This window comes from Sulfurovum indicum, from assembly GCF_014931715.1.
Lineage (GTDB): Bacteria > Campylobacterota > Campylobacteria > Campylobacterales > Sulfurovaceae > Sulfurovum > Sulfurovum indicum.
Window position 1 is genome coordinate 1551414 of sequence record NZ_CP063164.1, and the last position, 461373, is coordinate 2012786.

Below are 461373 nucleotides of genomic sequence, written 5' to 3' on the forward strand. Positions count from 1 at the left end.
TCCTCGTGCGTTTGGAACCGCTTCCACCATACAAAAGGAGCTTTTTAGAATGAATAGCATACCAACACTCTTCACTCTTCACTCCTCACTTGTAAGAAGTTTACTTTACAAGCTTCTTGTATCCGTCTCTCATCTTATCCCACTGGCCGTCAATATAGACTGTCGGTGTACCATTAACCATCATTCTTCCTGCTGCTGATTCATCTGCCTTCATCGCATCTTTAACCTCTTTGGCATCGATCTTCGCAGCAGTGATCTCATATCCTGTCTGTTTCTTGATTGCTGAAAGTACTTTTTTTGTATCCTTCTCATTAGGACTGATCTTCAGTGTATACATCTTTTCAACAATATCTGTTTTACCCTCTTTTTGCGCTACATGCATCACACGTGTCAAAATATCTGAAACGGGGTGGATTCTTCTTAACGGAAGATGATAATAATACACTGAGATCACCTCAGGATGCTCTTTGGCCGCTTTAAAAATTTCAGGTACTACTTCCTGGCAAAAAGGACACATCGGGTCTGAAAATACCAATATCTTGTGCTTGGCATCTTTATTCCCGAAAAGAAGATGTGCATCATCATATATCGTTTCAGGTACGGTCGGTTTGATCTCATTTCTGTAACTTCTGCCTGTTTTAATACTTACAAGGTTACCTGTGATCAGACCATCTTTAACAAACATAACCTCCGGAGCATGGATCTCTTTCTTCTGATAGGTAAGATCTATTGTTGTAAGCAAAACTGTCCATCCGGGAAGATCCTTGTGGGTCTTTGCCTCTATGACCGTAACACCGTTAACCTTTACCTGCGGGTTTTTCACCACATTTCTTTTAACATACTTCGTAAGTTTTTTCGTATCCGGTACATTATTCGCGTTCAATGCGATCGTTGCGATCAATGTGCTCGTCAACAATTTCGACATCAATGACATTATCGTCTCCTTTGTGTGTATGATAGTTTGTTCGTTCAGGTGTTATTTTAGCCACAAATTGTAAATAAACCGTGTAAAGCAGCGCACCTATTCCCATAAAGTCACTGACAACTCCGGGAAGGATAAGCAAGATCGCTCCGGTGAAGTATGCCATGTTGGCATCCTGAAACCTCTTCAGGTCAAGTTTCCCTTGCTGAAGCGACTGCATATTGCCCATCACTGCATAAGGAGATTGCTTCAAAAGCGTAACTCCTGCAAAGATCGATGCAATGATCCAAACAGTCGACCAGAGTGCACCGATGATCTCAAGCATCTTCAAAGAGAAATAGATCTCCAAAAAAAGATAAGGGATCAGAATAACAATTAACATAATCTCTCTTCCACAAGAGAGAGGATCTCCTCTGCTGCGATCTCCTCTTTTATCATACCGTCCCTTGTCACAAATTCGACCAGTCCATCTGCCAGTTTCTTCCCTATAACAATCGAATAGGGAATACCGATCAGTTCATAGTCTTTCATCTTTGCACCAAACCTGTCCTTACGATCATCAAAGAGTACATCAATCCCTTTGTCAAGCATCGTTTCATAGAGCTTTTCCCCCAGTGCCATTTGCGCTTCATCTTTAATGTTTGACACCATAATGTGCAGATCAAATGGTGCAGACTCCCTGGTCCAGATACACCCTTTGTCATCATGATTCTGTTCTATGATCGCCGCAATCAGACGGCTAACACCGATACCGTAGGTCCCCATGACCATCGGTTGAGCTTTTCCGTTCTCATCAAGAAAAGTACACCCTAATGGTTCAGAATAACGCGTACCCAGCTGAAAGATGTGACCCGCTTCGATCCCTTTGGTATAACGTAACGGCGCACCACAGCAACTGCAGAGATCACCTTCCTGCACGGCAACCAGGTCTTTATAGTCAGCATCTACACCTTTAAAACTGTTACCGACAAGATGGTAGTCTGTCTCATTGGCACCGCAGATCATTGATGTAGCCTCTTTAAGATTATTGTCCAGAACAACACGTACCCCTTCAGGTACTACTGTCGGCCCCATATAGCCGGCAACCAGTCCGATTTCCGCCAACTCCTCTTCAGTAACATCAACAAGCTCGTTTGCATTGACCGCGTTGCAGGCTTTAACCTCCTGAAGTTCATCTGAACCTCTGAGAGCAAAAAGCACGATCTGACTTCTACCTTCATCATAAAGTGCCTTTTTGGCCACTGTTTTCACAAGGTAGTACGGATCGACCCTGAAAAACTTTGCAAGATCTTCGATAGTCATGGTATTTGGCGTATAGAACTTTGCAAAAAGTGCCTCAGGTGCTTCCGCTTCACACGGCTTTTCTTTTCGTACTGCCGCTTCAATATTCGCCCCGTATTCACAGGCATCACAGACTACAATAGTGTCTTCTCCGCTGTCAGCCAATACCATAAATTCTTTGGAACCAGAACCCCCGATAGCACCAGAGTCCGCTTCTACCACTCTGAACTCCAGCCCCAGGCGATTAAAGATCTTTTTGTAAGTCTCCTCCATCAGATCGAACTCACGTTTCATGTCACATTCATCGGCATGGAAACTGTAGCCGTCCTTCATCAGGAATTCACGTCCCCGCATCAAACCGAAACGCGGCCTTATCTCATCACGGAACTTTAGGTTGATCTGGTAGAGGTTCAGAGGTAACTGCTTGTAACTTTTTACACTCTGGCGTACCAAGTTGACCATCATCTCTTCATGGGTCGGTCCAAGCACGAACTCATTCTCTTTGCGGTCTTTAAAACGCAAAAGCTCTTTACCATACTTTTCATAACGGCCGCTCTCTTTCCAAAGAGATGCAGGTGTTACGAAAGAGAGGCTTACTTCCTGGCAGCCGGCCTTGTCAAGCTCCTCTTTAACAACACGCTGCACTCGCTCCAGCACTCTTTTTCCCAATGGTAGAAAATTGTATAGACCGCTTCCTCCCACAGACTGGATGAACCCTCCGCGGATTAGATAGATATGACTCGCCAATGTCGCATCATGGGGAGTCTCTTTGGTTGTCGGTACTAATAATCTTGAAAATCTCACGCGTTGTATCCTTTACTATGATGATCGTTCTTATACTGTTTTAGATCCACATGTTCTGTATCGATATTGAACATCTTCTTAACCGCTTCGATACAGTTGGCATTCTTTTTCTCTGTGGAGGAGGCTCTGAGATTCTGCGTCGGATCATGCAGAAACCGGTTGAACATCTGTTCTGCCATCTTTCGCATATTTTTCTCATACTCTTTGGGTACAAATCCTTTTTTCAGTGCCCTTGCCATCTCTTTTTCAATCGCTTCAGAAACATGCTCCCGCATCTGTTTGATAACCGGTTCTATAGAGAGTGCTCTCAGCCATGTATAGAACTCATCTGTATACCGCTTGACTATCTCTGTTGCACGAATAGCCTGCTCCTGACGCATGGCATGGTTTTCATTGGAGATACTGCGCAGATCATCAATGCGGAAAAGCTCTAATTTTGGAAGATCCATATCAGCGATATCTCTTGGGATTGCCATGTCAAACCAGTGTCTTGGCAGTGTTTCATTTTCTATCATCTCCTGTGTAATAACAGGGTCAGATGATGATGTAGCAGAAAAAAGCAGTCGATAGCGGTTAATATACTTTGGAAGATTCTCCATTGTATCGGCTTTGACATTCTCCCCCAGATTGTCTGCAACACGCTGTACTTTCTCAAGGTCACGCCCTATCAGCACAACATCACACCCTACTCTAAGCAGATGTTTGGCAGCCAGTACCCCCATCTCTCCTGCACCTACAACAATACCCTTCATCCCCTGAATATTGTCTCCAAGCAGTTTGTGTGCCTGGGCAACAGCTACTGAAGCGATAGAAACAGGGTTTTGGGAGATGTTGGTAGCATTTCTCACTTCTGCTGCACATTTGACAGCATAAGAGATGACACGGTTAAGCTTGCGCCCCGCCGTACCGTTTTGAAAAGAGAGTTTGAAGGCATCTTTGACCTGTCCTGTAATCTGTGACTCTCCCACAACCAGAGAGTCTAAAGAAGAGACAACCGAAAAGATATGCTCAATCGCCTCTTCATCATCGTAACGTTTAGCTGTATTCTTAAGCTCATAAAAACTTAAATCACTCTTCTGGCTCATTAATCCGAGCACTGCATGAAAACTGGAAAAGTTGTCCCGTGTTGCAAGTATGATCTCCACACGGTTGCAGGTTGAAACAATGAACACTTCATGAATGAACTCAAAATGAGTCAATTGGTCAAGAATGGTCTTCACCTCTTCATGATTGGCAAATGCCAGCTTCTCACGCATCATCAGCTCACAGTTCTTATGCGAAAAACTTACTACCTGGTAGTACATTAAAACTCCCTGTCAATCATTTCCATAGCAATTTCCGAGAGAGCATCTTCTCCAAGAGCATTCATCAGCTCTACTGCCTCATCAATGAGCTCTCTTGCCTGTGCATGACACTTGATCAGTATCTGCTTCTCTTCCATCTGATGCATGATCCACATCTGTTCTTTGGGATCAAGCACTTTTTTATGCAGTGATCGAAGTTTCTTCCTGTCAGTATCATCCAGAGTTTCATAGAGATAGATATATGGCAGTGTCGTTTTCCCTTCAACAAAATCATGCAGTGCAGGTTTACCCAAAGTCGTACTGTCAGCAGTAATATCCAACAGGTCATCAACCATCTGAAATGCCAATCCAAGGTTACGTCCGTAGATCATAAACGGCTCTTTGGGTTTGCCTGCAAGCACTGCTGCTGCACCTGCACTCGCTTCAATAAGCGAGGCAGTCTTTTGGTAGATCATCTCAAGATAAACCTCTTTGTCCACATTGAAGGTTTTTGAGAGTGAAACATCCTTGAGCTCTCCAAGACTCAACTGTACAACGGCATTGGAGACGATCTTAGCCACTTCTGTGGAGATATTATTCAGTTCAAAGAAACCTTTGGAATAAAGAATGTCTCCCAACATGATCGCAGTTTTGTTGCCGTACAGTGCATTGAGAGAAGGTTTGTTTCGGCGTATATATGCATCATCGATCACATCATCATGTAACAGACTGGCTGCATGGATCATCTCTACGATCGCAGCTGTTTTCACTACGGGGAGACTTCCTCCCGCTATTCTTAAAATAAGTTTCGCACGCAGACGTTTTCCACGGGGAAGTCTCGTATAGAGTGAAGCAACCTCTTTGTCGTTCAATTCACCAACAAACTGCTCTATTTTTCTCTCAACGGCACTCAACATTACTGTTCCTTAACTTATTCGCACTGTGTAACAATGTTACCTACAAGTTCAATGAAAATAGAAGCAACTCTACTGTCAACATCTTTATCTATGACCAATGCTTTGATCTGTGCTTCAAGCTCCTCATCCAGACCGCGCTCTTCAAGCATCTTTTCAGCCACAGCCAGGCGACGGAACACCTTCTCGATCTCCATCTCTACAATGTTTTGGTTAGCTGTTTTGGCAATGCTGAAATAGTTCTCTTTTGGTGAACTTACCATAAAATCATCTTCGTCATCAAATATATTCATATTCTATTCCTTATATATAGTCTTAACAAGGAAATTATTATAGCCAAATAGGTTTAATCTATATATGTCTCTATGGGTTTTGGCTCTCCCAGATAGTATCCCTGTACATAATCGATCTCCAATGAACGTACTTCATTATATATCTCTTCACTGGAAACAAACTCTGCAACAAGTTTATATCCAAAAGTCTCAGAGAGCTTCTTAAGAGAGGAGAGAACGGCTTTTGTACGCTTCGGACTTGTCAACAGCTCATGGATCAGACTGCCGTCGATCTTCAAGATATCTACATCCAGTCTGATCAGATAATTGTAGTTAGAGTAACCGCTTCCAAAATCATCTATAGCAATTTTTGAACCAAAAGTTTTTAACTGCTGAAAAACCAGTGCAACTTCATCGTAATCCTGAATTTCGTGGTTTTCTACTATCTCGAAAGTGAGTCTGTCTGCAATATTTTTATGACGATATAGTTTTTTTGTGATAAGTTTCAGCATATCTTCATTGTGGAGATCATCAAGATCCAGATTAATAGATACTTTGATCTCCGGGTACTTATCCAAAACATTAAAGACCTCATTGAGTACCAGCTTGCTCATCTTGATATATTGCGTTGTCCCCCTGATCGTATCCAGGAAATAGTATGGCGAAATAAGCTTTTGCGGATCCTCTTTGTCGATCAAACGTACCAAAGCTTCATATTTGTCAATTTTCTGTGTTTCTGTATTGAAGATAGGCTGGTATAGACAGGTGATACGCTGCTCTTCCAGTGCGTTTCTGATATAATCTATATTATATCTCACTTCGTCAGCTTCTATATCATCAATAATTTCCAGTCCGTTCTTTCCTCTGCTTTTGACCTTCAGAAGCTTTTCATCCAAGAACCTGTAGATATTATCTATGGATTTTGCATCTTCAGGTGTGACAATGGCACTCATTGAAAGTGTAAGGGAGATAACCTCATTATCGACCAGAAAGCGTTTTTTGTTTAAACCTTTAAATACTTTTTCGGCTGTTTCTTTCAAGTTACAGCTTCCTTTTTCAACCACTGCAAAAAACTCACTCCCTCCAATATGTATCACTCGAGACTCATTAGGCAAAAGTTCTGTCATCTCTTCGGTAAACTGTTTCAGGACCCTGTTTCCGGAAGCATACCCGTATCGGTCATTGACCTGTTTAAATCCATCTATATCAACCATCATAGCATCATACCTGTTGACCTGCCTGGTATCAAAGAACTCTTTCAGGTAGAGCTTGGTATATGCAGAAGTTACCGGGTCTATCAATATATTTTTCCTCAGTTTATGAAAACTGTATGCCAGATAGGCCAAGAAGATCAGACTGGCAATCAAAAACCACTGCATCAATGTCACAATAAATACAATGGGGGAATTAAAATCATTGAGGTAGTCACCATACTCTTTGGAAAGATCCATAACCAAGAGAGCCTGGGTCTGATGCTCTTTGACAATCGGATAAACCAGTGAAAGCCAAACCTCTTCAACCCCTTCGGACTGTTTGATTATCTGTGGCTTCTGTGTCTCATAGACCCTGTCAAAAAGTTTGCTTTTTGGAAAAAAGATCGTATTGTACTCAACAGGGTCTTCCAGTGTTCCATCAAGCAAAAAACGGTAATGTCCCTTTTTATCTTTATAAATGAGGAAAATATACTGAAACTCTTTTGTCAAGAAGGCATGGAGGGTTTTATTAAGGGTATGCCTCTTCTGAGGGTGTGTCTCCAGATACGATTTAAGTGCAGCAGCCCCCGTTTCAGACTGAATATATTGTGCGATTCTCTGGGCATACTGTTTTGCTTTATAAATCTCCGTATTTTTAAGTTTCTCGGTACTCTCAGCGATCGAATATTGTAGATAGATCGCAAAGAGAGTCAGCAGCCCCATTATGAGAAAAATATATTTATTGGTATGCCTGGAGATCATAGTGCATCAACCAAAAAGTTTTTATACTCTTTTGGCAGAGTAATATTGTGTTTGTCCAGACGATTTTTAATAAACAACAGCTGTGACCGCCCTTTTCGCCAGTAGAATGCTCCTACCGCTTCTGGAGAAAGCTTCAAAAGGCGATAATCTGTCACAAACAAAACAGGTTCTCTCTCTTTGTTACGCATATTCTCTCTTTCTCCTCTGATCTTAGAGAGTGTCGAACGGTTTGTAACCAAAATGACATCTGCCTTTTCCGGATCCCTAGATAAAAAAATTCTTTTTGAATAGGCAAACACTTGCCTGTATTCCCTATCATCCGTAAACACACGTATCACCGGCTTAGGTACCAGTACAGAAAATATCTGATGGTATATTTTCAGGGTACTCTCCCTTTCCAATGCATGAAGCTGCCCATACAACAGCATAAGAACAGTCAGGATCTTTTTCAAAACAGATACTCCATCTCAATGGTAATACGCTGATCTGTCGGAGAGATCTGTAAAGGAGTCAGCAGGGTTGATGTTACAGGGTCAACTCTAAACAGCGTTGACTTTTTGGCTTTGTCAAGAAGATTTTCTCCTTTGAGCGTCAGAGTAAGTTCCTCACTGATATTCCAGGAGACTGCACAGGTCAGATCGAAATAGTTTTTCCAGTCAAGACTGTTACTGTGCCATACTATACCATTGTAAAAATCCAGTTTTTCATAAGCATTTGTCAAACTGAGGTATCCGCTTACATCTTCCAGTTTGTCTAAATTAAAAATATCTTTATAGCGTGCATAATAAAGCTGCATGTTCACTTTATTATTCAGATCAATATCGTAATCATAGTTCATGACTGCAAAGAAGTACTTTGTTTCTCCCGATGCATCCGGGGTATCATTTTGCACAAGTCCATCTTCATCCTGCATCATAAGCAGCATTAACCTCAGACGATAGTTCTCATCACTATAGGCAATTTCCTGGGTAATACCCAGTGTGGTCTGCGGTTCTATGTCCTGAAGATTTGAAATATCCAAATAACGCACAAAGGGTTCCAAAGCAAACTGGGTACGATAGAGATACGCCTTATAACTCCAGTGCTCGCTGCTGTAGATATATCCTAAACGCAGCTGCAAAAGCGAATCACTCTCCACCCCTCCGTTTCTTGAAATATGATTATAAGATGCCCCTAGTGTCACAAGCTGCCGATCACTAAACGCATACTGGTCCTGAAAAAAGACCGAAGCTATCCTTTCTTCTGTAAAAGGAGATGTTAAAGCATCCTCCCCATCCCTTTCAAACGAATCAAGCTTTTTGTACCTCCCTTTGATGCCAGCCGTAATACGGTTCCTTCCTATAGTTTCCTTGTAAGTCACCTCTGCCGTATAGGTACTGTTCTTGTATACACCGTTGAAAGTATTCGCACCCAGGGCATCTGACCAGAGCAAAGGCAGATCATCTGCCTGTACCATTTCTGTTTTCAGCCAGTCATAGGCAAACTGGGCACGCCAGTGTGTATCAAAAACTATTCCATAATCCAAATGCAAATTGAGATAGTCTATTTGTGAAACCAACGGTGTGGCATCCCAACTCATACCCGCAAGGCTGTCAGTATCTTTTTTCATGACCTGCAGATGAAAGACCTGATCTTCCGTTTTTACATAAGAGAAAAGCTGCATACGTTCAAAGTCCCTGCTTAGAGGTGTAGCGGTTCCGTTGGCTATGGTCTCTCTTTTGGCATCGGTGTGAGAGAAGTTGATCATATAGGAAAGATCTTTTGTTTGCTGTCCGTAACTGACACTTTGGGAGTTGTACCCCCTGCTTCCCTCTACAAGATCCAGCTTTCCTCCACTGTCTCGCTTCGGGTCCTTGGAGTAAAGAAAAATAGTAAGGTAGGCCGGTTCAACGGAGGTATCAAAAGAGGGAATAGCGTAATAAAACTCTATATGGTCAACAAAATCGATATTCACATCCCCATACAGCATCAATCCGCTGCCCATCCACCCCTGCGTAACCTCTACACCATCCACATAAAGACGGACAAAATTACTTCTGTAAGGTTCCAGCCCTCCGGAAGTCAAAGGATCAGGAAGTCCGTATCTGTTTTCATGATAATAGATCACCGGTGTTGCTTTAAAAACATCCTTCAGTGTCTTGGCATGCATCTTCTCCAGTTTTTCTCTGGTAAAAAGTACCAGATGCCCTTTATTTTCATCAATGGTCTTCTGGCTCAAAGCATTTTTTTGATTATACTCCTGCAAGATACTCTCAACATTCTCTGCATGCCCCACAGCTGTTGAAAGTAACCATAAAAATACCAAACTCCCCTTTACTACTCTTTTCTTCACGCAATATCTCATACTTTCCTACTACTCCAAAATTCCTATTTTTTTATTATATCCTCATTATCATAAAGTATAATAATCTTCATTTATTTAGTCAATTATAACAAAAAGAACTCTATAATTTCAAAGCGTACCATAAATAAAGGTTATCCTAATATGTCAGAAACAGAAGCCATCCACCTTTTAACAAAAGAATACTCTCTTGTTCTTGCTGCCACACAAGAAGATTTTCAGGCTGTGAAAAAGCTGAGAAACGATATTATTTCTCACAACTATCCAGAATTGGATCCTCAAGAAATAGAGCCTTATCTTTTCAGTCAAGATGATGAGCAGTCATTCATCTATCTTTTACGACATCAGACAACAAACAAATATGTCGGTACGGTCAGGATATTTTTCATCAATGGATATACTCCTATACAACAAATACCTATGCAAAAAGATTTTCATGTCACAAATATAGACTACTTAGTAAAAAATGTGCCTTTCTGTGAGATTTCCAGAGGTGCCCTTATTCACAATATAACAGACTATAAACATTATTCTCAACTAAAACTACGAACAATGTTAACTTATGGACTAATGGTTGCAACACGAATTAATTTTATACTTTATCCATACACCATGGTTTTCTCCATCATGGAATCCTCTTTGCATCGTATTCTTAAAAGACAGCGTGTCAACTTTGAACAAATAGGAGAACCTGTAAATCATTATGGAACACGAATACCATTTGCCATCGAAAGACAAAAGCTTTTGATAGAAACCGAAAATACCATGGGGCAGATCACAAGATACTACCTCAAAGAACTTTGCAAAAATCCGGAAGCATTGTGGAAATTTGTAGACAACAACCCTTATCTGAAACGTTCGGACATTCACCTTGACCGCATCTGCCAACTCTTCAAAGAGTATGGAGATGATGTAGATATATCACTTTTACTGGAAGAAGCAGTAAATATCGAGGCTTGAAAAAGCTCTCCTGTCTCAAATCTGTAGAAAAGAAACAGTTCTTGCCTACTTAATAACGGCTTTTATAATTCTACTGCTGCTCCTGTTGCAGTAAGAGAGTCTCTATTATTACCGCACCAACTAAATACCTCAAACTTTGAGAGAACGAGACGAGGCAAGATGTGCGTGAAAAAATCTGAAGGACTACCCGTAGGTAATTCAAAGATTTTTTTGCGTGCAGGTTGTCTCGTATCGTTCTCCCCGAAGGGTGCTGCACTTTCGCCCACATACGGCGTTAGATTTTCTTGAATTAGCCTCCGGCTAGTCCTGCGAAAACCTGCCTTGTCTGTAAACGAAATTGCAGCATCAAAGATTGAGGTATTTAATTGGTACGGTAATATTATGCAGATTCTCAATAATTACGATATAATACCGTACAATTTAAGCGTATATCGGTCAAACTCTCAAATATTCCCTGATCAACGGGAAGGACTGCCTTCAAGGTATTTCATAGAAAACTAAACATTTAACTCAGCCTAGGACCGACCTGTAAAACATATATGGTAGGCTCGGTCACTCCGCAAACAGTCCGGAGTACAAAAGGTAAACAATTATGTCATTCAATACACTGGGGCTCTCGGAACCTCTACTCAAAGCGATCAAAGATCAGGGCTATACAATCCCAACACCCATTCAGAAGCAGGCACTGCCTGTAGTCATCGAAGGGAAAGATGTACTTGCCGCAGCACAAACAGGTACAGGAAAAACTGCTGCTTTCACACTGCCTTTACTGGAAAGACTTTCACAAACACACCCGAAAATGGGGAAAAAACAGATACGCGTTCTAGTACTCACACCGACACGTGAACTTGCAGCACAGGTTGCGCAGAGCATCAAAAACTACGGTAAGTATATGAAATACAGTTCGACTGTTATTTACGGTGGTGTAGGAATCAATCCGCAACTGGCTACTCTCAGAAAAGGTGTGGACACTGTCATCGCAACTCCGGGAAGACTGCTGGATATCGCAGGACAAGAGGGCATAGACTTCTCTGCATTGGAGACACTGATACTTGATGAAGCGGACAGAATGCTGGATATGGGATTTATACATGATATAAAAAAACTGATGAAAATGATGCCGCAGAGGAGACAGACACTGCTCTTTTCCGCAACATTCTCCCCAGACATCAAAAAGCTTGCTTCCGGACTTTTAAAAAAGCCTGTACTGATAGAAGTAGCCAAAGAGAATACCACGGCAGAACAGGTCAGCCAAGTCGTACACTTTGTCGATAAGTCCCGTAAAAGAGAGCTGCTTTCACAACTTATCAAAACAAAAAACTGGAGACAGGTACTGGTCTTTACCCGTACCAAACACGGTGCAAACAGACTGACAAAACAGCTTGAAGAGAGCGGAATCACCGCGGCAGCCATTCATGGCAACAAAAGCCAGGGGGCCAGGACCAAAGCGCTTGCCAGTTTCAAAGCCAACGATATCCGTGTGCTTGTAGCAACTGACATCGCTGCAAGAGGTATAGACATCGATCAACTACCGCACGTGGTCAATTATGAACTGCCCAACGTACCTGAAGATTACGTACACCGTATAGGACGTACCGGGCGTGCCGGACAAAGCGGTGAAGCGGTCTCACTGGTCTGTATTGATGAACATAAACTGCTTTTTGATATCGAGAAGTTCATTAAATCAAAGATCAACAAGGTTCAGATCGAAGCTTTTCAACCAGACCCTGACATTAAAGCCGAACCTATTCAGAACGGTAGAGGCAGTGGACAAAAACGCAGAAGTGAAAATTCACGAAAGAGATCCGGGAACAACAGTTCCCGAAATAATAAACATAAAGAAACCAAAAGAAGAGCTCAGAAAACCACTCCCTGAACAGACAGTAAAAAACAAATAACAAAGGTAGTTCCGTAGCTACAAACGTGAAGCAGTTCACGTTTGCTTAACGCTTTTGCCTCCACGGGTCGCTTTGCTCCACCGCTCCGGTTCCGTAGCTACAAACGTGAAGCAGTTCACGTTTGCTTAACGCTACTCACCCTATATATAACAGCGTACATGAGTGGTACGTAGAAAAGGTTGAGTACTGTAGCCCATGCGATACCAAATCCAAGTGAGATCGCCATAGGCTGAAGAATAAGTGCCTGTCCGCTTGCAAAGAATATCAAGGAAGAGAGTCCGAGAACTGTTGTCAATGATGTAAGAATGATTGGTCTTAAACGCATTCCGGCTTTCTCTACTACCTCCCCATAGTTTTTGCTTCTTTGAATAAAATCAAGCATAATCAACCCGTCATTGACAACAACCCCTGCCAATCCGATGAGCCCCATCACTCCGGGCATCGTCATATGGATACCCATGATCTTCGTACCTACCAATGCACCCAGTATCGAGAGTGGGATAGTCGAAAGAATGATCAGTGGAAGTACCAGAGAATTGAACATCCACACCAGCGTAATAAAAATCAGAAAAATTGCAATAACTGCTGCCTGTATCATCTCTTTTTTAAGTTTTTGATTCTCTTTCTCTTCCCCTTTAATGATTACCTTGACACCTTTTTTCTCTATCTCTTCCAATAGCGGTTTGATCTTCTTCATCACTTCTGTCGGTGTAATAAGCTGTTTTTCAACACGAGCGAACACGGAACGGACTTTGTCACCATCTTCTTTGAATATCTTAACAAAACTTTTTTGATAGTAGAAGTCACAAATATCCTGAAGCCTGACCACTTCCATACCGTCAGGTGTTGTCAACTTGAAGTTACCGATCTCTTTACTGTTCTTCTTATAAAGATCTTCTATCTTGATACGCATAAGACCTTTCTCATTAAACATTTTGGCATATTCTGCTTTCAGAAATGCCCCTCTCAGTATATTGATGAGATAGGTTTCTGTAAATCCCAACTGTTGCCCATACTCGTTGACGCGAAGCTTGAGCTCTCGCTCTCCCTCATTGGCATTATTGGAGACATCTTCTACTCCTTTGATGGCAGAGAGACCGGCTTCAATCTGGTAGAGTGCGCTTAGCATCTTCTTTTGGTCATCTGAGCTGAAACCTATTTCAATATCATGACTGACAATCCCTGTCTGCTGGACATAGACATTAAACTCTTCATAGAATTTTTTACCATTGATCTTCTTCTTTTTAAACCTGTCGATCACATTTTTCTGTATCTCTTTGGCGATCTCCTGTGCTTTGTGCCGGCGGATCATATCACTGTCATCATACTCCAAAGAGAAAACCGGATTGATATATTTGTCAAAAAAGCTCTCTGGTGCCTTCTCATGCAGATTGACAAAGATCTGAAAAAGATTGTCTCCTATCTCAAAGCTGGCATCAGGGTTAAATTTAAAACCAATGACCGAAGTGATCGAGTCGACATCCTGTTTGTCAAGTGTTTCAAGCAAAGTCTCTTCTATCTCGGTAACATAAACTTCCGTCTCATGCAGGTCATGGTTAATATCTATTTTTCCATTCACATAAATCTGCTGTGCATCAAACTCAGGAAAAAGCTGAAACTTGGTGACCTTTGCCATACCTATCGTAGACAGAATGATGAAAAGCACCAGTGCGATCAAGGATTTCCACTTCTTTTCAAGCAGTCTGTATAAAAACCCTTTATAGCCATGAATGAACTTCTTCCAAAAGCCTCCTTCATCATCGATCTGTCTTACTTTTCCCATACTGAAGAACTCTTTGGCATGCAGCGGAAGAAAATAGAATGCTTCAAAAAGAGAAGAGAGCAGCAGAATAGAGATCATCACCGGTAGGACCTGCATGAACATCCCCATTTTTCCACTCATAATCAATAGCGGAAGGAAAGCAAATACCGTGGTCAAGGTTGCGGTCAAAACTGCAGGGAACATCTCAAGAGCCCCATCTATAGCCGCTTCTCTCGGGCCTTTGCCCATCTCAAGATGGCGATAGATATTCTCTGCAACTACGATCGCTTCATCAACAAGCATCCCCAGAGCAATCAATGCCCCCAGAAGAGTAAGCATATTCAGACTGTACCCTATGAGTTCGGCTGCAATAAGCGTGATCATAAACGAAGCAGGAATACCGATAGCAACCACCCAGGCGATACGAACATTGACTGAAAGAAAAAGTGCCAGGAATACCAGGATCAGACCAAAGAGGATATTTGAAGAGACCAGGTTAAGACGATTCTTCACCCATATGGAGGTATCGGTATAGGCTTCAAAAGAGATCTCCGGATACTTCTCTTCATACATTTTGAGAAGTTGACGTATCTCTTTGCTCAATGCTATGGCATTTCCCTCTTTTGTCTTGTTAATATTCAAAGAGATATTGGGTTTTCCGTTAAAATGTGAGATCTGTACAGGGTCTCCCAGACCTATCTTTACAGTTGCAATATCACTAAGACGGATGCGTTTGCCGTTTACACTAAGCAGCGTACCTGCGATCGCCTCTTGCGACTTTTCACCGTTTATCGTCGAGATATAGAGATGATCTCCCTCTTCATCCAGTGTTCCGGCAGGAAAAATAGAAGCTATTTGACTGATCGCCTGATACACTGCTGTCTTGTTGAGCCCATAGGCATCAAGTTTTTTCTGATCCAGAGTAACAAGCACCTCTTCATCTGCATCCCCGCGTATCACTATGCCGCTGAGATCCTTTATGAGGGCCAGTTGCCCTTTTAGATCATCAGCAACATCAAGCAGGCGCTGCTTGGGCACATCACCCGAGATCGCAACAAGTAACAACGGGTAATCATGTACCACCACTTTGGCAACAGGCTCGTCCATATCCGAAGGAAGATCTCGTCTGATGTTGGCAATAATATCTTTGACATCAGAAAGTACCAGCTGCTTGTCATTTCCCGGCTTGATATCTGCATTGATCGTAAAAAGGCCATTCTGAATAGTTGTATAGATCGTATCGATCTCAGAAAGGCTTTTAAGTTCATCTTCAATCTGCTTGACCACCATCTTATCAAGTACATCTGCACTGGCACCTACATATCCCCCGCTGACCGATATCTCATCAAGTGTCGATGCCGGAAATATCTCTTTGGCAATATTCTGATAGGCAAATATGGAGAGCAGCAGCATAAAAACCATCAATATATGATTGAGTATCGGTCTGTCCACCGCAAACTTGATAAATCCGTACATTGGCTACTCTTCTCCGATAACAAAGATCGTATCAGTTACCCTGTTTTTAAACTTCAGCGCTTCGACATTTTGCTGCAGTATCATCTTTTCCGCTTTCAGTGCCTCAACCTGACGATACATTTTATTAACTTTTTTGCTTTCATAATAGATCTGATTACTCAGATAAACCTTTATCAGTGTCAGAATCAAAATAATAGCCATTGACATCAGGATCACACTAAGCATCCCGAACGTAATACCATTGGGAGCTTTTCTCTTCTTTCCTGCAGCCATGCTAAGTATTGTCCTTAAACCTGAAACTTCTCAACTTGGCAGAACGGCTTCTTGGGTTTTGTTTTAACTCGGCATTGGAAGCGGTAATGGGTTTACGGAAAAGAGGTTTCCCCAATGCATGGTTCTTTCCGCAGGTACAGCGCATTGCCTGAGGATCACAGATACACTCGGTCGCCCATCTTTTAAAGCGGTTCTTGACCAGTCGGTCCTCAAGAGAGTGAAAGGTGATCAGTGAGACCACCTCACCTGCATAATGTTTTGCTTCAAGAGCATCAAGCAATCCTTCAATCTCACCCAATTCATTGTTCACTTCGATACGAATCGCCTGAAAAGGCAGTGTTGCAGGATGAATCTTTCCCCCGGACGGGATAACACTTTTAATGATCTGACTGAGCTCTGAGGCACTCTTTATGGGTTTCCCTACTCTGGCATCCACTATAGCAGCAGCCAGTTTTTTATAGGAGCGGACCTCACCGTACACATTAAAGATGTACTCAAGTTTCTCCTTTGAATAAGTATTTACCACCTCATAGGCACTTAACGGTGCAGTAGCATCCATACGCATATCAAGTGTTTCTGACTCAAAGGAAAAACCACGTTCTTTTTTGTCAAGCTGTAACGAAGAGACACCAAAGTCTGCAAGCAATGCAGTAACGGGAGCTTCTTTCAATGTCGGCAATAGAGTTGCAAAGGTCCCTTTGTAAAGAAGACTCCTCTCAGCATATGGTTCAAGCCGTTTTTTGGAAAAAGCCAAAGCCTCATCATCTCTGTCGATACCTATATGTTTCAAATGGGAATACTTGCCAAGTATCTCCATACTATGTCCTGCATATCCCAAGGTACAGTCTACAAAGTACCCCTTCCGAACACCCTTGAAACTCTCCAACACCTCATCCAAAAGTACCGGTATATGCGGACTCTCCATCTGTTCCCCTTTTTCACAATAGTGTTGCCCGGCAATGCATACCATCACTATTCACCACTCACTATTTACTATTCACAAAATAATGGTGTTATAATAGCAAAATAATCCTAACAAAGGTTGCCATTTATGGACAAGCACCTCATAGACGATATTAAACATGTTTCACTCTCACTTTTTGAAAAAAACTTCTTTGGTGTCTATCATGGTTCAATCTCTGCACGTGTTACTGCCAACGGATTCATAATCAACTCCAAAGACACCATACTCAACGAAGTGACTGAAGAGTCTCTTGTACGGCTTGACTGTCAGAGACGGGACTACCGTTGGAGTATGGCCAATAATGATGTACATATCCACGAGCATATCTATGAAAACATTCCCAATGCCAAATATGTCTGTTATACAATGCCTCCTTATGCTACAGCCTATTCACTCAAACACGGGAAGGTCTCTCCGCAGGACTACTATGGTAAACAGGTTCTGGGAGAAGTGGTCGTCTATGATCCTAAAAATTTTGATGACTGGTTGGAACGCGCCCCATATGAAATACCGCAATTCTTCCAGAAACACGATACCCATCTACTGCTGATAAAAGGATTCGGTCTGATCGCCTATGACCGTGATATCACCGAAATGGCCAAAAAGATCGCTATTTTGGAGAACTCCTGTCGTCTTCTGGCATTAAGTGCCACTCTATAAAATACTCTGGCCGAAGGTCCAGGAAGATCACTCCCTTGCAATAAGGGGGCTGACAGATGTGTAAAGCATAATTTTGTTATACTTTTTTTACTATACTTCACTTCCTTAGGATCAGTGCATGAATCAAACCCAAAAACGTTTAAGTATCATCAAACTCGCTATCTCTATTGGAGATAGTGAGACGATCCAGCTGCAGATATTGAAACTCTCTCCTCTTAAAACAGATGAAAGGGTACAGGAGATCATCAAAGGTCTTCAGGCAGAGAACTATGCACAAACCCAGGCACTCATCACCGAATATATCGAAACACCTACCGAGGAGATACTTCAGAGAACTTCGCAAAATGAAAAACCTGTTTTAGAAGATGAAGAAGCAATCATTGAAGAATTTGACCTTTTCAAGGTTAAAACCGATGATGAAGAAGAGATTCAAGAGATCACAGATCTTAAAAATATCGATACTTTACCCGTAGCAGAAAAGAGGTGCAGAGAGATCAATTTTGATTCTCTCCTCGATCTCAAAAGTGATGATATTCTTACTGAGAATATTGATATATCTCAAACCAGCCTTCCCAAAGATGACTTTTTCGATATCGATAAAAATACAGAAAAGCCGTATAACTATACAGAGGTTGTCGAAAAAGACGATTTTTTCCATTCAGAAGAACCTGAAAAAAAAACAGGTGAAGAGATAGTTGGAGGCAAAACAGAAGATTTCAACACAGATACTTCCGAGTCAAATGAAGCATACAAAAAAAACCCTGAAGAGTCCCATAACAGACAGAACGTACCGCTTCATACCTTTATAAAAAAAAGAATCAGTGAACCATCAGTATATGAAGCGATTCCCTACATCGACCAGAAACTAAAGAACATGCAAACACAATACCCTCCCCTTGAAACAGCAGAAGAAAGCTCTCCCTCTGTAAATGCATGGCTGATGAAGATCAGTAATGAAGGATATACTGAAAAAGATGTGGAAGCTGTCATGGAAGAGATCCGGAAACTTGCAGAGGAGGAGAGAAAGGCTGAAGCAGCCCAACTTCTTCTTATATCTGCTGCCACCCAGTCAAAATTTGCACAATTCATGCTCGCACGCTCTCTCTTTAAAGGTGATCTTCTTGAAAAAAATCTTGCTGAGGCTTTTACCCTGATCAACCGTCTTGCCATGGATGATGACTATGCCGAAGCAATTTGTGATCTTGGGCAGCTCTACGAACATGGTATCGGTATCAATAAAGACAAAAAACGTGCGGAGGAGCTCTACAAAGAAGCCATGGAACTTGGTATCAAACGTGCCTGTGCACACTACGAAAGAGTACATAAACAAAATAAAGGGCTTTTTTCATTCCTGAGACGTTAGTTTGTCTCTCTAAAGCCGTTTTGACAACCTTTTCCTGCAGATCTCAATTTTGCTCAGACCTGTATCTGGGCACCTCTAATAACCCCATATGCTCATAACATTGCCGGCTTTGTTCTAGGCAAGGCACACTTTACAGACCTAGCCGTAGCTAAGTCGAAAAAGTGTAACGCCGCATAGGGCAAAGCCGGCATTGCCCAAAGGGTGGGCTTTGCAGACGCGATCTTTCACAAGTTGCTTCCATCGTCTTAGCTTTGGCTAGGACTTGAAAGCCTCTTGCAAAATCTCACATCTGCAAAACCCATTATGGGCGTATGGGGTTATTAGAGGTGCCCATCTGTTAATTGTTACCGGACAAAGAGCCAGACAGTAACTGCTCTATCCCGCTATAGGCTACCTCCATCATCTTGTCGATCTGGGCAAAGGTAATGATATACGGCGGCATAAAATAGATCACATTGCCCAGCGGACGCAGCAGTACTCCCTCTTTCAGTCCATATTGATAGATGCGCAACCCTATACGCTCTTTGGCATCGTACCCATCCAACTCCACCGCTGCAACCATTCCTTGCTGCCTGATGGTCCTGACATTCTCCAGTGTTTTGAATATTTCAAGTTTTTGTGCAATATAGGCACTCTTCTTTACATTTTCACACAGTACCTTCTCCTCCTCAAATATTTCCAGTGTAGCCAGTGCAGCACTACATGCCAGAGGGTTACCGGTATAACTGTGTGAATGCAGAAATGCTTTGTAGTCATTGTAGTCACAGTAGAATGCACTGTAAACTTCATTGGTCGTCATGACAACAGAAAGAGGAAGATATCCGCCGGTAAGACCTTTGGACAGGGTCATGAAATCGGGTGAAATATCCGCATGCTCACAAGCGAACATTTTACCTGTCCGTCCAAACCCTGTCATAATCTCATCAGCAATCAAATGGACATCAAACTTTTTTGTCAATCTTCGGGCACCGACAAGATACTCGGGGTGATACATATGCATCCCCCCTGCCCCCTGTATAAGCGGTTCAAGAATCAATGCAGCGATCTTATCTGCTTCCTCCTCCAATACACTTTCCAGATGAAGCAAAGCTTCCTCTGCCGATTCAACCGTTTGATCTTTGGGAACAGCAACCTGCCTGTTGGCTATAAGCAGCGGTTCATAGGTCTCCTTGTAAAGTGCCACATCCCCTACAGAGAGAGCTCCGATGGTCTCTCCGTGATAAGAGTTCGTCAAAGAGAGGAAAAGCGGTTTCTCTTTTCCTCTGTTACGGTGGAAGTGATAACTCATCTTCAAGGCAGCCTCGACAGCACTTGAACCGTTGTCAACATAAAAGACCTTTTTCAAACCCTCCGGTGTAAGGCTGACAAGGTGATGTGCCAGCTCGATCGCAGGTTCATGGGTAAACCCTGCAAGGAGTACATGTTCCAGAGTATCGATCTGTGCTTTAACCTTGGCATTGATCTTTGGGTTGGCATGGCCGAAGAGATTGACCCACCATGAGCTCACTGCATCGATATAGCTGTTACCCTCAAAATCAAAAAGATACACACCCTTTCCTGATTTTATCGGAATAAGAGGGAGTGTTTCATGATCTTTCATCTGAGTACACGGATGCCATATAACTTCCAGGTCACGTTGCATCATTACACTGTTCTTGTTATCCATAAAACATTATCCCCTTATTCAATTGGTATTAACCTCAACTTGACTAAAATATTATACAAATTTTACCATAGAAGGCAGATAAAAAAATGATTAGTTGGATGCAGAAACACAATAAATACCTCGTATGGACCATTTGGGTCGCCACTATCGCATTTATCGGTGCGGGTTTCGTAGGATGGGGAAGTTACGATTTCGGTTCCAAAGCAGGGAATGTCGCCAAGATCGGTGACATAGAGATTAAACAATCCAAACTCAATATGGCATACAGCAATCTTTACAACCAGTACAATGAAATGCTTCAGGGACAACTCGATGAGAAAAAAGCCAAAGAGATGGGCCTGGTCAAGCAGGCATTTGCCACCATCGCTACACAGGCCAAACTCCTTAACTATGCAAAAGACCTTGGTATTGTAGTTTCTGATGAAGAGGTCGCACACACACTCGAATCGATCAAAGGATTCCAAAAAAACGGAATGTTCGACAAAAGTATTTACAAGATGTATCTAACATCACAAAGACTCAAAGCCAAAACCTTTGAAGATACACTTAGAGACGAGCTCACCATCACCAAACTCCTTGACCTGCTGAATGTCGGAAGCCTGCCTCTGGAAGAAGAAGCTGTCGGAGCAGCAATGAATGTTGCAGACAGGATCAAATATCGTGTACTGACAAACAGTGATGTCAACCTTACAATTGATGAAGCAAAACTCAAAGCATTCTGGGAGTCGAACAAAGAACAGTTCAAAACACCAAAAACCTACACTTTGGCTATCGTGTGGACAACAAGTATTGATACCAAGATAACTGATGATGAACTTAAAAACTTCTATGAGACAAACAGCTTTAACTATACTGATGCAACAGGAAAGCAGCTCTCCCTGGATGCAGCAAAAGAGAAAGTTATACAAGACCTGAAACTTAAAAAAACAAAAAAAACAGCACAGAAAGCCTACATTGCCTTTAAAAAAGGGCAACTTGAGAGCAGTGAGACAATAACACTTCCATTGGGTGACAACACGCTTTCAAAAGAGGTTTGGGATGAGATCCAGCAGAAAGCAGAAGGAGATATTATGAAGCCTAAAGTCGTCAATGACCGATATGCAACTGTAAAGATCGAAGCCGTTACACAACCTCGGGTAATGAGTTTCAATGAGGCAAAAGAGATGGTCAGAAAACGCTATGAAACAGAGGCAAAGAATAAAGCACTTTTGGCGCTTGCCGAGTCAACGCTGCAAAACATACAGGAAGCCAATGCAACTGTTTCCGACTTTATGAGTTTAAATAATTTTGACAATCTCGAGGGCTTAAATTCACAAGAAAGTTTACAATTTTTACAAAAACTCTTTACATCTTCAAAAGAAAAAGGTATTATTAGTGTATCGAATAAAGTTGTAGTTTACAATATTATGGAGCAGACACACCTTCCTTTGGACAAGAATCAGACCCGGGTTGTCAAAGAGACTGTAAATACAATAAAACAAAGGGTGTTTGAATCCAACCTGATCAAAATGTTGGATACCAAATATCCTACAGAAGTTTACATGGGAGGACTCACAAATTGAGTGATACAGTTTTAGCTATCGATATCGGTTCAACCAAAATATGTGCAATCATAGCTGAAATTGAAGAAGAGAAAGTCCAGGTGGTCGGTCACGGTGTTTCTAAATCACAAGGGATCAAAAAAGGCGCCATCACCAATATTGAACTTGCTTCCAAATCTATCAAAAAAGCGATCAATGATGCAAAACGCATTGCCGGCAGCAATATTACTTCGGCTACCGTCTCCATCTCAAATGCCTATGCAAAAAGCCTTAACTCTACAGGGATCGTGAACATCCCGCACAAAGATATCTCCATTAAGGAGATCAACCGTGTTATGCAGACTGCGCTCTATAATGCGAATGTGCCCAATGAATATGAAGTGATTCATGTACTTCCTTACAATTTCAGAGTAGATGACCAGGACTTCATTGAAGATCCGTTTGGTATGAATGCAAGCCGTATGGAAGTAGATGTCAATATCATCATGACGCAAAAATCCAACCTTTCCAATCTTAAAAAAGCAGTACGGTCTGCCGGTGTGGAAATAGACGGGATCGTCTTGAGCGGATATGCTTCTGCGATTTCCGTAATGGATGAAGATGAAAAAGAGCTCGGGGTGGCAGTTATCGACCTTGGGGGTCAAACCAGTAACCTGGTTATTCATGCAGGGAACTCTATCCGCTATAATGACTTCCTTGGTGTCGGTTCAAACCACATCACAAATGACCTCTCCATGGCCCTGCATACTCCTTTGCAGGTGGCAGAGAATGTTAAGATCCGTCACGGGAACCTTATAGAAACAAGTAATGAGATCATAGAGCTGCCTATCATAGGAGATGAGGAAAACCGTAACGGAGTTTCACTTGAGATCGTACATTCGGTCATCTTCTCACGTGTGGAAGAGGCTTTAATGATTTTGGCAAAATCATTGGAGAAATCAGCACTCAAAGAACAGATAGGTGCAGGGATTATCCTTACAGGAGGGATGACCAAGCTAAAAGGGATCAGAGAGTTGGCTCAATCTATCTTCCCTGCAATGCCGGTGCGGATCGCCAAACCCAAAGAGGTCGAAGGTCTTTTTGATGAACTTAAAGATCCTGCCTTTGCAACTGTCATCGGTCTGGTACTCTACAAAGCCGGGAAACATACCCCGTATGAGATCAATTTCAACCAGGAGATGCTCCACTCCAAAGCGGTCCATCATGAGAATCTGAGAGATATCGACCTCAGCAGTCCCGAACACACACCGGCACAACCGGAAAAGGAAAAATCGGAAATACAAAAAGAAGAGAGTGAACCATCAACCATTACATTTGATGATTTGCCGGACATTGGAAAAGAAAACAGTAACCCGATCAAAAAATTTGCAAATTGGGCAAAACAGCTTTTTTAGCATAAAACACACATCACATAAAGGGGGAAGAAATGGAAGAGTTTGAAATAGACATCGTTGAAACAAAATGTCATACAAATGGTGCCAAGATCAAGGCGATAGGTGTAGGCGGCGGCGGCGGTAATATGATCAACCACATGATCCAGGAAGGGATCAACAGTATTGATCTTATCGTTGCGAATACGGATGCACAAGCCCTGGAAAGCTCGCTTGCGCCATATAAGATGCAACTTGGACTGAATGCAACACGCGGTCTGGGTGCAGGTATGATCCCGGAAAAAGGTCGTGAGGCGGCACTGGAAAGTTTTGAGGATATCAAATCAATGCTTGAGGGGTCTGATATTGTCTTTATCTCTGCCGGACTTGGCGGAGGTACAGGTACCGGTGCGGCTCCGATCATTGCCCAGGCAGCAAAAGAGGTGGGTGCACTGACTGTCTCTATTGTCACAAGTCCGTTCAAGTTCGAAGGGCGGAAAAGAACCAAACTTGCAAAAGAGGGTCTTGAAGAACTCAAACGTGAAAGCGACTCCATTATTGTCGTACCAAATGAAAAGCTCCTCTCTATCGTTGAAAAAAACCTCGGTATCAAAGAGAGCTTCAGAATGGTTGACGATATTCTTGCACAGGCAGTGGGTGGCATCTCAAAAGTGATCCTCTCCCATGGTGAGAACGATATCAACCTTGACTTTGCTGATGTGAAAACAGTTATGAGCCACCGAGGTCTTGCATTGATGGGAACAGGATACAGTGCCGGTACCAATGCTGCCTATGATGCGGCCAAAGCAGCCATCGAATCTCCTCTGCTGGACAATATCTCTATTGATGGAGCGATGGGAGTGCTTGTCCACTTTGATATTCATCCTGATTACCCTATTATGGAAATCGGGGAAGCTATGAGCATCGTTGAAGAGAGTGCAGATGAAGATGCATCTGTTATCTTCGGTACGACAACAGATCCAAGCATGGATATCGATGAAGTAAAGATTACAATCATTGCAACCGGGTTTGAAGATAAAAATGCTATTGCAGAACCAGCGCCTGTCAGCAAACAGAAAACCCTCCTGAATACAAGCAACACAATCAATACAATGGGTGGGACAAGACGTATGGTCGTAGGAAGTGATTACGGAGAGCATGAAGATATTCTCGATGTCCCTACCTTCCTCAGAAAACAAATGGATTAAAAGCAGACGGGAGTTAGCCCCTCTTCTTTCCTTTGTCCCTCCTTATCTTACAACGGGGAGTCCCCTCTCTCTGTTTTTCATTACCTTTTTTTTGCTATGATACCCCAACTATTTTTGTGACAAGGATACATTATGAAATATATTAAAACATTCTCAGCGATTGCTGCTTCAGGCGTTGCTGCCCTGCTGTCAACCGGGCTTACAGGATGTGAACAGAGGCCTGCACAGGAGCAGACACAGCCAAAAGGTGCTTTTGTCATCATTGAAGAGACCGCACCTGGAAAATACAAGATAAAAGATGAATTTCCTGCGGATGAAACCCGTATTGTATTGAAAAAACTTGATAATACAGAAAAGATACTGACCCAGGAGGAGATGGATGTACTTTTAGCGGAAGAAGCTGCCAAAATTGACAATGGTACATCCAACCTTACAAACCCGGATGCACAGATGAGTATGCAAGGCGGTATGAGTCTGGGTGAAGCCATCCTGGCATCTGCTGCAGGTGCGATTATCGGTTCATGGATCGGGAGCAAACTCTTTGGGAACCAAAATTACCAAAATAACCGTAAAGCCGGATACAAATCCCCATCAACCTACCAAAGAAGCAAAAACAGCTTCAATAAGGCGCGTACCAGCAGTACAAAAAAGAGTGGCTTCTTCGGTAAGAATAAAAACAGTGCTTCCAGAAGCGGCGGCTTCTTTGGCGGATAGATGATGATACAGCTACAGCAAACCTCACCCCTGACAACAGAATATCTTGAATCACTCGGTTTTGTATGGCATACAGACAGTGATGCAACCCCCTATGTCTCTGATCAGCTTGTCATACTTTCCAAAGCAGAAGCAGAGGCCTACTATAAAGCCGGTAACGAACTGTATGATATGTTCGTTGCCGCAGCACAGTATGTCATAGATAATAATCTTTTTCATGAGATCGGTATTCCTTTCAATCTGGTAGAGCTGATCAAAGAGTCATGGGAGACCGATATACACTGGCATCTTTACGGGCGTTTCGATCTTGCCGGAGGAGTAGACGGAAGCCCCATCAAGCTTCTTGAATTCAATGCAGATACTCCTACTGCACTCTTTGAAACAGCTATTGTTCAATGGGCACTACTCAAACAAAACGGTATGGAAGAGACAGCACAGTTCAACGGTGTTTATGAAGCTATTCTTGACAATTTCAAACGCCTTGTCACACTTGAAGAGAATGTCGCCACCTTTGAAGCATGTTATGAAGGATGGAAATTCCTCTTTACCTCCGTACGTGGCAACAGTGAAGAAGAGAATACAGTCAGACTGCTTCAACATATTGCCACCGAAGCTGGGTATATTACAGAGTTCGCCTATATGGATGAAGTTGAATTTGATGAAAATGAGGGTATCTTTTACAATCAGGAGCAGTACGAATTATGGTTCAAGCTCATCCCATGGGAAGACATTGCCCTTGAAGAACCAGATCTTGCCATGATACTGACCAATATTATCAAAAATCAGAAAGCAATCATATTCAACCCCCCTTATACCCTTCTCTTTCAAAGTAAAGGGTTGCTTAAGATCCTATGGGATCTCTATCCCAACCATCCTTTGCTGCTTGAAACCTCTTTTGAACCGCTGCAAAATACAAAACAGGTCCAAAAACCTGTTTTCGGAAGAGAGGGAGAGAGTGTACGCATCCTCGATGAAAACATCACTCTCATCGAAGGTACAGAGGGAGATTATGACAACCATAAAATGGTCTATCAAACATATGTTGAGCTCCCTTCAGACAGTAAAAAGAGCAGTTATCAGGCTGGTCTTTTCTTTGCTTATGAATCATGTGGTGTCGGATTTAGAAAAGGAGGAAAAATACTCAACAACACTTCCAAGTTCGTCGGACACCTTCTACTTGACTCTTAGTATAGAGTTTATATCTGCATCATATAATTCCGGAATATGATGCACCTAAAAGGTCTGCTGCAGAAATAAACAATAAGATACTTTCCCTTATCATAGAAACTCTTTACAGAAACACTACAATCATATATAAAACTAAAATGAGATACCGTCTACTTTAAGTACGAACTGTACAAAAGTGTCTACAAGTTGCTATAATAATACTATCTCCCGATAAAAGAGGAAGTTGATATGAAAAAAAGGCTATTAACCGGACTTACAGCATTTTGTCTGTGTACAGCACCTTCACTCTATGCTGATGAGATCACTGATATACTCAATCAGATACGTCAGTCATATGAAGCAAAAGATTACAAAGCGGCACTCGATGACCTTAACTATATCTCTGCAAAAATACAGAAACTTGCTGCAGCCCAAAACCAGCAACTATTGCCAAAACCGCTTGATGGATGGCAAATGCAACTAAAAGATGACGGTTCCCAGATGGCAATATCCATGACAGGCGGCGGTACAATGACCCAGGCAGAATATAGCAGAGGCAAGGAGCTTATCACTATACAGATCATTGCAAACTCACCGATGGTCTCCATGTTGGCTATGGCAATAAACAACCCCATGCTGATGCAGAGTGATCCAGGCAGTGAGCCTTTTCGTTATAAACGTCTCAAAGGAGTTAAAAAGAAAGAGGGTCCAAATACAGAGATCACCCTTATTATGGCTGGACAAATACTGATCCAGCTTAAAGGTGAGAACCTTAAAGATGAAAGTATTCTCAAACAATATCTTGATACTATGGATATGAAAAAGATAAAATCGGAACTGCTCCAGTAAGTATCGGTTAAGATATAAGGCTGATTACCCTAACCCGGATCGTACATTGCAGTTGCCAAATATCTTACAGCTCATTGGTGATCTTTAATACATATTCCTGACTTAGCAGCTTTCATGAAGAGTGCTGCTTGTATAACAGGTTTAGCCCTCTTTAGGTTCCATACATCCCTCACATTCGACTTGTACAATCTTTGGTACAGCCAGGTCGATACGTGCAGCTGTCAATGCTCCTCCCCACAGACATCCCGTATCCAAAGCCAGAACATGCTCATCCTTGTGAAACCCGAGAGTGGACCAGTGTCCAAAGATAATCTTCAAGTCGATATCTTTCCGCCTTTCACACTCGAACCATGGTTTAAGCCCTTTTGTTCTTAGTTCATCAGTCGGTTTTCCCTTTTGTTTAAAGTCCAGTCTGTGATCTTTGTAGCAGTAACGCATACGTGTAAAAGAACTGACAATATAACGATCAATATCTTCCAAAGCTGCATTTCGGTCGAAACGTTCTACCCCTTCTTTAAACATCTTTTTCAACCAAACTGCTGCATCATCACTCTGAAGTTTTTCTTCAATCCGTTTGGCATACTCTATGGCCATACCAAGATCGAATTCCGGCGAGATCCCCGCATGTGCCATACAGTAACCAAGACTGAAATCGACATGAAGAAATTTTTGTAAGCGTAGCCAGTCAATGAGTTCCCTGGCTCTGGGAGAACTCAACACAGGATCGATTGTAGGGTTGGACTTCTTTATCCCATAGTAGGCTGCGATCAATGCAATATCATGATTTCCAAGTACCAGCCGGACAGAATCTCTAATGCTGTAAAGGTACTCAATTGTCTTCAGTGAGTCATCTCCTCTGTTGACAATATCTCCTGCCAACCAAAGTGTATCATAACGTGCATCAAACTGGATCTTTTGTAAAAGTTTCTGAAAAGAGCCGTAACACCCTTGAATATCACCGATTGCCCATACACTCATCAGCTCTGCTCCAATGAGTGAGTAAAGAGTGAAGAGTGAAGAGTGAAGAACGCTGGTATGCATTTTTTCAAAATACTGTTATCTAAATGTGAATGTCCTTGCACTTTTATATTCCTCTTTTCTTTTTTAACTTTTAATTTTTAATTTTTAATTTTTCCCTATAGACTTCTGCTTTTTCCTCAAACGACATCGCTGCATAAGCAGGTGACGGTGACGGGAGGTAAACACACTCGATCTTAAGATATGCAAAGTGGCTTTCAAAAAGTGCCTGGGCTTTTTTACCTGTAAATGCGATCTTTTCTATACTTGAATACTTTTCAAGCAGTACAGGAATATCATTTACCACCTCATCTTCCAGAGAACTGTCAAGTGAATTCTCTCGTTGACATGAAGAGATCATATCCCATAGTCCCAGACGATTCTCTTTCAACAGCCAGATCTTCTGATCTCGGTTGTTGACCGGATAACCAGTCACCACTTCAAGGATCTTCCAGAACTGATTTCGCGGATGGGCATAGTAAAAGTTGTTTTCAAATGACCGAATACTGGGAAATGAACCCAGTATAAGTATTTGCGTGTCATTAAATACAATAGGATCAAAAGGGTGATTTAGCTGTTTATTCTCTTTTCTCATTTTCACTTTTCTTTCAATCTAAAATTAGGGCACCTCTAATAACCCCATATGCTCATAACATTGCCGGCTTTGTTCTAGGCAAGGCACACTTTACAGACCTAGCCGTAGCTAAGTCGAAAAAGTGTAACGCCGCATAGGGCAAAGCCGGCATTGCCCAAAGGGTGGGCTTTGCAGACGTGATCTTTCACAAGATGCTTCCATCGTCTTAGCTTTGGCTAGGACTTGAAAGCCTCTTGCAAAATCTCACATCTGCAAAACCCATTATGGGCGTATGGGGTTATTAGAGGTGCCCACTATCTTATTTCCGGACGCTTAATGCTCAGTACTCATTGCTTCTTATTTACATGCTTTTTGCATATTGCGTATCATCAATACCAAAAGAGCAGTCGAAAAGATCTTAAAGTTTATCTCACTGCCTTTATGGGTATTGACAAAGGCTGCCGTTTTCGTCATCTCCTCTCCTGCCATCTGCATAGTCAGTATATCGGGCAGGTAGTAGTGTCCGAACATCAACCCTGTGACGATTACAAAAAAGGTTGCTACCTGTGTAATGTTATCTCTTTCGAACTTTTTGTACTTATATCCTTCATACAATGCTACAGCGATCACTGTCACATCAACCAGATAGGAGAGTTTGACAAAATTCTGTGTCATAATAAGTCCCTCCTGATAGTGGCTGAGTATTTCACTTCCAAGCCAGTTTTCCGTATGGAACGTTACAGGTGCTACGACAATACCGGCAAAAAGTCCTGCCCCCAGTGTTGCTCCAATCAAGATTAGATAGGCAATGGTTACTTTTCTAAAAATTTTGTTCATACTATTCCTTATAATGTTTTACTGTCGGCAATAATAGTTACAGGTCCATCATTGACAATACCCACTTCCATCATCGCACCAAACTCTCCGGACGCCACGGTAAGCTCTCTTGAGAGTACCTCTATGAATAATTCATACAGAGTCTTCGCACCTTTAGGCTCCATTGCACCGGTAAAATCGGGACGGTTACCTTTTTTGATCCGTCCTGCCAACGTGAACTGTGAAACCACAAGCACTTCACCGACAACCTGTACGATGTTTCTATCCATCTTTCCCTCCTCATTGGGAAAGATACGCAGTGCCAACACCTTTCGTACCAGTTTGGTAACATCTTCGTACGTATCACCCTCCATCACACCCAGTAGAATGTTATATCCTCTGCCAATAGCAGCGATCTGCTCTCCGTTAACTTTCACCCAGGACTTTTCCACACGCTGGATCAATGCGATCATTGTATACTCTTCCTATCTTTCATATACTATTTTATCTGTCACTGAGCTCTTGGTGTACCGATGCTCGGGCATCCACATTTTTGAAGCAGAATGCCGAAGTCATCGCAGCACACTTGTAAAGTGATACTTCTTTCCCCACTTTCTACCAAAGAGAGTAGAGAAACAACCCTAAACCACATAAAAGCTCTACTTAGTAAAAAGAGAGCATGAACCCTCTGTCAAATCCGGCAAGGTCTTTGTAAAACTTAATGGATTTTACCCCAATTTCATTAACAAAAGCCAATATCGGCTCTTTCTGGTCATACCCCATCTCACACACTAACCACTTGATACCTCTGTTTTTTACATCAACAATGATCTGTTTTAAAAGCTCATCTCCTACTCTGCCTCCAAAGAGCGCCTCTTTGGGTTCATAGTCAACCACATTGGACTCTAAGAGAAAATCTTCAGCAATATAGGGCGGATTGGAGACAACGAGTTCGACAGGTTCACTCACCAAATCAATAAGATTGGATTTATACAGTTGGATCTGTCTGGAGAGTCCAAACCGCTCTACATTCTCTTTTGCTACCTTCAACGGAGTATCACAAATATCGGTGGCGATTATCTTCAGCTGCGGGAACTTTCGTGCCAGTACCACAGAGATGGCACCAGACCCCACACCGATCTCTGCAATTTGCGTAACCTTCTCTTTTTCAATGATCTCTGCCACAAGATCTATCAGTATCTCCGTTTCAGGTCTGGGAATAAGTACACCAGGTTCTACCTTCAGATGAATGTCATAAAAGCTGGCACTCCCTACAATATACTCATAGGGTTCATGCCCGGCTCGTCTTTGAACCAGTTTCTGATAATTTTCAATATTTCCCACAACATCATGATCATGTGCCATAAGGTAGATACGCTCTTTTTGAAGATGATATGCCAAAAGCAGTTCTGCTTCCAACTGCGGGCGTTCACAACTCTTATGCAAGCGTTCTTTTGCCCACTTTAATGCTTCTGCAATCGTAGCATCAGTCTGCAACACATCTTGAAACTCCTCACTCATCACTCCTCACCCCTCATTTTTACTGACTTTTTCGATCAACGAACGTAAATATCCCTTCTGCCGTTTTTTCAGACTTCTCTTCCCCTGCAACCGTATTGGCCGCATCATATCCCATCGCATTGAGACGCTCGATGATCGGTGGATGGGTATAGTAAAAAAAGATCACCAAAGGATGAGACTTTGGAAAAGATTTGTTCTCGGTAACCAATTTTAAAAGTGCAGAGACCAAGTTATCCTGACCACCCATTTTGGACCCGAATGCATCTGCAGCATATTCATTGTGACGACTTACATAACTCATAAACGGTGTAAAGATAAAACTTACCAGCGGTAACAGAAGCATCAAGGTAGCGATCTTCACGCCTGCATGCGGTGCCACATGCATTTGAATAAAGAGTTCATCGGGTAAATGTCCAAAGAGGAAAAAGACTACAAACAGAAGCAATCCCATCAGTCCTATGTTCTTCCAGATATCTCCATGTGAGTAGTGTCCAAGCTCGTGCCCAAGTACGGCAAGAAGCTCTTCTTTGTTGAGTTTCTCAAGCAACGTGTCAAATAGAACCACTCGTTTACTCTTGCCAAGCCCGCCAAAGTAGGCATTGAGCCTGCTGTCACGCTTACTGGCATCCATCACAAAAATACCGTCACTTTTCAATCCTACCTTTTCCATCATTGCAGTAATAGCATCTTTAAGCTCTCCCTCTTCAAGCGGATTAAACTTATTAAAAATAGGGGCAATTACAGTTGGATAGAGCACATTTACAAGCAGTGCCACTCCAAAGAGCAGTACAAATCCGCCAAGCCACCACATCTCATAATTAACAATAATCCAAGCCAGGAGTGCGAAAAGTACTCCACCCAACACCACAAACATCACTGCAGACTTGAGCGTATCGAGCACGTACATCCTGAGTGTCATTTGATTAAAATGGAAATCTTCATCGATCTTGAACTTCTGGTAGAGTTCGAACGGTAACCCCACAATATAGTTAACAACCATGAACCCGTACAAAAAGAGCACTGCCTGCATAATCTGACCATCAACACTAACCAGAGAAGAGAGCCACGAGAATCCCGCAAAAACCCACCATACAAACATGAGGTAATCAACAAAATGCTCAACAATCGCCAGCTTCTCTTTGGCAACAGCATAATTAGCCGCCACCATATATTTCCCGGCAGGCATCAATACAGGATCTTTACGTTTTTCCTGATTGATATAGCCTATCTGCATCACTGAAATATACACCCGCATGAATGTATAGAGTGAATAAATCCCTATAATCAATTCCAACATCAAAATTCCTTGCTCAACAAAAACTAAAAAACTGCAAAGCCACACATTTAGTATTCCGGAACCATGCAGCAACCGGCAGGTCATTGACAACGTGTTAACTCTTTGGTTTTTCTTTTTCTTTAATTCGTTCCTCTTTTCTTCATACAACACAAAGGAGAAGAAATGAACATACAAAAATATACCGCCCAATATATCACGATGGACTTTAGCAAGCCTTAAAAGAGTATAATTTCACAAAAAAAGATAAAGGCAGCACTATGGCACTCATCGACCTCTTTGATATAAAAAAACAGTACGATGTCAAACTTCTCCTTGATGGGGTCGATTTTCATCTTAATGAGGGAGAGAGGGTTGCCATTGTCGGAAAGAACGGATGCGGGAAGTCTACACTGATGAAGATCGCTCTTGGGGTGGAAGAGCCCACTGAAGGAAAAAGGGTGATAGATCGTTCTATACAGATAGAGATGCTCTCGCAACAGCCTCTTTTCAACCCTTCGCTTAATGTCAAAGAAGCCATAGAAAACGAACTTACTGAGCTCAAAGAAGCAAAAGAGAAGTATGATACTCTCTCACAACAGGTAGCTGAAAACTTTGAAGATAAACAACTTTTGGAAGAGCTGGAGAAGACCACCTCCTACCTTGATCACCATAATGCATGGAGTCTGGATGACAAAATAGAACGTGTTCTTCAGGAGTTCAAGCTCAAAGAGTATGAAGATCGTCTAGTCATATCACTCTCAGGTGGAGAACAGCGTCGTGTAGCACTGGCATCACTTATTTTGAAAAAACCAGATGTGCTGTTGCTGGATGAACCAACAAACCATCTTGATGTCTATATGGTGGAGTTTCTTGAAGAGATACTTCTCAAAGAGAAGTTCACCCTACTCTTTATCTCTCATGACAGACACTTCATTGATACTATAGCGACACGGGTCATAGAGGTAGAGAACCAGAAACTTATCTCCTATAAAGGGGGATACCGAGACTATCTTGCAGAGAAAGAAGCACGAATGAAAGCGCTGGCAAAACAGCATGAGAACCTGCTTAAACTGCTCAAACATGAAGAGGAATGGCTGGGGAAAAGTGTCCGTGCACGGGAAAAGAGGAATCAGGGGAGGAAGGCAAGGGTCTTCAAACTGCGCGAAGAGGCAAAAAAGAACCCTACACTTATCCGTAAAATGCAGTTAGAACTTGAACGTGAAAAGAAACATTTCAACCGTGAGCAGAGTGTGGGCAGGAAAAAAATGCTCTTTGAAATCGACCATCTCTACTACTCCATCGCCAACAAAGTACTCATTAAAGACTTTACTACACGTATTCTTCAGCGTGATAAAATCGCCATCGTAGGAATAAATGGTGCGGGGAAATCGACCCTGCTCAGACTTCTGCTTGGACGGATCAAGGCAGATAGTGGCAGTATCAAAAAAGGAGACTTTAGTATCGGCTACTTTGATCAGCACAGGGAGATGCTCAAAGATGATGAGACGCTCATCGATACCTTCTGTCCGGATGGTGGCGACCATATTGATGTCAGAGGCAGACATATGCATGTCTATGCCTACCTCAAACTCTTTCTCTTTCCGGAAGAGTTCCTGACAAAAAAGATCGCACAACTCAGCGGAGGAGAAAAGAACAGAGTCGCTCTTGCACTGCTTTTTACCAAAAATGTCGACTGTCTTATTCTTGATGAGCCTACCAACGATCTGGACATACAAACCATCAATATTCTTGAAGAACAGCTGCTGAACTTCCCCGGAGCTATCATCTTCGTCTCTCATGACCGCTACTTTGTCGACAAGATCGCCTCCAAGCTCTATATCTTCAAAGGCAAAGGGGTCATTGAAGAGTCCTACCAGAGCTACTCTGAGTACCTTGAGATCGAAAAAGAGATCAAAGAGATCGAACATATGGCTGAAGAGCTAGGACGGTCAGACAGCAAGGAAGAGGTTGCAGAGAGCAGAGAAAAGAAAAAACCTACCAAACTCAGCTATAAAGACCAAAGAGACCTTGACAAACTTCCTGATGAGATTGAAGCACTGGAAGAGAAGATCGATGCATTGAATACCTGCCTGGCTGATCCGGAGTGTTATCAGGAAAAAGGGCTGAGCAGACTCAGTGATGAGCTTGCTGAAGTTGAAAAGATTTATGAAGAGAAAAGCGAACGGTATCTGGAGGTACTTGAGCTGTATGAGTCGTTACAGGCTTAATAGAGGCTGAAACTCTTATCTCACACTCCAAAGAGAGACACTGTGCCTGTCTCTACACAATATCCATCTTCATTTTACCAGTAGATAATAACACTTCTTCTTCCCCAGCGCAACGCCTTCCGTCTATCAGTCCCCATATAGATATCAATACGTTTTTTATAGCGCTTGTTCATCTTGTCGCGTACACGGTAAATACCCGGAAGCCCTCCAATACGTACCTTTGTACCGTTACGCATACCATATTTTGTCAGAAGATCTCGGGAAACGGCAATGATCTTCATCCCTGGACGCAAACGGTTATTCCATGCAGCAAGAAAGGGTGTACTGTCTGTCTGGCCCCGGTGTGAAGTATATGCTGTTGCCGTTACCCTCAGTCTTCTTTTTCCAAATCCCCGTATTAGTTTACTTTTTGAAGCTTTCTTTGCCTTGGCAAGAGCCTGTGCCTTTTTTTTCGCCTTCATTTCTGCAATTTTATAAGGAAGAGGCAAACGCAATACCGTATCTGTTTTGATTTGACTTGTTGTTTTTATATTGTTGAACTTTGCCAACTCTTTTGGATCCAGATCAAACTTTTTTGCAATACCCAGAAGCGTATCACCTTTTTCGACCCTGTAAGAAGCTGTTATAATGGCATTGCGTTTTTTCTCTGATATAGGAAGCGTAAGCTTTTGTCCAATACGTAACTGATCTTTCTTCTGCAGCCCATTCTGTTCCATAATATCTTTGATCTTCATATTGAACATCAAAGCAATATTGCTTAAAGTATCACCTTTTTGTACCTTATAGATACTCTTTTCTACAACAACGGATGGAACCGGTATTGGTACTTTCTTCGTTTTATTCATATCCGAAATTTGTGCAACTGTCCGGTTCTCTTCTTGTACGGAAGTAGTCTCTTCTGGCAATTTCTTTTTATGTTTCAGTGTTTTAAAATATGCTTTATCTTCTGTTCCCTTAAAACGCAAAGACTCCTCTACTTTTACATATCTTTCTATCATCTCTGCAATAGAGATCACTTTGATATGCTGTTTCTCAGGTAGGGGAAGTACCCGATCTACGATCAGTTTTTTACGGTTTACTCCATAATTGATCTCTTTGGCTTTTAGCAATCGTTTTGTATAAGGGTTGCATTCTGTTATCTCCCCTACAATCACTCTACAGTCTACAACTTCCGCTTTTGCCAGCCCCAAGAGCAAAACAGAAAGTAAAGTGATCTTTGCAAACCTTTTCATGATCTCTTGTCAAACTTACAGAAAGTTCAACATCTCCCCTTTAATAGCATCTTTCTCCACAACAACGGTATGTACAATCGGTTTATGAAAAAGAGCATGGATCATTGGCGGAACAGAAACATTTGTATTCTCAGTTACCCACTGAAGCGCTTCAATATCTCCATCTACAGGATGTCCAAGCGATTTGGCTACTGTTGGAGAGAACTTCGTCCACTCTGCTGTTGAGTATATCACAGTCGGGAGTGCTTTTTCACGCAATGTTTCATAAGCTTTCATACAGGTTGCCGTATGCGGATCCATAATATACCCTTTTTGGGCATATTTGGCAATTTCCTTCTCACACTCTGTATCATCCGAATAACTTGCCGCAAAGTCCTCTTGCAACTTTGCCAGTTCTTCTGCTGCCAGCTTGAATCTCCCTTCCGAAGCAAGATTCTCCATAAGTTCCCTGGTACGTGCTGCACCGAATTTGTCAAACATGATACGCTCAATATTCGAACTCTTCAAAATATCCATCGCAGGAGATTCGGTCAGAACCAATTCTCTGTCATTAAGATCATATTCACCTTTATTGATCCAATCTGTCAATATATTATTGACATTGGAGCTGATAAGTATCTTTTCTATAGGAAGTCCTGCTTTCTTTGCATAGTAGCCACCCAGTGCATTTCCAAAATTTCCGCTTGGGACCACAAGATATATCTTCTCTCCCATACTGATCTTTCCACTACGCATCATCTCAAGATAGCTGTGGATATGGTAGATAACCTGAAAAATAATACGCCCGAAATTCACAGAGTTCGCCGCTGAAAGCTTAATATTACGTGTCTGAAGCTCTGCTTTGAAGTCTTCTGATGCCAACAGCTCCTTAAGTGTTTGCTGTGTGTCGTCAAAATTTCCCTTGACACCTATCACTTTGAGGTTCGGTGCATCTTCTGTTACCATTTGCAGGCGCTGTACATCTGACGTTCCACCATCCGGATAAAGACAGGCCACTTTGACATTATCCTGATTTTTAAATGTCTCCAGCGTTGCCGGACCGGTATCCCCGCTTGTCGCTGCCATAATAAGATAGTTCTCATCTCTTTTTTGTGCCAGTTTGGCAAGAATATAGCCAAAAGGCTGCAAGGCCATATCTTTAAATGCACGTGTAGGACCGTGATAGAGTTCTGCTACACAGCAGTCCTCTTCGATCTCTGAGAGCGGTACCGGATTTTTCGGATCATCAAACCCGTCATATCTGTCCAGAGCTGCCTGCAGAACATCCTCTTCGATATCTATACCGAAGGTGGTCAAAAAGTCCAACGCCAATGTTTTATAGTGACTGTTTAAATGTTTTTCCAAAAAAGCCGTATCGATCGTAGGCAGCTGCACTGGAACATATAGCCCGCCAAAACTTGCGCTTGGGCTGAGTATCGCTTCTGAAAATGTGACTGATGAAGGCTTTATCCCATCATTTCCGCGTGTCTCAATAAATTGCATTTATCATCCTGTTATCTATTATATTTCTTAAAATTATATCTAAAAAAACTGATGCTACTGTTTTTACAGCGTAATAAGGCCGAAGGGTCTCTTCCTTTTAAAAGGGTTTGTTTCCTGTAGCAATTACTATTCTTTTACCATACATAATAATACCATCTCCTTCATCTTTATCTTCTTCTCGGACTGTCATCAGATCAATTCACTGCTTCTCTACAAATCCGGCATCATGAATGGGAAGGGTTCTTTATCCCTTTTTCTTTCAAAAAATCTAAAAACTGCTTTTCATCCATAGGTTCTGCAAAGTAGAAACCTTGAGCGAAGTCACACTTGTTTTCCCGTAAAAACTGTTCCTGTGCCGCGTTCTCTATTCCCTCTGCAACCACTTTGTAACCCAAGCTTTTTGAAAGAGCAATGATCGCTTTGGAGACTTCTGCATCATGCGTATTCTCAGGAAGCTCCACGATAAAGGACTTATCGATCTTTACCGTATCCAGAGGCAGCTGTTTCATATAGCTCATAGATGAGTAACCCGTTCCAAAATCATCAATGGAAATCTGACATCCTAAAGTACGGAGATCTTCAAGGATTGTCAGATTTGTTGTAGAGTACTCCATAATAAAACGCTCGGTGATCTCTATCTCAATTGCACTTGCCTCAACCCCTGTCCGAACCAGAATGTCTTTCAGTTTTTCTAAAAAATACTCTTCCCTGAATTGTACGGCAGAAATATTGATGGCAACCCTTTCAAGCAGAAACCCTTCATCTCTCCATTTCTTATAGGCTTTACATGCCTCTTCAAAAACGAAATATCCTATCTTGACGATTACACCTGTCTCTTCGGCAATAGCGATAAAATCATCAGGTGATACCTTTCCAAGGATCCCACTATCCCATCGGAGCAGTGCTTCTACTCCCTTAACCTCACCTGTCTCAAGCAGATACTGGGGCTGATACTCAACATGAAGTTCTTTCCGTTCCAAAGCATGCAGCAGTTCCTGTTCAAGGTTAAGTCGTGTCTGTACATCCAAAGAGAGCTGTTTAGTATAGAACTGGTAATTGTCTTTTCCTTTCTCTTTGGCTGCATACATCGCAGAATCAGCATACTTGACGATCTCATATTTATCCATTCCGTCATCCGGAAAGAGTGCAATCCCTATACTCGCAGTCGTATTGAGATAGTAATCATAGACATGTACAGGTTCACGAATAACAGAAAGTAGTTTACCGGCCATTTCTTCTACTTCTTTTTTCCCATCCTCCAGTATACATGTTACTACGAACTCATCCCCACCCATACGGGCAAAAAGTACATTCTTATCAAAAATCTTCTGCATGCGCCCGGCTAGTTCGACAAGCATTCCGTCTCCAACAGAGTGTCCGAGAGTATCATTGATCACTTTAAACCGGTCAAGGTCTATAAAGAGAATTGCCACCTGCTGATCAGAGGTTCTTGCCACATTCAGAATATCTACAATGCGTAGATCAAAATAGGCACGGTTTGGCAGACCGGTCAGAGAGTCATGGTAGGCTAAATACTCCGCTTTCTCTTGTGTAGCAATGATATCCTTCAGGTTGGTATAGATCGCGATAAAGTTCTCTATCTCCCCTTTTTCATCTCGAACTACCGTAAGTGTCAGCCAGACAGGAATAATTGTACCGTCTTTGGCCTGGTTATGCAGCTTACCGGACCAACGGTTTTGTCTTAAAAGCTGATCCCACATCTGCCGATAAAAATAGATATCCTCTTTAAGTGTTCTGATAATCATCGGCTCTTTTCCTATCAGCTCCTCTTCGGTGTAACCAAATATTTTGACAAATGCCGGATTGGCCGAAAGTATATGTTTCTCCTTATCAGTCACCAGGATCCCGTCACCTATCATCTCATAAACAGCAGCAGCCTGTTTCAGACGCTGCTGCTGTTCTTTATACTCTGTAATATCCAGTTTGACTGCCAGATACTGTACCAGTTCACCATTGATATATATAGGGATGATCGATGCTTTTTCATACAGTATACTCCCGTTTTTACGCCGATTAATCAACTCTCCCTGCCATATTTCACCTCGATTGAGCGTCTCATTCAACTCTTTATAGAAGGCACTACTCAACAAACCTGACTTCAAAATACTCGGGTTTTTGCCAAGTACTTCTTCTTTGGTATATCCTGAACGCAGCTCAAAAGCTTCATTGACATATTGTATCTCTCTTTGGATATTAGTCATCACTATAGCATTGTCACTCTTTTCTATCGCATACTGAAAAGCTTGAAGTTCCCGTGTATTTTTACGCATACGTCTGTAGTTGAGAACCAGAAGTATAAGAATGATAAAGGCAAAGATAAAAAAAGAAAAGGCTATTATTGTCTGCCAATTACGATCTTTATTATACTGTCCGGTGAGACCTTCAAACAATTGTTCCAGTGAATCCAAAAGAGGAATTTGGTTTATTTTTTGCTGAACCTCTTTGACATGATCAACATTCAGAAGAAATTGTCTGCTGTGTTGAAGGAAATATATAAGAAGTTTCTCTTTATCACTGTTGGTGGACAACTTATCCAGTTCTTTGGAAAGACGTGCTTTATCATAGGGAATATCCATCAGTATTTGACTGATAGAGAAAAAAATATTATCAACCAACATCTTTTTATCCGGATCATCCATTAATCTTTTTTCCAATGTTTTACGCAAGTCATAAAGAAAATGGATCGAGTTGGTCACTCTTGCATTCAATGCTTTAAAATCTTCAAAATAAAGTTTTTTTAGAGTATACTCTTTTTCAATTTTTTTTATCTGACGATAGATATCCGGTCCAAATTTCTTAATAATATTTGGTCTATTCAGAAATGCCAGTGCCTCTTCAAACCTCTTTTCAAGCTGAGTGATCTCATCATAGGCAATATAGCGATAGGTTTTAGATAAATAGTTTTCAAACTGATAATCCAACACTCTCATCATCTCGACTTTCTCATGGTATCTATCATAGTTCCTGATATCTTTATCGATCTTGACAAGATAGAGTAGAAGTACCAAAAGTACTAGGAAAAAGAGACTTAACAGCAGAGTGAATCTGTCAGTACGCTGTTGCCAGGGATCGAAAGAGGACCTCATGGCACCCTGCCTATATCTGAAGGTAATTCACCTGTCAAAGTTTTAAGAAATACTACGATCGCATCGATCTCCTCTTCTTCCATATACCTTCCCAGCTGATACTGCGTCATAAATACCACTGCTTCCCTGAGAGTTTTAAAACGGCCGTCGTGCATATAGGGTGCAGTAAGCGCCACATTACGTAAAGATGGTACTCTGAAAACAAACTTGTCTTCCTCACGCTTTGTAATATTGTAGCGTCCCATCTCTGTACTGTTCGTATCTTTGTAAATACCAAACCTGTTATAAAGGTTGCCTCCTATATTTACCCCGTTATGGCAAATAATGCACCCTTTGTATTTAAAAAGAAGATATCCCTCTTTAGCCTGTTCTGAAATAGCATTTTCATCCCCTTTAAGATAGCGGTCAAACGGTGAGTTGGGCGTAATAAGCCTTTTCTCATACTCTGCAATGCTATCAGCGATATTCTCTTTGCTCACTCCCTCTTCATAAATACTTTTGAACAGTTTTTTATATATAGGATGATATTTGAGTTTTTCAACCAGTTCTTCAAAATTGTGACCCATTTCAACAGGGTTCTCAATAGGACCTGTCACCTGTTCTTTCAGATCCTTTGCACGTCCGTCCCAAAACTGTCTGAAATTAAATACTGCATTATATACCGTAGGAGTATTCATACTGCCTTTTGCACCTTTAATACCGAAAGAGAATTGCAATCCGTCATCTCCTCCACTCTGCAGATCATGACAGGTGGCACAGGAAACAGTATTATCTTTTGAAAGGATTGGGTCAAAGAAAAGCCGTTTGCCTAATTCTGCTTTCCTGATATCTACTTTTATCTCAGTTGGAATAGGTTTGATAACACTGGCGTGCAACGTTATTACGATACCTGCTATATATAAAGTAAACCATCTCATTTTATAAGATACACTAAAGTTCAATACAGGTTCCCACCCCCGAACTTGTCAGTATCTCAAGCAGTAAAGAGTGTTCTACACGCCCATCGATAATGTGTGCTTTCTTCACGCCGCCACGCAACGCTTCGATACATGCATCAACTTTGGGCACCATTCCGCCACTTATTGTACCATCGGCCTTAAGTGCTTGGGTTTTGGCAATATCAAGATTCGTAATAAGACGCATTTCTTTATCAAGTACCCCGGCTGTATCGGTAAGGAAAAGTACTTTTCTCGCCTCTAATGCAACAGCGATCTGGCTTGCTGCCAGATCGGCATTAATATTGAACCCGGGATGTCCTACACTGCTGCTCGAAGCGATCGGTGCGATAACAGGAACAAACCCGTCATCAATAATATTCTCGACGATCTCCGGATTAACCTGTTCTATCACACCTGTATAGCCAAAACTGTCAAAATCTTTAGGACGGGCTTCAAGGAATTTTGCATCTTTTCCGGAAATCCCTATTGCTTTTCCGCCATGATTGTTAAGCAGAGAAACGATCTCTTTATTGATCTCACCGCTTAGTACCATCTCTGCAATACGCATCACCTCTTTTGTCGTTACACGCTGTCCGTCAACAAACTCTGTCTCTACCCCCAGGTCGGCAAGCAAACTGGTAATACTCTTGCCTCCTCCATGCACGATGATCGGTTTCATCCCTACAAGATGCAGAAGTACGATATCCTGTGCAAACTGTTCTTTGAGCTCCGGAGAGGTCTGTGCCGATCCTCCGTATTTGATGACGATTTTCTCATTGGAGAACTTTTTGATAAACGGTAGTGCGTCCAGCAGCGTTTTGACTACATCAATCTTACTCTTCATCCAGTTTTTCCTTATTTATATTTTTTAATATATTCACTAATCTTCATGATGATTTCTTTTTTAATCTCTAATTTTAACCTCATTTGGGAGACAGGCAACTTAAAATCTTCCATTTTAACAGCATCTTTCTCAGTCACAAGCAGAGACTCCGCACCTACTTCCATCATCTTCTCTTCAAGAGAAGAGACGTCAAAATAGGCATGATCTTCCAAACAGAACCTGCCAACAACACCTTCGGGCAAATAAGATTCCAATCGTTTAGGATTAGCTATAGCCGTTGCCAAAAGCATTTTTTGAGCAGGATGATCGATGGTTACCACTCTTTTAAAATCTATTCCCTCTTTCAGTAACAGATCTGCATATCGTTTGGTAAACCGAAATTCACGAAAAGGACCGGCAGGAAACGGAAAAGTGTTGGGCACATATTCCGGTTCAAGCAGTACCTCAAACTTTTCAATAGCTACACGGTTGAACCCATCATCCAGAATAATCAGCGATGCTCCATTTATCTTGGCAAATTCGATCGCACTTTCTCTCTCTTCACTGACAATCACTGAAGCATTCGGGAGGGACTTTGCCATCAGCATCGCCTCATCTCCGCTCTCTTCTACCGAAGCGATTATATTTCCCTTCCTGCTTACTTCGATCAATCCTCTGCTCTTTCTGCCATATCCTCTTGAGATGACCGTTACATTTTCATACCTCGATGCCAAAGCAATAACAAACGGTGTTTTACCGCTTCCTCCGACAATCAGATTGCCTACTGATACGATAGGAATACCAAAATCCTTTTTCCTGGCAGCCAGGCGCCTTGCTAGCATAACTGTTCCATAAAGGAGTGAAAGCGGAAGCAATATGAATATAACCGGATATTGATAGGGTTTTGGATGATAATACATCGATTCAAAAAACTGTTTCATCCAAACCCTTCACTCTTTTTCATCATTATCACTTACAACTGACTGCATCCTAGCTGCACTCTTTTGCACCCAGTTTCAGTATCTCTTCACATGCAAACCCTGCCTTTTTTCGCGCCTGGATATTGATATGTGGACGGTGTTTGCCTAAAAGTCTATAACGGTCAAGTATCTCAAAGTAGATACTCTCATTTTTACCTTCATGTTTACAGAAATACTTGAACCACCTGTCTCCTTTATGGACATGATCGATCTCCTCATGATAGATGATCTTCAGTGCATCAATAAGCTTCGCAACATGGGGATTTTTACGTTTATTCTCCAGTTTTTTCATAATCTGTGGATTCACATCGAGTCCTGAAGCTTCATAGTAACGCGGGATAATGGCCATACGATCAAGAATACTCTCTGCCGTATGCTGCGCTGCATCAAACAGTCCGCAATGTACCGGAAAACTACCATAAAAATATCCAAGATCTTCCAATAAACAATTGAGCATATTATAGTGGCGTATTTCATCGGCTGCAACCTCCAACCAGTCAATTTTATAAGCCTTTGGTGCAGTAGGGAACCGGTAGACTGCATCCAATGCAAGATCAATAGCAGAATACTCAATGTGGGTAATAGCATGTACGAGTGTTGCCAGTCCTTCAGTCGAATTAAACTCTTTTCGTGCAGGTAACTCCCGGGGGGCAACGATGCGACACTTTGAAGCATAGGAAGGTCTTTCAAAGGATTTCGGTATAAAGTCTTCCTCTGCCCTAACCTCATTTTGGTTACAATACTCCAAACATTGAAGCGTCAATCGTTCTTTTACCTCAATATCATCACTGACGATCGCTTCTTCCAATATATTATAAAAATCCATAAGGAATTATATCATGCAAATCAAAATCCAACCTATGGGTCCATACCAGACAAACTGTTACATAGTCACCCTTGACAACAAAGACCTCATCATCGACCCTGGTGTTGATGCAACCGAGTGGGTACTGAACAATGTCACCAATCCTGTTGCCATTCTCAACACCCATGGACACTTCGACCATGTTTGGAGCAATACAGCAGTCAAAGAAGCACTCAACATTCCTATCTTCTGTCCCAAAGATGATATATTCATGCTCACGGACGATCCCCTTGGGCAAGGTACTCCCAAAAGTATACCGGACTATGAAGTGGTCGGTGATGAACTGCTTGATGTTGCCGGTATCAAAGTGCAATATCGTCATTTTCCCGGTCACACTCCCGGCTGTTCAGTCATAGAAATAGATGATGTCTGGTTCAGCGGAGACTTTCTCTTTCAACAAAGTATCGGACGCTGGGACTTTCCGGCATCCAACGGAGAGGATATGATCAAAAGCCTGGAGAAAGCATTGGGCATCAAGGGAGACTATACCATCTATCCGGGTCATGGTTTAAGCACCACGCTCAAAGCTGAACAGCATGTTATCCCCTATTGGATAGAACAGGTAAAACGCACATTATGAATATGAACAGCTATATTCAGTGTAGGCACCATAAGCGATGTATCGAACACAGCAAAAGAGGCCAAAAGCAAGAGAATACTACAATCATAAAGTACTTTACGATTGGCTCGATGAAACTATTTCAGCACTGTCTCTCTACATGCAACTTGCGGAGGAGAGGAATACCTCTCCCTATTCCAACACATGACTCTCTAAGACAAAAGTTGTAAAACTCCCTGAAAATACCAACCTGTCCGATACAAACGCTTTGACCTCCACTTCTCTCTTCTTCCCTTTTTGAGAAATGACAGATGCTGTATACAGTACCGCTGCACCCACTTTTACAGGTGCTATAAATTTTGATGTTGCTGCTCCAAGCACAACATTTGGATCATTAACCGCACACATTGCTGCAAAATCCGCCGCTCCGAAGATGAAACCTCCATGGATCAATCCTTTTTCATCTGCTGCCATTTGATACGTTGTATGCAACAGTACCTCCGCATAATTATTTGCAAGTTTTGTGACTTTCCCACATAGAGAACTGTTTATATTCAGATGAGTATTGAGTTGCATAACACTCCCTCTTTTTAGGAAATTATAGCAGATAATAGAAAAAATATTGAAAAAAAGAAGGTTTACGTGGTGCGTTAGAAACGCACCCTGCCAAATTTAATAGGAGAATTTATAACCACGACGACGGACAGTGTGAATCACCTGGAAACCAAGAATACTTTTAAGACGTTTTCGGATCTGGTTGATTGCAACCTCAACCGTATTGTCACTGACATACTCCGGTTCTTCCCAGAGTGCATTGATGATCTCATCTTTACTGAACACACGTTGTTTTCTCAGTGCAAGGTAAGCCAGAATGTCAAATGTCTTGCCGTTAAGTGAGACGATCTTCTCATCAAACTCAATCTTCTTGTTGGCAATATCAATGACAAGTTTGTCAATGTTCACCTGTGTTCCGAAGAGGTGACGCATATTCGCAAGTACACGTGCAGCAATCAGGTCAGGATGTTCAATATGATGAGTGATCACATCATCGATCCCCAAGTCAAAAAAGTCTTTTTGGTTCCGTACATTGGAGGTAAGAATGATAATCTTAGTCTCACTCTTCTTTTTTTTGACTTCGTTAACATAACGCTCCAATGAGAACTTGATCCCCTCATCTACAATAACCACCAATTCATAGTGTCTGAAATCTGTAAAGTTTGTTGCATCATACATGTCTTTTGCATTGTCAACAATACAGATAAAATATTTATCCAGCTCTTTTTCAAGCTCTTTTACATATTCGTCGTCAAAACCTACTGTAAGTATTCTCATTTATCTCTGCTGTCCTGCTACTTTCAAAAAAACTGTAAAACTTAAAGTTTTTCATGTTTTTATATTTTATTAGCGTATTTATATCAGAATCTACCTTATTTAAAAATAAAAGTAACTTTCAGGTTGTTTAGATATTTTATTAGGATTTGAACATTTAACCTGAATTATGCATATTGGCAAAGAAACAATTTCACGGGATATTTCAGACTAAACTCTGTCAGCTGTGCTGTTAACACCAGGCTTGTCTCAGCAGCAAACACACGAAAGAAGTATTTTTTAGGGTACTCACACAAATAGCTGCCTTATTTTTTGAATGCTTTAATATAGACCCGTTTTGGTGCGGGGTACCCCTCCACTGTTTTATTGGGGTTGTCTGGATCAAGGAAATCTTCAAGACTTTGGGTATTGATCCAATCTGTTTTTCTCTGTTCATTCAAGTCGGTCTTTTTGGTTTCCAGTACCTCTACCTTTTCAAAGCCGGCCCTGTAACACCAGTTCTTCAGAGCTTTCACTGTCGGTACAAAATAGATATTGGGGATCTTCGAATAACGTTCCCTCGGTGTCAGACAGATATCTTCCTCTCCATCTATCATAAAAGTATCAAGGATCAATTCACCTCCTTTATTCAAGCCCTTAAAGAGCGACTTCAACATACCAACGGGGTCACTGCGATGATAGAGTACTCCAAGGCAGAAAAGCACATCAAACTTGTGTTCATAGAGTTCTACATGTTCCACCCCCAAAAGTTCATAGACAATATCAGATTTAATAAAGTGGTCGATAAACTGAAACTGCGAGTAGTAGATAGCTGAAGGGTCAAACCCTACCAGTTTTTTAGGTTGATGTGTCAGCATACGGAAAAGATAGTAGCCATTATTACACCCTATATCCCCTACAATTTTATCTTTGAGATCGAAATAAGGTTCCAATAGATTGTATTTAATCTGGCTTTGCCACTCCGAATCAATAAAAAGATCATTGATCTGAAAAGGACCTTTTCTCCACGGCAGCATCAACCGTGCCGTCTCTTCTATTTGAGAGGCATCTTCTGTACTCAAATTATCTATATTGATGGTTACACGGTCACCAAATGAAGCAGTGACATACTCAAACTCAGGAAGTGAAGCAATAGCTTCCTGATAGGGGCGTATGTTTTTCCAGGTTAACCATTTTTTACGCTCTTCTCTTATACTATTCAGATCCAATGGAGTCCTTTTATTGTGTGTTGGGAATATAACTGCAGACTGTATTAAATACATAAGCTTGTTCCCGCACTAAACACGGGAACAGGAAAACAATAAAAAGCAAAGTTTACTTTTTAATATACGCTTTTTTGATCTTCTGGTCAAACATAGGTCTGTCACTTCTGTCAGTAGTAACATTTTCAATCTTTCTGACCACATCCTGCCCTTTGACTACTTTGCCAAAGATCGTATAGCCACCGTTCAAATGCGGTGTAGGAACCGTTGTAATGAAAAACTGGCTTCCGTTGGTATTTGGGCCTCTGTTTGCCATAGCAAGCAGAAAGGGCCTGTCGAAAACAAGATTGGGAGCATACTCATTCTTAAACTCTTTCCCCCAAATCGACTCACCGCCTCTTCCTGTACCGGTCGGATCACCTCCCTGTATCATGAAGCCTTTGATAACTCTGTGAAAGATCACTCCATCGTAGTATCCGTTCTTCACATGTGTCACAAAATTCTCTACAGCAAGCGGTGCTGCCTTGGGAAACATTTGAAGCTCTATTTTCCCTACATTGGTCTCAAGTACGACAACCGGTACTTTATTTTCGACAGCATGAAGCGTACCGACTTCCAACGCTATCATCAATAATCCTATTAAAAATTTTTTAATCATCTCTCTTTTCCCTCTTTTTACTGTATGACATCATTGGCACATTTATCGATTTTTAACACTTTAAGCAGTAATTCAAAAAAGGCACCACTATCTCTTTGTGCCTCATCGGTAAACTCAATATAAAAAGCCTCATGCCCTGCTTTATCCGTTTCGGCATTATTAAAAACCAATGGTTGCAGTTTTGTCTGTCTACAGACAGCTTCAATAGCTTCGTCGATCTCCTGCTTCAGATCCACTCTCTTTCCATCAAATACCAGACTCATTCCGGCATAGCACTCTTCCATTTTTACATTTGCAACGATCTCTTCACATCTATCCACTATTTTACCTTTTTATAGAAAATTGATACTGTTTGCAACATTATACTCACTCTTTGATTATAACGCTATTTTGATTGATTTGGCAATACTCACTGCACGTATTTCCCTGATGACACTGACTTTGATCTCCCGGTGTACTGCACCTTCTACTTCATCTATTGGATGCACAGGAGCAAAGCCACTGTTGCTGCACTAATGCTGTGTTCGCTTCATCAGCGGGTATCCAAAGGAAGAGCCCTTGGGGGCGCTACTCCCTCAACTTGTTGCTCTTTACCTGGCAATACTTGCTGCACGTGTTTCCCTGATGACACTGACTTTGATCTCCCCGGGGTACTGCACCTTCTCTTCTATCTCTTTTGCAATCTCTTTGCTTAGCAGAACTGTTTCGTTGTCATTCACTTTCTGTGCATTGACAAAGACACGTATCTCACGTCCGGCATTGATCGCATAGGCCTTTTGGACATTTGGTTTGGATGTGGCAATCTCCTCTATCTCTTTGACCCGTTTGGTAAAACTTTCAAGTACCTCTCTTCTTGCCCCCGGCCTGGCAGCGGAAAGCGTATCGGCCGCACAAACTGCCGCACTTTCGACAGAGTCTGGTTCTTTATGTCCATGATGCGCATAAATAGCATTGACAACCGTTGGATGTTCGTTATAGCGTCTGCAAAGCTCTGCACCTATCTCCACATGTGAACCGCCCAGATCCTGTGTCAACGCTTTACCGATATCATGCAAAAGTCCTGCCCTCATCGCCAGTTTTTCGTCTCCTCCCATTTCTGCGGCCATTACCCGTGCCAGTTTAGCTACTTCAAGAGTATGAGCCAATGCATTCTGCCCATAACTTGCACGATATTTCAAACGTCCTATCAGTTTGATCAGCTCCTCATGCATCGGAAAGAGTCCCAGGTCTATAAGAATATTCTCGCCCTCCTCATAGGTTTTCTGTTCGAACTCCTTCTCTACCTTTGCATGTACCTCTTCAATACGTCCAGGGTGGATACGTCCATCTTCAACAAGTATTTCGATCACCCGTGTAGCGATGGCACGGCGATAGAGGTTGAAAGAGCTGACCAGTATTACCCCCGGTGTCTCATCGATAATAATATCAACACCAAGCAGCATCTCCAGTGCTTTTATATTGCGGCCCTCTTTCCCGATGATACGCCCTTTGTGTTCATCACTTGGGAGATTGACCAGATTGATAAGCCGTTCTCCTGCGAACTCTCCCGCATATCGGGTTGTTGCCTGTGCAAGAATATAATTGGCTTTCTTTTCAGCCTCTTCTTTGGCTATTTTCTCATATTTTCGTACAATAGCAGCTACTTCTGAACGACTCTGCTCCTCTACCTTTTCAAGAATAAAAGCTTTTGCTTCTTCTCTTGTCAACGATGCAACATGCTGCAGTTTTTCCACTGCCTCGGATATCTGTTCATTTTTTTGGATTTCAAGTGCTTCAAGCTGTTCCTCTCTCTCAAGCAGACGATGCTGCATCGAAGCAAGCTTTTCCTCTTCATTTTCCAACTCTTTACGCTGCAGTATCAAAGCGCGGTTGCGTTCATCAACCTCTGCCATACGCTTTTGAAACTCAGCTTCCTGTTCCAGGGCCTTGGCCTTGAGTTTCACCTCAGTTTCCTGCAGCAGAAGCTCCGCCTCATTGCTAATGGCTTTAGCCTTGGCTTTGGCTTCATACTCCAAATGGGCAAAACGTTTCTCCGCACTGCTTTTAAGCCACAGGTAACTGATACCTGTACCCACCACAACTCCGGCTACACCGGAGAGTGTCATTACTCCTATCATTTCTTATCCTTTGCAGTAACAAAGAAAAAGTCTCAAAAATATATGTATCCAGAATAATACAGTTGTGTAACTCTGTATTCTGCAGTTGCTTTCTTTACAAGCGTTTGAAAAAACCTGATCAATCCGCTGCTTCTTTATAATTGCCTGAGAAACGATCGTTTAGATTAAGATCAGTAGTTTCTCTTGTACATTCTGGATATTTTCAGGGCACGATAACCAGATCTGCTTTTACATCATAATGATCTGTCACGATCTCTTTGGAAAAACAGAGTTCCCGTGCCACAAATACTACTTTTTTTATATTTTTAATCTCTTTTTCAAAAAATCTGTCGTACATTCCTTTTCCGAATCCTACACGTCTGTATGCAGCATCCATCCCCACTATCGGTACGACCGCTATATCTATCTGTTTTTTTCTATACTGTTTTGATCTTTTCGGTTCTTTAATACCAAAACGCTTTGTTCTCAGCGGGTATCTATATTTTACCAACCTGAAACTTTTACCTTCCATAAACGGCACATAGAGTTTTAGTTTTTCCTGTCTTAAGTGTCTGATAAGAGGATAGATGTTCACCTCATTGGCAAGAGGCAAATAAAGCATTACAGAAGAGGCTTTCTCCTCTTTTATCAGTAGATAGAGTTTTTTTAAAACTTTTTTGTCTTTATGTCGTATACCATGCCTGCTTGCACGTTTCAGACGCTTTAAACATGCCTCTCTGAATACCGACTTTTTGCTTTTTACTGTTTCTTCCATTCTTTTTAGTGCTCTTTAGATATAATTTTTAACTTTTTCTCATGAGATGAGAACATATTATAGCAAAAGGAAACGTGTGAAAACATACTCTAACATTCAGCTTCTTTCTATAGTTTTCACACTTCTTTTCCTGCTTGACGGATGCAAAGAGAAACCCAAAGATGAACTCCCCCATGAACAAAGTATTAAAAACATGCCTGAGACACACTCCAAAAAGATTATAGAAGAGATCAAAGGGGAAAAAGACATAACAGAAGAAAATACTACTGAAAAAAACATAAGCAGGAAAGAGATATCAGCACCCCTCTCTTCCAAGGCCGATAAACTCTTCCATCTTGGTGACCATAACGGGTTCAAACATGCCGTTTCTATAGAGAATGAGAAGCTGCTTTTCAAAGATATTCCGCAGCCTGTTGTCATTCTGAATTTCTTCAGCACCTGGTCTCTTCCCTGTCAGGGAGAGGCTCCATATCTTGCAGATCTTCAAAAAAAATATGAAAAAGAGCTCTTCGTTTTAGGGATACTCCTGCATCCCGATGACCATCTGCAGGAGCTGGAAACATTCATTCAGAAAAATAATGCTTCTTTTTTTATCTCAAGCAGCAGTGAGAACGATGCCTTTGTCAAAGAGATAGCCAAAATGCTTCACTTGCCGGATATACTCCCCATTCCATTGACGATTATTTACAAAGACGGGCACCCTTACCGCTATTATGAAGGGGCTGTTCCCGTCGAGATGATAGAGCACGACATCAAGTCATTATTAAAACAGTAAGGAGATTCTATTATGTTCAACATATTGAAAAAAGTATTTGGAAAAACAGGTGACGCAATTAAAGAGGTGGTCCCTGAGAAGAAAAAAGAGATTACCAAAGATGAATTCGAAGATATCCTGCTTGAAGCAGATGTCAACTATGAACTGGTAGAGCGTCTACTTGAAGCGTTGCCGGAGAAGATTAACCGTATTCAAGCCTTCAACTCCCTTATCTCCGTTTTCCAATATAAAGCAGACTGGAAGGAGAGTGATAACAAACCGTATATAGAAATGATCATCGGCGTAAACGGTGCAGGAAAGACCACTACTATTGCCAAACTTGCATACCGCTATAAAGAGATGGGGCACGATGTTATTCTTGGTGCCGGAGACACTTTTCGCGCTGCTGCAATAGAACAGCTTAGCAGATGGGCAGAAAAACTGAATATACCTATCATTGCTACTCAGCAGGGGCATGACCCTTCCGCTGTCGTGTATGACAGCATAGAATCAGCAAAAGCAAAAGGAATTGACAATGTCATTATTGATACTGCCGGCAGACTCCATACACAAACCAATCTTAGTGAAGAACTGAAAAAAATGATCCGAGTTGCAGGAAAAGCAATGGAAGGAGCACCCCATCGAAAAATGCTTATACTTGACGGTACACAGGGAAGCTCTTCTATCAACCAGGCCAAAGCATTCAATGAAATGGTCGGGGTTGACGGCATTATCATCACAAAGCTTGACGGTACAGCAAAAGGCGGTTCGGTACTCAGTATCGCTGATGAACTGCAAATGCCTATTTTTTATATAGGTACAGGCGAGCAGCCTAAAGACTTGATCAGATTTAAAGCAAATGAATATGTCAATACTATTTTAGATGAAATCTTTATCTAAAACAGTTCAATCTGGGGACTAAAATATCTATATAGAAAATCTCTCTCGATACAGAGTCTCCAGATCTCCTTTTTCTTTATAATCTATCATATTCCCGATCACTATGACAATTTCCCGTTTCTGACTGCTGTCTTCAAGTGCATCTTTCAAAACATTGGCAGCATTTCCTTTAATATATACAGGCAGTATCGGCAATCTGTTCTTCAAAGCAATAATACGTGAACCCTCTTTGAATGCAGAGATCGGTGCGTTAGTTTTATTTCGTGTGCCCTCGGGAAAAATAAAGATAGAATTTCCCTTTTCAACCCCTTTTTTGATGTCAGAAAAAAAACCACTCATCTGGCTCTTTTCCCTATCCAGAAGTATACAACCGGCATTACGTACAAACAAGCCGAAAAAAAATGAGTTGTAAAGCTCTTTTTTTGAAACCCATAATCCAAAAATATCTGTATGTTCCAAAGCAGTCTCTATGATAGGCGGGTCAATAATGGTACGATGATTACTGACAAGCAGATACTGCCCCTGCGCAGGCAGATTCTCTATATTCTCCACCTTTACCTCTATATTCAGTGCATTCAACTGTGCTTTTGAGTACGCAAGTCTTAACCTTTTCTTTTCTCTAGAATCTTTGGTTTGTCTTAATCTGAACCCGAAACTGTTGGTCAGGTAAAGTGCATGGATAAACTGCTTTATTTTATGAAAATTCAATAAACATCCCCATCTGTAAATGTAATTAAAATTATAACTAAAACAATTGAAAGATTAAAATATGACAATATGACATATTTTTGTACCATTTAAAAAATAATGTTTAAAATACAGTAAAAGAGTTAAGGAAAGAGAATGGCGAAGAAAAAGACACTCTTTGAATGCCAGGCATGCGGATTTCAGTCTCCAAGATGGATGGGAAAGTGTACCTCATGTAACCAATGGGAAACAATGGTAGAACTTACTGCCGATCAGATAAAGTTTCTCAAGGAGACGACGTCTACTGCCCAAAACGTATCCTCAAAAGCCAAACCAATTACACAGATCGATGAAGATAATATTGTCCGTTTTCCTTCAGGAAGCAAAGAGCTCGACCTGGTACTTGGCGGAGGTATTGTACCGGGATCCCTCACACTTATTGGTGGCAGTCCGGGTATCGGTAAATCCACACTGCTTCTAAAAATTGCAGGCAACCTGGCCGGGCAGGACAAGAAAATCCTTTATGTTTCCGGAGAAGAGTCTGCAGGGCAGATAAAACTGCGTGCAAACAGACTGCAGGCTAACCATGACAATCTCTATCTTCTTTCAGAGATCAATCTTGGATCCGTTATTGCAGAGATCAATAGACAGACTTATGAATTCATCGTTATTGACTCTATCCAAACCCTCTACTCCGACGAAACACCTTCCGCTCCTGGTTCGGTTACTCAGGTACGTACCATTACTTTCGAATTAATGCGTATCGCCAAAAGCCTGCATATTCCTATCTTCATCATAGGACACATTACCAAAGACGGCTCCATTGCGGGACCAAGAGTCCTTGAACATATGGTTGACACCGTACTTTACTTTGAAGGAGACAGCAACTCTGAACTGCGCCTGCTTCGTGGATTCAAGAACCGTTTTGGCTCAACAAATGAAGTTGGCATCTTTGAAATGAATAAAGAAGGACTCAATGATGCTAAAAGCATGGCAGGTCGTTTCTTTAACAAAGACAAACTTCAGTCAGGCTCTGCTCTCACTGTTATCATGGAAGGAAGCCGTCCTATTATTATCGAAGTCCAGGCCCTTGTCAGTGAAGCTTACGGACACCCTAAACGAAGCTCTACCGGCTTTGATAATAACAGGCTTAATATGCTTTTGGCTCTGCTTGAAAAGAAGCTGGACCTGCCCCTGGGGACCTATGATGTATTCATCAATATCTCAGGAGGTATCAAGATCAACGAGCCTTCTGCTGATCTTGCCATCATTGCTGCTATTCTCAGCAGCTACAGAGACAGAGAACTCAGTTCGGAAACACTCTTCCTCGGAGAAGTCTCCCTTACCGGTGAAATCCGTGAAATCCCAGGCCTTACCCAACGTCTCAAAGAGATTGAGACCCAAGGCTTTAAAAAGGCTCTCATCCCCAACAAACCCATAGAGCATACTGATGTCAAGTGTTTTGTTACTGATGAAGTTTCAAAAGTAGTTGACTGGATGTAATATCTATTAAACCAAGATCGCCTGCATCTGGTTTTAGAATTCAGTGCAGGAGCAGTTGAACATTCCAATCAGACTGATAAGTATGCCCATTAAAATATACATAATATAGCTGTAAGGCATATACGTTAAAAAAAAGGCTAACCACTTCATATTCACCCCTTAACTCTTTTTTCGCTACACTATTGCCATGAAAATCGGAACAGACATTATTCAGATCAACCGTATCGAGAAGTCTCTCAAACGGTATGGTAACAAATTCAAACAACGTTTTCTCTCTACAAGCGAGATCGATATTGCACACCGGATTGAGACAATTGCAGGATTTTGGGCAGCAAAAGAAGCAATTGCAAAAGCTTTAGGATGCGGAATTGGAAAAGATCTCTCTTTTCATGATATAGTGATCGCCAAAGACAACAAGGGTGCTCCCTGTTTCAATCTTACAAAAGAGGCACAGAAGTTACACAGAATCAAAGCGTCATCTCTCTCAATCAGCCATGACGGCGGTTTTGCCATTGCTGTCGTTGTCATTGAGCAATAAATATTGTATTTCTTGCAAGATTATATTACAATGGTGCTCTAAATCCAAAATCTCGAAATAGGATTCTTTGAATTTGTTTCATACTCGTGTTTGTGGGGGGGGTGCATCAAATATGAGTCTCACCCGTAGGTTCGACGATGATTTTATGCAAAGTCCATGAATACGATGATGATGTAAAGTCATGAATTTCTATTTCGAGATTTGGGTAAATAATTCGATCAAAGGAAATAGTGATGAAACTTTGGCTCTCTTCCTCCCTGCTTACGCTGCTTCTTTCCGGGTGCATTTCACAACAGCCTATCTACCGTCCGGTTCCGGTAAAACTAAAACCTGAACCTGAACCTGCACCTGTAGTCATACAGGCGAAGCCTAAAAAAACACACCAGTTCAAAGAGGTTCAGGATAACAACTTCTCTCCGGAGTATATGTATCCAAAGGTCCCTAAAAATCAGCCAAAAACCCAAAAAGAAGAGTCTGTCAGCACAGTGTCAGCATCTATGAGCAGAGAGGATTGCATTGCTATGATCGGGCAGCAGAAGTTTGACAAATACACACAGATGCTGGGAGGTGAGTCAGCTGCAGTCAAACGCTGTATACTGTTAAAGTCAATGAAGTAGCTACTATCCTTTTTTAAGATGGATCATTTTGAAACGATCCCCCATCATGGTTGGGGCAATAAGCGTCTTTATCTTGTCCGCTTCTCTCATATAGTTTGCCTGTAAAGTCTGTTTGGCAAACTGTTCCAAAATATCAATAATTCCAAAACGAATCAGTGCTCTTGCCTGTGTTTCATATGTCTCTTCGCTAAAACCGGCTGCTTTATAAGCCTCAAGTACATGAGCAAAATTAACATCATACGTAATATCATCTTGTTGAAATGACTCTTCAAGCTTCAGATCTTCATCAAAAAGCGGAAAAGTTTCATGCTCTCTGTAAACCCTGATGGAAAAGTCATTACGTACATACTTTTCTCCATAATCAAAGGTTACAAAGTCACACTTTCCAATACCTTCTGCCATTGCCTTGGCAAATGCTTCATACCCTACTGCGATCTCTCCGGTAGTAAGATAATGTTGTTCTGCCCATGCTTTCATCTCCGGAGAAGCTTCTTCCCAACCTATCTTATGATCTTCCACAGTAGCAACTTTTCCGTCTTTGTAGAGATCACACGGAAAAGCATCAAAGATCTCGTTGGCAACTACAAAAGCATACTCTGCTTTTACTTTGGAAATGTCATCAAAATGTGTCACTTCCACATCTTCCCCAAAACGTGATCCTATATATTCCAATTGAGCCTTTTGCACTTCAGGCTGACGCTCAACAATACCGAACTTCAACGTCTCCATCAGTGTCGGATCACAGGTATAGAGCCACTGTATCATATCACACAACAGATACCCCTGGTGGGCACCCACTTCAATGAGCCAGCCATTACGGTCAGCTTTGCCCTCCTTTATCAACTTGTAAAAATGGTTGGCAATGCTTGCACCGAAAAAGGAGCTGGTGCTTACTGCCGTATAGAAATCCCCGCTTTTACCTATTGCCTTGAAGTGTCTGTAGTATCCATGCTCTCCGTAGAGCCATTCGTTCATATAGTCGCTAAAGTACATTTTCCACCCGTATATAGAGTTTGAGCAGCTGTATCTGCTTATCGATCTCATAGATCTTCTGATCAAGTTTGCGTATCTTCAGAGAATTACGCATCACAGCAACATCCAAAGAGGTCTTTTCACCAGCCTGTGCAAGATTTTTAGTCAGATGGTAGAGGCTACTGTATACCTTTTCATCTTTTTTTGCCAGGGCGATCTTTCTCTCAAGGATATTCAAAGAGTTTTGTACCCATGCATACTCTTCATCCACAGTCTCTTTTCTGTCAAGTACCTGTGTCTTTGCACGCAGTTTGGCTACTTTATTCGATTCAATATCTGTAAAACTGTTGATATCCAAAGGCATGGAAATAGTAAAACCGTAATTGTAGTAACGCTCCTTAATACCGCTTCCTCCCCATAAAGGGTTGAGATCACCATCGGTATACTGTCCCTGAAGTGAAATACTGGGCAGATACTTGGCTATAGTCATATTTTCTTGATATTCCAACTCTTCAGCGATCATTGCATCTCTTTTGAGTTCAAGGTTATGTGCCCTATAGCTCTCTTTACTGATCAGTTTTAATTTTGGAAGTTTCAGAGTAGCGGGGTCTTTGTCGCTTAACAGCGAAAAATTCTGTTTGAGCTCCAGCAGATTAAGTTTAAGCTCCAGAAGGGATGCTTCATCCTGACTCTTCTTCAGGATTGCCTGATCAAGAAAACTGCTGTCTAGCAAACCGGCATTGTAACTGTCTCGTTTCTGGTAAATATCAATCTTGTCATTTGCTATCTGAAGTGTAAGCTTCTTTTGCTGAAGTGCATTTTTTCTTAGTTGAAAAAGAATGGAAACGGCATCCCCTATCATCTGGCGACGTTTGAGAATAATATCGGTTCTGTTGGCGGATCTAAACGCATCAGCATACTTAATAGCATAGTAGATACCGCCTGAACGGAAGATCGGCTGATCAATGGAGACAGTATAGCTCCCCGTTTTTATGGTCTGTCCCGGGAACTGGGTAGAGTGGTTCTGACTGTAACGCAGTATCACCGGATTGATCCAGCTCTTTGAAAGTTTGTCGCTCTCAAGTTCATTACGCTCAAGCTCGTACTCAAACATCAATGTCTTGTTGGTTGAAAGAATATCTTTCAGCACATCCCCGAAAAGAGGGATCGCTACAAGACTACAAAGTAGAAATAGCCGCTTCAAAACGCTTGAATCCTTCATCAATTTCATCTTTTCTAATAGTTAGACTCGGAAGAAAACGTACCGTGTTACGCCCTGCTTTAAGAATGACCAGTCCCTCTTTCATACAGTTTTTAATGATATTCCCCTGAATCTCAGCACTTTTTGCACGCAGCCCGCGCATCATCCCAAGCCCCACCTCTTTGTCAAAAAGAGTGTCATATTTGGATGCAGTCTCCTTCAGTTTTTGCTCAAAATAAAGCAGCGTTTCATGCAGTACTCCGTTATCATAAAGCTCAGAAAGAATGTCAAGTACGGCAAGTCCCGCTGCTGTGCTCAAATAATTCCCGCCAAATGTGCTTCCATGGTCTCCGGGAGCAAAAACATCTTTATGTCTGGTCATTACCGCACCAATAGGTACACCTCCGCCAAGTCCTTTGGCCAGAGTAATGATGTCCGGCTCGATCTCATACAGATTCGATGCTAAAAACTCTCCTGTTCTGTACACACCAGTCTGTACCTCATCAACAATAAGTAATACCCCGTTCTCTTTTAAATGAGCAGCAAGTTTCTGTATCTCTTCTTTTTCAAAGGGCTGCACACCCCCTTCACCCTGTACCAGTTCTATGAGTACTGCTACCGTCTCATCATCTATCGCTTTGTAAACATCTTCTATACTCTTTTCATAACTGAACCCGGCAGGATACGGTGAGAAATGCGGCGTATGAAAACTCTCCTGACCAGTCGCTTTCACTGTTGTAATAGTACGTCCATGGAACGAGTGCTCCAATGTAATGACCTTGTAACGTTTGTTCTCAAACTTCGTTTCGCCATATTTACGTGCAATCTTGATAGCTCCTTCATTTGCCTCTGCTCCCGAATTTGCAAAGAATACCCCCATATCATACCCTGAAAGCTCCACAATCTTCTGTGCCAGCTTTGCCTGTGGCTCTATCACCTGCAGATTGGAGATATGAATGATCTTCTTTACCTGCTCACAAATGGCACTCACCAATTTCTCGTTTCCGTGCCCCACAGAATTCACAGCAATACCTGAAGCAAAATCAATATAGTCTCGTCCGCTCTCATCATACAGAGTAGAACCCACACCCTTTACAAAGTTTGTATAGTCACGTGCATAAGTTTGCAGCACATATTTTTTATCTAATTCTTCCAATGTCATATTCTTATCCATTCTATAATCTATGATTCCATCCTTGATGCTCCAACCTTTTCGGGGCTCTCTTCCACCATGGTATCTTCAGGGCACCTCTAATAACCCCATACGCCCATAATGGGTTTTGCAGATGTGAGATTTTGCAAGAGGCTTTCAAGTCCTAGCCAAAGCTAAGACGATGGAAGCATCTTGTGAAAGATCGCGTCTGCAAAGCCCACCCTTTGGGCAATGCCGGCTTTGCCCTATACGGCGTTACACTTTTTCGACTTAGCTACGGCTAGGTCTGTAAAGTGTGCCTTGCCTAGAACAAAGCCGGCAATGTTATGAGCATATGGGGTTATTAGAGGTGCCCTTCAATTTAAAGTGATGTTATTATAGCAGAGAGTTGGTAATAGGACACATCAAATATTTTCTTTATTCTTACTTTTACAAATATCCAAAGATACCGTTTCAAACCTCACTTTTGCTCCTGTTCCCAACTGCGCAAGTCTGTAACAGTCTTCAGCCAGTACTACTCCCATCTTCGGATAGCCTCCAATCGTCTGCCTTTGAACAAGCAGTACAATAGGCTGCCCATCATTGGGAATCTGCACTGAACCCAAGGCAATTGCTTCTGAGAGGATCTCTCTGCCTGTCCCTTCAACGGACTCACCCTGCAGTCTGTATCCCATACGGTCACTCTGTAAAGTCACTTTATATACTGAAGAGAAAAAAATATCTTTGGCTTTATCGGAAAAGTCATTATATTGGTATGTGGGCAAAAGCCGTAGGGTAGTAATCTCCTGATCATAACGGGGTACAGCCCCGGCACGTAAATGTCTGTACTGATGTGTAATCTTTGGCATAAAAGAGAGTCTGTCTCCTTTTTTGAGGACTGCACCAACTCCCTCATGCAGGGTACATGCCACACTCCCTTTCACTCTTGGCAGATCAAAACCGCCTTTGACAGCAATGTACGTTCTCATTCCATCTATACGTTTTTCAAAGCTCAGTACCTGACCGGCTTTGAGAGGGAAGCTTCTCCATATTTCAACAGGTACCCCATCAACCCTGGCATCCAGATCTGCACCCGTAACAGCAATAGTTGTCTCCTGCAATATCCTAAGCTTCAAGCCGACCATCGCTTCAATAGCATTACCATCTTCTTCTCCAAGCAGTTGCAGTGCCCACCGGAATGCATGCATATCGAGTGCACCTGACGGTGTGACACCCTGATGCATGAACCCGTGCCGTCCGGCATCCTGTATACAGGCAAACAGTCCAGGATTGATCACTTCAAATGCCATCATAAACTCTTGAGCATCTGTTCATATTCCGGGATAAAAGTATTGCCATGCAATACATACTGCCACTCCTCGTTCCTCACTCCTCACTCCTCACTGATACAAACCGTATTCTGTCTCCGATCTTAAACTTTTCAAAATCATCAAATGTTGTCTGTCCGACAATGTTCCACCCTCCTGCACTCTCTTTAGGATAGATAGCTGTCTGCTCATTTGCAATGGCGACACTCCCTTTGGGCACTTTCTGTCTTGGAGTAGGCAGACGAGGTATGGCGATACGCTGATCAACCACCCCCAGATAAGCGAATCCAACCATAAAACCGATAGCATAGACACGATAGGTGTGTGCCGTGTGCAGTGCAATAACTTCGTTTATGCCCAAACCTGCATATTCAGATATACGTATAAGATCAGGTCCTTTGGTATAGTCAACAGGAATTTCAAAAAGTCTGGAATCTGTTTTGGTTTGACGGGGCGCCAGACTGTTTAAAGCATCCAGTACCTTTTGCTGTATATTCTGCAGAGAATATATTTTGTCATCAAAACGTACCCAGATGGAGGCATAAGAGGGCACTACTTCTATGAACCCTTCCCTGCCCTGCAATAAAAAATAGTCACGCTGTACCTTATCCAAGATCGCTTCATCGATGCGCGCTTCATAGCGCAAAATGATACTGTCGCAGCTAACTGTCTCTATACGCATCGATCATATCCCGCAGTGCGATTACAAGCGAACGCGCCGTTTTGGTGTCACCATGTACACAGAGGGTATCGGCTTTCAAATGAAGCAATGCACCGTCATTGCTCTCCAGCACACCCTCCTCCAACAGACGCCCGATACGCCCAAGTACTTCACTCTCATCTTCAATGACTGCACCTTTCTCACTTCGGGAAACCAGTCTCCCCTCATTGGTATAGGCTCTGTCGGCAAAAAGTTCATACATAAGCCTGATACCGTATTTCTCTGCGATCTCTTCATACTGTTGGCTTTGCGGTGTAGAAAGAATAACCAGAGGCAAATCGATATTATACTTTGCAATACTATGTACGATAGATTCAAAGAGTAAAGGCTCTTTCATCATTTGATTGTAAAGTGCGCCATGTGGCTTGACATAATCCACCTTTGTACCCTCTACCCGGCACATCGCATCAAGTGCACCTATCTGGTAGAGCATGAACGCCTCTATCTCTTCAGGTGTACACTGCATCACACGCCGGCCAAACCCCTGAAGGTCCGGATAGCTTGGATGAGCTCCAATACTTACACCATACATTTTTGCCAGGCGCACACTCTCTTGCATATGGGAAGGATCAGAAGCATGAAAACCACAGGCGAGGTTCGCCATATCAATATAAGGCATGATCTTGTTATCTTCCCCTATACGGTAGATACCAAATCCTTCACCCAGATCACAGTTTAGTTTCAACATCTGCTATTACTCTCAACTGTCACTATCCATTTTTTCAATTGTCACCTTCACTTCCTGATAACAGGCATTGTGCCCCTCATCACTCAAAATAGCAGGAGTAAGATAGTTCACACCAACCGTGTTATTTGTTACAACCACACAGTTTGTCCGTATATCCTCATTCAGGTGTACAATGAAATCATACTCTCCATGCTCTGAAGTCAGGCGTACTTTCTCACCCTCTTTAAATCCGGTATCCGGATGTACCTGCACTCTGTTATCACGATAAAATTGCGTATTTAGCGATTTGGCAGATTTTGGAGAGAGCAACCAGAATGTCTCATCCGGTTTTTTATTTTTACTCTGTTTTCTATGTTTTCTAAAACGCTTGGGATTAATGAAATCATCATCATAGTCATCAATGAATTCAAACTCTTCATCCCCCTCTTCACCAAAACCATCTTCATAAGGACATGGATGGTATCCTGGTGAATAGAGATATCCATTCTCCTCTTTACACTGCTCAAGCCAGAAATTGATATAGTGGCTTTCACTCTCTAGCCCCTTGAATCCAAATGCATCAAAAAGGTATTTGGTAAAGTCATATTCAGAAATACCTATATCACTCTCAACAACCTTGTTCATCCTCTCTACATAGTGGTGTCCGTAACTGAGCCGTACATCCTCTTTTTCAAAGAAGTTCCTTGCCGGAATCACAATGCGTGCCAATTTGGAAGTCTCATTCTCATAAAGCCCGAAGTAAATTAGGTTGTCCACCTCTTTCAACTCTTTTAGCACACGGGAAGTGTCCGGCATCGATGCTGCCGGATTTCCACCCTGGACCAGTACAGTATCAAAGTATGAGAAGTTCGTCGTTGCTTTGGGTACACTGGTCGTATCAACCTTGAAAGGGTTTTCAAATCCGAGCTTTGAGGTACCCATATAGTGCACCCCGCACCCTTCCCTTCCGAACAGCCCCAGTACCGCTGCAAGTGCATCAATCGCCTGCAGCACATAGGAGCCTGTAGAATATTTCTGAACACCGGCTCCAACCAGAAAGACTACCTTCTTGTCTCTTAGATACTCCAGTACCCTTCCCATCTCTCCCAGATCGGTCCCGATATGCTCCAGGATCGCTTTGATACGGTGTTCTCTGGTATAGTCATAGAAGTCCTCATGCTCGGGTGCGAACTCTTCCAGCCACTCGGTATCATCACCATCTTCCATAAAGACAAAACGTGCTAACAGAATAGCAACATAGTAATCCATACGTGGTTCTATCTGCATATGCAGGTCTGCCTGTTTTGCAATAGCAGTTCTTACCGGATCGATAACCACCAGACTTTTCCCTTCAAGAAACGGCATAATGTGTGCATTGGTCACTGTGATATTACGTCCCCATACCACTACAGTATCGGCCTTTTCTATTTGTTCCAGAGGCAGGTTTCTATGTATACCCCGGCTCTGAAGTATTCCCGCTTCACCAGCTGCATCACAAAGAGACCCATGAGTCAGAGATCCTCCTGTTTTTTCCATAAAAAGGTTGGTCACTTCCTGCATTACACCAAGATTACCTGAACCTCTCCAGAGTAAAGACCTCTCTGTTTTAAAGGCCTCTGCCACTGCAGACATTGCCTCCTCGGTGCTTACCTCTTTCCCGTCAACACGCGGTTTTACGATACGTTCTGCTTCATGCATGGACTTATTGAGCAGAGCACAAAGTGCACCGTTACCTGCAGGATGTACTTTGTCACCCGACAGTTTGGGAAACTTCTCTTTATCAGCAATAATACGGCAGGCATCATAACAATCCAGTCCGCATGCGGTATTGATAATCTCACTCATTTTAACTCCACTTTGATTAATTCCGAGAAATGTTCTTCAGGTGCAGGAATATATATCTCAGCACGGTAGGAAGAGATAAATTTCTCATCTGCCACACGCCACACTTTATTGATCTTATATTGTGTCTCTTTATCATTCAGGTAGACTGTTCTCTGCTTTACATCTTTAAGTTCTTCCGGCTCCAGGAATAGTACCAGCTTTGCTCTGCTTGCATCATCAACACGAGCTAAAGGTGTTCCAACCCCCACAAAATCTCCTTCTCTCACCAACAGCTTATAAAGATACTTTTTTTTCAAAATAATCGATTTTTTTCTGATCGTATCTTCAAGCTGTGCCACTTTATACTGCATATCAAGTATCTGTTTTTTCAAAGATACAATCTTTTCATGGGTACTAAGATATTGTGTTTTGGCCGAAGCAAATGCACTGTAAGCATTGTCTTTCTGGGTCTTTGAAGCAGTAGAAAGCTTGGAGATGCGATGATAATAACTCTCCTGACGTTTTACCGTCTCTGCGAGTGATGATGCAATCTCTTCATTTATCCCCAGCATCTCTTCGAGAAAAAGTATGCTCTTTTTTGTGTCATCAAGGTTGACTCTGTCCAACTGATCATCCAAATGGATTACACGCTTTCCGTCAACCATCCTGCCTTCTGCATCAAGATCGACATCGAGGACCAATCCACTCACTGCAGACTTCAGAGTAACTGATTCATACGGTTCAACTTTAGCATAATGCACTTTGGCAAACAGTAACAGCGAAAATACCATATATAGAAATATTTTTTTCATGTATATTATTCTTTTTTGATTTGATTATAGCAAAATAGCTTTAACGGGAGCAGGTGATTTTAGGAGCAACGATAAGTTATATTCACTTACCGTCTACACGGTACTTTATTTTACATTGGTACAGTTTTTGGCACAAGCTAATTAATTTTTTTATACTCTTTACATGAAATGTTATCACCAAGATCACAGGCGCGTTTAAAAAGTTGTTTAGCTTTTTTATATCTTGATCTTTTTGAGCCTTTAATTTTAACTATTTCTCCTGTTTGTGCATCTTCCCAGCTACCTCTTAAATACATTTTTGCAGCAATAGCACATCCTGAACGCAAATCATATTTACAATCTGATTCCCATCTATCTACACTATTGTTAAAGTATGGTGATGCTGTAACGATTGTTGTTACAAAAGTTATCATAACTAATGACAATATCTTTTTACTCAACTTCTCTCCCAGTATCTCCCTGCGGCTTTTATGTTCAAAGAACTCCGTACCCCCAAGCTCCAAGCCTTTGGCTTTGATTGTATCGACAACCTTTTGGGCTTTTTGCTGATCGTGCATATAGGCTTCGTCTTTGGCTTTGTCGGTGGAGAAGTCGGTGTAGGCTAAGCCGGTTGTTTCTTTGGGTGTAGCCATCAGACAAGCCCCCGATCCTGCGGAAGCGACTGCACGGTGTAGCTCATATCCGCTACCCGCTTGTCGGTATTGAGCACAAGCTCTTTGAGGGTGGCAAAGTGGGTCAGTCCGTTTTGCAGCGTGGTTCTGAAGCCGTTATCCATATTGTTATTGATGGTTTTAAAACTTCTTCCTATCGCTTCCGCAAGCTCATCAAGCTCTTTTTTCACAAATGCCTTGACATCCTCGTTGCTGCCAAACGCACTGTCAAGCATCTCTTTAAGTTCGCCCTTGTCTATCTTGACAGTATCTTTCAGTGCTTCCAGATGGATCGCCATCTCCACTTCGGAGTTTGAACGCTGCAACTCTTTCATAAAGCGTTCACCCTGCTCAATAATTGCAACAAGCTGCCCACGAGCCATCTCTTCAAGCTTCGCCTGTATTGCATCGACCTTTGAGATCAGTTCCGCGTTTTTCGCACTTATTACGTCAAGTCTTTCCATGATTTTTTCAAACATCTCTGTTGTTTCCATCTGTTCTCCTTGGGCTACTTTTGGCTATTTTACCATATTTCATAATCACTCATAATTTTTTTTCCAATCATAATCCTCATATTCATCATACGTATCATCTTTAATTTCATCATCGAAAGAAATACCACTTTTCATTCTTTCCATGATCTCATTTCTATTTTTCATATCTTCGATTTTCTTTATCTTTTCAATTGTATATTGTTTATTCTCTATCATTCCATCGATTTCCAGCGGGTTCAGCAGGATAGTTAAAAATGTATAATTATGCTTCTTCGCTATTTCAAGAAAATCATCTACTGTTTGACAATATTTTCAAAGGTACAGGATCAAGTGGTCATGTCTCCAGTACAGGAATAGATTTTCAGTGGCGAAATATCAGGTCTCTTACCGGTGTACCTAAAATGAGACTCCATGATATACGACATTTAATTGGTTTTATCAGTATCAATAGTGGTTACAGTTTGGAACAAACTGGATCCGTTTTAGGACATACTTCCACAGCTACCACCAAACGCTATTCCAACATGAAAGTAGAAAGTGCTACCGAAGTACTTCGGAATATGTTTGATAGGTTTACAGAATAAGTCTGATAAACTTCTGTTTTAAATAACAATTGGACTATTAGATGGGAATACCTACAAAAGAAGAAATTTGTGCCTTTGTAAAACATGCTTGTTCTTCAAACTCCAATAGTGAACTTTATTTATGTACAATCAATAGTAGTACTGCACAAAAAATCAAACAGCTTATTCCAATGATATTGACTAACTATGACGTGATTATTACGGAAGAATATGTAGGGCATGTTCGGAATGGTCATAAAGATGATCTTGAATATATTTGTCTTATCCCTGAGATCATATCTAATTTTGATAGGGTTAGTAAAAGTATTGAACCGAACCGTAGGACAAAAAGGACTGAAATTTTTGTTGTATTTGAAAAAAGATATTCAGATAATACCGTCAAACTTGTAAAATTGAGAGATATGAGAAAAAAGTGTTTATCTCTTAAAACGATATTTAGGAAAGATTAATAGATTGACCGGTAGACCAAAAACTACCGGAAGAGTGATAGCTGTGGTTTGATGCCTTACTCTTTCGAGTAATCCCCAAACTTACGTCTTAAAACGGACGCTATCTGGTTTTACAATAACATTATAGCATATTTCTGTTAGCATATCAATATCAACTATTTTTCTTTTTTTTCTTTACCTTGTACCATAAAATCAAAATCTAAAAATGGTACATTTTTTAGTACAACCTACTATGTTAAAAGGTGTATATTGATGCACTTTTATGCACAGTAGAAAAAATGAAAATCGTTAAAAATAATGGGTTTTTGTCGATGTAGTGGGAAGTTATGCACGATTGTGCATAATAGTCAGGAGCAACGATAAGCCGGGTTCTGTCGTTGGGTAGTTATTTATCTAGGCCTGTTGTTGCCAACAGGCTCAAGCGAAGCATGAGTGCCGATAAACGGCTTTGCAAGAGTTAATACCATATGCTTCTTGCTGCGGACAGGGTTTACCTGGCTGAGGATGTTACCATCCCCACCGGTGGGCTCTTACCCCACCCTTTCACCCTTACCGGGGATGATAAGGGAGCAGATAATAAAGAGAAGGCAGCAGGTAATGCTCACTGCTCTCTTCTATCTGCTCCCTGGTCCCCGGCGGTCTACTCTCTGTTGCACTTGCCCTCAGATTACTCTGGCCATCCGTTAGATGGAGTCCTCTCTTGCGTGCAGCCCGGACTTTCCTCTCGTGGACAATGCCACCAGCAACTACCTGTCGCTCCTGTGGCGAATTATACCATACAAAAAAGTGATTTGGTTAATAAAGGAAAGAAAAGTTTGTAGATTTAAAAAAGGTGGACAGAATGCCCACCTCGGAGAAAAGATGAGTTTATCTCACTGGACCTTTTTCCAATGCTTCAAGTGCATACTTCTTACCAAGCTCATATGCTTTAAGGTTTGCTTCATGTACTTTTTTAGGTACTTTTGAAAGCATTGTATTGATAAGCAACTCTTCATCCAGAGCTTTCATCATCGTATTTGCAATTGCAAGTGCAACTACAGATTGTGTAATTACGTTACCAACCTCTTCTTTGGCAATTGTAATAATAGGAATTTCATAAATATTCCATTTTTTTCTATCTTCTTCTGTCGGGTGTACCAGGTTTGGCTCGATTACTATCGTTCCACCTTCTTTTACACCATGCTTGAACTGCTGATAACTTACATCTGCAACGGAAAGCATAAAGTTGATCTGACCATCAATAGCATAAGGATACCAGATCTCATTATCATCCAACTGAATATCAACTACTGTCGGTCCACCACGGACCTGTGAGGTATAAGTTGCAGTTTTAAGACCGAAGCCGCCTCCTTTGATCTTTGCTGCTGCAAAGATCTCTCCGGCCAGAAGAACCCCTTGTCCACCAACACCGGTAAATCTCATTACAATTCTACTCATGGCTCTTCTCCTTATATTTTTTTCTTGAAGTCATCTTGAGTGATCGGTCCTCTTTCACCCTGATGAACTTTTTGGATCTCTTTATACAATTCACAATACTCACCTGCTTCTGTATCTTGTTTCAAGATTCCGGTAGGGAATAGGTTCAACTGCTCTTCCGGGCTGAGCTGATCATACTTTTTCTTGGAAACAGTAATAGAGTCGATCCAGTCAAGGTTCTCCATTGCAGACTGCATTTTGTTCTTTCTACCAAGGTTGATGTGACAATTTGACATTGCCTCAACATAAGAGAAACCTTTATGTTCCATTGCTTGCAGCAGCAACTTCTCAAGCTTCTTCGGTGCAGTTACATTCTCTCTACCTACAAATGAAGCACCTGCAGCAATAGCAAGTTCACAACCATCAAATGTAGGATCGATGTTCCCTGCTTTTTGAGAAACTGTCCACATACCCTGTGGTGTTGTTGGTGATGTCTGAGAGTTAGTCAGACCGTAAATGAAGTTTTGTATAATAATCAATGTAATATCGATATTTCTTCTACACCCATGAATTGTATGGTTACCGCCGATCGCAAGACCATCACCGTCACCTGCTACACAAATCACCTTTTTATCAGGATTCGCCAGCTTGATACCTGTTGCAAACGCTACAGTTCTTCCGTGTGTCGTATGGACTGTATTGAAGTCAACATAAGAAGAGAATCTTCCTGAACAACCAATTCCTGAAACCACACACACATCATCTTTACTCCAACCGAGTTTATCGATTGCACGGATAAATGCTTTAAGGATTACACCATCACCACAACCCCAACACCAAAGTGTTGGCATCTTTTCCATTCTTAAATATTCATCATAATTAAATGCCATCTTATAGCTCCTTTACTTTTTCAATAATATCTGCAGGTGAGAATGGGCGACCATTCGTTTTTGTCAGCTTATGAATATCTCTTCTTCCCATAGATCTTTGTACTTCTTCGAGATATTGTCCCTGGTTAAGCTCAACAACAAGTACTTTGTCAAATTTCTGTCCCAGTTCATACATACGCTCTTCCGGAGACGGCCAGATCGTGATCGGTCTGAAAAGACCTGCTTTAATCCCCTCTTCTCTCAATACGTTGATCGCTTCCTTGATCGCCAGAGACGCTGAACCGTAACCGACAAGAAGAATCTCTGCATCATCCAGCAGATACTCTTCATTGCTTTCGATCTCATCTCTGTGCTCATCAACTTTTCTAAAGAGTCTGTCAATCAGTTTTCTACAGGTTTCAATCTCTTCTGTCGGGAATCCCATTGCATCATGGTGTAATCCTGTAAAGTGGTATCTGTATCCTGTATACATTGGATTCAATACAGCCGGCTCATCTTGAGCAACACCGTATGGTCTGTACTCTTCAGCCGGACCGTCAAATGTTTTTCTTGGTTTAATACCTGCTTTTACCTCTTCAACTGATGGAAGCATTGCTTTACCATGCATATGACCGAGTGTCTCGTCCAAAAGAACAAAAACCGGCTGCATAAATCTATCTGCAAGGTTAAATGCTCTTACAGTTTCTGTGTAACACTCTGCCAGTGTCCCGGCACATACAGTAATTGATTTATAATCACCGTGAGATGGATTTTTGGCCTGAGCGATATCTCCTTGAGATACACGTGTTGGAAGACCTGTTGACGGCCCTCCTCTCATAACGTTAACGACAACCAAAGGTACTTCTGCCATCTGCGCAAGACCAAGGTTCTCCGCTTTAAGTGAGATACCAGGTCCTGATGTTGCTGTCAGTGTTCTTACACCTGCCATACCGGCACCTATAGCTGCAGCTACACCTGCTATCTCATCTTCCATTTGAATCGCTGTTCCGCCAACCTTTGGAAGAAGGTCAGAGATAGTGTGCATTACTTCACTTGATGGAGTAATTGGATACCCACCAAAGAACATACATCCGGCATCTACTGCTGCAATCGCAGCCAGATCGTTACCAGTTGAAATAATCTCTCTTGTTGCTGACATTAGTTCGCCTCCTTATAATCTTCAGGTAATCTATACCCATTGTTTTTGATCGCTTCCTGTCTAGCTTTTGCCGAGTCTGTCAACTTAGCAAATTTAAACTCTTTCTTTTCAGCCACATAGATAGCAAAGTCTGGACAAGTAAGTTCACATTCATTACATCCAATACATGCTTCCGGTGCAACAATACTGATCATTGCACCTAGTGTTGAAGTTGGTTCTGCTTTCATTGCAAGAACACCTGCAGGGCATGCGTCTACACAAATGTCACATGCTTTACATCGAGATGTATCTACCCATACTGGAGTATTTTCCGGAGCTGCCATTACTGCCATGTTTTCCCCTTTTTAGTTATAGTTATTTCGTGAGATATACTAAGGATTACCCTTATTCACTAAGTAAAGGATATCTTACTTTTCGTAATGTTGCTATAAATAAGCTTGAATTATTGGTTGTATAAGGGATGTTGTTACCATTCGAAGCAACAAAATTATGCTTTTTCAGGTGTTAATTTTACCAATAGCACACGAGACAAAACTTTTTGCTTTTGCTGAACTGCTTTCAACAAATCCCAATTTCTCACCTACCAGAGGATATCCTAATGACTTCAGTGTCTTTGAGAGCATCTCTCTCTGATTTTCCTCTATATCGAGTGTTATCTCCCGTGGTTCGCACTCAAGATCAACCTTGACTTCCCCAAACAGAGGACGCAATTTTTCTTTCAATGTGTGTGCACAACCTTCACATTTGACATTTTGCACTTTAAATGTTTGTATCATTTCGTTACCTTTTAATCATATTTAGTGTTTAGACACCATTCCATAAAAAAGATTAACCTGTCAAGAAAGTTTGAAGAAAATCATACATTAAATGCATTTTTTCTTGTTCAAGGAAGTTTTTCTACACAACTGCATTTGCTGACCTCGGGTTCTACTTTTTTCTTTTCTTTACTGAAGAAAAGAAAAATAGAACAGGAGGAACAAAACTAAATGTTCAATTATAATAAGTCACTAAACATAATAAGTTAATAAAGATTTTCGTTGCGTTAAAAGTAGATTAAAAAATGTAAACTTAGGTCTGGGAGAGATCCCTGACCTGAAAAAAGATTATTTAGACAATACTTCTTTAACCGCTTTCCCGATATCTGCAGGAGAAACAACCACTTTTACACCTGCTGCTTCAAGTGCGTCCATCTTCTCTTTTGCCGTACCTGCACTGCCGCTTACGATTGCTCCGGCATGCCCCATTCTCTTGCCTTTGGGTGCTGTCTGACCGGCAATAAAAGCAACTACCGGCTTACTAATATTCTCTTTGATAAACTTTGCCGCCTGGATCTCAAGATCACCACCGATCTCACCAATCATCACGATAGCTTCAGTTTCTGGATCTGCCTCAAACATTGGAAGAAGCTGCTTGTAGCTAAGACCAATGATAGGGTCACCACCGATACCAACTGCCGTTGTAATGCCATACCCCTCTTTGACTACCTGATTTGCTCCCTCATATGTCAGTGTTCCTGACTTGGAAATAAGTCCAACATTTCCCTTTTTGAAAATATTACCCGGCATAATACCGATCTTGCACTCTTCAGCAGTAATAACACCCGGACAGTTCGGTCCTATCGTCATCATTCCATGTTTTACTGCATAGGCTTTGGCCATCTGCATGTCACGTACAGGAGCACCTTCTGTAATGATAACAGCCAGTTCAATTCCAGCATCAGCAGCTTCCATGACTGCATCTGCAACAAATGCAGGCGGGACAAATACCATAGAGACTGTCGCTCCTGTTGCATCAACTGCATCTTTCACTGTATTAAATACCGGCTTGCCAAGATGCTCTTGTCCACCTTTGTTCGGTGTAACACCACCAACAATATTCGTACCATAGGCAATACACTGCTCAGCATGGAAAGTACCTTCACTTCCGGTGAATCCCTGTACGATAACTTTTGTGTCTTTATTTACCAGAATACTCATCTTAGTTCGCTCCTTTTGCTGCTTCTACCGCTTTTTTCGCACCGTCTGCCAAGTCAGTAGCAGGAATAACATTGGCAATGTTTGCATTTGCAAGAATCTCTGCTGCTTCTACTGCATTTGTTCCATCCAGTCTAACCACGACCGGTACATGTACATCTACCAGTTTTGTCGCTTCCAAAATACCGTTCGCAATACGGTCACATCTTACAATACCACCGAATATGTTAACAAAAATCGCTTTTACTTTCGGATTTTTCAGAATGATCTCAAATCCTTTTGCGACCGTTTCAGCATTCGCTTTACCACCTACGTCAAGGAAGTTCGCCGGCGTGCCACCCATATAGTTTATCGTATCCATCGTCCCCATTGCCAGACCTGCACCGTTAACCATACATCCAATCTCACCGTCAAGTGCAATATAGCTCAAACCATACTGTGCTGCTTCTCTCTCATCCGGATCTTCTTCAGAAATATCTCTCATCTCTTCGATTTCAGGGTGTCTGTAGAGTGCAGAGTCATCAAATCCCATCTTTCCGTCAAGTGCAAGGAAGTCGCCAGAGCCTGTTTTTATGAGAGGGTTTATCTCGATCATTTCGGCATCTTTATCCATATAGACTTTATAAAGCTTCGATGCAAAATCAATGAATTTTTTCTGCTCGTTCTTATCAGTAATACCAAGACCGAAAACCAACTCTCTTCCATGGAATCCTTGGAATCCGACTGCTGGATCAACTGCTACTTTTACAATCTTTTCCGGTGTCTCTTCAGCAACTTTCTCAATCTCCATACCACCTTCGGTAGAAGCCATGATCACAGGCATCTCTTTCGCTCTGTCCAATACTACACCAAGATAGAGCTCATCCTGAATATCGGCACCCTCTTCTATATAGATCTTTTGGACCAGTTTACCTTCCGGTCCGGTCTGATGTGTAACCAGTGTCATTCCAAGAATCTCGCCAGCCAGCTCTCTAACCTCTTCAATCGATTTAGCCAGCTTAACACCTCCGCCAAGTCCACGGCCACCCGCATGGATCTGCGCTTTTACCACCCAGATATTTCCACCAAGTTCATGTGCTGCTTTTACAGCCTCATCCGGTGTATTTGCAACGATTCCTCGTGGTGTCGGCACACCATACTGGGCAAAAATCTGCTTTGCCTGATACTCATGAATATTCATGCAGTCTCCTTTTTTTCAATAAGTTCCTTTATTGTACAACTAACGCTGATAATATATGATTAATTGAATTATTATAAAGTGTGATTTTAATAAAGTGGTAAATTTTTACACAGTTTTAATGAGGTTTTCGGGGAAAAGGCAGCAAATTGCTACCTTTTGTAAAATTTAAGCCTTGGGAGCAATCATTTCCTGCGGCTGAACATAACGATCAAACTCTTCTGCTGAAAGGAAACCAAGATTGATTGCTTCTTCTTTCAGAGTTGTACCGTTTGCATGTGCTGTTTTAGCAATTTTTGCAGCGTTCTCATAACCAATATACGGATTAAGTGCTGTTACCAACATTAAAGAATCATTGAGGAATTTTTCGATCTTCTCTTCTATCGGCTGAATACCGACAGCACAATTAACATCAAAGCTTCTCATAGAGTCAGCCAAAAGTCTTACTGACTGTAGAATGTTGTAGGCAATAACCGGTTTAAAGACATTCAGTTCGAAATTTCCCTGTGAAGCTGCAAAACCAACCGCTGCATCGTTCCCCATCACCTGAACGGCAACCATAGTGATCGCCTCTGCCTGTGTTGGATTCACTTTGCCCGGCATAATGGATGAACCAGGTTCATTGGCCGGGATCTCAATCTCTCCAAGTCCGCATCTCGGTCCGCTTGCCAGCCATCTGATATCGTTAGCAATCTTCATTAAGTTTGCTGCCAATGCCTTAAGTGCACCTGAAAGTACCACTTCAGCATCATGACCTGTCAATGCATGGAACTTATTAGGCTGAGAAACGAAGCCATAATCTTTTTCCATAAAGCTATTGAGCTGTGCTGCAACTCTCTGTGAGAATTCCGGATGGGAGTTGAGTCCTGTACCTACTGCGGTACCTCCGATGGCAAGCTCTCTACAGTAAACAAGAGCATCTTCAATCTGTTTCAGGTTTGTTTCAAGCATAGCAACATATCCGCTAAGCTCCTGTCCCAGGGTCAATGGTGTTGCATCCTGAAGATGCGTGCGTCCAATCTTCACAATATCCGAAAAAGCTTTTGATTTTGCCTCAAGTGTTCCCTTAAGCTGTTTAAGTGCCGGGATAAGGTTATCTGTTACTGCCACCACCTCAGCAATTCTCATACCGGTTGGATAAGTATCATTGGAGCTCTGCCCCTTGTTCACATCATCGTTTGGATGAACCAGATGTTCCTTGGTAAAATCTCCACCAAGAAGTTCTGTTGCTTTATTGGCGACTACTTCATTCATGTTCATATTTGACTGTGTACCCGAACCTGTCTGCCATACTACCAGCGGGAAGTTATCATCAAGTTCACCGGCAAGTACACTATCGCATGCTTTAACAATTGCATCAGTCTTGTCATCCTCAAGACGGCCAAGCTCATTGTTCACCAGGGCACATGCTTTTTTCAGGTTTGCAAATCCGTAAACGACTTCCATCGGCATCTTTTCAACACCAATCTGAAAATTCTGTACAGAACGCTGAGTCTGGGCAGCCCAATACTTGTCTGCAGGAACCTGCATTTCTCCCATAGTATCTTTTTCTATTCTATATTCCATCTGTTACTTTCTCCTAATCAAAAAATTTATTCGCTTTAAGTATGTCTATCCCTTCCCGGATACTCTCTACTGACGTTTTGAACTTTTCTCTGGTCGCATCATCCAGTTCAATCTCAATTATCTTCTCTGCACCGTGCTTACCAAGCACGACAGGTACACCGACAGAAACATCGCTGTATCCGTATTCTCCTTCAAGCAGCACAGAAGATGCAACAACTACTTTGGAGTCATTGAGTATCGCTTCAACCATATAGGCAATGGCACGGCCAGGAGCATAGTAGCCGGAAGTTCCAAGATGCTTGACGATCTCTGCCCCGCCGTTCCTGGTACGTTCAATAATCTCTTCCATTTCTTCTTTGCTAAGAAGTTCTAATGTATTCACCGAACCAACCTGTACTTTATGTGGAAGAGGGATCATATGCTGTCCATGATCACCGATGACAAGAGTACCTGTCTGCCCTGCACCATATCCCAGTTTATTATATATCTGGTATGCCATTCTGGCACCATCAAGTGCCCCGGCCATACCAATGATACGGTTACGCTCCCACCCTGTCATCCTATGGATCACATAGGACATCACATCAAGCGGATTGGAGACACAGATGATCACTGCATCAGGGGAGTACTTCATTACATCTTCCACAACACTCTTCATGATCTTTGCATTGATCATTAAAAGATCTTCACGTGTCATATCCCCTTTTCGCGGTACACCGGCAGTAATAACCACAATGTCACAATCATTCACATCTGCCGGAGACTCTGCTGCTGTAACGATCGTACTGACAGGTGCATAATGTACCGACTGTCCGATATCAATCGCTTTTCCCTTGGCTACACCCTCAGCAATATCAAAAAGAACGATCTCTCCGCATACTCCCATCATACTCAAAGAGTATGCTGCAGTCGCTCCTACTGCACCTGCACCGATAATCCCTACTTTACGCTTTGTCATAAATTACTTCTTCTCTTCTCTAAGTTCTGCAAAAAAATCCAATTCGTGAAGCTTATCTATCATTTCCTGCACGGATGCAACAGAGTTCTTGAAACGCTTTTGCTGTAACGGTTTAAGTGTCATATTGATCACCTTTTCTGCACCACCTGCTCCAATCATGACCGGTACACCGGAAACTACACCGGAATAACCGTAATCATTTTCAAGTAGAATTGCACAAGAGTGTATCTGATTGGTATCTTTAAGAATTGCTTCAACCATAACTGTCGTTGATTTTGCAGGTGCATAGTATGCAGATCCGTCTCCAAGAAGGTTAACGATCTCTGCACCACCGTTTCTTGTTTTCCGTACGATCTCACCGATCTCTTCAGAGTCAAGCAGATCCTCAATAGGTACACCTGCTACAGTAGTAAACTTGGGAAGCGGTACCATCGTATCACCATGTCCACCCATGACGGTAGCACGGATCTGACCTGCCCCGTATTCCAGCTTTTCATAGATAAAGTGCGCCATACGTGCTGCATCCAGGATACCTGCCATTCCCATTACTCTTTCTCTTGGAAAGCCTGTATATTTGAGTGCTACATATGTCATTACATCGAGGGGATTGGATACAACAACGACAATGGAGTCCGGTGCATGCTCCTTAATCTCTTTTGCATAGCTTTTGACGATCTCTGCATTTTTTACAAGAAGGTCATCTCTGCTCATTCCAGGTGTTCTTGGTACACCTGCAGTGATGATAACCACATCAGAAGCGGCCATATCTTCCGGACCTTTGGCCGCTTTTACAATAGTATGCTGTCTCGCTGCATTGGCGGCTTGTGACATATCGAGTGCTTTTCCTTTTGCCACATCATAGTTTCTTCCGAGAAGTACTATATTGTGACATGCACCGTTCATTGCCAGAATAAATGCAACAGTCGATCCAAAGTTCCCTGTACCGATAACTGTGACTTTTTTACCTTTTGCCATCTCTATTCTCCCTAGTTATGAAATCATAGGATCGACTTACCAGCAAAACATCGCTCATAACTTCAAAAAAGTTATCAAAAATGTTTTGCAATGCCAATGAAGTCTTAGTGTCCTATGTATAAGTTTTGGATATCTATTTTATCATAAAGAGGGTTACACAGAGCCAAAAAGCCCTGTGAGAAGGTAAAAAAAGCAGCAAGTGCTACTTTTTGGCAATAAGTTGATGCTGTCAGATAGCGTCAATAATGCTGTTAAGTGTAGCAGACGGTCTCATAGCCGCTTCTGCTTTTGCATCATCCGGATGGAAGTAACCACCGATATCTTTCGGACTTCCCTCAGCTGCAAGAAGCTCTTCCAGGATCTTCTCTTCATTCTTTGCCAATGCATCTGCTACCGGTGTGAACTTCTCAGCAAGCGCGGCATCAGCAGTTTGTGTACTCAGCGCTTCTGCCCAGTAACGTGCTACCCAGTAGTGAGATGCTTTATTATCAGGCTCTCCACACTTTCTGCTTGGTGCTTTATCATTGTCAAGATAACCTTCATTCGCTTTATCAAGTGCTTCTGTCAATACACCGATCTTGTCATCTCCACCTTTTTGGTACTCCATTCTCAAAGACTCAGCCAATGCAAGGAATTCACCGAGTGAATCCCATCTGAGGTGACCTTCTGCAAGGAACTGATCTACGTGCTTCGGTGCAGAACCTCCTGCGCCTGTTTCAAAAAGACCACCACCTGCAAGAAGCGGTACAATAGAAAGCATCTTTGCAGATGTCCCAAGCTCAAGGATCGGATACATATCTGTCAAGTGGTCTCTAAGAACGTTTCCAGTAACTGATATCGTATCTTTACCGGCTCTTACTCTTTCGTTTGTATATCTTGTAGCCGATGTAACATCCATGATCTTGATGTCAAGACCGGTCGTGTCATGCTCTTTAAGATATTCATTTACTTTTTTGATCATCTCAGCATCATGTGCTCTGTTCTCATCCAACCAGAACACTGCAGGGTTTCCAGTAAGTTTTGCTCTCTCAACAGCAAGTCTTACCCAGTCTTTGATCGGAATATCTTTCGCTCTGGACATTCTCCAGATATCACCTTTTTCAACCTCGAATCTCATCAGTTCGGTACCATCTTCAGCAGTAACTGTTACGACACCATCCTCAGCCATTTCAAATGTTGTCGGGTGAGAACCGTACTCTTCAGCTTTTTGAGCCATAAGACCCACATTCGATACATTACCCATGGTTGTGACATCAAACTGCCCGTTTTTAACACAGTCTGCTACCATCTCAGCATGGAACATAGCATAGGTACTGTCCGGGATGACTGCAACACACTCTAGTGCATCACCATTTCTATCCCACTGCTTACCACCTTCTCTTACAACTACCGGCATAGAAGCATCAATAATCACATCATTTGATGCATTAAAGTTTGTTTGACCTTTGTCTGAGTCGACCATAGCAATCTTTGGACTGTCACTCTCTACTACAGCTTTAAATGCAGCCAAAACTTCTGCCTCTTTTTCATGACCAGCAAGTTTTTTCTCAATGTCTGAGATACCCAGTCTGGCATCAACGCCCAGCTCGGCAAAAAGATCAGCATACTTTGTAAAGACATCCTCGAAGAATACTTCAAGTGCATGACCGAACATAATAGGGTCAGAGATCTTCATCATTGTTGCTTTGAGGTGAATTGACCAGATCACACCCTTCTCTTTTGCCTCATCGATCGTTTTTCGGATAAATGATCTAAGGGCCTTTACAGACATGAATGTACCATCAAGGATCTCTTTATCCAGTGCATCGATCGTCGCCAATTCTTTACCGTTAAGTGCAATAGTCACTTTTTGTGCTTTATCCATAGTAACAGACTTCTCATTTGCATAAAAGTCTCCGTTACCTTCCATATGAGCAACATATGCTTTTGAGTTCTCAGAGAACGGCTTAAGTCTGTGTGGGTGTTTCTGTGCAAACTTTTTAACAGCTGCTGCTGCTCTTCTGTCCGAGTTACCTTCTCTCAGTACAGGGTTAACTGCTGAACCGAGACAAACATTGTATTTTGCTCTGATCGCTTCTTCTTCGGCATTTGAAGGATTTTCAGGGAAATCAGGAATATCATATCCCTGTCCCTGAAGCTCAGCGATACAGTCTTTAAGCTGACCAATTGATGCAGAGATGTTAGGAAGCTTGATGATGTTGGCTTCTGGCTTAAGAACCAATTCTCCAAGCTTGGACAACTCATCTTCAGCAAGACCCATTGCAGCAAGCACACGTCCTGCAAGAGAAATATCTACCTGCTCAACATCCACACCTGCCTCACTAGCAAATGCTTTTACAATAGGGAAAAGCGAGTAAGTCGCCAATGCCGGTGCTTCGTCAATTTTTGACCATAGAATCTTTGGTTTAGACATAGTCAGTTCCTTTAAGTTTAAATTATTTGTATGAGGAGTGTAGCATCATTTTTATCGCAGTCATATTAATCAAATAGTTTTCTCAAAGTTATATTTGTTCCTGTTTCTATTTTACACATTGGTAAATAGTATTCTTGGCAATAAGGGCAAAATATCTTCAGCAGTCTATTGCTTTTTTTCTTGCCTGTTGCAGAAAGTGTTCCAAAGTGTTACCGAAGCATACACATACTTTGGCAGAAAATATTCATCTTTACTCTACTGTTTCAGAGGTCCAAATCGATACACTTTGAATCCATCAGTCACTTCTGCATAAACCTATAATATACTAAACCGGGTTAAAGATGCTATGATAATAAACAGATATAGTTGAATTTAAAAGCGTATCATAAAAAATGATATCAGGAAACAGAGATGGAGTTTTTATATAACTTACCTGTCATTTGGCAGGGAACAATTGCCGGTATCTTCATAGGACTAATGACTCTTGCAGGTGTTATTCCTCTGCTTTTCTTTAAACATATCGATCAGAAAAAACAGGACCTCATGCTTGGTATGAGCGGCGGGATCATGCTTGCTGCAACAACCTTCTCGCTACTTCTTCCTGCACTGGAAGAGAGTATAAAGGTATTTTCACTTTCACCATTCTGGACGGTTACAATTGTTTCTGTATCGATGATGGCTGGTATAGGACTCATCAAAATAGTCAGCAGGTATTTCAACTTTGAGAACTACATTCATACCCAAACGAACATTAGCAATGATTTTGCAAATAAAGTGTGGATCTTTATTTTTGCGATCACACTGCACAACTTCCCCGAGGGTATGGCGGTTGGAATGGGATACGGACAGGAGGATACCCATAAAGCAGTAAGTCTTACTATCGGTATAGGATTGCAGGATATTCCCGAAGGTTTGGCTGTAGGTTTGGCTCTTTTAAGTATCGGTTACAGCAAAAAAATCGCTGCACTTGGTATTGCCATATCAGGTATTGTTGAAACATTCTCAGCTCTTTTAGGCATATTAACTGTCAGTTTTATCAGCTTTATCTTACCCATAGGGCTGGCATTTGCTGCAGGGGCAATGTTCTATGTAATCATCTACGAGATCATACCGGATATTCAAAAACACAACAACAAAGATCTAGCCGTCAACTCTCTTTTTGCAGGCTTTATTCTGATGATGTATCTTGATGTGATCCTCGGGTAAGATCTTTTTTAAATCCGGCTTCAAGCATATCTCAGCTCTCCACAATAAGCGGTTCTTCTTTATAAATACCAAGCGCTTTTGCCTCTTCAAGGATCATTTCACTCACTTTATATTTACTCTCTATAATCACATCAGCCAGTTTGGATTTAATACGAAGCTCCAATGGCCGTTTACCGGGATAGCGTTCAACCAGACACATCAGGTCCTCTACCGTTTTTGCATCAGGCATCAGATTAAGTGCCAAAATAAGCGGTGGCTGTTCAGGTTCCGGGGTATGCTTCTCCTCTTTTTTAACTTTTATCTTCTCTTTCTTGGCATCTTTGAGTGACTCGATCTTGAGAATATTCATCCGGGTAAAATCCCCATCTTTACTGATCTTCACCTTAAATGCGATCGGTTTGGTAATGTCAAAATCCTCTTCAAGTTCCTTGAGACGGTTCTCAAAGAGCATCAGCTCGATGTTCCCGTGCAGGTCCATAATATTGGCTATACCGAACTTGTTTCCTTTCTTGGAGATCTTTTCCGTAATCTCTTCAATCTTACCGATGAAAAGTGCCTGTGAACCGTCTGCCAGATCATCTATCTCGGAACTGAGGGTATAGTTGATGTTCTCAAGCGTTTCACGGTATTTGTCAAGCGGATGGCCGGAGACATAGAATCCCAGTGACTCCTTTTCCATCTCAAGGATCTCCATCGGCTCGAACTCATCCATCTCTTTAAGCTCCAGCCTGACAGACGTCATCTCCTCTCCTTCTCCAAAGAGGGAGCCTACTGCCATTTTTTTGGCTTCACCCGCCTTTTTGGCTGTCTCAATGATCTCCTCAATCTGTGAAAGCATCGCTTTACGGCTGTATCCGAAACTGTCAAGTGCCCCTGCTTTAATAAGTGACTCGATCACTTTTTTGTTCACTTTACTGGAATCAATACGGGAGACAAAGTCTGAAAAGTCCTTGAATACCGCTTCGCCTCTGGCTTCAAGAATGGAATTTATAGCAATATCCCCTGCTCCCTTGATCGCACCCATACCGAACATGACAACCTCATCACCGTCAATACTGGTCGCTTCAAATACCAGACCTGACCTGTTGATATCCGGCGGCAGAAGCTTAATGCCCATACGTTTAAGCTCATCAACATACTTGACGACCTTGTCGGTATTGTTCTTCTCCAATGTCAAAATCGCTGCCATGAACTCCGTAGGGTAGTAGTACTTCAGATAGGAGGTGTAGAAGGTAATCATCGCATAGGCAGCAGAGTGGGATTTGTTGAACCCGTATCCGGCAAACTTGACGATCAGGTCGAAGAGGTTCTCCGCTTTGGTCTTGTCAAAACCTTTCTTCGCAGCCCCCTCGGCAAACTCCCCTTTGAGTTTATCCATCTCCTCTTTAATCTTCTTACCCATCGCACGACGCACCAAATCCGCTCCGCCAAGGGAGAAGCCACCGATGGTCTGTACGATCTGCATGACCTGTTCCTGATAGACGATGACCCCGTAGGTCGGTTTGAGGATCGGCTCAAGCTCCGGGAAGTCATAAGTGATCTCCGCACGACCATGCTTTCTGTCAACGAAGTCATCAAGCATCCCAGACTCCATCGGTCCGGGACGGTAGAGTGCAAGCATCGCGATGATATCTTCAAAACCGTTCGGCTTAAGCTTCTTGGCAAGATCCTGCATTCCTGCCGATTCGATCTGGAAGAGCCCAAGTGTCTCACCTGTACTAATATACTCATAGACTTTCGGATCTTCAATGTTTTCTTCGACAAAGTTAATACGCTTACCGTGACGCTTCTCGACCAGCTGGAGTGCCTCCTCAATGACCGTGAGTGTCTTGAGTCCAAGGAAGTCGAACTTGATCAGGTCGACATCTTCTACATACTTCCCGCTGTACTGTGTCGCAAGCGTATCCAGCCCTGTCGGTTTGAAGAGCGGAGTCTTCTGCCAAAGCGGTTCATTCGAGATGACCACACCCGCCGCATGGGTTCCGGCATTCCGGTTCAACCCTTCCAGTGCCAAAGCATATTCCCAAGTACGTTTTGCCTGCGGATCACGCTCAAGCAGCTCTTTGATCTTAGGCTCTTTCTCATACGAACTTTTGAGGTCGATCCCCAGTTCATCAGGAATGAGCTTCGCCATCGCATCGGCTTTGGAGTACGGCATATCCAGTACTCTGGCAACATCACGAATGACCCCTTTGGCAAGCAGCTTACCGAAGGTAATGATCTGTGCTACGTTCACACGACCGTATTTTTCGACTACATAGTCCAATATCTCCTGACGACGCGCTTGACAGAAGTCCATATCGATATCGGGCATCGATACACGTTCAGGGTTAAGGAAACGCTCGAAAAGCAGACCGTAAGGCATTGGGTCAATATCTGTGATCTCCAATGAGTAGGCTACCAGTGATCCTGCTGCCGACCCACGTCCGGGGCCTACCGGTATACCCATATCTTTTGCCGCTTTGACAAAGTCCCAGACGATGAGCATATAGCCGGGGAACTTCATATTATTGATAATATCTATTTCAACCTGCAGACGGTCTCTGTACTCCTGATGCTTCTGCTTGGGTACGATCTTCAAACGGCGCTCAAGCCCTCGTCTGGACTCTTCTATGAAAAGGGCTTTATCGTTCTCCAGCGAATACTCTTTATCCGGTTCGGGCAGCGTCAGCCCAATATCCGCCGCACGTTCCCTTGCAAACTTGAAATTCGGCGGTGTCGGATTCCCCAGCCTGATCTCAAGATTACACTTATCAGCGATCTCCTGTGTATTTTCCAAAGCTTCCGGAATATCTGCAAAAAGTTTTGCCATCTCCTCAGGTGACTTGACATAGAACTCATGTACTGAGTGACGGAGTCGGTTAGGGTCATCATAGAGTTTGTTCATCGCGATACACATAAAGGCTTCATGTGCATCGGCATCTTCAGGATTGGTATAGTGGGTATCATTGGTTGCAATGATCTTGATACCTGTTTCCAGTGAAAGCTGAATGATCTGCTTATCAATGCGGTGCTGATCACCGATGCCGTGCCGCATAATTTCCAGGTAAAAATCATCACCGAATACTTCTTTATACTTCAATGCCACCCGCTTAGCCTCTTCATACCCTTTGGCACCGAATTTCAGGTTACGCTCCGAAAGATTCAAGTGCCAGTTAACCTCGCCCTGCAGACAGGCAGATGAACAGATGAGCCCTTCACTGTTCTCTTTAAGAAGTTCCCAATTGATCCTTGGATAATAGTAAAAACCGTTCAGATACGCTTGAGAACTCAGATACATCAGGTTTTTGTACCCGGTCTCATTTTTTGCATACAGACAGAGATGAAACCGCTGACGTACCGATTTGTCCCCAAGTTCAGACTGGTTATGGACATACGCTTCCATACCGATTATGGGCTTGATCCCCTCTTTTCTCATCGTATTGTAGAAGTCGATTGTTCCGAACATATTGCCGTGGTCAGTCATCGCTACCGAGGTCATACCAAGCTCTTTAATCTTCTTTGCCAATGCTTTAATCTTGTTGGCACCATCAAGGAGAGAATACTCTGTGTGCAGATGCAGGTGCGTGAATTTCGGTTTTGTTGGTTCTTGGGACATAGATAACCTCATTAAAATAAATCGTTTAAATTGATATTGGTTTTATTCTCAAAATAGTATCTAAATATAGCAGAGTTATCGTAAAAAGAGATTAAAATATCTTACGCTTTGGAACGCCAGACCCAAAAAAGAAACACTACCCCTATACCAATGTTCAGCCAGCTTACCCCGTCAGCAAACATCTTTTCAAGCTGCGCATAAAGCATACGCTGCATAGCAAGCGGTTCGGTGATGCTGTGGGTGTGTGCCCAAGCAGTGAGTTCGGGTTGCCAGATGTAGGTAATAAGTTCCGGAACAAAAAAGAAGAGGATGATCCCGACTACACCCCAAAGGGTGCGTTTGGGGCGGATGGAATCGACCGCTTTTTTGAGTTTTGGGTCGTGTACCATCCTCTCTTGGATTTTTTGAAGTTTCTGTTTCATTGCAAGTTAACAGTAGCCAAGCAGCATACCCTCTTTGATCTGCTGTGCCGTCTCTTCTCCTACCAGACGTTTTACGATCGCCAGTCCGAAACAGACCGCCGTTCCTGGTCCTTGAGAAGTCATCACATTACCATCTTCGACTACTTTCTGGTCCGATACATACCCCGGATGGTCAATCTCTTCGACTGCTCCCGGATATGCCGTATACTTCTCACCCAGTACTCCGGCTTTTTTCAGAGCATACGGCGCTGCACACATAGCACCGACCACTTTTTTCTCCTTGAACTCTTTAAGCAGCTCCTGTACTCTCGCATTCTCCGCCAGTGCATAGGTTCCTCCCCAGCCGCCGGGAAGCACCATCATATCAAAATCATCACTGATAATATTTTTGATGGAGGTATCTGCCTGTACGGTAATACCGTTGGCACCCAGTACCAGATTACCCTGCAGTTCATCTTCCAGGTAGGCTGTTCTTACCTCTATACCGCCTCTACGCATCACATCAATGAGCGCCACCGCTTCAAGCTCTTCAAATCCTTTTGCCAATGGTAACAGTACACTTGCCATACTACTTCTCCTTGTTTAATATATGATTTACTATCCTAAATCCGTGGTTAAGCGCGATCGCAATGGAACCGCCGCTTTTAAATGCAATATCTCCGGCAATATACAACCCCTTGACTTCACTCTCATAGTTCTCATCAAAGATCGGCTCACCACGCTCATCCAATGTTATACCACAACTCTTTAAAAAATCTTTAGGTGTCGTCCCTCCTATAGCATAGATCACACGGTCATAAAGTTCCGTACCATCGGTGAAATTGACTTTGACTTTTCCATGTTCATTCTCCAGACCTGCTATATCCACACCAAGTTTGAGAGTGACTGCATTTTTATCACTGTATTCCCTGATCATATTCTGGTTGGTTGGATTTGGACGTGAAAGTATCTCTCTTCTGTAATTTAAAGTCACTTCATTGCAGGAGCTCAATTCACAGGCATACTCTACTGCACTGTCCCCACCACCGACAATCAGTACCTTTTCTCCACTGCCGCAACGCTCAAGATTGAAGTTGATCTTTGTTTTTAGAGAAGGAGGTATCTTGTAGGAAGGCTTGTTTGGTTTTCCCATACGCCCGATACTGATGATCACATTTTTGGCTTTGTCAATACCGCATCCTGAAGAGACATAAAAAAGATTCTCATGTTTTTCCACTTTTTCCACTGCACAGTTAAAACGCGTATCGATCTTCTCATCATCCAGTAATGCATCAAAATAGTCCAGTGTACTCTCTTTGGTTCCGTCAAAAAAATCTACATTCCCTTCAAGCACCACTGTCTGTCCCTGCCAATCTTTGTCAACACGTTTCTGATCTTTGTAGAATTTTCGTATTGTATGGGAGTGATTCTCTGTCTTCTCGATCAACAGCACTTCTCCAAGACCGAGTACCTTCGCCTCAACAGCAGAGCCAATGCCACCCGGACCACCTCCAATGATGATCAGGTCGTAGATCTTTTCCATCTGATACTCCTTTTCTAACAATAGATCTTCTATTTTAGCATTTTCAGGAACTTAACTCTATAGATAAGATCAAAAATGATGTTTTTTTCACTCTTTGTCCAAAATTGATCACTTTTGTATACAATCTGAAAAAGATCTTTTTACCATCTTTACCGAACTTGTATCTATTTTTATTTCTTGTATCACCTTTATACAATACGCTGGCAAATACAAATAAGAGAAAAGAGTATCCTTGTATCTCTGGGAAAACAATCTTCTTTTTTGTACTGAAAAGATAAAGGAAAATCTATATTAAAAGGAGGTTCATAAGTTGTCTTGATTCTGTACATAAAGAATCACTGGCTGACAAACCAAGCCTAACCAGTCTAAATATAGCAAAAAACCGTAAGATAGCAGATGCCTGCAGGCAATACTCCTTTGCCTACAGGTACTGAACGGCAGAAACAACTACTTCGCTTTTTCCAGATACTCACCCTCAACGGTATTGACTTTAATCTTTTCACCCTCGAGTACATGGAAAGGGATCTGAATCACGGCACCACTGTTGAGTGTTGCCGGTTTTTTGCCACCTTGTGAGTCACCTTTAAAGTTTGGTGGTGTCTCTACTACTTCATATACATACGTATTTGGAATCTCTACCGAGATAGCCTGACCATTATGGAAAAGAATTTCCGCTTCCATACCGTCTACCATGAAGTCAAAAGTCTCTTTTCCTACCTGATCATGTGTCAGACCGATCTGTTCGAATGTCGTTGTATCCATGAACTGAAGAAATTCACCATCATCATAAAGATACTGCATTGTCTTCTGCTCAAGTTCAGGTACTTCAAACTTGTCTCCAGCATGTACCGTCTTCTCAATAACTTTACCTGATTTAAGATTCTTGATCTTAATACGGACGAATGCTGCACCTTTACCTGGTTTAACGTGTTGGAACTCTGTTACTTTATACGGGTTACCATCGATCTCGAGTCTTACACCCTTTTTAATATCACCCATGCCGATTGTCGCCATAATACATCCTTAATAAAATAAATTGGAAGATTATAGCAAAGAGTTGGTAAAAGGATAATGGATAGACGGTTTTGCACAGACCGGGATGACCCAGTCTTTGCTGTTTACGACCTTCGCATTCCTCTTTACTGCTTACTTCGTAATTGATATATTGTCGATGTCACACTGCTCTTCAGGTGTAAAGTCCATCGCTTTCGTATTATGCATCAATACCGGTACAAAAAGAAGCGATACAAAAACAGCTGCAACCGTTCCTGAGATCAGCGCTACTCCCAAACCACCAAAAACAGGATCAGATGCAAGAAGTGCAGACCCCAGGATGATCGCAACCGCAGTTAAAGCAATTGGTTTTGCTCTCGTTGCTGCAGCAACAGCGATCGCTTTTCTTTTTTCCATACCATGACACTCCATCAGTGACTTGGCAAAGTCAATGAGCAGCAGCGAGTTCCTTGAACTGATCCCCATCAGGGCAATAAACCCGATAAGCGATGTCGCTGTCAGGAAAAAAGTTTCACTTGTAAAAAGATTTGCAACCCAGTGTCCTACAATCACCCCTATCAAAGAAAGGAACGATCCCAGCAGGATAATGCCACTGAGAGCAAAACTTTTATAATAGATTACTAATAAAAGGAAGATCAATACCAACGCTGCAATAAATGCACTTCCAAGATCTCTAAAGGTGTCAAGTGTCACTTTCATCTCCCCATCCCATCGAAGCAGAAACTTCTCTCCACTCTTTTTATCGGTCAGATAAAGATCGAACATATAGGTCGTAAAACCTGCTTTTTCAATGTCATAATCCTTTGCGAACTCTTTGAGCATGACATCCCTTGCTGCGAGCAACGGATAGACTTGGGAGACCATGTCTGTCTCAGCTATGACATTAACCATTCGAGAAAGGTCTTTATGCATAATCGAAGGACTTGACTTGACTTTTCGGACGGTCACCACTTCACTTAGAGGTACCATCATACCCTTCTTGTTCATCAGGTTCAATGAAGAGAGTTTGCTCTGCAGAGCTTCCTTGCTTTGTGAATACAGGCTCTTACTTGATTTTTCCAGTACCAGGAACATCGGGATCTGATCAGGTGCATTCTTGGAGTTCTTATGTGCGATCTCCATACCTTCAAATGCCAGATAAAGAATGTTGTTTACCTGTTCTACACTCAAACCGCTTCTAACGATCTTTTCTTTATCCGGTATCAACTCATATTTGTCAAAGATCTCATCCGCCATTATATCTACATCGACCAGACCATCTGTTTTCTGGAAAATATTAGCTACTTTCATAGATATCTCACGTACTTTATCCAAATTCTCACCGTGTACCTCAAGAACAATGGAAGCCAATGTCGGAGGACCTGCCGGCTGCTCTATGAATTTTATATTGGTTCCTTTGATAAGCGGCAGACACTTTTCTTTGACGATCGGGCGCAGTCTTTGTACCATCAGAAATGAAGGCTCGTCCCTGCTATGCTTATCGGTAAGATTCACTGCGATCTCAGCAACATTTTCTGTCATCTTCATACTTGCGCCTTTAACCAGTCCAGCATAATCAAGTGGAATTCCCTGCCCTAAAAAGAGTTCAAGGTTCATGATCTCTTTCTCATTTTTAAGAATGTCAATAACACACTGACTCACCTTGTTTGTCTGTTCAACAGAGCTTCCCGTAGGAGTATCAATATACACAGAAAAGGTGTTGTCACTCTTGCCCGGAAGCATCTTTGCAAGTACAAGTTTGGAAGGGAACATCAGCAAAGAGAGAAAAAATGCAACTGCTGTTACAACGATAACCAATCTCTTCTTGCTTTTGCTGCCGAGGATACTATAAATAAGCTTTTCTAAACCTGTCATTATTTCTCCCCTTTATCTTGATGATTGTGTGTCGGCTTTTTCAATAGTTTCAAACTCAGATACGGTGTAAAGATGTATGCCACAAAAAGTGAAGCGATCAGTGCTACCGGAACATTATACGGAATAGGTTTCATGAATGACCCCATCATACCGCCTACGAATGCCATAGGAACCATCGTCAGAATGATCGCCAGTGTGGCAACATTTGTCGGTGCACCGATCTCATCTGTCGCCTCTATAAGCAGTTCGTCCATCTCTTTGGTATCCGCATCATGAGCATGCAGGTGTCTATGAATATTCTCAATTACGATGATCGCCGCATCGACCAACAGTCCCAGCGAAAGCAGGAAGGCAAACAGTGTAATACGGTTGATCGTTTGACCGGAAAGAAATGCTACAAAGAGTGTAACAGCCAAAATTGCCGGAACAGTGAATGTAACAATAACCGACTCTTTCCAACCCAGTGCGAAGACAAGCATCAAAGCAATGATCACAATCGTAATGATCAGGTGTCGCATCAGTTCATTGACTGCTTCATTTGCACGTTCACCATAGTTCCGGGTAACCAGATATCCTATCCCTTTCTGGGCAAACTCCTCTTCATGTTCTTTCAATACTTCAAGTACATCTTCTGCAACAAACACGGCATTGGTACCGGCAAGTTTCGCCACCGTCAGTGTGATCTGACTGCGTTCTTCCCCAAGAGAGGAAGCATTTTCATTCTCTTTAAAACGTATTTTTGCTGTTTTAAAGTTCTGTATATCCACACCTTCAGTCACTTTTGCCACATCACGAAGATAGATAGGCGATCCCATATACTGTGCCACAATAACACTTCCTACATCCTCAACGCTTTCAATCGCATTCTTGACGCCGAAGATAACCAGTTTATTATCACGGGTACGGCCTTTGACATCCGGTACGTCCACAGCAACAGACTGTACCGCTTTCATAATCTGTCCCAGCGAGAGATGGTAGGCAGAAAGTTTTCCCATATCTACTTCAATATTATACTGGGCTTTTCGTGCTCCCTGCAGTGTTGTTTTGGCAACATTTTCCACAGCATTGAGCTTCTGCTGGATTCTGCGTACCACCTCAAAGAGTTTGACATCATCTACTTTTTTGTCTTTTGCATAAAAAGCGATCGTCAGAATAGGAATATCAATATCAATATCGAATGGCTTGACAAGCGGCTGCATAACACCTTTTGGCATTAGGTCCATATTCTGCATCACTTTATCATAAAGTTTAAGGTTTGAATCTTCCCTGTCTTCACCAATATAATACATAACACTTACAACACCGTAATTGTCAAATGCCTGTCCGTAAATATGCTCGATCCCTTTAACCTCACGGAGTTTACGCTCCAGAGGATTAATAATAATGTTTTCGATCTCACGGGGAGAAGCTCCGGGCATAGCTACTACAACCCCTCCTCCGGAGATCGCGATCTGCGGGTCCTCTTCACGCGGCATGATATTGAGTGCAAGATATCCCATAACAAGCAAAAAGGCACCCAATACTGCTGTTAGAGGATTGCGAAGAAACCCCTTAGCCAGCTTACCGGCGTAATCAGTCACCTGATATTCATTTTTCTTTTCCATCACTATGCCCTTATGATAATTTTGGCATACATTCCCGGATAAACAGCACGCTCTTTATGGTCGAACTCGATCTTGATCTTAAACTTGTGTGTCATAGGATTGGAACTTGGAATAATCGAAGAGATCTTGCCTTTTGCTTCAAACCCGATTGAAGGGATAGAAACATCTACCTCTTTCCCCAATTTGATATAGCGCAACTGTGTCTCAGAGATCTCAGCCACAATCTTCAGATTGCTGAGATCCGTCAGGATTACTCCTGGCATACCCGGGATCGCCATTTCACCTTCGTTAAGTTTTTTGGCAACAATCACCCCATGGTTGGGAGCTGTGATCTTAAGGTAATTATACTGGTTAAGCACCTCTTCTTTTTTTGCCAAAGCCTGATTAACCTGTTCTTGTGCAATCTGAACCATATCTTTAAGGTTTTTGGCAGCCAGTTCAAGCGTTTCAAGTTCATACTTTGAGACCATCTTCTTTTTATAAAGACGCTGATGACGTGCAAGATTTGTCAACACATTATTGTATTGGTTCTTGTTCATCTGCAGTGCCAAACGTGCCTGGGAGATTGCCAGGTCTACCTGACGTTCTGCAGCTTCTATCTCTTTTGAATCAATTTCATAAAGCAGTTGCCCTTTATTGACAATATCACCTTCACTAACCGCCATTCTTTTGACATATCCCATATAACGGCTGGTCATCATCTTCTGATTATCAGAAACAACCGAACCGCTCAGTTCAAACTCAACGGCATTCAGGCTTGTTAAAGCCACCAACATTAATAATGCTATTACTTTTCTCACACTGCACCTCCCCTGTTTAATATACTGTCTAGTTCAAAGACTTTTGTATTGCGTTTGTTTTTTGCTGTTAAAAGTTTCAGTAACATCTCCAACTCTTTGGATTGTTTGATCAATACATCTGAAATGGAGACCATACCTTCTTTGTAACGCGTACGATAGTTCTCGTAGACTTTTTTAGCAAAAAGTAACTGTTTTTTAAAACTTCTTATGTCTGCATCTGCACTAAGTATTTCCGTTCTCAGTTTTTTTGCTTTTAGTGCAATACCTTTACGTGCCAATTCCACCTGATCTTTCACTTTCAGGTAGTTCACCTTTGCTTTTTCCATATTCTTCTCGTCAACACCGCCATTAAAGATATTCCATGAAAGCTGTACACCTACGGTGTAGAAATCTTTATCGGTAAAATCATTCCATAGCGTATTGTCCGCACTGCCGTACTCTGCAAATGCACCTACTTCAGGAAGAAAACGGGACTTTTCAAGCTCTACTGCATGTTCACTGATCTGCAGCCCGAGCTTTGCTTTCTGGATATCAAGGTTATTTGATTCAAGTGCTGTTCTGTCTACACTTGGCATGGGTGCTACATCATATACACGCTTGATGCTTTTGACATCTTTGTTAAGAAGAAATGAAAGAAACTGGTATGCGAGTTCACGGTTGAGTTTCGCCTGATTATACATACTCTCCGCTTCTGCTTTTCTTGCCTGTACCTCCAGAAGATCTATCTCCTTTGCATAGCCCTCTTTTTGCATCGCACGTACCACATTCTCAAGTGTTGAAATGTTCTTCATGATCTTTTTAAGATTAAAAATATAGTTCTCCACCAAAGATATATCATAAAAAGCTTTCTTTGTCTCATATATCTTGGCATTAAGCAGCTGTTTGGTGTCAAGCTGACTCATCTCATACAGCATCTTGCTGATTCGACTGTACTCTGTCAGTTTGCCACCGGTATAGAGAGGAAGCATATAAGATATTTTTGTCTGAAAATGGTTACGGGCATCAGGATAGTTCAAGTCATGAGGCTGTACCGTCAATATATCAGTAGTTCCTGGAGGCGGGGCTAAAAAATCACTGAAACCGAAATCACCAAATGTCGCTTCACGGCTTTGCAACTTGAATCCGAAGACATTTCCCGCATCATTGGATCGCATTGCCATAAGTGTTGCATCCAACTTACCATAGTTCATCCCTTCAACAGCCTTGGACTCAAGCTTTTTTATCTCGGCATTAAACTTTGCAATCTTAAGTTCAAGATTCTCTTTTTTTAACATCTCTATCGCCTGTTGCAGACTTAACTGCTTGATTTCGGCAAAGAGAGGCATCGATATACACAATAAAAACCATATTTTTCTCATACGTATTCTCTCCTAAGATAATCAACTATTATAGCACAAGAAATTGTGATAGACGGAATATCTTCTATTTTTGCCGCGATTATAACTAATATAATTTTAAGTAATGTTTAAATTATTTGAATAAAGTGATTAATTTGTATTGTTTTAGTAAGTCAAACTGATGTTTGACTTACCTTGAGAGAGTATTGTTAAAGAGTTGCGTGCGAAACGCTTATACATGCATCAAGTGCAGAGAGTGCATCGAGTACTGCTTTGGATACCTGACCATCCACGCGTACTACTGCCAATGCCTGCTGCTTGTTGTCTCGTCCGAGTCTGAAGTCCGAAATATTTAGACCATTCTGTGCAAGAATATGTCCGACATCACCGATCACGCCTGGAGTGTCTGTATTTCTAAAGAATATCATTGTTCCTTTAGGCTCTACTTCAAGCATATAATCATCAATCTCGATAATACGCTGTACTGTATCATCAAAAACAGTTCCGGCTATCGTAATCGTGCTGTCTGCTGTAGTGAGTTTGATCTTTACTTTATTTGTAAATCCACTGGTGTTTGGCAGTACTTCATTGGTTAATTCAATACCACGCTCTTTGGCTACGAATTCTGCATTGACATAATTCACCTGGTCTGCCACAGATTCGGTCAGAACTCCCACTGCAGCAAATGTCTGCATAGATGTCAGATAATCTGATACTGGTCCCTTAGCCGTTACTTTGATGGATTTTACCGCACTTTTTGTTACCTGTGCAGAGAGATGCCCCATCTTTTGGATCAGCTCAAGATACGGACGTACGAAGTCAGGCAACTCATTTTCTTTTATTGGCAGGTTCAAAGCATTTGGGTAGGCAATCCCTTTGGCCGCAGCAATAGCATTTTCTGCTGCCTGTATAGCGATGTTTCTCTGTGATTCTTTGGTATTTGCACCAAGGTGCGGTGTTACTGTAACATTGTTCAGATCAAGCAGAGGATGGTCCGTTGCCGGTTCTTTATTGAACACATCGATCCCGGCCATTGCAATCTTTCCGGACTTCAATCCTTCAAGAAGCGCTTCTTCGTTGTAGAGTCCACCACGTGCACAGTTGATAAGAATGACACCATCCTTCATCTTGGCAATCTCCTCTTTTCCGATCATACCAATGGTCTCTTCTGTTTTTGGTGTATGGATCGTAATAATGTCACATGCCAGGATATCATTGAAATTCTTAGTGTATTCAATATCAAGATCGGTTGCTTTGCTTGGATCGATATAGGGGTCATATGCGATCACATCCATCTCGAAGGCTTTGGCACGTTTACCTACACGTGAACCGATATTACCAAAACCGATAATCCCTAGTTTTTTGTCTTTCAATTCTGTGCCATACCAGTCCTGTCTTCTCCAGACGCGATCCTGTTTAAGATTATTATGTGCATACGGGAACTGACGTACACATGAGAGCATGTGTGCCATTGTGAGTTCAACAGCTGCAATCGTATTGGCAGTCGGGACATTCATCACAACAATCCCCTGCTTACTTGCACCGGGAATATTGACATTGTCTACCCCCACACCTGCACGTACAACTGCAGTGATCTTCTGTGCCGATGCCAAAAATGCGTCATCGACATCGGTTGACGAACGGGTGATCGCAACATCCGCCAGGGGAATTATTTCTGCAATCAGTTTGTCTTTTGGTTCATCTGCCGCATTGATCAGTTCTATCTCACTGTCATTGGCTAAAATATCCAGTCCGCTTTGATGTATATGGTCACAAACAACAATCGTTTTTTTTGACATCTTATACCTTTATTTTAATTTTGAAAGTTTTTACGAGCCCGGGGAAGGGCTCATTATTAACGCAGTTTATTGAGTTTTACTTAAAAAAGTATTCTCTGAAGTCTTATTTTTTAAGGATATCCCCAAATGCATCACCAAGCGTCATACTGTCATCCTGGTCAAGATTCAATTTCTCCATCGCCTCACGCTCTTCCTGACGCTCAAGTCTCTTTACAGAAACTCTTATTCTGTCAGAATTTGGATCGATAAAGCTGATTACACCTTTGATCTCCTGTCCTTTTTCAATCTCATCAAATTTTAAAGGGTGCAGATCTTCAGTTCTTATGAGCGCATCCACATTCTCATCCAATGCAATAAATACACCGAAATCTTTTTTATCTTTCACAATCCCTGTTACAATAGAGCCAACCTTGTGATTCTGTGCAAATGCTGCAACTGGAGAGTCTTCCAATGCTTTTTTGCTCAAAGAGATTTTTCCCGCATCCCTGTCGATCTTGATAATCTTAACTTCAACTTCATCACCTACATTCAGCTCAGATTTTGCATTTTTTGATTTATCCCAAGAGATCTCCTGGTTATGCAGAAGACCCTCAACCGGTCCTACTTTTACAAATGCACCGAAATCTGTAACAGATGTAACGGTTCCTTTAACTATATCACCAACTCTATACTCGGAAGTAAAGGCATCCATTGGTTTTGGAAGAAGATTTTTAAGACTTACTCTGAGTCTTCTTCCCTCTTTGTCAATCTCGATCACTTCGACATTGATCTCTTCTCCGTTTGTCAAATAATCTTTAGGATGTTTGACATTTTTATCCCAGGAGATCTCAGAAACGTGAAGGAATGCTTCAAGGTCTTCTCCAAGATCAACAAATACACCGTAAGGTTCAATATTGGACACTGTCGCTGTCACTGTATCACCTACACCGATGATAGCGTCTATATCTGACCAAGGATCAGGATTTGCATCTTTTATAGATAGAGAAAGATGTCTCTTCTTCTTGTCATAATCCAAAGCAATGACATTAACCTCATCACCCTCTTCAAAATATTTGGAAGGGTTTACAGGACCTTTATGAGAGATCTGTGAGTAGTGAACCAGACCATCCATTCCACCTACATCTACAAACATACCGTAAGAAGTAATCTTCTTGATCGTACCAATTACCGGTTCTTTGTTTTCAAGTAATGATGCGACTATCTCCTCTGTTTTCGCTCTGTCTCTCTCAATAAGCTCTTTTCTGGAAACAACTACAGAACCTTTCTCTTTATCCACTTTTACGATAACTGCTTTAACTTTTTTACCGATCGGATCTACTTTGGATGAAAGGTATGAAAGTGTGCGTGGCATAAAGAACTCAAGTCCGTCTACCTCAACTACATAGCCGCCTTTGTTCTTTTTCGTTACCACACCCTCGATGATATACTCTTGCTCTTCGTCATATTCTGAAATAAACTCATTAAGTGCTACACGGCTCAATGCTGCTTTGTAAGAAATACGCCCTCTACCCTGGTTAACTACTTCAATCTCATCTCCAACATTGAAAGCAACATTGCCCTCCTCGTCTTTGATCTCATCAAGGTTGAGATTCGCATCTCTTCCTCCACCAATATCAACCACTGCAAGATTGTCTTTCTCATCGATCTTAACGATCGTACCTGTAACCAAATCACTTCTTGACTCTGATTTTTTGAACGATTCCTCAAGCATCGCCTCAAAATCTACATCTTCTATTTCGATATCTTCGAACTTCATACCTATCCTTATGTGTACACAAATTTTGCGTTATTATATCGAAATTTTTTATTAGGATGCTTAGAAAGATAGGTAGAAGGTAGAAGGTAGAAGGTAGAAGGTAGAAGGTAGAAGGTAGAAGGTAGAAGGTAGAAAAAATTTTACAGGTTGGCTGAGACCAACCTTAACCTGTTCCCTACTCCTTATTACCTGCTATCTCACCGCTATGCTCTCCAGTACCTCAAAATAGGCAGGGAAAGTTTTTGCTGTACACTCCGGATCATTGATCGTTACTGATACAGGGTCAAGTGCCAATAAAGAGAAACACATTGCCATACGATGATCATCATAGGTATCGATGGCTGCATGTTTAAGCTGTTTTGGAGGAGTAACAGTCAGATAATCTTCCCCCTCTTCCACTATCGCACCGACCTTTCGCAACTCTGTGGCCATCGCATAAAGTCTGTCTGTCTCTTTGACACGCCAATTGTAGATATTACGCAGTGTAGTCGTTCCATCGGCAAAAAGTGCTGTAGTAGCAATGGTCATTGCCGCATCTGGAATATGGTTGAAGTCCATATCGACTGCACGCAACTCACCTTTTGTAACAGCAATATAGTCATCACCCCACTCTACTTTTGCTCCCATCTTTTCCAATACATCTGCAAACGCAATATCACCCTGAATACTGTTCTTTCCAATACCCGTTACCTTAACCGTTCCTCCCTTGATCGCAGCAGCTGCCAAAAAATAGGAAGCAGAAGAGGCATCCCCTTCAACCATATACTTCTCTACTGCTTTGTAGATCTGTCCGGCTTTGACAATAAACTTTTTATAATTCTCATTGATCACCTCGACACCGAAAACACGCATTATCTCCAGCGTAATGTCAATGTAGGGCTTAGAAACCAGTTCACCAACAATCGTTATATGCATATCATTCTGTGCCATCGGTGCGGCTATCAACAATGCAGTCAGGAATTGACTTGAGATCGTTCCGTCTATCTCAACCTTTCCGCCTTTCAAACCATTGGTCACGATCCTGATCGGAGGGAATCCTTCTTTCTCTGTATAAGAGATATCAGCTCCGGCACTTCTGAGTGCGTCGACCAGGTGTCCTATGGGACGCTCTTTCATACGCGGCTCTCCTGTTAGCAGGTAGTCTCCGCTTCCCAGTGTCAGTGCAGCACACAATGGCCGCATTGCTGTTCCTGCATTTCCCAAAAAAATCTCCAACGGGGCATTACAGTGGAAAGGACCGCCATTACCCTTCACAATACACTCCGTTTTGTCTTCTGAAAGCGTATAACTAACTCCCAGCTGTTTTAGTGCATTGAGCATATGCCTGGTATCATCACTCTCAAGCAGATTGGTGATCTTTGTTGTTCCCTCTGCCAGTGCAGCAATCAATAATGCGCGATTGGAAAGACTTTTAGAACCGGGAAGTTTCACTTCACCATCAATCTTGCTGATCGGTTTAAGTGTAATACTACTCACTCTTTCCTACCTCCTCTACCCGTACCATACTCTGAATCGTATCGATAACGTTTTGCACAATCCAATCAGGCGTAGAGGCACCTGCTGAGATACCACAAAGTCTTTTACCTTTAAACCATGACGTATTCAGTTCTGTTTCATTCTCTATCAGATAACTGTCACTGCAGTAACTTTTACAAATCGAATGTAGCTGTTTCGTATTCGAAGAGTGTTTCCCCCCGATCACGATCATCACATCGGCATCTTTTGCCAGTTCTGCGGCCGCATCCTGGTTTTCAAAAGTTGCATTACAGATAGTGTTAAAAACACGTACCTCTTTATGGTGTGGTATCAGTGCATTGACAACCTTGAGAAAATCCTCCGGTTTTCTGGTAGTTTGCGCCACCACAGCCACTTTGGAGAGAATTGGCAAGCCGTCAAGTTCTTTTACATCTGCAACAATAAAAGCATTTTGCTGATCTTTGGCATAAGAGACCACCCCTTTGATCTCTGGATGATTCTTGTCGCCAAAGATCACAATTGAGTAGCCTTTCTCACTCATTTGTGCCACAATATTCTGCGGGGTTGTCACATAGGGACAGGTCGCATCAATGATCTCATTCTCCTGAGCCTTTAACTGTGCCAATTCGTCTTTAGGAATACCGTGGGTACGAATAACAACTGCATCGCGTCTATCGACATCCTCAAGCTTCTCTGCAAGCCCGATATTGAATCCCTCTTTTAGACGGTTTATCTCATCTTTGTTATGGATAAGAGGTCCATATGTCTTGCTTCCCTGATGCTCTTCAGCAATTTTGATAGCCCGTTTAACCCCAAAGCAGAAACCGTAACTGGATGCAAGCTGTATCTTCATGATTATCTAAGCCCCGCATTGCATTCTAACTGAAGGGTATCCATGATCTGCTTCATAACACCTTCAATATCACTCTCTTCAAGTGTTCTTTCCATTGACTGGATAAAGAAACGAATAGTCAAAGACTTTTTGTCTCCCAACTTCTCATCGGTATATATATCTACCGGATAGCTCTCTTTCAAGAGCGGCAGTTCCAGACTATTTAGAACCTTTGCTACTTCATAATAACTGAGCGACTTGTCAATAACTATACTGAGATCTTTATAGACTCCCTGAAATTTGGAAATAGGCCCGGCATTGATATGTTTTGGCAAAAGAACATCAAAATCGATCTCTGCGATGAATGTTACAGGAATATCATACTCCTCCTGTACACTTGGATGCAGCTTGCTCATGAATCCGCTGACCTTGCCGTCAATGATAATATCTGCTGACTGATACGGATGGATAAGACCATTCTCATGTGTACACGGTACCAACTCAAAATGCCCGATAACACTGCCAAGTTTCTGTGTAAATGTGGCAAAGTCTATTAGCGCTGGCTTTCCTGCATTTTTTACACTCTCTGCCTCAATCTGTCCGGCAAAGACAAGAGCAATTCTCTCCGCCTGCTTTCTTTGTGCATCAAATACCGCACCGATCTCAAACAGAGGAATTGATTTCTTTGTATAGCTGACATTGCGTTTGACAGCAAGCAGAAGGTTCGTTAAAAGTGTGCTTCTAAGTGTATTCAGCTCTTCAGCAATCGGATTGGCAAGTTCCAACGTTTCATCAGTCGTTACAAATCCGTACTTCTCCAACACCGCTTTCTCACTGAATACATAGGAGACATTCTCATAGAAGCCGACACCTACTGCTCTGTTTCTGAAACTTTTCTTCGCTTTGTATCTGTCAAATGTCGCATTAAGACGCTTCTTCTCTGCAAAGACAAGCGGCTTTGCAGGAATATTGTTGATTCCAATGATCCGAACGATCTCCTCGGCAATATCCTGAATATTCTTTATATCATGCCTGAAAAGCGGTACGGATGTAGCAATCTGGTGATCGTTCATCGCAGAGATTTCAAAGTCGAGTTTCTGTAATACAGTTACGATCTTGCTCAACTCCACATCCATACCTACGATCGCAGAGATCTCTTTTGCATCAACCAGTACTTTTTCCTCTTCTCTCTCTACTTCAACATTCAGTGATCCCTCATAGCAGTTGATCTGGGTATACTTTTCCATCATACAGGCAAGGTATGCCAAACCGAATGAAAGGTCAGGGTTGGAACCTCTGGATGTTTTATAATAAAGGTCATCTTTTTCCAGTGCCTCTTTGGCTACAGCCTCTACCAGTGTATCCGGATAGATATAGCTTGCTTCTATCAAGACCTCCTGACTTTTGGCAGTCGGTTTTGTCTCCTCTACCTGATTAACTCCGACTATACTGACATGTTTCCCGTTGACATGGACATGTACGATTCCTTTTTGGTATCCTTCAATGCTTACTATCACCTTATCATCTTCAGGAGCACAGAAACTTGCACAATCATACATACGTAAGATTACACCTGTACTGTGTGTCGTATATGCCAGGATCTCGGAAAGCGGATTGTCCGCCTCAACGTTCACCATGGCAAGACGCAGTTTGATCAGAAAACTGCTCGCACTGTTTTCAATGTTTGCCAGCTTATACCGAAGATCGGCATCCATCTCACCCTTTGTATGAAGATCCGCCTTACGTGCTATTCCCAGCTTCATACGTTCTTCCTGCTTGTACTCGAACGGCTTCATCTCGATATTAAGTGCCGCTGAGAGGTCCCGTGCCACGCCGTAGATACTCAAGCAGTCACCACGGTTGGCGGTCAGTTCCAGTTCAATGATCGTGTCAGCTACTTTCTCATAACTGTTCAGTTCACGTCCCACTTCCAATTCACCGATACTCTCATCAAGTATCATGATCCCTTTACCCATTTCCGGCAGTCCGAGTTCAGAGGAGGCACAGACCATCCCTTCACTCTCTACACCTCGAAGTTTGGCATGCTTGATCTCAAAATTCCCCGGAAGTACCGCACCAATAGTTGCAACTGCAACATACTCTGCATCCACAACATTGGCAGCTCCACAGACGATCTGACGCACACCGGAACCTACATCGATCTGACAAACATTCAGTTTGTCTGCATCAGGATGTTTTTCACAGGAGACAATCTTCCCGACAACCACTTTAGAGGCGATCGTAACCTGCTCCATACTGTCCACTTCCAGTCCTATAGAATTGAAGGTCTCATAGAGCTTTTCATTCGAAACACCGCTTAGGTCTATAAACTCATTTAACCAGGATCTTGTTACTATCATCTAAACTGCTCCAACAAACGAATATCTCCTTCAAACAGACTTCTCAAGTCCGGTATCTTGTGCATTAGCATTGCAATGCGCTCTACTCCCAGACCAAACGCATAACCGCTTACATCCTTATACTCTACCGCTTTAAAGACATTCGGATCTACAATACCACATCCCAGAATCTCTATCCAGCCTGTATGGGAACAAACACGACACCCCTCTCCACCGCAGAAGATACAGGAGATGTCCACCTCAGCAGAAGGCTCGGTGAACGGAAAGAAGCTTGGACGGAAGCGTACATCGACATCACCGAACATGTACTGCAGAAAATCTGTCAGGATCGCTTTGAGATTCGCAAAAGAGATCTTTCCTTTCTCATCCACAACCAGCCCCTCAACCTGATGAAACATTGGTGTATGCGTTACATCGTAATCACGTCTGAAAACCGACCCGGGTGCAATCATACGGATCGGCGGTTTCTCTTTAAGCATCGTTCTGATCTGTACCGGAGAGGTATGCGTACGAAGTAATCCTCCGTCCTTAAAGTAGAAGGTGTCCTGCATATCACGTGCCGGATGATACTTTGGAAGATTGAGTGCTTCAAAATTATGAAAATCATCTTCAACCATATACCCACTCTCTACCGAAAAGTTCAGTGCTACAAAGTAGTCGATAATCTTGTCCATTGTCTCCATGACCGGGTGCAGTGCCCCTTTTTGTGCCAAAGTACCGTAAAGTGAGACATCGATCGCTTCATTTTTAAGCATCCTCTCGATCTCTTCTGCTTTCAGGGTCTCATAACGTGCATCAAATGCCTCCTGAAGTAACGCTTTCTGCTTGTTCAATCCTTCGGCAAAGGCTTTCTTCTCCGGTCCTGGAATATCTTTCATCTTGGCGAACTCTGCTGCAAGAATACCTTTTTTTCCAAAAAGTTCTATACGCACTTTTTCCAATGCTTCAAGTGAATCAGCCTGAAGTATCTTTGCTTCTAAATTTTCCATAATGCTCCATTTTAGAATGTCTAAAAAGCACTGCTCCCTAGACTGTGTTAACACTGGCTTTGGTCCAGCAGCCGACTCTGGCAACTGCTTGCATGGCAGTGTCAGCACTCTATTTTTACCTATTAAATTGCCGTGATTTTATCCAAAAGTAACTAATAGTGGGATTTAGTGTGTTATAATTGCCCAAAACAATTACTCATAAGGATAATTATCATGTGTATATTCTGCAAGATCGTCAATGGAGAGATCCCAAACAATACAGTACATGAAAATGAACAGTTTCTGGCATTTCATGACCTCTATCCAAAAGCACCTGTTCACATCCTTGTCATTCCAAAGCAGCATGTAGACTGTTTTCAGGATGTCCAACCGGAAGTTATGGCGGGAATGACGATGTTTATCCAGGAAGTGGCAAAGAAAACCGGTCTTGACAAAACGGGCTACAGACTTGTTGCCAATAATGGTGAAGACGGAGGGCAGGAGGTTATGCACCTGCACTTTCATATACTTGGTGGAGGAAAACTGAGATGGGATCACAGCCATGAAGATCCGCATAAGAGCATTTAACTATACTCTCTTTCCCGGGATATTCCTGATTTCAGGAGTATCCTGTTTCATACCGGCTACACTCAATATAATATTTAAAACAGTCAGCACTTTTCAGTCTGCAAAGACTTTCTGTTCTTATTCTTTTTCTTTGTTACATTGCCATAAGAGGAATGAACAGAGAACAACAAGATTAAAGTTTTATCCCAATACTCCCGTATCAGGCAGGCAAGTGACACATGTTTGTCTCATAGATCAATCTCTGCCAACTTCTCTTCATACTCAGCCACGATACCATCATCCTTTTCCGTAGCGGCTTCCAACCGTTCAAACCACTCGTCAATCTGCACTTGATAGGTTCCTACCTCTTTGGAAAGTTCCATAATCGCACTAGTGTCTCCGGAAACTGATGCTTTATCCAAAGCTTCATTCTTAAGTACCATCTCCTGCTCAAGCTTCTCAATATATTCTTCACACAACTTAATCTCTCTGGTATAAGGTTTGCGTTTATCGTTTCTTTCCCGAGTAAGCATACTGCGCAGCCTCTTACGCTCTTTGTAATCGATCTTCGGCTTCTTCTTTTTGGGCTTGTTCACCTCTTCCTCTTCCCAGCCTATCTTCTCAAGGAATTCATCATACGTACCATCAAAATACTCTGCACCCCCTTTATGGAAAATGATGAGTGTATCTGCCAAACGTCTAAGCAGCATCTCTGAGTGGGTTACCATAATAAGCGATCCTTTAAATCCTTCTATGGCATCTGCCAAAGCATCAATAGAGTGCATATCAAGGTGGTTGGTCGGTTCATCAAGAAAGAGAAGATTGGCTGGTGTAGCAATGATTTTTCCAAGCATTACACGGCTTCTCTCTCCTCCGGAAAGTACCTCTATCTTTTTATCACCAAGCTCTCCCGGAAACATCATACGTCCGGCAATCGCCCGTGCTTCCGGTATACCAAGCTCTTTACTGGCTGACGCAATCTCTTCAACAATCGTTGCAGTGGTATTGAGCCGCTCAATATTGGTCTGTCCGAAATGGGCAAATTTAGTAGAGGGATGATAGTGCAGCTCTCCCTGTAGTCTGGAAAGTTCACCGGCAATGTAGTTAAGAAGCGTTGACTTACCCTTACCATTCTTTCCGATGATCGCAATGCGTTTTCCCTTCTCCAATGCAAAAGTAAGATTTTGGAACAGAAGTTCATTCGGCTTATACCCAAACCCTATATTCTCAACACGCATCATGATCTTTGCCGGGCTCTCAGCATAATTAAAGTCAAATGAGAGATCGGCCTCACTCTCCAGGTCTCCCATCTCTTCCATCTTGTCAAGCTCTTTTTGTTTTGACTGTGCCATCGCAGCTGTAGAGGCTCTGGCCTTGTTACGTGCTACAAACTCCTCAAGCTCTTTACGCTTCTTTTCCTGATTGGCTCTGGTCTTCTCATAGGTTTCATCTTCCATCTCAAGAGTTGCATAGTACTTATGCGTATCTCCTTCGATCAGACGCAGCCCTTTTCTGTGTACGCCCATCGTATGGGTACTGACTGCATCCATGAACTCCCTGTCATGAGTTATAAGTATTACTTCTCCCTCAAACTCATGAATAAACCCCTTTAACCAACGTAAGGAGGGAAGGTCAAGATAGTTGGTAGGCTCATCCAGCAGGAGCATATTCGGCTCGGTCGCCAAAAGTTTGACAAGGTTGATACGTATCTGGTATCCACCCGAAAAGCTCAGCGGGTTTTTATCAAGATCAGCTTCACTGAACCCTAAACCAAAAAGCAGCTTCTCTATCTTATAGAAGTTCCACTGCTCATCTTCGGGCAAAACCAGAGCACACTCTTCACGCACACTATTTTCAGTAAAGGCAAAATGCTGTTTTAGTGCACCAATACGATAGTTCCTGGGGATACTTATCTCTCCACTGTCATAACTCTCTTCACCTAGTATCATCCTAAAGAGTGTCGATTTTCCTGATCCGTTACGTCCGACAAATCCGATCTTCTGGTTCTTGGCTACTTTAAGGCTGACATCACGAAAAACAGTCTGTCCGCCGAAGCTTTTTGAGAGGTTGGTGAGTTGTATCATTTATCTATCCCGTCAGATGAATTGAGCGGCATTATATCCTAAACATCATTACACACGATTACATCGCAACTATGCTATAGTAAAAGTATGAAAATAAAAATATGTAAACACTTTCACGATATTAAAAAGTTTAAAAAAAAACTCTCAAAAACATTTCCGGATGATTCTGTCATCGTCAAATCATGCATAGGTATGTGCAAAACCTGTAAACAATATCCTTTGGCAAAAATAGACGGGGTCAAAATAAAAGAGAAAAGTATCAAAAAGATCATCATTAAAATAGAGGATCTTTAAAATATTTCTCTTTTATTCAGCAGTCGATCACTTTATCCTGGAGTATGCTACTGAGATGCTTTTATTACCTCAAAAGCATCAATCGGTTCTTCAAATGCGATAAAGAGTACACACGGTTCACCTTTTTCACAAAAAGCAGTATGCGACAGTCTGGAAGGTCCGTAGGCATACGTTCCCGGCTCCAAAAGTTCTGTATCCTGATTATCATAGGTCACCTTCAGTTTCCCCGAAAGAAGTATCATCCTTTCTGCTGAAGTATGCCAATGATGAGGAATAGCAAAATTAGCAGGTACTTTAAAGAAGATATCTGTATTTCTCTTGGCAGGATCTCCGTGAAGCACTGCTATCTCACACCCTTTAGGAATAAATGATGGACAGGGACCCCATTTCAGTTTACTGTCATTATGGGTATAGGCTACAGCTGTTTCTGTTGCCTTCAGTACCGATGCCAACATCAACACTGAAGGGACAATAACCAATAATATACCTCTTTTCACTCTACTATACTTTTTCTTTAACTCAAACATAATACACCTCCATTTCCAGTTAGGGACCTTGGCTTTATTATTCATTATAGGTTATTCTCTATGCAGTGCTTGTGTAACAGGACTGCATATTCACTCCACAAAAAGCGTATATACTGAAATCAGCTATTTTTATAATGAGGTAAACGCCTTGAAGGAATGAAATGAAAAAGAAAAAAACTCTCAGAGAGAAAAGGAACCCCTTCAGTATTGCAGTTATCCAGGCATCTCCAGTATTTATGAATAAGGATGCAAGCATCGAAAAAGCCTGTACCCTGATCAGTGATGCGGCAAAGAAAGGGGCCAGCCTTGCTGTTTTCCCTGAAGCTTTTATACCCTGCTATCCAGACTGGATATGGCATATACCTCCCGGAGAGATCACCCTCAACCAGGACCTCTATGCAAAACTCTTACAACAGGCTGTCATTGTCGGCAGTGATGATACAGACAGGTTGTGCCATGCTGCGAAAAAAGCGGGTATTTATGTTGTCATTGGCATCAATGAAAAGAACAGCATGGCAAGCGGAGGAAGTCTCAACAATACCCTTCTCTTTATTGATCCGGATGGAAATATTTTCGGTCGTCACCAAAAACTTATTCCGACAGCACCTGAACGGACTATTTGGGGTTATGGAGATGCAAGTACAGTAACAGTCTATGATTGTGACCTATGTAAGGTTGGAGGGCTGATCTGCTGGGAGAACTATATGCCACTGGTCCGCTATTCTCTCTATGCTGAAGGAATAGAGTTGTATCTTGCACCAACCTATGATGAGGGAGAAACATGGAATGCTTCCATGAGGCATATTGCAAAAGAGGGACGATGTTTTGTGGCCGGATGCTGCATGGTATTAAAAAAAGAAGAAGTACTCAAAAAACTTCCTCAATTGGAACCATACTATACTGCCCCAGGAGAATGGATCAATAAAGGTAACAGTGTTATAACTAACCCGGATGGACAAACACTCTCCGGTCCGCTGAATGCAGAAGAGGGAATACTCATAGCTCAAATCGATCTTCATTTGCTGGATGCTTCAAAGTGGAACCTGGATGTTGCCGGACACTATGCACGCCCCGATGCATTTGAGTTGACCATAAGGAAAAGTCCTGCTCCCATCATCAGGTTCAAGTAGCATCTCGTTTACTTTGCTCAGCGTTTAGAGAGATGGTATAATGGATACTGAGAAAAAGGAGGAAAGATGAAGTTTACTGCAAATTCAATAACAATCATTACCCTGATCACTCTATCATGTATAGAAGCATCCTCAGAGAAGATTGATACCAGGCTGCTCTACAAGAACAAATGTAAAATATGTCATACGACCAGGCTGGTAACACTCCAGGGAAAAGGAAACCTCACAGGTCCTCCTGCTGACGAAGTGATGCTCCATGTCAAAGAAAAATATCCGGAAAAAGAAGAAGCTGTCAAATTTATGGTAGATTATATCATGGACCCCAGTGTAACGAAAGCACTTTGTGCTTCTATCGACAAATTTGGGCTCATGCCTTCCATGAAAAATACAATAACTCCGAATGAGGCTAAAGCCATCTCAGAAATGATGTTCGATACTTTTCCCCGTGAAGCTTTTTCAAAAATGGAGATGCAGAGTCGCAGAGGTATTACCTTTAAGACGATCGACCGTAACGGTGACGGCAGTATATCACCTGAAGAGTTCAAACTTTTCCGTGCGAAGCGCAACAATATAGACCCCGAAAGCTTTCGGGGAAACCTCTATTTTCAAAAAGTGGATCTGGATCATAATGGGAAGATGAGTAAAGACGAGTTTCAAAAGATGCGTGAAGGGAGAATGAGGTAGATGCACTTCTCTTTTCATTCCACCCTATGAACAGCAGGCTCCGCCAAAACCATCATCCGGTTCAATACTGCCGCTACCAGAAGCAATGCCTTCTCTATCAGCAATTTTATTACCGTTATATATGATTGTATAGCTTATCTTTACAGAGTCTCTAACGGAGTTAATAGTCGTGCAGTAATTTTCTAATGAAGCCAGAATGTAACGCTTTGCTTTAGTTGCATCAAAAGAACCGTCAAACGCGTAAACAATATGCATCGAAGCAAATTTCATAGGTACTTCCATTTGACGCTCAATCTCAGCAGAAACTTTATAGTTATTCACAGCATATCCGTCTTTTTCTGCCATAACCACAAGATCGATCCCTGTACACCCAATAATCCCCGTGGCAAAATACTCTACCGGTGTAATCTCTTTACAGTCAAGGATATAAGAAGATTTAACGGTATTTGCTTTAAATTTTTTTTCACCCATATATTCTAAAGATACATTCATGTTATTTCCTTATATTTATTTTTGTAAGTCTACTATGAAAACCCTATAATTTCTACATCATACTTTTTTAATACACTTATATTGTATTGTATGCACGATCTCCGGCATCACCCAGACCGGGAAAAATAAACTTGTCATCCGTAAGCTTTTCATCTATCTGTACAATATAGAGTGCAATATCCGAATGCTTCTGCTTTACAATCTCAAGTCCTTCCGGTGCACCTATAAGATTGAGTGAAAGTATCTTTTCAGGCGCTTTCCCTTTAATGACAGATATCGCATCACAGAGAGAACCGCCTGTGGCTACCATAGGATCAACAAGGATCACTGTTTTGCCTTCACAGGAGGGAACACGATCATAGTAAAGTACGCTCTGATGCGTATCTTCATCACGTTTCATCGCCAGAAATCCGGAAGATGCTTTGGGGAAAAGAGCTCCAAGCGCTTCAATCATTGGAAGTCCTGCACGTAAAATAGTGACAAAAAGAAGATCCTCCTCCCTGATAAAACCAAAAAAGTGCTCTCCCTGCCATGTTGTGATCTGACGTGACTCAAGCGGTTCTGATTTGAGTGCTTCATAGACCAATAAACGCGTCAACTCCTGTACGATATGTCTAAAGCGCAATGCATCAGTTCCTGTCTCACGTAAATGGTTCAACAGTGTTTTGGCAACCGGATTGGAGAGCTCATGTATCATACTAATACCCCCATTTCTAAATAATATCACCTATATTATACTCTATTCTATACTCTTTAGCAGATAGATATCTATTATTGTTTTTCTTATGATAGAATAAACAATCTACCCCAAAAGGTCGCGTATGGCAAAAAATGTAAAGAATCTTCCAAAACCACACCGGTCTGAGATCAGTTTTGACGATGTTGTAGGACACAAACATGTCAAAGAGCGCCTTAAGACGATCATCAAGATCATCAAAAAACCAGAACTGTTTGAACGCTTTGATACATCCATACCCAAAGGCTTGCTTCTTTACGGACCTGTAAGTGTAGGAAAAGGCATGCTGGCAAAAGCATTCGCCCATGAAGCGAAACTTCCCTATTACGAAATATCAGGCTCCAGGCTTTTTGATATTGACTATATTAAAGAAGTATACGAAGCGGCCTCCAAACACAGTCCATCTCTGGTTATCCTTGAGGATATTGATATCAAAGGTCTTCTACAGGGTACATTCACCAACGTCTCCTTCTCTGACATTGCAAAAGTACTCGAAAGTACCGATGGCAGAGTATTCACCATTGCCACTTCCCAAACACTTGAGTCAGTCGGTGAAACACTGACCGCTCCGCAAAAGCTTGATTTTTTGATCGAAGTTTCCAAGCTGGACAAAGATGCAAGAAGGTTTTTCATTACAAAAATCCTGAAAAAACCTCATGACCCCAAAATAGACATTGAACGTATCGTACGTTATATTACAGGAATGAGTGCTGTAGAACTTGAACGTCTGGGACGTATGGCAGTGCTCAATACGATCGAACAGGGAAAGAAGAAAATCACTGAAGAGATTCTTATTGAACAGATCAACATCATTAAATACGGTCACAAGGTCGATAAACAGATGGTCAGAGACCTGGAGAAAGAGTTACAGATGACAGCCTACCATGAGGCAGGACATGCCGTACTCTCTACACTTTTACTTCCTCATATAAAGATCGAACAGGTCACCATTGCACCCCGGAGCAAAACACTCGGTTTTGTCTCCTACAATGCAGATGAACCACTCTCAAACATCACCAAGCAGGAACTCTTCTACGATCTTTGTGTACTGCTTGCAGGACGTATTGTCAAAATGAAAAAAGCTGGCAGTGATAAAATGGACAGTGGTGCCATAGACGATCTTTCCCAGGCTTCCTTCCAGATCTATGCTGCCATTACGACTCTTGGTATGGACAACGAGCTGGGGCTTATCAATATAGAGACAATCACTCCGGTGACTGATACTTTTCTTAAAGAGAAAATAGAAGAGAGATTTCTACATTGGCTTAAAACTGCCCAAAGGTACAGTAAAAAACTTGTCAATGCACACTGGGAGACTATAGAGAGACTGGCAAAGAAACTGATAGAAAAAGAGATTGTGGAAGGAGATGAACTTCTAAAACTGGTTGGAAAGAAAAAAGCGACCTTTAAGCTACCTAAAAGTCTATAAAATATACCTTAATATTAAATTAATTTAATAAAAATATAATTTTTCGTTAATTGGTGGTTAATTTAGTTACTATATGATGGCGCAGTCGAAAAAAAGGGAGAGTTTTTCCACCCTTTTTTCTATTACTTTATTATAGGAGCATAACCATAGAGACACTATTGTATATAGCTGCACTACTTATTGCTGCAAAATTTTTACTACATCCTTCTATCGGTCATAAGAAATCCGGATATCTTTCAGATATTTTGCAAAAACTTTCCACTTTGATAATAGTCCTGTTACTGACTGGAACCACAGCTGAAGCATCCTATACCAAAATTGCCAAGACAGCAGGGGTAAGTCATACTACCATGCAAAAAATCGTTAAAAAAATCGTAAAGATTGAATCTACAACAGGCAGCTATCATGCATACAACCGTAAAAGCGGTGCCTACGGACGCTATCAGATCATGCCAAAAACAGCCAGAGCCTATGCAAAAAGACTGGGTATTCCCTACAGTAAATGGAAACTTCCACGCAATCAGGACAGAATATTCCAAGCTATACTCAAAGACAATATACGCGCTCTCAAAAAAAACGGTATTAAGATCAGCGCATTTACCATCTACGGTGCACATCAGCAGGGTGCCGGAGGTTTCAATGCTATCATGAAAAATAAAAAGCTGACCAGGCAGTTGGAAAGGAATCTTCGTAACAACCTTCCAAAAAAACTGAGAAAGACACACCGTTCAAAACTTACAATGGTATGGAAAGATTACTGGAGGAAGAAATTTTCCTGAGAAGAGAGATTACCCTCTCCCTCCCATACTCTATGCGGGCATGTATATAAGAAGTTATAAGAGGGAAATTGATTGAATAATGACTATTGAACTATGCATTAGCACGTACAATGTAGTAATAGGGAAAAGTCTAAACTAATGAATTTAGCCATGCTTTTAAACTTTCCACCTGCTCCAGGGTCCTGTTTGTAGCCGTACCACCCTCAGATTGACGCGCATTCATCGAAGCACGGATATCAAGCAGGGCAATGACACCTTCACCAATGCGTTCATCGACACTTTGCAATTCCGCCAAAGAAAGTTCGGAAATATCCACACCTTTCTCTTCTGCAAGGTTCACCACATTACCGGTAATGTGGTAGGCATCACGGAATGGCAACCCCTGTTCTTTAACAAGGTAGTCTGCCAGGTCGGTAGCAGAGAGATGCCCTACCATGCAAGCACGCTCCATCGCCTCTTTGTTCACTGTCATGTCAGCGATCATTTCATTAAGAACCTGCAAACTGAGAAGTGCTGTTTTGACAGAGTCAAATACACCCTCTTTGTCTTCCTGCATATCTTTGTTATATGCAAGCGGCAGTCCTTTCATCACGGTTAGAAGTGCAACAAGGTTACCGTTCACTCGTCCTGTCTTGCCTCGAAGAAGTTCAGGGATGTCCGGATTCTTCTTCTGCGGCATGATGGAACTCCCTGTTGCATGACGGTCGGAGAGTGTTATCCACCTGAATTCAGCAGCACTCCAAAGAATGAGCTCTTCACTCAAACGGCTCATATGCATCATCATCGTAGCAATGTTAAAGAGTATCTCCAGAGCAAAATCACGGTCACTCACAGTATCCAGACAGTTGAGTGTCGGTGCATTGAAACCCAGTTTGTCTGATGTCGTCTGTCTATTAATAGGGTGTGGTGTTCCTGCCAATGCTGCACATCCGATGGGTGAATAATTATTACGCTCATATGAGCCCATAAAACGCTCATAATCACGTTTGAACATACTTGCATACGCCATCATATGGTAACCGAAGTTAATAGGCTGTGCGTGCTGCAGGTGAGTCATTCCAGGCAGCATTGTCTCGGCATTCTCTTCCGCTACTTTAACAAGTGTCTGAATATTCTCCAAAAGCAGCTCAGCTATGGCCTTGGTGTTATTCTGTACATAAAGTCTGAAATCAAGTGCCACCTGATCATTACGGCTTCGTGCCGTATGCAGGCGTTTGCCGGCATCACCGATACGGCGTGTCAGTTCACCCTCGATCGCCATATGGATATCTTCATCATCTCCATCAAGGCTCAGCCTGCCCTCTTCAATATCTTTGAGTATCTCATACAATCCCTTTTCTATCTTCTCATAATCCTCTTCAGAGATGATCCCCTGCTCTTTGAGCATATAAGCATGTGCACGTGAACCCTCAATGTCTTCTCTGTAAAGTACTTTATCGAACGGAAGTGAGTTGTTCAACTCCTGAAGCAGTTGTGAACTCTCTGCTGAAATTCGCGCTGAAGCGATCTTTTTTGCCATAATAGTATCCTAGTCATATAAATTAGTGTATTTTAGCGAAAAAGCAATAAATGGATGGCACGTACGTGCCAAGCGTTCAGCGTGTAGCGCTAAGCGTTAAGAAGAACATTAATTTCATGCTCTTTCTCTTTCTGAACGCTACGTGCTTAACGCTGAGCGCTCTTCTACATAGTTTATTGGCAGACAGAAGTATAGATTTGAAATAAAAAGTAACAGTGATAAAAAGTGATTGATTATTGTTAAAGTAGAAGTAGTAAGTAAAAACTCAAAGTGGCAGCGACCTACATTCCCACCAGCGTAGCCGGCAGTATTATCGGCGATGGGAGGCTTGACTTCCAGGTTCGGAATGGAGCTGGGTATGACCCTCCCTCTAACCCCACCACTAAGAGAAGTAAGAACACCTTGATGTGCTTAATTCTCTTTGCTTTGAAGCTTTGAGATACTTAGTATTGTTAAGAGTCTAAATAATGTTGGATTACAATTCAAGTTTGCACTTAATAAGGTAGTACCTTATGAAGAATAAAGTAAAATACAAACGATCTATTAGTACTGGTCAGCTAAATGACTTTCATCACTTACACACCCAGCCTATCAACGCAGTAGTCTTCTGCGGATCTTCAGGGAAGATTCATCTTGGAGTTGGCTTCCCGCTTAGATGCTTTCAGCGGTTATCACATCCGAACATAGCTACCCAGCGATGCCCTTGGCAGGACAACTGGTACACCAGTGGTTCGTTCACCCCGGTCCTCTCGTACTAGGGGCAACTCTCCTCAATCTTCCAACGCCCACGGCAGATAGGGACCGAACTGTCTCACGACGTTCTGAACCCAGCTCGCGTACCGCTTTAAATGGCGAACAGCCATACCCTTGGGACCTGCTTCAGCCCCAGGATGCGATGAGCCGACATCGAGGTGCCAAACCTCCCCGTCGATGTGAGCTCTTGGGGGAGATCAGCCTGTTATCCCCGGCGTACCTTTTATCCTTTGAGCGATGGCCCTTCCACACAGAACCACCGGATCACTATGACCGACTTTCGTCCCTGCTCGACTTGTAGGTCTCGCAGTTAAGCTGGCTTGTACCATTATACTCTACGATGGATTTCCAACCCATCTGAGCCAACCTTTGTAAGCCTCCGTTACTTTTTAGGAGGCGACCGCCCCAGTCAAACTACCCACCAGACATTGTCCTCCGCCGGGATAACCGGCGCAAGTTAGCAATCAGAATATATAAGGGTGGTATCTCAAGGATGGCTCCGCTACAGCTGGCGCCATAGCATCAAAGCCTCCCACCTATCCTGCACAAATATATCCCAATTGCAGTGTCAAGCTATAGTAAAGGTGCACGGGGTCTTTCCGTCTTGCCGCGGGTAGGAGGAATTTTCACCTCCACTACAATTTCACTGGATCCCTGGTTGAGACAGCTCCCATCTCGTTACGCCATTCATGCAGGTCGGTATTTAACCGACAAGGAATTTCGCTACCTTAGGACCGTTATAGTTACGGCCGCCGTTTACTTGGGCTTCGATCAAGAGCTTCGCACCGAAGTGCTAACCCCATCAATTAACCTTCAAGCACCGGGCAGGCGTCACACCTTATACATCCTCTTACGAGTTAGCAAAGTGCTGTGTTTTTGATAAACAGTCGGGAGGGACTCTTTGTTGCAACCTCTTCCGCTTTCAGACGTAAAGTCCTATACAGAAGGAGGCACACCTTATTCCGAAGTTACGGTGCTAGTTTGCAGAGTTCCTTAACCAGGGTTCTTCCACGCGCCTTAGAATACTCATCTCACCCACCTGTGTCGGTTTACGGTACGGGCAACTACTAATACACTTAGAGGCTTTTCTTGGCACGACGGTATCAACGATTCTGACGTTGTTCCGAAGAACGCGGTCAGCCTGTCAGGTCTCGAAAACAGCCAGCGGATTTTCCTATCCGGCTTATCTACACCCTTCGAGCCACTATTCCATCAGTGACCTCGTTTAACCCTATGCGTCCCCCCATCGTACTAAACTAGTAGTTGGTATCGGAATATTAACCGATTTGCCATCGCTTACCCCTTTCGGACTCAGCTTAGGACCCGACTAACCCTACATTGACGAGCATCGTGTAGGAAACCTTGGGTTTACGGCGAACAGGATTCTCACCTGTTTTATCGCTACTCATGCCTGCATGCTCACTTCTAGCCGCTCCACCACTCCTTACCGGTATGGCTTCAACGCTGACTAGAACGCTCTCCTACCACTCACACTTCTGTGTGAATCTACAGCTTCGGTGTCTATTTTAGCCCCGTTATATTTTCGGCGCAGAATCGCTAGACCAGTGAGCTGTTACGCTTTCTTTAAAGGATGGCTGCTTCTAAGCCAACCTCCTGGTTGTCTAAGCAACTCCACATCCTTTTCCACTTAAATAGAACTTTGGGACCTTAGCTGGTAGTCTGGGCTGTTTCCCTTTCGATGATGGATTTTATCACCCACCACCTGACTGCCATGAATTCACTATGGGTATTCGGAGTTTGACTGGGTTTGGTACCTTGGTGTAGGCCCTAGCCCAATCAGTGCTCTACCCCCCATAGCTTCGAACATGACGCTATACCTAAATATATTTCGGAGAGAACCAGCTATCACTAAGTTTGATTGGCCTTTCACCCCTATCCACAGGTCATCGGAGGAGTTTTAAACCTCCACCCGTTCGGTCCTCCACTAGCTCTTACACCAGCTTCAACCTGCCCATGGATAGATCACTTAGTTTCGGGTCTACAGCAACTAACTTGGCGCCCTGTTCAGACTCGCTTTCGCTACGGCTTCGCGTGTGCTTAACCTTGCTAGTCACCATAACTCGCAGGCTCATTATGCAAAAGGCAGTCCATCACCCCGCATTTAGCATGGGGCTCTGAATGATTGTAGGCAGATGGTTTCAGGTTCTATTTCACTCCGCTTGCCGCGGTTCTTTTCACCTTTCCCTCACGGTACTGGTTCACTATCGATCCTGGAGTAGTATTTAGCCTTGGAAGGTGGTCCTCCCATATTCAGTCAGGGTTACACGTGTCCCGACCTACTCGAATAAAATGTGGTTAGTTTTCGTATACGGGACTATCACCCTCTACGGTCAGGCTTTCCAGCCTATTCTACTAACACCCCACACTCTTTAGGGCTAATCCCATTTCGCTCGCCGCTACTTTGGGAATCTCGGTTGATTTCTTTTCCTGCAGGTACTGAGATGTTTCACTTCCCTGCGTTCGCTCCCTTAAAGGGTGACATGATTCTCACCATGCCGGGTTGCCCCATTCGGAAACCCACGGATCAAAGCTTCTTGGCAGCTCCCCGTGGCTTATCGCAGCCTAGTACGTCCTTCATCGCCTCTCCTGGTCTAGGCATCCACCATCTGCCCTTAGATTAATTTACTTAATTCTAAGGTACTACCTTATTAAATGCAAAATGAACTTCATGTGTTACCACTTGGTTCGTTGTTGTACATTAATAAGTGTCTTGTTAAAGACGTTATTGAGTTTCTTGCACATGAAAGATATCATTGCTGATATTTTCTTGTTAAATTGTAATTTGTTTAAACTTGACTCGATAATTTTTTACCTCGTCTCGTTTGCAACATTACGTTAGACTCTTAACAATAATAAGTTAAATATCGTTAGGATTAAATCCTAATTCAAACACTTCTTATAAGTACTTGAATTAGGACTCTCTCGCTAATGGTGGAGAATAACGGGATCGAACCGATGACCTCCTGCGTGCAAAGCAGGCGCTCTCCCAGCTGAGCTAATTCCCCAAATTAATTCAAAGATCCCTAATGATCTTTATCAACCAAACATAAGCTGTACAGCGTACCAAACAAACCAAGTCTTTTCGATTGTTGCTTCCTGCATTGTGAGACACAGAAAGTCTATACTCTTGAAAGGAGGTGATCCAACCGCAGGTTCTCCTACGGTTACCTTGTTACGACTTCACCCCAGTCGCTAATTCCACCGTGGAGGGTAGCCAGTTTAGCTTCCCCGCTTCGGGTGAAATCAACTCCCATGGTGTGACGGGCGGTGAGTACAAGACCCGGGAACGTATTCACCGTAGCATAGCTGATCTACGATTACTAGTGATTCCAGCTTCATGTAGTCGAGTTGCAGACTACAATCCGAACTGAGAGTAGGTTTATAGATTTGCTCCACCTCGCGGTATCGCGTCTCATTGTCCTACCCATTGTAGCACGTGTGTTGCCCTGGCCGTAAGGGCCATGATGACTTGACGTCGTCCTCACCTTCCTCCTCCTTGCGAAGGCAGTCTCACTAGAGTCCTCGGCCGAACCGTTAGTAACTAGTGACGAGGGTTGCGCTCGTTGCGGGACTTAACCCAACATCTCACGACACGAGCTGACGACAGCCGTGCAGCACCTGTTTTCAAGCTCCTCAAAGAGGCACTCCAGTATCTCTACCGGATTCTATCAATGTCAAGGCCAGGTAAGGTTCTTCGCGTATCTTCGAATTAAACCACATGCTCCACCACTTGTGCGGGTCCCCGTCTATTCCTTTGAGTTTTAATCTTGCGACCGTACTCCCCAGGCGGAATGTTTAATGCGTTAGCTGCATCACCGATGTCACTAGGACACCGACGACTAACATTCATCGTTTAGGGCGTGGACTACCAGGGTATCTAATCCTGTTTGCTCCCCACGCTTTCGCGCCTCAGCGTCAGTACTGTTCCAGAAGATCGCCTTCGCTTTTGGTATTCCTAGTTATCTCTACGGATTTTACCCCTACACAACTAATTCCATCTTCCCCTCCCAGACTCTAGACTGACAGTTTTGGATGCAGTTCTACGGTTAAGCCGTAGGCTTTCACATCCAACTTATCAGCCCGCCTGCGCGCGCTTTACGCCCAGTGATTCCGAGTAACGCTTGCACCCTCCGTATTACCGCGGCTGCTGGCACGGAGTTAGCCGGTGCTTATTCATATGGTACCGTCATTATCTTCCCATATAAAAGGAGTTTACACACCGAAATGCGTCATCCTCCACGCGGCGTTGCTGCATCAGAGTTTCCTCCATTGTGCAATATTCCCCACTGCTGCCTCCCGTAGGAGTCTGGACCGTGTCTCAGTTCCAGTGTGGCTGATCATCCTCTCAGACCAGCTAGGCGTCATTGGCTTGGTAGGCTCTTACCCCACCAACTACCTGATACCATATAGCCCGATCCCTTGGCGAAAAAACTTTCCCAACTATGATTAACATAGAAGGAATATGGGGTATTAGCAGTCGTTTCCAACTGTTATCCCCCTCCAAGGGGCACGTTAGCTATACATTACTCACCCGTCCGCCACTTAGCTGACAACCTTAGCAAGCTAAGGCCCGTTCTCGTTCGACTTGCATGTGTTAAGCACGCCGCCAGCGTTCACTCTGAGCCAGGATCAAACTCTCCATTATAAAATAGAATGGTTTGAACCATTGTCAGAATCACTTAAATATTTGCTATCTAAGTTCATCTTTATCACTTTTTATTAAAAAAGTGCAAAAATTAAATCTCAAATAGACGTTGATTTGTTTACTTATATTTGGTTGTCAAAGATCACTCACTCTCACTCTCTTAGCTAACTCAGCTAAGGTCTCTGTGTTTGTGGACGCGTATTATAGCACCGAATTACTCCCTTGTCAAGAGGTTTTCCTAAAAATTGCAAAAATTTTGTAATTTTTTTTTGTGCTTACATTATATATGCAAAAAACGGTGATATTTTCATTACACTCTAAACAAATCTTATGTCATATGACTCAAGATTGTAAGAGGTAAAGAATATTCATATTTAATAAAAAAATTACACATTATTATATTTTCTTTTTTCAAACACTACAAGAAAAAAACTAACAAAGGTGAGGTAGGAACAAAATTCAATAAAAAGAGGTTTAAAGTGGGAAAATAAAGTTTAGTAAGCCTTAAACACAAATGACACGGGCTTCCGTGTCATTTGCCGCATTATTATGCAATCGGTTCAGCCTTTTGAACGTCGTAAAGAATATCATCCATTGGGTGACGATACATTGGCATAGCCAATCTTTTCTCATCAAGTACATGACCGATGAATCCAATGGATCTTCCTACGATGAAGAATGCATTCAGTGTACCAGAAGAGATGAACTCATCGATCTCCGGCTCAGAATAACCAAGTGCTCTCCACATATCTACCATCAAGATACCGATGGTACCGTCAACATTGAGAATAAGGTTCTCTTTCTTGGACGTTGTAAGTGCTTCAACTGTTCTTGCATAGTCCAGAAGCGGTGTAGCAGGGAAATTCTCTGCTGCATAGTCCATAAGTCCTTTTACTCTCAGGTCAGGGTTTTTCAAAGATTTGATTCTGTGGCCGATACCCGGAATTGGCACACCTTCTTTCTTCATGTAGCTGAGAAACTCTTTTGGTGAAAGATCGTTATCATCTGCATATTTGAAGTATTGTGCTGCGCCATCAATCGCACCACCAAATCTTGGTCCGATAGTCAAAAGACCTGTTACAAGAGACTCAACTACTGATTTTCCTGCTCTTGCTGTTACTTTTGCATTGTGTGCACCGGAAACTGCCGGTCCATGGTCTGCAACCGTTTTGATAACAGTCTCAATAAAATCTGTTGCCCATTTCGGATACTGTTTTTTGAACCAAAGAAGGGAGATAACATCACCGATACCCTTACCTGTACTTGGAAGTGCTACAGAAGAGATTGGGAATCCTGCATATGTTGCCTCTTCTCCTCTGTCATCAGAGATCGTACAGATGAATTGTTTAGGTCTTCTGTAGGATGGCATTGTATTGATTGCCGGCTCTTCAATATCTTTAATAATACCTTCTGCATGCAACTCTTTATACACGCCGTTGATCACTTCCGGAAGATCATTGAATGATGCAGGAACATGAATACCTGCTTCTTTCATTGCTCTGTTCTTTGCTTCAGCAGTTTCTCTGTCATCATTAGCCGATGCACCAGCATGACCGAACTGAACGCCTGAATCATAATACTTCGCGATCGTTCCGATACACCAGGCGATGATAGGCTTTTTGATCTTTCCTGACTTAACTGCTTCAATCACTTTGTACTCTTCAGTACCACCTACTTCACCAAGAAGAACCATATATTTTACATCAGGATTCTCTTCCATTCTGAGAAGGTTGTCAATAAAGACAGAACCAACAAATCTGTCACCACCGATCGCAACACCTTCTGCAATACCGTCAGCATTGATCGCAATGATATTTGAAAGTTCGTTGAAAAGACCGCCTGAACGTGTCACAAGACCACAACTTCCTGCTCTGTGAAGCTTGGAGTTGATGATGTTCTCGATCGTACCACCGATGTTGGCGATTTTAAATGCACCTGGAGCAATCGCACCTACTGTTGCAGGTCCGATCACTGTTACATTCTTCTCTCTTGCATACGCGTTCATACCACGTGCAAGTCTTTCAGGAATACCTTCAGCTGTGATCATAATTGTACTGAAGCCACCAATATTGAGTGCTTCCATTGTCACGTCATATGCTGTTCGGAACGATGCGAAGTTCAAAAGGACATCTGCCTGTGGCTGTGCTGCTTTCGCTTCAGCTGTACTCTTGTAAAGAGGAATCATCACCTCATCTGCACCCCAGAAGAACTTCTCGAACTTGTTCCCTGAAGTTGGTGCAACGATCGCTGCAACTGACGGCTTCTCTCTTTTGATCACATAATCGTAATCCAACATTCTCTGGATCGCAGTTTTGTTGTTATTCCAAAAAATCGCTTGTGTATCTTTAGTAAATAATTTTGACATTCTCTTCTCCCTACTTCTCTTCTAGTGCCATACGTACGATATCTGTTACGTGAGTCTCAGGACCATATACTTCGATAGGTATCTCTAATCTATCTGCTGCTTCTTTAATATCTTTAAGACCTTTTTCATAGTTAGGTCCACCACGTCTTACATAGACTCTTATACCTACTTCTTTCATTTTCTCTGCATACTCTTCAAATGCCTGAATGATCCCTGTAAATGTTTTGGCGACATCAGTAAAGTTCGCGATCGCTCCACCGATGATGAGGATCTTGTCTCTTCCCTTTGCATCTTTTTCTCTTGTCATCAGATCAAGAATTGTCTCTGCATAGAACTTGGTCTCACCGGTAGTTGGTCCGCCGGAGTACTCACCATAGTTGGCAAGGTCCTCAATACCGGCAAAGTCTGCAATTGTATCGGCATATACAACTGATGCTCCACCACCGGCAACCATTGTCCAGATACGTGCTTCAGGCTTAAGAAGAGTCAGCTTCAAAGATGCACCTGTTTTTGCATCTGCCTCTTCAATTGCTTCAACTTCCGGAGATTTCGCTTCCATACCGAATGCTGTCGGATATTCGATGTCACCCCAGTGGTCTACCATCATGAAACCTGCTGTATCATCAAGTTTTGCAACCATATCAAGCAGCTCTACATTACTTCCCTGAAGAACGAACGGGTTTATCTCAAGGTATGCGAAGTTAAGCTCTCTGTATGCTTTGAAGAACCCAATAGCAAACTCGGCAAATGCCTCTTTATCTTCTTCTTTTACATCAGCCGGGATATTTTCTCTGATCTTCGCTTCAATCTCTTCTTCTGTTGCAGTGATAGGGAAGGCTACTTCAGTCACTTTCTCTTCCCATCCCTCTTCAACTTCCATACCACCTTCGGCAGACATATAAAGTACATCTTCATCACCTACAACTGTTGCAGAGATATAGTACTCTTCACTCTGGTCATGCGGAGTGAACGGCTCTACGATAAAATGTGTCAGGTAATCTTCTGAAGGCTCACCTGCAGGAGTGTCACCGTCAAATGAGAAGTATACTTTCTGTTTCTCAGCTCTCTTCTCATCGATCCACTTTGCAGCATCTTCCAGTGTCACATCACCAGGCTTGTCTACTTTGAAAAGTACAAGACCGTTCTTTCCTCTTTTACCAAAAAGCATATCTGGCTTTGCAACAAGCGCTTTCTCATTCAACCATGGATGTGTTGTCTTTGCAGCCTCTCTCAGTTCATCACCAGTCTGTACCAATACCGTTTGGTAAGGGTAATTAAAATTTGGAAAGTAAACATCCCAATGTCTTGCCAAGATAGACTTGGCATCGTACTCTCTAATCGCTTTTTGAGCCATCAAGTTCTCCTTTAATTTTGTTCCCTAAAGTGTAGCATGTAGATGTTTTAAGTTTCGTTTGGCTAATTAAAACGATAAGAAATATATAAATATTGTGTATTTTAGAAACAGTTTTTCACTTCATTTGTCATTAGCACAAAATGGGATGCCATAATAGCGTAACTGCAGTCCCATTCTCCCTTTCACATCGTAACACTCCACTCCTTTTACTTTAAGCTTCTGTGCCAAAATATATGGTTGATAGATACGGTTGGCAAAGTGTTTCTCTTTGTTGTCCGAAAGATAGAAAAGTTCTCTGTTAAAAATGATCATCAGTGCTGAAAACACAAGAAAAACGATACCTACATAAAAAGCACGAAGATAGCGTTTCTGAAACTGCGGCAGACGTACACGCAGACTATGCATGAAAAGATCAACCATCGCTATTGTAGAGATCATTACATATGGTGCGAAGTCTGTAATGTATACCTTCTGCCGAATGGAGAGCAGAAGAGAGGCAGCCAATGCAGTAAAAGAGATATACCACATCAGTGTTTTCTTCTCACGAAGCAGAATACGATACATCGTATAGAAAAAATACAAAAAAAGCAGCGGAGAGAAAACAGCCGCATACAATCCAAATATTTCAATGAAGTGTCCCGACGGCCGTCCGCCTATTTCAATGCCTTTGGCAAGGTACAGAAAAGCAGTAATAAATGCTGCAGAAAACATAGACAGTGCCTTATCTTTGTATGCGATACCATAAAAAAGCAGTGCAACAAAGAAAATAATGGAAGCTTCATGGATGAAAAAAAGTGCCAACATAATCAAGGGCAGGAGAGTAAAGTGTTTTCGTTCATACAGCAGTACAAAAAGAAGTACCAGTGCCAAAACAATGATCCCGACATTAGCTAATACAGTCGCAGTAAGAATACCCGGCAAAAACATAAAAAGTGCCGTAGAGAGGTAAACATCTTCTCTTTTTGCAAAATAACGCTGACCCAGTTCATAAAAAATACGTATACTTAAAAAAGCAAAGAGCACAAAAAATATCCGCAATCCCAAAAAACCTGGAACTATGGCGCTCCCCCACTGCATCAGAAGAGAGACAAGATCAGAGGAAAGATAGAGATTTCTTGCTTCGTGTGGCGTGATAGGTGTTGTAGTGGCCAGATAGAATGAGGCAGTTACATAGAAAAAAAGAAGCCAATGAAAGTACTTTTTTTTCATCTTGCAATGCCTCAATTGCTTTAGAGTTTCAGAAAGTTGTCTAGCATCTCATGTCCATATTCACTCATAATCGACTCAGGATGGAACTGTACACCGTAAATTGGTTTGTCTTTAATCTGTAAAGACATGATCTCATCATCATCCGTACTGTATGAGGTCGCAATAATATGCTCCGGAAGTTTCTCCCTGTTCACTGTCAGAGAATGGTATCGTGTAGCCCTGAACTCTGTAGGAAGTCCTTTGAAAATGGGAGTTTGCGCAATCACCTCAACCTGGGAAGTTTTTCCATGCATCATATGTTTGGCACGTATAACTTCTCCTCCGAAGGCCTGGGCAATACTCTGATGCCCCAGGCAAATTCCGAATATCGGTGTTGTATCAGCAAACTCTTTGATGACATCAAGTGTCACACCTGCATCATCCGGCGTAGATGGTCCCGGAGAGAGAATGATCTTCTCAGGATTCAATGCTTTGATCTCCTCAATGCTCATCTCATCATTTCGAATGACTTTCAGATCAGCACCCAACTCTCTGCAGTACTGCACGACATTGTAGGTAAAACTGTCGTAATTGTCTATCATTAATACCATAATTTTTCCTAACTTTCTTATCGGATAAAAGTTATTTTATCACGCTTTGTCTATCAATATACTTTGAGTTCATTGTAAAGACTGTCACGCTCGACCGGAATAAATCCCGAATTTTTAATCATTGCAACAAAATCATCAAGGTTCATACCATGTGCCGAAGCAGCGCCTGCTGCAGACTGAATGGACTCTTTTTCGATCGTTCCGTCAAGATCATCTGCACCGAACTCCTGGGCGATAAGCGCCAGATTGACGGAAGCAGTTACCCAGTAAGCTTTAATGTGGGGAATATTATCAAGCAGTATACGACTGATAGCATAGGTCTTGAGTATCTCCTGTCCAGAAGGAAAGTTCTCCACTTTCAAAAAATTGTTATCCCGCTGATAAACCAGAGGGATAAAAGCATTGAAACCACCGGTTTTATCCTGAAGATCCCGTAGTCTAAGCATATGGTCGATTCGGTGTGCACGTGTCTCTACATGTCCAAAAAGCATCGTGGCATTGGACTCTCTGCCTCTTTCATGCCACTTTTTGTGGATCTCAAGCCACTGGTCAGAGGTAACCTTGCCTTTACAGAGATACTCTCTTACCTTTTCATCGAAGATCTCTGCACCACCTCCAGGCATAGAGTCCACTCCGTTTTCCATCATCATATCGAGTACTTCATCATAACTGAGCCCATATTCACGATGCAGAAAATCCACTTCGGCAGCAGTCATTGCCTTGACATGAACACTGGGAAACTGCTCTTTGATCTTGCGGAAAGCTCCCATATACCACTCTACTCCGTCATTAGGGTTGTGTGCAGAGACAATATGCATCTCTTTAGCCCCTTTCTTTACAGAGTTTTCAACAATCTTCAGAATCTCATCATGGCTCATTGTATACTGGTCTGGGTTTTTACGGCTTGCCGAATAGGCACAGAATTTACAAATATCAGCACATACATTGGTCGGATTGATATGACGGTTGATATTGAAAAAGCTTTTGCTGCCGTATTTCTCTTTACGTATCTTATCAGCAAGTTCACCAAGAGTGTAAAGGTCAAGATCGTACAGTGCTTCCCCCTCTTCCCGGGTCAAGCGTTCACGATTGCGTACTTTTGCTATCAAATCCATATTTCTGTCCATTATAGTAAATTTCGGTATTATATCACTAAAACCTGAGTTCAGCGGAGTGTAATACTTACTTACCGCACCAACTGAATAAACAGATAAGAGGGGTATAAAAGTTGGACAGTCTAAAACGTGAAATCGAGTCACTGCTGTATGAGAATGCACCTGACTTTGAGATTGCAAAAATATTGAAAAAGGATATCAAAGCCTACTTTGAAACACTGGAGGAGACCTTTGCTACTACCGGAGGAAAAGATTTTCTGGTCAAACATACCAAGAAGATCGATACTATTCTCAAACTCACCTACCAGATAGCACTGCGTTCAATGTTTGGAAATTATGCACCAATGAAAAACGCCATTCCCCTGGGCCTGGTTGCGCTGGGCAGTTACGGACGAGAACAGCTCTGTGTCTACTCGGATATCGATTTGATGCTCATCTACAAAGACATTCCCGGTTACAACACGAAGGAGTTCATAGAGAAGATCCTCTACATTCTCTGGGATACCGGTCTGAAAATGGGACACCGTGTCCATACTGTCGAAGAGCTGCTGGAGGTTTCCAAAACCGATATTACCATCAAAACTGCCCTTATCGAATCACGTTTTATCGAAGGTTCACACTTTATCTGGACTGAAACACAAAATGCTCTTTATCAGATACGACACGATGATATAAAAACCTTCATCAAGCTCAAACTTGATGAACAGGCACAAAAACACAGCAAGTTCCACTTGACCATGGAACCAAACCTTAAAGAGGGTGTAGGGGGATTCAGGGATGCCAATCTTGTTTTTTGGATCGGCAAAGTACTTTACAATGTGAATTCGATTAAGGACCTGCCTGCCCATATTGTTGAAGAGAAGGAGTATAAACCTTTCCGTGTAGCATTGGAATTTCTCTTCCGTGTGCGTTCTGCGCTGCATCTTGCCACACACAAGAAAGAGGACAAACTTCGACTTGAGCTCATTCCCTCCATTGCAAAGCTTCTCGGATATACAGAAGGCCGGGAAGGCCAAATGAAATTTGCAAGAAAAGTAACCGAGTCACTTAAGATTATCCGTCTCTACAGTACAATATGGCTGGAGAAACTCACCAGAGAATATATGAAACTACCTTCCAAAAAACGTTTTATCTACCCCAAGGGAAAAGATTTCAATGCCATGCTTAAACATCTCTGCAAAGAGGCTAAAACACCTTTCAGGGCACACCCTACCCTTTTACAGGCGCTTATCAATGCCGAACGTCCCGAACGTCCCGATAATGCTCTCTATGAGACTATTGCCATGATCTTCTATCAGCCGTATGCCTATTCTATTTTAAGTACACTCTCTTATGCCAGACTGCTGCGCTATACCATATCTCCCATCAAAAAGGTGGTCGATCTGCCGCAATTCGACGGCTATCACCAATATGCTGTTGACATACACTCTCTTCGCTGTCTCTATCATCTTGAACATATAGATGATTCCTCTGTTTTAGAGCTTTATGAACAGCTGAACAAAGATGAAAAAGCCATGTTGAAACTGGTGGTCTTTCTTCATGATGCCGGCAAAGGCCGAAAACGGGATCATCACTTTGTCGGAGCATCACTTTTCAAAATTTTTGCACAAAAACTGCATATGGATGAGGCACTGATAGAGACAGGAGAACGTCTCATACAGTACCATACCCTGATGAGCAAAGTAGCTCAAAGAGAGGACATTTACAATGAAAAGGTTATCTTCTCCTTTGCCTCACACTTTCCTACCAAAAAGCTTTTGGATATGATCTATATTCTTACCTATGCCGATATGAACGGTGTAAGCAAAGATACGTATAACTCCTTTAATGCAAAGTTGATCCGGACACTTTACAAGCATTCTCTTGAGGTACTGGGACGAACCTCAATTCTGGATGAAGCTGCAAAGCGTGCGAAAAAAGAGGAATCCCTGAAAAGAAAACCTTCATTCCAGGCATTGACTAAGAACCAGCAAAAGAAAATATTGCAAATGCCGTCAAATCTGCTTTTTTTACGCTATAGACCGGAACGCATTGTTGATATTTGCAAAAAAGCGTTTGAAACAACTGATTTCAGTTATCATATCAGTAATGAAGAGCATCTTACCATCGAGATTATACGTACAGACTCCATCAATCTCAGCTATCTATTGGGAAAACTCAGCAATCTTGAAGTGGTCAATATGGACATCAGTAAACTTTTTGACGAACTCAAATATTTCAAAATCGACTTTGCCGTCAAAGTAGACATCGAAGAGATACCACTAATCGAGAAGATCATTATTGACGCTTTTGATCCGGCAAAAAAAAGTATTGACAGAGTACCTCATATAAAAAAAGAAGATATAGACATTGACTGTGAACACTCAAAAACCTATGCGATTATGCATCTTCGAAGTAAAAACCAGAAAGGTCTTTTAGCATACATTATCAACCTTTTCGACGAGCTGGGTATAGATATTGTGACGGCAAAAGTGCATACCATCAAAAACCGGGTCCGTGATATGTTCCTTATCGAAAAGAATGGAAACTTTTGCCATAATACGGAACTCATTATAGAGAAATTGACAATCCAACAGAAGAAGGAAGTGTAAATGTGCGGAATTGTAGGGTATATCGGTCCCAAGGAGAAGAAAAAGATTCTTTTGGACGGCCTTCAGGAACTGGAGTACAGAGGGTATGATTCAGCAGGTATCGCTATTATTGAAGGAGAGAGGCTTAATAACTTCAAAGCCATAGGCAAACTCTCAAATCTGCGTGAAAAAACCAAAGAGTATCACAGTGAAGGTTTTGGTGTATCCATAGGACATACCCGCTGGGCTACACACGGGAAACCCACTGAACTCAATGCCCACCCACATCTGGGGAAGTACTCTTATGTCGTTCATAACGGGATCATAGAGAACTATCAGGAACTCAAAAAGGAGTTGCTCTCTGAGGGAGTCAACTTCCTGAGCCAGACCGACACAGAGACGATTGTTCACCTCTTTGAAAAATACAATAATGTCATCAGTGATCCTTTCAAAGCCTTTGAAAAAACCATTGAGCGCCTTGAAGGAGCCTACGCAACACTGCTTATTACAGAAGCGGCACCCGACACGATCTTCTTTGCTAAGAACGGCTCGCCTATGCTCATCGGATTTGACGAAGAAGAGGTCTATTTTGCTTCTTCTGATACACCGATCATAGGAAAAGCGACTGAAGTCTATTACCTTGAAGACGGTGAATACGGTTATGTGAAGGAGGGAAAGGTTCATCTTTTCAATGCAAATGGAGAGAAGCTATTCACAAAACAACCACTCAAAGCAGATAAAACATCCGCACAAAAAGAGGGTTACCGATTCTTCATGGAAAAAGAGATCTATGAGCAAAGTTACGTCATGATAGAAACGATGATGGGACGTGTTCTGGATGAAAATATCATTCTGGATGAACTGGATAAAGACTTTTTGGACGGGATCAATGCCATCAAAATCTGTGCCTGTGGTACATCCTACCACTCTGCGCTTACAGCAGCTTACCTCTTTGAACGCCTTGCCAAGATACGCTGTGATGTGGAGATCGCCTCTGAATTCCGCTATAAAGAACCGCTCTTGGGACAAGATACCCTTTTTATTACCATCTCCCAAAGTGGGGAAACCGCAGATACGCTGGAAGCACTCAAAATGGCAAAACGTGCAGGGCTAAAGAGTCTGAGTATCTGTAATGTGGACAACTCCTCCATTGTACGGGAAAGTGATGCTGCTATTCTTACCCGTGCAGGTATAGAAAAAGGTGTAGCAAGTACCAAGGCCTTTGCTACACAGACCATGGTACTGTGGATGCTGGCACTCTATGTTGGTCAGGAGAAAGCAACCATTGCACCGGAAGTACTTAAAACCGAGATCGATGCAATGCGCCACACTCCAAAAGCACTGACAGTCACAGATGAGCTGCATGCCAAACTGCACCGTCTGAGTAAACGCTATCTGCACGGACACGGTTTCTTCTTTATCGGACGAGACATCTTCTTCCCCCTTGCACTGGAAGGTGCACTTAAACTTAAAGAGATCAGTTACCTGCATGCGGAAGGGTATCCGGCAGGAGAGATGAAACATGGGCCTATCGCACTTGCCGATGCGGAGCTCTTTACCATTGCCCTGATGCCCAAGACAATGCATTACGAGAAGATCAAATCCAATGTGGAGGAGCTGAGTGCAAGAGATGCCACAATCTGTGCTATCTCACCTGAGCCATTTGATCTGGCTGATGATTTTATTCAAACACAATACTGCACCCATCCGATGATCGAGTTCTTTGAGATGATGGTGGTCACACAGCTGCTCGCTCTGGAGATCTCTATACGACTGGGGAACGATGTGGATATGCCTAGAAACCTGGCTAAGAGTGTTACCGTAGAGTAAACCGGAATTTCTATTTCGGGATTTGGGTTTAAGCATTTCTATCATACAATAAATCAAACAAGAGGAAAAGGAATACATCATGCACACAAACTATCTTAAAGTCGTACTTCTCGGGTCTTTGATAAGCGGACATACTCTCTATGCAGACTTTGCAGACGGAGTAGTTGGAGGTCTTGTAGGTGGTGCCGTTGGTTCTGTTATCACAAATGAAATATACAATAGCAATAAAGCATCCGAACCTGCCTATAGACCGGTTCAGAAAACAGCATCCCACCGGACACATAAAAGAGCTTCCGTACCAAAAATGACAGATGGAATGAAACTTCAAAAGGCACTGGCAGGTTTAGGCTTCTATCGTGGCCGAATCGATGGAGAAGTCAACTCTTTTGAGACAAGAACAGCTATCAAAGAACTCAACAATGCGTACCATATTGGTAATACCGCTTCTCTCAAACCTGAAGAGAAAGATACACTTATCTATCTGGGTACACTCTTTATGTTCGACCGCTACCTGATTGCACAGGGTAATGATAAAATAACACGTGGAAAACGCATTCAAACTGCCTTGAAAGTTTTAGGATTCTATTACGGAAAGATCGATGGTATTGTTGGAAGCGGTACACGCCGTGCCATTTCGGAATATCAGCAAGCTTATGGCCTTGGATACGGAAGCGGGCTTGACTTTGAAGCAGAATACCGGCTTATCAGTAATGCAAAAGCAAAAAATGAAAAGAACATCAATGATTCTATTGCCGCACTGAAAGCTATGGGACAACCGCCGGCAAAACCACAAAACGATATGCAAAAACAGACCCCAGAGATCATCAAACTTCAGACACAACCCGCACAGCAGTATTAGTCACAGTCCAACCACAAACACATCGCCTCAAAGTGATGGCGGTGTATTCATATCGAACCACTGTTCACAGAGTGAACGGTAGATTATCTTATAGGCTTCCAGCTTCTTTTGGTCTATCTTCACTTTATGCCTGAAATATCTTTTCAGAAAATAGATCTCATCTGCTTTCTTCAGACGGAACTCTTCGCAGACGGATGCAAGGTCAAAATATCTGTCATTGATACTCGCATATTCCCAATCGATCACCTTTACCCGGTTTCCGAAAAGTATATTCAAAGGATTGAGGTCGTTATGGGAGAGTACGTCATCATTGGCTGATCGTTCTGCACACCTCACCGCATTTCGAAGCTTTTTTCCTTTTATAACCAAGGAGCGTCTGGGATTGAACCGATGTGCTCTAAACCTTAATTTATGAAGTTTGTACACTGTGAGCGCCAGATGGTGAAGATCATATCTCGCAAGTCTCTTCCTATGAGTTCCTTCACTAAGGAACTCAGTGACCATAATATCGTTTGAAAGATCTAAAAAATATGGTTTGGCGGTCAGCTGCTTTTTGCCGGCTAAACGCTGCAAGCGATATTCACTTCTTCTGTCGATACCCTGCTGATTGAAATGACGTATCAGGTATTGTTTGTGTGATAATGTACTTGCAAGGTAGTTGTCGTTGCAGTATCCTTGAGAAGAAAGCCGATCCAAAGATAAAATCGGATCATCCTTAAAGAGAGAATAATGCTCAAGCAGAGTTTTTTTGATGTGCATGATATGCCTTACTCCAGCGGACATAGCCATAGAATGCCAGAATTACATAGATTACAAAAAGTACAATGGTTGCCAGATAGCCGGACTTGAAGTAGAGCACGACAGCAGTAGAGTCGATCACCATCCAGTAGAGCCAGTTCTCCAACACTTTTTTTGCCATCATCCAGGTGGCCATGCCGGAGAATACCATCACAAAGGCATCGTGGTAGGCGAACTTAGCTCCGGCATAGGTGGAGGTCAGATAGCCCAAACCCGCCGTACCAATGATGCCGAGTATAATAAAGACCAAATGATGTTTAAGCGACCACCGGCTGATCGCCAATGTCACGCCCTTCTCATCCTCTTTCCAAAGTATGAAACCGTAGACTGCCATGACCATGTAGTAGAAGTTGAGGATAGAAGAGGCCACCAGTGCCCCATCCCAGAAGATCACCGTGTAGATAAGTGTACTGACAAAGGCGAACGGCCATGCCCACTGGGATTCTTTGGCCGCGAGGATCACATAGGCGATGCCAAACAGGGTCGCAGCCACTTCCCAACCTGACATCTGTACGAAGGCACTACCTATGCTCTCAAATGAGAAGTCCATTAAAAACACCCCTTTCTGTCTTCTCCAACCAGTTTGATGACAAAAACCGACTGAGGGATCTTTTCAAAGACCGCTTTGATCTCTCTGTTGAGAAGATTCATAACTGTATCGTACTCACCGTAGATCTGTGTACTTAACTCCGTACAGACGATGTTGACCGTCCGCTCTTTTGCCAAAGCTTCGATGAATGCTGCAATAGGCTTTTCAAACTCACTTTTGAGCGGATACATACTGATATCTACGGAGATCTTCATGTGTTACTCCTTTTTAGAAGTCATATGATAGTGTAAACCCGAATGTCAAAGGATCACCCTGCTGGGTATATAGACTCTCTCCTTCAGGAAAGCCGTTATCAAAGTAGTACCCTCTGGTCTGATAGTCCGTATCAGTCAGGTTGCGTCCCCACAGGATTGCACTCCAGTTCCCATACATATACTCGATACTTGCATTCCACAGTGCATAGGGGTCAGACTTTTCATCATGTCCGTTGGAGAAGTAGTAGCTACCTCTTCCATCAACCGAAGTCTTAAAACGCCAGTTATCAAGGAACATGTAATCCAGTCCAATACTGTACTGATATTTTGGTGATTGTGCCGGTGCTCTTCCATCCTTGACTGTTCCGTCTACCGGATTATAAAACTCATCAAATTCAGCATGCAGCAGACCAAGACTTGCAAAAAGAAGCAGATTTTCATTTACTATATAGTCTACACTCTCTTCCAGTCCATAATAAGTACCTTTTTGTGCATTGAAAATATAGTCGGAAAACCTATCCGCACCGGTTACAGGGTTGTAATAAGAATAATATGTCCCTACCTGTTGATCTGTCCGTTTACCATAGAAAAGATTCAATCTGTTGTGCAGTTTGCCTTGCAGATAGGTTCCATTCACACCAAGATCGATGTTCCACAGTGTTTCAGTATCATAACGTTTAGGAAGTCCGCTGCTGTCTGTTACAGGATTGAATCCACCTGGTTTATAACCTCTTGAAAAGGTCAGATAATACAGATCCGTTTCACTTTCATGGTACTCCAAACCAATCTTCCCACCTACAAGGTTTTCCGTATCGTTGAATATAACGCTCTCAGAATCACTGTAATCTGTCTTCCACTGTTCAAGACGAAGGCCTGTCACAAGCATCCACTTGGGTGCCACCTCAATATCAAGCTGACCGTAAACTGCAACACTTTCTGCATCGTAATAACTTTTGAAAGGTACTGTAAGCCAAGTATAGTTCCGTACAAGGTCACTACTATACTCTCTATAGTAGGCACCGATCGTCCAGGCTGTCGAACCGTTAAAGAGCTTGCCATCCTCATCGGAAACAAGACGCAGATCGACATCAAATTGTTTCTTGGTTCTAAGATACTGGTCAGTCGAATCCCAGCCTCCATAATTCCACCCATCAGTCCAGTCCTCATCATAGCTGTACTCAAGGTCTGAGCTACTATAACTGAGTGACGTCACCATATGATAGGTACGCTTTATCTGATAAGTTGACTCTAACGCTACTGCATCAGTTTTCTGTGTATCTTTTCCTGGCTGATCCGCTTCAGATGTTCTTGTATTAAACCTGTTGAAAGCATCATATCCATTGTTTATATCCGTGTGCATATAAGTCAGGTCTATCGTATGGTTGCCTGAGACGATCCATCGCAGTTTTCCTTTAGCTGTCAGTTCATCGATATTGTTGGTATCATCCCTGTTCAGATAGGTATTGGTAATGTAACCGTCACTTTTATTACTGTAGATCGAAAATCTTGAAAGCAGTTTATCCTCTACTATCGGTGTATTGAGCGCTATACCGAAAGCTCTAGTATTGTAGTTCCCTATAGTCGTTTCAAGATGTCCGCCCGCTTCATTCGTCGGTTCATTAGTCTCAACATTGATCACCCCTGCAAGCGCATTGGCACCGAATGTTGTTCCCTGTGGACCGCGAAGAACCTCTATCTGCTTTACGTCAAACAGTGAAGCACTCAACGGTACATTGGAAAAATCAATTCCGTCGATAATAAGCCCTACTGAAGGGTTGACCGGTGTCTCAAACTGTCCTCTCTCTCCCATACCTCTTATCTGGATATACTTTGCTCTGGAAGCACCGGCAGAAAAGTTGACATTCGGTGTAGTTCCTACAACTTCAGCAAAAGGCTCGGTGACCTTGTCATAGAGTTTCTCTTCGCCGATCACGCTTACACTTGTCGCTGTCTGTGAAAGCTTTTCACTTCTGAAATCTGCCCCGATAACAATCGGATCAAGAGCAATCTCTTCTGCATAAAGCGTGCTGGCAGTCAAGATAGAGAGTGTGATACATGTGCGGGTAAAAATTGATGGTTTCATTGTTTCTCCTGTAAATGCCGGAGAAAAAGCGGTGAGAGTATAGACGACGGTCTGTTCACACCACTCTTCCTTCCGCCGGTATGATCCGGTTCAAGTTCTGCGGGTGGTTATCTCAGCCTTTTAAGCGGCACCCCGAGAGTGTTGATAATCCGTTTATACATCACAATAGATTTGAATAGGCTTAATCAAAAAATAGGTTCTTTTCTATTTGTATCAATAGTATGATACGCAAGCTGTAACGAATCTGCCTGTTGCAGCCTTGTGTAAAGGAACTCTTTTGAGCGTTTCACACTCTCGGTAAGACTTTCTCCCTGTGCCAAACAGGTAGCGATGGCTGATGAGAGAAAACAGCCTGTTCCATGCGTATGTGTCGTTTTTACACGTTGGGTACTAAAACGGGTAATACTTGCATCTTCCACCAGATGATCTACCGCTTTTTCTTCTATGGTGTGTCCTCCTTTAAGCAGTACGTTCCGTACACCAAGATCCAAAAGTCCCTGTGCCATCTGGGGTACCTCTTTGGCTGTCCCCTTAAACTCAGACCGTAACAGTACATTGGTTTCATTCAGGTTTGGAGTTACCAGCGTACAGAGAGGGAACAGGTCATTGACCATCATCTCAATTGCATTGTGTTCCAAAAGTATCTGTCCGCTGGAGCTTACAAGCACAGGGTCAAGCACGACATTGCCAAGCTGATAGCGCTCAATCATCTCTGAAACAACCTTGATCAATGCAGCATTGGCAAGCATGCCTATTTTGACTGCATCGACCTTCAGATCATCCAAGAGGGTTGTAAGCTGCAGGCGAAGCATCTTGGCAGAAACTGCTTCGACTCCACTCACACCTTTGGAATTTTGTGCCGTAAGCGCAGTGGTTGCACTGACAGCATAGCCGTTGAGTGCATGGATCGTCTTGGTATCAATCAATATGCCCGCACCCCCATATGGGTCAAATCCTGCGATCGTCAGAACTGTCGGAGTGTGATCAGATACCATAAGCCTCGAATACCCCAATAAGTGCTCCCGTCTTCTCTTTTGAAACATTATTACCCTCAAGTACCCCTGAGATCATTGCAATCCCGCTGGCAGCTTTGGTCTGTGCAACCTCTTTGATATTGTCAATTGTAATTCCTCCTATGGCCACCACAGGATACTCTACATGCTCTGCCCAGCGTTTCAGAAGATCTATACCGACAGGATCATAGGTCAACTCTTTTGAGATCGGTTCGAAAACCGGTCCAATTGCAAGATACGAAGGTTCAAAACCAAGTGCAATATCGATCTCTTTGGGAGTATGGGTACTGATACCAAGACGGATACCGGCATCAAGTATAGCTTGAACATCTGCTTCCTGAATATCTTCCTGTCCCAGATGGATACCATATGCCTGATGTTTAACAGCAAGCTCCCAGTAGTCATTGACAAAAAACCTTACATCAAATTCTCTTGATACTTTTATAGCCTCTACGATCTCATTCTCCAGCTCCATGCCCTGCATATCTTTGATACGCAGTTGTGCTGTAGTAATGCCGCACTCATAAAGCGGTCTGAGTTTTTCGGTTCTGTCTACAACCGGATAGATCCCAATCGGTCTGTCACCGCAGTCCGGAAATCGCATACGTTTCTCCTTTTGATATTCCATAGAGGTATCCCTTGTGGGTACCCCTCTTCCATTTTGGGCGACACAAGAGGTTGCCCCTACATTTTTGGTGTCTGTACAAAACATACAGCCATGACTCATTTAAAGAGCTTCCTGCATTATTTGTTCTGATGCCAAAACGGTGTCCCCACCGTCGGAGTGGAAGGAGAAGCGAATTCCCGCTCCTGCATCGCTCCTGCTTCATAACCCATACGCCCTGCTTTGACTGCCAGTGCAAACGCTTCTGCCATGCCAACAGGGTCTTGTGCCAATGCTACAGCAGAGTTAAGCAAAATACCGTCATAGCCAAGCTCCATTGCCTCTATGGCATGGGAGGGTTTTCCTATCCCTGCATCGATAATCAGCGGCAACTCGGGAAACGCTTCACGGATAGCTTTAAGGCTATATGGGTTCATCAGCCCTTTGCCTGAACCGATAGGCGAACCCCACGGCATCAGGATATTACATCCTGCATCAACCAGTTTTTTGGCAACAACAAGATCATCCGTCGTATAGGGGAATACCTCAAAGCCTTCTTTGACCAGTACCTTCGCAGCCTCGACCGTCTCATAGGGATCTGGCTGAAGGTTGTACTGGTCACCTATCACCTCCAGTTTGATCCAGTTGGTACCAAAGACTTCTCTTGCCATCTGGGCAATTGTGATCGCCTCTTTGGCAGAGTGGCACCCGGCAGTATTGGGCAGTACTTGAATATCCAACTCACGAATGATGTTCCAAAAGCCTTCACCCGCCTCTTTGTTGACCCCTTGTCTGCGCAGCGAGACTGTCACCACCTGAGCCCCAGAAGCCCTGATAGACTCTTCCATAATCGCAGGTGAAGGATAGAGTGCCGAACCGATGAACATTCTCGAGTTCAACTTCTTCCCGCCGATCTGCCAGCCGTTTTCATTTGTTTCCATCTGTTTTGTCATCTTACATCCCTCCTCGTTCCCATGCTTTGCGTGGGAATGCGTATTTCTGATACTGTTGAGTGTACGTTCCCACCCTCAGTATGGGGACAAGGTACACTTCTCTATCACTATCTGTACTGTCACTAACAACTGACAAACAAAGTTTGTCAACCACCACAAACCGGAGCAAGTATCTCCACCTCATCCCCCTCTTTCAATACCGTCTCCCGGTATTTATCCGATGGGATGAAGCTCATATTGACCGCCACTGCACCGATATTGCCGGTGTAGCCAAGCTGGTCCATAAGTGTAGCAACGGTTACGCTCTCTTCAAGCTCTTTACTTTCACCATTAACTGTAATATTCATTATTCTTTTCCTTTTGGAATCTAAGGCTCTCCTCGTTCCCATACTGAGCGCGGGAACGAGGTAAAAACACTCGATTTATCCAAATTTAACAAAAGTACTGCAAAGCAGTACCTGCCAACACTCTTCACCTTTTACGCTTCATTCTTCACTTGAAAAAGCCCTTCATTCAGGGCTTTTTCCACAATCGCCGGTGCCAGCAGATAACCATGTCTGTATAGCCCGTTGATACGGGTCAGGCCTTTTTCATTCTCGATGCGCGGCAGGTTGTCTTTGAATGCCGGACGGCAGTTGGTCTCGGAATTGACCACACGTGCTTCTCCGAAGTTAGGATGAACCGTATAGAGTGCTGAAAGCAGTTCCATACTGGAACGTACTGAAATAGGTGAAGTATCTTCACTCTCTATTTCAGTTGCCCCGATGATATAACGCTTGTAGCCGGTTGTTTGTGAAAGCTTACAATCCTTACAATACTCCAAGTCTATCCCTTCACAACCACTGCCTCTTGGTACGATGTAAAGTTTGTAACGCGGATGCATCAGACGGGTTGGACGGGAGATATCAATATCATTTGATTCCACCCACATAACCTCACCGCGTACACCACGCAGGTCTTTGAAATACTCTTTGGCACCTACACCACGGGTATCGAATACCCAGTCAAACTCCTCTACACTATCTTTAGTATATACTTTGCCAGCCTCTATCTTCTCAACCGGTGTGTATTCTCTAATACTGACATTCTCATAGCGGTCAAAATAGTTGACAGAAAATGCCATGAAACGCTGTGCATCAACCAAGCCTTCACTCGGAATGTAAAAACCTTTTTGATGGGTGTACAGGTCAGGCTCAAGCTTACTGATCTTTGTTCTGTCCAATACCTCTATGGAGCCTGCAGCATCAACTTTGCGCTGAAGCATTCCGATGAAATGCTCCAGCTCCCCCATATCCTGAGGATGGGCAGTAATCACTGTACCCTTTTGCTGGTACCCGTCAAAAAGTCCTATCTCCTTAAGCAGAGCGGGCCAAAGTGCTATAGAGCGATGACCAAGCTCAAAAATGACTGACTCTGCTGTTTCCATTTCTGCAAACGGAGCAAGCATTCCTGCTGCGGTAAAACCCGCTGCTGTGACCCCCTCTTTACTGTCTTTCTCAAAAAAAGTGATCCTATGGTTACCGGATTGAAGCAGATTTAGGGCGACCACTCTTCCTACCAGTCCGGCACCTGCGATGGCGATATTCATTCTCTCTTCCTTGCCATATTTTTTGGTATGTGGGAGGGAAGTATCTCATACTGTTTCCCACATCCATATTTTTGGTGTATTGAAAACACACCCTGCAATCATTTTTAGTTTTGACTTTCTAATTTTGCACTTTCAATATAAACTTCTCCACCAAGCTCCTGGAACTTCTGGCTCATCTCATCCATTCCCTTTTTGATCTCCTCTTCTGAAAGACTCTCCTGCTCGGCAGCGTAGTCTCTTACCTCAGCAGAGATCTTCATGGAACAGAATTTCGGTCCGCACATGGAACAGAAATGCGCTGTTTTGGCTGCTTCCATCGGCATGGTTTCATCATGGTACTCTCTTGCACGTTCCGGATCAAGACCGATATTGAACTGGTCAACCCATCTAAACTCAAAACGTGCCAGACTCATCGCATGGTCTCTGGCAATAGCACCCGGGTGTCCTTTTGCAATATCCGCTGCATGTGCCGCCAATTTATAGGTTATCAACCCCTCTTTGACATCATCTCTGTTTGGAAGTCCAAGGTGTTCTTTTGGAGTTACATAACAGAGCATTGCTGTTCCGTACCAGCCGATCATTGCCGCACCGATACCTGAAGTGATATGATCATAGCCCGGAGCAATATCTGTTGTTAACGGCCCAAGCGTATAAAATGGTGCTTCATGGCAGTATTCAAGCTGTTTTTCCATATTTTCCTTAATCATATGCATGGGTACATGTCCCGGTCCTTCGATCAATACCTGAACATCGTGTTCCCAGGCAATCTTGGTGAGTTCACCAAGGGTTTTAAGCTCTGCAAACTGTGCTTCATCATTGGCATCTGCAACCGAGCCCGGTCTAAGCCCGTCACCCAAAGAGAAGGTAATATCATACGCTTTCATAATCTCACAGATCTCTTCAAAATGTGTATAGAGGAAGTTCTCCTGGTGGTGATGGATCATCCATTTTGCCATAATCGACCCCCCACGGCTGACGATACCCGTCACACGCTTTGCAGTCATCGGCACATGATGCAGCAGCAAACCTGCATGAATAGTAAAGTAGTCTACTCCCTGTTCTGCCTGTTCGATAAGCGTGTCTTTGAAAACTTCCCATGTAAGATCCTCTGCAACCCCGTTTACTTTTTCCAATGCCTGATAGATCGGCACTGTTCCGATAGGGACCGGTGAATTACGTAAAATCCAGTCACGTGTGGTATGGATATTCTTTCCTGTAGATAAATCCATAACCGTATCTGAGCCCCATCTGGTTGCCCATACCATCTTCTCAACCTCTTCGGCAATACTTGAAGTGGTAGCAGAGTTACCGATATTGGAATTCACTTTTACAAGAAAATTTCGTCCAATAATCATCGGTTCTACTTCAGGGTGATTAATATTCAGAGGAATAACTGCACGCCCCTCTGCAACCTCTTTACGCACAAATTCAGGAGTGATCTCTTCAGGTAAATTGGCTCCGAAATTCTCTCCCTTGAGTCTTCCGTTACGCTCCTCATCGGCAAGGTAAGCTTTAGTCCACTCCAGTTTCTGGTTCTCACGGATGGCAATATACTCCATCTCCGGTGTGATGATCCCCTGGCGCGCATAGTGCAGCTGTGTCACGTTTTTCCCTTTTTTTGCACGAAGCGGTGTACGGTGAAGCCCTTTACTTCCTGCTGTAACGAACTCCAGCTGCTCATCAGTATTGTATCCGTTGTCCACAGGCTTGATAATACGCCCCTCATACGGCTCGACATCCCCGCGTGCTTTGATCCACTCTTGACGGATAGGGTCGATCCCTTTGGTCACATCGATCTCGACATTCGGATCAGTATAGACGCCTGAAGTATCATAAACCACAAGCTCTTCATCGTTACTTAACGTAATTTTACGCATTGGTACACGGATATGCGGATGTATCTTTCCGTTTACATAGACTTTGGAAGATCCAGGAAGCGGATCGCGCGTAATGATCTCTTCACTTGCTTCAAAAAGTGATTTGGTTGTGTTTACAGATGTAGTCATAGTATTTCCCTTTTTTAACTTGTCAAATTTTTAAGTATGTAGGGAAGAGTGTAATACGAGGTGAGATAAAGGCTGTTTCGAAACGAAGCTTTATCACATAAGCAGTCATTACAAATCTCTTCCTTACGCCGGTATAATCCGGGTCAAGTTCAACGGGTAGACCTTTGTGGGTCTTCTCAGCCATGTCTTCCATGGCACCCCGAGAGTTTGAAAGTCCACTATAGTCAATTAAAGATAAAATTTCTCTTAAATAACACCTGCTTTACCTAAAGATATTTGCATTATTATCTTTTACTACACATATAAAAGGAGAAGAGATCATGGGAACCTAATCAACGCATCCACTCCAGAAAACATGAAGACATAAAGAACAAACGCACCTTTCTCATCAGCTCAGGCATTGCCTCACTTGCTGCCGCACACTACCTCATCCGTGATGGTTACATGAAAGGTGACAGGCAACCCCCCGATGTCGTCCCACAAGGCAGCGTCAACCTCGCCTTCCTCAGACAGTTCGCTGAAATAGAAGGTGATTGTATCTTTACCATCGAATACTCGGTACATTCAGCCATGATGACGATCTATAGCCTGCTGAACCTCGAAAAGAACCCTCCTAATATTCTACCCCAGCCAGTACGACATCCACGCCCTTGAAGCCGCTTCCAAAACGATGAAACCCAATGATGAAGGGATCTTGGAGAAAATCACAGAACATGTGTTGATAAAAAAGTTGGCGCATACAACGTGGAAGGGATTGATATAATCGCCATTCTATTTCGTCAAAACAACTTTACACAACGGATGCTTTAAGTAAGCATCTTTCTCTTTGTCATACCACACAACCACATGATCAATATATGCTTTTCCGACTTGATACCCTTTTTCAAAATAGCCCTGAAGATCCGCATAAAACCTTTTTGACAATAGACCTATCTGTAGACCTTTATAGAAGATAGAAAACGGTCTGTTTTCTCCTCTTTGTTTGAATGTGACAACTTCACCCGCTATTATCTCATCCCCTTGCATATTCATAGCGTTATCAAACCCAAGTACTATATCTTTTAATCCCATGATCAGTGTTACTTGCTCATCTTTACTGTTATAGTGGGTTTCATCGAAGAGGTATCTGACGTTCTCATCGGTTTTCGAAAGATTTTGTTTTCCATGCATTAAAATCGTTAGTTCCTGTTTCGCACGTGTCATGCCCACATAAAAAAGTCGGTACTCTTCGTCTTTTTTGGGCATACGATCAGGTGCAACCAGCAAAATGACTTTGTCAAACTCCATCCCCTTTGATTTGTGGATGGTAGAAACAGTAACTGTTTTATGGTAAGACTCAAAATCTTCAAACTTGATCTCATCAAGGTAAGCCAACCATTGTGAAATATGATACGTAAGGCTCTCCAGAAGAAATTTATCAATCACTTTTTCCAAAAGCGGAAGGTTTTTTGAGCCATTGAACCTTACCTGTGTCAAAGCAAAGGCTTCACGAAAGTCTTCTGCCCTGTAGAGACTCTCATGTTTGTTTATTTCACTCAAGACCTGATCAAAGTAGATGATCTCTACAAGATTTTTAAGAGAAAAACCATCTCTATCCAAAATATATTTGACCGTAATCCCTTTGGTATCTAACAGGGAATAGAGTCTCATCACCTCTGCGTTCGTATAGGCTAAAACGGCACAGTTTTGGAACATCTCCTCTGTTTCAACCTTTTTGACAGCAGGCATGACCAGATCATTCCAGAGGCAAGTCTGTACCGTAACCGATCCCTCTTCCTCACTGTAAGGCACTAACGGATGGGTCTTGTATCGCTTCTGAACACGTTCTATAAATGTATTGGTATAAGAGACAATTCGTCTTGTGCTTCTAAAGTTGGTCAGCAGTTCATACTGCTTATAATTATCATTTCCCTCATCGTCCTTTCCGAACACCTCTTTAAACACATCAATAAAACGTACATCCGCTCCGGCATGATCCATTATGCACTGGTCATCATCGCCTACGGCGATGATACGCATTTCTCTATTGGCATGGTAAATCTCTTTGACCAGATCAAAACTATCTTGATTGATGTCCTGATACTCATCCAAAACCAGAACACTTTTAAACGGTAACGATATATCGCCATTAACGATCTGTCTCACCGCCTCGCCGATGGCATTGTGGAGAATATCGTCATCCTCTTTTACCACTCTGCCTATGAGTTTCAAAGCATAGGCATGAAAGGTATAGATTTCAATATCATAAGAGATCTCGCCTACCAGCTTATAGAGTCGGCTTCGAAATTCATTGGCGGCGGTACGGGAAAAGGTGAGCATCATGAACTGTTCGGGTTTGATATCTTCCGTTAGGATCAATGAGGCGATCTTATGCACCAGCACTTTTGTTTTACCGCTTCCCGGACCGGCAAGCACCATCATCGCTTTGGTCTCCCTGTCGATGATCACCGCTTTTTGTTCATCAGACATTTCAGCAAATATCTTGTTGTACCTTCGCTGCGTTATCGGACGTGTGATCTTTGCTTTGACCAAGGCATATTTCTTTTTAAAGGAGTCGTATTCCATCGTAAAATAGTCTCTTAAGAACTTACCGGCTCTTGTCGGATCGTATTGCAGTATTTTGCCGTATTCACCCATAATATGAATCGCTTCCACCTTGGAACGATAGTGTGGTTCCATACGATGTTTATAATCCTGTTTGGTATATTTTTTGTTGATCCGTTTCATCTCCTCCTCTTTAGTGATGATCATAGGCGAATAACTGATAAAACGACCATTCAACAACTCAACAATACGCATATGGTGCAGATAGAGCAATGCTTTATCGATCGCTTTCATGCTGTACTGTTTCCCTATCTTTTTGCGTAATTGCTTCAATGAGAACTCTACTTTTGCCTCTTTCTGCTTCTCCGGTATCTGGCAGATAAAATCGGTAATGATCTTTTTACTGATCGTATGTTTGGACTTCAAGTCATTTTGAAACGTCTCCTCATCTATCACCTTAAAATACCATAGATCATACTGACGGCTGATACGTTTGAACATAAAGCTGCTTTTGTCTCTGAGGTTACGAAGCAGATCTCTAATACGCGTTGATTCATTCTTTTGGATAACTCCCGTACTGTAAAGATGTTCGCTCAATTCCTTGATACTCACCGTTTCACGATCCAACGACAACAAATAAGAGACAAGTGATTGTTCTATCTGCCTGATCTCTCGGAACATCTTTAAAGCGTTTTTAAAGATCATCAAGCTTAAATCTTTACTGTCACCCAAGATGCTCATCTCCTTAAGCTGCTGTATCGCCAACGCAATAGCCGATTTTTCCGCACCGAGAAGAAAAGCCAACTCATCAATTTGTATCGACCCTGTACTGCCTCGGTGCAAAATATGCTGAAGTACCAGTATCAACAGTTCCTTGTCCTTTTGTTCTAATGTTTGATCGGCTAAGGTTTGATGGAGTTTATCCATACTTTGTGCAGCAACAGAGTCGGCAAAAAATCTGGTTTTGTTCCGTTTCCGGCTGATGTACCCTTCTCTCTCCAACTCCAAGAGTGCCGTTTTAACTTTTGTACCATAGTCGACCGCACTATCTTCTATATCCCATCCCGCTTCAAGGGCTATTTCAAAAGCTGTTTTGGTCACAGTATCGCCTTTGGCTCGTTTAATAACCTGAAACACGGAGTTGATTTCGGCAGCAGTGATCTTGGAACGGTTCAGTGCGGCAAAATGTTTATCCATATCATTCTCATCGAACAAAATAGGACAAAAGGCTTCCAGCTTCTCATTTCGCGCGCCTCTTCCCGCTTCCTGTGCATAGTTCTCCAAAGAGTCCGAGACCTCGTAGTGGATGACGTTGGTGATGTCCGCTTTATCTACGCCCATCCCAAATGCTGTGGTCGCGACAATAACATCAATACGGTTCTCAATATAGTCTTTGAGTATTTGCATCTTCTCTTGCGAATCAAGCTTGGAGTGAAAAGAGCGCACCGTTTTGTCCGTATCAATATTGAGTTGTTCGGCGATTTTGTCACACTCTTTAGTCGACGATGGGATATACACCAGTGTTGCGCCATTATGCTCATTGATCAGTTTCAAAAGTGCTGGATACTTCTCTCTGTTCTCAGCAGGCAGTGCTTTGTATTTGAGGTTTTTTCTCTCAGGCTTGGCGACATACTCATCAAGCTTTAACCCCAACCCCTCAAAGAAATACGTTTTAATATCGTCAATTACATCCTTTTTCGCCGTTGCAGTAAAACAGGAAACAGGGATATGATCCTGATAGTTCTTTGCTTCAAGCAGATCGTTAATATAGTCACAAATATAGTAGTAGTCCTGTCTAAAGTCATTTCCCCATGTAGAGAGACAGTGTGCTTCATCGACCACAAAGCGTTCAATGAGCCTGTTTTTCAAGATATTGAAGATCATATTCGAGCGTAATGACTCAGGTGCCAAGTAAAGAATATCCGCTTCTCCATTCACCACCTGCTCTATTGCTTCACTTCGTTCAAGCGGGCTCATGTATCCACTAATGGCTACGGCTTTGTAGTTAGCCACCTTGGCATTAAAACTTGTAATATGGTCTTCTATCAATGCTTGCAAAGGTGAAATGACAACGGTTAACGACTTGGTCGTTTTTGCCTTGATGATCGCCGGCAGCCAGAATGTGAATGTCTTACCTCCACCGGTAGGTAAGACGGCAAGAAAAGAGTCATTGTTCAATGAAGCTTCAATAATATCTTTTTGGGAGACCTGCGAACTGAGTAGCGTAGGGTTCAGTTTTGGAAAGATCCTAAAAGTGCCGAAGCCGAATGTCTCCTTGGAAAAAGCACTTAAGCTTTTCTTTTCGTAAGAGAGGTCAAAACAGAGTTCTCTTTGGATATTGACAATATCCGGATGGCGGAACAGGATTCTTGGCGGATGCGATTTGATCTCAATGTGTGGCGTTAAGAGAGCGATAATATATGCAAGCTCAACAGGGTGCTTTTTGATCACCTCTTTGAGATACTTGGTATTTTTGATGACCTGTTCGTATTCGCCGGAAATAATGCTATGAAGTTCTTTTGCATCCATGAACACAAAGGACCGATCATTCGATAAGTAATCAAAAAAGCCGCTGAAGTGCTCCTCTTCTCTCAAAAGAGAATAAAAGATATTTTGAAGTTTCCTCTCCAACAATAAAAAACGTGTCTCTATGCGTCCAAAAAGTTCAGCAGTCAATTTGGAATCCTCTACCGGATCATTTTTAAAGTCATCTTCACTCTTATAGTTTTTTGGTAAAGCATGTATCGATTTTTCATTAAAAAGCAAGAGAGAAAGAGACAAGGTATCTATAATCTTATGCGCTTTTAATGCATAATAAAGCGTGGTGTCTCTTAATATCTCCAGATCGAAATCGATAAAGTTATGCCCACACATATAACGGGCATTGCAGAATTTAATAAAGTTGACCGTCTCCTTAATGCCGGTGGTGTTATGTGTACGGTTTTTATACACCATTCCAAGTTCATAGATCTTCTTCGTATGTTTATCTACTTCAAGATCTAAAAATATGATATTTTGATAATTGATTTCAGCAACCATTGTAAGATCTGTCTTCCTCTCTTGTTTATATAATTCTATCATATCATTTTATATTCCCTAAACCTTTCTTGGCTATAATTCCACTTAAACTCAAAATAGGAGAAGTATCATGCTGCGTGGTTTTGGTAAGAACTACTTTACATTGTCGTCCATACTTGCACACGCTGTTGCGCACAAGCTTCAGGCACAGGTAACCTCTACACAAACACTTCTCCGCCTTAACAATGACAAGGAGTCTTCGGAGGACGGTGATCCGCCTGAAGAGCTGCTTGAAGAGCGTACGGCACTCCAGCCGGTCAACCCCTGCCATTGTAACTGTTACTATAAACGCAAAGCCCGTCTGGTGCTTCTGCTCAACCACTTCATTCCCCGTTGTCCATTCTATACAACATTTTATGCCTTTCGGCGTACGGGTGTGCACCCTCCCCTTTTTTCTTCATAACTATTTTTAGATTAAGATCACTATTTGTTTAACCGGCAACCACCCACAAACGGTGGGTAAGAGTGCCCACCCTACACATACGGATTGTACGGTTTTCATTACACTATTGTATGAAAAAAGGATACACACATGTCACACAACTATGTTATCGGATTCCCACGTATTGGGGAGCAGAGAGAACTTAAAAAAGTACTGGAAAAGTTCTGGGCAAAAGAGACTGATTTTGCAGAGGTTGAGAGAGTAGCTTCCGAACTCAGAGCAAGACACTGGCACTACCAAAAAGAGGCAGGCATTGATTTCATTGCAAGCAACGACTTCTCACTTTATGACAATATGCTCGACACTGCTGTCATGCTTGGAGCAATCCCCGCACGTTTCAAAGGGCTTGAGAATGAAGAGCTCTACTTTGCCATGGCCAGAGGGAATAAAGATGCCGTGGCAATGGAGATGACCAAGTGGTTTAATACCAACTACCACTACATCGTACCCGAATTAAGCAAAGAAGACAACTATGTACTCAATGCCAGCAAGATCATCGGTGAATATAAAGAGGCAAAAGCACAGGGTATCAGAACCAAGATAAATCTTATCGGGCCCATCACCTTCCTTGGACTCTCCAAACGTGTAGACAGAGGCGATACCTATGAATTTTTCGGGAAAATTCTGCCACTTTATGAACAGCTTATCAAAGAGATATCCACTTTGGATGAAACAGTAACCGTACAGATTGATGAGCCTATTTTTGTCAAAGACGTGGAGTCAAAAGTACTTAGTCTGATCAAACCGTGTTACGATGCACTGTGCCATGCTGCTGACAATGTCAAAATCATAGTGACAACTTACTTCGAACACTCCAATGAAGCCAGTAAAGTACTTGTCCATACTCCGGTATGGGGTATTGGACTTGACTTCCTTTACGGAGACAAAAACCTTCAAAGTCTTGAACAGATCGCCAACAACGGAAAATATCTTATTGCAGGTATCGTAGATGGACGTAATATTTGGAAAAACGATATTGAAGCAAGCCTCGCACTGCTTGATACGATTTCCTACAAAATTGATAAAAGCAGGATTATTGTCTCTACCTCATGTTCTCTGCTGCACACACCTTTTACACTTAGATATGAAGAGAAGATGGATCCGGAAATAAAAAACTGGCTTTCCTATGCTGTTGAAAAACTTGATGAAATAAACCTTATTAGCAAATCTTTTTTTGGTGAGAAGTTAAACGAAGAGGAGAGATCTGCGCTTGAGGCAAATCAAAAAGCAAATCAAAGCAGACGTATTTCCTCACGTATTCATGATGAAACCGTTCAACAGCGTGTAGCCGGTCTGACAAAGCTTCAGCGTGACGGAAAGTATGAGGAGCGTATCAAAATACAACATGAAGCACTTGCATACAAGCCATTAGCAACCACAACCATCGGATCTTTTCCCCAGACACCAGAGGTCAGACAGGCTAGACGAAATTATAAAAACGGTATCATCAACGAAACGGAATACATCAATGAAATGAAAGCATATATTGATGAGTGTATCGCTTTCCAGGAAACATGCGGGCTTGAAATACTTGTCCATGGCGAACCTGAACGTAATGATATGGTCGAATATTTCGGCGAACAACTTAAAGGCTATGGATTTAGCCAGAACGGATGGGTACAAAGCTATGGAAGCCGATGTGTTAAGCCACCGTTCATTTACGGAGATATCAGCCGTCCCAAACCTATGACTGTTGACTGGATAACCTATGCACAGAGTAAAACGAAGAAGATCATGAAAGGTATGCTCACCGGTCCGGTTACCATTCTCAACTGGTCATTCGTTCGTGATGACCTGCCAAGAAGTGAAGTAAGCAAACAGATCGCCATTGCTATCTGTGATGAAGTAAAAGATCTGCAGGAAGCAGGTATTAAAGTTATCCAGGTTGATGAGGCAGCTTTTAAAGAGGGATATCCCCTTAGAAGCGAGAATGTTCCAACCTATGAAAGCTGGGCGGTACGGGATTTCAAGATCGCTGTAAGTTCTGCAAACAAAGAGACACAGATACACACCCATATGTGTTACTCTGAGTTCAATGACATCATCCGAACCATTGAAGCCATGGATGCCGATGTCATCTCCATAGAGACGGCAAGAAGCGGTAACGAACTGCTCAAGATCTTCGCCGAAGTCGGGTACAAACAGGAAGTAGGACCTGGTGTCTATGATATCCACTCTCCACGTATCCCAAGTGTAGAGGAGATCGTCGAACAGATCAGGAAACTCTTGGAGGTCCTACCAAAAGAGCAGCTCTGGATCAACCCTGACTGTGGTTTGAAAACCCGTAAATGGGAAGAGGTCAAACCGAGTCTGGAGAACATGGTAAAAGCTGTACAGATCGTACGTGACGAGTTGGGTGTTTAACTCTGTCACGCAGGGTGCATTTCAAGCCGTTACATGATATGAACCGGCGGTGCCCTGCACCTCCTTCACTGCTTTTATAACTCATTATATCGGGTTGTATCATAGTCCCCTTCTTACATATATAGCAGACTATGCCTGCTCCTATACTACACACTGTTTGCACACTATATACATATGATTAATACAAGAGATACTTTTTATATTTTGAGAGGGTTTATCCCGGATTATCTATAAAACCGTGATACAATCCTAATCATGACAACGGTCCGGTAAAAAAGGAAACGTACATCAAAATATTTTTGTAAAGACAGCATACATCCATATGTATAAATACCAAGTATGGAGCCAGAAAGAAATGGATAGAAGATATTTTTTATGTTATTCCACTATTACAGCTACCCTCCTGCTGAGCGGTTGTGAAGAGCATACCCCGCAAGAAGAACAACCGAAGCAAAAAGTTGCCTCCTCTGAAAAAAAAGATATTAAAAGAACAGAAACAAAACCTTTTACCCAGGAACTCAAAATTCCCGAAGAGATCAGTTTCAGCAAAACAAAGAAGGCTAAATTCAGCTCACAAAAGAGTCTTGTACAGATCTATACCGATAAGCCGACGGAAGTCTTGACCTTTCGGGGAATGTTACCCAATCCTACAATACGAATAAAAAGGGGAGAGAACTTTGACCTGGAATTTACCAACAGATTACCCCAGCCTACTATTATTCATTGGCACGGCCTGATCGTACCTTCAGTAATGGATGGTCACCCAAAAGATGTCATTCCTGCAAACAAAACCAAACACTACCACTATAAAGTAGATCAAAGTGCAGGGACATTTTGGTACCATACCCACCCCCATGCCAGAACAGGGAAAGAGATCTATCATGGACTCTCTGGATTTTACATCATCGAAGATGATGAAGAGAAGAGACTGAATCTTCCAAGCGGCGAATTTGATCTGCCACTTTCCATCCAGGACAGAAGGTTTGATGAAAACCGAAAACTGTTCTATAAAGACAAAGAGGTTCCACAGGACAATAACGGTGTTTTGGGAGATGTGATCCTGGTCAATGCAACCCCTTTCCCTTACAAAAATGTAAAAAACAGAAAATACCGGCTCAGAATTCTTAACAGTTCAAGTGTCAGAACCTACAATCTGGCTTTTGACGGGATCGAAGAATTTGCACTTATTGCAACAGATGCCGGCCTTTTAGAAGCACCTTTAATGGTTAAAAATGTCATTGTATCCGTAGCAGAACGTATTGATATAGTCATAGATTTCAAAGACAAGCGTATCGGTGATACAGTTACACTGAAAAACCTTGGTTTTAAAGAAGTAAGCAATCTAAAACTCCATCCGAAATATCCTGACTTTGATGCCAAAATGGATATTATGCAGTTCCATATCAGTGAAAAAGCAGAAGATACCAGCTCTCTGCCTGCAAAACTGGTACATATACCAAGGATGAAAGCGTCTGAGGCAGTCAGAACCAGAACGATCACAATGGAGATGATAGCAGGTGGCCTATGGACATTAAACAGGAAGCCTTACGATATGTACCGGATTGATGAGAGGGTAAAGCTTGGTACAACAGAGATCTGGGAACTTAAAAACAGTGTACATATGGGTCACCCTTTCCATATGCATGGTGTTCGCTTCCAGGTGCTTGATAGAAGCGGTAAAATAGACTTTCCTACCGATAAAGGCTGGAAAGACACAGTCCTTGTCATGCCGTTTGAAACGGTTCGGATCATCGTGAAGTTTACAATGCCGGGGCTGTTCTTATATCATTGCCATATACTTGAACATGAAGATCAGGCAATGATGGCGAATTTTTTCGTAGAACGATAGTCTCCACTTCATATCTTTTTTTGTTCATTACTCACAGGAAGTAAAAAACAGAGAAGAACTACTCCTCCGTTTTTATCTCAACAAGCTCAGTAAGAAGCTCTTCTGCTTCCTCTTCATCCATCTCATCACGTTTAATCTCTTCAACCATAGCAAAGCACTCCGTTCGCATATCTCTCATCTCTTCAAGGTCTGCCTTCTGTTCTGCTGATGCATTTTTTGCTTTATCGATCGCAGCAAAAAGTTCATCGATTGCAACTTCAAGATCAGGGATCACTTCATTCTCAAGCAGGTTTTTGAGTTTTTCTGTATTTGTCATTATGGTTTTTCCTATGTAAATAATTATTATCGTATTGTAGCGAAAAAGAGATATGAAGGTTAACACCAAAAACTCTATATCTATTAGATTTGGTTTGAAGTATGATATAGAATAAAAACGCTAATTGTTTCAGTGTGCAGTAGATTTGATTGATCGGTGTGAGTGAAGCGAGAGAGCATACTTAAAGACCGAACGGAACGAAGCCGATCGGTCACATGTGCTGTGCAATGGAACAATTAGTTGCAGCCGCAACCACCACCACCGTGAGAGTGTCCACCCTGTGGTGCACTTGCAGCACCTGCACCAGTACTGCAGGCACTTACGCCTGGAGGTGTAGTTGGTTGAATTGCCTGGTTGTCCGCACCGCCTTCTGCCTGTACCTTGTCAATAAAAGCAAGAAGATTGCTTGCAGCTTCCTGATAACGTTTTGCCGTTTCAGAATCCGGTTTATGATAAGTAACCGGCATACCTGTATCTCCCCCTACTCTGATCGCCGGTTCTATCGGGATACGTGCAATAACATTGGTATCGTACTCTTTGGCAACAGGCTCGGTTGTACCCATACCGAAAATATCAGATTCGGTTTCACATGAAGGACAGATAAATCCGCTCATATTCTCAATGATACCTGCAGTCGGGATATGCAGTTTCTGGAACATATCGAGAGATCTTCTGGAGTCATCCAGAGAAACCTCCTGAGGTGTTGTTACCGTAATACCCGCCGTTACAGGTACAGACTGTGCCAAAGTAAGCTGGGCATCACCGGTTCCCGGAGGCATATCTATCACCAGTACATCCAGTTCGGACCACAGGATATCTCTAAGGAACTGCTCGATCGCTTTCATGATCATAGAACCTCTCCAGATAAGAGACTGGCCAGGTTCCATCAAAGAACCCATAGACATTATTTCTACACCATAAGCTTTCAGAGGCAGTACTTTATTACCCTGAATTTCAGGCTTTTGATCTTCAACGCCCATCATACGAGGGATGTTCGGTCCGTAGATGTCTGCATCCAGAAGTCCAACTTTCTTTCCTTGCATCGCCATAGCTATTGCCAGGTTCACAGAAGTAGTCGATTTCCCAACCCCTCCTTTTCCTGAGCTGACCATCACAAAACTTTTAACATGCGGTGCAATATTTTTACCGCTGACAGAGTTACTCATCTGCTTTGGTGCCTGCGGTGCTTTAATAGTAATATTGATATTGTCAAAGCCTGCTTTTTTAAGCTCGGTGGTTGCTTCATCTGTCAGTTGTGCCTTCACCTCATCTGCAGAAGAAGTAATATCAATAGTCAATGCGACATTGTTACCTTCCACTACGATATCTTTTACAAACCCGAATGATACGATATCTTTTGTAAATCCGGGATAGGTTACATTCTTCAATGCTTCTAATACATTTTCCTGTGTCATAAATTGACTCCTAATACAAAGTTTGATACTTGAGTTATACCACTACAATCTTAAATAAGGTTTAATTTAAAATAAAATAAGAGTAAAGTGCTCTTCTTTAGCCAGTCATCAATTTTTATGGTTAAAACAGTACAACTTCATCTAAAATTCAAAATAAATAAAAAAAGTGTGTACTAAAGAAACTATCAAGGTTTCACTTTGTATAATCCGTTACAATTTGATACACAGAGAGGTGGTTTTTTGTCACAGACAACACTCGTACTGCTTGGTGCAGGAAGCTCATCACGGTTTAAAAGTAGGGTTAAGAAACAATGGCTCTATAGCGGAGAGGTCCCTTTATGGCTTCAAGTTGCCCAACACTTTGAAGGCATGGGCCTCTTTGAGAAGATTATCATCGTCTCTTCTTCCCAGGAGATACACTATATGAAACACTTTGCTGACTACACTTTTATAGAAGGTGGTGACAGCAGACAAGCCTCTTTGAGCAATGCACTTTCCCATGTGAACTCTTCATATGTCATGGTCAGCGATATTGCCCGCTGCTGCATTCCGGAAACTATGATACAGCGCATACTGCATGCCAAAAATGAAGCTGCATGTATCGTTCCGACCCTACCTGTAACCGATACCCTCTATATGGAAAATACTCCTATAGACAGAGAAAAAGTCAAAATTATCCAGACTCCACAGTTAAGCAGAACCAAAACACTTAAACAAGCACTTGATACCGAGATCCTCTTTACAGACGAGAGCTCTGCTATCGCCTCATTGGGTCAACAGATACATTTTGTAGAGGGGTCCCCTCTCGCGCATAAATTAACCACACTCGATGACTTGCTGAAACTCCCTTGCATACAGGCACCCTCTTCACGTACACTGACAGGTTACGGCATTGATATCCACCCTTTTGAAACAGGTAAAGAGATGAAGCTATGTGGAGTAACTATCGATGCAGAGTACGGTTTTAAAGCACACAGTGACGGGGATGTCGCTATTCATGCACTTATCGATGCTCTTTTGGGTGCTGCAGGTATGGGTGACATTGGCGAACTCTATCCTGATACCGAACCTGTTTTTGCCGGAGCAGACTCAACCAAACTGCTGGAAGATACAGTAGAGCGCATCAGCTCTTTTGGATTTGAGATAGGCAATATAGATATGACGATCATGGCTGAGGCCCCAAAACTGCTTCCTTATAAAGCCATAATGCGTACAACATTGGCTTCTATACTGGGTATTCCCTCCAACCGTATCAATATTAAGGCCACCACAGCTGAAAAACTCGGATTCGTAGGTCGTAAAGAAGGTGTAACAGTACATGCTGTAGCAAACTTGAACTATTTTAACTGGAAAAAATCAATTAATGGACGAAAAACATGAAGATCATCATTGTAGAAAACGAACTCTATCTGGCACAAAGTATTGCCTCCAAACTTACTGAGAACGGTTTTGAAACAGAGATATACAGCTCTATCAAAGAAGCGATGCAGAGCAGCGGTGATGTCTACCTGCTCTCTACCAACCTACCCGGGCAGAATACTGCTCCGCTTATTACACAGTTCAAAGAGAAGATCATTATTCTCATGGTCTCCTATATCAACAATGATACCGTGGGAGAACCGCTTAAACTGGGGGCTAAAGACTACATTGTCAAACCTTTCATGATCGAAGAACTTCTGCGTAAGATAGAACATTATCAGGAGTACCAGGATCTCAAAAAACATACCAGACTTTATCAGGAGTATATGGAAAACCTGCTTCAAGAGATTGAAACCGATTTTGACATCGATACACTGAGTACTCCGCTGGTCATACAGACAAACTATCAGCGACTTGCAGACAAAGTAGTTTTTGAATATGCACACAAAAATGAAAAACTGCTTACTTTTGTTCCTCTGGGAAACAAAGAGTGGAAAGAAAAACTGGAGAGTGCAAGTCCCAACTCCCTACTTTATATTACCGAGACACATACTCTCAAAAAAGCAGATAAAGAGCACCTTCTCAATAAACTTAAAACATATGACTTCATTCTCTCTACAACAACTGAACTTGAAACAGATTACGATACCATTATACTTAACACAGACTCCAAGCTCTATGATCAGAATGAGATCCTGACCATCGATGATTATGTCAAGTTTATCGTCAACAGTTTCCAGTACAAATTCCCGGACACTGAACTCTCCAAAAAACTGGGGATATCAAGAAAAAGTTTATGGGAAAAACGTAAAAAATACGGGCTGTTTAAGAAAAAATAGCTATAGAGAGAAAGGAATAGTATGTCTAACAACAAATCACTCTACATTGATATCGAAGCTCTCTCTACACTGGCATTGGTCCAGGCTGGACTTATCTCCCCTGTAGATAAGCTTATGAATGAAGCTGAAGCAAAAGAGGTTGACCGTACACAGTTTTACAAAGGTGTTCCTTTCCCTTTTGCTTTTGTACTCGCCCCGAAGGGGAACAAAAACAAAAAAGTACTCCAAACACTTGAAAGCGGGGAAACAGTTGACCTGATCAGTGAAGGTAATAAAGTAGGAGAGCTTACTGTGGAAGAGACTTTCTCTATCGATCCGCAGCAACGCCTTTACAATATTTACGGTACTGCGGATCCTTCACATCCTGGAGTGAAGAATACCACTTCCAGGCTGGGAGAAATCGCTGTTTCCGGTCCTTACCATGTTGAATATCCTCTCATCGAGGATAATATCAAGCGGATTGAGCAAATGATCACCAAAACCGGTGCAAAGTATGTCACCTCTATGATGATCGCCGCAAATCCGCTTAACCGTGCCCATGAGAGAATGATCCGTCAAGCCATTACCGATGCGGATCTGCTGGTGATCTTTCTGCGTAAACCTTTCACTCAGGAAGGACTCCGCTACGATATACGATATCAGGCACTCAGCCGATTCATTGACAACTTCATTCCGAGAAACAGAGTCCTCATCATCCCATTTGAGAATACCTATATCTTTGCAGGATATAATGAACTTATCCTTGATGCGATCCTGGCAAAAAACTATGGATGCCATCAACTTGTCGTGGGAAAAAACCATGGTGGGCTGGGACTCTACTACGATAAAAACCGTCTTAATTCAGTATTTGACCACTGTAAGGATATAGATATTGACATTAAAACGGTAGATGAGTATGTCTACTGCGATACCTGTAAAACACTGGTCAGTACCACTACATGTCCGCACGGACAGCATCATCATGTACACTACCACAGTGAATCGATCATGAAGCTGATCCAAAGCGGACTTATTCCGCCATCGATCCTGGTCCGAAAAGAAGTTTCAGCGAATATTCTTGCCTCACTTTTTCCTGAACGTTTCAATAAGCTACAGGAAATGCACTACTCTCTGATGCCGGGTTCAGGGCTGCTGGAGCAGCAAAGCGAAGAGCAGTTCTATCTAAAACTGATAGAACTCTATCAAACCTCATCATTAACATAGGGAAAGAGAATGAATATGCAAAAACTTTTTCTTACCTTCTTTGGTACTGGACTCTCCCCCAGGATACCCGCACAGATTGCTTCACTGCTTGCAATTGCTGTGGGGATATTGATACTGCGTATTTTTGGTATGGAAACACTCTTCATGCTTACTTTTGTCACAATAATTATAAGCATTTTTGAGGTGAACAAGTATGTAGCAGCATATCCAAAAAACAACTATGAGGAGATCACTGTGGATGATGCTTCAGGAATGTGGCTGAGTATGATGATCTCTCTCTCCAGTGTAACAACACTGCATATCCCCTATGCAGAATGGATCGGTACTATTTTGGCTTTTGCTTCCTTTACCCTCTTTCAGCAATGGAAACCTTCCACCATCGGCTGGACGGCAAGAGAACTGGGAGGAGGACTGGGAATTGTACTCAGCAGTGTACTTTCCGGGATCGCCGGAGGGCTTTTGAGCGTCGTAGTCCTCATGGGGCTAGACAGACTCTAACCGGAACCCTCCATGGTTTCAGGCTTTTTTTCAGATTGGAACGCACTCGGTCTTGCTTTATGCGAGAACTTGACAATAAAAGCGGTAATGACGGCACCTCCCGGAAGCACCCAGACAATACCAAGCCCTGCCATCTTGCAGATATCCACTACCTGTGCCCCTGCTTTTTTATATTCACGTTTTAGCAGTAAAGAGGGGATCTCTTTTGTCTCTTTCCACTCCACATGCATTCCCTTTCCTATCTCTTTGGTAAAGTGTCTGAAGGAATCGATCTTTTTTTTCATTGTAGAAGTCTCCTGAGAATATCCAAGATCAGAGCTTCATATGCCTGAAGCTTCTCTTCATCTACCGATTTTCCTGATCGAAACTGCTTATGAAATCTTTCAAGCTGTTTACGTGTCATATCATCAAGCCAGATCTCCTTGAATGAACTGACCATCTTAAGATCGATTTTATCTCTTCGTGCATGAGAAAGATTTGCGATCATACTTGTATAGTAAAGAATCCGTCCCAACTGGATATAGGGGAAATTCCTGTTTTCCATAGGTCCCATCTCCAAATAGCGCTTGCCGATCTGCTGTCCGAGAAGCTTGATCTCAGAAAGTTCATTGAAAGCAAAAAATGCCCCTAATCCTCCGGCGACTGCTCCAATAGCACCCCCGATAAACATAGTATGTCCGGCAAAAAGCAGATCGATCCCCGCTCCAGTCACTGCACCGGTTGTGGCACCGGTAATCATCAGCTCTTTACGTGTCAATCCAAAAACGGATGCACTCTCTTCGGAAAAAAGATCCATCCCTTCAAACGTGATCTCTTCCAGCTCTTTTTGTATATGCTGATGGTTCCAGATCAGTTCTATCTGTTTTTGTGTCTCTATTTCAAAGTGCCGGAGTACCGACTTATAGGCTTCTTCTATCTTTTCTTTCTCTTCACCTGTGGCATCTTCACCCTTCAAAGGCAGCTGCTCAACATAGGAAATAGCACGCAAAAGCAGTTTGGTAATCGCAGATGCACTCCGTTCCATCATCATTTGGTGATAGGTTTCAAAAAGACTTATAGACATCTTGACCTGCCCAGTCCACTCCTCACGAAGCTGTGCCATACTCTCCAGTACAGCCATATGCTGCTGAAGGTCTGCACGCATCGGATTGTAAGTACGTATGATCTGAAAATAGCCGCCAAGTGCACGCTTCCACTCCTTAGAGTAGTCATCCTCATCGATATGATTGATAAGTGCCATAGAGGGCTGTCCGGTCCAGCGAAGTATCTCCATCTCCGCCTCATACTCCTCCCCATAGGGTTTGGAGGCATCCACAACATAGATAATGCCTGCACCATCCATGATAGGCTCAAGAAGCTGCACTTCATCATTGAATTTCGGATCCTCTTTATAGGTATGAATAAAAGCCTTTACTATCTCATAACGTCTGTCCGCACTCACATCATGCTGCTGCAGCCATGCAAGTACCTGCCGTGCACGCTGGAAACCGGGTGTATCAAAAAGTTCATAAAGTATCTTGCCGTCCACCTTAAGAGGAAAACTTCGTTTTTTTGTAGTTGTACCAGGGGTATCGGAGATAACAATGGAGTCATCCATGGACAAAGAAGAGACAATGGAACTTTTACCCTTGTTTGGATGACCTACAACGGCAAATTTAGGATGTGTATGTGTCTGCATCATCACACCTTTATCCACACTCTTTCATGATCAAGTTCTGCCAACTTGCGCACCCAAATATCAATCTGTTTATCTGATACAGCATACACATCTTTTGCCGTACCGATCGGTACAACTACCACCTTCTCAACCCGATCGGCCAGTAGCTCCAGATAATCTATGAAATCCATTGTCGGAGGTTCCCAGGCTTTGACAAACAATACGACCTCCCCATGACTTCGATGAATAATCTCCCTGTCCTCATCAAGTGTATTGTTCCCACCTGTTTCATAACAGTCAGGAGATATCAAAGAGAGTGTATCACAGATAGTCACCAATGCTTTTTGAGAAATTGCCCACCCCTGTACTACATCATAAGAGGCATCAAGTTGCTCTACCTTTCTATCATACTTTCCATGTCGTCCTCTCTTACGCATTTCCTCTTTATTTGCATAAGTGGTGATAAGCGGTTCATTCATATCCTTCAAAAGCTCTCTCGCTCCTTCCAGAGTAAGCAATGCACGTTTAAATGCTTTTTTCAGCCCCCATGTTGAAAGCAGGTAGAGAAAAAATCTTAAAATAATCGCATAAAAAAGTGTTGCCATTGCCAAAAACTTCCACCAGGTGCCAAGCAGCACGGCCTGCGCAACCATCCTTTCATTCAGCTCTCCACCGAGTCTGAAATAATGGCTCTGCTCTATCAGATCCAGAGAAGGTACTGCCGAAGGAAGCCAGTTTCTCCAAGGGAAAGCCAAAATATTCAGAAACTGATGGAAATGTTCTGAAGAGATATTCAGTGTTGTACTCCAGGCAAAAGCAATATCTTTGGTTGCAACAATACCCAGAAGTGCCACAAACAGTCCCAGGGAGAATGAAAGTGCCAGCATCTGAGAACGTTTGATAACAATCCAGTTGGCAAGCAGAGGATTGATCTTAAACCGGGTCAGATCAATATCTGCTTTTTTAGAAAAGAACAGCAATAACTTTTCCATCCAAAATGCCGGTGAAATATGCACCAGAATATTTTTGGCACGCCTTATCCAAAGCATAGAAACCAGTGTTAGTGTCATAGTTAAAAGCGGTAGAAAAACAACCATCGCCAAAAAATAGACAAGATTTACAGGCTCTTTTCCACTGTAACTGAGCAGTCCGATCCCCGAAAACAGCCCCAGAACAAAGGCGATCATAACAAGTATCAATGTGATATGGTAAAGAATACTTTCAAATCGGTCGCCGTAAAACGGTTTACTTAATTTATTGCGATACTCTGCTGTCCAGGCGAGCAACTGGGCAACAGGATCATTCTTGATCGTGACGTGTGTCAAACCGAAAGTACGCCGTTCCGCCTGTGTAGAAATGTCATCTTTGAGCAGTGCCTGAAGATCGATATAGGATTGAAGTTTCATTGCCTATTTAGTCTCGTCAGGAGATCCATATATCAGACAGCGTAAATGCTCACGATAAGCATCATAGTCAAATCTTTCCACCCTTGCAACACCTTCTTCAACCGCTGTTCTTGCCACCGCAGACGCTACCCATATCAATGCCTCTTTATTAAAAGGAAGTGGAATAATATGCTCTTTCCCATAGCTGATATTTTCATTATGATAGGCTGCCTTGACATAGTAAGGAACCGGCTCTTTTGCCAAAGTTGCCAAGGCTACAGCTGCAGCCATTTTCATTCCCTCCGTGATCTTTCTGGCACGTACATCAAGTGCCCCTCTGAAAATGAACGGAAAGCCCAAAACATTATTGGTTTGGTTAGGATAGTCCGAACGTCCTGTAGCGATAATTGCATCACTGCGTACTCTCATAACCTCTTCGGGAAGTATTTCAGGCACAGGATTCGCCAGTGCGAAGATAACAGGCTCTGGTGCCATCTTAGCGACCATCTCTCTCTTTAGGGCACCGGCAACGCTGAGCCCGAGAAACATGTCAGCACCTTCAATGGCATCATCAAGTGTTTTACACTCTGTATCTATGGCAAATTCCTCCTTGTACGGATTGAGATCATCTCTTGAAGTAGAGATCACACCCTTTGAATCACACATAATAATATTCTTTACACCCAGTGCCTGGTACATTTTTGCACAAGCGATCCCTGCAGCACCTGCTCCGTTAATAACGATCTTGATCTCACCTGCCTTTTTCCCTGTCAGTTCAAGTACATTCATCAAACCGGCAGTGGTAATAATGGCTGTTCCGTGCTGATCATCGTGAAATACAGGAATATCAAGTTCCTCTTTAAGAATACGCTCGATCTCAAAACATTTTGGTGCTTGAATATCTTCAAGATTGATCCCTCCAAATGTAGGTGCAACTGCTTTACAGACAGCAACGATCTCTTCAACTGTATGCACATCCAACTCGATATCAAACGCATCAACATTCGCAAACTTCTTAAAGAGTATCGACTTCCCCTCCATCACCGGTTTGGAAGCCAAAGGACCAATATCTCCCAGACCAAGTACTGCCGTTCCATCAGAGATAACGGCCACCAGGTTGGCACGGTTGGTATATTCAAACGATAGATCCCCGTTTTTTGCAATCTCCTGACAGGGAAAAGCTACACCGGGTGTATAGGCAAGAGAAAGCTCATACTGTGTGTTGCAGGGCTTGGTAACATCGATACCGGTCTTTCCGCCAATATGATACGCTAACGCTTTTTCTTTTGTAATTTCTGACATCACTTACCTTTGGAGGATTATCCCGGATTATATTACTTTACAAAATTATACTTAATAAACGATATAGTCTCTCTGTTGGGATAAAAATATAAAAATAAGCATACAAATATATTATCCGGGCTCAAAAGCTTTTCTAAAGATATCCCGGCAGTAAAGAGATTATGCCTCCGGGAAATACTCTTCCAGGATTTGAGGAAAAAGCTTCATTGTTCTGCGTGCCTTATCGATCTTTGGCTGAAAGACTTCTGCACTGGTCGGGAAAGCTGTCATCAGCTCCTGATAGATAGCGATCTTCTCCTCCATATGGTTTTCAAGTGCATCAAGTACCGCTTGCATATTCTCTCTGCTGGTCGCATACTTCATCAAAAGTTCAAACATACGTTTGCGTGGATGTATCGCCATGGAATCCCCCGCGGCCAAAGCAATATCTTTAATATCCCATCTTGAAATATAGATACCGCTGACATGCGGTGCGATCAGCTTGGCATACAGTGCTTCCGTATAGGAAGGATAGTCCTTCAGGTCTGTCTCTTCATCAGCATCACACTGCCCATCCGGACAAAGAGCAGGATCTCCGGCAAAATTCTTTAAATTTAAATCTTCAAACTCTTTTCTTAGATCTTGTATATCTTTGGGGTCCATCTTCTTCTCCTTAAGTCTCTATAAGTAACGGTATGGTATCCGTATCTATTTTTGCATTGAACCATCGGTTGGCAATCAGCATCATCTTTGCCACAAATATGATCTGGTCATCAAGAAACTCCGGTTTTTCAAACAATCCCTTTACTTCTTCATCCAGACAAAAACCGTATATTTTTCCCTCATTCACTTCAATGAAGTCGATACGCCCTTCTCGCTGTGCAGAGTCATTCAGTACTTCACAAAATACTACTGCCTTGTGTTGGAACTCTTTTTCAATCATCATTCTGTCCACTTTTGACTGTGCCACGCTTCCCATAGTAAAATCAAAATGCTCATCGGTGATATTCAGCGCGATTGCTGTTGCGTTAATGGCGTTATGTTTGAGTATCTTGTTGAAATACTTTCTGGTATACCCTGTCTGTGCATTATAGCCAAGAATAGTACATAGCTTAGTATCGGGTTTGATCTCATGCGGCTGCATAAAACACCTCCGGTATTTTAAATATGTAACGAATAGCGAGTAATGAGTAACCGATTTTCATTTTACGTTCTTCATGAATAAAAGCATTGCCTTGCAATGCATACCTACATGGCTCACTACTCATTATTCCGTTACTCATTTGATCCCTCATTCCTCATTTTTTTCGCGTTCTCATGTAAAAACATCGCTTCCTCCTCTTCCACAAGGCAGCGTGGACAGGCCTGTTCTCCACCTGTATAGGTAAAAGGGTTACCGCATTCGTTACAGCGTTTGATGTTGAAGGTTGCAAGTGTACGTTGTGTCGGTTCAAAAAACTCTCTTGTCTCAAATCCGGGTTGCAGCTGTATGGAGCCCGGTTCACATACATCATGACAGAGATGACACTTGACACAGAGCATTGCATCAAAATGGATGAGGGAGAACCTCGTATTGGAACTAAGCGCACCTGTCGGACATATACGGTAACAGATCTGACAGTTGGTACAACTCTCATCTACAAATTTTTGTGAAACAAAACCGATATCTTCCTGAGCAAGCACTTCATACTGTCGGGGCTTTGGTGTATGTTTCAAGGTTGTAAAGAGGATCTTGCGTTTATCAGGCAGATGTTTGTCTTTGATCTTTTGTGTCATAGAAGCATCGATCTCGAACTGATGCAGCTCTTCTGCTTCTACAGCCTCATCAAACTCCTGTTTCTGCTTGATCATCCCTTTAAGGGAAGCGGTATTACGAAGGAAGTTCCGTCTTTCCGATACTTCTTCATCGTTGCTGTCACTATCCTTCTCTCTGGCATTCGACTCATTGGAAGCCTCCACCCTCTCTTCAGTATTTACAAGCAGTACTTTGTCTGAAAAAGATGAAAGAACGAAATTTGCCTCTTCGATACGGCTTGAAATCAGATTAAAAAGATGGGTTCCCTGCTCATAATCGTTCAGATCCAGCGTCACCGGGCTATCACTGGCCAATACAAGAGAAACAAGGTGTTCTACACTCAATACCGAAAGACAGGGAACATTGATCTTTCTGGAAATCAGACGTACTTTACTGTCAAGGAAAGTAAAGAAAAACTCTGTAGCAGAAAAGTCTGAAAGTGAAAAAGCCTCCGTCGGGCAGGCACCTATACAGGCTGCTGCTTCGACACCTGTTCCTTTGGCAAATGTGGGAAGCTGTTCCTCAATCTGTACTATTCCATTGGTTGCATCAACACACTTGGTACATTCAGAAAACTTGCTGGTCGCACGTACACAGAGTGCTACATCCAGGTGAAGCTTCATTATACCTCTTCTCTTTTGGGTGTACAGTTCTCGTTGAGTTTGGCTGTAATATACTCAAAATCACTGAGCAGAAACTCCAGAGTCAACTCAGCTCCGTCATGATACAGCGGTGTTCTTGATTCTCTTTTGGCATTGATAAGGAACATCGGTGCCCATTCAAGCAGATGCTCTTTGAGAAAAGCACGCTGCACTTCAAGCAATTCACATACTCCCTCTTTATCCTCTGCATCGAGTGCCTTTCTCTGTGCCATACAAAGCATATACATAAACTCAAGTTCCACACCGATATGATCAGCACTCACCACTCTTGCTGCATCCAGTTCAACACGAAAATCAAGCTCGTTATAAAGTTCAACAACCGGATTGTCCCCTCCACTCTCAATCATCTGGTCATCTCTGGTATAGAAACTCTCATAAGGTACCAGGTGCATCAAAAAAAGATTGGTAAAATCAACATTATAGTATTGGTTAATCAGGTCTTTTTTACTTAACTCTGTACGTTTGGACCAGTCTCTGTAGTTTGGAAAGAAGGAGAGCAGGCTCTCATCACTCTCAATCTGGTCCAGGAACACTTCATCCACTTCAACCATCATCAAGCGTGAGATCAAAGCATAAAGCGCTATTCTGTTTTCAATGTCTTGTTTCATATCGTTCATTGTAATTCCACATTTGTTAAATTATTGGCACTATACCACTTTCAAGATAAATAAGTCATAAGAGATGTAATTATCTGGGAAATTGTATAGTGTAGAGGGCAGACATTCTGTCTGCCCTTGGATTTACGAAAACCTTACTCTGAAATATTTACAGAGTATGCCTTGAGAGACAACGGTACTGCCGGTCTCTTTATATGCGTTGGTCTTCTAAGCGTATCATTCGTATTAAGAGGTCTTGTCAACTTGTCTCTCCATGCCTGATAGACTTTCATATTGTTCTCATAGTTCACATAGATATCACCGATCTTGTCATCCGGACCGGCTTTTTCAATACGAACTTTTTGATGCCATGCATGGTTACCGGCAATCGGGTCAGGATGAGAAGGTGCCACAGCATTCTGCCAAGAACCACTCAGACCATCCCACCAGATATTGTCAAGGTCTTTGTTATACTCTTTGAACTGCCAGGAATCTCTACGTGCCTGCATACCGTCATCCAGTCCCTGTGTAGGTTTAAGTGTACCGATCTTACCATCCATTGTCATGTCATAAAGCGGTGCACCCACTCCCATAATACCTAGCTTATGCTCAAATCCAGGTATTTCAACGGCATTTTTAAGCTTCCAGCGTCCTGCATGGTGTGAACAGGCAAGTACACCAGGCATAGTTCCTTCTGTCGGTACTGCCATTGCGATAAAGTAACCTGATTCAAGACCCGAAACCGTATCTTCAATCGTTACTTTGATCGCATCTCCACGCTTGATACCAAGCCGTTTTGCATCTTCTGTATAGATCCAAACCGGATTATGGTTTTGAGAGATCTCCATAAGATGTTTAGAGTTGACAGAACGTGTATGGATATTATATGGCAATCTGAAGACTGTATTGAGCGCAAACTCATTCTCTTTCTTCATAAAGTCATGGTGTACCTGGGTAACAACATGTGTCATCTCTTTACGTTCTTTCTCATTTTTTGGATAAATAGGTATTGCATACTCAGGCCACTTCCACTCTTTGAACCACTCAGAGTAGAATTCAAGTTTCTTGGAGAGTGTATGGAATCCCTGCATAATCTCACCTTCGATCTCAATACCGATCGCTTTTTTGCCGCCAAATGTATGGTCTTCAACGAGCAGTGTACCAAATTCGTCTTTTTCCACTTCACTTTCATCATACTCATGACCGTGAGCAATATATTTACTGCCCTCTTTTCTGAGCGGTCTCTCCTGAGGCTTATAGATATGGTCTTCTTCCAGCCATGTCCCTCGATCTCTCATCATTTCGTAGTTCGGATACTTCGAGTCAGGATAAGCTGCTTTTGCTGCTTTTCTAAGGTTAGGAAGTTTATCGAATGCCGCCTGGTACCATTCCGGGATCGTTACGGCTCTGCTTGGATCCTCTTTGGAAGCCCAGTATTTTTTGACACCGAGAGTTCCGTCAGGATCTACATGATGAACCATAATATTTGCCCAGAACTCTACCTCTTCCCAAATCTCGCCAAGACCTGCTTTAATGTGTGCTTCCAGTGTTGCACGTGTCGGATCTTTCGGTTTCCATCCCATCTTCTCAAGTGCTACTCTGAGTGCCGGATTACGGAAACTGAGCCATCTTGACGGCTGTGTTGCTTCAGAGTGCTGATCATGTCTCTCACCTGCAAGACCTACCGGAAGGATATAGTCACAGTACCAGTTCGTTTCAGACCAGGTAGGAGAGAGGTTGAAACTAAGCTCGATTTTATCTTCACGCTTCAGTGCTTCAATCCATCTGAATCCGTCCGGGTTGATCCATACCGGGTTATACATACGAGGGATCCATACCGCCAATCTGTCAGGAACATTCAACCCTTTCTTATTCCACTTGTTTCTCCATTCATCATCAAGAAGAAGATGAGGCATAATATGGCTCATTTCATATGTACTGAGTGGATACTCTGGCGGCCATGCGATCTCATTCCAGACATCAACCCTTGGAGGTCTTTGTCCTGCAGCAGTTGCAGCATCACCTTTGCCGTTGACAGAAATAACGTGCCAGTGGTGAAGCCCTACACCACCTTTATCACCTGCCATTGCCCCACGGAGTACAAAAGGAAGGAATGCTGATCTGGCGATCATCCACCCGCCTTTGTGACCGATCGGTCCTGCTCTCCAGATATAGGTCGCTACTCTTGCTCCTGCATCTATGAACATCTCATAAAGTTTTTCTACGATTCTTGCTTCAATACGACACTCTTTAGTCACAAAATCAAGTGTATACGGAGAATACATCTCTGCGATCATCGTAATGAAATCTTCGTAGCTCTCTCCCTCTGGTACAGACTTGATGTATCCTTTTTCAACAAGATAGGCAAGATACTCTTTGTCTTTCATCAATCTGTCCCAGTTCACCCAGTTTTTGACAAAGTTATGGTTTACAAGGCTCTCACCGTTGATCCCTTTTTCATTCAGGATTCTGTTTGCGAGATAGAGATAGAGTGCTGCCTCTGTTCCCGGCCAACATGGAACCCAAAGATCTGCCATACCTGCAGAGTTAGACATACGAGGATCCATAACAACCAGTTTGGCACCTTTCTTACGCGCATCTGCTATACGGCCCGCTGCCTGCTGGAAGTAGTGACCGGCATCCGCAGCGTGGGAAGACTGAAGAAAGATCAGCTTTGCATTCGACCAATCCGGAGAGTTCCTGTCATCATTTGACCACTGGATCGTACCTTCACGTGCACCGGCTGAACAGATATTGGTGTGTGAATCATATCCGTCACAACCCATTGAATGAGGGATTCTGTGACCAAAACCGTTCTCATTTGGACGACCGACATGATACATGATCAGTTTACGGGACATCTCATCACCTTTTTTCAAGGTATCATGCATTTTCTTACCGATGGTTGCCATCGCCTCATCCCAAGTTGTTCTTACCCATTTACCTTCACCTCTCTTGGAACCTGGAGCTCTTTTAAGAGGGAAAGGAATTCTGTCAGGATCGTACATTTGCGACTGTGCTGCATAACCTTTTGCACAGTTTCTGCCACGGCTTCCTGCATGAAGCGGGTTACCCATGTATTTACGTACTGCAAGCTGACCACCTTTTTTATAGCTTGATAGATCAACCCATGCAGTCAGACCACATGATGCTTCACAGTTTGAACATGCTGTCGGAACAAGCATATACTCTGTTGCTTTGATCCCGTCAGGATTCGCTTCACTTTCAACGCCGTTTCTCTGAGTTCCACCTCTTTTCCAGTCATTACCATCCAGCTCTGTAAAGCTATCCCACTCATTAAGAGGTGGATAGAATGAGAGTGTCTTGGGTGTTGGTGTGAACTTGCTCTGAGCATTGGCAGGGGTATCTGCAATTGTTTTAAATACACCCGTAGCAAGTGATGCACCCGCTACAGTATAAGCTGTTCCTTTTAAAAACGTTCTTCTGCTCTCTACGAATGCAGGTTGTTCATTGTTTACTTTTGTCATACCTATCCTCCTTAACTCAACGGTAGCATTTGTGGAATTTTAAGCCATACATCTTTTGCCATGTAAAGCCCGACCAATGCCAATATCGCTGCAAACCTCAATAATGTTTTATTGTCACTCTTCATGTTGCTTACTGCAAGGAAGAATGGAATAATAAATCCAAGTGTCATACCAAACCAGAACTCTGTATTGTATGCTCCGCCTGAATGGACATATGCCAATGTCGCTTCTGCTTCAGAAGACTTGAATGAGAAGAAATACTCACCCATATACATCAGAAAACTGAAGAATGTTGCAATTGCCAATACCAATGCCAGATCTCTTCTGCTCTCTCTGCTCCAGTTTCCTGAAACAAGAATCAGTGCGGCTGAACCAGCCAGAAGTGCTGCCCACATCATCTGCATAACTTCTGCAGGAGCCTGCCATAACTCTCTGGCACTCGATTCTGCCATAATAATCGCTGTATAGAGTGTTACAGGGATCGCAAGAAAAACAACGAAGGGAAAGATCTTCTCATAGAATGGAGAGATATCTCTTACTTTGTTTGCAAATGCACATTTTTTTCTGAATTCAGGAAAGGCATCAAATCCGCCAATCAGCATCAATACTGTAACCAAACCTGTAAAGAGTGATGCCATCCATGCTCCTACAGTAATAGCCGATGTCCAGTGCGGATGCAGGAAGATATTAATCATTCTGTACGGCTGATGCAGGTCTGTCAATGTAAAAAGCAGGAAAATGTTCAGGAAAATAAATGAAATCAAAGGCATGATCCATCTGAGATTCGGCATCTCCTCCTTCTTGTGTCTGTAAAGCAAAAATGCACCTACAAGAATAACACCTGTACCAACTGACTTTGCCCACATATTAAGTGTGATCATCCACCCCCAGATAATTCCCGGAAGTGCTACATCCAATGTTACAACTGCTTGTGTTGCGTGAATTGTATTTTCTACCATCTTAGTGACCTCCCTCTTCTTCGTGAGACTCATGTGCATGCGCATCATTGTCAAAGTTCATGAAACTTTTGTTGTCTGTATCTCCATGTGATGTAAATGGTGCAAGGAATCTATCAATAACACCATGGTTTGGATCACCTACATGCTTGAGGTGTGTAATATTGTTAAAGAGGCTATAGCCTTCAATTCTCTGATGTGCCAACGGATCAAGTGTCTGAGAACCGCCGCCAACATAATAGTGTTTAGGATTGGTGTGTTTTTCAGGTTTACGCACCTGTACGCCACCCTGATGCGCCATGATATACTGTGAAATATGACTTGTATCATCTTCCACATCACCAAAGATATTCGCTTCAACCGGACAGGCAACAACACAAGCAGGCATCATACCACTCTCAATTCTGTGAGCACAATAGGTACACTTGTCTGCTGTATTTGTTTCAGGGTCCATATAGATCGCTCCATATGGACATGCCATCATACATCCTGCACACCCTATACATCTGTCACTGTCAACATTGACAATACCATTCTCCAGATAGTGCAGTGCAGATACCGGACAAATGCGCTCACACGGCGCACTTTCACAATGGTTACAACGTAACGGTGTAAATGATCTGGACGTATCGGGGAATGTCCCGATATCAATATATTTTACACGCAGACGCCAAGAGCTAAGTGGTACTTCATTTTCCACTTTACAAGCGATTTCACAACCTTTACAGCCCATACACAGGTTAAGGTCAACTAAGAAACCCAGTTTCATATTTCCTCCTTGGTAATTTGATCGGTATAATACTTACTTTGCGAAATAAGTTTATATAATACGCTTTAATTGTATTACATAAAGTGTTAACTTTAAATGATTTTTCAAATAAAAAGATTTTTTTGCAGAATTGTGCGTAAAAATGTATGTTTTGAATGCATTTAAATCATCTCATTCAATCTTTCTCATACCTTTTATCAACGAAATCAATGATTGACGGCTTAGTGTGGAAAGATTGATATTTTTTACGTCAATAACGAAAGTTGCTTAAAGCTTAAAGGAAAAAGTAGACCCTTCGTCCAACTTACTTTTAATCTCGATCGTTGTTCCATGAAGCGTTAGAATCGTTTTTACAATAGAGAGTCCGAGTCCCATAGAGTTGTCCCAGTTATGAGTACCGGAACGGTAAAATTTCTTAGTGACTTTCTCAATATCCTTTTCACTGATACCTACACCGTAGTCACGTACAGAAACCCTGCCATTATCAATAGTTACCTCCACATCCTTCTTGGAATACTTCAGTGCATTCTCTATAAGGTTTTTAAGTACGACATCTATCAATGTACGGTCTGCGTCCACTATGCATGAAGTTCCATGAATATGTATATGACGATTCTTGTACTTCTCTTCGAGTGAGCGCTTCACCTCTATTGCCAGCAAATAAAGATCAAATTGGTTCTTATGCAGTGTTGCCTCTCCGCTTTCAAACTTGTTCCAGAGTATCAAACGTCCCAACAGTGACTCGATCTTGTTACCGTTATTATATATTTTTTCAAGAAATTTTCTCTGCAGTACCGGAGGAATATCAGGGTCATCCTGAAGTGTCTGAGAGTATCCCATGATCGAAGCGATCGGATTTCTGAACTCATGGGCAATTGCAGAAATCATATCGGCACGCTGTCGGTTTTTGAGTTTGAGCTTGGCATTGTAGCGCTGTTTGATATCTTCTCTTTTTTTTGCTTTTTTCAATGCCTTAATAAGATTCTTGTTAAGGTCTTCAAACTCTTTGGTAAAAAAACGTGCCTTATGATCCACTTCATCGAGTGTCTCCAGGTTCTCCAGATAGTCATTGAGTATTATAAGCTCTTTTTGCATCTGCTTTGAACCACGGTAAATAGCATAAATGAACAGTATAAAAGCAAAGCCTACAAAAGCAATGGCGAACAGAGTGTTCTGCGTACTGTCATTAAGGAAGACCAGGCCGACAGTAAAAAGTATAAAGATAGCAACAGCCATGGTTACCAAGCGCGCCATGACATATTCTGTAAAGTGAGGTCTGTCAAACAAGACGTTAGTGCTCCTCTTTCAATTTTGCAAGATACGATGATGAACAGTTCGTATCACCGTCACAGGACAATTCATACAAATATTCCTGTTTTCATTTATCTGATGAAAGCTGCTTGTTCTGTTTTTTTTGCCTTACCTTACGATCGACACTGACAAAAAAACTCAGGAAATCCGCTACATTAAAATAACCCACTGCCGTTTCAATGACCTCTTTATCCGGGTACATAAAAAATATCGTGGGTACTCCCTGGATCTTAGGAAGTTCTTTCATAACTGCTTTATCTTCCTGCATCACCCTTATATTGACAAATGGTTTGAGTTTCGCGACCACTGCATCATTACTCAATGTACGGTAACGCATCTTTTTACACCACCTGCAGTGTTCTCCCTCTACCATTACCATAAGCAAACGATTCTCTTTCTTTGCCAGTTCCAATGCACTGTCAAGGTCTTTCTGCCAGACAATATCATCTGCAATCAACATACCCAGCAACATTAAAAATCCTATCACTATTTTCTTCATATCTATATCCGCCTAAAAATGGTTTACTATATCTTTAAAGACCTGATGAAGCTGTTTTACCTCATCAATGGAGGTACGTTCATTGGGCGCATGGATTGTATCGTTTATGACTCCAAACTCCACAACATCAATCCCAAATGCTCCCATAAAACGTGCATCACTGGTACCGCCTGCTGTCGAGAGTTTTGTCTCAACACCTGTGATCCTTCTGATACTCTCCTGTATCTGCTTCACCACTTTGGAATCATGGTTGGTTACAAAGGGGTACGATCCCTGTGTCAGTTTAAGTTCATAATCCAGGTCTTTCAGGACTTCATCAATATGTAGCCTAACATCATCTTGTGTAGTTTTCGTGGAGTTGCGTACATTAAACATGATCTTAAGCTCCCCTGGAGTGACATTGGTAACTTCCATGCCACCCCGTATATCGGTAATAACCATCTGGCTTGGTGCAAAATCTGCATCTCCCTCATCCAGATGTATGCCTGCAAGCCGGTGAAGCACACCTGATATCTGATGGACCGGATTGACTGCTTTTTCCGGATAAGCCGCATGCCCGTGCTTGCCATGAACAGTCAGGTAGCCGTTGATCGACCCTCTGCGTCCTATTTTGATAGCATCACCAAACTGCTCTTCACAGGTCGGTTCTGCCACAATACAGTAATCAGGCAACATACCTCTCTCTTTGAGCGCTTCAAGCATAATGATCGTACCGAATTTTGCATCTCCCTCTTCATCCGAAGTCAAAAGCAGTGAAAGTGTTCCCTTGAACTTCTTCGTCTCTTTGAGTGTCTGTACAAATGCAGCTACACCACTTTTCATATCCTGTGCACCGCGTGCATAGATCTTCCCATCTTTGACCAGGGGGACAAAAGGATCACTCTCCCATTTGTTTCCTGGAGGCACTACATCAACATGCCCTGCGAAGCAGAGGTGGTCTCCTTCTCCGAACTTCTTGTATAAAAAAAGATTCTTGACTTCACCTTCATTAACCCATATTGCTTTATAGCCGTCCAGGTAAGATTCGATAAATGCCAGTGATCCGGCATCATCAGGTGTAATCGACTCAAAACTGAGCAGCTTTATGAAAAGATCGATCACATTCATTTCAGGGGTTTTATTGTGCATGCTTAAAATTTCCTATTATACTGAGATAATCCTCTAAATTCTCAAAACGGTGGTTTCCACCATACTCAACGACCACACGTTCATTCCGGTAATGTATTTTGGCTTTGGTATAGTCAAGCACCTCATCTTCACTCTGAAGTAATACCAGATACGTCCCTGCATTCGGTTTTGATTCAAACTCTCTCATCTGTTCCAGATAAACCGCTTTGAATTCAAACACTTCACCGTCACAAAAACGCTTCTGCCATCCAACGTAGGGTTTTAGTGTTTCCCAAGGCTTGACGGAAGGATTGATCAATACAGCTTTCATATGGTACTTTTCCGCTATGTAGGCTGCATAAAAGCCACCGAGAGAAGAACCGACAAGTAGATCATACTCTCCTTCTTCGACCATCGACTCAAGTAGAGAAACGGCATCATTCGGAGAAGGAGGAAGATTCGGAGCATCAACATGTTCTTGTCCGAAACAGGTGGAAAGTACCGTTGATTTCTGCCCTACACCACAACTGGAAAACCCATGAATGTAGAGAAGTTTTGACATACCTAATGCTCTATATGCCCGCGAAAAGTAACAATGCCTCCAGCATGGTTGATCGGTCTCTTAAATCCATTGGCTTTGAATATCTGTTGAATCTGTCCGCTTCTGCTTCCAGTCCTGCAGGTAAAGATTGCCGGTTTGTCATTATGCTCTTTCAGGAAAGCTTCTGCCCATTGCTGGAACACAGAAGTAGGTTTGAGCATATCTACACCTTTAATGTGTCCCATACGATACTCCATATCTTCACGTACATCTACCAGAAGAAAATCGGCTTCACCTTTTTCTCTGGCTTCCAAAAGTGCCTCAAGATCTTCTGAGTTGATATTGTCTTTTGCCAATAATTCATGCATATCATTGTTTCCTTGGAAAGTGACAAAAATATGCCACTAAAAAATAGGCGCGTATTATAGCACTTATTAAATTTATTTACTGTTTTCCTTGACATATTCCGGTGTACAGAAGATACCACAGTGACATTTTCCTTCTTCCGGGATCTCTTTCTCCAAAGCTTGGGGACAAGGACAGATACGATCATCGACACTCTTGAACTTTCCCGGTTTGTTGGGGTCTTCTTCTACCATAAAACAAGGACAGAATCGTTTGCCGTAAAGCAGTTTGTGACGCGCAAGCCCCATAATGACACCTTCATTGACATCATCCATAGGATGGTATTCAAAACCAAACTGTTTACATACCTTATCCGTAAATTTTTTTGTCTTCTCCATCTCTTCGAGGAATTCCGGAGAACTCATATCTAACTGTTGTAACATTGTGTATCCTTTACAAAAATAGTTTGAATGATTGTATGTAGTTATATCTTAAACCAAATTTATATATAATAAGAAAAATCACAAAACTATACAATAGGTACTTAAATATGCAAATAGACAACACCCTTTTGGAAAAACTGGAAAAACTTTCACATCTCCGTATTGCAGATGAAAAAAAAGAAGAGGTTATGGGGCAACTCACAGAAATTCTTGGTTATATAGAAAACCTGAACGAGCTCAATACCGATGCACTCAGCCCTGCTTTCTCTACACTGGAGGGGGGGACTCCACTCAGAGAAGATATCCCCCGCGAGCCTGATACAGTTGCCCAAGAGATTCTTGCACATGCACCACAGGCAGAAGATGACTTCTTTATCGTTCCGGCAATTATTGAGTAGTTTCTACCCATGTTAAAGATTTTCGGTATCAAAAACTGTGACAGTGTACGAAAAGCTGTCAAATTCTTAAAACTGCATGAAGTCCCTTTTGAATTCATTGATTTCAAAGTGACACCTGTCGGAGAGAAGAAGATACGCTCCTGGGTAGAAAAAGCAGATATCAAAACCCTTTTCAACACACGCGGCACTACCTATCGTACACTAAAACTAAAAGAGCTTGACCTTGACGATGAAGCAAAAATAGAGTGGCTGGCAAAAGAGAATATGCTTATCAAGCGACCGGTGATCGACTTTGATGGAAAAGTTATTATTGGCTATAATGAATCTGAATATTTAAAAACCCTACTTCACCGATAAAGGATATCCATGTCGATTTTTGATATAAAAAAACTGCTTCAGAGTGTTGTTGCTCACGGTGCATCTGATCTTCATCTTGTCAGCCGGGCTGAACCACAGATCAGACTTGACGGGAAACTCAAACCTGTCAATCTCCCGAAGCTGAAGGGTGAAGATATCGAAGAGATGGCATATTCCCTGATCACAGAAAAACAAAAGCAGCGATTTGAAGAGTTCAATGAACTCGACTTTGCTCTTCTGCTTCCAGGTATCGGACGATTCAGAGCAAACTACTACCGGACACTGGGTGACACAGCAGCTGCATTCAGGATCATCCCTATCGATATTCCGTCACTCGATGATCTTGGTACACCGCCGGTATTTAAAAAACTGGTTAAAAGAGAAAAAGGGCTTATCCTTGTTACCGGTCCTACCGGCTCAGGTAAATCAACAACACTTGCCGCACTGCTGAACGAGATCAACCTGTATGAACAGAAACACATTATTACGGTTGAGGATCCGGTAGAGTTCATCCATGATAATAAAAAAGCGGTCTTCTCACATAGAGAGGTAGGAGAAGATACCAAAACCTTTGCAACTGCACTGAAATATGCAATGCGTGAAGACCCTGATGTCATCCTTATCGGGGAGATGAGGGATAAGGAAACGATTGCAGCAGCACTAACCGCAGCAGAAACCGGACACCTTGTTTTCGCCACACTTCATACCACATCTGCACCAGGAACCATTAACCGTATTATCGATGTTTTCTCAGGTGAAGAGCAACCACAGGTAAGAGCTATGCTCTCCTCTTCCCTTATTGCTGTTATTGCCCAGTCTCTCCTTCCCAAACTTGGTGGGGGACGTATAGCGGCACATGAGATCATGATCACTAACCATGCGATCGCGAATCTTATCCGTGAAGACAAGGTTCACCAGATATACTCACAAATGCAGCTGGGACAGGAAGATACCGGAATGCAGACTCAAACTCAGGCACTGCTTAAATTCCTCAAAGAAGGCAAGATCAGCAGGGATGTTGCCCTGCAATTTGCGAATAAACCGGAGGAACTCTCAAAAGCGGTCTCATACTAAAGCATTTTTAGTATGATTTGTCGATACAATACGGAAATTTTTATGAAGTGAGCGTAGATGGAAAACTTTACCATGGTTAATTTTAACTATTTTGATATTACGATCGGTGCGATCATACTTCTCCTGGCTGTCAAAGGCTTCATGAATGGTGTGATCAAAGAGGTTTTTGGCCTTGCGGGATTGGTCGGCGGCGTTTATTTTGCTTCACGCCTCGCCGGCAAAGCTGCTGCCTTCATCGATACGAACTTTATCCATATCGAGAATGCCTCACTGCTCAAACTGATCGGCTTCATGACGATTCTCATTCTGGTCTGGCTGAGTGCCACCGTACTCGGATCGGTCTTTTCAAAGCTTACCTCAGCCAGTGGACTGGGCTTTATTGACCGTCTTCTGGGTTTCATCGCAGGCGGAGGAAAGTACTTTGTCATCTTTGCACTGATCATTACAGCACTTTCAAATGTGACTCTCATCAAAGATAATACACAGAAGTATGTTAAAGACTCCATACTTTACCCTATACTCTATAAAGCCGGCAGTGCTATCATTAAGATAGATCCTGCCTCTTTGGGACTGAAAACAGTCTCTTCCGAAAAAACCGCTGTTATCCCCGGTATAACAGAAGAAGACAATAAAACCGCTAAAAATCTAAACTAAAGGCTCAAGATGATCACCTATCCCGTACTTTTAGAACAGTTCAAAACACTGCTTAAGGGCAATACTCTCAAATTTACAAAACAAAGAGAGCTGATCTTGAAGTTCCTTTATGAGAACAAAGGGCATTTCACTCCCGAAGAGATCTATATGCTTCTTAAAAAATCACATCCTGATATCAATATCGGTATTGCCACAGTCTACAGAACCTTGACTCTTTTGGAAGACTCAGGTATTGCAAGCTCCATCTCTTTTGGTGCACAGGGGAAAAGGTATGAACTGGGGCTCACAAAACATCATGATCATCTCATCTGTACCAAATGTGGAGAGATCATCGAATTTTTCGACGAGACGATCGAAGAGCGACAGGAAGAGATTGCAAAAAAATTTAATTTTAAAATGCAGGACCATACAATGAAGATCATAGGACTTTGCAAAAAGTGCCAAGAAACAGCATGATTTTTTCTGTATTTGACTCAGCATCTTTGATATAATAGAGATTTTGATTCAAGTCCAGAAAAGATTGTAACAACAACCGCACGGGAAGTGAGCACTTCGGTTTTACCAAACATGCAATAACTATGGTTAATATGCATATTGATATAAGACCAAAGTCCTCACTTCCCTACAATCACTGCATGACACAAGAATAACACAGGAGAGACCTTGATATTTGACAATCAGTATATTCAAGAACGTATTAAAAAAACCGAAAGACTAAGAGAAGAGGGGATCAATCCTTACCCGGCAAATATTACAAAAGGAATGCCTTCCTCACAATTCTTTAAACACTTCGCTTATGTAACAGAGCAGAATGCTGAAGAGAAAAAAGATGAAAACCAGATCGTTACACTGACAGGACGCATCAAATTTATCCGTATAATGGGAAAAGCTGCTTTTGCCAAAATAGAAGATACTGATGGGCTGGTACAGATCTATTACAACCGTGATGACCTTCCCGAAGGCTACTACAATAACATAGCAAAAAAACTCTTTGAAGTAGGAGACATTATCGAGGCGACAGGTTTCCCTTTCGTTACACAGACAGGTGAACTGACACTGCACTGTAAAGAGGTCAAGATCGTTTCAAAAGCGATATTCCCGCTTCCGGAGAAATTTCACGGTCTGACCGACCACGAGATCCGCTATCGCCAACGTTATCTTGACATGATCATGAATCCTGAGGTCAAACAGACCTTCATTATGCGTTCCAAAATCGTTTCACTCATCAGACGCTTTTTTGAAGACCATGGCTTCCTGGAAGTAGAAACACCAATGATGCACCCTATTCCGGGTGGTGCCAATGCCAAACCCTTCATCACCCATCATAATGCACTTGGGGTTGACCGCTATCTGCGTATTGCACCGGAACTCTATCTCAAACGACTGACTGTTGGAGGAATGGAAGCTGTCTTTGAGATCAACCGAAACTTCAGAAACGAAGGGATGGACCATACACATAATCCGGAGTTCACTTCCATCGAATTCTACTGGGCTTATCATAACTATCATGATCTTATGAAACTTACTGAAGAACTTTTTGAGTATATCTTTGCACAATTGCAAATAGACAAAACCATCACATATGGAGAATATAAGATAGACTGTTCTACTCCATTTGCAAAAATACCGTTTGTAGAAGCACTCACCACTATCGGTGAAGTACCTGCCGAGGTAGCTGCCGACAGAGAAAAGGCGATCGGGTACCTTAAAGAACATGGTGTCGAGGTCAACCCCAATCTGACACTTGGTTATCTTCAGGCAGAACTTTTTGATGAATTCGTCGAAGGAAAACTGATCAATCCGACTTTCATTACCGACTACCCTATCGATATCTCACCACTTTCAAGAAGAAATGATGAGAACCCTGAAATTGCAGAACGTTTCGAACTTTTCATGGCAGGGAAAGAGATAGCCAACGGCTTTAACGAGCTTAACGACCCGATCGACCAGTTCGAGCGTTTCAAAGCACAGATGGAAGCCAAAGAAGCAACCGGTGATGAAGAGACAATGCATATGGATCTGGATTTCATCAGAGCACTTGGACACGGTATGACACCCACTGCAGGAGAGGGAATCGGTATCGACCGTCTGGTCATGATGCTGACTGATCACCACTCTATTCGTGACGTGATCCTCTTCCCGGCCATGAAACCGGAAGTCGCATTGGAAGAAAAGCCAAAAAATGCCTGCAAGAAGTGCGGTAACACCAATGAAGAAGAGCTCAAACCCGCTAAAAAAGGCAAAGGTTTCTTCTGTATCGATGCAGCGGCTTGTAAAAAACGAGAACAAGAGAATAAAAAGTAAAGATCAGATATCTCTTCAGACTATACTTCGTTACTGCACTCTCTGCAGTAACGTATATACGTACTTATATCAGCCAAGAAACTTTTTTTGGTTTATCATACATGACATATGGGCACCTCTAATAACCCCATACGCCCATATATATCCCGGGTGCAGTATCTGAAGTATTTGGTATACGCTCTGGCAAACCTCTTCTACCCAGACAGAATCTATCTGGCTTTATTCTTCCCATATACTAATTTAATCAGAAACGGTGGAAGCATGGTGGTAAGCACAATCACCAAAATCAGCGCAGCATAAATCTCATTGGTAAAAATATTACTTGCACGGCCGATCTCTGCAAAGATCAATCCCACTTCACCACGCGGCACCATGGAGAGTCCGACAATTACTTTCTTATAGGAAGGTATTGATTTAAGTAAAAAAGGGAAGATCATTTTCCCGATCACCGCAACAATCAGAATCGACCCGCCAAAAAGCCAAACATGGGATGCTCCCCAGTTAATCTCCTGCATATTGATAGAGACCCCGACCGTTACAAAGAAAATAGGTGTAAAAAGGTAGACTATCGGGCTGATCTGCTTTTCTATCTTGTCCGAAAACGCCTGGTTTTCATGGAGTATTGCACCAAACGGTAAAAAGAAACGCCTTGAGAGTGCCAAACCTGCCGCAAACCCGCCAATGATCTCCGGTGCACCCATCTGATGTGCCAACCATGCGAAAAAAAGTACCAGTGAGATAATAGCCGTGGGGATCAACCCCGGGTAATTCGTCTGTCCTTCATATTTATGGATTAAGATCGCAATCATTTTTGCTGCAATCGGCGCTGTAACAAAAAAAACAATAATGAACAGGAAAATCCGACCGGTATCAACAAAGTTGACCTCACCACTTTGAGAAAAATCGTAAAGAATTGCCAGCAGAACAACACCAAAAATATCATCCAGCACGGCAGCTCCAAGAACGATCTCACCTTCCAGACTCTGATTTTTCTTCAAATCTTTGAGTACACGTACAGTAATTCCGATACTCGTCGCCGTAATAGTACCCCCAATAAAGAGTGATGAGATCAGAGAGAGATTAAAAACATAATATGCCACTACTGTTCCAAGCATTAAAGGAAGTACAAAACCTCCTATAGCAACAAGAGTTGCATTCCAACCACTCTCTTTTAGACGTTTGAGGTCAGTATCCAGTCCCACATCAAACAGTAACAGGATAATACCTATTTCAGCAATCAGTTTAATAGTATCATTCAACGTTACCCAGCCCAAAAAAGTAGGACCGAGAACCAGCCCGGCCGCCAACTCTCCAAGGACAGGAGGAAGTCCGAGTCTGATAAAGAGCTCGGCAAAGATACGTGCTCCTATCAATATCAGTAGTAATATCAGAAAAAAATCATGTGCCTGCATAACAATCATTATAACAAAACTCCTCTCTTCTCTACAAGAGTTTATCGCCGCATTGTAAAATAGACGATAATTGCTTTGTGTATGAACAGGTTTAATAGAATATAATAAAGCCCTTAGAGTAATTTTGCTATAAATACATTTAAATTTATTCCCCCAAAGGAACATCATGTCTTATGCCCTAGAAACTTTTGACCCTGAAATTTTTCAAGCTATTGAAAAGGAAAGAGAGAGACAGACAGATCATCTTGAAATGATCGCATCTGAGAACTTTACCATCCCAGCCGTTATGGAAGCGATGGGTTCGGTTTTTACCAACAAATATGCGGAAGGCTATCCGCATAAAAGATACTATGGAGGATGTGAATATGCCGATGTCGTTGAGCAACTGGCGATCGACAGAGCCTGTAAGCTCTTTGACTGTAAATTTGCCAACGTACAACCCCATTCCGGTTCACAGGCAAACGGTGCCGTTTACGCTGCCCTGCTAAAGCCTTACGACAAGATCCTCGGTATGGATCTCAGCCACGGCGGTCACCTTACACACGGAAGCAAACCGAGCTTTTCAGGGAAGAACTACCAAAGCTTTACTTACGGTGTTGAACTTGACGGCCGTATCAACTATGACAGAGTGATGGACATTGCCAAGATTGTTCAACCAAAGATCATTGTATGCGGTGCCTCTGCCTATGCCAGAGAGATCGACTTCAAAAAATTCAGAGAGATTGCTGACGAAGTAGGCGCAATCTTGTTTGCAGATATCGCTCACATTGCCGGTCTGGTCTGTGCCGGTGAGCACCCAAGTCCATTCCCGTACGCCGATGTAGTGACCACTACAACACACAAAACACTTGCAGGACCACGCGGCGGTATGATCATGACAAACAATGAAGAGATCGCCAAGAAGATCAATTCTGCAATCTTCCCGGGTCTTCAAGGGGGACCGCTTGTGCATGTTGTTGCAGCCAAAGCAGTCGGTTTCAAACATAACTTGAGTGATGAGTGGAAAGTTTATGCAAAACAGGTTAAAGCCAATGCAAAAAAACTGGCTGAAGTACTGGTTGCCCGTGGCTATGATGTCGTTTCAGGCGGAACGGACAACCACCTTGTACTTGTCTCTTTCCTTAACAAAACGTTCAGTGGAAAAGATGCAGATGCTGCACTGGGTGCAGCCGGGATTACGGTAAATAAAAACACAGTTCCCGGTGAAACAAGATCGCCATTTGTAACTTCCGGTATCCGTATCGGTTCTCCGGCGCTTACCAGCCGTGGAATGAAAGAGGCAGAGTTTGAGATCATCGCCAATAAGATAGCCGATGTGCTTGACAACATCAATGATACAGCACTTCATACGAAGATCAAAGAGGAGATGAAGGAGCTTGCTTCCAACTTCGTCATCTATGATAAACCGATTTACTAAGGATCGGATATAAAAGTATTTGATTTAGAGTTCAGTACAGATCACTACTACATCAAGCGCTCTCGTGTTGTTGAACAGATACCGTTCAACAACCGTACTTTCTATGCAAAATTCGAACGTATCAGCGAACCTCTTACCCCCCTGCTTTTCCAACAGCATCTGAATAAACAGTATACTATTGCCGTACCTTTGGTAAAAAATGGGTTTACCGACTATCTGGTTCTGGAATACAAAGGAGAAGAGTATCTGCGGTTTTCTCATCTTGTCAAACATCTTTTTCATACAATGGACATTACCAAATTTTACATTTATCAGGGAAAAGATGAGGAGAAAATACAAGTCTTCATTCATGTAATGCACCTTACACTCGAAGAAGCGGAAAAACAACTCACAGAGATCTCAGATAGACTCAAACAGAGACTCACAAAACGCTGGAAGACCCTGCCCTCAACACAGCTTCCAGAAGCATATAACATAGTAACACTCCCCTACAACGAAATATGAACAGTTACACCTTGCTTCGGAACAGTTTCTTATAACTTTTATAAAAAAACAGATTGACAGACGCACCTATCATCGCAGCTACAGTATCTTTGTGTCCATCCCATATATCTCCCTGGGTTCCCATAAATGCAATGCCAAGTTCCGGATGAAAAACGATCATTGCAAGCCATTCCAGTATCTCATACAGTGCTGAAACAGCAATGATCAGGATAAAAACAAAAAAGAGTGCTTTTTTAATATGGGTGATCCCTGCCGTGGTCATTTCAAAAAGTATCCGAAAAACCAACAGACCAAAGAGAAAATGTACCACCCGGTCAAAATGATTTCTTTCAAAACCAAAAAACTGTGTTATGGTATCAAAGTATTCCATTTCGGCATAGGTAAAGTGCGATCCCAGAGAGTGCAGGCTGGCAAAAATAAGAAGGAAGATGATACTTGTAAGTGTATAACGGTGCTTATGGTCCATCCAGACGACCAAAGGAAAGACAATAAACACCAATATGTTTTCAAGCAGCCAGTCTTCACGGTATTTAGGGTTGATCGCCATGATCACCCATACAACGATATAGAGGGTGTAGACTATTTTGTGTGATCTTGGCATAAAGCTCTCCTCTCTTCTATATCAATAATTATACACTAAAACTTAACCAAAGGATACACAAGATTTTCCTTGCCTCTCAAAAACAGATTAAAACAATTAATCACCCCAAGTATCCCGAAAAATAAACAATAGGCCAAAAATAGTACAGATACGCTACAATTGTAAAAAAATTAAATGGATACTGATGTTCGAAAAACTTTTACGTTTCTTCGTTGAGAACAGCCGCCTCAACTATTTTCTCTTCATCTCCGTTTTTCTAACAGGAATCATACTCTACACTAAAACCCCCAAAGAGATTTTCCCTTCATTTGAACTCGACATGGTCTCTGTAAACGGACATTATGCCGGAGCCTCCATCGATATGCTTGACAAAATGGCAGTACGTGAGATAGAAGAACAAATCAGGAACATTGACGGGATCGACAAGATGGCAACTATCATCTCTGCAGGCAAGTTCAATATTATTCTAGAACTGGAAAAACGTGTCGACAAATACAATATCGCTGACAAGGTCAAAGATACAGTAACACTTGCCAGACAGTACCTGCCTTCAGATATGGATGAACCCACCGTCAAAGTACTCGATATCAAACGTAATCTGATGCGTATTGCCGTCTCTTCCGATGAAGTAACACATGCAGAACTTGTAGAAGCGGCAAATGAGCTCAAAGAGAGGATCACTGCACTCAAGCATATTGCAGAAGTAACCATCTACGGTGATTCGGACAAGTACTATGATATCAAACTCAATGCTGAAAAGATACAAGCTCTGGGACTCGATGAGAACAGTCTCATTAACGTACTCTCAGGAGTAAGCTATATCTACCCCGCAGGGACCATAGAGGATGAGAAAAAAGGCTTCTACTACCTCTCTACATATAACGGTCCGAAAGATGCCCAGTCACTGCTTGAAAGCCGTATAGAGGTCGAAGGAAAGACTCTTTACGTCAAAGATATCGCTACTGTGGCCAAACGCTATGAAGATACCGAAACTCTCTACTCCATCGATACCCAAAATGCCCTTGATCTCAACATCAAACAGAGCCCTGCAGGAAATGCACTGGAGCTCTCAGAAGCAATAGAGATACTGGTCAGGGAACATAATGCAAACCATCCCGAGATCACCTATACGATCCACAATGACCGCTCCACTGCCATCAAAGACCGTCTGAACATCATTGTCTCCAATATCCTTCTTGGACTTATTCTCATCACACTGCTCATGGTACTGCTTATCAACAAACGGATGGCCTTCATCATCTTTTTAGGGATCCCAACCTCCTTTGTCATGGGTGCGGCCTATCTCTACTTTGCAGGATACAGCATTAACATGATCTCCCTGATTGGTGTACTCATTGCACTGGGGATCATTGTTGATGATGCCATCGTTGTCAGTGAGAACATCCAGCAGCATATTGAAGAGGGAATACTGCCAAAAGAAGCAGCGGTCCTTGGAGCCAAAGAGATGTTCAAGCCGGTTACCATCGCATCGGTCACCACTCTTTTTGCCTTTATCCCTGCACTGATGCTGCATGGGACAATGGGAGAAGTAATCAAGCTGATTCCCATTGCAGTGTCTGTACTGGTCCTTGCTTCTCTGATTGAATCGTTTATCTTTTTGCCTATTCATGCAGCCCATGTGCTGAACAAAAAAGAAAAAACCACTTCATGGAGACGTGCCAACATACTTTACAGCAGAATCATCCACTACTTTATGAAGCGGCGAAAACGCTTTTTGGCACTCTTTGTCATTCTGGTACCGATACTGACAATTTGGGGAGTAAAGATGAGTAAATTCCAAATGTTTCCAAAGTTCGATGCTACATCATTGACACTCACACTCAAAGCCAATGTCAATACAACTACTGAAGAGACACTCCGCTATCTCAAAAAGATCGAAGAAGATCTCTTTGAGAACAAAGATCTCTTCTTTATCGATCATATAGGATCCGTTGCAGGATGGAGACGTGACAGTGCAGGCAATTCTGAAACCTACCCCTATGTGGGGCAAATGGTCATTGAGCTGAAAAAGCTCAAGGCTCAGAATTTTGTTGACCGATTCATCACACCGGCACTAAGTTTTTACTATGATTCAACCGGGCGTAGCAGAGAGGAGAAGTCACGCATAATAGCCAAACGGCTTCGTAAATTTATTGAAGAAAAAGAATACAAAGAACGTTTCGGGCTTAGTGATCTTGCCATAGTGGAAAAAAAGGTCGGTCCTATAAAATCCGATCTTAAGGTCGGCCTTGTCAGTAACGACAGCCAGAAAGTAATGTACTTTTCAGAAAAAATTCAGGAAAAACTGAACAAGATCAAGGGAGTTGTCTCAGTCAATAACAGTATGAACTATGGACGTGATGAGATCAAACTGCAGGTCAATACCTATGGTGAATCCTTAGGGTTGAATGAAAAACAGATTGGATCACTACTTGCTGATGCCTTTTTGGAACGGCGTATCGCCATAGCATTTGACAACAGTGACCTGCTCGAAATCAAAGTACGCAGTGAAGAGAAGGAGACACTCGAGGCACTTGAGAACTTCAGACTCAAACTCAGCAACGGTAGCTTCGTTTCTCTCAAAGAGGTTGTCTCCTTCCGCAAAATACGCTCTTTTGAAAAGATCATCAAAGATGGTGGTATCAAGAATTTCTATATCTATGCCAATGTTGACAGTAAAACGATCACTGCAACAGAAGTGTTGGAAAGACTCAGTACTATTTTGGAAGAGGCCAAACAGGCAGGGATCAAAATCGTTCTCAAAGGAGAAGCAGAAAAAAAACAGGAACTCAAAAACGATATGATACTTGCCGGTTCAGTTGCAATGGTACTCATTATGCTCTCCCTTCTCTACCTCTTCAACTCTTTCAGGGAGACTTTCATGATGATGTCTGTGATCCCTTTTGCTTTTTTGGGTGTACTCATCGGACATTTTCTACTGGGGATCAATCTCTCTATGCCATCCATTATTGGCATGCTTGGACTCTCCGGAGTCGTTATCAATGACGGGATCATTATGGTCATGAATCTTAAAAAAGCACAAACAATCGATGATATTTTTCTCTATGCATCAAAACGTTTCAGACCGATTATTCTAACTTCGATAACGACATTAATTGGCCTGAGTACACTGATCTTCTTTCCGACAGGACAAGCTGCTATCTTTCAGCCTATGGCTATTGCTCTTGGTTTTGGACTTGCATGGGGAACCGTGCTCAACCTTCTCTATCTTCCGGTACTCTATACAATACTGAATGAAAAAAGGTTGGCCAGGTAACATATAACAAAGATGCTATCTGGCAGTATTGTTCGCTTTTGTTTTTCGTTTTGAACAGAAGAGGGATGCACGCTGTTCATAGGAGGCAAGTGTTGTTTTGGCCAAACGATCATCCCGCATGGTCGCTTGATACTTTTGTACTTTTTCGGTAAAGAGCTTGCAGAGTCTTGCATTTTCCATCATTTCTGCCTTTTCACTCTCCTGTGCAGTGTTAAAGAATCCTGCTGTCAAAAAAGTTGTAACCAGTATATTTATCATCAGCTTCATCATTATCCTTTAAATAGAGCTCAATATTGCATTAATTCTGATAATATTATACATAAGATAAGTTAACATAATATTTATGAAAAATATAGTGAACCCGTTACTCCTGTTTTTCAAAGGTTGAATTCTCTCCTATAACCTTATAAAAATAGCCATATCCAAAATCCTTGTCAACAACAATTCTTCCTTTTGCAATAACGTGATCGCCAGCCTTAACTAGAGTCTCTGATGCTGTGAATACCAAATCATCTGTCAGTTTCTGTTCATTGCCTGTACCGTCACCCAAATGTACCCAGTCACGTCTCATGATCTGATGAGATACTTTGTAGACTTTGGCTTTGACAGCAACAACCTTGCCTGCCAACTCTTTTCTGTAGCGGTGTACCTCTTCAATCGTATAAAATGGTTTTTCTCTGAAATCCTTCAGTTCACTTTTCACCTCAACAGCATCGATCTTCTCCGAAAGCATCTCTTTCATACTCAAAGGTCTGCCTGCTTTCTGTGAAAGGTAGACTTCATTGGCAAATATGATCTCTTCAAACGTTTTGCCAAGAGTTGGACTTGTAAAATTTTTCATTACTGTTTTTGTATCATACCCTATAGTATCACCCACTTCTACCGGTGCTCTGGCAATAGCAATCCAGCGCTGTCTGCCATTCTCATCAACCTTGAGGTAGATATACCCCAACACCTCTTTTTTCTCCAGCACCTTTCCGTAAGAGACAAGGGTCACTTTGCTGTTTTCTGACTCTGTCTGTATTTTTTGTGTATTGGCAGACAGAGAATAAAGACTTCCGCTCAGTATCAATATCATTATCTCTTTTATCATTGGTTTCTCCCGGCAATATAAATATACAGATATATTATAGCCCAGAGATGTTAATAATTGTTTTTTATAGTATAAAATAAGTTATGTTTTAACTTTTACTATGTAAGATTGCATCATACGAAATCGTCAATATAGACATATAATAAAGGGTATCTATGCATAAGTTGCTTTACACAGGGCTCATTGTCTCTACCCTCCTGCAGGCTGAACTCTTTACAGAGTACTTTAACAACGGTGCAGTAAAATCACGTATCGAATATAAAGATGGTACTCGGACCAAAACCTCCAGAGGAGTTAAAGAGGGGTGGGAGAAAATATACTATGAAACCGGTCAACTGGCCTATGAGGTCAAAAATACCGCAGGCAGGCGAAATGGAACACTCAAATGGTTCGATCGGCAGGGAAAACTACTTGAGATACTGCATTATCAAAATGGCCAGCGCCATGGTATCAACAAACTTTTTTACCATGACGGTACTCTGCGTTCAGAGGTGACCTACCTTTTTGATAACAAAGAGGGACCCTACAGAGAGTATTTCAGCAGTGGTGAACTCGCCCTGGAAGTGAACTATAAAAATAACCGCAAAGAAGGAGTACAAAAAGAGTACTTCAAAAATGGAAAACTCTCTTCGGAAGTACTTTATGTTAACGGATACAAAGAAGGTAGACAAAAGTGGTATGATGAGAACGGAACATTGATACGTACTGAGGCTTTTAAAATGGACCGTCCCATTGAAATACTTAAAAAACTGAAAGAGAAAAAACCTGATGCAACGGAAATGCTGCTTCAGAAGCTGGATTTCAACCCACAGCACCATAGAGCACAGTAGGAGGATCGATGAAAGCCTGTTTCACATTTTTGTCCGTACTTTTAACAGCCGGAAGCCTTCAAGCTTCTCTCCAGGAGCTGCCATGCCGTGCTCCACAGCAACATATCATAGAGGACCATGCGGCCAGATCTGTGTATAAAAACTGTAAACGCAACGGTATGACATGGTGGTATAACGACAAAGGGGGCATCAAATCAAAAGTCAATTTCAAAAATGGAAAAGAAGAGGGAGTCTATACCTCCTATCATGATAACGGAAAAGTAAAACTCACTGTCAACTACACCAACGGTCAAAAAAACGGGATACAGTATATCTATTATGACAATGGACAGCTTGGAAGCCGGGTCAACTATGTCAACGGCCGCCGAGAAGGCTTAATGACAGAATGGGACTACACGGGGTACAAATCTTCCGAAGTATTCTATAAACACAACTATAAAGTCGGTCTTAAAAAATATTATGACAAACATGGGAAAGTTATCATGACGGAAACATACAAAATGGACCGCAATCCCGTAATGGTAAGATACCTCAAAAATAAACGAAAAGAGATTGAAATAGATCTTGTAAAGTATGGCCTTATTCCTGAAAAAAAACCTGACACTGCAATAAAGCATTAGGTAAAACTCCTTTCAAAAAATATTAAATCAGAGCATTATTCTCCAATTTATCAGTACTCCTTATTATTAATATAACTACAGACTAACCATCACTTTCATTTATGTACTAAAATAAATAATTTTATTAATTTTTACCATTTTTAAAGATTCCTTAATGGTTTAGATGAGAAAATTGGCTGTAATCAAATTTAAAAGGAGACTAAAAATGATTTCAACAATCTTAAAAAGTACTATTGCAGCTTCACTGCTTGCAACAGTCACTTTTGCTGCAACGGATTATTCAAAAAAACCGCCGTTTACTTTGGATAATCTGGAAAAAGTCAAAGTCAAAGGAAAGGAGGCATACCAACCGAAAGCGAACTACAGTATGTTCGTCAACTATGAACTCGGTATGCACTGTGTCGGTTTCGATATGAGCTACTGCTGTGTAATCCCTCCATACAACTCTATTCAGTCACAGGCGATCAAGGTAGGCAAACAAGGTAAACTTCCAAAACTGTTGACGCCTAAAGACAATGTTAAACTTTTTGCATATACCAGAGACAACACTTTCTCTGAAGGCAACAAAATGAAATACTGGGGTCTGCGCAAGGATGTTGACGGTGATGGCCACCTTGACTCTGCCACCGACAACGTAGCCAACTACGTCTGGACACACCTCTTCATCTATAAGGACCTTGAGGGAACGATCCCTTCAGGTGCAACAGACAAAGACAGACTCAGAGTCGGTAATCAGATCCCCGTGAAAATCGACCACGGACCTTCAGGTGCCCCGATGACAGGGTACATGACTTATGCAGGCAAGGATGGTGGCAACGTTGTCATGACCGATACCCTTGTTCCCCCTGTTAAGAATGTGAAACTTATTTTGACAGCTTCCCACCTTTGGGATGCACTCGGCCTGCCTCTTACTGCTTTCAATGACAGTACAAGACAAGGCTCCCTCCGTACTGTAACGGAAAAAGATTTCCAGCCGTTCCAGTACTCAACTGTTGAACTGCATACCAACACAGGCAGACAGTTGAAACAGCCTGACGGAAAAGTTGCTTCCTATTTCGGTACGAACCCGGTTGACATTCCAAACTGTTATGCATGTCACTCCAGAAACGGTAAGGCTGCACAGATGGCAAGGGACGAAGGTCTTACACAGGGAGATCAGGAGTATAAATACTGGAAAAGCTATCCGGATACATCCGAGTATATGGCCAGACTCTCTGAAGGATCCATTAACATTCTTTCACTGCATGATGCACATCACGGAACAGATTTCCTCAGGGATTATGACCCCAAAGCATCCAATAACCGCCTTGGAAAAGTGGGTATGGTAAACTGTGCCGACTGTCATGGAGACAATGTTTCAGGAAACCTTCAGGAACCAAGACCGACTGCGACAGGCTACAAAACAGTCAAAGCAAAACCACTGACAGAAGCGATCCATGGATTCCACCTCGGTATGGTCCCTATGCCGGATGCAGCAGGAAGATCACAGGCGTGTCAATCCTGTCACCCTACCCACTTCCAGAATCCCAATATGAATGATGATACCAACCCGTTCCGTGTAACAGACAGATACGGTGAGGGAAGATTTGCTAAAGGAGATATCAGAAAGTCAGGTGGTGGATGTTATGTAAGACGTGATGCCCACTCCAACCCAAATGCAAAACCTCCGTTCTTCCTGAACAACTACGGTAAATGGCAACTTGAAAATGTAGCTAAAAAAGATGAACACGGTAAAAAAACTGATGAACTGAGAGGTCTGTACTGTACCAACTGCCATACCAAAGTAGCTCAGGCATTTTACGCATATGATGATATCCAAAACGACTCTAAACAGACAGGAAAAACACTCAGAAACAAATCACTTAAAGAGATCGTTAAAGAAGTAGCCGGCGGCGATATGAAGAAATTTGCAGCATTGGCAGATCCTAAAACCACAGGCAATAATGAAGTACTTAAATACTATACTGAACACAAATCAGCAACTTTGGTTAAAAATGTCGGTAAAGACGGGAAACTTGATCTGAAGCCATGGAACCATCCAAAAGGAGGAGAGGTACCTTACAAAGCAGCATCCGGCGGTAATGATTGGTGGCTTTCAGCCTCTGAGCCACACTGTGCAGACTGCCACCTCGCACCTTTTGTTGAGCAGAACACAGGTGGAAAATACTTCCCGATCGATCAGCCTAACAAGTATTCTCTCTTTAGATACTCCAAAGCTCACGGAAGCATTGCGTGTCAAACTTGTCACGAATCGGCACACGGACTCTATTCTACAAGATATGACGGAGAAGAGAGAACTGTTGATGTCACAACCCATGAACAGGCACTTCAGTACTCACCTGACGGCAAATATGCCGGACCGATTACCTGTTCCGCATGTCATACGGTCAACAAGCATGGTGTACCTGTACAACTTGAAGGCACAAAGTACTCAGATGACTACTGGGCCTCTGTTACACTTGCCCACTTCATGAGAGAAGGTGACCAGAAACTATCGGTCAAGCAGCTGGTTAAAAAGTACCCGTACAAAAAATCAGCACAGATCGTAGAGGACGGATGGGAATAATCCCCCCTTCCCTGTATATATCAAGCCCTCTTTGAAGGAGGGCTTTTCATACTTTCTATAATCATCCGGAATAAACTTTTCTATACATTCCATAGGGTATAATAGGTCTAAAATTTATCCGGAGCCTCCCCTATTATGAACGATCACAATTTAGATGACCTCATTATCGACACTCCTACAAAAAAAGGTGGTAAAGTCAAAGGATTCCTGACCATCACAGCACTCTTTATTGTTGTACTGATCGTAGCTATTATCCTTACCAGAATCATCCTCAAGGATCCCGGTGAAGATCATGCTGCACTGCTGGAGAACGATACAGAAATAATCAGTCCGGAACTCACCCTTCAGCATACTGACGAAGAGAGCAAACAAGATGAGATCGCACTTTCGGAAATGATAAAAGAGGAGATGGAAGCACCACAAAAAGCTTCTGAAACACTGTCTGAAAAAACTACAGATACACACACGGAAAAGGTTGCAAAAAAAGAGACAGTAGTTAACGAAGAAAAACAGCCGGAAAGTCTACCGAGAACAAAAACAGCTGCAACACTCAAAACACCAGAAAAAAAACCTCTTATATCCAAAGCGTCAACAGCTAAAAAAGAGCATGCCGGGACAGCTGCAGAAACAACTTCTCTACCTAAAGTAAAAGCGGTTACAAAACAAAAACCAAAGAGAGTCACACCGGCTAAAAATGAACATAATACCTTCTATATACAGGTAGGCTCTTTCTCCAAAGCACCTAGCAGCGATTCACGTCTGATCACTGCGATCAAAAAACAGGGATATCGATATAAGATCATTACTGCAAACGGTATGAAAAAAGTACTTGTAGGACCATATAAAAGCAGAGCAGATGTGGACAGAGCACTGGCACGTATCCGTGACCTCATTAACAAAAGCGCATTTGTCGTTAAAAAATAAGGTATTTTAATGTATAAAACTGTTCTTTTTGACCAACTGACCCCTGTAGCCCTTTACGGAAAGATCAAACAGCTCTTCCCCGATGAAATTACAATGCTCTTTGAAAGTGTGGTTAACACCAGTGACGGGAACTTCTCCTTTATTACTATCGGCACCAAAGAACGTCTTGTCTATCAAAACAGGACAACAACCTATACAGATGCCAATGGAGAGAGCAGAATACTGAATGAAGACCCTTTTTCTTTTATGAAATCCTACTATGCCAAGATTGACCGGAATGCCTACAAAGCAAAAGCGCAAGAGGTTGGTTTCTCTTTTGTTGACGGCTTTATCGGTTTTATTGCATATGACATGGTCAAGGTCTTTGAACCGGTACTGGAAGAGAGTATGGATCCGTTACGAGATACCCTGCACACACCCGACCTTGATCTTGTACGCCCAAAGATCATCATTGCCTACTCTCATAAAAGTGCCAAGCTCACTTTCATCCTCAATGATGAGAGTATGAAAGAAGAACTTAAACAGATAGAAAAGCTGCTCCTTGATACCTTTACACCGCTTCCACTTATACCAGTAGCATTGGAAGAAGAAGGAAAATTCAGTATTGACGAAGAACGATTCAAACAACTGGTTGCTGAATCCAAAGAGAGTATCCGTGCAGGAGACATTTTCCAGATCCTTCTCTCTAACCGCTATACACAGAAAGGGAAAATTGATCCACTCAGTTTCTACCGTGTACTGCGTTCGAAGAACCCTTCTCCCTATCTTTTTCTTCTTGACTATGAAGATTTCTCCATTTGCGGCTCCAGCCCTGAAGTAATGATAAGACTCACCGACGGAGAGATTCTGCTCCGCCCTATTGCCGGAACACGTAAACGGGGCAAAAACATCAAGCGCGACAAAGAGCTTGAGATCGAAATGCTGAACGATCCAAAGGAGTGTGCAGAGCATCTTATGCTCATTGATCTTGGGCGTAATGATGTGGGACGTGTTGCAAAGACAGGCAGCGTTAAAGTGACCGATATGATGCGTGTAGAAAAGTATTCCCATGTGATGCATATGGTCTCTGATGTTGAAGCGCTTATCAGGGACGATAAAGATATGTTCGACCTCTTTGCAGCAACTTTCACTGCAGGAACCATGACTGGTGCACCAAAGATCAAAGCCATGGAGCTTATTGCCAAATTCGAAGGGCTTAAACGCGGATTCTATTCTGGTGCAGTGGGCTATTTCTCCTTCACCGGCGATATGGACTCGGCCATTGCCATCAGAACCTCTCTGATCAACACTGAAGGGATCACCCTGCAGGCTGGCGCAGGTGTCGTTGCTGATTCCAAACCCGAACTGGAATACCTTGAAGTCAAAAACAAACTGGGAGCTCTTTTGGCTACGCTCAAAGAGATGGAAACGCTCCAGCCATGACCAAGGAACTCTTTGCAATCTTTGGGAATCCTGTATCCCACTCCAAGTCTCCTCTGATGCACAATCTTGCATTTAAGGGTCTCGGGATCGATGGATGCTATAGCCGTTATAAATTGAACAATGGAGAAAGACTTAAAGAGGTTTTTTTTGCACTGGGGCTTAAGGGCATCAATATTACCGTACCACACAAAGAGCATGCTTATCAGGCCTGTGATGAACTTGACCCTTTTGCACAAAAGGTCGGTGCCGTCAATACCATTGTGGAAAAAAGGGGGAAACTCTACGGCTACAATACCGATGCACCCGGCTTCCTAAAAGCTATAGCAGAATTTGAAGATGTCAAAAGCGTTCTTTTTCTGGGAGCTGGAGGAACAGCCCAGTCTACTGCTGTGATCCTAAAAGAGGCAGGGTATGAAGTAACCATTCTAAACCGCAGTGCAGGACGTTTGGAGAAATTTAAGGCAGAGGACTTCAAGACTGCTACATTCGACACTTTCGTCCCACAAAACTATGACCTTGTCATCAACATGACCTCAGCGGGGCTCGAAGATGAGAGTCTGCCTGCACCGCAGGAGCTGCTCGATATGGTAATTCCCCATGCCAAAGCCTGTGTCGATGTCATCTATGGTAAAGAGACTCCCTTTTTGAAACTGGCCAAACATCACGGTAAACCTACCAAGGACGGAAGTGATATGCTGCTCTACCAGGGCATCATTGCTTTTGAGTATTTTACAGATCATCAATATACTTTCAATGAGATCAGGCACTATATGAAAAAAGCTTTTATTCTATAAAGGGCACCTCTAATAACCCCATACGCCCATAATGGGTTTTGCAGATGTGAGATTTTGCAAGAGGCTTTCAAGTCCTAGCCAAAGCTAAGACGATGGAAGCATCTTGTGAAAGATCGCGTCTGCAAAGCCCACCCTTTGGGCAATGCCGGCTTTGCCCTATGCGGCGTTACACTTTTTCGACTTAGCTACGGCTAGGTCTGTAAAGTGTGCCTTGCCTAGAACAAAGTCGGCAATGTTATGAGCATATGGGGTTATTAGAGGTGCCCTAAAAAAACTGATTCACCTTGTTATAAATTTTAAAAAGCATTATAGGTGAATCAGTTCTCTGAATATCTGGAGCTTCTACTCAGTAAGTCCGGTTAGAATGCTTTTCATTCCTTCTTGTGCATCTTCCATTACTTTAATATCTTTGGGATCATCAAGAGCCATAGAACTCATCCAGTTGTAGACAGAAGGAAATGCTATTTCCATTGCAGCACTGCCTTTTTTCTTGCTCAGATACAGAGAACAGGGAGCATATGCACCTGCTTCCGGATGTGTTTTTGCAATGGTATATATCACAGGAAGCTTGCAGATAGAGTAAACTTCATAAAAATCAAACTCGTTATATTTCATCTCTTCAAACTCATCTCCGAGATTATTAAACCCTGCAACAACAAAACCGTTCGGAGCCAACTCACCTTCAAAACCCATTTTGAACTCTTCCAGTTCATCTTCCCAGTCCTGCGGGTCAATCTCCATAGTGAAGTGTGTTACAAGTTCGCCTTTAGGCTTTTGTGATACATATGGTAATTTTTGATATACTCCGTCAGGCATTGCCTCTTTTAATGTTTTTTTCACTAATTCCCTTAATGCATGCAGTGTTTTATCATCCGCCGGAGCTCCCATAATCTTGGCCATTGCTTCTGCAGTCAAAGAAGCTACAGAAATATTTTTATCTCCTTTTTTGGTATAGATAGACATACTCATAGGTGCGAACAATCCTACATTAGGATATTTTTTTGCCAACTCCAGCACCATATCCATTTTATAGAGCGTAAACAGGTTATACACATCAAATTCTGATGATTTAAACTGTTTCACAAACGGACCATTCATATCTCTATTGGCAGAGATCGTAAAACCTGCTTTTTTAAATGCTTCTTCTATACTTTTTGGTGTAATTTTCCCATCAGTATTAGGTGAAGTAAAAACTTCTATATCCGCAGCAGAAGCAATACCGGTAATCAATAGTACACACAGCATACCTCGAATGAATCTTTTCATTATTGTTCCTTTAATTATATTTTATAAGCAGACTATAACAATTAACTGTAAAAATAGTGTAAAATTACGGACGTATATAAATATATCCTCGTAATTGTCTCTCAATAAGCTCTACGATACCTGCTGTTACGACATCAACCCCCTTAAGCAACTCGTTTTTGCCAATACCATATGTTTTCATTGTATTGCCACAAGCTATGAACTCTACATCATATGTCATTAATGAGCGTACTCTTTTTTGAATATCTTTGTCAAAAAAATATGCTTTGGACAATACCGTCTTAATCCCCTGTGAGTAACAGACAATCACGATCTCACATTTTTCCGGTCCGTAAAACTTCATGACATTACTTGCAGAGGAAAGTACATGGGAAATTTGATGTTCGTCTCCTGATGTAATAGGAAAAATAAATTGTCTTGGATTATCTATGCTTGGCTTTGGATCAGCAAACTCTGTATCTGCATTTGAATAAGTGAACAGCAGCAAAATACTTATTATAATATGTTTCATTTCTTGTCTCCTTTTAGTTGGTTTATCTTATTGAGTATTTCCAGAAAGTCTTCTACGTTCCATGCCCCAGGTACACGTTTAAGTACTTTTGCATTTTGGTCAATAAAGAAAAACGTTGGTGTCATATCAGCATGAAGTCCTAATGGCAGATCCTCCTTGGAAACATCTACCTCTATAGGAATAAAATCTTTTTCAAGAGCCCTCTTTACCTTTTCATCCACCATTACTTCTCTATCCATTTTTACGCAATATCGGCAATGCTCAGCAGTTGCTTTGATCATGATCATTTTATGCTCTTTTTGAGCTCTTTTCAATGCTTTATCAAAATTTTCATAATGCACGGTATGCTCATCCACACTCTTTTTGTCATAGTCATAAATAAATTTACTCACCGCTGCTATCTCCTCTTCAGAGATCTCTCCCTTCATTGAAGGCATGACATCAAAATACTGGATTACATCTTTCAGACAAAGACTTTTTTGCAGATCAGGCTCCTTTAGATACTCCGAAATGAAGGCTTCAACTTCCATACGATGGATATCTTCATCACCTCTTGGGTTACCGATCTGCTGTTTCAGCCGGAATGAAAGTTGATTTAAAGTGGGTGCCTTAAGCTTCAAGATATTGTTGTTTTTTAAAAAATTTTCCTTGAGTTCACTCATGGGTATATAGGTCTCATGACACACGGAACATTTTTTTTCATAAACCTTTTCCCCTTCTTCTAAAGCAAAAAGAGGCATCAAAAACAATACAATTAACCATAACGCTCTCATTCCTCCTCCTCAATGCACAACTCCAACTCCCTGTAGACATCCAGTACATTGCGCCTATGCAACACATCATAAAGTTTAAATTTTTTGTATTGCGGCATGTTTACTTTTTTGGTTATCTCATTCATCGATACATCATTATCCAGTGCATTGAGTATCGCGCGCTTCATCTGCGTAAGGTAGCCCCTCATCATTTTCGTTATATTTTTATCGGTAAGATAACCATGTCCTCCTACAACAACCTTTACATTCATCTGGTCTATTATATCCAATGCTTTGATAGAGCCAAGAATGGACCCGTCTCTAAGAGAAGGCAGTCTGCCGTTAAAGAGAATATCTCCGGCAAAAAGTACTCCCTCTTTTGGTATAGATACAACAAGGTCTCCCTCTGTATGTGCTTTATTCACCAGCTTTGTCACTACAAACTCTTTACCACCCAGGGAAAATCCATACCGGTTTTTGACTACTTTGTCCAGGGGAACTATTTTTGTTCCTGCAAACAATCTTTCACCCAACACCCTTTCCATTCTGGTCTGCATTCCGGGTACGATATTTTGTTCATAGGTCAACGGGCCTATCAACAAAGCATCTTTCTCTTTATAAAAACTGTTTCCCAGCCAATGATCATCATGGTCATGTGTGTTGATTACATATTTCACCGGTAATTTGGCTATCTTCTGCATCTGTGCATAGGCCTGAAAGGCATATGCACAGTTAGGGCCGCTGTCAATAACAACAAACCCTTCTTTTGTTTGGACAAAACATGTATTGACCATATTCCCGCCGTTTTGTTTGGAGATATTTTCCAAAGCACCAAAAAAGCAATACACATCTTTGGCGATACGCTTTGGCTGCAGATGATAGTCAAATGCAGCCAGAGAGACAACTATACTGCAGCAAAGGAACAGGTATTTAAGCATCATTAAAAGAGATAATTGAACTCTAAACGATATTCATTGTACGAAACATCTGCTTTGCCTGTACTTCCCGGATCAGCATTTACAATACCGACACGAGTCTTCATCTGGAAATTCTTCGTAAAGTTGTACCAAGTGTCCAGGTGCCAAATCGTACTATCCGCCTGTACGTTTACTTTGGCATCATCAAAATCCTGTACTGCATAACGCAAACTTGCTTTAAAATCCGGAGTAAACTTATATACAGCTCTTATCATATACGTCTTGGTATTCGCATACCAGTTATACTGTGCCATTGCTCTGGTAAATCCACCTGTGGGGAACCCTCTCCATGGAGCTACGATATCTGCTTTGTCTGCTACTTCTGAGTATCCGAGTCTAAAGAAACCTTTTTTCTTCGGCATCTGCAAATCAACCCTTGCAGCAAAAAGACTACTGTCCAGTGAATCGGCAACACCTGCATCATATCCAGTCGCAGCTTTTCCTGTAAGGTTGGTGTACCCTGCAACAGCCCCACCGCCATCATCCATCTGATGGAAGTATCTCACTCCCGGTCTCAATGCCCAACCATTCTCAAATGGTATCTTGTAGTGTGCTTCAACTACGATATCTTTTACTACACCCGGAACAGACAATGCACTGAGTTTGAAGTTCAGGTTTTTAACATATTTCGTTTGCAAATCTGCCAGAAAAAGGTCATGGTTTGGATCTTCGCCTGCTGCAACAAAATTAGCATAACTCAGTCCCTTATGTACTGCTGAATCATCATTATTGTTCCAACTTTCACCAGATTCATCTTTGAATGTCAAGACATCATGGGCATTTTCATGGTCTCTCAGTTTCTGCTTGCCAAACCAGGCTGCTCTTACTTTGGTCTTTGGTGCAATTTTGATACTTGCAGAAACACCGTCAAAGGTATTTGGGATCATTTTGGTATCGTTTGAAGCAGTGAAGACTGACTCAAAAAGCTGACGCCCCGCTTTTACATCAACTGTCCCGTTATTATATTCCAGGAACCCTTGACCCAATGTATGCATACCAAAACCGCCACCGGTTTTCACTTTATATCTGCTAAAAGTATCTTTTCCCGCTTTGACAAATCCCACTTCATCTGCATCCATTCTGAAAAAGTCAGGATTCATTGTTCCGTAATACCCTAAAGTAAAACTAATACCGTTATACACTGCCGACTTATAGATAAGGCTTCCTCCAACACCCCAGGCTTTATTATCTTGATTCTTTGTACTTTCTATATCCCAATCCCAATAAAATGTATTGGATCTGAGTCTTCCGTAAAAGATTCCTTCTGTAAACATATCACCTACAGACTCAACATCTCCAGGCAGAACATTATACTTTACAGTCATATTTCCTTTAGTTTGACGTTTAGGCTTGTCTGCTTTGGCTTTTACTGCCGGCTCAACAGGAATGATATCCCCACCTGCCACAGCAGATGTTCCCATAAGCAATGCTGCTGTAGCTACTCCTATCGTTATTGTTCCCTTTTTCATTTCATATCCTTTTTTCTTTGTCTATCTTCATAAAAAGATAGTTTTTTGCTATAATTTATATGTGATATTACATCACAGCCGTGAGTGCCCTGTCTGCTTTTAGGTAGACTTTCAACGATCTTTAGGCTAAGACGAGGCACGGTTTTTTAATGTTGCTGTATTAGCACCTGGCACCTTTTTGAGGACATCCACAATCATAGTCCAATACTTTTACATTTGACTTCATACTGATATTCACAACTTTTTGTTTACGAATATAGTTACTTACAACCTCATAGACTGCCGGGGTCTTCGTCGAGAGGTTTTCTCCTGCATTTTGCAAGTTTCCACCCCATGATGAGACCCTATATGTTTTTTTCAGATCGATCGGTTTACCTCCTATCTTGAAGTCAGAAATACGTTTTCCAGAAGGGGCAGTGATGTTAATACTGTAACTTGCACCTGTTAAACGACTCATATCACCACCCTGTTGAAGCAGTGGATTTTCATTAAAAACATTATCCGCTATGTCTTCCATCAGGTTTGCGATCACTTCCCCCTTAAGCTCAAACGTATAGACTTCAGGGTAAGTAATAGCTGTCATCTCATAGACATTGTCCTTGAGTATTTTGTCACCCGGCAAGAGGGTTGTTCCCCATCTGTATCCGGGCGTAAAAACAATATCACTACCCATCTCTGCTTGTATTGCCTGGCCGATGAGTGCATCAAATGTAGAGTAGAAAGTGTCTCTTTTATAAAGGAGTCCTTTGGTCGTACCCAGCACTTCATTAAGCTCTTTATCAAATGGTGCATATACTTTAGCCACTAATTCTTCTCCGGCTTTATCGGCGGGTATTAGATTCGAAGCAACAGGCATAAGTTTAAAATTATACCCTTCGACTTTCCTGTTTTTGATATCGATATCCAGCCTGCCTATGTATTTACCATGACTTCCCGCTATCAGAATGACTGTATCATTCACAATGATCGGTTTCGGGCTGGGGTCATGCGTATGTCCGCTCAAAATAAAGTCAACACCTTTTACTTTCTTTGCCAACTCCTGGTCAACAGAGAAGCCATCATGACTCAGTACAACAATACAGTCTACTTTTTTCTCATTGCGCAGTTCGTCAACGAACTTCTGAAGTGATTCATGTCTCAGTGCAAAACTCCAACCTTCAGTAAACTTTTTAGGGTTTGCCGTAGAGGTGAACGGAAAAGACTGGCCAATAATACCAATTTTCGCTCCACCTACCTCTTTGATGGTATATGGAGGAAATATCAACTCCTCAAAGTCATCAGAGAAAGGATCATTATCTATCACATTTTGGGAGATGAATTCACCGTCAAGCATCTTGATAAGCTCCATGACACGCTCTTTCCCGTAAGTAAACTCCCAGTGACCGACCATTACATCCACACCCAGATAGTTCTGTGCTTCCACGATCGCCGCACCGTCAGTTTTGAGGGCTACTGCCGTTCCCTGCCAGGTATCACCACTATCCAAAAGAAGGACATTCTCTTCACCTCTTTCTTTTTTAACATAATCAATGATCGGTTTCATATGAGCGATCCCACCCATCTTTCCAAACTTCTTGGCAAGTATTTCAAAGTTATTATGTGTATCAAAATACTGGTCTAATGATCCCGGTTCAATCCCATAATAACGTTCAAAACTATCTCCACAGATAAAACCCGGTGTTCCTACCAGGTTTTTGGCAGAGATCAGAGTAGAAGGCTCCCTCCAGTAGAGTGGTTTGATATGCGCATGAAGATCACATATATGCAACAGAGTTGCTTTACCTTTTGCCTCAAAATCCACAATATCTGAAAAACTGAGTTTTTTGATACGCTCTTTACCGGCTTCACCTGCAAAAAGATTTGTTCCTCCAGTTGCCCCCAACAATCCCAATGCTGCCGCAATCTGAAGAAAATCTCGTCTATTAATATCCATCTTGGCCCCTTATCGTTTTAAACCGGGAATGGCAATTTGTTTTTTGTGATCCTGTGCCAGTTTCGTCACATATACCTCAAGACCTACCATCTCTTTGGATCCTATAGGGATCACTTTAAGCAATGCATTTTTCATACATCCCTGAAATCGTCTCTGAAGAGTTCTCAGACTGGATTTGGTCATACGGTAAGCCGGCCATGTTGCACCTGCACCCACCGCACCGAGATCCGGCAAAGGCTGCGTCCTGAGTACCATACCTACAATATCTTTACTGTGACAGGAATTACAGGAAAGTCCTCTTCCTCCTCTTGGTGTCATAAAGGTCTTTTTACCCAGTTCATAAGCTTCTTTTTCATGAGGCTCACTCAAATCTATATTCGGCACCTCTTCATTTGCCAATGATTTGACATATGCCAGCATTGAGAACATTTTTTTATCTTTGAGTTTTGTGATCTTTTTACCCTGCTCTGCCTGCATCGCCTGCATCACCTGATCCAATCCGACAACATTTCCAAGTTTTTTAACATATTTTGGGAACGTAGCGATCTCTTTAGGCAGATCATTCTCACTCACACCCAAAAACTTTGCCAGTGCAGCATCTCCGCCCAACTCCTCTTCAAGTATCTCACCACCCTCTTCTACAAAAATATCAGCAGGGTTGTTTTCCAACATCTCTTTATACATCGCTCTGTCTGCATCACTCATCGCAAACTGATCACCTGCAGTTGCCATGGTAAGCAAAAGAGCTAACGGTAATATAACTCTTTTCATTACTTATCCTTTTGGCTTAAGTTTTTTACTCTTGGAGTTCTTCTCGCCTGTGTTGTCTGTATAGTCAACTGTGATCTTTCCTTTTCCCGGTACTTTGAAATTCACTGAAAAGTATGGATTTGTCGAAACTGTTTCCCATACCTTCATTGTAGTAAATGGTTTACCGTTAAAACTGAATGTAATATTGTCTATATAGTGTGCAGGTTTGATCTCACCTGTTTTCTTGTCTTTTACCAAACCTGTATCCATGGGATGGATAACAATAAAGTCTACCTTTACAATATCACCTACCTTATACTTCTTTGGTTTAATTTTTATCATTGATTTTCGTGCTTCTTTTTCTGCCATCTGTTATCCTTTAGTTTTTATATCGCTTCTATAAATATAAGATTGACTCAAATCAACCACATCCACCGATCGTTACTTTGACACTTTTCCCTGCTTTAATGAATGTGCCATCACTTAATTCTACCAAGCCGACAACCTCTTGTGTACCGCCAAGTTTTACTCTTGTTGCAAAGTAACCTTTGCCGTTTTCCGGTGTAAGCATTACATCTGCACATCTGGCATTGCCGTTTTTTGTGTTCAGTACATGGATCGCTTTAACATAGTTTCCCTCTTCCATAGGATGGTCAACTTCTACCTTTACCGGAACAACTGCTCCGTTCTCTGCGATCTCTGGTACAGTTAATTTAACTTTCTTGCTCTCTTTTACCTCTTTACCGCCCGTGATCGCTTCAACAGCTGCTTCATAGGTGAGGTCATTAGGACCTTTTTTCTTTGCTTTTTCTTGCGCCATCAATACTGCGGGTGTCGCAGCTACCGCCGATACTGCCATCACACTTTTAATAAAATTTCTTCTTTTCATTCTTTACTTTCCTTTTATTACTTTTTCTTTTTTTCAGCCACTACGTATGATGTAAGATCACATATTTCTCGTTCATTGAAGAGCTTAGTGGTCAAATTAACTGTCATATGTGTATTTGGATTATCGATCCTGGGATCAGCAATCTTCTGAAATACAAACTGATGGTCCCTTATTTTCGTATCAATGAACATTGCTTTGTAACCTGTCAGGTCCGGACCTATGTTCCCCCCTCCAACAGCACCTTCAATATTATGACAGGCAACACAGTTACCGTACTGTTTAGGCTTTTTTTTGACTTTACCGTCTTTGCCTTTCTGTTCAATGAATTTTACCAACCCTTTAGGTGGCTTCTTTTTTGCCTTTTTACCATTAAGATTATGGAAAATATACTCTCCTCTTGCAATCGCCTCCGCATCTGTTGTAACACATCCTTCAGGCATAGTATATTTCGTAGGTTCAGCAAGTTTGTCTTTTTCGATCAGTTTGCTTGCATCCGGCATTTCATATGCTTTGGTCAGATCTACTGCACTTACCAGTGATGTTGATGAAATCAACATAGCGGCAATAGTAACAAGTTTGATTCTTTTTTGCATTCACACTCCTTTATCATATAATTTCAAGAGCCATCTTAACAAAGAAGTGTAAAAAAATTGTAAAAAACTGAATAGACTGTTATAAAGAAGTTTTATTTTGGTAAAAAAGTGTAAGTAAAAGTAGTGCCATGGCCGGGTGTAGAGCTTACATCTAACAGGATGTCCTCTTCATCAATGATCTGTTTAACAATATTCAGGCCGATTCCAAAACCGCCTTTGGCTTCATTTTCTCTATAGTATCGGGAAAATATCTTCTTTACATTTTTGATACCTACACCTTGGTCTTTTACCTCAAAGATAATATTTTCATTTTTTATTTTCAAAATAATATCGACTTGTGTATTGTCATGACTGTATTTGATCGCATTGGAAATTGTATTATCAACAATACGTTGCAGTTTCGTTTTAGAGCACTTGTATATCACACCATTTTCAATATCGGTCTTCAAAATAATATTTTTCATGTTGGCAATCTCCTGGAAATAGTCTACTCTGTTCTGAATGAACTCTCCAAAATCCATTAGCTCTTTTTTATACTCTACCCGTCCCTGCTTAATAAGGTAATCCATGTCATTATAAATGGTCGCAAGTGTTTTTGAAGCAGATTTAATACGCCACAGGTATTTATTTTCTCCATACTTGTTGGCAAAAAGATCTGCATTGAGATTAATAATACTTAATGGCGTATTGATTTCATGCATAGAGTCTTTGATAAAGTTATCCAGCTGGGTATTGAGTTTTTCAAAGGGTGCAGAAAAATTTTTCAGCAACAAAAGTGAAAAGATAAATAATGCACCAACTATAGCTACCATCACGGACAAAGCAAAAAGGTAAATATAGCTTGCTGTATGGTTTGTCTCAACCAGAAGATAACTTGCACCAAAATAGTAACCGGGCGGGAGCGGATAAATATAGTAGTATCGACTGCCTTCATGATGAAAGCCTTCTGTAAAGGAGGTTAGCTCAAAATCGGAGGTAGAAAATATCTTCTGATACTTATCGTCAAGAAGTGCGGCTTTATACTCTTTATATCTGGGAAAGTTGTAAACTTTGTCACTGTTCTTGTACTTCTGCATGGAGACAATGATCTTTTTAGCCTGGGACTCCAGAGCAAGTTTCACTTTCGCCTCATCTATCTGCAGCAAGAGCGCTATATAAGTAATAAGAGGTACAATCAGCAATACAGCAAGTACAGCCGTATAGATCAATGCATATTTTCGGGCGAACTTCTTAGGATCAAAGATCAATACTGTATCCTACACCACGAATATTTTTAATGAAATCATGTTTGAGTTTCTTACGTAAACCTCCCACCTGTACCCGTATATTTGTCGGGTCTATCCACTCGCCCCACACCTCTTCCCAGAACATTTCATAGCTTACTACATTTCCTCTCTGTTTGATAAGAAGCTCCAGTATTTTTGCTTCTGTCTTTGCAAGCAAGATATCTTCTTTTTCAAAAGAGAGTTTCATTCTCTTAAGATCATACCTGTAGCCAAAAGGAAGTTCTATACATTCATCCGGAGAGGAGAAACAGTACATCTTAATAACCTGTTCCATACGCAGTTTGAGTTCGGCAAGATCAAAAGGTTTACGTATATAGTCACATGCTCCACACTCATACCCACGACTTAAGTCCTCTATATCCGTTAAAGACGTAATGAAAATAGCCGGTATCTTTACCCCCTCTTTTCTAAGCATTTCAAGCATTTCAAAACCGCTCTGCTCCCCCAATACTTTCACATCCAGAAGAAGCAAATCGTATACAGTTTCATAAATAGCATCATAAGCCTCTTCAGAGTGGGAATAACAATTCACTTCATAGCCACTCTCTTCCAGGAACTCCTGCATACTCAAAGCCAGCATTGACTCATCTTCTAAAATAAGTATTTTCATTTTATCACTCCGATCTTCTTCTCATTATGTTCATTTGAGAGTATAATATCTATAAGCTCTTCTTTACTATACTCTCCAAGTATCTCTTTCGCTTCAGCTTCAAATTCTACCTTATCCTCTTTATTTAATCTCGGAAGAAGTTCGATCAACTCCTTGTCATACCTGTTTCTAAAACTGCCGAACGGGTGAACCCATGATGCTACGACATTCTCTATATCCTCATCCGAGAATTGTGTAAAAAATGAAATACTTTGATTCTCTCTTTCATATTTTTCCAATGCGCTGCCTGGCAGAACAAGTAAATATACTCCGATTTTATCTCCCCTTCCATTATACATCGGCTCCAGCGAATAAAGTGTTTCAGAATCATAAAGATAACTCTTTTGGATAAGCCTATCCCAGTCTATCTCTTTTACTCTATCTATCATTTGATGATTATAGTTCTGGTTAGCCACAACATAACCATGGATCATAGGAAAATCACGCATCAATTCAGCTTGCTCAAGATAACGTTCATCCATAAGAGCAAAGAGTTCTATCCCCTTTTTACGCAGCTTGGCTGCAAATTCATCAATAAGCTTGATCACTTCCAAATACCCTAGCAACTTATTACCGCTGCGTATAGGTATTGTTGCTTTAAAAGTAAGTAGTCTACCTGTTTCCATCCCTACTTTAGGCTGCTTGTTCTCTTTAAAGATCCCAAGATCATCTCGAAACCACCAAATCGGCATCCCTTCAAAACCCTTGTTCCAACTGCGTGCAAAAATAAAGAAGTCTGGAGAAAGTACCTGGATGCGCAGAGATTTAAGATGCGTATACTTTTTAAACCGTTGCGTGATTTTACTCAGGATTCTATATCCTTTGGACTCATCCTCTGATATGAGTGCATTCTTAAGTTCACCATCTTCAGAAAGTGCCAAAGAAAAAGAGAGAAGATCCACCATTTCATAGGAAAGCCCTGCTCTGAAATTGCTTACAACATGATCACTTAGACTCTCCAGCCTGTCTTCTTTGTTTTGTCTTGCAAAGAAAAAGATGGAAACAAGAAGTATGACCAATACAAAAAAAGTAATTAATAAAAATATTTTATTCATATATCTCATACTTGAATGCTACGAAACAAAGACTATATTTAGGCTTAACTCTAAAAAGTTGAAATAAAATTACACTGTTTTACGCTTTTTTTACATTCTTCTGATACTATAAAATAATTTTATTTCATGAAGGATATTAATGCAAAAAATTATTATTGTATTACTTTTTACTCTAGGTTTTCTCCAGGCAGAAGAAGAAACAGCCAAGGTTGTATATGATCTGACCACTAAAGATCTAAAAACATTTGAACGAAAAATACTTCAAGGTGTTGTTGCCAATAAAATTCACTATGAGAGTCAATTAAAGGAATTGGAGGTAACCGTAGTTATTCATGGTGGTGCATACAGGTTTTTTACCAAAGATCCTGGTAATTCTCTTTTCAAAAATGATACAGCACTTATGGAAAACTACAGAATACTGGCTAAGCGTATAGACTCTTTGATCAAAACCTATGACGTAGAATTTCTTATGTGCGGTGCAGCCATGGTGAAAAATAAACTGCAGGCAAAAGATGTCTACAGTTTTGTTAAAATTATTCCCAATTCCACCATAGGACTCATAGACAAACAAAATGAAGGCTATGCATATATTCCTGTAAATTAAAAATTATCTGTTATTTGACATCAATTAACTTAATAAGCTTATAATATTACCGTACCAATTAAATACCTCAATCTTTGATGCTGCAATTTCGTTCACAGACAAGGCAGATTTTCGCAGGACTAGCCGGAGGCTAATTCAAGAAAATCTAACGCCGTATGTGGGCGAAAGTGCTGCACCCTTCGGGGAGAACGATACGAGACAACCTGCACGCAAAAAAATCTTTGAATTACCTACGGGTAGTCCTTCAGATTTTTTCACGCACATCTTGCCTCGTCTCGTTCTCTCAAAGTTTGAGGTATTTGGTTGGTGTGGTAATAAAGCAAAAAAGGACAAGAAGATGATCAATATCCTGATGATAGAAGATGATCCCGAATTCGCAGAACTGCTCAGTGAATACCTTTCCCAGTTTGATATCAAGATCACCAATTATGAAGATCCTTTTCTGGGTCTGAGCGCAGGTGTAAAAAAATTTGATCTGGTAATCCTTGATCTTACCCTTCCGGGAATGGACGGATTGGAAGTATGTGAAGAGTTGGTACGCAAATACGATATCCCTGTTATTATCTCTTCAGCACGCAGTGATATCAATGACAAAGTACAGAGCTTTGAACTGGGTGCCTATGACTATCTGCCAAAGCCGTATGATCCTAAAGAGATGTATGCACGTATTATGGCGATCCTCAACCGGGTTAATAGAGAAGAGGGAAAAGGGAGTAGTGCAACACCCAAAAGTGACTTCGAGATCAGAGGGGATACTATCTACTACAAAGGGGAAGCGCTCAACCTGACCCCTGCGGAGTTCGAAGTCCTCTCCCTGCTTGTCAAAAACCAGGGGATCACCCAGTCACGAGAACAGATCATCAACTCTTCCGCAACCATGAGTATCGACTCACAGGGGAAAAGCCTGGATGTGATCATCTCCAAGATACGCTCCAAACTTGGCGATAACAAACGTATTCAGGCCGTTCGCGGTGTAGGATACAAACTTGTTTAACCACTTCTCTTCCCTACGCAGCAAAATCAAGCTGGTATTCTCTATTACACTGCTGCTTCTTGCTATCCTCTTTATCGGTTCGATCAAATACGACTATGCCAAATATGATGAGCTCAATGAAGCCAGAGAACGTGCCATCTCCCACTATCTTTATCACTATTATCTTAAAACAGGCAAGATCGATGAGGCATACCTTGAATCCCAAAATGTCTCACTTATCAAAGACAAAGCCAAAGTCATACAGATAGAACGTTACTTTAAAGAAAAAGGAAAATATAAAAAATATGCTGTTGATACCTTTAGGCTCCAACGTATCATTCTCATTAACAATGACCGATTCAAACTCTTTTTGGAAAACAAGAACAGACCAAAATATCCTTTAAAAAGAATCGCCGTCTTCACCATAGTTTTTCTACTGATCATTTTACTCTACTTCTGGGTCATACGCAGTCTGCGTCCGCTTTCAGAACTCAAAAACAAGATTAAAACCTTTTCAGAAGGGAACCTCAACATTCAATGTGCCAGTGACAAACATGATGAGATCGCAGAAGTCGCCAACGAGTTCGACCATGCCGTCAATATGATACGGGAACTGCTTCAGTCACGCCAACTCTTTTTACGTGCTATCATGCATGAGCTAAAGACTCCTATCGCCAAAGGGCGGCTAATGAGTGAGATGCTTCCTGATGAAAAGAGCAAACAAAGGATGCATAGTATCTTCGAACGTCTCAATCTGCTTATCGATGAATTTGCAAAAATAGAGAAGATCACCTCAAAGAACTTCAAACTGAAACTCAAACCTTATAAAATGAGTGATCTGGTAGAAGCAAGTATCGATCTGCTTATGGTTGAGAACCCCGGCCGACTTGTCAGTATAGAGATAAAGAAAGACTATATTGTCAAATCCGATTTTGAACTTTTTACATTAGTCGTAAAAAATCTTCTGGATAATGCGCTCAAGTACTCTACAGACAAACATGTCATCGTAGTGATCGACAGTGATCATCTCGATATCATTAACAAAGGTGAAGCACTGAAGGAACCGTTGGAAGAGTATTTCAAACCTTTCCATACCTCAAAAGGCGGATTGGGACTGGGACTCTATATCGTCAAGAGTATTTTGGATATTCATAAAATGACATTAGCCTATCGATATGAAGAAGGCAAAAATATCTTTACAGTAAGATAGTGTATTGGGTATTGTCACATGACAACACCCAACAAAAGCTATTTCTCCGAATCAGAGATCGTATCGGAAATCATAAAGGCAAGTTCCAGTGCCTGAGAAGCATTGAGTCTCGGATCACACTGGGTATGGTAACGGCTTGCCAATCCTTCAGCAGTAATGGCACATGAGGTACTTCCGGTACACTCGGTTACATCGTTCCCTGTCATCTCAAGATGGATACCTGCTGCAATGGTTCCCATCTCTTTATGGATTTTGAAAAACTGTTCTACCTCGGAGAGTATATTTGCAAAGTCTCTGGTTTTGAATCCTGTAGATGATTTTTCCACATTCCCGTGCATCGGGTCGATCGTCCAAACCACATTCTTTCCTGCATCTTTGACCTTTTTCAAAAGTGGCGGGAAGTAGTCGGAGATTTTGTCAGCACCCATACGGACAATGAGATTCAATCTCCCCTCCTCATTCTCAGGGTTGAGTGCATCGATGAGTTCAATAAGCTCATCTTCTTCCATGCTTGGTCCTACCTTACATCCGATCGGGTTGTCAATCCCCCTGAAGTACTCAATATGCGCTTCATTGAGATCACGTGTTCTGTCCCCGATCCAAAGCATGTGTGCCGAACAGTCATACCATTTACCGGTCTCGGAATCCTTACGTGTCAACGCCTGCTCATAGTTCAAAAGCAACGCTTCGTGTGAAGTATAGAGTGTTGTCTGGTGCAACTGCGGCAGGCTCTTGCTTGTCAGTCCGCATGCTGCCATGAACTTCATCGCATGATCGATCTTGTCGCTGAGTTCATCATAACGCTGCCCGAGAGGATTACCTTTGATAAAATCGAGGTTCCACTGATGTACTTTGTTCAGATCTGCCAACCCGCCTCTGGCAAATGCACGAAGCAGATTGAGTGTTGCAGCAGACTGATTGTAGGCTTTGAGCATATTCTCAGGATTTGGGATACGTGCTTCTTCGGTGAACTCGATAGAGTTAATAATATCACCACGGTAACTCGGAAGCTTCACACCATCTTTCTCTTCAAAATCAGATGATCTGGGCTTGGCAAACTGTCCCGCAATACGCCCTACTTTTACTACCGGTTTTCCGGTAGAATACATTAGAACCATATTCATCTGGAGCATCAGTTTGAAAAGGTTTTTAATGGTTGCGGCACTAAAGTCGGAAAAACTTTCGGCACAGTCTCCCCCCTGAAGCAAAAAGGCTTCACCACGGCCTGCAGCCGCAAGTTTCTCTTTTAATCTGCGTGCTTCACCTGCAAAAATAAGCGGAGGGTAGGAGCTGAGCTCCTTTTCTACTTCTTCAAGTGCTTTTCTATCCGGATAGGTTGGTTGTTGCTTGATGGGAAAATCTCTCCAGCTGCTCGGTGTCCAACTCATATGATACTTCCTTAAAAATAAATTGCAAAGATTATATCTGAAAAACAATGAAATATAGTACTTAATACCATTAAATCCTGAATTTTATGTTAACTTTTTTAAAATTTATTCACATTTCACCCGGTGAATAAGCAGTGAATAACTCATATTAAATAATGCAACCCTGTATTTAGGGGCAAAATCCAATATATACTTTTCACATAGTGAATAAAGAGTGAATAACTCATATTAAATAATGCAACCCGTATTTAGGGAGAGAGTAGAGAGGTGTTACTTTTTGGCTACAAATGTAACAAAGTTCGCCCACTGAAAAATCGTATTGATCTGTCTGAACCCTGCCTCTTTACACATATGTATATTCTCTTCAACGGTAAAGGGGATCAGTACATTTTCCAACGCTTCACGCTTCTGCGCAATCTCATATTCACTGTAACCCTGCTCTTTCTTATAGGCATAGTATATGTCTATCATCTGTTTATCCAGCTTCTTGTCCTCAAAAACAACTTTTTCGGAGAAAATGAATACACCATCCTCTTTAAGTCCGTCATGGATCTTTCTTACAAGCTCCATACGCTGCATCGGGCGAATAAACTGCAGTGTATAGTTGGCAACAATAATATCCTCCTGCTTAAAATCGTATGTAAGCATATCGGCCAGCTCCAATGAAATATCCGCACCAAAAGCTTGGCATTTCTGCTCTGCACGCTCCAGCATGGCAGGAGAGTTGTCCAATCCTTTAAGCTCCATTCTTGCATCCATTTTACTGTGCAGATCCAACAGGAATTTTGCAGTAGAAAAACCAAGATCAAGTATCTTCTTGCCCTCTTCCTGTTCAGCCAGTATCAGATCAATAATCAGCTTTCGGACTTCATCATAAAAAGGAACGGAACGACTCAGCATATCGTCAAAAACCGAAGCGACTGCCTGATCAAATTCAAATTTTTTCTCTATAGGTTTTGAAAATACTTTATCTTTGTCTTTTTTATTCACTTCTTTTCCTCTCATTCATTGCAGGGAGCCTTATAGATTTGGGATTTTAACATATTTTTACATTCCAACAGTTTTTTTTAACGGATTTAAAATATTAATAGATTAAACTAATAGTAATAATTCATCTTACTTCTATTTTTTATAAAAAGAGGATAAATTAGTACAATTTCATTAATTTAAAGAAACAAATCAAAGAAAAATATTATAATATAGTAAGATACTATATAAACAAAACAAATAAAATGGACAGGAATGGTGCAACAACTTACAGTACTCGTTGTAGATGACGACCGTATTACTACTGCCATACTCTCTAGCATGCTTGATAAGTATGCAGACAACGTTATCGTCGCTTCCAATGGGGAAGAAGGATTGAGCCTCTTCAAAAAGTATCAACCCGAGATTGTACTCACAGATATCAATATGCCGCGTATGGGCGGCTTGGAAATGGTTGAAGAGATACGTAAACTCGATGAGCATGTAAAGATAGCGATTTTCACCAATTTTGAGAACAGGGATATCCTTCTGCAGGCGATCAAATTCGGGGTCAACCAGTTCTTCTCCAAACCTTTTGAAGCCAAAGTATTCGCACAAGTCATCCAGCCACTCTGTGATGATGCACTGGAAAAAAAACGTATCCGTGCCGAACTGAAACGCCAACAGAACATTCTGCATGCCATCAATGAGATGGCTTACAACTTTCTACGGCAACCTGACTGGCAAACGGCACTCTACAAGGAACTTTTTCTAATCAAGCAAGCATCTGAAACCTCTGCGGTATTCATCTATGAAAATGATGAAACGCATGAGTCTGCCAAACGCCTCTTTGCTATTACAAGTGTTCCCAAAGTAAGAGGCAAAAAATATATTCACTATAAAAAACATCACTTGATGCGATGGAAAAAAAAGCTCCAGAAAGGTGAGTTTGTCAATGGATGTATGAAGGACTATGACCGTTCGAAACAGCGTATTCTCCAAGCGTTCAAAATCGATTCTCTCTTAATACTGCCCATTTTCGTTAATGACTACTGGTGGGGATTTCTGGGTATAGGTAACAGTGACCGGCAGGAACTTACCGATACGGATATTGAAATGCTCAGTACTGTCTCTTCCATTATCGGTTCTGCTATCAATAACAAACAGAACCTGCAGTCACTTGAAATGTCCTCTGCTGTTTTTGAACATACCATGGATGGAGTGCTTATTACCAATGCAGAGAACCGTATCGTCCATGTCAATGATTCTTTTGTAGCAATTACAGGCTATCAGCCCAGAGAGGCCATTGGGAAAAATCCAAAACTGTTAAAATCCGGTACACATGACAAATATTTTTACAAACAGATGTGGGAACAGCTCAATAAGAACGGTTACTGGCAGGGAGAGATCACAAACCGTAAAAAAAACGGTGAGATCTATATCGAGTGGCTCAGTATCAATACTATATGTAATGACAAAGGAGAGATAGAGAACTTCATTGGTATCTTTTCAGATGTTACACATCAACGTCAAGATGCACAGAACCATGCTTATCTTGCAACACACGATCCCTTAACCGGTCTTTCCAACAGACTGCTGCTTAATGACCGTCTTGAACATGCCATCAACCATGCAAACCGCTTTGACAAATGTATTGCGGTTATCTTCTGTGATCTTGACAACTTCAAGCCGATCAACGATACTTATGGTCACTCAGTAGGTGATGAGATACTCAAAGGAGTAGCCGAATCCTTTAAAGATATTCTGAGAAAAGAAGACACCATCTGTCGTTTCGGCGGAGATGAATTCGTTATTTTGATTGAAGAACTGAAAAGTTTCGACTATCTTGAAAATATACTTGAGAAGATACAGAATATTTCCCGTACCTCTTTTGTGATTGAAGGACATCCTCTTAGTGTGGGTATGAGTATCGGTGCGGCACTCTATCCTAATGACGGAGCGACTCCGGAAGAGCTTTTAAAACGTGCTGACAGTGCTATGTACAAGGCAAAAAAAAGTGGTAAAAAGAGTATTCCCCACTTTCAGAAAGATCCGGTGATCTGCGATTCAAAACCTTATACTGTCTAACAGAACCCCTCTAAGAGTTTTTTACCTACTTCAATATCTTCAAATATCTGCAGCTTTAACTCTTTTAGTGTATCAAATTTCTGATTCTCTCGTATAAATGCATGAAACTCTACCCATATATCTCCATTGATATCATACTCCAGTGCCTGATCTAATATATGAGTTTCTACAGCAAATGAGCCATCCGTTGTTGCACGATATCCGAGAAATGTCACACTCTTGAACCATTTTCCTCCAACTTTTGTGCGGGTAGCATAAACCCCTTCCGTCGGAAGCTGGTAGTGTATCACCCTCAAATTAAGTGTCGGTACCAGTGATTTTTCACCGATACCCTGACCGGATACTCTTTGGCCGTCAATCCGGTATTTTCTTCCGAGAAGATGATTCACCATCATAATATTGCCTTCTCTGAGATATTGTCTGATCGTACGTGAATGCACAGAGGTCCCATCATAGGTAATCTCCGGTATGATCACTACTTCTTTGTGGAAAAGGTCCGTCAAAACCGATACATCTCCTACCTTCTCTTTACCAAAGGAGAAGTCATATCCTACCACAATCTTTTCCAAAGCAGGAAAATCCTCTTCCAGTTTTGCCACAAACGCTTCAGGGGTAAGTGAGCGTATCTTGTCAAAATGGTAGAAATAGCAAGGTTTATCAGTATAGAACGTACGCTTGTATCCCGGTGTCAGATACCCGCCATTTCGTTCAATGACCACAACTGCTTCGGCACGATCAATGAGTGCTTTATGTGCAATATGAATACCGTCGAACGATCCGATGGCAATAGATTTTATGCTGTTTGAATACATCGATTTTTAATTTCTCATTTTTAATTTCTGACTTTCACAAAGTGGTACAGATACTCCAGATTACCCTCTTTGCCTGCTACTTTTGACTCGCTTTGGTACTGAAGCTCCCAGCCAAGCTTTGCTGTTTCTGCCTCAAATGTCTCTCTACGTCTGGAAATAGCATCGAGATCCCGAACAACTCCTTTACTGTCACGCTTTACCTCTTTACCCACTTCAAACTGCGGTTTGTAAAGAATGATGATATCGGTTCGGCTTTGTGCTAAACGGTCAATATCGGAGATGATCTGTAAAATAGAGATAAAAGAGACATCACAGGTAATCAGTTCAAAAGACCTTTCACTCTGAAATTCACGAATATCTGTCGCTTCATGCAGAGATATCCTCTCCTCCTTCCTCAAAGAGATGTGCAACTGGTCACTCCCGACATCTACACAGTCAAGTGAAGCTACCCCATTCTCCAGAACAATCTGTGCGAATCCTCCTGTACTCGAACCGATATCGAGTGCGCGCTTACCCTGCAGATCAAGTGGATATTCCGAGAAAAAACTCTCCAGCTTACGTGCCGCACGGCTAACATAGAATTTTTCTTCGGCTACTTCCACGACAGAGTTCTCATCGATCCCGGCTGAAGGTTTTGCTTTTTTCCCGTTCACTGTCACCCTCCCTGCTTTAATAGCCTCTAAAGCACGGTTACGGCTCTCAAAATAACCCTCTTCTACCAAATATTTATCCAATCTCATTTTCTGAATATCCTGAAATTCTCTACAATTCTGTATCTTCCAAGCACGTCCTCTTCTTTTACTCCAGTACCGACGTTATGGGTAATCAGCAGTTTTTTAATATACATTTACAGCATTTTCCTCATCTCATCTTCTGTAAGTGTAGTCACCCCCAGGCTCTCTGCTTTGGTCAATTTGCTTCCTGCATCCTCACCATAGATCACATAGTCCGTTTTCTTACTGACTGAACTGCTGACTTTTGCACCGCGACTTTCAAGAAGCTCTTTTATTTTTCCCCGGCTCTCACTCATTGTTCCGGTCAATACCACACTCTTTCCTTTAAACGGATTCTCCTCCGCTTCGACCTTCTCTTCTACAGTTGGCTGTACTACTTCAAAGAGTTTCAGTACCTTCTCTCTGTTGACCCGCATAAACTCCAGCAATGAATTGGCCATCTCTTCACCGATACCGTCAATAGCAACAATCTCATCAAAAGTTGCGTCAACAATATCCAGTCCAAACTCCAGTGCCAATGCTTTACTTGCCACTTCTCCAATATGTTCAATACCCATGGCCGAAATGAGCCGGTGCAGTGGTGCACCTTTGGTCGCAGCAATAGCGCCCAGCAGGTTGTTGATCTTTTTCTCTTTAAAGCCTTCAAGGTCGGCAAGATCCTCATAAGTCAGTCTGTACAGGTCAAGAATATCGTGTATCTTCCCCTCCTTGACCAGCTGTTCGACAATTTTACTTCCAAGCCCGTCAATATCCATACAGCCTTTTTTTGCAAAATGGATGATGGAGTTAACCACACGGTCGGGACATTCAAGGTTCTGACACTTGATAAGTGCTCCTTCATCAAGCAGTTCCGAGCCACAGGTAGGACAGTACGTCGGCCTCTTTACCGGTATCTCTTCACCTGTTCTTCTATCCTCCAGTACTTTGATGATCTTGGGAATGACATCACCGCTTCGAATGATGATCACATAATCACCTATACGAATATCTTTACGCTCTATTTCATCAAAGTTATGCAATGTCGCACGGCTTACTATCGCCCCTTCAATATTGACCGGCTCAATTTCTGCTACAGGCGTGATGACTCCTGTACGCCCTACCTGCAAGGTAATATCCAGCAGCTTTGTCACCTTTTCAATAGCCGGAAACTTGTAGGCACACATCCATTTGGGGAACTTCACCGTATAACCAAGCTCCTCCTGTTTTTCTATCTCGTCAACTTTGATGACCATCCCATCCATCATCATAGGTATCTCATCACGTTTTGAGATGAGGAATTGGTAAAATATCTCTATCTCCTCCAGTGTAGTACACTCTTTACTGTAGGGCGGTTTCAAAAATCCTTGTGCATAGATAAAATCCATTTTTTCCGAAAGCTTTGTCTGAGACAGAGTATTCTCACCAATCCCCCAAGGATAAAAAACCAGTCTTCTTTTGGCTGTAATAGAAGAGTCCAACTGTCTTAAACTCCCTGCTGCTGCATTTCTTGGATTGGCGAAAGGAGTTTCCCCCTCTTCGAGACGTTCCCGGTTGATTGCCTCGAAGTCATCTTTTCGAATCACTACTTCCCCGCGTATTTCGATAAGCCCCTTATACTCTATGCTCAGAGGAACAGAGCGGATGGTACGCACATTGTCCGTTACCTCTTCACCAACCACTCCGTCTCCACGGGTAATAGCACGTTTCAGCTTCCCCTCCTCATACAGGAGATTCATACTTGCACCATCAAATTTAGGCTCGCAGAAATACTCACATCTGCCGACATTCTTCTCAACACGTTCCAGCCATTCGCGTACCTCATCCTTGGTAAAGACATCCTCCATACTCCACATACGCCTAATATGTCTGGCTTTGGTAAACTCTTCACGTACCACTCCGCCCACACGTTGTGTCGGGGAGTCTTCACGCAGATGCTCAGGATGTGCTGTTTCATAATCCAGTACTTCATGATAAAGCCTGTCATACTCATCATCACTCGCTACAGGATTATCCTCTACATAGTAGGCATGTGCCCACTTTTTCAAAAGATCTACACTGTTATTGTATTGTTCTTGTGTCATGTTCATGCTGTCCATCTGGGAGAGAGATTGTTTGCGTATTCTACCATCTTATGGTTTATATCACCTGCATCTGTTTATCTAAAAAAACTTCATTGCCGCAGTACTTCCCAAACGGCCATAGCCTGCCTGTGCTCTGCCACATCATGACAACGCACAATATTCGCTCCCTCTTCCACTGCTTTAAGGTGGATTGCCAATGTACCGGGAAGTCTTGCTTCTGTTGGTGCAGGAATAATCTTGTCTATCATCGACTTTCTGCTTGCACCCACCAGTACTTCACATCCAAAATGTGTAAAGTGCTCCATATTTCTAATGAGTGTCAGATTATGCTCCAGTGTTTTTCCAAAACCGATCCCTACATCCAGAATAATATCCTCACGTTTCATACCCATAGCTTCACATTTTTCAATGCGTTCTTCAAAAAATGTACTTACCTCTGCCGTCACATCTTCGTAGTGTGGATTTTTTTGCATCGTTTTCGGTGACCCCTGCATATGCATAATACAAAGTTTGGCATCATGTTCAAGCACCAGCTTGACAATTTCCCTGTTGTCCGCTCCGGTAATATCATTCACTATCGTAAAACCGCTTCTCAGTGCATACTCCACTACAGAAGGAGTATAACTGTCAACACTGAATGTTACTCTCTCATCAAGCCTGTTTCGGATGATCAGATCACAGATAGGCTTGATCCGTTCCAGTTCGACAGATTCACTGACCGTCTCTGAACCCGGACGAGAGGAGACCGCACCGATATCAATAATATCAGCACCCTCTTCTATCATTTTCTCGATACGTACAATAGCATCCTCTGCCACAAAACGGCTGCCGGCATAAAAGCTGTCCTCATTGGCATTGATGATCCCCATGATCTGCAGAGGAAAAATCTTGGGAGAGAGAAACTTTTGAAGTTCCTGAGCAACTGTTTTCAGACCAAAAGGCTGTGCAAGCTCTTTACGGGAAAGTATCTCCATATGTTTGCGTGTACCAATCAGGATACAGTCATACGTAGGTTGTTCACAAAGAATCACTCCTCCGGGAACCGCAAGCTCTGCCCCGATACTCAATGCATCCTGCTTAAGAATATTCGCAGCAGGTGTTTTAAGCTCCTTGATGTAGAAGTAAAGAAGCTCCATCTTCTTTACCATGATCTCTATACCCCCACTCTCTACACCAAGTGCTTTAAGTGCTGCTTTTTTATCAGTAACTGTTCCAAGTCTGTAAAGTTTCATACTGCTAACCGCGTTTATTGAAAGTATCACTCGGAATCAAGATCAGACAGAGAAAAACTGCCAGATCAAACAGATGTACTACTATACTTGCCTCGGTAGCATTGGCTGCAAGTGCTGCAGAAGTGCCTTCAGCTGTCGAGACCACTGCCGTATTCACTTCCATCTGCTGTGCAGGGAAAAGAATATTAAGCAGCATGGAAACCGCTATCATGCCCAATATGGTCCAGAATGCGGGCAGGCCCATGTCTCTGACACGTTTTGCCAGAATATTCACTTGTGCTACCATACCGCTTAAGAGAAACAACAGTGTACATATAATTGCAAGGAGACCAAACTTTTCAAACATAAAAGCCTGAGCTGACATCAGGTCTGTATCCAGTAAATTGACTGAAGCACCGACTGCCAGGACTATTCCGAATATTACGGAAAACATCAATACCATCAGTAGAATATGATACCCCAGATAGGGAAGACGTTTCAATCTTCCCTCACCCCACTCACCAAAATAGACGTTTAACATTTTATTTCCTTTTCTGCAGGAGAAACTACATTATAGTATAAGTGGCATAATGAAAGATAGCGTTACTGGATATTCAGCGTTTTTTTCTTGCCAACAATTTAAGCAGCAGTGTCGTCAACACAAATTGCGGAGGAGAACCGACGTCCAGTGCAATGAATGCATTGGAAAAAAGTGTCAATGTTTTCTCATCAAGATCAAATTGCTCTGAACGTATTGCTTCTTTTCCGATACATTCGATAAGCTGCTTCATTTTTTTTGTCTCAGTCCGCTTATGTGCCTGAATAAAATCATATACATTTCCCAGTCCCAGTTGCCCTACATCCAGCCCCAGTGCTTCTTCTTCGACCTCTTCTGAAAGCACCTTGACAGGAAGACGGGAACGGATTGTAGCAAGAATAGTTGCCTTACTCTGTGTAATAAGAATAAACTCTTTTTTAGGGGGCGGCTCTTCAATCACTTTTAAGAGTTTGTTCTGCACAATGGGAGAGAAGCTCCTGGCTGCCAGGATGATCACTGTCGTCTCTTCGCTGGCCATATAGGCTTTTTCTATGGCAAGTTTGGCATCTTCAACTTTGAAGGTATCATCTTTTGGGTCGAGCTTGACTATCTCTACAAAACGCTCACTCTTTTGCAAAGATTTCAGTATTTCAATTGTATGGAGGATATTACTGCTGATAAGCACCTGGCTTGTCAATTTCACATCAGGACTCAAGATCAAGGTCTCCAAAGAGTGCTTCAGAAAGTGTCTTGTCAAAAAGCTTGTAGAGCTGCAGCAGCTTTATATCAAGCATCTCATCACTGCTGCGAAGTAGAAAACTGTTCTCTACCTCTTCATCCATGATCCAGAGAAAACTGTCATTACAACGGTAGGCGAATTTGGTAAAAGGGTGATCGCCCTTTCCGATATACCAGATAAAATATCCGTTCGGATAAGAGATGTCGAGCATATCTTCAAGCAGCTGCAGCTCCTGTGTTGAAGAGAATGTACCGATACCCGGGACCATCTCTTCCATCGGAAAGACTGGTAAAAGCGGTCGGCTCTTCTGCAATACATTGACATTCTCAAGGATATACCTGCCAAACCATTTTCGGGGAACATCGGTCAATAACAGAACACTTTTCCCCTCCAGTATCTGACTTACAGCATTCTTGGCCAGAGGTGCCCACTCATAGCGGTACTCTTCCATCCATGAAAAACAATCTTCATCACGAATGGTTTCCAGTGTCCACTTTAAGAGTTGCTGCATGGATAACCTCTAATCTCTACTTATCAAGCTCATAGGCTTCATGAAGCGTACGGATCGCAAGTTCACCATATTTTTCATCTATAATCATCGATACCTTGATCTCTGACGTGGAGATCATCTGTATATTGATATTGTTCGCTGCAAGTGCCTTGAAAGCCGTTGCCGCTACGCCTGAATGTGATTTCATACCGACACCTACTACCGAGACTTTGCAGACATGTTCATCATAATCCATCCCGCCAATATCATGATCAAAACTCTCCATAAGACGTTTGGCATTCTCAAGCTCGCTTTGAGGTACTGTAAAGCCCAGATTGGTCGAGCCGTCCGTACCAACATTCTGTATGATCATATCAACATTGATATTCGCATCAGCCAATGCCGTAAAAATCTCTGCAGCAATGCCCGGTCTGTCCGAAACCCCTCTAAGTGTCACTCTTGCCTGGTTCTTGTCCAGAACCACACCGCTTACCAAAACCGCTTCCATAATATTACTCTCCTCTGTGATTAATGTTCCTTCATTGTCTGTAAAGCTGCTCTTTGCATAGAGCCTGACACCCAGCTTCTTTGCCAATTCAACAGAACGGTTCTGTAAAACCTTTGCTCCAAGACTTGACATCTCAAGCATCTCATCATAAGAGATGATATCCAGCTTTTTTGCATTGGGCTCAATGCGGGGATCGGTCGTATAGATACCGTCCACATCCGAATAGATCTCACACTGGTCTGCTTTCAACGCACCCGCAAGTGCTACTGCAGAAAGATCGGACCCTCCGCGTCCCAGCGTAGTGACCGAACCATCTTTGTTAACTCCCTGAAAACCGGCAACAATCACGATCTTGCCTTGATCGATCGCATTCTGCATCGCTGCAGGATTGATCGATTCAATACGTGCATAAGTATGGAGATCATCTGTTACGATCCCTGCCTGCCGACCTGTCATCGCTACAGCATCATATCCCTTGGACTGAAGTGCAATAGAGAGTAATGCTGCTGTTACACGTTCACCCGAACTGAGCAGCATATCCATCTCTTTTTTTGCAGGATTTTTTGTAAAATGTTCGGCATAACTGATGAGCTTGTTCGTCTCCCCGCTCATCGCCGAAACAACCACAACCAAATCCTTCCCTTCATCTCTGGCTTTAGCTACACGGTTGGCAACATTTTCTATACGATCCAAATCTCCGACACTTGTACCACCGTATTTCTGTACTACTAACATAACTAAATCAATCCTTCCTGAATAAAATAATCAATCACTCTGCGGTAAACTTTTCGTTTAAAATAGGTCACTTTCCTGAACAGCTCTTCATACTCTACAAATTCATACTCTTCAAATTCCGGTATCTCGAATGCTTGTAGATCGATCTTGGCCTCTTCTTTGAGACGGACCAGAAAATACTTCTGTGTCTGTCCGTCATAAGGATAGCATTTTCCCCTTGCCACACTTGGAAAATCATAGGTGATCCACTCCGGGAATTCCCCCAGAATCTCTACATCGTTACAGCCGATCTCTTCTAACAATTCTCGATGCAGCGCCTCCCTTGGAGTCTCACCTTCATCAATACCCCCTTGCGGGAATTGCCATGCATTTTTAATATCGCTTCTGTGAGCAACAAAAAATTCACACTTTTCCGGATACTTTGAAGAGAGTATGACAGCTGCAACATTTGGGCGATAACGCTTTTTATTTTGCATACTAAACACTCATCTTCGGTAATTTTTTAAAAATGAAGCCTCCTGAATCAAGACTTCGACAATTTCTCTGGAATTTCTGATATTATTCTATCTAAAATACGATTACAGCCATTTGAAAGCGAGCCATTTTTGTTAGCCTATATACACATTCCCTACTGTGATTCCAAATGTCACTACTGCAGCTTCAACTCCTATGTCGACAAATTCGATACAAGAGAAGCTTATATGCAGGCTCTCAAGGAGCAACTCTCCTTTGAACTTGAACGTTTCAACACTGCAAAAGAGAGTATTGAGACCCTCTTTATTGGAGGAGGTACCCCGTCAACCATTTCACCGGAACTCTACCGGCCGGTCTTTGAGCTGCTTGCACCCTACTGCAAAAAAGATATAGAGATCACTACAGAGGCCAATCCCAATTCTGCGACAGAACAATGGCTCAAAGGCATGAAGGCACTAGGTGTAAACCGTATCAGTTTTGGTGTGCAGAGCTTTCATGCGGAAAAGCTCAGGTCCCTTAACCGTGCACACACACCAAAGCAGGCCATAAAGGCTATTGAAGCAGCCTGGAAAGCCGGTTTTGAACATCTCTCTCTCGATCTCATCTACAACTATCAGGGTGATAACAGAATCCTGCTGGAGCATGATATTGAAACTGCTTTCTCTCTTCCGGTTGACCATATCTCCGCCTATGAGCTCACCATAGAGGATGGAACAAAGTTCTCTTCTATGCCAGACGTCCGTCAGGAAGATGAAAATCTTGCATTTTTTGTGGCTGATGAAATAAAAAAGAGGGGTTTTGAGCACTATGAGATCTCCAACTTCGGAACCTACCAGAGCAGACACAATAAAGGCTATTGGGAACTCAAAGAGTACATTGGTGCAGGTGCAGGTGCAGTAGGATTTCGGCAAAACAGGCGTTTTTACCCTCAAAACGATATCAATGCCTACATCTCAGACCCTTTAACTATTCATGAAGAACTGCTCAGCCACGAAAACCTGCTTACAGAAAAGATATTTTTGGGGCTCAGAAGCAACATCGGCATTGAGAAGTTCTCTTTGTCCGAAAAGATGTATCAGAAAGCAAAGATGCTTGTGGATGAACATAAGCTCACAGAAAATAAAACACACTTCTTTAACCCTGATTTCTTCATTGCAGATACTCTTGCTCTTTACCTTTTAGATTAATTTGTTAAAATACATCCAATTTATTATGAAGGCAGACCATGTTTGGCATCGGATTTACCGAAATACTTCTTATCTCCATTATCGCGATCCTCTTTCTGGGACCGGACAAACTTCCTGAGGCGATGGTACAGATCGCCAAATTCATGAAGAGTATCAAAAAGACTGTAGGTGATGCGAAAAGCTCTCTTGAAGAGGAGATGAGAATAGCGGACCTCAAAGAGGAAGCACTCAACTATAAAAAACAGCTTGACAGTGCCACCAGTGAACTTCAGGGCTTCAAAAATATCTCCATGGATGAGATACTGGACGAACCTGCAGCGATAGAAGAGAAACCACCCTCTTCTTCCAAAACTCCTTACGCTGACGAGAATAAACCAACACAACAAGTAGAACCGAAAATGGAAACAGTTACTTTTAAAAAGAAAGAGAAGAAGTTTGTTACTACCGATACAAAACCTGAAGATGAGGACAAAGCCTGATGTTTGAAGAATTACGTCCACACCTTGCCGAACTGAGAAAGCGTCTTGGACTCTCTGTTCTTTCCGTTTTCATTGCTTTTGTGATCGCATTTGTTTTTCACAACCACATCCTTACATGGATCACCCAGCCGCTGAATGATGCATTGACCGAAGTGGGACGTATTATCGAGTCCCAGGATAAAGCGACCTGGACCATGCAGACACAAGAACAGAATATAACTGTCAAAACCACATCCGGTACAGCCGCTACACTAAGCCAAAAACTCAATGCCGCCTCTGAAGAGGCAGAGGGAAAGTTGGCACAACTTCTTAAAGAGGCTGCACAGTCCGCCAAGGAGCTGACAACTATGCTCAAAGAGATGGAGAACAACAGTTCCAACGGTCTTTCTCCCCATAATACTTTCAATGGTCAGATCACTACCCACCAGGTCGGCGGTGCTTTCTTCGTGGCGCTGAAAGTTTCCTTTTTTGCAGCACTTTTGGGAGCAATGCCTTTCATTCTCTATCAACTCTGGCTTTTTGTCGCACCAGGCCTCTATTCACATGAGAAAAAGATGGTCATTCCCTTTGTCGTAGGCGGCTCCCTCATGTTTCTTATCGGAGTACTTTTTGCCTACTATATTGTTACACCGTTCGGATTTCAGTTCCTCATAACCTTCGGCTCCTTTCTTTATACTCCTCTGATCAACATCGAAGATTATGTTGGCTTTTTTACCAAAATCATGATGGGCTTCGGCCTTGCTTTTGAATTACCGGTATTCGCTTATTTTCTTGCACTGCTTGGGCTGGTTACAGACCGTACACTGATCGACTTCTTCAAGTATGCTGTCGTCATTATCTTTGTACTTGCAGCTCTCTTGACACCGCCTGATATACTCACTCAGTTGCTTATGGCAGCACCGCTGGTACTGCTTTATGGTCTTTCTATCCTCATCGTTCGCATGGTCAATCCTGAAAAAAAAGATGAAGATGAAGATGAAGATGAAGATGAAAAAGAAAGCGTTTCAAGCAGCAGTTGATGTCTACCGAACTCTTTACCCGAAGCTATGACTATGAACTTCCCCAGGAACTCATAGCTTCCGAACCTGTCTATCCCAGAGATCATGCAAAACTGCTGGTCTATGACAGGAAAACCGATACCATTACCCATACTACGTTCAAATATCTTCTGGACTTTTTGCCCGAATGTGACGTTTTTCTGAACGATACACGTGTTATCAAGGCACGTATTTTCGGGCAGAAGCAAAGTGGGGGGAAAGTGGAACTGCTCTTTAACAAACCACTTGATGCCCATCACTTCCTTGTTATGATACGGGGCAAAGTGCACATAGGAACAAAACTCTTTTTTGATGAAGAACTTACTGCCACAGTACAAGAGCTCAATGAAGACGGCTCCAGAATAGTGACCTTTTCACATCAAAACAGACCGATGCGTTTTGAAGATCTTGTCCTGCTGCTTGACAGGATCGGACATATTCCCCTTCCCCCCTATATGCAACGTCAAGACAAAAAAGAGGATGAAAAAGACTATCAGACACTTTTTGCAAAACATGCCGGTGCCGTTGCTGCACCGACCGCTTCTTTGCACTTTACTCCAAAACTTTTTGATGCCCTTAAAGCACACCATCCTACCCACACCATTACGCTTCATGTAGGTGCAGGTACTTTTAAGCCTGTAGAGGCTGAGAAGATCCTTGAGCATCCTATGCATTCGGAGTATTTTCATATTCCTGAAGCATCAGTAAAAATACTTGAGAGTACAACACCCGTTCTTGCCGTCGGTACCACTGTTACACGCACCATTGAGCATTATATACGGACACGCAAAACCCATGGGGAATGCGATCTTTTTCTAAACCCTCTCAATCCGCCGCAGAGGGTCACCCATCTACTCACAAACTTCCATCTTCCAAAAAGTACACTCATTATGCTGGTAAGTGCTTTCATAGGAAGAGAAAAAACGTTACAATTATATAAAGAGGCGATCGCAAACCGTTATCGGTTCTTCTCTTACGGAGATGCTATGCTCATACTCTGAAAGGCGTATACAATGAAACCTTTGCTACTGATATGTGCCAGTATACTCTTCTTTCAGGGATGTGCACAAAAAAAACCCTATCACTATCCCAACTACGATATCATTAAACCTGAAAAACGCTGCAAGCCCAACCGTGAGAATATTCAGAAACTGCTTGACTCCTACCTTGGAAAACCTTATGTCTGGGCCGAAGAGGGGCCCTATGCCTTTGACTGTTCGGGACTTACCTACAATATTTACGGTTCCATGGGTGTTGATATACCAAGAACAGCGAGTGAACAGGCTAAAATGGGGAAAAAAATCCCATTCCAAAACCTTATCTATGGAGATCTCATCTTCTTTGGATCGACAAACAAGAGGAGTAAACGTATTAATCATGTAGGTATATATCTGGGCAATGGCTGGTTCGCCCATGCCAGCAGCAAAGAGCGTAAAGTCACGATCAGCCATTTCGACAAAGAACCAAAATATATGAAACGTATGAAACTGTGCCGCCGCTATTTAAGTGAAGACGAACGTGCCAAATATATGGACTGTGATGCACCATTGAAAAAAATGGCCGTACTGGACCTGCGCTATACTACACCATGGACCCCTGATAAAGGACTACCGGAAAAAGCAGTCCCCTAAAGGCTCCCTTTAAAGAGTTTCATCTATAATCTATGTTATGAAATATGTTTTTTTACTTCTGACTGCATGCATGCCACTGTTCATTGCCGGATGCAAACCTGACCCTTACCCCAAAAATCCGCATTATGAGATCATAAAACCTGAAGTACGCTATACTCCTGACAAAAAAAATCTGGACAAGATGGTCAGGCAGCTGCAGGGAAGCCCTTATGTCTGGGCAGAAGAGGGTCCTGACCGTTTTGACTGCTCAGGCTTTACCTACTATCTGTATGGCTCCATGGGTATAGAGATACCCCGCGTTGCAAGAGAACAGGCAAAGAACGGAAAACGTATCTCTCCCAATGAGCTCCAATACGGTGATCTTATCTTTTTTGCTACAGAGGAACGACAACCACACAAGATCACACATGTAGGCATGTATCTGGGTGACGGGTGGTTCACCCATGCCAGTACTGCAGAGAAGGAGGTAGTCTACTCAAACCTTTTCACGTCACCCTACTACAAAAAACGGCTTCGTATCTGCAGAAGATATCTGCCTCAAAGCAGTACAGCATTGGCCCTCAGCGAACAGACATGGCAAAACAAACAGACACTGAAAAATACCACTGTTGCAAAGGCAAAAAGCACAGCAACAGAGCCAAAAGGAAAAGCTATTGTGATCCGGGCACCGATACAGCAGATCGAGCCCACCGGTACAAAAGGAAATTTTTATGTACAGGTAGGCTCATTTGTCGGAAGACCTCAGGCTTCGATTCTTTACAATATTACCCGTCATGGATTCAAATATAGAATCATCAAGTTTCCAAAAGGAAAACAGACGATCTCAAAATTGCTCATTGGTCCCTATAAAACAAGGTCTGAAGCACTTGTTCTACGCGATAAAATACGTACGACCATTCAAAAAGATGCATTTATTGCAGAGATACGCTGATGAAGAAACCTTCACCCAATCTTCCCTGTCCCTGCGGAAGCGGCTTTAAATATAAAAAATGCTGTCAAAAATACCACAAAGGAGCTTTGCCTGCCACTGCCCTCCTTCTAATGAAGTCACGCTACTGTGCCTATGCATTGGGACTGGCCGACTACATTATAGATACAACACATCCGGATAATGATGATTTTACAGACGACACGGTAAGATGGAGAGAAGAGATCCTTGCTTTTAGCAGAGGCACACTATTTCTCAGCCTATCCATTATAACCTTTAGCGAAACAGAAAGTGAGGCCTATGTAACTTTTGAAGCAAAACTCTCTTCAGGCTTGTTACGTGAAAAGAGCCGTTTTCTCAAAGAAAAAGGAAAATGGCTCTACTATGACGGGGACTTTACTGTTTAACTCTCCAGGTAGCGTTCGATCTCCTTAGTCAGTTTATCAAGCTCTTTTTCATAAGGAGCAATATAGCTCACCAAAAGCTCTTCCTGCTGATAAAGCACTTTCTGATGAATGGTCGCTATCATCTCGTACATCTCTCTGGCCCCAATGGTTCCGGTAAGTCCTTTCATATCAACACAGAGCATTCTTATCTGTTCATAGCGATGCTCATGTACCAATTGTGCAAAATACGCTGCACTCTTTCCATACGCATCAACAAACTCGGCAAGAATCTCCATATAGAACCCTTCATTGTTATTGGTATGCCTGATACCATTTTGAATATCAAGTATATCGTTTGACACCGGTTTATACCCTTCATCCGATACTGTACTGTGTTCAGATACAGGCATATACATTTTAAAGGCGGTATAAAGCTTACCGATATTGAGCGGCTTAGTAAGACAGGCATTCATTCCGCTGTTAAAGATCTTGTTCCGTTCACTCTCCAGTGCCAACGCCGTAAATGCAACGATCGGCAGCGTATCAAACCGACTTTCAAGGCGTATCATCTGGGTAGCGACATAGCCGTCCATCACCGGCATATTGATATCCATCAGTACCAGATCGAACATCTCATCACTCTCTTTAATGATGTTCACTGCTTTGCGCCCATTATTTGCAATAGTAATCTCCATACCTGAAACTTTAAGAATATTGGTAAGGACCTTTTGGTTGATCACATCATCTTCCACAATCAGCAGGCGTCTTCCGCTGAAATCTTTAAAGCTAGATTGTGTAATATGCGCCGTAGCCGGAATCTCTCCTCTATGTGTCAGGGAGTTCTCTTCTGTCGCTTCGTCTCTATATTCAGACAGCTTCATTCTGTCAACAGTATAGAGGTTGATGATCAGTTCAAAGACACGCTCCTGATTGACTGGTTTGATCAGGGTTTTATCGGCCACTTCACTGGCTTGACTCTGTTCATCCTTCTCAAGCAGGGAATTGAGTGCAATCACCCTGATATCTTTCTCCTTTTTCAGTTTACCCAGGTATTCAGCCGTATGAATATTGAAAAGTGATTTGTCAAGCACAATGATGTCATACGTACTCAGATCATGCCTTCTTCTAAGAAACTCTTCCTTGGAAAGTACTTTGACATCATGTCTGAAATACGCGAACATCTTTTTAATAGCAAGTGCAGAGTTATAGCTTCTGTCAACAATGAACACATTTTTTGCAGTCAGTATTTTTTCAGGCAGACGGTAATTTCTTTTATTGCCTGGATCAAGAACCTTAAACGGCAAAGTCATTGTAAAGGTCGTGCCTTTCCCTACAATACTGTGTACCGCCAATTCTCCACCCATCATCCCGATCAACTCTTTGGCAACAAAAAGTCCCAGTCCTGTATACTTTTTGTTTTTTTCATCATACGTCGGAATAAAGATTTTTTCAACCTCCTCTTCACTCATGCCCGCACCCATATCAGTCAATCGTAACTGTAGCTCTACTTTCTCTTCATAAGTACCGAACATGCATATTTCAAGTGTCACCTCACCACTGTGTACTTCACCAAGAATATATTCAAGAATATTGTGAAGCGCTTTTTCAAGGTTAAGCGAATCACCGACAAGATAACGCGGAATATTACTGTCTATATCAAAGATGAGCTCAACGGAACTTCCTTTGAATTTGGAAGATACAGAACCTGAGACTTCGTTCAATACGTTATTGAGGTTGAACTTTTCATGGATAATTCTGACCTTTTTCGATTTAAGACGCAGAAACTCGATAAGATCGTTCGTTACATCCAGAAGCTTTTTTCTTTTTACTGCTTCATTAAGACCTCTCTTCTGCACATTGGCACCTGCCTCCTGATAGATCTTTTCTACGATCTCATGAATATTTTCACTGATATTTGCCAAGAAGAGATTCTGTGCTTTTTCTATCTCTTTTTGCTTTACAGTCATCTCCTGATGCAGTCTGTCAAGCTTCGTGATCTGTCTGGATGAGACAAAAAGGATCATAATCCCTATTACCCCCAGTGCAAAAAGTGCGATCCACACCCAGTATGTTTCGATCTCCTGGATATTTGTACTGCCTGCATAAAGCAGTGTCGAAAGTCCAAAGATATAAAATAGTATCCGTTGTTTCATTGATTTCCTCCAAAATCCTATTTTACACAATCAATATAAAAATATAGTCTAAAATATTTTAAAAACTTATAACTATTTACTGAAGCTTCTAATTGTGTACCAAAATTGGTTATACTTACACCATGAAACTCGCCAGTATAGATGTAGGACTCAAACGTATCGGTATTGCCATCTGCCTTGACGGGAAGATAGTACTTCCCCAAAATGCCATTTTTCGAAAGAACCGCAAACAGGCTGCACATGACATCAACGCTTTTTTAAAAGAGTGGGAGATAGAAACACTTGTCGTCGGCCTTCCCAAAGGCGGCTCCAGTGAAGAGGAGATGGAAAGACGTATCAAACACTTCGTCTCACTCCTTGCACTCACTATTCCTGTCGTCTATCAGGATGAACAGGGAAGCAGTTTCGAAGCCAAAGAGCTGACAATGGGGGACTTCAGACATAAACGTGACGGACGTCTTGACTCTGTAGCGGCAAAGATCATCCTTGAACGATACCTCGATTCGCCAAAAGCAGACCGGTAGGAATAAATTTACAAAATACTGATTGGGCTATTGTACCCTCTGTTAATTGCTTCATACAAGACCAGAGTACCTTCAACTTTTCCTATATACCCCCGCCAAGCTCTTCTTTGGCAATCATCCTCCCCAGTTCTATCAGTTCATATGCCCTGTTGAATTCATAAAAACCGCAGGCATTGTTGGGAACACCTATAATGATATCGGGTGAGTAACCAGCCATTTTGCACTCCATGATAGCATTTTGCATAATATCTATCGTACGACCCATGATATCGAACATACCCATCTCATCAAAGCTGTTTTTTTTCTCACGGGCAAACAGCTCCTCGGCTTTTTTGGCCATTTCAAGAAAGATCTCCTGCATACCGCTGGCTTTTTCCTGTTCTCGTCGGGGGATATCGATATGGTATGACTTTGCAATATTGGCACTGAGGTTCACAGCGATCGTCATATGGGTATCGTCCGATACAGTTGGAGCAATAGGGAGAGGATTGAGTACTCCACCATCTACCAGATGACGATCACCGATCTGCTTTGGTGTAAACACCGTAGGAATAGCAATGGATGCTCTAATGGCATCTATAAGCTTTCCTTTCTGAAGCCAGACCTCTTTCTGTCGGACAAGATCTGTTGCCACTGCCGTAAAAGGAATAGGAAGGTCCTCGACCAGTATATCACCAACCATTTTTTCAATGACACGGAATACTTTATCTCCATGAATGATCCCCGTTCCTGTAAAGGAGAAATCAACCAGTTTTGCCACATCAAAAAGATCAAGTCCCAACACCCACTCCTTATAGGCATCCAGTTTACCGCAAGCATACAGACCGCCTATCAGTGCCCCCATGGAGGAACCCGAAACCGATCTGATATCATAACCGTATTTAATCAGTTCTTCAATAACACCGATGTGCGCATACCCTCTTGCACCGCCACTTCCCAATACTAGTGAGATATTTTTTTTCTCAGGCATTCTCTTCTCCTCCTATATGTCCGTTCGTATTCAGGACCAGTGCGTTCCGCAGTGATTTTGAAAAACTTTTAACAAGATGCATATCATTGACCGTAATAGTCGTCATAGCTGAACTTATATTGGTATTTTTAGCAATGTTCTCTATAAGGTGCATACTGTTCCTGTAGGAATCAGCTATCTTCTTATAGGTAGCTTCCATCTCATCAATACAGGCACTCTCTCCTTCTCTGGCCCGGTGATAGGCAAGTACACTTTTAAGTATCTGGTAACGTATGTTCTTGTAAAAATATCTCTCTTCACTGCTTATAGCATTATAGAGTCTGTCCAGATCATAAAGTATATCTTTTATATCTTTTGCGGCAGTTGCCAGGTAGGTTGTCTGGCGAAGATATTGATTGATTTTCACCTGATAGCTTTCCGTAGTGTTTTTAGCCGAAAGCAAAGAGATATAACGGTAGATCTCACCTTCAAGCAGACGGATATTATCATAGAGTTTTTCATATGATATATCAAAGTTTCCATCATACTGTTCAAGCAGTTTATCAACAGCAGCATGCTGTTCATACACCTTTGGAGGAGGAATATTAATGGCCAGAAGTGCAAATTCTTCGATCTTCTCACTCAGATGCTGCATCTCTTTTTCCAAAGCATCCACTGCCAGATCCGGTACATCTACCGATACATTGTGAATATATCGTGTAACATGGATAGTTTCTTTTGTAAACAGGTGCTTCACACCTCTGTCAAGCATGGAAATGAACGGATACCATAATGCCACACCCAATACATTGAACAAGGTATGAAAGAGTGCTATCTGTACTACACCGTCAACATTGGGAAAGGTACTTCGGGTAAGCAAAATAAGCCATGGCAGTGCCAAAAGTGCCACAAGTGCCGTTGAGAGATTAAAAACAAGATGTGCAACTGCTGTACGTTTTTTATCGGGTATCCCGCCTATGGCACCCAAAATAGCTGTTACAGTGGTTCCCACATTGGCGCCTATAACAAATGCTGCCGCTGCTTCAAAACTGATCATATGGGTAAAAATGGCACTTTGTGCAATGGCAATCGCTGCAGAACTCGACTGAATGATCACCGTAACTGCAAGACCTATAAATGCATAGAGATAGGGACTGCTGTAGAGATAGGAAGAGAGATCAAAATTCTGTGAAAATACCCCAAAGCTCTCTTTCATCCCTTCAAGTCCCAAAAAGATCAGCCCAAATCCTACCAGCATACTGAAATAGTTTCTCCATCTTCCTTCTTCTCCCGCCAGGACACTGCCAAGTCCGCCGATCCCTATAAATACATAGGAAAGAAGTTTGATATCCATCTTGAAACCAACCAGCGCAACGATCCATGCAGTAACAGTTGTACCGATATTTGCACCGAATATTACGGCAATAGCACTCTCCAGACTCATCATCTGCGCACCAATAAGTGAAAGTGCCATAAGTGTTACGACCGAAGAACTTTGAAAAAGTGTAGTAGCTCCCAAACCGGTCAACAAGCTTTTAAACCGTGTTGCTGTTGCATGGGCAACAATAGTCTTAAATGCGCGGCCGGCCGAGATCTTGATCTGATTTTCAAGATACAGCATACCGAACAAAAAAAGTCCCAGACCAGCAAATGCTTCTACCCATGTAGTGATTGTATGCACGTTATCCGTTTCCTTTCTCTCTATTTTGAAGAAGTATTGTCACAAACAACAGGGTCAACAATGTGGTACCTGCCAGTGAGAAAGACAATACCGTCTGCATCCCCCAGTACTCCCATATCATACCGCTCATGTAGGCACCTGCCGCACCAAAAAAAGCCACACCTGCATAAAATACTCCATATACGGAACCCCTGTTATCTGCATTTTGTGAGATAAATGCACGGTTGGCATTGAGAGATGCCACGGTAAACAAACCCAGAAAAGCATAGGCTATCCAGGTAAAGTATGCTTTCTGAAGATACAAAAAGCCCTGCGCGAGCACACCGCATGCATAAGCAAATACCAAAACAGGCTTTGCCCCAAGCTTGTCTACAAATATACCAAAAGTATAACTGGTTAATGTCTGTACTCCCGCAGAAACAGCAAATAGAAGTGGAATAACAGCTGTAGCGATACCTACCTCTTTGGCCTGCATTGTAAAGAAAGCATCACTGAAAACAAAGAGTAAAAATACAAAATACAAAAACAAAGAAGCAATGGTTTTTTTATCATTGTCCGTCAGAGTAAATGCCTGATTTGAAAATGGTTTGCTTTTTGGAATATCACTGACAAAGAATATAACCAGAACCAGTCCCACAATGCCGGGGACCAAGGTTGCATAAAAGATATTTCGTATCACAGTTTCACTCTGTCCGAAATACAGCAATATACCAAAAAGGATCAAAATACCGCTTAGTTCTCCTGATATGTCCATCATCTTGTGAAAACCGAAAGTCTTACCCGAGGCATTGGTCTTGCTGTATTCAGAGATCATCAGATCTTTAGGTGCAGAACGCAGTCCTTTGCCAAGACGCTCAAAGGCTTTAAGCAATGCGACACTTTTATAGCCGTGGCAGATACCTATCAGGGGTTTACTCAGTGCAGAAAGAGCATAACCTCCGACAACAAGCGGCTTTACGATACCATACCGGTCAGAGAGATACCCCGATACCAGACGCAATGCATAAGAGACAAAGGTGGCAACTGCAATAATCACACCCAGTTTATCCATCCCCTCATGCAAAACAACAACAACAAAAATAGGCAAAATCGGGTTGATCATGGCAGATGCCATATCGGTAAAAAAACTTACCCACCCCAGCATGACCACATTTTTGTCTATATTTTTCATAAAGGCGGATTCTCCGGTTCACTTTTTTGTATTCCGGATGCTTTTTTCTGTACCTTTATCTCCATTTTGTATACCTTATACTTTTTACTGCCACGCCTGCGGCAATGATATTTGTCCTGTACTTTTGATGTTTGGCACTTTATTCCCTTATCGTACCTGAATTAAAGTATACCCATAACTTTTACAACATTGACAGACTCTTTAAAGAATATTATACCAACAATCCTGTCCAGATGGTGTAAGCCCTGCCTATACCAAACTTTTAACGGCAATCAGGCAAAGCTGGTACGTAACAAATCTTCTCTACTCTTTTTCAGATCTTTAACGGACTGCGATTGGCTTTTCTCCTGATCCAGTTAGCCGCTTTGAATATAAAAGGTCTTTTGATCAGCCACCTCTCCACTTTATATTTATAGGGAAACTCTATAAGAAACAGACCGACAAGGATTGTCAGCAAACCCTGTCCGGGTAATACCAACATCGCAATTCCCGCTGCCACAAAGATAAACCCGAGCATATTTTTCATAATGATAGCGATCATACGGATAAGCGGATGCCACCCGCTCCACAGATACTTCTGCCGTTGAGGATAGGAAAAGTAGTCTGAGGGTATCTGTACAATGATCCACGGGACCAGTACTATTGAGAGAACAAAGCCTGTCATGGCGGCTATCGTAACAAACATACTAATCTTTCCTACCCACTTACTTTTCCCTCATACCACTTTCTAAGCCATCTGTCCAGAGGATTGATCATTTTGTAGATCACCGGTACAACCAGCAACGTCAGAATCATCGACGAGACCAATCCCCCAATGACTGCTATGGCCATAGGCGCTTTTGTCTCACTTCCCAGCGAGTCGCTCAATGCCAGAGGGAGCATTGCAAAGATCATTGCAATGGTCGTCATCAGAATAGGTCTAAGCCTTTTTTCACCTGCTTCCAAAAGCGCTGTATTGGCATCTTTCCCTTTGTCAATGGCCTCATTGGCAAAATCTACAAGCAAAACAGCATTCTTTCCCACCATTCCCATCAGAAGCATAAAGCCGATCATAACAAAGAGAGAGAAGTGTTCTCCGCTTAAAAAAAGCGCGATCATCACTCCGATGATGCTCAAAGGCAGAGCCATCATGATAATAAGAGGCTGTACCAGAGACTCATACAGGATCGCCAGAATGATGAACATCAAAATAACCGAAAGCCCCAGTGCCGCACCAAAAGCCTTGTTGGTCTTGACCATCTCATCGGCAAAACCGGTGAATTTGTAGCTCACACCCTTGGGCAAAAGCTTGTCGATTCCCTCTTTGGTATAGTTGACCGCACCACCCAGATCAAGCCCGAAAAGATCAGAGTAGATCGTCACTTGACGCTGTCTATCGAAATGGTAGATAGAAGCGAGTGATTTTGTACGCGAGAAGGTCACCAGCCCGTCAAGAGAAACCAGCTGACCGTTGGCGGCTCTGAGCTGTATCATCTTCAAGTCTTCCAGAGAGACCCTGTGGGCATCATCAAACCGGAGCGTGATATTATACTGCTTCCCTTTCTCTTCAAAATAGGAGATCTCAAGGTCACTGGAGAATGCAATGGAAATCGCCTGTGCGATCTGTGAAGCGGAGATACCCAGTCGGTTGGCATTCTCTCTGAGAATATTAATATCGATCTGCGGTTTTCCCTCATCCATATTCGTATCGATGTCAACAAACCCTTTTTTCCTGGCAAGATAGTCTACAAGCCGTGTTTTGGCGACTTCAAGATTTTTGAACGAATCTGACTTCAGCACGATCTGGTAGGGAACGGAGACCCCCGCCCCTTTGATGCTTGGGATCGCCGCTGCGGTAATGAACATCTTCTTCCTGTAAGGCTTGAGCTTCTGTCTGAACTGCTGGATGATCGCTTCCTGGTGCATTTCACGTTTATCTTTAGGAATGAGTTTTACGTAAATAAGTGCCTTGTTCTTCTCTTTGACTGCATTGTAGCCCACACTCAGTGTCGTAAAGGCGACACTCTTGTCCTCCTTCACCATCTTCTCAATCATCTTGGACTCTTTGATCATCTCTTCAAGCGAGATACCGGCCGGTGCACGCAGTTTGATCTCAAACTCCGCCTTGTCCTCTTTAGGAATGAAGTCCATACCGATCTTCGGGAAAAGTGCCAAAGAACCTGCAAATGCCGCCAATACCAGAATGAGGGTCATAACCTTGAAACGCAATACCAGTTTCAAGATGACATCATAGACCTTCTCCATCCCTTTGAAGATCGGCTCGGTGACATTGTAAAAGCGGCTCTCTTTTTTATTGAGTACCCTCGCACTCAGACTAGGCATAAAGGTCAGGGCTACCGTGTAGGAGATGATCACTGCAAACCCTACCGTCATAGCAAAACTCTCAAAAAACTTTCCAACAATCCCACTCATGTTAGCAACCGGAATAAATACTGCCAGCAACATCGCTGAAATGGCAAGGATGGCAAATGCCATCTCTTTGACCCCTTCCACTGCCGCATCAAACCTGCCCATACCCGCTTCCATCTTCTTGTAAATGTTCTCCAGCACGACTATGGCATCATCTATAATGATCCCGATGGAAAGTGTCAGCCCGATGAGAGTCATTTTATTGAGATCAAATCCCATGAGATTCATCAGTGCGATGGTTCCCAAAATAGAGATGGGAATAGAGAGGGCAGAGACGATCGTAATAGTAAAGTTACGCAGAAATCCGAAGATAATAATGACTGCGAGAAAGGCACCGTAGATCAGGTCGAACTCTACATCTTTAAGTGAATGGATAATGAAGGGAGAGGTGTCCTGAAGCGTCTGCACACCGTACCTGTTTTCTGACATCTTCTGTAAAGCCGGGACCGTCTCTTTAACCCGCTGCACGATCTCAAGGGTATTGGTCCCGGAGATCTTCTGCACTTCCAGCATGACACCCGGCACCCCGTTGAAAGAGGCATAACTATCCGGGTCGCTGAGGGTATCTTCTACTTTGGCGACATCTTTGAGGCGTACCTCATCCTTGATCACGATATTCTTCAGCTCTTCTACACTCAACGCATCTGCTTTTGTCTTTAGGATGAGCTCTTTGGTCGCAGTGATGAGCTTCCCGCCGCCGATCTTGACATTCTCACGCGAAACAATGGCATTAAGCTCACGTATGGTGATACCGTACTTGTTAAGTGCATGAATATCGGGGAATATCTTGATCTCCCTATCTTTATACCCGATAATATTGATGGCACCTACCCCGTTGATCTTCTGTAGGGCAGGTTTGACCTTCTCATCGGCAAAAAGCATCAGATTCTTAATGCTGTCATTCTTTGCAGTCAAAAAGACATTAATGACCGGTGCACCTCCGATATCGAGTTTGCTTACCAGCGGTGTTTTGGCATCTTTAGGCAGCAAAACGGCAGAGACTTTGTCCCTCACATCATTGGTTGCTTCATTGATATCACGCTCGAGAAAGAACTTCACCGTCACGACACTGGCACCTTCCGAGCTGGTAGAGATGATCGTATCGACCCCGCCGATACGAGAGATCGCCTCTTCGATCTTGTCGGTCACCTGTGATTCAACCGTACTCGCCTCTGCACCCGGATAGATGGTCTTGATGGTCACTATCGGGAAATCGACGTTGGGGAAGAGTGCCGAGGGCATACTTTTAAAACTCAGCAATCCGAAGATCACCAGAGTAAAGACGTACATCAGTGTTGCTATGGGTCGGTTGATGGCTAACTTGTACATACTGCCCTACTTTGCATCCGGAACGAGAATGTATCCGTCACCAAATAGTCCCGGAGTAAAACCTTCAGCTTCCACTTCCGCCCTGATCTTCCTGTTGGCATCATTCGCATAGGGGTAGACCCTGCTGATCTTCCCCGTATAGACAGTACTGTCCCCGTCCACACTGTAACGGAAGGTCATCCCGGGCTTGATCTCCCTCCAGTATTTCTGGTCAAAGGCCAGAACCAGTTTTCTCTCTTTGAGGCTCTGTACCTTCATGACCGTACGTATCATTGCACCGCTGACCACATCGCCGACCTCCACCATTTTTTCGTAAATGATGCCGTCAAAAGGGGCTTTGAGCTGTGTTTTGTCCAGCATCGCCTGCTGGTATGCTAACTGTGCCTTGGCATGTTCATACTTATAGGCATACTGGTCAAACTTTGCCGCATCAACCAGTTTCTTGACCTTCACCTGTCGTTCATAGTCTCTCTTGGCATACTTCAGTGCTACTTTGGAGACTTCCAGTGCAGCAGCCAGGTCATCATTGTTCAGCTCGGCAAGCACTTCCCCCTTGTGTACCAGGGAAGCAACATCGACATTGACCTTCGCTACCGTACCGCTGCTGGTAAATGCAAGCTCTGCGTGATGCCTGGCTTCAACATTGAACGTCGCATAGACCTCTCCTGCCTGAAGTGAACTTGCCGCCAACCATAAAAAAACTGTTATCTGTGTAATACTTCTAAGACTCGGCATTTAGTGCCTCCCTGTACTGAATTTTAATTCTTGTCATCGTATGAACTCCCTGGGGTCTTTCCCCGCATAGTAATAGTAAACAGACTTTTTCACTTCATAATCGTACACCGTTTCTTTGTAGCGTGCCTGTGCCAGCGTCTTCTGTGCCAGTGCATCCAGAAAGGCGATATCATCTACCAGTCCCGCCTCAAACTTCTTTTTGATCGTCACATAACTACTCTCTGCTGCTTTCAGTGCACTCTTTGCACTTTGCATCTTCGTTCTGGTTGTCTGCAGATTTCTGCGTGCCAGTTTGAAGTTCATGCGCTGCTGCTTTCTGGCATGTTCAAGTTCACTGAGCAGTGCCAGTTTTTGGTACTTTACCGCTTCACTCTCTTTGGAAGTTCTGCCACTGTCAAAGATCCGCATATTGACCGAGAGCTTCAGCTCGTTCTGATGGCCGACGAGAAATCCGTCACCGCTAATCATCGTATCGCCAAAATGTGACCTGAAGTAGGTATCTGAAAGTACAACCTGAGGCATATTGGCAGCATCGATCGCTTTGGCATTCTCACCCACCGCTTTGGCATTGGCTTCAAGTATCTTAATGGCATCAAACCATTCAAACTTCACATGTTCCGGTTCAAGAAAATAGTCACGCCCCAGCTGTGTTGCCGGAAGTCCCGTGATCAGTCTCAGGTTCTCCCTGTTTGTCTCTATGGCAAACCTGGTATTTTCCATCGTATAGCGGTTGTTCTCATAGACTGCCAGAAGCTTGTCCAACTCTTCCTGCGTCGCCAGTCCCGTAATCATGAACTTTTTCATACGTACGATCTGTGTCTTGAGTTCTCTGGCACGTTCCTGAAGCGCGCTCAGTGACGCTTCAAGTCCCTTGATGGCATAGTAGTGCTGTACGATCTGGAGTATTACACTCTTCTCGAAGGCCTGTTTCTCGAACAGAGATGCCTCTTTCTCATATCCTTTGGCACGCAGCGTGGCACTTTTCCGTCCTCCGTCATACAGTTCGAGATTCAACATAGCAAATCCTGTTGTCTCTTCTCCCGGAGAGACGATGTAATGGGGTGAATATTTGCTGAAACTCCCGCCAATATCCACCGTTGGCCAGAAAGCACTTTCGGCTGCCTCTACCCCCTTCTGTTTGGCTGTGATACGTATCTCTTTGGCTCTGATCTGTCCATTATGCTTTTGTGCCTCTTCAATGAACTGCTTCAGTCCAATACTTTGTCCCATCCCCAGAGCCGGCAACAGCAACCATATCAGAACTCTTTTCATAGTGTATCCTTTTGTCTGCCTGTCTGAACCAGAGTAAAAAGTGTATCGATATAGGCATGTACTTCCTTTTTCAGGTTCTCTTTGTCATGTGTCGTTTCAGCGACAATATACATCCCCTGAGCTGTGGCAAAAACCCCTTTGGTCATTCTCGCCATCTCCGGAACAAGCTCTTTATTGGCGATCCCTTCCCTGATCAGAGATTCAAACCACAGATAGTAATGGTCAAAACAGGCTTTCTGGAAATCGACCATCTCCTTTTGGGGCGTGAGCAGGGAGACACCGGTGAACATTTTGTAGAGTATCCGAAGATCCTGACTCTCCTCCTCATAAAAAAAATCGGCAAAGACCTTTACCTTCTCGCGAGTGCTTGTAAGGCGGGCAAGCTTTTCCTCCATCCTCAAGTTATACTCCTGCAGTAGGATGTTCACCAGTTCGAACAGCAGGGCTTCCTTGCTTTTGAAATACTCGTAAAACGTACCCTTCCCTATACCTGCTGCTTTGGCAATGGAGGCGATGGTCAGGTTCTGAATACCATTCTGAAGAATAATATCTCTACATGAGAGGGCAATATCTTTACGTTTTTGATCTTTGTCTACAATGATCGGCATACGGCTCCTTTTTATGACTGACCGTCGGTCAATTTAAAAAATTATAATATGTTTTGCTTAAAGTTGCAGTATTTTAAACGTTTCAGCGAAGCAATACAAGCATCGTTAAAGAAAAAAAAGAGCTTTTTATAGGCGCTCTTTTAAATGTTGTATTCTTTCATAAGCGATCCCTATACGCTTTCTGCTCACCTTTCCTTCTTTAACCAAGGCTTTTATCGTATCCACCAACTCCTTACTTGAAACTGTCTTTTTCGGATCAAGCTGATTGCCAAACAGCAGTATGTCATCTCCGGCATTGATAGCAAGCTGCAAAACACTCTTCAGGTTATATTTTTGACTGATGGCACCCATCTGAAGATCATCCGTAATAACTACTCCTTTAAAGCCAAGCTTTTTACGCAACAGTCCATCAACGGTTTTGGCAGAGAGTGTTGCAGGATATATTGCATCAATATTCTTATTGAAAACATGTGCTACCATAACCGTATCTGCTTTATCTTTTAAAAGCCTGTAGGGTTCCAGCTCCGCCTTTGTCCAAAGATGTGTTACATCGACAAATCCTTTATGTGTGTCACCTACTGAAGAACCGTGTCCGGGGAAATGCTTCAGAGAAGTGAGTACACCGTTACGGTGCATAGCATCAATGAACATACTTGCATAGGTTGCCACTGCTTCAGGATCTTTTCCAAAAGAGCGTCCCAGACCGTGTATAACATGGTTTTTGGAATTTATATCAAGATCAACAACCGGTGCCAGGTTATAATTGATTCCTGCGATTTTAAGTTCCCGGCTCATTTTGGTGTAGGTCTTTTTTATCTGACTTTGATCCATTTTTACAACATCCGAAGCTTTGGGAAATTTTCCGTAAAAACCGTATTTGTTTTTCAGCCTTTGTACCCTGCCCCCTTCCTGGTCTACGGCAATCAGCAGTTTACCGTTTTTGCCGCATGCCTGAAGCTGCTTTGTAAGCCCGGCAAGCTGGTTTTTTGTAGCGATATTCTTGGGTTTGCTCCTGTCGACTGGGTTGAAGTCAAAAAGTATCACTCCTCCGAGGTTATACCTCCTTATATCCTGGCAGATCCGGGAATTGGGTTTGGCACTTGTTCCATGAAATCCCACCATCAGCATCTGCCCTATCTTCTGCTCCAAAGAGACATCCGCAAAAAGCACTGTACTGCACACACCAAGTCCGACTACTATCTTTTTAAACATGAAAGTTCCTCATTATTCATTATTCATTATTTTACCCGTTCGTTATTAGTGTTCGGTTAAACTAGTTCATCTATACTTACACCATAAAGAGCATCGGAAGGAACCAGAAAAATCCCCCTAAGATTTTATTTTGGTCTCCCTTTTTCATAGATTTTTTCCTCCTCCTTTTAAACTTCTTGATGCTCTTTAGTTACTCTTCTTTCAAAAATCACCATTTTTTATCTAAACTACACAATTATTACATTTTCATTAATGTATAATACCTATAATTAAATCCGGAATATGCAATAGTCCGGGTTAAACAATTTAACATAAAGGCCGCAACACTATGAAAAAACTACTTCTTTCAGTATTTTTGCTCTTCTCTTTTGTCAGTACACTTCAAGCTGAAAAGAGTGATAAAAAATCAAGTTTGGAACTTACCGATATCAATGGAAAAACCTATACTGTCGTTGGTACACAGGAAGGGCTGAAGATCTCGGGGATGGAAGGGAAAGTCGTCTTTTTGGAATTCTTCGGACACAAATGTCCTCCATGTCTTGCTTCTATTCCCCACCTGATCGATCTTCAAAACAAGCATAAAGACAAACTGCAGATCATCTCTGTTGAAGTTCAGGGGTACAGCAACAACCAGCTCAAAGATTTTGTTAAAAGTAAAGGTATGAACTATACGGTCATTTCAGGAGAGAAAGAGCGCCTTTTTGTCAGTTATATTGCACAAAGGGCACAATGGCAGGGTAGCATTCCTTTTCTGCTTGCACTTGACGGCAATGGTGATGTGCAGTTCATCCAGGCGGGTATGCTTCCTGAAGAGTCTCTGGAAGAACTCTTTCAGCAGCTAAGCAAAAAGAAAAAATAACTACTGTAAGCACACGATACCATTGCGTATCGTGACAACCCCTTCCAGCTCTGCTTCATAGACCCTTTCCCCAAACTCTTTTACAGCCTGGTCAAGCGTCGGCATAGTTTGACAAAAATAGAAAAATTCATCTTTGGTCACATTATCATCCACAGCTTTTCCAAAAGTTGATGCAAATGCTTCAATATCGTAAATAGCTTCCGCTTCTGCTTCAAACAGCAGCCGGTTCGTACCCCTGCTCTCCCCAAGACGCTGCGGCAGTACAAATATCTTTTTCCCCATCTTCTGTGCAAACTCCACAGAGCGCAACGAGCCGCTTCTGCTATCCGCCTCGGTTACAATGAGTATCTCTCCGAGTGCAACCACCAGTTCGTTACGTACAACAAAACTCCAGTTGGTGGCACGAAAGCCGTCATTGAACTGACTCAAAAGCAAGCCATTCTTTTCAATAGAGGCAATAAGAGCACTGTTGATCACAGGGTAGCGTATGTCAAGCCCACATCCGAGTACAGCAATGGTATTCTCGGTACCTGCTGCTTCATGTACCAGGGCATCCACCCCCATTGCCGCACCACTCACAAGACAGACACCGCGCCTGGCAAGTGCCTTGGCGATATCCTGTGTCATCTGCTGCGTATAAAGTGAAGGCGTACGTGTACCGACAATGGAAACTTTGGGGCGATCAAGCAGTCTAAGATCTCCTCGGTAAAATAGTTCTGAAGGATATCTCTTCATCATTTCAAGTTCAGGAACAATGTGTGGGACCAAAGGACTCATGACTCTCCTTTTTTGACAATAGTATCATGCTGCATCATAGCGTAGAAAAAATATGTCATATTGTCATACTTTTGTACTCTACAGTGATGCAATGATAAAATAGTGCTATAATCTTTTTCAAAATTATCAAATGGGGTACTACACTATGCCAAACAATATCGGAAAACTCATTTTGCGTCTTATGGTAGGAGGCATGCTGCTCTTTCATGGCATCAGTAAGCTGCAACACGGCGTTGGAACGATTAAAGGAATGCTTGTCGGGCACGGCCTGCCTGATATTTTGGCATACGGCGTCTATGTAGGTGAGATCATAGCACCGATCCTGCTGATACTGGGCTTTCACAGCAGGATCTGGGCGAGTATCATCGCTCTGAATATGCTCATGGCGATCTGGTTGACCAATTTCAAAGGTATGACCACATTGGGAGCCCATGGTGCCTGGGGTGCAGAAACAGCAATGTTCTACCTGCTGAGTGCTCTTGCCATTTCCTTTATTGGCTCCGGAGCCTATGCGATCAGGAGAGACTAGTTTCTCTTTGTACCTTTGCAGACGTATAGTTTGTTCTGTTCCAAAAATGGAGTAATATGTTGACATATACAAAGCGAAAATCCATTCTGCTCTTTTATCACAACATCAACCTCCAGATAAAGTAGGCAACCAGACTCAACACTGCCACACCGATAAAATTGAGTTTCAAGCCGACCATTGCCATCTCTTTGATACTGATGATACGGGAGCTCATGACAATCGCATTGGGAGGGGTAGCAATAGGCAGCATAAAAGCGTATGAGGCAGCTACCGTTGCTACCATCAAGATCATGGCACTCTGAGTCTCAGGCATATACTTGGAAAATTCATAAAAAATAGGGATGGCAATGGAGGTCAGTGCTGTATTGCTTGTGATCTCTGTTGAGAAAGTCACAAAGAGTGCTACAACAATGAACATCCCCAAAAGCGGCAGAGAGGAGACAGCATGCAGTTTTTGGGCAATCTCCTCCGCCAAACCTGTACTGATAAACGCCGCAGCAATACTGAAACCCGCACCGAACAGAAATATGATCTCATAGGGAAGATTTCGTGTATCGTCCCATGTCAAAAAACCGATCTTGGGAACGAACATCAGCAGTCCGAACCCGAGTAGAACCAGTTTTTCATTCAATGCTACTCCTGTGATCTGTTTCATAAATGTATTGGCGACCAACACGAATGCAAGCAGTCCTATAATGCCGTAGAGACGTTTCTGTTCGCTGTTGAGTCTGGCTGCTTCATGCTTGACATCCTCCACACACTCACTGCTTACCCCCAAAGAGAGTATGTACGGCATGATCAGAAGCATCAGCCCTACTATAGGAAGCATCAGGAGCATCCAGCCTCCAAAGGTCATAATGGGCAGCCGATGCTCCTCAAGAAACCCCAGCAGTATCAGGTTGGGTGCCGTTCCGATAGGGGTCAGAATACCGCCGATACTGGCACCATAAGCCGTAGCTAGCAAAAACCGTACCTTCAGACGGATATTTTCACTCAGAAACAGTGCGATCGGCATCAGCATCAGAGTTATGGTCGTATTGGAGAGAATGGCACTCAGCAGTGCAGAGGTAACAGCAAGCGCATAGATGATACCTCTTGCTGTTTTGGGAAAGAACGAAAGAAGCTTTGCCGAAAAGTATTTGTGCAGCTCAATCTTCTCAATAGCAATTGCCAGCATAAATCCGCCCAAAAAGAGAAAAATGATCGACTTTGAGTAGTTGGCAGCAACAGCATTGGTGTCAAGTATGCCAAAAACAGGAAAGAGAATAATAGGCAACAGCGAGACCACCCCCAGCGGCAGTGCCTCATTGGTCCAGAGTGTTACCAAAAGTGCAACAATGGCAATGGTCATCGCATGAGGGATCGTAAAAAACGGCAGGGAAAGTGCAAAAAAGAGTACCCCTGCCCCTATACCTGCTAATATCTTCTTCATTTACTCCTCCCTGAATATCTCATCTATATAGACTACATCCACCTCTTTTAAAAGCGGCTTAGCCGAAGCAAGTGCCTGCATAGTCACTTTGTAAGGATGTCCAATGGCAATGGCATATCCGTTCTTTTTTGCCAGCCTCACCGCTTTTTTCAGTTGACTGTGTATAGCGGTGGCCGACTTGACATTGTCAAGAAAAATATCACGTGCCACATAAACATCTCCGTATTTGTGTGCTATTTTTCCAACTTTACTTCCCCCTACCGTACGACTGTCTATAAAAACAAATCCCTCTTTTTTCATTACCTTATAAAGTTCTCCCATCGCTTTGTCATTGGCAGTAAAACGGGAACCAGTGTGGTTATTGATGTAATGTGCACGGGGAAAAAGCCTGCGTAATTCTCTCATACGTTCTTCCAGCTGTGCCCGGGAAAAGGTTGTTTTTAGTGTTTTGCTCTGACTGTCATATTTTGCATTTCCCGATTCCATTGGAAGATGTATCATGTAGTGTACAGCATTGCGTGCAAGCTTGTGCGTATCGGGAGAAAGAGTATAGGGAGGAAAGATAGAAGGGGTGACGGGAAACCCGATATTCTGAATGGTATCAAGCTGCTTTCGGGTATGGACATCATCAATAATAATAACCAGCTTCGGTCTCTCGGTACGATAGGCCAGTTTTACTTTTTTGTCACGGCTCCTCCCAATCTCTTGTTTCTGTTTGGACCTTTCGGAGGCAACAGACTTGTCTTTTTTGACCTCGTTCTTTACAACAGGTTTTTTAGATTCTCTTTTAACAGCTTCTTCATATTTGTTTTTCGGAAAAAGTGAATCGCTGCCAATCCAGCATCTTCCCATACAATACCCCAGGCCAACAAGAAACACCGCTGCAAACAGAGTCAAAAAGAAACGAAAACTTCGTACTTGAGAAGTTTTTTTTCTCTTGGCTGCTTTTCTTCCGGTACTTTTTTTGGAGGATGCACTTTTTGTGGTACGTTTGGCAGTTCTCGATCTGGACTTTGAAGTGTTGCTGCTCTTTTTTGAAGAAGGTGCCATACTGTTCCGCCTGTTTGAAGTAGTGGCATTATAGCGTTAGAATAAAAAGTTAGAAATTAAAAACTGTAAAAATAATCAAAAAACTGTTAGTTTGAAAACTGAAGATTTGGTTTCAAGTTTGAAAAATTGAAAATTTGATCTGTAAAGTAACTAAAGATCGCTGCCGCGTTGTAGGAGTATCCGGATTTTAGGTAAAGAAGCTTGCAGGCAGTAAGTGACTGCACCCATCCCAAAAAGATGAGTGCAAATCAGAAGAAAGATTAGTTTTCGTCTTGATTAACGATTTTGTTGGCAGAGATCCACGGCATCATCTCTCTAAGTTTCTCACCGGTCTGCTCGATAAGTGATGCTTTGGAGTTCGCTCTTTCAGCATTCATTCTCGGGTAGCCTGCCTGTCCTTCGAGAATGAAGTCTTTTGCAAACTGACCGTTCTGGATCTCTTTAAGGATCTGTTTCATCGCTTTTTTGGACTCCTCGTTGATCACTCTCGGCCCGCTTACATAGTCACCATACTCCGCAGTATTTGAGATAGAGTATCTCATATCGGCGATCCCGCCTTCGAACATAAGGTCAACGATAAGCTTAAGCTCATGAAGACATTCAAAGTATGCAAGTTCAGGTGCGTAGCCTGCCTCGGTCAATGTCTCAAAACCTGCCTGCACCAATGCAGTCGCTCCACCGCAAAGTACAGCCTGCTCACCAAAGAGGTCAGTCTCTGTTTCATCTTTGAATGTCGTTTCGATGATTGCTGTTCTACCTCCGCCTATCGCAGATGCATAAGAGAGTGCAAGCTCTTTGGTATTACCGCTTGGGTTTTGACCGACTGCAATAAGATCAGGGATACCTCCACCTCTGACAAATTCGGAACGTACTGTATGTCCCGGAGCTTTTGGTGCAACCATCATAACATTGATGTCTGCTCTTGGATGGATACGTCCGTAATGGATATTGAACCCGTGACCAAATGCAATCGTTGCTCCCTCTTTGAGATTCGGTTCGATCTCTTCAGCATAGATTCTTGCCTGATCTTCATCCGGCAGAAGGATCATGACAACATCCGCTTTTGCGGTCGCTTCGGAAACCGGAAGTACTTCAAAGTTCTTCGCTTCAGCTTTTTTCCAGGAGCTTCCCTCTTTTCTGGCACCGATGATCACATTTACACCTGAATCTCTGAGATTCTCGGCATGCGCATGCCCCTGTGATCCGAAACCGATCATCGCGACTGTTTTTGATTTGATGATGCTAAGATCACAATCTTTGTCATAATATACATTCAATGTTGACATTAAATATCCTTCGTATTAAGTAAAAATTTTCGCGATTATACCCAAATCTTGCTTATGCTTATCGCTTCAGGGTTTATTTCAGTTTCGTTTTGTTTTATGGTATACTTTTTTCCAATAGGTGAAAAGGAGTCTTTTTGATCACACTGCTCAATGAAAGTATTACCTGGTGGCACTGGATTGTTTTTGGGATTCTGCTTATCGTCATCGAGATGAGCACAGGTACTTTTTTCATGCTGATACTTGGTATTTCGGCTATTTTAGTAGGTACTCTCGATATTCTTTTTGAACTCCCCTTCAAGACAGAAATCCTATTATGGATGGTTTTCTCCATTCTCTCCGTTTTTGCCTGGATGAAATGGTTCAGGGACAAAGGAGGCTCCAACAGCGGACAGTCAGACTACCGCTTTGACACACTGGGGGTCGTTACTGAAAAGATACACCCGCACAGAAGAGGAAAAGTACATTTTGATACCCCTGTTCTGGGGAACACAGAGTGGCATGCCACTGCCAAAACGGATATTGCCGAAGGTACTCGCATCAGGATCATGGAGATCAACGGACAGCTTATCAACGTTGCACCGATCGATAAAACAGATTAGAAGGAGAAACAGATGGAGGCATTAACTGTACTTGTCATCTTGGCGGCAGCTGTCGTCTATACGCTATATAAAGGGATCAATATTGTTCCTCAGGGCGAAGAGTGGGTCGTTGAGAGGCTGGGCAAGTTCGCCCGTACACTCAAACCGGGGCTTAACATCATCGTCCCCTATATTGAAGCTGTCAGAGAGAAAGTCAGTACCAGAGATATCATCCTCGATATCCCGCAACAGGAGGTCATTACCCGCGACAATGCCGTCATTTTAACGAATGCCGTCACCTTTATCCGTGTGACCAATCCCCGTGATGCCATCTATGGTATCGAAGATTTTCAGCTTGCCATTCAACAGTTGGTCATGACCACTCTGCGTTCCATCCTCGGAGAGATGTCACTGGATGAGGCACTGAGTAACCGGGAGCATATCAAAGCCAAACTCAAAGAGCAGATCATTGACGATGTGGCTGACTGGGGCGTCACAGTCAAAAGTGTAGAGATACAGGACATCTCCCCTTCGGCCTCCATGCAGGAATCCATGGAGCGTCAGGCAGCCGCAGAACGTGAAAGACGCGCCATCGAGACCACAGCTGAGGGAAACAAGAACGCCGCCATCCTGGAAGCTGACGGAAAACTTGAAGCGGCAAAAAGAGAGGCCGAAGCACAAATCGCCCTTGCCAATGCCTCAGCCGAAGCGATCCGCCTCATCTCTGACAACATTCAGGACAAAGAGCTGCCGGCAATGTTCCTTCTCGGTGACCGCTACATCAACTCACTGGAGCAGATCAGTAAAAGCCAGAATTCCAAATTCGTTATCTATCCGGCAGACATTCAGAGTGCCATCAAAGGAATGCTGGGGAGTGCCTTCAAAAACTAACCCCCCCCGCTGATGGAAGATCTGCTCACTTTATCCCGGATTATGTAATAAAACTGCTTCAGGTTCCGCAAATCCCCATGGGCTGATCATTTGTAAAAAATGTGTAGTCTCTATTGCATATTCCGGGTTTATCATCCCGCACCCGATATAGGGTTTTCTCTTTACTGCCATAGCTGTTACAGATTCCAGCTCTGTCATGCCCAACTCCAATCTGGTATCGGAATACCGGAGTTTCCTTCATTCCCTATTTTGAAAAGTGCTGATAATCTTTTACTCTATGCCACTCACCACCCCACTTCCAGCCATATGATCTGAAGATTTTTACCGCATTATCATGCTTTAACAGTACGGCCCTGTCAGCAGGCGTGTGGTTTTTATGTACTCGTTTCCAGAACTGAAGTGATTTTTTGTGGGCAATATGCCCGTTGCGTGAAATATACGGATTCTCGATGGGATTAAGATCGATTGCTTTTCCGTAAGCGTGTTTCGACCATTTTCTGCTTCCAGTGGCTTTACGGCAGTTGAATGCAGAAGTATTGTCCGCTTCAATACTCTGCCAGTCACTCCCGCCAAAGTCACTTACCAGACGCATCCGACGGACAGGATAGCCCGCTTCATACAGTTGCCTGAATATCTCCATCACCTCAACGGCAACCTCTTTATGCACGATCATTTCTCCAATATGTTCTTTCCCTTTAAAATCACGGTAAGTCATTTGAAGATAACGCAAATCGCGATAGTGTACCGGGCATCCCTCCCGCCATGAGTCTCCTTTGACCATACGCTGCCTGATCTTTTCTGAAACGGGAGAAACCAAAGAGCGGTATTGGGCAAAAAGCATCATTGGCGACATTAAAAACATCAGAAGTAAATATTTCATAACACATTATATCAAACCATACAGGTATTTTATTGCCACACGGTCCTTGATCCCCTTCTCCTTCCTCTATGCTGTCTAGATATTTACCTTCTATTGGTGAAAAAAAGATATACTTAAATCAAAAAAAGGGATATAAAGTATGGAACAACTTAAAACCTATGCTCTGATGATCGGGCTTACCCTGCTTTTCATCTGGTTTGGCGGGATGATCGCCGGAAAAAGCGGGATGATCATCGCGTTTCTCATTGCAGCGGGGATGAACTTCTATGCCTACTACTACAGTGACCAGCATGTACTTAAACATTACCATGCCATTCCTGTAGATGCACAGAGTGCCCCGGGCCTGTACAAGATTGTCCAGCGGCTTACACAGCGCGCCGGACTTCCTATGCCGGCACTCTATATTCTTCCTGAAGATCAACCCAATGCTTTTGCAACGGGACGGGATTATGAACATGCTGCTGTAGCTGTAACAGAAGGGCTCCTGAACCTTTTGAGCGAAGAAGAGGTAGAAGCGGTCGTCGCTCATGAACTCAGCCATATCAAACATTACGATATGCTCATCGGTACGGTTGCAGCAACTATTGCCGGTGCCATAGCAATGCTGGCGAATTTTGGCATGTTCTTTGGCGGCGGGGACAGAGACAGACCCAATCCCATCGTAATGATCGCCCTGATGATCATCATGCCGATGGTGGCCACCATCATCCAGATGACCGTCAGCCGAAACCGTGAGTTCATGGCAGATGAAGGCGCAGCACGTATGACCGGCCATCCTGAGTGGCTCCAGTCCGCACTGATCAAACTGGACAACTACGCCAGACAGATGACTATGCCAGATGCTGACCCTCAAACGGCCCATATGTTCATCATCAACCCTTTCACAGGTAAAGAGTTCTCTATGAGAGAACTCTTCAGTACTCACCCGACCACTGAAGCAAGAGTCCAAAAGCTCGAGGAATTAAAGTATTAGCCTTTTCTCTCTCTTATCATCTCCTGATGGCCGGCATCATCGAATGTCAGGCCAAGATGTTCACAGATCGCTTTGGCATCGGTCAGTGCAATAGAGAGTGAGCTGGTTGCACCAGGGCTCGGGGTCATGTTGAAAATGATCCCCTCCTGGATGATCTTCGCCTCTCCAAGCAGCAGTTCATGATTTTTCTTGTCGATGATCTGCGGACGCATTCCTCCATATCCTTCGGCAAAAGTAATATCAGAAACTTTCAATGTCGGAATGATCTTCTGCGCATCATGGATAAAAACCTCTTTCCCCATCATCGGTATCTCTTCAAGAAAATTTTTAAGAATATAGCGTCTGATCGTACTGTCTTTAAAAAGATTCAAATAGACTTTGGTCACATCCGCATCGATATTGAGTGCATTGAAAAGATCTTTAATATGAAGTCTATGGTAGCGCTCCAGCTTTGGCAAAGCAAATGCTGTCGGTCCAAAACGGGTGCTCCACTCCTGTGTGCAGTCAGGGTCGGCATGGATCGCGGCAAAAGGAAGTTTCGGGTTTTGCATCGTATAGACTTTGGCATCAAGAAGTTTTTCTCTGGTAAAGAAGAAGCTGCCCCCTATAGGCAAAATAGCATACTCCTTTCCAAACCCCATTGACTGGGCAAAAAGCAGAGAATAGGCACCGGCATTGACCACAACCGTTCTGGCATGATGTTCTCCGTTGGCTGTTTGAAGCAAATAATTGCCATCATCGGTTCTTCTGATCTTTGTCACTTCTTCGTTGTAGTGCATCTGAATGTTTTTGTTCGTATCCAGAGCTGCCTGCGTAAAACTCTCACTCAGCTTTTTGAAGTTCACTGTTGTGATCTGATTGCGTGCACCCATTGCCAGTATCGGCTCCCTACGTCCCTCTACCAGTTTTGGCTCATACTCCGCAAGAAACTTCTCATCCCACAATTCAAGATAGGGGTAAAGTACCTTAAATTTGTCATACCGCGCTTTCAGCTTGGCTACCTCCTCTTCTCCAACTGCCAGAACCATCTTGTCTCGCTCATAACCCAATTCATCCAACCCATTGACATTGTAAATGTAATTGCTGACAAAAGAGGCATTCCGTTTGACTTTGGCCGCTTTTTCATAGGTATAGTTAGTCTCAATGTCTCCTACATGCAGCGTCTGTGAATTGGCTTTGGGATTGGAGTTAAGCAGTGCCAGTTCTTCATACTTTTCAAACAGGGCAATACTCCCTACCTCACTGAACTCCGCCAGTGTATATAGCAAAGAGGTTCCTGCAATACCCCCGCCGATGATCGCTGTATCCAACAACTTGTTTATCTGCATCTTTTCAGTATCCTTGTTAATATAGGTCTAATCATACCTGCTTCCAAATAAAATTATGCAAGACAAAACGCTAATCTGATATAATCACTTTATGAAAAAGAAATCTAAAAGCCTTTTACAGCAATGTAAACTGACACAATCAACTATCAACTGTCAACTGTCAATCAAAGGCACTCACATATGAGTGCCTTTGCCGTCCAGCTTATCAACGGGTGTCTGAGTTCCGACATTGAGGAGGAAAATAAAAATGCTTTCCGGGAACTTCAGCACATCGGTGCCGTCGAAGAGCGTAACGGCCTATGGAAACTCAACTCCCTCTACCGGGCAGGCCGACTCTACATCAGTAATGACGGCAGAGGATATGTCGAGGCAGAGTTTAAAGAACAAAAAGATCTGCTTATTGAACCCGACCATTTAGGTGAAGCCAAAAATGGTGATGTAGTTGTAGCCAAACGTATCATTGCCAGACGGGGACGTGCCAGCGGAAAAGTAGTCGCTGTCATCCAAAAAGCACATCTCTTCAGTATCGCCTATACCCACCGTGATGAAGAGGACAGATTTTCCATTATAGACCTGCGTACGGGAGAACCCACGCATGCTGTAATGCCAGGTATGGATATCAAAGCCTTCAAGGTCGGTACGGTAATGAAAGTGGATATCGATACCGATGAAGTCCTGGAAGTTTTTGGTCATCTGGGTGATCCCAAGATCGATGAAAAGATCTCTTTGGCCCTCTATAACCGTCATGATCTGTTTCCGCCGGAATGTATCAGGGAAGCACTTGGTATTGAATCTGAAGTAACAAAAAGCGAACACTCTGAGCGTATTGACCTCACCCACCTGGACTTCTGTACCATAGACCCTGTTACAGCCAAGGACTTTGATGATGCCATCTATTTTGATATGGAAAACTATACTCTTTATGTTGCCATTGCTGATGTAAGCCACTATGTTCCCTACTTTACCCACATTGACAAAGAGGCAAAAAAGCGCGGTTTCACCACCTATCTGCCTCACAAATCTTTTCCAATGCTCCCAAGAGAGCTGAGTGAAAATATCTGTTCACTCAAACCCAAAGTAGACAGGTTGGCATTCGTAGCAAAAATCACTCTGGAAAAAGGTTCGCTCAAACCGCTCAAAGAGGAGTTCTTCGAAGCGATCATCCACTCCAGACACCGTTTCAACTATGATGCGGTCGATGACATCATCTCCAAAGGCTATCAGGGCAATGACCAAACCATAGCGCGTATCCTCCACTGGCTCATGCCGCTGCAAAAGATCACCCAGAGACTGCGTAAAGAACGGCTTAAACACGGTTTTGATTTTAGAAGCGAGGAGATCAAGCTCACTATCAATGAGAACCATGAACTTGTCTCCACTCAGATAGAGACCGGCACCCCCTCCCACTCACTCATCGAAGAGTGTATGCTTTTGGCCAATCAAGCCGCAGCCAAACGTTTCAGCGGTGACGGGGACGGTATCTTCCGTATCCATGAACCTCCTCAACTGAGTAAAATAGAGTCCCTGCTTACTGAACTGGCAGCTATCGGTCTTTATGTAGAAGAGTATGAGGAGAGTCCTGATCTTATCCGTGCCATCCAGAAAGAGGCGGAGAAGATGGGTCTCTCAAGTGAGGTGGATGCGATGATCATTAAATCATTGCGCCAGGCAAGTTACTCAGCCCATAATGTCGGACACTTTGGACTGGGTTTTGGCTACTACAGCCACTTCACCTCACCCATCCGCCGTTATGCAGACCTTATTTTGCACCGTCTTATCAAGACACAACTCAGAGATGACAAAGAGGAAGCTGAATATCTTTTACGCAATATCGATCCACTCTGTGTCAGGGTCAGTGAACTTGAACGTGAGACCACCAAAACCGAATGGGACTTCAGAGACCGTAAATTTGCCCGCTGGGCCGAGAAGCAGAAAGGTATGTTCTTCGAAGCCGAAGTCATCGAAGCCGGAGAGAGTGCAAAAGCGGTACTCAAAGGAGAGATACAGGGTGTTACCGTCAATCTCAGGGGTGACAACATCATGCTCTTTGATAAAGTCCGTGTCATGATAACCGAAGTCAATATTGCCCAGGCTGTTATCATGGCAGAACTGGTAAATAAACTCGAAAAAGAGATCACAGAGCTATAAGACTCTCCCGTCTGTGCTTCTTTTGCTTGTTTCAGAGGTATGACATACCCTATCGAGACTTATAAAGATCTCTTTTATAATTTGGAGACACCGAAGAGATACGCGGGTCTTTACGAAGCTTCTGCATCATCTCTTCCATTGGCAGAGAAGAACCTATATGCAGCATGGGTTTCCGGGTACTCTCTGAAATAGCTGTATAGACCTTTAATACCTGCATACCATAGGAGACAACCACCTCTTCCGCATCCCTGATCGTCATGCCCTTTTTAAACACAACAATTGCTTCTGCCAGTTTGTTTTGATCCTGCTTCCTTTTTTCCTGCTTTATTTGAGGAACAACAGCATGGGGCGTATGATTCTGTACGGGAGCCGTATTGCTGCATCCGGAAAGCACCATATTGGCACACGGCAGAATCAGTATATATTTGATGCTTTTCATCTTATGCTCTCCTTTTATTACCGCACCAACTAAATACCTCAAACTTTGAGAGAACGAGACGAGGCAAGATGTGCGTGAAAAAATCTGAAGGACTACCCGTAGGTAATTCAAAGATTTTTTTGCGTGCAGGTTGTCTCGTCTCGTTCTCCCCGAAGGGTGCAGCACTTTCGCCCACATACGGTGTTAGATTTTCTTGAATTAGCCTCCGGCTAGTCCTGCGAAAATCTGCCTTGTCTGTGAACGAAATTGCAGCATCAAAGATTGAGATATTTAATTGGTACGGTAATATCTCTCTATTATAGCCTAATTGCCTGCAAAGGAAAAAAAAGTGAGATTATAGAACATATGCAGAATGATACTTGGAGTCACTATCTCAAATCTCTCTTTAAAGTAGCCAAAGAGAAGAGAAGGGAAAATAACCAGAAGCGCCCATACCGGCTCATGGTGAACAAAGTGCATCAGAACAAAGAGGAGTGAAGTCAGCAGGTTGGCAACGGATAGACGTAAAAACAAATTCCGATATACCGTTTTTTTGGCGATATACTCCTGGATCACCCCGCGAAATGTCAACTCTTCAACGACCGGATAAAGAAGAACAAGGAAAAAAAATGACTCGGGATCATCCAAAAGCCAATAAAGATCCTCTGTTTTCTGTTGAAAGAACCCAACATACAACAGAGAAAAAACAGGAGCAGCCAAAAGTGCTGCTCCGTATTGCACAAGTAACGATACTTTCTCTTTGTGCATCAAGTCTATTTAAAATACTTACGTCTTAACGGATAAAAGAGTGACATCATCATCATGAGCAACATCATTGCATCGATACTTTTGCTGTGAGGGTTATAGGTACAGCCTCCGCCTCCGCCGCTACCGCTGTCTGCCCCAACAGTGACGCTCACCGTTGCAGTATCTGTACCGCCGTTACCGTCACTGACAGTATACGTAAAACTGTCCGAACCGGTATAATTGATGTCAGGAGTATAGGTTATCTGTGTTCCGTTGATAATCGCAGTACCGTTTGCAGGTGAAGTCACTGCACTGATGCTTAACGTGTCTCCATCCACATCACTGTCATTACTTAAAACTGCTATGATCACACTGCTGTTCACTTCTACTGTGGCTGTATCATTCTGGGCTACCGGGGCATCATTTACAGCTGTTACCGTAACGCTCACTGTTGCAGTGGCTGTACCACCGATACCGTCACTGACAGTATAGCTGAAGCTGTCCGAACCGCTATAGTCACTGTCTGGTGTATAGGTGACCTGTGTTCCGTTGATAATCGCTGTACCGTTTGCCGGTGATGTCACTGCACTGATACTTAACGTGTCTCCGTCTGCATCGCTGTCATTGGCAAGCACTGCAATATCCACACTGCTGTCCTCTAAGGTGGTGGCTGTATCATTTTGGGCTACAGGAGAGTGGTTCCCGGGAAGATTAATGGAAGTGGCGATATTGAGCCGCCCTCCTGTTACTACTTTTCCGTTCAGTGAAGGTAGTATATCAACACCATTCAGAATACGGTCGATACGTTCAGCAACTGTTTCACCGGAAAAGACGGCGGCCATCAGTGCAACACTGCCGGTAACATGCGGTGTTGCCATGGAGGTACCTGCCCAGTAGGCATATGTATTGGAAGGGTTGATGGCACCTATAGCGATATCATCAACATAGACACCGTCACGAGTTACATCAACATCTGTGACCAAACGAAGCCTCATTCTGAAATTCGCTGTTTTCAAATAGTCTGGAATTACTACACCGCCACATCCCCACGTGCTCTGGGTACCTGTTATACTCCCCAGTGTCGTCCAGTTCGAACCACTGTCACCAGATGCCTCGATATATAAGTAATCCCATCCTTCCTCTATATCGAACTTCAGACATGCTCCCAGCCCGATATTCTGTCCGGTATAACCGGAAAGATCTATATCTGTACTATAGGTAAGTGAAGCATCTGTATTGTTTGCATAGTCACCATATGGACTGTCTGACCATGCATGTGTAGGAGTGTTCGCCGTTTCGGTGGTAATGGCCCAGCTTCCTGATGCTGCCCAGGCTCCCTGGCCCGATTCGACATTATCGGAAAAAATAGTGGTATCCGGCATCTCGAATGAAGGCAGTGTACTTAAAATATTGGTGCCCGGTGCTGCGATATCCACACTGGTTGCACCATAATTGGAAAACGATGCCAAATTGTCATTCTGGTCTGTTGCCGCAACAGCAATGATATTGCTTGCATCATAAGAGGCGGGACATTCTGGTGTTACATCATTGTCATCCCCAACTCCATCAGCTCCTCCATTCCCTGCAGCTGCCGCAAAGACTATACCTGCATCTCCAAGGCTTTTGATAGCATCGTTCATAGGATCAGTCTGAAAGTTGGTACCGCAGAGACCGCCATAGGAGGCATTAATAGCTGCAATGTTGACACCATAGTTATTTTTCATATTCAGTACATAGTCTACCGCTTCCAGAATATCACTGTCATACGCTCCCAGATCAGGCCTGAATACTTTGATCGCCATGATCTTCACATCCCAGTTCACACCTGAGACCCCCACACCGTTATTCGCTTCTGCTCCTATGGTACCGGAGACATGTGTTCCGTGCCCCATGATATCCATCGGGTCAGGGTCATTACTGCCATCGGTCCCTCCTGCAAAATCGTATCCGTACACATCATCAATATACCCGTTGCTGTCATCATCTATACCATTCCCGGGTATCTCACCCGGATTGACCCACATATTGGCAGAGAGATCTTCATGGGTATAATCCACACCCGTATCAAAGACCGCGACAACCACATCCAACGAGCCCGTTGAGCTGTCCCAGGCTTCAGGCGCATCGATGTCAGCATCGGCTGTTCCGCTCGTACCGTTCACAACCTGGCCGGTATTGTGCAGCCCCCATAAGTCGCCAAACCCAGGATCATTTGGTGTTGTTGCACTGATCGTACGTCTGTAGTTTGGCGAAACTGATTTGACATTCGGATCTTTTTTCAATTGTGCCACAAGCTCTTCGGTAGAAGTGTCGCCCGATACCAGCATATAGGAGCTCTTGCTTCTATTTGAAAGATTTTTATACTCTTTGAGCACTTTGATCTTCTTCTGTGCCAAAACCGTTGAAGCTTCTGAGGCAGAGAGACTCTCGTTCATCACAACAATAACCTCTCCTTCCGCATACGGTTTTACAGAAGAGACACCGGATGTTTTTACCGATGCAGCACTCTTTGGAAGCACAACGGGAAGGACTTTGGGATCCTCTATTGTTCCGGCAGCATGAAGAGTGCCGGAGATCCCCAGCAACATACCGGCAACAAGATAACCGGTGAACAAATTCTCTTTTTTAAACATATTCAACCCCTTTTTTACATTTAACAGGGTTTATTATAACAGTTTTTAATCTCAAATCAAACTCTTTTTCAGACATAACACAGCGCACAGGAGTGAACTTCATAAAATACTTTTTTCTCTTTTGCATATTTTTGATATAATGGTCCAATTCAACAAAAGTAATATCCATATGTATCAAAGAGAATTCGATCAGCGACTTAAACAGTTTTTACCAAAAGCCGTACTCTTCTACGGCGACAACCACTATCTCATTGACTATTACCTCGGTATTTATATCCAAAAACTGGATGCAAAAGAGAGTATGCTAACGCTCTATTATGATGAATGGAGCTTTGAACAGGCAAAAGGGTACCTCTCTCAAACCTCGCTTTTTGGCGGTATTAACCTGCTCATTGTCAAACATGACAAAAAGATCCCCAAAAAAGAACTTGAACAGCTCATCGCACTTGCCAACAAAAGTGAAGAGAACTACTTTATCTACGGCTATACCGGCACTCCCGCCGATGCCAAAACACTTCAAAGCAGTTACAGTGAAAAAAAAGGCGGTGTCTGGGTACGTTTCTTCGAGCCGAACATTCGTGACGGGATTCCCCTGTTGCAGCAAAAATCACAGCAGATAGGACTGGATATCGACCATTATGCACTTCAGCACCTCATGCTTGTTCTCAACAACAACCTTGCACTCTGCGCCAATGAACTGGACAAACTTGCTATACTCGGCATCAAAGTCACAAGCAAAGACATAGACAGGCTGGTATACTCTACCGCCCCTCTTGCAACAGAACAGCTCCTCATCGACCTTTTTAACAAAAAGCCTGTCACAGATACGATCACCAAACTGCTTGAATTGGGAGAAGATGAAGCATCTCTGCTTCGTTCCACCCAGTATTTTCTCAATCAGATCTTCCTCTTTCATGCCTATATCAAACTGCACGGACATGTTGATTCTGCTGCGATACTCGGATACAAACTTCCCAAGCAGATAGAGGAACAGAAGGCACAGCTCGCTCTTCGGATAAAATCTGCATCCCTTCTCAAGATCTTCGAACACCTTTTGGAAAGTGAAATCGAGATGAAACAGGCAGCTGCAACACAGAGAGAAGTACTGCTCTACAGCATACTGATCAAAATACAACAATACCTTTGAGTTAAAGCCTAAGAGATACCCCTTTAATATAAGAAAAAATAAAGTAAAACTACTGTAAAATATTGCTTCCAAAATTCCTGCTCGTTTTTTTGGACGGAGTTTTTTCGCATTTTGAAACGGGCTATTAAACCAAAAGGAAACACATGACTTGTTATGAAACACTGTTCGTAGTTAAACCTACATTGACAGAAGAAGAGATTGCGGCTCAGATCGCGAAGGTAAAAGAGGTTCTTGCCAAAGTAAATGCAGAACTCCTTGCAACAGATGACATGGGTATGAGAAGACTTGCCTATCCTGTAGAAAAAAATGACAGAGGGTACTACACAGTACTTTTCTATAAAGCTGAAGGTGCAGCGATCGCTGAAATCGAAAGAAACCTGAAGATCAACGAAGAGGTCATTAAGTTTTTAACTGTAAAATATGTTAAAAACAAAGAGATCGCACAATTTGACAACCTTGTAGCTGCAGCAAACAAAGAGAAATCTGAGAGCAAAAGCGAAGAAGCGTAAATTGCGCGACTGACAGGAGCAACCCTTATGTACAACAAAGTGATTTTAGCAGGAAACCTTACCAGAGATGTAGAGGTGAGATATACGCCAAGCGGAAGTGCCATCGGCTCTACAGCTATCGCAACTTCCCGTAAGTTCAAATCTGCAACCGGTGAGCAAAAAGAAGAAGTGCTTTTTATAGACCTTACCTTCTTTGGAAGAACGGCTGAGATCGCAAACCAGTACTTGCGTAAGGGCAGCAAAGTTTTAGTGGACGGAAGATTGAAGCTTGACCAGTGGACAGCACAGGATGGAAGCAAAAGAAGCAAACACTCAGTAACGGTGGAAAACCTTCAAATGCTTGGAAGCAGAGATGAGAACAGTGCAATGGGCGGGAACACCTATGGCGGACAGCCCCAGGGTGAACCAAATTACGGTGCACCGGCACAGGAGAGCTACAGCCAGCCTGCCCCATCTGCACCACAGTCTGCACCAGAACCAGCTTCAAACATTCCGGAAATAGACATCAGTGAAGATGAAATACCGTTTTAGGAGAAACACCCATGGCAGAAAGAAGAAAATTTAAAAAAAGATATTGTAAATACTGTGAGCAGAAAGTTGATTTTATCGACTACAAAGACTTGAATGCACTCAAATTCAGCTTGAGCGAAAGATTTAAGATCATGCCAAGAAGATTGACCGGTAACTGTAAAAGACACCAGGAGATGGTAACTGTAGCGATCAAAAGAGCAAGACAAACTGCACTTATCCCTTACATCGTTGACAGAAAAAACGTTGTAGAGAATCCGTTCGAGATCATCAAATAAAACAATGCAGCTTCAAGCTGTATTCTCCCCTTGAGGGAGAAAACCTCTCTTTTTTACTTCCTCCTACTTTTTCAACACCATAAATATTTTATCGGCCTGCTCCATTTCATAAAGAACGACCTCATCATACTGTACAAGTTCCAAGCTGCTTAATGCAACAATCTCTTCCAGAGTATGATAATACTGTCTGATCGTCTCTTGATATTTTCTAAAGCACTCCCCTTCTTTTTCAAAGAGTGTGAAATCTGACGTGTATCTTCCCTCATCAAACTCACTGTCGATCGTCAAAAAACGTCTCTCATCATCAACGATGAAGGAGCCTACTGCCACCTCTTCAAAACCGTACAAAGTATTGATATCACAGAGGAAGTAACCTCCCTCATTCAAATGCTCATACACACATTTCAAAAAGTTTTTCAGTGCCGCTTTGTCCAGATAGTTCAACATATCAAACACTGCCGTGATCACATCATAACTATTGTCAAGCATACAGAGGTCGATGCACTCCGCATCGATCCCCTGAGCCTTTGTCTGTGTCACCATTACAGGGCTGAGATCAATCCCTTTGACATGAGGGATACCCAATGCTCCTTGCATCTGGCGGAGAAAATCACCTGAACCACAGCCTACGTCAAGCAGGATATCAAAATTGATACTGTTTAAAAAAAGAAGATAGTGGGCATACAAGACAGGTGCTGCCTCTTTTACCCCGAGAAGGTCCTCTACTTTCGCGTAAAGGTCAAGTGAATCCGAACTGTTAGCCATTTCTTTCTACAACAGTTTTGATCTTTTCATACAGAGAAAGGATCTCCCCTTTTTTGGCATAGAAGCTATTTTTGTTGGCAATAAGATGTGCAGAGGAGTCCATGATATCCTCGGCCACTTTCAAGCCGTTCTCACGCATGGTATTACCCGTTTCAACAATATCCACAATGGCATCGGCAAGCCCAACAAGCGGTGCCAACTCGATAGAACCGTAAAGCTTGACCACTTCAACACCCACTGCCTTCTTGGCAAAATAGTTCTTGGTGATGTTCACCATCTTGGTCGCTACTTTGATGTTCGGACGGCTCCAGTCAAGTTCATCTTCATTTTTGATCCCGATGGCTACTTTACATTTTCCCAGCTGCATATCGAGCAATTGAATAATATCAAGCTCTTTTTCTGTAATGACATCCAGTCCGACTACACCGATGTCTGCCGCGCCATGTTCCACATAGGTCGGTACATCCTGGTTACGTACATTGAGAAAACGGAAGCCCTCTTTCTCCATAATAAGCTCACGTCCCTCAAACCTGAACTCACCTCCGAAAATCTCACCAAAAATCTCCAGTGTCTGTTCCGCGATTCTCCCTTTTGGAAGAGCAACTGTTAACATGGCATCTCCTTATTGGAACTGAGTGAATAGTGTCGGTATGTATTGCTTCGCAATGCTTTGATCATCGATGACATTGTACCCTTTCTCCTGTATAGCAGCATCGCCCCGCAATGCATACCATCATTGTTAATTGTTCATTTGTTTACTTGCTTTCAATGCATGTTGCATACCTTTAAAAACAAGTGTTTCATCATAAATTCCGTCTCTGAAAAACCCGGCAAGATATTTGCCGTCTCCACCGGTAAAGTAGAGTCTCTTTTTGTCTGAGGTCTTCTCTATGAGTGTTTTGATAGACGCGATTATACCATAGCTTATCTGCTCTTTTGTTGTAAGCGGAAGCTGTGTAACATCTACATGTTCAACCAACGGAACATCCAAAGCGGGTGAGATACGTTTATAGCTTTCAAGCATTGCTTTAAGACCGGGAAAGATATAACCTCCTTTATAGATACCGCGCTCCATCACATCGACTGTAATGGCAGACCCGGCATCGACAAACACTCCGCTGTCATAACTCAGACAGAGTGCTTTTCTATCTATACCCATCGTATCATACTCATTGGGAAGATGTATCTGCCCGGAAATATTTTTCCATGATGTTTCCTGCTGTAATCTCTTCTCCAGTTCCTGATTTACAGAAATATAAAAGATTTCTTCTTTACCGTAGTCTACGATAGCATCATCTGGCAATAAATGCCTCACCTTTTGATTATGATAGATATGAATACGGCTATTACCGATATCTGCTAACAATAACTCCTCACTTCTCACTCCTTGCTCCTTGCTTTACGGTTTTACCGCAAACACTCTCCAGCCATTCTCTTCAAACAGAGATTTTGCTTTGGAACAGAGCGGTGCTTTAATAATGATGTACTTCTTCTTGACCTTGCTGTCAATATATCTTTCAAGCTTCTCATGCAGTGCTATCAACTCCAGAGCTTCTTTACGCAGCACCCTGCTTTTTTTCTCAAGTACCATTACCAAGGCATAATACCCTTTTAGATCGATTCCAAGATAGATCTCTATCTTTTTACGGGATCCAAGCTCTTTTGGACTTACAGATTTCAACGACTTGAAAATGATACTTTTTTGCTGTAAAAACTCTACGACTTCTTTCATACTGTCATCTTAACCTAACTTAACTCAAAGGATGATAACTGCGCATTGTCTCTTGCAGATTCTGTTTCTGTATATGGGTATAAATCTGTGTTGTCTCAAGAGAACTATGCCCCAAAAGCTCCTGTACCACACGCAGATCAGCTCCCCCTATGATAAGAGAAGAGGCAAAAGAGTGACGCAGGACATGAGGAGAGACTCCCAGGTACTTCTTGACGATCTTATAGGCAGAGATCCGGCTGAGTACATCACCTTTGTAATTAAGCCAAAGATAACTGCTTGACATCTTCTCCTCTGCCAGATAAGCTTCAAGTGCTTCAAGAGCAACAGGCGCGAGCGGCACCACTCTCTCTTTCTCCCCTTTGGCAAAACGGATCTTCAGCCATCCCTCCAGTACATCGCTTCTTTGCGCGTTCAAAGCTTCACTTATACGGCACCCGCTGGCATAGAGAAATAAAATAAGTGCATAATCCCGCAAACCTTGCAGTCTGCTCCGGTCTATCATCTCCACTCCTGCCATAATCTCTTCTGGACTGAGATATTTTGGCAGGTTCTTTGGTATTTTTGCCATAGGGATCCTGATCTTTTCATCAGTAAAGTTCTGCCGATGACAAAAGGTAAAAAAGGTATTAATTGCAGAGAGTTTTCTGTTTAAGGTACGTTTATTCTCAAAGGTGGAGAGGAAGGAGAGCACATCGGCAGTATCAAGTCCGGTAAGAGATTTGGCCGTAAAAGATGCAAGCTGCTGCAAATCTGCGAGATAGGATGAAACTGTCAGAGCATCAAGTGCCTTGGTTACACTCAAATACTCTTCAAACGCTACCAGAATATCAGTAATGGCCACTCCTTAAAATCGACTGGTCGAACACTTCCAAAACAGTTGACGGATCACGCATAGGATATGCCTACTGATACCCCAGTTTATCAAGATGAATGACCGTTCCGTCTTTATAGAGTTTACTGCCTGAAATGAATACCGGAGATTTCACTTCACCGACATCATAGATCTTGTATTGTGTCAGACCGCTGTCAAGGACAATGAGGGATCCCTGTTTATCCAGTGCATAGATTTTACCGTCAACGGCCGCTGCTGCTGAGAACTGTGCGAACTTGAACTTCTGCTTCGCGAGTTCTTTAAGCATAATGTCAAGCTTTATAATCTCTCCCTCTTTGGTGAAAAGATAGATATTGTTCCCGGCAATATTGACTTCGGCGATATTTGCTCTGTATTCAAACTCCCCCTCACTTCCAAGCGTCAACAGTTTCTTGGGTGTTGCTGCGACCAGTGTATCTCCCGTTCTGGAAAGGTAGACAATATTGTTAAATACCTTGTCACTGCTGAGATAGACCACTTTGGCATTTTCGGGGTCCCGTACATCAAAGATAACAAGTTTCCCATCCAGCATCGGCATAACCACAAGTGAATCGATGAATATGGGGCTTGCTGCCCTCGTATCGATAGCAAAAGTCTGTTCTGAGCGATTCTCTATGATCTTTCTGTTATCGCTGATACGATAAAGTCCATAGGCATTGTTATTGAGGATATAGCCGATCATCCCGTTCTTGATACTTGCAGCTACAACAGGCATACTGAGAGATATCTTACGTACAGTTTCTCCTGTACTCTTGTCAATAACTTTCAGCATACCTTCATCATCTCCTGCGAGGATATAGCTGGAACTCTCACTGAGGAACCGATACCCCTCTCCAAGAACATGCTTGCCAATACCGTTCCTGCCGATATATTGTCCATTGGAAAGCGTTGCCCCCTCACGACTGATATCTATGATGGTTCCGCCATATCCGCTTTCGGCCATAGAAGCCGAATAGGTGTTTTCCGGCTCGAAATACTGTTTGGAACTACATCCGGAGAAGAGAAGTGCGCCTGCTGCCAGAAGAGGAAGGATAGTTGTTCTCATCTATTTTCCCTTTAGTGTGGAATGTTCAAGCAGTTTTGCCAGCATGGAAAGAGAGGAACGTCCATCGATCAGTGCCAATTTGGATTTTGCCTTTTCCATATCTCCGGCTTTGATCTCGATATATGCCTCTTCAAGATACACCAGTTCTGTATAGAGTTTTGAGTCAACCGGCTTTTTCTCTATTGCACCGACTGTATATCTGCTCATATCTGCGATAATATCATTTTTACTGTCACTGACACCGGCAAGTCTCTTTATATCTTTTGTCTTTGCTGCCTGTGAGAATATATAGACTTCATGGAGCGCCGGATTATTTTCTTTCAATACAGAAAGTGCCTCTGTGTCATTGGGGTTGTTCTGTAGTGTCAAAAGTGCCTGGTTTGCCGCTTCAAGCTTGGATTGCCGTACAGCACTCCAGCCTGTAGTCACTACAAAGAAAAGCAAAGCAGCTCCGACTGCTCCCCAGACAACAATTTTATACTTCTTGTAAAGCGACTCCAGCTTAAAGGCACTCTCCAACACTTTCTCATCACCACTCAACTCAGTTTTGACATATTTGACATCATCTTTAATACTCACGTAGTGCTCCCTTCTGTTTTATTCATACTATTATACCAACTTGGCATTAAGAGAAGCTCTAATCACAGATAATACCTGGTAATTGGTTTTTCCTATATGTTCGGGATTACCTTAAGGGCACCTCTAATAACCCCATACGCCCATAATGGGTTTTGCAGATGTGAGATTTTGCAAGAGGCTTTCAAGTCCTAGCCAAAGCTAAGACGATGGAAGCATCTTGTGAAAGATCACGTCTGCAAAGCCCACCCTTTGGGCAATGCCGGCTTTGCCCTATGCGGCGTTACACTTTTTCGACTTAGCTACGGCTAGGTCTGTAAAGTGTGCCTTGCCTAGAACAAAGCCAGCAATGTTATGAGCATATGGGGTTATTAGAGGTGCCCTTAAAGCTCTACCACTGTTATACCCAGATTGCCAGGCATACGGTAGAACTTCTGGATCTTAGGATGTTTTTTAAGATATTCGGTTACCAGCTTTGCCAAGACCCCGCCTCCTGTTCCATGAATGATCTGCACTTCGCTTAGACCGTTCACCAGTGCATCAGAAAGGAACTTGTCAACCGTATCGATCGCTTCATCCGCATACATTCCCAGAAGCTTGACAGAGACAGAAGCACCGCTCTTTTCCACCTGGTGGGTCGCTTTTTTCGGCTTAGAAGGTACTTTGAGCTTTGGTGTCTCTTCTCGTTTTTTCAACTCTTTTAGCGGTACCCTCATTTTCAGTCCGTCCACAATGATTGTGGCATCTTTTCCCCGGATAGAAAGCAGTTCACCTTTGTGGGAACGGTATTTAACCTTGTCCCCTTCCTTCAATGGCTTGCTCTCTTTGATCTTGGCCTCTTTCACCTCTACCTGTTTGCGCTTATGCGCTTCATTGAGCAGACGCCGCCCTTCGGTCGACTCCTTTGCCTTCAGTGCTTCGCGTGCCTTCTTTGTTGCTGCATTGTAGCGGTTCTCAAGTGTTGCCAGTGCCTTACGGTGCTGCTCTTTAAGACGTTCTTCTTCATTGATGAGCTTCTGTCTCTGCTTCTCGACTGCTTTAAGCTCACTATCGATCTTCTCTATCTTCTGACGCATCTCACGCTCAAGTGAGGTCGACTTCTCTATGAGCTCATTCAGGTTCTCCTTGTCCTCACCGTAGACCTTCTTCGCCTCTTCGACAATGACAGGAGGTACGCCATAGCGCTGAGCTGTCTCAAAAGCGTAACTCTTACCAATACTTCCCTGGAGAAATGTATAGGTCGGCACCCGCCGCTCCTCATCATAAAGGGCTGCTACCAGTTCCACCTCATCATCACTGGCCATCAGAGACGCCAGACGTTTGTGGTGGGTAGTGACCACAAAGTGGATCCCCCGTTTCTTCAAAGCTTCAAGCATGACACGAAAGAGAGATGCCGCCTCATCAGAATCGGTTCCCAGCTCAATCTCATCCACACCGACAATAGCATCCTCTTTGGTGAAGAGTTTGGCGAACTCCTGCATACGACCGGCAAAAGTTGAAATATCATTTTTGACCGACTGAGGATCATCAATGACTGCTTCGATACTTTTGTAGTGTCCTACCTTCGTACGGGCGGCATCACACTTGAACGGAAGAAGATATTTGCTCATATAGACCGCTGCAAGCAATGACTTGAGCAGCATAGTCTTTCCTCCGGCATTCACTCCGGTAACAAGCAGAATGGGTTTTGACATATCAATACTCACCGGTACCGGATCTTCTATGGCCGGGTGGGCGAAGTCATGCAGTACAACTCCTTTGCGCTTTGACGGAAGCACGAATTCATACTCTTTTGCTCTGGCGAAACTGACACGTGCCTGGTAGTGGTCAAATCTGTCGTAGGCTTTATTGATAAAATCAAGAAAACGCTCCCATCTGAAAAAAGTTGCCGAGATCTCCTTGCAATAGCGCCATATCAGCTCCGAGCGGTTGCTCAGCAGTGCAGCCTCTTTCTCTTTCAGATGGGATACTGCCTGGGGGACAATGTAAAAAAAACCTGCCGAACTGCGCCCTGTAACCGTGGCTTTAATGGCATGATTAAAACCTCCGCGCACCAACAGTGTCTCTTCACCGTTTTGTAAGTGTACCTGGGTATCAACAAGATAGTCTCTGAGTTTCGCAGAGTGTGTCAAACGGTAAAGTGTCTCTTTGATCTCCGACTTGTTACGCTTGATGGCACGTTCAAGACTCAGTAGTTCAGGATCACGCTCCGGATTGATCTCCCCCTCTTCAGTAAAATACCCGATGATCTCCATGATCTCTTCGGGGATCTCGATCTGCCGTACCCACGAACCGAGCGGTTCTGGCAAAGAGAGTGTCTTTAGCTTGTTGAAATAGGAGACCATTATCACAAAAGCGTAGATCTCTTCCAGTGCCAGTACACCCTGTTTTTTAATGAGATTGAGTTCTCTGTCAAGGTTCGGAGTCTTCTCCGGCGGGGGGAACTGTACAGAAGAAAGCGCCTGAATATATCGGTAGTGCTGATTAATATCTCCCATCATTGCTACAGACTTTTCACGTGCGAAAAACTGCTTGAACTGACGGACATATCCGTCCAGATCCAGTTTCTGTACGATCGACTTTTCACCTACCTCTTGAGACACTGTTTTCCTTCTGTAATTCATTGAATTGAATTATACTATAGGGTACCTCTAATTTATCAGCTATTTTTATGAAGCTTTTAAAATAAGAGGAGCATCACGAAATGATTGTTTATAAATTTGGGTATAATAGAAGTATGACGCATAAAAAAGAGGTATTTATACATCAGAAATTCAATGATGAGGACTTGATGAAAAAGAGTTCTGCAAATTGGAACTATGATACTGTTTATAAATTACTGCCATATGCATGTGAAGGGGAGAACACTATGATCTTCCTGCCTCATATACAACTCACCTACGTAATAAGCAGTGGCGGGATCCTGTATGATATCAACTCGCCTGGGGGCACAGTCTCTGCGGGAGTTGTCCTGGAAGCGGAGAGCAAAGCCTGTTTTGGACAAACCAAACTGAAAAAGGGTATGGTCGTCTTTTTTGACGATAGAAAATCCTACAGTCTGTTTATCAGCCGGAAACTCAAAATATCTATTATCAGCTTTCCAAAAAAAACGTACAGAAAACTGAGCCAGATGCTCAGCAAACATAACCTTGAGACCATTGAAGATACAGACAGCCGCTTAAGCACTTTCCTCTCCGATATACTTGAATCCTTTAAGAACAACCCTTCTATCATGGAAAACACAGAAAAGCAGGAAGAGATAGAGACACACCTCCTGGAACAGCTCTCCATTCTGCTAGAGAAGCAGACACCCGCACAGCCAAAACTCACCAAAGGCGAGAAGATCGCTCTGCAGATACGTGACAGGATCTACTGCCATATCAGTAAAAAAGTAACTATCTCTTCCCTTGCTGAAGAGTTCAGAATCAGTGAGCAGACCCTGCAAAATGCTTTCAAGTCACTTTTTGGATTTACTCCAAACAGATTCCTGCGCCATATCAAGCTGAACCATGTCCGGCAGACCCTGATACATGCTGACCCTCAAAGCGATACCATTGTACGTATCGCGAATAAATGGGGATTTACCCATATGGGACACTTCTCACGCTACTATACCGATCTGTTTGGAGAGAATCCCTCTGTAACACTGAACAGAAAGCCTGAAGAAGAGAAAAAAACAGGAGAATAGAGAGAGTGGGATGAAGTATCTTCTCATCATACTGCTTTTTGCCGCAGTTGTGCTTTCATTGACAAAAACAACACACACCGCCAAACAACCCCTTCAACAAAACGATACCGTTCTTGCTGTCGGGGACAGTCTTACCTATGGTTTCGGTGCCAAAGCAGATCAGAGCTACCCCTTTCTTCTTTCCAAAAAGAGTGGCCTGACTATCATCAATGCCGGCATCAGCGGAGAAACTTCATCGGAGGGGCTGCGTCGTCTCCCTGAACTTCTGGAACAGTATCATCCCAAACTTACCATTCTCTGTTTCGGAGGGAATGATATTTTACGAAAACTTTCCATGCAGCAACTCAAAAACAACCTCAAATCAATGATAATACTCGCAAAGAAGAAAGGAAGCGATGTACTTCTTATTGCCATACCCACTATCACTCTCTTTGGCCTTGATCATCCGGATCTGTATGAAGAGGTGGCAGAGGAGACCGGTACCTCTCTGCTAAGTGGTGTTCTCTCAGAAATACTGGAAGACCCATCACTCAAAAGTGACTATATACATCCCAACGCTTCAGGATATAAAAAGATGGCCACGAAGGTCTATGAACATCTTGTGACAGAGGGGTGGATAGGAAATTATTACTCCCCCATTAAATAACCCGAATGTTTGATGCTGCAATTTCGTTCATAATCAAGGCAGATTTTTGCAGGACTCGCCAAAGTGAATTCAAGAAAATCTAACGTGGAGTATGGGCGAAAGTGCTACACCCTTCGGGGAGAACGAGACGAGGCGACCTGCACGCAAAAAAATCTTTGAATTACCTACGGGTAGTCCTTCATATTTTTTCACGTACATCTCACCTCGTCTCGTTCTCTCAAACTTTCGGGTTATTTGATGGGGGAGTAATAGAACTCTCTCTCCTGATCCTGCCTGAAACATGAAAATCTCTCATGCATGGCACATCTGTAGGAAACAGCCTCTCTCTCCTTTAGGCCTCTCCCCGTATCTGGTAGGTAATATCTCCCGCCCCAAATGCGCACACAAGACCTTGGGCATATTCACGGATCACTTTCCCGTCCTTGAAGACCTTTACTACACTGTCCTCTTTCGTTACCACATCTGCCATCAGAAGTTTATATCGGCTGAACGCTCCTTTCAGATCGATATCTACTTCCAGTTCGCCCGCTGACCAGATAGGCAGGATAACCAGTTCATCCACCCCTTCGAAGCACTCGACAAATCCCGGAAGGTTGTCGATGGTACGTGTGTACTTATGCGGCTGCCAGATCACATTGAGCTTGTGGAAACCTCGCAGCTCTTTATAGTTCTGCAGTGACTGCATCGTCACCTTGATCTCGGTTGGATGATGCCCGTAGTCATCTATGACCACCATCTGCTGCTGATTCTGCACGATGTCAAAACGTTTTTTGATCCCTTTGTAGTTGCGCAGATTCGCTCTAAGTGTCTCCAGGTCCTCTCCGAGCTCCAATCCGGCCAGGATAGCCAACGCCGCATCAAGTGCAATGTGTTCACCGAAACCAAAGACCTCGAAACTGCCAAACTCCTTGAAGGTAAACCGTGTATGCGGTTCTCCTCCTAGCAGCACGAATTCGATATTGCTCAGGTCTTTGGAGGGATAGAGCTTGATACTCTCCATTTCGAGGGAGGAGAGAAATTTATCCTCTGCATTGATGACACGTACTTTTGCCAATGAAAGAAAATTTCTATAGGCATTATAGAAGCGCTCTTCATCATATCCGTAATATTCCATGTGTTCAGGTTCGACATTGGTCACGATGGCAAGATATGGATTGGAGTTAAGGAAACTCTCATCACTTTCATCCGCTTCAAAAACCACTTTGTTATTGGGATAATTCCGTACGTTGGAACCAAACTCTTTGGAGATCGCTCCGATCAGTGCATTGGATTTGGGAAGGAGAGAAGCAAGCATCGCAGAGGTTGTACTTTTACCGTGTGCACCACCCACAGCATACACCACTTTATCACCTAAAATGAACTTCAGTGCCTCTTTTCTTGAGAGCAGTTCAATACCAAGTTCACGGGCCCGTTTATATTCGGGGTTATTCGGACGTACTGCTGCAGAGTAGATAACCCTGTCCACACCTTCAACCGCATCTTCATGGTGGGGGATGGTGATCTTGGCATTGAAGTTGGTTGCCAGGTCATTGGTGATCTCTGTCTGCTTGATATCCGAACCGGAGATCTTGTGCCCGTCATTGTACAAAAATTTTGCCAGTGCCGAAAGACCGATACCGCCAATACCTATAAAGTGTATTTTCATTCTTCCTCCTTCAAAGGTGTGCAGCACACCTTGCCTTCCCTCTGTCACGTTCAACTGTCACTATCATCCAAAAACGCTATACGTTCTTATCTTCTTCCAAAACCTTTAACTCCTCTTTCCCCTGCTGCACATATTTTTTATACATCGTCAGTAAAATATCTGTCGGCTGGACAAAGGTCTGGATAAAGAATGCCAACGGATCGTGCGGATCGATATCCTTGACATCCACAAGATTCTCTATGAAGTCATCGAACTCCATACCGGACATTACCGCTGCTGCATGTACCATCATTGCATCTTTGAGTTCATCGTAGTCAATCGTGTGGTAAAGAACAAGGAACATCTCCTTCGCACCTTTCTTGTCCTTTTCACTGTAACGCTGAATGGCATGCTCATAGATGGCTCTGGCAATGGCACGCTCCTCTTCGTTGGTAACAACATTGAAGCTCCTGTGCTCTGTCAGGTAAGTTGCCAGTTTGTCAAATGCTGTGTTGACAATAAAGGTGAAGATCTCATTGATCTCATCTTCAGGTGCTTCGATGACCAGCTGAGCATCAAGCAGTTGATACCCCTTATGCACACTCTCCTCGTCTTTACACTCTTTTTCCAGTCTCTCTATATTAGCGAGGAATTCAGGGTCTTTCTTGAGCTCCTCTACATGAATTTCAGGCATTTCCATTATTATCTCCTTCTGCCTGAGCAAAGCCCGGTCAGAATTCCTCTCACTAAAGCTTCGCCTATTGGCTCAGTTGTTTGTTTCATTACTTTCCTTTATTACAAAATAAAAGCATTGCCGTACAATACTTACTTCTTACTTCCCAACTCTTCATTCAATGCAGCAATACGTTCAAGCGCTTCTCTCGTCTTCTCTTCCTCATAGACAAGAGCCAGACGCACATACCCTTTGCCTTCTCCTTCTCTGCCAAGGAAAGATCCGGGGATCACTTTGAGGTTGAAACATTCGTAGAGTTTGACGGTATAGTCTATCTCGTCATCAACCTTCAGCCAGATGTAGAATGTCGCGTCGGGAGCTTCCGTACCAAGTACCTCTTTGGCGATCTCAAAGTTCTTTTTGTATTTCTCTCTAAAACCGTCCACATGTGTCTGGTCCGCCCATGCGACCGCCGCTGCATACTGCAGAGGCAGAGGTGAAGCACAACCCACATAGGTTCGGTAAACCATATACTCTTTAAGTATCGCTGCATCCCCTGCAATGAACCCGGAACGCAGTCCCGGTGCCGAGGAGCGTTTGGAGATGGAGTTGACTACCAGTACATTCTTGAACCCGGGGTTACCTGCTTCGATGCTGGCATTAAGCAGAGAAGGAACGGGTTCGTTCAGATAGAGATCGGCATAACACTCATCATTCAGCAGTACAAAGTCATATTTGAGCGCCAGTTCCACCCACTCTTTCATCTGCTCCATATGCATAGTGGAAGAGGTAGGGTTGTTCGGTGAGTTCAGTATCACAAGATTGGCTTCTGCCAATACCTTCTCATCGACCACCGGCTGGAAATGGTTGTTCTCATTGAGGTTTAGATAGACCACCTCTGCCCTGCTCGCCTTTGCTGCCCCTTCGTAGATCTGGTAAAAAGGATTGGGAAAGACCATCAATGGTGCTTCAATATCATGTAGAAGGAACTGCGGAAAGTTGAACAGTACTTCCCTGGTTCCAAAAGTCGGGATGAGCTGTGCATTCTCCAGTGTCAGTGAAAAACGGTTTTTGAGATAAGAGAGCATCCCCTCTCTGAGTAGCTGTTCACCGGAAGTTTTTGGATATTTGTTCAACAGTGGTGCATGTTCATTGAGTGCATCAAGAATAAACTGTGGAGTCGTAAACTGCGGTTCTCCTATCGTCAGAGACAAAGGAGTATAGTCACTGTTGGGAAGGACATTCTCAAGAAGATTGTTGAGCTTCTCGAAAGGATAGGTTTCAAAGTTCATGGATCGCCTGATTTTTTGGGATATTATATCGAAGTTGGGGTTAAAACTTTGAAAAACAAGATACCTGTAAAAGGAAGATCGGAAGTACTCTTACAACTCTATATCGCATGGATTATTTTTTTGGATCGCTCTCTTTTATCAGGAAAGCCCCATGATTGACAGTTGAGCGTATTTTTTTCAATGCATCTCTGGCTGCAGCCTCACTGCCAAAAGGCCCTATCAATACTTTATAGTTCGGGCCGTTTCGGATAAGATATGAAAAATGCAGCCTCTTGATCTTTGATAGATATGCTTTTCCTGGAGAGCGGGAAAAGGAGCCGGTTTGTATATAGTAGAGCTTTCTCCTGCGGGAGGGTGCAGATTGTCTGTTGGCTGAATTCTTTTTTACGGCATTTGATACAATGAGTGCATCAGATTTGGATCTTCTGCCGGAGACACCGGCTTTCCCGTTATACTGGACCAGCCATTGAATAATATTGTCCTGAAGTTTTGCAGCTTTCCACTTGGCATGCTTCGTATTGATAATGATCACTGCGGTATAGTATCTGCCTTTCCTGCTTTTGACATACCCGGCAATGTTCTTGACACGCCTGAGTGTCCCTGTCTTCATCCATGCCCTGTTTCGAACGATCGTACCCCTGAAACGTTTTTTGATCGTCCCGTCAACCCCTGCGACCGAAAGTGTATTCATCCATCTTTGCCCATAACGTTCATAGGCATGGTCAAGCATCGCTGCCAGACTCTTTGCATTGATCTTGGCGCTGCGTGAAAGCCCGCTGCCATTGTCGATCTTGACCATTCCGCTGATTGGAACACCCTGTTCCCTGAGTATCTGTATAACAGCCCCTCTTCCCTTGTCGACTGTTGCAGGTGCTCCATGAAGCTTTGCCCCCAAAAAGAGCAGCAGATGTCTTGCATAAAGGTTGTTGGACTTTTTTGATGTTTTGGAGATGATCTTCTCCAAAGGTGGAGAGTAGTGTATAAAGAGTATCTTTGCATCTTTTGGTACTTTTCGCAGACGCATACCGCCATGGAACTCTATACCGGCCTTCTCTAATGCATCTTTCAGGAGATAATAGAATGACTTATACGGCTGTGTGACCACCTGACAGATAGTTCGTTTACCGCAGCGCTTTGAGATCTTTCCCTTGATCCATACTTCAGAAACAGCTTTGGAATCATCCACTGTCACTCGGGGCCAGGAGTACTTTCCTCGACAAGGTTTGTTCACACGTTGAAGCTGATTACGGATGATATAGCTGCCATCTGGATCTTTTTTGGTTACAGTATTCTTTTTCGGCTCTACACAAATAGTGCTGACACGTTCATTGAACATCATCGCATCTGGCATTGCATTATAGGGGCTGTAGGGATTCTCATCGAATTTGGAACTGTTCTTTGTACCTACTTTGAAGTAGCTTCTGTCTATCACGATGTTACCTGTTATCTTCCGTATCCCTTTGGTTTGGATCTCTGTAATAATATCATCAAGATCATCTGTCCCAAAAGTGGGATCTCCAAACCCTTTTACGACAAGATCACCTTGCAATACACCGTTCTTAAGTCTTCCGTGAATATAGAACTGTGTCGGCCACCGGTACTCAAACCCCAGTTCCAAAACCGCGGAATAGGCAGTAAATACTTTGATCACCGAAGCAGGAGTTCTTGTCTCTGACGCATTCAATGATGCCACTATTGTGTTACTCTCCCCTGCCTCTTTAATATAGAGACTGATATCTTTTTTTGGAATTCCGGAACGCTTGATTGCTGTTTCAATACCGCCAGGAAGTGCATATATCCAATAACTGGCAAACATAAAAAAAAGTACAAGCCGTTTCAATGCATCTTCCTGTAGGCTTGCAGCAGTCTGGACATTGCCTCTTCAATTACTTTCAAAGATGTACCAACATTCAAACGCATAAATCCCTCTCCGGCTCTGCCAAAACCTGCACCGTCATTCAAGCCCAACTTTGCCTGATTCACAAAAAAGTCGACCAGTCTCTCCTGTGAGAGTTTCATTTCGGAACAATCAAGCCAGACGAGGAAAGTTGCTTCGGTCTTCACTGCTTTTATGGGCAGATGGTGTTCTGCCAAAAAACGGTTTACATAGGCGATATTGTCTGCTAAATGTTTCCTGAGTCTTTCAAGCCATGCTCCACCGTTCTCATAGGCCGCCATCAATGCTTCAATACCAAAAGGATTCCCATTGGTAATGCCTGAACGGTTCTGTTCAAGTCTATAAACCCTTCTGATGCGCCTGTTGGGGATAATGGCATAAGAGGTATTGAGTCCTGCTATATTAAAGGTTTTGGAGGGTGCATTAAATACGATGCACTTCTCCAGGGCCTTTTCAAAACAACCTATGCTCTTATGTGTTTTACTGTAGATGATATCCGCATGGATCTCATCGGAGATGATCATCACTTCATTCTCAATACAGATCGCAATAAGTCTTTCAAGCTCTGCTTCACTCCATGCTCTTCCTGTAGGGTTATGCGGCGAACAGAGCAAAAAGAGTTTTGCTTCTTTGGCTTTCGATTCAAAGTCCTCAAAATCGATCTCATATCTACCGTCACGATACCGCAGGGTATTATCAAGTACCTTTCTTTTTCTGTGGTGTAAAGAGGAGACAAATGGCGGATAGATCGGTGTCTGTACAACAACACCGTCGCCCTTTTCACAAAAGGCTTCAATTGCGAAATTGAGTGAAGGCACAACACCGTAACAGGGCACGATCCATTCTTTTTTTATTTTCCAGTCATACTCTCTGGCATACCATTGCATGATCATATCATAATAGTGTTCCGGGTAGCCCGTATACCCATATACTGGATGATCAGCACGTTTTCTAAGCGCTTCCTGTACACATAGAGGTGAAGCCAGGTCCATATCGGCCACCCACAACGGGAGTAGATCATCCGTATCGAATTTCAATACGGCATCTTCGTATTTGGTTGCGTAGGTACCGCTGCGCTCAACAGCCTCAAAATTCATCGCCTCTCCCAAATACTCATTTGGGCGATCGTGTACTGATGTTTACGTGCAGTCTCCTGAATGACAAAAGGGATATCCTCAGTATCAAGCAGTGTAAAATCATCTCCTAGTATCTCTTCAAGCCCCTGAAGTGCAGTGACATTCTCACCGTCTCTTTTGTAGCCGCCAATCCATTTCTCTCTGGGTGTCGACTCCTCCTGCCAGGTATAAGGAGAGGTCAGGACAAGCAGCCCACCTTTTCTAATACGTCCGGCCATCGACTCCAGGAACTTTTGGGGATCATACAGACGATCTATAAGGTTTCCTGCAAAAACCAGATCAAAATCGGTAAAAATCGGCTTGAGATTACAGGCATCTGCCTGCCAGAAGTTCACTTTCTTGGAAGCATGTTCCAATCCAAACCGGTTCAGTCTCACTTCATGAAACTCTTCCAATTCCCCTTCGATGGGCATTGTATACCTCAATACACCACTCTCTTTGAAACGCTGTGCCTCCTGAATGAAGCGTGCCGAGAAATCTACTCCGATCACTTCATCAAACTCCCGCGCCAGTTCAAAACTGCTGCGCCCTATGGCACAGCCTACATCAAAAGCTCTCTTTCTGGGTCTGCTGCCCATATACTCCAGTGCCATTCTGGCACACTTGGCAGGGTAATTCTCAACTCCCAGCCTGTTCTCGCCCCACCCAAAGTGGCAATATTGGGAAATGACCCCATCGGTCGTATAGGCATTGGTCATGATCTTCTCCTCATATTCACTCTCTATATAACGAAATCCTGCATGCTGATAAAAATGTTTTCGAAAGGCATAACGGCTCTTCCTGCCTGCCAAATTCCCTGAACTTATCCAGGAGCCACCTTTGATAAGATTGTGTTTCCCATCAAATGTCGGCACAGTAAAATCATCATACACAGGATGCACTTTGAATCCTTCATAAGGATACATTGGTGTACGCGTCCACTGCCACACATTTCCGGTAATATCAAAAAAATCTCCGTGACGACAGCAGTCTACCGGTGTAGATGATGCGGCCTTTGTCAATGCAATATTGCTATCACTCTGCCCTTCTTCTATTAACCCCTTACAGCCAGAGAGTTGACTGAAGTCATATAAACGCATATACTCATCTTCTGTCGGAAGTACAATGCATCTGCCCTCTTTTTGACTTTTCCATCTGCAAAAAGCTTCAGCTTCCAGGCAATTCACCTCTACCGGCCAATTCATCGGCAAAGGGATCTCCTCTGTCATCGTACGCAGGTAGTATCCATCCTCTTTCTCTATCCAAAATCTCGGTCTGTTCGCTTTTTGATACATTCGCCATGCATTTCCCTCTTCATCCCAGAAAGAATCGTTATGATAGCCGCCCTCTTCTATAAAGGCTGAGTATTCTGCATTAGATACCAGATATTTGGAAGCTTTAAATGCAGGAATATTTGCATGGTGTATGCCATATTCATTGTCCCATCCATAAAAATGATCATCCCATACTTTCCCCAGATGCACACTCCCGGACGGTACAGGAACAAGCGTATTGACCGGTGCACTGCCGACCTTCTGAGAGACCTGCCATGCAGGAAGATTCTCTACACCCTCAAGAGGCAACTGGCGTATCAAAACCGAAGAAGTTTCAAGATGGATATTCTCATGTTCGATCCCCATCAAAATAACCCACCATGGGGACTCCCATGTGATCGGAAGTGTCAGAGGCAGTTTGTCTGTCAGTTCAGATACCAGGTTGTAGACACTGTCGCGATACTTCTGTGTCTGCTTAAGTGTAGGCCAGCTATAGTGTTGGTCATTCAGATCATCCCAGCTCATTTCATCGACCCCGACTGCAAAAATAGATTCCAGGTACGGATCAATACGCTGATCAATGATCTTGGCAAGCTTAAGTTTATTAATAAAAAAAACGGCGGTGTGCCCGTAGTAGAAGATAAGCGGTTGACGCAGAGGATCCGCTTTTTGAAAATAGAGCTTTTCATCGGCTATAGTCTCAAACAGAGACTCATACCGTTTGTAGCAATACTGAAAATATGCCTTGATCTCCATTCTTTTGGCATGAATATCATTCCCATCCAATTCAGGCATGGAGAGTTGAGGCTCACATAATGGCATTACAGCTGCACCTGAATGACTTAAAAGTCAACTTTCTCTTTTGCACTCTCGATCATGGAGATAACTATTGTATAGAGATTTGCAACCACTGCACCGATAACAAGTCCTGTCGCTATCGATATATTATCATAGAACTTCATAGCAAAAAATGCAGGTATCAGGTGCAGATCTGCCACCAGTGAACCTGCAAGCAGTTCAGCTGAAAGGGTGTTCCTTACCCCGATCTTCATGATCGTAGAGACTACATTGACAGATCCGGCTATAAACAATGCCACCAATGAGTCTTCATACAAAAACGCTGCCGATGTCGTTAATGACATTAATGTAAAGAAGATATAAAAAACCTTACCCCACTGCATACCTGCTCCTTAATATTGCAAACCTGCTTCATCATTCAAATAGTTTTTCAAAGAAAAGCATACCATAACTCTTTACTCTTCACTCTTAGCTTCCCATTTCAAAACAAGCGTATTTCGTTTAGAGTGTTCCCTGTTCATACATAGCGCGCATCTTCTCTTTCTCTTTTTCCCTCTTGAGTTTTTCAGCCTCTTTTTCTCTAAAATCGCTTACAGAGAACCCGAGCCACATCAGGATCGGTGAGGCCACAAAGATCGAAGAGTAGGTACCTACAATTACACCTACAAGCAGTGTAAAACTGAAGCCTTTGATAATCTCTCCGCCAAAAAGGAAGAGTGTCAAGACCACAAAGAAGGTAGTCAGTGATGTCAAGGTCGTACGGGAAAGTGTACGTGTTACAGACTCATCAATGATCGTACCAAGATCCGGATCTTTAATTGTCTTGATCCCCTCTCTGATACGGTCAAAGACAATGATCGTATCGTTCAATGAGTATCCAAGAATAGTTAACAGTGCCGCCAGTGTATCCAGGTTTACTTCAATACTGAAAAGTACAACTGCTCCCATAGCGATGGTAACATCATGCAGCAATGCCATCACGGAAGCTACGGCAAAGCGCCATTCAAATCGGAAGGAGACATAGATCAAAATACCGATGATCGCCAGTACCATTGCCATAAGACCTTTTTCACGAAGTTCTGAACCGACCTTTGCTCCAACCATATCTACACGCCGTACTTTGAATTCACCGGTACCTGCAAGAAGCTTTCGCATCTTGTCACCAATATCTTCTCCCAGGGCTTTCGAACTCATCTTGGTACGGATAACAATCTCATCATCACTTCCAAAATAGGTAACACTTGCTCCCTCATAGTTTGTATCTTTGCTTATAGCCTCACGCACTTTATCGATAGGTGCCTTGCCTTCATACTTCACCTGTACCAGTGTACCGCCGGCAAAATCAATACCGTAATTGAAACCTTTGGTAAATATCAGTCCCAGAGAAAGGATCAGTACAACAACTGAAAGCAAACCGAAACGCTTGCTTTGACTCATCAAAGAGAGTGGTTTTTTATACTTGAATACTTCCATTACTTTGCTCCCTCTGCTTTGATACCGAACCAGAAGCCCAGTTTTTTCTTATCGATCTTGGGTAGTAGCCACTGATAGAATCCGTGTGTTCCTACAATTGCCGTCAGCATCGATGCCAAAATACCGATACTCATGGTAAGCGCAAATCCCTTGATAGGGCCTGTACCGTACGCATACAGTACTGTCGCGGCTATCAGCGTCGTAACGTTCGCATCCCATATAGCAGTAAAAGCATTGCTGTACCCGTCTTCGATCGATTTGGCGACTGATTTGCCCTGATGAAGCAGTTCCCGTATACGCTCATTGATGATCACATTGGCATCAACTGCCATACCCACTGTCAAAACAATACCTGCCATCCCGGGCAGGGTCAATGTGGCACCAAAGAGAGACATGATCGCCAAAATAAGGAACAGGTTCCCAACCAGCGCTACATCAGCAATCACCCCGGCCATACCATAGTAAAGTACCATAAAGAGTACAACAAGGATGAAACCCAGCGCCAGAGCCATAGAACTTGCTTTAATACTGTCAGCTCCAAGACTTGGCCCGACAGAGCGTTTTTCCATCACATAAACCGGTGCAAGCAGTGCACCTGAACGAAGGGCAATGGCCAGGTCATGCGCCTCTTCAAGCCTAAAATTACCGGAGATCTGTACATGCCCGCCACCGATACGCTCACGGATCACCGGTGCAGAGTATACTTTATTATCAAGTACTACAGCCATACGCTTGCCAACCGCTTTGGCAGTAAAATCACCAAATATCTTGGCCCCCTGTCCGTTGAGTGTAAAATTGATCACAGGTTGATTATTCTGATCAAAACCGACTTTGGCATCAGTCAGCATTGAACCGTCAAGTACCGGGATCTGACGGAGCAGGTAGCGTTCATTGGTATTGACATCAGAGAGAATAACATCACCGTAACTCTTGGCTTCATTCTCGTTCATGGTCATCACTCTCGCCGCTCTCTCCTCATCAACAGCCATTAACTGTAAATGTGCCGCACGGGCAATAAGCTCACGGATACGCTGTTCGTCTTCCTGCGTTTTGATACCCGGAACCTCTACCAGGATCTTATCCTCACCCTGTTTGGCAACAGTAGGTTCGGCAAGCCCGAACTCATTCAAACGGTTTCTAATGGTATCTACCGCCTGCTTGATCGCATTTTGCTTCGTACGCTCGATCTCTTCCGGAGTCATCTGCAGTGTGAACTTCAATCCGTTCTCTGACAGTACAGTCCCTTCGATCTCTTTTTTCAAAAGAGCTTTTGCCTTGGCCACATCGTCCTGATCAAGCAGTTCAAAAGTCACTTTCTTCCCATCAACCATACGCAGATCATCAAAAATGATCTCTTCATCATCGAAAAGATACTTGATACTTGCAGCGATCGATTTGGTACGGGATTCGATGGCAACATCACTTTTTATACCAAGAAGCATATGCAGTCCACCCTGAAGGTCAAGCCCCAGAGTGATCTTCTTCCCACTCTCGCTCTGCGTCAATGACGGAATGGAGAAGACCACTCCGAAAATAAGTGCAAAGACAAAGAGAATAACTCTGAAATTAAGCGTTTTCATTGCCTGCTTCAACCTTCTTGGCAACAAATGCTCTGTCAAGTTTTACAATCGTCTCATCATTTAGTTTGATTTTGATAAAATCTTCTTCCGGTTTAACGATCGTAGCGATCAACCCGCCGTTCGTAATGATCTTGTCACCTTTTTGAAGTCCAGCCAGCATTTCAGCATGTTCCTTACGCTGTTTATTCTGTGGTCTGATGATAAGAAAGTAGAAAATTGCAAACAGGATCAAAAGTGGCATTAATGATCCGATGATACTGCCTTGTTGTTCCATTAGGAATCCTTTATGAATAAAATGAGACAATATTTTAGCACCTTTATCCCAAATTATGCATTAGCGTTGCCAAATATACTGTAAATACCCGTAGATCAGTAATATTGTAGAAAAGCAGTGATCTCTGCCAGCTGTTCAGAGAACAAAAAAGGAGGCATATTGCCAAATACTTATACTTTTAAAGCAGAAAACTCTTGCCAAAACCGTTATACTGCTTCTGCACTTCTATGTGGTATTTTTATAGCACTGCTTGGTTCACTATTCATCTACTTCTCACACTTTGGCATCAGCTACCCTGCCATTAACACTATTACTGCCCTTATGGCACTTTATCTGCTTTTGGTCTCAGGTTCAAGGGTCTGGTTCTGGAGTGGATTTTTTACCGGCCTTTTTTGGTTCTGGTGGATAGGTCTCAGCTTCATACACTACAACATGGTCTGGGCGATCCCATTTGTAGAATTGGCGATCGCAGGTATTTACGGATGTCTGTTTTGGCTGATCGCCAAAATATCGATATTGGCGGTCAGCCGATGGTCGATAGCCGACAGTGAAGAAGAAAATACTGCCAGGCGACACAAACGGGTACTGTTCACTCTGTGTATCAAAGCCCTTGGGCTCCTGGTACTCAGCTATGTCCATCCCTTCACCTTCGACTGGTTCAAACCTGAACTAATGTTCGCAGAAAGTTACCTTGGTATCAAAAAATGGCAATTTGCACTGATACTCGTTGCTTTGGTACTCACAGCCTGGAAACGCACTCTTCTCTTCTTATTGCTTCTGCTTCTTGCCTATCAGCCTGGCCGTACAGCATCATCTGTAGAGATCGATAGAGAAATTGCCATCGTCACTACGCAGATCCCTGTAGAGGAGAAATGGGACAAAACACAGCACAAAAACCAGTTCAAAGCACTCTTTTCATATATTGACGAAGCTGTCGAAGAGAACAAAAGCCTTGTAATCCTGCCAGAATCTGTCTTCCCGGTTTTTTTAAATCGGGCAGAAACATTAATAGACAAACTCCAAATGCATGCCAAAAAGATCAATATCGTTACCGGTGCACTTTACTGGGACGGAGAAACACCTCGCAACTCCACCTATGTTTTCACACGTGACAGCAAAGTGACTGTTGCCAATAAGACTCTCCTTGTTCCTTTCGGTGAGGCCAATCCTCTTCCCGACTTTCTCAGTGAGTGGATCAACAAACTCTTTTATGACAATGCCGTTGACTACAAGGCAAGCAACAAAATAGTCGACTACACTATAGATGGGAAAACCTACCGAAATGCCATCTGTTTTGAAGCAACCAGTGAAATTCTTTATGAAGGAAATCCTGAAAATATGATCGTCCTGAGCAACAATGGATGGTTCACCCCCTCCATCGAACCGACTTTACAGAGACTCCTGTTACAATACTATTCCAAAAAGTATGGGACCACTATCTACCATGCGGTCAATATGTCGCCATCCTATATCATTCAAAAAGGGAGTGTGGTTACACCATGAGATTCAAAAAGTTCTTTATCATGCCTATCAAAGGGTATCAGTATATCTCCAGAATGTTTCCTGCAAACTGCCGCTACTATCCCAGCTGCTCGGAATATGCCAAATGGCAGTTTGAGTTCAACAGCCCACACCATGCATTGACTGCAAGTGCATTGCGTATTTTACGCTGCAATCAGCTTTTTCCCGGGGGGATAGACTATCCTGTGGTATATTTTATACCCCCAACAATGACAAAATCACTCGATATTAATGATTTTTGTGGCAAAATCAGAGTTAATTATTGGCTTGTCCCCAAAGATGCAAGCCGCTCACGCTACTATCTTATAAAGGATTTCCATGCCAGCAACCACCCAAATCACACTTAATGCTCCATTAGATATGCATCTGCACTTAAGAGACGGAGAGATGCTGCACAACATCGCCAAAGCCTCTGCCAAAACATTCAGCGGTGCTGTTATCATGCCAAACCTCGTACCGCCGGTAAGCAGTAAAGAGGAGGTTGTCGCTTACAAAGCACGTATCATGGAAGCTGTAGGAGATGAGAAATTCATTCCCTACATGACCCTCTTTTTTAAACCCGGTTACAACAGATCCTTTCTGGAAAGTGTCAAGGATGAGATCAGTGCGATCAAGCTCTACCCTGCCGGGATTACTACCAACTCCGAAGGAGGAGTGAGCGGGTTTGATATCGAAGAACTGCGACCGGCACTTGAAGCAATGAGTGACCTGGGCATCCCGCTCTGTATCCATGGAGAGACAAACGGTTTTGTTATGGACAGGGAGGCGGAGTTTGTATCTATCTATGAAAAACTGGCAACCGCTTTCCCAAACCTCAAGATCATCATGGAACATATTACCACCAAAGAGAGTGTCGCTGCACTCGATCGTTTTGAAAACCTCTATGCCACGATCACGGTACACCATCTCATGATAACACTTGACGATGTCGCCGGAGGGATGCTGCAGCCCCATCTTTTCTGCAAACCCATTGCAAAGCGTCCTGAAGACAGAGAGGCACTGCTAAAAGTTGCCCTGACAGCGCATCCAAAAGTAATGTTCGGCTCCGACTCCGCACCCCATCCCCGCCATGCCAAAGAGTCCTGTGGCTGTGCGGCGGGGGTCTTTACCGCACCCATCGCACTGCAGCTTCTTGCTGAACTCTTTGTCTCCAACAATGCTCCGCTGGAAAACCTGCAAGCCTTTGTCTCGGATAATGCCCGGCACATATACGGTCTTACCCCTCTAAAAAAAGAGGTCATACTGGAGAGAACTCCTTTTAATATCCCATCCGAATACAATGGTGTCGTTCCTATGCATGCTTCCGAAACCATCAACTATACTATCAAGGAGGTCAGATATGGATAAACGTCTTGAGGATTTTGAAATAGGTCATGAAAACTTTAAGAAGATAAAATTTAACGAGAATAAAGAGCGTTTTAAGATTCTCATCGAAGATGGACAGCATCCCAAAGCACTTTTTATCGGATGCAGTGACTCACGTGTCATGCCCGCTATGATTACCGGAAGCAAAGCCGGAGATCTCTTCATCGTCAGAAACATCGGAAACTTCGTTGCTCCTTTCAGGCCTGATGCGGACTATCATGCAACCGCCTCGGCAATCGAGTATGCTGTCAGCGTTCTTGATGTTTCAGATATCATCGTCTGTGGGCACTCCCATTGCGGTGCCATCGCTGCTCTATATAAGGAGATAGAAGCCACACCGGAGAATATACATACCATCAAATGGCTGGAGCTGGGGCATGCAGCGAAAAAAATTGCCCTTCTCTCCCATAAAGAGAGTTCCAAAGAAGAACTTCTGCGTTATACAGAAAAGGTCTCAGTGATCCATCAGCTTGACAACCTTCTTACCTATCCTGCGGTCAAAAGACGTGTCGATGAAGGGAAACTCTTTCTTCACGGATGGCACTACCACATGGAAACCGGTGATATAGAATATTATGATGATGAAGATTATGAGTTTAAACTGCTTAGCCAAAAGTAATATTCATGTATAATAACAATAATATTTATTATATAAACATACTTAATCATATTAAAGGATTAGACAATGATTGCCCAAAACATAGAAGAGCTTGTAGGAAACACCCCTTTAGTCAGAATTAACTCGCTCTCAGAAGCTACCGGAACCACGATCCTGGGCAAATGTGAATTTATGAACCCCACCTCATCTGTTAAAGACAGGATCGCATACAATATGATCAATGGCGCGATGGAACGTGGTGAGATCACCCAAACTACAACAATCATCGAGCCTACCAGCGGCAATACCGGTATAGGTTTGGCCGCTATCTGTGCAGCAAAAGGACTCAGACTGATCCTAACTATGCCAGACTCTATGAGTATTGAACGACGCAAACTGCTCAGCCACCTGGGAGCGGAACTGGTATTGACACCGGCGGCAGAAGGGATGAACGGTGCTATCGAAAAAGCCGATACTCTGGCAAGGGAGCTTGATGATGCCATTGTACTGCAACAGTTCAATAATCCTGACAATCCCCAGATACACCGAATGACAACAGCCAGGGAAATACTCAATGATACAGAAGGGGAGATAGATATTTTTGTCGCAGCAGTGGGGACAGGCGGAACACTGACAGGAACAGCCGAAGTACTCAAAAAGGAAGTTGCCACACTTAGGGCAGTTGCCGTAGAGCCTCTCTCCTCTGCCGTACTGGAGGGCAAACCGGCAGGTCCACACAAAATACAGGGGATAGGTGCAGGATTCATACCCGGAATACTCAACACAAAGATCTATGATGAAGTAATCGCCATCTCCAATGATGAAGCATTCTCCATGGCAGCAAAAATAGCAAAAACCGAAGGACTGCTTATCGGGATCTCAGCCGGTGCCAACCTTGAAGCTGCCTATCAGGTTGCACTGCGTCCTGAGAATAAAGGCAAGACCATAGTGACCATCCTGTGCGATACAGCGGAACGTTATCTCTCAACCGAGCTGTTTGACAACTAATGTTATGTCTCCTCTTTTACTTGAAACCATAAAAATAGAAAGGGGAGAAGCACAGAACCTCTCTTATCATCAGGCACGTGTCAACAAAAGCCGGGCAGACCTCTTTCAGACTCTTTCGCCTATTGATCTCTCTTCGGTCATAAAGGTGCCCGAAGAGGGCCTCTATCGCTGTCGTATCATCTATAGTACCAAAATAGAGAGTATTGAGTATCTTCCCTATGTACCTAAATCAATCGAGACATTAAAGATCATACCTTCTTCAATAGAATACCGTTACAAATATGCTGACAGGCGAGCCCTGGATGCTCTTCTTGAGGCAAATCCGGATACAGATGAGATCATCATTGAAAAAGACGGCCTGCTGACCGACACAACCATTGCCAATATCGCTTTTTTTGACGGTAGCCGCTGGTACACACCCAAAACACCTCTGCTTGAGGGGACGTTGAGGAAGAAGTTTCTTGACAAAGGTCTCCTGCTGACCAGAGACATTACCAAAAAAGATCTCAAAGCATATACACACGTGGCTTTAATGAATGCTATGATAGGATTTAAGATCCTAAACCATATCACTATCAAATAGACAAAGCGAGTAGATCATGACCATTAACCTCTTCCAGACCAAAGAGTACAAAACATTGATGCAGGAACATATCACTAAAACGATCAGCTATCTTTTTGAAAAAGACCAGGAGTTCGCTATTGCCTGCGAGATCAGATATATCGACTTCACTCCTGCACTGCCGGATGATATTCTGGAGAGTTTTAAAGAGACCGTACTGTTCGTACTGAGTGGCTATACTTATGAAACTGCAAAACTGGAAGGGGAGAACTTCAGCTTTGAAGCAGGTTTTGGAAGTGAGAATTTCGGTTCGACAGTTACCATGCCTCTGCTTGCGATCAAACAGATTTTCGTCGGAGAACATCCCCTCGTTTTCAATCTTGCCCAGCCTGCTCCCAAAGTGGAACTCTCAAAAAAGAGTTCCATGGAAGCGCTCATGAACAACCCTGAGAACAAAAAACTTCTTAAAAAAAAGAAACCTTAAAATCCTCTTCTAACACTGTCCTGCCAAAATATAATCAACTACTTTGTCAACATAGGCATTGTGCTTGTTCTCTTTGGAGTAGACAATGTAAAACTTGCGTGTCATAGTATATCCGCGCAATCTTGCCTCATAAAGCTCTCCATTGGCTACTTCATCTGCTATCGCATATTTGGAGATGATCGAAGCAACCGGATGCTCAGGATCTTTTTTGGCACGTTTGATCGTTTGCAGTACAGCAGTTGTGTTACTTACTTCAGAGAGTACATCAAAACTTTTACAGGAGACCCCAAGTTCTTCAAATACCTCAGAGACTACCCGTCTGGTATGCGATGACTCTTCACGGCAGATCCATTTAAAATCATAAAGCTCTTCTGTTTTAACCGTTTTGGGAATAGGAACATTGCTCACAAGTACAAGCTCATCTTCCAGCCACTCTCTGTAAATAAGGTCATTGTCCATAACAGGCGATTCTATAAGTCCAACATCCAGTTTTCTGTCTTTGAGTTTCTGCACGATATTGGCACTCAGATCGATACTGAGATTGATATCATTGTTGATCGCTTCTCCCATAGCATTGAGACACTCTCCAGGGATAACATAGGTTCCGATAGTGTAGGAAGCCCCGAGACGGAATGTCATCTCTTTGTTGATGATCTTCAATATATCTTTCTCGGCAGCATGAATCTCTTTTTCAAGACGTGTTGCGATCTTATAAAGCTCATCTCCTTCTGCGGTCAACTTGATACCGTTCTTCTTTCTTTCAATGATCTTGACACCGAGATACTTTTCAATGAACTTGATCTGTTGTGTGACTGCAGGCTGGGAGATACCCAGTTTTGCTGATGCTCTGGAGAAGCTTCTTTCACGTGCAACGGTCAAAAACGTTTCGAGTTTCACAAAATCTTTTAACATTCATTTTCCTTTGTATACTATGCATAGTAAAATTAAATTAAAGGTATTATATCAAATTATACTTAATTCGACATAAGTTAACCTTATTGTTTTCAATCAAATTCATTTTTCTTATACATAGGCGTCAAGACACCTTTTTAATAAATATCTCGATATAATAAGAGTATCTAGAGGAGTATTATATACGAGATGGAAGAGATACTTAAAAGCCTTAACCCCTCACAACGTGAAGCGGTTGAACACATCGATGGTGCAATGCTCATCCTTGCCGGAGCAGGAAGCGGTAAAACCAAAACATTAACAACACGACTGGCCTATCTTGTAGGAGAGGTAGGTATCGATCCTGCCAATACCCTTACCCTCACCTTTACCAATAAAGCTGCAGCAGAAATGCGTGAGCGGGCACTTAAGCTGATGCCCACAAAAGTATCCTACCCCCCTCTTTTATGTACTTTTCATAAGTTTGGCCTGCTTTTTCTCAAGTTTCATATTGAAAAACTGGGACGCAATAACAGTTTCGTTATTATCGACAGCGATGACAAAAAACGACTTTTAAGAAATATTGCCAAAAACCTCAAGATCGACTTGAACCTCTCTTTCATTGCTTCAGAGATCTCAAAATACAAAAATTCCCTGCTGACACCGGAGGTAGTCATTCAAAAGGCAGAACTGCCTGACTACAAAAAAGTTGCCAGAATTTATGAAAAATACCAGGAAAATATTATTGAGAACAACCTGGTCGACTTTGACGATCTTCTGATGCTGACCTATCAGATACTTGAAAGCGACCAGGAACTTAGACGTGAGACCAGCAACCGCTACAGATATATCATGGTCGATGAGTATCAGGATACCAATGAGCTTCAGTTCCGCCTGCTTGAGCTGCTTGCATCAGAGCACGAAAATCTCTGTGTCGTAGGGGATGATGACCAGAGTATCTACGGCTGGCGAGGAGCAAATATCAGAAACATTCTGGAATTTGCCGATAACTTTAAAGTATGTAAAACAGTCAAGCTTGAAACCAACTACCGCTCGACCGAACCCATCCTGAAAGCGGCCAATACACTCATAGAACATAACTCTACCCGTCTTGGAAAGAGACTGGTTTCCCATAAGGGAGAAGGTCCTGATGTCAAACTGCTCCACTCTCTTGACGAATCAATGGAAGCAAAAGCGATCGCCCATCAGATAAAAGAACTTCTTGAGAAAGGATGTGACCCCGATGAGATCGCTGTACTTTACCGTATCAATGCACTGTCACGTTCTCTGGAGGAGGGTTTTTCCAAAGAGGGGCTTAACTTCAAACTTATTGGCGGTATGCGGTTCTATGAACGCGCAGAGGTTAAAGATATCATCTCCTACTTCAGAGTACTTGCCAATCCCCATGATGACTTCTCCCTGCTGCGTATCATCAACAAACCCAAACGCGGTATAGGAAAGGCTTCCATTGAAAAACTGCAAAAAGCAGCTTTTGATACACACCTCTCACTGTATGAGTATATCAGGCAGAGTGTCGAAGGCACACAACCTGTGGTCATCAGTAAGAAGGTAGCTGCTGCTTTGAAGCAGCTGGTCGAGGATATCAACATACTCCAGGAGGAGATCAAAAACAATTTTGGAAACTTTATTAACCTTTTTGAAGAGCGTATCAAACTCAAAGACCATTATGCCGGAATGGTCGACGGTTTTGACCGCATCATGAACATTGATGAGTTCTATGGATACTTCAGGGATGCGGTTGGCAAGAATCCGGACCTGACCCTTGATGAATTCCTTAACGACATCTCACTGCAAAGTGATCAGGATCAGATCGAAGAGGATGCCATTACCATCATGAGTATTCATGCGGCAAAAGGATTAGAGTTTGAACATCTATTTGTTATCGGTATGGAAGAGGAGTTCTTTCCGCTGCTTGGAGAAGGATGCAATATGGAAGAAGAGCGTCGTCTGGGCTATGTAGCCATCACCCGGGCAAAATCAGACCTTACCCTCTGTTATGTCGACAGCCGCTTCTACAAAGGCCGTCGTAAAATGATAGATAAAAGCCGCTTCCTTGGCGAAGCAGGTCTCATTCAGGATGCTTCACTCAAGATCACCAAACAGGCCGCTTTCAAAAAAGGGGACCTGGTCAAGCATAAGATCTTCGGCATAGGGCGTGTTCAGGCTGCCAACAAGTCGGGGAAAGAGTACAAACTGCTCATCAACTTTGGCGGTAATAAAAAAGAGATCCTCAGCTCTTTTGTGCAAGCCATCTAAATAATGAGGAATGAGGAATGAGGAATGAGGAATGGCTGTATGCAATGCTCTTGCATTGCTTTTATTACTTGAAACAAAAGTTTTTCGACAGAAAACCATACCAACGCGATTCACGATTTACGATTCACTATTCACGTGAACTCCATTGGAGTTCACAATGAACCGTCTCTTCGTTGTGAACAAACCCATCTTCCGCTCCTCCAACAGTTACATGGGATACGTCAAACACAAGTACGGTACCAAAAAAGTCGGTTTTTCAGGTACACTGGATCCCTTTGCTACAGGATGCCTTATTGTCGCGACCGGACAGTACACCAAACTCTTTCAGTATCTTGATAAAACTCCCAAAAGCTACAAAGCCACTCTATGGCTGGGAGCGAACTCTCCGTCTCTGGATATTGAAAATATAGAGAGTATCAAAGAGACAATACCTTTTTCAGAAGAGCAGATCAAAGAGACTCTGGTATCACTTAAAGGAGAACTGACCTACTATCCCCCCAAATTCTCTGCCAAAAAAATAGGCGGAAGGCGGGCCTACGAGCTCATACGGGAAGGCAAAGAGGTAACACTCAAAACGATCACTTCAACCATCTATGATATCAGACTCATCTCCTATAACCACCCCTTTATCCACTTTGAAGCAACAGTGAGTGAAGGCACCTACATCCGCTCTCTTGGAGCACTCATCGCAGACAAACTCGAAGTGGACGGCACACTCTCTTCACTGCATCGCATCCATGAGGGAAAGTTCCATTTTGAAAACGAAAAACTCCTCAACCCCTTTGAACACCTCGCCATTGCCAAGAATACCTATACCGGCGACGATACATACCTGGAACTTGGTAAAAAACTCTCCATAGACTACTTTGAAACCAAAGAAGACGGTACCTATATAGTTGAGACCAAGAACTTTTTTAGCATTATCGAAATTAGGAACAAAGAGGTTGCCTACAAACTCAATCGCCTCGAAAAATTCAAGGAGCATCAATGAATCCAATAATAAAAGCACTGCAAAACAGTGCATACAATAACCCCTCACTCCTTACTCCTCACTCTACATGCTCTTATAAGAGGTCTCTCTCATGAGAATAACTGCCCATGCCAAAGTCAACATTTTTCTAAAGATCACAGGGCACAAAGAAGGATACCACACCCTTCTTTCCCGCTTTATGCGGGTTGATGACCTTTACGATACCCTTACACTTATTCCGGAAAAATGTGAAACCTTCACCATTGAAGGATGCGGAGATATCCCTACTGATTCAAATACCATCTATAAGGCTTTTCAAATACTGCAGGAATATACCGGCTCAAAAAAACTGAAACACTTTTTTGAAAACCATAAAGTCGTTGTAGAAAAACATATCCCCTCACAGGCAGGACTTGGTGGAGGAAGCTCAGATGCTGCTGCTTTCATACGGCTTGTCAATGAAGTATGCAGCCTTGATATCCCTGTTGAGACACTGGCCGAACTTGGCAGCCGTGTCGGTGCGGACCTTCCCTTCTTCATCTACAACTATCCTTCAGCCAATGTCTCAGGCTTTGGAGAGCTCGTAGAAGCCTTCGAAGAGGAGACGTTGCCTCTGGAACTCTTTACCCCTGATATCGGATGTGATACAGCATTGGTCTACAAAACCTTTAAACAACATCTTTTAAATGATATTACCCTTTGCAGTTTCACAGGATGGGAGAAGTACAGGAGTAAAGATCTTCTTGAGCTCATTGCTGATCCTGTCATGCTTAATGATCTGTATGCTGCTGCACTTATCGCCTACCCTGAGCTTAAAAAGAGAGCCCCTGAAAGCTGGTTCTTTTCAGGAAGCGGAAGTACCTTTTTCCGAATAAAAACTTAGTGTTCTGCAGCATTTGCCAGGATCTGCCTGCGAATTTGTGACGCACTTTTGCTGCTTTGTTCATCAAGTTCTCCGACCAGATCTTTACGGATATGCACGGTCAGCTTTGCCAATGCCTCTGCAAGCAGATCCTCATCAGTGTCACTTACATGCTTATCCTGGGCAATTTGGTGATGAAATACCTTTAGAAACTTCTGATACTCTTCCAAAACGGCCGGAGAAGCAACGATAGCTAAGCGATGGGTATGAAACTGTAACTGTATCAACTCATCCTGTGTAATATTACGGTGTAGTACGATCGACTCAATGCGATCAATAAGATCACGATAGGTTTCTGTTTTAAGTTCAATGAACTTGACACTCTGCTCCTTTTCCAGTTCAACAGAAGTCTGCTTGTTCAGAAGCATTGCTGTAATAAGTATCGTCGCCAATGTTCCCAACACAACCAGAATGATCTCCTGAGTAAAGGGCATTTTATCTGATACATGATAAGCCAGACGCAAAAAGAGGTACCCCCCTACGAAAAGTATGATACTTAGCAGCATCATAAGAATATTGTTTTTGATCACTTGGTTCATCTTTTGCCTTTTTCTTTTTATAGGGGAATAACAGACTAAGATAGTAACATAGTGGGATTGAAATGCGGGTTAGTACCCGCATCATCATTAGTTGACGGCAATACTTTTCGCCTTGCGTGACTCTTCTTTCTCTAACGAAATATAAAGTCTTCCATCCTCATACTTGGCATTGATCTTCTCTTTATCAATCCCTTCAGGCAGAATGAAGCTTCTTGAAATTATACCAAAGCTACTCTCGCAGAGGTAATAGTCCTCTTTTTTCACTTCATGCTTCATCTTTCTAACCGCTTTGACCGTTAGAATATTGTCTTCCAGCTGCAGTTGGATATCTTCTTTGTTTACACCGGGAAGATCAACCTCTATGGCAAAACCGTCACTTCCTTTTTTTGCCAGGTTGGCAAACGGAAGGTGGCTGGCAACATTCGCAAAGGTTTCTTTCGCTACTTCCAGCCCTTTTTCAACTTTTTCTTCGACTGTATTGGCTACTTCTTTTGCTGTTTTTACAACATCCATTTCAAACCTCCTTACAGAAAATCTTACTTGATCTCGATCTTTCTGGGTTTATTATCTTCTTCTTTAAGTTTTGGAATGGTTACCTCAAGTACACCGTCTTTTGATTCAGCATGAATGTTCTCTACATCTATCTTCTCCGGAAGCGTAAAACTTCTGCTGAATTTTCCATAGCGGCTCTCTACTTTATAGTAATCATCCTCTTTCACCTCATCTTTGTATTTTCTCTCACCCGAGATGGTCAATACATTATCTTCGGTCGTGATCTCTATATCCTCTTTTTTGATACCGGGGAGATCCAACTCGACATGATAGGCATCTTCACCCTCTCTTGTATTCACTGCCGGGATGAATGATGCAATGCTGCTATCTTCTTTCACCGGATCAAACTGGTTCATCAGAGAGTGAAGCACCTCAAATCCTTTTCTAATATCCAGATCATTATATGGGTTATATCTTGTTACCAACATTTCTGACTCCTTCTGCTACCCTTGAGGGTACCTTTGTTTTTTTATTATTTTATATCATTTCTCTCATTTTCAATGCTACCTAAGTTGCATTTGTTTACTTTTCACTGAAAGAAATGACCTTTGATTTGAACTCTTTGAGTTTCTCCGTCAATGATTCAAAGAGTTTTTCTGCTTTATTTTTGCCTTTGATCTCTTTTTGTACTTCTTTTATCTTTTCATGGAGCATTTTATATGTCGTTGCACTTTCACTCACGTAGCCAAGCTTTTCTGCTACATCCAATGCATCTGATGCTGCATCCAGATACTTCAGTGCTCGTTCTTTGTCCTCTTTCGCAATGCGTGATGCTGCATTGATCAAATCTGCACTTTCAAGCAGCGGAATAGGCACGATCTCTGTTACTTCGGTAAAGGTACTCAAAGCGATATAAAGCACCTCCTTTGCTTTCTCAGGTTTGTTGTCATGCACATATTGTGCTGCCAGCTTCAGCGCATCCGGATAAGAGGCAAGCGGCAGGCTCAACACAGTAATATCGATCTCGCTCACCAGCGGGATCATCAGTGCTCTTGCCTCCTGTACCTTTCCGTCATCAAGCATCTTTTTGACTCTTTTAAGTGTGATATCAACATCCTTTGCCGTACCGACGAACTCCTGTACTCTGATCAGATTATTGACCGGCAGAAGTTTTGGCGCATCTTTGGCTGCCAGGATCACTTCCAGTTTACCCAGTGCTTTTTCCAGATCTTCCGTTGCCTTTTTGGCATCTTTGTGCTCCAGGTCGATCACTGCACGCTGTGCAAACTTTAATGACTCAATTGCTTCTGCTGCAAGCTTTTTCTGATGATTCCTTGCATCCTCTTTGGCATTACTGATCGCAATCTCTTTAACCTCTTTTACCGTTGCATCTTTGGCTGCCTGCTCTTTGGCAATACCTGCCGTTCCCAACAAAAGTGATGCTGTGATTGCCGAAAGTAGTAGCTTTTTCATCATTGACTCCTTGTATCTGAAGTTATTGTGCAGTTTATTACCGTACCAATTAAATACCTCAATTTTTTGAGGTATTTAGTCGGTGCGGTAATAGTGTAAGCGACTAAATCATAATAAAATTATAGGGAGCTGTATGAAATGTTGAATGCAACAAAAGTTGCATTTTGAAAAAATTTTAGAAAAGATTTATTTTGTCAAGCAGTTTATTTGCATCAAGGATCTGTACATTCTTGTTCTTCGTTTCTATCATCCCCTCTGCTTTCAATGCTTTGAGGTGACGCTCTACTACATGACGTACCGTACCAATAAGTTTCGCGATCTCTGAATTGGAAAGTCCCTGGATAAGCTTGTATTTAAGCCTGTTGTTGGGATCCAGGTTCTGCAAAAGGAGTTTTATGAGACGTTCAGAAGTAGAATAGAGGGAAAGATCGGTTGCCAGCTCTTCCATATGACGCATCTGCTGTGCCAGATAAGGGAAAAACATACGATTGAACGACTCATTGGTACGCAAGAGTTCTCTGACCTCTTCTATGGGCAGCTGCATTACTTCAGAATCTTCCAGTGCTTCATACATCACATCATGGGCCTGCCCGTCAAGCAATACAATAGTATCAAACATATCACCTTCTCTTAAAATGAAAACTGTCTGCTCTTTTCCATTGTTAAAGTTCAATTGATAACTTTTGATCCTTCCGCTTAAAACAATATAAAAGTAGTGCAGCAGCTCATCTCCGCTAAAAAGTGTTTCTCCTTTTTTAAAAGAGAGCCGCTTGGTATAACGGCTGATCTCATTTTGTGCGTGGTTGTCCAAATTGTAAAACGGTACGACTTTATCAGGAAGCACGCAACTCCTTTTTTGGTTTAGTTTCTCATATCTAATTCTATCCCATTCCAGCCAAATATTTGCAATACTCGTTCAAAATATGTATCAAATCCTGCCTCTATAAGAAGAGACTCTTCTGTTACCGGATGCAGCAGTCTCATCCGGTATGCATGCAGAAGCAGACGATGTACATCAAATTTCTCTCTGAAAAGTCTGTTGTGCTCTCCCCGGCCATGTTTGGTATCTCCCACGATAGGATGGGAAATATGCTTCATATGACGGCGCAGCTGATGCTTTCTGCCGGTTTTCGGGTATAGCGATACCAAAGAGTAGCGTGCCGCAGGATATCTGCCTACCTGATAAGGCAACTCTACCGTAGCAAACCGTTCATACTCCGTCAGTGCCTCCTGCTCCTCTTTGGTAATACCGGATTTTTTCTGGGCTTTGGTATCGAGCATCTGTTTTAAAGGATGGTCTATAAGCCCTTTCTCCCGGATATACCCTCGGACCACCGCCAGATACTGTTTCTCTACTTCCCCGTTCCGGAAAGCTTCTGAGAGCTTTTGTGCGACCGTCTCATCCAATGCAAAAAGCAGTACACCCGATGTCGGTTTATCCAAACGGTGTACCGGATAGACATACTGCCCTATCTGATCACGTACCTCCTGCAGTGCAAAGCGTGTCTCATGTCTGTCTATGGGAGAGCGGTGTACCAGCAAACCGGAGGGTTTGTTCACTGCAACGATATACGGGTCCCTGTAGAGGATTTTCAGACAACAGGACTTATCGGACATTACAGATGTGCTTCAATAAATGCTGCAATTCTCTCCGAAGCCTTGCCGTCTCCGTAAGGATTGTGTGCCTGACTCATTAAGAGATACTGCTGCGGATCATCCAATACTCTTTGTGTCTCTCGGACTATTCTCTCTGTATCGGTACCGACCAGTCGTACTGTACCGATCTCCACTGCTTCCGGACGCTCAGTCTCATGCCGCATCAAAAGTACCGGTTTTCCAAGACTCGGAGCCTCTTCCTGTATCCCCCCGCTGTCTGTCAATATCAGGTAGGCATGGTACATCAGATAGATGAATACTTCATAGTCTAACGGATCCGACAGATAGATATTCTCTATACCACTCAACATTTGCTTTACCGGTCCCTGCACATGAGGATTCAAGTGTACCGGATATACGATGTCAATACCGGGATTGCTTAATGCCAATGTTCTGATCGCTTCACAGATATGGATAAAACCTTCACCAAAATTCTCACGCCTGTGTCCCGTGACCAGAATAAACTGCCGCTTGCCGAAAACCGGATAGGCAGCTTTTATCTTTGCAACGATCTCTTCACGCAATCTGCTTTCCTCTTCAATATGACGAAGCGTCATAAAGAGTGTATCTATCACCGTATTGCCTGTCACAACGATCTTCTCTTCGGCTATTCCGCTTTTTAGAAGATTCTTTTTAGCCTGCAGCGTGGGTGCAAAATGATACGTTGCCAGTACCGCTACCATTCTCCTGTTTCCCTCTTCCGGCCAGGGGCTGTAGATATCTCCCGTACGAAGCCCGGCTTCCACATGACCTACGGATATTTTCTGATAGAATGCAGCCAGTGCTGTGATCGAAGTGGTCGTTGTATCACCATGTACCAGAACAAGGTCCGGCATATACTCCTGCAGTACCATTTTCATTTTCAGAAGAATACGTGAAGAGATATCATAAAGATCCTGATCAGGCTGCATGATATCAAGATCAAAATCCGGTTCGATCCCAAACAAAGCCAAGACCTGATCAAGCATCTGACGATGCTGTGCGGTCACACACAGTTTGACTTCAACTTTTCCGCATAACTGCAAAGCCTTGACAACGGGAACCATTTTAATTGCTTCAGGCCTGGTCCCAAAAACCACCAATATTTTTTTCAAATACAATCCTGTTTAAAATTCTTGAAAATAACCTATTCTGAAATTATACTTATCATATTCATTTTCTAAATTAAAATACCCTGTTTCTGCGTAAAATCCACTATCTTCATCCAGCCATTTTCGATATTTCAGGTAGACAGCAACCGTGTTCTGCTCTATCTGCTGATAATCCGGTGTAATGGTAGAGAGATAAGAGGGGTTGCCAAATGCAACATCAACATAGACCCACTGGTCTTTCTCATGTCCGACACCCAGGCTGATAATATGTGAGGTAGAGTTGATTGAACCGGGATCACTCCGGTTGAAAAAGATCCGATAACCTATATTGTAGTCGGCAGAATAGTAGGTAACCCCCAATGAACCGATGAAATCTTCATGTTCATCATGCTGATTGATATAAGCCAACCCTACCAGTCCGACAATATTTTTCTTCTCTCCAAAAAGATAGTTGAACTCATGATCTATCCTGAACGAAGGAAGATATATACTGTCTGTTCCGGCTGAGATCTGCGTATAGGTATAAAATCGTTCCATCCAGCCCTTATAAGCTCCGACCGCACCGAGAAAGCCGTTTCCTTCCACACGTGTTATCGCACTTCCCTGATACAGCAGTGTCAGATCATTCGATATCTTGTCGTAATAACGAAAATTCAAAGCTGTCCAGTCCTCATAGATACTGTAGGGGTCCAGATAGTCGTAGGAGATATCTACTTCAAGCCTGTCGTTTGGAAATCCAAAATTGATCTCTTCAATATCTTTTTGTGTACTTAGCTCTTCTGCCAGGGTACTGCGTTGCACCTCAACAGCATTACGATAGAGTGAATCACCCTGAAAAGCTTCTGCAGATATACTTGCTGCTGCAATACATACTGCGAGCCTCATGCCTCTTGATATAAAACTTTTTTTTACTGCTTTCTCCATAATCATACCTTTCAGAGATTGTTCTTCAGAGCAAAAGCTTTTGCCCGTTCAAAAATGATCAACTGTTCCATAGCGATCTTCGGATCATGGCCACTGACATATTTACCTCCCCTCTCTTGACGGAAGGCTTCCATATTGACTGCCTTCCTGTGGATCAGAGCTTTGATCTTCTGCCATAAGTTTTGAGCCGTCTCTTTACTCATCTGCTCACCCCAAAATGCCAAAATATGCATCTGTGCGAACATATCCGGATAAAAAACACTCTCAACACTTTCGTACCGTTTGTCCCCCTCTTTTGCCCAAGCAAAAAGACCGGAGGAACTATTGTATAACTGACTGAGTATAGCACTTTTAAGCTCATTTTGAAATGAAGTATACGCTTTGATCTGCTGATTCTCATCCTCTCTTCCAAACACTCTGGCAAGAGAGATATAGGCTTTCAGCCCCATCCATGACTCCACGTTATCCATAAGATATTTGATTTGATAGTTTTTAAACGGTAAAGCCTTTACCAATCCGTCACTGCTGTCACGAAGATGATAGATCAGATAAACCGTATCTTTCAAAGCAGGAAATATCTTTTCAATAAACTGTTTGTCCCCACTCTTTTCATAATAGTCTGCAACCAGATAAAGGAACATGCCTGCATATCCGTCTGCAGAATCATATCGTGCATAGGAGTACTCCTTACCATCATGAAGATCGATACTGTAATCATAAACCGTTCCGCTGACTCCGAAACAGTCTATTCTGTTTATATGGTCAACATACCATTGTATAAACCTCTTTACCATATCATTATGGCCTCCATATCTCAACAGATCCAATGCATAGATCATAGTCATATAGGGAGAGACCCTATTCTTTTTCTCCAATGGAATGAACTTTTCATTGATAGCAAGCAGCGGATGGTTCTGGTATGAAAAAAGCCTACTCATACCTAAAAACCATATGATAGTCAGTACTGTTAGTTTCTGTCGGTACATAATAGTATAATTCATCCTTCTTGACTGTAGCAGGCAACTTTAGCGTTCTGTTCAAATACTGTTTTGGAACGGCTATCACCATTGATCCCACCCCCTCTTTTGAGCTGAGACCGATATCCAGTACACCATCATGCCAGCGGATCATTTTCTGTGTATTGATCAGACGCAAAAGAAAATCCCTAAAATAACTCATCGTCTCTACATTCAGTTCTCCATGTTCCTGTTTTGCAATACAGTAATCTATAAATTGTTTTGCTGCATTTTTATAGGGACCACGATAAATATCATACGGATGGGTATAAAAGAGTCTGACAACACGATTTTTAACTGTATAATCAACCAACTCCCGCAACATATCTGCGACATCCTTATCTGACACTTTCCCTTTGTCAAACTCATACAGGGATGCCTTGTTTCCGTATACAGCTACAGGAAAGGCAATGATATTTCGTGAAAGCATTTTGTTCTGATAGAATGTTCTGTTTGGAGAAGAACCGATATCTCCTGTATAATAGTAACTCTCCATACCAAGCGAGGCCAGTATCTCAACCGATTCCGGCTGGGGAAATACACCATTTGGAGCAGAATACTCTTTTATGGGATAGCCGGTGATCTTTTCAAGAGCCCTGTTGTTTATCTCAATATTCTTTTTAATCCCTTCCTTATCCAGTTTTCCTTTCTGTATACGATCGGCAAACCCGTTATGAAGCCAGCCTCCATGTGATCCTATGATGCCAAAACGCATTAGATCTTCTACAATCTTGTGTCCTTTTCCTTCAGCATCAAATCCGGCATTATCTCCCGGCACATAACAGTCTGGACCTGCCGTAATGTGAATAGAATACTTCAGTTTTGACGTAATATATCCATGGGTGATGAACCAGGGAAGTGAAGCATGTTCTTCATTGGAGTCAATATGCAGATTAAGTACAAGACCCCCTTTTGCATCAGGAGATGATACGATATGGGGAACCTTTACCATTTTGAACAAAAATGTTCTTAACACACTTCTTAAAAGCAGATCGTCACCGTTACCTTTCAAGGATGCCAGAGGAAGATTTACAAAAAGCAGCTCTCCTTTTCCGATATGCCTGCCTGAGAGAAGAGGTACTTTCTTCTTTGGTCCCTTTCCTGTGGCATAGATCCGGGATTCTTCTGTCTCCACCGTATACATATATGCATACGTATAGGTCAGTGTACCGTATCTATATCCTGTAATGTTATTGTTCTCATCACATTTCCCCCGGGGGATTCCAAAATAATCAGCATCCTCTCGGCTGCTGAAAGTCACCGGACCATACAGAAAAACATCTCTGCTCTTTTTATTTTCAACTACTCTTTTGATGCCGGCAAGCTTATCAAAAAGTGCGCCCTCATACCTGTATTTATTCTCTCTGTTCTGACTCCCCGCATCAGAAGCCAGCTGAACAGATCCACCCGCTTTGATATAGGAGGCTATCCATCCTGCAGTATCGGTACTCAGAACAGCAGCTGCACTGTCGGGATAAATAATTGCCGGTTTGCTTTTAAGTACATCTTCCGGATCGGCTGTAATAAGTTTTGCATTGGAGATGACAAGACAGGGCACCCCCTCTTCTTCAAGAACACTTAAAAATGCACGGACACCAAGGCTCTCCTTTTCCCCCTCCCCATATACAATAACAACTGCTGTCTGATCATTGATCAGACGGTCAACTTTTGCCTGTTCCTGATAGGTATAGACTCCGATCAACACGGTCCCTATGATCAAAAAGATACCATACAGAAACTTTTTGGTCATTTCACCTCTCCAACCTCATCGGTCAGAAGATAATTAAAAATGGCTACATGCTCAGCCAGCGTGATCATCTTTTTCGATATAACCGATTTTGGATGTTCACTTGTCCCGATTTGGGTATAAGAGTCTATCTCAATGGATGTTCTGGAGAACAGGTTGCCGACCACAAAACAGTTCTTCCCTATCTTTATGCTCCCTTCTGCAATAATATTGCCGTCTATAAAACAGTTGTCTCCCACCTCCACATCCCCATTTGATTTGATATTCCCGAATATCTTCGTATTCTGTTCCAGCATTAAATAGCCCTGTGTCACCAGAGAGTGGAACAGTATCGTATCTTTCTTGAGTGTATATTTCTTATCCGGTACATAGAGAAGATTCTCATCAATGCTTGGCTCGTCCAGGTGCTCTTCCCTTATGCCTTCAAGGTTTTTTCTAAAAGAGAAAGTATGGGATGTCAGAACCGGATACCCGTATAAGCGGCGGAAACTGACGCCTTTCTCCAAATGCATTGTACTCGTGCTGCTGGCTATATTGATGTGCGAATACCTGCCCACAGTAATTGTACTCTCCGAATCGATCCATCTGACAATACAGTTCTCCTCTCCGAGTATCAGCTTCTTTTGTGATTTGATCACCCTGGCATAACAGCGGTTTCCAAACTCCAGTTCATCTCGGGAGATCACCTCTCTTTCAAACCGTGATCCGTCCGGTACCTTTGCTTTACCGACAATATAGACCATATCCTTATAGAGAGATCTGTGAAATGTCTCTCCTACAACCTCCAGTTTACCAAGTTTCTTACTATTGAGAATTTCCCCCGGCTTTAATACCTTGTCACCAAAAGAGTCATGAAAGTACTGATCGAAATATTTTGCAATTGCCCTGGGATCTTTGGTATATTCCAGATTTACCGGCAACGGTTCATATCCTTTTCTGTCCCATACGGCATAGATAACCGGAGCCAACGGGATCAACATCAATATGATCGCACCAAGAGTGTACTCCAAAAGAAGGATATCAACACTATTCATAACGCTCTCCTCTTTGACGTCTTTTCGTTTTATCCCACTCGGGCTCGCTTTTACGGAAAAGGTCTTTTACAGCATCCCAAAACCCCAAACTTACATACAGCATATAGAATACAAAGTTAAATGCAAACATAGGAATAAGCCGTAAAGCTTTTGTTCTGCCGTCTATAAAGTTCGCTACACCGATCTGAAAAAACGGGGCAAAGTTTCCAAATGCCCCAAGTGATACAATAAAGAGTAAAAAAACTATACCTGCAAATATCTCCAGATTGCCGGAGAGGAACAGTACTACAGAGCTCAAGATCCCCAGGAAAAGCAGCGTAGGAAGCATATAGATAAAGATCAACAGAAGTCCGTCCAGCTTTTTTCTGAAACTCAAATATCTGGATGTCAGCAGCGGGACAAGATATTTGAACATGACCTGGTTATGTCCCCTTGCCCATCTTCTTATCTGTTTTGCTCTGTCAATCCAGTTCTCAGGCATCTCTTCATAACACTCAGCACGATTCGCATACGCTACATGCCAACCGTTTAGGTACATCTTGTAAGTAAGCTCCGTATCCTCGGCCAATACCTTCGGATCGAATCCTCCCATTTTAAGTAGAGCCTCCTTTCTGTATGCACCTACAGTTCCGCCATACTGTGGGATCAGATCCATATTGTAACGTGCCTGCTGATCAACCTGGTAGCCGCCGGAACGTTCAAGTTCCAGCATCATCGTCAGCATATTGGTCCCACAGTTCTCAACCAGAACTCTTCCCATCACAGCTCCCACTTCCGGGTCTTTAAATCCGATGACAAGTTCTCTGATAATCCCGTCCGGCGGCTGATAGTCTGCATCAAAAACGACAATGATCTCACCTTTGGCAACATTCATTGTGTCATTAAGACTGTTCGCTTTCCCCGGTTTTTCATCCTCACTCAGCCGGTGGTATGGCCTGATATGGTCATATTTGGCAGCATAACTCTCAAGGATCTCTTTTGTGCCATCATCAGAATGGTCATTGACAGGAATGATTTCAAGTTTCTCTCTTGGATAGTCACTCGAAACCAGTCTGTCAAGTATCTGTTTTGCAACCAATTCTTCATTTTTCATGGGTATCACTACCGTTACCATCGGAACATCCTTGTCCAAAATATCCTGATAGTAGAGCTTTTGTTCACCGAAGAGTCGATTGTAGGTAAATATGAAGTGTCTGATCATATAGAGTGTCACAATTATAATGAATATAAGCAAATATATTTTTAAAACAGGGATTACCACTTCCATTCTTCATCCTTTTTTTGAAATAAAACAGCACTTTTATAGAGAAAATAACTATACGCGGATACAAAGAAGATAAAATCCAGATAGAGTGTAAAGAACATAATTGGCGCCATCACAATTGAGAGCTGTGAAGTCAAAAGCACAACCAAAGCATACCGTACAAGACTGTAGAACATATAGTAGCCCACCAGCAAAACAAGTGTCATACCCTTCATCCAGTATGCTGCCGGGGTCAGTGCTACTGCCGATGCGGTGATCACGAATGAAAAGAACATCAATCCTATGTGTGCCGTTGTATAAAGTTCAAAATACTCAATAAACGAATAGGGAAACTGCCCCCCCAGGAATATAAAGTAGAGAAGAAAAACAATGAAGATCAGAATGAAGAAGTTGAGCCACATAGCAATATTGTAGGGGATCACTCTCTGTATACGCAAAATATAGAACAATATGACCATTCCTGCCAATATAAAGAAAAGATAGATTGGCTGTGTATGCACAAAGGAGAGCTTTAGCAGGGTAACCGGAAAACCAAAAATATCTACAACTGTTGTAGCTGCATCAATATTCGCTTCCAAAAGTACATTTTTGAAATAGAGGGAAAATGTATTGATAAGATACTTTGCATAGAGATATACTGCTGCAGCGGAAAAGAGAAAATAGACAAGTAGTTCGGAAAAAAAGTGCAACTTGCTTATTTTTAACCGTCTGTATGATCGATGTGGAATAATATTCTGAGCCTTACACTTTTGCATCTCTGCCTCCTTACTCTAAAATATTATAGCATAACTAATCATTTTTTTTTACTAATTTAATAAATAATCTTAATAAATAAAAAAGTATTCTTCTGCTATAGTTAAAAAAAGCGGGTAACCAAAACTGCAGAAACAGGCTCTGACAGTATGGAGTTACCCTGACAGATAGGTGTCAATAAGGTATCATCATGAAATATTTATTCATTTTTATCACCTCAGTCTTTATCCTCGTCGGGTGTGGCGGAGGGGGAGACTCGGACGGCTCGATCTATCCGCGCAGCGAAACCATTACCATATACCCGGCAGCCAACCTTCCAAAACTATATTACCTTCCCTCCTTTGAGCTTAACGGAACACTGCAGTATCATCTTGATACGACTGTAACCGAAGGAAATGTCTCACTCATTGATCAACTATCGGGTCTTATCTCCTACCAGGCAAAAGATGAAAATACCACTTCGGATCAGTTTCTCTATACCGTTAGCGACAACAGTACGGGACAGATCAATGTGACAGTTCAGCTTTCAATAGGAGCGATCCCTGTAACGATAAACGGTACAGAAGAGAATAACTTCAGCTCCAATTTGCCGCTTGTTATCGTCGATACAGGTGACCAGTCGATCCCGGATGAGCCGAAGATAAAAGGAGGGATGGCCGTCATTGAACCTGACCCGACAACAGGCAGGACATCTCCGCACATGTCAGCTCAGTACAGTGGACATATTGCCATTGAGATCAGGGGAAGCTCTTCCCAAATCTATCCTAAAAAACAGTACAGTGTCGATACCGAGACATGGAACGGAGAGGATGATGACATCCCGCTCCTGGGAATGCCGGCAGAACATAAATGGATCCTCTATGCACCCTATGCAGACAAGTCTCTGATGCGAAACTATCTTGCCTATCACAAAAGCAGGGAGATCAATTCAACGCAGTATTATGCCGTACGTTCCCACTTCGTGGAACTGCTGGTACGAGAAGAGGACCACTACCGGTATGATGGAGTTTATGTCCTTATGGAAAAGATCAAACGCGATGCGAACCGTCTTGATCTTGCAAAACTGACAGAAACAGAGAATCAGTTGCCGGACATTACCGGCGGATACATCTTCAAACAGGATGGGGACCCCGATCCGGATGAAGATATATTTGCCGGGATCACAGGCACACGCTTTATCTATGTCTACCCTAAAAGCAGCAAGATCACCGAAGACCAGAAGTTCTACATAGAAAACTATGTACAGACTTTTGAATATGCACTGGATGCAAACGACTTTAACGATACAGCCTCGTCAAACTATTATGGCAATTTTATCAGCGAAGAGGATTTTATCGTCCACTTTCTCTCCAGAGAGTTCTTTATGGATGTCGATACCTGGCTTTTTAGTGAATATCTCCATAAGGACAAGGATGCGAAGCTGGCACTGAGTGCTGTCTGGGACTTTAATGCCGGCATGGGGAACAATGATTTCCGTCTTAACGGAACAACACAGGGGTGGGTTTATGATATCATGCGTACAGACTACCCTGAAAAGGCCCTCAGGAAATGGCTGGACCGCCTTATGAGCGATCCAGCCTTCAGACAGAAGGTCAAAGATAAATGGAGCAGCCTTAGAAGCACCATCTGGTCTGATGCCAACTTGACGGTATTTATCGACAATACCAAAGCCATGCTCGATGAGTCTGCCGCAAGGAACTTCCAACGGTGGCCGGAAGTACTCGGTCAATATGTCTGGCCTAACAGAATGGCCTGTGATGACGGCGGTATACCGGTCTACTGTCCGACCTTTGAACGTGCAGTCAATGAACACCTAAAGAGCTGGCTGCTTGAACGTGCCGTCTGGATCGATACCAATCTCACAAACTAATATTCACCAAAGCAGAAGAGAAACATTTCCCATTTCTTCTTCTTTGTGATTATGCTATAATGCCAACCAAAAAGGATCTGCCTTTTGGCTATTAATATCGTTGCACAGAACAAAAAAGCCAGACACGATTATGAGATACTCGAAAAGTTCGAAGCAGGTATCGTACTGCAGGGGAGCGAGGTCAAAGCACTGCGTGCCAAACGCGCCAACCTCAATGATGCCTTCTGCCGTTTCATTCAGGGAGAACTCTACCTGATGAATGCTCACATCGCCGAACTTGAAACAACCAACCGCCATTTTGCCAGAGACAGCAGAACACCCCGTAAACTGCTGCTGCATAAAAAAGAGCTTCTGAAACTACATAACAAAGTACACAAAGACGGTCTGACCATAGTACCTCTGATGATCTATTTCAACGAACGTAACTTTGCAAAGGTAAGTATCGCGGTCGCCAAAGGAAAGAAACTGCATGACAAACGCGCAGACCTTAAAGCAAAAACACTTGACAGAGAAGCTAAAGCGGCAATGAAAAACCGTTCCTTCTGAAACTTTTATCAGGTGGTGCTGTACCCACACAACACTCTATGCTCTACGCTTCCTCATCCTATGATAGAGAGAAACCCCTCTTTTTTTCTTTTTTTTTCTCTGTATCCTTTTCTCTATCAACTCTCTGTGCCTGTTCGGTTCAAATCTTCTTAGTTCTCTCAGCTGCATATAAAGCGGTACTTTTTTATAGCCGATAAACCGGTAGATCATTTGACGTGTTTTTTTCAGAAGCCACCGAAGCCCCTGACGGAGAGGATGGTGAAAGATCCTCCCTGCCCATGCATCAAACAACTGCAATACAACCCGTACGGTACGATAGATCCAACGGATACTCTTTGTCAGGAACGGGACCTTCTCCAGCCAGCTGAAGAGCCATGAAAAGAGGATTACTTCCATAATAGGTGCAAGCCAGCTTCCCCAAATATAGTCAGTAAAAAAGTACATCACTGCAGTACCTGTTCTCAATACAGCAGCAAGCAGCAGGCTCCATACCTTTGCAACAAATACTTTAATGGCAAGCATCACTCCCATGAATTTACCGATATACCCTAATGATCCCAAAAAAGCAAAAGCAGCAATGATCTTCTTGCTGAGTGGAAATCGGATGAAATTATTTTTGATATGTTCAAAAAGACGTTTGAGGTCATGCCTGATATGATCTAAAAAGTGTATTTTGAAATGGTAACTGAAAACACGTTCTACCAGATACCTTTTACCCAATCCTGTAGCTGAAAGCAAAAGTATTTTTTTCACAAAGAGTTTCAAAACAAATTTTCCCTTGACGAGAAAAAAAGCAGCAAGTATGGCTGCTATGTTCTCTTTTGCCAGAAAGAAGAGTTCGCTGAAATAACATACTGTCTTCTCATAGAGTGGTTTTGTCCCCAGAGTAAGCACTGCCAAGATGACAAAGAGTGTAAAAAACCAGAACCAGACGGGTCGTTTTCCCATTTTATCTCTTTAATACCTGTTTAATGCCGGAGTAAAGCTTTTTCATTTTTGCAATAAAGGGAGAATCCTGGGAAAAATACTTTCTTTTAAATACTCTGAAATGCTCTTTGGTCTTTTTGAGCCTTTTCATCGTATTTTGGTATATCTCTAACGATTTCAGCCAGTCTATGGCGATCATAGTCTTTTCATATATCCACCTGAACCATCCAAACTGCATCAGTTTCTCTTCGGTCACACGGAACATCCAGAAAGTAAACGCAGCAATGGGTATCTTGCTTGCATAGATCGTTATGCCAAGTAGTAATTTACCGCTGACAAACAGCACACCGGCATAAATACCCAACAGTTCAACAAAGACCAGCATCAGAACGAAGATCACCAGTATGGCCGTTGCATTTACCTTTTGAAGCCACGCCTCAATCTTCTCAAGCGCCTTAAGCGAATGCACCCAGGTATAGAAAGGCTTTGCAATCCCCTCCCAGATGATCTCTTCAAAAACAATGAAGATGAGTACAAAAAGCAGTTGTACAAGTGTAATAAGTTTTTGTTTCACTGTATTGCGCATTTTCTCTTCCATTAGAAATATAGAAAAATATTATAGTGGATTAGTGATTAGTTATGGGTGTGTACATTTGAAGGGTGATAGTGACAGTGGATAGTGACAGTGATAGTGGATAGTGACAGTGATAGTGGATAGTGGATAGTGATAGTGATAGTGGATAGTGATGGTTTTTAATTACTGTAATTATTACTCCCCCATCAAATAACCCGCAAGTTTGAGAGAACGAGACGAGGTGAGATGTGCGTGAAAAAATATGAAGGACTACCCGTAGGTAATTCAAAGATTTTTTTGCGTGCAGGTCGCCTCGTCTCGTTCTCCCCGAAGGGTGTAGCACTTTCGCCCATACTTGTATCTTCAGGTAAGCGATACATCTAGTATCACTTACTTGAAGATATTGTTAGATTTTCTTGAATTCGCTTTGGCGAGTCCTGCAAAAATCTGCCTTGATTATGAACGAAATTGCAGCATCAAACATTCGGGTTATTTAATGGGGGAGTAATAAAGATTGAACATCGTTTGGAAAATAAGAGGTCTCGTTTAAAGGTTTGGATAAAGAAGCTTACTGTTTTTGAAAATAGATGATTTCATTTTAGTTTGCTTTAGATTTTTTTGGGGGGGGGAGTGTCTTGAAGGAGCTTACATTTCAGCAAATGACTGAAACACTCCTCCAAAGATGAAGTAAAATAGAACGAAAGAACTATTTTCTGCGGAGCTCTTTAATTCTGGCAGCCTTGCCTTTAAGCTCTCTAAGGTAGAACAGCTTCGCTCTTCTTACTCTACCGCGTCTGAGTACTTCAATACTCTCGATAGATTCAGAGTAGAGTGGGAAGATTCTCTCAACACCTACAGAGTTGGCACCGATCTTTCTTACGATGAATGTTCTGCCGGTCCCCTGACCTCTGATCGCGATACAGAGACCCTCATAGTTCTGTACTCTTGTTTTGTCACCCTCTTTAATTCTTACTGCAACTCTGAGTGTATCACCAGCTCTGAATTCAGGAATATTTTTACCTTCCAACTGTGCTTTTTCAAAGCTCTCAATGTATTTATTTCTCATCTGTTATACCTTTTTTGTATAAGTCTGGTCGGAAATACTTCGTTTTGCACAAAGCCAACCCTCTTTTTAAGTCCGTGACTTTACTATGATTACCCTTTAAGAACTCTGAAATCACTGCATTATCTTCATAAATATTCGGTTTGGTAAAGGATGGAGCTTCCAGCAGTGGTGACTCAAAACTCTCAACCTCCAAAGAGTTTGCATTTCCCAAAACCCCTTCCACATTCCGGCTGATCGCATCACAAAGGACCATGCTTGCCAGCTCTCCACCTGTCAAAATATAATCTCCTATAGAAAAAACTTCATCCGCATTCGCCTCGATGACACGTTCATCTATCCCTTCATACCGTCCGCTGACCAATACCACATGTTCCATATTTGAAAGACGTTTGGCATCGTTCTGCGTAAAACGTTTTGCTACAGGTGTAAGAAATACGATATGTGCTTTAGGGGAGGTCTCCTTAAGGTTGCGAAGCATATCCATCAGAGGCTGAGGAGTCATCAGCATACCTGCACCTCCGCCGATCATCGGTGCATCGACACGGTTATGCCTGTCTTTGGTATAATCTCTGGGATTCCTGTAATCGATACGTATTTTCCCCTCATTGACAGCTCGTCCCAGAATACTGTCAGAAAAGTACTCTTGAATAAGTTTGGGGAAAAGTGTTACAAACGTAAAGCGCATTTTAAGCCTTTCTATAAGTTTAATCTATCTGTTCAATATGACTTCAACACATGAAACTCTCGTAACCACACTTCTTCTAACGATACCGCTTTAGTATTTTCAGGATACAAAGATTATATCAATACAACTATTTTAACTCTTTTAGCTATCCTATACACAGATGAGTGTGATTTTCAATACTCTATCGACCCTATGCTGAGAATAGCCTTTATTCTATACTTCTACACCCCGAATTTAAATCTGGAACTGCTAAAGAATTAGCTGTATGAATGAGGTGAAATTGAACTTATGCTTTGTATAGGCAAGACTGAGAGAAAAAGTATGAGAAGCATAGCTTTTTTGGTTCAAAGAAGAACGGTTAACTAGCCTCCAGTATGTCTTTGGCATCTTTGGTATAAACTATTTTTTCTTCTGTATCTGTTTTGATGATATAACGGTCTATATAGGGAAGTAAAAAGTTTTTAGTCAATCCGGCTTCAACCAGAACATCATCTGTCTTTATAGAGAGGTAGTCTGTATCTGCCATACGCTGGATATCTTCTATAATACCCAATACTTCATCATCCTGTTTAACTGTACAGCCAATAACTTCAAACCAGAAATGTTCACCTTCATTCAAGTTGCAATTCTCTTTGGTCTGCTCTTTGGTGGCGTAAAGTTTGGTATTTGTAAGTTTTTTTGCTGAATCGATATCCTCATAACCTGAAAACCGTACCGTTCCGCGCTTTATATTTACATCGGAAATAGTAAGCTCACCACGTGAACTCTGAAAGGTCGCACCAATTTTGAATTGTTCAGGAAAGTCCGTATGAAGATGAAATTTAAGATCGCCCCAGAGTCCGACTGTTCGCCCTATCTGAGCAATAAAAAAACGTTCTTGTGGCATTGTCGTTGTCTTAATCCGCTGATTTGACGTTGACACGGTAGTTCTTACCGCCTTTTGCTTTACAGCCTGAGATGACTGTTTTGATTGCATTGATCATTCTTCCTTCTTTTCCAATGAGCTTCCCGATATCTTCTCTGTTTGCAAATATCGTGATCTCATCGAACCCTTCATCTCTCTCTTCGATCTCAATAGAGATATCATCAGGATGGTTAACCAGCAGTGTGGTATAGGTTAGAAGGAAATCTCTGACCATTAAGACTATTTTTTACCTGCTAGTCTTTTTACGGTGTCACTCATTTGGGCACCAACGCTCAACCAGTAGTTGAGTCTCTCTTCGTCGATCGTAAGATCTTTGTTCGCAGATACAGGATTGTAGTGGCCAATAGACTCGATCCAGCCACCATCTCTTCTTTTTCTGCTGTCTGTTACTACGATTCTGTAAAACGGCTTCTTTTTTCTACCCATTCTTGTCATTCTGATCACTGTCATTGTATATCCTTTAGTATGTTTCTTAATTTTGCTTTGATACGCGTCTGAGGAAAACGCTGTATCTTCATCACAAGTCCTGACAACTGCTTTTTAATGACTAAAGCACTCATCAAGACTTTTGGAACGCAATTATACCCAAATATTTTTTAAGCTTTTATAAAAGTATGGGAGAACTTGCTACGGAAAGTAGCTGCAGACATCCTCTTTTCCCAATTGGCATGCTTTTTGGATATACGCTTTTCCTCTGGCCCTGTCCCGCTCTATTTTTGCCCACTCGTCTCCGTAATAGAGTGTCATTCCCGAAAAAAAGCAGCCATCTTCATCATTCAGTTCACACGCCTTTTGGGCATAAAAAAGCGCCTTCCTCAGGTCGAGTGTGATCCCTGGTACAAATGTATGCCTGGTAGGAACATAATAGTAGTACATTCGTGCACACGCCGCGCCGTTCCCCGCTTCACATTTGGCTTTGGCCGCGTTGAACTGTTCAATTGTATCGACCCCAAAAAGAGGAGAGAGAGAAAAGAGGAAGAAAAACAGTTTCGGGAAAGACATCGTCTATCTTGGCATACCGGGGAAGCCACCGCCGCCCTGCATCTGCTTCATCATATCCTGCATCTGCTTCATGCCGCCTTTGCCTGAGAGTTTCTTGGCCATTTTCGCTGCACTTTTGAACTGCTTAAGCACACGATTGACCTGTACCTGGTCAAGTCCCGCACCTGCTGCAATACGACGCTTTCTCATATTAGTAAGGAGATCAGGATTTTCCCGCTCCTTCGGTGTCATTGAGGCAACCATTGCTTTGATCATTTTGATCTCTTTGGAGTTCTCAAGATCCATATCACCAAGCTGTTTTGCCATATTTCCCATACCGGGGATCATGCCCATGATGGACTTCATGGAGCCCAGCTTTTTCATCTGCTCCATCTGATCAAGAAAGTCGTTAAAGTTGAACTGCCCCTTCTTGATCTTCTGTGTCATTCTTTTGGCTTCTTTAGGGTCTATCGCTGCTGCCGCTTTCTCTGCCAGAGACTCAACATCCCCCGCACCCATCAAACGGCTTACAATCCTGTCCGCAATGAACTGCTCAAGGTCAGGCATCTTCTCTCCCGCCCCAATGAAACGAAGCGGTACTCCTACCTGCTGTGTAAGTCCAAGGGCTACACCCCCTTTGCTGTCACCATCAAATTTTGTCAGGATCACACCCGTAATACCGACTTTCTCTTTGAAGGTCTGGGCTGTTCTGACGGCATCCTGTCCAGTCATGGCATCTGCAACATAGAAGAGCTCATCCGGCTGTGCCACCTCTTTGACACGTGCAAGTTCATCCATCAGCTCTTCATCGATCGCAAGACGTCCGGCCGTATCAATGAGTACCACATCATAAAGCTCTTTTTCCGCCTTTTCAATTCCTCGTTTGACGATCTCTTCAGGTTTGGCGTTCTCATCTGCAACCAAATCTATATCGATCTGTGATGTGATCTGCCTAAGCTGTTCAACTGCTGCCAGTCTCTGAAGGTCCGCAGCAATGACCAGTACCTTTTTTTTCTTCTGCTCTTTGAGGAAGTAGGCAAGTTTTCCTGTTGTCGTTGTCTTACCTGACCCCTGAAGACCGATCATGAGTACCACAGTCGGCGGTTTGGAGGAGAACGTGAATCCTTTAGGTGCTCCCTCGATCGTCAGAATATCCGTCAGTTTCTCCTGGAGTGCTTTAAGAAAGTTGTCTTTTCCTACCCCGTTCTTCTTCGTTTCGATCTCTACAGAGCTTATAAGATCTTTGACCACTTTATGGTGCACATCTGCCTTGAGCAAAGACTTTTTAAGCTCAGTTGTTGCCTTCTTCAGTGCCTTCTCATCATCGTGAAAACGGATCTTTCCAATGGCATTCTTAAAACTGTCGGTTAATGTATCAAACATTTTCTACCCTACCTGCTAATCTATATTTTTCTCTAATACTGCCGCGATTTTACCCTATTTTAGCTTTTATTTGTAACGAGCGATATCTTTAGGCTCTTTGGCCTCAAACAGATAATCAAAAAGCTTCATTTTTGCCGAGTGCAGAAGAATACGCTTGGACTGGGTACGGCTTCCATACTGTTCATCTCCAACGATCGGATGTCCCACATGTGCCAGATGTACACGTATCTGATGTGTTCTTCCTGTTGTGATCTCAATGTGTACTTTCGACTTCTTCCCCTGTACCTCTTCCGGTTTTACCAGGGTATGTGCCTTCTTTCCGCGTACAGGGTCAATGAGCGAGAAGGCTTTACCTTTTTTAATGGTAAAGATCGGTTCATCGATCTCAATAGGCTCATAAACAACCCCCTCTACCCATGCTACATAATATTTTTCTACTCTTCTGTTCTTAAACTCGTTAATCGCTTTTTTGATGAATGCTTCATTGCGACCAAGCAGCAAGACACCGGAAGTATCACGGTCAAGCCTGTGCAGAAGCTCAGCGCCCTCTATCGCATCCTGAATATCATAACTGTCAACCTGTGCCGGTTTATTCACAGCGATAATGTTCTCATCTTCATACAGTATTTCGATATCTTCGGGGTATTCAATACGGAACTTTGTTTCTGTATTGATCTCCGCTCTGGCGATCTTGACCTTTTTGTCCTCGACATAAACCAATCCCCTGTCTATCAGCTCTTTAGCCTTCTTGTTGGAGATACCTTTCTGTTCTGCAAGTACCTTGTATGCTTTATCTTTTGCCATAATTACCCTCTTTTCATCTCTTTGGTGCTGTGGGAACACAGTACCCTGTATTCTTTATTGCTGTCAACTATCACTTTTCACTGTTTCAAGCCACGCCTGAAACTGCTCTGTTAAAGGAAATTCCACGATCTTTATTTTACTGTTTTGTCCTGTTTTAAACACAATATCACTTTTTGGAACTTTGAAACTTTTAGAGAGGAACTTTACCAACTCTTTGTTTGCCGCACCTTCTACAGCCGGTGCTTTGATGCGTATCTTGATCGCTTCATTTCCATACACTTCACAAAATTCGTTCCTGCTTGCTGCCGGTTGCGCTTTGATGCGCAGGCTTACTTTACCCTCTTTGATCTCACAGAACATTCTTCAGGCTCTCCACAATCGGTAAAATATCTGTTCTCGTATTGATCCTTGCCGGTTTCAGTACTCCGTATTGCAGCAACCTGCGTGAAAGTGCCGAAGCTTCCACCACGGCTATCCCCTCTACTGCTTCAAAAATATCTTTTTGATTGAAGTAGTGGGGACCGGAGATGATCCTGCAGCCGAACTGTGCCGCTTCTGCAGCATTGTGCCCTCCGACAGGTTCAAAGGCACCGCCCAATATAACGATATCTGAAATAGTATAAATATTGACCAGTTCACCTAAAAGGTCAACAACAACAATATCTTTTTCAAATGATTCGTTTTCAGAATAGATCTGCCAGGAGAGTCGTTTCTCTTTGGAGAATCTATCTACCAGGTCAGCCACTTTTCCAAAGCGCTCCGGATGACGCGGCACAACGATCAGTCTGGCATCATCACGCTCTTTTTTCAAGGTTTCAAATGCTTCCAGTATCAGTGCTTCTTCCCCTTCATGGGTACTTGCAGCACAGACAACCAGTCCGGCTGGCTTGCTTAAAGCTTTTGTAGGCGCAGGCAGGGAGGAGAGTTTGATATTGCCTGTTACTGCTACATTTTTTGCTCCCAGGGATTCCAGGCGCTCCTTGTCTAAAGCAGTCTGGGCATATACCTCATCGATATAACTGAATATCTGTCTGTAGAGCCACCCCATCTTCCTGTACTTACCGAAAGAGCGGTCACTCATACGGGCATTGATCAGTATGGTCTTCGCACCGCGTCCCTTGGCCAAAGCAAAAAGCAGATACCAGAACTCCGCCTCCATCACAACCAATGCCTTTTGCGGTTTCAGCCATCTGAACAGCAACGGTTCAAAAGGCAGATACCGGCTCTCTTTGGTATACCCCTCTATCACACTGTAGCCCGTCTGCGTTGTTGTACTCATTCGCAACACCTCATCGGGCAGCGCATCGACCAGGGGTTTGATCGCTTTGGCTTCTCCGAAACTGCATGAATGAAACCAGATCCCGTTAGATTTCAGAGGCTGATTATGCCATAAAAAGAAACGTGCAGGGATCGATTTTCGGTATTTTCTTTTAAAGGAGAAGAGAAAAAGAAAAGGGAGAGCTATCAGATAAAGAAAAATGGAAACAATGGAATAAAAGAAGAAAAATAATCTGTCCACGCTGCCTCCGTATCAGGATGCAAACGGCATCCTTCCCAACGTTCAGCGCTCAGCGCCCAACGCTTTATTACGCCTCTTCAGTCACACTCTCCATATAAAGGATTCTGCCACAGTGAGGACAGTTGACGATCTCATCTGCCTTGATCACCTCTGAGTATGTTTTGTCATTAAGTTTCATATAGCATCCGTAACATGCCTGCTTTTTTACAGGAACAACAGCTGTATTCCCCGCCCAGATACGGATCTTTTCATAAAAAGAGAGAACTTTCTGTTCAATATTTCTGCTAAGCTCTTCTCTTTGGGTAAAAAGCTCTCCTTTGGCGCTTTCTATCTCTGCCTTTTGTGCTGATACCTCTTCATTCACCGTATTGAATGTCTCCTGCAATGCAGCAAGTTTTTCTTCAGCTTCTTTGGCAAGTTCTCTTTTTGTCTCATTGATACCCTGAAGTCTTTCGATCTCTTCATTGGCGAAAGTCATCTTCTCTTTGGCAATATCCTCTTCAAGCGAGAGAGCCTTCATCTCTTTTTCTGTTGAGATCTCTTTGGCTTTTTTTACATTCGCAGCAAGCTGCTCGTTTAGAAGCGTCAACTGCTCTTCATAGGCCTTGATCTTGTCTTCATTCTCATCTATCTCTTTGTTTAACGCATCAAGTTCTGCCTGCGCAGCATCAATCTTTTTCTGTACTTTCACTACCTTCTTGTCTGCTGTTTCAAGCTGAGGGTTGTAACTGTCGATCGCTTTGTCAATCTGTGAAAGTTCTATCAGTTCTTTTAAATGTTTGTTCAATCTCTATCCTTTAAGGGTTTTGAGGGATTAAGCCGTCTCGTTCAAAGTGTTTCAAAATGAAACGGATTTTTAGAATTCGCAATTATAGCCAAAATAGGTAAAACTTTCAATTCAGCCAATAAGATCTCTGCAAAAAATCGTTCACTCTCATAGTGTCCTATCTCTACCATCATCAAGTTTTCACTCATTGCTTTCATCGCATCGTGGTACTTGATGTCACCTGTCAAAAAGCAGTCAGCCTCCACTGCATCGGCAAGAGAAGCTCCCGCTCCCGTCGTTAACGCAATGGAGCGGATGGTCTCTTTTTGGCCAACCACTTTCAGATTCTCAAGTCCCAGTCTCTCTTTGAGGTGGACAAGCAGATCTCTGTAATGCCACTCCCCGGTCGTTTTGCAAATGAAAGGAACTTCGCTTTCAAGCCTGAAGTTCAGTACCTTTTCAAAGACATAACGGTTCAGGTGGGTCTGGTCAAAGTTGGTATGCATCGCAATGAGCGACTGTTTTTTCAAGATCAGTTTCTCTATGAGGTTGGCAGGATATTTGGCAAAATCAAGCTGTGCCAGTTTACCGAAGATCAGTGGATGATGCACCACAAAGAGTGTCCCCTCTTCAGCTTCTTCTATCATCTCAGCGTCAATATCAAGCGAGACCACCACCTGCGGGACCTCTCTGCGCATATCCCCGACGATCAGACCGGAGTTGTCCCATTTCTCCTGAAGTTCGAAGGGGCTGACATTATTTAGAAAGTCATATACTTCTTGTAGTTTCATTATTATTTCCCATATCTTGGGTACCCACAAGGGGCACCCCTACATATTTTTATATCCTGTAGGGGCAACCCTTGTAGTTGCCCTTGCTCAACCTCTTACTCTTCTGTTCCGCTCTTCTTCCTGCTCTTTGTAAAGCTGTGCACATCCTATAGCAAGTTCACGCACTTTAAGAATATAGTTCTGTCTCTGTGCCTGAGAGATCGCTTTTCTTGCATCAAGCACGTTGAATGCATGGGATGCGATCATACACTGATCGTATGCCGGCAGAGGCAGCCCTTTTTCAAGGCAGAGACGGCACTCTTCACTTGCATCATCAAAGTGTTGAAAAAGCTTCTCTACCGTTGCCACTTCAAAATGATACTTGCTGAACTCATACTCACTCTCTTTATGCACATCGGCATAGGTAGTTACTTCATCACCGTTTTTATTCCAGACAATGTCAAAAACAGATTCAACACCCTGCAGGTACATCGCAAGACGTTCAGTACCGTAGGTTATCTCTACTGCCACCGGATCACAGGCGATCCCGCCGACCTGCTGGAAGTAGGTAAACTGTGTTACTTCCATCCCGTCAAGCCATACTTCCCAACCAAGTCCCCAGGCACCAAGGGTAGGAGACTCCCAGTTATCCTCAACAAAGCGGATATCATGCTCTTTGAGATTCAGTCCAAGATACTCCAGAGACTTCAGGTAAAGCTCCTGAATATTGTCAGGACTCGGCTTGATAAGTACCTGAAACTGGTAGTATGCTCCGAGTCTGTTCGGGTTCTCTCCGTAACGTCCGTCAGTAGGACGGCGCGAAGGTGCCACATATGCTGTGCTCCACGGCCTGGAGTCAAGACTTCTTAAGAGTGTTGCAGGGTGAAATGTTCCTGCTCCTGCAGGCAGATCATAGGGCTGGACAATGTTACACCCCTGCTCAGTCCAGAACTGTTGGAGTTTGAGTAGTAGTTCACTAAATGTAATTGTGTCTTTGTTCATGCTTTCTCTTTCGTTAAATTTATTCGTAAATTCGGTTTTAACCACATAGTGAATAAAACCCAATCAACCTTCATAAAAAAAAGCGGTGCCAGGCACCGCATACGTCAACTCTTCACTCTTCGTTCTTATCTCTTCACTTCTTAGAGGATCACTTCAATCTCGGAAGAGTCAAGCTCCACCTTCTTCGCTTTGGAGATCCTGTCTTCCTGAAGCTTCACTCTCAACTCATCATCCTGCAATGCCATGATCTGAATGGCAAGATATGCTGCATTGACTGCTCCTGCTTTACCGATAGCCACCGTACCGACAGGCATACCTGCAGGCATCATCACGGTACTGAACAGGGCATCCTCTCCTTTAAGCGGTCCGCTCTCCATCGGCACACCCAATACAGGCTTGGTCGTTGTTGCTGCCAAAGCACCTGCAAGGTGTGCAGCCATACCTGCTGCAGCGATGAACACCTGTGCACCTTTTGCTTCGGCATCCTTAATATATTTTTTGGTTCTCTCAGGAGACCTGTGTGCCGAAGAGATGATCAGCTCATACGGTACACCGAACTTCTCCAGTGTCTTTCCACACTCTGCCATAATGCTGTAGTCACTCTTGCTCCCCATAACGATCGATACGAATTTCATACTGTTTCCTTTTTTAATTTTTGTCTTGGAATACATACATCAATGCAAAGTCTGCAACTGGACTCATGTATATATTCCCTCTGTTCAAACGGGTTTAGCCGTCACATTTAGGCTCCATATTCATAGGAGTGGACGCCTCTTTGAGTCCTTTTTTCTCCAGTGCCTCATCTATTCTGCGTCTGAGAATCGTATATCCGGGCAACGCAGCAGGCAGCAGAATATCATTGAGATTTCCACTGTGGACACACTCCAGCTCTTTCCCGTCCGCAGTAACAATCTTTTTAAAAGTCAGCCAATACTCTCCGTCGACTTCGTCAATTCTGCCATATTCATTATCGACCAGTTCCACACTTTCCCCTACTGGCAGTACGATCTCGACAGAGTCACCTGCGCACGTCTTGTCCTTGCAACGCCAGGTTTTTCCGTCCTCACCGACCAGTCCGGCTACCTGATGGGTCCCGTACTGGATGGAGAACGCATGAGACTCGGTATCGCTCTTCTCAAATGGACGCGATATGAGATACGCATCGGTAAAACCACGGTTCTGTGTTGTATTAAGTTCCTTTTGATAGCGGGATGGTTCAAAATCACCAGCATAATAATCATCGATCGCATGACGATACGCCTTGGTCACGACCCCTGCATAGTACGGAGCCTTGGTACGCCCCTCGATCTTGAGTGAGTCAATTACCCCTGAATCAAGGATTTCATCAATATGGGATGCCATATTCATATCTTTGGCATTCATGATGTAGGTACCAACCTCCTGCTCTTCATCAAGTCTGAAGGTTGTACCACTCTCAGGGTTATGCGCATATATCTCATACGGGAAACGGCAGTCGTTCGCACAGCTTCCGCGGTTGGGGACACGTCCTGTCTGCAAAGCAGAGATGAGACAGCGTCCGCTGTAGGCGAAACACATCGAACCGTGTACAAAGACCTCCAGCTCAAGATCCGGCAGTGCGGACTTGATCGATTCACAATCCTTCAGAGAGATCTCACGTGCCACGATAATACGCTTGACACCAAGATCATAGTAGACTTCCGCATCCATCGCATTCATCACATTTGCCTGTGTAGAAAGGTGAATAGGAATATCAGGTGCGATTCTTTTGGCAATCTTCACCACACCGGGGCTCGAAACGATCAATGCATCCGGCTTGAGTTCTGCCATCTTTGCAATGTGGTTCTCATAAAGCCTTATCTGTGAATTAAAAGGAAACGAATTCACCGTACAATAGACCTTCTTGCCTCTATCATGGGCATATTCGATCCCCTTAGCGAACGATTCCATATCGAACTCTTTTCCCGAACGGATACGCAGTGAAAAAGTACTCGTCCCTCCATACACTGCATCGGCACCGTAATTGAGCGCTATCTTCATCTTCTCAAGGTTCCCTGCCGGGGCTAAAAGTTCTACTCTGTTATTTTCTGTCATTCTTATCCTAAATACGATCACGAAAAGGGTAGGCAAATCCACCCTATGTCTAAATTAGTTTATGCTGAATACGTTAATAGTGGCCCTTATTTTACCCTATTAGTAGTAAAGAACAGTTTTTATGCTAAAATCTGCTCTATGAAAAAAAGACGAATAGATCTCCACAACCATACCACACGCTGCAACCATGCAGAGGGCAGTGTCGAAGAGTATATAGAACGTGCTGTTGAGCTCGGCATTGATATTTACGGCTTTTCAGAACATGCTCCAATGGATTTTGATGAAGGATACCGCCTCTCTTTTAAAGAGATGGATGCCTATGAGAAGGATATCCTTGCCGCTAAAGAAAAATACAAATCCCAAATAGAAATCCTGCTGGGATACGAAGTGGACTGGTTGCCCGGACACATGGATGAGCGGATATTGAATGCCCAGGTTGACTACCTTATCGGTTCAGTCCACTTTATCGACAAATGGAGTTTTGACAACCCTGAGTTTATCGGCGGATGGAAGAATCGTGATATTGATGAGATCTGGCAAGCCTATTTTGAAGCGACCGAAGCCATGGCAAAATCCGGAAAGTTTGATATTGTCGGACATCTTGACCTGATCAAGGTTTTCAAATATCTGCCTAAAAAGGATGTACGTCTTTTGGCAAAGAACTCCCTTCTTGCCATTAAAAAAAGCGGTATGGTACTGGAGATCAATACTGCCGGACTCCGTAAACCTGTCGGGGAGCTCTACCCCTCACGTGCACTGCTTGAGGAGGCTTATGCCCTTGATATTCCCATTACTTTCTCTTCAGATGCCCATACTGTTGAGCAGATCGGGTTCAAATATGATGACGCTGTGCTGACTGCCAAAGAGGTCGGATACAGCGCGGCTGTTACTTTTAGAGAAAGAGAAAAAGAATTGGTTATTTTTTAATCATAGGAGTTGGAGAAGATTAAAAATATTGTGGCTATAATGTAGGGACAAAATTTTAATCAGGAGAGTTACACAATGGGTAAGTTCGTTAACAATATAGACGAGTTTTTCAAATTTTGCGAGGAGAATGAGGTAGAGTTTGTTGACCTTCGTTTTACAGATATCAAAGGTGCATGGCATCATCTCACATACAGAATGAGTGCAGTGAATGCAGAAAATCTTGAGAACGGTTTCCCGTTTGACGGATCATCCATCGAAGCATGGCAGCCGATCAACAAATCGGACATGATCCTCAAGCCGGATGTTCCGACTGCATTCCTTGATCCGTTCACAGCAGATCCTACCATCATTCTATTCTGTGATGTATACGACATTTACAAAGGTGAACTATATGAGAAGTGTCCAAGATCGATCGCAAAAAAGGCACTTAAGCATGCAGAAGAGCTCGGTATTGCCGATGCAGCATATTTTGGTCCTGAGAATGAGTTCTTTATCTTTGACCACGTAGAGTTTACAGACAATATCAATGAAGCCGGATACAAAGTAGACTCCGAAGAGGGTGAATGGAATGACCCTTCAAGATTTGACGACTATGGGAACATGGGGCACAGACCAAGAACCAAAGGCGGGTACTTCCCTGTTCAGCCTACAGACTCCATGGTTGACCTGAGAGCAGAAATGATGCTTCTTCTCGAAGAAGTAGGTCTTGAAGTAGTTCTTGGACACCATGAGGTGGCTCAGGCCCAGGGTGAAATCGGAGTAGTCTTCTCAGACATCATCGGTGCAGCGGACAATGTACAAAAATACAAATATGTTGTCAAAATGGTAGCACACCTCAACGGTAAATCTGCTACATTCATGCCAAAACCACTCTTTGGTGATAACGGTAACGGAATGCATGTACACCAGTCTCTCTGGAAAGAGGGTAGAAACCTCTTCTATAAAGAGGGTGAATACGGTAACCTCTCAGAAATGGCACTCAACTATGCAGGCGGTATCTTTAAACATGCAGCAGCAGTTGCAGCCTTTACCAACCCAAGTACCAACTCCTACAAAAGACTTATCCCTGGGTTTGAGGCACCAAGCATCCTGACTTTCTCAAGTCAGAACAGATCAGCTGCATGTCGTATCCCTTACGGTGCAGGTGAAAAGGCAACCCGTATCGAGATGCGTTTCCCTGACTCATCTTCATGCCCGTATCTTGCATTCGCAGCAATGATGATGGCAGGGCTTGACGGTATCAAGAACAAGACTGTACCTGTTGGTCCGATGGATGAAGATCTGTTCGAACTTACCCTTGACGAGATCCGTGAAAAAGGTATTCCTCAGATGCCTCATACACTACGTGAAGCACTCGAAGGACTCATTTGCGACAATGACTTCCTTCAGCCTGTATTTTCACAGGAGTTCATCGATACCTATCAGCATTATATGTTCGAAAGACAGGTATGGCCTGACGAATCTCGCCCAACAGCATTCGAGTTCAAAACAACTTACTCCTGCTAATATCTCTTCCCGGGCTCCGGCTCGGGAACTCCTTGTTCCAATCACTCACTTAAATCATAAATTTGCCCTCTCGCTCTTCCAGGTTTACACACTGCCAAATATTCTTTCTCATCTCCTTGCATACCACGGTATGTGTAGATACTGCACAAAGATATCGTTTTATGCATATTTAAAAATGCTCAGACTTAACCAATGGAGAGATAGAGGGGGGACAAAGGGGATGTTGTAGGTAATTAATGCGTAAAAAGTTTTGTCTCTTTCTCTTTTTTAAAAAAGCGAAAGTAGGTCCACAAAGTCGTACCATAAACAAAAATGGAGAGTATGACAACACCTGTCGTAACTGCTTCAAAAAATTCTTTATACTCGAAATCTGCGGGGATCATGTGTACCAGAATGATCGAAAGTGCACCTTTCATTCCGGAAAAGGTCAAAATGAACCATCCCTCTGCACCTACAGGTTTGATCGAATCGATCGTTTTACCAAAAAAGGCAAACTTAGCCATAGAAATCATACGGATCAGTGTCGTCACTGCAAACATAATAAATATCTCATTTCTATATATCCACAGCTTCTCAAGATCGACTATCTCTGCCAACACAAAGAAGATCATAACTGCGGCAATATACCCAAACTCTTTTGCCATCTCATAGATGTACTCCAAACGCTCTTTGGTCGTTGCCACAACAGAACCCAAGCGCAAGGTGTGTAAGAAGCCTCTCTCTTTTTTGCCTTCTGCCTCTTCTATGGTTTTCAGATCCATATCGATCCATGCTTTGGTAGCAATGATTGCTGTTATGAGAGTCAAAATTCCACTGACATGCATCTCTTCGCCGATAACATACGCCAGGTACCCTTCGATGATAAAAGCAAAAAGTTCACCTCGTTTGTCAGAAAAGAGCTTCATCAGCATATAGAAACCATATCCTATTGCAAGCCCCATCCCCATACTGACAGTAAAGACACGTAATGCTTCTGTCACTGCATGCATTGCATCGATCTGACCACTCATCATCCATGGCAGTCCAATGAAGAAGAATGCGATGACTGCAGTGGCATCGTTACCCAGTGATTCTCCTTCAATGAGCACTTTTATATCATGACCGATCCCTTTGAACTGTGAAAGTACTGACTGTACGCTCACTGCATCAGTAGCCATGTTGATCGCAAACAAAGAGACATAGGCTCCCAGACTCAGCCCGGTAAATATATCAAAGTGGTAGAGGCTGGCACCTGCAGCAATAGAGAGTGCTACTGCAACAACTGCCAGGTAAAAAATACTCCAGGCATGCTTTTTGATATCAGAAAAATGCAGATGCAATGCATCTCCCATGAAAATCAAAGGAATACAAAAAAGGATGACCGTATCAAAATAATGTGGCAGATCTATGGGAACTGCTGCCTTAAAATAGGTATAGACCACATAAGATCCTGTTAAAAGTACAAATACCGAAGGGATCTTCATACGTGCAGCAATCGTTTCCGAGAATACCACCAGACTCAGTATAGTGATCAACATGATTTCCGGTGCAAAACTATGCATGATACTCTTCCTGTAACAGCTGTCTCATTTCAAGAAAGCTTCTATAGCCTTTTTGGCACACCATATGCCCCTCTCCGTCTACAAAGACAACAGAAGGGAATACATTGGCACCCATAGAACGTGCTTTGGCAAAATCATGCTGCATCAGTATTTCAGCACGCTCAGAGGCATAAAAAAAAGCAAACTTGCTGCTGTTTCCGAAAAGCTGCTCATAGTAGCCCTGAAGTACTCTTGCTCTGGTAATATCAATACCCTGTGTATAAAAAGCATTTTGGAGCGCATGAAGATAGGCAAATGCAGCATCTGCTCCCAGAAGTTCACGAACCGTTACAACAGCTTTGCAGGCAGGATAGGTATCATACTCAAAAAGCTCTTTTTCAAACAGTTCGTCATTGAACAGTTGCCCTGTGCTTTGGGCTACCTGCTGCCAGTGTGCTTTGAGATAGGCTTTGGAGGCTTCATTCCACTGCATCTCACCTTGGGTACGCAGTCCGCCTAACACCAGAGAAAAATGACAAGTACCTGAGAATATCTTTCTTGTTTCCTCTATGACAGGAGTAAAACCCCAGCACCAGGAACACATAGGGTCTACAACGAAATAAAGGTGTTTTTTCAGCATTTAGAAAAGTGTACCGCTGTCTTCGGAAGCAGGGGTCTCCGGTACGATGCGCGGCGGGTGCAGTGCATCCCCCTCCTCTTTCTTTTCATTCGGATCTTCATCAATGTTGACCGTCTCTGCAAATCCCTCATCACTGTCACTCTCTCTGATCGTCATCTCCTCTTCAGGGTTGACGTCTTCTTCCGGTGAGCTGATCATATAGCCGTCGTCATCTCTTCTGTACCCGGTATCAAACCCATTCATCTGTTTTTGCATCTTCGGCAGAGGAGAGATTTGGGTATAGAGCTCTTTTTTCCCCTCATACTCTCCAACAAAAACCCCTTCTGGGATATCAAAAGTACGTTTGGTATCCGGATAGAGTTCCAACAGATGTTTGTAGTAGTAGGCAAATGCAGGTGCAGCTGTCGCACCGCCCGTCGCACCCCGACCTATAGGCTTGTTATTATCACGGCCGAACCAGACAATTGTCTCAATGGTAGGCGAGTATCCGCAGAACCATGCATCGATATTCTTGTTGGTCGTTCCTGTTTTCCCAGCCAGTTCTATGCCTTTGACCTGTGCATTGCGCCCTGTACCCCGCTTAACGACATCTTTGAGAATATCTGTCATCAGGTAAGCCTGTTCGGGGGTTGTAAAGTCTGCGATCTCTTTTGGACGTGTTGCATAGATGACCGCTCCCTCTTTGGAAACAATCTTGCTGACCAGTCTTGGTTCGATCATATGTCCCTTGTTGGCAAAAACAGAAAATATCTGTGCCATCTTCAGAGGACTGAGTCCCAGGTTTCCAAGGGCAATAGACATATCACGCGGGATATGCGGTACATCCAAAAATGCCAGACGTTTACGGATAGTACTGACACCTATGTCAGACACAAGGTTGATCGTTGCAAGGTTACGCGAATGCACCAGTGCTTCACGAAGCGGAATGAAGCCTTTGAAATTACGTTCATAGTTCTTTGGTGACCAGATCTTCGGTTTGCCTTTATAATAGTATTGGAAGGTGCGGGCCAGATCGGTCAACGGACTTGCCGGACTGTATCCCATATCAAGTGCCGTCTGATAGATAAAAGGTTTGAATGCAGATCCGGGCTGACGTTCAGACTGCGTCACTCTGTTAAAAGCAGATCTTTTATAGTCTACTCCTCCTACCATCGTTAAAATATCGCCTGTACTACTCTCTACAGAAACAAAGGCTGCGTTGATCGTCGATGTTTCGGGATCTTCCTTATATCGTTTCAAGACTCTTTCATAAGCATACTTTACCGCTTCTCTTGCGATCTGCTGCTGTTTCATATCAACTGTAGTATATATTTGATACCCGCCGGTACGTACATCTCCCAGTTTGTCCTTGAAGCGTCTGACCACTTCATCGACAATATAGGGTGCTACATTCTGCCGAAGAGATGTTTTGTAGACTTTTGGAGACTCTTTGACCGCTTTGAGATAATCTGCTTCAGAAAGCCATCCAAGACTCTTCATACGATAAAGTACATTGTTCGCACGGTTGAGCGCCCGTTTATAATGTTTAAGCGGATTGTAGTAGCTTGGTGCATTTGGCAGACCGACCAGAATAGCTGCCTCTTTGAGTGTCAGTTCATTCAGCTCTTTATGAAAATAGCCGTTAGCTGCCGTCTTGACACCATAATAATTATTCCCGTAAGATATCTCATTAAGATAACGTTCAATAATATCCTCTTTGCTCAGTACCTGCTCGATCTTTATCGCCAGAATCGCCTCTTTGATCTTACGGGCAAGTTTCTTTTCACTGGTAAGTATCTTGTTCTTGATCAGCTGCTGCGTAAGGGTACTTCCGCCTTCTACAAATTTCCCTGCCTGAATATCTTTGATGACCGCTCTTATAATTGCATCAGGATTGACTCCGCCATGTTCAAAGAACTTGGTATCTTCCATAGCGACAAGCCCTTCGACAAGATAGCTTGGAAGCTCATCATAATGTGCATAGAGACGATGTTGTTTTTTAAATACATAGGCAAGCTTTTCACCATTTCTGTCAAGTACAACAGAGGAGATCTCCGGTTTATAATTGATCAGCTTGTCCGCATCCAGGGAGATCTCTTCATAGGCATAGATAAATGCGGCAAAGAGTGCTACCGCAAAGATCATCATTAAAATGATCGACGTTTTGATCAGACTAAACACACTACCCTTTCTTTTTTAGCTTATTGTACCAAGTTAAGCCTAATGAGTGCCAGCAGATGACGCAGTTTGTCTGTCGGGAGTGCTGCATTGAGGATGACACGTAAAATAGGCTTAGATACAGTTGGCTGGCGAATGGCACCCACCAGATAGTTCTGTTCCATCAGTCCCTGTTGCATAAAAAGTGCAAATTCATTATCGGGTAAAACAATGGGCAGAATAAGACTTTCACACCTGATACCCATCTCATTTTCTACTGCTTTTTGATGTGCTTTGATCTTTTCTCTCAACTTTTTGGCATTCTTTCGAATGTATCTCATATTGCTATAGGCAAGAGCCGTATCGAACACTGAAGGTGCCGTTGCATAGATGATCGGCTTGGCACGGTTCTCCAGAAAACTGATAACGGTTCTGGAAGCAAGAATATACGCACCGTAAGAGCCGTACGCTTTCCCAAGTGTTCCCATTTTGATATGCTTGTCAGTGATGCTGATACCATAGTACTCAAAAATTCCAAGAAGGTTTTTACCAAGTACCCCGGCACTGTGTGCTTCATCGACAATCAAGAGAAGACCGCGTTCATCAGCCAGATCAAAGATCTCTTTTTTACAGAGATCCCCACCCATGGAGTAAACGCCTTCAACAGCAATGATCTGCCGCTTGCCAGGATAGGCATCAAGCTTCTGCTGAAGGTCTTCCGCATCATTGTGTCTGAACTTCACCACACGCTCACCCAAAAGCTGTGCTGCCATTACACCGGAAGCATGGTACTCCTCATCCATAAAAAGCATATCACCTTTGCGTACCAGCGACTCAATCAGCGCCAGATTTGCAAGAAATCCGCTGCCAACGATCATCCCCTCCTCAAAACCGTTCAGCTCTGCCATCTCCAGTTCGAACAGACGGTGAATAGGGTGGTATCCGTTGACCAGTTGGCTGGCACGCGGGGCAAAAGTATCATACTCTTCTACCATTTTGACTGCTTTTTTGAACGATTTCTTACGTTTGGCAAGCCCTAGATAGTCATTGGAGGCAAAGTCGTCAAGTTGATCGGAATAGAGCTTCCGCTCTCTGAAACGTCCTGCCTTTTTAAGGGCTTCAAGTTCTTTTTCGTACATAAAATTACCTTTTGATCTATCATGCAGTCTGTAGGGGTCGGTCATCTGCCGACCTGATAAAGGCAGGTACAAGACCAACTCCTACAATAACCAATCATTTAAATACCATCTAACAATAAAAGCTTTCCAACAGAAAAGCATACCAGCATTATTCATTATTAAAGCCACGGCTTCAACACTTCTACCTGAAGCCCCATTGCCGTGCTCTCATATCCGTTTACTTCCAAAATATATTTTTTGCAAAACCCTTCAACCATACAGCCGCCTGCTTTGCCCTGCCACTCTCTGCTTTCAAGATAGACTTCAAGATCGGCTTTTTCAAAGGGTGCAAAACGGTAATGGGTTGCCGAAGTATCCGTAAAGAACAGTTCTTTTGACTTATAATGTACGGAGGTGATAATGGAGATAGTAGAGCCGCTCTGTATATTCAGGATACGTCTGGCATCATCTACATCTTTGGCTTTACGCAGTATCGTTCCGTCCGCTGCTGCAATAACTGTATCTGCACACAAAAGCGGCATATCGATGCCGTACAACTTTTCTGCCGCTTCCAGCTTGCCTTTGCTTGCCAAATAGACAAAATCTTTGGCTGCAGCTGTCTGTATTTGTTCTTCATCAAAATCAGCGGTTTTTTGTATAAAATCCACACCGAAGTTGCTAAGCAAAAGTGCACGAGACTCGGAAGCTGAACACAAACAAATTGTATTTTTCACATGATTCCTTTATTCGCAGGCTGAGCTGTGGCCAGCATCGTCAATGGTATATGCCTATATTTGGCTATTGTCAAACCTACAACCCTCTTAAGCTTACACCAAGATAAAGTGCCACTACACCCAGAACAATATTTACCGGTAACAGGAGATTTGGGATATGCTTTACTTTTGCTTTGGCTTCAGGAAGTTTTCCCGCTTCAAACAACTTCCAGGCACTTCTTCGCTGCACATACATATAGATAAAGTTAAGTACCATCACTGTCCAGATGACCTCTTTGGAGAGAAAGAGTGATTTGAGTATACCATGGTGTCCGTTGGAGGCGATCGCCATCATAAGACCGGTTGCAAGCAGGGTAAGGATGAACGGAATGACCAGATGGAACAGCCTTCCCGTAATCTGTAGCGTCTTTCCGAGTTTGATCTTCGGCTCTTCAATACTTTGCAGTACAGGATGTACCGCTACACGGATCGCGATCATCCCTCCTACCCAGACAAAAGCTGAGAGTACATGTAAAAAGACGACTATATGGGTATACATCTTAGTTCCCGCCCTCTAGTACTTCGGCAAGATAGGTCTTTGCCTCTTCGATCGCTTCGGTGATCTTTTCAGGTTTCTTTCCTCCTGCCTGTGCAAAGTCTGGACGACCACCCCCGCCGCCACCAACGATCGGTGCGATGGATTTGATCCAGTCCCCCGCTTTGACCGGTGTGTTCTTCGAACCAGCAGCCAGCAGTACCTTTTCACCCTTCTTCTGGAAGAGCATGATAGCGACATTGTCATACTTGTTCTTGGCCTCATCGATCATCTCTTTGATGTCACCCGCCTGTACCTCATCGACAATCACATTGATACCATTCACATCTACCGGAGTCAACTCTTTTTTGGAGCTGTTGAGTGCCTCTTTAAGTTCACTTTTGAGAGACTTGATCTCCTCTTTGAGCTTGCTGATACCCGCGATCGGGTTCTGGTTCTTCACCTCTTCCTTGATCTGCTCGATCTCTGAGCGAAGCCCTTTAACCTTCTCAACCGCCGCACGACCGCAGATCGCTTCGATACGTCTGACCCCTGCACTCACCCCGCTCTCTTTTGTAACCATGAAAAGCCCGATGCGGGAAGTGTTGTCCACATGCGTTCCTCCGCACAGCTCCACTGAAGCATCACCCATACTTACCACACGTACTTTCTCACCATACTTCTCGCCAAAGAGTGCCAAAGCACCGGAGTTCTTCGCCTCTTCGATGCTCATCACTTCCGTCTTTCTCTCAATCGCACGTTGAATCTTGTCATTGACCCAGTCTTCTACCTTCTGCAGCTCTTGGGCTGTCATTGCTTTGGGATGAGAAAAGTCAAAACGCAAACGCTTGTCATCATTGAGTGACCCCGCCTGCGAAATATGCTCCCCAAGAATTGCTCTCAGCGCCGCATGCAGCAGATGTGTCGCAGAGTGATGCTTTTCGACCTCCGCGCGGGACTGATCGACCACTGCTTCCACCTCATCACCGACAGAGAGTTTCCCTTCCACTTCAGAGAGGTTCATATCAAGAAATTTCTTCGTATCCTTTACTGCTGTCTGCTCACTGCTGCCTGCTACCTTGATCGTTCCACGATCACCGACTTGTCCGCCAGACTCTGCATAAAACGGTGTCTTCTCCAGCATTACCCAGCCTTTGCCGTCGATGGCGTCTACCTGCTTGAAATTCTCATCTAGCAGTGCAAGGACTTTGGTGGTTGTTTCAGTGGTTTCATAGCCAACAAACTCATTCACTTCAAACTGCTCTTTCAGCTGCTTGAAGTCACCGCTTGTCGCTGCATCGCCTGTCCCTTTCCAATTGGCTTTGGACTGGGCTTTCTGCGCTTCCATCTTGGCATTGAAGGTATCGATATCAAGTTTGATTCCCTTCTCTCTAAGCATATCCTCTGTCAGGTCAAGCGGGAAACCGAAGGTGTCGTAAAGTTTGAACGCCACTTCACCATTGAAGGTATCGGTCATCTTTTCAAGCTCCTGATTAAAGAGTTTGATCCCCGCTTCAATCGTATCGAAGAAGCGCTCTTCTTCAAGTTTCATGGAGGTTTTGATGGCTTCGGATTTAGTCTTGAGGTAGCCATAGTGGTCACCCATCACCTCTACCAGTGCGTCGACCAGTTTGTACATAAACGGTTCTCTCAGTCCCAACAGGTACCCGTGACGGATGGCACGGCGCATGATACGACGAAGCACATACCCTCGTCCCTCTTTATCGAAATTGACCCCCTGAGCCAGCAGGAAACTCACTGAACGGACATGGTCAGCGATGACACGGTAGCTTGCAGAGTTGGGGGCATCATAGTCATACGGCTTGCCTACCAGTTTGCCGATGGCATCGAGCAGCGGCATAAAGAGTGAAGAGTGGTAGTTGTTGAACTTACCCTCTTTGATGGCAACCACACGCTCCAGTCCCATACCTGTATCGATACTCGGTTTTGGAAGGGGATGGAGTTCACCCTTCTCATCTCTTTCATACTGCATGAATACAAGATTCCATATCTCAAGAAAACGGTCACCCTCCCCGCCCATTACATCTTCAGGAGAGTTAAAATGCTCTTCTCCCTGATCGTAGAATATCTCAGAACACGGTCCGCATGGTCCTGTATCTCCCATCTGCCAGAAATTGTCTTTATCACCAAAACGCATGATGCGCTCTTCGGAGATATGTGTTTTCCAGAGATCATATGCTTCATCATCACTGTCATGTACGGTAACCCATATTTTCTCTACAGGCAGTGCAAGATATTCACTGCCTGTTACAAACTCCCATGCATAGGCAATCGCTTCTTTTTTGAAGTAGTCCCCAAAAGAGAAGTTCCCCAACATCTCGAAGAAGGTATGATGCCGTGCAGTGTAGCCTACATTATCAAGATCATTATGCTTGCCTCCTGCTCTGATGCAGGTTTGCGAAGAGGTAGCTCTTGGTGGGTTTGGAACAGGAGCATCTCCCGTAAAGATGTTCTTGAACTGTACCATTCCCGCATTGGTAAAAAGAAGTGTCGGGTCATCGGGTACCAGAGGAGAACTCTCTACCAGCTTGTGCCCTTTGCTCTGGAAATACTCTAAAAATGATTTTCTAATATCCATTGAAAAATATCCTACATTGTAAATTGGGATATTTTATCGAATTTGTGGTTATTTGGAGGTAAAAGTATGTTTCTCCGCTTTTAATAAATATCAAACAGGGTACATCCGTCATGTATCCTGCTGTCGGTAACAAACCCGCTTGGACCGCTATATCCTGTCTCGGACAAAGCCCCATCAAAGATACATTCATAATATATCCCGTCAATCCCGGCATCTGTATCAGGGTCATTGTCATATTCTATATACAGATCAGACTGAATATCGTTGATAACAAAATCAAACTTGCAGTTATCACCTTTAATATCGAACATGAAAGCCCCTTCAAAGTTCGTAACACCGCTTGTACCGCTGTCACACTCATAGATGATACCGCTTACACCTTCACCAAACCCATCTGTAATAAAAAAAGTTTCAAGTATGGGTTCTTCAATAATGATGACATCATCACTGCCGCCGCAGCCGCTTAATACGATTATCATAACACTGCCTGCCAATAAGATCAAAAACTTTTTCATTTCACACTCCTGTGCATAACATTTCTACGGCTAGTGTAAAACAAAATCGTTTTGAAATTGTGAAGTAAACTCTATTTGTCAGTAAATGCTTTTAAAAACAGGGCGATCTCCCGGCTTCCGTCCTTCTCGACAATCTCCATCAAGCCTCTACTTTTTATTTCCAAGTTCTCATCCAGCAGAGCCAGTACTTTTTCTTTGCCAATCTCGTTCTCCTTCATCAGCCATGCAAGCTCTTTGTCTACAAGAAATTTTGCATTATGATACTGATGATCACCTGCTGCATAGGGGTATGGAACAAAAAGGGTCGGCAATGCTGCTGCAGAGAGTTCCCAGAGTGTTGATGCACCTGCTCGCGCTATGGCAAAGTCTGCTTCATTCATATAGTCTGCCAGCTTGGTAGTAAACCCAAAGACCTCTGCTTCGATTCCAAGCTCTTTATAGGTGTTTTCTACTTCTTCAATATGATTACTTCCCGCCTGATGGATGATCTTAATACCACGTTCTTTAAGCTCCGGAGCTATGGAAAGAGCCAGCTCATTAATTGCCCTGGCACCTTGTGAACCACCCAAAAAAATAACAGTGTTGGCCTTTTTTCGGATATGTGCATTTTGAAAAAAAACCTCTTTGACCGGATACGCTTTAATAGGACTCTCCTCCAGATAAGAACTAATAAAGGCTGCAGAAAAGGGTTTGAGCAGTCTGTTTAACGAACCCTGTGCTGCATTCTGTTCATGGATCACAAGCGGGATCCCCAGAGATTTGGCTGCAAAAGCCGTTGCCGCAGCAGAAAAGCCCCCTACAGAGAAGACCACTTTTGCATGATGCTTCTTGAGTAGCTTTCGTGCCTCCAAAAAGGCCTTGAACATCATCCAGAGTGCCTGAAGTTTTCCTATTCCTCTCTGATTGACAACTCCTTTGGTTTTAAGAAAATATTTGGCTTCAAAGTCAACATCATCTTCAAACCACTGTCTGTCCTGTCCTTTTGTCGAACCGATATATACCAACTTTGTTGGTAGAGAAGAGTGAAGAGTGAAGGGTGAAGAGTTTTGGCTGGTATCGCTTTGCGACACCTCTTTATAAGCTCTTAACTCTGCCCCCTGATCCCTTTTGTCAGCATTATTGACAAGCTGCTCTTTTACTGCTCTTACAATAGCAAGATGTCCACCCGTTCCACCACCCGTCATAACAATACTCATTGCATATCTCCTCTTCTGCTTACAACATGTATGAAAACGGAGCCACTGCACCGCATACCACAACCCTTCACTCTTTACTCTTCACTATAGGGCACCTATAATATATTCCCGTGCATATCACGTGGAACCTTTTTCGATACCATCAGTATCATCCCTATGGCGATACACATTGCCAGAATGTGTGAACCTCCATAACTCAGGAATGGTACTGCAATCCCTTTGATAGGAGTAATTCCTGATATTCCGTAAGCGTTGAGAATGAACGAATATGCAATAAGCAGACCGATCCCTACACTGAAAAGGTAGTACATCGGGTCCTGTACTTTGGACGCGATCTTGAAGATGCGGAAGATTACAAAAAGTACAGTGAATACAACAAGTGCCAGTCCTGCAAAACCAAGCTCTTCTGTAATCCCCGCCAAGATAAAGTCGGTATGTACCTCAGAGAGGTAACCCAGCTTGAACTGTCCGTTTCCAAGCCCCTGTCCCCAAAGTCCTCCATTGTGAATGGCATTGAGAGAGTTTGATATCTGCCATGGTTCTTTTACCGTCGCCTCCACCCTTAAATACTGTACTGACTCAAACGGGAACAGAGAGAGCACTGTATCCTGTACACTTACCCACCAGCTTTTGATACGTGCCATACGGTGGGGAGCAAAAAAAATCAGAGCGATCACACCGGCAAAAGCTGAAGAGAGCAGCATTAAAAAGAACTTGTAGGAACTGCCTACGAATAAAAACAGTGTCAATAAAGTAGCTCCCAGTACAACCACCTGGCCAAGATCTTTCTGAAAGATCGCAATAAGTACAACGGCTATGGCAAAAATAATCAAATAGGGTGCAAACAGCCTAAGCTCCTCAAGAAAACCCATCTTCTCCTTGTCTCCAAGCTTGCGCTTGAAACTCCACGCAAGAAAAAAGACAAATCCCACTTTAAAGAACTCTACAGGTGCGATAGAGAGCGGTCCAAGATGTATCCAGCGCTTGGCACCGCCTACCGCATTGACCAGAGAGGCGGGCAGAAACTGCATAGCGATCATTAATATAAAAAAAACAATAAAAAGCATTATACCGGTAGGGGCAAACCACTTATCAGGATCAAGTTTGCTTAAAATGATCATTGCAGTCAATCCTGCAAAGACCGCTGCAGTCTGACGAATAAAAAAATGAAATTCGTTATAGCCAAAATGCTGTACAGTATAGACAGAGAGAGAGTAATCCATCACCAATGAAAGAGTCAGAAGTGCCATCACTGCGGTAAGAAGCGGTTTGTCTATCATTTTTTCACTCTTATGCCATTTTTTTTGAATTGAACTCTCTGAAAAATTCTGTTATTCTCAAGATATCTCCCCGGGTCTTTGAAATCTATAGATCGGTAATGCCAATACAGTGTGGATCCTCCGGTCAAACCGGAAAATGACGAAGAGTACTGCCAGACTCTTCAGAGGTATCAATTGGGCATATTTTATCGAATTTACCAGATAACTTTGATAAAATTCTACACTAATGGGGAAAAGATGGACAAAGAGATAAAAAATTTGGCAATGCAGCAACGTACCGGCAAGATCTCATGGCTGTTCATTCTGCTTGTGATCGCAATGGTACTTTTTCTCTTCTCTATTCTTGGTACTATCTCATCGGACCGCCATATTCCCAGCCAGAATGCAATTATCCATGACCGTTCTTTCAGAGGAGCGATCATCTCTGCTGACAACTATACTCTCAGTGCCTCCCGTAAAATATACCAGGCCGTCATCCGCGGTGAGAGTATTGATCCTGACAAAAAAGAGATGTTCATTACTCTCTTTGGCATCTATAGCGGCATTCCCAAGCAAACAATACGCAAACGCTTCAGTGAAAAAAACGGAAAAGGCAACATCATCCTCTCCAAAACACTCAATGCCAAACAGGCGATGCAGCTCAAAGCACTGGCATACAAACTCAGACAACTCAAGGTTTTTCGCTCAATCAAAGTCCGTTCCGGACTTGAAGTACTTTACGGACTTGATATTATAGAAGTAGGTGAAAGCAGACGTTTTCCACTTTCAGATGTCCTCAGTCCTGTCCTTGGATATGTCCGGAAAAAAAGTGACGGACACTATACCAGGCCCCAGGGGCAAAAAGGACTGGAGCGAAAATACGAAAAACACATTACCTCCAAAAAAGACGGCTACTTCAAAGGAAAACGTGATGTGGGCGGAAATATTATTCATGATAAAAACAGTATTGAAAAACAGCGTGTTGACGGGATGGATCTATACCTGAATATCCCTCTTGCTTTCCAGCGGCGTATTGAAATGATGGTCGATACCATGAAAAAACGCATTGATGCTGATGAGATCCTGGTAGGCGTAATGGAGAGCAATACGGGAAAAGTACTGGCACTTGCCTCCTCGGAGCGATACAATCCTTCCCATATTACCCAAAGTGACATTGCCGCACTCAACCCGAAATTTGCAGAATACCCTTATGAAGCGGGCTCTGTGCTCAAACCTATTACTCTGGCACTGGCACTGGACAAAAATCTTGTAACACCGCAAACTGTGTTCAATACATTCAACGGAAGAATGAAGATCGGGAAACGCCGTACGATTACCGATGATGAAAAGTTCCCTTCACTCAATGCGACTGATATTATTGTCCACTCTTCCAATGTCGGTATCTCTCAGATCTCCTGGAGACTGACAGGGAAAGAGTTCCGTGACGGGCTGCTTGCTTTTGGTTTTGCCAGACCTTCAGGTATAGATCTCAGCCGTGACCTGCCCGGACGTATCAAGTCAGAAAGACTCCTTAATCATCAGATGCACCGTGCAAACAGCTCTTATGGGTATGGAATGATGGTTACCTTTGCACAGCTCTTCAAAGCATACTCTGCTTTCAATAATGACGGTGTTGCCGTTACTCCAAGACTTGCAGACTACCTGGAAGATGCAAAAGGCCGCCACTATGTTCTTCCTCCGACAGTAGGGGATCTGCACCCTATCGGGAAAAAGGCAGCCCGGCAGATCCATGAGATCCTTAAAGAGGTTGTTATGAGAGGAACCGGTGTCAAAGCACAATATCCGGGTTTGGAAATAGGAGGCAAAACAGGGACCGCCCACATTGCCAGACATGGAAGGTATGTACGGGAGTATCACAGTAGTTTCTACGGTTTCGCCAATGATAAAGAGGGTCATAAATATACCATAGGTGTACTTGTCATCCGTGCAAAGAAATACCGCCACTATTTTGCTTCCAAATCTGCTGTACCTACTTTCAAGAACACTGTACGGATACTTGTCGAACAGGGCTATCTCAAACCTGATCCGACAGTGGAAGCCAAGGTTTCAAAAGATATTCCGCTCTATGGTGACAAATCAACAGAAGCGGAAGTCGCAGCACCTATCCTGCCCCCATTGCCAAAAGAAAAAACACCACCTCCTGTTACTAGGGAAAAGCCGCAGAAAGTGATCCCTGTGCCACATAAAAAACCTAAAAAAAGGGTCATTAGTCCAATAATGGATGAGGCAGCTGATCTCTTTTAAGGCTGTATCATATCCAGATATTGTCTATCAGCCTTGGCTTCCCTACCCATGCGGCAACCAAAATGATAGTATTCCCTATCTCCACACGCTTCAACGCTTTGAATTCCCTGTCAACGATAGCAACATATTCCACTCTATCCGTTTCCGAAAGAACTGCCAGCATCTCTTTTTTAATGGTCTCTACATCCAGTTCACCCGCCATAACCATTTTTGAGGCACGTTTGAGAGAGCGTGAAAGACAAAGAGCACGTTGTTTCTCCTCCCGGGTAAGATAGACATTGCGTGAACTCAGTGCCAAACCTTTTTCATCTCTAATGATCTCACAGGGGATGATCTGCACCTGCATAAAATAGTTCTTTACCATTTGGATTATCAATGCCAGCTGTTGTGCATCTTTTTTTCCAAAATAGGCACGTGTTGCCGAAGAAAGATTTAGCAGTTTCATCACTATCTGCAGCATCCCGTCAAAATGTCCCGGACGCTTCTCTCCCTCCAGGATATACCCGCGGATCGCCGGTGCCCCTATGCAGAGTTCATCCTTCTCATACATCTGATCTATCGTAGGCATGAACAGGATATCCACCCCTGCAAGCTCACAGATTCTACTATCAGCTTCTTCCTTCCGAGGATACGCATCAAAGTCCTCCCCTTCAAGAAACTGTGTCGGATTCACAAACACAGAAACAATAAGATGATCATTCTCTTTACGCGCTTGCTGAATAAGTGAGAGATGACCCTGGTGCAGGGCTCCCATCGTCGGTACAAACCCGATACTCCCTCTTAGCTCTTTTTTCGCTTCCTGAAGCTCCCGAATCGTACGTGCTACAATCATCTCTAACCCTCTGCTTTGCTAGTTTTTGGTAGAATCATACCAAAATTTAATGAGGAATTACACCTCCTCACTTGAAAAAGGAACTTTTTCACTATGGATGCTTATGAATACGGAGAACTCTTAAAGTCTCTCAATACCAAAATGGAGAATATCACCAATATCGTCAAACCCGTTGACCTCCAAAAACGTCTCGATGAGATCGAACATATGCAGCAGGACCCGAACTTCTGGAACGATGCATCCAATGCAGCCAAGATCTCCCAGGAGAAGACCAGGACCGAACGTATTTTGGAAACCTACAACAATGCCAATGATGCCCTTGCCGATGCACAGGAGTATTTCGAAATGGCCAAAGCAGAAAAAGATGAAGAGACCCTGGATATGCTTTTTGAAGATGCGGATTCTCTCAAAGAACATATTAATGCTCTTGAAGTACAAATGATGCTCAGCGGTGAACATGACGGCAACAACGCTATTGTTTCCATCCATCCGGGTGCAGGTGGTACTGAGAGCCAGGACTGGGCAAGTATGCTCTACCGTATGTATTTGCGTTGGGCTGAGCGCCACGGATTCAAGGTCGAAGTACTTGACTATCAACCGGGAGAAGAAGCCGGCATCAAAGATGTCTCTTTTATCATTAAAGGGGAGAATGCCTACGGATACCTCAAAGTAGAGAACGGCATCCATAGACTGGTTCGGATCAGTCCGTTCGACTCAAATGCCAAACGCCACACTTCTTTTACTTCTGTAATGGTCTCTCCCGAGATCGATGACGATATCGATATCGAGATAGAAGACAAGGATATCCGTATAGACACCTACCGTGCAAGTGGTGCCGGCGGACAGCACGTCAATAAAACAGAATCAGCCATACGTATCACACATGAGCCTACCGGCATAGTTGTACAGTGTCAAAATGACAGAAGCCAGCACAAGAACAAAGCCGCTGCTATGAAGATGCTAAAATCACGTCTTTACGAATATGAAATGGCAAAAAAGCAGGCAGAGATCGACGGTATAGAGAAGTCAGATATCGGCTGGGGGCACCAGATTCGTTCTTATGTCATGCAGCCCTACCAACAGGTCAAAGACACCCGCAGCGGTCAGGCATTTACCAATGTTGATGCGATCCTTGACGGAGATATCGACAAGCTCTTGGAAGGGGTACTGATCACTCAGGCGAAATAAGCGCTTTAACGTGCGTGATTGCGCATCCTATGCGCAATCATCTTCATTATTTTTCTTTCGTTTTTCAACATACCTGGAAATGGTCTTCGTCAGCACAATCGCTGCAACAAAAGCGAGTATAACCATTGATACGGTATAGGCTACATTGATTAGATCGATCTTCATACCTGCTCCTTCAACATCTTCTCATCGAGTCTATATACTGTGTCACACCGGTTTGCCATACTTTCATCATGTGTAACAAGCAGCAGTGCTGCATCATTTGATCGTATATAATCCATCAGAACATCCATCACCAGTACTGCTGTCTCATTGTCAAGATTCCCGGTCGGTTCGTCTGCAAAGATAATGCGCGGCTTCTTGCTCAAAACTCTCGCAATAGAGACACGCTGCTGCTGTCCGCCTGAGAGATCACCTATCTTATGCTCCATAACTTCATCTATCCCCAGTTTCCTCAAAAGCCCCTCATCTATTGTCTCTCCCGAAAGCATCGTTGCCACTTCTATGTTCTCCAACGCACTCATCCCCTTGAAAAGGTAATGAAACTGAAAAATAATACCGATATCGTAACGTCTAAGAGCTTCTATGGCTTTCTCGGGCTGTGCATATATCTCTTCTCCAAACAAAAAGACTTCTCCGCCATTTGGCTTGATAAAAGTAGAGAATATATGTAGCAGAGTAGATTTCCCTGAGCCGCTTCGTCCGACAATTGCGGCACTTTGTGTTGAAGCAAGAGAAAAATCGATATTTTCAAAGAGTTGTGTATCAAAACCGTGTGAGATCTGCTCCGCTTTCAAAAGAGGTTGAGACATAGCAAACCTTTTTTATTTTTAAATGTATTTTAACATAAGGGTACCTCTAATCACCCAATATAGACAAAAAAAATATAGCTTCACACTGACAGCAGATTTAAACAGTCAATAATTTTTTTGGATATAAAAATAATATTTGGTACAATATGTAAAGTTAATTAACTGCAATGTTGTTTTTATCTACCATAGATTATACTTGACAGAGTAGTATATATACTATAGTTCAGATCATATACCGTTCAGCAGCAGCATAAATATAAAAAAGGGGATAAGTTCATGAGAAAGATCATCTTATTGACAACCGTGGTTTCCAATATGGTTTTTGCCGGAAGTGCAGAGGAGAATGCCCGTATTCAGACTATGCAGAACCTGGAAACTGCATTGGGTATTGTCCAACAGGGATTTATGTACAACAACAGAAGCATGATCGCCAACGGGATCAAAAAACTAAAATACAATGCGTCGGATATTCAGTCCTTTAAAATTCCTGGCAAGACGGATTATGCCCAAAGCGAAGCAAAGGCCATTGTGTCACTCGCAGATACGATTCTAAAAGATTTTGATGCAAGGGATAAAGATAAAGTTTTGGATAGCTATAAAGAGATTCAGAACAAGTGTATTACCTGCCACATAATTGTAAGAAAATGGTGAAATCTTAAATGGGGGAAGAGGCAAGGAGAACCTCCTTGCCAAAAGAGCAATAGGTGTTATGCACCCATTTGTTTTGCAACTTCCGCGGCAAAATCTTCTTCTTCAACTTCGATCCCTTCACCCACTTCAAGACGAGTGAATGTTGTGATCTTCGCTTTACCGTTTGATTTCTCTTCGAAATACTCAGCAACAGTTTTAGAATCATCCATAACGAATTTCTGATCAAGAAGACACTGCTCTTGGTCCAGTGTCGTGTTGTCAGAGATAAATCTGTCAAGTTTACCAGGAAGGATCTTGTCCCAGATCTTCTCAGGCTTACCTTCAGCTTTAAGCTCCTCTTTGATCGCCTCTTCAGCCGCTGCGAGCACTTCATCCGTCAGCTGAGCTCTGGAGATATACTGAGGAATATTCTTCAACGGTTTACCAAGTCTCTCAAGCTCTTCATTCTCTTTTTTAATCGCTTCGATACGCCCTTTTGTCTCTTCTTCTACGTAAGAAGCATCGAAATCTTTATAAGAGAGTGTCTTTGGTGCCATCGCCGCTGCATGCATTGCGATCTCTCTGAGTACCGGAGTCATCTTTTCACACGTTTCTACATCATCACACTCAGCCGCGATGATAACACCGTTCTGCCCGTTGGAGTGAACATAACCGCTTACCGCAGTCTTCTCGTCACCTTTGATCAATGCGGATCTTCTTACCACAAGGTTCTCCCCTATCGTTGCGATCTGAAGAGAAAGGTACTCAGAGAATGACTGACCATTGATTTCTGATGCATTAATAGCTTCAGCATCAGCCAATTCATTGCTGAATGCATGTTCTACCACTTCATTCATCAATGCTTTAAACTTGTCGTTCTGTGCCACAAAGTCCGTTTGGGAATTGATCTCCACAATAACCGCTTTTGGTCCTTCGACTTTCACACCGATAGCACCTTCAGCAGCCGTTTTGCTTGCTTTTTTCGCAGCAGCACCGATCCCCTGATCTCTAAGCCACTCAACAGCTTTATCCATATCACCGTCTGCAGCAGCAAGGGCTTTTTTACAGTCCATCATTCCCGCATCTGTCATCTCTCTGAGTTTTTTGATATCTTTTGGTCCAAAATTCGCCATGATTACGCCTCCGCTAGTTCTTTTGCATGTGCTACAGTCTCTTTAAAATCACCTTTAAAGCCGTACTTCTCTTCCATTACTGAAATTTGCTCATCTGTCATCGCTGCAACATCAGCAAATGAGTGAAAACCTTCACTATTGAGTTTCTCAGCGTATACTTTGCCTACACCTTTAAGCTTTGTAAGATCATCACCTGCTTTCTCCTCAGCTGCTGTTTCAGGAGCTGCTGCCGCTTCCTCTTTTGCCTCTGTTACCATCTCTTCTACTTCAGCAGAAGTTGGTGCTTCCTCTACCTCTTCACCCTGTGCTTCAGCATATGCTGCCTTACCTTCGATAATTGCATCAGCCATCTCTTTACAGAAAAGATTGATAGAACGGATCGCATCATCATTACCCGGGATTGGGAAATCAACCATATCAGGGTCACAGTTCGTATCAAGCGGAGCAACGACTTTCATCCCGAGTCTTCTAGCTTCTTTTACTGCAATATGCTCTTTAACTGTATCGATAACGAACATCATATCCGGAAGTTTTTTCATATGTCTGAAACCTTCAAGATAAGAGTTAAGCTTCTCTTTCTTTCTCAAAAGCATCAGTGCTTCTTTTTTGGTAAGAAGCTCAAGCTGGCCATTCTCTTCCATCTGCTCGATGATCTCAAGTTTTCTGATAGATTTTTTCATAGTCGGATAGTTAGTCAACATACCGCCGAGCCATCTTGTAGCAACGTAAGGCATACCTGCTCTTTCAGCATGTTCTTTAATCGCCTGTCTTGCCTGTTTTTTTGTTCCTACGAAAAGTACTGTTTGCCCTTCAGCTGCGGCATCTCTTACAACATTATATGTATATTTGAAATATCTAAGTGTTTTTTGAAGGTCGATAATATAGATGTTCTTTCTTGCTCCGAAAATGAATTTCTTCATTTTTGGATTCCATCTTCTTGTCTGGTGCCCGAAGTGTACTCCACACTCGAGTAGGTCTTTCATTGTTACCATAATTTTCTCCTTGGTATATAATCATAATAGAACTTTTTCTCTGTAAAAGCTCAGTTAAAAGCATATGCTTCATCACTAGGTTTAATCCGCTGTAGCCCTCAATGTTCATTCTGAATCATCAGAATTACACAACCGTGCAAGGAATAACTACATGTGTATTTTCCAATCCAAAATAGAATTAGGAACGCGATTATACCGAAATGTTTTTTAAGATTTTATAAAATGATGCAGGGTGCGTTTTTCAACGCACCATTAAAGCAGTCTGGCGGCTATCTGTTCTGAAGCTCCTCAAGCTTCGCTTTTACCTCATCAACATGCCCTTTAACCTTCACTTTCTCCCATTTGGCAGCAATCTTCCCGTCAGGGTCGATAATAAATGTCGAACGCACGACACCCATGTATTCACGTCCATAGTTCTTTTTAAGCTGCCAGACACCGAATATTTGACACAACTCTTTCTCCTCGTCACTCAGCAGCGTGATCTTAAGATCTTTCTTCTCTATGAAGTTACGGTGCTTTTTCGGAGAATCCGGACTGACCCCGAGTACAACAGCATTCAGCCCTTCAAAATCCGGAAGTGCTGCAGTAAAATCACATGCTTCGGTCGTACATCCCGGGGTATTGTCCTTTGGGTAGAAATAGAGCACGATCCACTTTCCTTTGATATCTCGAAGACAAATCTCCTCTTCATCCTGATTTGGCAAACAAAAGTCTGGTACAGTGTCACCTACATTCAACATATTAACTCCTCAATTTTCAATTTTTAACTTTTAATTTTTAATTCTTTCGGTAGTATAGCAAAATGAATACCAAAAAAGAATTATCCAAAAATGAACTGCTCAAAGAGATAGACGAACTGATCGCTTACGGGAAAGAAGAGCCTACCATTAATCCCGACCTGCTTGCCTTCCTCTCTCAGGATGACCTCATCTCCATCAAGGCAAAACTGCTTGAACGTATCAATATACTCTCAGATGAAGATAAAGCATGGCTGGAGCAGTTCAAGAAATATGAATAGCTTTTGTGTCATCCCAAAGTGCATGCATCATCACTTTAATACTCTTTAAGTAGTTCTCATTGTTCTCAAAGCAGGGAAAACCATTACAACTTTGCAATTTTTTATAAAGTGCTTTTTCAGAAACTCTTTCCAGAGAAGGCGGATCCTGAAGGTAGAGTCGGGAAAGGAACCAGAGCATCACAAAAAAGGTACTGTATGGGTTCAGATATACTTCACAGAATGCTTCAAAGTCCTCCTTGTCACTCTCTTCATACGCCTCAACGATCACCTCTAAAAGCTGGGAGAGATGCTGTAGAGGTACGGAAGGGAAAATAAGCCGTGCTACAGACTTTCCTCTACTGTATTCAGCTCCAAGAAAGACCCTTGCCGCTTTCTGTGTCTTGCCGAAAAGGTTAGTGCGCAATCCTACCAGACCAATATCAGCATGATGATGCCGTCCACATCCTTTCAGACAACCGCTAAAACCCACCTGTAACTGGTGTTTCTCTATTTTTTCCAAAGGGAGGAAGCTGGTTTCAGATTTGATATCCCAGAGAGAAAGAGCACAATAGTGACTACCCGCACATGCTGTGATATGTGCTGCGCCTTTGGTTGTTTGAAAAGGTAGGGTATCTGTTTTCAATCCCAAAAGATAGAAATTTTGATCTACCCCTAAACGTATCTGCAGACCATTGATCCTTGCATACTTCAAAACCTCCTGCAGTTTTGGGAGCTCTACCTTTCCGAATTCGGTCTGCAAGCAGTACCCAAGTGTACCGTCTTTAAGTGGTTCGAACAGATTAAAAACGCCTTTTTCCATAGATAATAGACCGCCCTCTCTCAGTGTACCATGATAGAAACTTCTGATCTTCTCAACAAAATCTTCCATACCTGTCTCTGAGATAAGATGAAAAAGTCTCGTTCTAGCCCTGCTTTCGCGAAGCCCATAAGTGACATAGGCTTTGGCAACAGCTTCGAACATAGCAGGTACCTCCTGGGGCAGCACAAAAATATCTGCCGGCTGTGCCGCTTCAGAGTTCTTCCCGCCCAAGTAGAGGTTAAATCCCCACTCTTTCTCTTTTTGCGCCAATGCAAAATAGAGATCATTCCCAAAAAAGTGGGTATGTGTTCTTGCTGTACCGCAGATAGCCACATTAAATTTTCTGGGCAGCATACCCATCCACTCTGCTTTATCTATAAAAATTTTCTGCATTTTTCGGATCAACGGATAGACTTCCACACGGTTTGCTGTTGAAAAGCCGTCATACGGGTCGGTAACAATATTTCTAAAATTGTCTGTCAATGTTTGCAGTGTAGTAATCTTCTCTTCCCGGAGCCGCTGCCATACCTGCAGAATATTGGAAGCTGTTAGCCCATGTAACTCTATCTGTGCTCTGGCTGTCAGCAGCAATTGGAGATGGTGCTCTTTGGCTATCCGGACAATGGTTTCAAGACTCTTCTGTGTTATCCTGCCGCCGGACACACGTATACGCAGCATAAACTTTTCAGGCATCATCTTGATATTGTATATACCATAGTTCTTCAGGTAGAATCTCTCTTCATCCGTAATCTCTGTCAAATCCAAAGAAAAGAGTCTCTCTCTGAAGTCATACGGTTTGCACTCCTCTTTGAGACGTTCGATTCTGTTGAGCTTCATGACTATTTGGAGGATTCTCTTCTCAGGTCTTCTGATCTGTCATATTCAATATTATACTTTTTAAGTATCTCATTCTGTTTCTCTGCCGCCTCTTTACGATCGATGATCACCTTGATACCATCATTATCCTCCAGAGAAAAGTAAGGTTCCTGCATATTTTCCATAAGTCTAAAGAACTCTTTGAAATTTTTAAAAGGCTTACCGTTTACCTTATCAATCGGCCACATTCCAAAACTATTGTCTCCTCTGCTGATATCAGAAGCAAGTACCTTGAGCAGAACTACGACTTCATCTTTCTCTTTTTCCTGCCATTTCCCGGCAAGGCAACTGAGTTTCAGGCGGTTACGGCTGCTGGAACGGATGAGATTCCTCGTTAACGGAGAGAATACATATCCACCGTAAATGACATAGGTTGGCATCACATCATAACGCGTACTCTTGACCAGATACATATCATCTCCCGTCATTGTCAGGGGTACTTCCACCTGCATCGGTTTTTTATCACGGATAATATCAAACTTTACCTTCTCCCCTATCTGATGCTGATCTAAAAAATAGTAAAAGTCCGTATACTCATGCTGTCTGAATTCTACTGTTCCGTCATTTTCAATATTGTGTCCGTCAATGGCTGTGATAATATCACCCTCTTTCAGAATACCCACTGCCGGAGAGTCGTAAACAATCTTGGCTATGAGCTTCCCTGTAGTATTGTCATCCAGCCCGTAGTATCGCCGCATTGCAGGATTCTCCAGTTTCTGGGTACCAAGCCCCAGATCTGCAAAACCGTCATAGTGTCCGTCTTTCATATCATCAATAAAATGCTTGACCATATTTACAGGCACAAGATAACCGATGTTCTGCGACTTACTGATCACCTGCATCACTACTCCCACTATCTTGCCGCCGGAGAGTGCAGGACCTCCTGAGTTTCCCGGATTAACCGCGGCATCTACCTGCACTGCAAGGAATGATTCTCCACTGTGTGCATAGACATGATGCTCTACACGTGAAACTACACCTATGGTAGCGGAGAGTGTATGCCCTCCCATCGGGTAGCCATAGACAACGATCTTCTGTTCCACTTCAGGCAATGAACCCAAAGTCAAGGGGGTTACACCCTTGAAAAATGCTTTCTCTTCCACCTTCAAAAGAGCAAGGTCCGCCTGGTGGGATACAGCAAAAACCTTGGCGATATAACGTTTACGCTCTCCATAACGCTGTACTTCCAGAAATGCCTGGTTTGCTACAACATGGGCATTGGTAAGGATGTATCCGCCTTTTATGATGGCACCGGATCCGGTAGAGCTGCGCATTGCCGAATCCCAGGGAGAAAGGTAGTTTGGAATTTTGGAAACCGTATATATCTTGACGATCGCCTGTTTGGTCATCTCCTCTTTCGTACTGCCTGCAAAAAGCAACAAGCTGCCTAAGAGTAAAGTAAGTATTATTCTCATCATTTAAAATCCTTCAGGAAACCTCTGTATATACTTCTGCATCAACCGTATCAATACCTCTGGCTTTCGCCTCTTTGGCCATTAAGCCTGTAGCCTGTGCAGTGAGCAGAACCCCCTGCTCATTATAGCATTTTGCCGAACAGACACCACAGCTGGGACTTCTGTCCTTACCTATAAAAAGGTCGATATCGGAATAGCTGTCAAAAAAATCAACAGCATAGCTGATCACCGGCTCAGACAAGTCATCCCCGGTCTCATTGGAGATCGCTCTAATGCCCTTTTGTGTCCGGATAAGGTCCATCGTAGGACGAGGGGTTCCAAAAGCGAAATCTTCCGGACAAAAAGGAATCAGTTCTGCCCCTTCCAATTTCTTCAAAAGTCTGTCATCTCTATTGTCCGTACCGTCATAACGACAGGCCTTACCCAGCAAACAGGCAGAAATGGCAATTTTTTTCATCAGAATACGAACAGAAGCAGATAGACCCAGATACCTGTCAGAGAGGTCAATACGATCCCTGCAAAGGTACGCAGGCCTGCTTTTTTATGTGATGCAGAACCCACACCGGGAAGCACCCCGCCGCGTTTGCTGCTCTTATACGCTCCAAACAGCGTAGAGGTCCATATGCCCAGTGTCAGTACGGCTATGAAAATATGTATTATCAAAATGACAAAAAGGTAGTCGTGTGCTACCTTGGTATTCTGTACAAATGCCTCATATCCCCCGCCCAAACGTACACCATACTCAAAATAACCTACAACAATCAAAGAGAAAACAAAAATGATACTTTGTGTCCATCCATGCAAAGTATAGTTTGCTTTTTGGGCAAAAGTGATCGCTACCCATACCAGTAGCGGCAGTAATGCAACAATAAGTGTCACAAAATCCATAAAAAATGGGGCTCTTGTACCTAAAAAACCTGGCTGAAACATATAATCCATTCTGACTCCTTAAAAAAACCACATACTACACAAAAACAGTTAACAAGATCAGCAGATCACGACAGATTTGATCTCTGTAAACTCTTCAAGTGCCCATCTTGGGCCTTCTCTCCCCACTCCGGAGAGTTTCGAACCACCGTAAGGCTGCACATCAAAACGGAGTGTCGGAATATCATTAATGACCACTCCTCCACACGCTGCATCATCAATGAAACACTGTGTCATTTTCAGATCATTGGTAAAGATAGAGAACTGAAGTCCGTACGGAGAATCATTCATCTTCTTCACTGCTGTTTCATAATCCGGTACTGCAACCAGACTCACAATAGGAGCGAAGACCTCTTCACAGATGATCTTCATCTCGTCAGTCACATCTGCCATCACAGTCGGAGGGAAGATACCCTCTACCTCCTCTCCCCCGGCAACCACTTTTGCCCCTTCATTCTTGGCTGAAGCCACCCAGCTTTTGGCTCTATGCCTCGATTCCTCATCTATCAGCGGTCCCATGAAGGTATCCTCTTCATACGGAGAACCGACTTTGAGTTTTTTTGTCTCTTTTGCGAGCAATTCTGCAAATACCTCATAAACTTCCTCATGAACATAGATACGCTGCAGTGAGATACATACCTGTCCGGAATTGTAAAAGGCACCATATGCACAACGTGCTGCTGCAAGTTCCAGGTCTGCACTCTTATCGATATAGGTTGCTGCATTTCCTCCAAGCTCCAGGCTCACTTTTTTAATCCCTGCCTGCGACATAATGATCTTTCCTACAGGTACAGAGCCGGTAAAGCTGATAACCCTTGGTATTGGACTTTTGACCAGTGTCGAGCCGACTTCTGCATCACCGTAAACCACAGAGAGCGCATCTTTGACTGCATATTCGGAATCAACAAAAAGTTTTGCCAGCATATACGCTGTCATCGGTGCTTCAGGAGTTGGTTTTAACACAACGGTATTTCCCGCACCCAAAGCCGGAGCGATCTTGTGCGCCACAAGATTGAGCGGAAAATTGAATGGCGTAATACAGGCTACTACTCCCACAGGCTCCCGTTTAAAATAGGCCATTGTCTTCTTCCCGCTGGGCATTATATCTGTAGGAATGGTCTCGCCATGAAGATTTGCCAACTCCAGTGCCGTCAGCTTGATAGTCTCAGCACAACGCTCCACTTCAATACGTGAGAAGGTGATCGGTTTGGCTACTTCTTTTGAGAGCATCATTGCAAAATTCTCTTTCTCTTCTGTCAGACGCCTGACCACATCCTCCAGCCATAAAATACGCTGGGAGAGAGGAGATGCCGCGGCTGTTTTACTCGCATCTTTGGCAATATGCAGTGCTTTTGTCGTATCATCCGCATCACATAGAGGCGCAGTGGATACAATAGTGCCGTCATAAGGACTTTTGCGTTCTGTTCTAAGTGTTTTGGTCGCTTCAGTCGATCCGAAAAAGATCTTTGCCTCTGCCACATTGCTTTTTGAGTCAAATATTCCAAACATTATAATACCTTTTATCCTTATAGTAAAATTGAATTGATTATAGCAAATTAGAAATAACTCAGGGTAACAAAAAGTTGTTTTTTTGATTTTCTCTGTTTCAATGTGTAGTGTTGCACTAGCTTTCTTTGCCAACCATTAAAAAAGGTAGCGTAAACACCTCTGTATACGTATAGTGTTGCCAGCATCCGCGTTAGAAGCATTCTCTTTCATATCCTGCATACTTCACCGTCCCAAAGAGGATCATTTCATTTGTGACCTTTTGGACAAAAAACTGTAAATTCCCAAAGAGACAATGATCAGTGCAATCCCGATAATCAGATAGAGTGCATATATCATTTGCGAATAATCATGCAAAGTAATCTTAAATACGACTATGAGTGCCTCGATAGAGAGAGCAATAATAATTGCAATAGAGAATTTAGTCAGTATGGTTGCATCCACATCTTCTTTGCTGTAGTTCTTAAAAAAAACCTCCCGTTCCAGAATCGTTTTGGCCAGATCAAAAATAGCCAACCCCAACGTAAGGGAGACAATAGGCTTAAAGAGCGTGTCCAGAGAAAAACTGCCATCTATGAAAATACCTTTGGCATATCCAAAAAGTGCATAGAGTACAGCAAAAAATGCAAAAGCCATCAGCGAAAAACCGACTGATTTGTAAAAAAATTTTGTAAAGGCGTTAAAGTCAGGATTCAACTCAACCAATCCAAGTCTTCCCAGAAGCGCAGAGAGTCTGAAATCAAGAAAAATATTCTTCTTACCTTCCTGTTTCATAACAGTGATACAGGTATGTCCGGTTGCTGAACTGATATAGGGTGCACTGATAGAAAACCTTTCATCTTTTTGGATCATTTTGCTGTTTACATAAGCACGATTCTTGCCCTTGGCAGAAAGCTCCTTTTTCTTTCTAAAAATATTTGCTTCAAGCTGTTTGAAATCAAGGTCAGTCACATAAACAAGTTCCAACGAAGGGAAGTTGTCAAAAAGCTTTTTATAATCAGAAGACTCCATAGATATGATAGAACCGTAATTTTTCAAAGTTGTAATGATAAACTTTTCAATATCTGCTTTATTCTCTTCGTAAACACTGATAAACTCTTTCATTCCTACTCCTATTCAAACCACCTGTCGGCAGGTATCTATTCATCCCTTATTGGAAAAGACCATATAGTAAAAAAATATTACAGTCCTACACATTTTTTTCTATAAACAAGCTATCCTTTGTCATATATTCCTATGACATTAGTATAGACAATAAATATTATAATTTGTACAAATTTATGATCAATATTTAATCAATCTTTAACGTCTTGCATTACTGTGCATCACATAAGGTATAACGTTACAGAAAAAAAAGATGCTAAATTGAAAATAAAATTATTATATAGTCTGTCTGTACGATAAAAATAAAAAAGTTTTGGGGAATTTTGTGAATTTTTGCAGAAGTCATCAGAAAAATTTCCTGAAAAAAATCAATCGCTGCGCTTGTCCTTCCTGGAACCTTGTTCACAATATTGTTTTTTAAGAAAAAACTTATAAACAATATCTTTGACCATTAAAAGAAGACAGTAAGCCCACAATACGTCAATGATAATGTTGTCTTGATAATCCAGTCCGTAACGCAGCAGCGGCCATCCGAAGAGGATGATGTACTTCATGTAGTAGAAGAAGAGGATACCTACACCATAGATCTCCCGAAGTAGTTTACGCATCCTTAAGCCTGAAAGTTCGGTGTCCCATCCGCTGTATGGGTATCTCCATTTGCAATAGCTTCCTGCTCCGCTTCATATGCATTCATCTGCATGCGTACTTCATTGATCTGTTCAGGAGTAACATCTTCATCACTTGACCAAAGTACCTCAACCATGCCGTCATACTCTTTGCCAATCTCTTCGATTTTGTCTGCATACTCATAGACATCCATACAGATAACAGGTTCTTCATCCTTCATTGTATCTGTAAGCTCAATATACCAGCGCCCCAAAGGACTTGTTTTGATCACTGACTCTATCATTCCTGCCATCTATTTCTCCTAAAACCCAAAATCTTTTTTCTTCAAATCACCATTATACACAATATCTTTTGCATCGATGGTATCATCATTGAGCATCGCAGGAACAGGATCCTGTTCATTGAGTTTTTTTATCTCTTCATCAAGCTGATCTTCCTGATAGGTCATCATCATATCTGCAGCCATGACATTTGGTGTTTTCTGGATCATGATCAGTTTTTCGATCTCCTCTTCTACACCTTCACCTTCTACTGTCAGAATAATTTTTCCTTTTTCTTTATCATGTAAATGATATTCACAGAAATCTGCATTTTTGAAGGTTTCGACCAGATCATCAATATACTGGGACATCGCTTGCACTACAATACTTGATACATTCATTTTATTCTCCTATATTTTACTGTTTATTCAATTTCCATACCATGACTGTATTGTCATCACTCGCCGAAAAAAGCTCATTTTCATTTTTGAAAATGATCACATTAAGTGTACTCTTTTGCCCTTTAAGTAACGCTATTTTTGACTTGCTGGATGTGTCATAAATAGAGATATTATTCCTTTCATCCATGGCAAATGCTACTTTTGAAGCAGATGGACTGAGCCCTGTAGCATAAATAAGAAAATTCCCTTTAATATAAGAACCTTTCCCTGTCTTCACATCATAGAGCGATCCTCTCTGATCCTGCCCGGCTCCCGAGACCATCCCGTTTTTAAAATCTACCTTATAGACATTGTCAACATTTTGTCCTTCAAGCGTTTTAATAATCTTGCCTGTTTTGATATCTACAACACTCAGGACCCCACTTTCGCAAGAGAATACCACCTGACTTTTGTCCTCATTCATTGCAAAGTCAGAGAATTTTGATTCACTTAATTGTTTCCTGTAAAGCTCTTTTCTTGTTTTAAGATCATAGAGTGCCACTTCATTGCTCAGATAACCAAATAGCATATGATCTTGATCTACAAACCGTGCCTTGATCAAAGGTTTTTTATTTTCAGGGCTGATCACCTGTATAGTCTCATTGTTCTCATGAATGAAAAGATTTGCATATCCTCCTATCCCGCTATCACTAAGCAGAAGATACTTTTCACCTATCACGTCGGTACTCATGATCCTTGCTGGCATCATATCTCCCATGAAATCTTTAACATTCGGAATGGAAATCTCTTTTATCTTCTTTATCTCCGGTACGGTATAAACCTCAATATGTCCCATATCTGTAGCAACTACAAGGCGCCCGTTATCATAGACCATATCTTTAGCTGTACCATTAAGGTCGATCATTGCTGCAGGATCATAACTCTCCACAGCAAAAAGATCTATACTCATATAAAGTAACAATAACAGCTTTTTCACACAAGCTCCTCTACTGTCTCCAGTATAAATGCAGCGATCTTCTCCTCGTCATGCTGACTTCTTATACCATAAAGATCGATCTCCGAAGCAAAGAAGTTATCAAACATTTCTTTATTGTCACCCAACCTCTGTATCAGTTCATGCATCTTCTCTTCATTTAAAAGTTTCTGGATAGGTTCTGCTATATAAATAACAAAATTAAACTCATCTGCATCAAATTCAAACTCTTCAGAGTCATAGTCCTCTTCATTCTCATCCACGTTCAGGAGATGTCTTAATTCCAACTCTTTATCTTCGAGTTTTTCAAAAATCTTCGGATACTTTTCACTCAAATTCATTACTTACCTCTTCTTCTGTTTTAGTTTCGACTTCATAGGTCAGATAACTGATTGCCTGTGTTGGACAACGGGCCATACAGAATCCGCATCCGGTACATCGTTCATCATCTATCACGGGATTAAACAATCCGTTAAAAAGAATAGCATCATCGATACAAGGTTCTTTGCATGCACTGCAAATTACACCATGATGTGCGACACATGCTTCCAAAGAGATACGGAATACGGCATTCAACTGCTCTGCATTGTGCCGATTCTCCAAAGAGAGAACACCCTCTGGACAGATATTGGCACATTCGTCACAGAACGTACACCCGTTTTGATTAAAAGCAAGTGCTGGTGTACCATCCTCTCCAATAAAAATAATCTTCTCATCACAAGAAGTGACACAGGCTTTATTTTCACACTCTGGACACTTGTTCTGAAAAGCAGATTCGCTTTCACCATAGGGTGGTCTCACCAAAAGAGGAGACTCCTCCCTGGTTTGACTCAGTGGTTTTGCAAAAGATCTGAAAAAATCTCTTCGGTTTGCCACTATTGAACACCCTCGTTCATTGCATCTGCAAGTGATGAATGTGATTTAAACTTCTCTGTCAGGCCATCAGGCTGGAATGTATTTCCTACAACAGGATCAACTTTCGCCTGCGGTGCGTGACATTGTGAACAGTTAAATCTACCTTGGTAGAGTGTATCCATTCTCTTCGCTTTTGCGATCTTGATATCACCCACGTTTCCAAGCTCACCTTTCAGTCCGACTACTTTACCCTCTTTGACCAATTCACCATTCTTCAGTACTGTTTCCGGTCTGTAGTTTGTAAAGTGAGATACAGGGATCGCAGTAGCTCCTACAGCTTTGGCACTTTCAGGCATATGACACCCAAGACACTGGTTATTGTCTTTTTTGATCGGCAATAATCCTTCTACAGAGTGAGGGATCATCGGCGGTGCATTTACATATGCTCTTTCAAACTTTGTGGATGATCCAGGTGCAGGACGGCTATAGTCTGTTACCTCAGGCTTCACTGTGTCTTCAGAATAGAGGTCTACTTTTCTAAGTCCTAATGCTTCTTCACTTACCACTTTTTTATTTCCAAGATCTTCTTTACTGATTCTTTTTGGATCACAGGCAGACTCATTGATATTGATTACAGATGCTTTTGCAACTGCAGCTGCGGCTGCATGCTCTGTCGCAACATTTGTCGGTATTCCTGCTCCACCTTTGATTGCTGCTGCCATTGCTTTCATATCTGCATCTGAAAGTGAAGCGACCTGACCTTTCATCAATCCTTTCATTGCACCACCGTAAGTGCCATTCTTATACCCTTTAAGTGCAATAAGGATATCAGCCTCACTCATATCTTTCACGATCTTGGATTTACCCATTGCCTTTTTTTCAAAATGCTGTCCGTGGCATCCGGCACAGGCAGCCAAACTAGCCCCATAAAGTGCAGAGGCACCAAGCAGTGACCCCAGAGCCAATAGTTTCATTGTTCTTTTCATCATCTTCCTCTCCTCTTATTTTTTGATCTCGGCTGCTATAGCCTCGATCGCAGCATCGTCAAGGCCTTTTACCTGACCTGCCATCATTCCTTTCATTGGACCGCCATAAGTACCGTCTTGGTATCCTTTTAACGCTGCAATGATATCTTCTTTTGACATCTCTTTGACAATCTTGGATTTACCCAGAGCAGCTTTTTCAAAGCCTGTGCCGTGACATCCTGTACATTTTGCTACCACATTGGCATACAATGCTGAAGATGCCAACAACGAACCTACTGCAATTACTTTTATCATTTTATTCATTCTTCACTCCTTTTATTATTTTTTATTTGAGAAAAGGAACCAGGTCCCTTTTCAACTTCTCTCACCCAAGTTTCATCCTTGATTCAGGAACAAATTACTTTTTTCCGAATGACCGGATACTGAATTCAAGTGCATCATCTCCGCACACATCGATACAGCGGCCGCAATTGGTACACTCTCCGTCAGTGACCGATACACTCTCTTTATTTACCATCCATAAAACCTGATTTTCGGGACAGACTATTTTACATTCCATACAGTTCGTACATGCCTCATGATCGTGCTTGACACGAACAAGACTTGTTTTCCCTATAAGTGAATAAGCTGCTCCCAAAGGGCATACATGCCCGCACCATCCGTTCTTGACCCCAAAAAGATCGAACAGAAAGATAGCAACAATCACCGCAATACCGGCACCAAATCCAAAGACGATCCCTCTTTGCATGATGGTGATCGGGCTTAAAACTTCAAATGCTGCTACTCCGACAATGGCTGAAACAATCAGCCCCAATACCATTAGCCAATAGCGTGCACTGCGTTTCAAGAAGCGATAATTAACCTCTTCTTTATCCAGATTCAGTTTGCGTCTGAGCCAGTTGGCAAGATCTGTCACCATATTGATGGGACATACCCAGCTGCAAAAAGCCCTTCCTCCAACCACCATATAAAAAAGTGTAATGATCGCCGCACCCAGCAGCACATCCGCTCCCAATACGAATCCCGTGGCCAAAACCTGCAGGGTTGTATAAGGGTCTGCCAATGGAATAACACCGAACAGTACAGAAGAACCGAAAGTTCCTTCCAGAATATGCCAGCCATAAGCATTGGCACCAAAATAAAGGACCATCAGCAACACTTGCGTCACCCGTCTTAGAAGCAGGTATTTGAGATTTTTCATCAGTACTCTACCTCCATATTCAGATAATCGGCTGCCTCTTTTTCACTGCGTTCAGTCTGAGTATGGATCTCTTTGGCATCTTTAATACGCTCTTGATCTTTTTTATCCCATCCTTTAACATAGTGACTGCCCGCTTTACCGGTCGAATACTCTATCGGGAGGACAAAGATCGCAGGCTCTTCAGTCACACAAGCCTTTTCACACAAGCCACACCCGGTACAGACATCTGAATGTACTACAGGAAGCAGAAATGCATGTTTGCCTGTCCGTTCGTTCTTTGCATATTCCAGCGTGATCGCTTCATCCAGCAGAGGACAGGCTCTGTAGCACGCATCACACTGAATTCCCCAGAATGCGATACAGCTCTCTTTGTGTACCACAGCCAGACCCATACGTGCTTTGTTGATATCCAGTTCCTCTGTTTCATTCAGAAGACTCGGCATATCCAACGCTCCGGATGGGCAGACAGGTACACATGGAATATCATCACACATATAGCAGGGTACTTCTACCGGCTTGAAGAACGGTGTTCCGATCATCACATGATCACCGCCCTTTGCCATCTGCAGTGTACCGGGTCTTTTACTTCCATCTCTGTTCTTGTTACTTTCACGGTTAACACATGCTTCTGCACAAAGCCCACACTTGATGCACGCCTTGAGGAAGTCTTCTTCAGGAAGTGCACCCGGTGGTCTGAGCACCAACGGTGCAGCTTTGACCTCGTCACTGTATCCACTCCACAACAATCCACCAAGAGCCGTTAAGCCAACGCTTTGAAGGGTCGTTGCCATGAACTTTCGTCTGTTGTTGTCGGAGTTTGCCATTTACCTATGCCTTTGTAATTTTAACTGCACATTTCTTATAATCTGTCTGTTTGGACATCGGACATGTCGCATCCAGACATACTTTATTGATAAACACTTTCTCGTCAAACCAAGGTACGAACACTAATCCTTGTGGCGGTCTGTTACGTCCTCTGGTCTCTATTCTTGCTTTAACCTTGCCGCGGCGTGATTCCACCCATGCAAGTTCACCACGTTTAAGACCTTTGGCTTTTGCATCAGCCGGGTGCATATAACAGAGTGCTTCAGGAACTGCACGGAAGAGTTCAGGGACTCTCATTGTCATTGTTCCAGAGTGCCAGTGTTCAAGCACACGACCTGTACATAACCACGTATCATACTCTTTGTTCGGCATTTCTGGTGGATCCATATAAGGTCTTGCAAAGATCTTCGCTTTATTCTTCAGTGACGTTTTCTTCTTGTCGGTCACACCTTTGAGGTTACCATGAGGCAACTTCTTCGCCAATGGTCCGTAGAATGCATGTGTGGAATTACTTCCTGCTGCTTTTGCTGCTTTTGCTGCATAAGGATCATACTTGACGTTAAATCGCCACTGTGTCTCTTTACCGTCAACTACTGGCCATTTAAGCCCTCTTACTTTGTGATAGACTTCAAACGGTGCAAGATCGTGTCCATGTCCTCTACCAAAGCTTGCATACTCTTCAAAGAGATACTCATGGATCATGAATCCATATCCTTTAAAGACTTTTCCGTCACTTCCTTTGACATTTCTGCTGTCACCAAGACACTCAGAGTTGTCATACCCTTTTTGAGGGAACTTGGTTGTATCTATCTTATATTTTTTCGCTCTGTCATTTGCAAAGAGGATCTCATACATTGTTGTATCATCATTGTATCCCAGTTTCTTGGCATCTTTACGAACATCCGGAAGTTTTTTACCGTTTCTAAGTGTATATGGTCCCCACAGATCTTTTACTGTAAACCTTTTGGAGAACTCTACCCACTGCCATGTATCAGACATCGCATCACCTACAGGAAGTACCTGCTGTCTCCAGTGCTGTGTACGTCTTTCGGCATTTCCGTACGCTCCCCACTTCTCGTAGATCATTGCTGAAGGAAGAACCAGGTCAGAAACTTTTGCAGAAATACCCGGATATCCGTCAGAGGTAACGATGAAATTATCCATTTCTCTTGCTGCTTTAATCCAGTGAGATGCAGATGCAGAATCCTGATATGCATTACATACGTTAACCCATGCAAATTTGACTATACCATCTTCAATATCTCTGTGGATCTTCATGATATGCTGATTACCTACCGGATTCAGTGTACCTGCAGGAATTTTCCATGTATGTTCAGCATGAGCTCTGTGCTTAGGATTTTTCACCATCATATCTGCGGGAAGTCTGTGACAGAATGTTCCAACCTCTCTTGCTGTACCACATGCCGAAGGCTGTCCGGTAAGAGAGAATGCACCGCTTCCCGGAAGTGCCTGCTTGTTAAGGAGGAAGTGCACATTGTACGAAAGTGTATTGACCCACGTACCTCTGGTATGCTGGTTCATACCCATTGTCCAGAATGAAACTACTTTTCTACCCTTCTCAATGTAGAGATCAGCAAGGGCTTTCAGTTTTTTCTTGAACTCTTCAAGGTCTTCATTTGGATCACCTTTCGCAATTTTCGCAACATAATCCAATGTAAATGGTGCAAGAGATTTTTTATACTCTTCAAAAGTGATCTGCCAGTGCTTAAGCGTACCTGGTGTATGCTTCATTTTATCACCTTCTTTGTAACCGTAAGGTTCAAGTGCCGGTGCTTCTTTTGCAGAAACGGTAGTCTCCATCTCTTTCTTGATCGTTTCCATCTCTTTGGCTGTATATTTGCCATCTTTAAGAGACTTCTCACCTGCCCTTCTCATACCGTAACCAATATTTACCGGACCTGCGGTAAAGACAATGTTCTGCTTGACAAAATCCCAGTCAATCGCTTCAGGATGATTATAAACAATCTCATGTGCAACATAGTTCCAGATCGCAAGGTCTGTATTTGGAGAGAAGATAATGTTAATATCTCCGATATCACAGGTTCTGTGTGTATAGGTCTGGATGTTAACAATTTTTACCTTATCCGGGTTGGAAAGTTTTCTGTCAGAAACACGCGACCAGAGAATAGGGTGCATCTCTGCCATATTTGAACCCCATGTCACGATAGTATCTGTAATTTCAATATCATCGTAACAACCAGATGGTTCATCCACACCAAATGTCTGATAGAAACCTACAACTGCTGATGCCATACAGTGACGCGCATTTGGATCGATCGCATTGGATCTGAATCCTGCTTTCATCATCTTTTGTGCTGCATATCCCTCCATAACCGTATATTGTCCGGAAGCAAAGACTGCAACACCCTCAGGTCCACTTGCTTTCAAAGCTTTTCTTGCATGTTTTTCCATCTCATCAAATGCACGTTTCCATGAAACAGGTCTGAATTTACCTTTTTTGTCAAATTCACCTTTGTCATTCATTCTGAGAAGCGGTGTTTTAAGTCTATCCGCACCATACATGATCTTCGCATTGAAATATCCTTTGATACAGTTAAGCCCTCTGTTCACCGGTGCTGCAGGGTCTCCTTTGACCGCTACAATCTTCCCGCCCTTGGTTGCAAGCATGATCCCACACCCCGTACCACAGAAACGACACGCTGCTTTATCCCATCTCCAATCTTTCTGTGCATCTGATGCTGCAGCTTCAAGGTTGGATGGAACAGCAATTCCTACTGCGCTTGCTGCAGATGCTGCTGCTGCGCTTTTGAGAAATTCTCTTCTATTCAAAGCCATATTACTTCCTCCGTAAATTGATTTTTTTAGTTATAGAGACTATAACAACGTCTATAGTTTAGCATAAGAGTAGTTTTTTTATACATGATTTATATCAAGTTTCGTAATTTATTGCATAAATTCAGTGAATAGTAATCATTTTAATTTGGAGTGTTTTTATCTTAGATAAATGGAAGGGAAAGAAGTATAAAATAGTTGTAAAAAATGTTGATGAAATTAGGAGTTCTACACTCTTATTTAGCTTTGTGCTCTGAACTTTGACTGTATCAACGAAGGGGAAGTGGTTACAAACCACCTAATGTTTTCTTGACATTCTCATCTGCCATTGAGATGTTCCATGCCGGCTCCCAGACTACTTCAACCTCAACTTCCCCAACATCTTCGATACGTTCTACCGCCTCTTTGACCCACTGAGTGATCATCTGATGCAAAGGACACCCCTGTGTAGAAAGTGTCATCACCACATGCACATTACACTCCTCATCGATAATCGCATCATAAATAAGCCCCATCTCGACAAGATTAAATCCTACTTCAGGGTCAATCACCGTACTGATCGCATCAAAAACTGCCTCTTTTGTAATATTGCACATATCATACTCCTCATTTATCATTCATAATTCTATCGGATACCTGTAACCGTAAAAGCGGGATTCCAGTCCAGCCTAAAACAAAAGCTTTTCAGATTAAAAAGCATACAACAACTCCTCACTCCTGCTTTTACCTTCATCACTTCCCATATGAGAGCATCTTTTGCATCGTAGCAAACAGAAAAACCGCTCCTATAAAGAGAAAACTTGCCCCCGCTTTAAAAAGAAGATTACTCTCGGTCATCAAACCAAACCCACCGAGTGTAACGCCTGACACAGTGAACCAGAACATCATACCTGCACCCTCCTTGGAATACATCTCATGCAGCATAGGCACCTTTTCTTTACCTACAAGCGGAGCAAAGCGCTCAAACCAGACAAGAAAGGGAACGATCTTATACAGATGTCCGCTGATCATGGAAGCCACAAAGCCCAAAAGAAGGAACCACACACTCGCATGCAAAAAAGGAGTGTATCCTGTTAAGATATAAATAAGCCATAGGATAATTGAAAAGCCAAGAGTGCCAAAAGCAAAGACCATCGACTTTGCCCAGATATCCCACTCTTTTCTAACTGTCAATTTGGCAATGATATAGATCTGCATCATATAAAAGAGGACACCTATCAGATTTACCAGATAGCCAAGCCACATCAGCCACTCCCATCCGGTAAGTGCTCCGGCAAATACCAAAGCAACACCAATAATCACACATTTAAATGCACGATTGATATGATCCTCTTTAAACCCGTGAGCCAGAGAGAACATCGGAATAAGGATCAGTGAGAACCCCATAATCGTCAAGAGAACATATCCACCAAGTACGGCATAGACATGCGCTTTAAGCATCATCTCCACATCGATACTCAACTCTCCGGTCAGTCCCAATGCGATGGCAAATCCGGTAATAATACCCAAAAGCAGATAACCGTTGCTCCATGCTACAGTTTTGACCGTAAGTGTACGAAGCTCGCTCCTTCTCAGTGTTGCCATGCTCTCCAATGCAAAGATCACCATAGCAACCAGCACCAACAGCCCACCGTAAGGAAGCAGAGAGGGTATCATCCAAAACCCAAAGACCATCACCGATGCACCAATACCCAAAAGAGGCAGAATAATATAGTAAACATCGACTACGACATGTCCTGTCTCAAGTACGACAGGAATCAGCTGCGCCATCGCACCAAAGATGATCATCATGACAAAACCAAGTAAAAAGAGGTGTACCCATCCTGCTACATTCATCTGCACATAGCTGAATGTCGGCTCAAAAAAGAGCAAAGCTGCCATAGAGAGCAGATAGAAGACCACACCATACTTGAAAAATGGTGCAATGAGCTTCAACGGAGGTGCGAAATCACTCGAGACTGCTTTCATCAATACTTATCCATGGCACGTGTTTTGAGAAAGGTCGGCCTTTTCGCTCTCCCCTGCTCTGTAAGAGAAAATAAGTTTAACACGTCCGTCATCCATTTTCTCTGTCTCGATATCATAGTTCTCACCAATCTTATCAAGCAGGCCCATAGGTTTTTTATGATTGATCATAACAACTTTCTTGTTGGGACTGTCGACCATTTTTAAACCTGCCATCGCATTAACCATTGGTTCAGGCGGCCCGCATTTAGAGGTATCGAACTCATAGTATTGGGTTTCCCCCATTGTATAGGTAAAGAAAGGAACGGTTGCCCCCGGAACTTCTACAGCTTGCTTGTTAAATTCAGACATAATTACTCCTATTTATGATTTTTTACATTGTATGGCATTATAATTAAAATAAAATTGATTTATATCAATATTTTGTCAAATGTTGTCAAATCATTTAAAATTTTTCCTGAAATACTCTTCTACCAGTGTATCAAAATACTTCATCCTCTCTTTTCCTTTTGGTATAGTGGAACGCAAACCTTTCATCTTCTGAAGAAAATCTCCAACAGAATCAGGAATGATCTTCTCAAAATGACGACGTATCTGCTTGGCAAATGCCGGAGAAGCTCCACCTGTGGAAAAAGCAATGGTCAGATCACCTTTTTGTACATAGGAAGGAAAGATAAAATCGCAGTAGTCCGTGTTATCCACCGAGTTGACCAAAATACGCTCTGATCGTGATTCCTCATAGATCGCTTTATGCAGCTCTACAGTATCGGTAGCAACAATAACGATATCAAAACCATTGATATCCCCGGTTTGATACATACGCTGATGGAGTGTCAGAGAGTATTTTTTGATAAGCTGGTCCGCTCCCTCGCTGATCTCTTTTGTGATCACTGTAATCTCTTTGGTAAAGTCAACCAGCTTTTCAAGTTTTTCTGTGGCAATGACACCGCCGCCGACCACCAGCACTTTAAGCCCGCTCATATCCATGAAAAGAGGGAAATACGACATATCTATCCTTTATTGTAACATTCATACTCTATCAAAAGTCTATCATAATTGCTTTGACAGATATCAATAAATCTTCATACAAATGAGACTATAATCTTTAAAGCCGGAATATACAATAGAGATTACACATCTTTCACAAATCATTAGCCCACGGGAATTCACAAAGAATCATCGATTAACCTTCGGGTTAACCTCAAATTCTTTGTAAATCTCCATGAAGTAAGCCTTTGCGAAACCTGAAGTAATTCTATTGCATCATCCGGGTTAAAACTACAGCAAAATGAGGATAATGATGCAAGATGAACTACTCTACCAAATGCAAAATGCTTTCCCGATGGAACAAAGACCCTTTCAGCAAATTGCTGAAGCCTTGGGAAGCAGTGAAGAAGAAGTAATTAAGACCGTCCAGCGATTGAAAGAAGAGAAGATCATTCGTCAAACCTCGGCAATTTTTGATACAAAACGGCTGGGCTACAAATCATCACTTGTTGCTTTCAAGGTACCTGAAGAGAAAACCGACAAGGCAGCATCCATTATCAACCAGCACCCGGGTGTCAGCCATAATTACCTCAGAAACCATGATTACAATATCTGGTTCACGATGGCAGTCGCACCAGACAGCAAACTGGGGTTGGAAAAGACTATAGAAATACTTAAAGAGCAGACCGGTGCAGATGATGCGATCACCCTTCCAACACTCAAGATGTTCAAGATCTCTGTAAAAATGGATACCACCGGGAAACGTGCCAAAAAAGAAAAAGTCAAAAAAACTGTTCATAAAGAGATAGAGCTTACCCCTGAGCATATTGCCGTTATCAAGGCTTTGCAAAAAGATATCAAAGTTGTCTCTGAACCCTTCAAAAGGATTACAGAAGAACTAGGAATGAGCTATGAAAAACTTTTTGGGATTGCAAATGAACTTAAAGAGAGTGGCGTGATGCGACGATTCGCTACCATCCTAAACCATAGACAGGCAGGTTTTGGAGCCAATGCCATGTCCGTTTGGGCAGTCCCCGGAGAGAAAGGGGAGGAGATAGGCAGACAACTTGCAGAATTTTCTGCTGTCAGCCACTGCTATCTGCGTCCAAGCTATCCTAACTGGCCTTACAACCTCTTTGCTATGGTACATGCCAAAACACAGGAGGAGTGCGACAGTCTCATTGAGGAGATGGCAAAAGAGACCGGACTTACAGAGTATGGAAAGCTCTATTCTACAGTAGAGTTCAAAAAGCAGAGACTCGTCTATTTTGATGATGCATTTGAAAAATGGGAAACGGAAGTAGGAGGTAGTTAGGTAATATTGGCACAGATCATCTTTACCAAAACTTGACAAGTAAGCATACCTTACTTGCTCTTTTCTCCTTATCCTTTACTCTTTATTCCCGCACCAACTAAATACCTCAAACTTTGAGAGAGCGAGACGAGGCAAGATGTGCGTGAAAAAATCTGAAGGACTACCCGTAGGTAATTCAAAGATTTTTTTGCGTGCAGGTTGTCTCGTATCGTTCTCCCCGAAGGGTGCTGCACTTTCGCCCACATACGGCGTTAGATTTTCTTGAATTAGCCTCCGGCTAGTCCTGCGAAAATCTGCCTTGTCTGTAAACGAAATTGCAGCATCAAAGATTGAGGTATTTAATTGGTACGGTAATATTATTCATCCTGATATCCGAGTTTCGCCTTAAATTCCGCTATACAGTTCGTACAATTCTTGATTGCATTGTTCTCTATAATGGCAAAAAGGGCATCCTGATTCAAGATCACAAGCTTGTGGTTTTCGATCTTCACAATCCCCTCTTTCTTCATCTTTGTTAAAATACGCGAAAATGTTTCAGGTGTCAGATTGAGTATAGAGGCGATCTCATTATTCTTAAGACGGTTAAAGATCGTTACCTTCTTCAGCATCAGGTCTGCTACCTTCGCTTCCGAAGAGAGTATAGTCTCTTTATGTACCAATGCCGAAAGAAGACTCACTTTCCCTGTAAGCGACTTGATGAGTTCCAGTGAAAACTCGGGTTGATTAAGATACTCATAAAGTTTATCGTAGTGGAGAAGACCGATGGCACCATCAGTAACGAATTCACAGGTTGCAGGAAAAGGTTCTTTTTCAAAAACAGCAAACTCGGCAATAAGTCCTGGAGCGGAGAAACGGTTAATCTGTATCTGTGTCCCTTTGGGAGAGGTTTTATAGAGTTTTACACTCCCTTCCATCATGATATGAAGGTATTCACTCTGATCACCTTCATAGAAAACAATACTCTCTTTAGTATAACGTTTAATATGTATCTGGTCTTGAAGTTCTCTTAGGTAATTCTCTCCCAAGGCTGAAAACATTGGGATATCTTCAAGTTTATACATCTGTGATACCTCTTATCAATAAAGTAATCACAACTATACACTATAAAAGATAAAATCTCTCCCTTTTTTAGGAATTATGTATCTATTTCTCAAACCAACTGAGCTGATCACGCAGTTTAACCACCTCTCCTACTACAATCAGTGCAGGGGTGGGCAGTTCTTTGGCTTTTTCATAGATATCGTCAAGTGTACCGACCACTGTTTTCTCATCAGGGGTCGTCCCGCGACTAATCACAGCAATAGGATGGTCTTTGGGTTTACCAATCTCAATAAGTTTCTGCGTAATCTTTTTCAATCGGTGCAGCCCCATCAAAAAGACAATAGTATCATCTGTTTTGTAATTTTCCCACGGAATCTGAGAGTGCTCTTTGTTTTTCGATTCATGTCCGGTCACAACCCTGAAAGAAACAGTCACACCACGGTGTGTTACAGGAATACCCGCATATTCAGGAACTGCGATCGCAGAAGTGATACCTGGAATGAACTCAAACTCTATGCCACGTTCTCTCAGATATATCCCCTCTTCTCCACCGCGTCCAAAGACCAGAGGATCTCCTCCTTTAAGCCGTACCACCTTTTCATATTTGAGCGCAGACTGATAGATCACTTCATTGATCTCTTCTTGCGGAAGAGTATGATGTGAGTCTTCTTTCCCCACATAAATGAATTCACACCCGTCTTTTGCCTCTTGGAGAATATCAGGGTTGGCCAACCTGTCATAAATGATCACATCCGCCTGCTGCACCACCCGCAATGCCTTGACCGTTAACAGATCAATATCTCCCGGTCCCGCTCCGGTTAAATAAACTTTACCCATTACTTTATCCTTTTTGATGCGTGATTATGCATCCTGCAAATTCACTCTTCACTCTTCACTCCTCACGTGCTATCTGAGCCTTACTCAGATAGCACGACGGATCTTCTGCCCACATATCCCCATAGATTGCATAGGCGCGGCTTCTTGATCCGCCGTTACAAATGTCAATATAACGACAGTCACTGCACCTTCCGCCAAGTTTACGCGGATGTACACGTAGTTTCTGCAGCATCTCTATTGGTTCATTCGTCCAGATATCAGAGAAATCCTCATGCAGGATATTGCCTATTTTTACAGGGAAGAACGGATCAGGCTTGACAAAGCCTTCCGAATCTATATTAAGTAGTTTGCACCCGGCAGAATTGCCTCCCCACGCGACCAGTCTTGCCATCATCTCTTCGGCATGTTCAGAGTATTTTTGAATAAACCTGTCATAGAACAGGACCGCATCCATCTCCATATTCCCTGTTACAATCTCTATATCACATCCGTTTTCATGGTACTCAAACGCTTTATCCAGAATATAGTTTACCGCTGTAATACGCTGTTCTTTGGTCAGGTCCATCTCCAGATTTTCCAGTCCGCGTCCACTGTAAACCAGGTGAGAGATGTAGATCTTTGGAATATTATGTTTCTCAGCCAACTCAAAAATAAATTGCAGATCATCATAAGTGTCTTTTGTGATAGTAAAACGGATACCTACTTTGGTCTTTCCGTAACTGTTAAGCAGATCAACTGCTTTCATTGATTCTACGAATGAACCTTTCAACCCCCTGAAGGTATCATGTACTTCAGGACTTCCGTCAATACTGATACCGATATAGTCAAAGGTGTCAAGTATCTTCTCGGCATTGCCTTTTTTGACATAAAGTCCGTTGGTGGAAAGATAAGTCACTATACCCAGCTCTTTACAGCGTGCCGCAATATCGAAAAGATCTTTTCGTGTCAGGGGCTCACCGCCTGAAAAAATGAGAAACTTCACTCCGTTTGCTTTAAGCTTTGGCAGTGTTCTCATCACATCTTCTGTAGTCAGCGTATCGACCGCATCGAGATCTGCTTTAGAGTAACAGTGCAGGCAGGAAAGATTACAGCGGTTGGTAAAGTTCCAGATGGCAATACTGCCGTCAAGAACCCTTGCAGGCCTCCCTTCCGTCACTGACTTTAAAAGATTGGAAAGTCTGAACATTACTGTTTCTCCTCGGAAAATACTTTGGGTTTATAGGAGAGAATATACTGTGTGATTGCTTCGAGTTCCTCTTTTGTAAGCTTGAATGCCGGCATAGCATTACGTCTATACCCAAAAACACTGGAAACGGCAGCGGGGTCAGTGATCATTCCCTGTATCTCTTCTGCACTGCGTTTGGAAGCTATCTCTGTAAATGACGGTCCAAAAGCTACAGCAGTCTGGTGGTGACATCCCCAGCAATAGGTCTCAAAGACCTTTTTACCGTTCTCCGCCTGCAAAGAACTACTCATACCGATAAAAACAGACAGGATAATCATCATTCTTTTATTTCGTATCATAAATAGGATAATAACAATTTTTAAAACAGAGAAAGTTGATACGGAACAAGAAAGGATAGATTTTTGATCAAAAACAGATTGTATGCCCAGACTTGACCAAAAACCCGATCCAAAGAGAAGTTTTCTACTATATGGGCACCTCTAATAACCCCATACGCCCATAATGGGTTTTGCAGATGTGAGATTTTGCAAGAGGCTTTCAAGTCCTAGCCAAAGCTAAGACGATGGAAGCATCTTGTGAAAGATCGCGTCTGCAAAGCCCACCCTTTGGGCAATGCCGGCTTTGCCCTATGCGGCGTTACACTTTTTCGACTTAGCTACGGCTAGGTCTGTAAAGTGTGCCTTGCCTAGAACAAAGCCGGCAATGTTATGAGCATATGGGGTTATTAGAAGTGCCCATATGTTAATAATCAAGGCACTCTCATTTATAAATCCAAAGCAAGTTTAACAGAAAAAAATTTTAGATACAATGCAACAACAGAATAGATGCACATAAGGCATTTAGGATTATAATAGCAAGACGGTAATACCAGGAGGGGATTGTGACAACACTTGATGTAATATCACTGCAGAAGGCATGTGAAACGGCCATAGAATATGCACAAAAAAAGAGTGGAAGTGAGATCATTTCCATTACCAATGCACTGGGACGTATACTTGCAAAAGAGATCATAGCCAAAAAGAACCTTCCCTCCTTTGACAACTCTGCCATGGACGGCTTTGCCTTCAGGGCAATAGATGCCGGGAAACGGCTACAGGTAGTAAAAACTATCTTTGCGGGGGAGGTACCTCATGCTAGCTGTAAAGAGGGGGAGTGCTACCGTATCATGACCGGAGCACAAATTCCATCCGATGTTGATACTGTTGTTCCTATTGAAGATTGCAGTGATGTTACGGATGATGCTGTAACGATCCCCGCTAACATTAAAGCAGGAAGCAACTTTAGAAAAAAAGGTGAAGAGCTTGCTGTCGGAAACAATATTTTTGAAACAGGACATATTTTAAGAGCCTCTGACATTGCCCTGCTCTCCGCACAGGGGATTATGGCCGTAGAGGTTCTTATGCAGCCGCGCATTGCAGTGGTCTCTACAGGAGATGAGATCAAGGAGCCCTGGGAAGAAGCGAATGAAGATGAGATCTATAATGCCAATGCTTTTGGTATCTCTGCACTTTTAAAGTCATTTGGCTTTATCTCTACCTATGTCGGTTCTATCCCGGACAACCTGGAAGCGAGTATCAACTTCATCTCTACACTGAAGAGTTATGATGTTGTCATTACTACCGGCGGTATCAGTATGGGAGATGCCGATTTCCTTTATGATGCTTTCATAGCAAACGGTCTTAAACCACTCTTTCATGGTATCAACCTCAAACCTGGACGACCGACTATGATGGGAACGATGGGCAATACCTTTGTAATGGGGATGCCGGGCAACCCTTTAACCACTATGCTCACCGTACATGCTATCAGTCTACCCGTCCTCTTCAAGATTGCCGGAGCGAACAATATCTACCACACTTTCTCCTATGCTGAGTTTTCCCATGACCTGTTACTTAAACCCGGGCGCACCAACATAGTCATCGGTAAACTGGAGAATGGTATCTTCATTCCTACCCGTAACAACAAGATCGGCTCAGGGATGCTCACACCTCTTTCGGAAAGCAATGCAGTAGCCTATTTTGGAGAAGATGTTTCGAAAGTAGAAGGCGAAGACCTTATCAAGGTCATTCTCTTTAACGACCGAACACGTGCAAAAGAGAACAGAAGCATCAATTATCACTAGAAAACATTTCCATTTTTTCGCCATTGATACAGGTCAATACCTGCAGCCTTCACTTTGAATACAATACGAAAACTCTTTTTCGGAGACGACCATGTTTACCCATTTTTATCGTTTGGCTCTACTGTTACTCTCTGTCACTTCTGTAGAGGCGGCACTGGAGAATGCCACCTGCAAAAAATGTCATCCTGTCATTTTTCAGGAATATCAAAACTCCATGCATGCCAAAGCTTCGATCTTCAAAGACCCTGTCCATAAAGCCGTATGGGACAAACACCCTGCAAAAAAGAAAAATAATTACAAGTGTGCCAAATGCCATACTCCTTCTGATCATCAACTGCTTTCAGGGAAAAACAAACTCAAGGCCAATGCCATACAGTTAAATGAACCTATCTCCTGCCAAGCTTGTCATACCATACAGAGGGTAGAAGAGCATACCAAGGCTAACAAGAATATCCATACTTCCAAAGAAAAATACTTTTTTTCAGCCAATAAAACAAAAAAAGGGAAAAAGGTCGTTTTTAAAGAGGAAAAAAGTCTCTTTGGACTGATTACCAAAACATCAGGCTCTCCCTACCATGATATCGACTACAGCAATGAAAATTTCTATAACGGGAAGATATGCCTTGGATGCCATGACCATAAACAGAATGCAAAAGACTTTTCCGTATGCGATATGCAAATCAAACAGGGAGATTCAAAAGAGACCTGTATCAGTTGTCATATGCCTCAAACCAAGGGTTCCCTTGCAAATCAGAAGCAAAGTACCACACATGCTTTCCATGGTGTGAACATTCACCGGAAACCTGTTAACCTGTCCCGCTATGTCAAACTCTTTTTGGCCAAAACTGACAATGGATTTGTTATCACTATCGAAAATGAAGCTACTCACACCCTCTTCCCTCAACCGCTCCGACTCTCCCAGCTGCATGTTAGCATTGAGAGAGCCGGAAAAATGATCAGACTTGCTCCTGTGAGCTTCAGACGCATTATCGGAACAGAAAACAAACCATCTGTGCCATGGCTGGCAACTGAAGTCATCACAGATAATACGATCAAAGCTTTGGAAAAAAGAAAAATACGCTACTCTACAGCCTTACACAAAGGAGATGAAGTGGTAGTTGCCTTTGGCTACTATATCGCCAATCCCAAAACAGCCAAAAAACTTGGTATTGACGATCATGGATCATCAAAATTTATTACACTGACACAAAAACGTTTTACCATCGGACAATAATATACTATGCATGGTCAGCAAGCTGACCATCTCATCATTTCAGTTGAACGGATATATTACGGTACCCTTTTCCAAACCAGCCTTAACAACGTGATCCAAAAGAGTCCCAGGCTAAAACCACCCAAAACATCACTGAACCAATGTACTCCCAGATAAATACGGGTTGTAGCAATCAATACCGTCCATCCAAATGCTGCCCAGAACAATATTGTATGCAGCAGTTTCGAATCTGTTTTCCCCTTAAGTATAAAGTAACATGCAAATGCCATCGCTGTAGCCATTGTTGTATGTCCTGAGGGGAAAGAGTATCCTCCTATTTCCAGGATAGCTGTATCAGGACGTGCCCTTTCTACCAGGAACTTAACACCGGAAAAGAGCCCTGCAGATCCAAGTGTTGCCATTACGAACAACCCGATATCACTATACCACTCTTTCCGCCAAAACAGTAGTATAGTGATGAAAGAAAAGATAGCTACTCCTACAAAACCATTCATATCTGTTACAGCTTTGACCCAGGGAGTAAGCCAATCCATACGGAGACTGGACATATGAAGGCTGATCCAACTGTCAATACGAGTCAAAAACGAGTGACTTCTCACACTTACAAGTATAGCAACAAAGAAAACCAGAGAGAAAAGATTGACAAGAGTAAGCAACTTTCTATTTTCAAACATCATCCAAAATCCTATATATTATCGTTGCAATATGGTATTAAAATTATCAAAAGTACGTTCATCTACTGACATTATACAAGAAGAAGTGGTTTACAGGGAAAGGAAATATGGAAAGTCCACTTCTTCTTTGGGGAAGCGATGGTCAGAGGACAAACAAGGAAGTTTACAGTTTTGGACAAGGAGTAAAACAAAAACCCCGAACCATCGTCCGAAAGAGTTTCTCTCTTTCTTATACACAGTATACACTCCTTCCACTAACCATTGTAAAATAGAGTGTTAACCAATGACTAACTGAGTCACTTTTCTACTATTTTTCCTTCAAGTGTCTTCAGGAATGCTACAACATCACCTATCTGCTCTTTCGTAAACTCATCTCCTACCTGATACTTGCTCATAATGCGTACAGCCTCTTCAAGAGTATCAACCGACCCATTATGAAAATAGGGAGCAGTTTTGGTAATGTTGCGCAAGATCGGTACACGGAACATCAATCTATTGTCCTTACCGAGAAATCCCCCTTTATTCACAAAAGGAAAAGGGCTCTCTTTCAACCGAATATCAGGTTCGAACCATAAACCCATATAATCAGAAAGGTAACGTCTTAAAGGAAACCGCTGTATACTTTGTCCCCCTACACTCATACCGGTATGACATCCGCTGCACCCTTTGGTAATGAAAAGAGCCATCCCCCGTTTTGCTTTATCTGAAATAGCTGTATCTTTTCCTTCCAGAAATCTATCGTAGGCACCACGCGTCAATAGTGTCCGCTCATATGCCCCGATAACTTTACGTACATTCTTGAAAGTGATATCTTCTGTACCAAACACCATTCTGAATTTCTCTTTTAAAGCAGTGTCAGCATTAAGTCGTTCTTCTACTTCTTTGGGAGTCATATTCATCTCAAAAGGAGCCTGTATAGGACCGCCTGCCTGTGCTTCAACATCTTTGGCACGTCCATCCCAAAATTGTGCTTTGGCAAGCGCTGCATTAAGCACAGTAGGAGAGTTTAAATGGAAAGGGTTGGCTCTCCCGTGAAATCCAATTGCTGTAGGGACATTATCATCTCCTCCCTCCTGTAACATGTGACAGCTCGCACAGCTAATGGTTTTATCTTTAGAAAGACGAATATCGGAGAAAAGCTTTTCTCCTAATGCAATCTTCTCGTTACTGAGCGGATTTTCAGGGTTGTCTGTCACTTTAAATACTCCTGCATAGGTTTTTGGTACAGGTATAAGGTTATGTTTCAGGGCTGCTTCCCTTAACTCTTTCTCTGTAAAAGCGACTGTACTTTTCGAACGCAGAAACTGCAATGATATAATGATTATGACAACCAGAAGTGTTATTATCAGAGGGTGGATCAACTTTTTCATAAGCCTTTCCTTGTCTTTTGTGTTACCCAAGTATATATAAATATAACAAGATAAGCAATACCCTCTCTTTTAGTCTAAATAGGAGTAAATTTGTCCTATTATTGATCTGTATCAAGAATTCCCCATGCATATTCCGATATATTTCGTCAAAGACTAATTAAGAGTAATTTAGTCTGAATTAAACACTTTAAAGGAATTTGCCATGAAACAAATCACGATCCTGCTATCCCTCTTGTTGGGAACAGAACTTCTTGCCGATATAGAAAAAGGGAAAGCTGCATATACTGCGAACTGTGCTATTTGCCATACAGTCAATGGAGGAAGAGCAATGGGACCTGACTTCAATATTGTCTCTTATACAAGAACAAAAGAAGAGATACAACAGTATGCAGAGAACCCCTCCTCTTTATACAGAAAATTCGGATACAGTGCCAATGCTATGCCTACACTTCCCCTTAACGAAGATGATCTCAGTGATATAGCTGAGTATATCAGTTCACTGCAGCCTTTTAAAAAATGGATGGTAAAGAAAAAAATATAGACAGATGAAGCTGTATCCGGTTCATCTCTGATTATCTCCTCCAAACCACTTTCAGGTCAGAAGAGAGCAGTGATTGGTCAAAAGAGCTTTGTTCCGGCTTGACCTTTCCTATTGTATGCTCTGAAAAAACAAACGGTTGCAGATAATAGGTACCGGTATAGCCTCGTTTTACAAGATCTCTGATAATACGGTTGATCTCTTCCACGCCTAAGAGATCATTATGCACCGTTGTTCTTACCTCAAAAGGGAATGCCTGACTGATAAGGAAGTTCAATGTTTTTGAGAAACGGTCAAAATGTTTATCTTTTGTAACAGTGTAATATCTCTCTTTGGGTGCTTTGTAATCAAGAGCGATATAGTCAACCAGATTCTCTTCAACCAGTCTGCGGATCATTTCCGGGTTCAGACCGTTGGTATCCAGTTTAATCTTGAATTTTAACTGCCTGATCTTTTTACAGAATGCCGGCAGATCCTCATAGAGTGTGGCTTCTCCTCCGGAAAGAACAACCGCTTCAAGAAGGCCTGTTCTGCTCTCTAAGAATGCTATTGCTTCCTCCTCGCTTCTCTCTCCTTCTCCAAAGACAATATCCCGGTTGTAGCAATAGACACAGCGCATATTGCACCGGGCAAACCAGAAAATGGCTGCCAGATGGTCAGGATAATCCAGAAGCGTGAAGGGAGTAATATCATACAGAGGCTTATGCTGCATTGGTCTGTGATGCCTTTTCAAGAAAGAACTTTCTCTCCCTGTGCTCACCTTTTTTACCTGTATTGAAACTCTCAACCGGTCTGTGGTAACCCATTACTCTTGTATACACTATACATTTTGTTCGCTCTGCTTTATATTTTTCAAGCACTTTATTTTGATTCATCTTTTCTCCTTTTTTATGAAATATGTCTCTGTGAAGAGAAGCAAAGCATCTCTTCAACTACCTGCAGAAAATGCCTTTTCTGCCTCCTGACTATAAGGCTTATACATGCAAATCTCTAAATGATTTCCCGTAAAAGCTCCCTCTTTGATTCAGTTTTGCATTATCCGCAAGATTGCTCTGAATACCGTAAGCTTGTCTCAATCATTTTCAGGACGAACTCTTCACCCATACCCTTTTGTCTGTTCCGGTAATTTTCATAGGCAGCCAAAAAAGCTACAAGAATCATTGCCGTACACTCTTCACAATTGTCTTTTGCTGCCATTTCCTCCAACGATGCCTGTGTCATCAGAAAAGCTTCCTCCAACAAAATCCCTTTGATCTCTTCTGTAAATATTGAAGCGGAAAATGCAATCGTGGGACAACCGTTGAACTCATACCCGACGTTATCTATCTCTTCACTCTCATTTACCAGAACATACATGTCCACCTGCCCGTAATTGTCCGGATTCCTGCCTATTCCTCTGGCATTGTACTCTTTCAGTGCCCAGCGGTTCTTTGGGTCATGATAATGCTCATTCAGCACTTTTGTCTGTTCGCTGTTTACATTGTAGCCATGTGCTTTAAGATCTTCTTCAGTTATCATTATTCTCCTTTAAAAAAATATTGACACACATTTGTGCATTATCTACCAACACATCTATCTCTTCTTTACTGGCATTGTCTATATGAATACCGCAAATGACAAGCAGGTCACTTCCTATTGTATCATAAATGAGGTTCGCCATTTTTTCTGAAACAAGATAGTCTTTATGTCCGTTTTTGCTTAAGGTTTGCATATGACCCCTCTCCTCTATCAGTGTTGCCGAGCCTATATGTGCTTCTTCACCGCCTGTAATGACAATCAACCTGTCATTCCCTATCCTGTAAGCATGCAACATTACACTATATCGACCTTCACCTGCACGGATCATCAACTTGCCTTTTGCAGGATCTCTGCATCACATTTGGGGCAGTATTCATACTCACCCGAGAGATAACCATGCTTTTCACAGATGGAAAATGTCGGTGTCAGAGTGATATAGGGAAGCCTGAAGTTGCTGATGACATTTTTCACCAGTTTTCTGGCTGCTTCCGGAGAGCTTAGCTTCTCTCTCATATAGAGGTGCATGACTGTTCCTCCTGTATACTTGCACTGCAGATCATCCTGCAGCATCAATGCTTCAAACGGATCATCGGTGTAAAAGACAGGGATCTGAGAGGAGTTGGTATAGTAGTTGTTCTCACTGGTCCCTGCCTGAATGATATCCGGATACCTCTTGATATCTTCTCTGGCAAAACGGTACGTAGTTCCCTCTGCAGGGGTTGCTTCCAGGTTATAGAGGTTTCCTGAACGCTCCTGGAAATCTTTGAGCTGATCCCGCATGAAATCCAGGATCCTCAGTGCCATCTCTTTTCCAAATGCATCTGTGATCGTATGCCTGTCATTGGTGAAGTTCCGTATCATCTCATTCATCCCGTTGACACCGATAGTAGAGAAGTGGTTGTTAAACCCGGGAAGATACCTTGCCGTATAGGGGTAAAGTCCCCTGTCATACATCTCCTGAATGAAGATCCTTTTCTTCTCAAGTGTCGAGTAGGCATACTCCATGAGTTTGCCAAGCTTTGCAATAAGTTTCTCCTCATCACCGGCATAGAGATATCCAAGTCGTGCCATATTGATCGTCACCACACCGATACTCCCCGTCATTTCGGCACTGCCGAACAGACCTCCGCCTCTTTTAAGAAGTTCGCGAAGGTCCAGCTGCAGCCTGCAGCACATACTTCTGACATGCCCGGGCTTATAGGCCTCCTCATTAGGCACAAGTGCTCCGTTTTCATCTCTTACATACTGACTGCCTATAAAGTTCTGAAAATAGGAAGATCCTATCTTGGCGGTATTTTCAAAAAGGATATCGGTATTTTCACCATACCAGTCAAACTCTTCGGTGATATTTACCGTAGGAATGGGAAAAGTAAACGGCTGTCCGTTCCTGTCACCTTCGGTCATCACTTCATAGAAGGCTCTGTTGATAAGATTCATTTCAGGCTGAAAGTGTCTGTAGGTCATACTCTCCAAAGAGTGAATATCCGCATCTCTGCGCTTTGCTTCCTCCCACAACACTGCATCATCCAGGCCAGAGAACAGATGCTTCTGCTCTCTTGTGGGTATCTGATCTTTCAGGTCTGAAGGAACTGTCCAGTCAATGGTAATATTGGTAAAAGGACTCTGTCCCCATCTGGCCGGAACATTGAGATTGTACACAAAGCTTCTGATCGCTTTTTTGATCTCAGAAAATGAGAGCCTGTCTTTGAACACATAGGGTGCCAGATAGGTATCGAATGAGGAGAATGCCTGTGCTCCGGCCCATTCACTCTGTAAAATCCCCAGAAAGTTCGCCATCTGCCCCAGAGCCTCTCTGAAATGGTTGGGCGCTCTGCTCTCAACTCTGCCTCTGACTCCGTTAAAGCCCTCATCCAAAAGGACACGAAGACTCCACCCTGCACAATATCCGGTAAGGCAGTCCAGATCATGGATATGGTAGTCTCCGTCTCTGTGTGCATATCCCTCCTCTTTGGAGTAGATCGCATCCAGCCAGAAGTTGGCAATCACCTTGCCTGCCGTATTATTGACAAGTCCGGCATTGGAGTAACCTGTATTGGAGTTGGCATTGATCCTCCAGTCTGCTTTGTCTATATACTCTTTCACCGTCTGTGTTGAGTTGATATAGGTGGTATCTTCATTCAGACCCAGTATCTGCTCCCTCTGGATCTTGTGCAGGTGACGATAGAGCATAAAGGATTTCATCACTTCAAAATGCTGATGCTCATAGAGCACTTTCTCTATCAGGTCCTGGATCTCTTCGACACTGATCTCCTCTTTGTCTCTTATCATCTCCATCAGTTCTTTAAAGACACTTTTATCATACTCTTTTGCTTCGCTCATAAATGCTTTTTTGATAGCATCTTCGATCTTGAAGGGTACGAACCGCTGAGAACTCCCGTCTCTTTTTATAATTGTTTTTATCATTGTTGCAGCTCCATATTCAATTCTCAGTATTATAATGGAAACGAGGGGAGAATGGTTTGACAAGTGTCAATAAATTAAAAAAGATTCTTTTCAAACCATTGATCTTATTATTTATTGATTTAAATCAATAAATTTATTCAACTATTATGCTATATGCTTTGCCATCTCTACCAGTCTTTTCGCATAACCATACTCATTATCCTGCCAGGCAGAGATCTTTAGAAGATTGTCTCCAACCACAGTAGTAAAAGGGAGATTCACTATAGCACTGTAAGGACTTTGCACATAATCTTCAGAGGAGCCTGGAGCATCCGTTGTATCCAGGATGTCTGCATAGGAGCTTTTTATCTCCTGTTTGAGTATCTGGTTCAGCTCTTCCACATTTGTTTTTTTATTAACCTGCATATGTAGTTCATAGAGTGTGGTGCTGGGAATGGGAACCCGAATACTTTTGGCATACAGTCTACCTTTGAGGTGCGGGAAGAAATAGCCGGTTGCTTCAGCAGCACTGCTCATAAGAGGGATGATATTCTGGGTAGCAGAACGGGTCCGGCGGATATCCTTGGAGTAATGTTTGTTGTCAAGAATATTCTGATACACTGTATAGCTGTGATACATACTCATCATAGCGGTATCTATTCCAAAATATCTATCTATGATCTTAAAGAGCGGTACAATGGCATTGGCAGAACAGCTTGAGTTGGAGATGATCTCTTCATCAGCATAATCACTATGATTGACACCATAGATAAAAGTTGGCATACTGTCTGTTGGCGGTGCAGAGACGATCACTCTCTTTGCTCCGCATTTGATAAGAGGCAGATTGGACTTCTGTGTCAGGAATATACCGCTGCATTGCAGTACCACATCCACATCCAGTGGTCCAAGATCCATATTTTGGGGATCAGGTTCACAGAAGAGTGCTACACGATGCCCATCAATCATCAAACACCCTTCTGTTAATGTAATACTCTTTTCAAGGCGCGGATATACAGAATCATATTTCAAAAGATATGCCATCTGTTCACAAGAGTAAAGATCGTTGACCCCCACAAGTTCAAAACACTCATCCTCAAGTATAATCCGTGCTGCACACCTCCCGATCCTTCCAAATCCATTAATAAAAACCCGTATTTTCCCTGAGACCATTATGCCCTTATCCATCTTATTTTGACTATTTTTAATTTTTAAAAGTATAGTCAAAAATAGATTTTTTGCACTTGATACCTATCAAAACTTGACATTTATCAACAGATTGATGAAAGTAAAAAGATAAAATAGGAACCACTATACAAAAGGAGTGAAAGATGGATGTCAAACACTACTACAACCCTAATGGAGAAGAGATACTGGACGAAAAGATCTTTGGTGGATCTCCTACCGGATTTGTAGACTTCAACCGCTCCAGATACCGTTGGGACAGCAATATATACGATCTGATGAATGCCAATACATGGTTCCCGAGCGAGGTAAATACCTCAACAGAAAAGAAAAACTTCGAAATGCTCACAGACAATGAACAGGCGATCTACAAAATGACCTTTGCACAACTAAGTTTTAATGACTCTGCACAGGAGGAGTACCTCAGTGATTTCAGACGCCTGGCGAACAACCGTCTTGTCAAATCCGTACTCTCTTTACAGATCATGCAGGAGGTCAACCACTCCAAAAGCTATGCCGTTCTGCTCGATGCCTGCGGGAACGCAGAAGAGGTCTTCAACCTCTATAAACATGATGCGGCCCTCAACCGTAAAAACCAGCAGGTGGCTGAACAGTTCGCCAGATATATCGATGGAGGTTCTGCCGACAAAATGCTGCTCAGTGCCATGGCAAGCGTAAATCTTGAAGGGATATACTTTCTGCTTGGGTTCTCTTACATCTATCTTCTCGGAGACAAGGTTCCGGGTGCGAGAGATATGATAAAATTCATCGCAAGGGATGAACTCAATACGCACTTGCCGCTCTTTGCCAACATTTTCAAGACCATACAGAAGGAGAACAAGATTCAGGCCTCTACCATTGATACGGCCTATACAATGATAGAAGATGCCGTTAAAATAGAACTGGAGTACGGGAAATACCTTCTTGATCGTTATCCGATCATGGGAACAACACCGGAACTGATGGAACAGACAGTCTACAATTATGCCAATGACCGTCTCAAAAAAATAGGTCTTAACCCCATCTTTGAAGAGAGTACGACAACTTACCTGCAGAAACTGGTCACAAAGCATCTGGAGATGAATGAGGTCAAGAGTAACTTCTTTGAGAGTAATGTCTCCAACTATGCCAAATCAAGTATTGATCTGGACGATTTTTAGTGATGACACCTGAAGCATTTCTCCCTTATCTAAAATGTGTCGGTACCGGTCCAAAACGTAACCGTGACCTGAGTAAAGAGGAGATGAAGGTCGTCATACGCGCCTTCTTGAAACAGGAAGTCGTACCTGAGCAGATGGCAGCCTTTATTCTTGGGTGGAGAGTCAAAGGAGAAAGTATCGATGAGTTCGCCGGTGCACTGGAGGTCTTTGATGAATTTATCAAACATGACCCTCTGCCCGGCTCCATCGAATTTGGATATCCTTATGACGGCAAAGTCAAAAACCCTTATATTTTTCCTCTTACCGCACAGTATCTACAAAAATTCGATATCCATTTTTCTTTACATGGTGGGCTTCTTCAACCTGCCAAAGGCGGTATCACCCTCAAAGAGATATGTGATACCATACCTCTGAGCAGCAATATCCATTTCTATGACAGACAAGAGTATTTTCCTGAACTCTATGAGCTCAGCAGTATCAGAGCCAAACTGGGGCTACGCTCCTCTTTTAATACAATCGAAAAACTACTGGGAATCACCAAAAGTGATACCGCCATAATCGGCGCCTTTCATAAGCCTTTCATCGAAAAATACATCGCACTCTATAAAGACCGTTACAAAAAACTGGTCATAATAAAAGGAAATGAAGGGACTCCGGAGATCTTCAGTAAATGTAGTATCACGATTGTAGAGAATGGGGAGACAGAAGAGATAAAAGTTGACCCAAAGATATATGGTATCGACTATGTAAAATCTGTACAGCCCATTACGCTGGAAACATCTTTGAAACAGATAAAAGAGCCAAGTGAATCTTTTTTGGAGTTGGCAAAACTCAATGCTGCTGTAATCCTCTTTGTAACAGGCAAAGCAGCAACTATAGAAGAGGGTCTTTTAAACCTAAAAGACGCCATAAGAGTCTGAGAATACGGTATCTCTCATAACCAACCTGCCTCATAAAACTTAAGCCAAAACCGGAAGAGACAATAACAGCCAAAACAACACAAGCTTTAATGGCTGCAGAGACATGATCTATTTGTTCGCTTCCAGGTCATATATAAAGATACCGGATGGTTTCTTTACCAGGAAGATCTCACGTGCCAGATACCATCGATCAGTATTAATGACACTCAGCTGATTTGTATCATTGACAGAGACATAAAGAAGCGGATCATACTTGGACCATCTGATATGAAGTACTTTACCGGGGAAATTAAATGTTTTAATGATCTTAAGTGACTTTGTATCGATAATTTGGATCGTAGGGAAATCCTTTCCCGAGAAGGTAACTGCCAGGTACTTCTTATCCGGACTGAGTGCTGTAAATACTGGAAGTCCCTGCGTCTTTATATTTGTAATGAACTTGAAGTCCTTGTCATAGACCATCACACTGTTATCGCCTACTGAGGGAATAAAGGTTTTGTCATCACTGAGGGACCAGAAGCCAAAATGCGGTACCTTAAGTACAGGCTTGTTGTCTTTAGCTGTTACTTTGATCTCCGAATATTGCATCCTGTCAAGGTCAACCACACCAAATGACTTGCTTAGGAAAAAACCAACAATATAGGTATTTCCCTTGATCATCGCATCAAAAGGCATCTTCCCTACCTTAAACTCTTTGTAGATCTTGAACTTTGGTATATCTTTTCCTGCATTTTCATCTTTCAGTACGGTCACTTTATCATTATCCATCTGTGCAAAAATGATCATATCTTTATAGATCTTGATCCCGACATTCTTGGATCCGGTTACGATCTTGTCGATTGGTTTGAGATCACGCGTCAGAATATCGACCGATTTGTCATCATAGTTGGCAACTGCCACATAGTTCTCGCCGATTACAAATCCGATGGCTGACTTGGAAGTTTTATACTCTGCTTCTACCTTTTCTGTCACCGGGTTAAACTTCACCACGAATCCGTCACGGCTGATAAGATAACCATCCTTACCCTCAAACTTAATGATCCCATGGTTCATATTGTGCATATTTTCCATATGCCGGCGGGTCAACCCTTCTTCGATGACTGCTACAGAATCACTTTCACGTTCTACCACAAAGATCTTCTCTTTGTCTGTCGGTTTTTCTATCTTTGGTTTTTGGGCAAAGACCAGAACACTTAAAAGCAGTAATGATAATAGTTTTTTCATTCAAATCCTTTGTGTATAAAAAGTTAAATCTATTGTACTTAAAACTCTATAATAGTTCAGTTGACCTATATCAACTACTTCATTCTTTTAAGAAATAGGTAATCTGGAACAACCTGCGACAATACAGAGTCATTAAAACTTTTTCCAAAATATTCTGCTGAAAAGAAGGAATACCGTATAAAATTCAAGCCTTCCCATGATCATTGCCATAGAGAGAATGATTTTGTCCATATCTGAAAAAAAAGCATAATTGCATGCCGGTCCGGTAAGCGCAAACCCGGGACCTATATTTCCCACTGTCGCCAAAGCAGTAGATACCGAGGTCATAGCATCAAACCCCCGTGCAAACAAATAGAGTGTTATCAGCATATTTGTAATGATAAAAAGAAAAATAAACCCGGTTGTAGAACTGATGATCTGTGACGATACTTTTTGCTTATCTATAAAAACATTTACTACTGCATTGGGCTGAAGTGTCCGTTTAAGCTGTAATGAAAGATTTTTAAACAGTACGATATAGCGGATCACCTTTACACCACCGGCAGTAGAACCTGCATTCCCGCCAATAAGCATGGCTACAAAAATAACACTAATGGCTATATGTCCCCATTGTGCATAATCCAGTGTTGCAAAGCCCGTTGTAGTGAGTATTGATGCAATGGTAAAAAATGAGTGTGTTAAAGCATGAAAAGTACTATCATAATCAATAAAAATATCTACACTGCCAAGTATCAGTGACAGTACTATAAAAATAGACACGTACCAAAGTACTTCCTCTCTTTTGTATCCATCAATCTTACCTGAAGAAAAAAGTTTTAAATGCACAAGAAAGTTAATTCCGGAAATAATCATAAAAAATGTTGTGATCCAAATGATTACGTTGGAATCATAGTACCCCAGTGAATCATTTTTAGTTGAAAAACCGCCTGTTGAAATGGTAGAGAATGCATGGTTGACAGCATCAAAAAAATTCATACCCGCCAATTTCAATGCGAATGCATCAATTAAAGTGAACAATATATAAATACCCCATAGTCTTATAGCAGTATCTTTTATTTTTGGAGTTACTTTTTCCATTTTGATTCCAGTTGATTCTGCTTTAAAAAGTGCCATGGAACCACTGGGGTTGATCAGCGAGAAAAGCCCCACTCCCAATACAATGATCCCCATACCACCCAGCCAATGCATCAGACTTCTTAAATAAAGTATCGATTTTGGAAGGGACTCTATGTCAGAAAAGATGGTGGCCCCAGTGGTAGTAAATCCGCTTATCGACTCAAAAAAAGCATCAGGGAAAGAGATATCCGTATACAACATTAAAGGAACAGCTCCTGCAACACCTAAAAGAATCCAGGTAAAATTGACAGAGAGTATACCTCCCTTGATACTTAGTTTCATTGTATGATTTTTAAGTAACATAAAAATGACTGTATTAACAGAGAACAGGAGAATATCAAAATAGATAAACGCTCTCATATTTTCCTGATAGTACCATCCTACGACAATGGCACTAATCAGAAAAAAAGAGAGTGTGATCCCGATAACAGAAACAAACTTAAAAATATTTTTTAAAGTGTGTAGATCCACTGTTCTATCTTTTCTTTGAATTCCAGTTCCCCGAATGCAACAATAATGTCATCTTTTAGTAACTGTTCTGTTGTGGAGAGATGATATATTTTCTCTTCTCTTAAAAGAAGTACGATTGCATTTCCCAGTTCAGCAACTTTAATAAGCTTCCCTATAAGTTCTGAGTCAGGATAGATTTTTCGCATAAAAAGCACTCCTCTTCCTCCACAAAAATGCCGTTGTGTCACGATATAGTTTGAAGATATCTTTTCCAAAATGGCATAATGTGCACCCGCCTTGCTGCCCCTGACAACAACAATCCCCATTTTATGCATTAGATGATAATAAGCTTTATCATTATTGACTGCTACAACTTTTTGAATCCCATACTCTTTTGCTTCCATACATTTGACAATATTTTTCTCATCATTATGCCCGGCAGCAATAATCATATCGGCATTTTTAAGCCCCTCCTCTTCAAACAAACGCTGCTCTTCATAGGCTGAATTGATAATGGTCACTTTACCATGTAAAACTTCCGAAGCTCTTTTGCAGCGATTGATATCTTTTTCGATCATTTTGATCTCCAGATTTTTATCTATTAATGCTTTTGCGATCTTCTGTGCCAAAGTATTGGCACCGAAGATCGCAATTTTTCGGATAGAAGACGGCATCTTGTCATCCAGTTTGTTTGAGATTGCTTTAATTGTTTCGATATCTCCAAAAAGATAGACAAGATCATCTTTGTATATAGGTTCTTCTGTCTCTGGTACAAAAAATGTTTTTCCCCTCTCAATACCCACTATAAATACATTTTCCTGATTAAAGTCACGTACGTTATAAAGCAGTTGCGCATCAAGCTGCACCCGAATAGATACAAGCTTGTGTTTTGTCTGATGAAACATTTTTACATTATTAGCCTTGGGAAAAGCAAAAAGAGCCTTCACTTTATTTGCTGTTGTTATATCCGGGAAAACAGCATAATCAATAGAGAGTTTTTCCAAGACATGACTCTTTAAAAAACCGTCATTTTTAAGCCGTATAATCTTCTTTTTTACTTCAACCACATCCTCTACGATCAACGTAGCCAATAAATTTGCCTCGTCTGAATTAGTCACAGCAATAAAAAGATCGACGCATTCAAGATTTAGATTCTGGTAGATTTGCGGATTTTCTATATCTCCCTGAAGTGTTAAAAGATCAATATGTTCTTCAAGTTTATCAAGTTTTTTGATATCTTTATCTATTACAATCACACTATGCTTGTAAGAGAGTGTTTGTGCCAGTGAATAACCAACGGTTCCGGCACCTGCAATCATAATATCCATCGTATCGTATCCTTTTCTGCAAAAGGCGTATTTTTACAGTTTTAATATAACTTCTTTTATGAGCAATGGCTCTATCAGGCTTTTATCTTCCAACTCTATTGCCTTTGCACACTCACTTTTTGCCAGTTGCACATAGAGGGATACAGTTATTATATCACCTTTTTCAAGAGGGGGAATAGTATAGTTAAGCACTTTGGTCTCTTTTGTATTTAAATTATATACACTTCCTTCTGTTGCTGTAGCCGGAATAATGATCCTCTTGCCACCTCTTTTAAAACTGTAGGCAAAATACCCCTGTCTGTCTTCACTTGGCTTTTTCATGTAATTTTGCCATATTACCTTACCACTACGTACTATCTCTATCTTTAAAAATTTTGCACGTGCCGGTTGGATAATAAGCGGATGTGCCATTTTATTGGTCAATGTTATGATCAGCTTGTTATTGTCTGTAGCAATTCCAATGTCTACACCTCTCTTTCTGAATGTAATATCACGAATGCCTAAAAACCGGTGACTTACATGCTCACCTCTGGCTCTTTTATCCATCTTCTCTGCACTACCGCTTACTTTAGGCATATGGCACTTGATACACTCTAAACTGTCCTGTTCTTCATTCATTGCTCTAAAAATAGTGACATTATTGTCATTTTGCTTATGTGAGTGGCATCCCATACAGACTTTTTTGGCATAGACAGGATTGGAAGAGGAGGAGTGTTTATCATTTTCATCAGGCTTCTCCAACCTTCCGTAAAGTGTCGGTTTGTAATTTTCTGCCTGTCTCGCTTTGATATTGATATTGAACTTATGTGCCCTCTTGACATAGGCGATTGTATGACAAAAGTAGCAGGAGACAGCATCGGTATGGGTCTTGTTGCTCTTATCGGGTCTGGCTTTGCCCACGATCAACTCGTTCATATTATCTGCCATAGGCATATGACATGTAGCACAACTATACTTTTTTGTACTTACTGCATCTGCGATCTTACGATGCAGAGTATCATTAAAGTACCCCATAGAGTGTGCAGAGGTTTGATACTCATCATAAATGTTCTCATGGCACTCTTTACACGAATGGTTATCCGGGTAATCCCCTTTGGGAAATAACTGGCTGTGAAACAAAAGAAAGAAAAAAAAGAGATATTTCATGATTTAGCTTTTCATGGGTACGTAGACTGTAATTGGGTGGGAAATCTATCAAGTTTAAAAGGAGACTAATCTTTAAAAAGAGAGATTTCCCACCTAATGACAGAGCAACGGGGAAGAGATCCCCGTCGTACCTTAAACAAGTGTTATGCTCCAGGTATATGTTGTCTGTGTTCTACAGAGTATGTGAATGTCGGTGTAGTCAAGTTATGAATATACTTGATGAACTCACCTGTCTTCGCATTGTAGACACCGATACGTCCTGTTGTCCACTCGGAGATGAATGTCCACTTACCGCCATTAGCCGGCTCAGCATGAAGTAGTCTTGGCTGTACAGGTTTTTTGACCTTTGCACCTTTCTTATCAGAGTATGTCAACAGTTTCTCTTTGGAGAGTTTGGAGTCAACTTCCTTACCTGCTACTTTTTTATACTGTGTAGCATCCCAAGTCTGAAGTACTTTTCCGCTATGTGCGTCAATCAGCTTACCTTCTTTCTTACCAACCTCAATAATACGGTCAGTTTCAAGCGTATCTTTGTTGATCAGGTACACTTTATTGTAATTATCAGGTGTTCCAAGTACACAGTCTGCCCAGAGGTACGGTGTATCTTTACTTGTTCCGATGAAGAGACCACCGCCTGCTGTCGGTACGTTTGCTACTACATCCCAGTTGTTATCCCAGATAACTGCATTACCAACGTTCATACTCACTGTTGCATGAAGCTGACCATACTTATCGTTATACCATGAAGACCCTTGTCCCGGGTGTGGCTTACTGCCTGGTCCAGTATAGACTTTCGCTGCCAATGACTTGGTTTTAAAATCAACGATACCCATTACATCAGACCCTTGGGAAGCGATCATATAATAACGTCCGATCTCTTTTCCTTCATTCAGGAACGCATCATGAAGTATTTTACCGATATTTGGGATATCTCCTACGATCGGGAAGTCAGGTTTGCTGTAATCTACAATATAAACGTGTCCACCGTCTTTGAGTGCGAATGCGAAGTATGGCCCATAAGGTGTATCTGCGATTGAAGCAACACGACTTGGTCCGATATTTCCATCAGGGTCAATAACTGCAGCTGTCTGATACACTTTCAGCGGTTCTAACGTCAATGCATCACAAAGTACTGCACCACCCGGGTTGTAGTTACCAGCCATTACATATTTACCGTCTGGAGAGACCGCAAGTCCTCTTGACTCCTGTCCTACCTGAACACTGGCAATCGCTGGCTGTCCCGGTGCTGCAAGATCAAACATAGTCAATCTTCCGGAACGGGAGATAGAGTATGCATAGCGAGGCATACGCTTATTGGTTACTGTTACGTGTACCGCGAATCCTGCTTTGTGACGTGAAAGTACTTTACCTGTTGTTCCATCGATGAAGTCAACCAGTGATGCGTCACGCTCTGTTGCAAAGACAATATCCATTACACTCTCAACATCTGTAGGATGAGGGTACTTCTTAAGAAGTGCTTTACGGTCGGCAAGCTGTTTCCAAGTCTGCTTCACCTCATCAAGATCAAGACGAAGCTCTACAGTGTTCTTCCAGTTCATCAACCAGTCGACCATACCTGTTGCGTCATCTTTGGAGAACATATGTTTCCAACCCGGCATAGCCGTACCTGGCTTACCGTTCATAATGGTTTCAGCAAGTGAATATGCCTCTTTTTTCTTCAATGCTTTAGGACGCAAGTCAGATCCGACCCCACCCTGGTGGATAGGTCCGTGACATCCTTGACACTCTTTTTCATACACTTTTGCAAAGTCCATCTTGGATGAACCCGCCATAGCCATTGTTGCTACCAAACTCGTTGCTGCCGCCAATCCTAAAAGTTTGTTTAGTTTCATTCTTCACTCCTTTGTACTAATTCACAACATTTAGCTCTTTTTAAAGCAATTGTGAATAAAATCGCGAGTCTATTATTTTGACAATAACAGACACCTTTGTGAGGGCTCTACCCAGCCCTCCTACTACCCTCTTTCCAATTTATACAAATTGTCTTAAAGTGTAGCATCTCTTTCCTTAACAAATTTATATCAATATCATCACTTAAAGTAATGATACTATTTGTTAAGCTTTTTCTTTTCCTGGAAATAGATCCAGAACATCGGCAATACAATCACAGTATGTAAAAATATTGTCAATGTCAATGGACCTTGGTTGAGCCAAGCAAAAAAACTTGGTACGACATCAGTCATTGGTTCAAATAACATTTTATCTCCTTTTTAATGTTTGATACGGGTAAAAAGCCCGTATCTTTTGACCTTAGGCAGCTTGTGCTGCTTTTGCTGTTTTACCGATAGTAAGCAGATCCAATACAAGGTAGACAAATCCAACGAATGTTGTTACACCCATAATGGCTCTCCATGTTTGTGCCTGTACATACCAAGGGAGTTCCTGTGCAGTAAAGAACGCATTCCATCCTCCACCAAGTTCGGCTCTCTCTACCAGTACTTGCTCATATCCGGCGATAGTCAGAGCAACTGTCATTCCTACAACACCGAAAGTAATGAGGAAAATTCCCATTTTGGACTTGAATGTCGCTTTCAGTCTTTCAACACCATACGCTCCCTGAATCCCCATATACATCATCCCGATAAGGATCGTTGCATAGGCACCGAAGAATGCCAGGTGACCGTGCGCTGCAGTAAACTGTGTACCGTGTGTATAGATATTTACCTGTGGCAATGTGTGGAAGAATCCCCAGATCCCAGCCCCGAGGAAGTTTCCGAATGCATTTGTAACGATCCATGCCATTGCCGGTCCATTATTCATAACGGCACCCTGTTTGCCTTCTGCTTTTGCAATACCTTGTTCTTTACCCCAGTCGTAGAGTACGTGAACGAACATCGCTACCAACGGAACAGGCTCAAGTGCCGAGAAGAGTGCACCGATCTCCCACCAGTATTCCGGTGTACCGATCCAGAAGTAATGGTGACCCAAACCAAGGATACCTGAACCAAAAAGCATCAGGACTTCGATCCATAACCACATCTCGACTATCTCTCTTTTAGCACCAATAATTTTGATAAGTGCATACGCTGCAAGTGTACCTACAAATACTTCCCAGGTTGCTTCAACCCAAAGGTGAATAACCCACCACCACCAGAATTGATCCATAGAGATGTTATCTGTAAAGAACATACCTGTAAGATATAGACCGGCAAGCGCAAGCAAGTCAGCAACCATTACCGTCATAATACCGGTTTGTCTTCCTTTCATATAAGAAGCAAAAACGTTCCAATAGAAGATCAATACGACTACAACGATACCGATATCTGCCCATCTTGGCGCTTCAATATACTCTCTACCCTCATTAATAAACCAGATAGATGCTTCTGTACCAGCACCTACCTGAATAAAGATATAAACAAGTACTACAACTGTGACTGCTGCTGTCAATACCCAGAATGCTAATTTTCCAAGCCCTACACCGACCGTTTCAACACCTGTCTCGTCCGGTAACATAAAATAAACTGAACCTATCATTGCATACAGCATCCATACAACAAGTGCGTTGATGTGTACCATTCTCGCTACAGAAAAATCGAATAACTCAAATAAGAAACCGGGAACCAAGAATTGGATTGCAGCAATAAGCCCCATAAGCAACTGTGCACCAAAGAGTATAATAGCAACTCTAAAATACATCATTGCCAGTTCTTTGGATTTACTGCCGGCAAATTCATTTGTTTTAATACTACTGAGCATGAGTGCCTCCTGCTTTGAATGTTTCAACAGATTTTGAGAAGTTTCTCGGGAAACCATTGGTATCAATACTACTCATGTGTTTGAGGAATGCTACCAGGCCCTTTGCCTCTTCCGCTGTGATTCCGAGATTGGGCATCATACGGGCATGTGTAGGATACTGTGAAGGATGCTGCAAAAACTCTGCCATTGCTTCCTCTACTGTATTCTTCCCTGTCATACCCTGTAGTGGACCGCCTGCCTGCCATGCCGGGTCAAGCCATGCTTTGGTAAGATCAGGTGCGAAGTATGCCCCATTTCCCAAAAGTGTATGACAGTTCATACAGTTCTTCGCCTGAGAAGTCAGTTTCCCAAGATGTAGAAGCTGTGCTGCCTCCTCTTCACTCCACTCTTTTCCAAAGAATGGTTGTTTCTCACCGATCACCGGTATCTCATGCCCTCTTTTTGCATCCATCTTGTAATCAATATGATAATTGATCACTGTTGGTGCGGGTACCCTTTTGGTTACATTATTCTTTAGGTCTGCATCCGTACCCATTGTAATTTGTCCAAGCGTATCAAATGAAAGCCAGATAAGCAACATTGTTGCAAACCCTGTTACCCATGCCGCTGAACGACGCCAAAATGGTATACTGGTCCAAACCGAAACATTTTCGTTAGCCATGTCTCCTCCTTTTTTCTGATTGAGAGCGCTTCTTCAGCGCACCTATTGGTTTTTTCCCTGTAAGCCTTCACTTTGCCCCTCATATCTTTTATCTGCTGATGTGATCAGATAGAAATAGAGGTGAGGAACAAACAGATATGCCACCATCGTAACCATTAGGACCTTCATCGTAAAATGGTTACTTTGGATAAGCACTGCAAAGTCATACAGGAAATATGTCTGTAATGCCCAAAACAGATACCCAACAGGCATCCACACCTTAGAAAAGTATCCCATTTTTGAAAGGGTGATGATAGCTGCATACCCTACACCAAAAACAAGTACCAATGTTGACTCTATAAAGATAGGAAGGAATTGATCCAGTGCTATCTCCGGTCTTATAATCAACGTTTCCATTACTGTGTCTCCTTTTGGTTATCTATTTATTGCAAGGGATGAAAATCCTTCGAGCATGGTGTATTATGACAGTTTCAAAAAATAATGGGATTGACTTATGTCAAGAAAAGAAAGAAAATATAGAGAAGTTGATATTTAAAATAAGAAAAAATAATAAAAAAATTATAGAATTTTTTCTTATGGTTTTGTATAATAGTTTCCTTCTATTCTACAATACATCGGGCACTGAAGAACGGGCGTTCATAGTGTGGAGAGACAAAGTTGTTCCCCTGAAGCTCCCAGTCATTTGACTTTTTGATACGTACATCCTGTGCTACTTTTCGCTGCATACGGCTTTCACATATAATTGTTTTACCTTGTTCAAATGCTGCTCTTACCTCAGCCATACGACTGGTAGTGATATAGTAGTGTGCACCTATCATAACAGCAAGGAAGATCGCTACACTGCTCAACCCTTTTTTGACAGCACCTTTTGTCATAAAAGGCCGTGTGGTTACAAAAAGGGTTATAAGCAGGATAATCCCCGCCAAGATAAGATAGGCACCCTCCAGGAAAAAGAACTCTTGCATCATAAAACTACCCCCCTGATCTATAATATCTGTATGAAGTGTACCATAGTTTATATCTGGACCTATTGATATTTATCAAGTAAAACTGAGCAAAAACGTTCTATACTTTCGTTGTTAACAAAAACAGAAAGTGATACACTATGCAAAAACTCTCAAAACTTCTTCCTGTTGCCCTGCTGCTTGGTTTTTTCTTCTTTGGTCTGGATGCTTTGATCCAGAGTAAACCAAGCAGTAAAAACGAACGAGTCTATAAAGTAGTACAACAGTACAGTCCTTATTATCTGGACAAACGTTTTGGCGGTCTTCAGATATTAAGCAGGAACGACCCTGACTTTAAAGAAAAACCAACCAATACGACCATCTTTAAAGAGTTTGAGCGCTTGGAAAAAGAGTGGGGCAAGAAACATTTGAAAGTACAGAACAATACCCTGCTGATCCTCGATAACAATGGTAGCAGGCTGGCTGAGCTGCCACTGCAAAGCAAAGAGGAACTTCTCTTTATTAAAAACTATTACGGAGTACAGCCATGATGGATGTTGTCATCACCCTGGTTTTCAGTATCGTTATGCTTGTTTTCATGGCATTCCCGGCCATGAAGATTGTAGAGTGGATAGAAACCAAAGTTGATATCCCCGAAAAGTGGCACAATCCGCTGCTTCTCTCCATGATTGTCTTTCTCTCCTTACTCATAGGACTATTCCTTAAATTCGCATAACCGCCCATTAACCACATTTTCGCTAAAATATTTCATTAATTTTTACATGCATATGGCGCATGTGTTGGAGTAGCAGACAATGAACAAAGCAAAATATATCTGGATGGATGGCGAACTCACCCCCTGGGATAATGCCAAGGTCCATGTCCTTACACATACCCTGCACTACGGAAATGGTGCGATCGAGGGAACAAAGGCTTATAAGACCGTAGATGGAAGATGTGCAATCTTCAAGCTTAACGAGCATACCAAAAGACTGCTCAACTCGGCGAAGATGACACTGATGGATGTTCCTTTCAGTCTGGAAGAGCTCAATAATGCACAGGTGAAACTCCTACAGGAGAATGAACTTTTTGATGGCGCCTATATCAGACCACTTGTCTATCTTGGTTACGGAGTCATGGGGCTCTACCATAAAGATGCACCGGTAAATGTCTCCATCTCTGCATGGGAATGGGGTGCATATCTCGGAGAAGAGGGGCTCAAGAAAGGGATAAGACTCAAAATATCATCTATGACCAGAACACCTAATACTTCCGGAATGGGTAAAGCCAAAGCCGTTGCTAACTACCTCAACTCGCAAATGGCAAAGTTCGAAGCGGTAGAAGCAGGCTATGATGAAGCTCTTCTCCGTGATGACCAGGGATACATCGCAGAAGCTTCAGGCGCCTGCTTCTTTATGGTCAGAGATGGTAAACTCATCTCTCCGCCAAGCGATAATACACTCGAATCCATTACGCAGGCAACGATTATCGACCTGGCACAGGATATGGGGCTCGAGGTAGTTAGACGACGTATCACCCGTGAAGAGATCTACATTGCCGATGAAGCGTTCCTTACAGGAACCGCTGCAGAAGTCACCCCTATCCGTGAAGTCGATGCACGCGTGATCGGATGCGGGTCTCGAGGACCGATCACAGAAAAATTACAGACAGCCTATTTTGATGCGGTAGCAGGAAAGAATCCAGACTATATCAAGCATTTAACATACATCAACTAGCTTCAGCAGCTTCAGCAGACGTTACAATAGGCTGAAACTGCCCATACATTAATCAAACGACCATACAGCAATGTTAATGGCTCAACCTCACGGTTTCTGAGCCTGTCGAAGGAAAGGAAAAATAACATGCCAGCAGACATGAACGACTATTTTAAAAAGAAAAAACCCAGCAACAGTGACAAACAATCCGGCAACAGCGGTGGCGGTAGCAGCAATCAAAGCTTTAACAACCCGTTCAATAATATGGGAGGCAAGGGTGCATCATGGATACTCATCATCATAGCTATTATCTTTGCACTCTTCGTACTTAAACCCTTCGCCATTATCAACTCAGGTGAAGTCGGTATCAAAGTAACCACCGGTAAATTCCAGGAGAAGCCTCTTCATCCTGGATTACATTTTTATATACCTGTTTTTGAAAAGATCATTCCTGTCAACACACGAGTACGTATGATCACCTACTCCAATGAGAATAAACAGGTACTTAGTGACGGCTATTCACGATATGAGGGAGGACTGCGTAGAAACCCTGCTATCAGGGTAATGGACAGCAGAGGCTTGGATGTCGATATCGATCTTGCCGTCCAGTACCACTTAAGACCGGAAAGTGCACCAGCAACCATTGCCAACTGGGGTACTGCATGGGAAGACAAGATCATCAATACGAAAGTACGTGAGATCGTACGTGATGTTATTGGTAAATATGCAGCAGAGAACCTTCCTCAAAAACGTCCGGAGATCGCAAAAGAGATCCATGATAAAGTACGTATCAAAGTTGAGGCCATCGCTGGCAAACCGGTAGTCCTTGACTCCGTAGAACTGAGGAATATCGTACTTCCTACCAAAATCAAAGCAAAAATCGAAGAACTTCAGGCAGAAAAACAGAATGTCATGATCGCAGAGCAGCAAAAAGACAGAGCAAAGCGTGAAGCAGAGCGTAAAGCAGAGATCGCAAGAGGAGAAGCAGAAAAACGACGTATCGAAGCACAGGGACAGGCAGACCAGATCCGCATTGAAGCGAATGCACAGGCAAAAGCCAATAAGATCATTGCCGAATCTCTGACAGAAAAGCTTTTACAAATGCAGCAGATCCAAACACAGAACAACTTCAACGAAGCCCTTAAAGTCAATAAAGATGCACAGATATTCCTTACTCCCGGCGGTGCAGTACCAAATATCTGGGTAGATGCCAAAGGCAAAGAACAAAAAGCCATTTCGGCACAACAATAATTCAGTGGCTAGTGATAGTAATAGTGATAGCAGAGGGAAGATACTTGCTGTCTCCCCTTCTGTCCACTATTACGCTCCACTATCACTGGTAATTTCGGAGAAATTATCATGAACATCGACTGGAAAAAAAATCCCCTTATCCCTGCTATTGCACAAGATGCCCAGACAAACGAAGTACTCATGCTTGCCTACATGAATGAAGAAGCATATAATCTGACCCTCTCTACCGGCTATGCCCACTACTTCAGCCGTTCAAAACAGCGTATTTGGAAAAAAGGAGAGAGCTCCGGGCATACACAGGAAATCAAAGATATACTGCTTGATTGTGATGCCGATACAATTGTCCTTAAGATCAAACAAAATGGTGTTGCCTGTCATACCGGACGCAGAAGCTGTTTTTTTACCTCTGTATTACAAGAGAAGATCATCTTGGATAAAGAGGTAGATACAGACGCTATCTATGGTGTAGTGGACACACTCTACCATACCATTTTAGAGCGTAAAAATGCTCCAGCAGAAGCTAAATCATGGACAAAAAAGTTACTTGATGATAAAGAGCTCATGCTGAGCAAGATCACAGAAGAGGCTCAGGAGGTAGTAGATGCAATTGATCATGAAAGTGACGAACAGGTTATCTACGAAAGTGCCGACCTGCTCTACCACACCCTCGTAGGACTTGGGTATCGAAACATCTCTCCCGACAGAGTAAAACAGGAACTTGCCAGAAGATTTGGAATAAGCGGGATCGAAGAGAAAGAGAACAGACAAAAATGAATGCTTGGGTTTGCGGAGTAAAAAACGCAGACTCTTTTTCCACTGCTATTACACTGCTGCTTATTATACCCCTCTCTTTTACGATGCCAATGTGTGCTGCCGGACTTGTCAATATCATTCCAAAACCACAAAAGATCATTACTAAAAAAGGTACCTTTCAGCTCACTCAACACACCCGTTACTACAGCGATACACCTCTTGCTGACAATGCTCTTGACTACCTGAAGTTACATTTACAGGCAAGCAGCGGCTACAGACTGCTCTCTTCCAAAAGATCAGCACAAATCACATTTCACTATAATCCAAAGCAAAACAAAAAAAAGGAAGGCTATCAACTCTCCATTACAAAAGAGAAGATCACTGTTGAAGCACGGGACAGTGCGGGATTCTTCTATGCCACCATTACACTGATGCAACTAATGGCCCCTGAGATCTGGAGCAACCAACAAAAACGTAAACAGTGGAAGATCCCTGCCTGTATCATTGAGGATGCTCCACATTTCCGCTGGCGGGGTATAATGCTGGATACTTCAAGAAACTTTTTCTCCACAACTTATATCAAAAAGTTTATCGACCGTATGGCACAGTACAAACTCAACCGCTTTCACTGGCATCTTACCGATGATGAAGGATGGCGTATAGAGATAAAACACTATCCACTCCTTACCGGGATCGGAGCAACACGGGGACCGGGTACAAAACTCCCTTTCTCCACCTACCCTGCCATGAGGGGGCCCAAAAACCATGTACAGTCCGGATACTACACCCAACAGGAGATACGGGAGATCGTTGCCTATGCAAAAGCAAGAGCTATCGAGATCCTCCCTGAGATTGATCTCCCTTCCCATGCAAAAGCAGCTGTCACCGCCTACCCAAAACTACTTCTCGATCCACAAGACAAGAGCCAATACCACTCCGTACAGAAGATCAGCAACAATACGATCAATCCTGCCATAGAGACTACCTACCGCCTTCTTGAGACTGTCTTAAAAGAAGTAGCAACCCTCTTTCCTTTCAGTTACATTCACTTAGGTGGTGATGAAGTACCTAAAGGAGCATGGGCCCGTTCACCTGCTGTCAATAAACTTATGAACGAAAAAGGAATGCAGTCACGAAAAGAAGTAACGAACTACTTTTTTGTACGTATGGACAGTATCCTTGCCATGTGTGGTAAAAAAATGGCAATCTGGCAGGAGGCTATAGAGGGAAAACCAATGGTGAGAAAGAGTACATTGGTAATGGCATGGAAAAACACAGAAGCAGGTATTGTATCGGCGAAAAAAGGTTATGCCACAGTCATGGCACCGGTACAGTTTCTCTACTTTGACCAGCAATATATCCGAAGCAAGCAAGAACCGGGACATTCCTGGTCCTCTCCCGTATCACTCAAGAAAGTTTACAGTTTTTCTCCGCTTTCCAATACAGGAAAAGCGACTTCGTATATTCAAGGGATCAATGCCTGCCTCTGGTCCGAGACACTGCTAAATGAAGATATTGCCGACTACCTGGCCTGGCCAAGAATACTTGCCCTTTCAGAGGTAGCATGGAGTAGCAATAGAAACTGGAATGACTTTAAACATCGTGTACAAAAAGGGGCATTGCCACGCCTCAAAGCGCAGCATATCAACTATCGAAAATGTTTTAGACTGTAGTACAACCGGGGCTCTGGGCATTTCCGCCGGCAAAATAGTTCCCGTCAAAACTTACAAGTGAATAGGTACGTTCAGATCCAAGCGCATCTATCAATCCTTCAATAGAAAGAAACCCAAGCGAATCGGCACCGATCTTTTGGGCGATCTGCTCAACAGTAAAGTTCGCAGAGATCAGCTCCGATTTTGTTGGTGTATCAATCCCGTAACGGCATGGGTATTTGATCTCAGGTGCAGCGATACGCATGTGCACCTCTTTCGCACCTGCTTCTTTGAGCATACGTACGATCTGTTTGGATGTCGTACCTCTTACAAGCGAATCATCGATGATAGCCACACGCTTGCCTTTAATGAGATGTTTGATCGGAGAGAGTTTCAACTTGACCTTCAGATCACGGATCTCCTGTGTCGGTTCAATGAAGGTGCGGCCCACATAGTGGTTACGCACAATCCCCATCTCGAACGGCACACCAAGCCCTTCGGCATAGCCTCTTGCTGCTGCCACACCGCTGTCGGGTACCGGCAGGACCAGATCTACCTCCGCAGGTGTCTCCTCTGCAAGCTTGCGCCCCATCTGCAGACGGGTCTGGTAGACGTTCTTTCCATCAATGATACTGTCAGGTCTGGCAAAATAGATGTACTCGAAGGCACACGGATGGTAATCCGGCTCGAAGACCTGCTCTGAAACAGGCTCTTTACCTTCTTCAAAAGTCAGCATTTCACCCGGATTCACATCACGTACGAACTCCGCACCGACAAGATCGAACGCACAGGTCTCGCTTGCTACGATCCAGCCGCCATCAGACAGTTTACCAAGGCTTAATGGTCTAATGCCGTAACGGTCACGGATCACAAACATTTTTGAACGGCTCTGAATTGCCAGACAGTAGGCACCCTCTATCTTAGTCAGCATATCCTTGATACGGTCGACCAGCGCATCTTTCTGCGACTTCGCGATAAGATGAATAATATTTTCCGTATCCATATCGGTCTGGAAGATCGCCCCTTTGGCGATCAGTTCCTCTCTAACCTCATTCTTATTCACAAGATTCCCGTTATGCACAACCGAGATCTCCCCTAGTTTGTACTTGGCAAACACAGGCTGAGCATCCCCCTGCGACTCACTTCCGGCAGTAGAATAGCGGTTATGCCCTACGGCACATGTTCCTTCCATGCTGTCAAGTGTTGTCTGAGAGAAAACATCGGCAACCATTCCTCTTTTTTTATAGAGCCTGATCTTCTCTCCGTTCGCTACAGAGATTCCCGTCGCCTCCTGTCCGCGATGCTGCATGGAAAAGAGAGAATAGTACGCGACTGTTGAAGCTTTTTTTGCACCAAATACACCGACAATAGCACACATCAGATGCCTCCTTTGAAGGTGAGTGAGGAGAGAGAGGTAAGGAGCGAGGAACTTTGGCAGGCATCACTTTGCGATACCTCCATCCTAGTCAAAGCAATACAGTGGCCTTGCTTGCCGACATTCTTAATTCTTAATGCTTCATTCTTCATTCTCATATCCCCAGGCAGTCATTGATAGTGTAGAAACCTGCCGGCTGCTCTACCAGCCACTTTGCTGCTCTGATAGCACCTTTAGAGAAGGTTTCACGGCTGGTTGCCGTATGATTAAGCTCAAGAAATTCTCCGTCATTATAGAAACCTACTGTATGACGACCGACAATGTCTCCGCCACGCAGTGCCAGCACAGCGATCTCATCTTTGCTTCTTGCTCCAATCTGTCCGTCGCGTCCTGAAACACGCACTTTGTCCAGATCAAGTCCACGCCCTTTTGCAGCAAATTCACCTAATGTCAATGCTGTCCCGCTCGGCGCATCAACCTTGAATCGGTGATGCTGTTCAACGATCTCTATATCAAAATCTTTCAGTGTTGCTGAAACCTGTTCAACCAACTGCTTAAGCAGAGCGATCCCCGCTGACATATTTGAAGAATAAAGCAGAGGCATCTCTTTAGCCGCTTCAGTTAAAAGATTTTGCTGATGCTCGGTAAATCCTGTCGTTGCAATCACCAATGGGGTTGGATTCTTAAATGCTGCTTCACACAGCTCTTGTGTTGCAACAGGTGCAGAGAAGTCTATCACTACTTCACACGCTTCAAGCAACGCATCCATACTATTGGTGATAAGCACATCGTTAGGCACATCCGTCTTCAGCTCATCAAACACATGCAAGCCTGCCAAACTTAGAGCCTCGTCTTCCAAAATATTTTTAATGAGGTGTTCCCCCATTCTTCCTGTACTTCCTACAATACCGATCTTTACCATTTTACGCTTGCTCCTGAATATATGAAATTACCTGTAGTGCTGCTGTTGCACCATCACCTGCTGCACATACGACCTGTTTTGGTGCCTCAATACGCATATCACCTGCTGCATAGAGTCCTTCAACGGAAGTTCTCATGCTCAAGTCTACGATCACCTGTCCCCATTCATTCATCTTACAAATGAATTCACCATTCTCGTCTTTCAATACACTGTTGTTCACATTGTGTCCAACAAACACAAAGAGTCCCGGTGTTTCCAATATTTGCATCTCACCACTCTTCACATTCTTCACCCTGACCGATGTAACACCCATTGCATCTCCAAGTACTTCATCAACCACCGAATCAAGCACGAGATGAATATTCTCTTTACGCATTACTCTGTCAACAGTAGAAGGCGCTGCCCTGAAAGTGTCACGTCTATGTACAATATAGACATCTGAAGCAATATTGGAGAGGTAATACGCCTCTTCAAGTGCGGTATCTCCTCCTCCAAGCACAGTGACCGGTTTATTCTTGTAGAAAAAACCGTCACAGGTAGCACAGGTACTGACCCCTCGACCGAAGAACTCATCTTCACCTTTGAACCCGGCACGCTTTGGCGTACTCCCTGTACATACAATGGCTGTCTTGGCCTCGACAGTTTCACCGCTTTCAAGTGTAATAGTAAAATGCTCCCCGGTTTTAGCAACACGCTCAACCTTTTTCATCTCATGTTTCAGACCAAAATGAAAACACTGCTCCTGCCAGGTATTCATGAAATCCATACCTGTTTTATCATGTTCAAAAAAACCTGGATAGTTCTCTATCTCCGAACTCTGGGTAATCTGACCACCGGGCATCCCCATCTCAAAGAGGGTAACACTCTTCAATCCGCCGCGCGTCGCATAGAGTCCTGCGGTAAGCCCTGCAGGTCCGCCACCAATAATTGCACAATCCAACATCTTGTTCCTTCATTAAAGATTTAAACAAATACATATCATTATACTATGAAAATACTTGGTTAAAATTTTACGGGATTATATCTAATTGTAGGTGTAAAAGTGGTGTAGTAAAGGGGTAGAGTTCCCCTTTAAACGCATAAAATTATACGAGTGCGTTAAGTTTTTCTGCAAATGCATCTTTAGAAGCTGCACCTACCATTTGGTCGACCACTTCACCGTTCTTGAAGAAAAGGATTGCCGGGATAGATCTGATTCCGTATTTTACAGCAAGTTCCTGCTGTTCATCAGTATTCACTTTAGCAATTGTTGCTTTTCCGTCAAAATCTTCAGCCAACTCCTCAACTACAGGAGCGATCATTCTACAAGGTCCGCACCATGGAGCCCAGAAATCTACCATTGTAACACCTTCAGCCACAGTTGCATCAAAGTTTTCTGATGTCAATTCTACATATTTTGCCATATTTAATCCTTTTTTGTTTGTAAGTTTGAAAATTATATCCAAATTTCATTAATGGGTTATAGCTTATATTTATTATTTTGTCAACTATTTTTAAAAATATACTGAAAGATACACTTTTGGGCACCTCTAATAACCCCATACGCCCATAATGGGTTTTGCAGGTGTGAGATTTTGCAAGAGGCTTTCAAGTCCTAGCCAAAGCTAAGACGATGGAAGCCTCTTGTGAAAGATCGCGTCTGCAAAGCCCACCCTTTGGGCAATGCCGGCTTTGCCCTATGCGGCGTTACACTTTTTCGACTTAGCTACGGCTAGGTCTGTAAAGTGTGCCTTGCCTAGAACAAAGCCGGCAATGTTATGAGCATATGGGGTTATTAGAGGTGCCCTTTTATTACAGAGAGTTGATGTAAAGCGGTACTTCTTCATATGCTGTAGAGCGTGTACCCTCTATGGCTTTATTGCTACACCCCTTCACAGTATAGACAAAGGAGATTTTAGGCTTGTCAGTTGAGTTCTTATTGGCCCTGTGAAGCAGTTTACAGTGGAACAGTACAACATCCCCTTTTTGTAGCGGATGGCTTACCTTTTTGGCAAGAATCTCCTGGTTTTCCGGCAATGTATCGGAGAAGTATTCCTTCTCATCAAACTGAGAAGGCTCCAGTCGCATCCTGTGACTACCCGGAATGAACTCCAGCACCCCATTTGCATCATGCTCTTCATCCAATGCAAGCCAAATACTGACAAGATTATCATTTTCAAAGTTCCAGTAACGAAAGTCCTGATGCCATCTGGTCTCAGTAGAAGTGTGCGGCATCTTGGTCATAATGGAGTTGTGATGTGCAATGGTAATTGTAGGATATTCTCCCAATACCTGAGTCAGAATCGGACGTATCTTCTTATTCTCCATCCATTGCTTAAAAACAATGTCACGGTGATAGACTTGCCTAAGCCGGCGTATAGTCACCTGCCCTTCAAACAGATGTCCTTTCCCGTCAGAGATCAGCTTACGCTCCTCTTTTGTCTTACCGACATACTCCATTTCTGTCTCAATAGGTGGTACTTTATGCTTAAGATGTGCCTTAGCAATATCTTTAATGGTATCGCACAATGCGATATCTGCAAATTTCGGCAGAAGCAAAAAACCATCTTCTTTAAATCGGGTCAACTGTTCTTCAGTGAGTATCATAAAGCTGTCTTTATTCATGGATTAGAAGGGATTATAGCGTAACATTCTCAATAAATTCAACTTCATCTCCGCGAATAATAAGCGCATCGATAGAAAAAGGGAGATCAATATGTTTGCTTTTCATATAGTAGTGTGCAGAGTTTATCACTTTTCGAAGTTTTGCCGGAGTGACATTATAGACCGGATCAAAATCGGCTTTTCCCGACTTTACTTCTATGAAATGGAGGGTATCTTTTTTCTGCGCAATAATATCGATCTCTCCAAGCTTTCTGGCAAAGTAATTACGCTCGATAATGATATAGCCTTCCTGCTCCAGAAACAGCGTAGCAAGAGCTTCACCTTCATCACCAAAAAGCCTGGGGAGTTCTCTCATTAGCTGCACGCCACCTCATCCCCTACAGGGATCACATCTACCTTGACTGATTTGAATCTTGCTGTCATGATCAGCTCGTCACACTCATCACCAAAAAGGGCATTGATACGGCTCTTGGCATGATGGAAAGTACAGAAGAGCGTACGAGGTTTCACTCTATCAGTATAACGGACAGTCAATGCTTCACTTTCTCCGTACTGACTTTTGAGAATCACACGGTCTCCCAGTTTACCTTCATCCTCGATAGGTGCGAGGAGTATATCTTCGTCATATTTAGTATCAAGCTTACTGCTTCGTTTGGTCTGTGCAGCATTGTTGTAGTGTGCCAAAGTACGTCCTGTAGTGAGATAATATCCCTCTAACGAGTTTTCATAAAACTTCTTCTCAATGATCTCTTTTATCATTCCCCTTAAATCATACTGCTTGTAGACATATTTTCCAAGTCCGTCATCCGTACGGAAATCAAGCAGATGCAATACCGGAGTATCATCATCATGGATAGGCCACTGCATCCCGCGCTTTCTATGGCGCGCCAAACGGTAGTACTCTGCTCCACTGAAACGCTTCGGTGCTTTTTGGCGCACCTCATTCCAGACATCCTCACTACTTTCAAAACAGAAATTCTCTCCGTCTCCCATCTCTTTGGCAATCATCGTCAGCACTTCCCAGTCATCAGGAAGGTCTGACTTTACCAGCGGCTGAGAGAGATGCAGACGCCGCATCGCGTTGACATAGACACCCGTCTTCTCATAGGCGGAACGCACGCCTATGACCATATCAGCTTTCTTCGCCGTTTCTACCATAAAGAGATCCTGTACCATTAGAAATTCCAGTTTCTCGAGTGCCTTGTCGCTCTTATTAATATTGGGGTGAATATGGCTGATATCCTCTCCCATATTGAGCAGTGCCTTAATCTTGCCTTCAAGCATCGCATCAATCAGCTGCGGAGTCATCAACCCCACCTCTTTTGGCTCAGCATAATCAGGATCATAATATGGCAGACACCCCATATCACAAGCACCCTGTACATTATTCTGTCCACGCAGCGGCATCAGTCCCGCACCAGTCTTTCCAATGTTTCCTGTCAGCAGTGCCAGGTGGGTAATCGCCATCACGGCATAAGAGCCGTCCAGATGCTCGGTAATTCCAAGCCCCCAGAAGATCATCGATTTCTTGACTGCATACTCTCTGGCAATATTTGGAATCATCTTGGCTAAATACTCATACCCCTCTATCTGTTCAAAGAATTTCGGGTTGGCATACGGGTCATTGAGTATTTGTTCCCTGTATTCCTCAAATCCTTTAGTGCGATTATCAATGAAATCCTTATTGTAAAGCTCTTCATCGATGATCACATACGCCATCATATTGAGTATCAGCAGGTTGGCTTCGTGAGGAATGACACAGTTGTACTTGGCAAGCTTAGCCATTTTGGTTTCACGCACATCGATAACAGCAAGATTATTGAGCTTCTTCGCCTGCGCAACCATACGATTGGCAATAATCGGGTGCGCTTCCATCGTATTGGAACCAATAACCACCATAAACTCGGTGTCGTAAATGTCGTTGTAGGGATTGGTAGCCGCTCCTTCACCAATAGTGGCTCGCATACCTTTAAGACTAGGTGCATGGCAGACACGGCCACAGTTGTCTACATGGGGAGACCCCATCGTTTCACGGGTGAACTTCTGGAAAGCATAAGCACTCTCACAATTGGTACGTGCACCACCTACAGCACAAAAACTCCATCCACCGTAGGTCTCTTTGATCTCTGTCAGCTTCATCGCTGCGATCTTGACTGCTGTTTGAAGATCACACGTCATATAGTCATGGTCAAATTCTACAAGTGCATCTCCATACTTCTCAATAATCTGCGGGTTTTTCTCCAGAAAGCTTTTTTTAATACGAGGTTCTCTGATACGGTCTTTAGCCTCTACGAAATCATACCCGTACTTTCCCTTAATACAAAGCTTCCCTTCCGAGACAACTCCATCTTTTTGCGCATAGATCTTGACAATCTCATTATCTTCGACCACACCTGTAATGTCACACCCTACACCACAATAAGTACAGACACTCTCTATCTCTTGACGCTCTTGCTCATCGATCATTTTTGTCATCATCTTGCCTTTTTAAAACGATTATTTCTCATACTTGAGGTAATTAAGAGTAAATTTATCTTATTTCGACTTAAACTAAAGTGTTTTTAAGCACTGCTGGTTATTATCTAACAAAATTATAACAAAAAGGATGTAATATGTTTACAATCAATGTTACAAAAGAGTGTGGGTGTTTCAAAAAGAGTGCCTATGAGAACAACAAAACTTTCGATAACAAAGATGACGCACTGCTTCAGGCAAAACTGATGGAGAGTCATATGAACCAGAAATTCTGTCAGAAACACCTTTTCTGGGTTGAAGAAGATGGCAATACCTTCAGGATCAATGTTGAAGAAAAACCAAAAGAAGAGAGTGCTGGCGGATGCTGCGGTGGAGGACACTGCTCATAAGCACACCTACAGTTGGGTAATCCTTGTGGTTACCCTTATGATTTTTGCTATAGTGGCAACCACAAGGGATTGCCCCTACAGAAACTATTTAAAGTTCCCAAATGTCAACGGTGCTTTCAGATCCTCCATCTGCTTCACCAGAGCAATCACTGCCTGCAGATCATCAATCTTCTTCCCACTGACACGTATCTCATCTCCCTGAATGGCAGGAGTAACCTTCAACTTCGCATCCTTGATCGCCTTAACGATCTTTTTGGCCTCATCTTTTTCGATACTGTCAACGATACGGTAGACTACCTTCACATTTCCACCACTGATCCCTTCTGTTTTAACTTCATCCAGAGACTTTGGAGAGAGCCCACGTTTAATCATTTTACCAATCACAATATCTTTTAGGGCATCGATTTTGCTATCACTGGAACTTGAAAGATTCAATACTTTTGCTTTCTCGTTCAAGTCGATATCAACCATGATTCCCTTAAAATCAAAACGGGTACTCACCTCTTTTTTCGCCTGTTCAATAGCGTTTTTCATCTCCATCATATCAAGCTTCGCACTAATATCAAAATAATGATCCTTGGCCATAAGAGACTCCTTATTTTTCGATTCTAATCATTGCAATTCGACCATACACCACATCTAGTGCTTCAAGCGCTTTGATCGCTTCCTGCATCTTAACTTCCGGACAATGGTGCGTCGTAAAGAGAAGCTTGGCGATATCTTCATCACTGGTTGGTTTCTGAAGCATTGCTTCAATAGAGATACCGTATTTTTCCAGTGTAGAAGTGATCGCTGCCAGGACACCGCTTCGATCATCCACTTCAAGTCTGAGATAATACTGGGTCACGATCTGTTCTTTTGGAAGCAGTTTCAATCCACTCTCAAGCCCTTTCTTGTAGCCAAGCATCGGCCCGTGGTTACCACGGACGATGTCTACAATATCTGCAATCACCGCTGATGCTGTCGCATCACCACCTGCTCCTGGACCATAGTACATCGTTTCACCTACACGATCCCCCACCACAGTCACTGCATTCATCACACCATCTACCTTGGCGATCATACTATCTTGAGGAATCATTGTTGCATGGACACGCAGTTCCACACCTTCACCGACTTTCTTGGCAATTCCAAGCAGTTTGATCTCATACCCGAACTCCTTGGCAAACGCCACATCTGTCTGTGTAATATTCTCGATCCCTTCGATGAGAATATCTTCAGGCTTTGCATCGATGCCATAGGCAATGGAAGCAAGTATCAACAGCTTGTGTGATGCATCAAAACCACCTACATCAAAAGTAGGATCTGCTTCTGCATACCCAAGTTCCTGAGCCTCTTTGAGTATCTCATCATACTGGGCACCCTCCTTGATCATCTTGGTTAGCATATAGTTACATGTACCATTCATGATCCCCTGTATGGAATCAATATGATTTGCACTCAATCCGTTACGCAATGCACCAATGATAGGAATACCTCCTGCCGTACTTGCTTCATACATAAGCGGGATATCTCCGGCAATTTCCTGAAGTTCATAGCGATGATAGGCAAGTAATGCTTTATTCGCTGTTACTACTGCTTTACCGTTTTTAAGTGCCTGTTTCACAAGGCGATAAGGCTCTTCCACTCCACCCATCAGCTCGACAACAATATCAATTTCAGGATCATCCACAACACTCAGTGGATCATCACTTAAACGAATGGAAGTATCACGCTTTTTGGCAAGATTTCTGACCACACCGGACTTGACAACGATCTTTTTGCCTGCACGTGCTTCTATAATATCTGCGTTGGCTTCCAATATTTTGGCAACACTCTCACCAACTGTACCGACACCCAATATCCCTATCTTAATCATTCTTTTGTTCCTCTTCAAGGGTTTTTAAAAAACGTTTGATGTTACGTGCCGCCTGACGAATACGCTTTTCATTCTCAATCAATGCGATACGCACATATTTATCTCCATGGATTCCAAAACCGATTCCCGGACTTACAGCCACATCCGCTTCCTGAAGCAGACGTTTGGAAAACTCCATTGATCCCATTCCTGTATCAAGTGCAATTTGCGGCAGTTTCGCCCAGATAAACATACTTGCATTGGGTTTATGCAGTTTCCATCCGACTTTTCCAAATGCCTCTATCATGACATCCCTACGTTTTTGATACCGTGGGATGATCTCCTGATCAGGTACATAACCATGTTCATCCAGTGCTACAGTTGCTGCAACCTGAATTGGTGTGAACATTCCATAATCAAGCCATGATTTGATACTTTGAAGTGCCCCGATAAGCTTTTTATTCCCCACGATAAAACCAACTCTCCATCCTGCCATATTGTAGGATTTTGATAAGGTATAGGACTCTACTGCCACATCCTTGGCTCCTTTAACCTGCATGATCGACGGGGTTTTATATCCATCAAATGTAATGTCTGCATAGGCAATATCAGAGATAATATAAAAGCGCTTCTCTTTTGCCAATGCAACCAGGCGTTCGTAAAACTCCGGTGTTACCGTTGCTGTACTTGGGTTGTGGGGAAAATTAACCACTAGAAATTTTGGCTTGGGAATAGAGTTCTCCAATGCCTCCTGCACATCGGCAAGGAACTTCTCCTCATCCACTTCAAACGTCTCTTCATTGAAAGTTACTTCCATCTTTTCCACATTAGCACCTGCCAAAATGAATGCCTGTGAATGAATAGGATAAGTTGGATCCGGTACAATGGCCACATCACCTGAATTGGTGATCGCCTGTACAAGATGCACATACCCTTCCTTACTTCCCATCGTTGCAACTACCTCTGTATCAGGATCAAGGTCTGCATTATATTTTCTTTTATACCAGTTACTCATAGCAAGACGTAACTTGTAGATCCCCTTACTTGCACTGTATCCATGTGTTTTTGGCTTACGTGCCGTCTCACACAACTTGTCTATGATCGGTTTTGGTGTGGCAGCATCAGGATTTCCCATAGAAAAGTCAATGATGTCTGCACCATCGCGACGCATTTTCATCTTAATATCATTGATCTCTGCAAATATATATTTTGGTAAACGGTTTATCTTCTCAAACTGAATTTCGTCAAACATACTTTCTCTCTTCTACTCTAAATTATTCAATTACTAGTTTTCTGTATCATTAGTCTCTACAACCAAAGGTAACTTCTCAACCACAATATTCTGATTCTCTGCCTTATTCTCTTCTGTAACTTCAGAAATGGCATGCTCTATACTGAGCTCTGGATTATTATCCACCTCGTCTTTGATACTGTTTGTTATCTTCTCTTCGTTAAAGGGCAGGAGTCCACGCAATTTTTCCTGATCAAACTGTGTTATGAAATACCAGGATGCTGCCCCTAACAGCACAAGTACAGTGAAAATGAAAAGCTTCGACTTGCCTTTTCTGCGTTCAACCACTGGAGCATCAAGTACAACACCATTATATTCCTGATGTGATATGTAATACTCAGAAGCCTGTTTTTTCAAACCTGAGAGATCTGCATTATACTCACGTTCAATGATCGAAATAAATCCTAATGCTTTGACTTTTTTTAATGCATCGAACTCTCCGTCAAAAAGTGCTTCAAGGTTCTCTTCGGATATATTGGTTTTTTTACTAATTGACTTTATACTGTTCTCTTCTAGTATCTCATTTAACTGCATACCCCATCCTGTGTATTAAAATCGCTGCTGCTGCACTGACATTCAATGAATCAAATGCATGCTTCATCTCTATTGAGACCAATTCATCAAGTTTTGCTCTTGCTTTTTTGGAGATCCCTTTACCCTCACTCCCCATTACAAGTACACGTTTTGATGCAAAGGTCATCTCCTGTACAGGCATACCTTCCATCGCTGCACCATAGGAGACAAACCCTACCTGTCCCAACTCATTGAGCAGATCAAGAATATTTTGCGAAATAAGAAACGGCATGTCAAGCAGTGCTCCCGAACTGCTGCGTACAATTGCAGAAAGGTTCAACTGTCTTACACCCGTAGCTACAACAGCTTCTGCCCCAAGAGCATAGGCACTACGTACTATCGCACCGATATTCCCTACATCTGTCAAACCATCCAGAACGACAATAAAATCACTCTTCTTGATCTGTTGAAGGCTGCTTTGTTCCAACTCTGAAACTTCAAGCAGGATCCCCTGATGGTTCCCGCCTTTGCTCATCGACTGTGCCCACTTCTCTTCAAGAAACTTAATCTTGTCGTGATATTGATGGAACAAACGCTGAGGGAGTATCCCCTTTTTAGCTATATAGACAGTCTGAATTGAGTCCGGATGTCGTTCCAAGGCGTAGAGACACACCTGTTTTCCATAAATTATCATAAGAGATTTTATCCAATTTTTACTTCATATTTAGGTGTTGGCGTATTATCCCTATTTTTAATTTTTATCAATTAAAAAATCATACCACTCTTTTACACCCTTGTCACTCAAACGGGCAAGTAGCTTTGCCTTTACTTTTGGAGGTATCTCCATACCCATAACTTCAGAAAAAGAGAGACTTTTCTCTCCATTCTTTTGTGCGCGGATAACCACAACCCACTCTCCCCTGATAGTCATATCATTCAACTGAGACAAAAGTAGTTGCGCGCTGCCCCTGTAGTAGCGCTGATAACGCTTACTAATCTCTTTGGAGAGAAAGAGTTCTCTGTTTTTATCGATCTGGACTATCTCTTCCAAAAGTTTTTCAAGACGGTGTGGAGCTTCATAAAGGACAGTATTGTATCCATTACCCATTGCCTCCTGCAATGCTGCAGCCCGCTCCTTGCCCTTATGGGGCAAAAAGGCATAAAAGAGAAATTTTCCGTCTTCAAAACCGGAGGCCGCATATGCCGTTGTTACAGCTGATGCCCCTGGAAGAACATCATAATCTATGGAATTCTCCTGACAATAGGCAACCAGTATCTGTCCGGGATCGGAAATGACCGGCATGCCTGCATCACTGACATATATGACTTCTTTTTCAGAAAGAAGAGTTCCATACTCTTTTAATCTCTCTTGGCCATTATGCTCATTAAAAGAGATAAACTCAGCATTAGGATAATTCATATCAAAACGCTCTTCAAGGAGTTTCAAAAGATGTTTTGTATGACGTGTGTCTTCACAAAAAAAGAGTTCAGCCTTTTCAAAAAGCTTTATTGCTCGTATTGTAATATCTTGAGGATTCCCAATTGGGGTAGGTATAAAGGTAAGCATAATTGCCTAAAAATAAAAAGAGTATTTCCAGAGCGGATTGCTCCGGAAAGAGGTGTTAGCTAAGTTTATATTTATTCTTAAACTTCTCTACTCTACCAGCAGCATCAACGATCTTCTCAGAACCTGTGAAGAACGGGTGACACTCGTTACAGATATCAATAGACATCTCAGGTTTGTTTGATTTTACTTCAAACTCGTTTCCACAAGCACACTTTACTTTACATTCCATATATTCAGGGTGAATACCTTTTCTCATTTTGAGACCTTTTTATAGTTATTTTGTGACAGGCAACTAACCTGTTCCAACCCAAAATGACTTTATGGGTTCTTCCATATCTTACGATAGGGTTGTTGCAACAGTCTTTGCTGAGACAACTTTTAGGGCAGTATTATACCCAAATATTTTTAAGTTTTTTTGAAATCACAACATAGCCATAACTACCCTAAAGAAAAAAAAGGTGAAGGGGAGAGAAAAAGAGGCACAATGGCTGAAAGGCAGCCTGAAAGGGAAAACAAGAGAGGGAAAAACAAGGAAGTTTACAAATTGGACAAGGAGTAAAACAAAAATCTCTTGAAAGGTATCGGCTGCCTTTTCTAATAACATTATAAACTATAGGTGTTAATAGAGCATTAACTGACGGATAATAGAATATTTCATCATTAGAAGAGAGAGTAGGTTTGGTCGTAAAAGATCTAATCGAGATATGTATAAAAAAGAACTTGAAATAAAAAATGGATGGCACGTACGTGCCAAGCGTTCAGCGTGTAGCGCTAAGCGTTAAGAAGAACATTAATTTCATGCTCTTTCTCTTTCTGAACGCTACGTGCTTAACGCTGAGCGCTCTTCTACATAGTTTATTGGCAGACAGAAGTATAGCTTTGAAATAAAAAGTAACAGTGATAAAAAGTGATTGATTATTGTTAAAGTAGAAGTAGTAAGTAAAAACTCAAAGTGGCAGCGACCTACATTCCCACCAGCGTAGCCGGCAGTATTATCGGCGATGGGAGGCTTGACTTCCAGGTTCGGAATGGAGCTGGGTATGACCCTCCCTCTAACCCCACCACTAAGAGAAGTAAGAACACCTTGATGTGCTTAATTCTCTTTGCTTTGAAGCTTTGAGATACTTAGTATTGTTAAGAGTCTAAATAATGTTGGATTACAATTCAAGTTTGCACTTAATAAGGTAGTACCTTATGAAGAATAAAGTAAATACAAACGATCTATTAGTACTGGTCAGCTAAATGACTTTCATCACTTACACACCCAGCCTATCAACGCAGTAGTCTTCTGCGGATCTTCAGGGAAGATTCATCTTGGAGTTGGCTTCCCGCTTAGATGCTTTCAGCGGTTATCACATCCGAACATAGCTACCCAGCGATGCCCTTGGCAGGACAACTGGTACACCAGTGGTTCGTTCACCCCGGTCCTCTCGTACTAGGGGCAACTCTCCTCAATCTTCCAACGCCCACGGCAGATAGGGACCGAACTGTCTCACGACGTTCTGAACCCAGCTCGCGTACCGCTTTAAATGGCGAACAGCCATACCCTTGGGACCTGCTTCAGCCCCAGGATGCGATGAGCCGACATCGAGGTGCCAAACCTCCCCGTCGATGTGAGCTCTTGGGGGAGATCAGCCTGTTATCCCCGGCGTACCTTTTATCCTTTGAGCGATGGCCCTTCCACACAGAACCACCGGATCACTATGACCGACTTTCGTCCCTGCTCGACTTGTAGGTCTCGCAGTTAAGCTGGCTTGTACCATTATACTCTACGATGGATTTCCAACCCATCTGAGCCAACCTTTGTAAGCCTCCGTTACTTTTTAGGAGGCGACCGCCCCAGTCAAACTACCCACCAGACATTGTCCTCCGCCGGGATAACCGGCGCAAGTTAGCAATCAGAATATATAAGGGTGGTATCTCAAGGATGGCTCCGCTACAGCTGGCGCCATAGCATCAAAGCCTCCCACCTATCCTGCACAAATATATCCCAATTGCAGTGTCAAGCTATAGTAAAGGTGCACGGGGTCTTTCCGTCTTGCCGCGGGTAGGAGGAATTTTCACCTCCACTACAATTTCACTGGATCCCTGGTTGAGACAGCTCCCATCTCGTTACGCCATTCATGCAGGTCGGTATTTAACCGACAAGGAATTTCGCTACCTTAGGACCGTTATAGTTACGGCCGCCGTTTACTTGGGCTTCGATCAAGAGCTTCGCACCGAAGTGCTAACCCCATCAATTAACCTTCAAGCACCGGGCAGGCGTCACACCTTATACATCCTCTTACGAGTTAGCAAAGTGCTGTGTTTTTGATAAACAGTCGGGAGGGACTCTTTGTTGCAACCTCTTCCGCTTTCAGACGTAAAGTCCTATACAGAAGGAGGCACACCTTATTCCGAAGTTACGGTGCTAGTTTGCAGAGTTCCTTAACCAGGGTTCTTCCACGCGCCTTAGAATACTCATCTCACCCACCTGTGTCGGTTTACGGTACGGGCAACTACTAATACACTTAGAGGCTTTTCTTGGCACGACGGTATCAACGATTCTGACGTTGTTCCGAAGAACGCGGTCAGCCTGTCAGGTCTCGAAAACAGCCAGCGGATTTTCCTATCCGGCTTATCTACACCCTTCGAGCCACTATTCCATCAGTGACCTCGTTTAACCCTATGCGTCCCCCCATCGTACTAAACTAGTAGTTGGTATCGGAATATTAACCGATTTGCCATCGCTTACCCCTTTCGGACTCAGCTTAGGACCCGACTAACCCTACATTGACGAGCATCGTGTAGGAAACCTTGGGTTTACGGCGAACAGGATTCTCACCTGTTTTATCGCTACTCATGCCTGCATGCTCACTTCTAGCCGCTCCACCACTCCTTACCGGTATGGCTTCAACGCTGACTAGAACGCTCTCCTACCACTCACACTTCTGTGTGAATCTACAGCTTCGGTGTCTATTTTAGCCCCGTTATATTTTCGGCGCAGAATCGCTAGACCAGTGAGCTGTTACGCTTTCTTTAAAGGATGGCTGCTTCTAAGCCAACCTCCTGGTTGTCTAAGCAACTCCACATCCTTTTCCACTTAAATAGAACTTTGGGACCTTAGCTGGTAGTCTGGGCTGTTTCCCTTTCGATGATGGATTTTATCACCCACCACCTGACTGCCATGAATTCACTATGGGTATTCGGAGTTTGACTGGGTTTGGTACCTTGGTGTAGGCCCTAGCCCAATCAGTGCTCTACCCCCCATAGCTTCGAACATGACGCTATACCTAAATATATTTCGGAGAGAACCAGCTATCACTAAGTTTGATTGGCCTTTCACCCCTATCCACAGGTCATCGGAGGAGTTTTAAACCTCCACCCGTTCGGTCCTCCACTAGCTCTTACACCAGCTTCAACCTGCCCATGGATAGATCACTTAGTTTCGGGTCTACAGCAACTAACTTGGCGCCCTGTTCAGACTCGCTTTCGCTACGGCTTCGCGTGTGCTTAACCTTGCTAGTCACCATAACTCGCAGGCTCATTATGCAAAAGGCAGTCCATCACCCCGCATTTAGCATGGGGCTCTGAATGATTGTAGGCAGATGGTTTCAGGTTCTATTTCACTCCGCTTGCCGCGGTTCTTTTCACCTTTCCCTCACGGTACTGGTTCACTATCGATCCTGGAGTAGTATTTAGCCTTGGAAGGTGGTCCTCCCATATTCAGTCAGGGTTACACGTGTCCCGACCTACTCGAATAAAATGTGGTTAGTTTTCGTATACGGGACTATCACCCTCTACGGTCAGGCTTTCCAGCCTATTCTACTAACACCCCACACTCTTTAGGGCTAATCCCATTTCGCTCGCCGCTACTTTGGGAATCTCGGTTGATTTCTTTTCCTGCAGGTACTGAGATGTTTCACTTCCCTGCGTTCGCTCCCTTAAAGGGTGACATGATTCTCACCATGCCGGGTTGCCCCATTCGGAAACCCACGGATCAAAGCTTCTTGGCAGCTCCCCGTGGCTTATCGCAGCCTAGTACGTCCTTCATCGCCTCTCCTGGTCTAGGCATCCACCATCTGCCCTTAGATTAATTTACTTAATTCTAAGGTACTACCTTATTAAATGCAAAATGAACTTCATGTGTTACCACTTGGTTCGTTGTTGTACATTAATAAGTGTCTTGTTAAAGACGTTATTGAGTTTCTTGCACATGAAAGATATCATTGCTGATATTTTCTTGTTAAATTGTAATTTGTTTAAACTTGACTCGATAATTTTTTACCTCGTCTCGTTTGCAACATTACGTTAGACTCTTAACAATAATAAGTTAAATATCGTTAGGATTAAATCCTAATTCAAATACTTCTTATAAGTACTTGAATTAGGACTCTCTCGCTAATGGTGGAGAATAACGGGATCGAACCGATGACCTCCTGCGTGCAAAGCAGGCGCTCTCCCAGCTGAGCTAATTCCCCAAATTAATTCAAAGATCCCTAATGATCTTTATCAACCAAACATAAGCTGTACAGCGTACCAAACAAACCAAGTCTTTTCGATTGTTGCTTCCTGCATTGTGAGACACAGAAAGTCTATACTCTTGAAAGGAGGTGATCCAACCGCAGGTTCTCCTACGGTTACCTTGTTACGACTTCACCCCAGTCGCTAATTCCACCGTGGAGGGTAGCCAGTTTAGCTTCCCCGCTTCGGGTGAAATCAACTCCCATGGTGTGACGGGCGGTGAGTACAAGACCCGGGAACGTATTCACCGTAGCATAGCTGATCTACGATTACTAGTGATTCCAGCTTCATGTAGTCGAGTTGCAGACTACAATCCGAACTGAGAGTAGGTTTATAGATTTGCTCCACCTCGCGGTATCGCGTCTCATTGTCCTACCCATTGTAGCACGTGTGTTGCCCTGGCCGTAAGGGCCATGATGACTTGACGTCGTCCTCACCTTCCTCCTCCTTGCGAAGGCAGTCTCACTAGAGTCCTCGGCCGAACCGTTAGTAACTAGTGACGAGGGTTGCGCTCGTTGCGGGACTTAACCCAACATCTCACGACACGAGCTGACGACAGCCGTGCAGCACCTGTTTTCAAGCTCCTCAAAGAGGCACTCCAGTATCTCTACCGGATTCTATCAATGTCAAGGCCAGGTAAGGTTCTTCGCGTATCTTCGAATTAAACCACATGCTCCACCACTTGTGCGGGTCCCCGTCTATTCCTTTGAGTTTTAATCTTGCGACCGTACTCCCCAGGCGGAATGTTTAATGCGTTAGCTGCATCACCGATGTCACTAGGACACCGACGACTAACATTCATCGTTTAGGGCGTGGACTACCAGGGTATCTAATCCTGTTTGCTCCCCACGCTTTCGCGCCTCAGCGTCAGTACTGTTCCAGAAGATCGCCTTCGCTTTTGGTATTCCTAGTTATCTCTACGGATTTTACCCCTACACAACTAATTCCATCTTCCCCTCCCAGACTCTAGACTGACAGTTTTGGATGCAGTTCTACGGTTAAGCCGTAGGCTTTCACATCCAACTTATCAGCCCGCCTGCGCGCGCTTTACGCCCAGTGATTCCGAGTAACGCTTGCACCCTCCGTATTACCGCGGCTGCTGGCACGGAGTTAGCCGGTGCTTATTCATATGGTACCGTCATTATCTTCCCATATAAAAGGAGTTTACACACCGAAATGCGTCATCCTCCACGCGGCGTTGCTGCATCAGAGTTTCCTCCATTGTGCAATATTCCCCACTGCTGCCTCCCGTAGGAGTCTGGACCGTGTCTCAGTTCCAGTGTGGCTGATCATCCTCTCAGACCAGCTAGGCGTCATTGGCTTGGTAGGCTCTTACCCCACCAACTACCTGATACCATATAGCCCGATCCCTTGGCGAAAAAACTTTCCCAACTATGATTAACATAGAAGGAATATGGGGTATTAGCAGTCGTTTCCAACTGTTATCCCCCTCCAAGGGGCACGTTAGCTATACATTACTCACCCGTCCGCCACTTAGCTGACAACCTTAGCAAGCTAAGGCCCGTTCTCGTTCGACTTGCATGTGTTAAGCACGCCGCCAGCGTTCACTCTGAGCCAGGATCAAACTCTCCATTATAAAATAGAATGGTTTGAACCATTGTCAGAATCACTTAAATATTTGCTATCTAAGTTCATCTTTATCACTTTTTATTAAAAAAGTGCAAAAATTAAATCTCAAATAGACGTTGATTTGTTTACTTATATTTGGTTGTCAAAGATCACTCACTCTCACTCTCTTAGCTAACTCAGCTAAGGTCTCTGTGTTTGTGGACGCGTATTATAGCACCGAATTACTCCCTTGTCAAGAGGTTTTCCTAAAAATTGCAAAAATTTTGCAATTTTTTTTTGTGCTTACATTATATATGCAGTTTTGACTCTTTTACAAAAGTATTTTTGACGCTGCTGCACATACGGCACTTTCACTTTTAAGTACTAACTGTGTATTAAAACCTACAATCTTCTCTTTTTCAAAAAGTGCTCTCTCCTCTTCATGGAAGCCACCCTCACTTCCTATCACAATTGTAGAGATACCCTTCTCGTCTCCAATACACTTTTCGGAGAAGTTCAACATGTAGCTTTGTGGATTTTCTTTTAAAAAATCTTCGAGACTTTCAGCCATCTCCAGTTTCATCATAACGCTTCTGCCCGATTGCTGTGATGAGTTAAGGAGAATCTTCTCCAAACGCTTAAAATCAGGCTTAAAGCTCTTTTGGGAACGCTTACAGTAGATGAAGGTGATCTTCTCTACACCCATTTCATTGAGAGAAGGCAGAACCTTTTCAATATTTTTTGTGTCAATGATACACCAACCTATATGCAGAGGTCTGGATGCTTTGATCTCAAGATGTTGTCTGGAGAGAAGAGCGAGTACGACAGAACGTTTATCAATAGAGAGGATTTCATAGGTATAAAGATATCCGTCTTGCAGATTTCTCAGGTAGAGCATATCCTCTGCTTTATGACGACGCACTTTAAAAAGATAGCGGTGCTCATCACCGGTAAGTGTCAACGTAGAGGCACCTGCCTCTTTATGATAGAGATATAACACCTTTAACTTCCATGACTTTAAGTATGACCATCATGACTACCAGCATAACCTGGATAGCAGATATCTTGATAAATGCACTTTTAAGCAGTTGATGTGTCTCTTCATTCTCGAGATTAGCTGCCTTGATCAGTTTATACTTTTTGATCTCGATATACATCAACAGTGCCCAAATAATGATCATGATGATAATACTGAGCGTTATACCGAAATCTCCCATGACCATTGCCACAAGCCCTGTAAAGGCTATCATTGTTGCCAGTGCCTGAAAGATCATAGTGTAGACAAAACTTGCTTTTTTAAACCCCAAAGGGTTTTTTGCTGTCATTAGCGGAATAAAAAAGCCTATTGCCAAAAACCCCAAAAATGCCTTTACTAAAATACTGTGCGATACTATGACTTGTTCAATCATTTTTTCTCCTTTTTTATTTGTTGGTACTTAAACTTTTTTAGGGTTACGAATCGGTGTGCGTGCCAAAAGTTTTCCCCAAAGTTCACTTTCACTCCATTCCCTTCTTATCTGCTCTGAAAAAACAATATCTTCAAGATCGATCTTTCCCATTAGTTCACTATGTGCATCTTCTCTGAAGCCCTGTGCATATCCTGTATCGGTTTCATGTACAATTATACTGTGCAGTTTCACCTCTCTCTCTTCATTTTGCATCTGTGTACACTCCAGTACCCGTTCTACCATTAAATAGATCACACGCACAAACTGCTCAGCTGAAGGAGAAACCGGCAACTCCACCCAACGGTTACTGTGTGCCTTCATCGCTTCGATATAGGCAGGATCATCTTTGCTCCAAAGCGTAATACTGTGATCAAATGAGTCAATAAGCTCTTTCATATAAAGTTTGGTCAAACCAAAATCATAGACCATCTGTCCTGCATCAAGATAGTTCGACTCCAGTAATACTTCCACTTTATAGGAGTGCCCATGAATATTCTCACTGCAACGGCGGGTAGTACACCCCCTTACAATATGTGCATTTTCAAATTTAAAAAGTTTTCGTATTAACATCTGTACCTCAACTGAGAGTATATATCTCTGATTTTAACCAAGATAGCTTAAGGTATGACCGGAGGAACGATCTCTTCCCCCAAAAATGCATAACTTTTACCAATACGGGCTACCGGAGCAAAAGAGATGAGCAGTTTCTCCTTGTCCGTAATCACTTCATCCTTTACATAGATCTCTTTTACACTCAAAACAAGTGGGATGGTCGTCCCTCCTCCAAGGTCTATCTCCTGATTAAACTCACAAAAGTAGGATACCGGTGTACTGGCTATAACTGGTGGGAATTCCTCTTTCATATATACTGTCTCTATATCAAAGAATGCTGCTTCACTTTCATCATGTTCCAAACTTTTCGAGGATAGATGCATTTTTTCAAGATCCTTCTCTTCTACCATACAAATAGTACATTTTTGGTGCTTACGGATATTAAGCAAAGTATCTTTTGGTGTTCCGTCACTTTTATGTCCTACTGAGATGAGTACAGATGCCGGATCGGAAGAGAGCCCGATGAAGTAACTGAACGGTGCGATATTAACTACACCCTCGTCTTCCGTCACTACCCAGGCAATGGGTCTTGGTATAATGGTTTGAGCCATCAGTTTATAGGTCTCATTGACGCTTTTGTCATTGCTTAGATCAAATAACATTTTTGCTTCTCCATGGTTTTGGTGCTTCTATTTTACCCAAAGAGTCTATCCACTCTTTTAAAATGATCAACTCTTCTTTTGAAAACTTGTCTTTGAATGCAGGCATCATCATATTGTTAAACTGCTTCCATTTTCCCTGACTTCCGTTTTGGATCACATCCATAATCTTTTCCGTGCTATTTTTTGCTATATTCCTGAAAGACGGACCTACCTTGTCTTTTTCTATAGCATGACAATTGAGACAACCATTGCTGCGTACCAGCTGCTCGCCTTTTGATAAAGCATCAAAAGCCGCTTTTGCCTGCATCTCTTTAAGGTACACCTGCTGATCGTAAAAAGTATACATATACTCAGCTATAACCTTAAGTTCCTCACTGCTTACATTTCCTTTTTGCGAAGGCATCACACCATAGGATTTGAGACTCTCTTCGTCACAATAGGATTTTTCCTTACTTGGATAGAGCACATAATCTTGAATAAAAGGAATGAATTTATCCTCTTTATCCTTTAGATCTTTTATCTTCATAAACTCTTTTAAATGAAAGACTACTGCCATCATGGGAGGTGCACTCTCTTTCTCATATGTCTCAGGAGGCATATCTAGGTTATGGCAGAAAGCACATTTTTGTTCAAGTAACACAGCACCTGTCTCTAAAGTATGATTACCCTGAGAAGAGCAGCCTGTCAAGAAGATCAGTATCAGCCATATATACGTTTTTCTTGGACTCATTTACCTGCCCTGAAAAAAAGACTTTATTTTCTCCAGAACTCCTTCCTTCTCTTCTTCAGAAGCAAGCTCTTCTTTATAGAGATCCTCAGGTGGTATATTCTCTGGTGTTCCATCAACATTAACGACAATTAATTCAGGATGTATCAATTCTCTGAGTTTTTTCTGTACGACCATTTTTGTTGTCATAAGACTCATCGAACAGCCATGGCAGGCTCCGGTAAGTGCTATATAAACTCTTCCGTCTTTTACTCCTAAGAGTCTGATGGCACCCCCGTGGGACTGTACATATTCATTCACTGCCGGCAAATGATACTTTACTGCCTCATAGATATCTTTGTCTGAAAACTGCATGATTTTACCCTTTTTACTATCTTATCTTTTTTACTCTTCACTACTTTAATACAAACTACTTTTAAACATTCCCGTTAAAATAAAACCCTAGGTAATTACCGGATATAATCCATCTATGCTTTAGCGAATGTCTTTTTCATCTTCATCATTTCAAAACAGGTATCTCAATCCTGAACAAATCGGTTATCAGATCTTTTCTTTTTGATCTCTTCTGCACTTGAATGCATCCATCCGGAGCATACTTCCCCTTCCACTTTGTCAAAATGCTCAATATAGGGTTTAATATCCAGTAGTGGAGTACCATCCAATATATCTATCCCTTTTACAGTAACAATATTCTTTTCTACCTTTATCAACTCCACTACTGAAAGACCTATGCTATTGGGGTGCATAGGTGTTCGGGTAGAGAATACCCCTCGTGGTGTATTTGTTTTATCATTAAAAGGAATCACACTCAACTGCGGCTTTTTAACCTTATGAAAATAGTAGATCAGATAAACATGACTAAAACCATCAAGGTCCCTGAGCCCCTCTTCATACTTATCATCAAACTCTATCGTAGCGTAAACATCACTGCCCCCTTTTGGCTGGACCGGCATATCAACCAAGTCACAAAACGGTGAATTGATAGTTGCGATCTGCTTCAGGGTAAACTGTATATCAGTGTCCATCTGTATGACCATGTGAATGTTTTGTTTCATGGCGTGCGATCACCTCAGCCATATTGGTATCATTAATCATCTGCAGGGAATTTTGTTGAAACTTTTCAAGAACATCAGCAAGAAGAATTCTTTCATATCCTGCGTGAAACAGTGCCATATCTCCTGTATCTTTTATCTTTTCATACGGACTGAGACCCATTTCCTGAAAAATAACAATATTCACACCTTCTTTTACCAACCATTCAACCACTGCTTTTCCTCCATGAGCAGGATTGGCTGTAATTTCTATCTGATTGTTTCTGATAAAGGCAAACCATTTTGCTTTACCGAATAGTGGTGCCAAAGGCGGGTTTTCTTTATTCATTTTTACAGGTATTGCTATTTTCACTTTTAAACCCTTTATACTTTATTTTGAACATATGACTGAAATATAGCACTATTTCAAACATATGTCAATATAATCTTACATTTTTATATTCATAATAAGTAGTTATTTTATTATGAATATACACTGAAACAAATCTTGAATACAGTATTTGTGGTTTTACTTTTAAATATTGGTCACAAGCTTATGATACTTGAGTTTGTAGCTGTAGGAGCATACAGCAGCCTCTTTGTCGATGAAAATAAAGTCAAATTTCTCTTTGTACTCATGCCTTTTTACAGTGCATGCATGATGATATTTGGCAAAAAGAGACTGCGGACACACAGAAAAGAAAAAATGATAGTGTACTTTATAGGCTAAGTGGTCAGTCACATCGCTGGTTTACTTGGAGCAGGAGAAAAAAATATTCTCATCCCTCTTCTTGTACTCTTAGGGTTTGTACCTAAAAAAGTTGCTGTCACTGTCAGTTTTGTCGTCCCCTTCTCCACCTTGGGGGTTTTTTTACCTATGCTACTTATGTTTCAATGGATTGGATACTGCTTTTAGTTATTGCACTTTGTAGCATTCCGGGAGGATACACTGGAAACTATCTTATACATTTTAAATTGGATCAAAAACAGATTAAAAAACTTATGTCAGTGATACTCTATCTGCTTGTACTGAAACTTCTATACCATTTTACAGCTTCTAGTATGATGTACAGAGTATCATAGCCCATTATACTCAGGTTAATACATCTATATGAACGAGATCATCCTTGGTTAACTTCTTTTTGATGATCGTATAGATACCTTTCGAGAGCAAAGCACTCTTTAAACCTGCACCAATCGCAGTAGCTGCAAAAAAATTCACCTTTTTACGGTTACACAGCTCTGGTAACGCCTGTCCTGGTCGCCTGCCTTCTACAAAAACAGGATTCTCCAAAGTTTCTATTTCAACAATCTTATGTTGTTTGACATGACAGAGCATCAAAAAAGGTGCATCCGGCTTGCCCAGTACCAGTGCATTCCTTTTCATACTTGCCACCAATACTATATAATCCTCTTTTTCATCTTCGATCACAAGATTGGCTCCGGTAATAAGCATCATACTTACCTTCTCTCTGGCATTTTTAATAATACGTGCGAAGGTTGAACGGGAGACTCCCATTTGCACTGCAGCATCTGCCTGATAAAGTCCCTGGTTGTCCATCAGGTAGAGTGCCTCGATCTCTTCATGAAGCAGATGGAGTGTATCTTTACTTTTACACTCTATTGAGCCGAACTCTCTGCATACGGGTTTAAACTGTAAATTTCTTTTTAATTTGTCACGTCCCATAGAAGAAGTATAGCATACTGGAACTAAAATACTTGACATATGTTCAAAATAGTGCTATATTTCCGCCAAATGTCCAAAATAATATCAAAACTTGACTGATGCAAGGATAGTATAACGGTGAATTTACTAAAAACAATCTATCTTTTCTACTACGAAGGGTTTAAAAGTATGAAGGTCGGCAAAAAACTCTGGCTTCTGATCGGTATCAAACTTTTCATACTCTTTGCTGTGCTCAAGTGGTTCTTCTTTCCCAATGTTTTAAAAACAGAGTTTGAAACAGACACCCAGCGTAGCGAGTACATTTTGGAACATCTTACACAAGACAAGGAGAAATAAATGGAACATACAGACCTGCTCGTAGACTGGTCACGGGCTCAATTTGCACTGACTGCTCTGTATCACTGGCTTTTCGTACCGTTGACACTGGGCTTGACCTTCATTGTAGCTATAATGGAAACTATTTATGTCAAGACCGGTGATATATGGTGGAAAAAAACAACAAAATTCTGGATGACCCTGCTGGCGATCAACTTTGCCATCGGTCTTGCTACAGGGATCATTATGGAGTTTGAGTTTGGTACTAACTGGTCAAATTACTCATGGATCGTAGGAGACATCTTCGGAGCACCACTTGCCATAGAAGGACTAATGGCATTTTTTATGGAGTCAACCTTCTTTGCAGTGATGTTCTTCGGATGGGACAAGGTCAGTAAAAAGATGCACCTGCTCTCTACCTGGCTTGTTGCCATCGGTTCTAATCTCTCAGCACTCTGGATACTTGTTGCAAACGGATGGATGCAGCATCCAGTAGGTATGAGGTTCAATCCCGATACTGCCCGTAACGAGATGGAGAACTTCTGGGAACTCTTCTTTAACCCAAATGCCGTAAGCAAATTCCTCCACACCATCAGCAGTGGCTATGTTCTTGCCTCCCTGTTTGTAATCGGTATCAGTGCATGGTATCTCCTCAAAAAACGTGAAGTTCTGTTTGCCAAACGCAGCATGATCGTTGCTGCATCATTTGGACTGATCACATCACTTTTTCTTCTTACTACCGGAGATGAGTCCGCATTTGAGGTGGCACAGAACCAACCCATGAAACTCGCAGCCATGGAAGGACTCTACAAAGGTGAAGAGCGTGCAGGGATCGTAGCTATCGGGCTGCTTAATCATGAGAAATCTATAGGTGACGAGCAGGAAGCATTCAAATTTAAACTAGAGATACCCAATGCACTTTCATTTCTCGGCTACCATTCACTCAATGCCTATGTACCAGGTATTGAGGATCTTGTTCTTGGAAACGAAGAACACAAGATCATGAGCGTCAAAGAGAAAATGCAAAAAGGAAAGATCGCTGTTGAAGCACTTAAGAACTATAAAACCTACAAAAAAGAGAATGATACTGCTAAAGCCCAGGAAGTACTTGAAATCTTCAGGGCACATGAAAAATACCTGGGGTATGGATATCTTAAAGATCCATTAGATGCCGTACCGAATGTGGCATTGACATTTTACAGTTTTCATACGATGGTAGGATTGGGAACATGGTTCCTCATACTCTTTGTTCTTATACTCTATTTTACAATGATCAATGAGATAGAGAAGAGACGTTGGGTACTCTATGCAGCACTTTGGACGATTCCTCTTGCATATGTTGCACAGGAAGCGGGGTGGATCGTTGCCGAAGCAGGCAGACAGCCGTGGGCAATCCAGGATCTGCTTCCGGTAGGTATGGCCGCATCCAATATTGCTTCTAGTTCCGTACAGATAACTTTCTGGCTCTTTGCCGTACTCTTTACCGGATTACTCATTGCCGAAGTGAAGATCATGCTCACACAAATAAAAAACGGACCGGAGGAACACTAAAATGGATACATTTTCACTCTATACCCTACAGACATACTGGTGGTTGCTGGTAAGTATTATCGGTGCACTCTTTGTCTTTATGACATTCGTGCAAGGCGGACAGACACTACTCTATACTCTGGGGAAAACAGAAGATGAACGCGACCTCGTCATCAATTCCCTCGGACGTAAATGGGAACTTACATTCACCTCTTTAGTTATGTTCGGAGGTGCACTCTTTGCCGCATTCCCGCTCTTTTATGCAGTCAGTTTCGGTGGTGCCTACTATGTCTGGATGGCGATCCTGTTCTGTTTTATCATTCAGGCTGTCTCCTATGAGTACCGTAAAAAACCTGACAACTTTTTCGGAAATCGTTTTTATGAGATCATGCTTTTTATCAATGGATCACTTGGTATCTTTCTCATCGGTGTTGCTCTGGGGACTCTCTATACCGGAGGTCATTTCATTGTCAATGAGATGCATCTGTCACACTGGACAAAAGCAACCTATGGTCTTGAAGCACTGCTTGATCCTTTCAACGTGGCATTTGGGCTCATGCTGTTTTTCCTCTCTCGTATTTTAGGAGCGCTCTATCTCTACAACAATATTGTACATAAAGAAATAGCACAAAGAATACTCAAAGCCCTAAAAAGAAATACTCTGCTCTTTCTGCCGATCTTTCTTTATGTAACAGGCAGTATGCTTCTGCAGACAGGATATAGCTATGATCCAAACACCAAGGTCGTATCGACAGAGAGTATGAAACTTCTTCACAATATCCTTGCCTATCCGATATTGGGTATTGTCTTTGCAGCAGGTGTGGTATCTCTGCTTTATGGTATATATACTGCACTGTTCACCTCCAACAGAAAAGCGATCTGGTTTGTCGGCACAGGTACAGTCTTGACAGTCACAACACTACTTTTTGTTTTAGGAATCAACCATACCGTCTATTATCCTTCTCTGGCAGACCTGCAAAGTTCACTGACCATTGAGAACAGTTCAGGAAGTCACTATACACTCTTTGTAATGAGTATTGTTTCACTTTTGGTGCCATTGGTCCTTGGATATATCTTTGCTGTATGGCGATCTATGGACAGAACAAAACTCACGATCGAAGAAGTCAAATCAGACTCACATCACTACTAAGGAGAGAAGATGGAATATTTAGAAGGAATGATCTGGTATGGTATGTGGCCGATGGTGATACACCTTTCAGTCAAATTCATACAACACAATCTGCAGCACTTTAAAAAACTTGAACGCCTTGAAGCATATGAGAAAAAATACGGTAAAGATGCAGAACTTTGATACTAGACACCCTGTGTCGTATCAAAGACCCTGATATGCAGCCTGTCACTGTAACGGAAATTGTGCTTCATACAAAACTCAAATACTGCTTTATCATTACGCCATATGGTATCTCTACTCTCACCCACAGGCATACAGAAAATATCAAGATCAGGCAGAGTTTTACATATCTCATTGATCTCGTCTATTGCGGTAGTTTTAACTAATTCAGCATCAATAGTGAACTTCAAAAATGACTCTTTGGTATGGGTCCGGATACTCCTGAGTGCCTGAGGATTGATTCGTTTTACTTTAGGCTCACCTGAGTTTTCCAACTTCAAGGAGAGGGCAAAAACACAGGACGTATAGGCTGGGTACTTTTCAAAGTCAATCACAATCGTACCGTTAGTCTCAAATGTGACTTTTATACCTGCATCTACCAACCACTCAATGATCTCATAAAAGACTTTGTCATTATAGTACATCAGCGGTTCACCACCGGTAATGACAACATGCGGATAATAGCCGATCTTTTTAAATTCATTTTGCAGCTTTTCTATGAGCACTTCACTCTGTTCTACTTTCTGCCACGATTTTGCGAAACTGCTGTCTACTGCAAAGTAGGTATCACATCCTACACGGATTTCACCATCTACCTCATACTCTGCACCAAAGCCTGGGCATGCAAGATTGCATCCGCCTGTTCTTAAAAAATAGGAAGGTACTCCAGCATACTTTCCCTCACCCTGGATGGAAAAAAACTGCTCTGTCAGATAGAACAAAAGCTTCTCTCCTCTTCTATAGTGAGTAATGGGTAATGAGTACTGAGCAATGCCTTATTCCTCATTCTAATCATCCGCCTGTTTCATAAAACGCACGTGAAGAGATATCTTCCTCATTGGGGTTCTCTTCACTCCAACGGTTCTCTTTTGGCTTATCTTTCAATACCTGAGCCAGTACATGGGAAGCACTCTCCACATCACCTTTTTTAATATGCTCCGCAATACTCATTGCTTCATCAAAATAAAGACATGGAATAAGGAAGCCTTCCGCTGTCAATCTGATACGGTTGCAACTTTCACAAAAATCATGCTTATGCGGATCGATCAGACCAAACTCATATCCGTTCTCTTCAATGATATAGTTAAAAGAGGGGCTTGCACCTTCTCGTCCCAAGGCTCTGATCGTATACTTCTCTTTCACTCTAGAAAGGATCTCTTTCCCATGCATACCCCGAAGCTCAATATTGGCATGACGGTTTTCCATATACTCGATGAAACGCACTTTGATATTACGCTCCATGCAATACTCCATAATATCCAGGATCTCTTCATCATTGATCCCCTTGAGCGGTACCATATTGATCTTGATACCCAGACCTACTTCAAGTGCCTTGTCTATACCTTTAAGTACCTGTGAGAGTACATCTTTCTGGGCAATCTTGTGTGCTACTTCGGGTTTAAGTGAATCCAGAGAGATATTGAGACGTTTAAGCCCTGCGTCTTTGAGTTTCTGAGCAACCTGTGGCAGCAAGTAGCCATTGGTAGTCAAGGCAAGATCGATATCCGGCTTATAGTCATGGATCATTTTGACAAAACTATCCAGGTCCTCACGAAGCAAAGGTTCGCCTCCGGTAATACGTATCTTGTCAACTCCCTCATCCATCGCTACTTTTATGAATAGGAAAAGCTCTTCAAAAGAGAGTAAATTCTCTTTAGGTACCCAGGAAAAAGGCTTTTCTGGCATACAATACTGACATCGAAAGTTACAGCGTTCAGTTACTGAAACTCTTAAATAGTTTACGGTTCTACCGTGTCCATCTATTAGCATAATAATCCATATTTTTAGTTTTCATAAGGGTATCAAAATGTAGATAAGAAGAGGATGATTTGTATCAATAATGCAGGGACAAGGCTATGCCTTGTCCAAAAAGGGCCAATCCTTTAGATTAAATTAATCAGTGGTGACCTTTCCAAACTGATTTTTTCCAAAGATAAGCCAGGATCGTAAAGATGAAAAAGAAGAGTAGAACCCATGGTCCAAGTGCTTCTCTTTTTGGCTTGCTTGGATCACCGGATTCTTCAAGATATGCTTTAACTTTTTCATATCCTTCTTTTGTCAATCCTACTCTAGGCATGGAAGTACCCGGAAGTTGTGATTGAGGATTCTCAACGAATGTTTCAAGGAAGTGTTCACTTCTGGCTCTGATTATGATAGAGAGATCAGGTGGCAGTTTACCCATATACTTTTTCACGGCATCCTGTTCATCAAGTACTTTTATCTTATATGCCAATGCATCTTTTTCATACTTGAACTTCGGTGTTTCACCAAGTTGTGTCCACTTCATATAACGCATAGCATGACATCTTCCACATGCTTCTTCGTATGCCTCTTTTGGTGTTACTTCAGCTGCTTTTTTAGCCTTAATATAAGCTACAACATCTGCTATCTGCTGATCGCCTCCCATCATCATTTTGATAGAACCCATAGGGTGCGTAGAAGTGTCTTTGTACTTATGATCTACATTCGATGCCATTGCCGGATCCTTGATCAAGGCAATAAGATATTTCTTATCATAGAGTGCACCTGCATGATCAAGCTTCGGAGGAATAACACCTCCCATATTAATAGGTTGTCCTGTATGACACCCTAGACAGGTAGCGAATGCTGCTTCACCTGCAGCTACATCACCTTTCAGTTTAGAGATCTTTTCTACATCAGCCCAGAATTTCTTCTTTGCCTCTGCAACCTCTTGTTTCCCTTTTGCTTCAGCCTCTTCTATATCAGCTGTGCCATTGTAAACAAAATCGTGTCCCTCTACATGCTTATGCATCTTTGAATGGGCGAACGGTTCAACACCCCAGTAAAGTAGGAGTGTAAAAGCTGCAACGATTCCAAATATTTTTAATTCTTTCATCTCCTACCCCTTATAGCTTTTTTTCTAGTTTAGTAATGATCGGCAAAGCAATCCATAGTGCAAAGAACAACAATGCAGCTACTAGACCAATTGTATTCCAGATACCTTGAGGAGGTAATTTACCCATGAATGTCAAGATGATCATGTCTACGAGCATAATCCAGAACCAATACTTAAACAGTCCTCTTCTGCTTGCCGGAGCCACATTCGGGCTTTTATCAAGAAACGGTAGCATAAAGAAGATCACCTGTGCGATAGCAAATGCGATCAATCCAAGGTCTTTAGAGAATGGTCTCAGGATCTCATAACTCCAGAGGAAGTACCACTCCGGATAGATGTGCGGCGGTGTTTTCAATCCGTCTGCCGGGTCAAAGTTTACCGGGTCCATTGCAAATTCAAAATGGTAGAATACCAGATAGAAGAAGAAAATAAAGTAGATACCCATTACAAAGACATCTTTACTCAAGAATACCGGGTTGAAAGGAATAACTTTAGACTCTTTTACTTTACCCGCTTTATAGAGTTCCGCAGCTTCTTCAAAATCAAACTCTTCACCATCCTGGTTGTTTACATGCGGAATTCTAAGTGTACCGAAGTGTAGTACAATAAGCCCTATGATCACCAAAGGAAGCAGTAATACATGCAGCATAAAGAATCTGGTCAGGAAAGCATCTCCAGGAACATAATCACCTCTGATCCATTCAACAAGACCATATGCTTCAAGTGAACCGCCTGAGAATAGGTTGGTAATAACCATACCTGCCCAGTAACTCATTTGTCCCCATGGCAGCATATAACCGGAAAAAGCTTCTGCAGAGAAAGTAACAAAAAGAAGCATACCTGAAAGCCATATCAGCTCTCTGCCTCTCTTGTAGGAACCATAGTAGATACCAACGAACATATGGATATAAATAATAAGGAATACTACAGATGCTCCTACACCGTGAATATGTCTCCAGAGCCACCCGTACCCAACTTCAGACATGATCGTATAGTTAACGGAATCAAATGCAAGATTTACATCCGGCTTGTAGTACATGAGCAGCATGATACCACTGACCAGCAGCAGTCCGAATGTTGCTGCAAGCACCATTCCCATTGCCCAGAGGAAGTTAATGTTCTTTGGGATCCAGTATTCTGTAGAAAGTACTCTTTTGAGGGTACTCACCGCCAATCTTTCGTCCAACCATTTTTGAGAGAATGGTTTTGCGTTTTCGTCAAAATGTGCCATTTTTCTCCCCTTATGCCGTTAAACCGGCTTCTTTCATTTTCTTGTACTCTGGGCCTTCTTCTCCAAGTACGACTTTTGTTCCCTCTACTTTAAATGGCGGGATCTCCAGTGGACTTGGCGGTGGACCGAAGATCTGGTGACCACTTGCATCAAACTCCCCTCCGTGACAGGCACATTTAAACTTATGCTCATCTGCTGCATATGCTGGGATACATCCAAGGTGCGTACAAAGACCTACTGCGACAAGGAACCTGTCTGAACCTACAATAACATCTCTGTCATCCGGTTTCATATCCTTTGATTTTTTCAAAACAAAGATCGGTTTACCTCTCCACTTTTCAACATTAAGCACGTTTTCCTGTGCCGCACTCACATCTATTGTTGTAAATCCTGCTGCTTTTACACTTGGCAACGGATCCCAAGTACGTTTCATAGCATACAAAGCACCGATACCGCCAAGTGCAGTGAAGCCACCCAATGCCATACCCATAAAGTCTCTACGACCCTTAGTATTGTCAGCCATACTTTATTCCTTTCTTGATAATAATAATTTTAACTGTTTATTATAGGAAAAATGGAATAAAAGGAGGTTGATTTAGCTCAAGTATCCATAAAAGTCAATAAAGTGTTACAATGGGTAAATTAAGACCTTTTTTATCTTAATTCACCTCAAAAGTTAAGGATTTGGTTAAAGATTTTGTAATATTTCCTTTGCACACCAAGGCGACAGTGCCTCTCCTGTCTCCTCTTGAGTTGATTCCTGAAGCGCTTCTTTTAGACTTTTGGCATCAAACCCTGCAATTGTCTTTATACCATACCTCTGTAACAGCTCCTGTGTATACAGCGGCTCTTTCTCCCAAATAATATAGATCGTATCTGCTCCGCTTGCTTTTGCCTCCAAGGCAGTTTGTGAGGAGCAGGTCACCACTGTTCTGCTCTCTTTGATACTCTCAATATACTCCTCTGGCTCGATCAGAGAACTAAATATCTTTGCAAGATCATCTTCATATTTGACAAAGAAGTAATGCCCAAGAATAAGATCCATGTCAAATTGCTTAAAAAAATCACCATTGCCTAGAATCGTTTTGTCATAATCGGCATCTCCAAGAAAAAAACGCACACTTTCAACTTTGTCAATCAACTCAAAATACTCTCTGTCAATGATCACTGAATCAATACATCTGTCACTCTCACATGCTTCCCTGAAAAGTATTTCACCATGGATCGACTTATCATCTCTGTCATGTGCAAAACGCCATACCTGCTTAAAATCAGCCACATACTTTACCAGACGACCATGGTCATCTTCGTTCGAATCAATGATAATGCTGTCTCCCATTTGGGCGATTGCATCAATATCCTGAATGGTCTCAATTGTGACATACTCTCTCAAACCATGCTCTTTAAGTGCAACTCCTGCACGAAAATCGTTGACAAGCAGCTGACATGACACTCCTTCTTCCTGCAATGCCTTGATCACGGCCACACCGCGTTTTGCTCTGTCAAGCCCTATTTTATGTCCCGTGTACGCATAATAATATAACATTACATTTTTCCTTTTTGTTTCATTTTAATATAAACATGTAAGATCTCTATCGCCGCCGGTGTGACACCGGAAATCTCCGATGCTTCAAAAAGTGTCGGGGGATTGGCTTTTTGAAGTTTTTCAACAATCTCATTACTCAAGCCGGAAACTTTGTCAAATGCAAAATTTTCAGGTATTTTGATCTTCAGCATATCTCTCATCTTGTCGATCTGCTGCTGCTGCTTCTCTATGTAACGGCTGTATTTTGCTTCAATGAGTATCTGTTCAATCACCTCAACGTCATATTTATCAAATTCAGGAAGTAGCGTAACCAGTTTTTCACGATCAAAATCACCACGTCCGATCACGTCCATCCAGCAGGTTCTGTCATTGATCTTTACAGCACCGATCTGCTCCAGCTTGGCCAGAAACTCTTTTGTCGGTGTGACATCATTTTCACGTAAAAATTTCAGCGCCTCTTCGATCTGAGCTTTCTTCTTTTCAACTTTCTGCACATAGATGTCATCAAGTAGCCCAAACTCTTTTCCATAATGCGAAAGTCTCATGTCTGCATTATCTTCACGAAGAAGTAGTCTGTATTCAGCCCGGCTTGTAAACATCCGGTAAGGTTCTTTGGTCCCTTTCGTCACCAGATCGTCAATAAGCACACCAATGTAGGCTTCATCCCGTCGAAGTATAAACGGCTCCTTCCCCTGTACTGAAAGGGCTGCATTGATCCCGGCCATTATCCCCTGTGCAGCTGCCTCTTCATATCCTGTAGTACCATTTACCTGCCCGGCAGTATAAAGCCCTTTAACCTTTTTTGTCTCCAGCGTATGTTTCAACTCGGTCGGATCGACATAATCGTACTCTATAGCATACCCGTAGCGTACGATCCTGGCATTCTCCATTCCTTTAACCGAACGTACCATCTCCAACTGAACATCGATAGGCAGAGAAGTACTCATGCCATTGATATAGTACTCTGTTTCATCGATGGTCTGCGGCTCTACAAATACCTGATGTCTTGGTCTGTCCCTGAAACGGTTGACTTTATCCTCAATACTGGGACAGTAACGCGGCCCTACCCCTTCGATCTGACCTGAGAACATCGGTGCTCGGTAAAAGTTACTCTCAATGATCTCATGGGTATGTTCATTGGTATAGGTTACATAACATGGTAACTGTGTCGGATGAAAAGTGCTTCTGTCCGTTCTGAATGAAAATGGCGGAGGAGGAGTATCACCTGGCTGTATCTCCATCACAGAAGTATCGACTGATTTTGCATCGATACGTGCACATGTTCCTGTTTTAAGACGGCCAATGTTAATACCCAGTCCTCTCAGATATTCAGCAAGTTCTATAGAGGCAAACTCTCCCTGCCGTCCCGCTGTCTGCGTCTTGTCTCCAATATGGATCAGTCCATTAAGAAAGGTTCCTGCAGTGATGATCACTTTGGGAGCCATATAGCGGTTACCCAATTGTGTAGTTACACCTTTAACCTCACCCTCTTTAATGATCAACCCGTCTGCGATCTCCTGTTTAACGTCAAGATTCGCCGTATTAAGCACTACATTACGCATGTAGATACGATATCTGTCCATATCGATCTGAGCACGAGTACCACGTACTGCAGGCCCCTTGGAAGCATTAAGAGTACGAAATTGAATACCTGTTGCATCTGTACAAAGCCCCATCTCACCGCCAAGTGCATCTACTTCTCTGACCAAATGCCCTTTGGCAAGCCCGCCAATGGCCGGGTTACAGGAACTGGCCCCTATCTGCTCTGCCAGGATCGTGATCATCAGTGTCTTCACACCCATTCTGGCAGAGGCTAGAGCAGCTTCGATACCTGCATGTCCTCCACCGATTACTATGACATCATAATTCATTCAAAAAACTCCGTTTTTGAATTAGGAATGAGGAATAAGGAATGAGGAATTATTGTTTGCATTGCTTGGCACTGCCTTTATAAAAGTAATGCTGTAGGTTACCTGCAATAACTCTCAACTCTGTTATTCCTAACTACTAACTCATTTTCGCTATAATTGAACGAATTATATCTAAATTAGATAAGGGACTATCTCTCATGAATTACAAAAGCTTTTTGCCCAAAAGCATACCGGCACTATTCACTCAACTCCAAAGGAGTTGTTGATGTTTACAGGTCTTATCCGCGAAATCGCTACCGTTAAAAGCTACCGGAATAATATACTCTCCATTCAGTCGGAACACAAAGCAAAACTTGGAGACTCGATCGCCATTAACGGTGTCTGTCTGACTGTCATAAAGATAAACAGTGACGGATTTGACCTGGAGCTGGCTGATGAAACACGTTCGATCATTGACGAGAGCAAGATCAGCAACAAAGTACATCTGGAGCCGGCCATGCAAATGAATGACCGTTTTGAAGGGCACATTGTTCAGGGACATATCGATTGCATAGGGGAGGTGGTTAAAATCACGAAACGGGAGAATGGCACTGATTTTATCATTAAAGTAGATCCAAAATATATAGTCTACATAGTTCCCAAAGGTTCCATTACCATAGATGGAATTTCTCTGACGGTCAATGATGTCCATGATGACAGATTCAGACTGACCATCATTCCCCATACACTTGAAAATACATTAATGAAAGAGTATAAAACAGGTACAAAGCTTAATATCGAAACTGATCTCTTCGCACGGTATATTGATCATATTCTCTCTCATCGTTCCAAAAAGAAAAAAACTATGAGCTGGGAAGAGGTTGACACAATTGTAATGAGCTATTGATAGTCACTGTCCCTAAGACTTCGGCCATTGGGATTTCTCTGCTTTTTCAACTCCATATCTATCCACTCTATGTTAGGGGTCAGCCCCTTTCTTTTCGGTGAAGCTATCAATGAACGTCTGGTATTCGGTGCATCATAATAATGCAGTTCAAAACCATTTTCATAGAGTCCCATGCGAGTAGAAGCAGCAGTTGAGTATGTGGTAAGCACAGCATCTTCAGTGCAAAGAGAACGGATGTCAGCAAACCACTCTTTTGTCCAGAGCAGTGGGTTGACCTTGGGACTGAAAGCGTCTTGATAAACGATATGAAAGCATTGGGTGCTGAGCGTTGAGTACTTCGTATAATTGTTTTTGATCATATCCTGAAGTGCTTTACGGGCATCACCAATGATAACCTCTATTTTAAACTGTTGGTCTTCGTAGTAGAAATTCTCACTGATCGCTTCTATAATGGGTTTTAAACTGTCAAATTCCGAAGGGTAGTCAAACCCTTGCAGTGACCGCACCAGTGCTTCATCAAACTCCGGGGAGATGATATGCAACTTGACAGGCAGATTGTTTTTCTTTACATGATAAAGTGTTGCCAGAGTGTTATAGCCCAGACCGTAACAAATATCCAAAATAGTCAATGACGTTTTGTCTTTATGCAGATCAAAAGCCGGATAGACATGTTTTTGCAGACTTTCATTGAGTGCTCCATCCTTGGGAGAATGGTAGGACTCGTTGAACTCTTTGGAGTAGAGAGTCACAGAACCATCATTACTGATGATCGTTTCCTTTCTGGATCTTAATTGAGGGGCATACCCCTTCCACTCCTCGCTCCTCACTCTTCACTCCTTACTTGACAAAGCTTTGCTTCATCACAGTCCTATCTCATCCAACTCTTTGAATTTGAACGCTTCAATAATATCTTCGATTGTTTCTTCTTCCCTGACAACAAGTACCATCATTCCCTCATTCATATAGTCAAGGTAGTTCTCAAACTTGTTGGCAAGAATGACAAAGTCAACCCACTCTCCGCCAAGCTCTTCGATAGAGTTGTAAAACTCCAGTGACTTGATACATCCTTCATCAAAATTGATCAGTGCCCACTTTTTGGCTTCAAGCTGCGGTACTATTTTAGAGGCTTTGCCTTCTTCTTTCTCTATAGGTATCCAAATTAACATTCTACAAACCTTTAAGAAGTTTCTTACTGAGTTTCAACTCTTCATTCTTCATCACACCTATACCCCTGTCCAGTACAGTACGTGCAATCTCTTTTGCCTCTTTGAGTGAGTGCATCTTGGAGGTACCACACTGATAGATATTAAGTTCGGGGATATCCTTTTTACGTTTGACGTTCAGAATATCCTTCATAGACTCTTTCCATGCTTTGGCAACTTTCTTCTCCGAGGGGCTCCCAAGAAGTGACATATAAAAGCCCGTACGGCAGCCCATCGGTGAAATATCGATAATCTCCACTCTCTTGGAGTTAAGATGATTCCGCATAAACCCTGCGAAAAGATGCTCCAACGTATGCACACCCTTTTCAGGGAGAATCTCTTTGTTGGGTACACAAAAACGAAGATCGAATACTGTGATATCATCTTCACACGGTGTCTTCATGGTCTTTGCTATCCGGACTGCGGGTGCGATCATTTTAGTATGATCCACTGTAAAACTGTCTAATAAAGGCATATCTTTTCCTTTTATAATTTTTCAAATTATAACGGAAAAAATGAAGAGTGAAGAGTGAAGAGTAAAGAGTTTTGGAAAAATTGGCCTTGCCAATTTATTTTATTGGGAAAAGTAACATATAAAGAATCTCAATACTTAGAGTAAAGTGTTATAGAAGTAGATAGGTTCAAATTTATCACAGAGAGTGCAAGCACAAGGGGGTAGGTGAAACGAGGGAATGAACATAGAAGAACATGACCGAGTGGAACAAAGCCACTCGGACAAAGGTATACTGAAGTCGACTTATACGCGAGCTTCTTCACGACGCTGTAGCATCTCCCAATACTCATCCACACCTTTCTGGATCTCATCGATAACGTGTCTGTATTCAGGTTTGAAGAGGTGTTTATAACGACCTTGTGCACCAAGATAGTCTTCAACAGAGATCACATTTTTAGGTCTGTAAAGAATATTAAGCTCATGACCATCAATAATCTCATAGATCGGGAACATCAAAGAGTCTGTTGCAAGGTCTGTGATATTGATCGTATCTTTTGGATCGAACCTCCACTCTGTACAACATGGAGAAACTGTATTGATAAAACATGGCCCTTCTGTTTCAAGTGCCTTCTGGAAACCTTTTGCCATGGATTTCCATTTGTTCGGAGCCAACTGTGCAACGTACGGTGCGCCATGTGCTGCCATAATCGCTACAATATCTTTTTTCTTCTCTTTTTTACCGTAAGAGTGTGTACCTGCCTGTGCAGTTGAAGTCGTTGCACCAATAGGTGTAGCAGAAGATCTCTGCCCTCCGGTATTTGCATAGTTCTCATTATCAAGACAGATATAGGTAAAGTCATGTCCTCTTTCAAAAGCACCTGAAAGCCATTGGAATCCAATATCAAATGTAGAACCGTCACCACCAAATGCAACAAATTTCACAGGTGAGTCGGGATCTTTCAGTGTACCTTTCTTCTTTCTTGCTTTATACATTGCTTCCGCTCCACCGGCAGCTGAAGCAGCATTTTCAAATCCGATATGCATCCATGAAGTATCCCATGATGTAAAAGGATAAACTGCCGTTGAAACTTCCAAACAACCCGTATTGGTCGTAATAACGAGGTTATCATCCGTACAGTTCATCAATTCTCTAACGATCATCGAGTGCGCACACCCTGGACAGAGTGTATGTGCTCCTTCAAACCTGTCATTGTTTGTAGAAAATTCTTTTAAGTTTTTAATTGACGTAATTGCCATAATTAGCTCCTTTTAGTCTGAAAGAATCCAAGGTGTGGTCCTCTAAGTCCAGAGAACTGTTGGATATCCGTTGTAATATGTCCTGCATCAGCATTCGCTTTCTGCTCCATAAATATTCTTTTTGCTTCACTTACTGCAAAATCTCTACCGCCAAGACCATAGATATAGTTTGTTACAAGCGGTCTGCTTGCTGTAGAGTAAAGTGCTGCGGATACTTCATTGAAAAATGCACCCATTGCACCACCTGGTGCAGATCTGTCAAGAACGGCGACCGATTTGACATTTTCAAGTGCATCCCTTACCTGGTCGAGCGGGAACGGTCTAAATACTCTGATCGCGACTACACCGGCTTTTATACCCTCTTCTCTAAGCTCAGTTGCTGCAACCCTTGCAGTTTCAACTGTTGTACCAAGTGCAACGATCGCTATCTCAGCATCATCCATCATATAGGACTCTACTCTTTTGTATTTACGACCGCTTATTTTTTCAAACTCTTCAAATACCTCGTCGATGACCGGTCTTGCATCCATCAGTGCTTTGTGCTGTTTTGCCTTATGCTCAAAGTGCCAATCCTCTTCTGTCTGTGCACCGTATGTTACGGGTCTTGAGAAGTCAAGCATATCATCAACAGGATCAATATCTCCGACAAAATTGTATGCCACTTCATCACTTAACGGATACACATTCTGCGCTGTATGTGAAGTGATAAACCCGTCCTGGTGGACCATAACCGGAAGTCTTACCGAATGGTTTTCACCGATCTTGAATGCACATAGTGCAAGATCGTATGCCTCTTGTGAATTGAATGCACCCATCTGGATCCATCCCGAATCACGCCCAAGATACATATCGGAGTGGTCACCACGTACATTGAGCGGTGATGCCAATGCACGGTTAACTACATTCAGTACGATCGGGAGTCTCATACCTGATGCCTGGTAAAGTACCTCGACCATCAATGCAAATCCCTGAGAGGAGGTTGCAGTAGAGACACGTCCGCCCGCTGCAGAGGCACCGACACATGCTGACATTGCCGCATGTTCAGACTCAACCATAACGAACTCACCATCAATATAGCCATTTGCTACATAAGCACCATAATTTTCAACGATAGGAGTAGACGGTGTAATAGGATATGCTGCAACAACATCTACACGTGCCTGTCTCAATGCCTGTGAAGCAGCATAGTTACCATCCCAAACTTCTCTTTCCTGTAAATCAAATTTTTCTGCCATAACAGCCCCTTACTTTTCTTTTTTCTTTTTTTCTGGCCATTGAGACAATGCCGTCTCGAGCTCTTCTTGCTCACTGAACATCAACAGTGATTTTGGATTTGTAGGACATACTTCTACACATACTTCACACCCTTTACAGTGATCATAGTCAATCCCCAGCATCTGCTTGTCTCGTGATATGATTGAAGAATCCGGACACCATACCCAACAGTTTTGACAGTCAATACAAACATCAATATTGAATACCGGCTTTTTTACTCTCCATGAAGCAACCGTTGCAGTATAGGAGTTGTAGTCGGAATAGTTTCTCTCTTCTGCTTTCAAATGTACGATATTGGATGCATCTCCCTCAAATGAAGGAAGAACACTTCCCTGTGTTACTTCATGCCATCCAAACAGATCCTTTCCTGCTTCAAGCTCATGGATACCTCTGTTGTCCTGTGCACATAGTTTTAAATCTTGCATTGTCGCTCCTCTTACTTGACTTCGTTATACGCTCTTGTAATTGCCTGCATGTTGCCATCAATAATCTTCTGTGGGAACTTTGCAAGAACTCTCTTCATATTTTCCAAGAAATAATCCAATTCAAACATCCCTGAAACTTTAACGAACGCACCAAGCATCGGGGCATTCGGGATCGATCTTCCGATCGTATCCAATGAAATTTCGATACAGTCTACAACATACACTCTATCAGCTTTGTCTTGCAATGCCGGGATCTGCGCGATGAGATCCTCTTTGCTCAAGTGTGATGTAATGATATATTTCGTTGTCTCTTTGTCATTCATGGTAATATCATCAGTCATTGCCAAAGCAGGGTCGATCACAAGTACATAATCAGGATACATAAACTTCTCATGTGTAATGATCGGCTTGTCATCGATTCTGTTATAGGCTCTAAGGGCTGCCCCTCTTTTTGCTGAACCGTAAAGTGCGAAAGCCTGAACCTCTTTACCAGTAGTAGCGACAATGTCACCCAAACTCTTTGCACCGGTTACGGCACCTTGACCTGCACGGCTATGCCATCTGATCTCTATCATAGTTTCTCCTCTATAGTGGTTAAGTATCTGAGTATACACCCAAAATACTAAAATTTATCCCATTGTAATGATGTGACTCTTAAAGTGTGCTTGAAATTACAATTTTTTTAACTTCATGTTATGATACGACAATAAACTTTACAGCTTCAAGCGCATTTGAAGCAAGGCTGGAAGTATATTCCGACAGCTTCTTTTCATCAGCATAACCGCAAGTTACTGCTACACTCTGAATATCTGCCGCCTTTGCCGCACAAATATCCATGGGAGTATCACCTATCAGCCAACATCTATTTCTATCAGCTTTTAACTTTGATATCGCTTTTAAAACCGGTTCCGGATGGGGCTTGGGGTGAGTGACATCCTCTCTTCCTATCAGTACATCAAAATGGTGCATGATTCCCATATACTCAAGCATTTCCCTTGAATATTCCGCAGTCTTTGTCGTTACGATGCCCAAAGTAGCATGTTCCCTTGCCAAAGTAACTGCTTCCAGTGCATTTGGCAGTAAAACCGTTTTTTCACAGGATATCTTTCGATAGTGCTGCTTATATGCAGCTACATGATCCCAAACTCTCTCCTCCGATACACCAAGTGTTCTGAACATTACATCCAACGGGTATCCTATCTCCGCTTTAATGGATGCTTCATCCGGTAACACTTCGCCAAACATAGAGAGTGATACATCAAAGCTCTCCAATATTGCTTCTGTAGAATCGATCAATGTACCGTCAAGGTCAAATAAAATAGTCATAGTTCTCTCTTCATCATAGAATGTGGCAGCTTTGGTACTGCTGCCAACAATCTTTTCGTATAATCATGCCGGGGTGTACCCATTACTTTCTCCACACTGCCCTGTTCAACAATCTTCCCTCTTCTCATGACTGCTACCTCATCAGCGATGGTGGCAATAATGGAGAGGTCGTGTGTAATAAAAAGGTAGGAGACTCCCTCTTCATCCTGTAACCTCTTTAATAATGTAAGTATCTGTGCTCGTACAGAGACATCAAGTGCGGAAGTGGGTTCATCGCAAATAATAAGTTCCGGCTTTACTGCCAAAGCTCTGGCGATTCCTATACGCTGCCGCTGTCCTCCTGAGAACTCATGCGGATAACGGTGCAGGAAGGAGGCGTCCAGTTCCACCTTTTTAAGCAAGGTCTGAATATATCTTTCCTGTGCAGCTTTTCCTTTAGGTCCGACATCAAGGCTTTCCATTCCTTCACGCAGTATCTCCCCGATACTCATACGCGGGTCCAGCGCAGAGAAGGGATCCTGAAAGATCACCTGTATCTTCTGACGGTATGGCTTCAGTCCTGCCATACCCAAAGCCGTAAGGTCTTTCCCTTCAAACAGGATCTTTCCCTCACTGACAGGTACAAGTGAGAGTATTGCCTGCCCTAAAGTACTCTTCCCGCTGCCTGACTCTCCTACCAAAGCAAGTGTCTTGCCTCTTTGGATGGAGAGAGATACACCATCTACTGCCCTGACTCTACCTGCCATTCTCCGAAGAAAACCTTTTTTGATAGGAAAATGCACTTTAAGTCCCTTTACCTGTAACAGTATGTCACTCTGTTTTGAGACTCTGGACGGGCGTTCTCCCTTTGCATCCTTTAAAAGTTTCTGACTATAGGGATCTACCGGTGTTTTAAAAAAGTATTCAGTATGGGCTATCTCAACGATCTTTCCTTTTCGCATGACCGCAATACGGTCTGCCACCTGTGCTACCACAGCCATATCATGGGTAATAAAAAGAATAGATAGCTGACGCTCCTCTTTGATCTTTTTCAGCAATGCCAGCACCTGTGCCTGAATGGTCACATCCAGTGCTGTGGTAGGTTCATCAGCAATAAGCAATTCAGGCTCACATGCAAGTGCCATCGCAATCATCACACGCTGCTTCTGTCCACCGGATAGCTGATGCGGATACCAATAGTAACGCTCTTCAGGTGCAGTCAGTGCTACCTCTTCAAACAGAGAAACCACTTTCTCTTTTGCTTCCTTATTAGAGAGTTTCAGATGTAAACGCAATACCTCTGCTACCTGTTCACCTATGGTCATTACCGGATTGAGTGCCGACATCGGTTCCTGAAAGATCATCGCGATCTTCTTGCCCCGAATCTTCTGCATACCAAACTCAGGCAGTGCGAACAGCGATACACTGTGGAGCTTTACATCTCCTTCTGTAACCTTGACAGCCTGCGGTAAAAGACGCATAACTGCCAGTGAAGTTAGTGATTTACCACTGCCTGATTCTCCAACAAGAGCAAATGTTTCTCCCTTTTCAATGACAAAACTTACACTGTCAAGAAGTGTCTCTTCCCCTGCAACAAGACTAAGGTCTTTTACACATAAAAGTGGACTCATCTCTCATTCCTTGGATCTAATACATATTGTACCCTGTCAGAGAAAAGATTGGCAGCCAGCACCAGAACGAACATAAAACTGAAAGAGGAGAAGAGAGACCACCATACCATCGGTTCCCGTGCCATTTCCAAACGTGCCTGGTTGATCATATTTCCCCAGCTGTACATCGTCGGATCTACTCCTACACCAACATACGAAAGTACCGCTTCCGCCAATACCAGGCCAGAGAAATCCAAGACTATAGAGATAAGGATAATGTGGGTCAGGTTGGGAACAATATGACGATACATAATGCGCCATTTGCTTACACCAAATGCCTTGGCCGCTGTAACATAATCCATCTGGGAAATACGCAAGGTCTCCGCACGCAGCAAACGGCACAATCCTGTCCAGCTTGTCAGACCCAAAATAAAGATAAGAAAAAGAAGACGAAGATCAGAGCGCTCAACTGTGGAAGCAAACCAGTCTGGATGATTGTCCATCATTACCTGCATCATCAAAACCCCTGCTGCAATAAGCAGTACACCGGGAATGGAACTGAGTGTCGTATACAGGTATTGGATAAGATCATCGACCCAACCCCTGAAATACCCTGCACTCACCCCAAGAAAAATCGCCAAAGGCAGTGTCACAAGTGTCGTCAAAATACCAATAAGAACACCGGTCCTGATACTTTTCAAAGATGCATAGAATACATCTCCTCCTACTTTATCTGTTCCCAGCACATGGTAGGAAAAACTCATCACATAAAGCCAGGTGAGCAGAACAATACAGAGAATCAGCATCATATATCCTGTCCGCCAGGGCAACTTGGTTCTGCCCTTCAGTACCTCTGTTACCCGCTGTATCAAACTTTCCTCTTTCGTCCATAACAAATGCAGAAAGACAAGGCTCCCGGCAATCAGCATTCCTGTCACTACCGCAATTAAAGATTTTTGACTGCTCTCTTCTGCAGAGACATACTTCAACGGAAGATTTTGCTGTCTGGTCAAACCATCCTCTCCCACAATAATTGATTTGGTGTACTCATGTGTCGCAAAAGGAGCAGAGTAGGTACGCTCTGAAAAGGCTTTCTGATGTCCAAAGGCCAGATCAAGCAAAGAGATGATCTCTCCTTCGCGAAAGAGCTCCTTTTCTGTTTGCTGTGTCACTTTGAAATGTACCGAATCCAATAGTGCGAAGAGCAGATAAAAACTCAAAACAACAGCTGAAGCCATGGCAATTTTCGAACGGAAGATGGCATACCACTTGCGCCTTGACTCTTCAGATCCTGAAAGCTGATGTCCCCACAGAATGATCACCCCCATCAATATCCATACCAATATATCGGTCCAAAGCAGCATAAGGCTCATAATTTGACCCTCGGATCAAAAAGTGTATAGGAGATGTCTGTCAGTATCAGTCCGACAATATAGAGCACCGAGCCTAAAAAGACCATCGCTTTGACAATGGAAAAGTCCTGCGCATTGATTGCATCGATTGTATAGGAACCAAGCCCTGGAATACCAAAGAAAGATTCCATAATCAAACTTCCCATAAAAAGCGATGGAATGATCACCACCACACCTGTCAAGATAGGCAGCATACCGTTCTTGAGCACATGCAAGAAGAGTACACGGATCTCAGAAAGCCCTTTGGCTCTGGCAGTACGTACATAATCCTGGTTCATCTGCTCCAGGAAGATGGAACGGTACCAGCGCACACCTGACCCCAATCCGGCGAATACCCCGATCATCACCGGCAAAATAATGAACTTGATACCGCTCCATCCGTTCTCATAGCCGGAAATAGGTACCCAATGCCATATCTTGGAGAAGAGTACCTGTCCGGCAATAATATAAAAAAGTCCTGAGATCGACATGATCATTACAGCAACAGCCATCATCGAAATATCGAGTACCGACCCTCTAAAAAGTACCAACAGCAGAGCCAAAGAGATATTGGTAATAAGCGCAATACCAAAAGTTGGCAGTGCGATAGACAGACTTGGTCCCATACGCGCTTTAATATCAGCTCCAATATCCCGATTTGCATCGGAAACACCGAAATCGAAGCTAAAAAGCCTAAGCGACTCTTTGACAAAAAGTGTATCAGTCAGTTTGTCCATACCTGAGGCTTCTGAATTTAAAAAAAGCGGTTTGTCATACCCTTTTTCCTCTTTCCACGCCTGTATCATTTGCGAACTTACCTGCTTGGCACCCAACTGGGCACGTGCCATATCATCAGGAGTATTGACCATAAAAAAAAGCACAAAGGTAATGAGGTTGACACCGATGAGAATAGGTATGGCATAAAAAATGCGCCGCAGGATATAAACCAGCATTATCTCTTCTTCCTTTCGATTACGGAATTTTGACGCTTCCTGTAAGCTTTGTAAAGTAATACAGCCGAAAGCAGAACTCCCAGCAACAATAGAATGATCGGCATACGAACCGGTTGATTCCACTCCTGCTGTTTTTTGACCCTGAGTTGCGCATCTATACGCCTGTACTTGAGTGTATTATTCGCCATAGCATTGGCTGAAACATTGCCAAACCACTCATGCATCAGTGCAAGACTTTTAGGATAAAAACCCCATACCCATGGTGCATCTTCTCTGACTATCTGTAACATTTTTTCTATCTTCTCCAGGCGTTCAGGCGTATTGTTCATCGTCTTTATCTCATCAAAGAGTCTGTCAAACTCCGGGTTTTTGTAGTTGGCACTGTTGATCCCTGTTCCATTAGTATCGATTACGGCATTTTTACCATAGAGCAAAAAAAGAAAATTCTCCGGATCGGGATAATCTGCATTCCAACCCCATGAAAAGAGCTGTACCTTGCCTTTACGTACTTTATCCTGAAAACGGTTGTAGTCTGTTGCACGGATCACCAACTCTATCCCGAGTTTATCAAACTGTTTACGCCGCCAATCCATCAGTGCCCTGTCGTCAGGACCGGTTGCAGTTGTATCGTAGTAAAGCTTCAGACGTTTGCCTGTTTTTTCACTGACTCCTCCAGGATACCCCGCTTCAGCCAGTAGCTTTTTGGCAACCTCCAAACTTTTACGCACACGTTTGCCATCCACCCAGTCGTAGACTACGAAGTTAGTCCCCTCTTTCCCTTCTTTATAACCAAATATTCCCTGTGGAATCGGTCCTTGTGCAGGTACCCCTCTCTCATTCATAAAAATTGAGATGTACTCTTCCTGGTTTTGAGCAATACTGATCGCCTGGCGCAGCTTTTTAGCCTTTTCACCATACCCGCCGACAACAGAGTCTGCCATATTGAACGCCAGATAGAAAATAGAGGGTTGTACCGAGCTTATAAGCCGTATCCCTTTGGCCTTCATCTCATTACTGAGTCCCATATCACCTGATGAGCCTATCTGCACTGCCTGGTCAAAAGCTTCTGTACTAATTCCAGAGGCGTCATAATACCCTTGAAGGAATTTGTTCCACAAAGGAATATTCTCTTTCTCCAATGTATAGACCACTTCATCAATAAAAGGAAGCTTTTTACCACTGTCTGCAAGCAGTTCTTCCCGAACATTGGACATTTCTGCCTCCTCTTTGCTCAGTATCGGGTAGTAATCTTCATGATAGTTCGGGTTTCTTTCAAGACGCATACGCTGATTGGGATTATTCTCTGCCAGATAATAGGGACCTGTACCTACCGGATACCAGTTAAGCGTCAGATTCTTTCTCTTCAGCCCTTCCTGCTGATAAAAAAGATCCGCTTCCCATGGGATAGGTGCAAAAAAAATCATACTCATCCAGTAGAGAAACTGCGGATATTTTCCTTTAACCCATATCTCCAGCGTAGTATCATCAACAACTCTAACCCCTTCTATATGATAGGAGCGAAGATCAAGGATCTCTTTATTGGCACGTTTTCTCTTTGCTACCTGGGTGATTTCCCTGGAAAATGATTCAAGTCCGACAATATAACTTTGCATCGTATCAAGAATAGGTGAGTGATACTGGCGTACTGCCATCCTTTTAATAGCATACTCATAATCCTCTGCTTTCAGCATACGTGTTGTCTTCTTTGGGAAGTCATCAAGGCTTTCAATTTTGGAAAGCGCTTTTTCATTGAGTGCGCCGTAAAGCAGATCTCCTTTATGATCTTTGACAAATGCCGGATGGTTCTGATACCCTATATCTTCTCTAAGATACAAACGGTAAAGCGTATAGGCAACCTCTTTGCTGTTTGCAGGAACTTCCTCTTTTTTTACATCAAGATATAATACTTCAGGCATTGACTTTAATGTCAACGGTTCCAAGGTATAAGGATACCGGAGATAGTTATACTGCAGCGGCGGTTCATATATCTGCCCCAAAAAAGCCCACTCATTTGAATTGTACGAACGTACCGGGTCGAGGTATTTTGGCGGAGAGGTGAAAACAGTAAAAAGTGTATTGCTTTGAACCTGTTTTTCATCATAGGGGTTGTTCCAGACATTTGCACAGGAAAGTGAAGTAGCTAAGGCAAACAGAAATATCATTTTGAACAGGTGCAAAAACAAAAACAGACCCCTTTACCAAATATACTCTGAACTGGTTTTGATTCTAACATAATTTAACTATTGAACAGTAGAAAATAATCATACTATTTTACTCCTATTTTCATCAAAATCCTTGATCACTAAAACCATATTAATATAAAACAAAAGCTGATTTGATCATGAATATAATTTAAAATATAATCAGGAATAATAAAAAAGATTAAATTCTAAGATTTAAATTAGTTTTAAAAAATGTTGCTCTAAAATGAATGTGCAACAATAATTTTTAACAAGAAGGAAGGCTATGGCACGATTAGTAGTAATGGGTGGTGGGGTCTCAGGACACACTGCCGCAACATTTGCAAAAAAGTGGCTGGGTGATGAGCACGAAGTAGTAGTCGTTACACCAAACTCACTATGGAACTGGATACCGTCCAATATCTGGGTAGGAGTTGGACAGATGACAAAAGAGGATGTAGTGTTCCCGCTTGCCCCTGTTTACGAAAAAGCAGGTATTGATTACAGACAGGCAAAAGCAGTCTCTATTCATCCTGAAGGGAAAACTGACAGCAATACTCCATATATTACAATCGAATATACGGGACAAGGCAAAGAGGGGCAGACAGAGGAGATCACTTACGATTATCTGATCAATGCAACCGGGCCGAAACTGAACTTTGATGCAACACCCGGTCTTGGAAATGGTGAAGGCGGAATAGGAGAACATACTGTCTCTGTATGTACTGCTGACCATGCAGTACATGCAAACCTTGAACTGCAGCGTATTTTTGAAAAAGCTAAAAAAGGTGAGAAACAGAAGATTCTCATCGGTACAGGTCACGGCATGTGTACATGCCAGGGTGCTGCTTTTGAATATATCTTCAATGTGGAACATGAAGCAAATAAAGCCGGTATAAGAGATATGCTTGATATTCAGTGGGTATCAAATGAATCATTCCTTGGAGACTTCGGAATAGGTGGTCTTCATATTAAACGCGGAATGTATGCTGCAAGCTCCAAACTCTTTGCAGAGTCACTTTTTGTTGAACGTGGTATCAACTGGACTATCGGAGCACATATAAGCAAAGTAGAGGACAAAAAAGCCCATTACGAACTGCTGGATGGAAGTACCGGCGAAATGGAGTTTGACTTTGCCATGCTTATTCCACCATTTGCAGGTGTTGGGCTTAAGGCATATGACAAAGCTGGTGAGGATATGACGGACAAGATCTTCGCACCGAACGGATTCCTGAAAGTCGATGCGGACTATACTCCAAAACCGTATGAGGAATGGAAAGCAAGTGACTGGCCAAGAACCTACCAGAACCCAACATATAAAAATATCTTTGCCTGTGGTATCGCATTCGCACCTCCACACCTTATCTCCAAGCCAATGAGTTCACCAAACGGTACACCGATCAACCCGACACCACCAAGAACGGGTATGCCTTCCGGTATCATTGGTAAAGCCGTAGCACACTCTATCTGTGACTTGATCAAAGAGGGTGAGAATGCACATCTGCATGAAGCCTCCATGGCAGAGATGGGAGCGGCATGTGTGGCCTCAGCAGGTAAGGGACTGACTGACGGTACCGCAGCAGCACTGACCGTTTATCCAGTTGTACCGGACTTTGAAAAATATCCTGGGATTGGACGTGATCTAGACTACACTTTCGGTGAGATAGGACTTGCAGGTCACTGGATCAAACATATTCTGCACCATATGTTCCTCTATAAAGCAAAACTTAAGCCAGGCTGGACTTTGATCCCTGAATAAAATAATAAGATATAAATAAAAAAGGAGAAGAAATGGGTAGTGTAGACCACTCTATTGAAAAAAATGTTAAAGCATATGAGCCAAGTTTTGAGGTAATGGTTCCGACACCATTTGTCAAATTTATGAGAACTTGTATACTTTGGCAAATTATTCGATTTATCGTGATTAACATCAAAATGATTGTCGTGGTTCAAAAGAGTCACTGACAAGATGTCTACAGGCTTCGGCCTGTATTCCTAATAGATACACACAATATTTGCTGAAATCATTTACTTTTAAATTATTGCAGCAAATATTGTACTTTTATACAAAGGGTACCGCTATGGTAAAAGAACTGATCATTTATCCTGACAACAGGATCCTTGCCTGTGGTGATGTACGTGGTTTTGATGAAAGCGTAGGCAAGCTTTTTGATGATATAAGAGAGACTATGGAACACTATGGGCTGGATGCCCTCAGTGCCATGCAGGTAGCACATCCTTTTAATATGTTTATTGTTAAAAAAGGTGAAAAGTATATTGAGTTTGCCAATCCGCGTATTCTTACAAAAGAGAAGCTTTTTGAAGCAGAGGAGCAGAGCAGCTACTACCCGGATGTCACTGCTGTCATCCCCCGTTATGAAAAAATGAAGATCGTCTATGAAGACCGTCACGGCAATACACACTATATGGATATAGAAGGGGACAAAAACTTTGCTGCAATATTTCAGCAGATGATGGACTTCTCACTTGGAGGTACGATGCTTGATCGTATCGATAAAAACCAACGCCAGAAGATCCTTGATGCATTGGAAGGCAAAGGACTTATGCCCGAAACAGGGGATGTATGTCCTACTTTCTCCAATAAAGACTACTTCATCAGTTTTGCCGACAAGCTTCTCTTCTTTATGGGTCTTTCTCTTTTAACACCGCTTTTCAAGCTTGAGAAAACGACAGTGGAAAATATCTATATGTTCGACAAGATTGCATTCCCTGCTGTGATCCTTCTGATGATCGGCTTCTTCTTCTATGCAGAGTACGAGGCAAAAAAATATAAACAGTGCAGCTCCTGCCAGATAGGAAACAATATAGGAGTGATGATTAAACGCTGTGTAGCAGCAATTGTATTTGCTCTTGGTGCCTACTTCCTTGTTAATCCAAATTAACAAACTGTGTCCAGGGATATCTTTATGCTGTCCTCTTTCATGCACTACTCCGAATAAACCGGTTTTCAGTGCACTATAATACACTCTTCTGCATACTGGTGTCTGTAACAGTTTCCATAATAAGTTTGTGATAATAAAGAATAGATTTTCCCACGCAAAGCGCAGGAAAGAAGAACGATCGGTAAAAGTAACCGACTATCTTTTTGAGAACTGTGGAGAACGTCTCGCTTTTTTCTTACCTGGTTTCTTACGCTCAACTACTCTTGAGTCACGAGTAAGAAGACCCATAGGCTTCAAGATCGCTCTAAATGATGGTTCGTAAGCCACCAATGCTTTAGTGATACCGTGCTTAAGTGCATCTGCCTGAGCAGAGTAACCGCCACCAAGTGTTGTAGCCTTGATATTCATAGACTCAAGCTGTTTTGTTGCTTCAAGAGGAAGTCTAACTTTCATTTTAAGTGTTTCATGTCCACCTAACCACTGATCAAGCGTTTTACCGTTGATAAGCATTTCACCGTTACCTGGAGTGATCCAGACTTTAGCGATCGCAGATTTTCTTTTTCCTGTTGCGTAGATAGTTGCCATCCTTACGCTCCTTTATTGATTTGTGCAGTGTGTGGATGCTCAGAGCCAGCATACACTTTAAGTTTTTTAAGCATTTGTCTACCCAGCGTCGTCTTTGGAAGCATACCTCTTACCGCAAGCTTGTAAAGCTTTTCAGTATGGTTTTCAAGCATATCGCTAAGTTTTTTTGACTTTGTAGAACCAAAATATCCAGAGTGGGTGAAGTACTCTTTGTCATCAAGCTTAACACCGGTAAATTTCGCTTTTTCAGCATTGATGATCACTACGTAGTCACCACAGTCTACATTTGGTGTAAACGATGGTTTATGTTTCCCTCTAAGCAGAGTCGCCACTTCAGTCAGGATACGACCAAAAGTTTTACCTTCTGCATCGATCAGAACCCAGTCTCTTTGTACTTCATGAGGTTTTACGACTTTTGTCATTTTCATGATGATTTTCCTTGTTTGAAATATAGCTTTCACTATTTGTGGACGGATTGTACCCACATAAACTTAAAATTTATTTAAATTCAGTTTACTTTAAGCTTATGAAGGATATTTTCTCTTTTTCAAGGTAAATGATCATTCCTTTCGTTGGTTTCCCTGTCAATGTATAAATCGCCTGCATATAATTCTGTACCTGCTTTCGGTGTTTTTGCATAAACTTCTGTGAACTTTTATAATCAACAACCAGCACATGATCACCATACTCAAGCAGCAAATCTATCTGCTTGAGCTCACCACGGTAACTCAATAACCTCTCCTTGCCGACTTTGGCACTTTTCAGAATCTTCTGAAATGATTCATCTGCTATCAGCGCAGCAACACGTGACTCTATATCAGCAATCTTCTCAGCACTGAGTAGCTGTCCATAACGATTCTGCAACGCCACTATTGCTTGTGTCAAGTGCTTATTGTCAAAATCTCCCATCATCTCCAGTGTGTAATGCAGTGCTGTTCCAAAGAGAATAGCTTCCATATCTTTCTCTTCTTCATCCTCTTCACTCTCTTTGACTTCCTGCGTACCGTAATGAGAGAGTACAATATTCTGAAGATCAGCTTTTTGCACTTCCTTCTGAACACTTAATGCTGAACTCTGAGTGATCACCTCTCCCATTTTTATTGGAGAGATATTGATCTCATCAAACATCGAATCTTTCGATTTACACAGTACGATCAGTCCCTCGACTGCTCTGGTCAGTGCAACATAGAGTACATTCATCCTGTCTTTTGCACTTAACCTTTTTCTCTCTGCCATAATACGGGCATACTTCTTGTCAAAATATTCACGCCCCGATATACGATAAAGAATCTCATCGATGAAAAGTGCATCATTATAGTGAAAGAGAAGTGGTGATTTGTCACTGTTCTCTCTTCTCAGCCGGTCAAGTACGATCACATACTCAAACTCCAATCCCTTGGAACCGTGTACAGTCATAATCTTAGCCCCGTGTACCGAGTTAGATGCTACGGCAATGTTTGAAGTGGCGAACTCTTCCAGAAATGTAGGAATATCAGTAAAGGAAGAAGCAAATTCCAGTAGTTTCAGAATATTCAGGTCATTATCAAAATACCCAAACTCTCTTACCAGCCGGTCCAATACCTGCAGCGGTGACATAAATGCAGAGAACCATGAAACGTCTATACTGTCCAGAGACCTTCCCACACGTAAAAGCATCGCTTCCCCATCAATACGTTCTCCATAAAAAAGGTAAGAGACCATTGCAGTAAGTGCTGCAATCTTGGGCAGGTTCTTCAAAGAGGAAGAGGTCTTTAGCAGGGTATGGATGCCTGCCTTGGCACAGACTTCCTGCAGTGACTGTCCATCCTTGTTGGTACTGACCAGAAAAGCAATCGTATCGACATCTACTCCCAGTGAGATCAGACGTTGTGCCTGTGTCACAGCTTCCTGAAGAAGATCCTCGCTCTCTATCACCTCTACATACCCCTCTTGTGCCCCTTTCCTGCTTTTTTGTGAAACAAACCCGGGCATGGTTCCATTAAACCAGCAGTTGACCTGCTCGACGATATGACGGCTGCTTCGGTAGTTTGTATCCATCTGCTCAATAGTAATCCCGTAACGTTGGGCCACTTTGTCAAACAGCTCTTCTACTCCGCCTCTGAAACGGTACAGTGACTGCTTGGTATCACCCACATAGAAGAAACTTCTCAGTTCACTCTGCCCCGCCCCTGCAAATATCTCATCGATCAGTGGTTTGAGAAGCAGAAACTGTAAAGTAGAGGTATCCTGAAACTCATCCAACAAAATATGTTTGAACTTCGCATCGATCTTGAAGTAGAGGAACTCTTTGGAAATACTCTCATACAACAGCCGATAGGTAAAATAGGTCAGGTCATCAAAACTGAGTACACCGCTTGCTTTGGCATTGCTGATAAGTGCATTCTTGTAATGGTCATAGACTTTAAAGAGTGCGTTTAATACAACCAGCTCTCTGGTCTGTACCCATTGCAACAGCCTCTCTTTAAGTTTCCCGTAAAGATGCTCTATATCAGGAGTAATGACTTTTTTGAACCAGGAATGCTCCCCAAGCATCTCTTTTTCAAAGAGCTTTTTTCCAAAGAGTTCCTTCACAGAGCCAGTCTCAAACTGTTTGACAGCACGCTCTGCCGCACCGTTTTCTTTAAGCAGCCTGACCATATCTTGTCTCAGATACTCCACCTCTTCTTCTATTTTACTGACAGAATGATGTACGGCTTTGGGTTGGGGAAGCAAAGGGTCTACTTTATAGAAACTCTGCATAAGTTCAAAGATTTTGGCAAAACGTTTATCTTCGATATCCATCGCCAATTTTACCAATGAAGAGAGCAGCCCGGCTGCTTCAAGTTCCTGAAGGAAATAATTCCCAAGCTCCTCATGGCTCTGCTCTTTAGTCACAAAATCCGGTTCCAACCCTATCTCCAGCGATGCAGAGCGCAGAATAGAGGCAAAAAAACTATCCAGTGTCACAATATGCGAAGTCGATGCAAGGAACCGTGCCAGTACCTCAGGCTGTTTTTGGAACAGTGCTTCTCTGCTCAGTCCTGTTTCTGACAAGATCGCATTGAGAAAGGCATCATTCTCTCCAAGATGACGTAGCGAGTCCACAACACGCTGACGCATCTCTGCTGCCGCCTTGTTGGTAAAAGTTGCTGCCAGTATAGTGCCGGGGGCTTCATCCATGAAAAGCAAAGAGATGTAGCGTACTGCAAGGGCAAAGGTCTTTCCACTGCCGGCGCTGGCAGAGTAGGCTAAAAATGGTTTGAAGCTCATAGATACTCTCCCCGTCCGCACATCAGAGCAAATTCACAGTATTTGCATCCCTGCAGTGATTCGCATTTCTCTGCTACAAAGCTTTTGGTCTGTTTAAGTGCCACGATATGCTCTTCAAGTAATGCATTCTTTTCTTCCAGTGCCGTGATCGCTTCCATCTCTCCGCCATCCAGAATCCGGAGAAAGGCAAACTGCACATTCTGATAGTGTGGTCGTAACAGATGGTCATAGATACTCATTTGAAAATCACTCAGTTTCTCAAGGTTCTTTGTTCGGTTCGCCTCTTTGATCGATCCACTTTTATAATCCAGTACCAAAGTATGCGTTTCATTCTGGTCAATACGGTCGATACGCCCTTTGAAATGCAAACCGCCGATCTCTCCGGCAAACTCTTTTTCCCTCTGTGTCACGATCCATCCATTTTTAAAATGGACGACCTGCTGCTGTATGAATGCCGTGAGTTTCTTCTGCCAGAACTGTTTCTGATAAGAAGCCTTAGCATCGTTGTCTGGATGCATATGCTCTATAAGTATGCCAAGTACCTTTTCCATCTCCTCCTCACTCTCATAACTGTCATACTCTTCAAATACTTTTTCAAGTACCTTATGCAGAAACAGCCCCTCATTCAACTCCTCTTCCTCTTTAGGCTGTATCTTTTGAATGTACCGGTAGTAATACTTGCGTTTACACTCCAAAAATATCTTAAGTCTTGAAGCTGACCATGTGACAGCAGAAGCATCAAAGTCCGCTACAATCGGATCGGTCTCTTCAACAAACCGGGAAGGCTCAGCATAGAGCAGCTGCAGCGGTACGGTTGCATGCTTTGCCTCTTCAAGCCCCAGTTCATAGATGAATTTGGAGGGCAGTTTATTGTCACTGCTGCTATAAATGATCACTGCCTGTGATGCCTCTTCCAAAAGCCGTTTGTAATACTGCTTTTGAAGTGATTCCCTGTCATTTCGTGTAGGTAGAGAGGCAAATGCTCTGACTTGCGTATTGAGGAAGCGGTCTTTACCTGAACTTGCCGGTACCACCCCCTCATTAAAATCGACAATCACCACCCCCTGAAAACTGACTCCCCTCGTTTCAAGTACACCCATCACCGTCACTTTGCCGCCACGGATATCATCGATCGTGATGCCGGAGAGTGCTTTCATCCACAGAAACAACCATGCTTTGGCAGGAAGTACCTCTTTGGCAAAGAGCACCCTGAAATGATACTCTCTCTCCCGCACCCTTTCATTTTCAGTATCTAAAAGATCAAGTATTTCAAGCTGTGCAAAAAATGCTTCTATTTCCAATGTACGGCTGGGAGAGAGTGTTTTAACCTTCTCCATATTCAGACCATACCGCTCCATGAGTACAACTGTCTCTTTCTCTCCACTTTGCCAATAACGCCAGATCGATTCAAGCAGTTTGTAGATACGTCCGTTACTATAGTCGTATCCCATCGCAAAATTCAGGTTGTTCCATCTGTCAAACAGAGCAAAATGTGTTTTGAATGACTCATCAGGCAGTATCAATGCAATCTTCTCAGGAGAAATACCACTTTGCACCATTTCTTCTATCTTTGCAAATGCCAATGCGATCTGCTCTTGGCGTTCTTCTACTTTTAATACCTCCGCATGAAGGACATCATGCTTTGGTTTGTACTCAAGTACTTTTTTTTGCTGTATATCACATATGACATAGGCATTATTAGGCAACGCTATCCCATACCCGGCAAAGCGTTCCTGCATTTTCCGGTTAAAGCGGCTTGTATGGTAGTGTATCTTGAGGGGTGTCATCTTGGCAACCTCTATCAGAAGTTCCATCTCAAATCGGCTCAGATACCCTTCAAGATGGATGATGATCTCTTCATAGGTACAGATAAAAGCTTCATTAAGTTCATAGTTTCCCGGAATAAAGGCTTTATCTGTCAAACCTTTCCGTACTAAAAGTGCTTTATAGCGTTGCAACAGTGTTTCAAGGATCTCCAGGTGCGTACTGAACTCTGCATAGGAATCTGCTTCTGCCAGCATTAAGAAGTCCACATGCTCGACAGCAAGCTCTTCATAAAACTTGAAAAGATCTTCACTCCTGGAAAAAAAACGGATCAATTCCCTTTCAAAATTCAGTCTCTCAAACGCTTCGAACTGTGCCGCTTCTCTCAATAGAAGTATGCGTTTAAGCGGGTCGATCATCTGTTTCTCTTTCAATAGTATTACACGCTGTTCAAATTCATCCATACGCATCATGGAAGGTAAAAACCGGTCTTCCTCCAAGAGTCTCTGGGTCACTGAACGTATGGCTCTGGATGTAGGATAGATATGTAGTGAATTCATAAAAGAAGTATAGCAGGATATTTACTTTAACTGACTATAATTCCTAACAAAAAAAGGACTTTTACATGTTTAAAACACTACTCTTATGGCTTTTTGGATCCTTCCTTCTTTTGCAGGCAATTCAGATAGACATCCCTGAAGCACCGGAAATACTGAACCCTGATAATGAAATTAAGGCACCGGATAAAATTATGTCAATGTTAAGAACTTCATGCTATGATTGCCATTCCTACAAAACAAAGATGCCGTGGTACGGACACATCTCACCTATTTCCCTGGAAGTAAAAAGTCATATTAAAAACGGAAGAAGTGCTGTGAACTTTCAGGAATGGGGTACCTACAGTGAAGAGAGAAAGCAGAAAATATATAAAGGTATTGTCAAGACTATCAATTATCGCATGCCTATGCCTATGTACCTTACCCTTCACGAGCAAGCCGACTTGACAAAAGAGGAAAGAAACACTATCAAAAAATGGGCACAAAGCCATATAAGAGAAACGTACTATTAAACTCCTGTATCGGCTCTCTACAAAAACCAATACCTTTTCTGAAGATATTGGTTCTTTTAACCTATTCCGGTTTTAGGTATGCCGGAATAGATGAGTAACCAATAGTGTTCTCATCGACTTCTACTTTCAACTGCAATACATAACGTCCAGGTTTACTAATATTGACACCGGAAATCACATAGTATCCATTCTTAAACGGAATATTTTCAATCAAGGTATCCTCTTTTACCGTATGAGGCCTTGTCAAGAGGAATGTTACATTGAGATCGCTGACCACGTTGTTATTTCTATCTGTAACACGGTAGGAAAACCTATTTTTCCCCTCTTTTAAAAGTACAACACTCTCTGATTTGGCCCGTTTGGCATTTTCTAGTTCAATCGTTGTTTTTTGAGCATCGGATAACTTTATGAGATACTGTTGGTCAAAATGTGCTTTTTTCTTCAAAATATCATTGATATTCATATCTGCCTGTTGATATTTCATCATAAATTCATTAGACTCCTGCACAGGAATAGATGAAGCCGATTTTACAGTCCAATAACTCAGTGTAATACCCAATACCAAAAATCCAAGGATCATGTGGGGCCAGTATGTTTTCTCTTTATTTCTCTTTGCCATGCTTCATCCTTACATAAAGTGGTTTGAATATAAACATCCATAAAACAATCAATGTACCTATCAGTACAATTGCCTGTACTACCCAAATACCCTGACGTGTTTCTTTGATCGTGCTTGAGAGCTCAGTTCCTTTTGCATTTGCGATCTGATCTGAGAGTTCAGAGAACCCCTGGACCACGCCGATTGCATGTTTATCCTCGATCTTATTCTTGTCTACTGTTGCGATCACATCAATTGTCGCATCCATCACATCACTTTTCTCATACATTGATGCAACTTCTTCTGATGAAGGGATAATCGCTACCCTTCCTTTTCTTTTTGATTTTTCTGTGATCAATGCATTAGGTGCAAAGATCAACATAACATACGGCTTGCTTACATTTGCTTCATACTTCCTGCTGTATGCAACAAGGTTGAACCTTTCGGGAAAGTGTTCATTTGTTGCTACAATATAACCGTGTACACCTGTTTTTTCAAACAGTTCACTTCCCATCTGTTCAATATATTTTGAAGCAGATTCATTTAAAATGTCATTTTTTAAAATAGATGTTGCGTTAAGAAGTAGTGGAAGAAGCAAAGCAAGCAAGGACAACCTTGCTGCTGCTTTGATCATATGTTATCCTATAAACAGATGGTTTGGTGTTAGCACTGCCCATGCAGTATAGATAGCCGTAACAAGCATACCCAATCCAAGAACTTTATCCATTATTGTAATCATTGTTTATCCTTTATGAATTACTTAGCATCTTTAAATGCAAAATTCGCGTTGTCTTTACTGATCTTCTTCACATTATCCAGACTGCCGGTAATTGGTGTCGGATCGTAAGGATTCTGAGCAGACTTTTGCTGAACGCCAAGTCCCCAAACAGTAAGGAATACAAGGATTGAAAGCAATAATACTGTTGCAATCAACATCCCGGTTACACCATTGAGTCCAAATACGGATCTGTTTGTATTTTCTGCCATTCTCTACTCCTTATTTGCTTAAAGACTGAAGATATTCAGTCAATGCTTTTTCTTGAACCGGCGTGATTGTCGTTTTAAATGAAGGCATTTTACCCAGCATACCTTTTTTACCATGCTCCAAGACATGTGCGACCAGTGTAGCATCATACTCTGCAAGATTTGGCGACATACCACCATTTCCTTTACCATCTGCTCCGTGACAAGATGCACATGCAGCAAATGCTGCAGGCTGTTCACCTTTCATACCCCCGGCAATGTACGCAGCAATCGCTTCAGCATCAGCACCTGAAGCCATACCTGGAGGCATTGCACCCATCGGATAACCAAGTTGGTTTTGCCCATTTTTAATTACATCCAAAATCTGTTCTTTCGTCATTCTTGCAGAAAAATCCTGTGCTTTACCGGAAAGACCGTCACCTGTTGTACCGTGACATGGCGCACACTGTACCAAAAAGATAGATTCACCCATTTGCTGAAGTGTTGCTTTGTCAGCATTTTTATGAACTGCTTCAAATTTTTGATTATACGCTTTTACTTCCTCATTCCATTCACCGATCTGGCTGTAGGCATTTACCGGATAACCCCACTGCCAATACCACAGTGCCCAGATCAATGTTCCAAGAAAAGAGTATGCCCAACCGGAAGGCAGTTCATTTTTATACTCGCCTATACCGTCCCAGTTCTCTTCAGCAAGCTCACCTTCTGCTTTATCTGTCTTCATCTGACTAATATACTTTGCTGACACTCCTGCCGTAAGCGTTGCAATCGCAATCGCACCAATCATTGTCAGTAAGTTGATCGGATCGCTCAAGTCAATGTTCATCTGCTTTACAACGACCAATGTTGCTACAATCAGTATCGCTGCAAATGCCAATGCTTTAATTACTAATGCATTCATTTATTTTGCTCCTTGTTATCACTCGGGAGAGGATCAGAGCTATTGACAGGATCGCTATCGATCTCATCATCAATTGCGATATTTCCCAACTTCTCATAATCCTTCTCTCCTTTCTTTTCACTTCTGTAGAGATATATGATATACCCATACAACATCACGACAAGAAAAATGGTCATAAAGAATGTGCCGTAGGCCTGTAGTTCTCTAATGTCCATTTCTGTCTACCACCATTATTTTAATTTGTTAAGATACGCAATAAGTGCTACAATCTCCGGTACTTCACCGTTTGCAACCGCATCCTTAACATCTTTGTTCTTCATATCCGCAGCGATTTTTTTCGCTTCTTCAAGAACTTTCGGCTTATACGCTTCCCAAGCATCCTTGCCTGGTTTGATATCATCACCGTATGGTGTGTTGAATACATTTTTTACAGTAACAGCTTCAGCATAGGCAGTCTCTATATCAGCCTTGTTGGTGAACATATGTTTATATGCTGGCATTATAGAACCCGGTACAACTGACGTTGGCTCCCACATATGGTTCTCATGCCAGTCAGTTGTTCTGTAGTTACCTACACGGTGAAGATCCGGACCGGTTCTTTTTGAACCCCAAAGGAATGGTCTGTCATATGCATACTCCCCAGAGAGTGAATATTGACCATATCTGTCTGTCTCCGCTTTGAACGGACGGATTAGCTGTGAGTGACAAGCGATACACTGATCTTTCATATAAATGTTTTTACCTGCAAGTTCAAGCACAGAGTAAGGCTTGAGCCCTACTACCGGTCTTGAAGCTTCTGCAAAGTTAGGCAGGATCTCGATAATACCTGCAAACGCAATAACTAAAAATACTCCTACAGAAAAGAGGAACGGATTTTTTTCTAACCAATGAAACATAACCTACCTCCTTATGCCATAGGTGATCTAAACTGTGGTTCTTCAGAGAGCTCTCTGGAAGAAGTCATCGTTTTATACATATTGTAAGCGAACATTACAAAACCAATAAGGTACATTACACCGGCAAGTGCTCTGATCGTATAGTATGGGTGAAGTACCGTAACCGTATCGATAAATGAGTACATTAAGTTACCATACTCGTCAACCGCTCTCCACATCATACCCTGTGTGATACCTGCAATCCACATAGATGTGAAGTAAAGGACAACTGCTGTTGTCTGAAGCCAGAACTGTGCCTCCATCATCTTTTTAGAGTAGATCTCTCTTTTGAACATACGCGGAGCCATATGGAAAAGTGCTGCCATGATCATGAATACAACCCAGCCGAGTACACCATCGTGAACGTGTCCTGGGATCCAGTCTGTAAAGTGCGCAATCGCATTAACAGATTTAATTGCCTGAATCGGTCCTTCAAGTGTAGAAAGCATATAGAATGTTGAAGCCAATACCATGAACTTGATCAATGGGTTTTCAGTCAACTGATTCCATTCACCTTTCATTGTAAGAAGCATGTTGATTGCTGAACCCCATGACGGCAAGATCAGTACTACTGAGAAAACAGATCCCATTGTCTGCATCCAGTCAGGAACAGTTGACCAAAGAACATGGTGAGAACCTGCCCAAAGATAAACGAACATCAATCCCCAGAAAGAGAGAAGTGACAACTTATAAGAGTAAACTGCCTGTCCCGACTCTTTAGGGAGGAAGTAATAGATCATTGCAACAATAGGCACAGTAAATCCAAATGCAACAGCATTGTGACCAAACCACCACTGTACCAAAGCATCATTTGTACCGGAATACATAGAAACAGAGTGAAGGATACTACCGACTCCTCCTGCGGCAAAGTATGTCGGTACTGACATGTTGTTGAAGAGGTAAAGCATAGCAATACCGAGGAAACATGCAATATAGTACCACATAGAAATATAAAGTGCCTTCTCCCTTCTGATACCGATCAGTCCGAACATTGCGATACCCCAAAGTACCCAAATAAGAACAATAACGATATCTATCGGCCATTCAAATTGTGCATACTCTTTAGCCTGTGTGATTCCCAAAAGCAGTGTAATTACCGCGATAAGTGCCCCTACAAAATAGAGCCAGAAGTGCAGCTTACCGATAAACATAATAAACTTGGACTCTGCCATAGATACTTTCAGTACTCTCTGTCCAGAATAGTAGAAAGTCGCCCATACACCACTAAGTGTAAACCCGTAAATCACAATATTTGTGTGAAGTGGTCTTAGTCTTGAGAACGTACCATACTCACCGAGTAGGTAGTTCAATTCCGGGAATGCCAATTGTGCCGCGATGAGCGTACCAATCAACATACCTAAAAATCCAAACAAAATTGTTGTATATGTGAACAATTTTGCTACGGAATAGTCGTATTCCAATGCTGCGTTTGATTGCATGCATACCCCCTTGTAAAATTTTATGCTGTATCATAATTACAACATTCAGCATTAATTATAGGTTAACTTTTCACATATAAAGCTTAAAATAAAAGGTTGAAAAAAGGATTTGTTAAATAAATTTTAACAAAGAGAGTAAAAATGTAGCAAAGCATTGAATCAAGGGCATTTGCGAAGGTTCAATTAGGAGAAAATGTCTCCTAAATAAGTGTTAAAATAACCTCTTTTATGCTTTACCTTTTGCTCTTTGTATCGTATGTATATATTGGTACTCTATAGGTATATTTTTTTCTTTTGGCAAATGCCTGGAAAGTCTTCCGAGCATCCCTTCGAAGTCTTCAAAAAGATAGTTTGCCATCGATCCCGGAATAGGATTTATCTCATTAAGCAATACTTCACCTTCCACAATAAAAAAGTCACACCGGATAATACTCCCTCTAAAAAGCGGATCATAGATCTTTTTGAAAACATCTTGTATCTTCTCTTTAAGATCACCGGCTATTTCAGCCGCTAGAACTTGAGAATCACGGGAAAAATCCATATATTTCTTTTCAAAATCAAGAAACTCCTCTTTATGGGGTTCTTCTATGATGGAAAGTTCCCATGTATCTGTAAGACAGCCTGCCTGGTTGTACTCTTTGACCCCCTCGATAAACGGCTCAATAATCACATCGGTATCGAACTCGAACGCTACATCAAGTGCATAATCAAGTTCAGATGCATCCTTGACAATACTGACACCGATACTTGAACCTAGACGCACCGGTTTTATAATGACCGGATAGTCCATAGTGATCTTTCGTTCATCATTTTTGGAGAGATATTCATACTTCACAGTCTTAACGCCTAAACTTTGAGCAAGAAACTTTGTATAGAGTTTATTGTATGAGAGTGCTGATGCTTCCAATCGCGGAGAGATGAACGGTACATCAAAAAATGTCATCAGTGCAGCAATCTTCCCATCCTCTCCGTCACGCCCGTGAATGAGATTGAGTACAACATCGAACTCTACTTTTTTACTGCCAAACATTCCCTCACTAAAGAAGCCACCTTTTTTAAGCGTAAGTTGTTTTCCTTTCCTATATTCACCCGAAGAGAAAAGTTTGGAATTGATCTTCTCCGTATCGACCAGATAGAACGCTCTGTTCGCATCAACAAAGATATAAGTAAGTGTACTCTTTTGCAGTACCTTCTTCATGGTGATCGCAGAGACAATACTGATCTCATGCTCATAGCTGGAACCGCCGAATAGAATGGCTATATTCATTTCATTTCCTTGATCTTCTATCTCTTCTTCTGAACGCTCAACACTGAATACTTCTTTAGAGCATTTCTCTAAATGCTGTAAAGATATAGGCACTCTCATGTGGTCCGGGACTTGCTTCCGGGTGATGCTGTACTGACATAGTTGGAGAATCGTTGTACCTAAGTCCTTCGATCGTATTGTCAAAAAGATTCATGTGTGTCACTTCAGCTACTTCAACAATATTGTCAGGTACGTTATAGTTGTGGTTCTGTGCCGTGATCTCTACCGTTCCGGTAGCAGTGTTTTTTACAGGATGATTTCCTCCATGGTGACCAAACTTGAGTTTGTAGGTATCATATCCATGTGCAATGGAAAGTAATTGATGCCCAAGACAGATGCCAAAGAGCGGTACTTTGGCATCTATAAGTTTTTTTATCTTCTCCTGTTCCTCTTTCAAAATAAGCGGATCTCCAGGACCGTTGGAGAGGAAAACCCCATCAATCTCTTTGCCTTTGAACTTGGAGATAATTTCAGCTGCAGACATGGAATTTGGCACAACAGTCACTTCCATTCCTGCATGGGTAAGTTCATTGAGGATATTACGCTTGATACCAAAGTCCAATGCAATTATCTTTTTACTTGTTACAGGTTTTTCATATTCAAATGTCTGTGCATTGTAACGTGCTTCTGTATGTACATACGGCTCTTTGGTACTAACCTGTTCAATATAGTTGATCTCTTCAATACGTGGAGAGTTTTCAAGTACCTTTTTGAGTTCCGATTCATCATGGATCTGGGTAGATGCAACCATCATCATAGAACCCTCGTTACGAAGCATTTTGGTCAAAAAACGGGTATCAATCTCGGTAATACCAAGTACATTCTCTTTCTCAAGCAGCTCTGCCAGTGTCTCTTCAGAACGGAAGTTGGAGGGACGAGCCTGATAAGAGCGCACAATGATCCCTTTACAGTGGGCCCCCTTGCTCTCCATATCCTGTTCATTGCACCCTACGTTACCGATCTCAGGCATTGTAAAAGTCACGAACTGCCCTGCATAGGAAGGATCGGTTACGATCTCCTGATATCCGGTCAAAGAGGTGTTAAAAACGATCTCACCGACCGCAGTACCCTCTGCACCAAAACTCTTCGCTTCAAGAAACAACCCGTTTTCAAAATACAAACTTACTTTTTTCATTATGCACTCCATTCTCTCGTCATTCCCGATCTGATCGGGAATCTAAAAAAGCTTTTCGTAAGAAAAGCATACCAACACTCCTCACTATTAGAGCATTCCCCTCTTTCCTAACTCTTCCTGGTAAAGTTTTTCGTAAAGCAATTCATAATCCTGTGAACCCGGAATGATCTCACGCTCCATATTTTTGATTTTCTCATAAACAATATCATCTATCTCATCATACGCATCTGCAAAGGCCTTGAATGACCTGAAGATCACATTTTTTACCTGATTGTCACTGACACTGTACTCTGCAAGGTAGTTCTCATAAAGCTCATCCAGAATAAGGTGTGCCAGATCATTATAACGGTCATCATAGTTCATGATAACCCCATATTCGGAGGCCATCTTCTTTTTGATCATAAAGAAGAGCTGTCTCTCATCGGCGTGCTGAAATTCAATCTCATCATAGTTCTCATCAATGATCTTCTTGACTTTCTCATCAAGTGCATGTTCTTTGGCAAGATTCTCATCGATGATCTTTTTTGCGACCTCTACGACCACTTCCCTGCCTTTTGGCAGCGTGACAAAAGGAGCATTGGCTAAGTCAATCCCTATTTTGGTTGCTACATACCCTGTCTGTTGTGGTTTCAATCTCATTGCTTGATACTCCTTTTAGGTTAATTTTACATTTTACAACTGTGAAGACATCTGCCCCTGTATTTAACGAATGATCGTATCTTCTCTCTCAGGACTCGTTGAGATAATACCGATCTTTGTACCGATCATCTCTTCCAGTGCCAGGATGTATGATTTTGCCGCTTCGGGCAGCTCTTCAAAGGTTCTTGCACCTTCAGTCTTATTCCAGCCCGGAAATATTTTATACACTGCTTTTACATCTTCAAGATCATACGGCACATAGTCAATCTCTCTACCTTCAAATTCATATGCTACACAGACTTTGATCTCATCAAACCCGTCAAGGACATCAAGTTTCATCAGTGCGACCTGATCGACACCGTTCACACGTACCGCATGGCGCATTGCAACGGCATCAAACCATCCACAGCGTCTTGGACGACCAGTGGTTGTACCAAATTCATGACCATTCGCTCTGAGTTTGTCGCCTTCAGGTCCGAAATCCTCACTTGGGAAAGGACCGTTACCTACACGTGTACAGTAAGCTTTTGCGATCCCTGTGACTGTACCAAGGTCTTTGGGGTTTAGCCCCAGACCTGAACATGCTCCGGCACTGACAGTGGTTGAAGAGGTTACATACGGGTAAGTTCCATGATCGATATCCAACATCGTACCCTGTGCACCCTCAAGCAGTACTTTTTTGTCTGCATCAAGGATCTCCCACATCAATTGTGTTGTATCACAAATGTAAGGGGCAAGTACTTCTTTATAACTTTCAAGTTCCGCAAGAAGCTCCGCTTCCACAGGTGCGTCCACACCCATAGCATCAAAAACCGGTTTATTCGCAGTAAAGAACTCCATGATCTTGGCAGTGAGCTTTTCAGGGTGAAGCAATTCTCCCAGTCTATGCCCTACACGCGCAACCTTGTCTCCATACGCAGGTCCGATCCCTTTTCCGGTAGTGCCGATAGCCTTATCACCTT

Annotated in this window: 442 protein-coding genes, 2 tRNA genes, 6 rRNA genes, 1 other RNA gene, 2 pseudogenes and 2 riboswitches (1 of these 455 cut by a window edge); of the genes and pseudogenes, 118 read left to right on the top strand and 335 right to left on the bottom strand. The window is 42.7% G+C overall.

The window, feature by feature from the left end:
- Positions 1-100 precede the first annotated feature (100 nt).
- Genes IMZ28_RS07715 through IMZ28_RS07755 form a run of 9 tightly spaced genes read right to left on the bottom strand, consistent with a single transcriptional unit; the run spans position 101 to position 9763 of the window.
- A complete protein-coding gene (locus IMZ28_RS07715) occupies positions 101-934 on the bottom strand; it encodes a DsbA family protein (protein WP_197548008.1) in 834 nt (277 codons plus the stop codon).
- A complete protein-coding gene (locus IMZ28_RS07720; protein WP_197548009.1) occupies positions 870-1304 on the bottom strand; it encodes an FxsA family protein in 435 nt (144 codons plus the stop codon). The genes IMZ28_RS07715 and IMZ28_RS07720 overlap by 65 nt, the downstream gene beginning before the upstream one ends.
- Positions 1298-3007 (bottom strand): proline--tRNA ligase, encoded by a 1710-nt coding sequence (locus tag IMZ28_RS07725; RefSeq protein WP_197548010.1) that lies wholly within the window; start codon positions 3005-3007, stop codon positions 1298-1300. Before IMZ28_RS07725 ends, IMZ28_RS07720 begins: the two co-directional genes overlap by 7 nt.
- Complete coding sequence (gene hemA / locus IMZ28_RS07730) at positions 3004-4311, bottom strand: glutamyl-tRNA reductase (RefSeq protein ID WP_197548011.1); 1308 nt, start codon at positions 4309-4311, stop codon at positions 3004-3006. Before hemA ends, IMZ28_RS07725 begins: the two co-directional genes overlap by 4 nt.
- Positions 4311-5207 (bottom strand): polyprenyl synthetase family protein, encoded by an 897-nt coding sequence (locus tag IMZ28_RS07735; protein WP_197548012.1) that lies wholly within the window; start codon positions 5205-5207, stop codon positions 4311-4313. Before IMZ28_RS07735 ends, hemA begins: the two co-directional genes overlap by 1 nt.
- Positions 5208-5221: 14 nt before the next feature.
- A complete protein-coding gene (locus tag IMZ28_RS07740; protein WP_197548013.1) occupies positions 5222-5497 on the bottom strand; it encodes a DUF2018 family protein in 276 nt (91 codons plus the stop codon).
- 53 nt (positions 5498-5550) lie between these two features.
- A complete protein-coding gene (locus tag IMZ28_RS07745; RefSeq protein ID WP_197548014.1) occupies positions 5551-7392 on the bottom strand; it encodes a bifunctional diguanylate cyclase/phosphodiesterase in 1842 nt (613 codons plus the stop codon).
- A 35-nt stretch (positions 7393-7427) separates the two neighbouring features.
- Positions 7428-7883, bottom strand: a complete 456-nt coding sequence (locus IMZ28_RS07750; protein ID WP_197548015.1) for a hypothetical protein — start codon at positions 7881-7883, stop codon at positions 7428-7430.
- Complete coding sequence (locus IMZ28_RS07755) at positions 7880-9763, bottom strand: TonB-dependent receptor plug domain-containing protein (RefSeq protein ID WP_197548016.1); 1884 nt, start codon at positions 9761-9763, stop codon at positions 7880-7882. The genes IMZ28_RS07750 and IMZ28_RS07755 overlap by 4 nt, the downstream gene beginning before the upstream one ends.
- Before the next feature lie 153 nt (positions 9764-9916).
- Between IMZ28_RS07755 and IMZ28_RS07760 the strand changes: the two genes are divergently transcribed.
- Together IMZ28_RS07760 and IMZ28_RS07765 are read left to right on the top strand one after the other, a co-directional pair.
- Positions 9917-10732: a lysophospholipid acyltransferase family protein gene (locus tag IMZ28_RS07760; RefSeq protein ID WP_197548017.1), complete on the top strand. Its 816-nt coding sequence runs from the start codon at positions 9917-9919 to the stop codon at positions 10730-10732.
- Between the two features lie 592 nt (positions 10733-11324).
- Positions 11325-12608, top strand: coding sequence for a DEAD/DEAH box helicase (locus IMZ28_RS07765; protein ID WP_197548018.1), 1284 nt, complete (start codon positions 11325-11327; stop codon positions 12606-12608).
- 137 nt (positions 12609-12745) lie between these two features.
- Here IMZ28_RS07765 and IMZ28_RS07770 read toward each other — a convergent pair whose 3' ends face one another.
- The 3 genes from IMZ28_RS07770 to rsmH are packed head-to-tail and all read right to left on the bottom strand — an operon-like array spanning position 12746 to position 17066.
- Positions 12746-15868: an efflux RND transporter permease subunit gene (locus IMZ28_RS07770; protein WP_197548019.1), complete on the bottom strand. Its 3123-nt coding sequence runs from the start codon at positions 15866-15868 to the stop codon at positions 12746-12748.
- A 3-nt stretch (positions 15869-15871) separates the two neighbouring features.
- Positions 15872-16141: a hypothetical protein gene (locus IMZ28_RS07775; protein WP_197548020.1), complete on the bottom strand. Its 270-nt coding sequence runs from the start codon at positions 16139-16141 to the stop codon at positions 15872-15874.
- Between the two features lies 1 nt (position 16142).
- Positions 16143-17066 carry a 16S rRNA (cytosine(1402)-N(4))-methyltransferase RsmH gene (rsmH, locus tag IMZ28_RS07780; RefSeq protein ID WP_197548021.1) on the bottom strand — a complete coding sequence of 308 codons (924 nt, stop codon included), beginning with the start codon at positions 17064-17066 and terminating at the stop codon, positions 16143-16145.
- A gap of 126 nt (positions 17067-17192) precedes the next feature.
- Here rsmH and IMZ28_RS07785 point away from each other — a divergent pair, with 126 nt between their 5' ends.
- Complete coding sequence (locus IMZ28_RS07785) at positions 17193-17765, top strand: class II aldolase and adducin N-terminal domain-containing protein (protein ID WP_197548022.1); 573 nt, start codon at positions 17193-17195, stop codon at positions 17763-17765.
- A gap of 118 nt (positions 17766-17883) precedes the next feature.
- Positions 17884-19128 carry a tetratricopeptide repeat protein gene (locus tag IMZ28_RS07790; RefSeq protein ID WP_197548023.1) on the top strand — a complete coding sequence of 415 codons (1245 nt, stop codon included), beginning with the start codon at positions 17884-17886 and terminating at the stop codon, positions 19126-19128.
- A 337-nt stretch (positions 19129-19465) separates the two neighbouring features.
- Here IMZ28_RS07790 and IMZ28_RS07795 read toward each other — a convergent pair whose 3' ends face one another.
- Complete coding sequence (locus IMZ28_RS07795) at positions 19466-20794, bottom strand: adenosylmethionine--8-amino-7-oxononanoate transaminase (protein ID WP_197548024.1); 1329 nt, start codon at positions 20792-20794, stop codon at positions 19466-19468.
- A gap of 86 nt (positions 20795-20880) precedes the next feature.
- On the opposite strand from IMZ28_RS07795, the gene IMZ28_RS07800 reads away from it, so the two are divergent.
- From IMZ28_RS07800 to IMZ28_RS07825, 6 genes are all read left to right on the top strand, one after another.
- Positions 20881-22356 (top strand): peptidylprolyl isomerase, encoded by a 1476-nt coding sequence (locus IMZ28_RS07800; RefSeq protein ID WP_197548025.1) that lies wholly within the window; start codon positions 20881-20883, stop codon positions 22354-22356.
- Positions 22353-23729 carry a cell division protein FtsA gene (gene ftsA / locus IMZ28_RS07805; RefSeq protein ID WP_197548026.1) on the top strand — a complete coding sequence of 459 codons (1377 nt, stop codon included), beginning with the start codon at positions 22353-22355 and terminating at the stop codon, positions 23727-23729. Before IMZ28_RS07800 ends, ftsA begins: the two co-directional genes overlap by 4 nt.
- Before the next feature lie 32 nt (positions 23730-23761).
- Positions 23762-24913, top strand: a complete 1152-nt coding sequence (gene ftsZ, locus IMZ28_RS07810; RefSeq protein WP_197548027.1) for a cell division protein FtsZ — start codon at positions 23762-23764, stop codon at positions 24911-24913.
- A 132-nt stretch (positions 24914-25045) separates the two neighbouring features.
- Positions 25046-25627 (top strand): UPF0323 family lipoprotein, encoded by a 582-nt coding sequence (locus IMZ28_RS07815; RefSeq protein WP_197548028.1) that lies wholly within the window; start codon positions 25046-25048, stop codon positions 25625-25627.
- Between the two features lie 3 nt (positions 25628-25630).
- Entirely contained in the window at positions 25631-26815 is a 1185-nt protein-coding gene (locus tag IMZ28_RS07820; protein ID WP_197549824.1) for a glutathionylspermidine synthase family protein, read from the top strand.
- 228 nt (positions 26816-27043) lie between these two features.
- On the top strand, positions 27044-27643 hold the full coding sequence (locus IMZ28_RS07825) for a hypothetical protein (RefSeq protein ID WP_197548029.1): 600 nt from the start codon (positions 27044-27046) through the stop codon (positions 27641-27643).
- A 141-nt stretch (positions 27644-27784) separates the two neighbouring features.
- Here the strand turns inward: IMZ28_RS07825 and IMZ28_RS07830 are convergent, their stop codons facing one another.
- From IMZ28_RS07830 to IMZ28_RS07855, 6 genes are all read right to left on the bottom strand, one after another.
- A complete protein-coding gene (locus tag IMZ28_RS07830; RefSeq protein WP_232087444.1) occupies positions 27785-28684 on the bottom strand; it encodes a symmetrical bis(5'-nucleosyl)-tetraphosphatase in 900 nt (299 codons plus the stop codon).
- A 70-nt stretch (positions 28685-28754) separates the two neighbouring features.
- Positions 28755-29255, bottom strand: coding sequence for a DNA-deoxyinosine glycosylase (locus tag IMZ28_RS07835; protein ID WP_197548030.1), 501 nt, complete (start codon positions 29253-29255; stop codon positions 28755-28757).
- A 336-nt stretch (positions 29256-29591) separates the two neighbouring features.
- Positions 29592-30071, bottom strand: a complete 480-nt coding sequence (locus IMZ28_RS07840) for a DUF4149 domain-containing protein (RefSeq protein WP_197548031.1) — start codon at positions 30069-30071, stop codon at positions 29592-29594.
- A gap of 8 nt (positions 30072-30079) precedes the next feature.
- The gene (gene dtd / locus IMZ28_RS07845; protein ID WP_197548032.1) at positions 30080-30523 is read right to left on the bottom strand and encodes a D-aminoacyl-tRNA deacylase; all 444 of its coding nucleotides are present in this window, start codon (positions 30521-30523) and stop codon (positions 30080-30082) included.
- 190 nt (positions 30524-30713) lie between these two features.
- Complete coding sequence (prmC, locus tag IMZ28_RS07850) at positions 30714-31571, bottom strand: peptide chain release factor N(5)-glutamine methyltransferase (protein ID WP_197548033.1); 858 nt, start codon at positions 31569-31571, stop codon at positions 30714-30716.
- Positions 31572-31590: 19 nt separating this feature from the next.
- On the bottom strand, positions 31591-32868 hold the full coding sequence (locus IMZ28_RS07855; RefSeq protein ID WP_197548034.1) for a M48 family metallopeptidase: 1278 nt from the start codon (positions 32866-32868) through the stop codon (positions 31591-31593).
- 257 nt (positions 32869-33125) lie between these two features.
- On the opposite strand from IMZ28_RS07855, the gene IMZ28_RS07860 reads away from it, so the two are divergent.
- Positions 33126-35075, top strand: a complete 1950-nt coding sequence (locus IMZ28_RS07860; RefSeq protein ID WP_197548035.1) for an ABC-F family ATP-binding cassette domain-containing protein — start codon at positions 33126-33128, stop codon at positions 35073-35075.
- A 74-nt stretch (positions 35076-35149) separates the two neighbouring features.
- Here IMZ28_RS07860 and IMZ28_RS07865 read toward each other — a convergent pair whose 3' ends face one another.
- From IMZ28_RS07865 to IMZ28_RS07895, 7 genes are all read right to left on the bottom strand, one after another.
- Positions 35150-36307 carry a 3D domain-containing protein gene (locus IMZ28_RS07865; protein ID WP_232087445.1) on the bottom strand — a complete coding sequence of 386 codons (1158 nt, stop codon included), beginning with the start codon at positions 36305-36307 and terminating at the stop codon, positions 35150-35152.
- Positions 36308-36322: 15 nt separating this feature from the next.
- Positions 36323-37789 (bottom strand): threonine synthase, encoded by a 1467-nt coding sequence (thrC, locus tag IMZ28_RS07870; RefSeq protein ID WP_197548036.1) that lies wholly within the window; start codon positions 37787-37789, stop codon positions 36323-36325.
- Positions 37790-38013: 224 nt separating this feature from the next.
- Complete coding sequence (locus tag IMZ28_RS07875; RefSeq protein ID WP_197548037.1) at positions 38014-40896, bottom strand: EAL domain-containing protein; 2883 nt, start codon at positions 40894-40896, stop codon at positions 38014-38016.
- Positions 40893-41813: a cytochrome-c peroxidase gene (locus tag IMZ28_RS07880; protein ID WP_197548038.1), complete on the bottom strand. Its 921-nt coding sequence runs from the start codon at positions 41811-41813 to the stop codon at positions 40893-40895. Before IMZ28_RS07880 ends, IMZ28_RS07875 begins: the two co-directional genes overlap by 4 nt.
- Positions 41814-41826: 13 nt before the next feature.
- Positions 41827-42678 carry an acetylglutamate kinase gene (gene argB, locus IMZ28_RS07885; RefSeq protein WP_197548039.1) on the bottom strand — a complete coding sequence of 284 codons (852 nt, stop codon included), beginning with the start codon at positions 42676-42678 and terminating at the stop codon, positions 41827-41829.
- 11 nt (positions 42679-42689) lie between these two features.
- Positions 42690-43598: a tetraacyldisaccharide 4'-kinase gene (locus IMZ28_RS07890; protein ID WP_197548040.1), complete on the bottom strand. Its 909-nt coding sequence runs from the start codon at positions 43596-43598 to the stop codon at positions 42690-42692.
- Positions 43599-43647: 49 nt separating this feature from the next.
- Positions 43648-44463 carry a ferritin-like domain-containing protein gene (locus IMZ28_RS07895; RefSeq protein WP_197548041.1) on the bottom strand — a complete coding sequence of 272 codons (816 nt, stop codon included), beginning with the start codon at positions 44461-44463 and terminating at the stop codon, positions 43648-43650.
- Between the two features lie 13 nt (positions 44464-44476).
- On the opposite strand from IMZ28_RS07895, the gene IMZ28_RS07900 reads away from it, so the two are divergent.
- On the top strand, positions 44477-45082 hold the full coding sequence (locus IMZ28_RS07900) for an MBL fold metallo-hydrolase (RefSeq protein ID WP_197548042.1): 606 nt from the start codon (positions 44477-44479) through the stop codon (positions 45080-45082).
- 171 nt (positions 45083-45253) lie between these two features.
- Here IMZ28_RS07900 and IMZ28_RS07905 read toward each other — a convergent pair whose 3' ends face one another.
- From IMZ28_RS07905 to IMZ28_RS07935, 7 genes are all read right to left on the bottom strand, one after another.
- A complete protein-coding gene (locus IMZ28_RS07905; protein WP_197548043.1) occupies positions 45254-45637 on the bottom strand; it encodes a hotdog domain-containing protein in 384 nt (127 codons plus the stop codon).
- A gap of 96 nt (positions 45638-45733) precedes the next feature.
- Positions 45734-46393, bottom strand: coding sequence for a response regulator transcription factor (locus IMZ28_RS07910; protein ID WP_197548044.1), 660 nt, complete (start codon positions 46391-46393; stop codon positions 45734-45736).
- Positions 46394-46695: 302 nt separating this feature from the next.
- Positions 46696-47598 (bottom strand): tRNA 5-methoxyuridine(34)/uridine 5-oxyacetic acid(34) synthase CmoB, encoded by a 903-nt coding sequence (gene cmoB, locus IMZ28_RS07915; protein WP_197548045.1) that lies wholly within the window; start codon positions 47596-47598, stop codon positions 46696-46698.
- Positions 47599-47704: 106 nt separating this feature from the next.
- Complete coding sequence (locus IMZ28_RS07920) at positions 47705-48250, bottom strand: peptidylprolyl isomerase (RefSeq protein WP_197548046.1); 546 nt, start codon at positions 48248-48250, stop codon at positions 47705-47707.
- A 17-nt stretch (positions 48251-48267) separates the two neighbouring features.
- Positions 48268-48570 carry a hypothetical protein gene (locus IMZ28_RS07925; protein ID WP_197548047.1) on the bottom strand — a complete coding sequence of 101 codons (303 nt, stop codon included), beginning with the start codon at positions 48568-48570 and terminating at the stop codon, positions 48268-48270.
- Positions 48571-48840: 270 nt separating this feature from the next.
- Complete coding sequence (gene rny, locus IMZ28_RS07930) at positions 48841-50367, bottom strand: ribonuclease Y (protein WP_197548048.1); 1527 nt, start codon at positions 50365-50367, stop codon at positions 48841-48843.
- Positions 50368-50569: 202 nt separating this feature from the next.
- A complete protein-coding gene (locus tag IMZ28_RS07935; RefSeq protein ID WP_197548049.1) occupies positions 50570-51121 on the bottom strand; it encodes a 5-formyltetrahydrofolate cyclo-ligase in 552 nt (183 codons plus the stop codon).
- A 76-nt stretch (positions 51122-51197) separates the two neighbouring features.
- Between IMZ28_RS07935 and IMZ28_RS07940 the strand changes: the two genes are divergently transcribed.
- Both IMZ28_RS07940 and ftsY read left to right on the top strand, forming a co-directional pair.
- Positions 51198-51896, top strand: coding sequence for a TlpA family protein disulfide reductase (locus tag IMZ28_RS07940; protein ID WP_197548050.1), 699 nt, complete (start codon positions 51198-51200; stop codon positions 51894-51896).
- A 12-nt stretch (positions 51897-51908) separates the two neighbouring features.
- Positions 51909-52775, top strand: coding sequence for a signal recognition particle-docking protein FtsY (ftsY, locus tag IMZ28_RS07945; protein ID WP_197548051.1), 867 nt, complete (start codon positions 51909-51911; stop codon positions 52773-52775).
- Positions 52776-52802: 27 nt separating this feature from the next.
- Here the strand turns inward: ftsY and IMZ28_RS07950 are convergent, their stop codons facing one another.
- Positions 52803-53483 (bottom strand): lysophospholipid acyltransferase family protein, encoded by a 681-nt coding sequence (locus IMZ28_RS07950; RefSeq protein WP_197548052.1) that lies wholly within the window; start codon positions 53481-53483, stop codon positions 52803-52805.
- A gap of 135 nt (positions 53484-53618) precedes the next feature.
- Here IMZ28_RS07950 and radA point away from each other — a divergent pair, with 135 nt between their 5' ends.
- From radA to IMZ28_RS07965, 3 genes are all read left to right on the top strand, one after another.
- On the top strand, positions 53619-54965 hold the full coding sequence (radA, locus tag IMZ28_RS07955; protein ID WP_197548053.1) for a DNA repair protein RadA: 1347 nt from the start codon (positions 53619-53621) through the stop codon (positions 54963-54965).
- A gap of 187 nt (positions 54966-55152) precedes the next feature.
- The gene (gene acpS / locus IMZ28_RS07960) at positions 55153-55503 is read left to right on the top strand and encodes a holo-ACP synthase (protein ID WP_197548054.1); all 351 of its coding nucleotides are present in this window, start codon (positions 55153-55155) and stop codon (positions 55501-55503) included.
- Between the two features lie 233 nt (positions 55504-55736).
- The gene (locus IMZ28_RS07965; protein WP_197548055.1) at positions 55737-56120 is read left to right on the top strand and encodes a hypothetical protein; all 384 of its coding nucleotides are present in this window, start codon (positions 55737-55739) and stop codon (positions 56118-56120) included.
- 3 nt (positions 56121-56123) lie between these two features.
- On the opposite strand, the gene IMZ28_RS07970 is transcribed toward IMZ28_RS07965, so the two are convergent.
- The 11 genes from IMZ28_RS07970 to IMZ28_RS08020 form a co-directional block, all read right to left on the bottom strand.
- Complete coding sequence (locus IMZ28_RS07970; RefSeq protein WP_232087446.1) at positions 56124-57113, bottom strand: SAM-dependent methyltransferase; 990 nt, start codon at positions 57111-57113, stop codon at positions 56124-56126.
- Complete coding sequence (locus tag IMZ28_RS07975) at positions 57103-58314, bottom strand: TolC family protein (RefSeq protein WP_232087447.1); 1212 nt, start codon at positions 58312-58314, stop codon at positions 57103-57105. Before IMZ28_RS07975 ends, IMZ28_RS07970 begins: the two co-directional genes overlap by 11 nt.
- Entirely contained in the window at positions 58271-59455 is a 1185-nt protein-coding gene (locus tag IMZ28_RS07980; protein WP_197548056.1) for an aspartate aminotransferase family protein, read from the bottom strand. Before IMZ28_RS07980 ends, IMZ28_RS07975 begins: the two co-directional genes overlap by 44 nt.
- A gap of 395 nt (positions 59456-59850) precedes the next feature.
- Positions 59851-60738, bottom strand: coding sequence for a 5-oxoprolinase subunit C family protein (locus IMZ28_RS07985; RefSeq protein WP_197548057.1), 888 nt, complete (start codon positions 60736-60738; stop codon positions 59851-59853).
- Between the two features lie 73 nt (positions 60739-60811).
- Entirely contained in the window at positions 60812-61435 is a 624-nt protein-coding gene (locus IMZ28_RS07990) for a 5-oxoprolinase subunit B family protein (RefSeq protein ID WP_197548058.1), read from the bottom strand.
- On the bottom strand, positions 61416-62162 hold the full coding sequence (locus IMZ28_RS07995) for a 5-oxoprolinase subunit PxpA (protein WP_197548059.1): 747 nt from the start codon (positions 62160-62162) through the stop codon (positions 61416-61418). The genes IMZ28_RS07990 and IMZ28_RS07995 overlap by 20 nt, the downstream gene beginning before the upstream one ends.
- 12 nt (positions 62163-62174) lie before the next feature.
- The gene (locus tag IMZ28_RS08000; RefSeq protein ID WP_232087448.1) at positions 62175-63986 is read right to left on the bottom strand and encodes a molybdopterin-dependent oxidoreductase; all 1812 of its coding nucleotides are present in this window, start codon (positions 63984-63986) and stop codon (positions 62175-62177) included.
- Positions 63983-64777, bottom strand: coding sequence for an RND family efflux transporter (locus IMZ28_RS08005; RefSeq protein WP_197548060.1), 795 nt, complete (start codon positions 64775-64777; stop codon positions 63983-63985). Before IMZ28_RS08005 ends, IMZ28_RS08000 begins: the two co-directional genes overlap by 4 nt.
- A gap of 137 nt (positions 64778-64914) precedes the next feature.
- The gene (locus IMZ28_RS08010; protein WP_197549864.1) at positions 64915-65409 is read right to left on the bottom strand and encodes a hypothetical protein; all 495 of its coding nucleotides are present in this window, start codon (positions 65407-65409) and stop codon (positions 64915-64917) included.
- Positions 65409-65921, bottom strand: coding sequence for a hypothetical protein (locus IMZ28_RS08015; RefSeq protein WP_197548061.1), 513 nt, complete (start codon positions 65919-65921; stop codon positions 65409-65411). Before IMZ28_RS08015 ends, IMZ28_RS08010 begins: the two co-directional genes overlap by 1 nt.
- Positions 65922-65966: 45 nt before the next feature.
- Positions 65967-66137 carry a hypothetical protein gene (locus IMZ28_RS08020; protein WP_197548062.1) on the bottom strand — a complete coding sequence of 57 codons (171 nt, stop codon included), beginning with the start codon at positions 66135-66137 and terminating at the stop codon, positions 65967-65969.
- A gap of 38 nt (positions 66138-66175) precedes the next feature.
- Here IMZ28_RS08020 and IMZ28_RS11135 point away from each other — a divergent pair, with 38 nt between their 5' ends.
- The gene (locus tag IMZ28_RS11135) at positions 66176-66505 is read left to right on the top strand and encodes a tyrosine-type recombinase/integrase (RefSeq protein ID WP_197548063.1); all 330 of its coding nucleotides are present in this window, start codon (positions 66176-66178) and stop codon (positions 66503-66505) included.
- Between the two features lie 41 nt (positions 66506-66546).
- On the top strand, positions 66547-66954 hold the full coding sequence (locus IMZ28_RS08030) for a hypothetical protein (protein ID WP_197548064.1): 408 nt from the start codon (positions 66547-66549) through the stop codon (positions 66952-66954).
- A gap of 344 nt (positions 66955-67298) precedes the next feature.
- Here IMZ28_RS08030 and rnpB read toward each other — a convergent pair.
- The 12 genes from rnpB to IMZ28_RS08090 all read right to left on the bottom strand — a co-directional run bounded on the left by rnpB (position 67299) and on the right by IMZ28_RS08090 (position 79460).
- Positions 67299-67716: RNase P RNA component class A (gene rnpB / locus IMZ28_RS08035), an RNA gene on the bottom strand.
- Between the two features lie 105 nt (positions 67717-67821).
- Entirely contained in the window at positions 67822-68391 is a 570-nt protein-coding gene (locus IMZ28_RS08040; RefSeq protein WP_197548065.1) for a 2-oxoacid:acceptor oxidoreductase family protein, read from the bottom strand.
- Between the two features lie 11 nt (positions 68392-68402).
- On the bottom strand, positions 68403-69260 hold the full coding sequence (locus IMZ28_RS08045) for a 2-oxoglutarate ferredoxin oxidoreductase subunit beta (protein ID WP_197548066.1): 858 nt from the start codon (positions 69258-69260) through the stop codon (positions 68403-68405).
- Position 69261: 1 nt separating this feature from the next.
- On the bottom strand, positions 69262-70398 hold the full coding sequence (locus IMZ28_RS08050) for a 2-oxoglutarate synthase subunit alpha (protein ID WP_197548067.1): 1137 nt from the start codon (positions 70396-70398) through the stop codon (positions 69262-69264).
- Positions 70398-70730, bottom strand: a complete 333-nt coding sequence (locus IMZ28_RS08055) for a 4Fe-4S dicluster domain-containing protein (RefSeq protein WP_197548068.1) — start codon at positions 70728-70730, stop codon at positions 70398-70400. Before IMZ28_RS08055 ends, IMZ28_RS08050 begins: the two co-directional genes overlap by 1 nt.
- 165 nt (positions 70731-70895) lie before the next feature.
- Complete coding sequence (locus tag IMZ28_RS08060) at positions 70896-71174, bottom strand: heavy-metal-associated domain-containing protein (RefSeq protein WP_197548069.1); 279 nt, start codon at positions 71172-71174, stop codon at positions 70896-70898.
- A gap of 327 nt (positions 71175-71501) precedes the next feature.
- On the bottom strand, positions 71502-72374 hold the full coding sequence (sucD, locus tag IMZ28_RS08065; protein WP_197548070.1) for a succinate--CoA ligase subunit alpha: 873 nt from the start codon (positions 72372-72374) through the stop codon (positions 71502-71504).
- A gap of 1 nt (position 72375) precedes the next feature.
- The gene (gene sucC / locus IMZ28_RS08070; RefSeq protein ID WP_197548071.1) at positions 72376-73551 is read right to left on the bottom strand and encodes an ADP-forming succinate--CoA ligase subunit beta; all 1176 of its coding nucleotides are present in this window, start codon (positions 73549-73551) and stop codon (positions 72376-72378) included.
- Between the two features lie 165 nt (positions 73552-73716).
- Positions 73717-75114 (bottom strand): class II fumarate hydratase, encoded by a 1398-nt coding sequence (gene fumC / locus IMZ28_RS08075; protein WP_197548072.1) that lies wholly within the window; start codon positions 75112-75114, stop codon positions 73717-73719.
- A 13-nt stretch (positions 75115-75127) separates the two neighbouring features.
- Positions 75128-76072, bottom strand: coding sequence for a malate dehydrogenase (locus tag IMZ28_RS08080; RefSeq protein WP_197548073.1), 945 nt, complete (start codon positions 76070-76072; stop codon positions 75128-75130).
- A 3-nt stretch (positions 76073-76075) separates the two neighbouring features.
- Positions 76076-77047 (bottom strand): malate dehydrogenase, encoded by a 972-nt coding sequence (locus IMZ28_RS08085; RefSeq protein WP_197548074.1) that lies wholly within the window; start codon positions 77045-77047, stop codon positions 76076-76078.
- Positions 77048-77276: 229 nt separating this feature from the next.
- A complete protein-coding gene (locus tag IMZ28_RS08090; protein ID WP_197548075.1) occupies positions 77277-79460 on the bottom strand; it encodes an NADP-dependent isocitrate dehydrogenase in 2184 nt (727 codons plus the stop codon).
- A 411-nt stretch (positions 79461-79871) separates the two neighbouring features.
- On the opposite strand from IMZ28_RS08090, the gene IMZ28_RS08095 reads away from it, so the two are divergent.
- On the top strand, positions 79872-80666 hold the full coding sequence (locus tag IMZ28_RS08095; protein ID WP_197548076.1) for a ZIP family metal transporter: 795 nt from the start codon (positions 79872-79874) through the stop codon (positions 80664-80666).
- Between the two features lie 31 nt (positions 80667-80697).
- Here IMZ28_RS08095 and dnaE read toward each other — a convergent pair whose 3' ends face one another.
- The 15 genes from dnaE to pheS form a co-directional block, all read right to left on the bottom strand.
- The gene (gene dnaE / locus IMZ28_RS08100) at positions 80698-84264 is read right to left on the bottom strand and encodes a DNA polymerase III subunit alpha (protein WP_197548077.1); all 3567 of its coding nucleotides are present in this window, start codon (positions 84262-84264) and stop codon (positions 80698-80700) included.
- 101 nt (positions 84265-84365) lie between these two features.
- Positions 84366-84686: a hypothetical protein gene (locus IMZ28_RS08105; protein ID WP_197548078.1), complete on the bottom strand. Its 321-nt coding sequence runs from the start codon at positions 84684-84686 to the stop codon at positions 84366-84368.
- A 6-nt stretch (positions 84687-84692) separates the two neighbouring features.
- Positions 84693-85253 carry a DJ-1 family glyoxalase III gene (locus tag IMZ28_RS08110; RefSeq protein WP_197548079.1) on the bottom strand — a complete coding sequence of 187 codons (561 nt, stop codon included), beginning with the start codon at positions 85251-85253 and terminating at the stop codon, positions 84693-84695.
- 1 nt (position 85254) lies between these two features.
- Positions 85255-86208, bottom strand: a complete 954-nt coding sequence (locus IMZ28_RS08115) for an NAD(P)-binding domain-containing protein (RefSeq protein ID WP_197548080.1) — start codon at positions 86206-86208, stop codon at positions 85255-85257.
- Between the two features lie 447 nt (positions 86209-86655).
- A complete protein-coding gene (efp, locus tag IMZ28_RS08120) occupies positions 86656-87222 on the bottom strand; it encodes an elongation factor P (protein WP_197548081.1) in 567 nt (188 codons plus the stop codon).
- Positions 87223-87354: 132 nt separating this feature from the next.
- Complete coding sequence (locus IMZ28_RS11095; protein ID WP_197548082.1) at positions 87355-89076, bottom strand: efflux RND transporter permease subunit; 1722 nt, start codon at positions 89074-89076, stop codon at positions 87355-87357.
- Positions 89076-90680 (bottom strand): efflux RND transporter permease subunit, encoded by a 1605-nt coding sequence (locus IMZ28_RS11100; protein ID WP_197548083.1) that lies wholly within the window; start codon positions 90678-90680, stop codon positions 89076-89078. Before IMZ28_RS11100 ends, IMZ28_RS11095 begins: the two co-directional genes overlap by 1 nt.
- Positions 90681-90682: 2 nt before the next feature.
- Positions 90683-91456, bottom strand: a complete 774-nt coding sequence (locus IMZ28_RS08135) for an efflux RND transporter periplasmic adaptor subunit (RefSeq protein WP_408646984.1) — start codon at positions 91454-91456, stop codon at positions 90683-90685.
- Positions 91457-91476: 20 nt separating this feature from the next.
- Positions 91477-92838, bottom strand: coding sequence for a TolC family protein (locus tag IMZ28_RS08140; RefSeq protein WP_197548085.1), 1362 nt, complete (start codon positions 92836-92838; stop codon positions 91477-91479).
- A 188-nt stretch (positions 92839-93026) separates the two neighbouring features.
- Positions 93027-94616, bottom strand: a complete 1590-nt coding sequence (gene serA, locus IMZ28_RS08145; RefSeq protein WP_197548086.1) for a phosphoglycerate dehydrogenase — start codon at positions 94614-94616, stop codon at positions 93027-93029.
- 103 nt (positions 94617-94719) lie between these two features.
- On the bottom strand, positions 94720-96372 hold the full coding sequence (locus tag IMZ28_RS08150) for a 30S ribosomal protein S1 (protein ID WP_197548087.1): 1653 nt from the start codon (positions 96370-96372) through the stop codon (positions 94720-94722).
- Between the two features lie 192 nt (positions 96373-96564).
- On the bottom strand, positions 96565-97848 hold the full coding sequence (gene aroA / locus IMZ28_RS08155; protein WP_197548088.1) for a 3-phosphoshikimate 1-carboxyvinyltransferase: 1284 nt from the start codon (positions 97846-97848) through the stop codon (positions 96565-96567).
- Positions 97841-98701: a 4-hydroxy-3-methylbut-2-enyl diphosphate reductase gene (locus IMZ28_RS08160; protein WP_197548089.1), complete on the bottom strand. Its 861-nt coding sequence runs from the start codon at positions 98699-98701 to the stop codon at positions 97841-97843. Before IMZ28_RS08160 ends, aroA begins: the two co-directional genes overlap by 8 nt.
- A 2-nt stretch (positions 98702-98703) precedes the next feature.
- Complete coding sequence (pheT, locus tag IMZ28_RS08165; protein ID WP_197548090.1) at positions 98704-101040, bottom strand: phenylalanine--tRNA ligase subunit beta; 2337 nt, start codon at positions 101038-101040, stop codon at positions 98704-98706.
- Positions 101037-102029, bottom strand: a complete 993-nt coding sequence (gene pheS, locus IMZ28_RS08170; protein WP_197548091.1) for a phenylalanine--tRNA ligase subunit alpha — start codon at positions 102027-102029, stop codon at positions 101037-101039. Before pheS ends, pheT begins: the two co-directional genes overlap by 4 nt.
- Before the next feature lie 213 nt (positions 102030-102242).
- On the opposite strand from pheS, the gene IMZ28_RS08175 reads away from it, so the two are divergent.
- Positions 102243-102596 (top strand): histidine triad nucleotide-binding protein, encoded by a 354-nt coding sequence (locus IMZ28_RS08175; RefSeq protein WP_197548092.1) that lies wholly within the window; start codon positions 102243-102245, stop codon positions 102594-102596.
- Positions 102597-102823: 227 nt separating this feature from the next.
- On the opposite strand, the gene IMZ28_RS08180 is transcribed toward IMZ28_RS08175, so the two are convergent.
- A complete protein-coding gene (locus tag IMZ28_RS08180; RefSeq protein WP_197548093.1) occupies positions 102824-104659 on the bottom strand; it encodes an ABC-F family ATP-binding cassette domain-containing protein in 1836 nt (611 codons plus the stop codon).
- Positions 104660-104746: 87 nt separating this feature from the next.
- On the opposite strand from IMZ28_RS08180, the gene IMZ28_RS08185 reads away from it, so the two are divergent.
- A complete protein-coding gene (locus IMZ28_RS08185; protein WP_197548094.1) occupies positions 104747-104953 on the top strand; it encodes a DUF1450 domain-containing protein in 207 nt (68 codons plus the stop codon).
- A 47-nt stretch (positions 104954-105000) separates the two neighbouring features.
- Here IMZ28_RS08185 and IMZ28_RS08190 read toward each other — a convergent pair whose 3' ends face one another.
- Complete coding sequence (locus tag IMZ28_RS08190) at positions 105001-105480, bottom strand: cupin domain-containing protein (RefSeq protein WP_232087449.1); 480 nt, start codon at positions 105478-105480, stop codon at positions 105001-105003.
- Between the two features lie 161 nt (positions 105481-105641).
- Between IMZ28_RS08190 and IMZ28_RS08195 the strand changes: the two genes are divergently transcribed.
- Together IMZ28_RS08195 and IMZ28_RS08200 are read left to right on the top strand one after the other, a co-directional pair.
- On the top strand, positions 105642-106610 hold the full coding sequence (locus tag IMZ28_RS08195) for a carbon-nitrogen hydrolase family protein (RefSeq protein ID WP_197548095.1): 969 nt from the start codon (positions 105642-105644) through the stop codon (positions 106608-106610).
- Positions 106611-106676: 66 nt separating this feature from the next.
- Positions 106677-107294, top strand: coding sequence for an EF-hand domain-containing protein (locus tag IMZ28_RS08200; RefSeq protein ID WP_197548096.1), 618 nt, complete (start codon positions 106677-106679; stop codon positions 107292-107294).
- Positions 107295-107318: 24 nt separating this feature from the next.
- Here the strand turns inward: IMZ28_RS08200 and IMZ28_RS08205 are convergent, their stop codons facing one another.
- Entirely contained in the window at positions 107319-107786 is a 468-nt protein-coding gene (locus IMZ28_RS08205; protein WP_197548097.1) for an OsmC family protein, read from the bottom strand.
- Positions 107787-107862: 76 nt separating this feature from the next.
- Positions 107863-108483 (bottom strand): uracil phosphoribosyltransferase, encoded by a 621-nt coding sequence (upp, locus tag IMZ28_RS08210; RefSeq protein WP_197548098.1) that lies wholly within the window; start codon positions 108481-108483, stop codon positions 107863-107865.
- 124 nt (positions 108484-108607) lie between these two features.
- On the opposite strand from upp, the gene IMZ28_RS08215 reads away from it, so the two are divergent.
- Both IMZ28_RS08215 and IMZ28_RS08220 read left to right on the top strand, forming a co-directional pair.
- Positions 108608-109951 (top strand): AAA family ATPase, encoded by a 1344-nt coding sequence (locus tag IMZ28_RS08215; protein ID WP_197548099.1) that lies wholly within the window; start codon positions 108608-108610, stop codon positions 109949-109951.
- A 263-nt stretch (positions 109952-110214) separates the two neighbouring features.
- Positions 110215-110730, top strand: a complete 516-nt coding sequence (locus tag IMZ28_RS08220; protein WP_232087450.1) for a transglycosylase SLT domain-containing protein — start codon at positions 110215-110217, stop codon at positions 110728-110730.
- Positions 110731-110860: 130 nt separating this feature from the next.
- On the opposite strand, the gene argH is transcribed toward IMZ28_RS08220, so the two are convergent.
- The 10 genes from argH to mqnE form a co-directional block, all read right to left on the bottom strand.
- Positions 110861-112249: an argininosuccinate lyase gene (argH, locus tag IMZ28_RS08225; protein ID WP_197548100.1), complete on the bottom strand. Its 1389-nt coding sequence runs from the start codon at positions 112247-112249 to the stop codon at positions 110861-110863.
- 268 nt (positions 112250-112517) lie between these two features.
- Positions 112518-112633 (bottom strand): 5S ribosomal RNA (gene rrf, locus IMZ28_RS08230).
- Positions 112634-112771: 138 nt separating this feature from the next.
- Positions 112772-115649 (bottom strand): 23S ribosomal RNA (locus tag IMZ28_RS08235).
- A gap of 303 nt (positions 115650-115952) precedes the next feature.
- Positions 115953-116028 (bottom strand) — tRNA-Ala (locus IMZ28_RS08240).
- A 125-nt stretch (positions 116029-116153) separates the two neighbouring features.
- Positions 116154-117668: ribosomal RNA gene (locus IMZ28_RS08245) — 16S ribosomal RNA — on the bottom strand.
- The 16S, 23S and 5S rRNA genes sit together here with 1 tRNA gene alongside, the layout of an rRNA operon.
- A 547-nt stretch (positions 117669-118215) precedes the next feature.
- On the bottom strand, positions 118216-120033 hold the full coding sequence (locus IMZ28_RS08250; protein ID WP_197548101.1) for a citrate/2-methylcitrate synthase: 1818 nt from the start codon (positions 120031-120033) through the stop codon (positions 118216-118218).
- A 10-nt stretch (positions 120034-120043) separates the two neighbouring features.
- Positions 120044-121387, bottom strand: coding sequence for an ATP citrate lyase citrate-binding domain-containing protein (locus IMZ28_RS08255; protein WP_197548102.1), 1344 nt, complete (start codon positions 121385-121387; stop codon positions 120044-120046).
- A gap of 120 nt (positions 121388-121507) precedes the next feature.
- The gene (locus IMZ28_RS08260) at positions 121508-122596 is read right to left on the bottom strand and encodes a hypothetical protein (protein ID WP_197548103.1); all 1089 of its coding nucleotides are present in this window, start codon (positions 122594-122596) and stop codon (positions 121508-121510) included.
- 20 nt (positions 122597-122616) lie between these two features.
- Complete coding sequence (locus IMZ28_RS08265; protein WP_197548104.1) at positions 122617-123186, bottom strand: anthranilate synthase component II; 570 nt, start codon at positions 123184-123186, stop codon at positions 122617-122619.
- A 53-nt stretch (positions 123187-123239) separates the two neighbouring features.
- The gene (gene mqnE / locus IMZ28_RS08270) at positions 123240-124301 is read right to left on the bottom strand and encodes an aminofutalosine synthase MqnE (protein WP_197548105.1); all 1062 of its coding nucleotides are present in this window, start codon (positions 124299-124301) and stop codon (positions 123240-123242) included.
- A gap of 113 nt (positions 124302-124414) precedes the next feature.
- Between mqnE and IMZ28_RS08275 the strand changes: the two genes are divergently transcribed.
- The 3 genes from IMZ28_RS08275 (at position 124415) to IMZ28_RS08285 (ending at position 129560) form a co-directional block, all read left to right on the top strand.
- Positions 124415-126892 carry a [protein-PII] uridylyltransferase family protein gene (locus tag IMZ28_RS08275; RefSeq protein WP_197548106.1) on the top strand — a complete coding sequence of 826 codons (2478 nt, stop codon included), beginning with the start codon at positions 124415-124417 and terminating at the stop codon, positions 126890-126892.
- Complete coding sequence (gene glmS / locus IMZ28_RS08280) at positions 126893-128701, top strand: glutamine--fructose-6-phosphate transaminase (isomerizing) (RefSeq protein WP_197548107.1); 1809 nt, start codon at positions 126893-126895, stop codon at positions 128699-128701.
- A 79-nt stretch (positions 128702-128780) separates the two neighbouring features.
- Complete coding sequence (locus IMZ28_RS08285) at positions 128781-129560, top strand: peptidoglycan-binding domain-containing protein (protein ID WP_197548108.1); 780 nt, start codon at positions 128781-128783, stop codon at positions 129558-129560.
- A 27-nt stretch (positions 129561-129587) separates the two neighbouring features.
- Here IMZ28_RS08285 and IMZ28_RS08290 read toward each other — a convergent pair whose 3' ends face one another.
- The 10 genes from IMZ28_RS08290 to thiC form a co-directional block, all read right to left on the bottom strand.
- On the bottom strand, positions 129588-130319 hold the full coding sequence (locus IMZ28_RS08290) for a choline/ethanolamine kinase family protein (protein WP_197548109.1): 732 nt from the start codon (positions 130317-130319) through the stop codon (positions 129588-129590).
- Positions 130294-130908, bottom strand: a complete 615-nt coding sequence (gene pnuC, locus IMZ28_RS08295) for a nicotinamide riboside transporter PnuC (RefSeq protein ID WP_197548110.1) — start codon at positions 130906-130908, stop codon at positions 130294-130296. The genes IMZ28_RS08290 and pnuC overlap by 26 nt, the downstream gene beginning before the upstream one ends.
- Positions 130908-131162 (bottom strand): thiamine-binding protein, encoded by a 255-nt coding sequence (locus IMZ28_RS08300; protein ID WP_197548111.1) that lies wholly within the window; start codon positions 131160-131162, stop codon positions 130908-130910. The genes pnuC and IMZ28_RS08300 overlap by 1 nt, the downstream gene beginning before the upstream one ends.
- A 13-nt stretch (positions 131163-131175) precedes the next feature.
- A complete protein-coding gene (locus tag IMZ28_RS08305; RefSeq protein WP_197548112.1) occupies positions 131176-133245 on the bottom strand; it encodes a TonB-dependent receptor in 2070 nt (689 codons plus the stop codon).
- A 50-nt stretch (positions 133246-133295) separates the two neighbouring features.
- A riboswitch (TPP riboswitch) is annotated at positions 133296-133390 on the bottom strand.
- Positions 133391-133430: 40 nt separating this feature from the next.
- Positions 133431-134240, bottom strand: a complete 810-nt coding sequence (gene thiD, locus IMZ28_RS08310; protein WP_197548113.1) for a bifunctional hydroxymethylpyrimidine kinase/phosphomethylpyrimidine kinase — start codon at positions 134238-134240, stop codon at positions 133431-133433.
- Positions 134230-134886, bottom strand: a complete 657-nt coding sequence (gene thiE / locus IMZ28_RS08315) for a thiamine phosphate synthase (protein ID WP_232087451.1) — start codon at positions 134884-134886, stop codon at positions 134230-134232. Before thiE ends, thiD begins: the two co-directional genes overlap by 11 nt.
- A 116-nt stretch (positions 134887-135002) precedes the next feature.
- On the bottom strand, positions 135003-135815 hold the full coding sequence (locus IMZ28_RS08320) for a thiazole synthase (RefSeq protein ID WP_197548114.1): 813 nt from the start codon (positions 135813-135815) through the stop codon (positions 135003-135005).
- A 146-nt stretch (positions 135816-135961) separates the two neighbouring features.
- Positions 135962-136162: a sulfur carrier protein ThiS gene (gene thiS, locus IMZ28_RS08325; RefSeq protein ID WP_197548115.1), complete on the bottom strand. Its 201-nt coding sequence runs from the start codon at positions 136160-136162 to the stop codon at positions 135962-135964.
- A gap of 131 nt (positions 136163-136293) precedes the next feature.
- Positions 136294-137403 carry an FAD-dependent oxidoreductase gene (locus tag IMZ28_RS08330; protein ID WP_197548116.1) on the bottom strand — a complete coding sequence of 370 codons (1110 nt, stop codon included), beginning with the start codon at positions 137401-137403 and terminating at the stop codon, positions 136294-136296.
- Between the two features lie 104 nt (positions 137404-137507).
- Complete coding sequence (thiC, locus tag IMZ28_RS08335) at positions 137508-139409, bottom strand: phosphomethylpyrimidine synthase ThiC (protein WP_197548117.1); 1902 nt, start codon at positions 139407-139409, stop codon at positions 137508-137510.
- A gap of 103 nt (positions 139410-139512) precedes the next feature.
- Positions 139513-139621: riboswitch (TPP riboswitch) on the bottom strand.
- A gap of 187 nt (positions 139622-139808) precedes the next feature.
- Here thiC and IMZ28_RS08345 point away from each other — a divergent pair.
- On the top strand, positions 139809-140063 hold the full coding sequence (locus tag IMZ28_RS08345; RefSeq protein WP_408646985.1) for an oleate hydratase: 255 nt from the start codon (positions 139809-139811) through the stop codon (positions 140061-140063).
- Between the two features lie 117 nt (positions 140064-140180).
- On the opposite strand, the gene IMZ28_RS08350 is transcribed toward IMZ28_RS08345, so the two are convergent.
- Positions 140181-145034 (bottom strand): RecQ family ATP-dependent DNA helicase, encoded by a 4854-nt coding sequence (locus IMZ28_RS08350; protein WP_197548119.1) that lies wholly within the window; start codon positions 145032-145034, stop codon positions 140181-140183.
- Between the two features lie 67 nt (positions 145035-145101).
- Between IMZ28_RS08350 and IMZ28_RS08355 the strand changes: the two genes are divergently transcribed.
- From IMZ28_RS08355 to IMZ28_RS08365, 3 genes are all read left to right on the top strand, one after another.
- A complete protein-coding gene (locus IMZ28_RS08355) occupies positions 145102-145434 on the top strand; it encodes a hypothetical protein (protein ID WP_197548120.1) in 333 nt (110 codons plus the stop codon).
- Between the two features lie 129 nt (positions 145435-145563).
- On the top strand, positions 145564-147837 hold the full coding sequence (gene metE, locus IMZ28_RS08360; RefSeq protein WP_197548121.1) for a 5-methyltetrahydropteroyltriglutamate--homocysteine S-methyltransferase: 2274 nt from the start codon (positions 145564-145566) through the stop codon (positions 147835-147837).
- Between the two features lie 355 nt (positions 147838-148192).
- Positions 148193-149686, top strand: coding sequence for a multicopper oxidase family protein (locus IMZ28_RS08365; protein ID WP_197548122.1), 1494 nt, complete (start codon positions 148193-148195; stop codon positions 149684-149686).
- A 58-nt stretch (positions 149687-149744) separates the two neighbouring features.
- Here IMZ28_RS08365 and IMZ28_RS08370 read toward each other — a convergent pair whose 3' ends face one another.
- Both IMZ28_RS08370 and IMZ28_RS08375 read right to left on the bottom strand, forming a co-directional pair.
- Positions 149745-150002 carry a hypothetical protein gene (locus IMZ28_RS08370; RefSeq protein ID WP_197548123.1) on the bottom strand — a complete coding sequence of 86 codons (258 nt, stop codon included), beginning with the start codon at positions 150000-150002 and terminating at the stop codon, positions 149745-149747.
- A gap of 236 nt (positions 150003-150238) precedes the next feature.
- Positions 150239-151417, bottom strand: a complete 1179-nt coding sequence (locus IMZ28_RS08375) for an Mrp/NBP35 family ATP-binding protein (protein WP_197548124.1) — start codon at positions 151415-151417, stop codon at positions 150239-150241.
- Positions 151418-151657: 240 nt separating this feature from the next.
- Here IMZ28_RS08375 and IMZ28_RS08380 point away from each other — a divergent pair, with 240 nt between their 5' ends.
- The 4 genes from IMZ28_RS08380 to IMZ28_RS08395 are packed head-to-tail and all read left to right on the top strand — an operon-like array spanning position 151658 to position 155376.
- The gene (locus IMZ28_RS08380; protein WP_197549833.1) at positions 151658-152797 is read left to right on the top strand and encodes a bifunctional 2-C-methyl-D-erythritol 4-phosphate cytidylyltransferase/2-C-methyl-D-erythritol 2,4-cyclodiphosphate synthase; all 1140 of its coding nucleotides are present in this window, start codon (positions 151658-151660) and stop codon (positions 152795-152797) included.
- Complete coding sequence (locus tag IMZ28_RS08385) at positions 152794-153675, top strand: response regulator (protein WP_197548125.1); 882 nt, start codon at positions 152794-152796, stop codon at positions 153673-153675. The genes IMZ28_RS08380 and IMZ28_RS08385 overlap by 4 nt, the downstream gene beginning before the upstream one ends.
- A 21-nt stretch (positions 153676-153696) precedes the next feature.
- Positions 153697-154878, top strand: a complete 1182-nt coding sequence (locus IMZ28_RS08390; protein ID WP_197548126.1) for a sulfate adenylyltransferase — start codon at positions 153697-153699, stop codon at positions 154876-154878.
- Between the two features lie 15 nt (positions 154879-154893).
- Positions 154894-155376, top strand: coding sequence for a phosphatidylglycerophosphatase A family protein (locus IMZ28_RS08395; protein WP_232087452.1), 483 nt, complete (start codon positions 154894-154896; stop codon positions 155374-155376).
- On the opposite strand, the gene IMZ28_RS08400 is transcribed toward IMZ28_RS08395, so the two are convergent.
- The 17 genes from IMZ28_RS08400 to IMZ28_RS11010 all read right to left on the bottom strand — a co-directional run bounded on the left by IMZ28_RS08400 (position 155373) and on the right by IMZ28_RS11010 (position 172211).
- On the bottom strand, positions 155373-155660 hold the full coding sequence (locus IMZ28_RS08400; protein WP_197548128.1) for a hypothetical protein: 288 nt from the start codon (positions 155658-155660) through the stop codon (positions 155373-155375). The two genes, IMZ28_RS08395 and IMZ28_RS08400, sit on opposite strands and share 4 nt — an antisense overlap.
- Positions 155657-157054: a DUF3482 domain-containing protein gene (locus IMZ28_RS08405; RefSeq protein ID WP_232087453.1), complete on the bottom strand. Its 1398-nt coding sequence runs from the start codon at positions 157052-157054 to the stop codon at positions 155657-155659. Before IMZ28_RS08405 ends, IMZ28_RS08400 begins: the two co-directional genes overlap by 4 nt.
- A 2-nt stretch (positions 157055-157056) precedes the next feature.
- Positions 157057-158439 (bottom strand): DUF2868 domain-containing protein, encoded by a 1383-nt coding sequence (locus IMZ28_RS08410; RefSeq protein ID WP_197548130.1) that lies wholly within the window; start codon positions 158437-158439, stop codon positions 157057-157059.
- Between the two features lie 3 nt (positions 158440-158442).
- Positions 158443-159720 (bottom strand): malic enzyme-like NAD(P)-binding protein, encoded by a 1278-nt coding sequence (locus IMZ28_RS08415; protein WP_197548131.1) that lies wholly within the window; start codon positions 159718-159720, stop codon positions 158443-158445.
- A gap of 159 nt (positions 159721-159879) precedes the next feature.
- The gene (locus tag IMZ28_RS08420; protein WP_197548132.1) at positions 159880-160362 is read right to left on the bottom strand and encodes a hypothetical protein; all 483 of its coding nucleotides are present in this window, start codon (positions 160360-160362) and stop codon (positions 159880-159882) included.
- Positions 160363-160372: 10 nt separating this feature from the next.
- A complete protein-coding gene (locus IMZ28_RS08425) occupies positions 160373-160843 on the bottom strand; it encodes a hypothetical protein (protein ID WP_197548133.1) in 471 nt (156 codons plus the stop codon).
- Between the two features lie 131 nt (positions 160844-160974).
- Positions 160975-162117 carry a 4Fe-4S dicluster domain-containing protein gene (locus tag IMZ28_RS08430; protein ID WP_197548134.1) on the bottom strand — a complete coding sequence of 381 codons (1143 nt, stop codon included), beginning with the start codon at positions 162115-162117 and terminating at the stop codon, positions 160975-160977.
- Positions 162117-162764: a TorD/DmsD family molecular chaperone gene (locus IMZ28_RS08435; RefSeq protein WP_197548135.1), complete on the bottom strand. Its 648-nt coding sequence runs from the start codon at positions 162762-162764 to the stop codon at positions 162117-162119. Before IMZ28_RS08435 ends, IMZ28_RS08430 begins: the two co-directional genes overlap by 1 nt.
- 143 nt (positions 162765-162907) lie before the next feature.
- Positions 162908-166240: a molybdopterin-dependent oxidoreductase gene (locus IMZ28_RS08440; protein ID WP_197548136.1), complete on the bottom strand. Its 3333-nt coding sequence runs from the start codon at positions 166238-166240 to the stop codon at positions 162908-162910.
- Positions 166241-166251: 11 nt separating this feature from the next.
- Positions 166252-167199, bottom strand: a complete 948-nt coding sequence (gene nrfD / locus IMZ28_RS08445) for an NrfD/PsrC family molybdoenzyme membrane anchor subunit (protein WP_197548137.1) — start codon at positions 167197-167199, stop codon at positions 166252-166254.
- 1 nt (position 167200) lies between these two features.
- A complete protein-coding gene (locus IMZ28_RS08450) occupies positions 167201-167965 on the bottom strand; it encodes a 4Fe-4S dicluster domain-containing protein (RefSeq protein ID WP_197548138.1) in 765 nt (254 codons plus the stop codon).
- 267 nt (positions 167966-168232) lie between these two features.
- On the bottom strand, positions 168233-169252 hold the full coding sequence (locus tag IMZ28_RS08455; protein ID WP_197548139.1) for a sensor histidine kinase: 1020 nt from the start codon (positions 169250-169252) through the stop codon (positions 168233-168235).
- Positions 169253-169343: 91 nt separating this feature from the next.
- The gene (locus IMZ28_RS08460) at positions 169344-169775 is read right to left on the bottom strand and encodes a thioredoxin family protein (protein ID WP_197548140.1); all 432 of its coding nucleotides are present in this window, start codon (positions 169773-169775) and stop codon (positions 169344-169346) included.
- Positions 169776-169787: 12 nt separating this feature from the next.
- The gene (dapE, locus tag IMZ28_RS08465) at positions 169788-170882 is read right to left on the bottom strand and encodes a succinyl-diaminopimelate desuccinylase (RefSeq protein WP_197549834.1); all 1095 of its coding nucleotides are present in this window, start codon (positions 170880-170882) and stop codon (positions 169788-169790) included.
- Between the two features lie 10 nt (positions 170883-170892).
- Positions 170893-171444 (bottom strand): YqiA/YcfP family alpha/beta fold hydrolase, encoded by a 552-nt coding sequence (locus tag IMZ28_RS08470; protein ID WP_197548141.1) that lies wholly within the window; start codon positions 171442-171444, stop codon positions 170893-170895.
- Between the two features lie 2 nt (positions 171445-171446).
- Positions 171447-171791, bottom strand: a complete 345-nt coding sequence (locus IMZ28_RS11005) for a rhodanese-like domain-containing protein (protein WP_232087454.1) — start codon at positions 171789-171791, stop codon at positions 171447-171449.
- Positions 171792-171863: 72 nt separating this feature from the next.
- Positions 171864-172211, bottom strand: a complete 348-nt coding sequence (locus IMZ28_RS11010) for a ferredoxin-thioredoxin reductase catalytic domain-containing protein (protein ID WP_232087455.1) — start codon at positions 172209-172211, stop codon at positions 171864-171866.
- A 107-nt stretch (positions 172212-172318) separates the two neighbouring features.
- Here IMZ28_RS11010 and gatC point away from each other — a divergent pair, with 107 nt between their 5' ends.
- From gatC to lysS, 6 genes are all read left to right on the top strand, one after another.
- Complete coding sequence (gene gatC, locus IMZ28_RS08480; protein WP_197548142.1) at positions 172319-172609, top strand: Asp-tRNA(Asn)/Glu-tRNA(Gln) amidotransferase subunit GatC; 291 nt, start codon at positions 172319-172321, stop codon at positions 172607-172609.
- 9 nt (positions 172610-172618) lie between these two features.
- Positions 172619-172966: an arsenate reductase family protein gene (locus tag IMZ28_RS08485; RefSeq protein ID WP_197548143.1), complete on the top strand. Its 348-nt coding sequence runs from the start codon at positions 172619-172621 to the stop codon at positions 172964-172966.
- Positions 172967-172975: 9 nt separating this feature from the next.
- The gene (locus IMZ28_RS08490; RefSeq protein WP_197548144.1) at positions 172976-174040 is read left to right on the top strand and encodes a type IV pilus twitching motility protein PilT; all 1065 of its coding nucleotides are present in this window, start codon (positions 172976-172978) and stop codon (positions 174038-174040) included.
- 57 nt (positions 174041-174097) lie between these two features.
- On the top strand, positions 174098-174694 hold the full coding sequence (locus IMZ28_RS08495) for a CvpA family protein (protein WP_197548145.1): 597 nt from the start codon (positions 174098-174100) through the stop codon (positions 174692-174694).
- Between the two features lie 9 nt (positions 174695-174703).
- Positions 174704-175150: a Fur family transcriptional regulator gene (locus tag IMZ28_RS08500; protein ID WP_197548146.1), complete on the top strand. Its 447-nt coding sequence runs from the start codon at positions 174704-174706 to the stop codon at positions 175148-175150.
- 207 nt (positions 175151-175357) lie between these two features.
- Positions 175358-176998, top strand: coding sequence for a lysine--tRNA ligase (lysS, locus tag IMZ28_RS08505; RefSeq protein ID WP_197548147.1), 1641 nt, complete (start codon positions 175358-175360; stop codon positions 176996-176998).
- 209 nt (positions 176999-177207) lie between these two features.
- Here lysS and IMZ28_RS08510 read toward each other — a convergent pair whose 3' ends face one another.
- Positions 177208-178419, bottom strand: coding sequence for a cation:proton antiporter (locus tag IMZ28_RS08510; RefSeq protein WP_232087456.1), 1212 nt, complete (start codon positions 178417-178419; stop codon positions 177208-177210).
- A 157-nt stretch (positions 178420-178576) separates the two neighbouring features.
- On the opposite strand from IMZ28_RS08510, the gene IMZ28_RS08515 reads away from it, so the two are divergent.
- From IMZ28_RS08515 to IMZ28_RS11015, 3 genes and pseudogenes are all read left to right on the top strand, one after another.
- Positions 178577-179827 (top strand): serine hydroxymethyltransferase, encoded by a 1251-nt coding sequence (locus IMZ28_RS08515; RefSeq protein WP_197548148.1) that lies wholly within the window; start codon positions 178577-178579, stop codon positions 179825-179827.
- A gap of 9 nt (positions 179828-179836) precedes the next feature.
- Positions 179837-180013: pseudogene (locus tag IMZ28_RS11140) on the top strand (DUF1882 domain-containing protein); the annotation flags it as partial.
- A 3-nt stretch (positions 180014-180016) separates the two neighbouring features.
- Positions 180017-180331 (top strand): hypothetical protein, encoded by a 315-nt coding sequence (locus IMZ28_RS11015; RefSeq protein WP_232087457.1) that lies wholly within the window; start codon positions 180017-180019, stop codon positions 180329-180331.
- Between the two features lie 4 nt (positions 180332-180335).
- Here IMZ28_RS11015 and IMZ28_RS08525 read toward each other — a convergent pair whose 3' ends face one another.
- Entirely contained in the window at positions 180336-180932 is a 597-nt protein-coding gene (locus IMZ28_RS08525) for a DUF2238 domain-containing protein (RefSeq protein ID WP_197548149.1), read from the bottom strand.
- A 184-nt stretch (positions 180933-181116) separates the two neighbouring features.
- Between IMZ28_RS08525 and IMZ28_RS08530 the strand changes: the two genes are divergently transcribed.
- On the top strand, positions 181117-184209 hold the full coding sequence (locus IMZ28_RS08530; RefSeq protein WP_197548150.1) for an efflux RND transporter permease subunit: 3093 nt from the start codon (positions 181117-181119) through the stop codon (positions 184207-184209).
- A 15-nt stretch (positions 184210-184224) separates the two neighbouring features.
- On the opposite strand, the gene IMZ28_RS08535 is transcribed toward IMZ28_RS08530, so the two are convergent.
- Positions 184225-184476, bottom strand: coding sequence for a hypothetical protein (locus tag IMZ28_RS08535; protein ID WP_197548151.1), 252 nt, complete (start codon positions 184474-184476; stop codon positions 184225-184227).
- A gap of 97 nt (positions 184477-184573) precedes the next feature.
- Positions 184574-185302 (bottom strand): hypothetical protein, encoded by a 729-nt coding sequence (locus IMZ28_RS08540; protein ID WP_197548152.1) that lies wholly within the window; start codon positions 185300-185302, stop codon positions 184574-184576.
- A gap of 155 nt (positions 185303-185457) precedes the next feature.
- On the opposite strand from IMZ28_RS08540, the gene IMZ28_RS08545 reads away from it, so the two are divergent.
- The 6 genes from IMZ28_RS08545 to IMZ28_RS08570 all read left to right on the top strand — a co-directional run bounded on the left by IMZ28_RS08545 (position 185458) and on the right by IMZ28_RS08570 (position 192458).
- Positions 185458-186132, top strand: coding sequence for a toxin-antitoxin system YwqK family antitoxin (locus IMZ28_RS08545; protein WP_197548153.1), 675 nt, complete (start codon positions 185458-185460; stop codon positions 186130-186132).
- 8 nt (positions 186133-186140) lie between these two features.
- Positions 186141-186752, top strand: coding sequence for a toxin-antitoxin system YwqK family antitoxin (locus IMZ28_RS08550; RefSeq protein ID WP_197548154.1), 612 nt, complete (start codon positions 186141-186143; stop codon positions 186750-186752).
- 205 nt (positions 186753-186957) lie between these two features.
- A complete protein-coding gene (locus IMZ28_RS08555; RefSeq protein WP_197548155.1) occupies positions 186958-189318 on the top strand; it encodes a hypothetical protein in 2361 nt (786 codons plus the stop codon).
- Between the two features lie 135 nt (positions 189319-189453).
- Positions 189454-190242 (top strand): SPOR domain-containing protein, encoded by a 789-nt coding sequence (locus IMZ28_RS08560; RefSeq protein ID WP_197548156.1) that lies wholly within the window; start codon positions 189454-189456, stop codon positions 190240-190242.
- 9 nt (positions 190243-190251) lie between these two features.
- Entirely contained in the window at positions 190252-191664 is a 1413-nt protein-coding gene (locus IMZ28_RS08565; protein ID WP_197548157.1) for an anthranilate synthase component I family protein, read from the top strand.
- Positions 191661-192458: a shikimate dehydrogenase gene (locus IMZ28_RS08570; RefSeq protein ID WP_197548158.1), complete on the top strand. Its 798-nt coding sequence runs from the start codon at positions 191661-191663 to the stop codon at positions 192456-192458. The genes IMZ28_RS08565 and IMZ28_RS08570 overlap by 4 nt, the downstream gene beginning before the upstream one ends.
- Positions 192459-192800: 342 nt before the next feature.
- On the opposite strand, the gene IMZ28_RS08575 is transcribed toward IMZ28_RS08570, so the two are convergent.
- The 13 genes from IMZ28_RS08575 to IMZ28_RS08635 all read right to left on the bottom strand — a co-directional run bounded on the left by IMZ28_RS08575 (position 192801) and on the right by IMZ28_RS08635 (position 204588).
- Positions 192801-193724 carry a DUF302 domain-containing protein gene (locus IMZ28_RS08575; RefSeq protein ID WP_197548159.1) on the bottom strand — a complete coding sequence of 308 codons (924 nt, stop codon included), beginning with the start codon at positions 193722-193724 and terminating at the stop codon, positions 192801-192803.
- A 64-nt stretch (positions 193725-193788) separates the two neighbouring features.
- Positions 193789-194235, bottom strand: coding sequence for a DsrE family protein (locus tag IMZ28_RS08580; RefSeq protein ID WP_197548160.1), 447 nt, complete (start codon positions 194233-194235; stop codon positions 193789-193791).
- Complete coding sequence (locus IMZ28_RS08585; protein ID WP_197548161.1) at positions 194232-195008, bottom strand: thioredoxin family protein; 777 nt, start codon at positions 195006-195008, stop codon at positions 194232-194234. Before IMZ28_RS08585 ends, IMZ28_RS08580 begins: the two co-directional genes overlap by 4 nt.
- Positions 195005-195928, bottom strand: coding sequence for an MBL fold metallo-hydrolase (locus IMZ28_RS08590; protein ID WP_197548162.1), 924 nt, complete (start codon positions 195926-195928; stop codon positions 195005-195007). The genes IMZ28_RS08585 and IMZ28_RS08590 overlap by 4 nt, the downstream gene beginning before the upstream one ends.
- Positions 195928-197433: an OprD family outer membrane porin gene (locus IMZ28_RS08595; RefSeq protein ID WP_232087458.1), complete on the bottom strand. Its 1506-nt coding sequence runs from the start codon at positions 197431-197433 to the stop codon at positions 195928-195930. The genes IMZ28_RS08590 and IMZ28_RS08595 overlap by 1 nt, the downstream gene beginning before the upstream one ends.
- A 160-nt stretch (positions 197434-197593) precedes the next feature.
- A complete protein-coding gene (gene soxB / locus IMZ28_RS08600; protein ID WP_197548163.1) occupies positions 197594-199366 on the bottom strand; it encodes a thiosulfohydrolase SoxB in 1773 nt (590 codons plus the stop codon).
- A 9-nt stretch (positions 199367-199375) separates the two neighbouring features.
- Positions 199376-200137 carry a sulfur oxidation c-type cytochrome SoxA gene (soxA, locus tag IMZ28_RS08605; protein WP_197548164.1) on the bottom strand — a complete coding sequence of 254 codons (762 nt, stop codon included), beginning with the start codon at positions 200135-200137 and terminating at the stop codon, positions 199376-199378.
- Between the two features lie 3 nt (positions 200138-200140).
- The gene (gene soxZ / locus IMZ28_RS08610) at positions 200141-200485 is read right to left on the bottom strand and encodes a thiosulfate oxidation carrier complex protein SoxZ (protein ID WP_197548165.1); all 345 of its coding nucleotides are present in this window, start codon (positions 200483-200485) and stop codon (positions 200141-200143) included.
- Between the two features lie 52 nt (positions 200486-200537).
- Positions 200538-201005 (bottom strand): thiosulfate oxidation carrier protein SoxY, encoded by a 468-nt coding sequence (gene soxY, locus IMZ28_RS08615; protein ID WP_197548166.1) that lies wholly within the window; start codon positions 201003-201005, stop codon positions 200538-200540.
- A gap of 17 nt (positions 201006-201022) precedes the next feature.
- Complete coding sequence (gene soxX / locus IMZ28_RS08620) at positions 201023-201598, bottom strand: sulfur oxidation c-type cytochrome SoxX (RefSeq protein ID WP_197548167.1); 576 nt, start codon at positions 201596-201598, stop codon at positions 201023-201025.
- 92 nt (positions 201599-201690) lie between these two features.
- Positions 201691-202845: a sensor histidine kinase gene (locus tag IMZ28_RS08625; protein WP_197548168.1), complete on the bottom strand. Its 1155-nt coding sequence runs from the start codon at positions 202843-202845 to the stop codon at positions 201691-201693.
- The gene (locus tag IMZ28_RS08630; protein ID WP_197548169.1) at positions 202835-203494 is read right to left on the bottom strand and encodes a response regulator transcription factor; all 660 of its coding nucleotides are present in this window, start codon (positions 203492-203494) and stop codon (positions 202835-202837) included. The genes IMZ28_RS08625 and IMZ28_RS08630 overlap by 11 nt, the downstream gene beginning before the upstream one ends.
- Positions 203491-204588, bottom strand: a complete 1098-nt coding sequence (locus IMZ28_RS08635; RefSeq protein WP_232087459.1) for a hypothetical protein — start codon at positions 204586-204588, stop codon at positions 203491-203493. Before IMZ28_RS08635 ends, IMZ28_RS08630 begins: the two co-directional genes overlap by 4 nt.
- A 139-nt stretch (positions 204589-204727) precedes the next feature.
- On the opposite strand from IMZ28_RS08635, the gene IMZ28_RS08640 reads away from it, so the two are divergent.
- The 3 genes from IMZ28_RS08640 to IMZ28_RS08650 all read left to right on the top strand — a co-directional run bounded on the left by IMZ28_RS08640 (position 204728) and on the right by IMZ28_RS08650 (position 207375).
- Positions 204728-205192, top strand: a complete 465-nt coding sequence (locus IMZ28_RS08640; protein WP_197548171.1) for a DsrE family protein — start codon at positions 204728-204730, stop codon at positions 205190-205192.
- Positions 205193-205529: 337 nt separating this feature from the next.
- A complete protein-coding gene (locus IMZ28_RS08645; RefSeq protein WP_197548172.1) occupies positions 205530-206186 on the top strand; it encodes a response regulator transcription factor in 657 nt (218 codons plus the stop codon).
- A complete protein-coding gene (locus IMZ28_RS08650; RefSeq protein ID WP_197548173.1) occupies positions 206179-207375 on the top strand; it encodes an ArsS family sensor histidine kinase in 1197 nt (398 codons plus the stop codon). Before IMZ28_RS08645 ends, IMZ28_RS08650 begins: the two co-directional genes overlap by 8 nt.
- Before the next feature lie 38 nt (positions 207376-207413).
- On the opposite strand, the gene IMZ28_RS08655 is transcribed toward IMZ28_RS08650, so the two are convergent.
- On the bottom strand, positions 207414-208763 hold the full coding sequence (locus IMZ28_RS08655; RefSeq protein ID WP_197548174.1) for a class II 3-deoxy-7-phosphoheptulonate synthase: 1350 nt from the start codon (positions 208761-208763) through the stop codon (positions 207414-207416).
- A gap of 270 nt (positions 208764-209033) precedes the next feature.
- Entirely contained in the window at positions 209034-209753 is a 720-nt protein-coding gene (gene cmoA, locus IMZ28_RS08660; protein ID WP_232087460.1) for a carboxy-S-adenosyl-L-methionine synthase CmoA, read from the bottom strand.
- A 255-nt stretch (positions 209754-210008) separates the two neighbouring features.
- Here cmoA and IMZ28_RS08665 point away from each other — a divergent pair, with 255 nt between their 5' ends.
- The gene (locus IMZ28_RS08665; RefSeq protein ID WP_197548176.1) at positions 210009-211817 is read left to right on the top strand and encodes a diguanylate cyclase domain-containing protein; all 1809 of its coding nucleotides are present in this window, start codon (positions 210009-210011) and stop codon (positions 211815-211817) included.
- Here IMZ28_RS08665 and IMZ28_RS08670 read toward each other — a convergent pair.
- The 9 genes from IMZ28_RS08670 to IMZ28_RS08710 all read right to left on the bottom strand — a co-directional run bounded on the left by IMZ28_RS08670 (position 211814) and on the right by IMZ28_RS08710 (position 220120).
- The gene (locus tag IMZ28_RS08670; RefSeq protein WP_197548177.1) at positions 211814-212629 is read right to left on the bottom strand and encodes a bifunctional riboflavin kinase/FAD synthetase; all 816 of its coding nucleotides are present in this window, start codon (positions 212627-212629) and stop codon (positions 211814-211816) included. The genes IMZ28_RS08665 and IMZ28_RS08670 overlap by 4 nt on opposite strands.
- Before the next feature lie 20 nt (positions 212630-212649).
- Entirely contained in the window at positions 212650-213369 is a 720-nt protein-coding gene (gene tlyA, locus IMZ28_RS08675; protein WP_197548178.1) for a 23S rRNA (cytidine-2'-O)-methyltransferase TlyA, read from the bottom strand.
- A 107-nt stretch (positions 213370-213476) separates the two neighbouring features.
- Positions 213477-215423, bottom strand: a complete 1947-nt coding sequence (ligA, locus tag IMZ28_RS08680; RefSeq protein WP_197548179.1) for an NAD-dependent DNA ligase LigA — start codon at positions 215421-215423, stop codon at positions 213477-213479.
- Positions 215424-215512: 89 nt separating this feature from the next.
- Positions 215513-216655 carry a dihydropteroate synthase gene (folP, locus tag IMZ28_RS08685; protein WP_197548180.1) on the bottom strand — a complete coding sequence of 381 codons (1143 nt, stop codon included), beginning with the start codon at positions 216653-216655 and terminating at the stop codon, positions 215513-215515.
- A 4-nt stretch (positions 216656-216659) separates the two neighbouring features.
- Entirely contained in the window at positions 216660-217175 is a 516-nt protein-coding gene (locus IMZ28_RS08690; protein WP_197548181.1) for a DUF805 domain-containing protein, read from the bottom strand.
- A gap of 73 nt (positions 217176-217248) precedes the next feature.
- A complete protein-coding gene (locus IMZ28_RS08695) occupies positions 217249-217875 on the bottom strand; it encodes a DNA polymerase III subunit delta' (protein WP_197548182.1) in 627 nt (208 codons plus the stop codon).
- Between the two features lies 1 nt (position 217876).
- Positions 217877-218422: a HobA family DNA replication regulator gene (locus IMZ28_RS08700; RefSeq protein WP_197548183.1), complete on the bottom strand. Its 546-nt coding sequence runs from the start codon at positions 218420-218422 to the stop codon at positions 217877-217879.
- A 16-nt stretch (positions 218423-218438) separates the two neighbouring features.
- The gene (locus IMZ28_RS08705) at positions 218439-219644 is read right to left on the bottom strand and encodes an aspartate kinase (protein ID WP_197548184.1); all 1206 of its coding nucleotides are present in this window, start codon (positions 219642-219644) and stop codon (positions 218439-218441) included.
- Between the two features lie 2 nt (positions 219645-219646).
- The gene (locus tag IMZ28_RS08710) at positions 219647-220120 is read right to left on the bottom strand and encodes an RNA pyrophosphohydrolase (protein WP_197548185.1); all 474 of its coding nucleotides are present in this window, start codon (positions 220118-220120) and stop codon (positions 219647-219649) included.
- Between the two features lie 129 nt (positions 220121-220249).
- Between IMZ28_RS08710 and hemW the strand changes: the two genes are divergently transcribed.
- The 7 genes from hemW to IMZ28_RS08745 are packed head-to-tail and all read left to right on the top strand — an operon-like array spanning position 220250 to position 225787.
- Positions 220250-221305 (top strand): radical SAM family heme chaperone HemW, encoded by a 1056-nt coding sequence (gene hemW, locus IMZ28_RS08715; RefSeq protein WP_197548186.1) that lies wholly within the window; start codon positions 220250-220252, stop codon positions 221303-221305.
- A gap of 38 nt (positions 221306-221343) precedes the next feature.
- Positions 221344-221784 carry a Sec-independent protein translocase protein TatB gene (gene tatB, locus IMZ28_RS08720; protein WP_197548187.1) on the top strand — a complete coding sequence of 147 codons (441 nt, stop codon included), beginning with the start codon at positions 221344-221346 and terminating at the stop codon, positions 221782-221784.
- The gene (gene tatC, locus IMZ28_RS08725; RefSeq protein ID WP_197548188.1) at positions 221784-222803 is read left to right on the top strand and encodes a twin-arginine translocase subunit TatC; all 1020 of its coding nucleotides are present in this window, start codon (positions 221784-221786) and stop codon (positions 222801-222803) included. Before tatB ends, tatC begins: the two co-directional genes overlap by 1 nt.
- Positions 222803-223822, top strand: coding sequence for a tRNA preQ1(34) S-adenosylmethionine ribosyltransferase-isomerase QueA (queA, locus tag IMZ28_RS08730; protein ID WP_197548189.1), 1020 nt, complete (start codon positions 222803-222805; stop codon positions 223820-223822). The genes tatC and queA overlap by 1 nt, the downstream gene beginning before the upstream one ends.
- A 12-nt stretch (positions 223823-223834) precedes the next feature.
- On the top strand, positions 223835-224452 hold the full coding sequence (locus IMZ28_RS08735) for a C40 family peptidase (RefSeq protein ID WP_197548190.1): 618 nt from the start codon (positions 223835-223837) through the stop codon (positions 224450-224452).
- Between the two features lie 37 nt (positions 224453-224489).
- Positions 224490-225383, top strand: a complete 894-nt coding sequence (locus IMZ28_RS08740; protein WP_197548191.1) for an NlpC/P60 family protein — start codon at positions 224490-224492, stop codon at positions 225381-225383.
- Positions 225383-225787 (top strand): YchJ family protein, encoded by a 405-nt coding sequence (locus tag IMZ28_RS08745; protein WP_197548192.1) that lies wholly within the window; start codon positions 225383-225385, stop codon positions 225785-225787. Before IMZ28_RS08740 ends, IMZ28_RS08745 begins: the two co-directional genes overlap by 1 nt.
- Here the strand turns inward: IMZ28_RS08745 and IMZ28_RS08750 are convergent.
- Positions 225784-227919 (bottom strand): response regulator, encoded by a 2136-nt coding sequence (locus tag IMZ28_RS08750; protein WP_197548193.1) that lies wholly within the window; start codon positions 227917-227919, stop codon positions 225784-225786. The two genes, IMZ28_RS08745 and IMZ28_RS08750, sit on opposite strands and share 4 nt — an antisense overlap.
- 122 nt (positions 227920-228041) lie before the next feature.
- On the opposite strand from IMZ28_RS08750, the gene ruvX reads away from it, so the two are divergent.
- Complete coding sequence (gene ruvX / locus IMZ28_RS08755; protein ID WP_197548195.1) at positions 228042-228443, top strand: Holliday junction resolvase RuvX; 402 nt, start codon at positions 228042-228044, stop codon at positions 228441-228443.
- An 82-nt stretch (positions 228444-228525) separates the two neighbouring features.
- Here ruvX and IMZ28_RS08760 read toward each other — a convergent pair whose 3' ends face one another.
- From IMZ28_RS08760 to IMZ28_RS08800, 9 genes are all read right to left on the bottom strand, one after another.
- Complete coding sequence (locus IMZ28_RS08760) at positions 228526-229413, bottom strand: patatin-like phospholipase family protein (RefSeq protein ID WP_197548197.1); 888 nt, start codon at positions 229411-229413, stop codon at positions 228526-228528.
- On the bottom strand, positions 229406-231073 hold the full coding sequence (locus IMZ28_RS08765) for a Na/Pi cotransporter family protein (RefSeq protein ID WP_232087462.1): 1668 nt from the start codon (positions 231071-231073) through the stop codon (positions 229406-229408). Before IMZ28_RS08765 ends, IMZ28_RS08760 begins: the two co-directional genes overlap by 8 nt.
- A gap of 1 nt (position 231074) precedes the next feature.
- Positions 231075-232244: an MFS transporter gene (locus IMZ28_RS08770; protein ID WP_197548199.1), complete on the bottom strand. Its 1170-nt coding sequence runs from the start codon at positions 232242-232244 to the stop codon at positions 231075-231077.
- 313 nt (positions 232245-232557) lie between these two features.
- Complete coding sequence (locus IMZ28_RS08775; RefSeq protein WP_197548201.1) at positions 232558-232929, bottom strand: PGPGW domain-containing protein; 372 nt, start codon at positions 232927-232929, stop codon at positions 232558-232560.
- Between the two features lie 11 nt (positions 232930-232940).
- Complete coding sequence (locus IMZ28_RS08780) at positions 232941-235982, bottom strand: efflux RND transporter permease subunit (protein ID WP_197548203.1); 3042 nt, start codon at positions 235980-235982, stop codon at positions 232941-232943.
- A 6-nt stretch (positions 235983-235988) separates the two neighbouring features.
- Entirely contained in the window at positions 235989-236717 is a 729-nt protein-coding gene (locus tag IMZ28_RS08785; RefSeq protein ID WP_197548204.1) for an efflux RND transporter periplasmic adaptor subunit, read from the bottom strand.
- Positions 236718-236750: 33 nt separating this feature from the next.
- On the bottom strand, positions 236751-237989 hold the full coding sequence (locus tag IMZ28_RS08790) for a TolC family protein (RefSeq protein ID WP_197548206.1): 1239 nt from the start codon (positions 237987-237989) through the stop codon (positions 236751-236753).
- Positions 237986-238597, bottom strand: coding sequence for a TetR/AcrR family transcriptional regulator (locus IMZ28_RS11105; protein ID WP_197548208.1), 612 nt, complete (start codon positions 238595-238597; stop codon positions 237986-237988). The genes IMZ28_RS08790 and IMZ28_RS11105 overlap by 4 nt, the downstream gene beginning before the upstream one ends.
- Before the next feature lie 126 nt (positions 238598-238723).
- The gene (locus IMZ28_RS08800) at positions 238724-239809 is read right to left on the bottom strand and encodes a glycoside hydrolase family 3 protein (RefSeq protein ID WP_197548210.1); all 1086 of its coding nucleotides are present in this window, start codon (positions 239807-239809) and stop codon (positions 238724-238726) included.
- Positions 239810-240137: 328 nt separating this feature from the next.
- On the opposite strand from IMZ28_RS08800, the gene IMZ28_RS08805 reads away from it, so the two are divergent.
- Entirely contained in the window at positions 240138-240668 is a 531-nt protein-coding gene (locus IMZ28_RS08805) for a TlpA family protein disulfide reductase (protein WP_197548212.1), read from the top strand.
- Here IMZ28_RS08805 and IMZ28_RS08810 read toward each other — a convergent pair whose 3' ends face one another.
- Positions 240669-241445, bottom strand: coding sequence for a DNA-processing protein DprA (locus tag IMZ28_RS08810; RefSeq protein WP_197548214.1), 777 nt, complete (start codon positions 241443-241445; stop codon positions 240669-240671).
- Between the two features lie 145 nt (positions 241446-241590).
- On the opposite strand from IMZ28_RS08810, the gene IMZ28_RS08815 reads away from it, so the two are divergent.
- Positions 241591-241974: a DoxX family protein gene (locus IMZ28_RS08815; RefSeq protein WP_197548216.1), complete on the top strand. Its 384-nt coding sequence runs from the start codon at positions 241591-241593 to the stop codon at positions 241972-241974.
- 97 nt (positions 241975-242071) lie between these two features.
- On the opposite strand, the gene IMZ28_RS08820 is transcribed toward IMZ28_RS08815, so the two are convergent.
- The gene (locus IMZ28_RS08820; protein WP_197548218.1) at positions 242072-243406 is read right to left on the bottom strand and encodes an SLC13 family permease; all 1335 of its coding nucleotides are present in this window, start codon (positions 243404-243406) and stop codon (positions 242072-242074) included.
- A complete protein-coding gene (locus IMZ28_RS08825; RefSeq protein WP_232087463.1) occupies positions 243407-244258 on the bottom strand; it encodes a divergent polysaccharide deacetylase family protein in 852 nt (283 codons plus the stop codon).
- 85 nt (positions 244259-244343) lie between these two features.
- Between IMZ28_RS08825 and IMZ28_RS11025 the strand changes: the two genes are divergently transcribed.
- Positions 244344-244490 (top strand): hypothetical protein, encoded by a 147-nt coding sequence (locus tag IMZ28_RS11025; RefSeq protein WP_232087464.1) that lies wholly within the window; start codon positions 244344-244346, stop codon positions 244488-244490.
- A 226-nt stretch (positions 244491-244716) separates the two neighbouring features.
- Here the strand turns inward: IMZ28_RS11025 and ilvC are convergent, their stop codons facing one another.
- A complete protein-coding gene (gene ilvC, locus IMZ28_RS08830; RefSeq protein WP_197548222.1) occupies positions 244717-245742 on the bottom strand; it encodes a ketol-acid reductoisomerase in 1026 nt (341 codons plus the stop codon).
- Between the two features lie 134 nt (positions 245743-245876).
- Between ilvC and IMZ28_RS08835 the strand changes: the two genes are divergently transcribed.
- Positions 245877-246341 (top strand): NfeD family protein, encoded by a 465-nt coding sequence (locus IMZ28_RS08835; RefSeq protein ID WP_197548223.1) that lies wholly within the window; start codon positions 245877-245879, stop codon positions 246339-246341.
- A 12-nt stretch (positions 246342-246353) separates the two neighbouring features.
- Entirely contained in the window at positions 246354-247211 is an 858-nt protein-coding gene (locus IMZ28_RS08840) for an SPFH domain-containing protein (protein ID WP_197548225.1), read from the top strand.
- Positions 247212-247241: 30 nt separating this feature from the next.
- Here the strand turns inward: IMZ28_RS08840 and IMZ28_RS08845 are convergent, their stop codons facing one another.
- The gene (locus IMZ28_RS08845; protein WP_197548227.1) at positions 247242-247409 is read right to left on the bottom strand and encodes a hypothetical protein; all 168 of its coding nucleotides are present in this window, start codon (positions 247407-247409) and stop codon (positions 247242-247244) included.
- Between the two features lie 46 nt (positions 247410-247455).
- Complete coding sequence (locus tag IMZ28_RS08850) at positions 247456-248091, bottom strand: M15 family metallopeptidase (RefSeq protein WP_197548229.1); 636 nt, start codon at positions 248089-248091, stop codon at positions 247456-247458.
- 139 nt (positions 248092-248230) lie between these two features.
- Here IMZ28_RS08850 and htpX point away from each other — a divergent pair, with 139 nt between their 5' ends.
- Positions 248231-249064, top strand: coding sequence for a zinc metalloprotease HtpX (gene htpX / locus IMZ28_RS08855; protein WP_197548231.1), 834 nt, complete (start codon positions 248231-248233; stop codon positions 249062-249064).
- Here the strand turns inward: htpX and IMZ28_RS08860 are convergent.
- The gene (locus tag IMZ28_RS08860; protein ID WP_197548233.1) at positions 249061-250392 is read right to left on the bottom strand and encodes an FAD-dependent oxidoreductase; all 1332 of its coding nucleotides are present in this window, start codon (positions 250390-250392) and stop codon (positions 249061-249063) included. The two genes, htpX and IMZ28_RS08860, sit on opposite strands and share 4 nt — an antisense overlap.
- Positions 250393-250572: 180 nt before the next feature.
- On the opposite strand from IMZ28_RS08860, the gene IMZ28_RS08865 reads away from it, so the two are divergent.
- Complete coding sequence (locus IMZ28_RS08865; protein ID WP_197548235.1) at positions 250573-252540, top strand: RNB domain-containing ribonuclease; 1968 nt, start codon at positions 250573-250575, stop codon at positions 252538-252540.
- A 49-nt stretch (positions 252541-252589) separates the two neighbouring features.
- Here the strand turns inward: IMZ28_RS08865 and IMZ28_RS08870 are convergent, their stop codons facing one another.
- From IMZ28_RS08870 to IMZ28_RS08880, 3 genes are all read right to left on the bottom strand, one after another.
- Positions 252590-252979 carry a hypothetical protein gene (locus tag IMZ28_RS08870; RefSeq protein WP_197548237.1) on the bottom strand — a complete coding sequence of 130 codons (390 nt, stop codon included), beginning with the start codon at positions 252977-252979 and terminating at the stop codon, positions 252590-252592.
- A gap of 303 nt (positions 252980-253282) precedes the next feature.
- Positions 253283-253726, bottom strand: coding sequence for a JDVT-CTERM system glutamic-type intramembrane protease MrtJ (gene mrtJ, locus IMZ28_RS08875; protein WP_197548239.1), 444 nt, complete (start codon positions 253724-253726; stop codon positions 253283-253285).
- Between the two features lie 5 nt (positions 253727-253731).
- Positions 253732-256338 carry an Ig-like domain-containing protein gene (locus IMZ28_RS08880; protein ID WP_197548241.1) on the bottom strand — a complete coding sequence of 869 codons (2607 nt, stop codon included), beginning with the start codon at positions 256336-256338 and terminating at the stop codon, positions 253732-253734.
- A gap of 169 nt (positions 256339-256507) precedes the next feature.
- On the opposite strand from IMZ28_RS08880, the gene holA reads away from it, so the two are divergent.
- The 4 genes from holA (at position 256508) to rpsR (ending at position 258800) form a co-directional block, all read left to right on the top strand.
- A complete protein-coding gene (gene holA, locus IMZ28_RS08885; protein ID WP_197548243.1) occupies positions 256508-257485 on the top strand; it encodes a DNA polymerase III subunit delta in 978 nt (325 codons plus the stop codon).
- A 143-nt stretch (positions 257486-257628) separates the two neighbouring features.
- Positions 257629-257994, top strand: coding sequence for a 30S ribosomal protein S6 (gene rpsF / locus IMZ28_RS08890; RefSeq protein ID WP_197548244.1), 366 nt, complete (start codon positions 257629-257631; stop codon positions 257992-257994).
- A gap of 27 nt (positions 257995-258021) precedes the next feature.
- A complete protein-coding gene (locus tag IMZ28_RS08895) occupies positions 258022-258525 on the top strand; it encodes a single-stranded DNA-binding protein (RefSeq protein ID WP_197548246.1) in 504 nt (167 codons plus the stop codon).
- A gap of 11 nt (positions 258526-258536) precedes the next feature.
- Positions 258537-258800 (top strand): 30S ribosomal protein S18, encoded by a 264-nt coding sequence (rpsR, locus tag IMZ28_RS08900; protein ID WP_197548249.1) that lies wholly within the window; start codon positions 258537-258539, stop codon positions 258798-258800.
- 63 nt (positions 258801-258863) lie between these two features.
- Here rpsR and IMZ28_RS08905 read toward each other — a convergent pair whose 3' ends face one another.
- The 8 genes from IMZ28_RS08905 to IMZ28_RS08940 form a co-directional block, all read right to left on the bottom strand.
- Positions 258864-259565 carry a class I SAM-dependent DNA methyltransferase gene (locus IMZ28_RS08905; protein ID WP_197548251.1) on the bottom strand — a complete coding sequence of 234 codons (702 nt, stop codon included), beginning with the start codon at positions 259563-259565 and terminating at the stop codon, positions 258864-258866.
- The gene (gene hisG / locus IMZ28_RS08910; RefSeq protein ID WP_197548253.1) at positions 259558-260178 is read right to left on the bottom strand and encodes an ATP phosphoribosyltransferase; all 621 of its coding nucleotides are present in this window, start codon (positions 260176-260178) and stop codon (positions 259558-259560) included. Before hisG ends, IMZ28_RS08905 begins: the two co-directional genes overlap by 8 nt.
- 126 nt (positions 260179-260304) lie before the next feature.
- A complete protein-coding gene (locus tag IMZ28_RS08915; protein ID WP_197548255.1) occupies positions 260305-260949 on the bottom strand; it encodes a type III pantothenate kinase in 645 nt (214 codons plus the stop codon).
- Between the two features lie 15 nt (positions 260950-260964).
- Entirely contained in the window at positions 260965-261297 is a 333-nt protein-coding gene (locus IMZ28_RS08920) for a hypothetical protein (RefSeq protein WP_197548257.1), read from the bottom strand.
- Between the two features lie 19 nt (positions 261298-261316).
- On the bottom strand, positions 261317-262132 hold the full coding sequence (locus tag IMZ28_RS08925; protein ID WP_197549839.1) for a tyrosine-type recombinase/integrase: 816 nt from the start codon (positions 262130-262132) through the stop codon (positions 261317-261319).
- A gap of 67 nt (positions 262133-262199) precedes the next feature.
- Positions 262200-263213 carry a hypothetical protein gene (locus tag IMZ28_RS08930; protein ID WP_197548259.1) on the bottom strand — a complete coding sequence of 338 codons (1014 nt, stop codon included), beginning with the start codon at positions 263211-263213 and terminating at the stop codon, positions 262200-262202.
- Positions 263214-263792, bottom strand: a complete 579-nt coding sequence (locus tag IMZ28_RS08935) for a hypothetical protein (RefSeq protein WP_197548261.1) — start codon at positions 263790-263792, stop codon at positions 263214-263216.
- Between the two features lie 380 nt (positions 263793-264172).
- On the bottom strand, positions 264173-266392 hold the full coding sequence (locus IMZ28_RS08940) for an endonuclease MutS2 (protein ID WP_232087465.1): 2220 nt from the start codon (positions 266390-266392) through the stop codon (positions 264173-264175).
- A gap of 101 nt (positions 266393-266493) precedes the next feature.
- On the opposite strand from IMZ28_RS08940, the gene IMZ28_RS08945 reads away from it, so the two are divergent.
- Positions 266494-267477 carry a helix-turn-helix domain-containing protein gene (locus IMZ28_RS08945; RefSeq protein ID WP_197548264.1) on the top strand — a complete coding sequence of 328 codons (984 nt, stop codon included), beginning with the start codon at positions 266494-266496 and terminating at the stop codon, positions 267475-267477.
- 10 nt (positions 267478-267487) lie between these two features.
- On the top strand, positions 267488-268123 hold the full coding sequence (locus IMZ28_RS08950) for an arylesterase (RefSeq protein WP_197548265.1): 636 nt from the start codon (positions 267488-267490) through the stop codon (positions 268121-268123).
- A gap of 331 nt (positions 268124-268454) precedes the next feature.
- Here the strand turns inward: IMZ28_RS08950 and murC are convergent, their stop codons facing one another.
- The 10 genes from murC to yajC all read right to left on the bottom strand — a co-directional run bounded on the left by murC (position 268455) and on the right by yajC (position 280123).
- Positions 268455-269768 (bottom strand): UDP-N-acetylmuramate--L-alanine ligase, encoded by a 1314-nt coding sequence (gene murC, locus IMZ28_RS08955; RefSeq protein ID WP_197548266.1) that lies wholly within the window; start codon positions 269766-269768, stop codon positions 268455-268457.
- Between the two features lie 76 nt (positions 269769-269844).
- The gene (locus IMZ28_RS08960) at positions 269845-270447 is read right to left on the bottom strand and encodes a hypothetical protein (protein WP_197548267.1); all 603 of its coding nucleotides are present in this window, start codon (positions 270445-270447) and stop codon (positions 269845-269847) included.
- 125 nt (positions 270448-270572) lie between these two features.
- Entirely contained in the window at positions 270573-271712 is a 1140-nt protein-coding gene (locus IMZ28_RS08965) for a succinyldiaminopimelate transaminase (protein WP_197548268.1), read from the bottom strand.
- Positions 271713-271824: 112 nt separating this feature from the next.
- Positions 271825-273552, bottom strand: a complete 1728-nt coding sequence (dacB, locus tag IMZ28_RS08970) for a D-alanyl-D-alanine carboxypeptidase/D-alanyl-D-alanine endopeptidase (RefSeq protein WP_197548269.1) — start codon at positions 273550-273552, stop codon at positions 271825-271827.
- Complete coding sequence (locus IMZ28_RS08975; RefSeq protein ID WP_197548270.1) at positions 273549-274706, bottom strand: MalY/PatB family protein; 1158 nt, start codon at positions 274704-274706, stop codon at positions 273549-273551. The genes dacB and IMZ28_RS08975 overlap by 4 nt, the downstream gene beginning before the upstream one ends.
- Complete coding sequence (ovoA, locus tag IMZ28_RS08980) at positions 274703-276820, bottom strand: 5-histidylcysteine sulfoxide synthase (protein WP_197548271.1); 2118 nt, start codon at positions 276818-276820, stop codon at positions 274703-274705. The genes IMZ28_RS08975 and ovoA overlap by 4 nt, the downstream gene beginning before the upstream one ends.
- 20 nt (positions 276821-276840) lie before the next feature.
- A complete protein-coding gene (locus IMZ28_RS08985) occupies positions 276841-277179 on the bottom strand; it encodes a DUF6394 family protein (protein ID WP_197548272.1) in 339 nt (112 codons plus the stop codon).
- 118 nt (positions 277180-277297) lie between these two features.
- Positions 277298-278269, bottom strand: coding sequence for a protein translocase subunit SecF (secF, locus tag IMZ28_RS08990; RefSeq protein ID WP_197548273.1), 972 nt, complete (start codon positions 278267-278269; stop codon positions 277298-277300).
- Positions 278269-279849 carry a protein translocase subunit SecD gene (gene secD, locus IMZ28_RS08995; RefSeq protein WP_197548274.1) on the bottom strand — a complete coding sequence of 527 codons (1581 nt, stop codon included), beginning with the start codon at positions 279847-279849 and terminating at the stop codon, positions 278269-278271. Before secD ends, secF begins: the two co-directional genes overlap by 1 nt.
- Entirely contained in the window at positions 279836-280123 is a 288-nt protein-coding gene (yajC, locus tag IMZ28_RS09000) for a preprotein translocase subunit YajC (protein WP_197548275.1), read from the bottom strand. Before yajC ends, secD begins: the two co-directional genes overlap by 14 nt.
- Positions 280124-280282: 159 nt before the next feature.
- Between yajC and IMZ28_RS09005 the strand changes: the two genes are divergently transcribed.
- From IMZ28_RS09005 to IMZ28_RS09035, 7 genes are all read left to right on the top strand, one after another.
- Positions 280283-281626 carry an apolipoprotein N-acyltransferase gene (locus IMZ28_RS09005; RefSeq protein WP_197548276.1) on the top strand — a complete coding sequence of 448 codons (1344 nt, stop codon included), beginning with the start codon at positions 280283-280285 and terminating at the stop codon, positions 281624-281626.
- Positions 281623-281991, top strand: a complete 369-nt coding sequence (yidD, locus tag IMZ28_RS09010) for a membrane protein insertion efficiency factor YidD (RefSeq protein WP_197548277.1) — start codon at positions 281623-281625, stop codon at positions 281989-281991. The genes IMZ28_RS09005 and yidD overlap by 4 nt, the downstream gene beginning before the upstream one ends.
- Entirely contained in the window at positions 281963-282991 is a 1029-nt protein-coding gene (gene pyrC / locus IMZ28_RS09015; protein WP_197548278.1) for a dihydroorotase, read from the top strand. The genes yidD and pyrC overlap by 29 nt, the downstream gene beginning before the upstream one ends.
- The gene (locus tag IMZ28_RS09020) at positions 282984-283628 is read left to right on the top strand and encodes a carbonic anhydrase (protein WP_197548279.1); all 645 of its coding nucleotides are present in this window, start codon (positions 282984-282986) and stop codon (positions 283626-283628) included. Before pyrC ends, IMZ28_RS09020 begins: the two co-directional genes overlap by 8 nt.
- 66 nt (positions 283629-283694) lie before the next feature.
- Positions 283695-284615: a cysteine synthase A gene (gene cysK / locus IMZ28_RS09025; protein ID WP_197548280.1), complete on the top strand. Its 921-nt coding sequence runs from the start codon at positions 283695-283697 to the stop codon at positions 284613-284615.
- Positions 284616-284619: 4 nt separating this feature from the next.
- Entirely contained in the window at positions 284620-285198 is a 579-nt protein-coding gene (locus tag IMZ28_RS09030) for an aminotransferase class IV family protein (RefSeq protein ID WP_197548281.1), read from the top strand.
- Positions 285199-285214: 16 nt separating this feature from the next.
- Positions 285215-285661: a hypothetical protein gene (locus tag IMZ28_RS09035; protein WP_197548282.1), complete on the top strand. Its 447-nt coding sequence runs from the start codon at positions 285215-285217 to the stop codon at positions 285659-285661.
- A gap of 9 nt (positions 285662-285670) precedes the next feature.
- On the opposite strand, the gene IMZ28_RS09040 is transcribed toward IMZ28_RS09035, so the two are convergent.
- The gene (locus tag IMZ28_RS09040) at positions 285671-286573 is read right to left on the bottom strand and encodes a LysR family transcriptional regulator (RefSeq protein WP_197548283.1); all 903 of its coding nucleotides are present in this window, start codon (positions 286571-286573) and stop codon (positions 285671-285673) included.
- 189 nt (positions 286574-286762) lie between these two features.
- Between IMZ28_RS09040 and IMZ28_RS09045 the strand changes: the two genes are divergently transcribed.
- The 3 genes from IMZ28_RS09045 to IMZ28_RS09055 all read left to right on the top strand — a co-directional run bounded on the left by IMZ28_RS09045 (position 286763) and on the right by IMZ28_RS09055 (position 290682).
- Positions 286763-288829, top strand: coding sequence for an ATP-dependent helicase (locus tag IMZ28_RS09045; protein WP_197548284.1), 2067 nt, complete (start codon positions 286763-286765; stop codon positions 288827-288829).
- Positions 288830-288986: 157 nt separating this feature from the next.
- On the top strand, positions 288987-289820 hold the full coding sequence (truB, locus tag IMZ28_RS09050) for a tRNA pseudouridine(55) synthase TruB (protein WP_197548285.1): 834 nt from the start codon (positions 288987-288989) through the stop codon (positions 289818-289820).
- 91 nt (positions 289821-289911) lie between these two features.
- Complete coding sequence (locus tag IMZ28_RS09055; RefSeq protein WP_197548286.1) at positions 289912-290682, top strand: 4-(cytidine 5'-diphospho)-2-C-methyl-D-erythritol kinase; 771 nt, start codon at positions 289912-289914, stop codon at positions 290680-290682.
- Here IMZ28_RS09055 and IMZ28_RS09060 read toward each other — a convergent pair.
- The 13 genes from IMZ28_RS09060 to IMZ28_RS09120 form a co-directional block, all read right to left on the bottom strand.
- A complete protein-coding gene (locus IMZ28_RS09060) occupies positions 290679-291260 on the bottom strand; it encodes a hypothetical protein (RefSeq protein WP_197548287.1) in 582 nt (193 codons plus the stop codon). The two genes, IMZ28_RS09055 and IMZ28_RS09060, sit on opposite strands and share 4 nt — an antisense overlap.
- Before the next feature lie 87 nt (positions 291261-291347).
- The gene (locus IMZ28_RS09065) at positions 291348-291773 is read right to left on the bottom strand and encodes an Hsp20/alpha crystallin family protein (protein ID WP_197548288.1); all 426 of its coding nucleotides are present in this window, start codon (positions 291771-291773) and stop codon (positions 291348-291350) included.
- A 23-nt stretch (positions 291774-291796) separates the two neighbouring features.
- The gene (locus IMZ28_RS09070; protein ID WP_197548289.1) at positions 291797-292240 is read right to left on the bottom strand and encodes an Hsp20/alpha crystallin family protein; all 444 of its coding nucleotides are present in this window, start codon (positions 292238-292240) and stop codon (positions 291797-291799) included.
- Between the two features lie 94 nt (positions 292241-292334).
- Positions 292335-293225, bottom strand: coding sequence for a YfdX family protein (locus IMZ28_RS09075; RefSeq protein ID WP_197548290.1), 891 nt, complete (start codon positions 293223-293225; stop codon positions 292335-292337).
- A gap of 175 nt (positions 293226-293400) precedes the next feature.
- Positions 293401-294069 (bottom strand): Crp/Fnr family transcriptional regulator, encoded by a 669-nt coding sequence (locus IMZ28_RS09080; protein ID WP_197548291.1) that lies wholly within the window; start codon positions 294067-294069, stop codon positions 293401-293403.
- A 17-nt stretch (positions 294070-294086) separates the two neighbouring features.
- Positions 294087-294842, bottom strand: a complete 756-nt coding sequence (truC, locus tag IMZ28_RS09085) for a tRNA pseudouridine(65) synthase TruC (protein WP_197548292.1) — start codon at positions 294840-294842, stop codon at positions 294087-294089.
- Positions 294842-295975 (bottom strand): non-hydrolyzing UDP-N-acetylglucosamine 2-epimerase, encoded by a 1134-nt coding sequence (gene wecB / locus IMZ28_RS09090; protein WP_197548293.1) that lies wholly within the window; start codon positions 295973-295975, stop codon positions 294842-294844. The genes truC and wecB overlap by 1 nt, the downstream gene beginning before the upstream one ends.
- A gap of 12 nt (positions 295976-295987) precedes the next feature.
- On the bottom strand, positions 295988-296896 hold the full coding sequence (locus IMZ28_RS09095) for a YaiO family outer membrane beta-barrel protein (RefSeq protein ID WP_197548294.1): 909 nt from the start codon (positions 296894-296896) through the stop codon (positions 295988-295990).
- 11 nt (positions 296897-296907) lie between these two features.
- Complete coding sequence (locus IMZ28_RS09100) at positions 296908-297834, bottom strand: glucosidase family protein (RefSeq protein WP_197548295.1); 927 nt, start codon at positions 297832-297834, stop codon at positions 296908-296910.
- The gene (locus tag IMZ28_RS09105; RefSeq protein WP_197548296.1) at positions 297827-299662 is read right to left on the bottom strand and encodes a polysaccharide deacetylase family protein; all 1836 of its coding nucleotides are present in this window, start codon (positions 299660-299662) and stop codon (positions 297827-297829) included. Before IMZ28_RS09105 ends, IMZ28_RS09100 begins: the two co-directional genes overlap by 8 nt.
- Positions 299659-300693: a bactofilin family protein gene (locus IMZ28_RS09110; RefSeq protein ID WP_197548297.1), complete on the bottom strand. Its 1035-nt coding sequence runs from the start codon at positions 300691-300693 to the stop codon at positions 299659-299661. The genes IMZ28_RS09105 and IMZ28_RS09110 overlap by 4 nt, the downstream gene beginning before the upstream one ends.
- The gene (locus IMZ28_RS09115; RefSeq protein ID WP_197548298.1) at positions 300686-301960 is read right to left on the bottom strand and encodes a glycosyltransferase; all 1275 of its coding nucleotides are present in this window, start codon (positions 301958-301960) and stop codon (positions 300686-300688) included. Before IMZ28_RS09115 ends, IMZ28_RS09110 begins: the two co-directional genes overlap by 8 nt.
- A complete protein-coding gene (locus tag IMZ28_RS09120; RefSeq protein WP_197548299.1) occupies positions 301948-302712 on the bottom strand; it encodes a hypothetical protein in 765 nt (254 codons plus the stop codon). Before IMZ28_RS09120 ends, IMZ28_RS09115 begins: the two co-directional genes overlap by 13 nt.
- A 188-nt stretch (positions 302713-302900) precedes the next feature.
- Between IMZ28_RS09120 and IMZ28_RS09125 the strand changes: the two genes are divergently transcribed.
- Both IMZ28_RS09125 and smpB read left to right on the top strand, forming a co-directional pair.
- A complete protein-coding gene (locus IMZ28_RS09125; protein ID WP_197548300.1) occupies positions 302901-304580 on the top strand; it encodes a CotH kinase family protein in 1680 nt (559 codons plus the stop codon).
- A gap of 84 nt (positions 304581-304664) precedes the next feature.
- On the top strand, positions 304665-305126 hold the full coding sequence (gene smpB, locus IMZ28_RS09130; RefSeq protein WP_197548301.1) for an SsrA-binding protein SmpB: 462 nt from the start codon (positions 304665-304667) through the stop codon (positions 305124-305126).
- 36 nt (positions 305127-305162) lie between these two features.
- Here smpB and IMZ28_RS09135 read toward each other — a convergent pair whose 3' ends face one another.
- The 17 genes from IMZ28_RS09135 to IMZ28_RS09215 all read right to left on the bottom strand — a co-directional run bounded on the left by IMZ28_RS09135 (position 305163) and on the right by IMZ28_RS09215 (position 318601).
- The gene (locus tag IMZ28_RS09135) at positions 305163-306074 is read right to left on the bottom strand and encodes a hypothetical protein (protein ID WP_197548302.1); all 912 of its coding nucleotides are present in this window, start codon (positions 306072-306074) and stop codon (positions 305163-305165) included.
- Between the two features lies 1 nt (position 306075).
- Positions 306076-306651 carry a hypothetical protein gene (locus IMZ28_RS09140; RefSeq protein WP_232087466.1) on the bottom strand — a complete coding sequence of 192 codons (576 nt, stop codon included), beginning with the start codon at positions 306649-306651 and terminating at the stop codon, positions 306076-306078.
- A 682-nt stretch (positions 306652-307333) separates the two neighbouring features.
- On the bottom strand, positions 307334-307693 hold the full coding sequence (gene rplS / locus IMZ28_RS09145; protein WP_197548303.1) for a 50S ribosomal protein L19: 360 nt from the start codon (positions 307691-307693) through the stop codon (positions 307334-307336).
- Positions 307683-308378 carry a tRNA (guanosine(37)-N1)-methyltransferase TrmD gene (gene trmD, locus IMZ28_RS09150; protein WP_197548304.1) on the bottom strand — a complete coding sequence of 232 codons (696 nt, stop codon included), beginning with the start codon at positions 308376-308378 and terminating at the stop codon, positions 307683-307685. The genes rplS and trmD overlap by 11 nt, the downstream gene beginning before the upstream one ends.
- Positions 308379-308736: 358 nt before the next feature.
- Complete coding sequence (gene rimM, locus IMZ28_RS09155; RefSeq protein WP_197548305.1) at positions 308737-309264, bottom strand: ribosome maturation factor RimM; 528 nt, start codon at positions 309262-309264, stop codon at positions 308737-308739.
- 10 nt (positions 309265-309274) lie between these two features.
- Positions 309275-309517, bottom strand: a complete 243-nt coding sequence (locus IMZ28_RS09160) for a KH domain-containing protein (RefSeq protein WP_197548306.1) — start codon at positions 309515-309517, stop codon at positions 309275-309277.
- Between the two features lie 5 nt (positions 309518-309522).
- A complete protein-coding gene (gene rpsP / locus IMZ28_RS09165) occupies positions 309523-309753 on the bottom strand; it encodes a 30S ribosomal protein S16 (RefSeq protein WP_197548307.1) in 231 nt (76 codons plus the stop codon).
- Between the two features lie 177 nt (positions 309754-309930).
- A complete protein-coding gene (locus tag IMZ28_RS09170; RefSeq protein ID WP_197548308.1) occupies positions 309931-310305 on the bottom strand; it encodes a sel1 repeat family protein in 375 nt (124 codons plus the stop codon).
- 3 nt (positions 310306-310308) lie between these two features.
- A complete protein-coding gene (gene ffh / locus IMZ28_RS09175; RefSeq protein WP_197548309.1) occupies positions 310309-311667 on the bottom strand; it encodes a signal recognition particle protein in 1359 nt (452 codons plus the stop codon).
- 66 nt (positions 311668-311733) lie between these two features.
- A complete protein-coding gene (locus IMZ28_RS09180; protein ID WP_197548310.1) occupies positions 311734-312471 on the bottom strand; it encodes an RluA family pseudouridine synthase in 738 nt (245 codons plus the stop codon).
- Positions 312472-312534: 63 nt separating this feature from the next.
- On the bottom strand, positions 312535-312831 hold the full coding sequence (locus IMZ28_RS09185; RefSeq protein ID WP_197548311.1) for a DUF167 domain-containing protein: 297 nt from the start codon (positions 312829-312831) through the stop codon (positions 312535-312537).
- Positions 312821-313990, bottom strand: a complete 1170-nt coding sequence (waaA, locus tag IMZ28_RS09190; protein ID WP_197548312.1) for a lipid IV(A) 3-deoxy-D-manno-octulosonic acid transferase — start codon at positions 313988-313990, stop codon at positions 312821-312823. Before waaA ends, IMZ28_RS09185 begins: the two co-directional genes overlap by 11 nt.
- A 67-nt stretch (positions 313991-314057) precedes the next feature.
- Entirely contained in the window at positions 314058-314777 is a 720-nt protein-coding gene (locus tag IMZ28_RS09195) for a zinc ribbon domain-containing protein (protein WP_197548313.1), read from the bottom strand.
- A 41-nt stretch (positions 314778-314818) separates the two neighbouring features.
- Entirely contained in the window at positions 314819-315547 is a 729-nt protein-coding gene (locus tag IMZ28_RS09200) for a Nif3-like dinuclear metal center hexameric protein (RefSeq protein WP_197548314.1), read from the bottom strand.
- Positions 315548-315634: 87 nt separating this feature from the next.
- Positions 315635-316528 (bottom strand): glycine--tRNA ligase subunit alpha, encoded by an 894-nt coding sequence (gene glyQ, locus IMZ28_RS09205; protein WP_197548315.1) that lies wholly within the window; start codon positions 316526-316528, stop codon positions 315635-315637.
- 140 nt (positions 316529-316668) lie between these two features.
- On the bottom strand, positions 316669-317163 hold the full coding sequence (gene purE / locus IMZ28_RS09210; RefSeq protein WP_197548316.1) for a 5-(carboxyamino)imidazole ribonucleotide mutase: 495 nt from the start codon (positions 317161-317163) through the stop codon (positions 316669-316671).
- A 94-nt stretch (positions 317164-317257) separates the two neighbouring features.
- Positions 317258-318601 (bottom strand): peptidase U32 family protein, encoded by a 1344-nt coding sequence (locus tag IMZ28_RS09215; RefSeq protein ID WP_197548317.1) that lies wholly within the window; start codon positions 318599-318601, stop codon positions 317258-317260.
- 138 nt (positions 318602-318739) lie between these two features.
- Here IMZ28_RS09215 and IMZ28_RS09220 point away from each other — a divergent pair, with 138 nt between their 5' ends.
- Both IMZ28_RS09220 and glnA read left to right on the top strand, forming a co-directional pair.
- Positions 318740-319528, top strand: a complete 789-nt coding sequence (locus IMZ28_RS09220; protein WP_197548318.1) for a histidinol-phosphatase — start codon at positions 318740-318742, stop codon at positions 319526-319528.
- 75 nt (positions 319529-319603) lie between these two features.
- Positions 319604-321034 (top strand): type I glutamate--ammonia ligase, encoded by a 1431-nt coding sequence (glnA, locus tag IMZ28_RS09225; RefSeq protein WP_197548319.1) that lies wholly within the window; start codon positions 319604-319606, stop codon positions 321032-321034.
- A 233-nt stretch (positions 321035-321267) separates the two neighbouring features.
- Here glnA and IMZ28_RS09230 read toward each other — a convergent pair whose 3' ends face one another.
- The 10 genes from IMZ28_RS09230 to IMZ28_RS09275 form a co-directional block, all read right to left on the bottom strand.
- Complete coding sequence (locus IMZ28_RS09230) at positions 321268-322575, bottom strand: cation:proton antiporter (RefSeq protein ID WP_197548320.1); 1308 nt, start codon at positions 322573-322575, stop codon at positions 321268-321270.
- On the bottom strand, positions 322568-323194 hold the full coding sequence (locus IMZ28_RS09235; RefSeq protein WP_197548321.1) for a DsbA family protein: 627 nt from the start codon (positions 323192-323194) through the stop codon (positions 322568-322570). Before IMZ28_RS09235 ends, IMZ28_RS09230 begins: the two co-directional genes overlap by 8 nt.
- Positions 323195-325321 carry a transglycosylase domain-containing protein gene (locus IMZ28_RS09240; protein ID WP_197549841.1) on the bottom strand — a complete coding sequence of 709 codons (2127 nt, stop codon included), beginning with the start codon at positions 325319-325321 and terminating at the stop codon, positions 323195-323197.
- Between the two features lie 53 nt (positions 325322-325374).
- Positions 325375-326469 (bottom strand): aminotransferase class I/II-fold pyridoxal phosphate-dependent enzyme, encoded by a 1095-nt coding sequence (locus IMZ28_RS09245; protein ID WP_197548322.1) that lies wholly within the window; start codon positions 326467-326469, stop codon positions 325375-325377.
- A 158-nt stretch (positions 326470-326627) separates the two neighbouring features.
- On the bottom strand, positions 326628-327182 hold the full coding sequence (gene maf, locus IMZ28_RS09250) for a septum formation inhibitor Maf (protein WP_197548323.1): 555 nt from the start codon (positions 327180-327182) through the stop codon (positions 326628-326630).
- Between the two features lie 76 nt (positions 327183-327258).
- Positions 327259-327720, bottom strand: coding sequence for a hypothetical protein (locus IMZ28_RS09255; RefSeq protein ID WP_197548324.1), 462 nt, complete (start codon positions 327718-327720; stop codon positions 327259-327261).
- A gap of 1 nt (position 327721) precedes the next feature.
- Positions 327722-330295, bottom strand: a complete 2574-nt coding sequence (gene alaS / locus IMZ28_RS09260; protein ID WP_197548325.1) for an alanine--tRNA ligase — start codon at positions 330293-330295, stop codon at positions 327722-327724.
- Positions 330296-330375: 80 nt separating this feature from the next.
- Positions 330376-330810: a hypothetical protein gene (locus IMZ28_RS09265; protein ID WP_197548326.1), complete on the bottom strand. Its 435-nt coding sequence runs from the start codon at positions 330808-330810 to the stop codon at positions 330376-330378.
- 71 nt (positions 330811-330881) lie between these two features.
- The gene (locus IMZ28_RS09270; RefSeq protein WP_197548327.1) at positions 330882-332006 is read right to left on the bottom strand and encodes a UDP-N-acetylglucosamine--N-acetylmuramyl-(pentapeptide) pyrophosphoryl-undecaprenol N-acetylglucosamine transferase; all 1125 of its coding nucleotides are present in this window, start codon (positions 332004-332006) and stop codon (positions 330882-330884) included.
- Between the two features lie 95 nt (positions 332007-332101).
- Positions 332102-333286: an FtsW/RodA/SpoVE family cell cycle protein gene (locus tag IMZ28_RS09275; RefSeq protein ID WP_197548328.1), complete on the bottom strand. Its 1185-nt coding sequence runs from the start codon at positions 333284-333286 to the stop codon at positions 332102-332104.
- A gap of 237 nt (positions 333287-333523) precedes the next feature.
- Between IMZ28_RS09275 and IMZ28_RS09280 the strand changes: the two genes are divergently transcribed.
- Entirely contained in the window at positions 333524-335530 is a 2007-nt protein-coding gene (locus tag IMZ28_RS09280; protein WP_197548329.1) for a peptidoglycan D,D-transpeptidase FtsI family protein, read from the top strand.
- 7 nt (positions 335531-335537) lie between these two features.
- Here IMZ28_RS09280 and panC read toward each other — a convergent pair whose 3' ends face one another.
- Positions 335538-336362 (bottom strand): pantoate--beta-alanine ligase, encoded by an 825-nt coding sequence (gene panC, locus IMZ28_RS09285; protein WP_197548330.1) that lies wholly within the window; start codon positions 336360-336362, stop codon positions 335538-335540.
- A 93-nt stretch (positions 336363-336455) separates the two neighbouring features.
- On the opposite strand from panC, the gene prfB reads away from it, so the two are divergent.
- On the top strand, positions 336456-337550 hold the full coding sequence (prfB, locus tag IMZ28_RS09290; protein ID WP_197548331.1) for a peptide chain release factor 2: 1095 nt from the start codon (positions 336456-336458) through the stop codon (positions 337548-337550).
- Positions 337551-337577: 27 nt separating this feature from the next.
- On the opposite strand, the gene IMZ28_RS09295 is transcribed toward prfB, so the two are convergent.
- Together IMZ28_RS09295 and IMZ28_RS09300 are read right to left on the bottom strand one after the other, a co-directional pair.
- A complete protein-coding gene (locus IMZ28_RS09295; protein ID WP_197548332.1) occupies positions 337578-337715 on the bottom strand; it encodes a hypothetical protein in 138 nt (45 codons plus the stop codon).
- Complete coding sequence (locus IMZ28_RS09300; RefSeq protein WP_197548333.1) at positions 337712-338362, bottom strand: ABC transporter ATP-binding protein; 651 nt, start codon at positions 338360-338362, stop codon at positions 337712-337714. The genes IMZ28_RS09295 and IMZ28_RS09300 overlap by 4 nt, the downstream gene beginning before the upstream one ends.
- Positions 338363-338638: 276 nt before the next feature.
- On the opposite strand from IMZ28_RS09300, the gene IMZ28_RS09305 reads away from it, so the two are divergent.
- On the top strand, positions 338639-339013 hold the full coding sequence (locus tag IMZ28_RS09305) for a hypothetical protein (RefSeq protein ID WP_197548334.1): 375 nt from the start codon (positions 338639-338641) through the stop codon (positions 339011-339013).
- Between the two features lie 56 nt (positions 339014-339069).
- Here IMZ28_RS09305 and tsf read toward each other — a convergent pair whose 3' ends face one another.
- From tsf to bcp, 4 genes and pseudogenes are all read right to left on the bottom strand, one after another.
- Positions 339070-340125, bottom strand: coding sequence for a translation elongation factor Ts (gene tsf, locus IMZ28_RS09310; RefSeq protein WP_197548335.1), 1056 nt, complete (start codon positions 340123-340125; stop codon positions 339070-339072).
- A 2-nt stretch (positions 340126-340127) separates the two neighbouring features.
- Positions 340128-340382: a helix-hairpin-helix domain-containing protein gene (locus IMZ28_RS11115; protein ID WP_332061167.1), complete on the bottom strand. Its 255-nt coding sequence runs from the start codon at positions 340380-340382 to the stop codon at positions 340128-340130.
- A pseudogene (gene rpsB / locus IMZ28_RS09315) lies at positions 340359-341117 on the bottom strand (30S ribosomal protein S2); the annotation flags it as partial. The gene IMZ28_RS11115 and the pseudogene rpsB, both read right to left, overlap by 24 nt.
- A 269-nt stretch (positions 341118-341386) precedes the next feature.
- Complete coding sequence (gene bcp, locus IMZ28_RS09320) at positions 341387-341857, bottom strand: thioredoxin-dependent thiol peroxidase (RefSeq protein WP_197548337.1); 471 nt, start codon at positions 341855-341857, stop codon at positions 341387-341389.
- A gap of 62 nt (positions 341858-341919) precedes the next feature.
- Between bcp and IMZ28_RS09325 the strand changes: the two genes are divergently transcribed.
- Positions 341920-342135, top strand: a complete 216-nt coding sequence (locus tag IMZ28_RS09325; protein ID WP_197548338.1) for a hypothetical protein — start codon at positions 341920-341922, stop codon at positions 342133-342135.
- Here the strand turns inward: IMZ28_RS09325 and IMZ28_RS09330 are convergent.
- The 21 genes from IMZ28_RS09330 to IMZ28_RS09430 all read right to left on the bottom strand — a co-directional run bounded on the left by IMZ28_RS09330 (position 342119) and on the right by IMZ28_RS09430 (position 360677).
- Complete coding sequence (locus tag IMZ28_RS09330) at positions 342119-343771, bottom strand: nitrite/sulfite reductase (protein ID WP_197548339.1); 1653 nt, start codon at positions 343769-343771, stop codon at positions 342119-342121. The genes IMZ28_RS09325 and IMZ28_RS09330 overlap by 17 nt on opposite strands.
- 2 nt (positions 343772-343773) lie before the next feature.
- Positions 343774-345228 (bottom strand): S1C family serine protease, encoded by a 1455-nt coding sequence (locus IMZ28_RS09335; protein ID WP_232087467.1) that lies wholly within the window; start codon positions 345226-345228, stop codon positions 343774-343776.
- Between the two features lie 10 nt (positions 345229-345238).
- A complete protein-coding gene (locus IMZ28_RS09340) occupies positions 345239-345682 on the bottom strand; it encodes a DUF523 domain-containing protein (protein ID WP_197548340.1) in 444 nt (147 codons plus the stop codon).
- A complete protein-coding gene (locus IMZ28_RS09345) occupies positions 345682-346164 on the bottom strand; it encodes a DUF420 domain-containing protein (protein ID WP_197548341.1) in 483 nt (160 codons plus the stop codon). Before IMZ28_RS09345 ends, IMZ28_RS09340 begins: the two co-directional genes overlap by 1 nt.
- A gap of 48 nt (positions 346165-346212) precedes the next feature.
- Positions 346213-347661 (bottom strand): aldehyde dehydrogenase family protein, encoded by a 1449-nt coding sequence (locus IMZ28_RS09350; protein ID WP_197548342.1) that lies wholly within the window; start codon positions 347659-347661, stop codon positions 346213-346215.
- A gap of 240 nt (positions 347662-347901) precedes the next feature.
- Positions 347902-348762, bottom strand: coding sequence for a hypothetical protein (locus IMZ28_RS09355; RefSeq protein ID WP_197548343.1), 861 nt, complete (start codon positions 348760-348762; stop codon positions 347902-347904).
- A gap of 368 nt (positions 348763-349130) precedes the next feature.
- The gene (locus tag IMZ28_RS09360; RefSeq protein ID WP_197548344.1) at positions 349131-349370 is read right to left on the bottom strand and encodes a hypothetical protein; all 240 of its coding nucleotides are present in this window, start codon (positions 349368-349370) and stop codon (positions 349131-349133) included.
- Positions 349371-349372: 2 nt separating this feature from the next.
- Positions 349373-349681: a hypothetical protein gene (locus IMZ28_RS09365; protein WP_197548345.1), complete on the bottom strand. Its 309-nt coding sequence runs from the start codon at positions 349679-349681 to the stop codon at positions 349373-349375.
- 9 nt (positions 349682-349690) lie between these two features.
- Positions 349691-350050: a chaperone NapD gene (locus IMZ28_RS09370; protein ID WP_197548346.1), complete on the bottom strand. Its 360-nt coding sequence runs from the start codon at positions 350048-350050 to the stop codon at positions 349691-349693.
- Between the two features lie 16 nt (positions 350051-350066).
- Entirely contained in the window at positions 350067-351026 is a 960-nt protein-coding gene (locus IMZ28_RS09375) for a WD40 repeat domain-containing protein (RefSeq protein WP_197548347.1), read from the bottom strand.
- Complete coding sequence (locus IMZ28_RS09380) at positions 351023-351364, bottom strand: ubiquitin family protein (protein WP_197548348.1); 342 nt, start codon at positions 351362-351364, stop codon at positions 351023-351025. The genes IMZ28_RS09375 and IMZ28_RS09380 overlap by 4 nt, the downstream gene beginning before the upstream one ends.
- Positions 351351-351899, bottom strand: coding sequence for a ferredoxin-type protein NapF (locus IMZ28_RS09385; protein ID WP_197548349.1), 549 nt, complete (start codon positions 351897-351899; stop codon positions 351351-351353). Before IMZ28_RS09385 ends, IMZ28_RS09380 begins: the two co-directional genes overlap by 14 nt.
- Positions 351899-352867, bottom strand: a complete 969-nt coding sequence (locus tag IMZ28_RS09390; protein ID WP_197548350.1) for a nitrate reductase cytochrome c-type subunit — start codon at positions 352865-352867, stop codon at positions 351899-351901. Before IMZ28_RS09390 ends, IMZ28_RS09385 begins: the two co-directional genes overlap by 1 nt.
- A 12-nt stretch (positions 352868-352879) precedes the next feature.
- On the bottom strand, positions 352880-353167 hold the full coding sequence (locus tag IMZ28_RS09395; RefSeq protein ID WP_332061151.1) for a c-type cytochrome: 288 nt from the start codon (positions 353165-353167) through the stop codon (positions 352880-352882).
- A 94-nt stretch (positions 353168-353261) separates the two neighbouring features.
- On the bottom strand, positions 353262-354065 hold the full coding sequence (gene napH / locus IMZ28_RS09400) for a quinol dehydrogenase ferredoxin subunit NapH (protein ID WP_197548351.1): 804 nt from the start codon (positions 354063-354065) through the stop codon (positions 353262-353264).
- The gene (gene napG, locus IMZ28_RS09405) at positions 354065-354889 is read right to left on the bottom strand and encodes a ferredoxin-type protein NapG (RefSeq protein WP_197548352.1); all 825 of its coding nucleotides are present in this window, start codon (positions 354887-354889) and stop codon (positions 354065-354067) included. The genes napH and napG overlap by 1 nt, the downstream gene beginning before the upstream one ends.
- 4 nt (positions 354890-354893) lie before the next feature.
- Positions 354894-357707, bottom strand: a complete 2814-nt coding sequence (napA, locus tag IMZ28_RS09410) for a nitrate reductase catalytic subunit NapA (RefSeq protein ID WP_197548353.1) — start codon at positions 357705-357707, stop codon at positions 354894-354896.
- Between the two features lie 284 nt (positions 357708-357991).
- Entirely contained in the window at positions 357992-358300 is a 309-nt protein-coding gene (locus IMZ28_RS09415; RefSeq protein ID WP_197549844.1) for a metal-sulfur cluster assembly factor, read from the bottom strand.
- 136 nt (positions 358301-358436) lie between these two features.
- Positions 358437-359672 carry a hypothetical protein gene (locus IMZ28_RS09420; RefSeq protein WP_197548354.1) on the bottom strand — a complete coding sequence of 412 codons (1236 nt, stop codon included), beginning with the start codon at positions 359670-359672 and terminating at the stop codon, positions 358437-358439.
- A gap of 6 nt (positions 359673-359678) precedes the next feature.
- Positions 359679-360020, bottom strand: a complete 342-nt coding sequence (locus IMZ28_RS09425; RefSeq protein WP_197548355.1) for a hypothetical protein — start codon at positions 360018-360020, stop codon at positions 359679-359681.
- Between the two features lie 90 nt (positions 360021-360110).
- The gene (locus tag IMZ28_RS09430) at positions 360111-360677 is read right to left on the bottom strand and encodes a precorrin-2 dehydrogenase/sirohydrochlorin ferrochelatase family protein (protein WP_197548356.1); all 567 of its coding nucleotides are present in this window, start codon (positions 360675-360677) and stop codon (positions 360111-360113) included.
- A gap of 292 nt (positions 360678-360969) precedes the next feature.
- Between IMZ28_RS09430 and ahbA the strand changes: the two genes are divergently transcribed.
- Positions 360970-361971 carry a siroheme decarboxylase subunit alpha gene (gene ahbA / locus IMZ28_RS09435; protein ID WP_197548357.1) on the top strand — a complete coding sequence of 334 codons (1002 nt, stop codon included), beginning with the start codon at positions 360970-360972 and terminating at the stop codon, positions 361969-361971.
- Positions 361972-362327: 356 nt separating this feature from the next.
- Here the strand turns inward: ahbA and IMZ28_RS09440 are convergent, their stop codons facing one another.
- From IMZ28_RS09440 to IMZ28_RS09455, 4 genes are all read right to left on the bottom strand, one after another.
- Complete coding sequence (locus tag IMZ28_RS09440) at positions 362328-363032, bottom strand: Crp/Fnr family transcriptional regulator (RefSeq protein WP_197548358.1); 705 nt, start codon at positions 363030-363032, stop codon at positions 362328-362330.
- A gap of 82 nt (positions 363033-363114) precedes the next feature.
- Positions 363115-363849, bottom strand: a complete 735-nt coding sequence (gene cobA, locus IMZ28_RS09445; RefSeq protein ID WP_197548359.1) for a uroporphyrinogen-III C-methyltransferase — start codon at positions 363847-363849, stop codon at positions 363115-363117.
- Positions 363850-363904: 55 nt separating this feature from the next.
- Positions 363905-365035, bottom strand: a complete 1131-nt coding sequence (locus IMZ28_RS09450; RefSeq protein ID WP_197548360.1) for a radical SAM/SPASM domain-containing protein — start codon at positions 365033-365035, stop codon at positions 363905-363907.
- Positions 365035-365355, bottom strand: coding sequence for a c-type cytochrome (locus tag IMZ28_RS09455; protein ID WP_197548361.1), 321 nt, complete (start codon positions 365353-365355; stop codon positions 365035-365037). Before IMZ28_RS09455 ends, IMZ28_RS09450 begins: the two co-directional genes overlap by 1 nt.
- Positions 365356-365915: 560 nt before the next feature.
- Between IMZ28_RS09455 and IMZ28_RS09460 the strand changes: the two genes are divergently transcribed.
- Complete coding sequence (locus IMZ28_RS09460) at positions 365916-367157, top strand: molybdopterin molybdotransferase MoeA (protein WP_197548362.1); 1242 nt, start codon at positions 365916-365918, stop codon at positions 367155-367157.
- Between the two features lie 91 nt (positions 367158-367248).
- On the top strand, positions 367249-368391 hold the full coding sequence (locus IMZ28_RS09465; RefSeq protein WP_197548363.1) for a multiheme c-type cytochrome: 1143 nt from the start codon (positions 367249-367251) through the stop codon (positions 368389-368391).
- 56 nt (positions 368392-368447) lie between these two features.
- Here IMZ28_RS09465 and IMZ28_RS09470 read toward each other — a convergent pair whose 3' ends face one another.
- On the bottom strand, positions 368448-369068 hold the full coding sequence (locus IMZ28_RS09470; RefSeq protein ID WP_197548364.1) for a phosphatase PAP2 family protein: 621 nt from the start codon (positions 369066-369068) through the stop codon (positions 368448-368450).
- Between the two features lie 293 nt (positions 369069-369361).
- Positions 369362-370435 carry a cytochrome-c peroxidase gene (locus IMZ28_RS09475; RefSeq protein WP_197548365.1) on the bottom strand — a complete coding sequence of 358 codons (1074 nt, stop codon included), beginning with the start codon at positions 370433-370435 and terminating at the stop codon, positions 369362-369364.
- A 202-nt stretch (positions 370436-370637) separates the two neighbouring features.
- Here IMZ28_RS09475 and IMZ28_RS09480 point away from each other — a divergent pair, with 202 nt between their 5' ends.
- Positions 370638-370976 carry a c-type cytochrome gene (locus IMZ28_RS09480; RefSeq protein ID WP_197548366.1) on the top strand — a complete coding sequence of 113 codons (339 nt, stop codon included), beginning with the start codon at positions 370638-370640 and terminating at the stop codon, positions 370974-370976.
- A 31-nt stretch (positions 370977-371007) separates the two neighbouring features.
- Here IMZ28_RS09480 and IMZ28_RS09485 read toward each other — a convergent pair whose 3' ends face one another.
- The 6 genes from IMZ28_RS09485 to IMZ28_RS09510 form a co-directional block, all read right to left on the bottom strand.
- On the bottom strand, positions 371008-371685 hold the full coding sequence (locus tag IMZ28_RS09485) for an anaerobic ribonucleoside-triphosphate reductase activating protein (protein WP_197548367.1): 678 nt from the start codon (positions 371683-371685) through the stop codon (positions 371008-371010).
- On the bottom strand, positions 371675-371848 hold the full coding sequence (nrdD, locus tag IMZ28_RS09490; protein ID WP_197547832.1) for an anaerobic ribonucleoside-triphosphate reductase: 174 nt from the start codon (positions 371846-371848) through the stop codon (positions 371675-371677). The genes IMZ28_RS09485 and nrdD overlap by 11 nt, the downstream gene beginning before the upstream one ends.
- A gap of 160 nt (positions 371849-372008) precedes the next feature.
- The gene (locus IMZ28_RS09495) at positions 372009-372491 is read right to left on the bottom strand and encodes an iron-sulfur cluster assembly scaffold protein (RefSeq protein WP_197548368.1); all 483 of its coding nucleotides are present in this window, start codon (positions 372489-372491) and stop codon (positions 372009-372011) included.
- On the bottom strand, positions 372481-372819 hold the full coding sequence (gene lpdD / locus IMZ28_RS09500) for a prenylated flavin chaperone LpdD (protein ID WP_197548369.1): 339 nt from the start codon (positions 372817-372819) through the stop codon (positions 372481-372483). Before lpdD ends, IMZ28_RS09495 begins: the two co-directional genes overlap by 11 nt.
- Positions 372819-374915, bottom strand: coding sequence for a ribonucleoside triphosphate reductase (locus tag IMZ28_RS09505; protein WP_197548370.1), 2097 nt, complete (start codon positions 374913-374915; stop codon positions 372819-372821). Before IMZ28_RS09505 ends, lpdD begins: the two co-directional genes overlap by 1 nt.
- Before the next feature lie 144 nt (positions 374916-375059).
- On the bottom strand, positions 375060-376079 hold the full coding sequence (locus tag IMZ28_RS09510; RefSeq protein ID WP_197548371.1) for a type I glyceraldehyde-3-phosphate dehydrogenase: 1020 nt from the start codon (positions 376077-376079) through the stop codon (positions 375060-375062).
- 143 nt (positions 376080-376222) lie between these two features.
- Between IMZ28_RS09510 and IMZ28_RS09515 the strand changes: the two genes are divergently transcribed.
- The gene (locus IMZ28_RS09515) at positions 376223-377236 is read left to right on the top strand and encodes a ribonucleotide-diphosphate reductase subunit beta (protein WP_197548372.1); all 1014 of its coding nucleotides are present in this window, start codon (positions 376223-376225) and stop codon (positions 377234-377236) included.
- Between the two features lie 2 nt (positions 377237-377238).
- Positions 377239-378156 (top strand): glycosyl transferase, encoded by a 918-nt coding sequence (locus tag IMZ28_RS09520; protein ID WP_197549845.1) that lies wholly within the window; start codon positions 377239-377241, stop codon positions 378154-378156.
- 108 nt (positions 378157-378264) lie between these two features.
- Here IMZ28_RS09520 and IMZ28_RS09525 read toward each other — a convergent pair whose 3' ends face one another.
- The 10 genes from IMZ28_RS09525 to IMZ28_RS09570 all read right to left on the bottom strand — a co-directional run bounded on the left by IMZ28_RS09525 (position 378265) and on the right by IMZ28_RS09570 (position 388766).
- Positions 378265-379380 carry a cytochrome D1 domain-containing protein gene (locus tag IMZ28_RS09525; protein ID WP_197548373.1) on the bottom strand — a complete coding sequence of 372 codons (1116 nt, stop codon included), beginning with the start codon at positions 379378-379380 and terminating at the stop codon, positions 378265-378267.
- A gap of 132 nt (positions 379381-379512) precedes the next feature.
- Positions 379513-380967: a TrkH family potassium uptake protein gene (locus tag IMZ28_RS09530; protein ID WP_197548374.1), complete on the bottom strand. Its 1455-nt coding sequence runs from the start codon at positions 380965-380967 to the stop codon at positions 379513-379515.
- Positions 380949-382274: an NAD-binding protein gene (locus tag IMZ28_RS09535; RefSeq protein WP_197548375.1), complete on the bottom strand. Its 1326-nt coding sequence runs from the start codon at positions 382272-382274 to the stop codon at positions 380949-380951. Before IMZ28_RS09535 ends, IMZ28_RS09530 begins: the two co-directional genes overlap by 19 nt.
- Positions 382275-382307: 33 nt before the next feature.
- Positions 382308-383420, bottom strand: coding sequence for a multiheme c-type cytochrome (locus IMZ28_RS09540; protein ID WP_197548376.1), 1113 nt, complete (start codon positions 383418-383420; stop codon positions 382308-382310).
- 143 nt (positions 383421-383563) lie between these two features.
- Positions 383564-385273, bottom strand: coding sequence for a nitrite reductase (locus tag IMZ28_RS09545; protein WP_197548377.1), 1710 nt, complete (start codon positions 385271-385273; stop codon positions 383564-383566).
- Positions 385274-385489: 216 nt separating this feature from the next.
- Complete coding sequence (locus IMZ28_RS09550) at positions 385490-385639, bottom strand: hypothetical protein (RefSeq protein ID WP_197548378.1); 150 nt, start codon at positions 385637-385639, stop codon at positions 385490-385492.
- A gap of 52 nt (positions 385640-385691) precedes the next feature.
- Positions 385692-387164, bottom strand: a complete 1473-nt coding sequence (locus tag IMZ28_RS09555) for a cbb3-type cytochrome c oxidase subunit I (RefSeq protein ID WP_232087468.1) — start codon at positions 387162-387164, stop codon at positions 385692-385694.
- Positions 387127-387798, bottom strand: coding sequence for a c-type cytochrome (locus IMZ28_RS09560; RefSeq protein ID WP_197548379.1), 672 nt, complete (start codon positions 387796-387798; stop codon positions 387127-387129). Before IMZ28_RS09560 ends, IMZ28_RS09555 begins: the two co-directional genes overlap by 38 nt.
- A 42-nt stretch (positions 387799-387840) precedes the next feature.
- Positions 387841-388194 carry a hypothetical protein gene (locus IMZ28_RS09565; protein ID WP_197548380.1) on the bottom strand — a complete coding sequence of 118 codons (354 nt, stop codon included), beginning with the start codon at positions 388192-388194 and terminating at the stop codon, positions 387841-387843.
- A gap of 203 nt (positions 388195-388397) precedes the next feature.
- The gene (locus IMZ28_RS09570) at positions 388398-388766 is read right to left on the bottom strand and encodes a hypothetical protein (RefSeq protein WP_232087469.1); all 369 of its coding nucleotides are present in this window, start codon (positions 388764-388766) and stop codon (positions 388398-388400) included.
- A 137-nt stretch (positions 388767-388903) separates the two neighbouring features.
- Here IMZ28_RS09570 and IMZ28_RS09575 point away from each other — a divergent pair, with 137 nt between their 5' ends.
- The 6 genes from IMZ28_RS09575 to IMZ28_RS09600 all read left to right on the top strand — a co-directional run bounded on the left by IMZ28_RS09575 (position 388904) and on the right by IMZ28_RS09600 (position 394134).
- On the top strand, positions 388904-389293 hold the full coding sequence (locus tag IMZ28_RS09575; RefSeq protein WP_197548381.1) for a hypothetical protein: 390 nt from the start codon (positions 388904-388906) through the stop codon (positions 389291-389293).
- A complete protein-coding gene (locus IMZ28_RS09580; protein WP_197548382.1) occupies positions 389290-389478 on the top strand; it encodes a hypothetical protein in 189 nt (62 codons plus the stop codon). Before IMZ28_RS09575 ends, IMZ28_RS09580 begins: the two co-directional genes overlap by 4 nt.
- Positions 389479-389557: 79 nt before the next feature.
- Positions 389558-390478, top strand: coding sequence for a branched-chain amino acid transaminase (locus IMZ28_RS09585; protein ID WP_197548383.1), 921 nt, complete (start codon positions 389558-389560; stop codon positions 390476-390478).
- A 126-nt stretch (positions 390479-390604) separates the two neighbouring features.
- A complete protein-coding gene (locus IMZ28_RS09590) occupies positions 390605-391708 on the top strand; it encodes a prohibitin family protein (RefSeq protein WP_197548384.1) in 1104 nt (367 codons plus the stop codon).
- A gap of 108 nt (positions 391709-391816) precedes the next feature.
- Positions 391817-392482 carry a bifunctional phosphoribosyl-AMP cyclohydrolase/phosphoribosyl-ATP diphosphatase HisIE gene (hisIE, locus tag IMZ28_RS09595; protein ID WP_197548385.1) on the top strand — a complete coding sequence of 222 codons (666 nt, stop codon included), beginning with the start codon at positions 391817-391819 and terminating at the stop codon, positions 392480-392482.
- Positions 392479-394134: a beta-N-acetylhexosaminidase gene (locus tag IMZ28_RS09600; RefSeq protein WP_197548386.1), complete on the top strand. Its 1656-nt coding sequence runs from the start codon at positions 392479-392481 to the stop codon at positions 394132-394134. The genes hisIE and IMZ28_RS09600 overlap by 4 nt, the downstream gene beginning before the upstream one ends.
- Here IMZ28_RS09600 and purF read toward each other — a convergent pair.
- The 7 genes from purF to IMZ28_RS09635 all read right to left on the bottom strand — a co-directional run bounded on the left by purF (position 394124) and on the right by IMZ28_RS09635 (position 401489).
- The gene (gene purF / locus IMZ28_RS09605) at positions 394124-395491 is read right to left on the bottom strand and encodes an amidophosphoribosyltransferase (protein ID WP_197548387.1); all 1368 of its coding nucleotides are present in this window, start codon (positions 395489-395491) and stop codon (positions 394124-394126) included. The two genes, IMZ28_RS09600 and purF, sit on opposite strands and share 11 nt — an antisense overlap.
- Before the next feature lie 151 nt (positions 395492-395642).
- The gene (gene dapB, locus IMZ28_RS09610) at positions 395643-396410 is read right to left on the bottom strand and encodes a 4-hydroxy-tetrahydrodipicolinate reductase (protein WP_197548388.1); all 768 of its coding nucleotides are present in this window, start codon (positions 396408-396410) and stop codon (positions 395643-395645) included.
- A 1-nt stretch (position 396411) separates the two neighbouring features.
- Positions 396412-397353, bottom strand: coding sequence for a thioredoxin-disulfide reductase (trxB, locus tag IMZ28_RS09615; RefSeq protein WP_197548389.1), 942 nt, complete (start codon positions 397351-397353; stop codon positions 396412-396414).
- 142 nt (positions 397354-397495) lie between these two features.
- Positions 397496-397813 (bottom strand): thioredoxin, encoded by a 318-nt coding sequence (gene trxA, locus IMZ28_RS09620; RefSeq protein ID WP_197548390.1) that lies wholly within the window; start codon positions 397811-397813, stop codon positions 397496-397498.
- Positions 397814-398201: 388 nt separating this feature from the next.
- The gene (locus tag IMZ28_RS09625) at positions 398202-399014 is read right to left on the bottom strand and encodes a phytanoyl-CoA dioxygenase family protein (protein WP_232087470.1); all 813 of its coding nucleotides are present in this window, start codon (positions 399012-399014) and stop codon (positions 398202-398204) included.
- Positions 399015-399027: 13 nt separating this feature from the next.
- The gene (locus IMZ28_RS09630; protein ID WP_197548391.1) at positions 399028-399369 is read right to left on the bottom strand and encodes a YraN family protein; all 342 of its coding nucleotides are present in this window, start codon (positions 399367-399369) and stop codon (positions 399028-399030) included.
- Complete coding sequence (locus IMZ28_RS09635; protein ID WP_408646963.1) at positions 399369-401489, bottom strand: molybdopterin oxidoreductase family protein; 2121 nt, start codon at positions 401487-401489, stop codon at positions 399369-399371. Before IMZ28_RS09635 ends, IMZ28_RS09630 begins: the two co-directional genes overlap by 1 nt.
- A 137-nt stretch (positions 401490-401626) precedes the next feature.
- Between IMZ28_RS09635 and IMZ28_RS09640 the strand changes: the two genes are divergently transcribed.
- Complete coding sequence (locus IMZ28_RS09640; RefSeq protein WP_197548392.1) at positions 401627-401878, top strand: hypothetical protein; 252 nt, start codon at positions 401627-401629, stop codon at positions 401876-401878.
- Between the two features lie 84 nt (positions 401879-401962).
- Here IMZ28_RS09640 and IMZ28_RS09645 read toward each other — a convergent pair whose 3' ends face one another.
- The 21 genes from IMZ28_RS09645 to IMZ28_RS09745 all read right to left on the bottom strand — a co-directional run bounded on the left by IMZ28_RS09645 (position 401963) and on the right by IMZ28_RS09745 (position 419265).
- On the bottom strand, positions 401963-402463 hold the full coding sequence (locus IMZ28_RS09645) for a YajQ family cyclic di-GMP-binding protein (protein WP_197548393.1): 501 nt from the start codon (positions 402461-402463) through the stop codon (positions 401963-401965).
- Between the two features lie 10 nt (positions 402464-402473).
- Complete coding sequence (locus IMZ28_RS09650) at positions 402474-403736, bottom strand: homoserine dehydrogenase (RefSeq protein ID WP_197548394.1); 1263 nt, start codon at positions 403734-403736, stop codon at positions 402474-402476.
- Positions 403729-404967, bottom strand: coding sequence for an LL-diaminopimelate aminotransferase (locus IMZ28_RS09655; protein ID WP_197548395.1), 1239 nt, complete (start codon positions 404965-404967; stop codon positions 403729-403731). Before IMZ28_RS09655 ends, IMZ28_RS09650 begins: the two co-directional genes overlap by 8 nt.
- Positions 404968-405000: 33 nt before the next feature.
- The gene (locus tag IMZ28_RS09660) at positions 405001-405540 is read right to left on the bottom strand and encodes a hypothetical protein (protein WP_197548396.1); all 540 of its coding nucleotides are present in this window, start codon (positions 405538-405540) and stop codon (positions 405001-405003) included.
- Complete coding sequence (gene rlmB, locus IMZ28_RS09665) at positions 405527-406213, bottom strand: 23S rRNA (guanosine(2251)-2'-O)-methyltransferase RlmB (protein ID WP_197548397.1); 687 nt, start codon at positions 406211-406213, stop codon at positions 405527-405529. Before rlmB ends, IMZ28_RS09660 begins: the two co-directional genes overlap by 14 nt.
- A 57-nt stretch (positions 406214-406270) precedes the next feature.
- A complete protein-coding gene (rsmI, locus tag IMZ28_RS09670; RefSeq protein WP_197548398.1) occupies positions 406271-407086 on the bottom strand; it encodes a 16S rRNA (cytidine(1402)-2'-O)-methyltransferase in 816 nt (271 codons plus the stop codon).
- A gap of 55 nt (positions 407087-407141) precedes the next feature.
- A complete protein-coding gene (gene rpmE, locus IMZ28_RS09675; protein ID WP_197548399.1) occupies positions 407142-407342 on the bottom strand; it encodes a 50S ribosomal protein L31 in 201 nt (66 codons plus the stop codon).
- Between the two features lie 694 nt (positions 407343-408036).
- A 5S ribosomal RNA gene (rrf, locus tag IMZ28_RS09680) occupies positions 408037-408152 on the bottom strand.
- Positions 408153-408289: 137 nt separating this feature from the next.
- A 23S ribosomal RNA gene (locus tag IMZ28_RS09685) occupies positions 408290-411168 on the bottom strand.
- A 302-nt stretch (positions 411169-411470) separates the two neighbouring features.
- Positions 411471-411546 (bottom strand) — tRNA-Ala (locus IMZ28_RS09690).
- 125 nt (positions 411547-411671) lie between these two features.
- Positions 411672-413186, bottom strand: a 16S ribosomal RNA gene (locus IMZ28_RS09695).
- A gap of 303 nt (positions 413187-413489) precedes the next feature.
- Positions 413490-414158 (bottom strand): 16S rRNA (uracil(1498)-N(3))-methyltransferase, encoded by a 669-nt coding sequence (locus tag IMZ28_RS09700; protein WP_197548400.1) that lies wholly within the window; start codon positions 414156-414158, stop codon positions 413490-413492.
- The gene (locus IMZ28_RS09705) at positions 414139-414567 is read right to left on the bottom strand and encodes a hypothetical protein (protein ID WP_197548401.1); all 429 of its coding nucleotides are present in this window, start codon (positions 414565-414567) and stop codon (positions 414139-414141) included. The genes IMZ28_RS09700 and IMZ28_RS09705 overlap by 20 nt, the downstream gene beginning before the upstream one ends.
- Before the next feature lie 27 nt (positions 414568-414594).
- The gene (locus IMZ28_RS09710; protein WP_197548402.1) at positions 414595-415176 is read right to left on the bottom strand and encodes a 6-pyruvoyl trahydropterin synthase family protein; all 582 of its coding nucleotides are present in this window, start codon (positions 415174-415176) and stop codon (positions 414595-414597) included.
- 47 nt (positions 415177-415223) lie between these two features.
- A complete protein-coding gene (locus IMZ28_RS09715) occupies positions 415224-415820 on the bottom strand; it encodes a flavin reductase family protein (RefSeq protein ID WP_197548403.1) in 597 nt (198 codons plus the stop codon).
- Complete coding sequence (locus tag IMZ28_RS09720) at positions 415810-416418, bottom strand: c-type cytochrome (protein WP_232087471.1); 609 nt, start codon at positions 416416-416418, stop codon at positions 415810-415812. The genes IMZ28_RS09715 and IMZ28_RS09720 overlap by 11 nt, the downstream gene beginning before the upstream one ends.
- Before the next feature lie 132 nt (positions 416419-416550).
- Complete coding sequence (locus IMZ28_RS09725; RefSeq protein WP_197548405.1) at positions 416551-416901, bottom strand: NifU family protein; 351 nt, start codon at positions 416899-416901, stop codon at positions 416551-416553.
- A 164-nt stretch (positions 416902-417065) separates the two neighbouring features.
- Complete coding sequence (gene tsaA, locus IMZ28_RS09730) at positions 417066-417602, bottom strand: tRNA (N6-threonylcarbamoyladenosine(37)-N6)-methyltransferase TrmO (RefSeq protein WP_232087472.1); 537 nt, start codon at positions 417600-417602, stop codon at positions 417066-417068.
- Positions 417562-417927: a NifB/NifX family molybdenum-iron cluster-binding protein gene (locus tag IMZ28_RS09735; protein WP_197548406.1), complete on the bottom strand. Its 366-nt coding sequence runs from the start codon at positions 417925-417927 to the stop codon at positions 417562-417564. The genes tsaA and IMZ28_RS09735 overlap by 41 nt, the downstream gene beginning before the upstream one ends.
- Positions 417928-418113: 186 nt before the next feature.
- Entirely contained in the window at positions 418114-418320 is a 207-nt protein-coding gene (locus IMZ28_RS09740) for a hypothetical protein (protein WP_197548407.1), read from the bottom strand.
- A 351-nt stretch (positions 418321-418671) separates the two neighbouring features.
- The gene (locus IMZ28_RS09745; RefSeq protein WP_197548408.1) at positions 418672-419265 is read right to left on the bottom strand and encodes a DUF134 domain-containing protein; all 594 of its coding nucleotides are present in this window, start codon (positions 419263-419265) and stop codon (positions 418672-418674) included.
- A 117-nt stretch (positions 419266-419382) separates the two neighbouring features.
- Between IMZ28_RS09745 and IMZ28_RS09750 the strand changes: the two genes are divergently transcribed.
- Genes IMZ28_RS09750 through IMZ28_RS09765 form a run of 4 tightly spaced genes read left to right on the top strand, consistent with a single transcriptional unit; the run spans position 419383 to position 422422 of the window.
- A complete protein-coding gene (locus tag IMZ28_RS09750; RefSeq protein WP_197548409.1) occupies positions 419383-419601 on the top strand; it encodes a DUF4492 domain-containing protein in 219 nt (72 codons plus the stop codon).
- Complete coding sequence (locus tag IMZ28_RS09755) at positions 419602-421131, top strand: cytochrome ubiquinol oxidase subunit I (RefSeq protein WP_197548410.1); 1530 nt, start codon at positions 419602-419604, stop codon at positions 421129-421131.
- 1 nt (position 421132) lies between these two features.
- Positions 421133-422260 (top strand): cytochrome d ubiquinol oxidase subunit II, encoded by a 1128-nt coding sequence (gene cydB, locus IMZ28_RS09760; RefSeq protein ID WP_197548411.1) that lies wholly within the window; start codon positions 421133-421135, stop codon positions 422258-422260.
- Between the two features lie 9 nt (positions 422261-422269).
- Positions 422270-422422 carry a hypothetical protein gene (locus IMZ28_RS09765; protein WP_197548412.1) on the top strand — a complete coding sequence of 51 codons (153 nt, stop codon included), beginning with the start codon at positions 422270-422272 and terminating at the stop codon, positions 422420-422422.
- Between the two features lie 2 nt (positions 422423-422424).
- Here the strand turns inward: IMZ28_RS09765 and IMZ28_RS09770 are convergent, their stop codons facing one another.
- From IMZ28_RS09770 to mnmG, 7 genes are all read right to left on the bottom strand, one after another.
- Complete coding sequence (locus IMZ28_RS09770; RefSeq protein ID WP_197548413.1) at positions 422425-423183, bottom strand: 7-carboxy-7-deazaguanine synthase QueE; 759 nt, start codon at positions 423181-423183, stop codon at positions 422425-422427.
- 70 nt (positions 423184-423253) lie between these two features.
- Positions 423254-424231, bottom strand: a complete 978-nt coding sequence (gene moaA, locus IMZ28_RS09775) for a GTP 3',8-cyclase MoaA (RefSeq protein WP_197548414.1) — start codon at positions 424229-424231, stop codon at positions 423254-423256.
- Between the two features lie 127 nt (positions 424232-424358).
- Positions 424359-425318, bottom strand: a complete 960-nt coding sequence (locus IMZ28_RS09780) for a c-type cytochrome (RefSeq protein WP_197548415.1) — start codon at positions 425316-425318, stop codon at positions 424359-424361.
- A 10-nt stretch (positions 425319-425328) separates the two neighbouring features.
- Positions 425329-426549 (bottom strand): cytochrome b, encoded by a 1221-nt coding sequence (locus tag IMZ28_RS09785; protein WP_197548416.1) that lies wholly within the window; start codon positions 426547-426549, stop codon positions 425329-425331.
- Between the two features lie 10 nt (positions 426550-426559).
- Complete coding sequence (locus IMZ28_RS09790) at positions 426560-427072, bottom strand: Rieske 2Fe-2S domain-containing protein (protein ID WP_197548417.1); 513 nt, start codon at positions 427070-427072, stop codon at positions 426560-426562.
- Positions 427073-427237: 165 nt separating this feature from the next.
- On the bottom strand, positions 427238-428095 hold the full coding sequence (locus IMZ28_RS09795; RefSeq protein ID WP_197548418.1) for a hypothetical protein: 858 nt from the start codon (positions 428093-428095) through the stop codon (positions 427238-427240).
- Complete coding sequence (gene mnmG / locus IMZ28_RS09800) at positions 428095-429966, bottom strand: tRNA uridine-5-carboxymethylaminomethyl(34) synthesis enzyme MnmG (RefSeq protein WP_197548419.1); 1872 nt, start codon at positions 429964-429966, stop codon at positions 428095-428097. Before mnmG ends, IMZ28_RS09795 begins: the two co-directional genes overlap by 1 nt.
- A 265-nt stretch (positions 429967-430231) precedes the next feature.
- On the opposite strand from mnmG, the gene ribE reads away from it, so the two are divergent.
- Positions 430232-430852, top strand: a complete 621-nt coding sequence (gene ribE / locus IMZ28_RS09805) for a riboflavin synthase (protein WP_197548420.1) — start codon at positions 430232-430234, stop codon at positions 430850-430852.
- Here the strand turns inward: ribE and IMZ28_RS09810 are convergent.
- The 12 genes from IMZ28_RS09810 to IMZ28_RS09865 all read right to left on the bottom strand — a co-directional run bounded on the left by IMZ28_RS09810 (position 430846) and on the right by IMZ28_RS09865 (position 442907).
- Positions 430846-431679, bottom strand: coding sequence for a tRNA (5-methylaminomethyl-2-thiouridine)(34)-methyltransferase MnmD (locus IMZ28_RS09810; protein WP_197548421.1), 834 nt, complete (start codon positions 431677-431679; stop codon positions 430846-430848). The genes ribE and IMZ28_RS09810 overlap by 7 nt on opposite strands.
- A gap of 33 nt (positions 431680-431712) precedes the next feature.
- Positions 431713-432018, bottom strand: a complete 306-nt coding sequence (locus IMZ28_RS09815) for a hypothetical protein (RefSeq protein WP_197548422.1) — start codon at positions 432016-432018, stop codon at positions 431713-431715.
- Position 432019: 1 nt separating this feature from the next.
- A complete protein-coding gene (luxS, locus tag IMZ28_RS09820; protein WP_197548423.1) occupies positions 432020-432529 on the bottom strand; it encodes an S-ribosylhomocysteine lyase in 510 nt (169 codons plus the stop codon).
- 282 nt (positions 432530-432811) lie between these two features.
- Complete coding sequence (locus IMZ28_RS09825) at positions 432812-433765, bottom strand: thiamine pyrophosphate-dependent enzyme (protein WP_197548424.1); 954 nt, start codon at positions 433763-433765, stop codon at positions 432812-432814.
- A gap of 2 nt (positions 433766-433767) precedes the next feature.
- A complete protein-coding gene (locus IMZ28_RS09830) occupies positions 433768-435000 on the bottom strand; it encodes a 2-oxoacid:ferredoxin oxidoreductase subunit alpha (protein WP_197548425.1) in 1233 nt (410 codons plus the stop codon).
- A 9-nt stretch (positions 435001-435009) separates the two neighbouring features.
- Positions 435010-435465 (bottom strand): 4Fe-4S dicluster-binding protein, encoded by a 456-nt coding sequence (locus tag IMZ28_RS09835; protein WP_197548426.1) that lies wholly within the window; start codon positions 435463-435465, stop codon positions 435010-435012.
- An 11-nt stretch (positions 435466-435476) separates the two neighbouring features.
- Positions 435477-436040: a pyruvate flavodoxin oxidoreductase subunit gamma gene (locus IMZ28_RS09840; RefSeq protein WP_197548427.1), complete on the bottom strand. Its 564-nt coding sequence runs from the start codon at positions 436038-436040 to the stop codon at positions 435477-435479.
- 118 nt (positions 436041-436158) lie between these two features.
- A complete protein-coding gene (locus IMZ28_RS09845; protein WP_197548428.1) occupies positions 436159-436791 on the bottom strand; it encodes an HAD family hydrolase in 633 nt (210 codons plus the stop codon).
- Complete coding sequence (locus IMZ28_RS09850; RefSeq protein ID WP_197548429.1) at positions 436788-438401, bottom strand: ABC transporter ATP-binding protein; 1614 nt, start codon at positions 438399-438401, stop codon at positions 436788-436790. Before IMZ28_RS09850 ends, IMZ28_RS09845 begins: the two co-directional genes overlap by 4 nt.
- Entirely contained in the window at positions 438398-439753 is a 1356-nt protein-coding gene (locus tag IMZ28_RS09855) for an ABC transporter permease (protein ID WP_197548430.1), read from the bottom strand. The genes IMZ28_RS09850 and IMZ28_RS09855 overlap by 4 nt, the downstream gene beginning before the upstream one ends.
- On the bottom strand, positions 439750-440724 hold the full coding sequence (locus IMZ28_RS09860) for an ABC transporter permease (protein WP_197548431.1): 975 nt from the start codon (positions 440722-440724) through the stop codon (positions 439750-439752). Before IMZ28_RS09860 ends, IMZ28_RS09855 begins: the two co-directional genes overlap by 4 nt.
- Entirely contained in the window at positions 440724-442907 is a 2184-nt protein-coding gene (locus IMZ28_RS09865; RefSeq protein ID WP_197548432.1) for an ABC transporter substrate-binding protein, read from the bottom strand. The genes IMZ28_RS09860 and IMZ28_RS09865 overlap by 1 nt, the downstream gene beginning before the upstream one ends.
- A 283-nt stretch (positions 442908-443190) precedes the next feature.
- Between IMZ28_RS09865 and IMZ28_RS09870 the strand changes: the two genes are divergently transcribed.
- From IMZ28_RS09870 to IMZ28_RS09880, 3 genes are all read left to right on the top strand, one after another.
- Positions 443191-444663 (top strand): NAD(P)/FAD-dependent oxidoreductase, encoded by a 1473-nt coding sequence (locus tag IMZ28_RS09870; RefSeq protein WP_197548433.1) that lies wholly within the window; start codon positions 443191-443193, stop codon positions 444661-444663.
- A 32-nt stretch (positions 444664-444695) separates the two neighbouring features.
- A complete protein-coding gene (locus tag IMZ28_RS09875) occupies positions 444696-444869 on the top strand; it encodes a hypothetical protein (protein WP_197548434.1) in 174 nt (57 codons plus the stop codon).
- 116 nt (positions 444870-444985) lie between these two features.
- Positions 444986-445807, top strand: coding sequence for a peptide deformylase (locus tag IMZ28_RS09880; protein WP_197548435.1), 822 nt, complete (start codon positions 444986-444988; stop codon positions 445805-445807).
- A gap of 195 nt (positions 445808-446002) precedes the next feature.
- On the opposite strand, the gene rpsI is transcribed toward IMZ28_RS09880, so the two are convergent.
- From rpsI to IMZ28_RS09900, 4 genes are all read right to left on the bottom strand, one after another.
- Entirely contained in the window at positions 446003-446392 is a 390-nt protein-coding gene (rpsI, locus tag IMZ28_RS09885) for a 30S ribosomal protein S9 (protein ID WP_197548436.1), read from the bottom strand.
- 2 nt (positions 446393-446394) lie between these two features.
- On the bottom strand, positions 446395-446814 hold the full coding sequence (rplM, locus tag IMZ28_RS09890; RefSeq protein WP_408646986.1) for a 50S ribosomal protein L13: 420 nt from the start codon (positions 446812-446814) through the stop codon (positions 446395-446397).
- Between the two features lie 91 nt (positions 446815-446905).
- Positions 446906-449641 (bottom strand): RecB-like helicase, encoded by a 2736-nt coding sequence (locus IMZ28_RS09895; RefSeq protein ID WP_197548438.1) that lies wholly within the window; start codon positions 449639-449641, stop codon positions 446906-446908.
- On the bottom strand, positions 449638-451965 hold the full coding sequence (locus IMZ28_RS09900; RefSeq protein ID WP_197548439.1) for a PD-(D/E)XK nuclease family protein: 2328 nt from the start codon (positions 451963-451965) through the stop codon (positions 449638-449640). Before IMZ28_RS09900 ends, IMZ28_RS09895 begins: the two co-directional genes overlap by 4 nt.
- Positions 451966-452030: 65 nt before the next feature.
- Here IMZ28_RS09900 and IMZ28_RS09905 point away from each other — a divergent pair, with 65 nt between their 5' ends.
- Entirely contained in the window at positions 452031-452474 is a 444-nt protein-coding gene (locus IMZ28_RS09905; protein WP_197548440.1) for a heme-binding domain-containing protein, read from the top strand.
- 61 nt (positions 452475-452535) lie between these two features.
- On the opposite strand, the gene IMZ28_RS09910 is transcribed toward IMZ28_RS09905, so the two are convergent.
- The 11 genes from IMZ28_RS09910 to IMZ28_RS09960 all read right to left on the bottom strand — a co-directional run.
- Positions 452536-453093, bottom strand: coding sequence for a FixH family protein (locus IMZ28_RS09910; protein WP_197548441.1), 558 nt, complete (start codon positions 453091-453093; stop codon positions 452536-452538).
- Positions 453077-453706: a hypothetical protein gene (locus IMZ28_RS09915; RefSeq protein WP_197548442.1), complete on the bottom strand. Its 630-nt coding sequence runs from the start codon at positions 453704-453706 to the stop codon at positions 453077-453079. Before IMZ28_RS09915 ends, IMZ28_RS09910 begins: the two co-directional genes overlap by 17 nt.
- A 122-nt stretch (positions 453707-453828) precedes the next feature.
- Positions 453829-454059, bottom strand: a complete 231-nt coding sequence (locus tag IMZ28_RS09920) for a DUF4006 family protein (protein ID WP_197548443.1) — start codon at positions 454057-454059, stop codon at positions 453829-453831.
- A gap of 10 nt (positions 454060-454069) precedes the next feature.
- On the bottom strand, positions 454070-454957 hold the full coding sequence (locus IMZ28_RS09925) for a c-type cytochrome (RefSeq protein ID WP_197548444.1): 888 nt from the start codon (positions 454955-454957) through the stop codon (positions 454070-454072).
- Positions 454954-455172 carry a cytochrome c oxidase, cbb3-type, CcoQ subunit gene (locus IMZ28_RS09930; RefSeq protein WP_197548445.1) on the bottom strand — a complete coding sequence of 73 codons (219 nt, stop codon included), beginning with the start codon at positions 455170-455172 and terminating at the stop codon, positions 454954-454956. The genes IMZ28_RS09925 and IMZ28_RS09930 overlap by 4 nt, the downstream gene beginning before the upstream one ends.
- Before the next feature lie 15 nt (positions 455173-455187).
- On the bottom strand, positions 455188-455853 hold the full coding sequence (ccoO, locus tag IMZ28_RS09935) for a cytochrome-c oxidase, cbb3-type subunit II (RefSeq protein WP_197548446.1): 666 nt from the start codon (positions 455851-455853) through the stop codon (positions 455188-455190).
- A gap of 11 nt (positions 455854-455864) precedes the next feature.
- Positions 455865-457331, bottom strand: coding sequence for a cytochrome-c oxidase, cbb3-type subunit I (ccoN, locus tag IMZ28_RS09940; RefSeq protein WP_197548447.1), 1467 nt, complete (start codon positions 457329-457331; stop codon positions 455865-455867).
- 226 nt (positions 457332-457557) lie between these two features.
- The gene (locus tag IMZ28_RS09945; protein WP_197548448.1) at positions 457558-458598 is read right to left on the bottom strand and encodes a D-alanine--D-alanine ligase; all 1041 of its coding nucleotides are present in this window, start codon (positions 458596-458598) and stop codon (positions 457558-457560) included.
- Positions 458599-458653: 55 nt separating this feature from the next.
- The gene (carA, locus tag IMZ28_RS09950) at positions 458654-459772 is read right to left on the bottom strand and encodes a glutamine-hydrolyzing carbamoyl-phosphate synthase small subunit (RefSeq protein ID WP_197548449.1); all 1119 of its coding nucleotides are present in this window, start codon (positions 459770-459772) and stop codon (positions 458654-458656) included.
- Between the two features lie 87 nt (positions 459773-459859).
- Positions 459860-460411, bottom strand: coding sequence for a DUF507 family protein (locus IMZ28_RS09955; RefSeq protein WP_197548450.1), 552 nt, complete (start codon positions 460409-460411; stop codon positions 459860-459862).
- 63 nt (positions 460412-460474) lie between these two features.
- A protein-coding gene (locus IMZ28_RS09960; protein ID WP_197548451.1) for an adenylosuccinate synthase crosses the window boundary here: on the bottom strand, positions 460475-461373 show its 3' portion. It continues 352 nt past the right edge of the window; 899 of the gene's 1251 nt are visible here — the last part of the coding sequence; its start codon lies off the right edge, out of view; it ends in the stop codon at positions 460475-460477.

Bases quoted from the DNA above. Each gene is read 5' to 3' on its own strand.
- IMZ28_RS09635 (WP_408646963.1), bottom strand. From the start codon at position 401,489: ATGACAAAAATGATCGATGAGCAAGAGCGTCAAGAGATAGAGAGTGTC.
- IMZ28_RS08250 (WP_197548101.1), bottom strand. From the start codon at position 120,033: ATGTCAAAATTATTTACTAAAGATACACAAGCGATTTTTTGGAATAAC.
- mnmG (WP_197548419.1), bottom strand. From the start codon at position 429,966: ATGAATTATGATGTCATAGTAATCGGTGGAGGACATGCAGGTATCGAA.
- lpdD (WP_197548369.1), bottom strand. From the start codon at position 372,819: ATGATCCGTGCAGGTGAAGGTCGATATAGTGTAATGTTGCATGCTTAC.
- argH (WP_197548100.1), bottom strand. From the start codon at position 112,249: ATGGCAAAAAAGATCGCTTCAGCGCGAATTTCAGCAGAGAGTTCACAA.
- IMZ28_RS09640 (WP_197548392.1), top strand. From the start codon at position 401,627: ATGTTTACAATCAATGTTACAAAAGAGTGTGGGTGTTTCAAAAAGAGT.
- IMZ28_RS08175 (WP_197548092.1), top strand. From the start codon at position 102,243: ATGTGTATATTCTGCAAGATCGTCAATGGAGAGATCCCAAACAATACA.
- IMZ28_RS09850 (WP_197548429.1), bottom strand. From the start codon at position 438,401: ATGAGTCCACTTTTATGTGTAAAAGACCTTAGTCTTGTTGCAGGGGAA.
- IMZ28_RS09560 (WP_197548379.1), bottom strand. From the start codon at position 387,798: ATGGCTAACGAAAATGTTTCGGTTTGGACCAGTATACCATTTTGGCGT.
- rlmB (WP_197548397.1), bottom strand. From the start codon at position 406,213: ATGATAATTTATGGAAAACAGGTGTGTCTCTACGCCTTGGAACGACAT.
- IMZ28_RS07895 (WP_197548041.1), bottom strand. From the start codon at position 44,463: ATGGATTTTTATAATATATTGGAAGAAGCGATCGTCAGTGATGATATT.
- IMZ28_RS09235 (WP_197548321.1), bottom strand. From the start codon at position 323,194: ATGCTGAAAAAACACCTTTATTTCGTTGTAGACCCTATGTGTTCCTGG.
- rsmI (WP_197548398.1), bottom strand. From the start codon at position 407,086: ATGCTTACCTTTATACCTACCCCAATTGGGAATCCTCAAGATATTACA.
- IMZ28_RS08055 (WP_197548068.1), bottom strand. From the start codon at position 70,730: ATGGCAGTAATGGCAGCTCCGGAAAATACTCCAGTATGGGTAGATACA.
- trmD (WP_197548304.1), bottom strand. From the start codon at position 308,378: ATGCGCTTTACGTTTGTAACACTTTTCCCCAAACTTATTCAAGAGTAC.
- rpsP (WP_197548307.1), bottom strand. From the start codon at position 309,753: ATGACAGTGATCAGAATGACAAGAATGGGTAGAAAAAAGAAGCCGTTT.
- purE (WP_197548316.1), bottom strand. From the start codon at position 317,163: ATGAAATTCGTATCGATCGTTATGGGGAGCAAGAGTGACTACAGCATT.
- IMZ28_RS08785 (WP_197548204.1), bottom strand. From the start codon at position 236,717: ATGCCGAGTCTTAGAAGTATTACACAGATAACAGTTTTTTTATGGTTG.
- IMZ28_RS09355 (WP_197548343.1), bottom strand. From the start codon at position 348,762: ATGAAAGAGTTTATCAGTGTTTACGAAGAGAATAAAGCAGATATTGAA.
- IMZ28_RS09480 (WP_197548366.1), top strand. From the start codon at position 370,638: ATGAAACAAATCACGATCCTGCTATCCCTCTTGTTGGGAACAGAACTT.
- IMZ28_RS09360 (WP_197548344.1), bottom strand. From the start codon at position 349,370: ATGCGTAAACTACTTCGGGAGATCTATGGTGTAGGTATCCTCTTCTTC.
- ilvC (WP_197548222.1), bottom strand. From the start codon at position 245,742: ATGTCAACATTGAATGTATATTATGACAAAGATTGTGATCTTAGCATC.
- IMZ28_RS09110 (WP_197548297.1), bottom strand. From the start codon at position 300,693: ATGAATAGTGTTGATATCCTTCTTTTGGAGTACACTCTTGGTGCGATC.
- IMZ28_RS11010 (WP_232087455.1), bottom strand. From the start codon at position 172,211: ATGTTACAACAGTTAGATATGAGTTCTCCGGAATTCCTCGAAGAGATG.
- IMZ28_RS09220 (WP_197548318.1), top strand. From the start codon at position 318,740: ATGAAAAAAAGACGAATAGATCTCCACAACCATACCACACGCTGCAAC.
- IMZ28_RS08655 (WP_197548174.1), bottom strand. From the start codon at position 208,763: ATGAGTTGGACACCGAGCAGCTGGAGAGATTTTCCCATCAAGCAACAA.
- IMZ28_RS08555 (WP_197548155.1), top strand. From the start codon at position 186,958: ATGATTTCAACAATCTTAAAAAGTACTATTGCAGCTTCACTGCTTGCA.
- IMZ28_RS08515 (WP_197548148.1), top strand. From the start codon at position 178,577: ATGTCTTATGCCCTAGAAACTTTTGACCCTGAAATTTTTCAAGCTATT.
- IMZ28_RS09335 (WP_232087467.1), bottom strand. From the start codon at position 345,228: ATGATGAGAATAATACTTACTTTACTCTTAGGCAGCTTGTTGCTTTTT.
- hisG (WP_197548253.1), bottom strand. From the start codon at position 260,178: ATGTTAACAGTTGCTCTTCCAAAAGGGAGAATCGCGGAACAGACACTG.
- IMZ28_RS09485 (WP_197548367.1), bottom strand. From the start codon at position 371,685: ATGCAGCATAAGCCTCTGTATGATATTACTCCCTTCACGCTTCTGGAT.
- IMZ28_RS08410 (WP_197548130.1), bottom strand. From the start codon at position 158,439: ATGAAACTTCAATCCTATATCGATCTTCAGGCACTGCTCAAAGATGAC.
- rny (WP_197548048.1), bottom strand. From the start codon at position 50,367: ATGATAGGAGTAATGACACTCTCCGGTGTAGCCGGAGTTGTGGTGGGT.
- luxS (WP_197548423.1), bottom strand. From the start codon at position 432,529: ATGCCTTTATTAGACAGTTTTACAGTGGATCATACTAAAATGATCGCA.
- IMZ28_RS07920 (WP_197548046.1), bottom strand. From the start codon at position 48,250: ATGATTAAAAAATTTTTAATAGGATTATTGATGATAGCGTTGGAAGTC.
- IMZ28_RS09065 (WP_197548288.1), bottom strand. From the start codon at position 291,773: ATGGATGTTGTAAAAACAGCAAAAGAAGTAGCCAATACAGTCGAAGAA.
- pheS (WP_197548091.1), bottom strand. From the start codon at position 102,029: ATGGAAAATTTAGAAGCAAAGATACTTCAGGCTGATTCACTTGAAGCA.
- IMZ28_RS08090 (WP_197548075.1), bottom strand. From the start codon at position 79,460: ATGTCTAAACCAAAGATTCTATGGTCAAAAATTGACGAAGCACCGGCA.
- IMZ28_RS08930 (WP_197548259.1), bottom strand. From the start codon at position 263,213: ATGAGAACAACTATCCTTCCTCTTCTGGCAGCAGGCGCACTTCTCTTC.
- efp (WP_197548081.1), bottom strand. From the start codon at position 87,222: ATGGCGACAATCGGCATGGGTGATATTAAAAAGGGTGTAAGACTCGAG.
- IMZ28_RS09325 (WP_197548338.1), top strand. From the start codon at position 341,920: ATGAATACCAAAAAAGAATTATCCAAAAATGAACTGCTCAAAGAGATA.
- trxB (WP_197548389.1), bottom strand. From the start codon at position 397,353: ATGTTGGATTGTGCAATTATTGGTGGCGGACCTGCAGGGCTTACCGCA.
- IMZ28_RS09200 (WP_197548314.1), bottom strand. From the start codon at position 315,547: ATGAAACTACAAGAAGTATATGACTTTCTAAATAATGTCAGCCCCTTC.
- IMZ28_RS08105 (WP_197548078.1), bottom strand. From the start codon at position 84,686: ATGAAACAGAAACTTCAAAAAATCCAAGAGAGGATGGTACACGACCCA.
- IMZ28_RS09745 (WP_197548408.1), bottom strand. From the start codon at position 419,265: ATGGGACGTGACAAATTAAAAAGAAATTTACAGTTTAAACCCGTATGC.
- alaS (WP_197548325.1), bottom strand. From the start codon at position 330,295: ATGGATATTAGAAAATCATTTTTAGAGTATTTCCAGAGCAAAGGGCAC.
- IMZ28_RS09575 (WP_197548381.1), top strand. From the start codon at position 388,904: ATGCAAAAACTCTCAAAACTTCTTCCTGTTGCCCTGCTGCTTGGTTTT.
- ahbA (WP_197548357.1), top strand. From the start codon at position 360,970: ATGCAAGATGAACTACTCTACCAAATGCAAAATGCTTTCCCGATGGAA.
- IMZ28_RS08010 (WP_197549864.1), bottom strand. From the start codon at position 65,409: ATGGCTACACCCAAAGAAACAACCGGCTTAGCCTACACCGACTTCTCC.
- metE (WP_197548121.1), top strand. From the start codon at position 145,564: ATGTCACACAACTATGTTATCGGATTCCCACGTATTGGGGAGCAGAGA.
- IMZ28_RS08205 (WP_197548097.1), bottom strand. From the start codon at position 107,786: ATGAATGTATCTTTAGAATATATGGGTGAAAAAAAATTTAAAGCAAAT.
- murC (WP_197548266.1), bottom strand. From the start codon at position 269,768: ATGAAAATACACTTTATAGGTATTGGCGGTATCGGTCTTTCGGCACTG.
- IMZ28_RS07765 (WP_197548018.1), top strand. From the start codon at position 11,325: ATGTCATTCAATACACTGGGGCTCTCGGAACCTCTACTCAAAGCGATC.
- IMZ28_RS08895 (WP_197548246.1), top strand. From the start codon at position 258,022: ATGTACAACAAAGTGATTTTAGCAGGAAACCTTACCAGAGATGTAGAG.
- IMZ28_RS08905 (WP_197548251.1), bottom strand. From the start codon at position 259,565: ATGGCTAACAGTTCGGATTCACTTGACCTTTACGCGAAAGTAGAGGAC.
- IMZ28_RS08140 (WP_197548085.1), bottom strand. From the start codon at position 92,838: ATGAGAAAAATATGGTTTTTATTGTGTATATCGATGCCTCTCTTTGCC.
- IMZ28_RS08550 (WP_197548154.1), top strand. From the start codon at position 186,141: ATGAAAGCCTGTTTCACATTTTTGTCCGTACTTTTAACAGCCGGAAGC.
- tatC (WP_197548188.1), top strand. From the start codon at position 221,784: ATGTTTGAAGAATTACGTCCACACCTTGCCGAACTGAGAAAGCGTCTT.
- IMZ28_RS07880 (WP_197548038.1), bottom strand. From the start codon at position 41,813: ATGAGATGGTTTACTTTATATATAGCAGGTATCGTAATAACGTTGCAC.
- IMZ28_RS09755 (WP_197548410.1), top strand. From the start codon at position 419,602: ATGGAACATACAGACCTGCTCGTAGACTGGTCACGGGCTCAATTTGCA.
- ccoN (WP_197548447.1), bottom strand. From the start codon at position 457,331: ATGCAATCAAACGCAGCATTGGAATACGACTATTCCGTAGCAAAATTG.
- IMZ28_RS11135 (WP_197548063.1), top strand. From the start codon at position 66,176: ATGTATAATTATGCTTCTTCGCTATTTCAAGAAAATCATCTACTGTTT.
- IMZ28_RS11115 (WP_332061167.1), bottom strand. From the start codon at position 340,382: ATGGTAACAGAGGCAAAAGAGGAAGCGGCAGCAGCTCCTGAAACAGCA.
- IMZ28_RS09590 (WP_197548384.1), top strand. From the start codon at position 390,605: ATGCCAGCAGACATGAACGACTATTTTAAAAAGAAAAAACCCAGCAAC.
- IMZ28_RS08500 (WP_197548146.1), top strand. From the start codon at position 174,704: ATGATCACCTATCCCGTACTTTTAGAACAGTTCAAAACACTGCTTAAG.
- IMZ28_RS08760 (WP_197548197.1), bottom strand. From the start codon at position 229,413: ATGCCTGAGAAAAAAAATATCTCACTAGTATTGGGAAGTGGCGGTGCA.
- IMZ28_RS09275 (WP_197548328.1), bottom strand. From the start codon at position 333,286: ATGATAGACAAACCGCTTCTTACCGCAGTGATGGCACTTCTGACTCTT.
- dapE (WP_197549834.1), bottom strand. From the start codon at position 170,882: ATGAATGTGATCGATCTTTTCATAAAGCTGCTCAGTTTTGAGTCGATT.
- cysK (WP_197548280.1), top strand. From the start codon at position 283,695: ATGATTGCCCAAAACATAGAAGAGCTTGTAGGAAACACCCCTTTAGTC.
- IMZ28_RS08395 (WP_232087452.1), top strand. From the start codon at position 154,894: ATGCAAAAACTTTTTCTTACCTTCTTTGGTACTGGACTCTCCCCCAGG.
- holA (WP_197548243.1), top strand. From the start codon at position 256,508: ATGTATCAAAGAGAATTCGATCAGCGACTTAAACAGTTTTTACCAAAA.
- IMZ28_RS08945 (WP_197548264.1), top strand. From the start codon at position 266,494: ATGATTGTTTATAAATTTGGGTATAATAGAAGTATGACGCATAAAAAA.
- IMZ28_RS09140 (WP_232087466.1), bottom strand. From the start codon at position 306,651: ATGGAAGAGAAAATGCGCAATACAGTGAAACAAAAACTTATTACACTT.
- IMZ28_RS08115 (WP_197548080.1), bottom strand. From the start codon at position 86,208: ATGGAAAAGATCTACGACCTGATCATCATTGGAGGTGGTCCGGGTGGC.
- IMZ28_RS07980 (WP_197548056.1), bottom strand. From the start codon at position 59,455: ATGACATTGGAAGAATTAGATAAAAAATATGTGCTGCAAACTTATGCA.
- IMZ28_RS09125 (WP_197548300.1), top strand. From the start codon at position 302,901: ATGAAATATTTATTCATTTTTATCACCTCAGTCTTTATCCTCGTCGGG.
- panC (WP_197548330.1), bottom strand. From the start codon at position 336,362: ATGATTGTAGCACGTACGATTCGGGAGCTTCAGGAAGCGAAAAAAGAG.
- IMZ28_RS11105 (WP_197548208.1), bottom strand. From the start codon at position 238,597: ATGCCGATCATTGTAGACAAAGATCAAAAACGTAAAGATATTGCCCTC.
- IMZ28_RS09840 (WP_197548427.1), bottom strand. From the start codon at position 436,040: ATGATAGAGATCAGATGGCATAGCCGTGCAGGTCAAGGTGCCGTAACC.
- IMZ28_RS09120 (WP_197548299.1), bottom strand. From the start codon at position 302,712: ATGCAAAAGTGTAAGGCTCAGAATATTATTCCACATCGATCATACAGA.
- IMZ28_RS09735 (WP_197548406.1), bottom strand. From the start codon at position 417,927: ATGAATAAAGAAAACCCGCCTTTGGCACCACTATTCGGTAAAGCAAAA.
- IMZ28_RS09880 (WP_197548435.1), top strand. From the start codon at position 444,986: ATGGTAAAAGAACTGATCATTTATCCTGACAACAGGATCCTTGCCTGT.
- IMZ28_RS09510 (WP_197548371.1), bottom strand. From the start codon at position 376,079: ATGGATAAGGGCATAATGGTCTCAGGGAAAATACGGGTTTTTATTAAT.
- IMZ28_RS07900 (WP_197548042.1), top strand. From the start codon at position 44,477: ATGCAAATCAAAATCCAACCTATGGGTCCATACCAGACAAACTGTTAC.
- IMZ28_RS09825 (WP_197548424.1), bottom strand. From the start codon at position 433,765: ATGGCAATTACGTCAATTAAAAACTTAAAAGAATTTTCTACAAACAAT.
- IMZ28_RS09265 (WP_197548326.1), bottom strand. From the start codon at position 330,810: ATGAAAAAGTTTTTGATCTTATTGGCAGGCAGTGTTATGATAATCGTA.
- pnuC (WP_197548110.1), bottom strand. From the start codon at position 130,908: ATGGACTTCTCATTTGAGAGCATAGGTAGTGCCTTCGTACAGATGTCA.
- IMZ28_RS09535 (WP_197548375.1), bottom strand. From the start codon at position 382,274: ATGGATATTATGATTGCAGGTGCCGGAACCGTTGGTTATTCACTGGCA.
- IMZ28_RS08415 (WP_197548131.1), bottom strand. From the start codon at position 159,720: ATGTCAGAAATTACAAAAGAAAAAGCGTTAGCGTATCATATTGGCGGA.
- IMZ28_RS08780 (WP_197548203.1), bottom strand. From the start codon at position 235,982: ATGTACAAGTTAGCCATCAACCGACCCATAGCAACACTGATGTACGTC.
- IMZ28_RS08565 (WP_197548157.1), top strand. From the start codon at position 190,252: ATGTATAAAACTGTTCTTTTTGACCAACTGACCCCTGTAGCCCTTTAC.
- IMZ28_RS08285 (WP_197548108.1), top strand. From the start codon at position 128,781: ATGCACACAAACTATCTTAAAGTCGTACTTCTCGGGTCTTTGATAAGC.
- IMZ28_RS09070 (WP_197548289.1), bottom strand. From the start codon at position 292,240: ATGTTGGTAACAAGATATAACCCATATAATGATCTGGATATTAGAAAA.
- IMZ28_RS08350 (WP_197548119.1), bottom strand. From the start codon at position 145,034: ATGATAGAATTATATAAACAAGAGAGGAAGACAGATCTTACAATGGTT.
- truB (WP_197548285.1), top strand. From the start codon at position 288,987: ATGAACCGTCTCTTCGTTGTGAACAAACCCATCTTCCGCTCCTCCAAC.
- IMZ28_RS08300 (WP_197548111.1), bottom strand. From the start codon at position 131,162: ATGAAGATCTCCGTAGATATCAGTATGTATCCGCTCAAAAGTGAGTTT.
- IMZ28_RS07745 (WP_197548014.1), bottom strand. From the start codon at position 7,392: ATGGGGCTGCTGACTCTCTTTGCGATCTATCTACAATATTCGATCGCT.
- IMZ28_RS08820 (WP_197548218.1), bottom strand. From the start codon at position 243,406: ATGAAGAAGATATTAGCAGGTATAGGGGCAGGGGTACTCTTTTTTGCA.
- IMZ28_RS09300 (WP_197548333.1), bottom strand. From the start codon at position 338,362: ATGTCTCAACCTCTTTTGAAAGCGGAGCAGATCTCACACGGTTTTGAT.
- ovoA (WP_197548271.1), bottom strand. From the start codon at position 276,820: ATGCCATTATGTGAGCCTCAACTCTCCATGCCTGAATTGGATGGGAAT.
- IMZ28_RS08800 (WP_197548210.1), bottom strand. From the start codon at position 239,809: ATGTTTAAAAAGATAGTAGTCGGACTTGGTGTGTGCAGTACAGTGCTT.
- IMZ28_RS09425 (WP_197548355.1), bottom strand. From the start codon at position 360,020: ATGTCTGAATTTAACAAGCAAGCTGTAGAAGTTCCGGGGGCAACCGTT.
- IMZ28_RS08440 (WP_197548136.1), bottom strand. From the start codon at position 166,240: ATGACAAAAGTAAACAATGAACAACCTGCATTCGTAGAGAGCAGAAGA.
- IMZ28_RS09075 (WP_197548290.1), bottom strand. From the start codon at position 293,225: ATGAAAAAGCTACTACTTTCGGCAATCACAGCATCACTTTTGTTGGGA.
- IMZ28_RS09870 (WP_197548433.1), top strand. From the start codon at position 443,191: ATGGCACGATTAGTAGTAATGGGTGGTGGGGTCTCAGGACACACTGCC.
- fumC (WP_197548072.1), bottom strand. From the start codon at position 75,114: ATGGAATATAGAATAGAAAAAGATACTATGGGAGAAATGCAGGTTCCT.
- IMZ28_RS08045 (WP_197548066.1), bottom strand. From the start codon at position 69,260: ATGGCATTTAATTATGATGAATATTTAAGAATGGAAAAGATGCCAACA.
- IMZ28_RS08535 (WP_197548151.1), bottom strand. From the start codon at position 184,476: ATGAAGCTGATGATAAATATACTGGTTACAACTTTTTTGACAGCAGGA.
- IMZ28_RS08775 (WP_197548201.1), bottom strand. From the start codon at position 232,929: ATGTTTGTTACGATAGCCGCCATGACAGGCTTTGTTCTCTCAATAGTA.
- IMZ28_RS09655 (WP_197548395.1), bottom strand. From the start codon at position 404,967: ATGTTTGACGAAATTCAGTTTGAGAAGATAAACCGTTTACCAAAATAT.
- IMZ28_RS08525 (WP_197548149.1), bottom strand. From the start codon at position 180,932: ATGCCAAGATCACACAAAATAGTCTACACCCTCTATATCGTTGTATGG.
- IMZ28_RS08545 (WP_197548153.1), top strand. From the start codon at position 185,458: ATGCATAAGTTGCTTTACACAGGGCTCATTGTCTCTACCCTCCTGCAG.
- thiD (WP_197548113.1), bottom strand. From the start codon at position 134,240: ATGGTATCTGATCACACTCCGACAGTTCTGACGATCGCAGGATTTGAC.
- IMZ28_RS08645 (WP_197548172.1), top strand. From the start codon at position 205,530: ATGATCAATATCCTGATGATAGAAGATGATCCCGAATTCGCAGAACTG.
- cydB (WP_197548411.1), top strand. From the start codon at position 421,133: ATGGATACATTTTCACTCTATACCCTACAGACATACTGGTGGTTGCTG.
- tatB (WP_197548187.1), top strand. From the start codon at position 221,344: ATGTTTGGCATCGGATTTACCGAAATACTTCTTATCTCCATTATCGCG.
- IMZ28_RS09580 (WP_197548382.1), top strand. From the start codon at position 389,290: ATGATGGATGTTGTCATCACCCTGGTTTTCAGTATCGTTATGCTTGTT.
- IMZ28_RS08450 (WP_197548138.1), bottom strand. From the start codon at position 167,965: ATGAAACTGGGTTTCTTAGTTGACCTTAACCTGTGTATGGGCTGTAAA.
- pyrC (WP_197548278.1), top strand. From the start codon at position 281,963: ATGCCAGCAACCACCCAAATCACACTTAATGCTCCATTAGATATGCAT.
- dnaE (WP_197548077.1), bottom strand. From the start codon at position 84,264: ATGTCCCAAGAACCAACAAAACCGAAATTCACGCACCTGCATCTGCAC.
- secF (WP_197548273.1), bottom strand. From the start codon at position 278,269: ATGGAAGTATTCAAGTATAAAAAACCACTCTCTTTGATGAGTCAAAGC.
- IMZ28_RS09570 (WP_232087469.1), bottom strand. From the start codon at position 388,766: ATGATGCAAGAGTTCTTTTTCCTGGAGGGTGCCTATCTTATCTTGGCG.
- IMZ28_RS09795 (WP_197548418.1), bottom strand. From the start codon at position 428,095: ATGTTATATTATTATGCGTACACGGGACATAAAATAGGGCTTGACAGA.
- truC (WP_197548292.1), bottom strand. From the start codon at position 294,842: ATGTCCGATAAGTCCTGTTGTCTGAAAATCCTCTACAGGGACCCGTAT.
- IMZ28_RS08020 (WP_197548062.1), bottom strand. From the start codon at position 66,137: ATGATAGAGAATAAACAATATACAATTGAAAAGATAAAGAAAATCGAA.
- IMZ28_RS09215 (WP_197548317.1), bottom strand. From the start codon at position 318,601: ATGACAGAAAATAACAGAGTAGAACTTTTAGCCCCGGCAGGGAACCTT.
- IMZ28_RS09170 (WP_197548308.1), bottom strand. From the start codon at position 310,305: ATGTCTTTCCCGAAACTGTTTTTCTTCCTCTTTTCTCTCTCTCCTCTT.
- IMZ28_RS09785 (WP_197548416.1), bottom strand. From the start codon at position 426,549: ATGGCACATTTTGACGAAAACGCAAAACCATTCTCTCAAAAATGGTTG.
- rplM (WP_408646986.1), bottom strand. From the start codon at position 446,814: ATGACAAAAGTCGTAAAACCTCATGAAGTACAAAGAGACTGGGTTCTG.
- IMZ28_RS09900 (WP_197548439.1), bottom strand. From the start codon at position 451,965: ATGAATTCACTACATATCTATCCTACATCCAGAGCCATACGTTCAGTG.
- IMZ28_RS08385 (WP_197548125.1), top strand. From the start codon at position 152,794: ATGAAGATCATCATTGTAGAAAACGAACTCTATCTGGCACAAAGTATT.
- IMZ28_RS09270 (WP_197548327.1), bottom strand. From the start codon at position 332,006: ATGAGTATTGTTATGACGGGTGGTGGAACGGGTGGACATCTTGCTATT.
- IMZ28_RS08880 (WP_197548241.1), bottom strand. From the start codon at position 256,338: ATGTTTAAAAAAGAGAATTTGTTCACCGGTTATCTTGTTGCCGGTATG.
- glyQ (WP_197548315.1), bottom strand. From the start codon at position 316,528: ATGAACAAAGACACAATTACATTTAGTGAACTACTACTCAAACTCCAA.
- moaA (WP_197548414.1), bottom strand. From the start codon at position 424,231: ATGCTAATAGATGGACACGGTAGAACCGTAAACTATTTAAGAGTTTCA.
- IMZ28_RS07775 (WP_197548020.1), bottom strand. From the start codon at position 16,141: ATGGCTGCAGGAAAGAAGAGAAAAGCTCCCAATGGTATTACGTTCGGG.
- IMZ28_RS08735 (WP_197548190.1), top strand. From the start codon at position 223,835: ATGAAACCTTTGCTACTGATATGTGCCAGTATACTCTTCTTTCAGGGA.
- IMZ28_RS09715 (WP_197548403.1), bottom strand. From the start codon at position 415,820: ATGTTATTTGATCTAAGCAATGACAAAAGCGTCAATGAGACCTATAAA.
- IMZ28_RS08435 (WP_197548135.1), bottom strand. From the start codon at position 162,764: ATGAAACAAGACATTGAAAACAGAATAGCGCTTTATGCTTTGATCTCA.
- IMZ28_RS09910 (WP_197548441.1), bottom strand. From the start codon at position 453,093: ATGGCAAAGAGAAATAAAGAGAAAACATACTGGCCCCACATGATCCTT.
- IMZ28_RS08960 (WP_197548267.1), bottom strand. From the start codon at position 270,447: ATGGAAATGCCTGAAATTCATGTAGAGGAGCTCAAGAAAGACCCTGAA.
- IMZ28_RS08265 (WP_197548104.1), bottom strand. From the start codon at position 123,186: ATGGTATTAATGATAGACAATTACGACAGTTTTACCTACAATGTCGTG.
- IMZ28_RS09875 (WP_197548434.1), top strand. From the start codon at position 444,696: ATGGGTAGTGTAGACCACTCTATTGAAAAAAATGTTAAAGCATATGAG.
- IMZ28_RS08825 (WP_232087463.1), bottom strand. From the start codon at position 244,258: ATGGGAAGATGCTGGATTGGCAGCGATTCACTTTTTCCGAAAAACAAA.
- IMZ28_RS09020 (WP_197548279.1), top strand. From the start codon at position 282,984: ATGGATAAACGTCTTGAGGATTTTGAAATAGGTCATGAAAACTTTAAG.
- IMZ28_RS08985 (WP_197548272.1), bottom strand. From the start codon at position 277,179: ATGCAGTGGGGTAAGGTTTTTTATATCTTCTTTACATTAATGTCATTA.
- IMZ28_RS09780 (WP_197548415.1), bottom strand. From the start codon at position 425,318: ATGAAAGAATTAAAAATATTTGGAATCGTTGCAGCTTTTACACTCCTA.
- IMZ28_RS09625 (WP_232087470.1), bottom strand. From the start codon at position 399,014: ATGAATAAAGACAGCTTTATGATACTCACTGAAGAACAGTTGACCCGA.
- IMZ28_RS08000 (WP_232087448.1), bottom strand. From the start codon at position 63,986: ATGAGTGAGATTATCAATACCGCATGCGGACTGGATTGTTATGATGCC.
- IMZ28_RS09395 (WP_332061151.1), bottom strand. From the start codon at position 353,167: ATGAATAAAATGATAAAAGTAATTGCAGTAGGTTCGTTGTTGGCATCT.
- IMZ28_RS07800 (WP_197548025.1), top strand. From the start codon at position 20,881: ATGATTAGTTGGATGCAGAAACACAATAAATACCTCGTATGGACCATT.
- sucD (WP_197548070.1), bottom strand. From the start codon at position 72,374: ATGAGTATTCTGGTAAATAAAGACACAAAAGTTATCGTACAGGGATTC.
- IMZ28_RS09565 (WP_197548380.1), bottom strand. From the start codon at position 388,194: ATGGAAACGTTGATTATAAGACCGGAGATAGCACTGGATCAATTCCTT.
- IMZ28_RS09230 (WP_197548320.1), bottom strand. From the start codon at position 322,575: ATGCATAGTTTTGCACCGGAAATCATGTTGATCACTATACTGAGTCTG.
- IMZ28_RS08050 (WP_197548067.1), bottom strand. From the start codon at position 70,398: ATGTCAGCAACAAGAGAGATTATTTCAACTGGTAACGATCTGGCTGCG.
- ccoO (WP_197548446.1), bottom strand. From the start codon at position 455,853: ATGTTTCATTGGTTAGAAAAAAATCCGTTCCTCTTTTCTGTAGGAGTA.
- IMZ28_RS09465 (WP_197548363.1), top strand. From the start codon at position 367,249: ATGTTTACCCATTTTTATCGTTTGGCTCTACTGTTACTCTCTGTCACT.
- IMZ28_RS08260 (WP_197548103.1), bottom strand. From the start codon at position 122,596: ATGAAAAAAAAGTACTTTCATTGGCTTCTTTTTTTCTATGTAACTGCC.
- IMZ28_RS09030 (WP_197548281.1), top strand. From the start codon at position 284,620: ATGTCTCCTCTTTTACTTGAAACCATAAAAATAGAAAGGGGAGAAGCA.
- mrtJ (WP_197548239.1), bottom strand. From the start codon at position 253,726: ATGCACAAAGAGAAAGTATCGTTACTTGTGCAATACGGAGCAGCACTT.
- upp (WP_197548098.1), bottom strand. From the start codon at position 108,483: ATGATACATGAGCTCTCCAATCCGGTTGCCAAAACACTGTTGAACCAT.
- IMZ28_RS07970 (WP_232087446.1), bottom strand. From the start codon at position 57,113: ATGTACTTTAGCGACTATATGAACGAATGGCTCTACGGAGAGCATGGA.
- IMZ28_RS08920 (WP_197548257.1), bottom strand. From the start codon at position 261,297: ATGAAAGAAGTCGTAGAGTTTTTACAGCAAAAAAGTATCATTTTCAAG.
- IMZ28_RS09115 (WP_197548298.1), bottom strand. From the start codon at position 301,960: ATGGAAGTGGTAATCCCTGTTTTAAAAATATATTTGCTTATATTCATT.
- ftsZ (WP_197548027.1), top strand. From the start codon at position 23,762: ATGGAAGAGTTTGAAATAGACATCGTTGAAACAAAATGTCATACAAAT.
- IMZ28_RS09515 (WP_197548372.1), top strand. From the start codon at position 376,223: ATGGATGTCAAACACTACTACAACCCTAATGGAGAAGAGATACTGGAC.
- IMZ28_RS08640 (WP_197548171.1), top strand. From the start codon at position 204,728: ATGCAAAAAATTATTATTGTATTACTTTTTACTCTAGGTTTTCTCCAG.
- thiE (WP_232087451.1), bottom strand. From the start codon at position 134,886: ATGGAATATCAAAAGGAGAAACGTATGCGATTTCCGGACTGCGGTGAC.
- IMZ28_RS08850 (WP_197548229.1), bottom strand. From the start codon at position 248,091: ATGAAATATTTACTTCTGATGTTTTTAATGTCGCCAATGATGCTTTTT.
- IMZ28_RS08390 (WP_197548126.1), top strand. From the start codon at position 153,697: ATGTCTAACAACAAATCACTCTACATTGATATCGAAGCTCTCTCTACA.
- IMZ28_RS07905 (WP_197548043.1), bottom strand. From the start codon at position 45,637: ATGCAACTCAATACTCATCTGAATATAAACAGTTCTCTATGTGGGAAA.
- IMZ28_RS09440 (WP_197548358.1), bottom strand. From the start codon at position 363,032: ATGTATAAACTTGAAGATATCCCAATGTTTTCAGCCTTGGGAGAGAAT.
- IMZ28_RS09815 (WP_197548422.1), bottom strand. From the start codon at position 432,018: ATGTTAATTTGGATACCTATAGAGAAAGAAGAAGGCAAAGCCTCTAAA.
- IMZ28_RS07985 (WP_197548057.1), bottom strand. From the start codon at position 60,738: ATGATGGCATTTGAAGTGATCAATCCTGGACTGTTTGCCTGTATACAG.
- IMZ28_RS09860 (WP_197548431.1), bottom strand. From the start codon at position 440,724: ATGCTGGTTTATATCCTGCGGCGCATTTTTTATGCCATACCTATTCTC.
- IMZ28_RS08560 (WP_197548156.1), top strand. From the start codon at position 189,454: ATGAACGATCACAATTTAGATGACCTCATTATCGACACTCCTACAAAA.
- queA (WP_197548189.1), top strand. From the start codon at position 222,803: ATGTCTACCGAACTCTTTACCCGAAGCTATGACTATGAACTTCCCCAG.
- thiC (WP_197548117.1), bottom strand. From the start codon at position 139,409: ATGACTACATCTGTAAACACAACCAAATCACTTTTTGAAGCAAGTGAA.
- IMZ28_RS08135 (WP_408646984.1), bottom strand. From the start codon at position 91,456: ATGTTGGTGGCTTTAACAAGCCTGAATGCCGTTGAGTTTGAACTGAGC.
- IMZ28_RS08495 (WP_197548145.1), top strand. From the start codon at position 174,098: ATGGAAAACTTTACCATGGTTAATTTTAACTATTTTGATATTACGATC.
- prfB (WP_197548331.1), top strand. From the start codon at position 336,456: ATGGATGCTTATGAATACGGAGAACTCTTAAAGTCTCTCAATACCAAA.
- IMZ28_RS08030 (WP_197548064.1), top strand. From the start codon at position 66,547: ATGGGAATACCTACAAAAGAAGAAATTTGTGCCTTTGTAAAACATGCT.
- IMZ28_RS08705 (WP_197548184.1), bottom strand. From the start codon at position 219,644: ATGTTAGTAGTACAGAAATACGGTGGTACAAGTGTCGGAGATTTGGAT.
- htpX (WP_197548231.1), top strand. From the start codon at position 248,231: ATGGAACAACTTAAAACCTATGCTCTGATGATCGGGCTTACCCTGCTT.
- IMZ28_RS08040 (WP_197548065.1), bottom strand. From the start codon at position 68,391: ATGAGTAGAATTGTAATGAGATTTACCGGTGTTGGTGGACAAGGGGTT.
- rsmH (WP_197548021.1), bottom strand. From the start codon at position 17,066: ATGGAGAGTCCGCATATACCGGTACTTTTGGATGAGGTGTTGGAGAGT.
- cobA (WP_197548359.1), bottom strand. From the start codon at position 363,849: ATGGGTAAAGTTTATTTAACCGGAGCGGGACCGGGAGATATTGATCTG.
- IMZ28_RS08470 (WP_197548141.1), bottom strand. From the start codon at position 171,444: ATGTCAAAACTTCTCTACATTCATGGGTTTTCCAGTTGTGGTGTAGGG.
- thrC (WP_197548036.1), bottom strand. From the start codon at position 37,789: ATGCAATTTATTGAGACACGCGGAAATGATGGGATAAAGCCTTCATCA.
- IMZ28_RS09925 (WP_197548444.1), bottom strand. From the start codon at position 454,957: ATGAATGCATTAGTAATTAAAGCATTGGCATTTGCAGCGATACTGATT.
- IMZ28_RS08790 (WP_197548206.1), bottom strand. From the start codon at position 237,989: ATGAAAAGAGTTCTGATATGGTTGCTGTTGCCGGCTCTGGGGATGGGA.
- IMZ28_RS11095 (WP_197548082.1), bottom strand. From the start codon at position 89,076: ATGACAGGTTTAGAAAAGCTTATTTATAGTATCCTCGGCAGCAAAAGC.
- IMZ28_RS08110 (WP_197548079.1), bottom strand. From the start codon at position 85,253: ATGGCAAGTGTACTGTTACCATTGGCAAAAGGATTTGAAGAGCTTGAA.
- IMZ28_RS09505 (WP_197548370.1), bottom strand. From the start codon at position 374,915: ATGATAAAAACAATTATAAAAAGAGACGGGAGTTCTCAGCGGTTCGTA.
- IMZ28_RS08160 (WP_197548089.1), bottom strand. From the start codon at position 98,701: ATGAAGATACAGCTTGCATCCAGTTACGGTTTCTGCTTTGGGGTTAAA.
- IMZ28_RS09895 (WP_197548438.1), bottom strand. From the start codon at position 449,641: ATGAGCTTCAAACCATTTTTAGCCTACTCTGCCAGCGCCGGCAGTGGA.
- IMZ28_RS07865 (WP_232087445.1), bottom strand. From the start codon at position 36,307: ATGAAAAGGTTTGCAAAGATCACTTTACTTTCTGTTTTGCTCTTGGGG.
- IMZ28_RS08805 (WP_197548212.1), top strand. From the start codon at position 240,138: ATGAAAAAACTACTTCTTTCAGTATTTTTGCTCTTCTCTTTTGTCAGT.
- IMZ28_RS09245 (WP_197548322.1), bottom strand. From the start codon at position 326,469: ATGTACGAAAAAGAACTTGAAGCCCTTAAAAAGGCAGGACGTTTCAGA.
- IMZ28_RS09035 (WP_197548282.1), top strand. From the start codon at position 285,215: ATGACCATTAACCTCTTCCAGACCAAAGAGTACAAAACATTGATGCAG.
- IMZ28_RS08425 (WP_197548133.1), bottom strand. From the start codon at position 160,843: ATGCAGCCGCATGAGATCAAACCCGATACTAAGCTATGTACTATTCTT.
- IMZ28_RS09845 (WP_197548428.1), bottom strand. From the start codon at position 436,791: ATGACTATTTTATTTGACCTTGACGGTACATTGATCGATTCTACAGAA.
- IMZ28_RS09930 (WP_197548445.1), bottom strand. From the start codon at position 455,172: ATGGACATTAGAGAACTACAGGCCTACGGCACATTCTTTATGACCATT.
- IMZ28_RS08865 (WP_197548235.1), top strand. From the start codon at position 250,573: ATGAGTGCCTTTGCCGTCCAGCTTATCAACGGGTGTCTGAGTTCCGAC.
- gatC (WP_197548142.1), top strand. From the start codon at position 172,319: ATGCAAATAGACAACACCCTTTTGGAAAAACTGGAAAAACTTTCACAT.
- ftsY (WP_197548051.1), top strand. From the start codon at position 51,909: ATGTTCAACATATTGAAAAAAGTATTTGGAAAAACAGGTGACGCAATT.
- IMZ28_RS09420 (WP_197548354.1), bottom strand. From the start codon at position 359,672: ATGAAAGCAGTCTCGAGTGATTTCGCACCTCCGTTGAAGCTCATTGCA.
- IMZ28_RS09905 (WP_197548440.1), top strand. From the start codon at position 452,031: ATGTTTAAAACACTACTCTTATGGCTTTTTGGATCCTTCCTTCTTTTG.
- soxB (WP_197548163.1), bottom strand. From the start codon at position 199,366: ATGGATATTAATAGACGAGATTTTCTTCAGATTGCGGCAGCATTGGGA.
- IMZ28_RS07825 (WP_197548029.1), top strand. From the start codon at position 27,044: ATGAAAAAAAGGCTATTAACCGGACTTACAGCATTTTGTCTGTGTACA.
- rpmE (WP_197548399.1), bottom strand. From the start codon at position 407,342: ATGAGAAAAGGTATTCACCCTGAATATATGGAATGTAAAGTAAAGTGT.
- IMZ28_RS09100 (WP_197548295.1), bottom strand. From the start codon at position 297,834: ATGAGTAGGCTTTTTTCATACCAGAACCATCCGCTGCTTGCTATCAAT.
- IMZ28_RS09920 (WP_197548443.1), bottom strand. From the start codon at position 454,059: ATGGCAGAAAATACAAACAGATCCGTATTTGGACTCAATGGTGTAACC.
- IMZ28_RS07840 (WP_197548031.1), bottom strand. From the start codon at position 30,071: ATGAACAAAATTTTTAGAAAAGTAACCATTGCCTATCTAATCTTGATT.
- IMZ28_RS07795 (WP_197548024.1), bottom strand. From the start codon at position 20,794: ATGGATAACAAGAACAGTGTAATGATGCAACGTGACCTGGAAGTTATA.
- IMZ28_RS09370 (WP_197548346.1), bottom strand. From the start codon at position 350,050: ATGAATGTATCAAGTATTGTAGTGCAAGCGATGTCCCAGTATATTGAT.
- ffh (WP_197548309.1), bottom strand. From the start codon at position 311,667: ATGTTTGATACATTAACCGACAGTTTTAAGAATGCCATTGGAAAGATC.
- soxZ (WP_197548165.1), bottom strand. From the start codon at position 200,485: ATGGCAGAAAAAGAAGCACGAAAATCAATGATAAAAATTAAACCAAAG.
- IMZ28_RS07790 (WP_197548023.1), top strand. From the start codon at position 17,884: ATGAATCAAACCCAAAAACGTTTAAGTATCATCAAACTCGCTATCTCT.
- rimM (WP_197548305.1), bottom strand. From the start codon at position 309,264: ATGCCACAAGAACGTTTTTTTATTGCTCAGATAGGGCGAACAGTCGGA.
- IMZ28_RS09055 (WP_197548286.1), top strand. From the start codon at position 289,912: ATGAGAATAACTGCCCATGCCAAAGTCAACATTTTTCTAAAGATCACA.
- IMZ28_RS09585 (WP_197548383.1), top strand. From the start codon at position 389,558: ATGAACAAAGCAAAATATATCTGGATGGATGGCGAACTCACCCCCTGG.
- IMZ28_RS08950 (WP_197548265.1), top strand. From the start codon at position 267,488: ATGAAGTATCTTCTCATCATACTGCTTTTTGCCGCAGTTGTGCTTTCA.
- ligA (WP_197548179.1), bottom strand. From the start codon at position 215,423: ATGACACAAGAACAATACAATAACAGTGTAGATCTTTTGAAAAAGTGG.
- IMZ28_RS09340 (WP_197548340.1), bottom strand. From the start codon at position 345,682: ATGAAAAAAATTGCCATTTCTGCCTGTTTGCTGGGTAAGGCCTGTCGT.
- IMZ28_RS07855 (WP_197548034.1), bottom strand. From the start codon at position 32,868: ATGTTGGAATTGATTATAGGGATTTATTCACTCTATACATTCATGCGG.
- IMZ28_RS09450 (WP_197548360.1), bottom strand. From the start codon at position 365,035: ATGTTCAGACTTTCCAATCTTTTAAAGTCAGTGACGGAAGGGAGGCCT.
- IMZ28_RS08975 (WP_197548270.1), bottom strand. From the start codon at position 274,706: ATGAATTTTGAGGCTGTTGAGCGCAGCGGTACCTACGCAACCAAATAC.
- argB (WP_197548039.1), bottom strand. From the start codon at position 42,678: ATGAAGAGTAAGATTGATGTAGTCAAAACGCTGCTGGACGCACTACCG.
- IMZ28_RS07890 (WP_197548040.1), bottom strand. From the start codon at position 43,598: ATGAAACAGTTTTTTGAATCGATGTATTATCATCCAAAACCCTATCAA.
- IMZ28_RS08490 (WP_197548144.1), top strand. From the start codon at position 172,976: ATGTCGATTTTTGATATAAAAAAACTGCTTCAGAGTGTTGTTGCTCAC.
- IMZ28_RS07760 (WP_197548017.1), top strand. From the start codon at position 9,917: ATGTCAGAAACAGAAGCCATCCACCTTTTAACAAAAGAATACTCTCTT.
- IMZ28_RS07720 (WP_197548009.1), bottom strand. From the start codon at position 1,304: ATGTTAATTGTTATTCTGATCCCTTATCTTTTTTTGGAGATCTATTTC.
- IMZ28_RS09830 (WP_197548425.1), bottom strand. From the start codon at position 435,000: ATGGCAGAAAAATTTGATTTACAGGAAAGAGAAGTTTGGGATGGTAAC.
- IMZ28_RS08530 (WP_197548150.1), top strand. From the start codon at position 181,117: ATGTTCGAAAAACTTTTACGTTTCTTCGTTGAGAACAGCCGCCTCAAC.
- IMZ28_RS09060 (WP_197548287.1), bottom strand. From the start codon at position 291,260: ATGAACCAAGTGATCAAAAACAATATTCTTATGATGCTGCTAAGTATC.
- IMZ28_RS11005 (WP_232087454.1), bottom strand. From the start codon at position 171,791: ATGCATGAATTATTGGCAAAAGACAATATCAACTCAGAAGATCTTGAG.
- IMZ28_RS08510 (WP_232087456.1), bottom strand. From the start codon at position 178,419: ATGATTGTTATGCAGGCACATGATTTTTTTCTGATATTACTACTGATA.
- IMZ28_RS09645 (WP_197548393.1), bottom strand. From the start codon at position 402,463: ATGGCCAAGGATCATTATTTTGATATTAGTGCGAAGCTTGATATGATG.
- IMZ28_RS08195 (WP_197548095.1), top strand. From the start codon at position 105,642: ATGAAAAAGAAAAAAACTCTCAGAGAGAAAAGGAACCCCTTCAGTATT.
- IMZ28_RS09280 (WP_197548329.1), top strand. From the start codon at position 333,524: ATGGACAAAGAGATAAAAAATTTGGCAATGCAGCAACGTACCGGCAAG.
- tsf (WP_197548335.1), bottom strand. From the start codon at position 340,125: ATGGCGAATTTTGGACCAAAAGATATCAAAAAACTCAGAGAGATGACA.
- IMZ28_RS08215 (WP_197548099.1), top strand. From the start codon at position 108,608: ATGGCAAAAAATGTAAAGAATCTTCCAAAACCACACCGGTCTGAGATC.
- ruvX (WP_197548195.1), top strand. From the start codon at position 228,042: ATGAAACTCGCCAGTATAGATGTAGGACTCAAACGTATCGGTATTGCC.
- IMZ28_RS08255 (WP_197548102.1), bottom strand. From the start codon at position 121,387: ATGGCTCAAAAAGCGATTAGAGAGTACGATGCCAAGTCTATCTTGGCA.
- IMZ28_RS08330 (WP_197548116.1), bottom strand. From the start codon at position 137,403: ATGAATATCGCCATCGCAGGTGCCGGACTGGTAGGAAGAGTGGTCGCC.
- IMZ28_RS09540 (WP_197548376.1), bottom strand. From the start codon at position 383,420: ATGAAATATCTCTTTTTTTTCTTTCTTTTGTTTCACAGCCAGTTATTT.
- thiS (WP_197548115.1), bottom strand. From the start codon at position 136,162: ATGAATATTACAGTTAATGGTGAAAGTAAAGAGCTTGAAGAGAGCGTA.
- IMZ28_RS08570 (WP_197548158.1), top strand. From the start codon at position 191,661: ATGACCAAGGAACTCTTTGCAATCTTTGGGAATCCTGTATCCCACTCC.
- IMZ28_RS08770 (WP_197548199.1), bottom strand. From the start codon at position 232,244: ATGAAAAATATAGACAAAAATGTGGTCATGCTGGGGTGGGTAAGTTTT.
- IMZ28_RS09475 (WP_197548365.1), bottom strand. From the start codon at position 370,435: ATGAAAAAGTTGATCCACCCTCTGATAATAACACTTCTGGTTGTCATA.
- IMZ28_RS08150 (WP_197548087.1), bottom strand. From the start codon at position 96,372: ATGAAGTTCGAAGATATCGAAATAGAAGATGTAGATTTTGAGGCGATG.
- IMZ28_RS09550 (WP_197548378.1), bottom strand. From the start codon at position 385,639: ATGTTATTTGAACCAATGACTGATGTCGTACCAAGTTTTTTTGCTTGG.
- IMZ28_RS09495 (WP_197548368.1), bottom strand. From the start codon at position 372,491: ATGATAACTGAAGAAGATCTTAAAGCACATGGCTACAATGTAAACAGC.
- rpsR (WP_197548249.1), top strand. From the start codon at position 258,537: ATGGCAGAAAGAAGAAAATTTAAAAAAAGATATTGTAAATACTGTGAG.
- tsaA (WP_232087472.1), bottom strand. From the start codon at position 417,602: ATGAAACAAAACATTCACATGGTCATACAGATGGACACTGATATACAG.
- IMZ28_RS08185 (WP_197548094.1), top strand. From the start codon at position 104,747: ATGAAAATAAAAATATGTAAACACTTTCACGATATTAAAAAGTTTAAA.
- napG (WP_197548352.1), bottom strand. From the start codon at position 354,889: ATGGCAAACTCCGACAACAACAGACGAAAGTTCATGGCAACGACCCTT.
- IMZ28_RS08840 (WP_197548225.1), top strand. From the start codon at position 246,354: ATGGAGGCATTAACTGTACTTGTCATCTTGGCGGCAGCTGTCGTCTAT.
- dtd (WP_197548032.1), bottom strand. From the start codon at position 30,523: ATGATCGCATTGATCCAGCGTGTGGAAAAGTCCTGGGTGAAAGTTAAC.
- IMZ28_RS08485 (WP_197548143.1), top strand. From the start codon at position 172,619: ATGTTAAAGATTTTCGGTATCAAAAACTGTGACAGTGTACGAAAAGCT.
- IMZ28_RS08095 (WP_197548076.1), top strand. From the start codon at position 79,872: ATGGAGTTTTTATATAACTTACCTGTCATTTGGCAGGGAACAATTGCC.
- rpsF (WP_197548244.1), top strand. From the start codon at position 257,629: ATGACTTGTTATGAAACACTGTTCGTAGTTAAACCTACATTGACAGAA.
- IMZ28_RS07715 (WP_197548008.1), bottom strand. From the start codon at position 934: ATGTCATTGATGTCGAAATTGTTGACGAGCACATTGATCGCAACGATC.
- IMZ28_RS08320 (WP_197548114.1), bottom strand. From the start codon at position 135,815: ATGACAAAACAGATGGAAACAAATGAAAACGGCTGGCAGATCGGCGGG.
- trxA (WP_197548390.1), bottom strand. From the start codon at position 397,813: ATGGCAAAATATGTAGAATTGACATCAGAAAACTTTGATGCAACTGTG.
- IMZ28_RS07990 (WP_197548058.1), bottom strand. From the start codon at position 61,435: ATGCGTATAGAGACAGTTAGCTGCGACAGTATCATTTTGCGCTATGAA.
- IMZ28_RS08080 (WP_197548073.1), bottom strand. From the start codon at position 76,072: ATGACAAAGCGTAAAGTAGGGATTATCGGTGCAGGTGCAGTAGGAGCG.
- IMZ28_RS07910 (WP_197548044.1), bottom strand. From the start codon at position 46,393: ATGAGAATACTTACAGTAGGTTTTGACGACGAATATGTAAAAGAGCTT.
- IMZ28_RS08005 (WP_197548060.1), bottom strand. From the start codon at position 64,777: ATGAAAAAAATATTTCTATATATGGTATTTTCGCTGTTACTGTTTGCC.
- IMZ28_RS09455 (WP_197548361.1), bottom strand. From the start codon at position 365,355: ATGATGATTATCCTGTCTGTTTTTATCGGTATGAGTAGTTCTTTGCAG.
- IMZ28_RS09185 (WP_197548311.1), bottom strand. From the start codon at position 312,831: ATGTTCTGTGAGATCAAAGAGGGTAAAGTAAGCCTGCGCATCAAAGCG.
- IMZ28_RS08060 (WP_197548069.1), bottom strand. From the start codon at position 71,174: ATGATACAAACATTTAAAGTGCAAAATGTCAAATGTGAAGGTTGTGCA.
- hemA (WP_197548011.1), bottom strand. From the start codon at position 4,311: ATGTACTACCAGGTAGTAAGTTTTTCGCATAAGAACTGTGAGCTGATG.
- IMZ28_RS09040 (WP_197548283.1), bottom strand. From the start codon at position 286,573: ATGTTAAAAGATTTTGTGAAACTCGAAACGTTTTTGACCGTTGCACGT.
- prmC (WP_197548033.1), bottom strand. From the start codon at position 31,571: ATGAGTGAGGAGTTTCAAGATGTGTTGCAGACTGATGCTACGATTGCA.
- IMZ28_RS08690 (WP_197548181.1), bottom strand. From the start codon at position 217,175: ATGTTAAACGTCTATTTTGGTGAGTGGGGTGAGGGAAGATTGAAACGT.
- bcp (WP_197548337.1), bottom strand. From the start codon at position 341,857: ATGTTGAATGTAGGTGACACTGTACCAGACTTTTGTTTGCCAAATCAG.
- IMZ28_RS08540 (WP_197548152.1), bottom strand. From the start codon at position 185,302: ATGATAAAAGAGATAATGATATTGATACTGAGCGGAAGTCTTTATTCT.
- IMZ28_RS09045 (WP_197548284.1), top strand. From the start codon at position 286,763: ATGGAAGAGATACTTAAAAGCCTTAACCCCTCACAACGTGAAGCGGTT.
- IMZ28_RS09660 (WP_197548396.1), bottom strand. From the start codon at position 405,540: ATGCAGTTAAATGAGATACTAGAAGAGAACAGTATAAAGTCAATTAGT.
- IMZ28_RS08815 (WP_197548216.1), top strand. From the start codon at position 241,591: ATGCCAAACAATATCGGAAAACTCATTTTGCGTCTTATGGTAGGAGGC.
- acpS (WP_197548054.1), top strand. From the start codon at position 55,153: ATGAAAATCGGAACAGACATTATTCAGATCAACCGTATCGAGAAGTCT.
- IMZ28_RS08460 (WP_197548140.1), bottom strand. From the start codon at position 169,775: ATGAAGAAAATAGTGATAGGATTTTTAATGTTGCTGGGTATGTTGATT.
- IMZ28_RS08635 (WP_232087459.1), bottom strand. From the start codon at position 204,588: ATGAATAAAATATTTTTATTAATTACTTTTTTTGTATTGGTCATACTT.
- IMZ28_RS08180 (WP_197548093.1), bottom strand. From the start codon at position 104,659: ATGATACAACTCACCAACCTCTCAAAAAGCTTCGGCGGACAGACTGTT.
- nrfD (WP_197548137.1), bottom strand. From the start codon at position 167,199: ATGGTAGAAAATACAATTCACGCAACACAAGCAGTTGTAACATTGGAT.
- IMZ28_RS09725 (WP_197548405.1), bottom strand. From the start codon at position 416,901: ATGCAGTTTTCAGACAAAGATATCTATGAGGCAGTAAAGTATCATTTG.
- IMZ28_RS09365 (WP_197548345.1), bottom strand. From the start codon at position 349,681: ATGGCAGGAATGATAGAGTCAGTGATCAAAACAAGTCCTTTGGGGCGC.
- yidD (WP_197548277.1), top strand. From the start codon at position 281,623: ATGAGATTCAAAAAGTTCTTTATCATGCCTATCAAAGGGTATCAGTAT.
- IMZ28_RS09345 (WP_197548341.1), bottom strand. From the start codon at position 346,164: ATGGATTATATGTTTCAGCCAGGTTTTTTAGGTACAAGAGCCCCATTT.
- IMZ28_RS08290 (WP_197548109.1), bottom strand. From the start codon at position 130,319: ATGCACATCAAAAAAACTCTGCTTGAGCATTATTCTCTCTTTAAGGAT.
- IMZ28_RS09135 (WP_197548302.1), bottom strand. From the start codon at position 306,074: ATGGGAAAACGACCCGTCTGGTTCTGGTTTTTTACACTCTTTGTCATC.
- glnA (WP_197548319.1), top strand. From the start codon at position 319,604: ATGGGTAAGTTCGTTAACAATATAGACGAGTTTTTCAAATTTTGCGAG.
- IMZ28_RS07830 (WP_232087444.1), bottom strand. From the start codon at position 28,684: ATGCATACCAGCGTTCTTCACTCTTCACTCTTCACTCTTTACTCACTC.
- mqnE (WP_197548105.1), bottom strand. From the start codon at position 124,301: ATGGATTTGATAGCAAAAGTACGCAATCGTGAACGCTTGACCCGGGAA.
- IMZ28_RS07835 (WP_197548030.1), bottom strand. From the start codon at position 29,255: ATGAGAAAAGAGAATAAACAGCTAAATCACCCTTTTGATCCTATTGTA.
- IMZ28_RS09720 (WP_232087471.1), bottom strand. From the start codon at position 416,418: ATGCCTCCTGAGACATATGAGAAAGAGAGTGCACCTCCCATGATGGCA.
- IMZ28_RS08575 (WP_197548159.1), bottom strand. From the start codon at position 193,724: ATGAAAAGATTCATTCGAGGTATGCTGTGTGTACTATTGATTACCGGT.
- IMZ28_RS09790 (WP_197548417.1), bottom strand. From the start codon at position 427,072: ATGGCTGACAATACTAAGGGTCGTAGAGACTTTATGGGTATGGCATTG.
- IMZ28_RS08200 (WP_197548096.1), top strand. From the start codon at position 106,677: ATGAAGTTTACTGCAAATTCAATAACAATCATTACCCTGATCACTCTA.
- rplS (WP_197548303.1), bottom strand. From the start codon at position 307,693: ATGAGAAATAAATACATTGAGAGCTTTGAAAAAGCACAGTTGGAAGGT.
- sucC (WP_197548071.1), bottom strand. From the start codon at position 73,551: ATGAATATTCATGAGTATCAGGCAAAGCAGATTTTTGCCCAGTATGGT.
- IMZ28_RS09095 (WP_197548294.1), bottom strand. From the start codon at position 296,896: ATGGAGAAAGCAGTAAAAAAAAGTTTTATATCAAGAGGCATGAGGCTC.
- IMZ28_RS07965 (WP_197548055.1), top strand. From the start codon at position 55,737: ATGAAACTTTGGCTCTCTTCCTCCCTGCTTACGCTGCTTCTTTCCGGG.
- glmS (WP_197548107.1), top strand. From the start codon at position 126,893: ATGTGCGGAATTGTAGGGTATATCGGTCCCAAGGAGAAGAAAAAGATT.
- IMZ28_RS07735 (WP_197548012.1), bottom strand. From the start codon at position 5,207: ATGTTGAGTGCCGTTGAGAGAAAAATAGAGCAGTTTGTTGGTGAATTG.
- IMZ28_RS08085 (WP_197548074.1), bottom strand. From the start codon at position 77,047: ATGGCAAAAGGTAAAAAAGTCACAGTTATCGGTACAGGGAACTTTGGA.
- IMZ28_RS09915 (WP_197548442.1), bottom strand. From the start codon at position 453,706: ATGATCAAAGCAGCAGCAAGGTTGTCCTTGCTTGCTTTGCTTCTTCCA.
- IMZ28_RS08595 (WP_232087458.1), bottom strand. From the start codon at position 197,433: ATGAAAAAGGGAACAATAACGATAGGAGTAGCTACAGCAGCATTGCTT.
- radA (WP_197548053.1), top strand. From the start codon at position 53,619: ATGGCGAAGAAAAAGACACTCTTTGAATGCCAGGCATGCGGATTTCAG.
- IMZ28_RS09470 (WP_197548364.1), bottom strand. From the start codon at position 369,068: ATGATGTTTGAAAATAGAAAGTTGCTTACTCTTGTCAATCTTTTCTCT.
- IMZ28_RS08845 (WP_197548227.1), bottom strand. From the start codon at position 247,409: ATGACAGAGCTGGAATCTGTAACAGCTATGGCAGTAAAGAGAAAACCC.
- IMZ28_RS08630 (WP_197548169.1), bottom strand. From the start codon at position 203,494: ATGAAAATACTTATTTTAGAAGATGAGTCAATGCTGGCTTTGAGTATG.
- IMZ28_RS09305 (WP_197548334.1), top strand. From the start codon at position 338,639: ATGAGAAAGATCATCTTATTGACAACCGTGGTTTCCAATATGGTTTTT.
- IMZ28_RS07770 (WP_197548019.1), bottom strand. From the start codon at position 15,868: ATGTACGGATTTATCAAGTTTGCGGTGGACAGACCGATACTCAATCAT.
- yajC (WP_197548275.1), bottom strand. From the start codon at position 280,123: ATGGAACAACAAGGCAGTATCATCGGATCATTAATGCCACTTTTGATC.
- IMZ28_RS09600 (WP_197548386.1), top strand. From the start codon at position 392,479: ATGAATGCTTGGGTTTGCGGAGTAAAAAACGCAGACTCTTTTTCCACT.
- IMZ28_RS11100 (WP_197548083.1), bottom strand. From the start codon at position 90,680: ATGGAAAAGAAAAATGAATATCAGGTGACTGATTACGCCGGTAAGCTG.
- IMZ28_RS09525 (WP_197548373.1), bottom strand. From the start codon at position 379,380: ATGAAAAAACTATTATCATTACTGCTTTTAAGTGTTCTGGTCTTTGCC.
- napA (WP_197548353.1), bottom strand. From the start codon at position 357,707: ATGGCTTTGAATAGAAGAGAATTTCTCAAAAGCGCAGCAGCAGCATCT.
- IMZ28_RS08860 (WP_197548233.1), bottom strand. From the start codon at position 250,392: ATGCAGATAAACAAGTTGTTGGATACAGCGATCATCGGCGGGGGTATT.
- soxY (WP_197548166.1), bottom strand. From the start codon at position 201,005: ATGAAAAGAAGAAATTTTATTAAAAGTGTGATGGCAGTATCGGCGGTA.
- IMZ28_RS08745 (WP_197548192.1), top strand. From the start codon at position 225,383: ATGAAGAAACCTTCACCCAATCTTCCCTGTCCCTGCGGAAGCGGCTTT.
- IMZ28_RS07875 (WP_197548037.1), bottom strand. From the start codon at position 40,896: ATGAGGTCCTCTTTCGATCCCTGGCAACAGCGTACTGACAGATTCACT.
- IMZ28_RS09630 (WP_197548391.1), bottom strand. From the start codon at position 399,369: ATGAGAGAACTCCCCAGGCTTTTTGGTGATGAAGGTGAAGCTCTTGCT.
- IMZ28_RS09710 (WP_197548402.1), bottom strand. From the start codon at position 415,176: ATGTTAATACGAAAACTTTTTAAATTTGAAAATGCACATATTGTAAGG.
- IMZ28_RS09520 (WP_197549845.1), top strand. From the start codon at position 377,239: ATGACACCTGAAGCATTTCTCCCTTATCTAAAATGTGTCGGTACCGGT.
- IMZ28_RS08305 (WP_197548112.1), bottom strand. From the start codon at position 133,245: ATGAAACCATCAATTTTTACCCGCACATGTATCACACTCTCTATCTTG.
- IMZ28_RS08370 (WP_197548123.1), bottom strand. From the start codon at position 150,002: ATGACAAATACAGAAAAACTCAAAAACCTGCTTGAGAATGAAGTGATC.
- IMZ28_RS08700 (WP_197548183.1), bottom strand. From the start codon at position 218,422: ATGCAGCAACTCTTAAAGTGGACACTGGAAACCATTCGTGATGAAGAT.
- soxX (WP_197548167.1), bottom strand. From the start codon at position 201,598: ATGCAAAAAAGAATCAAACTTGTTACTATTGCCGCTATGTTGATTTCA.
- IMZ28_RS07820 (WP_197549824.1), top strand. From the start codon at position 25,631: ATGATACAGCTACAGCAAACCTCACCCCTGACAACAGAATATCTTGAA.
- IMZ28_RS08590 (WP_197548162.1), bottom strand. From the start codon at position 195,928: ATGATGCTTAAATACCTGTTCCTTTGCTGCAGTATAGTTGTCTCTCTG.
- IMZ28_RS09180 (WP_197548310.1), bottom strand. From the start codon at position 312,471: ATGGCAAAAGATAAAGCATACAAGGTACTTGCAGAACAGAAAGGTATC.
- IMZ28_RS08375 (WP_197548124.1), bottom strand. From the start codon at position 151,417: ATGACACAGGAAAATGTATTAGAAGCATTGAAGAATGTAACCTATCCC.
- IMZ28_RS08015 (WP_197548061.1), bottom strand. From the start codon at position 65,921: ATGGAAACAACAGAGATGTTTGAAAAAATCATGGAAAGACTTGACGTA.
- IMZ28_RS08190 (WP_232087449.1), bottom strand. From the start codon at position 105,480: ATGTTTGAGTTAAAGAAAAAGTATAGTAGAGTGAAAAGAGGTATATTA.
- ribE (WP_197548420.1), top strand. From the start codon at position 430,232: ATGTTTACAGGTCTTATCCGCGAAATCGCTACCGTTAAAAGCTACCGG.
- tlyA (WP_197548178.1), bottom strand. From the start codon at position 213,369: ATGAGATTGGATAAATATTTGGTAGAAGAGGGTTATTTTGAGAGCCGT.
- IMZ28_RS08405 (WP_232087453.1), bottom strand. From the start codon at position 157,054: ATGCAGACACATACACATCCTAAATTTGCCGTTGTAGGTCATCCAAAC.
- IMZ28_RS09350 (WP_197548342.1), bottom strand. From the start codon at position 347,661: ATGTTTGGAATATTTGACTCAAAAAGCAATGTGGCAGAGGCAAAGATC.
- hisIE (WP_197548385.1), top strand. From the start codon at position 391,817: ATGAACATCGACTGGAAAAAAAATCCCCTTATCCCTGCTATTGCACAA.
- serA (WP_197548086.1), bottom strand. From the start codon at position 94,616: ATGTCAAAAAAAACGATTGTTGTTTGTGACCATATACATCAAAGCGGA.
- IMZ28_RS07935 (WP_197548049.1), bottom strand. From the start codon at position 51,121: ATGGAAGAAACAGTAAAAAGCAAAAAGTCGGTATTCAGAGAGGCATGT.
- secD (WP_197548274.1), bottom strand. From the start codon at position 279,849: ATGAAAACGCTTAATTTCAGAGTTATTCTCTTTGTCTTTGCACTTATT.
- IMZ28_RS07815 (WP_197548028.1), top strand. From the start codon at position 25,046: ATGAAATATATTAAAACATTCTCAGCGATTGCTGCTTCAGGCGTTGCT.
- IMZ28_RS08400 (WP_197548128.1), bottom strand. From the start codon at position 155,660: ATGAAAAAAAAGATCGATTCCTTCAGACACTTTACCAAAGAGATAGGA.
- IMZ28_RS08585 (WP_197548161.1), bottom strand. From the start codon at position 195,008: ATGAGAGCGTTATGGTTAATTGTATTGTTTTTGATGCCTCTTTTTGCT.
- IMZ28_RS08355 (WP_197548120.1), top strand. From the start codon at position 145,102: ATGCTGCGTGGTTTTGGTAAGAACTACTTTACATTGTCGTCCATACTT.
- IMZ28_RS09295 (WP_197548332.1), bottom strand. From the start codon at position 337,715: ATGAAGATCGATCTAATCAATGTAGCCTATACCGTATCAATGGTTATA.
- IMZ28_RS09765 (WP_197548412.1), top strand. From the start codon at position 422,270: ATGGAATATTTAGAAGGAATGATCTGGTATGGTATGTGGCCGATGGTG.
- dapB (WP_197548388.1), bottom strand. From the start codon at position 396,410: ATGGTAAAGATCGGTATTGTAGGAAGTACAGGAAGAATGGGGGAACAC.
- IMZ28_RS09430 (WP_197548356.1), bottom strand. From the start codon at position 360,677: ATGTCGTATTTCCCTCTTTTCATGGATATGAGCGGGCTTAAAGTGCTG.
- IMZ28_RS08365 (WP_197548122.1), top strand. From the start codon at position 148,193: ATGGATAGAAGATATTTTTTATGTTATTCCACTATTACAGCTACCCTC.
- carA (WP_197548449.1), bottom strand. From the start codon at position 459,772: ATGAAAAAAGTAAGTTTGTATTTTGAAAACGGGTTGTTTCTTGAAGCG.
- IMZ28_RS08420 (WP_197548132.1), bottom strand. From the start codon at position 160,362: ATGGACCCCAAAGATATACAAGATCTAAGAAAAGAGTTTGAAGATTTA.
- IMZ28_RS08810 (WP_197548214.1), bottom strand. From the start codon at position 241,445: ATGAGTCCTTTGGTCCCACACATTGTTCCTGAACTTGAAATGATGAAG.
- IMZ28_RS08670 (WP_197548177.1), bottom strand. From the start codon at position 212,629: ATGTATTCAAACAGCATAAAATCTATTGCCATCGGATCGTTCGACGGT.
- IMZ28_RS09380 (WP_197548348.1), bottom strand. From the start codon at position 351,364: ATGAATTTGAGTGAAAAGTATCCGAAGATTTTTGAAAAACTCGAAGAT.
- IMZ28_RS09390 (WP_197548350.1), bottom strand. From the start codon at position 352,867: ATGATGAAAAGAACAATGAAACTATTGGCTCTGGGGTCACTGCTTGGT.
- IMZ28_RS08740 (WP_197548191.1), top strand. From the start codon at position 224,490: ATGAAATATGTTTTTTTACTTCTGACTGCATGCATGCCACTGTTCATT.
- IMZ28_RS09255 (WP_197548324.1), bottom strand. From the start codon at position 327,720: ATGTATACCCATATAGTCGTCTTTTTACATGTACTCTCAGCTTTTGTC.
- IMZ28_RS08965 (WP_197548268.1), bottom strand. From the start codon at position 271,712: ATGAACTTTGAAACCTATCCTTTCGAGAAGCTCAACAATCTTCTTGAG.
- pheT (WP_197548090.1), bottom strand. From the start codon at position 101,040: ATGATAGTAACAAGATCCTGGTTAAATGAGTTTATAGACCTAAGCGGT.
- IMZ28_RS07975 (WP_232087447.1), bottom strand. From the start codon at position 58,314: ATGAAGGATTCAAGCGTTTTGAAGCGGCTATTTCTACTTTGTAGTCTT.
- IMZ28_RS07995 (WP_197548059.1), bottom strand. From the start codon at position 62,162: ATGTTGAAACTAAACTGTGATCTGGGTGAAGGATTTGGTATCTACCGT.
- IMZ28_RS09705 (WP_197548401.1), bottom strand. From the start codon at position 414,567: ATGATTGAACAAGTCATAGTATCGCACAGTATTTTAGTAAAGGCATTT.
- IMZ28_RS09415 (WP_197549844.1), bottom strand. From the start codon at position 358,300: ATGTGCAATATTACAAAAGAGGCAGTTTTTGATGCGATCAGTACGGTG.
- IMZ28_RS09105 (WP_197548296.1), bottom strand. From the start codon at position 299,662: ATGACCAAAAAGTTTCTGTATGGTATCTTTTTGATCATAGGGACCGTG.
- IMZ28_RS09545 (WP_197548377.1), bottom strand. From the start codon at position 385,273: ATGAAACTAAACAAACTTTTAGGATTGGCGGCAGCAACGAGTTTGGTA.
- IMZ28_RS09240 (WP_197549841.1), bottom strand. From the start codon at position 325,321: ATGATGATCTTTGCGGTAGCACTCTTTGCCGCATTTATCTATGCCTAT.
- IMZ28_RS07785 (WP_197548022.1), top strand. From the start codon at position 17,193: ATGGACAAGCACCTCATAGACGATATTAAACATGTTTCACTCTCACTT.
- IMZ28_RS09945 (WP_197548448.1), bottom strand. From the start codon at position 458,598: ATGAATATAGCCATTCTATTCGGCGGTTCCAGCTATGAGCATGAGATC.
- napH (WP_197548351.1), bottom strand. From the start codon at position 354,065: ATGAAAAATCTCAAATACCTGCTTCTAAGACGGGTGACGCAAGTGTTG.
- IMZ28_RS09835 (WP_197548426.1), bottom strand. From the start codon at position 435,465: ATGCAAGATTTAAAACTATGTGCACAGGACAACAGAGGTATCCATGAG.
- IMZ28_RS09330 (WP_197548339.1), bottom strand. From the start codon at position 343,771: ATGAAGCTCAACAGAATCGAACGTCTCAAAGAGGAGTGCAAACCGTAT.
- purF (WP_197548387.1), bottom strand. From the start codon at position 395,491: ATGTGTGCTATTGTCGGTGTATTTGGTGCAAAAAAAGCTTCAACAGTC.
- rpsI (WP_197548436.1), bottom strand. From the start codon at position 446,392: ATGGCAACTATCTACGCAACAGGAAAAAGAAAATCTGCGATCGCTAAA.
- IMZ28_RS08870 (WP_197548237.1), bottom strand. From the start codon at position 252,979: ATGAAAAGCATCAAATATATACTGATTCTGCCGTGTGCCAATATGGTG.
- IMZ28_RS08750 (WP_197548193.1), bottom strand. From the start codon at position 227,919: ATGAAACAACGGATACTATTTTATATCTTTGGACTTTCGACACTGCTT.
- folP (WP_197548180.1), bottom strand. From the start codon at position 216,655: ATGAAACTTTACAGACTTGGAACAGTTACTGATAAAAAAGCAGCACTT.
- IMZ28_RS08430 (WP_197548134.1), bottom strand. From the start codon at position 162,117: ATGAAGCTTCACCTGGATGTAGCACTCTGTGTACGTGCGACCAGCAAG.
- IMZ28_RS08580 (WP_197548160.1), bottom strand. From the start codon at position 194,235: ATGAAACATATTATAATAAGTATTTTGCTGCTGTTCACTTATTCAAAT.
- nrdD (WP_197547832.1), bottom strand. From the start codon at position 371,848: ATGAATCAAAATAAAGTGCTTGAAAAATATAAAGCAGAGCGAACAAAA.
- soxA (WP_197548164.1), bottom strand. From the start codon at position 200,137: ATGAAAAGAGTTATATTACCGTTAGCTCTTTTGCTTACCATGGCAACT.
- IMZ28_RS09160 (WP_197548306.1), bottom strand. From the start codon at position 309,517: ATGGTCAGAGATTTCCTTCTAACCTATACCACACTGCTGGTTAACCAT.
- IMZ28_RS09955 (WP_197548450.1), bottom strand. From the start codon at position 460,411: ATGAGATTGAAACCACAACAGACAGGGTATGTAGCAACCAAAATAGGG.
- IMZ28_RS08710 (WP_197548185.1), bottom strand. From the start codon at position 220,120: ATGCAAAATAAAAAGCGTTATCGCCCAAATGTTGCAGCTGTCATACTC.
- IMZ28_RS09855 (WP_197548430.1), bottom strand. From the start codon at position 439,753: ATGAGCCTTATGCTGCTTTGGACCGATATATTGGTATGGATATTGATG.
- IMZ28_RS07740 (WP_197548013.1), bottom strand. From the start codon at position 5,497: ATGAATATATTTGATGACGAAGATGATTTTATGGTAAGTTCACCAAAA.
- IMZ28_RS07860 (WP_197548035.1), top strand. From the start codon at position 33,126: ATGGCACTCATCGACCTCTTTGATATAAAAAAACAGTACGATGTCAAA.
- IMZ28_RS09650 (WP_197548394.1), bottom strand. From the start codon at position 403,736: ATGATTAAGATAGGGATATTGGGTGTCGGTACAGTTGGTGAGAGTGTT.